This is a genomic window from Paenibacillus sp. FSL M7-1455 (genome assembly GCF_038004655.1).
Lineage (GTDB): Bacteria > Bacillota > Bacilli > Paenibacillales > Paenibacillaceae > Paenibacillus_AQ > Paenibacillus_AQ cookii.
Map to the genome: position 1 here is coordinate 488,700 of NZ_JBBORO010000001.1, position 323,801 is coordinate 812,500.

296 protein-coding genes, 1 tRNA gene, 3 pseudogenes, 3 riboswitches and 1 other annotated feature (1 of these 304 only partly in view) are annotated in these 323,801 nt (G+C 54.9%); of the genes and pseudogenes, 213 read left to right on the forward strand and 87 right to left on the reverse strand.

Translation table 11 applies throughout. From position 1 onward, the window contains the following. From NYE48_RS02090 to tnpA, 3 genes are all read left to right on the forward strand, one after another. Nucleotides 1-354, forward strand: the 3' portion of a protein-coding gene (locus NYE48_RS02090) for a GntR family transcriptional regulator (protein WP_212948623.1). It extends 774 nt beyond the left edge of the window; only the last 354 of its 1,128 coding nucleotides appear in the window; its start codon lies off the left edge, out of view; it ends in the stop codon at nt 352-354. Nucleotides 355-526: 172 nt separating this feature from the next. Then, complete coding sequence (locus NYE48_RS02095; RefSeq protein WP_340996590.1) at nt 527-3,736, forward strand: alpha-mannosidase; 3,210 nt, start codon at nt 527-529, stop codon at nt 3,734-3,736. A 179-nt stretch (nt 3,737-3,915) separates the two neighbouring features. Further along, entirely contained in the window at nt 3,916-4,389 is a 474-nt protein-coding gene (gene tnpA / locus NYE48_RS02100; protein ID WP_340996591.1) for an IS200/IS605 family transposase, read from the forward strand. A 153-nt stretch (nt 4,390-4,542) separates the two neighbouring features. On the opposite strand, the gene NYE48_RS02105 is transcribed toward tnpA, so the two are convergent. Beyond that, nucleotides 4,543-5,706 (reverse strand): MFS transporter, encoded by a 1,164-nt coding sequence (locus NYE48_RS02105; RefSeq protein WP_036709585.1) that lies wholly within the window; start codon nt 5,704-5,706, stop codon nt 4,543-4,545. A gap of 146 nt (nt 5,707-5,852) precedes the next feature. On the opposite strand from NYE48_RS02105, the gene NYE48_RS02110 reads away from it, so the two are divergent. The 6 genes from NYE48_RS02110 to NYE48_RS02135 all read left to right on the forward strand — a co-directional run bounded on the left by NYE48_RS02110 (nt 5,853) and on the right by NYE48_RS02135 (nt 11,635). Continuing rightward, nucleotides 5,853-6,215, forward strand: coding sequence for a winged helix-turn-helix transcriptional regulator (locus tag NYE48_RS02110; RefSeq protein WP_036709587.1), 363 nt, complete (start codon nt 5,853-5,855; stop codon nt 6,213-6,215). Between the two features lie 229 nt (nt 6,216-6,444). Beyond that, complete coding sequence (locus tag NYE48_RS02115; protein ID WP_340996593.1) at nt 6,445-7,488, forward strand: Gfo/Idh/MocA family protein; 1,044 nt, start codon at nt 6,445-6,447, stop codon at nt 7,486-7,488. 2 nt (nt 7,489-7,490) lie between these two features. Continuing rightward, the gene (locus NYE48_RS02120; RefSeq protein ID WP_212948627.1) at nt 7,491-8,429 is read left to right on the forward strand and encodes a Gfo/Idh/MocA family protein; all 939 of its coding nucleotides are present in this window, start codon (nt 7,491-7,493) and stop codon (nt 8,427-8,429) included. A gap of 77 nt (nt 8,430-8,506) precedes the next feature. Further along, complete coding sequence (locus NYE48_RS02125; RefSeq protein ID WP_340996597.1) at nt 8,507-9,439, forward strand: sugar phosphate isomerase/epimerase family protein; 933 nt, start codon at nt 8,507-8,509, stop codon at nt 9,437-9,439. Nucleotides 9,440-9,488: 49 nt separating this feature from the next. Beyond that, a complete protein-coding gene (locus tag NYE48_RS02130; RefSeq protein ID WP_340996599.1) occupies nt 9,489-10,271 on the forward strand; it encodes a glucosamine-6-phosphate deaminase in 783 nt (260 codons plus the stop codon). A 107-nt stretch (nt 10,272-10,378) separates the two neighbouring features. Next, entirely contained in the window at nt 10,379-11,635 is a 1,257-nt protein-coding gene (locus NYE48_RS02135) for an N-acetylglucosamine-6-phosphate deacetylase (RefSeq protein WP_340996601.1), read from the forward strand. A 223-nt stretch (nt 11,636-11,858) separates the two neighbouring features. Here the strand turns inward: NYE48_RS02135 and NYE48_RS02140 are convergent, their stop codons facing one another. Further along, nucleotides 11,859-14,150: a helix-turn-helix domain-containing protein gene (locus tag NYE48_RS02140; RefSeq protein WP_212948633.1), complete on the reverse strand. Its 2,292-nt coding sequence runs from the start codon at nt 14,148-14,150 to the stop codon at nt 11,859-11,861. 247 nt (nt 14,151-14,397) lie between these two features. On the opposite strand from NYE48_RS02140, the gene NYE48_RS02145 reads away from it, so the two are divergent. The 4 genes from NYE48_RS02145 (at nt 14,398) to NYE48_RS02160 (ending at nt 18,436) form a co-directional block, all read left to right on the forward strand. Further along, nucleotides 14,398-15,375 carry an ABC transporter permease gene (locus tag NYE48_RS02145; protein ID WP_340996603.1) on the forward strand — a complete coding sequence of 326 codons (978 nt, stop codon included), beginning with the start codon at nt 14,398-14,400 and terminating at the stop codon, nt 15,373-15,375. Continuing rightward, nucleotides 15,369-16,253 (forward strand): carbohydrate ABC transporter permease, encoded by an 885-nt coding sequence (locus tag NYE48_RS02150; RefSeq protein ID WP_340996605.1) that lies wholly within the window; start codon nt 15,369-15,371, stop codon nt 16,251-16,253. Before NYE48_RS02145 ends, NYE48_RS02150 begins: the two co-directional genes overlap by 7 nt. A 51-nt stretch (nt 16,254-16,304) precedes the next feature. Continuing rightward, on the forward strand, nt 16,305-17,867 hold the full coding sequence (locus tag NYE48_RS02155) for an extracellular solute-binding protein (protein ID WP_340996606.1): 1,563 nt from the start codon (nt 16,305-16,307) through the stop codon (nt 17,865-17,867). 179 nt (nt 17,868-18,046) lie between these two features. Then, nucleotides 18,047-18,436, forward strand: a complete 390-nt coding sequence (locus NYE48_RS02160; RefSeq protein ID WP_340996609.1) for a VOC family protein — start codon at nt 18,047-18,049, stop codon at nt 18,434-18,436. 222 nt (nt 18,437-18,658) lie between these two features. Here the strand turns inward: NYE48_RS02160 and NYE48_RS02165 are convergent, their stop codons facing one another. Further along, nucleotides 18,659-19,906, reverse strand: coding sequence for a peptidase (locus NYE48_RS02165; protein WP_340996611.1), 1,248 nt, complete (start codon nt 19,904-19,906; stop codon nt 18,659-18,661). A 285-nt stretch (nt 19,907-20,191) separates the two neighbouring features. Between NYE48_RS02165 and NYE48_RS02170 the strand changes: the two genes are divergently transcribed. Further along, nucleotides 20,192-22,207, forward strand: coding sequence for an S-layer homology domain-containing protein (locus tag NYE48_RS02170; protein WP_340996613.1), 2,016 nt, complete (start codon nt 20,192-20,194; stop codon nt 22,205-22,207). Then, nucleotides 22,200-23,957 (forward strand): DUF6531 domain-containing protein, encoded by a 1,758-nt coding sequence (locus NYE48_RS02175; RefSeq protein ID WP_340996614.1) that lies wholly within the window; start codon nt 22,200-22,202, stop codon nt 23,955-23,957. The genes NYE48_RS02170 and NYE48_RS02175 overlap by 8 nt, the downstream gene beginning before the upstream one ends. On the opposite strand, the gene NYE48_RS02180 is transcribed toward NYE48_RS02175, so the two are convergent. Further along, nucleotides 23,841-24,266: a DUF1801 domain-containing protein gene (locus NYE48_RS02180; RefSeq protein ID WP_340996615.1), complete on the reverse strand. Its 426-nt coding sequence runs from the start codon at nt 24,264-24,266 to the stop codon at nt 23,841-23,843. The genes NYE48_RS02175 and NYE48_RS02180 overlap by 117 nt on opposite strands. Nucleotides 24,267-24,362: 96 nt before the next feature. Then, nucleotides 24,363-26,147 carry a DUF5050 domain-containing protein gene (locus NYE48_RS02185; RefSeq protein ID WP_212948654.1) on the reverse strand — a complete coding sequence of 595 codons (1,785 nt, stop codon included), beginning with the start codon at nt 26,145-26,147 and terminating at the stop codon, nt 24,363-24,365. Nucleotides 26,148-26,532: 385 nt separating this feature from the next. On the opposite strand from NYE48_RS02185, the gene NYE48_RS02190 reads away from it, so the two are divergent. Both NYE48_RS02190 and NYE48_RS02195 read left to right on the forward strand, forming a co-directional pair. Continuing rightward, entirely contained in the window at nt 26,533-26,952 is a 420-nt protein-coding gene (locus NYE48_RS02190; RefSeq protein WP_340996617.1) for a hypothetical protein, read from the forward strand. A gap of 30 nt (nt 26,953-26,982) precedes the next feature. Beyond that, nucleotides 26,983-27,531 (forward strand): hypothetical protein, encoded by a 549-nt coding sequence (locus NYE48_RS02195; protein WP_212948657.1) that lies wholly within the window; start codon nt 26,983-26,985, stop codon nt 27,529-27,531. 186 nt (nt 27,532-27,717) lie between these two features. Here NYE48_RS02195 and NYE48_RS02200 read toward each other — a convergent pair whose 3' ends face one another. The 10 genes from NYE48_RS02200 to NYE48_RS02245 all read right to left on the reverse strand — a co-directional run bounded on the left by NYE48_RS02200 (nt 27,718) and on the right by NYE48_RS02245 (nt 37,400). Further along, nucleotides 27,718-28,266: an NADPH-dependent FMN reductase gene (locus NYE48_RS02200; protein ID WP_340996620.1), complete on the reverse strand. Its 549-nt coding sequence runs from the start codon at nt 28,264-28,266 to the stop codon at nt 27,718-27,720. 71 nt (nt 28,267-28,337) lie between these two features. Next, nucleotides 28,338-29,510, reverse strand: a complete 1,173-nt coding sequence (locus tag NYE48_RS02205; protein WP_212948659.1) for an MFS transporter — start codon at nt 29,508-29,510, stop codon at nt 28,338-28,340. A 77-nt stretch (nt 29,511-29,587) separates the two neighbouring features. Beyond that, on the reverse strand, nt 29,588-30,136 hold the full coding sequence (locus tag NYE48_RS02210; protein WP_340996622.1) for a TetR/AcrR family transcriptional regulator: 549 nt from the start codon (nt 30,134-30,136) through the stop codon (nt 29,588-29,590). A 188-nt stretch (nt 30,137-30,324) separates the two neighbouring features. Continuing rightward, on the reverse strand, nt 30,325-31,557 hold the full coding sequence (locus NYE48_RS02215) for an aminopeptidase (RefSeq protein WP_340996623.1): 1,233 nt from the start codon (nt 31,555-31,557) through the stop codon (nt 30,325-30,327). Nucleotides 31,558-31,759: 202 nt separating this feature from the next. Next, nucleotides 31,760-32,410 (reverse strand): amino acid ABC transporter permease, encoded by a 651-nt coding sequence (locus tag NYE48_RS02220; RefSeq protein ID WP_036713436.1) that lies wholly within the window; start codon nt 32,408-32,410, stop codon nt 31,760-31,762. Nucleotides 32,411-32,451: 41 nt separating this feature from the next. Continuing rightward, complete coding sequence (locus tag NYE48_RS02225; RefSeq protein ID WP_212948664.1) at nt 32,452-33,117, reverse strand: amino acid ABC transporter permease; 666 nt, start codon at nt 33,115-33,117, stop codon at nt 32,452-32,454. An 82-nt stretch (nt 33,118-33,199) separates the two neighbouring features. Next, entirely contained in the window at nt 33,200-34,006 is an 807-nt protein-coding gene (locus tag NYE48_RS02230; RefSeq protein ID WP_212948666.1) for an ABC transporter substrate-binding protein, read from the reverse strand. A 59-nt stretch (nt 34,007-34,065) separates the two neighbouring features. Continuing rightward, nucleotides 34,066-34,794, reverse strand: coding sequence for an amino acid ABC transporter ATP-binding protein (locus NYE48_RS02235; protein ID WP_340996630.1), 729 nt, complete (start codon nt 34,792-34,794; stop codon nt 34,066-34,068). A gap of 179 nt (nt 34,795-34,973) precedes the next feature. Beyond that, the gene (locus NYE48_RS02240) at nt 34,974-35,675 is read right to left on the reverse strand and encodes a YcnI family copper-binding membrane protein (RefSeq protein WP_340996631.1); all 702 of its coding nucleotides are present in this window, start codon (nt 35,673-35,675) and stop codon (nt 34,974-34,976) included. 54 nt (nt 35,676-35,729) lie between these two features. Then, on the reverse strand, nt 35,730-37,400 hold the full coding sequence (locus NYE48_RS02245) for a copper resistance CopC/CopD family protein (RefSeq protein WP_340996633.1): 1,671 nt from the start codon (nt 37,398-37,400) through the stop codon (nt 35,730-35,732). Between the two features lie 664 nt (nt 37,401-38,064). On the opposite strand from NYE48_RS02245, the gene NYE48_RS02250 reads away from it, so the two are divergent. After that, complete coding sequence (locus NYE48_RS02250) at nt 38,065-38,232, forward strand: hypothetical protein (RefSeq protein ID WP_197070030.1); 168 nt, start codon at nt 38,065-38,067, stop codon at nt 38,230-38,232. 147 nt (nt 38,233-38,379) lie between these two features. Here NYE48_RS02250 and NYE48_RS02255 read toward each other — a convergent pair whose 3' ends face one another. After that, complete coding sequence (locus tag NYE48_RS02255; RefSeq protein WP_340996635.1) at nt 38,380-40,239, reverse strand: bifunctional diguanylate cyclase/phosphohydrolase; 1,860 nt, start codon at nt 40,237-40,239, stop codon at nt 38,380-38,382. Between the two features lie 267 nt (nt 40,240-40,506). Here NYE48_RS02255 and NYE48_RS02260 point away from each other — a divergent pair, with 267 nt between their 5' ends. The 6 genes from NYE48_RS02260 (at nt 40,507) to nfsA (ending at nt 47,042) form a co-directional block, all read left to right on the forward strand. After that, nucleotides 40,507-40,872 (forward strand): metal-sensitive transcriptional regulator, encoded by a 366-nt coding sequence (locus NYE48_RS02260; protein ID WP_036713452.1) that lies wholly within the window; start codon nt 40,507-40,509, stop codon nt 40,870-40,872. Nucleotides 40,873-40,917: 45 nt separating this feature from the next. After that, entirely contained in the window at nt 40,918-41,118 is a 201-nt protein-coding gene (locus NYE48_RS02265; RefSeq protein WP_036713454.1) for a copper ion binding protein, read from the forward strand. 164 nt (nt 41,119-41,282) lie between these two features. Continuing rightward, nucleotides 41,283-43,724, forward strand: a complete 2,442-nt coding sequence (locus tag NYE48_RS02270) for a heavy metal translocating P-type ATPase (RefSeq protein WP_340996639.1) — start codon at nt 41,283-41,285, stop codon at nt 43,722-43,724. Nucleotides 43,725-43,789: 65 nt separating this feature from the next. Beyond that, nucleotides 43,790-44,019 (forward strand) — a binding site (T-box leader). A gap of 85 nt (nt 44,020-44,104) precedes the next feature. Further along, the gene (locus NYE48_RS02275) at nt 44,105-45,667 is read left to right on the forward strand and encodes a 2-isopropylmalate synthase (protein ID WP_340996642.1); all 1,563 of its coding nucleotides are present in this window, start codon (nt 44,105-44,107) and stop codon (nt 45,665-45,667) included. Between the two features lie 34 nt (nt 45,668-45,701). Continuing rightward, a complete protein-coding gene (locus NYE48_RS02280; RefSeq protein WP_036713458.1) occupies nt 45,702-46,181 on the forward strand; it encodes a YbaK/EbsC family protein in 480 nt (159 codons plus the stop codon). Nucleotides 46,182-46,298: 117 nt separating this feature from the next. Further along, the gene (gene nfsA, locus NYE48_RS02285; protein ID WP_340996645.1) at nt 46,299-47,042 is read left to right on the forward strand and encodes an oxygen-insensitive NADPH nitroreductase; all 744 of its coding nucleotides are present in this window, start codon (nt 46,299-46,301) and stop codon (nt 47,040-47,042) included. A gap of 21 nt (nt 47,043-47,063) precedes the next feature. On the opposite strand, the gene NYE48_RS02290 is transcribed toward nfsA, so the two are convergent. The 6 genes from NYE48_RS02290 to NYE48_RS02315 form a co-directional block, all read right to left on the reverse strand. After that, nucleotides 47,064-47,843: a TatD family hydrolase gene (locus NYE48_RS02290; RefSeq protein ID WP_341000588.1), complete on the reverse strand. Its 780-nt coding sequence runs from the start codon at nt 47,841-47,843 to the stop codon at nt 47,064-47,066. 208 nt (nt 47,844-48,051) lie between these two features. Further along, nucleotides 48,052-48,513 (reverse strand): DUF3888 domain-containing protein, encoded by a 462-nt coding sequence (locus NYE48_RS02295; protein WP_212948678.1) that lies wholly within the window; start codon nt 48,511-48,513, stop codon nt 48,052-48,054. A 172-nt stretch (nt 48,514-48,685) separates the two neighbouring features. Next, nucleotides 48,686-49,519 carry an ABC transporter ATP-binding protein gene (locus tag NYE48_RS02300; protein ID WP_212948680.1) on the reverse strand — a complete coding sequence of 278 codons (834 nt, stop codon included), beginning with the start codon at nt 49,517-49,519 and terminating at the stop codon, nt 48,686-48,688. Nucleotides 49,520-49,549: 30 nt separating this feature from the next. Continuing rightward, on the reverse strand, nt 49,550-50,311 hold the full coding sequence (locus NYE48_RS02305; protein ID WP_340996648.1) for an ABC transporter permease: 762 nt from the start codon (nt 50,309-50,311) through the stop codon (nt 49,550-49,552). After that, the gene (locus NYE48_RS02310; protein ID WP_036713464.1) at nt 50,308-50,601 is read right to left on the reverse strand and encodes an MTH1187 family thiamine-binding protein; all 294 of its coding nucleotides are present in this window, start codon (nt 50,599-50,601) and stop codon (nt 50,308-50,310) included. Before NYE48_RS02310 ends, NYE48_RS02305 begins: the two co-directional genes overlap by 4 nt. A 74-nt stretch (nt 50,602-50,675) precedes the next feature. After that, on the reverse strand, nt 50,676-51,722 hold the full coding sequence (locus NYE48_RS02315) for an ABC transporter substrate-binding protein (protein WP_212948684.1): 1,047 nt from the start codon (nt 51,720-51,722) through the stop codon (nt 50,676-50,678). 179 nt (nt 51,723-51,901) lie between these two features. Beyond that, nucleotides 51,902-52,013, reverse strand: a riboswitch (TPP riboswitch). A 195-nt stretch (nt 52,014-52,208) separates the two neighbouring features. On the opposite strand from NYE48_RS02315, the pseudogene NYE48_RS02320 reads away from it, so the two are divergent. From NYE48_RS02320 to NYE48_RS02330, 3 genes and pseudogenes are all read left to right on the forward strand, one after another. Next, nucleotides 52,209-53,244: pseudogene (locus NYE48_RS02320) on the forward strand (GerAB/ArcD/ProY family transporter). Beyond that, nucleotides 53,241-54,680, forward strand: coding sequence for a spore germination protein (locus NYE48_RS02325; protein ID WP_340996650.1), 1,440 nt, complete (start codon nt 53,241-53,243; stop codon nt 54,678-54,680). The pseudogene NYE48_RS02320 and the gene NYE48_RS02325 overlap by 4 nt, the downstream one beginning before the upstream one ends. Continuing rightward, nucleotides 54,677-55,825, forward strand: coding sequence for a Ger(x)C family spore germination protein (locus tag NYE48_RS02330; RefSeq protein WP_246536746.1), 1,149 nt, complete (start codon nt 54,677-54,679; stop codon nt 55,823-55,825). The genes NYE48_RS02325 and NYE48_RS02330 overlap by 4 nt, the downstream gene beginning before the upstream one ends. A gap of 24 nt (nt 55,826-55,849) precedes the next feature. Here NYE48_RS02330 and NYE48_RS02335 read toward each other — a convergent pair whose 3' ends face one another. Further along, complete coding sequence (locus NYE48_RS02335; protein WP_340996653.1) at nt 55,850-57,094, reverse strand: MFS transporter; 1,245 nt, start codon at nt 57,092-57,094, stop codon at nt 55,850-55,852. Between the two features lie 205 nt (nt 57,095-57,299). Between NYE48_RS02335 and NYE48_RS02340 the strand changes: the two genes are divergently transcribed. Then, on the forward strand, nt 57,300-57,719 hold the full coding sequence (locus tag NYE48_RS02340; protein WP_036713466.1) for a pyridoxamine 5'-phosphate oxidase family protein: 420 nt from the start codon (nt 57,300-57,302) through the stop codon (nt 57,717-57,719). A 245-nt stretch (nt 57,720-57,964) separates the two neighbouring features. Beyond that, complete coding sequence (locus NYE48_RS02345; RefSeq protein ID WP_340996654.1) at nt 57,965-60,244, forward strand: bifunctional 2',3'-cyclic-nucleotide 2'-phosphodiesterase/3'-nucleotidase; 2,280 nt, start codon at nt 57,965-57,967, stop codon at nt 60,242-60,244. 628 nt (nt 60,245-60,872) lie between these two features. Here the strand turns inward: NYE48_RS02345 and NYE48_RS02350 are convergent. The 3 genes from NYE48_RS02350 to NYE48_RS02360 form a co-directional block, all read right to left on the reverse strand. Further along, on the reverse strand, nt 60,873-63,188 hold the full coding sequence (locus NYE48_RS02350) for a glycoside hydrolase family 65 protein (protein WP_340996655.1): 2,316 nt from the start codon (nt 63,186-63,188) through the stop codon (nt 60,873-60,875). A 72-nt stretch (nt 63,189-63,260) separates the two neighbouring features. Then, nucleotides 63,261-63,932 carry a beta-phosphoglucomutase gene (pgmB, locus tag NYE48_RS02355; protein WP_212948692.1) on the reverse strand — a complete coding sequence of 224 codons (672 nt, stop codon included), beginning with the start codon at nt 63,930-63,932 and terminating at the stop codon, nt 63,261-63,263. A 255-nt stretch (nt 63,933-64,187) separates the two neighbouring features. Continuing rightward, nucleotides 64,188-65,225 (reverse strand): LacI family DNA-binding transcriptional regulator, encoded by a 1,038-nt coding sequence (locus NYE48_RS02360; RefSeq protein WP_036713468.1) that lies wholly within the window; start codon nt 65,223-65,225, stop codon nt 64,188-64,190. A gap of 417 nt (nt 65,226-65,642) precedes the next feature. On the opposite strand from NYE48_RS02360, the gene NYE48_RS02365 reads away from it, so the two are divergent. The 6 genes from NYE48_RS02365 (at nt 65,643) to NYE48_RS02390 (ending at nt 74,196) form a co-directional block, all read left to right on the forward strand. Further along, nucleotides 65,643-67,382, forward strand: coding sequence for an alpha-amylase family glycosyl hydrolase (locus NYE48_RS02365; RefSeq protein ID WP_340996657.1), 1,740 nt, complete (start codon nt 65,643-65,645; stop codon nt 67,380-67,382). A 280-nt stretch (nt 67,383-67,662) separates the two neighbouring features. After that, on the forward strand, nt 67,663-68,982 hold the full coding sequence (locus NYE48_RS02370) for a sugar ABC transporter substrate-binding protein (RefSeq protein WP_340996658.1): 1,320 nt from the start codon (nt 67,663-67,665) through the stop codon (nt 68,980-68,982). Nucleotides 68,983-69,077: 95 nt separating this feature from the next. Further along, complete coding sequence (locus NYE48_RS02375) at nt 69,078-70,379, forward strand: carbohydrate ABC transporter permease (RefSeq protein WP_340996661.1); 1,302 nt, start codon at nt 69,078-69,080, stop codon at nt 70,377-70,379. Next, on the forward strand, nt 70,376-71,221 hold the full coding sequence (locus NYE48_RS02380) for a sugar ABC transporter permease (RefSeq protein ID WP_036713472.1): 846 nt from the start codon (nt 70,376-70,378) through the stop codon (nt 71,219-71,221). Before NYE48_RS02375 ends, NYE48_RS02380 begins: the two co-directional genes overlap by 4 nt. A 341-nt stretch (nt 71,222-71,562) precedes the next feature. Further along, complete coding sequence (locus tag NYE48_RS02385) at nt 71,563-72,756, forward strand: transposase (protein ID WP_016311143.1); 1,194 nt, start codon at nt 71,563-71,565, stop codon at nt 72,754-72,756. 319 nt (nt 72,757-73,075) lie between these two features. After that, a protein-coding gene (locus tag NYE48_RS02390) for an IS3 family transposase (RefSeq protein ID WP_156124786.1) occupies nt 73,076-74,196 on the forward strand; the annotation gives its coding sequence in 2 pieces (ribosomal slippage) (nt 73,076-73,325 and nt 73,325-74,196; 1,122 coding nt in all). 273 nt (nt 74,197-74,469) lie between these two features. On the opposite strand, the gene NYE48_RS02395 is transcribed toward NYE48_RS02390, so the two are convergent. Beyond that, entirely contained in the window at nt 74,470-74,733 is a 264-nt protein-coding gene (locus NYE48_RS02395) for a hypothetical protein (RefSeq protein ID WP_340996665.1), read from the reverse strand. 481 nt (nt 74,734-75,214) lie between these two features. Here NYE48_RS02395 and NYE48_RS02400 point away from each other — a divergent pair, with 481 nt between their 5' ends. From NYE48_RS02400 to NYE48_RS02425, 6 genes are all read left to right on the forward strand, one after another. Then, the gene (locus NYE48_RS02400) at nt 75,215-76,006 is read left to right on the forward strand and encodes a restriction endonuclease (protein WP_340996667.1); all 792 of its coding nucleotides are present in this window, start codon (nt 75,215-75,217) and stop codon (nt 76,004-76,006) included. Nucleotides 76,007-76,463: 457 nt separating this feature from the next. Then, nucleotides 76,464-76,874 (forward strand): hypothetical protein, encoded by a 411-nt coding sequence (locus tag NYE48_RS02405; RefSeq protein WP_251535849.1) that lies wholly within the window; start codon nt 76,464-76,466, stop codon nt 76,872-76,874. A gap of 505 nt (nt 76,875-77,379) precedes the next feature. Further along, nucleotides 77,380-78,828 (forward strand): transposase, encoded by a 1,449-nt coding sequence (locus NYE48_RS02410; RefSeq protein ID WP_445323937.1) that lies wholly within the window; start codon nt 77,380-77,382, stop codon nt 78,826-78,828. Nucleotides 78,829-79,007: 179 nt separating this feature from the next. Continuing rightward, on the forward strand, nt 79,008-79,523 hold the full coding sequence (locus NYE48_RS02415) for a ParB N-terminal domain-containing protein (RefSeq protein WP_251535847.1): 516 nt from the start codon (nt 79,008-79,010) through the stop codon (nt 79,521-79,523). Beyond that, a complete protein-coding gene (locus NYE48_RS02420; protein WP_251535846.1) occupies nt 79,516-80,124 on the forward strand; it encodes a Mom family adenine methylcarbamoylation protein in 609 nt (202 codons plus the stop codon). Before NYE48_RS02415 ends, NYE48_RS02420 begins: the two co-directional genes overlap by 8 nt. A 255-nt stretch (nt 80,125-80,379) precedes the next feature. Beyond that, the gene (locus NYE48_RS02425; protein WP_251535845.1) at nt 80,380-80,904 is read left to right on the forward strand and encodes a tubby C-terminal domain-like protein; all 525 of its coding nucleotides are present in this window, start codon (nt 80,380-80,382) and stop codon (nt 80,902-80,904) included. Nucleotides 80,905-81,032: 128 nt separating this feature from the next. Here the strand turns inward: NYE48_RS02425 and NYE48_RS02430 are convergent, their stop codons facing one another. Next, the gene (locus NYE48_RS02430; protein ID WP_009225464.1) at nt 81,033-82,667 is read right to left on the reverse strand and encodes an IS5-like element ISPaen2 family transposase; all 1,635 of its coding nucleotides are present in this window, start codon (nt 82,665-82,667) and stop codon (nt 81,033-81,035) included. A 288-nt stretch (nt 82,668-82,955) separates the two neighbouring features. On the opposite strand from NYE48_RS02430, the gene NYE48_RS02435 reads away from it, so the two are divergent. Together NYE48_RS02435 and NYE48_RS02440 are read left to right on the forward strand one after the other, a co-directional pair. Beyond that, nucleotides 82,956-83,174 carry a hypothetical protein gene (locus tag NYE48_RS02435; RefSeq protein ID WP_340996672.1) on the forward strand — a complete coding sequence of 73 codons (219 nt, stop codon included), beginning with the start codon at nt 82,956-82,958 and terminating at the stop codon, nt 83,172-83,174. Continuing rightward, a pseudogene (locus NYE48_RS02440) lies at nt 83,152-83,409 on the forward strand (IS3 family transposase); the annotation flags it as partial. The gene NYE48_RS02435 and the pseudogene NYE48_RS02440, both read left to right, overlap by 23 nt. Before the next feature lie 56 nt (nt 83,410-83,465). Here the strand turns inward: NYE48_RS02440 and NYE48_RS02445 are convergent. Next, entirely contained in the window at nt 83,466-84,845 is a 1,380-nt protein-coding gene (locus tag NYE48_RS02445) for a WD40 repeat domain-containing protein (RefSeq protein WP_340996674.1), read from the reverse strand. A gap of 196 nt (nt 84,846-85,041) precedes the next feature. Between NYE48_RS02445 and NYE48_RS02450 the strand changes: the two genes are divergently transcribed. The 13 genes and pseudogenes from NYE48_RS02450 to NYE48_RS02510 all read left to right on the forward strand — a co-directional run bounded on the left by NYE48_RS02450 (nt 85,042) and on the right by NYE48_RS02510 (nt 97,232). Further along, a complete protein-coding gene (locus NYE48_RS02450; RefSeq protein ID WP_340996676.1) occupies nt 85,042-85,491 on the forward strand; it encodes a hypothetical protein in 450 nt (149 codons plus the stop codon). 73 nt (nt 85,492-85,564) lie between these two features. Further along, nucleotides 85,565-85,675, forward strand: a pseudogene (locus NYE48_RS02455) (flavin reductase family protein); the annotation flags it as partial. Between the two features lie 155 nt (nt 85,676-85,830). Continuing rightward, the gene (locus tag NYE48_RS02460) at nt 85,831-86,532 is read left to right on the forward strand and encodes a response regulator transcription factor (protein ID WP_340996678.1); all 702 of its coding nucleotides are present in this window, start codon (nt 85,831-85,833) and stop codon (nt 86,530-86,532) included. Next, on the forward strand, nt 86,529-87,500 hold the full coding sequence (locus tag NYE48_RS02465) for a sensor histidine kinase (protein ID WP_340996680.1): 972 nt from the start codon (nt 86,529-86,531) through the stop codon (nt 87,498-87,500). The genes NYE48_RS02460 and NYE48_RS02465 overlap by 4 nt, the downstream gene beginning before the upstream one ends. A 129-nt stretch (nt 87,501-87,629) precedes the next feature. Further along, the gene (locus NYE48_RS02470) at nt 87,630-88,397 is read left to right on the forward strand and encodes an ABC transporter ATP-binding protein (RefSeq protein ID WP_340996681.1); all 768 of its coding nucleotides are present in this window, start codon (nt 87,630-87,632) and stop codon (nt 88,395-88,397) included. After that, entirely contained in the window at nt 88,372-90,321 is a 1,950-nt protein-coding gene (locus tag NYE48_RS02475) for an ABC transporter permease (RefSeq protein WP_340996683.1), read from the forward strand. The genes NYE48_RS02470 and NYE48_RS02475 overlap by 26 nt, the downstream gene beginning before the upstream one ends. Before the next feature lie 83 nt (nt 90,322-90,404). After that, nucleotides 90,405-91,025 (forward strand): DedA family protein, encoded by a 621-nt coding sequence (locus NYE48_RS02480; protein ID WP_340996686.1) that lies wholly within the window; start codon nt 90,405-90,407, stop codon nt 91,023-91,025. A gap of 31 nt (nt 91,026-91,056) precedes the next feature. Continuing rightward, the gene (locus tag NYE48_RS02485; RefSeq protein ID WP_197070047.1) at nt 91,057-91,884 is read left to right on the forward strand and encodes an undecaprenyl-diphosphate phosphatase; all 828 of its coding nucleotides are present in this window, start codon (nt 91,057-91,059) and stop codon (nt 91,882-91,884) included. Between the two features lie 116 nt (nt 91,885-92,000). Then, entirely contained in the window at nt 92,001-92,714 is a 714-nt protein-coding gene (locus tag NYE48_RS02490; RefSeq protein WP_212948713.1) for a response regulator transcription factor, read from the forward strand. 20 nt (nt 92,715-92,734) lie between these two features. Continuing rightward, the gene (locus tag NYE48_RS02495; protein WP_036714215.1) at nt 92,735-93,841 is read left to right on the forward strand and encodes a sensor histidine kinase; all 1,107 of its coding nucleotides are present in this window, start codon (nt 92,735-92,737) and stop codon (nt 93,839-93,841) included. Between the two features lie 154 nt (nt 93,842-93,995). After that, entirely contained in the window at nt 93,996-94,931 is a 936-nt protein-coding gene (locus tag NYE48_RS02500; RefSeq protein ID WP_036714216.1) for an ABC transporter ATP-binding protein, read from the forward strand. Nucleotides 94,932-94,957: 26 nt separating this feature from the next. Then, nucleotides 94,958-96,079 (forward strand): ABC transporter permease, encoded by a 1,122-nt coding sequence (locus NYE48_RS02505; protein WP_340996690.1) that lies wholly within the window; start codon nt 94,958-94,960, stop codon nt 96,077-96,079. 1 nt (nt 96,080) lies between these two features. After that, entirely contained in the window at nt 96,081-97,232 is a 1,152-nt protein-coding gene (locus NYE48_RS02510; RefSeq protein WP_036714219.1) for an ABC transporter permease, read from the forward strand. A 99-nt stretch (nt 97,233-97,331) separates the two neighbouring features. On the opposite strand, the gene NYE48_RS02515 is transcribed toward NYE48_RS02510, so the two are convergent. After that, on the reverse strand, nt 97,332-99,089 hold the full coding sequence (locus NYE48_RS02515; RefSeq protein ID WP_339323164.1) for an alpha-glycosidase: 1,758 nt from the start codon (nt 99,087-99,089) through the stop codon (nt 97,332-97,334). 252 nt (nt 99,090-99,341) lie between these two features. On the opposite strand from NYE48_RS02515, the gene NYE48_RS02520 reads away from it, so the two are divergent. From NYE48_RS02520 to NYE48_RS02575, 12 genes are all read left to right on the forward strand, one after another. Then, the gene (locus tag NYE48_RS02520) at nt 99,342-100,016 is read left to right on the forward strand and encodes a response regulator transcription factor (protein WP_340996692.1); all 675 of its coding nucleotides are present in this window, start codon (nt 99,342-99,344) and stop codon (nt 100,014-100,016) included. Then, a complete protein-coding gene (locus NYE48_RS02525; RefSeq protein ID WP_340996695.1) occupies nt 100,013-101,455 on the forward strand; it encodes a HAMP domain-containing sensor histidine kinase in 1,443 nt (480 codons plus the stop codon). Before NYE48_RS02520 ends, NYE48_RS02525 begins: the two co-directional genes overlap by 4 nt. A 101-nt stretch (nt 101,456-101,556) precedes the next feature. Continuing rightward, nucleotides 101,557-102,471, forward strand: coding sequence for an ABC transporter ATP-binding protein (locus NYE48_RS02530; protein WP_036714223.1), 915 nt, complete (start codon nt 101,557-101,559; stop codon nt 102,469-102,471). Further along, nucleotides 102,471-103,190: an ABC transporter permease gene (locus tag NYE48_RS02535; protein ID WP_340996699.1), complete on the forward strand. Its 720-nt coding sequence runs from the start codon at nt 102,471-102,473 to the stop codon at nt 103,188-103,190. Before NYE48_RS02530 ends, NYE48_RS02535 begins: the two co-directional genes overlap by 1 nt. Before the next feature lies 1 nt (nt 103,191). Next, nucleotides 103,192-103,935, forward strand: coding sequence for an ABC transporter permease (locus NYE48_RS02540; RefSeq protein ID WP_340996701.1), 744 nt, complete (start codon nt 103,192-103,194; stop codon nt 103,933-103,935). A 283-nt stretch (nt 103,936-104,218) separates the two neighbouring features. Then, on the forward strand, nt 104,219-105,388 hold the full coding sequence (locus NYE48_RS02545) for a GntR family transcriptional regulator (RefSeq protein WP_340996704.1): 1,170 nt from the start codon (nt 104,219-104,221) through the stop codon (nt 105,386-105,388). Nucleotides 105,389-105,630: 242 nt separating this feature from the next. Beyond that, a complete protein-coding gene (locus NYE48_RS02550; RefSeq protein ID WP_445323938.1) occupies nt 105,631-106,923 on the forward strand; it encodes a glycoside hydrolase family 125 protein in 1,293 nt (430 codons plus the stop codon). Nucleotides 106,924-107,042: 119 nt separating this feature from the next. Then, nucleotides 107,043-107,942 carry a carbohydrate ABC transporter permease gene (locus tag NYE48_RS02555; protein ID WP_212948733.1) on the forward strand — a complete coding sequence of 300 codons (900 nt, stop codon included), beginning with the start codon at nt 107,043-107,045 and terminating at the stop codon, nt 107,940-107,942. A 15-nt stretch (nt 107,943-107,957) separates the two neighbouring features. Next, nucleotides 107,958-108,824, forward strand: coding sequence for a carbohydrate ABC transporter permease (locus NYE48_RS02560; RefSeq protein ID WP_212948735.1), 867 nt, complete (start codon nt 107,958-107,960; stop codon nt 108,822-108,824). A gap of 106 nt (nt 108,825-108,930) precedes the next feature. After that, a complete protein-coding gene (locus NYE48_RS02565; RefSeq protein WP_340996705.1) occupies nt 108,931-110,262 on the forward strand; it encodes an ABC transporter substrate-binding protein in 1,332 nt (443 codons plus the stop codon). A 104-nt stretch (nt 110,263-110,366) separates the two neighbouring features. After that, nucleotides 110,367-113,627 (forward strand): carbohydrate-binding protein, encoded by a 3,261-nt coding sequence (locus NYE48_RS02570; RefSeq protein WP_340996706.1) that lies wholly within the window; start codon nt 110,367-110,369, stop codon nt 113,625-113,627. Nucleotides 113,628-113,808: 181 nt separating this feature from the next. After that, nucleotides 113,809-114,564: a MerR family transcriptional regulator gene (locus NYE48_RS02575; protein ID WP_340996708.1), complete on the forward strand. Its 756-nt coding sequence runs from the start codon at nt 113,809-113,811 to the stop codon at nt 114,562-114,564. A 160-nt stretch (nt 114,565-114,724) separates the two neighbouring features. Here the strand turns inward: NYE48_RS02575 and NYE48_RS02580 are convergent, their stop codons facing one another. The 3 genes from NYE48_RS02580 to NYE48_RS02590 all read right to left on the reverse strand — a co-directional run bounded on the left by NYE48_RS02580 (nt 114,725) and on the right by NYE48_RS02590 (nt 118,238). Further along, on the reverse strand, nt 114,725-115,993 hold the full coding sequence (locus tag NYE48_RS02580) for an S-adenosylmethionine decarboxylase related protein (protein WP_340996710.1): 1,269 nt from the start codon (nt 115,991-115,993) through the stop codon (nt 114,725-114,727). A gap of 568 nt (nt 115,994-116,561) precedes the next feature. Further along, on the reverse strand, nt 116,562-116,855 hold the full coding sequence (locus NYE48_RS02585) for a MazG-like family protein (protein WP_340996712.1): 294 nt from the start codon (nt 116,853-116,855) through the stop codon (nt 116,562-116,564). A 66-nt stretch (nt 116,856-116,921) separates the two neighbouring features. Next, on the reverse strand, nt 116,922-118,238 hold the full coding sequence (locus NYE48_RS02590; RefSeq protein WP_340996713.1) for an outer membrane protein assembly factor BamB family protein: 1,317 nt from the start codon (nt 118,236-118,238) through the stop codon (nt 116,922-116,924). A gap of 385 nt (nt 118,239-118,623) precedes the next feature. On the opposite strand from NYE48_RS02590, the gene NYE48_RS02595 reads away from it, so the two are divergent. The 9 genes from NYE48_RS02595 (at nt 118,624) to NYE48_RS02635 (ending at nt 124,088) form a co-directional block, all read left to right on the forward strand. Continuing rightward, the gene (locus tag NYE48_RS02595) at nt 118,624-118,839 is read left to right on the forward strand and encodes a hypothetical protein (RefSeq protein ID WP_036714239.1); all 216 of its coding nucleotides are present in this window, start codon (nt 118,624-118,626) and stop codon (nt 118,837-118,839) included. Nucleotides 118,840-118,870: 31 nt separating this feature from the next. Further along, on the forward strand, nt 118,871-119,578 hold the full coding sequence (locus NYE48_RS02600; RefSeq protein WP_212948750.1) for a hypothetical protein: 708 nt from the start codon (nt 118,871-118,873) through the stop codon (nt 119,576-119,578). Then, nucleotides 119,575-120,771, forward strand: a complete 1,197-nt coding sequence (locus NYE48_RS02605; RefSeq protein ID WP_340996715.1) for a glutathionylspermidine synthase family protein — start codon at nt 119,575-119,577, stop codon at nt 120,769-120,771. The genes NYE48_RS02600 and NYE48_RS02605 overlap by 4 nt, the downstream gene beginning before the upstream one ends. Continuing rightward, nucleotides 120,772-121,434 carry a signal peptide protein gene (locus NYE48_RS02610; protein WP_340996716.1) on the forward strand — a complete coding sequence of 221 codons (663 nt, stop codon included), beginning with the start codon at nt 120,772-120,774 and terminating at the stop codon, nt 121,432-121,434. After that, nucleotides 121,431-121,823, forward strand: a complete 393-nt coding sequence (locus NYE48_RS02615; RefSeq protein ID WP_340996719.1) for a DUF350 domain-containing protein — start codon at nt 121,431-121,433, stop codon at nt 121,821-121,823. Before NYE48_RS02610 ends, NYE48_RS02615 begins: the two co-directional genes overlap by 4 nt. A 92-nt stretch (nt 121,824-121,915) precedes the next feature. Continuing rightward, the gene (locus NYE48_RS02620) at nt 121,916-122,896 is read left to right on the forward strand and encodes a potassium channel family protein (RefSeq protein ID WP_340996720.1); all 981 of its coding nucleotides are present in this window, start codon (nt 121,916-121,918) and stop codon (nt 122,894-122,896) included. Between the two features lie 194 nt (nt 122,897-123,090). Then, nucleotides 123,091-123,501: a hypothetical protein gene (locus NYE48_RS02625; RefSeq protein ID WP_340996721.1), complete on the forward strand. Its 411-nt coding sequence runs from the start codon at nt 123,091-123,093 to the stop codon at nt 123,499-123,501. Nucleotides 123,502-123,552: 51 nt separating this feature from the next. Further along, the gene (locus tag NYE48_RS02630) at nt 123,553-123,720 is read left to right on the forward strand and encodes a hypothetical protein (protein ID WP_340996722.1); all 168 of its coding nucleotides are present in this window, start codon (nt 123,553-123,555) and stop codon (nt 123,718-123,720) included. Continuing rightward, nucleotides 123,717-124,088 carry a hypothetical protein gene (locus NYE48_RS02635; RefSeq protein ID WP_340996723.1) on the forward strand — a complete coding sequence of 124 codons (372 nt, stop codon included), beginning with the start codon at nt 123,717-123,719 and terminating at the stop codon, nt 124,086-124,088. The genes NYE48_RS02630 and NYE48_RS02635 overlap by 4 nt, the downstream gene beginning before the upstream one ends. Nucleotides 124,089-124,149: 61 nt before the next feature. On the opposite strand, the gene NYE48_RS02640 is transcribed toward NYE48_RS02635, so the two are convergent. Beyond that, entirely contained in the window at nt 124,150-124,572 is a 423-nt protein-coding gene (locus NYE48_RS02640) for a GNAT family N-acetyltransferase (RefSeq protein ID WP_212948758.1), read from the reverse strand. Nucleotides 124,573-124,747: 175 nt separating this feature from the next. Between NYE48_RS02640 and NYE48_RS02645 the strand changes: the two genes are divergently transcribed. Beyond that, entirely contained in the window at nt 124,748-125,449 is a 702-nt protein-coding gene (locus NYE48_RS02645; protein ID WP_340996724.1) for a Type 1 glutamine amidotransferase-like domain-containing protein, read from the forward strand. A gap of 122 nt (nt 125,450-125,571) precedes the next feature. Beyond that, nucleotides 125,572-126,861 (forward strand): amidase family protein, encoded by a 1,290-nt coding sequence (locus NYE48_RS02650; RefSeq protein ID WP_340996725.1) that lies wholly within the window; start codon nt 125,572-125,574, stop codon nt 126,859-126,861. A gap of 274 nt (nt 126,862-127,135) precedes the next feature. Here the strand turns inward: NYE48_RS02650 and NYE48_RS02655 are convergent, their stop codons facing one another. Next, on the reverse strand, nt 127,136-128,098 hold the full coding sequence (locus NYE48_RS02655) for an L-lactate dehydrogenase (RefSeq protein WP_036708640.1): 963 nt from the start codon (nt 128,096-128,098) through the stop codon (nt 127,136-127,138). A 151-nt stretch (nt 128,099-128,249) separates the two neighbouring features. After that, complete coding sequence (locus NYE48_RS02660) at nt 128,250-128,516, reverse strand: hypothetical protein (protein WP_156124541.1); 267 nt, start codon at nt 128,514-128,516, stop codon at nt 128,250-128,252. Nucleotides 128,517-128,720: 204 nt separating this feature from the next. Between NYE48_RS02660 and NYE48_RS02665 the strand changes: the two genes are divergently transcribed. Beyond that, a complete protein-coding gene (locus NYE48_RS02665) occupies nt 128,721-130,493 on the forward strand; it encodes an FUSC family protein (RefSeq protein ID WP_340996728.1) in 1,773 nt (590 codons plus the stop codon). A gap of 76 nt (nt 130,494-130,569) precedes the next feature. On the opposite strand, the gene NYE48_RS02670 is transcribed toward NYE48_RS02665, so the two are convergent. From NYE48_RS02670 to NYE48_RS02690, 5 genes are all read right to left on the reverse strand, one after another. After that, nucleotides 130,570-131,748, reverse strand: a complete 1,179-nt coding sequence (locus tag NYE48_RS02670; protein WP_212948768.1) for an NAD(P)/FAD-dependent oxidoreductase — start codon at nt 131,746-131,748, stop codon at nt 130,570-130,572. A gap of 37 nt (nt 131,749-131,785) precedes the next feature. Continuing rightward, entirely contained in the window at nt 131,786-132,226 is a 441-nt protein-coding gene (locus tag NYE48_RS02675; protein WP_036708648.1) for a DUF1641 domain-containing protein, read from the reverse strand. A 469-nt stretch (nt 132,227-132,695) separates the two neighbouring features. Further along, complete coding sequence (locus NYE48_RS02680) at nt 132,696-133,232, reverse strand: CcdC family protein (protein WP_052146896.1); 537 nt, start codon at nt 133,230-133,232, stop codon at nt 132,696-132,698. Between the two features lie 98 nt (nt 133,233-133,330). Beyond that, nucleotides 133,331-133,909, reverse strand: a complete 579-nt coding sequence (locus NYE48_RS02685) for a TetR/AcrR family transcriptional regulator (protein ID WP_212948770.1) — start codon at nt 133,907-133,909, stop codon at nt 133,331-133,333. Nucleotide 133,910: 1 nt separating this feature from the next. Beyond that, nucleotides 133,911-134,627: an MBL fold metallo-hydrolase gene (locus NYE48_RS02690; RefSeq protein ID WP_340996735.1), complete on the reverse strand. Its 717-nt coding sequence runs from the start codon at nt 134,625-134,627 to the stop codon at nt 133,911-133,913. Between the two features lie 484 nt (nt 134,628-135,111). Here NYE48_RS02690 and NYE48_RS02695 point away from each other — a divergent pair, with 484 nt between their 5' ends. Beyond that, on the forward strand, nt 135,112-135,717 hold the full coding sequence (locus tag NYE48_RS02695; RefSeq protein WP_212948773.1) for an RNA polymerase sigma factor: 606 nt from the start codon (nt 135,112-135,114) through the stop codon (nt 135,715-135,717). A gap of 4 nt (nt 135,718-135,721) precedes the next feature. Further along, complete coding sequence (locus NYE48_RS02700; RefSeq protein WP_340996739.1) at nt 135,722-137,290, forward strand: DUF4179 domain-containing protein; 1,569 nt, start codon at nt 135,722-135,724, stop codon at nt 137,288-137,290. A gap of 104 nt (nt 137,291-137,394) precedes the next feature. Here NYE48_RS02700 and NYE48_RS02705 read toward each other — a convergent pair whose 3' ends face one another. Further along, nucleotides 137,395-138,048 (reverse strand): putative RNA methyltransferase, encoded by a 654-nt coding sequence (locus tag NYE48_RS02705; RefSeq protein WP_340996741.1) that lies wholly within the window; start codon nt 138,046-138,048, stop codon nt 137,395-137,397. A 408-nt stretch (nt 138,049-138,456) separates the two neighbouring features. On the opposite strand from NYE48_RS02705, the gene NYE48_RS02710 reads away from it, so the two are divergent. The 3 genes from NYE48_RS02710 to NYE48_RS02720 all read left to right on the forward strand — a co-directional run bounded on the left by NYE48_RS02710 (nt 138,457) and on the right by NYE48_RS02720 (nt 141,013). Continuing rightward, entirely contained in the window at nt 138,457-138,891 is a 435-nt protein-coding gene (locus NYE48_RS02710) for an RrF2 family transcriptional regulator (RefSeq protein ID WP_212948779.1), read from the forward strand. Nucleotides 138,892-139,104: 213 nt separating this feature from the next. Continuing rightward, nucleotides 139,105-139,632 carry a sigma-70 family RNA polymerase sigma factor gene (locus tag NYE48_RS02715; RefSeq protein ID WP_340996744.1) on the forward strand — a complete coding sequence of 176 codons (528 nt, stop codon included), beginning with the start codon at nt 139,105-139,107 and terminating at the stop codon, nt 139,630-139,632. After that, entirely contained in the window at nt 139,622-141,013 is a 1,392-nt protein-coding gene (locus tag NYE48_RS02720) for a DUF4179 domain-containing protein (RefSeq protein WP_340996746.1), read from the forward strand. The genes NYE48_RS02715 and NYE48_RS02720 overlap by 11 nt, the downstream gene beginning before the upstream one ends. Before the next feature lie 55 nt (nt 141,014-141,068). Here the strand turns inward: NYE48_RS02720 and NYE48_RS02725 are convergent, their stop codons facing one another. After that, nucleotides 141,069-141,650, reverse strand: coding sequence for an LOG family protein (locus tag NYE48_RS02725; RefSeq protein ID WP_340996748.1), 582 nt, complete (start codon nt 141,648-141,650; stop codon nt 141,069-141,071). Between the two features lie 388 nt (nt 141,651-142,038). On the opposite strand from NYE48_RS02725, the gene NYE48_RS02730 reads away from it, so the two are divergent. From NYE48_RS02730 to NYE48_RS02750, 5 genes are all read left to right on the forward strand, one after another. After that, nucleotides 142,039-143,085, forward strand: coding sequence for a lactonase family protein (locus tag NYE48_RS02730; RefSeq protein ID WP_340996749.1), 1,047 nt, complete (start codon nt 142,039-142,041; stop codon nt 143,083-143,085). A 350-nt stretch (nt 143,086-143,435) separates the two neighbouring features. Further along, the gene (locus tag NYE48_RS02735; RefSeq protein ID WP_212948862.1) at nt 143,436-144,545 is read left to right on the forward strand and encodes a sulfate ABC transporter substrate-binding protein; all 1,110 of its coding nucleotides are present in this window, start codon (nt 143,436-143,438) and stop codon (nt 144,543-144,545) included. 30 nt (nt 144,546-144,575) lie between these two features. Then, a complete protein-coding gene (gene cysT, locus NYE48_RS02740) occupies nt 144,576-145,415 on the forward strand; it encodes a sulfate ABC transporter permease subunit CysT (protein ID WP_036708671.1) in 840 nt (279 codons plus the stop codon). After that, the gene (cysW, locus tag NYE48_RS02745) at nt 145,416-146,276 is read left to right on the forward strand and encodes a sulfate ABC transporter permease subunit CysW (RefSeq protein WP_340996750.1); all 861 of its coding nucleotides are present in this window, start codon (nt 145,416-145,418) and stop codon (nt 146,274-146,276) included. It abuts the gene before it with no gap. Nucleotides 146,277-146,449: 173 nt separating this feature from the next. Beyond that, on the forward strand, nt 146,450-146,677 hold the full coding sequence (locus NYE48_RS02750; protein WP_340996751.1) for a YezD family protein: 228 nt from the start codon (nt 146,450-146,452) through the stop codon (nt 146,675-146,677). Nucleotides 146,678-146,817: 140 nt separating this feature from the next. Here NYE48_RS02750 and NYE48_RS02755 read toward each other — a convergent pair whose 3' ends face one another. Both NYE48_RS02755 and NYE48_RS02760 read right to left on the reverse strand, forming a co-directional pair. After that, nucleotides 146,818-147,684 carry a hypothetical protein gene (locus tag NYE48_RS02755; protein ID WP_340996752.1) on the reverse strand — a complete coding sequence of 289 codons (867 nt, stop codon included), beginning with the start codon at nt 147,682-147,684 and terminating at the stop codon, nt 146,818-146,820. 71 nt (nt 147,685-147,755) lie between these two features. Then, the gene (locus NYE48_RS02760; protein WP_212948793.1) at nt 147,756-148,409 is read right to left on the reverse strand and encodes an MgtC/SapB family protein; all 654 of its coding nucleotides are present in this window, start codon (nt 148,407-148,409) and stop codon (nt 147,756-147,758) included. A 417-nt stretch (nt 148,410-148,826) separates the two neighbouring features. Between NYE48_RS02760 and NYE48_RS02765 the strand changes: the two genes are divergently transcribed. From NYE48_RS02765 to NYE48_RS02785, 5 genes are all read left to right on the forward strand, one after another. Further along, nucleotides 148,827-149,390 (forward strand): glycerol-3-phosphate responsive antiterminator, encoded by a 564-nt coding sequence (locus NYE48_RS02765; protein ID WP_212948795.1) that lies wholly within the window; start codon nt 148,827-148,829, stop codon nt 149,388-149,390. A gap of 31 nt (nt 149,391-149,421) precedes the next feature. Further along, nucleotides 149,422-150,897, forward strand: a complete 1,476-nt coding sequence (gene glpK / locus NYE48_RS02770; RefSeq protein ID WP_341000590.1) for a glycerol kinase GlpK — start codon at nt 149,422-149,424, stop codon at nt 150,895-150,897. Between the two features lie 158 nt (nt 150,898-151,055). Continuing rightward, on the forward strand, nt 151,056-152,738 hold the full coding sequence (locus NYE48_RS02775) for a glycerol-3-phosphate dehydrogenase/oxidase (RefSeq protein ID WP_340996754.1): 1,683 nt from the start codon (nt 151,056-151,058) through the stop codon (nt 152,736-152,738). Nucleotides 152,739-153,125: 387 nt separating this feature from the next. Further along, on the forward strand, nt 153,126-153,758 hold the full coding sequence (locus tag NYE48_RS02780) for an NAD(P)-dependent oxidoreductase (protein WP_339325018.1): 633 nt from the start codon (nt 153,126-153,128) through the stop codon (nt 153,756-153,758). A 98-nt stretch (nt 153,759-153,856) separates the two neighbouring features. After that, nucleotides 153,857-155,479 carry an NAD(P)H-hydrate dehydratase gene (locus NYE48_RS02785; RefSeq protein ID WP_340996755.1) on the forward strand — a complete coding sequence of 541 codons (1,623 nt, stop codon included), beginning with the start codon at nt 153,857-153,859 and terminating at the stop codon, nt 155,477-155,479. 23 nt (nt 155,480-155,502) lie between these two features. Here the strand turns inward: NYE48_RS02785 and NYE48_RS02790 are convergent, their stop codons facing one another. Further along, the gene (locus NYE48_RS02790) at nt 155,503-155,976 is read right to left on the reverse strand and encodes a hypothetical protein (RefSeq protein WP_212948801.1); all 474 of its coding nucleotides are present in this window, start codon (nt 155,974-155,976) and stop codon (nt 155,503-155,505) included. Nucleotides 155,977-156,258: 282 nt separating this feature from the next. Between NYE48_RS02790 and NYE48_RS02795 the strand changes: the two genes are divergently transcribed. After that, nucleotides 156,259-156,474, forward strand: coding sequence for a hypothetical protein (locus tag NYE48_RS02795; protein WP_212948803.1), 216 nt, complete (start codon nt 156,259-156,261; stop codon nt 156,472-156,474). A gap of 249 nt (nt 156,475-156,723) precedes the next feature. Here NYE48_RS02795 and NYE48_RS02800 read toward each other — a convergent pair whose 3' ends face one another. Beyond that, nucleotides 156,724-157,248 carry a DUF1572 family protein gene (locus NYE48_RS02800; protein ID WP_340996757.1) on the reverse strand — a complete coding sequence of 175 codons (525 nt, stop codon included), beginning with the start codon at nt 157,246-157,248 and terminating at the stop codon, nt 156,724-156,726. Nucleotides 157,249-157,526: 278 nt separating this feature from the next. Continuing rightward, a complete protein-coding gene (gene serS, locus NYE48_RS02805; RefSeq protein WP_340996760.1) occupies nt 157,527-158,819 on the reverse strand; it encodes a serine--tRNA ligase in 1,293 nt (430 codons plus the stop codon). Between the two features lie 519 nt (nt 158,820-159,338). On the opposite strand from serS, the gene NYE48_RS02810 reads away from it, so the two are divergent. The 3 genes from NYE48_RS02810 (at nt 159,339) to atpF (ending at nt 160,741) form a co-directional block, all read left to right on the forward strand. Further along, nucleotides 159,339-159,641 carry an MTH1187 family thiamine-binding protein gene (locus NYE48_RS02810; protein ID WP_036708885.1) on the forward strand — a complete coding sequence of 101 codons (303 nt, stop codon included), beginning with the start codon at nt 159,339-159,341 and terminating at the stop codon, nt 159,639-159,641. A 101-nt stretch (nt 159,642-159,742) separates the two neighbouring features. Beyond that, nucleotides 159,743-159,814 (forward strand) — tRNA-Thr (locus NYE48_RS02815). 486 nt (nt 159,815-160,300) lie between these two features. Beyond that, a complete protein-coding gene (gene atpF / locus NYE48_RS02820; RefSeq protein ID WP_212948811.1) occupies nt 160,301-160,741 on the forward strand; it encodes a F0F1 ATP synthase subunit B in 441 nt (146 codons plus the stop codon). Nucleotides 160,742-160,811: 70 nt separating this feature from the next. Here the strand turns inward: atpF and NYE48_RS02825 are convergent, their stop codons facing one another. Then, nucleotides 160,812-161,972 carry a hypothetical protein gene (locus tag NYE48_RS02825; protein ID WP_340996762.1) on the reverse strand — a complete coding sequence of 387 codons (1,161 nt, stop codon included), beginning with the start codon at nt 161,970-161,972 and terminating at the stop codon, nt 160,812-160,814. Between the two features lie 391 nt (nt 161,973-162,363). Here NYE48_RS02825 and NYE48_RS02830 point away from each other — a divergent pair, with 391 nt between their 5' ends. The 5 genes from NYE48_RS02830 (at nt 162,364) to NYE48_RS02850 (ending at nt 166,641) form a co-directional block, all read left to right on the forward strand. Further along, nucleotides 162,364-162,576, forward strand: a complete 213-nt coding sequence (locus NYE48_RS02830) for a hypothetical protein (protein ID WP_036708697.1) — start codon at nt 162,364-162,366, stop codon at nt 162,574-162,576. A gap of 187 nt (nt 162,577-162,763) precedes the next feature. Further along, complete coding sequence (locus NYE48_RS02835; RefSeq protein ID WP_036708700.1) at nt 162,764-163,234, forward strand: DUF523 domain-containing protein; 471 nt, start codon at nt 162,764-162,766, stop codon at nt 163,232-163,234. A gap of 124 nt (nt 163,235-163,358) precedes the next feature. Next, nucleotides 163,359-163,643: a YolD-like family protein gene (locus NYE48_RS02840; RefSeq protein WP_212948815.1), complete on the forward strand. Its 285-nt coding sequence runs from the start codon at nt 163,359-163,361 to the stop codon at nt 163,641-163,643. A 141-nt stretch (nt 163,644-163,784) separates the two neighbouring features. Continuing rightward, nucleotides 163,785-164,663, forward strand: a complete 879-nt coding sequence (locus NYE48_RS02845; protein WP_340996765.1) for a hypothetical protein — start codon at nt 163,785-163,787, stop codon at nt 164,661-164,663. A gap of 478 nt (nt 164,664-165,141) precedes the next feature. Continuing rightward, a complete protein-coding gene (locus NYE48_RS02850) occupies nt 165,142-166,641 on the forward strand; it encodes a SulP family inorganic anion transporter (protein ID WP_052146900.1) in 1,500 nt (499 codons plus the stop codon). 66 nt (nt 166,642-166,707) lie between these two features. On the opposite strand, the gene NYE48_RS02855 is transcribed toward NYE48_RS02850, so the two are convergent. After that, the gene (locus tag NYE48_RS02855; RefSeq protein WP_340996769.1) at nt 166,708-167,274 is read right to left on the reverse strand and encodes a GNAT family N-acetyltransferase; all 567 of its coding nucleotides are present in this window, start codon (nt 167,272-167,274) and stop codon (nt 166,708-166,710) included. A gap of 299 nt (nt 167,275-167,573) precedes the next feature. Here NYE48_RS02855 and NYE48_RS02860 point away from each other — a divergent pair, with 299 nt between their 5' ends. Beyond that, nucleotides 167,574-168,311, forward strand: a complete 738-nt coding sequence (locus NYE48_RS02860) for a glycoside hydrolase family 73 protein (RefSeq protein WP_212948821.1) — start codon at nt 167,574-167,576, stop codon at nt 168,309-168,311. A 103-nt stretch (nt 168,312-168,414) separates the two neighbouring features. Next, a complete protein-coding gene (locus tag NYE48_RS02865) occupies nt 168,415-168,783 on the forward strand; it encodes a sensory rhodopsin transducer (RefSeq protein ID WP_036708709.1) in 369 nt (122 codons plus the stop codon). 88 nt (nt 168,784-168,871) lie between these two features. Here the strand turns inward: NYE48_RS02865 and NYE48_RS02870 are convergent, their stop codons facing one another. Next, nucleotides 168,872-169,210, reverse strand: coding sequence for a L,D-transpeptidase (locus NYE48_RS02870; RefSeq protein ID WP_212948822.1), 339 nt, complete (start codon nt 169,208-169,210; stop codon nt 168,872-168,874). Nucleotides 169,211-169,333: 123 nt separating this feature from the next. Here NYE48_RS02870 and NYE48_RS02875 point away from each other — a divergent pair, with 123 nt between their 5' ends. From NYE48_RS02875 to NYE48_RS02890, 4 genes are all read left to right on the forward strand, one after another. Continuing rightward, nucleotides 169,334-170,320, forward strand: coding sequence for a polysaccharide deacetylase family protein (locus tag NYE48_RS02875; RefSeq protein ID WP_340996773.1), 987 nt, complete (start codon nt 169,334-169,336; stop codon nt 170,318-170,320). 515 nt (nt 170,321-170,835) lie between these two features. Further along, entirely contained in the window at nt 170,836-171,525 is a 690-nt protein-coding gene (locus NYE48_RS02880) for an ArsR/SmtB family transcription factor (RefSeq protein WP_340996775.1), read from the forward strand. 197 nt (nt 171,526-171,722) lie between these two features. Further along, nucleotides 171,723-173,261 (forward strand): HD domain-containing phosphohydrolase, encoded by a 1,539-nt coding sequence (locus NYE48_RS02885; RefSeq protein WP_340996776.1) that lies wholly within the window; start codon nt 171,723-171,725, stop codon nt 173,259-173,261. Between the two features lie 171 nt (nt 173,262-173,432). Further along, nucleotides 173,433-173,735: a hypothetical protein gene (locus tag NYE48_RS02890; RefSeq protein WP_212948831.1), complete on the forward strand. Its 303-nt coding sequence runs from the start codon at nt 173,433-173,435 to the stop codon at nt 173,733-173,735. Between the two features lie 174 nt (nt 173,736-173,909). Here NYE48_RS02890 and NYE48_RS02895 read toward each other — a convergent pair whose 3' ends face one another. Genes NYE48_RS02895 through NYE48_RS02915 form a run of 5 tightly spaced genes read right to left on the reverse strand, consistent with a single transcriptional unit; the run spans nt 173,910 to nt 177,960 of the window. Continuing rightward, on the reverse strand, nt 173,910-175,052 hold the full coding sequence (locus NYE48_RS02895) for an ABC transporter permease (RefSeq protein WP_340996779.1): 1,143 nt from the start codon (nt 175,050-175,052) through the stop codon (nt 173,910-173,912). A gap of 43 nt (nt 175,053-175,095) precedes the next feature. Continuing rightward, complete coding sequence (locus NYE48_RS02900; protein WP_340996782.1) at nt 175,096-176,067, reverse strand: ABC transporter ATP-binding protein; 972 nt, start codon at nt 176,065-176,067, stop codon at nt 175,096-175,098. Nucleotides 176,068-176,078: 11 nt separating this feature from the next. Continuing rightward, nucleotides 176,079-176,843: a hypothetical protein gene (locus NYE48_RS02905; RefSeq protein WP_340996784.1), complete on the reverse strand. Its 765-nt coding sequence runs from the start codon at nt 176,841-176,843 to the stop codon at nt 176,079-176,081. Further along, entirely contained in the window at nt 176,843-177,556 is a 714-nt protein-coding gene (locus tag NYE48_RS02910; RefSeq protein WP_036708726.1) for an ABC transporter ATP-binding protein, read from the reverse strand. Before NYE48_RS02910 ends, NYE48_RS02905 begins: the two co-directional genes overlap by 1 nt. Beyond that, the gene (locus NYE48_RS02915; protein ID WP_340996787.1) at nt 177,553-177,960 is read right to left on the reverse strand and encodes a GntR family transcriptional regulator; all 408 of its coding nucleotides are present in this window, start codon (nt 177,958-177,960) and stop codon (nt 177,553-177,555) included. Before NYE48_RS02915 ends, NYE48_RS02910 begins: the two co-directional genes overlap by 4 nt. Nucleotides 177,961-178,190: 230 nt before the next feature. On the opposite strand from NYE48_RS02915, the gene NYE48_RS02920 reads away from it, so the two are divergent. Further along, complete coding sequence (locus NYE48_RS02920) at nt 178,191-178,880, forward strand: oxidoreductase (protein ID WP_036708902.1); 690 nt, start codon at nt 178,191-178,193, stop codon at nt 178,878-178,880. Nucleotides 178,881-178,993: 113 nt separating this feature from the next. Here NYE48_RS02920 and NYE48_RS02925 read toward each other — a convergent pair whose 3' ends face one another. Both NYE48_RS02925 and NYE48_RS02930 read right to left on the reverse strand, forming a co-directional pair. Further along, nucleotides 178,994-180,607 (reverse strand): response regulator, encoded by a 1,614-nt coding sequence (locus tag NYE48_RS02925; RefSeq protein WP_445324053.1) that lies wholly within the window; start codon nt 180,605-180,607, stop codon nt 178,994-178,996. Then, nucleotides 180,607-182,412: a cache domain-containing sensor histidine kinase gene (locus NYE48_RS02930; protein ID WP_341000591.1), complete on the reverse strand. Its 1,806-nt coding sequence runs from the start codon at nt 182,410-182,412 to the stop codon at nt 180,607-180,609. The genes NYE48_RS02925 and NYE48_RS02930 overlap by 1 nt, the downstream gene beginning before the upstream one ends. A gap of 153 nt (nt 182,413-182,565) precedes the next feature. On the opposite strand from NYE48_RS02930, the gene NYE48_RS02935 reads away from it, so the two are divergent. The 8 genes from NYE48_RS02935 to ltrA (NYE48_RS02970) all read left to right on the forward strand — a co-directional run bounded on the left by NYE48_RS02935 (nt 182,566) and on the right by ltrA (NYE48_RS02970) (nt 195,321). Then, complete coding sequence (locus tag NYE48_RS02935; RefSeq protein ID WP_212948834.1) at nt 182,566-183,447, forward strand: carbohydrate ABC transporter permease; 882 nt, start codon at nt 182,566-182,568, stop codon at nt 183,445-183,447. Then, on the forward strand, nt 183,447-184,283 hold the full coding sequence (locus NYE48_RS02940) for a carbohydrate ABC transporter permease (RefSeq protein ID WP_212948836.1): 837 nt from the start codon (nt 183,447-183,449) through the stop codon (nt 184,281-184,283). The genes NYE48_RS02935 and NYE48_RS02940 overlap by 1 nt, the downstream gene beginning before the upstream one ends. A gap of 170 nt (nt 184,284-184,453) precedes the next feature. Further along, a complete protein-coding gene (locus tag NYE48_RS02945) occupies nt 184,454-185,740 on the forward strand; it encodes an ABC transporter substrate-binding protein (RefSeq protein ID WP_340996791.1) in 1,287 nt (428 codons plus the stop codon). Nucleotides 185,741-185,893: 153 nt separating this feature from the next. After that, the gene (locus tag NYE48_RS02950; protein WP_340996792.1) at nt 185,894-188,344 is read left to right on the forward strand and encodes a glycoside hydrolase family 31 protein; all 2,451 of its coding nucleotides are present in this window, start codon (nt 185,894-185,896) and stop codon (nt 188,342-188,344) included. Nucleotides 188,345-188,583: 239 nt separating this feature from the next. Further along, nucleotides 188,584-191,667, forward strand: coding sequence for a DEAD/DEAH box helicase (locus NYE48_RS02955; RefSeq protein WP_340996793.1), 3,084 nt, complete (start codon nt 188,584-188,586; stop codon nt 191,665-191,667). 41 nt (nt 191,668-191,708) lie between these two features. Then, nucleotides 191,709-192,440, forward strand: coding sequence for a hypothetical protein (locus tag NYE48_RS02960; protein WP_052146901.1), 732 nt, complete (start codon nt 191,709-191,711; stop codon nt 192,438-192,440). A gap of 169 nt (nt 192,441-192,609) precedes the next feature. Next, nucleotides 192,610-193,434, forward strand: a complete 825-nt coding sequence (locus NYE48_RS02965) for a M15 family metallopeptidase (protein ID WP_373316214.1) — start codon at nt 192,610-192,612, stop codon at nt 193,432-193,434. A 495-nt stretch (nt 193,435-193,929) separates the two neighbouring features. Then, entirely contained in the window at nt 193,930-195,321 is a 1,392-nt protein-coding gene (gene ltrA, locus NYE48_RS02970) for a group II intron reverse transcriptase/maturase (protein WP_340996795.1), read from the forward strand. Between the two features lie 138 nt (nt 195,322-195,459). On the opposite strand, the gene NYE48_RS02975 is transcribed toward ltrA (NYE48_RS02970), so the two are convergent. After that, the gene (locus tag NYE48_RS02975) at nt 195,460-196,077 is read right to left on the reverse strand and encodes a GTP pyrophosphokinase (RefSeq protein WP_081992265.1); all 618 of its coding nucleotides are present in this window, start codon (nt 196,075-196,077) and stop codon (nt 195,460-195,462) included. 394 nt (nt 196,078-196,471) lie between these two features. Further along, nucleotides 196,472-196,957, reverse strand: coding sequence for a MarR family winged helix-turn-helix transcriptional regulator (locus NYE48_RS02980; protein ID WP_036708747.1), 486 nt, complete (start codon nt 196,955-196,957; stop codon nt 196,472-196,474). A 277-nt stretch (nt 196,958-197,234) separates the two neighbouring features. Between NYE48_RS02980 and NYE48_RS02985 the strand changes: the two genes are divergently transcribed. The 3 genes from NYE48_RS02985 to NYE48_RS02995 are packed head-to-tail and all read left to right on the forward strand — an operon-like array spanning nt 197,235 to nt 200,578. Then, nucleotides 197,235-197,984, forward strand: a complete 750-nt coding sequence (locus NYE48_RS02985; RefSeq protein WP_340996798.1) for an SDR family NAD(P)-dependent oxidoreductase — start codon at nt 197,235-197,237, stop codon at nt 197,982-197,984. 20 nt (nt 197,985-198,004) lie between these two features. Beyond that, nucleotides 198,005-198,442, forward strand: coding sequence for an SgcJ/EcaC family oxidoreductase (locus NYE48_RS02990; protein WP_052146911.1), 438 nt, complete (start codon nt 198,005-198,007; stop codon nt 198,440-198,442). A 48-nt stretch (nt 198,443-198,490) separates the two neighbouring features. Beyond that, nucleotides 198,491-200,578, forward strand: coding sequence for a multicopper oxidase family protein (locus NYE48_RS02995; protein ID WP_340996799.1), 2,088 nt, complete (start codon nt 198,491-198,493; stop codon nt 200,576-200,578). A 160-nt stretch (nt 200,579-200,738) separates the two neighbouring features. On the opposite strand, the gene NYE48_RS03000 is transcribed toward NYE48_RS02995, so the two are convergent. After that, nucleotides 200,739-202,880, reverse strand: coding sequence for an ATP-dependent helicase (locus NYE48_RS03000; RefSeq protein WP_340996801.1), 2,142 nt, complete (start codon nt 202,878-202,880; stop codon nt 200,739-200,741). A gap of 336 nt (nt 202,881-203,216) precedes the next feature. Between NYE48_RS03000 and NYE48_RS03005 the strand changes: the two genes are divergently transcribed. Further along, nucleotides 203,217-204,014, forward strand: a complete 798-nt coding sequence (locus tag NYE48_RS03005; RefSeq protein WP_036708757.1) for a hypothetical protein — start codon at nt 203,217-203,219, stop codon at nt 204,012-204,014. A gap of 79 nt (nt 204,015-204,093) precedes the next feature. After that, nucleotides 204,094-204,906 carry a TrmB family transcriptional regulator gene (locus NYE48_RS03010; protein ID WP_212952960.1) on the forward strand — a complete coding sequence of 271 codons (813 nt, stop codon included), beginning with the start codon at nt 204,094-204,096 and terminating at the stop codon, nt 204,904-204,906. 156 nt (nt 204,907-205,062) lie between these two features. Here NYE48_RS03010 and NYE48_RS03015 read toward each other — a convergent pair whose 3' ends face one another. Beyond that, complete coding sequence (locus NYE48_RS03015) at nt 205,063-205,713, reverse strand: NUDIX hydrolase (RefSeq protein WP_212952963.1); 651 nt, start codon at nt 205,711-205,713, stop codon at nt 205,063-205,065. Nucleotides 205,714-205,800: 87 nt separating this feature from the next. On the opposite strand from NYE48_RS03015, the gene NYE48_RS03020 reads away from it, so the two are divergent. Beyond that, on the forward strand, nt 205,801-206,106 hold the full coding sequence (locus NYE48_RS03020; protein ID WP_212952966.1) for a hypothetical protein: 306 nt from the start codon (nt 205,801-205,803) through the stop codon (nt 206,104-206,106). Nucleotides 206,107-206,173: 67 nt separating this feature from the next. On the opposite strand, the gene mscL is transcribed toward NYE48_RS03020, so the two are convergent. After that, complete coding sequence (gene mscL / locus NYE48_RS03025; RefSeq protein WP_212952969.1) at nt 206,174-206,665, reverse strand: large conductance mechanosensitive channel protein MscL; 492 nt, start codon at nt 206,663-206,665, stop codon at nt 206,174-206,176. A gap of 191 nt (nt 206,666-206,856) precedes the next feature. After that, a riboswitch (purine riboswitch) is annotated at nt 206,857-206,957 on the forward strand. A gap of 216 nt (nt 206,958-207,173) precedes the next feature. Between mscL and NYE48_RS03030 the strand changes: the two genes are divergently transcribed. Next, on the forward strand, nt 207,174-207,743 hold the full coding sequence (locus NYE48_RS03030; protein WP_212952972.1) for a xanthine phosphoribosyltransferase: 570 nt from the start codon (nt 207,174-207,176) through the stop codon (nt 207,741-207,743). Between the two features lie 36 nt (nt 207,744-207,779). Further along, a complete protein-coding gene (locus NYE48_RS03035; RefSeq protein ID WP_036708772.1) occupies nt 207,780-209,120 on the forward strand; it encodes a nucleobase:cation symporter-2 family protein in 1,341 nt (446 codons plus the stop codon). Nucleotides 209,121-209,166: 46 nt separating this feature from the next. Here NYE48_RS03035 and NYE48_RS03040 read toward each other — a convergent pair whose 3' ends face one another. The 4 genes from NYE48_RS03040 to NYE48_RS03055 all read right to left on the reverse strand — a co-directional run bounded on the left by NYE48_RS03040 (nt 209,167) and on the right by NYE48_RS03055 (nt 211,979). Next, on the reverse strand, nt 209,167-210,063 hold the full coding sequence (locus NYE48_RS03040) for a diacylglycerol/lipid kinase family protein (protein ID WP_340996807.1): 897 nt from the start codon (nt 210,061-210,063) through the stop codon (nt 209,167-209,169). Nucleotides 210,064-210,157: 94 nt separating this feature from the next. Then, a complete protein-coding gene (locus tag NYE48_RS03045) occupies nt 210,158-210,499 on the reverse strand; it encodes a DUF4870 domain-containing protein (RefSeq protein ID WP_212952979.1) in 342 nt (113 codons plus the stop codon). A 125-nt stretch (nt 210,500-210,624) separates the two neighbouring features. Beyond that, nucleotides 210,625-210,909 carry a hypothetical protein gene (locus NYE48_RS03050; protein WP_036708775.1) on the reverse strand — a complete coding sequence of 95 codons (285 nt, stop codon included), beginning with the start codon at nt 210,907-210,909 and terminating at the stop codon, nt 210,625-210,627. Nucleotides 210,910-210,998: 89 nt separating this feature from the next. Continuing rightward, nucleotides 210,999-211,979, reverse strand: a complete 981-nt coding sequence (locus NYE48_RS03055; RefSeq protein ID WP_340996811.1) for a serine hydrolase domain-containing protein — start codon at nt 211,977-211,979, stop codon at nt 210,999-211,001. Between the two features lie 396 nt (nt 211,980-212,375). Here NYE48_RS03055 and NYE48_RS03060 point away from each other — a divergent pair, with 396 nt between their 5' ends. The 10 genes from NYE48_RS03060 (at nt 212,376) to ltrA (NYE48_RS03105) (ending at nt 222,409) form a co-directional block, all read left to right on the forward strand. After that, nucleotides 212,376-212,564 (forward strand): hypothetical protein, encoded by a 189-nt coding sequence (locus NYE48_RS03060; protein WP_036651115.1) that lies wholly within the window; start codon nt 212,376-212,378, stop codon nt 212,562-212,564. Nucleotides 212,565-212,726: 162 nt separating this feature from the next. Next, complete coding sequence (gene map / locus NYE48_RS03065; protein WP_036708778.1) at nt 212,727-213,476, forward strand: type I methionyl aminopeptidase; 750 nt, start codon at nt 212,727-212,729, stop codon at nt 213,474-213,476. Nucleotides 213,477-213,928: 452 nt separating this feature from the next. Beyond that, a complete protein-coding gene (gene coxB, locus NYE48_RS03070; RefSeq protein ID WP_036708780.1) occupies nt 213,929-214,972 on the forward strand; it encodes a cytochrome c oxidase subunit II in 1,044 nt (347 codons plus the stop codon). A gap of 80 nt (nt 214,973-215,052) precedes the next feature. Then, complete coding sequence (gene ctaD / locus NYE48_RS03075) at nt 215,053-216,903, forward strand: cytochrome c oxidase subunit I (protein WP_052146912.1); 1,851 nt, start codon at nt 215,053-215,055, stop codon at nt 216,901-216,903. Continuing rightward, nucleotides 216,900-217,517, forward strand: a complete 618-nt coding sequence (locus NYE48_RS03080) for a cytochrome (ubi)quinol oxidase subunit III (RefSeq protein WP_036708785.1) — start codon at nt 216,900-216,902, stop codon at nt 217,515-217,517. The genes ctaD and NYE48_RS03080 overlap by 4 nt, the downstream gene beginning before the upstream one ends. A gap of 3 nt (nt 217,518-217,520) precedes the next feature. Beyond that, on the forward strand, nt 217,521-217,841 hold the full coding sequence (locus NYE48_RS03085) for a cytochrome C oxidase subunit IV family protein (RefSeq protein WP_212952253.1): 321 nt from the start codon (nt 217,521-217,523) through the stop codon (nt 217,839-217,841). 100 nt (nt 217,842-217,941) lie between these two features. Continuing rightward, nucleotides 217,942-218,850, forward strand: coding sequence for a cytochrome c oxidase assembly factor CtaG (gene ctaG, locus NYE48_RS03090; RefSeq protein WP_340996818.1), 909 nt, complete (start codon nt 217,942-217,944; stop codon nt 218,848-218,850). A gap of 33 nt (nt 218,851-218,883) precedes the next feature. Beyond that, on the forward strand, nt 218,884-219,348 hold the full coding sequence (locus tag NYE48_RS03095) for a DUF420 domain-containing protein (RefSeq protein ID WP_036708792.1): 465 nt from the start codon (nt 218,884-218,886) through the stop codon (nt 219,346-219,348). Between the two features lie 367 nt (nt 219,349-219,715). Then, on the forward strand, nt 219,716-220,534 hold the full coding sequence (locus tag NYE48_RS03100) for a DUF4850 domain-containing protein (protein ID WP_340996821.1): 819 nt from the start codon (nt 219,716-219,718) through the stop codon (nt 220,532-220,534). 483 nt (nt 220,535-221,017) lie between these two features. Further along, entirely contained in the window at nt 221,018-222,409 is a 1,392-nt protein-coding gene (gene ltrA, locus NYE48_RS03105; protein ID WP_340996822.1) for a group II intron reverse transcriptase/maturase, read from the forward strand. A 102-nt stretch (nt 222,410-222,511) separates the two neighbouring features. On the opposite strand, the gene NYE48_RS03110 is transcribed toward ltrA (NYE48_RS03105), so the two are convergent. From NYE48_RS03110 to NYE48_RS03125, 4 genes are all read right to left on the reverse strand, one after another. Further along, nucleotides 222,512-223,438, reverse strand: a complete 927-nt coding sequence (locus tag NYE48_RS03110; RefSeq protein ID WP_340996823.1) for a DUF4261 domain-containing protein — start codon at nt 223,436-223,438, stop codon at nt 222,512-222,514. Between the two features lie 14 nt (nt 223,439-223,452). Next, a complete protein-coding gene (locus NYE48_RS03115; RefSeq protein WP_212952675.1) occupies nt 223,453-224,340 on the reverse strand; it encodes a YwqG family protein in 888 nt (295 codons plus the stop codon). A gap of 218 nt (nt 224,341-224,558) precedes the next feature. Beyond that, nucleotides 224,559-225,410: a GRP family sugar transporter gene (locus tag NYE48_RS03120; RefSeq protein WP_340996824.1), complete on the reverse strand. Its 852-nt coding sequence runs from the start codon at nt 225,408-225,410 to the stop codon at nt 224,559-224,561. A 15-nt stretch (nt 225,411-225,425) separates the two neighbouring features. Next, the gene (locus tag NYE48_RS03125; RefSeq protein ID WP_340996826.1) at nt 225,426-226,391 is read right to left on the reverse strand and encodes a metallophosphoesterase family protein; all 966 of its coding nucleotides are present in this window, start codon (nt 226,389-226,391) and stop codon (nt 225,426-225,428) included. Between the two features lie 303 nt (nt 226,392-226,694). On the opposite strand from NYE48_RS03125, the gene NYE48_RS03130 reads away from it, so the two are divergent. The 13 genes from NYE48_RS03130 (at nt 226,695) to NYE48_RS03190 (ending at nt 240,740) form a co-directional block, all read left to right on the forward strand. After that, on the forward strand, nt 226,695-227,474 hold the full coding sequence (locus tag NYE48_RS03130; protein ID WP_339322422.1) for a DeoR/GlpR family DNA-binding transcription regulator: 780 nt from the start codon (nt 226,695-226,697) through the stop codon (nt 227,472-227,474). A 452-nt stretch (nt 227,475-227,926) separates the two neighbouring features. Further along, entirely contained in the window at nt 227,927-228,763 is an 837-nt protein-coding gene (locus NYE48_RS03135) for an alpha/beta fold hydrolase (RefSeq protein WP_340996828.1), read from the forward strand. A gap of 169 nt (nt 228,764-228,932) precedes the next feature. Beyond that, nucleotides 228,933-229,364: a MarR family winged helix-turn-helix transcriptional regulator gene (locus tag NYE48_RS03140; protein ID WP_036715011.1), complete on the forward strand. Its 432-nt coding sequence runs from the start codon at nt 228,933-228,935 to the stop codon at nt 229,362-229,364. Between the two features lie 52 nt (nt 229,365-229,416). After that, nucleotides 229,417-229,977 carry an NADPH-dependent FMN reductase gene (locus tag NYE48_RS03145; protein ID WP_036715010.1) on the forward strand — a complete coding sequence of 187 codons (561 nt, stop codon included), beginning with the start codon at nt 229,417-229,419 and terminating at the stop codon, nt 229,975-229,977. 124 nt (nt 229,978-230,101) lie between these two features. After that, nucleotides 230,102-230,446 (forward strand): transposase, encoded by a 345-nt coding sequence (locus tag NYE48_RS03150; protein WP_340996833.1) that lies wholly within the window; start codon nt 230,102-230,104, stop codon nt 230,444-230,446. Next, a complete protein-coding gene (locus NYE48_RS03155; protein WP_340996834.1) occupies nt 230,368-231,252 on the forward strand; it encodes an IS3 family transposase in 885 nt (294 codons plus the stop codon). The genes NYE48_RS03150 and NYE48_RS03155 overlap by 79 nt, the downstream gene beginning before the upstream one ends. 426 nt (nt 231,253-231,678) lie before the next feature. Beyond that, nucleotides 231,679-231,930 (forward strand): DUF5684 domain-containing protein, encoded by a 252-nt coding sequence (locus NYE48_RS03160; protein WP_340996836.1) that lies wholly within the window; start codon nt 231,679-231,681, stop codon nt 231,928-231,930. A gap of 482 nt (nt 231,931-232,412) precedes the next feature. Then, nucleotides 232,413-232,679: a CD3324 family protein gene (locus NYE48_RS03165; protein ID WP_212952668.1), complete on the forward strand. Its 267-nt coding sequence runs from the start codon at nt 232,413-232,415 to the stop codon at nt 232,677-232,679. 119 nt (nt 232,680-232,798) lie between these two features. Further along, entirely contained in the window at nt 232,799-233,071 is a 273-nt protein-coding gene (locus NYE48_RS03170; RefSeq protein WP_212952666.1) for a hypothetical protein, read from the forward strand. Between the two features lie 189 nt (nt 233,072-233,260). Beyond that, entirely contained in the window at nt 233,261-235,003 is a 1,743-nt protein-coding gene (locus NYE48_RS03175) for a methyl-accepting chemotaxis protein (RefSeq protein ID WP_212952664.1), read from the forward strand. A 217-nt stretch (nt 235,004-235,220) separates the two neighbouring features. Further along, the gene (locus tag NYE48_RS03180; protein WP_212952662.1) at nt 235,221-235,874 is read left to right on the forward strand and encodes a carboxylesterase family protein; all 654 of its coding nucleotides are present in this window, start codon (nt 235,221-235,223) and stop codon (nt 235,872-235,874) included. A 277-nt stretch (nt 235,875-236,151) separates the two neighbouring features. Beyond that, the gene (locus NYE48_RS03185; RefSeq protein ID WP_340996846.1) at nt 236,152-237,786 is read left to right on the forward strand and encodes an SWIM zinc finger family protein; all 1,635 of its coding nucleotides are present in this window, start codon (nt 236,152-236,154) and stop codon (nt 237,784-237,786) included. Beyond that, the gene (locus NYE48_RS03190; protein WP_340996848.1) at nt 237,783-240,740 is read left to right on the forward strand and encodes a DEAD/DEAH box helicase; all 2,958 of its coding nucleotides are present in this window, start codon (nt 237,783-237,785) and stop codon (nt 240,738-240,740) included. The genes NYE48_RS03185 and NYE48_RS03190 overlap by 4 nt, the downstream gene beginning before the upstream one ends. A 93-nt stretch (nt 240,741-240,833) precedes the next feature. On the opposite strand, the gene NYE48_RS03195 is transcribed toward NYE48_RS03190, so the two are convergent. Both NYE48_RS03195 and NYE48_RS03200 read right to left on the reverse strand, forming a co-directional pair. Beyond that, entirely contained in the window at nt 240,834-244,970 is a 4,137-nt protein-coding gene (locus NYE48_RS03195; protein ID WP_340996850.1) for a S8 family serine peptidase, read from the reverse strand. A 359-nt stretch (nt 244,971-245,329) separates the two neighbouring features. Beyond that, nucleotides 245,330-246,271, reverse strand: coding sequence for a DMT family transporter (locus NYE48_RS03200; RefSeq protein WP_445324054.1), 942 nt, complete (start codon nt 246,269-246,271; stop codon nt 245,330-245,332). A gap of 356 nt (nt 246,272-246,627) precedes the next feature. Between NYE48_RS03200 and NYE48_RS03205 the strand changes: the two genes are divergently transcribed. Then, a complete protein-coding gene (locus tag NYE48_RS03205) occupies nt 246,628-250,071 on the forward strand; it encodes a fibronectin type III domain-containing protein (RefSeq protein WP_340996852.1) in 3,444 nt (1,147 codons plus the stop codon). Nucleotides 250,072-250,165: 94 nt separating this feature from the next. Here NYE48_RS03205 and NYE48_RS03210 read toward each other — a convergent pair whose 3' ends face one another. Next, on the reverse strand, nt 250,166-251,080 hold the full coding sequence (locus tag NYE48_RS03210) for a LysR family transcriptional regulator (RefSeq protein WP_036715003.1): 915 nt from the start codon (nt 251,078-251,080) through the stop codon (nt 250,166-250,168). A gap of 121 nt (nt 251,081-251,201) precedes the next feature. Here NYE48_RS03210 and NYE48_RS03215 point away from each other — a divergent pair, with 121 nt between their 5' ends. Next, nucleotides 251,202-251,591: a tautomerase family protein gene (locus NYE48_RS03215; RefSeq protein ID WP_036715001.1), complete on the forward strand. Its 390-nt coding sequence runs from the start codon at nt 251,202-251,204 to the stop codon at nt 251,589-251,591. 85 nt (nt 251,592-251,676) lie between these two features. Next, on the forward strand, nt 251,677-252,417 hold the full coding sequence (locus NYE48_RS03220; protein WP_212951893.1) for an SDR family NAD(P)-dependent oxidoreductase: 741 nt from the start codon (nt 251,677-251,679) through the stop codon (nt 252,415-252,417). A 143-nt stretch (nt 252,418-252,560) separates the two neighbouring features. On the opposite strand, the gene NYE48_RS03225 is transcribed toward NYE48_RS03220, so the two are convergent. Continuing rightward, nucleotides 252,561-253,616, reverse strand: a complete 1,056-nt coding sequence (locus NYE48_RS03225; protein WP_340996857.1) for a class I SAM-dependent methyltransferase — start codon at nt 253,614-253,616, stop codon at nt 252,561-252,563. Nucleotides 253,617-253,779: 163 nt separating this feature from the next. Here NYE48_RS03225 and NYE48_RS03230 point away from each other — a divergent pair, with 163 nt between their 5' ends. The 3 genes from NYE48_RS03230 to NYE48_RS03240 all read left to right on the forward strand — a co-directional run bounded on the left by NYE48_RS03230 (nt 253,780) and on the right by NYE48_RS03240 (nt 255,546). Continuing rightward, the gene (locus NYE48_RS03230) at nt 253,780-253,944 is read left to right on the forward strand and encodes a DUF1328 domain-containing protein (protein WP_036715957.1); all 165 of its coding nucleotides are present in this window, start codon (nt 253,780-253,782) and stop codon (nt 253,942-253,944) included. Between the two features lie 155 nt (nt 253,945-254,099). Next, a protein-coding gene (locus NYE48_RS03235; RefSeq protein WP_445323939.1) for an IS3 family transposase occupies nt 254,100-255,250 on the forward strand; the annotation gives its coding sequence in 2 pieces (ribosomal slippage) (nt 254,100-254,361 and nt 254,361-255,250; 1,152 coding nt in all). A 155-nt stretch (nt 255,251-255,405) separates the two neighbouring features. Beyond that, entirely contained in the window at nt 255,406-255,546 is a 141-nt protein-coding gene (locus NYE48_RS03240) for a hypothetical protein (RefSeq protein WP_197070095.1), read from the forward strand. Nucleotides 255,547-255,634: 88 nt separating this feature from the next. On the opposite strand, the gene NYE48_RS03245 is transcribed toward NYE48_RS03240, so the two are convergent. Then, nucleotides 255,635-256,843, reverse strand: coding sequence for a DUF418 domain-containing protein (locus NYE48_RS03245; RefSeq protein ID WP_445323940.1), 1,209 nt, complete (start codon nt 256,841-256,843; stop codon nt 255,635-255,637). Between the two features lie 132 nt (nt 256,844-256,975). On the opposite strand from NYE48_RS03245, the gene NYE48_RS03250 reads away from it, so the two are divergent. The 10 genes from NYE48_RS03250 to rocF all read left to right on the forward strand — a co-directional run bounded on the left by NYE48_RS03250 (nt 256,976) and on the right by rocF (nt 265,856). Continuing rightward, on the forward strand, nt 256,976-257,692 hold the full coding sequence (locus NYE48_RS03250; protein WP_036715670.1) for a response regulator transcription factor: 717 nt from the start codon (nt 256,976-256,978) through the stop codon (nt 257,690-257,692). Next, a complete protein-coding gene (locus NYE48_RS03255; RefSeq protein WP_340996861.1) occupies nt 257,689-259,443 on the forward strand; it encodes a sensor histidine kinase in 1,755 nt (584 codons plus the stop codon). The genes NYE48_RS03250 and NYE48_RS03255 overlap by 4 nt, the downstream gene beginning before the upstream one ends. A 49-nt stretch (nt 259,444-259,492) precedes the next feature. Further along, the gene (locus NYE48_RS03260) at nt 259,493-260,065 is read left to right on the forward strand and encodes a class I SAM-dependent methyltransferase (protein ID WP_036715671.1); all 573 of its coding nucleotides are present in this window, start codon (nt 259,493-259,495) and stop codon (nt 260,063-260,065) included. 30 nt (nt 260,066-260,095) lie between these two features. Then, the gene (locus NYE48_RS03265) at nt 260,096-260,686 is read left to right on the forward strand and encodes a YdeI/OmpD-associated family protein (protein WP_340996863.1); all 591 of its coding nucleotides are present in this window, start codon (nt 260,096-260,098) and stop codon (nt 260,684-260,686) included. Between the two features lie 191 nt (nt 260,687-260,877). Continuing rightward, on the forward strand, nt 260,878-261,477 hold the full coding sequence (locus tag NYE48_RS03270) for a TetR/AcrR family transcriptional regulator (protein WP_036715672.1): 600 nt from the start codon (nt 260,878-260,880) through the stop codon (nt 261,475-261,477). Further along, complete coding sequence (locus tag NYE48_RS03275; RefSeq protein ID WP_340996864.1) at nt 261,464-262,162, forward strand: YqeB family protein; 699 nt, start codon at nt 261,464-261,466, stop codon at nt 262,160-262,162. The genes NYE48_RS03270 and NYE48_RS03275 overlap by 14 nt, the downstream gene beginning before the upstream one ends. 222 nt (nt 262,163-262,384) lie before the next feature. After that, nucleotides 262,385-263,008 (forward strand): hypothetical protein, encoded by a 624-nt coding sequence (locus tag NYE48_RS03280; protein ID WP_212951888.1) that lies wholly within the window; start codon nt 262,385-262,387, stop codon nt 263,006-263,008. 135 nt (nt 263,009-263,143) lie between these two features. Beyond that, the gene (locus tag NYE48_RS03285; protein ID WP_036712809.1) at nt 263,144-263,470 is read left to right on the forward strand and encodes a thioredoxin family protein; all 327 of its coding nucleotides are present in this window, start codon (nt 263,144-263,146) and stop codon (nt 263,468-263,470) included. Nucleotides 263,471-263,744: 274 nt separating this feature from the next. Continuing rightward, nucleotides 263,745-264,950, forward strand: a complete 1,206-nt coding sequence (locus NYE48_RS03290) for an ornithine--oxo-acid transaminase (protein ID WP_036712810.1) — start codon at nt 263,745-263,747, stop codon at nt 264,948-264,950. A 6-nt stretch (nt 264,951-264,956) separates the two neighbouring features. Further along, complete coding sequence (gene rocF, locus NYE48_RS03295) at nt 264,957-265,856, forward strand: arginase (RefSeq protein ID WP_340996869.1); 900 nt, start codon at nt 264,957-264,959, stop codon at nt 265,854-265,856. 102 nt (nt 265,857-265,958) lie between these two features. On the opposite strand, the gene NYE48_RS03300 is transcribed toward rocF, so the two are convergent. After that, the gene (locus tag NYE48_RS03300; RefSeq protein WP_052147143.1) at nt 265,959-266,336 is read right to left on the reverse strand and encodes a MarR family winged helix-turn-helix transcriptional regulator; all 378 of its coding nucleotides are present in this window, start codon (nt 266,334-266,336) and stop codon (nt 265,959-265,961) included. 669 nt (nt 266,337-267,005) lie between these two features. Between NYE48_RS03300 and NYE48_RS03305 the strand changes: the two genes are divergently transcribed. The 5 genes from NYE48_RS03305 (at nt 267,006) to NYE48_RS03325 (ending at nt 273,450) form a co-directional block, all read left to right on the forward strand. Beyond that, nucleotides 267,006-268,301, forward strand: coding sequence for a homocysteine synthase (locus tag NYE48_RS03305; protein WP_340996872.1), 1,296 nt, complete (start codon nt 267,006-267,008; stop codon nt 268,299-268,301). Nucleotides 268,302-268,542: 241 nt separating this feature from the next. After that, a complete protein-coding gene (locus tag NYE48_RS03310) occupies nt 268,543-269,700 on the forward strand; it encodes a hypothetical protein (RefSeq protein ID WP_340996875.1) in 1,158 nt (385 codons plus the stop codon). Between the two features lie 298 nt (nt 269,701-269,998). After that, nucleotides 269,999-271,966 (forward strand): heavy metal translocating P-type ATPase, encoded by a 1,968-nt coding sequence (locus tag NYE48_RS03315; RefSeq protein WP_340996877.1) that lies wholly within the window; start codon nt 269,999-270,001, stop codon nt 271,964-271,966. Between the two features lie 240 nt (nt 271,967-272,206). Beyond that, nucleotides 272,207-273,148 (forward strand): thioredoxin-disulfide reductase, encoded by a 942-nt coding sequence (trxB, locus tag NYE48_RS03320; RefSeq protein ID WP_212951883.1) that lies wholly within the window; start codon nt 272,207-272,209, stop codon nt 273,146-273,148. Nucleotides 273,149-273,213: 65 nt separating this feature from the next. Beyond that, nucleotides 273,214-273,450: a glutaredoxin family protein gene (locus tag NYE48_RS03325; protein ID WP_036712815.1), complete on the forward strand. Its 237-nt coding sequence runs from the start codon at nt 273,214-273,216 to the stop codon at nt 273,448-273,450. Nucleotides 273,451-273,649: 199 nt separating this feature from the next. Here the strand turns inward: NYE48_RS03325 and NYE48_RS03330 are convergent, their stop codons facing one another. Beyond that, complete coding sequence (locus NYE48_RS03330; protein WP_373316247.1) at nt 273,650-273,853, reverse strand: hypothetical protein; 204 nt, start codon at nt 273,851-273,853, stop codon at nt 273,650-273,652. A gap of 234 nt (nt 273,854-274,087) precedes the next feature. Here NYE48_RS03330 and NYE48_RS03335 point away from each other — a divergent pair, with 234 nt between their 5' ends. Together NYE48_RS03335 and NYE48_RS03340 are read left to right on the forward strand one after the other, a co-directional pair. Then, a complete protein-coding gene (locus NYE48_RS03335) occupies nt 274,088-274,723 on the forward strand; it encodes a bifunctional 4-hydroxy-2-oxoglutarate aldolase/2-dehydro-3-deoxy-phosphogluconate aldolase (RefSeq protein WP_340996881.1) in 636 nt (211 codons plus the stop codon). Between the two features lie 150 nt (nt 274,724-274,873). Continuing rightward, a complete protein-coding gene (locus tag NYE48_RS03340) occupies nt 274,874-276,019 on the forward strand; it encodes a transglutaminase domain-containing protein (RefSeq protein ID WP_036712820.1) in 1,146 nt (381 codons plus the stop codon). 67 nt (nt 276,020-276,086) lie between these two features. Here the strand turns inward: NYE48_RS03340 and NYE48_RS03345 are convergent, their stop codons facing one another. Both NYE48_RS03345 and NYE48_RS03350 read right to left on the reverse strand, forming a co-directional pair. Next, on the reverse strand, nt 276,087-277,550 hold the full coding sequence (locus NYE48_RS03345) for an amino acid permease (RefSeq protein ID WP_212951881.1): 1,464 nt from the start codon (nt 277,548-277,550) through the stop codon (nt 276,087-276,089). Nucleotides 277,551-277,682: 132 nt separating this feature from the next. Then, nucleotides 277,683-277,892, reverse strand: a riboswitch (Lysine riboswitch). A 110-nt stretch (nt 277,893-278,002) separates the two neighbouring features. Next, a complete protein-coding gene (locus tag NYE48_RS03350) occupies nt 278,003-279,139 on the reverse strand; it encodes a virulence factor (RefSeq protein ID WP_340996887.1) in 1,137 nt (378 codons plus the stop codon). 217 nt (nt 279,140-279,356) lie between these two features. On the opposite strand from NYE48_RS03350, the gene NYE48_RS03355 reads away from it, so the two are divergent. Further along, a complete protein-coding gene (locus NYE48_RS03355) occupies nt 279,357-280,319 on the forward strand; it encodes an MBL fold metallo-hydrolase (protein ID WP_340996889.1) in 963 nt (320 codons plus the stop codon). Between the two features lie 87 nt (nt 280,320-280,406). Further along, nucleotides 280,407-282,032, forward strand: a complete 1,626-nt coding sequence (locus NYE48_RS03360; RefSeq protein WP_340996890.1) for an ABC-F family ATP-binding cassette domain-containing protein — start codon at nt 280,407-280,409, stop codon at nt 282,030-282,032. A 195-nt stretch (nt 282,033-282,227) separates the two neighbouring features. On the opposite strand, the gene NYE48_RS03365 is transcribed toward NYE48_RS03360, so the two are convergent. Then, entirely contained in the window at nt 282,228-282,413 is a 186-nt protein-coding gene (locus NYE48_RS03365) for a hypothetical protein (protein WP_036712824.1), read from the reverse strand. A gap of 180 nt (nt 282,414-282,593) precedes the next feature. Between NYE48_RS03365 and NYE48_RS03370 the strand changes: the two genes are divergently transcribed. Then, nucleotides 282,594-283,505, forward strand: a complete 912-nt coding sequence (locus tag NYE48_RS03370) for a cation diffusion facilitator family transporter (RefSeq protein WP_281422520.1) — start codon at nt 282,594-282,596, stop codon at nt 283,503-283,505. 188 nt (nt 283,506-283,693) lie between these two features. Beyond that, entirely contained in the window at nt 283,694-284,542 is an 849-nt protein-coding gene (locus tag NYE48_RS03375) for a C40 family peptidase (RefSeq protein WP_340996893.1), read from the forward strand. Nucleotides 284,543-284,655: 113 nt separating this feature from the next. On the opposite strand, the gene NYE48_RS03380 is transcribed toward NYE48_RS03375, so the two are convergent. After that, nucleotides 284,656-285,042, reverse strand: coding sequence for a hypothetical protein (locus NYE48_RS03380; RefSeq protein WP_212951871.1), 387 nt, complete (start codon nt 285,040-285,042; stop codon nt 284,656-284,658). A gap of 174 nt (nt 285,043-285,216) precedes the next feature. On the opposite strand from NYE48_RS03380, the gene NYE48_RS03385 reads away from it, so the two are divergent. The 12 genes from NYE48_RS03385 (at nt 285,217) to NYE48_RS03440 (ending at nt 298,234) form a co-directional block, all read left to right on the forward strand. Next, nucleotides 285,217-285,870 carry an SGNH/GDSL hydrolase family protein gene (locus NYE48_RS03385; RefSeq protein ID WP_341000593.1) on the forward strand — a complete coding sequence of 218 codons (654 nt, stop codon included), beginning with the start codon at nt 285,217-285,219 and terminating at the stop codon, nt 285,868-285,870. Between the two features lie 113 nt (nt 285,871-285,983). Next, the gene (locus tag NYE48_RS03390) at nt 285,984-286,556 is read left to right on the forward strand and encodes a hypothetical protein (RefSeq protein WP_036712827.1); all 573 of its coding nucleotides are present in this window, start codon (nt 285,984-285,986) and stop codon (nt 286,554-286,556) included. Between the two features lie 225 nt (nt 286,557-286,781). Beyond that, nucleotides 286,782-287,291: a DUF948 domain-containing protein gene (locus NYE48_RS03395; protein ID WP_340996895.1), complete on the forward strand. Its 510-nt coding sequence runs from the start codon at nt 286,782-286,784 to the stop codon at nt 287,289-287,291. Between the two features lie 122 nt (nt 287,292-287,413). Next, entirely contained in the window at nt 287,414-287,758 is a 345-nt protein-coding gene (locus NYE48_RS03400) for a general stress protein (RefSeq protein WP_212951868.1), read from the forward strand. Nucleotides 287,759-287,973: 215 nt separating this feature from the next. Further along, nucleotides 287,974-289,158: a SpoIIE family protein phosphatase gene (locus NYE48_RS03405; protein WP_212951866.1), complete on the forward strand. Its 1,185-nt coding sequence runs from the start codon at nt 287,974-287,976 to the stop codon at nt 289,156-289,158. Further along, nucleotides 289,155-292,820, forward strand: coding sequence for a response regulator (locus NYE48_RS03410; RefSeq protein ID WP_340996896.1), 3,666 nt, complete (start codon nt 289,155-289,157; stop codon nt 292,818-292,820). The genes NYE48_RS03405 and NYE48_RS03410 overlap by 4 nt, the downstream gene beginning before the upstream one ends. A 53-nt stretch (nt 292,821-292,873) precedes the next feature. After that, complete coding sequence (locus NYE48_RS03415; RefSeq protein WP_052147145.1) at nt 292,874-293,743, forward strand: CheR family methyltransferase; 870 nt, start codon at nt 292,874-292,876, stop codon at nt 293,741-293,743. Between the two features lie 18 nt (nt 293,744-293,761). Further along, nucleotides 293,762-295,405, forward strand: a complete 1,644-nt coding sequence (locus tag NYE48_RS03420) for a response regulator (RefSeq protein ID WP_340996897.1) — start codon at nt 293,762-293,764, stop codon at nt 295,403-295,405. Between the two features lie 118 nt (nt 295,406-295,523). Further along, on the forward strand, nt 295,524-295,862 hold the full coding sequence (locus tag NYE48_RS03425) for an STAS domain-containing protein (protein ID WP_036712831.1): 339 nt from the start codon (nt 295,524-295,526) through the stop codon (nt 295,860-295,862). 19 nt (nt 295,863-295,881) lie between these two features. Beyond that, nucleotides 295,882-296,331: an anti-sigma B factor RsbW gene (gene rsbW / locus NYE48_RS03430; RefSeq protein ID WP_036712833.1), complete on the forward strand. Its 450-nt coding sequence runs from the start codon at nt 295,882-295,884 to the stop codon at nt 296,329-296,331. Continuing rightward, nucleotides 296,328-297,098: a sigma-70 family RNA polymerase sigma factor gene (locus tag NYE48_RS03435; RefSeq protein ID WP_036712834.1), complete on the forward strand. Its 771-nt coding sequence runs from the start codon at nt 296,328-296,330 to the stop codon at nt 297,096-297,098. The genes rsbW and NYE48_RS03435 overlap by 4 nt, the downstream gene beginning before the upstream one ends. Nucleotides 297,099-297,253: 155 nt before the next feature. After that, a complete protein-coding gene (locus NYE48_RS03440; protein WP_212951857.1) occupies nt 297,254-298,234 on the forward strand; it encodes a magnesium transporter CorA family protein in 981 nt (326 codons plus the stop codon). Between the two features lie 111 nt (nt 298,235-298,345). On the opposite strand, the gene NYE48_RS03445 is transcribed toward NYE48_RS03440, so the two are convergent. Continuing rightward, the gene (locus NYE48_RS03445; protein ID WP_246537125.1) at nt 298,346-298,675 is read right to left on the reverse strand and encodes a DUF5665 domain-containing protein; all 330 of its coding nucleotides are present in this window, start codon (nt 298,673-298,675) and stop codon (nt 298,346-298,348) included. A gap of 112 nt (nt 298,676-298,787) precedes the next feature. After that, the gene (locus tag NYE48_RS03450; RefSeq protein WP_036712839.1) at nt 298,788-299,186 is read right to left on the reverse strand and encodes a YtxH domain-containing protein; all 399 of its coding nucleotides are present in this window, start codon (nt 299,184-299,186) and stop codon (nt 298,788-298,790) included. A gap of 214 nt (nt 299,187-299,400) precedes the next feature. Here NYE48_RS03450 and NYE48_RS03455 point away from each other — a divergent pair, with 214 nt between their 5' ends. Both NYE48_RS03455 and NYE48_RS03460 read left to right on the forward strand, forming a co-directional pair. Further along, entirely contained in the window at nt 299,401-300,405 is a 1,005-nt protein-coding gene (locus NYE48_RS03455; RefSeq protein ID WP_036712842.1) for an asparaginase, read from the forward strand. 218 nt (nt 300,406-300,623) lie between these two features. Next, nucleotides 300,624-301,346 (forward strand): pirin family protein, encoded by a 723-nt coding sequence (locus tag NYE48_RS03460; protein ID WP_340996903.1) that lies wholly within the window; start codon nt 300,624-300,626, stop codon nt 301,344-301,346. 95 nt (nt 301,347-301,441) lie between these two features. Here NYE48_RS03460 and NYE48_RS03465 read toward each other — a convergent pair whose 3' ends face one another. Further along, complete coding sequence (locus NYE48_RS03465; RefSeq protein WP_036712844.1) at nt 301,442-301,666, reverse strand: DUF1128 domain-containing protein; 225 nt, start codon at nt 301,664-301,666, stop codon at nt 301,442-301,444. 239 nt (nt 301,667-301,905) lie between these two features. Between NYE48_RS03465 and yyaC the strand changes: the two genes are divergently transcribed. From yyaC to NYE48_RS03490, 5 genes are all read left to right on the forward strand, one after another. Next, on the forward strand, nt 301,906-302,487 hold the full coding sequence (gene yyaC, locus NYE48_RS03470) for a spore protease YyaC (RefSeq protein ID WP_340996905.1): 582 nt from the start codon (nt 301,906-301,908) through the stop codon (nt 302,485-302,487). Nucleotides 302,488-302,580: 93 nt separating this feature from the next. Then, entirely contained in the window at nt 302,581-303,366 is a 786-nt protein-coding gene (locus NYE48_RS03475; RefSeq protein ID WP_340996907.1) for an alpha/beta fold hydrolase, read from the forward strand. A 326-nt stretch (nt 303,367-303,692) separates the two neighbouring features. Further along, nucleotides 303,693-304,370, forward strand: coding sequence for a DUF6483 family protein (locus tag NYE48_RS03480; RefSeq protein WP_340996908.1), 678 nt, complete (start codon nt 303,693-303,695; stop codon nt 304,368-304,370). A gap of 11 nt (nt 304,371-304,381) precedes the next feature. Further along, entirely contained in the window at nt 304,382-305,560 is a 1,179-nt protein-coding gene (locus NYE48_RS03485; protein ID WP_036712849.1) for a class I SAM-dependent methyltransferase, read from the forward strand. A 48-nt stretch (nt 305,561-305,608) separates the two neighbouring features. Further along, nucleotides 305,609-307,762: an O-antigen ligase family protein gene (locus NYE48_RS03490; protein WP_340996912.1), complete on the forward strand. Its 2,154-nt coding sequence runs from the start codon at nt 305,609-305,611 to the stop codon at nt 307,760-307,762. A gap of 80 nt (nt 307,763-307,842) precedes the next feature. Here NYE48_RS03490 and NYE48_RS03495 read toward each other — a convergent pair whose 3' ends face one another. Next, entirely contained in the window at nt 307,843-308,154 is a 312-nt protein-coding gene (locus NYE48_RS03495; protein ID WP_036712861.1) for a hypothetical protein, read from the reverse strand. 154 nt (nt 308,155-308,308) lie between these two features. Here NYE48_RS03495 and NYE48_RS03500 point away from each other — a divergent pair, with 154 nt between their 5' ends. The 16 genes from NYE48_RS03500 to NYE48_RS03575 all read left to right on the forward strand — a co-directional run bounded on the left by NYE48_RS03500 (nt 308,309) and on the right by NYE48_RS03575 (nt 322,017). After that, nucleotides 308,309-308,923, forward strand: a complete 615-nt coding sequence (locus NYE48_RS03500; protein WP_340996913.1) for a DedA family protein — start codon at nt 308,309-308,311, stop codon at nt 308,921-308,923. Then, nucleotides 308,924-309,490, forward strand: a complete 567-nt coding sequence (locus tag NYE48_RS03505) for a thioredoxin family protein (RefSeq protein ID WP_036712864.1) — start codon at nt 308,924-308,926, stop codon at nt 309,488-309,490. Between the two features lie 8 nt (nt 309,491-309,498). Continuing rightward, the gene (locus NYE48_RS03510; protein ID WP_036712865.1) at nt 309,499-310,125 is read left to right on the forward strand and encodes an MBL fold metallo-hydrolase; all 627 of its coding nucleotides are present in this window, start codon (nt 309,499-309,501) and stop codon (nt 310,123-310,125) included. Between the two features lie 438 nt (nt 310,126-310,563). After that, on the forward strand, nt 310,564-310,944 hold the full coding sequence (locus NYE48_RS03515) for a hypothetical protein (RefSeq protein WP_036712867.1): 381 nt from the start codon (nt 310,564-310,566) through the stop codon (nt 310,942-310,944). Between the two features lie 239 nt (nt 310,945-311,183). Then, nucleotides 311,184-311,780: a TetR/AcrR family transcriptional regulator gene (locus NYE48_RS03520; RefSeq protein WP_340996915.1), complete on the forward strand. Its 597-nt coding sequence runs from the start codon at nt 311,184-311,186 to the stop codon at nt 311,778-311,780. Nucleotides 311,781-311,787: 7 nt separating this feature from the next. Then, complete coding sequence (locus NYE48_RS03525; RefSeq protein ID WP_052147146.1) at nt 311,788-312,216, forward strand: DMT family transporter; 429 nt, start codon at nt 311,788-311,790, stop codon at nt 312,214-312,216. A gap of 110 nt (nt 312,217-312,326) precedes the next feature. Further along, entirely contained in the window at nt 312,327-312,647 is a 321-nt protein-coding gene (locus NYE48_RS03530; protein ID WP_341000594.1) for a DUF5360 family protein, read from the forward strand. Between the two features lie 196 nt (nt 312,648-312,843). Next, on the forward strand, nt 312,844-313,131 hold the full coding sequence (gatC, locus tag NYE48_RS03535) for an Asp-tRNA(Asn)/Glu-tRNA(Gln) amidotransferase subunit GatC (protein WP_036712868.1): 288 nt from the start codon (nt 312,844-312,846) through the stop codon (nt 313,129-313,131). Nucleotides 313,132-313,163: 32 nt separating this feature from the next. Next, nucleotides 313,164-314,621: an Asp-tRNA(Asn)/Glu-tRNA(Gln) amidotransferase subunit GatA gene (gene gatA / locus NYE48_RS03540; protein WP_212951833.1), complete on the forward strand. Its 1,458-nt coding sequence runs from the start codon at nt 313,164-313,166 to the stop codon at nt 314,619-314,621. A 30-nt stretch (nt 314,622-314,651) separates the two neighbouring features. Next, nucleotides 314,652-316,091: an Asp-tRNA(Asn)/Glu-tRNA(Gln) amidotransferase subunit GatB gene (gatB, locus tag NYE48_RS03545; RefSeq protein WP_212951825.1), complete on the forward strand. Its 1,440-nt coding sequence runs from the start codon at nt 314,652-314,654 to the stop codon at nt 316,089-316,091. Between the two features lie 121 nt (nt 316,092-316,212). Then, on the forward strand, nt 316,213-316,683 hold the full coding sequence (locus NYE48_RS03550) for a GNAT family N-acetyltransferase (RefSeq protein ID WP_340996918.1): 471 nt from the start codon (nt 316,213-316,215) through the stop codon (nt 316,681-316,683). 59 nt (nt 316,684-316,742) lie between these two features. Further along, entirely contained in the window at nt 316,743-317,456 is a 714-nt protein-coding gene (locus NYE48_RS03555; RefSeq protein WP_036712871.1) for an MgtC/SapB family protein, read from the forward strand. Nucleotides 317,457-317,639: 183 nt separating this feature from the next. Beyond that, nucleotides 317,640-318,287 (forward strand): hypothetical protein, encoded by a 648-nt coding sequence (locus tag NYE48_RS03560; RefSeq protein WP_340996919.1) that lies wholly within the window; start codon nt 317,640-317,642, stop codon nt 318,285-318,287. Between the two features lie 25 nt (nt 318,288-318,312). Beyond that, nucleotides 318,313-319,581 carry a DUF4097 family beta strand repeat-containing protein gene (locus NYE48_RS03565; RefSeq protein ID WP_212951823.1) on the forward strand — a complete coding sequence of 423 codons (1,269 nt, stop codon included), beginning with the start codon at nt 318,313-318,315 and terminating at the stop codon, nt 319,579-319,581. Nucleotides 319,582-319,755: 174 nt separating this feature from the next. Then, nucleotides 319,756-320,181: a Fur family transcriptional regulator gene (locus NYE48_RS03570; protein WP_036712873.1), complete on the forward strand. Its 426-nt coding sequence runs from the start codon at nt 319,756-319,758 to the stop codon at nt 320,179-320,181. Nucleotides 320,182-320,304: 123 nt separating this feature from the next. After that, a complete protein-coding gene (locus tag NYE48_RS03575) occupies nt 320,305-322,017 on the forward strand; it encodes a glycosyl hydrolase family 18 protein (RefSeq protein ID WP_340996922.1) in 1,713 nt (570 codons plus the stop codon). Between the two features lie 176 nt (nt 322,018-322,193). On the opposite strand, the gene NYE48_RS03580 is transcribed toward NYE48_RS03575, so the two are convergent. Further along, entirely contained in the window at nt 322,194-322,598 is a 405-nt protein-coding gene (locus NYE48_RS03580) for a DUF2614 family zinc ribbon-containing protein (RefSeq protein ID WP_212951820.1), read from the reverse strand. Nucleotides 322,599-322,720: 122 nt separating this feature from the next. Here NYE48_RS03580 and NYE48_RS03585 point away from each other — a divergent pair, with 122 nt between their 5' ends. Then, nucleotides 322,721-323,599 (forward strand): nucleotidyltransferase-like protein, encoded by an 879-nt coding sequence (locus NYE48_RS03585; RefSeq protein ID WP_340996924.1) that lies wholly within the window; start codon nt 322,721-322,723, stop codon nt 323,597-323,599. Nucleotides 323,600-323,801: the final 202 nt, after the last annotated feature.

Consider the following 323,801-nt stretch of genomic DNA (forward strand, 5'->3'; position numbering starts at 1 on the left):
GACGAGCCGTTTCAAGAGGACTACCCGCTGTACCGTTTCATCAAAAATAAAATGGCTACCGCCTACATCGCCTTGAACTGCAAGCTTGGCGTGCATATCTGGTCTTTGGCCAGAGCGGCCGGCCTGCGGGTGCCGGAGGACGTATCGATCATCACCTTCGACAATCCGAGCCCGATGTTCGAGGAGTTCAGCATCTTTACGTTCATTAACCAAAAAGAAGAGCAAATGGGATACGAAGCGGGAAAAGTGCTGCTGCGCCTGCTCGAAAATCCTGCACATACGCCGAAGTACAGCAAAATCATTATGCAGCCGGAGCTGGTCCCGCTGCGCACCACCGGACCGGCTTCTTCTTAACCGCATACGTGGCAATAACCGGTTTTTCCGATTGTGGAAAGCCGGTTTTTTCTTTTTACGACATTCCATCCTTGGGGATCCCGCCGATGTTTTTTAATGATATTTTTAGATATAAATGATATATTGTATATATTAAAAGGTCATTTGAACCGGAGAAGGGAGCAGGGGACTTATGAGATTTGTTCTTCAAAAATTGGAGAACCGCATTCGCGAATTGGCTGGACTCAGATACCGGGAAGGCCGGACTTTGGATCGGGTCCGCATCGTGCCCGACGTGAAGGGGTTAAAGGAGGCGCGGGAGCTCGCCCCGTCCAGTCCAGTTGTTCGCGTCGGCGACCGCTGGGGCGGCCGGGACCGTTACGCGTGGTTTATTACGGAAGTCGAATTCCCTCAAAGCTGGAGAGGCCGGGATGTCATCGGCCTGATCAAATTCGGCGAAACGGGCGGAGGGAACTGCTCGGGATATGAAGCGCAAGCGTACTTGAACGGGGAACCGCTCCAGGCGCTGGACCGCAACCATGCGGAGCTGTTTTTCCCGGATGGCGCGGTGGCCGCGGGCCGTGCGGAATTGGCCGTTTACGCGTGGAGCGGGCTGACCGCCCATGACGGGCGTTCGCCGTTCGATCACCGCATCGATTCGCTTAGCGTAGGGATCTTGGACGAACATGTGGACGACCTGTATTATACGTCCTTGCATATGCTGCAAACCGTAAAGCAGCTGGATGAACGCCAGGTGGAAAGGCATGAGCTCACCGCCGCTTTGGAAGAAGCTTTCCGCGAGCTGGACTGGAGCCGTCCGGGTTCCGACGCTTTTTACGCTTCGGCCGTACAGGCGCGCCAAACGCTGCGGGCACGGCTTGAAGCGATTCCGCGGGGGCCCCGCCCGCAAATTACCGCCGTCGGGCACTGCCATATCGACGTGGCCTGGTTGTGGCGCCTGCAGCATACGCGCGAAAAATCGGGACGTTCGTTCTCGACGGTGCTGACGTTGATGGACCGCTTTCCGGAATACGTGTTCCTTCAGTCGCAGCCGCAGCTGTACGCCTATTTGAAAAAAGACTTTCCGACGCTGTTCGAAAAGATCAAAGACCGCGTCCAAAAAGGCAACTGGGAAGCGACCGGCGCGATGTGGCTTGAATCGGACTGCAATATTCCTTCGGGCGAGTCGCTGGTCCGCCAAATCCTGACGGGCAAACGCTTTTTCAAGCAGGAATTCGGCGTCGACAACCGCGTGCTGTGGCTGCCGGACGTGTTCGGCTACAGCTGGGCGCTCCCGCAAATTCTGAAGAAAAGCGGCATCGATTATTTCATGACGACCAAAATCAGCTGGAGCCAATACAACCGTTTCCCTTACGACACGTTTACCTGGAGAGGGATCGACGGAACGGAGATTTTGACGCATTACATTACGACGCCGGATAACGACGGCAGCTGGTTTTACACCTACAACGGCAACGTGACCGGAGCGTCGGTGCAGGGCTTGTGGAACAACTACCGCCAGAAGGATATCAACGACCGCTTGCTGCTTGCGTACGGTTGGGGCGACGGGGGCGGCGGCCCGACCCGCGATATGCTGGAAGCGGTGCGGCGTTACGAGGACATGCCGGGAGCGCCGCAGGTGAAAGCCGGCGGGGCCGAGGATTTCTTCGTCCAGCTGGAGGAGAAGGTGAAGGACAATCCGCTGCTTCATCTGTGGGACGGCGAATTGTACCTCGAATACCACCGCGGCACCTATACGTCCCAGGCGTACAACAAGCGGATGAACCGCCGGATGGAGCTGCTGCTGCACCAAGCCGAATTCCTGAACTCGCTGGCGCTGGCGCTCCATCCGGGTCACGCCTACCCGTCGGAGCAGCTTGCGGAAAGCTGGGAGATCGTGCTGCGCAACCAGTTCCATGACATTATTCCGGGCTCCTCCATCCATGAAGTTTACGAGGACAGCAAGCTGGAATACGAGGAATCCGAAAAGCTGGCGCTGGCGGCGATCGAAACGGGCCTTGCCAGCTTGAGCGGTCATAAGGCATCGGCAGCTGTTGGCGCGGAGAAAGGGCTGCCGGTCCGCATCTTTAATGCGCTCGGCTGGACGCGTTCCTTCCTGGCCGAGGTCGATGTGGACGGCGCGGCGGAATATGCCTGGTATACGGCGGATGGGGTTAAGCTGGATATCCAGGCACCTTCGGCGGGATCTTGGGATCAAGGCAAGGCGCTGGTGGCGGTTCAGGATGTTCCGGCATACGGATATACGACCATTTACGGACGCCGCGAGGCGGACCAAACCCAAAGCGGCGTTGGAGCGAACGCGACCGGCAGCATGGCCTCCGAATGGGCCATCGAAAAGGATCGCCTGGAAACCCCTTATTACAGCATCCGCTTGAACGAAACGGGCCAAATCGTTTCGCTATACGACAAGCAGGCCGGACGCGAAGTGCTGAAGCCGGGACAGCCGGCCAACGTGCTGCAGGTGTTCGAGGATAAGCCGATGGCGCATGACGCATGGGATATCGATATCTATTACCAAGAGAAAATGACGGTCGTGGACGGCTTGAAGGAGCAGGCGGTGCTCGAAGCCGGTCCGCTGCGCGGCGTGCTGAAGCTGGTGTACGGTTATCATGGCTCGACGATCGAGCAGCATTTGACCGTCTACCGCGATCATCCGCGTATCGATTTCAAAACGCGCGTCGACTGGCATGAACGCCAGCAGCTGCTCAAAACGGCCTTCCCGGTGGAGATCCGTTCGACCAAAGCGACGTACGAAATCCAGTTCGGCAACGTGGAGCGGCCGACGCACTGGAATACGAGCTGGGATTACGCGCGGTTCGAATCGGTGGCCCAGCGCTGGGTGGACCTGTCCGAAGGCGGCTACGGCGTCAGCCTGCTGAACGATTGCAAATACGGGCATGACATCCGGAACCACGTCATCCGCCTGAGCTTGATCAAGTCCGCCGTGTATCCGGACGGAAGCGCGGACCAAGGGCTGCATGAATTTACGTATTCGCTGTATCCGCACAGCGGCGGCTGGTATGAGGCGGGAACGCATCAGGCGGCTTGCGAGCTGAATGCGCCGCTGATGGCGGCAGGCATTAGCGGCGAGACGGGGCTTCCGGAATCGCTTGGCATGCTGAGCGTAAATACCCGCAACGTGATGATCGATACCGTCAAAAAAGCCGAAGACGGCAGCTCGCTCATTGTGCGCCTGTACGAATTCGGCGGCATCCGGACGAAAGCGGCGGTCGAAATCGATCCGTACTTCGGTGCGATTCGCTCGGCGGCGGAAACGGACTTGATGGAGGAGCATCCGACTCCGCTGCCTGTCGATGGACGGACGATCAAGGTGGCTCTCGCGCCATACGAAATCAAAACGTTGAATATTACGATTTCCTAAACCTGTAGAGGGCGCCTTGTGGCGTCCTCTTTGATTTTTAGGCTTTAGCCAGTTGAGCTCGCGAAGCGTGCGAAACAAAAAACCACCCGCTATGCGGGTGGAGGGAACGAGGGTTTGACCAACAAGACCATCCCGATAAAATTGAGATGTTCAGGCTCAATTGAAAGGAATGGTCTTAGATGGCAAACAAGAACTATAGTTTAGCTCACACAAAGTGGATGTGCAAATACCACATTGTATTCACCCCGAAGTATAGACGGAAAGAGATCTATAATCAAGTGAGGAAAGATTTAATCGAAATTTTCAAACGATTATGTAAATACAAGGGAGTAGAGATCATAGAAGGTCATATGATGCCAGATCACGTACACATGCTGGTAGCGATACCACCGAAAATTTCAGTATCAGCCTTCATGGGATATCTGAAGGGGAAAAGTGAGCTAATGATCTTTGAGAAGCATGCGCAATTAAAGTATAAATATGGGAATCGGAAATTTTGGGCGGAAGGATACTACGTCAGTACAGTAGGCTTAAACGAGGCAACCGTCGCAAAATATATTCGTGAACAAGAAGCACATGACCAGGCAGTGGACAAACTGAGTGTGAAGGAGTATGAGGACCCTTTTAGCATAAATAGTAGCAAGAAAAAGTAAACCAGTTTAACTGGTAAGTGAAAGAGACAAATTACACTGAGCCTGAACAATTTATTGTCAGGCTAGCGTCTTTAGGCGCAGTTTGGCAACAGGGGGTTATACCCCAAGTGCAAACCACCCGTTGGACGGGTGGTTATGATTCGACCGTAACAATCACGCGGTTTGAGGGGCGCGCCGTTTTCCAAGCGCGAAGCTGAAAATGGCCGTTCCAAGCCCCAGCGCCACGACGATTCCCGCCAGCCACGGATTATAAAGCACGGTCGACGTGCGTTCGATCAGCATGCCCCCCGAACCGGCGCCGGCCGCAAGGCCCAAATGGATCATCGACGTGTTCAGGCTGAGCACGAGGCTGGAGGACTCCGGCGCCTGTTTGATAAAGTGGGTTTGCAAGGCCGGCCCGCCCATGAACATCGAAAACATGATCAGTCCGATCAGGACGACTTCTACGGCAAGCGTGCCCGTAAACAATGGCAGTAGAATAAGCGCAGCCGCATGCACGGTTAAGGTGGCAATCAGGATGCGCTTGGTTCCAAAACGGTCCGCGCCGGAACCGCCCAGGCGGGCTCCGACGGCGCCGACCAATCCCAGGCCGAGCATCAGCAGGCTGATCGTGTTCGCATCGAAATGGAGCAAATCGTTCATGAACGTCGTCAAATACGTCAGCAGGACGGAATTTCCGGATTCGCGGAAGAAGCTGAGCATCAGCAGGCTGGCGATGATGCCGGAACCCAGCACCTTAAACTGCCGGCCGAACGAAGCGGGTTCGTCGCCGGGGATGCGCGGAAGAGACCGGAGGATGATAAGTCCCATCAACAAGCTCAGCACGCCGAGGATCGCAAATATCGACTGCCAGTTCAGCCATTTGGTGATAACGATCCCGATTGGAACGCCCAAAATCATCGCGGAGCTGAACCCGAGCACAATCGTGCCGATGGAAGCGCCGACTTTATCGGGAGGGGATAATTTGGCCGCGGCCGCAAAAGCGGTGACCAGATAAACGCCGGAGCCGATGCCAAGCAGCACCCGGGAGGCCAAAACGACGCCGAAATGAGGGACAAGGGAGGCTGCGCTTCCCAGCAAAAAGAGGGCTAGCGAAAAGAGCAGCACGTTTTTGCGTTCCCAGCGGGACGTAAAAAAGACGACGACGGGCGTCAGGGCGGCAAAAGCAAGCGAATACGCCGTAACCAGCTGGCCCGCGAGCGCGACCGAGATGCGGAGATCCGAAGCGATGACATACAAAATGCCCGAAACGACAAGCTCGGAGGTGGCGGTGAGAAACACGCCAAGCGTCAGAATATATATAAATAAACGGTTCATCAAAAATCATTCCTTTCAGGGATGTTGGAGAGCTCTCGATTGCATTATAATGGCAGTACATTCCTTTCGTAAGAACGCAAAACATTTGGATCTTATCCAAATGTTTTGATTAACTTACAAAAAGTAAGCTGATGGGAGGTTCGTGTATGGAACAGAATAATCCCGGCGACGCGGGCGATTTTTCGAATATTTGCTCGGTGCTGCAGATTTTGGGGGCAAAGTGGGCTTTCCTGGTGATCGCCGAGTTGTCCAAGGGGCCGAAAAGGTTCAACCAGCTCAGCCGGGACCTGGCCATCGTCAAAACGCAGTCCTTGTCCAACGCGCTCCGCCATTTGGAACAGAGCGGGATCGTCTCGCGGCAAGTGTTCCCGACGGTGCCCGTGACCGTGGAATATTCGCTGACGGAGAAGGGAATGGACTTCAAAACGGCGCTGCAGGAAATGGAGCGATGGGCTGCCAGATGGAACGTGCAGGAGCAAACCGGAGAACAAAACAGGAGACAGGCGTAAAGCGGCCGGATCTGGGAGGATGCATGATGCATCTTCTTTTTTTTGCGAAAACCGCGGGGTCAAGCCTCATATACATCTGAATATGCACTTCTGCGGATTCATCTTCCATTTTGCGGCTGACGGCAAAGGTGTGGGCAAAGCGGAACAACGGAGGATTGGCAGCCGCCAAGCCGGTTTTTAGAATGGGGGATGAAAGTCCATGGTGCACTCACCGATTAAGGAGGTCGCAATGACGAAAAAGATGAGGTTTGCCATTGTCGGCGCGGGCGTCATTTCCCCGCTCCATGCGCGTGCGATTGCCAGCCATCCGGAGGCCGAGCTGACGGCCGTCGTGGATGAAGTGCAGGAAAAGGCCGAAGCGTTAGCGAAGGAGTTCGGATCACCGCCGACATACAGAAACATGGAACAATTGCTGCAGGGAGGGGAGGTTGACGCGGTCTGCGTATGCGTGCCGAGCGGGCTCCACCGCGACATTACGGTGGCCGCGGCACGGGCAGGAAAACATGTGTTTTGCGAAAAGCCGCTGGGCATCACGGCGAAGGATATGGATGAGATGATTGAAGCCTGCCGGACGAACGGGGTCAAGCTTGCTACCGTATTCCAAAAACGGACGACGCAGGAAGCGCTTCTGACGAAAAAAGCGATCGAGGAAGGCAAATTGGGCAAACTCGTGCTCGGGGACGCTTATCTCAAATATTTCCGCAGCCGCGAATATTACAAAAGCGCCGGCTGGCGCGGAACGTGGGCGCTGGACGGCGGAGGGGCGCTGATGAACCAGGGCGTCCACGGCGTGGACATTATCCGTTGGATGATGGGCGACGTGGAAAGCGTGTTTGCCTACGCGTCGCCGCTCATTCATGACATCGAGGTGGAAGATACCGCGGTGGCCGTGCTGAAATACGCAAACGGCGCTTATGGCGTCATTCAAGGAGCGACGACGGTGAATCCGGGCCAGGAAGCGCGGTTCGAAATTCACGGGGAACACGGCTCGATCGTTTACGGGGACAGCGGCTTCAAAGTGTGGAAAACGGTGGATGGCGATGCGGCACCGTTCGGCGCGAAAGAAGGAACCGCCGACGGCACCGATGACCCGCGCGCGATTTCGGCCGACGGGCACTATATTTTGATCGACGACTTGATCAAGTCGGTGAAGGAGAACCGGGAGCCGCTCATATCCGGGGAAGAGGCGCGGAAATCGGTCGACTTGATTTTGGCCGTTTACGAGTCCGCCCGAACCGGCAGGGAAGTGAGACTACAGCCTGGAGGCGCATAAACATGGATTCGAAAACATTGAATATCGGCATGATCGGCCTGGACACCTCCCATGCCCCTTTATTTGCGGAAATGCTCAATGATCCGGCCCATCCCCATCATGTTCCGGGAGCCCGGGTGACCGTCGCCTTTCCGGGAGGTTCGCCCGATTTTCCGCTAAGCATCGATCGGGTGGCGGGGTTCACCGCCAAAATCGAAGGCGATTTTGGCGTGCGCATGGCAGGCAGCATCGGGGAGGTAGCCGAGGAAGCGGATGCGATCCTGCTGCTGACCGTCGATGGGCGGATTCACGCCGAACAGTTTGCGGCGGTGGCCCCGTATGGAAAACCGGTCTTTATCGACAAACCTTTCGCCGTCAGCAGCCGGGATGCGCGCGCCATTGCCGATCTCGCCCGCGAGCACCGGGTGCCGCTCATGAGCTGCTCCTCCGTCCGTTGGGCGGAAAATTTGGACGCGGCCGTCCGCGCAAACGACGGCCAAGGCCGGATCATCGGCGCCGACTGCTGCGGTCCGATGGAGCTGCAGCCGACCCAGCCGGGCTTTTTCTGGTACGGCATTCATATGGCGGATATGCTGTACCGCTGCATGGGACCGGGCTGCACGGAGGTGCGGGTGACGGCCAATGAGGACCATGATCTGGCGGTCGGCGTCTGGGCCGACGGACGGATCGGCACCATCCGCGGAAACCGCAAAGGGAACCGGCGTTTCGGGGCGCTGCTTCACCGCGAGCAGGGAACCGGATACGTCGATATCTATGCCGCGCAGAAGCCTTATTTCGCCAGCATGCTGGAAGAGGTCGTCCGCATGTTCCAAACGAAAACGCCGCCGCTCGATATCGAGGAAACGATCGAAGTGATCGCTTTTCTTGAAGCGGCGAACGAAAGCAGGGCAACCGGGAAATCCGTTCCTTTGCGCGGCTCGTTCGCGAAGCGGAACGGATAGAAGCGGGCGCATTCAGACAGGCGGCCGGCGGGAATGGAATCGACCTACAAACCTTCCGGATTTCGGAGAAATAGGGGATGTTGACAGGACCATCGGCTGCCGGAAAAAAAGGAGGCGATTGGATGATGGGCGGATTCAAGCTTGGCGTCATTACGGATGAAATTTCGCAAAACGTCGAAGATGCCATCCGGATCGCCAAACGGTACGGACTGGACGGATTGGAGCTGCGTTCGGTCGACGGCAAGCAGCTTCACCGGCTCGGCGACCGGAGGCTGGATGAGATTGCCGCCATGATCCGCGATGCGGGTCTAAGCGTGTGCGGCTTGTCCACGCCGGTGTTTAAATGCAATTTGCATAACAAGGAGGAGGTCGCCGCGCATCACCGCATGCTCCGCCGTTACGCGGAACTGGCGCGGAGGTTCGGTACGGGGATTCTCCGGGGTTTCAGCTTCTGGGCGAACCGGGACGATTATCGCACGGCTTTTCCGGGCATCGTGCGCGAGCTGCAGCATACCGTCCCGGTGCTGGAGGAATTCGGCGTCCGGCTTGCCCTGGAAGCCGATCCTTCCGTGTATGCGACGAACGGAACCAAGGTGGCTGCGCTCGTAAGCGAGGCGGCGAATCCGCGGATCCGGGCTTTATACGATCCGGGCAACGATTTGTGGGACCCGGATGGCGAAACGCCTTACCCGGACGGGTACGAAGCGCTGCAAGGCCAAATTTGCCACATCCACGTCAAGGATGCCGTACGGGAGAACGGCAAAACCGAAGCCGTCGCCATCGGCAGGGGCGAGGTGGGGTATGCCCGGCTGCTTGCCAGGCTGGCGGAGGACGGATACGACGGCTGGCTTGTCGTCGAGACGCATTACAGGCTCGCTTCCGAGCTGAGCGAAGAGCAGCTGAAGCGTCCTTCGGGATATGCCTTTTCCGCCGGAGGCGAGGAGGCGACGGAGGAATGCTTGGAGAGCTTCCTCGGCTTGCTGCGGCAGCACGGGCAACGCGTCGGTTGATGCCGGGGGCTGCTTCGGAAAGCGACGATGAAGAGAGGAGGGATGCACGATGAGTACCACTCCGTTGGCTGAAAGAGCATGGACGGCGGATCGTTTGCACGTGCGGCAGTACGCCGGCCGGGACGAGATGGGCAAAGCTGCCGCATCGGAAGCGGCCGAGGCGATCCGCCAAAAGCTGAATACGCAGGGAACCGTACGGATCGTGTTCGCGGCCGCGCCTTCCCAGAACGAGTTTCTTGAGGCGCTCGCAGCGGCGGAAGGCATCGACTGGGCGCGGGTAACGGCCTTTCATATGGATGAATACATCGGGCTGTCTACGGATGCGCCGCAGCGGTTCAGCCATTTCCTGACGACAAAGCTGTTTAGCCGGGTTCGTCCGGGAAAGGTTCATCTGCTCGACAGCACCGCCGAACCTGCGCAGGAATGCGCCAGATATGCTGCGCTGCTGCGGGAAGCGCCTCTGGATATCGTCTGCCTCGGCATCGGCGAAAACGGGCATATTGCCTTTAACGACCCGCCGGTGGCCGATTTTAACGATCCCGAGCTTGTAAAACAGGTCAAGCTCGATGATTGGTGCCGGCAGCAGCAGGTTCACGACGGATGTTTTGCGAAATTCGAGGACGTGCCGGAGTATGCGATGACGTTAACCGTTCCGGCGCTGATGTCGGCCGAAAGGCTGTTTTGCATCGTGCCCGGAGCCGCCAAACGCCGCGCGGTCCAAGGCACGCTGGAAGGGCCGATCACGACGGCTTGCCCGGCCTCGATCCTGAGAACGCATGCCGATTGCCGGATGTACCTCGACCGGGATTCCTCGCCGGTCGCGCTGCATTGACGTCATGCGGGCGACGGAGGAAAGCCGGCAGGTTAGAACGCCTCGCCTGGAACATAAAACTTTTCTTATTTTTATCCAAACTTATGAAGCAAGGAGACGGTGCATGGATGGTCAGATCGAACATGGCGACGTCCGGCTTCGAATTGATCGGGAGGCACTACCGTACGGGGGAGCCGGTGGCGGTTCGCATCCGGGAAGGGGTCATCGCGGAATGCCGAAGCATTGACGCGGTGGATTGCGAGTTAAACGCAATGAACCTGCCGGCAGTCGAAAACCTTCCTTGGATCGCCCCGGGGCTTGTCGATCTGCAAATCAACGGCTACGGGGGACTGGACATGAACGCGCCGGACCTGGCGGAGGAGACGGTAGAAGCGCTGATCGACAGGCTGTGGGCCGAAGGCGTCACCTCGTTTTACCCGACGGTCATCACGGGCTCCGACGCATCGATCGAACGGGCGCTTGCCGTCATTGATCGGGTTTGTTCCCGGCTGGAGCGGGAAGGCGGCCTGGGCGGAGCGCACAGCATCGCCGGCATCCATCTCGAAGGCCCGTTCATATCCCCCGAAGACGGGCCGCGCGGCGCCCACAACCGGGCCTTCGTCAAGGCGCCCGATCCGGTGCGTCTCGATGCCTGGCAGCAGGCGGCCGGCGGGCGCATCCGGATCGTCACGCTGTCGCCGGAATGGCCGGAGGCCGAAGCCTTTATCGCCCGCTGCGCCGAGCAAGGCATCGTGGCAGCGATCGGCCATACCGCCGCTTCCGCTGATCAAATCGGGCGCGCCGCCGCAGCCGGGGCCAGCTTGTCCACGCACCTCGGCAACGGCGCCCATCCGGTGCTGCCGCGCCATCCCAACTACATTTGGGATCAGCTGGCGGATGATCGGCTGTGGGCCAGCGTCATTGCCGACGGCTTCCACCTTCCGGCCGCCTTCTTGAAGGTCGCCCGGAAGGTAAAAGGAGACCGGCTGATTCTCGTCAGCGACGCCGTCAGCCTGGGCGGCATGCCGCCCGGGAACTACGATGCTCCCGTCGGCGGGCGCGTCACGCTGACCGCGCAGGGGCGGCTGCATCTTGCCGGCCAGCCGGCGCTGCTGGCCGGATCGGCGCTGCCGCTGACCACGGGCATTTCGCATATGCGTTCCTGCGGCATTTGCAGCCTCGGGGAAGCTTGGGACATGGCTTCGATCGCGCCTTCCAAGCTGATGAAGCTGGAGACCGGCGCCGGGCTGCAGCCTGGAGCACCGGCGGATCTAGCCTTGTTCACGCTGGACGAAGGGCAAATCCGGATGCTGGAGACGTATAAGCGAGGGAAACGGATGTTTCGCCGCGACCCCAGGGCAGAGCGACGTGAAAACGGCCCCTAAGCCATGCCGACGGGGGAAAGCGCAGCCCCATCTTCAATTCAAAACGACGTAACCACACGCAAACCGGCGGCCAAGAAAATCGTTCTTGGCCGCCGGTTCTTTTGCGCTTCGCGGCGGTGCGTTTTAGCCTAAGAAGCAGCCGCGCCAATTGCCGCCTGTCTTCTTGGGCGCGGGTATAACTTCATTCACCGTTTTGTTGAACGGGGACGGACAAACCTCCCCGTCAGGAAGCGTATTTCTTCCGGAATTCGCCCGGCGTCATGCCGGCATGCCGTTTGAACATGCGGATAAACGAATTGACGTTGTGGTAGCCGACCCGGGCGGCGACGTCCTGGATGCGCAAATCGAGGTTTTGCAGCATGTCCTTGGCCGCGCGGATGCGCAGATCGTTCAAATAATCGCTGAAATTGAGCCCGGTTTTTTCCTTGAAATAGGTGGACAGGTACCCCGAGGTGATATTCAGCTTGTCGGCCATCATATCCAGGTTGATGTCCTCGTCCAGATGCTCATTGATATAGGTCATGACGAAGGACGTGATCGGGTCGTGGTTTTCCGTTTTGCGCCGGATCAGTTCCAGCGCCGGGCCGAGCAGGCTGCCGAACCAGGCTTCATATTGCCCCGGGCTGTAGAAATGCCGCGTCGATTCCAGCATTGGCACAGCCGCCGCCTCAAATTCCGCATGCAGGTTCTGGCTGCGCAGCAGCTTGTCGAGCTCGCCGGCCACGTCTTTGGCGAACCGCCGGTATTCGATGGCCGCCGCCTGCTTTTTTTCCAGCACGCTCAAGCTTTTCGCGATCCACTCCCGCATACTGTCGTCGCTTCCGCTGAGCACCCGGTTGTGGAACTCCTGCTCCCATGTCGCTTTGAAGCAGCGGGCGTCTTTGCCGGGCCCGGCGCCGTCCGGGCGGATCCACTGGGTTTCATCCCGAAGCTTCCGCTGTTTCAGCATGCCGTTCACGCAGGCCAGCGCCGCCGTGAAAGAGGCCCCTGCCGGCTGTACCGGGCTTTCCGCCATCGTGACGAGGTAGGAGCTTCGGTCCCGGTCGAACACCTGCTGCAGATGCCGAAGCTGCGCCGACGTTTCCGCGTTTTCATCGGGAAGGAAAACGATGGACAAGATCTGGCAGGGTTCGGTTTGGAGCGTGACGGAGTCCGGATACACCTGCCGCCAAATCTGGTCGACGTATTCCCGCATGTAATAGGCCCCTTTTTCCTGCACCAAAGGATATTCGGCGCTGGCCTCCTTGAAAATGATCTGGTACGCGACCATGACGTACGGCATGCTGACATCCGCCAGCTCCTTCAGCTCGCTCAGGTTCATATGGATGTTTTTCAGGCGGTTGGTATAGGCGTAATGGCGCAGCAGCGAGTTTTTTCGGGCCAAATCGCTGGAGATCCGCTGATGGGTGGAGCGCAAATGCTGGACCCTGCGGCTGATCAGCTCGATTTCCTTGACCGGTCCCTGCACCGGTTCGGGTTCGTCGGCGCGCAGCGTATCGGCCATGATGCGGATCGGGCGATGCACCCTGCGGCTGAACGCATACGTCAACACGATCAGCAGGCCGACGATGCCGAGGAGCGAAAGCAGCACGAGATTCAAATTCAGAAGCTGGGAGGAGATGCTTTGGACGGGCACGCGGCTGACATACATGAACCCCGTGTCGGTTCCTTTCCGGTAAAAATAATACGCGTCTTTCGTCTGCACGAACGAATGCCGTTCGTCAAACGTATGAAGGGCGGGCAGCAGACCCGCGTCGGATCCGGATTCAGGCGCATACAGCGGGCGCCCATCCGAATCCAAAATATAAAAGCTGCCGCTCATGGCGGATTGCAGGTTCCGGGCGAGCCGTTCCGCATCCAGCATGGCCACCAGATACATATCCTTGTACGGCATCATTTTGATGACGACGGGCATCAGCATGCCCTTGGAGCGAACCGATCCGGCCGTGTTTTCCGTAAACGCCGCCGCGGGAAATACCCGGAACGCGTAACGCTTTCCGAACTGCTCATCCCAAAAAGCCGGCGGGTACGACGGGCTTGCATAATACGTGCCGAACATTGCCTTTGCGCTGCTCGTCCCGTCCTTTTCGACGACATAGGCGTCCTTTTGAAAATAGATGATCAAATTGTCCATCCCCAAAAAAGGGTTTCCATACAGCCGCTTCATTTCCCCGATCACGTCGTTGACGTAGCCGTATGCCTGATTGCGCTTGACCTGGCGCAGCTGGTTTACGTACGTCATCCATTCCGGGTTTTGGCTCAAGCCCAGCACCATCTCCCGGGTCAGCCGGAATTGGTTTTCGTAGCCCGAGGCCGCATGGTTCATGGCCAGCTCGTTATATTTCACGATCTCCCGGTGGATTTGCCCTTTCAAATAAAAAAAGGAAACAAGATTGAAGGCGGTGAGCAGCAAAATGACCGCGAGGAAACCGGACAGCAGCTTGGTGAACAAGGTGGAAAAGCCAAACCTTCTCTTCATCAGCACAAACGACATCAGGTCGACACCTCCATGCAAGTATAGGCCCGCCTCCCGAAGGGTGAACGAAAATATCGGCCTACAGTGACTTTATCATAAGGTTTATTTTCGCGTTCACACAATATTCACCTTTTCAGGATTCTCTACAACCTTTCCACTCACCCGAAAAAAAGGGGATGGGGCCGCAAACTTGCCGATTTATTTTCCGCAGGGGCATCCGTTATGCTGTCGGTACAGGAAAGGCAAAAAGAAAAACGAATTGGCGAAAAGGGGGTGCGGAAGGGACATGAAAACGGCGGAAACGAATTTGCCGAAAGCCGGTACAGTATTAAAAGGACGCTCCCGCGCCCGCCCGGAAAGGGGGCGAATCGCGCGGGCATTCCGGCGGAGCAAATATTTATGGCTGCTGTTTTTGCCCTGCCTGATCTATTATGCGGTGTTCAAATACGCGCCGATGTTCGGACTGGTCATCACGTTCAAAAACTACAACGTCTTTAAAGGCATCTGGGCGAGCGATTGGGTTGGCTTAAAGTATTACCGGATGTTTTTCAGCAACCCGGACTTTTGGGTGTTGATGAAAAACACGTTTTTGCTGGGGCTTTACAAGCTGATCTTCGGGTTTCCGGCGCCGATCATTCTCGCGCTGCTGATGAACGAGGTCCGAAACGCCATCTTCAAACGATGGGTGCAGACGTTCAGCTATTTGCCGCATTTTATTTCCAACGTCATCGTGGCCAGCATGGTCATCATGTTCCTGTCGCCGACGGGAGGCATCGTCAATCATGCCATTACCGCGCTGGGCGGGACGCCGATCAATTTCATGATGGAGCCGGGGCTGTTCCGGCCGATTTACGTCCTGTCGGAAATTTGGCAGCATATCGGCTGGGAGACGATCATTTTCCTGGCGGCGCTGACGGCGGTGGACCCGCAGCTGTACGAGGCGGCTGGCATCGACGGCGCGGGCAGGTGGAGAAAGCTGTGGCATGTGACTCTGCCGGGGATCGCGCCGACGATTATGATCATTTTGATCCTGGACATCGGCAAGGTGCTGGAAATCGGGTTCGAAAAGGTGTTCCTGATGTACAATCCCGCCGTCTACAGCACGGCCGACATTATCAGCACCTATGTGTACCGGGTCGGCATGGAGCAGGGCAATTTCAGCTACGCCTCGGCGATCGACCTGTTTATGGGCGTCATCAGCTTTATTTTTATCTTTTCGGCCAATTACATCAGCCGGCGGTTGGGAGGAACGAGCATATGGTAACTTTGGGGCGCGGCCGGCGCCGCATCAGCGTCTTCACGGTCGTCAATACGCTCATCATGCTGCTGGTTGCCACCGTGATGCTGTATCCTTTCGTGTATATGCTCGCGGTATCGCTGAGCGAAGACGTATACGTGATGAAAGGCGAAGTCACGCTCTGGCCGAAAGGCTGGAATTTTCGGATGTATGAGCTGGTCCTTGGCGATCCGAAAATTTGGACGTCGTACCGGAATACAATTCTTTATACGGTGCTCGGCACGGCGATTGCCATGCTGGTGACTTCGATGGGGGCGTACGCCCTGTCGCGCAAGGACATGACGTTTCATAAAGGTTTTACGGTTTTAATCGTGTTTACGATGTTTTTCGGCGGCGGCATGATTCCGACGTTTCTGGTCGTGCGTTCGCTGGGATTGGTGGACACCATCTGGGGTATGGTGTTACCCGGCGCGGTCAGCACCTGGAATTTGATCCTGATGCGGACGTTTTTCAGCGGCATTCCGAAAGAGCTGGAGGAATCGGGGCGGATGGACGGCCTGAACGATATCGGGATCTTTTTCCGGATCATCGTGCCGTTGTCCAAACCGGTGTTTGCCACCATCTCGCTGTTTTACGCCGTCGGCATCTGGAATAACTTTCTGTATCCGCTCCTCTATTTGCGGAGTCAGGAGCTGTTTCCGCTGCAGGTGCTGCTGCGCAATCTCGTCCTTGCCGGCAGCGTCAGCTCCGGGCAGGTCACGCAGATCGGCGGGGATAACCTGGTGGTCGAGGATTCGCTCAAATACGCCACGATCATGGTCTCGACGCTGCCGATTTTGATCCTGTATCCTTTCGTGCAAAAATATTTCGTAAAGGGTTCCATGATCGGCGCGGTCAAAGGCTGACATCCATGGCTTTTGCTTTCGGAACGAAAAAAGAATTCAAGGGGGATGTACATGGGCAAAAAACGGTCGTATGCGATTTTGGCGGCGCTGCTCGTATTGATGCTTGCGGCGGCCGGCTGCACTTCGGGCACGGGAAAGGAAACTCCGGCCGCGGAGCCTAAAGGCGGGAACGCTCCTGCGGCGAAGCCGAAAAACGAGGTCACGCTCACGGCGCTTCTGGATAACAACGCGACGTTTCCGTACAGCAAGGATTGGCCGATTTGGAAATGGATCAAAGACCAAACGGGCGTGACGTTAAACGTCGAAACGCCGTCCGGCAAGCTGAGCGATACGCTCAACCTGGTCATGGCCTCGGGCAACCTGCCGGACCTGATGTATATGTCGAGCCGCCGCGACTCCAACAAATACGGCGATCAGGGGGCTTTGGAAAACATTTTGGATCATGTCGACCAAATGCCGAACCTGAAAAAATGGATGGAGCAATATCCGGAAGAAGCGAAAGCGGCGCTGTCCGCCGACGGCAAAATGTATATGTTCCCGAACCAGGGCTTCGGGGAAACGAACCGGATGATCTGGCTCTACCGCGAGGATGTTTTCAAAAAGCATAACCTTGCCGTTCCCAAAACGTACGAAGAGCTGCATCAAGTCCTCAAAAAACTGAAGGAGCTTTATCCGGAAAGCTATCCGCTTTCCATGCGCTTCGGCCAAATCCCGGATGAAATGATGGCGAATTTGACGACCAACTTCGGCAGCGGCACGGACGTCTATTACAACTTTGACGAGAAAAAATGGAAGTTCGGCCCGACGGAGGACAACTACAAGGCGATGGTCGGCATGTGGCACACCTTCTACAAGGAGGGACTGATTCCGCCGGATTTCCTCTCGATCCAGACGAAGCAGTGGCAGGACGTCATGTCCACCGGCCAGTCGTTCATTACGATCGACTATATCAGCCGCGTCGACTTTTTCAACAACGCCATGCGCAAGGACAATCCGGAATACAGCCTGCAATTTATGGCGCCGCCGGCCGGGCTGCCGGGCATGAAACCGCAGAATCCTTATTTCCACTACCTGGAGGGCGGTTTGACGGTTGCGTCGACCTCTAAGCATAAAGACGACATCATGAAATACATGGACTTTTTCTACAGCGAAGAAGGGCGGACGTTAAGCAGCTGGGGCAAGGAAGGCGAAACGTACACAGAGGAAAACGGGCAGAAAAAATTCAAACCCGAGTTCACCGACGTGACGGAAATGCGGAAGCAGACCGGGCTGCAGACGAGCGGCACGTATACCTGGATCGATTTTAACGCGCATCTGTCGCTGTTTTCGCCGGATTTGAAAAAGGCTTACGAGGAAGCCGTCAAATACGATCCGCCCGCGATGCAGCCGAAACCGGCGTTTACGGACGAGGAAAACGAGGTGCTTTCGGTCACGGGGCAGGCCGTGAAAAAATATAGGGAGGAAAACTTTTCGAAATTCGTCCTCGGCACAAGAGGCTTAAACGAATGGGACCAATACGTAAAAGAAATCAACGGGCTCGGCGTGCAAAAGCTGATCGACACGTACGATGCGGCGCTGAAAAGAGTAGAGGAGACGAAGCTGGAAAATAAATAGGAAGGCGCGAGCTCGCGCCGATTCCATGCAACACCTGGCCGAAAGCCGGGTGTCTTTTTTTATAATAAACTTTTTTAAAATATTTTTTGCGGGTGTGTCGATTTCGCCGATATGCATTCGTCGTAGTGATGTAAGGACAAAAAACAGGCGAAAGGTTGTTGAACATAATGGGAGCACAAATGAACGCTTATCTGATGTCGAAGGATGCAAAAAGCCAGGCGAATTTTTACATCGAATCTCTCGGCGGGGAAATTCGGTTTATGAACACATACGGGGATGCGTCCGGAGCCCCTGAGGCGATGAAGGATAAAGTAATGCACTTGGCGTTGACCGTGGCGGGAACGAATTCGCTTATGCTGTCCGATGCGTTTGAACCGGTTATGTATAACCGCAGCGTCAGTCTTTCTTTAACCTATAACAATAACAATGAGACCGAAGCCAGAGCCGCCTATGCCAAGCTGAGCGAAGGCGGGGAAAGCAAATATCCTTTTGCCCTTCAGCCTTGGGGTGCTTATTATGGAGAGGTCATTGACCGGTTCGGCGTGACGTGGATGATTACGAAGATATAGTTCAGGGAATCCAACCGGCGAATTTCATAGTGAAGCACAATTCGGGAAGGCGGCCGTCATGATGATCGGCTGTCTTTTTGTTGCAGCGGAATCGGGAGCTATGGACGAACGACCGCTGGTTATGTCCGCATACGGTCTGTTCCCTCAAGTCCGCTGCACGCCAAAAAACCCGGCCGATTCTTTTGATGAATCGGCCGGGTTTTCGTGCGTTGATGATGCTGCTTATTTAGGCTGCACCGCATCTTTGTCCGACGTCACGATCACGACCTCGGCGCTTGTGATGCCCGGCAGCGATTTGGTCATGACCGGCGAATGGAACGCGACGATTTTCGTTCCGGCGCGGAGCGCCGTGTCGCCGCCCAGTGCAGGGATGATCGTTGTTTCCTTCGAAATGTTCAGGATGACGTCGTTTGCCGTGGAATCGTCGGAACCGACGTTCACGTACACTTGATCTTTGGATGTGCGGTCGGACGGCATGACCGTGCCTTCAATTTTGACGGACTCCGCTTTTTTCACCACGATTTTGTCCGCATGGGTGTGGGCGGGATACATCAGCGTCATGACGGCGCCGTAGGTCGCTTCCACATGGCCGCTCGTTTTGAGCGCATCCTTGGTCAGTTTGTTGCCGTCTTCATCGACGATTTGCGTTTTGTCGTCGATGGACAACACGACATAGTTGACGCCGCCTTTTTCCAGCGGTTGGCCGATGACCGTGATTTGGCCGTCTTTTTGGTCGGTAATGACGCCTGCGGTTCCTGCCGTCAGCTCGTTAACCTCCCCGGGATTGACGTCTTCCATGTTCGTGTTCACGATCACGTAATTCGTTCCGGATTGCGGCGGAAGGCTCATCGCGACGGCCGGACCGTAAAATGCCCTCACGCTCATGCCTTCTTTGATGTCTCCGGCGGCAATCGTTTTGCGGTTTTGATCGATGATCGTCGCTTTATCCGCGAAATGCAGCCAAATTTCCTCGTCGTGTTTGTCGTAAACATCGGTGCCTTTTACCAAAATGCGGCCGTCTCTAACCTCGGTTACCTTACCGTCGATAGCCGAGAAGCTTTGGTCCTGAACGACCAGCGTCAGCGCGGTTCCGCGGGCTGGAATGCTTTTTGTAATGTTCGGGCTGTAGAAAGCTTTGACGGTTTTGTGCCCGTCGATGATTTTTTGCAGAGGAACGGTTTTTCCTTTGGCGTCGATGAATTTCGTTTTGGGCGTAATGGCCAGGATGATTTCGTCCTGATCGGTCGGCGCAAGTCCGCGTCCGGTCACGGTAATGAATTTATCCGATTTGTCGTGCACGAAATTCGTGATTTGTCCCCAGGTTGCCGGAACGTTTTTGACGTCGGTTTGCTTGTTGGCGTTTCCTTTTTGTACCGCTTGGGCTGGGAGCTGCTGCGCGTTTGCCGCCACCGGCATGGCTGCCAGAGCCAAAATGGATGCGGTCGCGAGCACTTTGTACATTTTATTCATCTGTCATTCCTCCTATAGGCGTGAGCTTGTACGAACGTTTTGGTTACCAGTCGGCTGCTCATTTCCGAAATACTTTTGCCAAACCTTTCATTGGAAAATGATGCATGCCTTTCACCGTTCCAGACGGGACGTTAACGCAAAATGTTGCATAAACGGTTGTTTTCAAAAAAACCGGCTCCTGGCCTTTTTTCAGTTCAAGATGGCTTGCGTGGTGGACTACGGTCATGGACTGACAGCCGGGTTGCTCATGGTGCTTGGTTTTTTGCTGTCTCAAGGAGGAAAAACATGAGGGGTAGCACTAAAAAATGGATGACAGCTCTGCTTGCGGCAGGACTGCTGGGGGGAGTCATTCCGGAGGTACAGCGGATCTCAGCGGAAACCGTGTTCACCTACCAGGACGAAACGTCCCCGTTATCGATTAGCGGCGCCAACATCCGGATTTCGGGCGAACATGCGGTGTGGCGCGGAAACAGCGCCAAGCTGAAAGGGCAAATTTTTTACGGGAATACGAAAACCGGACAAAGCCAAGCGATTACGACCCATGGAAAATTGACCGATTCTCCTTCCGTCGGGATCAACGGCAAAGGGGAAGCGGTCGTCGTTTGGATCGATAAGCGGAATGACAGCGGCACCGACGATAATTTGAACTGGGACGTATACAGCTACAATGTCAGCACGAAAACCGAAACCAAGCTGAACAAAAATACGGGACAAAACAGCGCGCCGCTGGCGGACGGCGATTTCGTGGTCTGGCAGACGTTTCCTTCCTATACGATGACCTTGTACAACTTGGCAACTGGAGAGTTAACCGATTTGGGGCGAGGCCGGGATCCTGTGATAAAAAACGGACGCGTTGTCTACAAAGGCGGCGAAGACGGAGATTTATACGAATATAACGTTGCCGCGGGCAAACACAACAAAATCGTCGACCTGCCATATACCGAATATGTGGAGCGTTTTGTATTTAACGGCGAAGAAATTTTGTGGAAACAAAAAGATTTGGACGGAAACGGGAAATACGTCTACATAGATATGAGCAGCAACAGCCCGCAACCGGTCGATCTGACGAAGCCGGCCAAGGAAGGGCAACGCGAGTATAAAGAAATGAGCGTTTCCCGCGGAACGGCCGTTTGGCTGGAAGCTTCCGGCGATGCGGCGATCATGCGGGCGGCCGATCTGAAAAGCGGGCAAATCTTCAGTTTGGGCCTGACAAAACCTACCGCTTTCATCGGCTTTAACGGGGAGAAGTTGACATTCGTCAACAACGGAACGTTGGTTAGCCGTAATATTATCCGGACCGAAAAAACGGAAGCCACGCCGGCAAACGGCAGCGGAACCGGAAGCATACCGGCTGATGGCATCGTTATCGGGCCGAAAGGAGGCGTGGCGGCGAAGGGGCAAGCGTTCCAGCTTGAATTCGGCCAGGGAGCGTTCGCTTCCGATACCCGGATTACGCTTGAAAAAATCGGCAGCCTTCCGTCCGACCGTCTCGCGAGCGGCATGACCTGGACTGGCGTGGCGTGGAAGTGGACCGCGGACACGAAACCTTTGAAATCCGCTGCGCTAACCTTCCAGCTGGATGAGCCGCTGAAACATGCCGATGCGGCAAACCGCGCAGGCATTTACCGCTTTGACGAAAGCGCGGGACGCTGGGTATACAGCGGGGGAACGGTCGACGCGTTATGGAAAACGGTACGCGCGAAGGTTCAAGAGCCGGGTTTATACGGCATTTTCCTGTATGCGCCATCCTTTAAGGACATGAACGGCCATTGGGCGAAAGCGGAAGTGGAAGTGCTGGCCTCCCGGTGGATCGTGAACGGCATGGAAAACGGAGCGTTTGCGCCCGGGCAGCCGGTGACGCGCGCCCAATTCGCCAAGATGCTCGTTCAAGCCGCCGGACTGGATGCGCAGCAGCCTGAGAATCGCCGCTCCTTCCGCGACGTCCCTGAGGGGCATTGGGCGGCCGACTCGGTCGAGCAGGCGGCGGCAGCGGGATGGATCAAAGGGTATGAAGGCGGCCTGTTCAAGCCGAACGCGCCGATCACCCGGGCGGAAATGATGGTCATGCTGGCGAATGCGGCAGGCCTTCGTAAAGACGAACAAAGCGATCTCCTCGCCGGATACAAGGACGCCGGATCGGTTCGGGATTGGGCCAAGCCGTCCGTACAGGCCGCGATTCAAAGCGGGTTGATCAAGGGCGACGGGGATCGTCTGAATCCGGGAGCAACATCGACACGGGCCGAGGCCGCAATGGTCATTTACCGCTGGCTGGCGATGAAGGGAGTGGTGTTCCATGATTAATCGGCTGAAACCCCGGGCGCTAAAGGGCTGCTTCGACAAGCTTGGGACCGTCGGCAAAACGCTGCTGGCGTTCATTATTTTGATCGCTGGGTTTCCTTTGTTCCCGTCCCAGCAATTGCCGAAAGCTTTTGCGGAAACGTCGCTGCAAATCGACCCGTATTCTTTTAGTTCCGTGTACGGAGGACAGACGGAGGTCAGTTTCAGCTTCGACAATCCCGATCCGAACGATACGACGCAGCAGTCGCATGAAACGGTCATCAGTCTGGAACAAAACGGTTCTACCGTTGCCGTACTGCACGAAGGAACCTATCCGACCCTGAATAAAAACAAGTACGTATGGGACGGAAAAGTCAACGGAAAGCCTGCGGCGGAAGGCAAATATGAGATTAAAGTGACGCCGAAACGGTTTCCGAAAAACGGAAAAGCGGGCGAAGTCCAAATTTCGAACGCCAATCCGCCGGCGCCAAAGGGCATGGAAATCGTGCCCGATCCGGCAAGCGAGGAGCATGTCATCCGCGGAATCGCGGAAATCGGCACCAAGGTCGAGCTGAAGATGAAACGGATCCGCCGGGTGGGCGACGACACGACCGTAGACGACAGCAAAGTGGACACGCTCGCTTCGGGAATTCCGGTTCGTCCGCTCGCATCGGATTGGGCGAAAAAAATCGCGGTGGACAAAACCTATTTTACCGATTTTCCCGAAAGAGCCGACAACAAGCCGCAGAAATACGTCGGCGAGTGGGAGATCAAGGTCAAACTCCCGGCATACGAAATTGCTGAAATTCAGGCGTTTGCGACGAGGGATCTGGACAAAAAGCGTTCGAATGCGTCGGACACGCTCAGCGTGCTGCGTTATAAAACGCCTTCATGGGGCGTCAATTGGGCGGTCGTCGCCAGCTATTATTATAATGTCATCGAAAAGGACGCCATCGTTCAGAAGATTGCCGACATCGCCGAATTTAACGGCTTCCCCGTGCAGGATTGCAGCGGCCAGGTTTGTTACGGGACCCTCGAAAAGGACATCAACCTGCTCATTCTGAATCCGCGGCAAGCCGGCGAAATCGGCAGGGATGACGACGAGAGAATTCAGGAGGAATTCGCGAACCGCAACGGATTTCCGCTTGCCGCCGCGTTTGACCCGATCAACCTTGCAACAGGGGATTTCACTTTTTATCAAACGAATATCGACGTCCCGGCGTTGATGCCGCTCGACATGACCCTTACCTACCACAGCCGCGACAGATACGACGGGGATTTCGGGGTCGGATGGCATCATACGTACGAACGGAAGCTGGAATTCCGCGAAGGCGGAATCCTGTACGCCGTGTCACCGGAAGGCGCAAGCTTCCGCTTTGAGCCGATCGGCGGCGGACGTTATCAAGGCATGGACGGCCAGTACGATACGCTCGTCCAACAACCGGACGGCACCTTCACGCAGGAGACGCCGCAGAAGTGGAAATACACTTACCGGAAAGACGGCAAGCTGCTGCGGATCGCCGATGCCAACGGGAATACCGTTCAGCTGTCGTATGCCGGCAGCCTGCTGACGGAGATTTCGACGGAAGGCGCGAAGCTGACGCTCACCTACGGGGACGCCGCCAGCGCCCTTTTTTCATCCATACAAACTTCTCATTCACTCTCCACCAGGATACGTTTCCCGCAAAAACTTCACCGACTGGCGAATCAGCTCCTTCAGAATCTCTACGTCGATGTCCGCCACCTTGTTGATGTAGACGCAGCCTTTGCCTGACGTATGTTTTCCAAAATCCTTGAGCAGCGCCTCGCGCTGGTCGTCTCCCGGGGCGAAATACAGGCTGATTTTCGCTTTGCGCGGGGAAAACGAGACGAGCGGCGCATCGCCCTCATGGCCCGAAGCGTATTTGTAATGGTACGAACCAAAGCCGATGATGCCGGGTCCCCACATTTTGGCCGGATCACCCGTCGTTTCCGTAAAAATATCCAGCAGCTTATACGCATCTTCGCGTTTGCCGGGGTGGTCGATTTGCTCGATGAATTCGATGACGCTGTTTTCGGTTTCCTTCGTTTTCAGCTCATACATGAACCGGCACTCCTTTGCGGGGCATTCGCTTGTTTGCCAATCATCATACCTTATTTCGGACGGGATTTCACGTCGTCGCTGTTCCGGGGTTATCCGTTATTTTACGAAGTAAATTCCATCTTTGTAGACCAGCTTATAGATCATGCCCTCATCCGTCAGGAAGCCGTCGCGAATGCGGTCGTTCACCAATCGGACGTTGCCGCCTTTGGCATCGACCTTGTACAATCCGGGTTCATACCCGTTCGATACATAATACAGGCCTGTTTTGCCCGCGTAAAATGATGTGACCGTTTTATCGCTTCGTTTGAATTCTTTTCCCGCCGACGGGTCGTATTGATACAAGTTCCCCGGGATGGTATCCTTGCCTGCCTCATTTGAGGTGTAATAAAAGCTTCCGTTAGCAAATTGAACGTTCAGCATTTTTCTAGTCACAACGGTTTCGGGGGTTGCTCCGTTCAGGTTGGTTTTGCTCAGGTAACCCGATTCGGCGTCGATATAATAAACTTCGCTGCCGATCATCCAAAAGCGGCTGGCCGGAGGCGTCAGTTTCGTTTGGGTCGAGTCTGTCGGGTTGATTTTGTACACCGCGCTTTGGTCGTTCGGATCGGCTTCTTTATAACCTAACGTATACAGGTAGCCGTCTTTCACGTACATGGTGTTGTTCGATGCATAACCTATTCCGCCATCCGGGCTAAGCATCCGGTTAACCCCGTAAGCAAACTCCGGCTGGCCGACCGGCTTTTGTTCCCCCGTTTTCAGGTTGACGCGAGCCAAATTGCCTGACATGTCGGTCATGAAATTAAAGTTGGCTTTGTACAGATAATCCCCGGACTTCACGTATCCGGCAAAACTTTTGGCACCGGCTACCGGTTTTAACGCGCCTTTTTCGACTTTGTACAAGTCCACCCGGCCCAAAGTGAGTTCCCCGTTATTCAATGTGACAAACAAATCGTTATCGATCGATTCGACGCTACCCAGAAAAAGCCCTTGATCCGGTCCCATCGGCTTCAGCGAACTAACTTTTTGCGATTTCTGGGTTTTTAAGTCCAGTGCATGCAGTTCGGCCTGGTTATTTGTGATGTATGTCGCATAATAAAGCTTGCCGTTAAGGACTTGAAGCGATGTTATCTGCGGTTTCCCGGGCAGCTGGATCTGAACCTCTTTTTGCCCGTCCGTTTTTTTGAAAATTTGCTCGATCGTATTGTTCTTGGTATATGTTCGTTTGATATAGTAAGTTGTATTTCCATACCGGGTTAACGGCGAGATGTCCGCCGACATTTCCAAGGGCTTCCGCGGATCGGATAGCTGCGTTTTGATGCGGTCTTTGAGGGCTGCAGACTGCGTATCCTGCAAATCGACGGTAGCGCTGCCCATCAGGAGAAGTCCGTCGGACCATTGAATGTTTTTCCCGAGCGCTTCGGCAATGCTTTTTAAAGGAAGCATGATCTGGCCGTCTATTTTTTGCGGCGCGGCGTCCATCTCGCGGGGTTCGTTGTTGATCTTCATCGTGGTGCTGTTCACTTTCAGCTTGATGGTCTTTTTTAACTCGTAGTTCACCAGCATGACGTCGTCGGGACTTTTCGGCTGCCAGATGGCCTGCCAAGTTCCTTGGCCCTTGTCCAGCTCACTGGCGAGCGTGCTCATTAAGCGGATCGGGACGTACACGCGTCCTTCGCGCTGAACGATACGGTAATCGCTGAAGTAGTCGGCCATTTGCCCGTTAATATAGGCTTTTCCTTGAAAGTTTTGCGGGATGATCACGATGTGGTCGAACGCCTTGCTTAAAGGCTCCGGGGCGGTGCTTTCAGCCGCGTAAGCGGAAACGCTGCCGAATGCGAGCCAGGCAGACAACAACAGGGCGATGCTTTTGGATTTGTTCATCACGTGTTCTCCTTTTACGATTTGGAATGAAAAAAACGGGAATATGAAAATTTATCATCGGCGATGACGCAACCATGTGGAGATTGTTCATGATTATAGACGTACGTAACAGAGGAGATGTTTCCGTATTGAATTTTGAATAAATATTTAAAAACTTTTAAAAGTCCATCCAAAATTAAACAAAACGGACTACATTCCAACTGAAGGACGGATAAAGAGGATGATTGCAGCGAAGGAAGGATATGTTGCGGCAGTCAGTGTTGTGAAATCGACCATAGCGGGACTATACTATGTTGGGTTTTGTATATATTTATGGGAATAATGTGTAACTTTATATTTAATTAGTTGTTTATATTATATAAACCAAAAAAAGGAGGAGTATTTAATGAAGGCCTCAAAAAAATTTAAAACTAAGTTTTTGGGCATCCTATCACTCACAATTTTAGGCACCATGTTGACTTCAGTATCATCGGTATCAGCAGGTTCGGGAGCGACCGCAGATGCTAGTATGAATCAAACAGGAGGGTACTTACAAGGCGGAGTTGTTGTTTTTGCTGGTTATGATTTCGTCCCAGGTCCAATTAGAGCATATTTTGAGCTATATAGAAATGGTACTTTTCTTGGATCGAAGCAGGATGAAAGTAACAATTACTACCTTGATAAAAGTGCCGCTGCTCTTATTTCGGATAAAACGCATAGTCAATCAGGCTTATATACAATGACATGGTCTGGGCGAATAGGAGGCTACTACTGGAATGGTAGTGATTGGACTGATGCTGGAGAAACAAGTTATTATTTAAACTAACTAACTCAATTTTTGAAGAGGTGTTAACTAATGATAAAGCTGAATAGAAAAGTTATACTCCTTACATTTGTCATTTTCATTTTGATAACTGGTACAAGTGTCTATGCAAGTGGTGTTCTTTCTTCTCTTTTTCCAACTATAGGCTCGGAACACCAAGATATTGCGAAATCAGTTCAAGACCGTTTAACTCAATCATGGAATAAAGGAAGGGAAATAATACTAGAAACTCAACGAAGTGAAGAAGGGAAGGCATCTGCCACAAGTAGTGAAATCAGTAAAGACCTAGATTTATCAAATTGGACGTTCATAGATGTCACCCAGCTTCAAGATGAGTTATCTTCTTTTTCTGCTCAAGAGCGGTCTTCTTTTTTAGACGCTTTTTATAGTGAGGAGAGAAAGAATAATCTTGATGTAGGCGATTATATGCCAGCCTTGCTTATAAATCCAGATAAGTCACATGCTTTGGTATATTGGGAAAAAGCAAATGGCTCATACGTTGTGATGGATTTGAAAACTAAAAGTAATGATTCTAATTCATGGTATGTAAATGAAGTTAAAATTAAGGCCCCTAAAAAATAGACAATTCTCGAACATCTGGTGGCCAATTTACACTAATGGAAAACAAAATTAATGATGTACTGACTATCTGTATTAACGAAGAAGGAGCTGCGACAAGCAGCTCCTTCGCAGCAGGGGAGATGTTACCGCCGTTTTTTCGACACAATAGCAAAGCCCTTCCGCACCCGGAAGGGCTTTAACGACAAATCAGCTGCGGACCGTCTTTAACGCCGTTGCCCAACGAACCACCTGGTCCAGCATGTCGTTGACATGGGATGCATGCAAATCGGCGGGCTTAAACACCGTATAGTTTTCGAAATCCGTGAACAAATTCAGCGCCGGATGCGTGCGAACGTCGGCCACCTGCAGCTCCGCGAGGATTCCGCGCAAATGTTCGGCGGCGCGCGTTCCGCCGGAGGAACCGTAGCTGACGATGCCGGCTGCCTTGTTGTACCATTCGGTGCGCGCGCAGTCCAGCGCGTTTTTTAGCGCGCCCGTGATGCTGTGGTTGTATTCCGCCGTCACGAAGATGAACGCGTCCAAAGCGGATATTTTGTTCGCCCAAGCGGCTATTTGTTGTTCGCCGGCAGGATCGCCCAAAAACGGCAGACGGTAATCCGCCAAATCGACGATTTCGTAAACGGCGTCGCCGCGCCGAGAGGCTATGTCCAAAATCCATGTCCCCACCTGGGGGCTGACTCTCCCCGGACGCGTGCTTCCAAGGATAATTCCAATGTTCAAAAGATCGTTTGCCATTGTTTGTTTCCTCCTTAATATAAATGAATGTTAGTTAGTTGTAACTAACATTTTATTCAAAAAAAATGGGCCTAAGATGAAAGACTGCTATTCCCGGTCAGCTCCTCCTTTCCTCGCAGTATGGTTCTTCTGACAAAAACGGCGAAAATGAGCAAAGAAAGAAGTCCGGACACCGCGCATGCGGCAAACAAAAAAGGGTAACCCAGGTACTGGGAAATCAGGCCGAGCACCATCGACCCTAAGCCGATCCCCAGATCCATGGCGGTGAAAAAGGAAGCGTTGGCCACCCCTTTTTTCGTTGGGGCGACGAGGTTGACGGTTGCCGTCTGCAGCGTGGGCTGCGCCGATCCGAAGCCGATTCCGTACAACACCGCGGAACACATCACGCCCACGTAACCGGTGGATACGCTTAATACAGCCAGCGCAATCACTGCTATGATCACGGCCGGGATAACGACGGCTCCTTCGTTGTACCGATCCGCCAGTTTTCCGGCAAAGGGACGGGTGATCGTCAGGACGATGGCGTAAACCAAAAAGAACGTGCCTGCATTGACTTGAATGGATTCGGCGAACAGGGGGAGGAACGTAGTGATCCCGCCGTACGTCAGCGCCAGAAAAAATATCGATGCCGAAATAGGCAGCACGGATTTGTCGAAAAACGCCATTTTGTTTTTGCGGTCCGACCGGAAGGCAGGGACCCTGGTACACAATGCAATCGCGATGGCGGCGGCAGACAGGCAGGAGGCAAGCAAAATGGTGCGGTCAAAGGCGTAATGGCCGATCATCCACACGCCGACGATGGGGCCGATGGCCATCGAAACCGTCATGGACAGTCCATACCACCCCATGCCTTCGCCCCGGCGTTCCGCCGGAATGACGTCGGTGATCGACGTTCCGATCGACGTGGTGGAAAGGGCCCAGCCGAAGCCGTGCAAAATCCGCAGCAGCAGCAACAGTATCAGTCCACTGGCCCAGTTGTACAAAAACATCGAGACGGCAAACAAAATAAGTCCCGCCAGGATAAACGGACGTCGGCCATAACGGTCCAGCAGTCCGCCGACGATGGGTCGGGCGACTACCGCGGACAACGTAAAACCGCCGATGACAAGTCCCAGCTGCGCTTCGTCGGCCCCAAGGTCCTTGATGTGCAGCGGCAGCGTCGGAAGCAGGATATAAAAACCGAAACTCAAGAAAAACAACGTCACCATCAATCCGATAAACGTTTTGGTCCACAAACGGTCCATAAATAAGGCCTCCTCTATGAGCATGGTAATGATATACATGTTAGTTACTAGTAACTAACATTCGATCCAAAAAAAAATTACATCTTTAACCCTCTGGCCAATATGGATATCGATTCTTCGATGTGGTCTTCCCCTACTACAGGGACAATTCCTTCCAGCATCGTGCTTGCGATGAACTTCCCGTAATTGAACTTCATAACCGTCATAGCCTGGATTTCAGGGTCGCCTTGAACGACTTTGCCCTTTTCCTGCATGGTTTTGAGATATTCGGTGACGATGCTCAGGAATCTCACGGCATTGTTGTGAACGCCCCGATGGATTTCAGGCATCGTTTTTCGTTCCATGACGGAAATCAAATAGATTTTTTTATCTCTTTTTAGTACGTCATGGTACAGTTTGCTGATCATCAATAAATCGGCCTCGAGCTCATACGTGATGTTCTGTCTAATGATCTGCTCGATCGGGGTGGAGAACATGTAATTCTGCAAAATAGCTTCCAAAATCGCCTTTTTCGAGCCAAACGTCCGAAAAACGGTCATCTCGCTGACGGATGCGGCGGCGGCAATTTCCTTGATCGTAACGGCTTTATAGCCTTTCTCGGACATGAGTTCGACGGTGGCTGCCAATATTCGGTCGGCCGTGTTTTCGGTTTTGGTACTCAGACGGGATCACCTCGCTTCTGTGTTAGTTAGCGACAACTAACATTTTTGCTCTGATCATACAATTCCATTCCTTGGATGTCAAGGGGGTCAGGAGCCCGACCGGCGAAGCGATCGGAGCTCCTGCCTTTTTTTGATGATGATATCGATTCAAACTAAAACGCCCAATTGCCGTTCCGGAACACCGGCTCGATGGCGCCGTCGGCGGTAATGCCGTCGATGTCCATGTCCGCCGAGCCGATCATGAAGTCGACGTGAATCAGGCTGTGGTTCAGCCCGGCTTGGTCCAGCTCTTCGCGGGACATTGCCAATCCGCCTTCCACGCAAGTCGGGAATGCATCGCCCAGAGCCAGGTGGTTGGAGGCATTTTCGTCGTACAACGTGTTGAAAAAAATCAAATTTGACTCGGAAATCGGGGAGCGATGCGGCACCAGCGCCACTTCGCCCAAATTACGGGCGGCTTCGTCGATGCCGAGCATCGTTTTTAACGATTCATAACCCGTTTCCGCGGAAAAATCGACGACCTTGCCGTTTTCGAACGTCAGGCTGAAATTTTCGATCAGGTTGCCCTGATAACTGAGCGGTTTGGAGCTGCGCACGACGCCGCGGGTTCCTTCCTTGCGCGGCGACGTAAACACCTCTTCGGTGGGCACGTTCGGGTTAAACGGGTTGTTCTGCGCGTTGACCGCGGTGCCGCCGTTCCAAATATGATGATCCGGAAGCTCGACCGTCAGGTCGGTACCCGGGGCGCGATAATGCAGCTTTTTGTATTGTTTGCGGTTGAGGTACGCCCTTTTGTCATGAAGGGTTTCATTATGCTCGCGCCAAGCCTGCACCGGCTGCTCCCGGTCGGCCCGGGACGCCTTGAAAATCGCCTCCCACAGCGCTTGGATCGCCGCCTCCTTATCGAGGTCCGGGAATACGAGCTTCGCCCAGCCTTCGGACGGCACGCCGATGATCGACCACGTGAATCTGCTGGCGGACATGTCCGCCCTCCATTTGGCCAGCGCCGCTCCGGCGGCTTTGGAACTCGCTGCAATCCGTTTCGGATCGATGCCTTTTAGCAGTTCCGGGTTGCTGGATTCGAGAAACAAAAAGGCCCCGCCTTCCTCGCCGAACTGCTGCACCGCTTGCGCTCTCCATGCCGGATAGGTTTCAAAGGCTTCGTCCGGCGCGAGGCGGTATTTGATCTGCGTGCTGATTTCATCCTGCCATTCGATATGGACGAGTTTGGCACCGGCTTTATAGGCCTGCTCCGTCACCAGACGAACGAATTCGGGCTGATGGATCGGCGCGCTGATCCACAGCGATTGGCCGGGCTGAATGTTCACCGCGATTTTGACGGCCAGCTCGGCGTATTTTTCTAAACAGCTTTGGAAATTTATCATGATTTCCTCCTTCGGAATCGGGATCAGGATATATCCATTCGTCTTTTGCGGTTCGATTTCCTTTTTTGGAGGCCTGGAAGACGCCATGCAAAAAAAGAGGCAACCCCTTTGCAAGCAAACGGGCTGCCTCTTTCCGATTTGTCAGGATCATTCATCCGTGGGGCGAGTCACGGTAAAAGGGGGCCGGAAACGTCCGGACGGATTATGCGGTTTTGGCCTCCAACCGCCGGGCAATGATGGATAGGGTATAGTTGACCGCAAAATACAATACGGCGGCCAAAAGCAGGGACGGGATGACATAGTTCGGGCTGTGCCCCTGCAAGATCTGTATATTGTGCATCATTTCCGGAAGCAAAATAATGACGCAAAGCGAGGTATCTTTGAGCAGGGAGATGAACTGGCTGACGATCGGCGGCACCATGCGGCGCAGCGCGAGCGGGAGAATGATGCAGCGCATCGTCTGCATGTAGCCGAGCCCGGAGGAACGGGCGGCTTCGATCTGGCCGCGGTCCACGGAGTTGAGGCCGCCGCGGACGATTTCGGAGATCATCGCGCCTTCGAAAATGGTCAGGGCCGAGACGGCCGCCCACAACAGAGGTAGCTTGACCCCGACTAACGGAAGAACGATATAGATGAAATAGATGATCAGCAGCAAAGGCAAATTGCGGATCAGATCGATGATGACGGCCAAAACACGATACAGGATCGGAATTCGGGCATAACGAATGGCGCCGAGCAGCGTACCGAGCACGAAGCTGAACGCGATCGAAAGGGTAGCCACGAGAAGGGTGACGCCGAATCCCTGCAGAATGAAGGAAAGGTTCGGCCAGGAGTACGCTCCCGCAAAATCCATGCTTTAAGCCTCCTTTCGCAAAAATGATGCGTTTCCCCGGTCTAACGGTCCGCGGCGCGGAACCTCCGTTCCATGTAATGCACCGCCATGCTCAGCGGCAGGGTCAGGATAAGGTAAAATAAAGCCACGATCGTGTAGACGGTTAACGGCAGGAAGGTGTCTGCATTGATCAGGTCGGCATAATACATCAAATCGAAGCCGGAGACGACGGCGAGAATGGACGAGTTTTTCACCAGGTTAATAAACTGATTGCTGATTGAAGGCAGCACGATTTTGATCGCTTGCGGCAGGATGATATGCACCATCGTCTGCATATAGGAAAGCCCCGTTGCCCGGGCCGCTTCGCTCTGGCCGGATGGCACGGACTGGATCCCTGCGCGGATGGCCTCGGCGATGAAGGATGCGGTGTATACCATCAGGCCGAGGGTGCCGGACGTAAAACCGTCCAGCGGCACGCCAAGCGTCGGCAGCCCGAGGAAAAAGACGAACACGACGAGCAACAAGGGGATGTTGCGGATGAATTCGACGTAAGCGGTACCGATCCAGTTCAGCGGCTTCAGCGGCGCGATGCGCATGACGGCGATGATCGTCCCGAGAATGAAGCTGCCGACAAGGGCCAGGGCGCTGGAACCGATCGTATGCAGAAAACCTGCGGAAAACCGGTCCCAATGGTCAAAAAGGATGTGAATGTCGAACTTTCCCTCCATGCTTAAACTCTCCTTTCCCTAAAGATAAGCCCGAAGGAGGACGGGGGGAGGCCGAAGCCTCCGATGGATGCCGCAAAGTCCCTTACTCCGGTTTCACGCCCATCCATTGCTCGTATAACTTGTCGTATTCGCCGCTTTCTTTCATTTCCTTCAACAGGTCGTTGACGACGCCGACGAATTCCGAGTCCCCTTTTTTGATGGCGATGCCGTAAGGCTCGTCGGTGAAGTTGCCTCCGACCAGCTCATAATTCGGATCCTGCTTCTGCATGCCGAGCAAAATGGCGTTGTCGGTCGTCAGGGCGTCCCCTTGGCCGGCTTTCAGCGCGGTGAACGCATCCTGGTAGTTTTCGAATTCCAGCACGGTGGCGTCCGGTGCTTTTTCGCGGATGTTTTTCGCCGAAGTCGAACCTTTTACGGCCAATACTTTGGTTCCTTTTTTCAAATCCTCCAGGCCTTTGATGGGGCTGCCCTTTTTGACGAGAAGGGATTGGCCCGCCTTAAAATAGACATCGCTGAAGTCGACCTGCTTCTTGCGGTCTTCCGTGATGGTCATCGTCGCGATGATCAGGTCGATATCGCCGTTTTGCAGCAGCGGAATCCGGGTTTTGGAGGTAACCTCCTTCAGCTCCACCTTGTTTTCGTCGCCGAGGATCTTTTTGGCGAGCGCTTTGGCGATGTCGATATCGAAACCTTCCACCTTGCCCGTAGCCGGGTCCTTCAGCCCGAACAGCTTCGTGTCGTATTTCACGCCGGCGATGACCTTGCCGCGCTCCTTGATGGCCGCCAGGGTGCCTCCCTCGGCGTTCTTTTTCCCGCCGCCGCAGCCGGCAAGCGCCAAGCAGGTTACAAGCAGGATCAGCAGCAGGCTGACATAGGATCTTTTTTTCATTCGTTTTTACCCCTTTCTTTTCGCGTGTTCCCGAAACATATGTAAGCCACAGTGATCAATCAATGCCGGATCAGGCGGCTGAGGAACAGCCGGGCCCGCTCCTCGCGCGGTTCCCGGAAAAAATCGGCGGCCGTCGCTTCCTCGAGGATTTGGCCGTTGTCCATGAACACGATCCGGTCGGCGGCTTCCCGGGCAAATCCCATCTCATGCGTGACGATGACCATCGTCATGCCCTCATGGGCCAGGTCCCGCATGACGTCCAGCACTTCGCCGATCATTTCCGGATCGAGGGCGGAGGTGGGTTCGTCGAACAGCATGATTTTCGGCTTCATGGCGAGCCCTCTGGCAATCGCTACCCGCTGCTGCTGGCCCCCGGAGAGCTGGGAAGGATAACTTTCGGCCTTGTCGGCGATGCCGACCCGCTTCAAATACGCAAGGGCTCTTTCCTCCGCCTCCGCCTTGCTTAAGCCGAGCACCTTCATGGGAGCGAGCGTGATATTGTCGATCACTTTTTTATGGGGATACAGGTTAAAATGCTGGAATACGATGCCGATGTCGCGGCGGAACCGGTTGATGTCGATTTTTTTATCGTGCAGCGGCGTGCCGGCCACAACGAGCTCGCCGGTGGATATCGTTTCCAAGCGATTGATGCAGCGGAGCAGCGTGCTTTTGCCGGAGCCGGAGGGACCGATGATGACGACAACCTCGCCTTCTTCGATCCGCAGATTGATATTTTGCAGAACCTGAAAGCTGCCGTAAGCTTTGTCGACCTTGCGAAACTCGATCATATCGATGACCTCCCTTCGTCCATATTTGCGTCCGCACTTAAATGGGTGGACGCATACATTTTTACAATATATGGCCGGGCTGAAGGCATCATGCTAGATATTGCGACCTGCTTGTCCGCTTCCGGTGAACATGAAAAAGCCCGAGCCTATCCTAGGCACGGGCTTTGCGGATCTTATAACTACCGTTTTTTCTTGGCTAATGCGGCAACAAGAGCAATGATGGACAACACGAGCGCGGCAATCGAGACGACCAGCGTAGCGGTTTGTACGCCACTGGAGGACGAGTTGTCGGAGGCGGCGGGAGCCGTAGCGGCGTTTTCCGCGCTGCCCGCGTTCCCTTGCGTCTGTTCTTGCTGTCCTCCGGCCGCGGCATTGTGGCCGTGATCGGCCGGTTCAGACGCCTGGCCGGCAGCGGTCGTGATTTTCGTGATCGAATGCGGGGATTCGGAGCCTTCGTCGCCGCTCCATTCCACGATGCTTCCGTCTTTGTAATACTGGAACGCATCCCAGGCGACTTCCGTTTCTTTGCCGGGATTATGGGCCACGAAATTGAACTGCTGGAATTCGCCGGCTTGAATGCCTGCGCCGGTCGCTTCCCAGGTGATGCTGCTGATTTTGCCGGAGCCGTCCTTTTCGGTGGCGACTTTCCAGTCCGGAACCGGCTGATAGTTCATCAGCTCGACGCCTTCCGGCACTTTCAAGGTGACTTTGGTCGTCGGGATCTCTTTTTCGGACGGGATTTTGATCGTATAGGTTTCCCAGGCATCGGGCTGGGAGACGGCCGGCTTGACGGTGACATGCGCGCTGGCGATGCCCGAAAAGAGCAGGAATCCCGCCGCGGCGGTCGCAATAAACGGAAGACGTTTAAACAGTTTCATCATCGTTTCTCTCCTTATTTGCATTTTGGATTTTTTTCAACTTTTCATTTCATGGCCTTAATGATTACCGACATGAATGACGATATCGGTGTCCCAGGACTCGAGCTTGTCGGTCAGGACGTGCACATGGACGTTCCATTTGCCGGCCATCGTGATCAGATTGCTTGCTTTGAAGCCTTCCGGCTTGCCGCCCGGCATCACGATTTCGTATTTGCCCATGTCCATGTCAAGATGCGTCAGCGTGAGCTTCACCTGCTGAATCGCCGTCACGGGCTGCCCTTGACCGTCTTTGATTTGCACCTCGAATTCGTTCGTGCCTGTTACGTTCGGAGTGATTTTCAGCGCGACGACCGCTTTGTTTTCCAGCGTCTGCTGCACGTCGACCGGCCCGGGCGAAGAAGCCGCCGTAGGCATGTTGGTCAGGGCCGCCGCCAGTACCAAGGCCAATGCGCCTGCCGTAAGTTCAAACCACACGCCCGCCCCCAAGGATTGTTTGCCTTCTTTGCCGCGCAGCCAGTTCATGGCGGCGCAGCCGACCATGACGAGAAGCAGGGCGCTTTTGCCGTACAGGATCTTTCCGTACGCCGTGTGGAAAAGCGAATACCACGTCGGCACGTTTTGCAGGCTGGCATATACTCCGCTGATCAGAATCAGGATCACGAAGACCGTGCCCCATAAGCTGAATCTCCGGATCACGGAAAAATATCCCTGTTTTCGTTCCTCGGCCCCGGACGGCAGGGCCGCTTCTTTCGGCAGCAGCGCCCCGAAGGCCAGCAGGCTGCCGAGCCACAGGGAAGCGGCGCCCAAATGAAGGAAGTCCATCGCGATGCCGAGCGCTTTTTGAGAAGAGGCGGCCGGATGGCCGATAAAAGCTTTGGCCAGCAGCAGGACCATCACGAGCAGAAAGGCGACCGTACCCGCGATGTAGGCATTGTCCTTGTCCTTGATTTTCGGCAGGGCGTAGGCGAGGCCGATAAGAATCGCCAGCAGCAGCAGCTGCACCAGCCAGACTTCGCCGAAGCTCGTAATCCGCAGCATTTTGAGCAGCAGGGAAGGGTCGGACGCAACGCCGCTCCAGCCGACGCCGGCATCGATCCCCGTTTGCAGCGGCAGACTGATCAGGAAGCTTGCGGCGAACACGGCGATGCTGATCCACATCATCCACAAGCTTCGGCGCGACCACGGCGGACGGATTCCCGCACCGGCCGGAAGCAGGTACAGCTGGTAGAAATAAACGCCTGCAAGGAAGGCCAGGCTGTTGTAAATAAGCCAGCGAACGGCGATCAGGTCGGCGCCGGGCCAACCGGCGGACACGACCGTTTCGGACCCGGCCGCACCGCTGCCGCCTTCACCGATCCGGAACGAATAGGTTCCTTCGATGGGGTGCCCGTCGGCCGATACCGCTTTCCACTGCACGGCATACATGCCGTTGGGAAGATTCGGCTGCAGGTCGGCCTCGAGCGCCGAGTTTTCCCCATCGGGAAAACGGCTTTCGCTCGCGTTGACCGTTTTGCCGGCGGAGTCCGTCACTTTGATTGCGTGGAAAGCCTTTTGCAGCGGCTCGTTGAAATAAATGTCAATTTTGGCCGGAGGCTTTTGCAGCGCCTCGTTTTCGGCCGGAGACGATTTGACGATATACGCATGGGACGAAACCGTTCCGGGATACAGCAGCAGGACGGCAAGGATCACCGTCATCAAACCGGAAAGCAGCCGCGTTTTTGTGTTCAATGGATCACCTTCGATCTGGGGATTTGCAAAAAGGCGTTGGTGTCGAAAGCCTGTTTGCAAACCACCGGATTGTTGTTCTTTGGGAAGAGGATTTTGCAAAATGCGATGAAATATACGCCTGAACGGCACGAAGGACAAAGGTTCGCCCCTTCCGTCACGTTTCCTTTAGCCCAGAAATCATTGTATAGCCGGACCTTCCGGAAGGAAATGACCCGTGTGGGCTATAAGGACCACGGACAAACTTCCGCCCGAAACCGAAAATGCCTCAAACCCGCGGCGCTTCGGGAAAAGACGGGCATGTGGCAAAATTCCGAAAAGTACAGGAAAACGAAGCATTTGGTGGAAGGGAAGCGCTGCGGTTTCCAACCGGGTCAAGCTCAGGGTTTTTTTGTGAACGTCTAGGCCCGCGATGCCCTTCATCTGGAAGGAAGAGGGGCATCGCTGCTGGTACATGAACGCGCATCGGCTCTCTAACGGGGGATAACGGAGGAAATCGGAGCATCTTTCCGGCTGGCACCGTTTATGGCGGGCTCCCGCGGGCTCAGCTGTCTCAGGGAAGTTTCTGGTTTTTTCTGAACGTTTTTAATCTGTTTCACATCGCTTTATAATGAATAAATAAGAAAAACTTCCCGAGCAGGGGAAATCATTTATCAGGAGTGATGACATGAGCCAGGCCGTATTGGAGCGTCGCAGCGAGATGCTGAAGAAACATATTCAACAACTGCTTATCCGGGATAACCAGCACGGAATCAGCCGGCAGCAGAGCTTGTTCCTGCAGCAAATGATCAAGGAGCTTCATCAGACTTCGCATGAAATGAACGGCAGCAAATAAGACTCAGGCAACGCGTGCAGGAACCGGAATCATTTTGGATGTTCATAAGATCAGAATAAGGCTGTTCCTCAGAACCGCACCCCAGGTAGACGAAATCAAACTACGATGGGGGGCCGGGTTCAGGGAACAGCCTTTTTGTGCATTGTATTAACCCAAGGTTGGGTGCTCTTTTCCGCCTGTGTCCATGACGCTAGCGCCTTTTTCTTCAATGTATCCGATGAACAGTCCGGCAAGCTCGGGATCGAACTGGGTCCCCGAACAGCGGCGAAGTTCCTCGACGGCTTCCCGGACGGATTTGGTCGGCTGGTAAGGCCGTTCCGAGGTCATCGCGTCGAAGGAATCGATGATGGTCAGCATCCGGCATAATAGCGGAATTTCGGCCCCTTTATAGCCGTGGGGATACCCGGTACCGTCAAACCGTTCATGATGCAGCTCGATATACGGCGCGAGATCCTTGAACTTGTCGCTTGTGATCGCCATTTCCTTGCCCCAATTGACGTGTTTCCGGACCGCGGCCCATTCTTCGGGAGTCAGCTTGCCTTTTTTGTTCAAAATTTCCCACGGAATTTCCAATTTGCCGATGTCGTGGATCAGGGCGCCGAGCACGAACTGCCTGCGGGCACTCGGATCGAGCTTCAATAGCAGGCTCATGTCCATGGCATAGCGGAATACCCGCTTGGAATGTTTAAACGTATTGATGTCTTTATACAAAAAGAGATTCAGCAGCTGCTCGATGTCCCGCACATCCTGCGCGATTTCGATTTCTTGTTCGAGCGGGACGGAGCTGCCGTAGATGTACGCGATATTTTTGCCCTGCTTTTTGGCGTCGTACAGCGCCTGATCCGCCTGCAGGACAAGCATGGATTTGTCGTGGATGTCGATATGGTAACCGGAAATGCCCGCCGAGAAGGAAAGGCATGCATGCGGCAAAATTTCCACTCCGGCAAAAGGCGTATCGTTGACCTTTTTGCGCAGCCGGTCCACGAACACAAGCGCCTCCTGTTCGGTAAACCCGGGCATCAGCAGCGTAAATTCCTCTCCGCCGTACCGGGAAGCGGTGATGTTCGCTTGCTCGGCTTCCTCTTTCAAGATGGACCCGAGCAGCCCCAGCAGCTTATCTCCTTCCAAATGGCCGAAATGGTCGTTATACCGTTTGAAATCGTCGATATCGATCATGACCAGGGAAAGGGGGGAGCCCTCGGACCGGGCCTGCCGGATTTCGTCTTCGAGAAGGCTTTCGAAATAGCTGTGATTGAACAGCCCCGTGCGCTGATCCCGGATCGCCCGTTCCTGAAGCTGCAAATACATATCGAACAGCTTTTTGAAGAGGTGGGACAAAAAAATGCTGATGCCGAGGAACAATACGAGCCCGGTAACCCCGTTGTTTTCGATCAGAATGGTAAGAACGAGCGACAAAATCAGGATGCACGTGTACACAAGCGCCGACTCCTGCAGCAGCCCCCTGACGGTGGCGCCGATCCGGCTCCGGTCGGTGAGATAATAATAGATTCCGATGCAGAGGACATTGACGGCGAAGTATATAATCAGGGCGCCTACATAAGATAGTAAATGGCGGTTTTCCAATTGTCCCAGCCGGCCTCCAAGCCCGTCGAAAACGGCGCCGGCCGCGCTGATCATGATCGCGTAAATGGAGAAATTGGTAAAATGCTTCCATCCCGACACCTTCCGCTCGACAAGGGCGAACAGAAGCGAGCTCAGGAAAAGGAGGGCAAGCGCCGCCGGCGTTCCGTAAATAAAGAGGCAGGCAAGGTACACCGCCGAATCCATCGACTGTTTGTTGCCTTCCGGGGGAATCTGAAAAGTATAAAAATATAGGACAAGAGACGCCGCGAACATCGACGCCGGCACCGCCCACTGTCCGGACGCAAAATCCCAAGAAAGACGGCTGATTTGCAGCCCAAACAGGAAGGTGCCGAGGACGCAGAACAAAAGGGCATTCATGTTTGCCGTAAACCAGGATCGCATGATCGGGTATTTTTTTACCATGGATATTTCCCCTGTTCAATCAGATTGTTCTGAAAGTTGAAGCATGAAGCAATTCCTATCAAAACAACATTGCTTGTTAAATCAATATAAGGGAATCGTTTTTAGTTCGCAAATATTGTTTCGCATTCCATGCAGCGGGTTGCCAAAAAAACGAAAATGGGGCCAGGGAAAATCGGATGCGGCGATGCCGATGAATGCCGCTTGCATACCTAGAGGGGGTATAGTATAATGATCTCGAAGGCTTCGATATAAAGGAGGTGGAGTGAGATGATTGCCCAGACTGAACTTAAGGAGAAAGATCCGGCCGGAAACGATGCCGGGCTTCGGAGCGATGCCTGTGCGGAAGGCTGCAGCGAGCGGCACAGCCACCATTCGAGTCAAACGAAAAATAATCTCATCACCCGCCTGAACCGCATCGAAGGACAGATTCGCGGCGTCAAGGGCCTGATCGAAAAGGACACCTATTGCGACGACGTCCTGAATCAGATCGCTGCGATCCAGGCCGCTCTCAACGGGGTCGGCAAGCTGCTGCTGGAAGGCCACATGAGAAGCTGCGTGGTCGAACGGATTGAATCCGGGGAATACGAAGTCATCGACGAACTGCTCGTCACCGTCAAGAAGTTAATGAAATAACATCCCGCTGCCGGGATGAACCAAAATCCGAGGAGGAAATATACCATGAAAAGCGTAACTTTGAATGTTCAAGGAATGTCCTGCAGCCATTGCGTCAATGCGATCGAAGGCGCCATGAAGGAAATCGGCGCAACAGGCAAAGTCGATTTGGCCGACAACAAAGTAACGGTGGATTTTGACGAAAATAAATTAAGCCTCGAGAAAATCAAGGAAGCCATCGAAGAGCAAGGCTACGATGTAGTTTAAGATTTTCGGCGGGGAATTTCCGGCGGCGGCTGACCTTATGACAGGTCGGCCGCCGCCTTTTTGTTTTTTATTTTGCGCCGGCGCCAAGGTTTGTCCTTCTGAGAATGAGCCGTCCTGCATATAATACGCCAACAGGGTATGACTTGCGGAAAGGAGCCGGGACTATGGAACGGAATACGGGGAACCGGGAGCACGAAAGGCAAGCGACGCTGCTAATTACCGGGATGACGTGCGCCGCCTGCGCGGCCCGGATCGAAAAGGGCCTCGGCCGGATGGAAGGCGTCGCGCGGGCCCATGTCAACTTGGCTTTGGAGCAGGCGACCGTCTCCTACGACCCGAAATATACGGATCTGGGAAAAATGGAGGAAAAGATCGCATCGCTCGGCTACGGGATGATGAAGGAGACGATGGATTTCGATATTACCGGGATGACGTGCGCCGCTTGCGCGGCCCGGATCGAAAAAGGGCTCGGCCGAATGCCCGGGGTTACGCGGGTAAACGTAAACCTGGCGCTGGAGACGGCCCGCGTGGAATATGCGGCAGGCATGGTCACCGTAAAAGACATGGAGAAAAAAGTGGAGCAGCTCGGCTACAAAGCCGTGCCGAAACGGGAAGCGAAGGACAGCGCCGAGCTCCGCCGGCAGGAGATCGGCCATAAACGCTTCAAATGGATGATGGCGGCCATTCTTTCCCTGCCGCTCTTGTGGGCGATGACACAGCACTTCCCCATGACGTCCTGGATTCCGGTGCCTTCGCTGTTTCTAAATCCATGGTTTCAGCTGGCGCTGGCGACGCCGGTCCAATTCCTGATCGGCGGGCAGTTTTATGCGGGCGCCTATAAATCGCTGCGGAGCGGAAGCGCCAATATGGACGTGCTGGTGGCGCTCGGAACGTCTTCGGCCTACTTTTACAGCTTGTTCCTGACCATCCGCTCCCTCGGGTCGGACATGCACCACCCGGCGGAGCTGTATTACGAAACGAGCAGCGTTCTGATTACGCTGATTCTGGTGGGCAAATGGTTCGAAGCCTTGGCCAAAGGCCGCTCTTCCGAAGCCATCAAGAGCCTCATGGGGCTGCAGGCAAAAAGCGCGCTTGTGCTCCGCGACGGGCGCGAGACGAGCATTCCGATCGACGAAGTGAATACCGGCGATACGGTCATCGTGAGGCCGGGCGAAAAAATACCGGTAGACGGATGGGTGCTTCAGGGCGTGTCCTCGGTCGACGAATCGATGCTGACGGGGGAAAGCCTCCCTGTCGCCAAACGCGAGGGCGATGCCGTCGTCGGCGCGACGATGAACAAAAACGGCATGCTGCGGATCCAGGCCGCCAAGGTCGGCGGCGATACGGCCTTGGCCCGGATTATCAAGGTCGTGGAAGAAGCCCAGGGCTCGAAGGCGCCGATCCAGCGGATCGCCGACGTCATCTCGGGCATTTTCGTTCCGATTGTCGTCACGATCGCCATCGCCACGTTTCTGGTGTGGTATTTCTACATTCTTCCCGGGCAGTTCCCGGCCGCGCTCGAAAAAGCGATCGCCGTGCTGGTCATTGCCTGCCCGTGCGCGCTTGGACTGGCGACGCCGACATCGATCATGGCCGGCTCAGGCCGGGCCGCCGAGCTCGGCATCCTGTTCAGGGGCGGGGAGCATCTGGAAGCGGCCCAGGGGATCGAAGTCGTCGTGCTGGATAAAACGGGGACGGTCACCAGCGGCAAGCCGGTGCTGACCGACGTCATCCCGGCGCCGCTTATGACGCAGCAATCGCTGCTCCGGACGGCGGCGGCCGTCGAGCGCAAGTCCGAGCATCCGCTTGCCGAAGCCATCGTGGCCGGAGCGCTCGAGCGGAGCAAGGCGCTGCCGCTGCCGGAAGCGAAGGACTTCGAAAATTTGCCGGGATACGGCGTTTCCGCCAGAGTGGACGGGCGGCCCGTGCTTGTGGGCACCCGCAAGCTGATGGAAGAGCGGGGCATCCGAATCGATCCGGCCATACATCCGATGAGGCTGCTTGAGGATGCAGGCAAAACGGCGATGCTTGTCGCCGTGGACGGCAAATACGCAGGGATGGTCGCCGTGGCGGATACGATCAAGGGCACCTCCCGCGAGGCGGTGTCCCGTCTGCATCAATTGGGCATCGAAGTCATCATGGTTACCGGCGATAACGAGCGTACGGCCAAAGCGATCGCCGACCAGGCGGGGATCCGCCGCGTGCTGGCCGAGGTGCTGCCGGAAGCCAAAGCCGATGAGGTCAAAAAGCTGCAGCAGGCGGGCAAACGCGTCGCCATGGTCGGCGACGGCATCAATGACGCGCCCGCGCTTGCCACGGCCGATATCGGCATGGCGATCGGCACCGGAACGGACGTGGCAATGGAGGCGGCGGACGTCACGCTCATGCGCGGAGACCTGAACGGCATCGCCGACGCCATCCTGATGAGCCGCCGGACGATGGGGAACATCAAGCAGAACATGTTCTGGGCCCTCGCCTACAACACGATCGGCATCCCGATCGCCGCCGCGGGTTTTCTGGAGCCGTGGCTGGCGGGAGCGGCGATGGCTTTCAGCTCCGTATCGGTTGTGCTGAATGCGCTTCGCCTGCAGCGGGCGAATCCGTAAAAATCCGATGGTAAAGGTTGACAAAGAAAAGCATCATGCCCTATAATAGCCAATAATTTATAAAACCAAATGTAAGGATTAGAAATAGTAGAGGTGAAAGGACCTTTCAGAGAGCCGTTGGTTGGTGCGAAACGGCAGCGTCGATCACTTTGAACTCGTCTATGAACAGCTGCCCGACATTGTAGGGTTAGACGGCTTCCCCCGTTACAGGGATAGATGGTGATGGCCATCGAAAGAGATCATTTCGTTATGGAATGAATTAGAGTGGTACCGCGGGTTCAACCTCGTCTCTATACAGAGACGGGGTTTTTTTGTTGGTTAAAGTCCGGGTTTAACCAACAATCCTTCACTATATATCAAAAATTTGGGAGGAATGAACAATGAACCGTAACATTATCGTTTTGGACACGACGCTGCGCGACGGGGAGCAGGTGCCCGGCGCAAAACTGAACGTGCAGCAAAAGCTCGAGTTTGCCCAGCAGCTGAAGCGGCTGAACGTGGACATCATCGAGGCGGGGTTCCCTGCGTCTTCCGCCGGCGACTTTCAAGCGGTCCAGGAAATTGTGCGCACGGTCGGCGACAAGGTATCGATTACGGCGCTGGCGCGCGCGGTGAAAAACGACATCGATGCCGTATATGAAAGCATCAAGCTTGCGCAGCATCCGTTCATCCATATCGTGCTCGGCACCTCGAACATCCATGTGGACAAAAAATTCAACCGTTCGAAGGAAGCCGTCATGCAGATGGGCGTCGACGCGGTCAAATACGCCAAAACGCTGCTGCCTGAAGTACAATACTCCACCGAGGACGCTTCCAGGTCGGACTTCGAATATTTGTGGCAAACGATCGAAGCCGTCGTCAAAGCCGGCGCGACCATCATCAACGTGCCCGATACGGTCGGGTACGCCGTGCCGGAGGAGTTCGGCGAGCTGATCCGCAAAATCAACGAGCGGCTGAAAAACTTGAACGACAAGGTCATCCTGAGCGTCCACTGCCATAACGATCTGGGGCTGGCCACGGCCAATACGCTGAGCGCGATCCATAACGGCGCCGACAAAATCGAGGTGACGATCAACGGCCTGGGCGAACGGGCAGGCAACACCTCGCTGGAGGAAGTGGTCATGGGCCTGAAGGTCAGAGAAAACTATTACGGCTGCAAGACCAACATCCAAACGACGGAGCTGCTCAAAACGTCCAGATTGCTGACCCATTTGACGGGGCTGGACGTGCAGGTCAACAAGGCCATTACGGGCGAAAATGCTTTTGCCCATTCCTCCGGCATCCATCAGGACGGACTGCTGAAAGACCGCCAAGTGTACGAAATCATGACCCCGGAAGAGGTCGGCGGGGAAAGCATGGAATTGATTTTGACCGCCCGCTCGGGCCGCCATGCCTTCAAAAACGCGGTGGAGAAAATGGGCTTCGACGTCAGCAACGCGGAGGATTTCGAAGTGCTGTTCGGCAAGTTCCTCGCGCTGGCGGACGCCAAAAAAGAAGTGTACGACCACGACGTCTTTTACCTGGTGACCAATCACCGGACGCTGGACGAAAGCGCAAGCGGCCATTTGTATGAGCTGGATTCGTTCCAGGTCGTCACCAACGATCTGTATCCGACGGCCACCGTCAAATTGAAAAAAGGCTCCGAAATATACAAAGACAGCGCGGTGGGCGACGGCCCGATCGACGCGTTGTACAGCGTGCTCAAATCGCTCGTCGGGCTGGACGTGCAGCTGAAGGATTATAAAATCAACAGCCTGTCCCGAGGCAAAGAAGCCGTAGGCCGCGTCAACATCCGGGTCGAATACCAGGGCAAAATCTACTCCGGACGCGCCATGGACACGGACATCATCAAAGCAAGCGCGCTGGCGTTCCTGAACGGCATCAATGCCGTGCTGCTGGACGCTTCGGCGGACGCTTCCGGGGCGGCGCCGGCTGTTCAGTGACTTTTCGCATGAAAAAGGAAAGGAGGCTCCCGAAATGAGCAGATTCAAGGAAAGCGCCCAGAGGTTTCAGGACGTTCTGGCTAACCTGGGATACGAACGGCATACCGTCATCGAATTGCCGGACAGCGCACGGACCGCCCAGGAGGCGGCCGAGGCGATCGGGTGCGAGGTGGCGCAAATCGCGAAATCGATCATTTTCCGCCTGCAAAGCTCCGGTCAGCCGCTGCTGGTTGTCGCAAGCGGAGCGAACCGCGTCGACGAAAAGCGAATCGCGGATTATGTACACGATACATTAGGCAAAGCCGACGCCGATTTCGTGCGCGAGCGGACGGGGTTTGTCATCGGCGGGGTCGCCCCGGTCGGGCACCGGGAAAAGATGATCACCATCATCGACGAGGATTTGCTGCAATTCCGGACGATATGGGCTGCGGCCGGGCATCCGAAAGCCGTGTTTCAGCTGACGCCGGGCGAGCTCGTCGCGATGACGAAAGGGCAAGTGATGCCCGTAAAATAAAACGAAGGATCAAATGGGCGCAAAAGGCAAGGCTTCCGCAGCATTGAGACGAGGGTACGAGGGGATTATCATAGAAGATGTAACCGTACAGATACGATCAGGAGGAGATTATCCAACATGAACGATACGATATCTTTATTGATGAATCATCGATCGATCCGAAAATTCAAGGACCAGCCGGTCACCGAGGAGCAGCTCCGAACCATCGTTTCCGCCGCCCAAATGGCTTCCACCTCAAGCAATGTGCAGGCGTACACCGTCATTGCGGCGACGGACCCGGAACTCAAAAAAAGATTGGCGGAGCTGGCGGGAAACCAGGCTTACGTGGAGCAATGCCCGGTATTTCTCGTCTGGTGCGCCGATTTGTACCGACTGAAGCAGGTGACGGCGGAGCCGCTGCAGGGCCGGGAGTCGCATGAGGATACCACCGAAAACTTTATCGTCGCGACGGTGGACGCCGCGCTGGCGGCCCAAAACGCGGCCATTGCGGCGGAATCGCTCGGCCTGGGCATCGTTTACATCGGGGGCGTCCGCAACCGGATTGCCGAACTGTCCGAGCTGCTCGGTCTGCCTGAGCTGGTATACCCGGTGTTCGGCATGTGCGTCGGCGTTCCCGACCAGGAGCCGGGACAGCGCCCGCGCCTGCCGATGCCGTCCGTGCTGCACTATAACGGCTATTCCAAGGAACAAAGCGTGGCCCCGGTCCGGGAATATGACGTGACGATGGCCGCATACCTGAAGGAGCGGACCGGCGGCAAAAGGGATGCGACTTGGTCGCAAGTGATGGCCGACCGATTGAGCGAGCCGATTCGCCTGCACATGAAGCCGTTTCTGGACGGCAAAGGGTTCATGAAGAAATAAGCCGCCGGGCGCGCGGCCCGGTTAAATCCCGTAAAAACGCCTTGCGTTCGAATATAAGCGCTGCCGGGCTTCTTGCAGGGAAAAGCCTTGGAGCCGGCTCCATTCTTCCGCTACCGCGGCGGTCATCCGCGGATGGGTCATCTGCCCTTCGAACGGACCTTCAAACGGCCACGGGCCGTCGGTTTCGGACATGACCTGACCGGGAGGATAGACGCGGGCGAGTTCGCGGATTTCCGGCTCATATACGATATCCGGCGTGAAAGAAACGTAGTAGCCGTTTTCTGCCATACGCCGCACCGTAGCGGGCGAGCCTTTGAACCAATGGAAATGGGCCCGCTTCACGCCGTACCGTTCAAGCAGACGGCAGGCGGCGTCGGCATCCTCGTATACCGCATGAAGCACCACCGGCTTGTCATGTTCCTTGGCGAAGGCGATAAACCGTTCCAGCAGCTCCTCGTAAGGTTTGCCGTCGAACGGCCGGCCGGCTTCTTCGGCTTCCTTGCGCGTATAATACGGTAGACCGACTTCGCCGACGGCGACCATGTCATCGGCATGCCTCCGCATCCAACCCAGCAGCTCGTCCACGTCGCTTGGCGCCGGGACGGGCTGTTCCGGGTGGTATCCGAAGGCCGGATAGACCAGGGAGGGGTATTGCCGGGCGAGCCGCAGATTGCTGCGTGCCGATTCCAGGTGCATGGAAACGGTAATGACGCCTGCGATGCCGGCAGCCGGCAAACCGGATAGCATGTCCCGCTGCTGCGCATGGTCGTAAGCATCCAGATGGATGTGGGCGTCGATCAGCGGAGCCGCCTGTTCGTCCCGGGAAGGTTGGGCTTGAACGCTGTCGGCCGGGCCGGCTGCAAACAGAGGATGCGAATTCGGTTCAGGAGCAAAATTCACGGGTAAGATCCCTCCTTATTAGTCGTTCATCATGCGAATTATTCATCGTATGAACATGATTATAACAAATAGGCTTCGAGGGAACCCGAAAAGGAGCGTTTTTCCGGTGTCAGCGATTTTCCGCGCCGACCTTCAGCATATGCTGATAATTCGGAGGCAGCTCGTAGGTTTGCAGATGGCGGAAAGCGGCCAGCTTGACTCTGTCGGGGAACAGCGGAGAAATTTCAATCGTCATCCGGTCTTTTCCGACGCCGATATGCGGTCCTAGAACAGGGGAGACCTCAAGCGTGACGGAGAAGTGAAAGCCCCGGTCTCCCGGACCGCCGTTGACCCGTGTGGCCTGAAGGATTTCGATTTCGTAGGGATAAACGAGCGGATTCGCCGTGAGCAGGTTTTGGTAATAATCGTTTACGGCGTTTTGGATTTCGGGAAGAAGCAGCTCCAGCATCATGTCTTGGTACAGCTGCAGCTTCGGCTCTTTCGGCTGAAGCTCCTCCGCGGCGGCAGCGGCGGGGCAAGAAGACAGGAAAACGGACAAGAGCAGCACGGCCGATCGTAGTTGGGATTTCATCGTTTCACCTCGTATACAACGTTCCCCTGAATTGGATGAAAATATGCGGCCTGCAAAACGATTCGAACATGATCAGAGATCAAGAACATCATCGGTGATCTATACAAAACGGCCCGTGCATGGGTTCCTTCGGGGAACGGCAAGCACGGGCCGTTATTTATGCGGCCGAATCTTAAGTGGCTCCTTGCATTTTCAGCTGCTCTTCGCGCAGCCAGCCGGACAGCTCGCGTCTGAGCCGGATGAAATCGGGATGCTCGATGATGTCCTCGCGGCGCGGCCGTTGGAACGGCACGTCGATCTCGTGAAGCACCGCGGCCGGCCGGCTCGAAAACACGTAAATACGGCTGGATAGCAGCAGCGCCTCTTCAATATTATGCGTAATGAAGAGCACCGAGCGGCGGCTCTCCTCCCAAATATCGAGCAGCCAGCGCTGCATGTCGCTGCGGGTCAAGGCATCGAGCGCGCTGAACGGCTCGTCGAGGCACATCAGCTCCTGCGGGCTGAGCAGGGCGCGCAGGAAAGCGGCCCGCTGCTGCATGCCGCCGGACAGCGTATGCGGATGGTTTTTCTCGAATCCGCCGAGCCCGACCTTACCGAGCCATCGGCGGGCATTTTCGCGGGCTTCCCGGTCAACCTTCCCTTGAACCTCCTGGGACAGCAGAACGTTGTCTTCGATCGTCCGCCATGGGAACAAGGCCGGCTGCTGCGGCATGTAGCTGATATGTCCCTGCTGGCCCGTTACGTCCGCGCCGTTCATGCTTATGCTGCCCGCATCCGGTTTGACGAGGCCGCCGATGATATGGAACAGCGTGCTTTTGCCGCTGCCGGAGGGTCCGAGGATGGAGACGAATTCGCCTTTGCCCACGGTCAGCGTCACGTCGTCCAGCACCTGCAGCCGGCTTCGCTTGGACCGGAAGGTTTTGCTGATGCCGGCCGCTTCGAGGGCGGGAACGGTTTGATTATCGCCGGTTTTCAGGGCAGCCGGCTTTTGTTCCAGCGTTGACATAGGTTTTAGCAGCTCCTTTCTTTTCCGGTATCAGTTATCCTGTTTCGGTTTCCAACGTACAAGCCATTTTTCAAGCAGGGCGATGAGGCCGAACAGGAGCAGGCTTAGCGCCACGATGATCATGATGGCGACAAACATGCGATCGGTGCGGTAGCCCGATTTTTGCAGCATCATATAGTATCCGATCCCCTTGTCGGCACCGATCCACTCCGCAATGACCGCTCCCATCACGCTGTACGTCGCCGCGATTTTGACGCCCGAAAAGATCGCGGGCAGCGCGTGCGGCAGCTCCAGCTTGGCGAAAATTTGCCGCTTGTTCGCGCCGATCATCCGCATGTAATTCAGCATGACCCGGTCGGTCTGCTTCAGTCCGCCCATCGTGGCGACGGCCACGGGGAAAAAGCAGACCAGGGTAATGACGATCAGCTTGGGCAGCAGCCCGAAGCCGAACCAGATCATCAGGAGCGGGGCAAGCGCAATGGTCGGAATGTTTTGGCTCAAAATGAGCAGCGGGTACAAGGCCGACTTGAGAAACGGGATCAGGTGCAGGATCAGCGCGATGATCAGCCCGACCGCCGTTCCGATGATAAATCCTTCAAGCGTCAGCCTCACCGTTGCCCCGACATGGCCCCACAGATCCCCGGCCCCGTCCGCGGTTTCCTTGGCGATATCCACCGGGGAAGGAAGGATCCATTTTTCGATATGAAACAGCGAGGTGCTCAGCTCCCATGCGACCAAAAAGAAGAGGACCGCCACAAAGGGCGGCCATACGCTATTCCACCAACGTCTCATGGACGGTATTTCTCCGTAAGCCGCTCCATGCTGATGCCGCCGGGACGATGGGCGATTTTGATCTGGGAAATGATGCTTGGGCTGCCCGCCTCCACAAGAGCTTCGTGCATGCGGCGCACGACGTCGAGCAATTCCTCGAGTTCGCCTTCCATCGTCGTTTCCAGCGGGTGCACCTCGTATTTGACGCCCGACTTTTGGATCACTTCGATGGCGCGGTCGACGTAAGCGTAGGAATCCTCGTTGTTCGGCGTTTTTGGAATGACCTGTATGCTGAGCAGGGTATGAGCCATATCAATCACGTCCTTATAAAATTTGATGATTGCTTTAATCGCGCAGCGGGGTCGCTTGGTACAGCGATCCTTACCTATTGTTGCGGCAAAAAGTCGTTCGTAAACGCGTTTTCGACATCCAGCGGTTTGTCGAGCAGCTTATGCTCGTACATCCAATCCGAATATCCTTTCCAAACCTGTTCCTTCTGCTCGCCCCAGCGCTTGGCGTCGTCCTGGTATTTCGGGCTGAGCCACTTTTGGCTGGCCATGACGAGATCCTTGTCGAGCTCGGGCACGGCTTTGATCAAGACATTGGCTGCATCCTCGGGATGCTCAATCGCGAATTGATAACCTTTGGAGGTAGCGCGCATAAACGCTTTGACCAGCTCCGGATCTTCCTTGATCTGCTTTTCATTGGTGACGAGGACCGGCGTGTAATAGTCCAGCTTGTCGGAGAAGTCTTTGACGTACAGCATATCGAGCGGCTCCTTGCGGAGCTCGGCTTCGATGCCGGTCCAGCCGTAGAAAATCCAGGCGAAATCGATGTCGCGTTTCACCGCCGTAAAATAATCCGCTTCGCCCATGTTGACGATTTTCAGCTTGCTGACGTCGGCCTTGTCGATGTCCATGATCGAATCGATCACGGCTTTTTCCACCGGAGAGCCCCAGCCGCCGTACGTTTTGCCTTCAAAATCCTTCGGCCGTTTGATGTTCCGGTCCACGGGCGCGGCAAAACCGGAAGTGTTATGCTGGATCACCGCCGCGATCGACACGAGCGGAACGCCTTGCGTGCGCGCTTGGGTGACGTTTTCCTGCACGCTGACGCCAAACGGCACCTTGCCCGATGCCACCATCGCCTCCGCGCCGCCGGCTCCCGGCTGCACGATGTCGACGTTCAGCCCTTCTTCTTCGTAGTACCCCTTTTCTTTGGCGACATAGAGTCCCGTATGGTTCGTGTTCGGCGTCCAGTCCAGCACGACTTTGACATCCTTCAGTTGTTTGGGCTCGCCGCCGCCGGCCGAGGAGGTTTCCCCTGAAGGCGTCCCCTGGCCCGTCGTTTGGGCGTTTTTGCTTCCGCAAGCGGCCGTAGCCAGCACAAGCAGGAATGCCAGCAAAAACAGTCCGATTTTTTTCGTTTTCATTGCGTTACTCTCTCCCTTATCCAGTTAATCCCCTTCATGCTGCAAAAGAATCGCGTTTCCATATCTGGAGGCGAATCACGGGACCGCGGCCGTCTTTATTTTCGCCGGAAGGTCCGATCATTCAACAAAAAAAGCGCCCCGGATGCGGGACGCTTAAGGCGCAAGGATGACATGGCGAACGCCATGACGATGGCTTTTCCTACGCTGGCATTACCCAGATCAGGTTTAAGGGTCAGTATCTTGAAGGGATACAATCTCAGCCGGCCGATTCCAGCACCCCGGATTCTTATGAAGTTAACGGGTTATTACATTGGTATTATAGTCCTAAGCTTGGAATAATTCAACGCTTTCGGCCGTGCGGCTGGCCAAGCCGGCGTATAAATGCTCGTAAAAATGCCACTATAAGGATGAAAGGAGTCTGGTTTTTACAGGGGGCTGAGGAAAATCAAAACAAGCATTTCGTTCATTCAGACGGTCATGATTTTGATGCTGAGCACCGGCCTGCTGAATCATGTCATCGTCATTCCCATTTTGCTTGACGCGGCAAAACGGGACGCCTGGATTTCGGTGCTGCTGGCATGCGGACTCACGCTCGTATGGGCGGCATTTCTTTATGCAGGCATGGCGAAACTCAATAAACGCCATCTGTTCGATTGGTTGGCCAAAGCCTATCATCCGATCGTGGGCCGCATGTTGGCCGTTTTCATTGGTTTGTATCTGTTTGCCATTTGCGCGGTGACGACCCGGGATACCGTATATTGGATTCATCTGACCTTCTCTCCCGAAACGCCCATTATGATCTTTTCTGTTCCTTCTGATCTCGGCTTTAAACGCCTTCTTGGGCATTCAATCCATTGCCAATACCGCGAGCCTTTTGCTGCCGATGGTGATTGTGCTTGGTTTTTTTGTCATGTCGTTTAATATGCCCCACAAGGACTACTCCTTGCTGAAGCCGATGCTTGAACTTGGCATGGGGCCCGTGTGGAAGGGGACGCTTTACGCGGGGGCCGGCTTTGCCGAAGTCATCATGATCTTCTTTTTGCAGCATCATATCCGAACGCGGATAACCTATGTTTCCTTGGCCGTCACGGTTTTGCTTTTTTTAGGACTCACCCTGGGGCCCGTCATGGGCGCCATCGTCGAATTCGGGGCGGACGAAGCGGGCAAGCTCCGGTTTCCTGCATACGAGCAATGGAGGCTTCTGAACATTGGACGATACGTCGAGCATCTTGACTTTTTTAGCGTCTACCAATGGTTCTGCGGCGCGTTTTTAAGAATTTCGCTCGCTTTGTTCCTCATTCTCGATGTTTTTCGGGTGAAGGGCAAAAAGGCGAAAGCGTGGGTGCTGGGGGGCATTTTTATCGCGATATTAATCATGATGGCCGTTCCTTTCAGCGACCGGTATTTTATGAAGGCCCTGTCCGTCTATGTGCTTCCCGTATCGGTGTGGGGAATAGCGGCCTTTTCGGTGATCATCACGGGGCTGATCGGCTTGGCCCGGCGAAGGGGGAGAATATCGTGAAAAGCCGTGAACGAAAGGAAGCCCAGGCCATCGAAGCCATCGTTGCGGAGCTGTTTGGATCAAGCTCGGATATCCGGAGAAAAACGATTCCGTTATCGGTACCGGGTTATTCGGTTCAGCTGATTTACTGCCAGGGATTGTCCGATACGGCAAGAGTGGAGCAATGGGTCGTGTCCGAACTGATGGATATATCGGAGCAGATCCTGCTGTCGGACGAGATGGATTGGCCGCGCAAAATTCCGTTCCCCATGGACCCGATCCCCGAGGACCAAAGGGAAGCGGCAATGAAAGAGACCGTGCTGGAGGGGGACCTCCTGCTGATCTTCGAGCCGTCGGACAGCTGCTACTCGATGATCATGGCCAATGCGCCCAAACGGCAGCCGGAGGAGCCGAACACGGAGGTTTCGACGAGGGGGCCGAGGGACGGTTTTATCGAGGACTCGTACACCAATATCGCTTTGATCCGAAGACGGCTGAAGACCCATCTCCTTGCCGTCGAGGAGTTTACGATCGGTTCCGAAACGTCGACGAAAGTTCATCTTCTGTACCATAAGGAGACGATCCAGGAGCATGTCCTGCAGGAGATCCGAACGAAACTTTCCCGCATGAACGTCAAAGGCCTTGTGAGCAACAGCCAACTCGAAGAGATATTGACGGGCTTCTCGCTTTTTCCGCTGATGACTTATACGGGGAGGCCGGACTATGCCGTGAACGCGCTGCTCCACGGGAAATTTGCGATCGTGATGGGCGGGGCTCCGACGGTGCTCATCGCCCCGGCGAGCTTCAACTTCCTGCTCAACTCCTCGGAGGACGCCCATCTCGTCAATGTCGTGGTTGCTTTTACGCGTTTTTTGCGGATGTGCGGCGTGCTGCTTTCCCTGTTCCTGCCGGGGTTTTGGATTGCGCTGACGACGTACCATCAGGACCAAATCCCTTTTACGCTGCTGGCGACCCTGGTGAATTCCAGGCAGGGCGTGCCGCTTCCGGCTCCCCTGGAGGCGATGGTGATGCTGCTGTTGTTCGAGATTTTCCGCGAAGCGGGCATGCGGCTTCCTTCCGCGTTTGGGCAGACCTTATCGGTCGTGGGCGGGCTGATTATCGGCCAAGCTGCCATCAGCGCAGGGATTGCGGGCCCGGGAACGATCGTCGTCATCGCCATATCGGTGCTTGCGACGTTTACTTTGGTGAACCAGTCCCTGGTCAACATCGTCAGCCTGTTTCGCATTCTCGTGCTTCTGATCAGCGGGCTGTTGGGGTTGTTCGGCACGCTGTTCTGCCTGCTGGCTCTGGTCCTGTTCATGGTCAACCTGCGCTCATTCGGCACTTACTATTTGTCTCCGGTAAGCCCTCCGAGATTCAGGGAGATGCATAAAATCCTGTTTCGGATGCCGTGGGGAAAAGGCGAGTTCACCAGCAAGGCGGGGAAAAAGGGATGAAAAACGTCATGCGTTGGGTCCGCTGCCTCCTTGCCGCGGCGCTCTTGACCGTTCCGCTTACGGGCTGCTGGGGAGCAAGGGAAATCGAACACATGATTTACGTCAATACGATCGGGGTCGATTACGTTGAAAACCGGGTTGTCGTCTACATCCAGATGGTTAATTTCAGCGGCATCGCCAAAAAGGAGTCGGGGCAGGCGCAACAGCAGAAGACCTCCGTCGGGAAAGCGGAAGGGACCTCGTTCGATGAGGCGATTTTTAATTTGTATGCTTCCAGCCCGCAAAGGATCTCGTGGAGCAACGTGAAGTCGATCGTTTTCAGCGAGGCTGCCTTGAAGCATGGCATCGTGGATCAGGTGCTGGATGTATGGGATCGTTATTACGAATTCCGGTATACCGTCTGGACGATGGCCACCCGGGATCCGTTGGAAGAGGTACTCAATACGAAATCCATCAACGAGCTGTCGGTTATCTACTCCCAGCTGAACAGCCCGATGCGGATCTATGAACAGAGCTCGGTCATTGCTCCGCTGTACCTTTACAAGTTTATATGGAAATGGAAGGAGAAGGGCGATACGGTTCTGCTGCCGTACGTCGAAATCATGCCGGGCTGGACGGAAGACGGGAAACCTTCGCCCAACGTCAGCATGACCGGGGTCTGTTTTTTGAATAACCATAAATTCCGTGGATGCCTTGTGTCGGAGGATATACTGGGTCTGAGATGGCTGGAAAAGAAAACAAGAAGAACCCCGCTTGCGGTCAAGCAGGAGAGAAAAGTACAGGCCATGATGGTCATGAACAAAATCAAGTCCTCGATCCGTCCGAAGCTGAGGCAGGGCAAGCCCGTTTTCGACATTACCGTGTCCATGCAGGCCACGATTCCGCAGCTCAACGCAAGCCTGAACAAGCGGGAACTGGAAATGGAAGCCGCAAGGGAAGTGAAGGAACAGGTGAGGGGAACCTATTTAAAAGCCCTGGAAATGGGCGTCGACGCATATGGGCTATCGGGCGTACTCCGCCGGAATATGCCCGATGCCTGGCACCGATTAAGCGCCAAGGGGGGCATCGATCTGGATTCGGGCAGCATCGGGAAGATCGATGTCAAGGTGAACCTGATCAGCGGCGGCATTTCGAAATTGAAATAAACGCCGGTTGCCCGCCGATTGCTTTTAGTTGCTGCAAGCCTCCTGCGCGATTTCCTGCCGTCGTTCGGCGGCTTGGAGCTGCCTGCGCTGCAAAACATATGCCGCGAAGCTGAGCGCAACCATAAAAAGCGTAAACAAAGCGAGCATCCACGAGGTTTGGTTCACCTCCAGATGGTCCATGCACCAGCCGATGATCAGGGGCAGCACCGCTCCCCCGACGCCGCCCGAGGCGATCAGGATGCTTGGCGTCGATTCTTCGGTTCCTGCCAGCAGCTTGCTCGCAAAGACAAGGGCGATCGAAAAGATGCCGGACATAAACAACCCAAGCAGCAGGATGACGGCAAACGCGGACCAGACCGCGGCGGTAAAAGGAAATACGGCAAGCAGCACCAGCGTGGCGGCGCAGCTGTAAAGCACGTACACGCGGTAATGGATCCGCTCGGCGACGGTCCCCGCGAAAATCCGCCCGACGGACATCGCGATCCAGAAGCAGGTGACGCTAAGCGCCGCGCCGGCTTCCTTCATGCCGATTTTTTCGATGAGAATGGCAGGCATGAAGTTGGCCAAACTCATTTCCGTGCCGACATAAAGAAAGAAAAAGACCATAAACAGCGCCAGGATTCCCCAGGATTTTCCCTGATACGGAAAACGTTTTTGGCCTGCAGCCTTGCTGGTGTCCGAACCGCCGACGTTTGCTGCCGGCTTCTTGGCACGGAGCTCCGCGTCGATTTCCCCAAACGAGCTTTTGGCCCACAGCAGCAGCGTCGCAAGAGCGAACAAGGAAATGACGAGGAAGGAAAAACGCCACCAGCCTTGGGAGATGAATCCGCTGGCAATCAGCGGCATCACCATCGCGCCGACTCCGAATAAGACTTCGAGCCGGCTCATGGCAACCGCCGTTTTTTCCTTAATCGCCGCGATGATGATCGTCCCGATGACCGCTTCGATCATGCCGAACCCAAATCCGGCGCATACCGCGATCGGGTACAGCCATCCCCACGGCGGCAGCAGCAGGTACGCAAGCTCGGCTGCGCAAAGCAGGGAAATGGCGATCAGCAGCCCGCCCCTTTTGCCGAAACGCCGGTTGAGAAGCGGAGAGACGAGAACGCCTGCCAGAAAACCGGCAAACTGGGTAAAAATGAGCGTGCCCCCTTGGCTGTATTCGCGGCCGTAATGTTCAAGCAGCACGGGGAGCACCGAGCCAAGCACCACATGGGCCAGCCCGATCAAAAAGTAGGATAGGCATCCGATCCATATCAATCGTTTCATGGTGACTCCTTTTAAAGGTGATATTTGCTTCATCCGGATTTTGACCGTCATTCCCGACTAGCATGTATGTTCATCATACTCGAAAACGGCTTCCAAAAGGCAGCTAAATATTGAAAAATCTTTCTGAATGATTCATCCCGTTCCGAAGCGGGCACACTACCTTTACAGCAGTTCACCGTTTTATTCGGAAGGAGAAGCATTGTACATGGAAACCCGGATCGTCATGGAGCAAAACATCGTCAAAATTTTGGACCACCATGAATATTGCGCGTTTGCCACCGTGGAGGGAAACAAGCCCAAGCAGCGGTATATGATGCTGTACAACAGGGGCCTCAGCATTTATCTCATTACGGACCGGAAGACGCATAAAGTGGAGGAGCTGGAGGAAAACCCGCATGTTTCCCTGCTGTTCGGGTATGAAAACGGGAGCGCCGAAGGCTGGGCGGAAATCGAAGGAACCTGCAGCATCACGAATGACGGGGAGCTTCGCGAGCACTTCTGGAAACCTGAATTCAAAGCCAGCTTTACCGGACCCGAGGACCCGGATTACGTCGTTTTGAAAATCAAGCCGATCCGCATGATCCATGTGTCGGAAAACGGCGAAAGACATGAATGGATCGAGTAAAAACACGGGCCTTTTGTGGGGTTTTAGGACTATATAAACGTATGTCACATCTTCCATAATACTCGGGACAGGGTCCCGGGTATTATTTTTTGGCCATTTGGATGCATTTGTCTTTATTTTGGCTGGAAATGGATTTAAACTACTAGTGGATCTAAAACATATTTAACCGCTGGTCACTTTAAAAAACGGTTACAAAAGGTCCATGCCATGTACTTATCAGGTACATATTTTCAAGGAGGGGTAACATGTCGAAGTCCCGTAAAAAAGTAGCAAAAACCATTACAGCCGCCGCCGTGGCATTCAATGTCCTGGCGCTCCCGTTTGCGGCCTATGCCGACGGAAGCACGGCGAACCCGAAGGTCAAACTCCGTTTGATGGAAACATCCGATTTGCATGTCAACATGGTCAACTATGACTACTATGCGGACAAGCCGACGGACGAATACGGATTCGCCAAAACGGCCAGCCTGATCAACGCTGCGCGCAAGGAAGCCAAGAACAGCCTGCTGTTCGACAACGGCGACCTGCTGCAGGGCAATCCGCTGGGCGATTACGTAGCGAAAGTAAACCCGCTCAAGCCGGGCCAAATTCATCCCGTATATAAAGCGATGGACTTGATGGACTATGACGCGGGCGGCGTAGGGAACCATGAATTCAACTACGGGCTCGATTTTCTGAAGCTGGCCGAACAAGGAGCCGACTTCCCGATCGTCAACGCCAACATTTACAAGGACGACGGGGATCAGGACGAAAGCAATGACGTGAACTATTTTACCCCTTATACGATCCTGAACAAAAAAGTGATTGACGAAAACGGCCAGGAGCAGACCGTCAAAGTCGGCGTGATCGCTTTTGCCCCGCCGCAAATCATGCAGTGGGACAGCGCCAATCTGGTCGGCAAAGTCATTGCCAAGGACATCATCCAGACCGCCAAAAAGTTCGTACCGCAAATGAAAAAAGAAGGCGCCGACATCGTCGTCGCGATTCCGCACTCCGGTTTCGAGGAGATTCCGCAAACGGAATTGATGGAAAACTCCGTGCTTTATTTGAGCCAGGTCGAAGGCATCGACGCGATCATGTTTGGGCATGCGCATAAAACCTTCCCGAGCGCCGAATTCAAGGGCAAAAAAGGGGTAGACCTCGAAAAAGGCACCATCAACGGCGTTCCTTCCGTCGAACCGGGATATTGGGGGGACCATCTCGGCATCATCGATTTGGACCTTGAAAAGGTGGACGGCAAATGGAAGGTCGTCGATTCCAAAACCGAAACCCGCGCCGTATACGACGTAACCAACAAAAAGGCGCTGGTCGACGCCGACCCGAAAATCGTCGATGCGGTAAAAACCGAGCATGACGCCACGATCGAATACGTTCGCGGTCCGGTAGGCAAAACCACGGCGCCGATCAACAGCTATTTTGCGCTCGTGCAGGACGATCCGTCCATCCAAATCGTCACCAACGCGCAAAAATGGTACGTGGAAAAGAACCTGAAGGGCACGGAATACGAAAATCTTCCGGTGCTGTCCGCAGGCGCTCCGTTTAAGGCGGGCGGACGTTCGGGCGCTTCCTATTACACGAACATTCCGGCCGGCACGATCGCGATCAAAAACGTGTCCGACCTGTACGTATACCCGAATACGGTGCATGCCGTCGTCGTCAACGGCGAGGAATTGAAAAACTGGCTTGAATGGTCCGCGGGACAGTTCAACCAAATCGATCCTTCGAAAACGACGGAGCAGCCGCTTATCAATAACGACTTCCCGACGTACAACTATGACGTCATCGACGGCGTGACTTATCAAATCGACGTGACGCAGCCGAACAAATACGACCTGAAAGGCAACGTGGTCAACCCGAACGCGAACCGCATCAAAAACCTGCAATTCAACGGCAAGCCGGTCGATCCGAAGCAAAAATTCGTGGTGGCGACCAACAACTACCGCGCTTCGTCTTCCAAGCTGGCAAATCCGGACGGCAAACGGATCATCATGGCGGCTCCGGACGAAAACCGTCAGGTCATTATCGATTACATCCGCGACAACGGCACGATCAATCCTTCCGCGGACAACAACTGGTCGTTTGCTAAGGTCGACAAAAAGCTGAACGTCACGTTTACGTCGTCTCCGGACGCCAAAGACTTGGTAGCGAAAAGCAAAAACATGACGTATGTCGGCGACGGAGGCAACGGATTTGCGAAATATGAGCTTGATCTGTCCGTAAGCGCGCCTGCGCCTTCGACGGAAACCGCGACGCCACCGGCGACGACTCCAACGCTTCCAACGAAACCGGAACAGCCTCCGGTTCCTACGGTTCCGGAGAAACCGTCGCAGCCTGAAACGAAGCCTGCACCTAAACCCGAACCGGCAAAACCGTCGACCATCGGCAAAGTGTATATCATCAAAAAAGGCGACAACCTGTACCGCATCGGACTCCGGTTCGGCGTGGATTGGGAGAAAATCGCCAAAGCAAACGGCATCACCAACGTCCGCGGCCTGAAAATCGGGCAGGAAATTATTATCCCGTAACTAAAAGTGACTTGTAATATCAATAAAAACAAGCCGGCGGTTGATGTTTGACCGCCGGCTTGTTTTGTCAAACTGCATCCATCAAAGGGACAATATTTACTGAGAGAAGGTAAACACTCCATCATATTTATGAAAGACTTGATTTCTATCATCGCTTTCTTTCGAACGAAAGGAAGCTGGTACTGTTTTGGATCCTTTATGATTTTTTTTCGATCCCGAGATCCCAATGTCTCTTTAAATCACAGCCCCTAATTATCGGCGAAATTGAAGCTTTTGCGACTGACGAAAATGTAGAGTATCACGGAACTTTTTCAAACGAATACGAAATTGGTTCAGAGATTTACTCGGTTGAGGGAATAGATCCTGCGAAAGCCATCGCAGTGAAATCCAAGGGAGTGTTCACCTTGTTGATAGAACAATCATTGAACATGAATCAAATCCCCTAGGTCTGCAATACGTATGAACCCCTTGGGGCAGCCGTTTGACTCGTCCTTGTGAAAACGGCCTCCCGTCATGTAAAGCCCGGTCAATAATACGCCAAGGCGCCGATCGTTGCCGTAGGGGCAAACGCTTGGCGAGTCCTTAAAATGGCGTGGTATGTCAGGCATGGACGGGAGGCAGCCATGAGCTAGCCTTGCAAAGCGTGCTCGATTTTGACATGGCTCAGGCCATGAACCGTATGTTTTTTTCCATAAACGCTAACTTCGGCAGCCGTTTCCGACTCGTTGGCCACGATCACGTCGTGCTCTCCGACGGTGACCTTCAGGCGCGATCCGCGGAACATGACCTTAAAGGAGAAGGACGTCCAGTGCCCTGGATTAAACGGATTCAGGCGCAGAACGCCGTCTTGAACCTTCAAGCCGCCGAAACCGTAAACGACGGACATCCAGGTGCCGGCCATGCTCGTAATATGGCAGCCGTCTTCGGTGTCGTTGTTGTAATTGTCAAGGTCGAGGCGCGATGTGCGCAGGTACATTTCGTACGCTTTTTCCCTGTAGCCCAGCTCGCATGCGATGATGGAGTGAACGCAAGGCGAGAGGGAGGACTCGTGCACCGTGAGCGGCTCGTAGAAATCGAAGTTCCGTTTTTTCGTTTCCAGGTCGTAGCGGTCTCCAAGGAAGAACAGCCCTTGCAAGACATCGGCCTGCTTGATGTACGCCGAACGCAAAATGCGGTCCCAGGACCAGTTTTGGTTCAGCGGCAGGTGGACCGGATCCAGCTCTTTGACGGGCGTCAGGTCTTTGTCGAGGAAGCCGTCCTGCTGCAGGAAGATTTGACGTTCGTCATCGAACGGATAATACATTTTGGCGATGATGTCCTTCCATTTCGAGGTCTCCGCTTCGGTCAATTCCAGCTTATCGATCAGCTCGCGATAACGCGATGGCTCGTTCTCCCGCAAATAATCGAGCACTTCCAGCGTATATTCCAGCGTCCAGGCCGCAATCCGGTTGGTGTACCAGTTGTTGTTGACGTTGTTTTCGTATTCGTTCGGCCCCGTCACGCCAAGCATCATGTATTGATCCTTCGCGGCGACGTAGTTGACGCGCTCCTCCCAGAAACGCGAAATTTCGGCGAGCACCTCCAGGCCGTATTGGCCGAGGTAGTCGATATCCCCGGTGTAGTTCACGTAATTGTAAATGGCGTAAGCGATCGCGCCGTTCCGGTGAATTTCCTCGAAGGTGATTTCCCATTCGTTATGGCATTCTTCGCCGTTCATCGTCACCATCGGATACAGGGCGCCTTTCGCGAAGCCGAGCTTGCGCGCGTTTTCCTTCGCCTTTTCCAAATGCTTGTAGCGGTAAATGAGCAGGTTGCGGGCGATGGAGCTGTCGGCGGTGCTCAAGTAAAACGGCAGGCAATAAGCTTCGGTGTCCCAATATGTGCTGCCGCCGTATTTTTCGCCGGTAAACCCTTTGGGGCCGATATTCAGGCGGTCGTCTTCGCCGGTGTAGGTCTGGTTCAGCTGGAAAATGTTAAACCGGATCGCCTGCTGCGCCGCGACGTCTCCTTCGATCACGATGTCGCTGTCCCGCCATTTATCGGCCCATGCCTGAACCTGCTCCCGGTACAGCGTTTCAAAACCTGCTTCCAACGCGCTGCGGAGAGCTGCACGCCCGGCTTCGATCAATTGGCCCAGGCCATGGTCGCGGGAAGTCACGTTGGCGGCATATTTGTAAACGACGACCTGCTCATTTGCAGCCGCTTCGATTTGCGCGCGGAAGCCGACGTATTTCTCTTTCTCGACCTGCTCGGTTTCGAGTTTCACGGCTTCGCCGTTTTTGGCGACTTCAAAGGCCATGACCGAGGTCAGGTGGAAATCGAGCTTTTTCGTTTTGACGGTCAGCGCTGCATCGCGTTCCCCGAATTCCTTCGCAACATCAACCCAAAATTTTTCGTCGTAGTTGGCGTCCCGGTTTTGCACGTCCCCGTCCAGATAAGGGGTGACCGTCAAGATGCCGTCAAAATTCAGCGGCGTAACCGCGTAACGAATGGCACCGATCTCTTGGCGGGCCATGCTGACGAAGCGGATCGCATCGACGCGGATTTTTTTGCCGCCTTCGAATTCGGCCGTAAACGCGCGCGACAACGTGCCTTCCTTCATGTTCAGCACGCGGGTGAAATCCGTGACCTTGCAGGATGCGAGATCGAGCGGCTGTCCGTCGACGGCGATATCGATCCCGATCCAGTTGGTGCTGTTCAGCACTTTAGCAAAATACTCCGGGTAGCCGTTTTTCCACCAACCCACGCGGGTTTTGTCCGGATAATAAACGCCGGCCATGTAGCTGCCCTGAAGGGAAGGCCCGCTGTACGACTCCTCGAAATTGGCGCGCTGCCCCATGTATCCGTTTCCAATGCTGAAAATGCTTTCGGATATTTCATGCAGATGCGGCTGAAAATCCTCTTCAACGATATTCCATGGATCGAGCTTTAAATACGGTTTCATTATCATCGGCTCCTTTGAATGTCATATTGGATTGGGAAACTCAGAAAAATTTCCAGGGAAATATGTAGAAAATTAGCGGGAAGAGAAGATTTTTTCCAGGCGGCGCAGCGACATTTCCCGCAAAGACGACACGACCGCACCGGCCCGGCCCAGCGTCGCAGGGGAGCCGACGCCGATGCTGCGCATGCCTGCGCGGATCGCGGCTTCGATGCCGGCCTCGGCATCCTCGAACACGACGCAGGCGGCAGGATCGACGCCTAGTTCCTGGGCACCAAGCAAGAACACTTCCGGATCGGGCTTGGCGCTGACCGTTTTGGTCCCGTCGACGATGGCGTCAAAATAAGGAGCCAGCTTCGTATTGTTCAGAATCGTCATCGCGTTTTTGCTGGCCGAGCCAAGCGCGACAAGCATGCCGCCGGCTTTCAGCTCCTTCAGGAAGTCCAGCGCGCCCGGAAGGATTTCGGATTCATCCATGCGGGTAATGTAATCCACATACCAGCCGTTCTTTTTTTCGGCGAGCGCCAGACGGGTGTCGTCATCGGGCGAGATGCCGCCGATGGAAAGCAAAATATCCAGCGAGGCCATCCGGCTTACGCCTTTCAGCCTTTCATTGTCCTGCTCGGTAAACTCGAAGCCAAGTTCTCCGGCAAGCCGCTTCCAGGCCAAATAGTGATATTTTGCGGTGTCGACGAGCACGCCGTCCAAATCGAACAGGCAGGCGCGAATCGGAGTATGAAGCGTCATGGAAAGTCCCTCCTCGAATATTGTGCAAACGTTTGAACGCGGACGGAAAATAAAAGAAGCACCGTTGATGCTCCGCTTATTTCGTACTCGTTTCATGGGGGAACATGCCGCTTTGGCGCAGGGCATGCCTGCTGCATCCCCAAGTTCCCAATCTATGCGGGAGAATCCCGCGGGGACGCCCCGATCGGGCGTCACGACTCTTATCTGTCCGGCGGCCGGCCATCAGCCCGGCGCGATTGGCAGCCATTCGTCCGGTTAGTTCTGTTTCGGCGGCGTGTAGACGGATGATTCCCGAATCACCAGCCGGTGGGGAATGATATAACGTTCTTGAAGATTTTTTTCCCCGTCATGTTGAATGGACTGAATCAATGCTTGCGATGCGGTGTATCCGAGATTATATATGCCGATATCCATGCTGCTGACCGGAGGCGACGCGAGTTCCGAGATCGAAAGATTGTTGAAGCTGACGATGCATAAATCTTCGGGAACCTTGTAGCCCAATTCGTGAAGGCCGCGCAGGACGCCCAGGGAAACAAAATCGTCCATCACCACCAGCGCCGTCGGGCGTTCGGGCAGATTCATGAAAAAGGACATGGCGCGGTAGCCGCTTTCCTGCAAAAATTCGCCTTCGACGATCCAGTCGCGGCGCATTTCGAGCCCGGATTCCTCCAGCGCGTTCGTGTAGCCCTTCAGGCGGTCGCGGGAAACGATATGGTTCGGCGGGCCGCTGACAAACCCGATCCGCCGATGCCCCAGCGAAATCAAATGTTTGGTAGCGTCGTAGGCTGCCTGCACGTTATCGTTGTCCACGGACAGGATGTCCGGATATTTTTCGCTTCGCCCGATCAGGACAAACGGGAACTGGTTTTTTTTCAGAAACTCGACGACCTGGTCGTCCCTTCGGGAATACAGCAAAATCGCGCCGTCGACCCGTTTGCCCTTGAGCAGCCGGGATACGGCTTCGACCTCCTCCTGTTCGCTTCCGCCGGAGCTGATCAGCACGTCATATCCCGAGCGGTTGGCCTGAGTGACGATGCCGCGAATCAGCTCCATGAAGAACAAATTCAGAAACAGCTCCTCGGCAGGCTTGGGAAGAATGACGCAAATGCTCTCGGTCGTTCTCGACACGAGGCTTTTGGCCATAATGTTCGGGTGGTATCCGAGCTCCTCCATCACGTCCCGCACCTTTTGGGACGTTTCCCGGCTGATTCTGGTATTGTTCGACAGCACACGGGACACGGTGGAGGGGGAAACGCCCGCCTTTTTGGCGACATCTTTTATCGTTACAGACATGGTGACCTCCCTGTGGAACCGTTTGCGTTCCTGGATAGACGGGAACCTTTGTTCAAATGTTCACCTTATTTTTTCACTTGATATCTTAATCCAAAGCATGCGCGCTTGTAAATACGGTTCATCCGGGTCCGTCCGAACAAGGCGCGGAAACGGCGGGAAATCCGGCAGATACAACCCCGTTTTCGATATTGCAATCGCGCCGGGCTGTCAAGGACCGGCCAAGCTTTGGCGTCGTTTCGGGGCGCCCGGAAGAAAAACGGCGAAGAAAAAAATGTCTTGCGCGTGCGTTTTCGGACAGCGTATCCTGCGTAGTAAGAAAGCACGGGCGGCAAACCATGATGGTGCGGCAGAGCGTGACATGCTGCCTGAACGTCCGTTTTCTTAACATTGTCTGATGACTTTGCGAAGGAGGAGAACATGAAGCGAAGAGCGCAAACGGCAAGTCAGGCGTCCATTGGAAGATGGGGGCGCGGTGCGGCGGCGGCTGCATTGGCCGGCATATTGCTGGCAGGCTGCGGCAGCGAAGGTCCCGGGGCGCAAAAGGCCCAACCGTCGGAACCGAACGCTGCAGTCGAAGGGCCGCGCGAATCCGCCAGGACCGACGGAAAAGGGCAAGCGCCCGGGGGAGCAGGAGAAACGAAAACGCAGGTTCGCGAGCAGCCGTCGACCGTTTATTACGAGGTATTCGTCCGGTCTTTCGCGGATTCCAACGGGGACGGCATCGGGGACCTCAAGGGATTGACGGAAAAGCTGGATTATTTGAACGACGGCAACCCGGATACCCATGACGATCTGGGAGTAGGGGGCATCTGGCTGATGCCGGTGCAGCCGTCTCCGAGCTACCACGGCTACGACATTACCGATTACCGGAGCATCAACCCCGATTACGGAACGCTGGAGGATATGAAAAAGCTGATCGAAGAAGCCCACAAGCGGGGGATCCGGGTCATCATGGACCTGGTCGTGAATCATACCAGCGTGAAACATCCATGGTTCATCGAGGCGGGCAAAAACCAAAACGGCCAACACCGCGACTGGTATGTATGGGCGGAGGATCAGGGCATCGCTCCATCCGGCGCCAGCGCGGCGGGCAGCGGCAATCCGTGGTTTGTACGCGGGGATTCGCATTATCTCGGCACCTTTTGGGAAGGCATGCCCGACCTCAATTTCGACAATCCGGAGGTGCGCAAGGAGGTCCGGGACATCGGGCAGTTTTGGTTGAAGCTTGGCGTGGACGGCTTTCGGGTGGACGGCGCCAAGCATATTTACGAAAACCTGCAAAGCGACCGCGGCACGGCAACCACGGACAAAAACGCGGCCTGGTGGCAGGAGTTCCGCAGCGCCATGAATGCCGTCAACCCTGACGCGTACATGGTGGGCGAGGTATGGGAACAATCCGCCGCCGTCATCGCTCCTTACTTGGACCGGGCCTTCGATTCGGCGTTCGATTTTAATCTTGCGGACAACATCCTCAGCGCCGTCCGGCAGGAAAAAGACAACAATTTGGCTTTTACGCTCGAGCGCACCCACCGGTTCTACATGGAGAAGTCCGGAAACCGGTTCGTCGACGCCGTGTTTTTGTCGAACCACGACCAGGACCGGGTCATGAGCCAGCTCGGAAACGACGAAAACCATGCCAGAATGGCCGCTGCGCTTTTGCTGACGCTGCCGGGCAACCCGTTCATTTATTACGGCGAAGAAATCGGCATGCTCGGCGCCAAGCCGGATGAGCATATCCGCGAACCGTTTGCATGGACGGCGGACGGGCAAAGCAAGGCCCAGACCTTTTGGGAAAAACCGGCCGTCAGCGGCGATACCCGGGAGAAGGCCAATGTTCAAACCCAAACGAAGCAGGCGGATTCCCTGTTGTCTGCTTACCGGACGCTGATCCGCTGGAGAAACGAGCTGCCGGCCCTCCGCGACGGGGAACTGGCAAGCGTCGAAACCGGGAATCCGGCGATCGTTTCGTTCAAGCGCCAAAGCTCGGAGCAAACGGTGCTCGTGCTGCATAACCTTTCCGGCCGGCAGCAGGAAGTATCGCTGGAAACCGCCGGCCTGTCGGCTTTCAAGGATCTCATTCAGAGCAGCAGCAATGCGGCCGCCATGAAAAAAAATATCGTTTCGCTCCCGGCCTATTCCACCGTTATTTTGCAGTAAACCCATTCGTAAATCGCAGGAAACCTGCGATAATCGGAGATACAGGAGGATTTTGACCAGGAAATGAGCTAATTTAGCCTAAAATATGCTGTGCAAACGTTTTTACAAATCAAAAGACGGCGTGTATGATAAACCCATGATTGAAGCGCTTACTTCGGAATGAAACGATGAAAAAGGGTCTGTCATACATAAAAAGCGGACCGTTATTGCTGATTGTGAAATCGTTTGCGCTAAAATCGGGACGTACAAAGATCAATTTCAGGAGAGGGGTTATTGCGAAATGAAAATGAAACAATTTTTGGCTTTGGCTGCAACGCTGACCATGGCGTTTTCCATTACGGCTTGCGGCAGCTCGAACAAAACGGCCGAGGAGCCGGCACCGTCCAACAACAATGCGGAATCGACGACTCCGGCCGAAAATAACAACAGCGAGGCTGGCGCGGAAGCGCTGCAGCCGGAAGAGGGCGCTTCCCTGGTCGTTTGGGAGAGCAAAGAAGAAAGAGCGTTTACGGACGAAATTGCCAAGCAATTTACGGCCAAATATAATATTCCGGTCAAAATCGAAGAAGTGGCGCCAACGGACCAAGTCACGAAGCTGTCCCAGGACGGACCTTCCGGGCTGGCTGCGGACGTCGTTATTTTCCCGCATGACAATTTGGGCAGAGCGGTCGAAGCCGGGCTTTTGCTGGCCAACGACGCTTTCAAGGATGAGACGGTGAAAAACAACACAGAAGCCTCCATCCAAGGCGTGACGTATGACGGAACGCTGTACGGCTATCCGAGAGCGGCCGAAACCTATGCATTGTACTACAACAAATCCCTCGTGAAGGAAGCGCCGAAATCGTTCGACGACGTGATCGCATTCGGCAAAACGTTCACCGATAACGCCAAGAAAAAGTATGCCATTATGTGGGAAACGGGCAACATGTACTTCAACTATCCGTTCATCGCGACGACCGGCGGCTACATTTACGGCAAAAACGGAACGGATAAAGACGATATCGGCATCAATTCCGAAAGCGCGCTGGAAAGCATGAAAACCTATGTCCAGCTCAAAGAAATCCTTCCGGTCAAAAGCGGGGACATTAATCCGGACATCAAACGCAGTTTGTTTAACGCAGGCGACGTCGCCATGGATATCAACGGACCATGGGAGCTCGGCGGCTACAAAAAAGCGCTTGGCGACAACCTAGGCATCGCGCCGATCCCAAGCATCGGCGGCAAACCGGCGATTTCCTTCTCCGGCATCAAAGCTTGGTACGTCAACTCCTTCACGAAATACCCGAATGCGGCCCAACTCTTCGCCGAGTTCGCTTCGACGAAAGATGCGCAGCTGCTGCTGAACGAAAAAGTCGGCTCCATTCCTACGAACAAGGAAGCGCTGGAATCCGACCAAATCAAAAACGATCCTTACATTTCGGCCTTTGCGGAACAAACGAAAAACTCCCAGCCGATGCCATCGATTCCCGAAATGGGCAACGTATGGAGCCCTGTAAATGCGGCGCTGCCTGAAATCTGGGACAACAATGTCGATCCGAAGCAAGCGTTGGATAAAGCGGCTCAGCAAATTAAGGACTTGAACAACGGCGCAACCAAATAATCGCGGTTAGAGGTTGATGCATGTCATGAGGAATCACCTGCTGCTCCCCGAAGCGGCAGGTGATTCCTCATCATACCCGTGAGAGGAGAGGGCTGATGGAAAGGCACCGCAGCAAGGCAACGATACTGTCGATCATAAGCATGGGGCTTGGACAAATATATAACCGCCAATTCATCAAAGGCGTCATGTTCCTGCTGATCGAGGCATGGGGGATTTTTTATTTCAGCGGGAATTTGGGCAGGGCTTTATGGGGAATCGTTACGCTTGGCGATGCGCCCCGGATGTTGGTAAAAGGCAAGTGGATCGATGGGGACCATTCGATTTTTATTATGGTTCAAAGCTTGATTACGTTATTGTTTTTTGCTTTGTTTGTTATCGTTTACGTCATGAATATCCGGGATGCCTATAAAACGGCGTGTCGCCGGGAAGAGGGGAAAACCCCCAACACGTTTAGACAATCGGTTCGTTACGTGCTGGATTACAAGTTTGCGCAATCTTTTCTGACCTTGCCGGTCATTGGGGTACTGTTTTTCACGATTATGCCGATCCTGTTCATGATCATGCTTGCGTTCACGAACTATTCGGCGCCGAATCACATCCCGCCGGCCAAACTCGTCGATTGGGTCGGGTTTCAAACGTTCAGGGATCTTTTGACGCTCAAAACGTGGAGCCATACCTTTTTCGGCGTTCTGACTTGGACGATTATCTGGGCGGTTCTGTCGACGGTCACGACGTATTTGGGCGGCCTGCTGGTAGCTCTTCTCATTAATCAGCAGGGCATCAAATTCAAGGGACTATGGCGGACGATCCTGGTTATTCCTTATGCGATTCCGCAGCTCATCTCGCTGCTCGTGATGCGGAACATGTTTAACGGCCAGTTTGGCCCGATCAATCAATATCTCGGTTATTTCGGCCTCGGCGAGCTGCCGTGGCTGACGGATCCGTTTTGGGCGAAGGTTACGGTCATCGTCGTCAATATGTGGGTCGGCATCCCGGTATCGATGATTCTCATTATGGGGATTTTGACCACCATCCCGAAGGATATGTACGAAGCGGCGGAAATCGACGGAGCCAGCGGATACCAAAAATTCAAAATCATCACGCTGCCGATGATCCTGTTCTCGACGGCGCCGACGCTGATCATGCAGTTTGCGGGCAACATCAACAACTTTAACGCCATTTATCTGCTGACGAACGGTAACCCGGTGGTCGGGGATTATCAATATGCCGGCGCCACGGATTTGCTCGTGACCTGGCTGTACAAACTGACGCTGGATCAGAATAAATACAACATGGCGTCTGCCGTCGGCATCATCATCTTCCTGATTGTCGCCTCGTTCTCCATTTACAATTACCGGCGAACCAAGTCATTCAAAGAGGAGGATATGATCCAATGAGTGGACGCAAAGTGAGAAGAGGTTTCCGGCTGGGGCTAAGTTATCTCGTGCTGGTCATTTTGTCCGTGTGCGCGATCTATCCTGCCCTCTGGGTCGTTTTGGGCTCGTTCCGGCCGGGCAAATCGCTGTACAGCAAGACGCTGATCCCGGAAACCTTTACGCTGGAGCATTACCGCGAGCTGTTTACTTCCAAAAGCTTCATGTTCGGCCAGTGGTATTTGAACACGCTGAAAATCGCCACGTTTTCGATGATCATCGGCGTATTTTTAACGCTGCTGACCAGTTACGCCGTATCCCGGTTCCGGTTCCGCGGCCGGAAGACGGCTTTGTCGACGGTGCTCATTTTGGGGATGTTCCCGGGCTTCATGAGCATGATCGCCATTTATCTGCTGTTAAAAGAGTGGCATCTGCTGGATACGCACCTGGCCCTAATTATCGTGTACGCCGCCGGAGCGCCTCTCGGCGGGACGTTTATTGCCAAAGGTTTTCTTGACACCATCCCGCGCACGCTGGATGAAGCCGCAAAAATCGACGGGGCGAGCAACTGGGTTATTTTTACGCGCATCATCCTGCCTTTATCGCGGCCGATGATTACCTATATGGCGCTAACGCAGTTCGTCGGCCCTTGGGTGGATTACATTTTTGCAAGGCTTGTTTTGCGGACGAAGGAAAACTGGACGCTGGCGGTCGGCCTGTACGACATGGTCGCTTCGAACCAAAACACGAACTTTACGGCGTTTGCCGCCGGAGCGGTCCTGATCGCCGTGCCGATCACTATTTTGTTTATTTTCTTGCAGCGATTGCTTGTCGACGGATTGACGTCGGGCGCAAGCAAGGGGTAACGCTGTTTAGTGCTCGAGGCGGTTCAGGTCAGCTACAGGCGCATATTTTAAAAGTATAACGGTATGCAAGTAATGTTCGGATTTGAAGGGCACTCCCTAATGGAGTGCCCTCAGGCTGTCGAGAAACCCCCTGTTTTTTTGCAGGGGGTTTAAAATTGCCTCGTCGGTCACTGAAGTAGGGTTCTCAGAGCGCTTTAAATCGATTTTTATTTTGAGCGTTTTGCAGTAATCTGAGGCCTTGAGCCGTAAGGATTTTCGGACATAAAAAAGGGACTTCACCCCAACTTGGAGAAGTTTTCAAGTGACCAAACCCAAAAACCTCAAGGATGGAGGAAGTCACTTTGTATATTCTCCAAGAATGTCTGTTTTCCTTCGAAGAACTTTTAAAAATTCAACCCAAGGAGAGATTGCCGATCTTCTTCAGCTCTCTCGATCTGAGACCGTATGCCAAGGAACTGAGAAGCCGTTCACCCCGAGGCGCTGAGGGATACTGCAGACAAGGTATTCTACGAGCACTCTTGGCTGCGCCGCTTGAAGGAATAAGTACCTTTTCAGGGTTGCATAAGCGTTTGGATACGGATCTCCGGTTTCGTTATCAGTGTGGTCTTCCGCTGGATCGAGAAGCTCCTTCCATATCCACATTAAGCCGAGTTTTCTCAGAACTGACGAGAAAGGACTTGGCAAAACGGCTTTTTGAGGATTTGGTCACACGCTGTCAGCAGGAAGGTATCATAGAAGGCAGTAACGTCGCCATAGACAGCGCCGCTCTCCGCGCTTACGAGAAAAAGCAGCCCAAACGCAAAAGCGAGCAAACGGGTAATGCGAACTGGGGCGCAAAAATTGATTCCTTCGGCAATAAAATCACATGGTTTGGTTACAAAATTCATCTGGCGGTCGATACGAAAAGTGAATTGCCGATCGCCTTGGAAGTAACGCCGGCGCATGTCAATGATGGAGAAATGGCGCCGGGCCTGATCGAGAAAACAGCGTCCAGGACGAGCACACGATTTTTCATACTCGATGCGGGCTACGACCAAATGAAAGTTTATGAGGCCGCCCGCAACGTCAAGGCACAAGCCATCATTCCCCTTAATCTTCGGGGGGAGAAGGAACCGCCTGCTGGCATGACCTCGAACGGAACACCGTGCTGTTCCATGGGTTATGCGATGACATACTGGGGAGTTGACGGCGATATGCATAAATTTCGCTGCCCGCATGCCACGGGTAAAGTCGACTGTCCGCTTGGCATGGCTGCCTGCTCGTCTTCAAACTATGGAATGGTCGTCAAAGTAAATGCGAAGGATGATCTCCGGCGATACAGCATCCCTCATCGGGATACAAAGCGTTGGAAGGAACTTTACAATGAACGAACCAGCGTAGAACGCTGCAACTCCCGATTGAAAACCTATTTGACGGCAGACGCCGCACATGTCCGGGGCATTCAGAAAGTCACAACTCACCAGTATTTGAATGCCATTGTTCTGCTTGCATCTGCGCTCGCCGTTTCTCATCATTCAAAACGGGCTGCCGCTTAAAAAACGAGCTGTTCTAAAATTCTGCAAGTCTGCCCTTTTCTTCATCCATATAATACCATTTTCGAAAATTACCCCTTAACGACAGTGAATATGCTATCGCTTCTTCTCTGAAACGGAATTATGCAAAACACTCATTTTAAAAGATATGATTCCCCATATAAAAAATAGAGTGTCGAAAAGTCCGTTGGACTTTCTCGACACTCTGAGGGCACTCCCTAATGGAGTGCCCTTTTTTATGGTGGATCGTCTACACTTAGTTGGACAATAAAAATGAGGGCTTGTAGAATAAACCTATCATCCTAAGGAGCGGATCTCTACAATGCCAAAACAACAACGACGTACCTTTACAGCAGAATTCAAAAAACAAATGGTAGAACTCTATGAAAACGGAAAATCCAGAGCAGCGATCGTGGAGGAATATGACCTTACAGCCTCCGCTTTAGACCGCTGGATCAAACAAGCCCAAACAACGGGTTCCTTCAAGGAGAAGGACAATCGCTCCTCCGAAGACAATGAGCTGATTGCCTTGCGAAAGGAGAACCAGCGTCTGAAAATGGAGGTGGATATTTTAAAGCAAGCCGCGCTGATCATGGGACGAAAGTAGCTATCATCCAGAACAACCGTGATAAATACTCGGTATCAGCAATGTGCGACGTCCTGCAAATCGCAAGAAGTACGTTTTACTATGAAGCGAAAGAACAAACGAGCGAAGACGATGTCGCCGAAGCGATTGCGGACATTTTCCATAAGAATCGAAAAGCTTACGGTACACGCAAGATTAAAGTCAAGCTCCAGGAACGTGGTTTCGTCGTCTCCAGACGTCGAATTGGCCGGATCATGAAAGAGCAGGGACTTGTTTCTACGTACACCGTGTCGCAATATAAACCCCTTAAGTCCGCGTGTAATGAAGCGTCTACAGCCAATACGCTGAATCGCGAATTCGATCAAACGGAGGCTAAACGAGTCGTTGTCAGCGATCTGACGTATGTGAAAGTTCAGAACCGGTGGCATTACATTTGTGTACTTATCGACCTGTTCAATCGAGAGATCATCGGCCATAGTGTAGGCCCTCATAAGGATGCCGTGTTGGTTTCTCGTGCCTTTGCAACGGTTCAGGGTGATTTATCTCAGATTCAATGGTTCCATACCGACCGTGGCAGTGAGTTTAAAAATCAAAAGATGGATGCACTTTTGGAGACATTTGAAATTGGCCGATCCCTGAGCATGAAAGGCTGCCCCTACGACAACGCTGTGGCGGAAGCGACCTACAAGATTATGAAAACAGAGTTCGTGAACCAGATGAACTTCCAGAGTCTTCGTCATCTGGAACTGGAATTATACGATTATGTTAACTGGTTTAACAAGCATCGGATTCATGGAACACTAGGATACATGACACCGGTTCAGTATCGCCATGCAGCCCTTAAAAATGCTGTCTGATTTACTGTTGACAATCCATTTCTCGACAGCCTGAGGAGAGCTGGATAAACAGCTCTCCTTTTTCGATGCTTACTTCTTTCGGGTAGACATTTTTATTACAAAGAATAGTATCGACAAGAAGAATAGAGCTTGAGAGACGTTGACAAATATTCTGATACCTTCGCCCGATTCTTTTAAGCCGAATAAAATATCAATGACGGACACCAAACCTGTAATTATAAGTATGATCAGTGAAAGTATGTACACGTTTAGTCCCCCTTAAATATTGGTGCTTTATAGCAGGAAGAATACAATAGCTCTAGCAGCTGGATCGCTTAACCACGCCGGAATACCAACCGATTGTAATGCGTTAGAGAGGCCATCCTCTGCAGTTCCTGTGAAGTCTACCATAATATCCAATGCCTGCATGAGTACCTGGTAACTAAGATATGTTTTAAGAGTAGTTTTTGCACCAGCTGTCAATGGCAATTTGTCTACGTATACTTTAATCTGTTCATTCCAAGCACGTGACCCAACGTTTTTGAGTTTTTTGATCAATTCTTGTGCTACTTCTTTTGCTAGTTTTGTCTTCCAACCTTGTGTAGTAACATCGCCTGCAGTTGATGTAATACCAAGCTCAGCGCCAACCGTTCTAAAGAGAGTATCGTAATCTACTTGTCTAAGTTCAAGTTCAATTCTTTTGTCTAGATTGATTGGGCCAGACGGTAATTCGATTTGTGTTCCCGAATTAGTAGAATTTCCATTCGCAACTTGAGCGCTAGCAAAAGCGGGTAGAGTAAATGAGACAACAAGAGTGCAGATAATGATGCGATTCCCAGTTGCTTAACCTTTTTCATAGATTCATACCTCTTTTCATAGAATTTGGTTGTTACAGGAATATTATAGCATTATAAATCTATGATTGCAAAATTTAGGTAGATTCATATATAAATTTACATAGAATTTACATAAAGGAACTATTCGCTATTAAATCAGTGACTGATTAATAATCTATTTTTGAATGAAGAATGGCACTTCGTTGGACTTTTTAGGTGATATATTTGTATTGTGGGAATTAAGCGAGAATGAAACGCACAGCCGCACGAGGCGGCATATGACTGGGGCGTTCCTCTTCTCGCTTTTTTCTATACAAGGCAGGAAATTAGTCCCAAGTGTCGAATTGTGTTCAGGACAATATACATACTTGGGGGAAGAAATGATGGCAAGAAGGAAGAGTAAGGCGAAGCAGGAAGAAGAATTGTTCCAAGGGTTAGCTGGTATGGCGATGTTGGGAGGAATTATTGGAACCTATTCGGTAACAAGATCATGGCAAGCATCATTGGTTGTCGGATTGCTAGGTGTCGTTGGAGTTATTATTTTAATGGTCTATATTCAACGAAAACGTGCCGAACGACTGAAGAGGTCAGGCATAGCTGAGATCGATAAGATGGACGGCGTACAATTTGAACATTATCTTGGTCATCTTTTTCGCTCTCAGGGGTACAAGGCTGAGGTTACAAAGGCAGCAGGCGACTTTGGAGCAGATCTGATTATGTCCAAAGATGGGAAACGGATTGTGGTTCAAGCCAAGCGTTATAAAAAGAATGTAGGGTTGAAAGCTGTTCAAGAAGTTCAGGGTGCTAAGGCACACTATAAGGCATCCGGTGCATGGGTTGTTACCAACAGTAATTTTACTCAACAGGCTTATGAGCTCGCAAAATCAAACGGAGTCAGACTAATCAGCCGGGATGAACTGGTAGAAATGCTTCTAGTTATGAAAGAGAAGCTATCAGCTTCAAAGAAATCAGGAAGTGTAAAGACGAGTGCATAATCGAATTAATGAGCAATAGTGAGTAAAACATGTATGGTATTAGTTTCTTCGCTAATGAAGGACATTCCGAAGATTGACCTTGATTTTGTGACTTCGTTAAAATGGTCTTGTTCTTCCTCTATAGTTACAAAGTACGTATGCTTTTAAAGCAAAGAGCGCAGCGTTTTTGCGGCGACCGTTCGGGCGCATGCTTTTAGGACGTAACACCAACATCATACATATCACATTAAAGTCGTTCCTTCACTGGATCGGCTTTTTTTATTGGAGGAATAGAAGTGGTCAGTAGAAGACGGAAGAAGAAACGGATCCGACCCAGAGAGCAGCCGAAGAAATGCAAAGGTTGTGTGTGGGGGAGATGGGATGGAGTGAAGCAGTTTTGTCCTAAACCTCCTGAGTGTTGTATTAGAAAGGAAAAACCTTCCTGAATGTCGAATTATGATGTCGAGGAGGGATTCGTATGGAAATGTACAAAGAATTTAAGAGATACTTTGGAAGCAGTTCAATTTATACGGATTTACTAATGCATATTCAAGACAGTCAGCTTGATGAAAAAATTATGGCATTCTACCCGGAGGATTGGTTCGGTAAAGAAAAACCAGGGCTGACCATATTCACGCACAAAGATATCATTTCGATAAAGAATGACACGAGAAGCCTGAGTGAAATTATTTATAAAGATTATAAGGTGACTAAACTAGACTATTTAGAACACCATAATGATCGCTATGCCGGTTCGAAATTGACTATCACTCTGGATTCAGGAGAACAATTGATTTTTGATGCTTCCAAAGTTGCTGACGAAGATTACATCGTAACACTTTCGCGTTATATCAAAATGATATATGAATTTCTTAAGGAAGCACCCTAAATTAGGTGCTTTTTCTGTTGCTCTTATATGACGGAATATGAGCCGTTTTAAGCGTATTAGTATGAGAACATCCGATTGCAGGGAGCAGTCCGTTGAAGAGCGGAGAACAGCAACTGAGTGAGCGTACGAATGCATATGATGGTCACCCAAACGTTGAAACCAACTCAAACACAAATACAAAGCAATTTGTTTGTTTTATCCTCGACACTTCATACTGAGGAAGGTAAAATATCCTTGACATGAATGAATGTTTTGAACGGGGGTGTTTAGATGAAATTTGTTAATAAAAATACTCTTCTTTTAGAAGTTGTAGACCTTTTTTATATAAATAGGCTGATCCAAACCTCAGACCCAGATTACTTCAATGCACTTGAAACTCACGTTGTGCATCTTCAAGGAATGGTATCTAGTCTAGAAGTCCGGTGATAAAGTCCGCGTAAGCAGGCTTTTATCACGGTTTTGTCGAATTAATATCGTAACACGACTATCGAAAGAGTGATTAGGTATGAAAGCCCGCAAGTCATCGGCTATCCAGCCTCAGATGTTCCAATTCGTGGATATGGATGAACTCGTGCCGAAAAAGCACATCCTGCGCCAACTGAACGAAGCGCTTGATTTTTCCATCGTTCATGATTGGGTGGCGCCTCTATATACGGAACGTACCGGCCGCCCGGCGGCTGACCCGGAGCGGATGGTTCGACTGATGCTGCTTTCGTATTTGTTCAACCATTCCGAACGGGAATTGTATCAACTGTTGCCCATGCATGCGGGCTATTTGTGGTTTTGCGGACTGGATTTCGAATCCGTCGTGCGCCCGGACTCATCGCGGCCGTCCCTGCCGGATCGGACGACCTTGGTGAAGACCCGGAAATTGTGGCGAACGCACGGTGTTTTTGAGAAGCTGATGAAACATGTCGTCGATCAGTGCATCGCCGCGGGACTGGTCCAACCCGATGTGCATGTCGGCGTCGACGGCACCCAGGTACGGGCCAACGCATCCATTCACAGCTTGAAAGAAATCACCCTGGCCCCGGTGGAGTCGATTGAAGACTATTTGGCTCGCACGGCCCGGCAAGATGAAGAGACCGGTGGTGTCGCCCATGATTCCGATGATGACCGACAGCCGCCCGCACCGCCCGCGCAAAAAGAGCGGCTGCTGGAAGACGAAGCGACGCATGAAGATTTTCATGGCAAAACGTTCTCGAACAAGACCCACCGCAGCGTAACGGATCCGGATGCCCGCTTGTACAAAAAGAGCAACGGTCAGGAAGCGCATTTGCGGTATTTGGTGCATGATGTGACGGATATCAAATCCGGCGTCATTCTGTCTACGCAAGCGAGCATCGCGTCCGGAACGGCTGAGCGTGAAACGAGCTTGCGGCAGCTCTTCGCGATCCGTTTTGCCCATCCGCAAATCCGGATTCGGACGCTTTCTGCCGATAAAGCCTACGGTACGACAGATTATCTGCAAGCGTTGTTCGAGCAAGGGATTGTTCCCCTGGTTTCGCTTCGCAACCTGACACTGGAAGATGTACCTGCTTGGAAACGTCAAACGAACGATCCGGAGAAACAACGCAAACGGCTGGCCAAAATCCGGGAAATCCAAATTCGAAACAAAGCCAAACGAATTCAGCTTATGGGTTCTTACCGTCATCTGCAAAAGTTGCGGACGCGGTGCGAGCATGTGTTTGCCGAAAGCAAAGTCGCGCATGGCCTGGGCCGCGCACGGAGCCGTGGATTGGACTGCATGCAAGAGCAGGCGGTGCTCACGGCCATCGTTCAAAATCTGAAAAGACTGTGCCGGTTTAAGAAAAAGCGACCACAAACCGGTGTTTTGGCATGTCCAAAACCGAAATCCGTGATGATGGAGGCAGTGTCGGACCTGCTCATTTCGGCGTTGGTTGGGTTGTTTTCCTCTTTTTTTATGCCGAAGAGACGGTTACAACTGACCTAAATCACCGGACTTCTAGACGGAATGAAAATTGTAACTGATGAAGCCACAAAAGAACGGTATGGCGACTTATTCAACCGTTTAGAAGACGCACTGAGAAGACACAACAGCTAATACAATCATTAGGACGAGCCCTGAGCTGGTCCTTTTTTTGTTGTCATAAAACCACTGGAGGTAGAGACATGAACATCAGAATCGTGCCAATCGATCAGATTAATGCAGCAGCCTATAACCCTCGGGTTGATCTTCAGCCTGGGGACGTTGAATATGAAAAACTTCGCCGAAGCATCGAGGAATTCGGTTATGTGGAGCCGATCATCTGGAATGAACGCACAGGAAACATGGTCGGTGGCCATCAACGGTATAAGATCCTGGTTAATGAGCAGAGCCATACTGAACTGCAAGTGTCTGTCGTGGATCTCGACGATCAGCAGGAACGGCTCCTGAATATTGCTTTGAACAAAGTATCAGGTGACTGGGATGAAGATGCTCTATCGCAGTTGCTTGTTGAGCTGCAAAAGGACGGCGTGGATATTTCCTTGTCCGGTTTTGACGATGTGGACTTGAAACAAATGCTTGGGGATATTGAGATCCCGAATTTTGAAGCAGGCACTCCCGAAGATCAAGGGGATTTGGGGGTATTGAGCTCAAAGCTTGTGACTTGTCCGCACTGCGGGGAGGAATTTGAACATGATTGATTTAAAGGTGGATTGGGCGACGCATGCAGCCGCAAAGTTTGCTTGCGAGAACTTCCACTATAGCCGCAGCTTACCCGCTGGAAAGTCCGTGAAAGTGGGAGCATGGGAGAATGGCCAGTATATTGGGGTTGTTATATTCAGCCGTGGGGCAACTCAGAATATCGGGTCTCCTTACGGCCTGACTCAACGTGAATGCTGTGAGCTCACACGGGTTGCATTGACCAAACACAAGTCGTTTGTTTCGGAGATCCTTGCCAAAGCAATTCGATTCTTGAAGGATCAGTCCCCCAACGTTGAGTTGATCGTCAGTTATGCCGACGTTGAACAGAAGCATCACGGTGGGATCTATCAGGCGACCAACTGGATCTATGAGGGAAAGACAGACGGTGAACATTATTTCATCATTAAAGGGAAGAAGACACATCCCAAATCGATTCATTCCAAGTACGGTACCGGCAGTCAACGCATCGATTGGATCAGGAATAATCTTGATGCCAATGCCGAATTGTATCGTACCGAAGGCAAGCACAAATACCTTATGCCCCTTAACAAGAAGATGCGGCGCAAGATCATGCCTTTGCACAAACCTTATCCCAAATAAATCAGATGGATCGCTCTTGCAGGACTATGGAGATTGATCCGAAGTTCTGTGATGTAATCAAACAACGATACCAGGAAGCGACAGGCATTAAGCCTGTTTTGATTAATCGAACGAGTGCTGAACTATAACTCATCATTGATATTTATATCAACAGAGATATTCTTCAATTAACGACAGATTGTTCAATATTATTGTAATTGATGATAGGATTGTAGTGGATGCATTCTATAAATCTGAATTATGAGGGGGACATTAATGAAGATCTTCTCCTACAACCCGCCAAAGCTGAAGCCCTCAACCAAACGGACTAAAGTTAAAGACGAGCAAGGGAATGTAGTGTGCTGGTTTGAGCGAGTATATCCCAATGTTATAGCAAAGATGTGCAATTATGTATTTGGAATTGATTGGTCCGCACAGATCCAGGTATATTCTGCAGACGGTCATCCGGTGTTCCAGTGCAACAAAAAAACACCATGGCTTGGGAGGCCGGAATATAGTGTTCAGCGTAGTGATACACAAGACGTTTTTAGAGTTACATATAAGAGTTGGCAAAAAGTTGCTCCAGAGTTTAAAGTCACTTATCAAGATCAAGAGTATGTAATAAAGAAAGATATGTTCGATTGGGCTAAGTTCATGCATTCAGGTAAGGAGTTGGCTAGATGGAGAATGAAAACGACAGAAGGATTTAAGGTAAGATTAGAGATCGAAGAAGCTTCTCCGATACAAGAACCTGAATTTTTCGTAGCTTTGTTTCACTCTATTTTCCTCATTGGTGATTGAATTCTAAATACTCTTTAATATGTTGACTAATAGGACAGATATTTGAAACATCAACCACCTACTGATTGGGTGGTTTTTTCTTTGAAATAGGTTAATCAAATTTTAATTAGGGCTTGCTGAACGATTCTTTAACCGAAACTCATGGCTAGGCGACTGCGAGATAGCAGCGTAAAAATGAGGCAAAAAAGAACGCGGAGCCTGCGCTCCAGGTTCATCACCAGAAGTTGCAGCGTAATCACGGATTCACTTGTCTTTGCGAGGCGTGCTCGAATACAGCCAAGCCCGTACTTGCGCTTGCCTTCTCCGAACTTGCCTTCGATTGCGTTTCGTTCTCCGGTATCCTGTTTGGCCACTTGCCTATCTTCGCTTGTCGGGCCGTTTTTCGGCTTGCGTCCCAGTGCCGGTCCGCTGAGCCGAATCCCATGCTGTTTGCAGAATCTCCGGTTTTCGCGTGTGCGGTAGATCTGATCCGCTTGGACGACAGCCGGATAGAATCCCATGCGGCTGCGATACTTCTCGATCACGTCCATGAGCGTCGTGCTCTCGTTGAAGTTATCCCAAGATAGCCGATCAAGGAACGCGTAGCCCTTCGTCATGCTTACCGCGATCTTGGCTCCGAACTCGACGCGCGCCTTGGCTTTCCCGCGCACGATCGGCCTGACATGCGGCTGATGAATGCTGACGACCCGGTCTTCCATCTGGTGGGAACGCTCGTTGTACATGTGAAGCTGCTGACGGTACAGTTCGTGAATCACCAGCAGGTCGCGATAGGCTTTGCGGCCAAGTAGCGTGAGCGGTTGCGACTTGGCTTGCTCGGCGATGATGGAGAGGTTCCGTCCAACGTAACCGAGTTGCCTCCTGATCGCTTTGCGAATCACTTTCGGCCCCGGTCTGCGTTGCTTGGAAACGGCCAGAAACTGTTTGCGCGCTTTTTCCCGGTACGTGCGCGGTTTCGCCATTTGTCCGATGACCGGCTCATGCAGCGTATCGATGATCGCTTCGAGCTTCTCCCGCGCTTCATTCAACAGATTCAGATCGGTCGGATACGCCACATCCGCCGGCGCACAGGTGGCATCCACCAGCACGGTCCCTTGATTCGGCTGCTCAGGGGCTTCCCATTCTGCGGTCGATTTCGGATGCGCTTCGCAAACAAGTTTATTCGTTTCAGGAACCTCTGACTCTGTAGCCATCGACTCCACGGGAGACGCTGCTTCTGACGATGCGACTTGCGATTGTGCAAACATGGTTTGCTGCTCGACTTCTTCATCAGAGGCGCGCTTCTTCGAGCGCTTCCCTTGGCCTTTACCGCCGCCGGTCGCGTCGTTGCTGTCATCATCATCTTTCGTTTCCTTCGCACCTTCGGTGGCGACGATCTCATTCAACTCTGCCAGCACGTCCGTCAGACGCTTGCGGAAATGCGTCATCATGGAGTGATGGAACGGTGGCTTCATGACGAATCCAGGCAGACCAATGAAGTATTGCATGTAAGGATTTTCGCTGATCGACTCCAACGTTTCTCTGTCGGTCAGTTGCATTCGCTCCTGAATGATGAGCGCACCGAGCCCCATCCGAAGACTGATCGTTTGCTGGCCGCGAAAGGTGTCTTTGAAAAATTGACCGTATGTTTTCTCAGCCTCCGCCCACGGCACCAACCGCGCCAACTGGACCCAGCGATTGTCCTCGTCCAGCTTTCCGCCAAAGGGCAGAAAGAAATCGCCGGGCAGGATCAATTGATTATCGAGGTGCGCGGTCGGCTTAAACATCTTCGTCACTCCATCTGCAAAGGTTTTAGGTGGTTTTCAAACATTTCCTTTGCATATGATTTCGACAAATGGGCCTTAGAATCCTTGTTGTTATGCGGTTTTTGTTGTTTTTTTAAGTGTTCAGCAAGCCCTAATTAAAATAAAAGGAGGACGCTGACACGTCCTCCTGATCATACCCAGGGTATTCGCCCAGGTACCCCCAGCTGAGATAGCGGCCCGCCGCGCGCGGCATTTATCGACACCGCCGCTATCTCGCATTCCAGTATAAAGGAAAGCTGAGGGGACCACATGAGAACAAAAGATGAAGATTTATTGCAGCATGAGCTCGCCGTGATGAAAGGGATCCTGGAATCCAAAGAGCAGTACCGTAAAATCGTCAAGGCAGCTATCGCCCAATGGGTTAAGGACCTACAGGCTGGACATATAATGATGAAGACCGTTCAGGATCTGGAACGGTTGATTGAGCTGGACATCAAGCTTCAGAGATGCACTTTTGGAGACATTTGAAATTGGCCGATCCCTGAGCATGAAAGGCTGCCCCTACGACAACGCTGTGGCGGAAGCGACCTACAAGATTATGAAAACAGAGTTCGTGAACCAGATGAACTTCCAGAGTCTTCGTCATCTGGAACTGGAATTATACGATTATGTTAACTGGTTTAACAAGCATCGGATTCATGGAACACTAGGATACATGACACCGGTTCAGTATCGCCATGCAGCCCTTAAAAATGCTGTCTGATTTACTGTTGACAATCCAATGGTATAGACCTGCAAGCCGAGTCGACTATATGCCCCTTACGTTAAAAGGAACGTCAACCGCCGGCCAATTTGACGGATGTGATTAACGTCCGCCCACAGAATAAAATAATTGTACGACGTTTCCCCTATGTGAACGGGACGGGGATATCGCACGATAAGTGCCGCCTGTTTGTTCATCTCCGCAGGCTGGTCGGCCGAGGGGGAAATGAAGCACGCCTCTTGATGTTGTATCGTCGCATTGACAATCCGGGGAGATGAACCGTAGGGCATCAATGGATGAAAAGCTTCGGAGCGGCATACATCTGCGATCCGGTCGCCCGCTGAAATGGCGGATACCTGAAAAAAACCGTCAAACCCTTCGTACTTCTCATCGCTGACCCGGCGCCAGTTTGCGGGATACGGAAAAGATACCTGGTACACCAAGCTTGTGAAGATGTTTGCCGGAAGCCTTCTGACGCGAGGAGACCACTGCAGGGCAGTAATCCGGCCGCCGTTGAGAACATTCACCGGTTTCTGCTCTCCAATATCGATGATCCAGAGCCGGCTCGCGCTTTCCGCGCCTGCGCATCCCGATAAGTACGCGATTTTTTCACCGTCCGGCGACCAGCCGACGGGAGTGGCGAAACAGTCGGAAACCGCCAACGTCCTTTGATTTCGACCGATACGGCTGTCGATTTGGATGAGAGAATAATAAGTCGGTTCCTGATAGGCCGTAGCGCTGTAGGCGATGCTCCGGGAGTCAGGGGACCATGCCGGATAGTAGTTTTCGGCAAGCGGTCCGCCTTCGAGCTTATAGACGGTACCGGTGGTCAAATCCACCGTCGAAATGATGGAGATGCTTGCGCCGGGAAACGTATAAAGCGCGAAGCTTCCGTCCGGGGAAATCCGGACGTCATGAAGGGGGCCGTCCGTATTTTGCGTGATTTGTCTTCGGCCGGTGCCATTCGCCCGAATCCGGAAAAGCTGGGTATTGCCGGAGGAATCCGGGGCCGCAAATAAAAGCTCGGTACCTGAAGGGAACCACTGGACATCGCTGGCACCCGGCTCCATGATGGCATAGCTGCGATGTGAGAACGTATCGTAGACGACGATTCGCGCGTTATTGACATACGCAAGAAATCGGCTGTCCGGAGACCAGTCCAACAGCGTATAGAGTTCGATTTGGTCGATCCTGGCGACGGCGAGCGTAACGGTATCCAGTACGTAAACCACATTGCCCGCGCCGATGAAGGCGATTTTTCTGCCGTCGGGAGACCAATAGGGAACGGAAAATTCCGCGCCAAGTCCCCGGGTCATTTGAACATGAAGACCATCCTGCGGTCGGAACAACCAGATCTCGAACGTTCCGCTCCGGTTCGACGTGTAGGCAATCCATCCTTGATCTGCACTATGGGGAACAGCTTGCACGGCCAACATCCTCTCTTGAATCATCCTTTACCTCAGATATTATTCAGTGGAGGGGAATTAGGCGACAGTCCCGGACGGCACTTAGGGTATCCTTTTGAAAACTGGCGCATCTTTCATCTTGAACTTTAGAGGGGTTGAAAAAGAAGAAGATAAGGGTGATTAGGGGGAGCGGAGTTCTTTCAATAAATAATGGGAGCGTGGTTTTTTGAAAAAACGTCCATTGCTTGTCGTTTGCGGGCTTGTGATTGTCCTAGTCGTTGTCTTCGCTATTCCGCCGCTTTTTCAATCAGACCCGAACACAACATTTAAAAAAGAAATCATCGAGAAGATCGGGGATCGGGAAGTCTCCGCCGTGAAGCTGATAAAGTCGTCGGATGAAAAAACGTTCGCTCTTAGAAACAAAGAGGACATACACCGCATGTTGGCTGCCATGTCTTCAGTAGAGCTTGAAAAAGCGAACCGCCATCAAGATGCTGCCAAAGATACGTATTCGATGCTCATATTAGTCCAGGGAAAGCCGACATTCAGCGTTTTTTGGGATGATAACAACAACGTGCAGATATTGGATTCGGAAAACGAAACTCATCATCTATACAAGGTCAAAAACGCATCCGCTCTCGATCCGATTAAGAACTATTGGAATCATGAAACATGACTTAGCACGTTTTAACATTCAGGCGAACTTACCGAGAAAATCATGTATGCATATACGGTGGAAGGACCGAAAGCCGCTAAAATGGAATCCGCTCATCATGAACTTTTGCGAATATTTCGGATTAAGCGGCCAATTGCATCCCTCCAGGTTGGCGCCGGTATTCGGTCCGGTTTCCCGCGGTTGAACTGTCCCGTAAGCATCGACCTCCCGAAAGGATAAGCAAGTGAAAAAGGAGCAGTTGTCTCTCGGCAGCTGCTCCTTTTTCATGGATGATTTCAGGGGCGGCCCGGCATGGTACAATACTAGGCAAATACACCTCATGCGAAGGAGAGCGCCCGAATGTTCAAAATATTTATCGTCGAAGATGACAAGGGACTTGTCGGCTTGCTGAAGGAGCATTTGCACAAATTCGGCTACGATACGAAATGCGCGGCCGATTTTGGGGCGGTGATCGCCGAATTCGAACGGTTCCAGCCTCATCTCGTGCTGCTTGACGTCAATTTGCCGATGTTCGACGGATTTTATTGGTGCCGGCAAATCCGGAACGGCTCGACTTGCCCGATTATTTTCATCTCCGCCCGCGACAGCAAAATGGATCAGGTGATGGCGCTGGAGAACGGGGCCGACGATTATTTGACCAAACCGTTCGATTTCGAAATCGCCCTGGCCAAAATCAACAGCCAGCTCCGCCGGGCCTACGGGTCTTACGCGGCATCGCAGCAGCGGCGGACGGTGGGCGTCTCGGGGCTAACCCTCGATATGGAACGGCTGGCGCTCTCCTTTAACGGGGACAAAACCGATTTGAGCCCGACCGAAGCCAAAATTTTGGACGAACTGATCGCAAGGTCCGGGCAAGTCGTCAGCCGGGACCGGCTGCTCGACAAAATTTGGGACGACCAATGGTTCGTCGACGACAACACGCTGAACGTTTATGTGACCCGCGTCCGCAAAAAGCTGGCGGCGGTCGGCATTCATGACGCCCTCCAAACGATCCGCGGGCAGGGATACCGTCTCCTGCCGAATTGGGGGGATGAAACATGAGGCTGTTCATCCGGGACCAGGCCCCTCTAGTCGCCGTCTATCTGCTGCAATTATTCCTCGTCACCCTCGTGTACTGGCTCGACGGCAGCCGCGATGTAGGCATCAGTCTATACGCCGGTCTGCTCAGCGTATGTTTGTTGTCCGTTTACCTCGTGATCCGCTATATAAGAAACCGTACTTTTTACGTCCGGCTGGCCGAGGAGGTTTCTTCGACCGAGGAGCTGCTGAAAGACAAACATCAGACGCCGCTCGCCCAAAGCCTGCAGCGTTTGTTCAAACGCCAGTACCGGCGCTATCAGACCGATTTGCAGCATTACAAACATAAAATCGAATCCCATTTGGAATTCATTCATCAGTGGGTCCATCAGATGAAAACGCCGTTGTCCGTCATCCATTTGATGATCCGGAACAGGGACGAGGCCGAATTCGCCGCCATCGGCGACGAGCTGGACCGGATCCGCAAGGGACTCGACATCGTGCTGTACACCGCGCGCCTGGACACGTTCGAACGGGATTTCCATGTCGAGACGCTTGATTTGCGCCGGGTCGTGCGCGAGGTGACCTCGTCCCAGAAAAGGCTGTTTATCCGCAGCCATGTGTTTCCGCTGATCCGGATGGACGAGCCCCTGCTCATTGCTTCGGATGAGAAATGGCTTGCCTTCGTGCTGACGCAGCTGATCACCAACGCGGTCCGTTATACGCGGGGCGAAAATCGCAAGATCGTGTTTTACGGCTATCGCCGCGGCGAACAAGCGGTGCTCGAGGTGCAGGACGAAGGGGTCGGCATTCCCCAAGGGGATTTGCCCCGCGTATTCGAGCCGTATTTCACCGGGGAGAACGGCAGAGAGTTCCAGGAATCGACGGGCATGGGGCTTTATTTGGCGAAGCAGATTTGCGGGAAACTGGGGCATGACATTCAAGTGAAATCCGAGGCGGGGAAGGGGACGACGGTCCGGTTGATTTTTTGAAACCTTGAGCCGCGCAGTGAAGCTTACAAAAGTGTAAGCTTGTGTAAGCTTACGGCATGGCAGCGGGAGAGGCATCTTCCCTATAATAAAACCATGAGATCGATCTTATGAAGCAAGGAGCCGGCAGCGTTGACGATTTTGGACGTGAAATACTTATCGAAAATTTACGAAGGGCAGGTGCCGCGGCAGGCGCTGGACAACGTTCGGTTCTCCCTTCGCGAGGAAGAATTCGTCGGGATCATGGGGCCGTCGGGAAGCGGGAAAACGACGCTCTTAAACGTCATTGCGACCATCGACGAACCGACCTCCGGCGAAATACAAATCAACGGCATCAATCCGCACCAGCTCGGCCGGACGGAAACGGCGCTATTCCGCCGCCGCGAGCTCGGATTCGTATTTCAGCATTTTAACCTTCTTGACGCCATGACCGTGGCCGAAAACATCGTGCTGCCGTTGTCGCTTGACGGCGTGCCGGTGGGGGAGATGGAGCAAAAATTAAATGATATCGCCTTAAAATTAGGCATTTCGGACATCTTGGACCGGCGGATTTACGAATTATCGGGCGGACAGATGCAGCGGACCGCCATTGCGCGGGCCATCATCCATAAGCCGTCGCTGATCCTTGCCGACGAGCCGACGGGCAACCTCGACTCCAAAGCATCGGACGACGTGATGAGGACGCTGCGGACTTTGAACGAGGAAGGGGCGACCATCTTGATGGTGACGCATGACCCGGTGGCGGCAAGCTTCTGCAAGCGCGTCATTTTCATCAAAGACGGCCGGTTTTACAACGAGATTTACCGGGGGGACAACCGCCAGGGATTTTTTCAGCGGATCATCGACATGCTGTCGCTCTTAGGAGGGGATCGCCGTGTCCTTTCTACAATTCGCTTATAGGAACGTCTCCCGCAACAAGCGCACGTATGCGGCTTATTTTCTGAGCAGCGCTTTTTCCGTCATGATCTTTTTCGTCTGCACGCTGTTTATTTTCAATCCGGGGATCCGCGAGTCCATCATGTATCCGATCGTCATGCAGACGATGATTACGGCGGTATGCGTCATGTATCTTTTTTTGTTCTTTTTTGTTCTGTATTCCGTAGGTTCGTTTTTGGCCTCGCGCAAGCATGAAATCGGAATTTGGCTGATGCACGGCATGACGAAAAGGCAGCTGCACCGGATGATTTTTCTGGAAAACATGCTGATCGGCACCGGGGCCGTCGTCGCGGGCATCGCTTCGGGGCTCGTCACCGGGAAGCTGTTCCTGATGATCGGCTCCCTGGTGTTCGGCGTTCCCTCGATTCCGTTCCGTTTGACGTGGGAGGCGCTTGCGCTTACGACCGGCGCTTTTGCGGTGCTTTTTCTGATCATTTCGATGTGCACGTCGGGTTTGTTGCGGAATCTTTCCTTAATCGAGCTTTTTCAAGCCGGGCGCCGCACCAAACTTGCTCCTAAAGGGTCCGCCTGGCTATCGGCGGCAGCCGTCGTGCTCATCGTCGCAGCCTACGGGTTTGCGGCGACGACGAGCGTTTCCGATCTGTACGTCCGCATGCTGCCCGTCACCGCCATGACCGTCGCGGGCACGTATCTGCTGTATAACCACGCAGGGGTATGGCTTGTCGAGCGGCTTCAGAAAAAGCGGGGGTTGTTTTGGGAAAAAACGAACATCGTCACGTTGTCCAATCTGTCCTACCGGTTAAAGGACCATGCCCGGATGCTGTTTATGGTGACGATCGTTTCGACCGTCTCGTTCTGCGCCGTCGGGGTATCCGCATCCATTAATACGCTGTCGGAACAGTTCCATAACGATTATCCGGCTGCGGTCAGTTATTTGGCGAAGGACGGCAATCCGGCGGAAGGGGAACATCTGCAATCCATACAAAGGGAGCTGCTGGCAAAAGGACTGCACCCGCGCATGCTCCAATTTCCGGTCAAAAATATTCTGGTCGCTTCGGAAGGCTCGGGTTCCGATCCCGAGGTGCTGTCCGTCATTTCGTTATCCAGTTACGAACGGGCGATCCGGATGGCAGGCCTTTCGCACGGCGAACAGCCCTTAACCGGTTCCGATGCGCTCGCACTCGTCAGCTCCGAACGGGATCGGGCCTTCATGAATGCGAGACCGCTGGCGGTCCATGCCGTAACGGGCGGGCGGCTGCATCTCAAGGAAATCGGCTATACCCGGCATGTCGCCGTGCCCGAGCATTTGCTCCGGACGGATCTGCGGCAGATGGACGGTTATACCAGCGGCCTCGTGGTCAGCGACGAATTGTTCGGCCGCTTGGAGTCCCGGGCGGGAACCGACCGTTATACCGCGTTTTACGTGGACGACTTCCGGAAAACGCTCGGAGTGGCGAACACCCTGGCCGATTCGGGCGAAGTGAGGTTTAGCGAAAATCGCGGCTTTACGATCGCCGTCAGCGGCACGCTGTACGTGCTGCAGATGGGGGCGTACCGCGCGATGCTTTTTGCCGCCTTGCTGATCGGCACGGTATTTTTCATCGCCGCGGGTTCCTTTCTGTATTTCCGCCTTTACGCGGATCTGGATTACGACCGGCGGCAATACGCCGCCATGGCCAAGCTGGGGCTGACGGACAAGGAGCTCAGCCGCATCGTGACGCGGCAGCTGGCGCTTTTGTTTTTCGTCCCGATCGTCCTTGCGGTCATTCACAGCAGCTTTGCCTTTATCGCGCTTCAAAGCCTCTTTTATTTATCGATCGCTTTGGAGATGGGGTTCGTCCTGCTTTGCTTTTTTGCGGCCCAGGTGATGTATTTTTTCTTCATTCGCTTCCACTACTTGCGGAACGTCAGGAAAAAGCTGCTGTAACGGGGCTTGGAGAACTCAAACGGGGCGACCGCGTTTTAACGAAAATCATATCGGCCTTCTGATCATAAGAACGGAGGTTCTGCATGCAAAACTGGATCACGGATATCATGGAACAATTCGGATACGCCGGCATTGCGCTGGTCATTGCGCTCGAAAATTTGTTTCCGCCGATTCCGTCGGAGGTGATTCTAACCTTCGGGGGATTCATGACGACCAAAACCCATTTGACGGTGCCCGGGGTGATCCTCGCTTCGACGATCGGATCGGTGGCTGGGGCGGTCGTGCTTTATTTGATCGGCTTGCTGCTTGAGGTCCGGCGGCTGGAGCGGATCGTCGAGCGGTGGGGGCATGTTCTGCGCGTCAAAAAAGAAGACATCCACCGGGCGGACCGGTGGTTTGCCAAATACGGATATTGGACCGTCTTTTTCTGCCGGATGATTCCGCTCGTGCGGAGCCTCATTTCGATTCCGGCCGGCATGGCACGGATGAGATTCGGTTTGTTCCTGCTGTTTACGACGATCGGGACGTTGATATGGAACACGGTCCTCGTGTACCTGGGTGCGGCTCTGGGCGAATCATGGGAAAGTATCGTGCACTATATGGACATGTACTCCCATTTCACCTATGCTGTAATCGGGCTGGTTGCACTAGCGGTCCTATATCTTTATCTGCGCCGGGCGAGAAAAATGAAAGCCCAGCAATAACTTGAAGGAGTTGTGGAGAGTTTTGGAGTGGATGGAGTACATTAAAGCGGTGATCCTCGGGATCGTCGAAGGCTTGACGGAATTTGCGCCGGTATCTTCCACCGGGCACATGATTATCGTGGACGACATGTGGCTGAAGACGCAGCAGTTTTTATCCCAGCCGGCGGCGAACACCTTTAAGGTCGTCATTCAGCTCGGATCGATTTTGGCCGTCGTGGTGCTGTTCTGGAGCCGGTTCATGGATCTGCTGGGTCTCCGGAGAAGAAAACCGGCAGAGGGAAGCGGGGAGCAGGCGCAAGGCCGCCTCAAACTGACCCAGGTCATTGTCGGGCTGATCCCGGCGGGCATTTTGGGCGTGCTGTTTGAAGATTACATCGACGAGCATTTGTTTTCGACGCGGACCGTGCTGATCGGACTGGTCGTCGGGGCGCTTCTGATGATCGCAGCCGACCTGTGGCGCCCGAAGCGCCCGAAGGCCGAAACGGTGGACCAGATTACTTACGGCCAGGCCTTTTCGGTCGGTTTGATCCAGTGCCTGTCCTTATGGCCGGGATTTTCCCGATCCGGATCGACGATTTCCGGCGGGGTGCTGCTGGGGATGAGCCACCGGGCGGCGGCCGACTTCACGTTCATTATGGCCGTGCCGATCATGGCCGGCGCAAGCGGAATATCGCTGCTCAAAAACTGGGAATATTTCACGGCCGACATGCTGCCGTTTTTTGCCGCCGGGTTCATCAGCTCCTTTATCGTCGCGCTTATCGCCATCCGGTTTTTCCTGAAGCTCATCAACCGGATCAAACTCGTGCCGTTTGCGGTATACCGGATCGTGCTTGCCGGAATCATCTTTCTTATGTTATAAACCGTTACGTTATGAAGCCAAGCTCCCGAGTCCTTTGACGAGGGGGCTTTTTTTCTAAGTCCTTCCAAAGCGGGCGGGGCTTCGTGTACAATAAGGTCGGCAGAGGAGGCCTGCGGATGAAAATCAAAGTACTGATAGCAGACGATAATTCCTTTATTCGGGAAGGCATGAAAATCATTTTAAATACGTTTGGGGATTTTGACGTCGTCGCTACCGTCGCGGACGGGCGGGAGGCCGTGGAATATTGCCGGAACCATGAGGTGGACGTGGCTTTGCTGGATGTGCGGATGCCGAACATGAACGGGGTGGAAGCCACCAAAATGCTGACCGGGGAAACGTCGGCCAAACCGCTGATCCTGACGACCTTCGACGACGATGAATACATAGTGGATGCGATCCGTTTCGGGGCGAAAGGATATTTGCTGAAAAACAATGATCCGGAACGGATCCGCGACGCGATCAAAAGCGTGTACAACGGGCACAGCGTCCTGCAGGACGTGGTGCTGGATAAGCTGAAGTCCCAGGTCGGGGGAGGGCAGGAGGCGAAAGCCGGAAGCCTGCCAGAAGCTGACAGGAAGCAGGCGGAGGGAACTCCGAAAGAGGCGGGAGACGGACGGGATGCCTGTCCTTTCGACCGCAGCTTGTTTACCGAACGGGAGCTTGAAGTGATGTCGCTGATCGCCCAAGGGTTGTCCAACAAGGAAATTTCCAAGGAGCTCTTTATATCGGAAGGGACGACGGCCAATTACATTACGTCCATTTTGAACAAAACGGCGCTGTCGCACCGCACGCAAATCGCGATCTATTACCTGACGGGCAAAACCCGTTAAAGCGAAAGGACAACATAAGCATGGAACTATGGACGGTCGGCAATAAAACGATCATGCTGCTGTTTGTCGTGACCGCAACCTACTTTACGGCGGCCGCAAGGGACGTATGGCTGGTGTTCCTGTTTCTGGCTTACTTGGCGCTGAACCTGATTTTGCATATCGTCAAGCAAGCCCGCACCAAAAAGGCGATTCTTTTGGCGATCATCCTGTTTTTGATCGGCTGCGCGGTCTACCACCCGTATTTTGCGCTGCTGCTTCCGCTTAGCTTCAATGAGTTCGCTTCCTTTTATCCCCGGTCCAACGGATTTTTGCTGCTTGCGATTTTGGCTCCGCTCATGGTTCTCCGCGATACGATGATGATTTTGTATGTGTTCGCGGCCGCGCTTAGCTTTTTCAACTATGGCATGGTGCGCCATTACATGGGGAGAGTCGGCAAGCAGGAGGACGAGCTGGAAAACATGCGCGGGAATCTGCAAAAAATGGCCAAAAGCCTGAACGAAAACCAGGATTTCGCCCGGGCTTCCGAATATATGGTCAAACTCGAGGAGAGGAACCGGCTCACCCAGGAAATCCATGACGGCATCGGCCACGCGATGACAGGCGCATTGATTCAGATGGAGGCGGCCAAACGGCTGCTGAACAGCGATCCGGCCACCGCGGAAACGCTGCTGCAAAACGCCATCGGCATTTCGAAGGAAGCGATCGAAGAAATCCGGGTTACGCTCAAAAACAACAAACCCCCGGTGGAGCAGCTTGGACTCAGCCGCCTGAAGACGGCCGTCGAAGCCTTCAGCGGAAGGACCGGCCTCATGACCTCGGTCGTTCATGAAGGCAACATGGAGGTCATCACGCCGCTGCAGTGGAAAATCATTTACGAAAACGTGACGGAAGCGTTGACCAACTGCGCAAAATATTCCGGCGCCACGGCCGTTCACGTGGAAATCCGGGTGCTGAACCGGCTGATCAAAGCGGTCGTCGCCGACAACGGCAAAGGCGCGGCCAAAATCGTCAAAGGCCTGGGCCTGATCGGGATGGAGGAGCGCACCGCGTCCGTCGGCGGGACGGTCGTAGCCGACGGCACGAACGGTTTCAACATAACCACCCTGATCCCGTATGCCGGCAGGTGAGAATTCTCATCTGCCCGCCGCGGCGGGGGCCCGCCATCATACATCATATATGAGATTTCTCATGTACAAAGGATGAACTTATGCACTGACGTAAGGGCGTCCTTTTTTATTACTATAAGGACATGAAGAGAACAACGAAACGGAGTGAAGCCTAATGAACATTTTGGATATTCGGGGCCTGACGAAAAAATTCGGCGATTTCGTCGCGGTCGACAACATGTCGCTGACGATCCGGGAAGGCGAAATTTTCGGGTTTCTCGGGGCCAACGGCGCCGGCAAAAGCACGACGATCAACATGATTTCGTCGCTGCTGCGGCCAACGAGCGGGGAAATAAGGATTTTGGAGAAGGACATCGCGAAGCAAAGCCGCTTCGCCAAGACGAACCTGGGCATCGTGCCGCAGGATCTGGCGATTTACGAAGACATGACCGCCTACGAAAATGTCAGCTTTTTTGCAGGACTATACGGGCTGCGGGGCGACAAGCTCAAAGAACGCGCGGAAGAAGCGCTGGAGTTCGTCGGGCTCAGCGACAAGGCGAAAAGCTTTCCGAAAAACTTTTCGGGCGGGATGAAGCGCCGCCTGAATATCGCCTGCGCGATCGCGCATAAACCGAAGCTTATCATTATGGACGAACCGACGGTAGGGATCGATCCCCAGTCGCGCAACTATATTTTGACCTCGGTGCGCAAGCTGAACGAATCGGGCTGCACGATCATTTACACAAGCCACTATATGGAAGAGGTCGAGGAAATCTGCTCGCGCATCGCGATCGTGGATCACGGCAAAATCATTGCCGAAGGCACGAAAGAACAGCTCAAGTCGACCATAACCGACGTGAAGGATATCCGGATCGAGCTGAAATCCGTGCAAGGAACGGAAGGGGAACTTTTGAAGCCGGTTCCGGGCGTACGGACCGTGCTGCAGGAGGAAAACGTGATCCGCGTGCACAGCGATGCGGCGGTCGATAATTTGAACCGGATATTGAAGCAGCTGATGGACGCCGGCAAGGAAATCCGCTCGGTCGAGGAACAGGAGCCGAATCTGGAGACGGTATTCCTGACGCTGACGGGTCGCAATTTACGGGATTAATATTCACGAAGGAGGTTATTGACGGGGTGAACATTTTATCGATTGCAATCAAAGAGATGAAACACGATTTCCGGGATCGGCGCACGCTCCTGTTCATGCTCGGCTTTCCGATCGTGCTGATGCTGATTCTCGGCTTGGCGTTGACCAACGCGTTCAGCTCGGAAATTTCGGTCGGGGACGTGAAGGTGGCCGTAAAAGACGCGACCGGGGGCGGCTCCCTTTCCGAAGCCTTTGCGGGGTTCGCGAAAGAGGTCGGCAAAACGGGCGTTACATTCGAACCTTTAAAACCGGGCGCAAACGGAAGAGAAGAGGTCGAAAACAACCATGTTTCGGGTTACGTGGAGCTGACGAACCAAGGCATCTCCTTGTACGGCAGCAGCCGGGACGCGATCGAAAGCAACATCGTGCAGGGCATGCTGGCTTCTTTTACGGATAAATACAACGCGGCGGCGGCGGCCCGCATCGAACCGGCCAAGACGGAGATGGTGCTTGCAACCGGCGGAAGCGACTATATCCGGGAATTGTCGGTCGACGCCAACCGGACGCCCGGTTCCGTCGATTATTACGCGCTGGCGATGACCGTCATGGTCGGCATGTGGGCGGCGATGGGCGCGGGAGCGCTCATTCAGGGCGAGGTTTTGCGGGGAACGGCCGTAAGGCTTGTCATTGCCCCGATCCGAAAAAGCGAGATATTCGTGGGCAAGATGTTGGGCGGGATCATCTCGAACTTATTATGCGTTATGGTGATCATCCTGTTCAGCAAATACGTGTTTAAAGCCTACTGGGGCCATCATATGGGAGTCGTTATCGCCGTTTTAGTGTCGGAGGTCGTTATGGCGATGAGCCTGGGCCTGGCCGGCAGCTATTTGTTGAAAGGAACGGCTTCGCGGGGCGTCATCAGTCTGGTCGTTCAGCTGATGTCCTTTTTCGGGGGCGCGTATTTCCCGATTCTCGACGACGAAGGCGGCGGCCTCATGGGCTTCCTCGTCAACTTGTCGCCGATCCGCTGGGCCAACCACGGGTTAACGCAGGTGATTTACGCCGATAACGTCTCGGCGGCCTGGCCGGTTCTGATGTTGAACATCGGTTTTGCCGCGTTGTTTTTGGGCGTATCGATATTGGCAATGAGACGCAGGGAGGGACTGTAACATGTGGAGAGATATATGGTTTCTGGCGACCCGAACGCTGCTCATGACGTTTCGCAAACGCAGCACGCTCATCCTGTACTTCGGTTTGCCGATCGCCGGCATCGTGGCTACCTTTTTGCTGTACGGTTCGGTCGGAACAACGGAGCTAAGGGTAGGCGTCGTCAACGAGGACAGCGGTCAACGGATCGCGGAGGACACGGTCGGATTCGTTAAAAACCTGGATCATGTCAGCATCGTTCATGTCAGCCGGAACGAATTAAAAGAGCAGCTGGCCGCAAACAAACTCGACAGCGGCTTGATCATCGATTCCGGCTTTTCGGAAAGCGTGCTGAGCGGCAGTCCCGATCATATCGCGATCGAATCGGTCAAAGGCGCCCAGGTCACGGGATATATGAAATCGATGCTGCGCGGGTATATCGACAACGTCGCGGCGATGGGCAAAATCGCTGGCGGGGACGGAACAACATTTCAGCAGATCTATGATCAGTACCGTTCTTCGGCATTCAAGCTCACGTCCGAATCCGTAAACGATACGTCCCTGGCCAAACAGATGTCGTACCAATCGATCGGGTTCCTGCTGTTGTTCATGTTGAATTCGGCCGCCAGCCTGGCGGAGCTGATGCTAAAACACCGGGAGAACCGGACCTATTACCGGATTTTGTCCTCCCCGATCAACGCGAAGACGTACGTGCTCGCCAACATTGCGGTGAATGCGGTCGTCATGCTTGCACAGATCGTGATCGCCCTCTTTTTCATGAAGGTCGTGTTTCATATGGATCCCGGCATTTCCGTCTTCGAAATGTTCGCCCTTCTGGCCATTTTCGCGGTGGTATCGATCAGCCTGTCGCTTGTGATCATCGCCTTCTCGAAAAGCTCGGGCATGGCCGGCGCGCTGCAAAACCTCATTATCGTGCCGACATGCCTGCTGTCCGGTTGCTTCTTTCCGCTCAGCATCATGCCGGAAACGCTTCGCCGGGTGTCCGACTTTTTGCCGCAAAGCTGGGTTCTGCAGTCCATCGAAAAACTTCAGGAAGGGGCAACGTTTGGTTCCATTGGGTTCCATCTGTCGATTTTGCTTGCCTTTGCGGTGGTGTTTTTCCTGATTGCGACCTATAAGTTCGGACGGAACAACGATACGAGAAATTTCGTTTAGAGGCCGGTTCATTCCGAAAGCAGTTGAATATATGTTATTCCAAATGGTGAAGGGGATGTCCCGCGTTGGCGGGCATCCCCTTTGCTGCTTGCAGTATGCTTATTTTTGTGTCCGCTGCAAAGCCCGAAGCATCGCGCAGCCGTAAGCCGGGAGCTTCATGCTGAGCACGCCGCCGTGGGCGGATACCGTTTCACCCGTGCGGATATCCTCCCAGCATTCCTCCGGCACCGGCACGTTGATGGTTTTCGCTTTGGCCGAATTATTCATGAAAATCACGATGCTGTCGTTTTCGTCCTCCCGGGTATAAACCAGGTTCGTGCTTCCCGCTTTCGCCGACAGGAACCGGAGCGAGCCGGTGCGCAGCGCACTGTACTTTTTGCGCAGGCCGATCAGCTCCCGGTAGAAGGAGAACAGATCCCGGTCCTGCTTGGTTTCATCCCACTCCATGCATTTGCGGCAGCCCGGATCATGTCCTCCGGTCAAGCCGACCTCATCCCCGTAATAAATGCAAGGGGCCCCGGTATAAGTGAATTGAAATTGGACGGCGAGTTTCATTTGCTCCTTGTTGCCGTTGCATTTGGTCAGCAGCCGGGCTGTATCATGGCTGTCCAGCAAATTGAAGGCAACCTCGTTCACCTGGCGCGGGTAGCGCACATACTGGCTGGCAAGGGCGTTCGCGAAACTTCGGGCGTCCCGGGTCCGGTCGACGAAGAAGTCCAGCACCGCATTCGTGAACGGATAATTCATGACGGCGTCGAACTGGTCGCCCATCAGCCAAGGGGAGGACTCATGCCAAATTTCGCCGAGAATGTAGGCGTCGGGTTTGATGCTTTTGACGACCTTGCGGAATTCGCGCCAAAACTCGTGATCGACCTCGTTTGCGACGTCCAGGCGCCAGCCGTCGATGTCGGCCTCTTGGATCCAATAGGCGGCGGCCTTCAGCAAATATTCCTTTACCTCGGGATTGGCGGTGTTCAGCTTCGGCATTAGCGGCTCGAAGGCAAACGTATCGTATGTCGGAATGCCGTCTTCGACGGCGATCGGGTATTTGCGGATGTAGAACCAGTCTTTGTAGCGCGATTTTTCCCCGTTTTTTTGCAGGTCCACGAAAGGCGCAAACGTCCGTCCGGAATGGTTGAACACCGCGTCGAGGACGACCCGGATGCCGCGCTCGTGACAGATGGCGACGAGCTTTTTCAGCGTTTCGAGATCCCCGAACTGCGGGTCGATCTGCATGTAGTCCTCGGTGTCGTATTTATGGTTGGTCGTCGCTTTGAAAATCGGCGTAAAATAGATGGCGTTGATGCCGAGTTCGGACAAATGGTCGATATGGTCGATGACGCCTTGAAGATCCCCGCCGAAAAAGTTGTCCGGCTTAGGCGTTCCGCCCCAAGGAAGCGTGCCTTCCGGATCGTTGGACGGATCGCCGTTCGCGAACCGCTCGGGGAAAATTTGATAAAATACCGCGTCCTTCACCCAGTCCGGCGTTTCGAACACGTCGGCCGGATTGATGAACGGATATTCGAACAGGCGGTCCGGATTTTCGGGCTCCTGCTTGACGAAGTCGTATTCGGTCATCCAATATTTCTCCGCGCCTTTTTCGAGCAAAAATCCGTATTTCAAACGGCGATATTCGGGAACGATTTCGCATTCCCAATAATCGAACAGCTCGTCGGACGCCAGTTTGTTCATCGGAACGTAGGTCTTGGACCGGTCCCAGATGTATTTGTCCCCGGCCATCGCGGATACGGCGGTAACGTCGCTTCGTTTGGTACGAATGCGCAGATGGATCGTGCGCCCGTCGTAGGCGTAACACCAGTTCAGTTTGGGACGGTGATAGACAGCTTCAAGCAGCATGGAAATTCCTCCTTAAGGCTCAAATATGATTTTTGGAGATAAAGGCGATAGAGGCGAAGGGGACGGAATCGATCCCGCCACATCAAAAAAGGTACAACCTGGACGGATGGCGTTGTCCGAGGTTGTACCTTGATTTCAGGGTAGCATAGCCTTTAAATTGATAATGAATGATACGTAAAATATACCATGGTTTCATGGACGACACAACCGGGTTTCTGCAGGGGCCGGGTGAAGGAAGGATGGGCAATCATCATGGGCATTCAATTGTTATATATCGAAGACGACGCGGAAATCGGAACATGGGTAAACGATGATTTGAAGGGGAGGGGGTATGAGGTGACCTGGCTGCAAAACGGGGAGCGGGCCGTCGATCATGCCGCAGGCTGCCGTCTCGTCATTCTTGACGTGATGCTGCCGGGGCTTGACGGCTTTACGGTCGGACAGCGGCTGAAGAAAGCCTACCCGGATCTGCCGATCCTCATGCTGTCGGCCAGAACCTCCATCGACGACAAGCTCGAAGGGCTGCAGTTCGCCGACGATTATGTGACCAAGCCGTTCCACCCGGATGAGCTCGCCGCCCGGATCGAGGTGCTGCTGCGCCGCTCCGGCTCGTATTCGTCGGAGGCGCTTGCGCTGGGGCATCTCCTCGTGTACGAACGTGAAAACCGGATCATGAACAAGGATACGGGCGAGGAGATCGTGTTGACGGGCAAGCAGTTCCAAATTTTCATGTATCTGCTCCGCCATCTCGGGCAAATTTTGACCAAAGAGCAAATTTACGAGGGGGTTTGGGGAGATCCGTACCTGGACGGGGACAAAACGCTGATGGTGCACATCCGGTATTTGCGGGAAAAGCTGGAGCGCGATCCGGCGAACCCGGAGATCATTGAAACGATCCGCGGCGTCGGCTACAGGGTGAAGGCATGAGGAAAACAAAGCTTCCGAAGCCCCGGTTTCGCGGGTCTTTGCTTTCCAGGTACCTGCTCCTCATCCTGATTGCTCTGCTGTTCATTCCGGTCTTGTTCCCTGCGTCGCTGATCGGTTACCAGGTCGTGCAGAACATGGTAATCGGGAACGCGTTGCCGGATGCGGGGATACAGCCGGAGGAGCGATACCAGACGATCCACCTCGAAAAGATGTGGCATAACGAAGCCAAACGGCTGAAGGGAAGCACCCCGGAGGAAATCGACCGCAGACTGCGGGAGCTTAGCGAGGAATATGCGAAGGTGGACATGTTCTGGGTGGACGCGGATTCGCATGTGCGGCAGCCCGCCGGCGGCCGATTGCATTTGCCCGAAACTTGGGATGCGGCCGACGCGATTTCCTACATGAAACGTTACCGGGGAGCGACGCAGCAGTTTTCCGTGATCGCATTTATCGGGGACGACGAAAAGCTGAACCGGGGATTTATGGTCATGCAGGTATCCAAAGCGGCAATAGGGCCGAGGGATGGCGGCCTGTCCGCCCGCGAATCGATGGTATTTTTCGGCATCATCCTGCTGATGTTCGTGCTTTTTATCATCGTTTCCTGGATGTTTTTCATGAACATGCGCCGCAGGCTGCTCCGCCTTCAATCCGCCATGACGGTCCAGGACGGAAGCGGTTTGCCTGACCCGATCGCGGTTCGGAAAAGCGATGAGATCGGGCAGCTGGAGGCGGCGTTTAACGGGATGGTGGACCGGCTCGACAGGAGCCTGAAACGGGAGCGCGAGGAGGAAGAGCTGCGCAAACGGCTGATCGCGAACCTGTCGCATGATTTAAGGACGCCGCTGACGGTCGTCCGCAGCCACGTGTATTCCCTGCAAAAGGAGCAGCTCTCCGAGCGCGGCCAGGAGCTGTTGAAATTGACGGAAACCAAGCTGGGCGATCTTGCCGGCCTCATCGACAACCTGCTGTCCTACAATTTGCTGACGAGCGGAAAATACACGCTTCACCCGGAACGCATCGACGTGCTCCGCATCGTCCGGGAGAGCGCAGCGGCCTGGTATCCGCTGTGGGAAAAAGAAGGCTTCGAGGCGGATATCGACCTGCCGGAGGGTCCCGTTTATTGGATGCTCGACGCCCAGTGGTTCCGGAGAATTCTGGATAACTTGTTCCAGAACGTCGTCAGGCATGCCCGGAGCGGGCAGTATATCGGCATCCGGACGGCGACGGATGCCGCCGGCGGCCTGGCGATCGTCATTGCGGATAAAGGCAAGGGGATGCAGGCCTCCTCGGGAGACAAGGGGGCGGGCATTGGCCTGGCGATCGTCGGCTTCCTGACGAGGGAAATGGGGCTTGGCATGGAGATTCGCAGCGACGAAGGCGGCACATCCATTTTGATTTCCCCGGCTTCCGGCAACGGGCAGGGGTTGAAGCTGAAATAAGAGGGTAAATGATGGCGGCCTCAAGTTTAAAGAAATTTTAAACTTGAGGCCGCCCGTCTTTTAACCTGCGGGAGCTAATATAGTTCCCGAGGTGATTCATAGTGAGAGAACTCGTGATCGAGACGAAAGATTTGAATAAGAAATATCGCGGGCGTTATGCCGTCAGAAATTTGAACCTGGAAATCGGAAGAGGGGAAATTTACGGATTCCTGGGCCCGAACGGCGCGGGCAAAACGACGACGATCCGGATGCTGCTCGGACTCATCCGCCCGACGATGGGCTCCATCCACATTTTCGGCAAGGATTTAAGAAAGGAAAAGCTGAACATCCTCCGCAAGGTCGGCTCGCTGGTGGAATATCCGTCCAACTACGGGCATCTGACGGCGGTGCAAAACCTGGAGGCGGTGCGCCGCATATTGGATGTGCCGAAATCGCGGATCGACGAGGTGCTGAGCATCGTATCGTTGACCAAGGACGCCAAACGCCCGGTGAAGGGGTATTCGCTCGGGATGAAACAGCGGCTGGGCATCGCGACGGCCCTTCTCGGCAATCCCGAGCTGCTGATTCTGGACGAACCGACCAACGGGCTGGATCCCGAAGGCATCCATGAAATCCGCGAGCTGATCCGCAGCATGCCGCAGCAGCACGGCATCACGGTTCTGGTCTCCAGCCACCTGTTGTCCGAAGTGGAGCAGATGGCCGGCACCGTAGGCATCATTCGCGAAGGAGAGCTGGTGTTCCAAGATACGATCAGCAATTTGCAGCAGCAGGCATCGGGAGGATTCCGGCTGGTCGTTTCCGAACCGGCCGAAGCGCTTCAGCTGATCCGGGGACAAGGTTATGCCGGGCGTCTGGAGGACGGAGGCCTCCGGCTGGATCAGTTAAGCGATCCGGAAGTGGCGCTGCTCGTCAAGCGGCTGGTGGACCATAACCATGCCATATACCGCGTGGAAGAGAAGCGGCGCACGCTCGAGGATATTTTCATGCAGGTGATCGAGCAAGGGGGGCTTTCCTGATGATCGGCAAAGCGTTGTCGTCCGATTTTCTGAAAATTCGCAGAAAAGGCATCTGGTTTCTCGTTTTCCTCGGCTCCGTCGGGCTGTTAGCCATGCAGGCTTTGAATTTTGGCCTACGCTACGATTACTTGATCGACCGATATAAAGCGGATTTGTGGAAGGGGCTGATCGGGGAGATTTTCTCCTTCGTTCCGATCGCCCTTTACTTGGGGGCCACGCTGATCTCCTCGCAGATCGCTAACGTGGAGCATCAGAACAATTCGTGGAAGCAGCTGCTCGCTTTGCCGATTTCCAGAGCCTCCGTGTTTACCGCCAAGGTTTTGCTCGGCTTTATCGCGATGGGAGTCGCCTGCCTTATTTTATCCGCCGGCACCGTCGTGTTAGGCATTCTGCTGAAATTCGGGACCGACGATATCCCGTATTTGACGATCCTGAAGCTCAGCTTCCTGCCTTACCTGGGGGCGCTGCCGATGCTGGCGCTGCAGCTGTGGTTATCCTTAACGCTCAAAAACCAGGCGCTGCCCATCACGCTTGGCATCACGGCGGCCATCGCTTCGATGTTTGCCGCAAACTATCCGGAATTCATACCGCTTTCCTGGCCGTTTCTGTCTTTTATCAGCGAAGCCAAACCGGCGCTTCCCGTAGGTGCGGGCATTATCCTTGCCTTTGTCGTCTACATGGTCGGCATGGGCCACTTTCGCGGAAAGGACGTGAACTGACATGGGAGGTTATTTTAAAATTTTGGCGTCGGAGCGGCTGAAAATGTCGCGGTCGTTTATCGTGCTGTTGTTGCTGCTGAGTCCGGCGATCTCCGTTCTGGTCGGGCTGATGTCCAACATCGAAGGGGCGGACCGTCCTTGGCTGGTTCTGCTCGGGGTGATGGGCATGATCCATGCCCTGCTGTTTCTGCCGATTTTGTCCGGGATCTTCGCCGCTTTCATTTGCCGGTACGAGCACCATGGCGGCGGCTGGAAGCAGCTGCTGGTGCTGCCGGTCACGCGGACGGGCGTATATTTCGCCAAATATACCGTCGTCATGGTGATGCTGGCCTTCATCCAGCTGCTGTTTTTGGGAGCCATGCTTCTTGTCGGTGCGATCAAAGGCATCGATGCCCCTGTGGATTGGGAAATCATCGGGCGCTGTCTGGCAGGCGGCTGGGTCGCCTGCCTGCCGCTGGCGGCGCTGCAGCTCGCCGTTTCGCTGATGTGGAGCAGCTTTGCGGCCCCGCTGGCGCTGAACGTCGTATTTACCATCCCGAACATGCTCGTCGTGAACTCGGCCCAATTTGGTCCCTATTATCCCTGGGCACAGCCGTTTATTGCTACGGTTCCTGGTCAAGCGATGGAAGGAGGGGGGTTCGGGGCGATGAACCTGCCGCTTGAAAACCTGATGGTTACGGTGCTTGGAAGCTTCGTGGTATTCCTGATTTTCGGGTGGACCTATTTCAAAATGAAGGAAGTATAGCAATAACGCCCTCTCCAAGTGGCCGTGAACCGTCGGAAAGCAGCCCTCCCATACCAAGCGTCTTCGCAGCGGCGAAGGCGCTTTTTGGTGTGCGGGGCATCAAAAAAGCGTCATTTCCGCATGAGCACCGTACCGACGTTGCGGAGAGATTTCGGCATTCCGAAGGTTAGCTATTCACAAAGTAAATATAACATGATATATTATTATATAATGTTTACATATTGTAGAAATTGGCGCTATCTATCCAAACCGGATAGATATTTTCTTGTGGAGGGAACTTAACATGTCGCATGAAACATCCTCAAAACCGATGTACGAGCAAATATTCGAAGCGCTGCGCGAGCAGATCATATCCCGCAAATACGCGCCCGGCGAACGGATTCCTTCGGAGAAGGAATTGGGCGAAGCTTACAACGTCAGCCGGATTACGAGCAAAAAGGCGCTGGAGATGCTGACCCAGCATGGATACATCGTCAGGCAGCCCGGCCGGGGTTCGTTCGTTTCCGAGCATTTCGGTTCGGAAGGGACGCCGACCTCAGCCCCGCAAGGAGCTGCAAAACCGCGCCGCAGCCTAGGCCAGCCGCTGATCGGACTCGTCATGACGGACTTCGGGGACAGCTACGGGACAGGGCTCATTTACGGCATGGAGGAAGCCTCCCGGCAGCACGACGGCTATTTGGTTCTGAGAAGATCGCTTGGCGTGATCGCCAGCGAGGAAGAGGCAATCCGCGGCCTGCTGGAGCTGGGCGTCGACGGGCTCATCATTTTCCCTGCGCAGGGGGAGTATTTTAATGCCGAAATTTTAAAGCTGGTCATCGGCCAATATCCTTTCGTGCTGCTGGATCGCCATCTGAAGGGCGTTTCGGCAAGTTCGATCAGCACGGACAACGCGGCAGCCGCCAAGCGCATGATCGAGTATCTTTTCGAGCTGGGGCATACCCGCATTTCGCTTTTGACGACCCCGCCGCAGGATACGACGGCCATCGAAGAGCGGATCGAAGGGTTTATCCAGGCCCATGCGGAAAACGGCATCGTCGCCGACCGCAGCCTGTGGATGGAGCAGATTACGGCCACGCTTCCGGCCGCATTCGTCCCCGAGAATAAAGAGAAGGAAAAAGAAAACATCAAAAAACATCTGCGGGAACATCCCGAAATCACGGCGCTTTTTGCCATGGAGTACAACATTGCCCAGCTGGCTTACGAAGCCGCCCGCGAGTCGGGCCTTCGGGTTCCGGAGGACGTATCGATCGTCTGTTTTGACAGCCCGGATTACGCGGGAGAACCGCTGTTTACCCATATGCGCCAAAAGCAGGAAGAGATGGGCAGGCTGGCCTTCGAAAACGTGCTGAAGCTCAGAAACGGGGAAAGCGTGCCGAATAAAATGCTGCTGGACGCCGAGCTGATCGTCGGTTCATCGACCGGGCCGGTCCGCAAGGAGCAGCCTTCGATATAGGCGCATCGGAAGCGGAATGCCATTCTTAGTGAATGGCGTTCTTTTTTTTGCGGATGTATGTTTAATGACCTAATATTATATTGGTATATAAAAATGTTATAAAAAACATATTGACATGTTAATTGACTGAATTTATAATGTGTCTATGCAAGCGCTCACAAGATTGATATAAAGTTGTTATTTGAAGTTCGGAAGCAATGGTGTGACATCATAAACCAATCCGTACATAAAGGGGAATGCGCATGAAGACTTTGGGAAAAGAACCTGTTTCGCTCGGGCCGCTTACCGAAAGAATGTCCGCTCGGTTGGCCGGCAAGCCGCGGCTTTTGGATATTTTCCGGAACGCCATCCGCAATACGTGGAGGACGACGTTCAAGAAAATGGCGGACGGGACCACGTTTGTCATCACCGGGGATATTCCCGCGATGTGGCTGCGCGATTCGGCGGCCCAGATCAGGCCGTTTTTGGCGCTGGCGGAAGAGGACGCGGAAACGGCGGATCTGATCGAAGGATTGGTGATTCGGCAGCTGAGGGGGATTTTGCACGATCCATATGCAAACGCTTTCAACGCGGAGTCGAACGGGCATGGTCATCAAAACGACGACACGGACATGACGCCTTGGATTTGGGAACGGAAATACGAGATAGACTCGCTTTGTTATCCGCTGCAGCTGAGTTACCTGCTGTGGAAAAATACCGGAAGAACTTCGCATTTCGGCAAGGAATTCGTTATGGCCGCGGGCGCGATTTTGGATCTGTGGACCACGGAGCAGCGTCATGAGACGCATTCGGCCTACCGGTTCCAACGGAGGGACTGCCCTCCAACCGACACGCTGGTCCGGGAAGGGAAGGGGGCGGAGACCGCTTATACCGGCATGACCTGGTCCGGATTCCGTCCGAGCGACGATGCCTGCGAATACGGGTATCTGATTCCCTCCAACATGTTTGCGGTCGTGGTGCTCGGCTATCTGCAGGACATTGCCCGCGACGTGCTTCATGATGATAAGTTGTGCGGCCGGGCGGGCAAGCTCGCGGCGGAGATCGATCACGGGATTCAAACATACGGCATTGTGCAGCATCCCGAATTCGGCCCCATCTACGCTTACGAGACGGACGGCCTCGGGAACCACAACCTGATGGACGACGCCAACGTGCCAAGCCTGCTGTCCATTCCTTACCTCGGATACCGGGGAGCGGACGACGAGATCTACCGGAATACGCGCCGGTTCATTTTAAGCGAGCATAACCCTTACTACTACCGGGGGAGCGCGGCCGAGGGGATCGGCAGCCCGCATACGCCGCAAGGATATGTCTGGCATATCGCCTTGGCGATGCAGGGATTGACCGAGGAAAACCCGGAGGAAAAGGGGCGGCTGTTGCAGCTCATGAGCGAAACGGATGCCGGAACCGGACTGATGCATGAGAGCTTTAATGCCGACGATCCAAAGGCGTATACCAGGCCTTGGTTCTCCTGGGCGAACATGATGTTTTGCGAGCTGCTGATGGATTATTGCGGGATTCGGGTACGGCGGTGAAGGCCGATGATGCAAAAACGCACGGGGTTGAACCATCGGACCGGCAGGAGATCGGGCCGCAGGCGGCCGGGCCGAGAACCATTTTGTCTAAACGATCGCATAAAGGAGGTATGTGAAACATGAGGGTCAACAATAGGAAACTTCGCGGCTGGACCAAGGGCTACCTTTTTATTTTGCCTTCGATCATCGGTTTTAGCGTGTTTGTCGCTTATCCGCTGCTCTCGTCCATGTATTATGCCTTAACGGAGTGGAGCGGTTACGACACGCCGCAATTTGTCGGCTTCGACAACTTCAAGTACATGTTCACGGAGGATCCGGCTTTTTGGCCTTCGGTCCGCGCGACGCTTTATTTCGTGCTTTTGAGCGTGCCCTCGTCGCTGATTTTGGGACTGCTGCTGGCGATGCTGCTCAACAAAAGCCTGCCCGGGATCAAATGGTTCCGCACGATCTATTATTTGCCGACGGTGGTGCCGTCCATCGCTTCGCTTACGTTGTGGCTGTTCATCTACCAACCGCAATACGGCTTGGCCAACTCCCTGCTGAGACTGCTGGGGCTGCCCGAAGGGACGTGGCTGACGAGCGAAAAGACGGCGTTGCCCTCGCTTGTGCTGATCGGGTTATGGCAGGTCGGCTCGGGCGTCATCATTTTTTTGAGCGGCCTGCAATCGGTTCCGCAGGAGCTGTACGAGGCGGCGGAGGTCGATGGTGCCGTCCGGTGGCGCACGGCGCTGCATATTACCGTCCCCATGATCACCCCGATTTTGTTCCTGCAGCTGATCCTCGGCATTATCGGCGCGTTTCAGGCCTTTAATCAGGTCCAGGTGCTGACGGGCGGCGGACCGAATTTTTCGACCTCGCTCCTCAATTTCAAAATTTACAATGACGCCTTCGGCGGCCGAATGTTCGGTTACGCGATCGCGGAGGTATGGGTCCTCTTCGTGATCATCATGATTTTTACGGCTTTGACCTACCGGTATTCCAACCGGTTCGTTTATTACGAAAGCGACAACGCGAGATAAGGAGGTAAGTTCGCCATGGCGATGCATACGGAAGCGCGGTTCCGGCGAAGACGGAAGTTCAGCTTGCTGGATACGTTGCGGTTTATCATCCTGGCGGTCGGCGCCGTCGCAATGCTGTTTCCCCTGCTGTGGATGGTGACCATTGCGCTCAAAGGCAACAATGACGTGTTCAAAATCCCTCCGGAATGGTTTCCGCGGGAGCTTCACTGGTCCAACTTCGTGACAGGAACGAAAGAAATCAACTTTTGGCAAACCTTCGGCAACTCGATGTTTATCGCGGTGATGTGCACCATCGGACAGATCGTCAGCTCGGTGCTGGTCGGTTACGGGCTCGCCAGGCTGAATTTTCCGGGCCGCAAGCTGTGGTTTTCGCTGTTTGTCGGCAGCCTGATGCTTCCCGGATTCGTCGGCATGATCCCTCTTTTCAACCTGTATACCGAGCTGGGATGGTACGACACCTGGCTCCCCATTATCGTGCCCGCCTTTTTCGGCAATGCCACGTTTTCCTTTCTGTACGTCCAGTATTTGCGGACGATTTCCGTATCGTTTGACGAAGCGGCCAAAATCGACGGCGCCTCCGACCTGTACATTTTGACCAAGGTGCTGGTGCCGATGACGATGCCGGTCATCATGACGATGGTGATTTTCTCCTTCCAGGGGGCCTGGAACCAATACCTTGAACCTCTGATTTACATCATCGATCCGAGCAAATGGACGTTGGCTCTGGCGATGGCTTCCTATAAAGGCACCTATGCGACCGCCTGGAACCTGTTCATGGCCGCGGACCTGATTTACATCCTTCCGATGCTGCTCATTTTCTTCTTCGGGCAGAAATATTTCATGCAGGGGCTCGGCTCCCTTAATTCCGCATCGCTGAAATAACCCGGGCGAACCGGATCGGAGGTGGTGCGTGCCGGCTTGATGCGATGCTCAAGACATATCGGACTTTAGGCGTCATTTTATCCAATTCGTTTAGGGAGGTCTTTTTATGAAAAAGGGTGCCAGAAAATGGACCGCTGGAATGATCGCGCTTATGCTGTGTTCGAGCCTGCTCGCCGCTTGCGGGGGCAAGTCGGACACGGCGGATTCGCCGGGAACGGGGGAAGGGACGGACAGCAAGGGAAAACAGGTCGAAGTCACGATGATCACCTGGGAATCGGCCGAGATGAACGATAAAATCATGGCCGCCATGAAAAGCTTCGAACAGGAAAATCCCGACATCAAAGTCAAGCTGATCCCTACCCCGCTCGATAACTACGGCGTCAAAATCAACGGAATGCTGACCGCGAAAAAAGCCCCCGACATTTTTATGACGGGCAACGACATGCTGCTGGACAATGCCTCGAAGGGACTGCTGTACGACTGGACGCCGATGGCGGAGCAGGACAAAGAGTTTATGGACGGGTTTTATAAGGGCGTGGTCGACAGCTGGCAATTTGACGGCAAGTTGGTCGGTCTTCCGGGCCTCTTGAACACGTACGGCATTTTTTACAACAAAAAAGCGTTCAAGGACGCGGGCCTGACGGAGCCGAAAATCGGCTGGACGTACGACGAATTTTTCGCGGACATGGAGAAGCTCTCGAGCAAGGAAGGCGGCGTGGATCAGTTCGGCTATTACGCTCCGCTCGATCCGTTTTACGTCTCTTTGTATTCGGTATCCGCAGGCGGGGCACCGTTTGCCGATGCCATCATCAGCCCGTCGAAGGTGGAAATCAGCGACAAATTCGTCGAAGGCGTCGAAAAATACAAAAACGCGATCGCAAGCGGTCATATGAACCCGCCGACTTTTGATTTGTCGAACGTCATGAGCTCTTTCAAACAGGGGAAAGTACCGATGACGCTGCAGGGGCAATGGGTGGCCGACGACCTGATCCGGACCGCGCCGAAAGATTTGGAATGGGGCTTCGTGCCGATGCCCGTCGTGAACGGCCAGACCGAAATTTACGATGCCGTAGGCTGGTGCAGCCCTACAACGATCGAACATCCCGAGGCCGTTTGGAAAGTGCTTAAATATCTGGACTCCAAAATGTATGAGGAAGTGCTGCCGAAAACACCGGTCGCGCCGGCCGCCTATCAGGCATCTTCCGCCGCCTACTTCGACGCTTTGAAAGCGGCGGGGCATCCGGAAGTCGGGGAAGGCATCGACCATATTTTGAAATCCCCGAGCACGCAGCCGGTCCGTTTCCTGGCGACCTGGACGGGGAAAGCGAATCCGTTCATCGAAGCCTCCTGGAAAAACGTCCTGATGGGCAAAGCGCCGACCACTGAGCTGAACACGATGGCGGACAAAATCAACAAAGTGATTTCCGAAGCAAAGTAAGCGCCTGGCGTTAAAGCATGGAGCCGATCCGGATCCAACCTTGGGCGGAGGTCGGCTTCAAGCTTTCGCAAATATGCCGCAACATAACCAGGGAGGGAATTGGGATGTCATGGAACAAATACCGCGCATGCAAGCTTTTTGCCGCTCCGCTCGCGGCGGTGCTCGCGTTCGGGGCGTTGTCCGAAACGGGAGGGTCGGCGGCCTACGCTTTTCAGGCAAGCGACGGCGACGCGGCCATCAAGGCGTTTAACGCCGCGTTCTGGGATCCGTCCGCCAACATGTTTTGGGGCAACACGAACCGCAAAGACCATCAAGGCTTTTGGGTGGAAGCCGAGCTGTGGGAAATGGTGATGGACGCGTACCAGCATACCTCCGATCCCGGCCTGAAAGCCCAGCTCCGGGCCCAGATCGACGATATTTTCGACGGCACCGTGGCCAAATACGGCTCGGATTGGACGAAAAATCCGTTTAACGACGATATCATGTGGTGGGTCATGGGAAGCGCCCGCGCGTATCAAATCACCGGAGAAGCCCGGTATTTGGAGGCCGCAAAACGCCATTTCGCTTTTGTCTACGACACGCAGTGGGACGACGATTTTGCCGGCGGCGGCATCTGGTGGCTGAACAGCGAGCATAACACCAAAAACGCCTGCATCAACTTCCCGGCCGCCGAGGCGGCGGAATATTTGTACGACATTACGAAAGACCGGTATTACCTGGATGCGGCGACCCGCATCTTCCGCTGGGGCAAAACGATGCTGACGGACGGGGATGGCAAAGTGTTCGACCGGATCGAAACGGAAAAAGGCGCGATCCCGGACGCCACGCATTACAATCAGGGCACTTACATCGGGGCTGCCGTCGGCCTGTACCGGATAACGGGGGATACGACATACCTCGACGATGCGGTCAAAGCGGCCGGGTTTACCCAAAACCATCTGGTGGATGCAAACGGTTTGCTGAACTACGAAGGCCCGAACGGCGATTTGAAGGGCGGCAAAACGATTTTGATGCGGAATTTGGCTCATCTCCAAAAGGCGCTGGACGAAAGAAGCGAAAGCAAATACAAGGAGTTCAGCGCCGGGTTTGACGCCTGGGCGGCTTTCAACACGGAGATGGCGTGGAGCCACCGGAATCCGGACCATATCGTCGACGGCAACTGGGCCGGCCAGCTGTTGTCCGGCACGTACGAATCCTGGTCTTCGGCCGCGGCCGTCGAAGCGCTGAACGTGATCAAACCGATGGATGCGGAGCTCCGCTACGCCGTTAAGGATCCTTACAATAAAATCGAAGCCGAGCGCTATAACATCGGCAAAGGCTTCGTATTGGAGGGGGCGCTCGAAGGCGGCCTGCAGCTTGGAGGCATCCAGCCCGGACACTACGCGGCCTACAAAAACGTCGATTTCGGATCGGCGGGCGCCAAAGGTTTTATCGCGAGAGCGGCCAGCGCCACGGGCGGGGGCAACATCGAAATCCGGCTCGACGCGTTGGACGGCCCGAAAGTCGGGACGCTGCACGTGGAAGGAACCGGCGGATGGAACAACTACATCGATGCCGTCACGCTGCTGAAGGACGATCAAGGAAATCCAAGCACGATTACCGGAAAACATGACGTCTATCTCGTCTTTACCAAGACAAACGATCCGTATCTGTTTAACCTGAACTGGTTTAAGTTCACCGCGGGCGATCCGACGAAAACCGATGCCTATGCGAAGCTGAAGGCAGGAGATTTCGAAAGCAGCGAGGGGCTGGGCAAAAATGCGGAGGGCGGTTATCTCGACGGCATCCGCAATAACGCCTTTGCCTCCTATAAGGGCATCGATTTCGGTTCGGGCGCGTCCGGCATCAGCGTGCATGTATCCAGCGGCAGCCAGGGCGGCACGATCGAAGTCAAGCTGGACTCGCTAAGCGGACCGACGATCGGCACGGTGGACATCCCGGCGCTGGGAGGCTGGGACAAGTGGGTCGATATCATGGCCAATATCGACGACAAAGCGGCTGCAGGCGTGCATGACGTCTACCTCGTATTCCATGGGGCAGGCGGTGCCGACTATCCTTGCAATCTGGATTGGTTCACGTTTACGACCCTGAAAGGGAAGGCAAGGGATGCTTATGCCAAGCTCGAGGCCGAGGACAACAACGGCGGCGTCGGTTTCGGCACCGAATCGGGCGGCGGGCAAACGTATTTAGCGGGCATTAGCGCAGCCAACAATCCGTATGTCATGTACAATTACGTGGATTTCGGGAGCGCGAGCCCTTCGAAATTCCATGTCAACGCGGCCAGCGCGACCGGCGGCGGCACGATCGAGGTCCGATTGGACAGCATGAACGGCCCGGTCATCGCCGAAAACAAGATTGCGGGAACCGGCGGCTGGCAAAATTTCAAGGTGTTCTCGACCGACGTCACGGCTCCGGTTACCGGAAAACATATCGTGTTCCTGTTGTTTAAAGGAACCGACTATTTGTTCAACGTGGATAAGTTCACGTTCGGAGACCCGGCCGTATTCACGGCGCCGACGCCGCCGGTTGAACCTCCCAAAGACAACGTTCCTCCCGGAGACGTGGAGAACGTCCGGATGACGCGGGCAAACGGCCAGCTTACTTTGACGTGGGACGGTCCTTACGATATTGACGGCCAAAAGGTGCGAATCACCTTGTTTGCGGACGGGCGGCAGATCGGCGATCGGATTGAAGTCAAACGGGGCGTGCAAACGGCGGCGATTCCGGGGATCGAACCGGGGAAGGAATACAGCATTCAGTTTCAATCCGTAGACCTGTCAGGCAACGTGTCCAAGGGGATTACGGTGGAAAGCAAAGAGCAGCCCGTCTACTCGCTCACCGTGGGCGGCCATGCGCTGAAGGACGGCGACTCCTTTACCGATGATGCGGTCCTGACCCTTCAGGCGGGAGACGGTCTGCCGGCAGGCGGTTCCGTTACGCTTGGTTTGGACGGCAAAACGTATACGGTCGATTCCCATACCCCAAACATCTCCATCGGATTGGCCGGTAAACTGGGCGATCGGAAGGCGGAGGTAACGGTGAATGATGGCTCCGCGAATCCCGTTTCGAAAACGTTCCGGTTCCAAGTGACGACCGATCCGGGTTCCATCCAAAATCTGATGGCGCGTTACACGGCGGCCGGCGACCTCGGCGGTCCCCTTGTCCCGCAGCTGACTAATGCGCTCAAGCAGGCGCAGCATCAACGGGATGGCGGCAAAGCGGATCAGGCGGTGAAACATCTGCGGGATTTCGTCAAGCATTTAAACAACGATGCGCTGGGAGGCCATGTCAAAGACAGCGTCAAAGCAGCGCTCAACGCGGATGCGGAGTTTCTGATTCGCGCTTGGCGGGCAGGGGCGGAATAGCCGCAATCGTTCAGTAAACATCCAGCCTCAAACAAGCCGCCGCCATTTACAGCCGGTTTGGTTTATGCGCTCCGCTCGTTTGAGCGGGGTGTTTTTGTGTTACGATGAGTAATAATAATTCTTCTTGACCCTCCTCTTAGGTCAGGCTTTAGACTTCACTGTTAGAAGGGAGTGAAGCATTATGCTTCTTACAGTCAAAGAAGTGTCGGAGCTGTCCAAGGTGACGGTCAAGACGCTGCACCATTATCATAAAATCGGTCTGCTAATGCCGGCCGAAACGACGGAAGCGGGTTATCGCTTATACGGAACGAAAGAGCTGGAACGGCTGCAGGCCATCCTGTTTTACCGCGAGCTGGATTTTTCATTGGAACAAATCGGGCAGCTGTTGGAGCGGGAGCCGGATCGGGCGGCCATGCTGGAGGAGCAGGAAGCGCTTCTGGAGCAGCGCAAGCAAAGGTTAGACCGGATCATGGATACGCTGCGGAAAACGAAAGCGGGTTTGGAACGCGGAAATCCGCTGCCGCAGGAGGAACTGTTCGTCGGCTTCGAAAGCGAGGACGAATGGCGGGAAGCGCTGCGGGAACAAAGCGAATACCTCAAGGAGCGCTACGGCGCGGAGCTTGAAGCGGCGCGGATCGATGTGCCGGAGATGAACGATCAGGCCGCGGAGGCGGCAGCATTCATGAAGGACATGACGACCTGCCTGCGGGGAAAAGTGAAGCATAACGATCCCCGAGTGCATCAATTCATTCGGGATCATCTGGCATTCATGAATGCCCATGGGCACCGGATCGCGGCGGGGGATTTTGCCGCACAGACCGCGTTTTTCCTTCAGGACGAGTTCCACTTGCATATGCTGGAAGGTCAGCAGACCGGGCTCGCTTATTATTTGAACGCGGCCGTGGTATCGTATGCCGAAGCGGAGTCCGATGCGTAAAAGATATCGTGGTTCATTCCATTAATTGTTCGTGAGATGAAGTGTTTCGAGCCCTCTAATGAGGATAAGCGAAAGCATTGCTGACGAACCAAAAAAGCGCCCGGTAAGGGTGCTTTTTTGAGCTTTAACAGGTTTAGGCGATTCCCAATGATCTTTCTTTTTAAGGCCGCAGCCGCATCCGGTCCAGCAGCAGCCCGTCGGAAACCGGGTTTTCGCCTTCGACCCAGTCGCGCATATAATAGCAGAGATATTCGCCGTAACGGCTTTCCGTCTGGAGCAGCAGCTCGTCGACGAAATAGACGCCTTCCGGAATCTTGTCCAACAGCAGGGTGCTAAGAGCCCCGTAAATGCCGCAAGCGACCTGCAAATAAGTGGCGTTGGTACGGTATTCCGGGTATACGTCCGAACTGGCCACGACGTTGTATTTATAAATTTCCTTGTCCGGATAAACGAGCAATACGCCAACCATGTCGCGGCCTCCAACCTCGCCGACGGCAGGGTCCAGAACATGATGCTCCCAGTCCCACAGCGGATCGGAATCTTCGAGGTAGGCGTGAAGCAGATTCGTCATGTAATCGCTGACGCGATAGATGAAGCCGGTCTCCATATCGAACGTTTTTCCCAGCGTAATGACCTCTTCATGGGGCATCAGGCATCCGTAGAAGGTCTTGCTGCCCAATGTCACCTTGAAGTCCTGTTCATAGACCTGGCCGAAAATCATAAGGGGAAGTTTCTTTTTCATGAACATGGGGTAATTCAGCACGGCTTCGTCCAGAAAACATTCCGGAGACCAGGTCGAGTAGACCGTTTCTCCTTGAATCAGCGCCGGGTCGTTGTAGATCGAGTCGTCATGCTCCACGATATAACAGGCAAGAGGCAGCTCGTCCGGACGCTTCTTCATCAAATCCAGCGCCATCCACTGCACAACGCCCGGATTCATGCCGGAGCCGATGATGGCCGTCGACTTCCGTTCGGCGATCCGTGCCCGGTTCTCTTCGAAAATACGGTAACGCTCCAGCAGCGAGTAGCCGGCCAAACGTTCGTTTTCGTCGACCATCGTGTTTTCGAGCGCCGTATTGATATATTTCACCCCGAGCTCGCTGCAGCAGTCCAGCATTTGAACCGTATCGGCCCAGGAGACGTCAATGACGTGGGTTGTTTTCGTGCGGAGCAAGTGGTCGCGGAATTTTCCGGATTCGTTTAAATCGAATTGATGCAGTGTCGTTTGGGGGAATAAACGGGGAAGCAGGGATTGGTAATAGGCATCCGCCTTTTGCTTCTGGTCGACAAGATGCAGACGGCAGGATCGGATGAACGGATGAATGGGGTCATGCACATCTTGCGACGATCGTTCCAAAACCGATAAAATAGCCTTCGCCACGCCGCCCGCGCTGCCAAGAACCGTGAGGATGATCTTTTGGTCGGGCATTCGGCCTTCAACTCCTTTCCGTTTTGCTAGTTTAATATATTCATAGAAACGGAAAGATGATTGATGCAAATGCCAATTTTGCTGCGGACAGGCACTTTGGCTTTCCTTTGGGACATGATTAACGAAAACTCGCTAATGTAGGCTCATTCGCCGTTTCTTCGTTATATCGCTGCTTTCTGTACCGGTACAGATTCTGTTTGCAACTGTTGCCCGCGGAGGGGAAAAGCGTCATCCGGTTTATTCTTGGGGAATGGAATAACATCCGCCGAAACTTAAGGCCGGTCAACCGGAAAGGCGCCTTGGGCGCTTCAGAGTGTCGAGAAAGTCCAACGGACTTTTCGACACTCTATTTTTTATATGGGGAATCATATCTTTTAAAATAAAAATCGATTTAAAGCGCTCTGAGACCCCTACTTCAGTGACCGACGAGGCAATTTTAAACCCCCTGCAAAAAAACAGGGGGTTTCTCGACAGCCTGAGGCGCCTTGGGCGCCTTTTTCGTTGTTATACAAAACGGTGTGCGATAGCATTGCCGGTCGATCTAGTATAGCGGCATAGCGTTGTTGTCTTAAGTCATCACCGAGCTCCATTTATCGACTTTTTTGCTAAGAACGTCTTGAAGCTCATTTTCATCCTCGCTCAGCTTGTAAAATAGCGCCAAAGCGACCAGGATGACATCCACGCATTCTTCCTTCACGTCAGAGAGATCCAGCTTTTTATATTCGCTGCCGCTTGCCTGCCTGTAAGAAAGCATCGCTTGCGAAGTTTCCCCGACCTCTTCGGTCAATTTCAGGACCATTTGCTCCAGCGTTTTCTTTTCCTTTTCACTTAATGCCTTGATTTTTTGCAGTAATCGTTCCACGGTTCGTCTCCTCTTGAAGAATCGTTATATATCTAAGATTGTACCATGTTTCAGCCGTTCGAGACGTTAACGCAGCGCCTTCGGCACCTGTACCGCAATCAGCCTCCCGTTATCCTGGGCCTGGATGATCAATGTGCTGCCGCTGCGCAGGGTCGGCCCGTAATTGCGTGACCCGGTGTTCACGGTAAAGTCGGGCGCGGTTGTCTGCAGGTTGTATCCATGAAATACGCCGTCGCTTTGCCCGATATACACGCCGTTGCCGTAGATTTCGGTCCGTACGACCGGGTTGTCGGCCCCCCACTGGACTTCCTGGCCGTCTACGAGCTTCATGCCTCCAATGGAATACCCATCGTAGATCGAAAAATAAATCCTGCCGGCATGCACCGATCCCGTTAAATCGATGGGGTAGGATGGTTTATTCCACTTTTTCACCGGTTTGCCGTTCTTCTCGTAGTGCGCGAAATCGTATTGGTGGATGGCATCTTCCGTCACAAGATACAGGTCATTGCCGCTGAGCAGCATGCTGCCTGCGAATCCCGCGGAACGGGAGTTGTTCGTACGGTTCCAGGAGTAGACCCGTTCGCCGACCTTTTCACCGGTTTTGGCATTGAATACGGATAGGGTGATGTGAGGAGGTTCGTCCGGATCCTCTTCATCAAATAAAGACGCTTCCCTTCGGGAATACACCAGCCCGTCCCGGACGGCAAGGGGTTCTGCCTGGAACGGGGCCTTCCATAAGGTTTTGCCCGTTTTTTTGTCGATGGCTTTAAGCTGCGAATAGGAATATGCTCCGGAAATGCTATTGGACATAAAAATGATGCCTTCCGCTTCCAGGGACAGATGGCCTGCCGTTTCCGCCTGATCCTCGACCGCCTTCCAGCGCGGTTTGCCTGTCGCCGCATCCAAAGCGATGAGGGTTTGCTTTTTCGTGACGTATACCGTATCACCGATCACGATCGGCTCGTCCGCATCCGACAGACCTGCAGCCGTTTTCCATAACTCTTTGCCCGTTTTGGCATGGAGAGCATACACATGTCCGTCTTCTCCGACGCCGTAGGCCGTTCCTTTCAAGTACTGCACCGAGGGCTTCAGGTTGCTGCCGTAGGCAAAGGCCTTTTTGCCCGTGGCCAGATTCAGCGCGATCAGCTTTTTCCCGGAAAAAGCAAGAACCGTTCCGTCATCGGTGACGGCGGCCTTCGAGCCGGGATCGACCGCTGCGGTCCACAGCGGCTTTTGCACGGGAGCCTTGATGGCCTGACCGCCCGAAAAACCGGCCGATACGGCCGGAGCATCGGCATGGATTGCCGCCGGCAGGGAGACCGTGCCGCAAAGCAAAGTTGCCGTCAGGGCAGTTGCATGGATAAGCTTGGTTTGTTTCTTCATGATCATTGCGCCTCGTTTCCGCCATTATTTTTGGAATTTTGATAGGGTCACGGATGCCAAAATTTAACCGATCCTTAAATTAAACGCAATTTCCAATATAAGGTTGCTGATCGGCCAGGCAAAAAAAGGTTAAGATGGACGAAAGGCTTTCTTTCATTCCGGAAAGCGGCGGCCGGGACGATCCATTTTTTTATTGCGTTTCGAATAAAGAGGTTTTATGCTGATAAATGCATGTTTCCATATTATGAGAGGGCTTGCTTTTCAGAGATGAGATAGCAAAACGACAATTTTTTCGAAAAAATGGAAACGGGAGATGGAACGGACCACGGTTTTCTTACGTATCAAAAGACATATCGATCAATTCAGAACAAGGGGTGGAGGCACAATGGGCAACGACATGAGCGTCATTTTAATCGAAAAAACGCCAAACGGCGAACTGCGCCACATCGAAGAGCGCAATTGGAGCATGAATATGGTGGCGGCGCTGGAGCATGTGAATTATCTCGTCGTCAAAGGCCAGGAGTACGAAACGATCGAGGGCAGATTAAACGTGGACGAAGGCAAGCTGGAGCTGCTTCTCGTCCGGATTCGCAATGAATAGCCATCCAAGCGGGCAGAAAGGAGGAACAGACATGACGAACGAACAACAGCCGCAGGACAAGGACAAATACCCGGCCAAGCTGTTTACGCCGGACGGCAAGCCGGTTCGGGTGTTATCCACGTCGCTGGGCGTGGCGCTTTTAGCAAACGCTTTTTTGCTGGCGGGTGGAGTAACAGCGGACTCTGCAAGCGCGGCCGGGGAATCGGCGGATGAGCCGAAGCTCGTCGCATGGTCGACCGAGGAAGTCAAAGCCTATTTCGACAAAAATGTCGACTGGAACATCCCGCTTCCCGAAGAAATCGAAAAAGAGGGGGAACCGCAGGCCGGAAGCTCGGGCGGCAGCGGAAGCGGAGGAACGACGGTCATCAACAATTACGGCGCAAGCCATTCGGGGTTCGGCTGGGACGACTTGCTGCTGTACCATTTTTTGTTCAACAGCGGATCCAGCTACCAGCCCAGCACGTATTACGATAACCGCAAAACGTATTATACCGGCACGTCGCAAAGCTATAAGCCGCGCTCCTATTCCAGCGGCACGTTCCAAAACAAGCAGGTCGTCGGGTCGACGGTTACGCCAAAAACCTCCCGTTCGACGGGTTCGATCACCCGGCGCGGCACCTCTTCAAGCTCCGGCGGCATCGGCGGCAAATCGAGCGGCTACAGCTCGTCCGGCTCCAGCTCGAAATCCAGCATCTTTTCGGGATCAAGATCCAGCTCGAGGAGCGGATTCGGCGGATGACGGGCAGCGTATTCGAAGTGCTTAAGCCGGGCGGGCACCGCCGCCAGGAACGGGTCGAAGAGCTCGCGAAGCTGGGCTTCACCTGGGCCAACCTGGAGGATGAGGAGTATTGGCTCGATCAGCTCGTCGTGATGAACCGGGATACGTACGCAGAACTTGAACAAGCGTCGGCCCGTTTATGGCGCATCTTGGACCGGACGGTGCGTTATATCCACGGGAACAGGGCGCTGTACGAACTCATCGGCATCCCGCCGATTTTGTGGGATATGCTCGACATTTGCCCGATTCCCGAGGAGAACCTGATCAGCCGCTATGCGCGTTTTGATTACGCCGTTTCGCATGACGGGAGCATCAAGCTGTACGAACTCAATGCCGATACGCCGACCGGTTATGTGGAAGCATCGATCGCAACGCCGTGGATGTGCCGGGAAGCCGGCATCGATTCGCCCAATGTCCGCATGAAGGACCTTGTAGCCGCGGCTTGGGGCGCGGAGCGTCCGGATACCGCCGCATGCGTCGCTTACGGGGAGCATCTGGAGGACTCCGGTACCATCGAAGCGCTGGTGCGCCACAGCGGGCTGGACATTCGGTGCGTCGACTGCCTGGAGCTTACCATCGATCATGGCGTCGTCAAGGACGGCAGCGGACGGGAAATCAAGCGGATGTTCGCCTTGTATCCGAAGGAATGGATGGCCGTTGACGACGGGGGCGACGCGCTTGCTTATGCGATCGAGACGGGCAAGCTGACGCTGTTCAACCCGCCCCACAGCATCCTGCTGCAGTCCAAAGGGCTGATTGCCGCGGCTTGGGGGCTGTTTGAGCTGGGGTTATTGTATACCGCCGAAGAGCGGGAGACGATCGAAAAATATCTTTTGCCGACGTACAACAAGCCCGTATTCTCGGGGAATTACGTCTCCAAATCGATGTTCGGGCGCGAGGGCGGCTCCGTGCAGATGTTCGACGGCAGCGGGGAGCTGGAAATCAAGGATGAGGACGGCTTTGACACCAGCGAGCTGTTCCCTTCCGTCTATCAGATGAGGGCCAATCTTCCGGAAATCGAGACGGTGGCCGGAACGCGGCGCCTGCTGACGGGGATGTTCATGATCAACGGGCAGCCATGCGGCCTGCTGGGCAGAGCCGGAGGGCTGATTACGGGAAATACGAGCCATTTTATAGCGATCGGAGTGAGATAGATGACAAGAAACGGAAAGAAACACCCGCGTTCCGGGCATACCTTCAGGCTTGCGGCCGTTTTGGCGCTTTTCATGCTGGCCTTGCTGCTTCTGAGCGCCTGTTCGGACAATGAGCAATCCGTGTTTCACTCGGGTTCCTCGGCGGACGGGCAGGACATGGTGTCCCGCGTGCCGTGGGATTACCGGATCATTGAAGGCAGCGTCGGCGATTTGATCGGCAGCGACATGACCGTATTGCCGGACAACGAGCTGATGCCGAACGACGGGAACTATGCGACGGGGGACAAAATCTGGGTCCTGCAATACATGGATGCGGAAATGACGACGGATTCCAGCCAGCGCAGCAGCGTCCATTTGTCCTCCTGGAGCACGATCAAAACCTTCAAATCTCAGGCGGAAGCCAAAAAGGACATGGCCAATCTGAAGATCCCCGTCACGACGGAAATCGATCTGGTTGGCGTGTACAAAACGCAGTACAAGGACAAAACGCGGAACTTCGCCGTGCTGGAGCTGCCTTCCGGCAACCGGATCAAGCAGCCGATCGACGACGCGCGCTACAAAGCATTGGAGAAGAAAAAGAAAGTATCCGTGAAGCTTGAAGAGATTCATGATTTTGCCGACTACGATTCGGCATACGCAAAATTCAGGGGGTGGGCGAGTTGACCGTCGTCGTTAATCTGGTCATAAGTGTACTTGTCATCATTGTGCTGCAGCTGCTGGGCATGCTGATTTTCAGCTGGATGACGCCGTTTAAGGATATGGAGGAACTGAAAAAGGGAAATGTGGCCGTAGGGCTCGCGCTTGGCGGCAAATTCATGGCCACGGCGATCATCTTGGGCGTTGCGGCTTATACCAACACGTCGATCTGGTTTTTGGCGATGTGGTTTGCCGTCGGTTACGTATGTTTGATCGCGGCGTATTGGATATTCGAACTGGTCACGCCGAGCTTCAAAATCTCGGAGTCCCTGAAGCAAGGAAACGTGGCCGTGGCGACGCTGCTGTGCATGGTGTTCATCGGAACGGCCTTTGCCATCAGCAGTTTGATCGTTTAACGGTGTTGCAATCATCCTGATATAAAAGCTCGTCTTCAGAAGGGAAGAGGCAAGTGCATTTTTTTCTCCAATTATCCGCACGCATGATGCGTATGCGCAAAACGACCCTGGCCCTGATCGTATTTTTTTTCGTGACGGGCAGCGCAACCATCGCTTATCTCCTGGAGCAATCCACGTTTGGCACCTGGTTTAACGCCCTGTATTGGGTGATGACGACCATGGCCACCGTCGGGTACGGCGACTTTTTCGCCACGACGGTTGGGGGCAAGCTGTTCACGCTGTTTTTGTACATTTTCGGCATCGGTCTTCTCAGCTTGGTCATCGGCAAAGTGATCGATTCCATCGGAAGCATTCAGCGGCAGAGGGAGGCAGGAACCTTGAGTTACCACGGACGGGATCACGTCATCATTATGAACTGGAGCAAAAAGGCGAAATCCGCCGTCCAAGAAATTTTGACGTACGACGAAAAAGCCCAAATCGTCATTATCGACGAGCTGGAGCGGCATCCGATCAAGGATCTGCACCAGGTGCATTTTATCAGCGGCGATCCATCGGCGGAGGATGTGTTGCGGAAAGCGGGGTTGGAAACGGCGAAGGCCGCCATTGTTTTCGCGGATACCCGGATCGAAGATACTTCCTTGATCGACGGCAAATCGCTGATGATCGCCTCCAGCATCGAACGGATCGCTCCGCAGGTGCATACGACGGTCGAGATCATGCATGAAAAGCACATCCAAAATTTCCGGTTCGTCCAGGTGAACGAATTTGTGCTCTCCCATGACGCCATCTCCAGCCTGGCGGTGCGCGCCGCCCTTCAGGAAGGGAATTCCGCGGTGATCAACCAGCTGATCAGCCGCGAACAGGGGGACGACATCTACGAGGTTCCGCGGAAATCGGAGTGGCGGACTTACGGAGACGCTTTTCAGGATTTGCTCCGGCAGGGGGCAACCTTGCTCGCCGACCGCAGCGACCTGTCCATCAACCGCAGGCTGAACGACCCGATTCCTTCCGAGGCCCGGCTGTATGTGGTATCGGATGAAGCGACGTACCGGCGCATTGCGGGCAAACCATAATGGAAGAAACGGCATCGATACATTACCAAAATAGGCAGGATTCGCCCGGCAGCTTGTGGAAGCAAGTTTGGCGGGCGTTTTTATATCCGGCTTTGGCGTCATTCGTCGAACATCCTATAGGTAGAGCCGAAGCGAGACGCATACATATGAGACAGATGCAGGGAAAATAACACCTATAAGCGAGGGGGAGTTTGGTGGATTTACGTCCTTATCCAAATTTGTGGATTTTCATGGCGTCCAATCTATTGATGTTCGGATTGTTTTGTTTCCGGCTTGTTCTGGATATCCAACTCCAGGTTATGCCTGCATTTGCATGGCTCTCCTTCCTTGTCTGCCTGGGCAGTTTGACGGGGATCCTGTTCACGGGAGCGGACCTGGCGACCAAAAAGCAGGAGCGTTTCCAAGGGAAAGTCATCAATATAGAAGGCCAGATCATCCATGTCTTAACGACGGAAAACCGGCTGAAACGGCTTCGAATCAACGCTGCCTGGGCGCGCGAAAGGCTGAAGGCCGATCAGGAAGTGGAAATCAGGCTGACTCATTATACAAAAATGCCGGTAAGCATAACGGTTTTGAAGGATTCTGCGCGGACGGAAACGGAGTAGGCGCGTGGAAAGGGCAGAGATTCGTTATTTTTTTGAAAGGATGCATGCAGCATGAACCAAACCATATATGAAGATTGGAACGGCCACAACATCAAGTTGACCTGGTTGCCCGGAGACGAGCCGCCCGATCCCGCGCTGGTGACGAGCGTGCACGGCATTTGCCTGCATCAGGGGCTTGTTCTTGCCGTGCATGTGCAGGGCCGGGGGGCGGAAGCGTGAAAAAACAGATCGTTTTATGGAGCGGCATCGGTATCGTCTTTCTTGCGGCGATCACCGCGGGTTCCTACGTCCAAAATATCGGAGTCAAAAACATCAAGCTTATGTATGCGCTGCATGCGACCGACAAGACGATCGTTTTGATGGATCAAGGTTTGAACGGAACCGTTAATTACCTGACAAGAGCTAAGGATCCGGCCGAATTAGTAAAACAAAAGATGAACAAGGAAGGCTGGAGTTATACCGAACAGGAGGGGGCGGGCTATTTTTTCGAAAAAGACCGGCAGCGCTGCATTGTGACCGTCAGGCAGTGGAACCACAGCTATTTTATACTATCGGTTGAAAAGAATCTCGTCGATCTTGCGGGATAAGTTTCCAAAAAGCGGGGAAAGAACTTGCCGGCATGGCGGCCGGCGGGTTCTTTTTTGCGTTTTATTGCGGATGGGTTCGCCCGGATTGATGCTCGTAGTTGCGAATCAGCATCCCCTGGGCTTTCCGCATGCCGAGTTTTTCGTAGAATGGCTGGAGATCGGGATCGCAGAGCAGATCCACCATGTAAATTCCTTTCAGCTTCTCGATCATCCGCCGGGTCAGCTCTTGTCCGATTCCCTGTTTCTGATAGGCGGGAACGACCTCCAGCAGCGGGATATAGGCCGTCAGCACGCCGTCCGACAACGCGGTGATAAATCCGACGACTTTCCCCGTTTGCTCATCCTTGGCCAATATGCAAGAAGACGCATTGCGGAGAATCTGCATAAAAACGGCATAAGAAGGCGGGTTCGGCCACCCGTCGAAAAATCCCTCCGCCAGCGAAGCTTCGGTAATATCGCGTAAATGATCCTGATATTGAATCATGTGATGTTCCTCCTCCTGAACCGGTTCTCTACACCTTACCTTGATTTCGCGCCGTAAACAACCGTTTTAACGATTTTTTAGGTAGCGCCATGAATCTTGGGGCTGTTATGATGGGAGGAGAAATTTGGAATGTTTCCCGCTTCGCGTTCGATGCGGGCTGAAAGAAGGAGATTCCATGAGACAGGTGATTGCGCTTGGCGGAGGCGGTTTTTCCATGGAGCCGGACAATCCGCTGCTGGACCGATATATTTTGAGCCAGTCCGCGGCCCGTAAGCCCAAGGTATGTTTTATCCCGACGGCCAGCGGGGACGCGGAAGGTTACATTGAGGGGTTTCGCAAAGCTTTTTCGGCGTTCGACTGCATTCCTTCCCATCTGGCGCTGTCCCGGCCGCCTGCAGTCGACTTGGAGGATTACGTTTTGGAAAAGGATATCCTTTACGTGGGCGGAGGCGATACCGTGCGGATGCTGGAGACCTGGCGGGAACACGGTTTGGACCGCATCCTTCGGCAGGCGTGGGAGCAGGGCGTCGTGCTGGCGGGCCTCAGCGCAGGTTCCATGTGCTGGTATGAAGAGGGAGTCAACTGCGATGATGACGGGCAGGCGAACGTTGTCCAAGGATTGGGTCTTATCCCCGGGAGCCACAGTCCGCATTACGACTCGGAGCCGGAGTACAGGCGGGGGTATCATGAGCTGCTGCGCAGCGGCCGAATCCGCGCAGGCGTCGGCGTAAGCGATGGAGCGGGCATTCATTATATCGGCTGCAGAATTCACCGGGTCGTCGGTTCGCGGCGGGATGCCCGGATCTACGGGGTCGAAGCCTTTGACGGCAAAGTCGCGGAAACGGAGATGATTCCCGAATATTTGGGAACGCTTTAAGACGGGGCGTTATGCAAAATACGACAGGCCAATCTGAAAGATCAGCGCCAATTATACATAGGGAGTGGGTTTCTCGTGTTGGATGAAGCCATGCTCTACTTAAAACCCGGGGGTGAGGACAAATGGAAAATCCGCTGAATATCGAGGAATGGATCGTGGAGCTGGATATCCGCAGCATGCAAGCTGCAATGGAATCGGGCGAAACCACCTCCGAAGAAATCGTCAAAGCCTATCTGAAACGGATTGAGCGCTACGACGGCAAGCTGAAATCCATCATAGAAGTGAATCCGGCTGCCGTGAGGATCGCAAGGGAGCTCGATGACGAACGTTACGAAAAAGGAACCCGGGGGCCGCTCCATGGCATCCCCCTGCTCTTAAAGGATAACATCGATACCCGCGACGCGTTGCATACCAGCTCCGGCTCGGGCGCAGCCGTGGCGGCAAACCTGGCGGCCGCGGCGATCGGCACGGAAACGTCCGGGTCGATCATCAGCCCGGCCAGCCAGCAAATGCTGGTCGGCATCAAGCCGACGGTCGGGCTGGTCAGCCGTTCGGGCATCATTCCGATCACGCACACGCAGGATACGGCCGGACCGATGGCCCGAACCGTCGCCGATGCCGCGATCCTGCTGGGGGCCATGACCGGAATAGATGAGCGGGACCCGGCCACGCAGGCAAGCGCAGGCCGGTTTTTGCAGGATTATACGCCATTTCTTGACGCTTCCTCCTTAAAGCAGGCGCGCATCGGCATTCCGAGGCATTATTTCCGTGACCTGGATCCGGCCCGAAAGGCCGTCCTCGAAGCGGCGATCGAAGCGCTGCGCAGGGAAGGGGCAACGATCATCGATCCGGTAGAGCTCCCTTGTCAGGATGCGTCCTGGAACGGAAACGTGCTGGTCTACGAATTCAAAAAGGGCGTCAACGATTATCTCGCGCAGCTTCCTGAAAGCATTCCCGTTCATACGCTGGCCGAAGTGATCGCGTTCAACAACGGGCACGCCGACCGGTGCCTGAAATACGGGCAGGACCTGCTGGAGAAATGCGAAGCGACCAGCGGGACCCTAACCGAACCGGAATATTTGGAGACGCTCCGTTACAATCAGGAGATGTCGCGGGCTAAGGGAATCGATTACGCGCTTGAAACTTACCGTCTTGACGCGTTACTGTTCCTCGGCTGCGACGAAGGGGACGATATCGCGGCCAGAGCTGGCTACCCGGCGATGACGGTGCCGGGAGGTTACGCGGAGGACGGCGTCATCGCTCCGGGAGGCTACATCACCCAAGGCCCCGTCGGAATAACGTTTGTCGGAACCGCGTTCAGCGAACCGACGCTGATCAAGATTGCCTATGGATACGAGCAGGCGACCCGACACCGCGTACCGCCGGATATGAGCAGGCTGGAGGAGCAGTAACAGCCTCATCGTTCGGATCATCGCCGGCCCTGCAAGCGGAAAGGGGATTTCTTCGGAACACGCTGGTTGCAGCTCCGCCGCACTTGGAACAGAAGGGTCGCGAGATTCCGCGAAGGCCGTACCGGATTCGAATCGCTTGATCTTCCGGCCGATGAAAAAGGAGCCGTTCCCCCGCCCATCCGGATGCCGGAAAGCGGGGGAGGCTCCTTTTATTATTTGTGTTCACGCAAGCTGCGAACGAGGATGATGGCCGTGACGGCAACGGATGGTTAACTTAACGTATAGGCTCGAGATGGAGACCTTCCAAATTGCGGCGGATCAGGGCGCAGGAATCCTCGAACCGCTTCCGTTCGTCTTCGCTTAACTTAAGCTCCAGCAGTTCCTGAATGCCGTCGCTGCTAATGATGGCCGGAACCCCGGCGCACACGCCGTGTTCGCCGTACTCCCCGTCGAGTATGGCGGATACGGCGATGATTTTATGTTCGTCGTTCAGGACGGCACGGGTAATATGGGCGATGGCGCTGCCGATCCCGAAATGGGTCGATCCCTTCCGCGTGAAAATTTCCCACCCGGCATCCTTCGTTTTGCGCGCGATATCGTTCAAATCGACATGCTTGAAACGTTCCGGGTGCTGCTCCAAAATATCGAGGATCGGCTTGCCGCCGATCGTGACGTGCGACCATGCGACGAATTGCGATTCGCCGTGTTCGCCCAACGCATACCCGCTGACGCTGCGCGGATCGATGGAAAAGACGTCCGAGAGCAGCGTTTTGAGCCGCGAAGTATCGATGGAAGTGCCCGTACCGATGACGCGGTGGCGCGGAAAACCGGTAAGCTTCCAAATCATGTACGTAACGAGATCCACCGGATTGGCGGCCGTGATGAAGATCCCCTGAAAACCGCTCTCCACGATCGGCGTCACGATTTGACGCGTAATTTCGGCGGCTTCGGCCAGGACGTCCATCCGGTTTTGCCCCGGCTTCGGATTGGCGCCGGCCGTCAGGATGACGACGTCGACGTCGGCGCAGTCCGCATAGGTTCCTGCGTACACGGTCGTCCGCGTATGCGTAAAATCGATGCAATGCGACAAGTCCAGCGCCTGGGCAAGTGCCCGGTCGTATGTGCGGTCGATCATCATGATCTCGTCGCAGATGGATTGGTTGATCATCGCGTAAGCGCAGCTGGATCCGACCATGCCGGAGCCTACGACGGCAACTCTTCTTCTTTTGCGTTTCATGTTTCATTCGCTCCTTCAACCCTATTGTACACGAGATTGTGATAAAAATCCCATAATCGGCCGCTTCGGCGGAATTCGGCCCATTACGGCCCTAAACCGATAAAAACCGGCAGCGCGGCGGCTTCCGGTGAGAGTCCTTTTGGAGCTTCGTTCAGGGGGCAGGAGGACTCCAGGGCCGCCGGATCCAAATGCCTGGCCGCAGCCTTAAAAAAAGACCCCGACAGCGTAAATATCTGCATAAATGCGTCCCGATGGAGCTCCCCAAAATCGCGATCGTTTCGTGTCCGTTGATCCGTCTGAGCCCGGCATACAGGGCGGTGCTGAACATCACGTCAACGATGACGAACTTTGCCAGATCCGCGCGCGTAAATACCCAGACCTGAAACTCCTTTTGGTGAATCCCCGCAAGCTTTCGCATGCCGCCCTCCTTCCCTTTCGCCATAAATCCCTCGCTTTTTTAGGATATATCAAAGCAAAACGTTTGAGAACACGCGGACAAGATCGAATTTTGTTCGGCGGTCATACTTTCTTCGTCCCATGGCCATATTGAAAATAATAGCAAGCTGCTTTTTATGTAAAGCATGGTAGGTCCTGCATTCGGCAGAGAAGGGAAGAAATCGGCATGAGTCCGCAAAAGCACCACACGTCCTTGATCCATTCCATCGTCCGCCAGGCGCTGGAATTCAAAAAAGCTCCGCTGCCGTGGGGCAGGGCGGTCGGCGCCGGCATCAGCCTGGGCCTGCCCTCGCTGATCGGCCTGCTCGCGGGGCGTTTCGATTACGGCCTGCTGGCGGGAACGGGCGGTTTTACCTATCTGTATGCATCGAACGAGCCGTATTTCATCCGGTCGAGAAAGCTTGCCTTTGTGATGCTGGGCATCGCCTTTTCGGTGTTTTGCGGTTCGCTGCTGTCGACGTATCCGGTGCTTTCCGGGTTAGTGATGGGGCTGATCGGAGCGGTCGTGACCTTCGTGTTCGGCGCGCTGAAATTTAAGGGGCCGGCAGCGCTTTTTTTCGTATTGAGCTTTGCGATTGCTTCCGGTACGCCGCATAACCCGTCCGAAGCGGCCATCCGGGGGACGCTGGTCCTGTTGGGCGGAGCGCTGGCTTGGCTGATCGCGATGGCCGGCTGGCTGACCCGTCCGCACGGCCCCGAAATGCAGGCCATACGCCGGATATATGCCCAATTGGCCAATATGATGGAAGCCGTCGGTACCCGCGATTACGAAAAGGCGAGGCATGAGACGTTGATCGCCATGGTGGAGGGGGAGCCGATGTTTGCGGTGAGAAGGCATGTTTGGAAGGAAACGGAGCTGATTCGCCGGCTGGAGAGACTGTTTAACCAGGCCCATGTCATCTACCAGGAGACGGATACATGGCAGCTGCAAAGAAAGGAACCCCCTCCTGACACTGTAAGCAGCGTCGTCCGCAGCGTTTCGGGGCTGGGGACCGAAACGGGGAAGCTTCGGACGGAGGGATTGATGGTTCCGGACGATGCGCAGTCCCATGCCCTGCTGCAATCGGTGCTCGGGTTGTCCGCGATTCTGGAAGGGGTCCCGGATGGCCGACGGGAGGGAGAAAGAATGACCGGGACGCCGCTCCAAAGCATTTTTCTTGAGGCCTTCGACAAAAATTCGCTCGTATTTCTGCTCTCGCTCCGGTTCGGCATCATTTTGGCGTTTGCCGCTTTGGCCGCCCATGCCTTTAACTTGAACCGGTCGTATTGGGTTCCGCTCTCCTGCGCTGCGGTCATGCTGGGTTCCACCGTCATTGCCACGTTCCACCGGGCCATTCAGCGCTCGCTGGGGACGATGATCGGCATATTGGCGGCAAGCGCGATTTTGTGGGCGCACCCGCAAGGCATCGTCATTTCGCTTGCGATCATGCTGTTTTCGTTTTTTGCCGAGCTGCTGATCGTCCGGAATTACACGCTGACGATGATGTTCGTGACGCCGAATGCGCTTCTGATGGCGGCGGCAGGTTCCCATATCGAACATGTGGGGTATTTTGCGGGGACGCGCATGGCGGACGTCGTGACCGGGAGCTTGATCGGCTTGGCAGGGGTGCTCATCCTTGGCAGAACATCCGCATCAAGCCGGATTCCGTACTTGATGGGCAGGGCGATCCGCAGCCAATCGCAGCTTTTGGCCGTCCTCTTTACGGGACAGATCGAAACGGGCCTGCCGGTGGAAAGCCGCGAACAGCGGTCCATGAAAACCCATCTGGCCAACCTGACGACCGTTTACGCCACGGCGCTGGGCGAACTCCCGCGGAACGAGAAGGAGCTGCAGCGGCTCCTGCCGATTCCGGAGCTGCCCGGGCTTGAGGGCATCCCGAAAGTCCGCCACGATCTGTTATGGATGCAGGCCGCGCTTGAAAAAAGCCTGGCATCGTAAAAAAAACAGGGTATCCCCGGTCGCCAAGACCGTGAGGATACCCTGTTTGCCGCTTCAAGCGGTCGTCGGTATGAGATTAGTAAGCCAGCGTGTACAATGCTTTGATGTGGGAGAGGTAACGGATGTTACTTGCTTCCTTCATCAGCGTTGCCGGCAAACCTTTCAGCGAAATGTTGTTTTCGCCGATGGTTGCAACGGCGTCTTTGCGGCCCAGGCTGGCCAGCGTACCGGAGTTTACCGGAGCAAACGTTTCGAACGCCTTGTCGTTCAGGAACGCATACAGGTTGTAGCCGATCAGCTCGCCCATTTGCCACGCGATTTGCGCGGTTGGAGGGTAAGGACGTCCGGTTTCGTCGAAGTATACGGCACTGTCGCCGGCAACGAATACGTCTTTATGGGACGTGGATTGCAGGAACTCGTTGACGGTTGCGCGTCCGCGGTTGACCTCCAGGCCGGATTCGCCGACAAGCGGGTTGCCTTGCACGCCGCCGGTCCATACGAAGGTGTTGGTGACGATTTTTTGGCCGTCTTTCAGGTCGACCACGTTGCCTTCCACGTTCGTTACAGGCAGTCCGGTCAAGAACGTTACGCCGCGGTTTTCAAGGCTTTGGGTCGCGCGCTCGATCAGATGGTCAGGAAGCACAGGCAAAATTTTAGGGCCGGCTTCAACGAGCATCAATTTGATTTCGCTGCGGTCAATGCCGTATTTTTTGGTCAGGTTTGGCAGGATGTCGGCGATTTCGCCCACGAGTTCGACGCCGGTCAAACCGCCGCCGCCGATCAGGATCGTTGCGTCAGCCGGATCTTTGGATTGGGAGTAAGCTTGGATGCGTTCTTCGATATGGCGGTGGATGCGTTTGGCATCGTCAGCGGATTTGAGCACCATGCTGTATTTGTCGAGTCCAGGAATGCCGAAGTAAGCGGTGATGCTGCCGAGGCCGACGACAAGCGCGTCGTAAGTCAGCTTGGAACCGTCCGAAAGCTTCACTTCCTTGTTGTCTACGGAGAAAGACTCGACCTTGGCGATTTTCAGATCGATGTCTTTGCCTTTGAACAGCTTTTCAAGCGGCATGGCGATCGCCTTTTCTTCGATGCTGCCCGCAGCCAGGCGGTGAAGCTCGGTAATGATTTGGTGAGTCGGATATTGGTTCACCACGGTCACGCGCGCTTGGTCTTTGTTCATGTATTTGCGAACGGTCAGCGCGGAGAGGAGTCCGCCATATCCTGCACCCAAAATGACAATATGTTTTGACATAGTTTTTCCTCCGTCCTTACCTAAATATTAAAGTGGATTATTTTTGTTCTTTGGCGTTTTCAGCAGAGACTTGGAGATACGCGTTCACGAAACGGAACATTTTTTGCGCTTGAGGGTCTTTCAGCATTTTGAGCAGGCCAAAAAGACCGATCACTTCTTGACTGCTTTCTGCGCGGTCTTTTGCTTCGATCACGTTTGCGGCGACGGATTTCACCGATTTGATGACCGGGGTGGCCATCTCTTGAATGGCTCCGACGGTGTCGCTTTTCAGCGTTTTATCCGTAGCGACGGCTTGTGCGAAATCGTAAGACTTTGTCAATACATTCACAAGCTCGGTCAGCTTTGGAAGATGGTTGACCAGTGTGGTCAAAGACTCCTGAACCTCGGGCTTGAGCAGCTGGTCCAGCAAATCGTGTTGATCTTGGCTGACAGGCGCATTCGCTTGTTCAGTCTTTGCATCAGTAATAGTTTCCGACATGTCCATTTCTCCTTTGCGTAAGCAGCAGTGCTTAATTTTATTTTAAAAAGGGCTAATAGACCCTTTTTGGGCAGAGGGGTCTAGAAGCAACAGACCTTCCTCAAGTGAAAAAGGCCGCAATCTAACTCATCATTACCTATGTTAACATAATGTTCACCAAAAGGATAATGAGGCATTTCAAGCCTTACGCACAAATTGTGAAGTTTTACACAAGTATACGTCTTCTTGGTCCGAATCTCTCTGTTTTCCTCCATTTTTGTGCGCAAATTGTGATAAATTCAACAAAGTGTCGCTGAACGGATGAAACATGTTGCCACTTTTTGTCCTTCTCCCCTAGGTTCTGCATTTCCATAATGCAATATACCTTTGAATGCAGCAAGATGCAAGGGGAAGGGGCTCCGTCCCGAATAAAAAAACGCCTTCTGCGGCGGGCCGCGGAAGACGGTGAAAGGATGCGTAAATATCGTTGTTATTTTGCATTCGTCGAGGTCGGGGGTTCCGGGGACAGCGGGGGGCTTTGCAGTTCGCCCGACGCTTCAATGGAGCGGTATTGTTTCAGCATGAACACTCTCCAGCGGACGATCATGCCGAACGCCAGCAAGAAAAACAGGGCGCCGGACTGCGGAATCGAAACATACTCGTCGATCACCTGATGAAGCACGGTACGGACGATCAGCAGAACGAACAAGATGACCACGAAGCTTTTGGAACGTCTGGCGAACACCTGGCCCTCCGATACCTCGAATTTGGTGCTGCGAATGAGCGGATATGAAAATATGAACCAGCCGACAAGGAAGGCGGCCAACGCCCAGAGCCACGGAACCCGGACTTGCGGCGCCACGAACATCAGGAAGCCGGTGGCCATGCCTAGCGGCGGAATAATGATTTTTTTGATCGTTACCGGTCTGTTGCTGGCCTTCAAGCGGACAAAAATGACCAGAAGAGCCATCAATAAAGCCCCTACGGTGGATCCGATTTGAAGATATGAGGGACTGATATGAGCCACGTTCAAGACTCCTCTCTTCTTAATGATATAATTAATCACGTATAACTATATTATATCACACCCGGCAAGAAGTAAACTTGAACGCCATATGACATTCCTTACTTATGGATCGGCTTTTTGCTCGTGTGCAGCCCTTCCAAAAAAGCCCGCAAAACGTATTCCACGCTTTCATCCACCTTCAGGTCCATTTGAAACCCTCCGTGCTGCTCAAGCGACGCAAACCCGTGCAAAAGGCTGCGCAGGCCGCGGATCGCGTGCAGCGTTTCCGTTTCGCCGAGCCCGTAAGGCTCCATAATCCGCAAAAAGAGGTTCAACAGCTCCTGTTTCGCCGATTCCAGCTCTTCGTGCCGCTGCGTGTTTACCTTATAAAAGGCTTCGTACAACCCGGGGCGGGAACGTGCGAACCGGAGGTAAGCGCCGCATAAGCTGAGGATCGCATCGTCGCCCGTTTTGCCGATAACCGCGTCCCGCGTCGTTTCGACGAGCAAGCGGATGCAGTGAACGGTCAGCGCGGCCCGCAAATCGGGAAGGCCGTTCACGTGGTTATACAGGGAAGGCGAACGCACCTTCAGCTTTTGCGCAAGCGCAGCCAAGGTCAGCGAATCCAGTCCGGATTCGTCGGCGATTTCGGCAGCGGCAACGAGGAGGGTGTGACGGTCGAGGCCCATTTTCGCCATCTTATTTCACCTCCCGAAAAGCGGCTTCGGCCCGCAGAATGGCCTGGTTCATGGCAGCGGCGGGCTGCTCCAGCATCCGGCCGTGGCCGACGGCCAGCCAGGACGGCTTCAGGCCGGCCAGGCGGCGGGCGCTTGCCAATGCGGCTTCTTTATTCCAGGTCGCCATCGCGGGGAAAGGGAAAAGCGGCCGCGTGTCGCCGGATACGGCCATGCCGCCCCGGATTTGGAACGCGTCGCCGGCGATCAGGACGCCGCTCCGGGTATCGTAGAAGGCCATATGGCCGGGCGTGTGCCCCGGAGAGGCGATGGCCAGGAGGGAACCGGTCCGATCCCCGTCCGCCAGGAGGCGATCCGGTTTCGTACGGACTTTTTGCGGGACGTCCCCCTTGATCGGCGTTTGCGGTTCTCCCGCTTCCAGGGCGCGGCTGCCGGCCAAAAGGGCTTGATCCCGGCGCGATATAAGCACTTCGGCGTTCGGGAGGGCTTCCTTTAATCCGTCCAAAGCCCCGACATGGTCTCCATGCGCATGGGTGAGCAAAATGCGGGTAATCGGTTTGCCGAGCGAATCCGCGGCGTTGAGAATCCCCTTCAGGCTGAACGGCATGCCGGCGTCGATCAGGGTCAGGCCGTCCGCTTCTTCGACGAGATACACGTTGACGGGGAACAGGCGGGGCAAAAAGGAAAGCTGGGTGACTTGATGAACGGTCGCTTTTTTCATGAAAATCATCCTCCCATACGCTAAAACTAATCTTATTAGCATTATAACTAATGACATTAGTTTTGGCAATCATTTATTTTCCAAAATCTACCCATTTTTTGTTAAGGCATCTTCAACGTTCGATTCCGGACGCTCTCCGGGCACAACGTTATAGTTGGGCGAATGCGTTTCACGCCAAGGCTGCTTGGCGGAAAGCCGCTGCTCGGATGTTTGCAGAATTCTCTTTCAAAAAAGCGTTTTTAAAAGGACAAAATCATACTATAATGGGAATTGTAAACCCTTTCATATGTCTAATCTGATTTGGGCCCTTCATTCGGAGGGCTCCTTTTTTTCGGGGTTCCCCGCAGAAGCGCCCGAACCGGCTTGCAGCCCGGGTCCGCTTGACGGGGACTTTTTGCATAAAAAGCGAGAGGAAAAACCCGCCTCCTTCGTCTACTAGATATGTAAAATGGTCAGAGGAAGAGAGAGTCAGGGGAGGATCGTTATGATAGACCCGTCACGGGACGCTGCGCTGGTCAAACAGGTGCTTGCCGGACATAAGGACAGCTTTGCGCAGCTGGTCGATACGCATAAAAACAAAATATACGGTTTGCTTCTGGGCATGGGGGCAAGCCCGCAGGACGCCCAGGATTATACGCAGGAAGCTTTTCTGAAGGCTTACCGCAAGCTGGCAAGCTTCAGGGAAGACTCCAGCTTCGCCTCATGGCTGTACACGATTGCCGTGAACGTCATGCGGGACGCGATGCGGAAAAAAAAAGACCTGCTGGCGGATGACGGCGTCCTTGGCGAGGGAAGGCACCATGCCGAAACGCCGGAATTAGCCTTTCTGCGCAAGGAGACCGGCGGAGAAGTGCAGCAGCTCATCAACCAACTGCCCGAAAAATACCGCATCGTGCTGCTGCTGCGATATACGAACGAGCTCAGTTACGAAGAAATCGCCGGGATTGCCGGCATTAAAGTAAACCAGGTGCGGAACCGGCTTCACCGAGCCAAGAAGTCCTTATGCAAAATGGTCAAGGATAAGGAGGGGATAAAGCATGAAATGCTGGAATCTGTCTCAGACAAGAGAATTCATTCGGTCTGGAAATAACGCAATGGATGAAGAGGCGCGCCTCCATATGCAAACTTGTCCGGAGTGCCGTTTGCTGCTGCAGCTGGCGGAAGAGGGGGAAAAGGCGTGGGAAGAGCTGCTCTTTCGCAAGGCATTGCCCGACGGGTTCACGGAGCGGGTGATGGCGTCTTTGGCCGACATTGAAATCGAAGACGGGGACGGATCCATGGAGCATGGGCATCCGGCATCTTTTCGGCGCAAGCGCAGATACGGACGAATCATCCGAAAAAGCGCGCTGTGGATCGCATCGCTGGCCATCGTCACGGCTGCCCTCACCTTATATGCCCAGCCGTCCATCGCCGATTGGGTAAGGTCCATTTTTTCCAAAGAGACGACGGACAGCGGGATGCTCGATGCGCGCAAGCTGGGCATTGTACAGAATCCCCATGTGAAGGTGAAGGATAAAGGTTATGCGCTGGAAATCGACGAGGTCGTTGCGGATGCCACCAGGCTCGTCATGGGCGTGAAGGTGACGGATCCCCAAGGGAAGCCTTTGGTTTACGCGATCGATTGGCATGATCTCCATATTACGGATTTAAACGGAAATGAGGTCGCGGAGCTGAGAGGCATCGAGGGATCGGACACGGTCGAAAAATTGACGTTTGTTTTTGTGAAGGAAATCCCGGCGGATGCGCTGATCGTGCAGGCCCGCGTCGACCATCTGCAGATTCCGTACACCGGAAAGGTCGTCGACGGGAAATGGGATTTCCGGTTCGAACTGGACATGAAAAAGGCGAACGCGATGAACATCACGACGCCTTTGCATGAGAAATATACGACCCCCGACGGTCTGCGGATCGAAATGGAGAAGCTGGTTCGCACGCCAAGCGGAGTGCGGCTCGAGTTAAGCACGTCGTTAAGCCCCCGGGCGGCCCGGCGTTCTCCGGGCGAACTGGAGTCCAAGCAGCAGCTGATGTTTCATTTTGAAAATGAGCAGGGGGAAGACATTTCAAGCGTCAACAACATCAAGTTCCCGCATATGGAAACCATCATTTCGCAAAACAGCGAACTCCGGGGCGGGAAACGCCACTGGACGTTCACGTTCCGTTATCTTCCCTATGACCGCCAGAAGCTGCGTTTCGTGTTGGACGGATATTCCATCCCGGTCCGAAGCGGCGGTTCGGTGGAGCTTGTTCCAAGCGAGCTGAAACACCATCCGGCCGTGTTCAAGGATCAAGGAGACGAACTGACGTTAAGCGATTTCTGGGTCGACAACGATCCCAACCAGAAAGAGGGGGCAGGCCCGAACGTCAGCCTGATCCGGATGAAGGGCAAATTCCGCAACATGTTCAACCATGACGAATGGATCGTAAAGGATTCGGACGGAAAGGAATACCCGGTGACGTACAGAGGATCGGTCGGGTGGGGTGAATGGAACGAGGCAACGGGGGACCCTGGCTTTATCGTGAACGGAATGAAACGGCTGCCCGAAAAAGCGACGCTTATCCGCATCGTTACGGACAAATGGTACAACAACGTGGAATGGTCCTTTGAGCTGCCGAAGGGCAAATCGATCCCCGGCCTGGAGCATGCGGACCCGCCGACGTATTAACGGAATTGGCGCGAGCCTTGGCCTGAACGACAAAAGCGTACCCCTTCCAGGGAGCCTGGACGGAGGTACGCTTTTTGGGCTAAAACATTCATTAGCGAAAATATTCACCCGATAAACGGTTTTCCCCATAAAATATAAAAATCAAACGTCAGCCTAAAGGAGCTATGGGCGAGCAGCCCCCGGACCTGTTCCTCGGCGGCTTGCCAGGACAGCGGCGTCATCCGGAGCATGGCTTCCAAATGATGCGGCTCCAGCTCGGCTTCGTATCGCACGCGGCGCTGCTTCATGCCCGGAAAATGTTTGGCGAACAACGCGGCCGTATGTTCCGCAGCCTTCGTGCGGCGGGCACGCTCCCCGTACAGAAATTGCCTGAACTCCCGCAAATACTCCGGTCCCGGAACCACTTTCGCAAGCATGCCGTTCGGTTTGAGCAGCCGCCGGAATTCCCCGTAATTGGAGGGGGACAATATATTCGTGACGACGTCAAACGCTTGATCCCGAAACGGACTGCGGGCCAAATCGGCCACGACCCAGATGGCGCGGGCGTTTCTTTTGGCGGCCGTCACGATGCCCGGCTTGGCGTTCGGCAGCAGGTGGACGTACCCGTCGCGGGACAGATCAAAAAGGTGGCCGGCCGTGCATGACAGGCTTCGTTCGCCCGCCATGTTCATGGCCCCGCCGCAGACGGGACAGCGGAAGAAAGTTGCGTGGCGGGCCAAAAGGCTCGCCAAATGATGCAGATGTTCTTTTTTGGACAACGCAAATACACCCCATTCATTCGTTTGGTTCGGGATATGGCAAATCCCGGGTCAAATGAAAAAGGCGCAGCTAAATAAACCTCGGCTTCAGGCTTCAAAAAAAAAGCGGCCGGGTCGATTTAAACCTGCACCTCTCATTAACGCAAACGAATGTAATGGATCATGGCCTTGTCCAGCTCCTTGCCCAAAAATAGGCGGAAGCATTTTCTTCCGCCGTTCTATTGTAACACGAACCCGAAACAAGATAAAATCACAAGGATGGGGTTTATCTTTCCGGCGGCTTGATACACTAGAAATAAAGGTTGTAGATTTCGTGTCCGGACCCCAAAGGAACGTAAAGGAAATGGTCCGCCCAGGTTGACACCGGCAACTGTTAACCATATAATTACAGTATAAGGAGGAGCAAAAATGAATAGTGAGTTTAACATTGCCGTCCATTGTTTAACCCTTCTTAGCGTAAAAGAGGATCATATGGCTAACAGCGAGGAAATCGCCAAAAGCGTATGCACGCATCCTGCCCGCATACGCAAGGTGCTCGGCCTGCTGCGCAAACATGGGTACGTGGCGACAAAAGAAGGCGTCGGCGGAGGGTATCTGCTGAATCCGGACACCGAAAACGCGACGCTGGGAGACTTGTATCGTTTGCTCGCCCGAGGCTCCTTGAAGCCGGGCTGGTGCTCCGGCGGCGAAGAGCTGAATTGCGAGGTTGCAGCCAATATCCAGGGGATCATGGATCAAATATACAGCGGCGGAGAATCCGCGCTGGAACGATATCTGGACGGGATTACGATGAAGGACGTCAAACGCCAGATCGTTGAAGCCGGAACCGCGGACCCGGTTTAATATCGCAGTTATAGACAGGCAGCTTCCGAAGGGGCTGCTTTTTTGCTGCGCTTTTTTATGGAGCGATGTGGCAAAATCGATGGACAAAAAATAAAACCGTTTACGCTTCTGCGCTGTCTTAAATATACGGAATGACAACATCCGTTATCGATCCTGGAACGGTTCGATGAATCTTCACCGGCCGGTGAAAATGCAGGAAAGGGGTTAAGCGTGATGAGCGACCCGGAACTTACGGCCGCTGCCTGCCATGGGGATGAAGAAGCGTTTTACGCGCTGGTATCCGGATTAAAGAGAAAGCTGTACGGCATTGCGTTCAGCTATTTGGGCAATGAGGCGGACGCGCTCGAAGCCATGCAGGAAGCGGTGTGCAAAGCCTGGGCGAACTGCCGCAAGCTGAAAGAAGCTTCGGCCTTCGAGGCGTGGCTGGTCCGCATTCTGATCCGCTGCTGCATCGACGAACAGAAGCGGAGGAAACGGACCCTGCCGCTTCTGTTCGACAAAGATGAGCGCATGGCCGAGATGGTCAGCGACAGCAGGCTGGACTTGCATCAGGCGATGGGGCGGCTGAGGCCGAAATACAGGCATGTGCTTGTGCTGAAATACTATCAGGATATGACGCTTGCCGAAATTGCCAACGTGTTGGACAAACCGGAGGGCACGGTAAAAACATGGCTTCATCAAGGCTTGAAGCAGCTGCGCGGCAAACTGAACGCAGGGGGCGAGGTATATCATGGGGAATGAACAAGAACGGCTGCTCGAGCAATATTTCGAGCCGGCGCATATCGCCAGGCGGAGAATTCCCGAACAGCGGCTTGATGCCGCGATCAAAAACGGAATGGCTCGAGGGGGAAAAGCCCAATACCGGCGGCGGGTCGGCAGGGTGGCTGCATCCTGCGCCGCAGCATTACTTTTGCTTGTTGCGGCTGCCGTCTATGTGCCCGAGCTGACTTTTGGAGGCCGTTCGGCATCCTTGCAGAGTGCAGCCGAACGGCAAATTCCGGCTTACGTCGAATGGTCCGTCGGCAAACGGGGGATGCTGAGGGAAGCTTTGGATCAGGGAAAATATCAGGCGGTCGGCGCAACGGCATCCTATGAGGGGTACCATGTCACGGTGGACGGAATCATGACGGACCGGAAGCATGTCGTGCTGTTTTATACATCGAAAAGCGATCAAGGGGATCGGATCACGCCCGTAAATCCCGGCCTGTACACGAAAACCTACGATAAGCTGCCGTTTCGGCAATTCGTGCGCGACCATCGTCAAAAAACGGGATATTACGACGAGGGAAGCTACCGGGATATGCTGATCTTCGACCTGGCTGGCGGCACGCAGCTTCCGGACGAGTTTTATTTTTCGGGTAAGTGGAGCAACGGCGAGCCGGTAGCGACGCAAAAATTTCTGGAGGTAAAGATTCCCGTAGACCTATCCAAGCTTGCGGTGCTTGAACGAACGATACCGGCTGGCCAATCGTTTGATTTGGAAGGCCAGAAGATCAAGCTGGAAACGATGGTGCAGGTTCCCGAGCGTTTGAACTTAAAACTGACTTCGGATGCCGGCACGCCTAATATCGCCCGTTTTTTGGATTGGGGACTCTACACGAAAAATGACCGCGGAAACATGCTTCAGCCAGCCATGGGCCCGATAAAGGAAAACGGCGAGCTCATCTTTAGTTTCCATGCTCCGGACTATGTGAAGGGAGACCCGCTTGAGCTGCGGGGATCAGGGATTGAAACGGCTTTTCGGGGGAAAAGGAAGCTCGTGATCGACACGAAACAGTTTAAGCTGATTCAAGCGCCGGACAGCAGGCTGAAGCTGGCTTCCATCGAAACGTCATACGAACGGATCCGCATCACCTCGGGGTTCCCGAGTTTTGATCCGCGGATTACCCGGTTTATGAAAGTAAATCCCGAATTCACGGACGGAAAAGGAAACAAGCATAAGTTGATTACCAACAATGCCGAGGCGATTCACGAGGGGTGGAGGAAGGATGCCGATACCGGACTCGATGCGTATTATTTCGACATTCCCGGCAAGTCCTATCCGCAGCCCCTAACCTTCGAGGTGGAGGAATATCCCGGTACGTTCATCCCAAAAACATTCAGCCTTACGATTCAAAAATAACGAAAAAACAGACCGGGCGCGGCAAACCCCCGGTCTGTTTTTGGCTTCATCTATGTTACGTTTGGTCAGGCTTGAGAAAGGTTTTGACGGCCGGCGGCTCGTAGGCGCCGAACTGGTCGAGCAAACGGCCCGGGTCGGTGTCGACCAAAGCTATGGACAAATATTTTTCGTGCAGGAACTGCTCGCGGGCCATATGCTTGAAAAACTCGAGCAGAGGATCGTAATAATGGTTGATGTTCAGGAATCCGAGCGGCTTGCGGTGCAGCCCGAGCTGGGCCCACGTAAAGATTTCGAAAAATTCCTCCATCGTTCCCGGCCCTCCCGGCAGGGTCATGAATCCTTCGGACAATTCGGCCATTTTGGCCTTCCGCTCATGCATCGAATCGACGATGATCAGCTCCGTGAGATGCTTGTGGGATATTTCCCTTTTGTCCAAAAACCCCGGCATGACGCCGATCGCCTGTCCGCCTTCCGCCAGGACGGCATCCGCGACCGCCCCCATCACGCCGATGCTGGAACCGCCGTACACCAGCGTAATGCCGCGCCGTGCCAGTTCCTTCCCGAGCTGCTTTGCGCCTTCCACGTACACGTCCGACGCGCCTTTGCTTGAACCGCAAAATACGGCTACCGATTTCAATCCAATCTCCTCCTCCAAAACGTTTTCTCTCATCTAGACATTGCCGATTGCTTCGGAAGCTTACGCTTTCCTGCCGGACTTTCGTCAACGCTCATCCAAGTCCGGAAACGCAGAGTCTCCCTCACAGCATGTCCGCATGCAAGAGGGCTCATGCGTTCACGTCCTAAAAATGGAAGAACTTGCGTTCCGATACCATTATACCTGCAAAAAGTTTCGGCATAAAGGATGGGAATGGCAGCAAAGAGAACGGGGAAGGGCGTTTTTTTCGCCGCCCGAAAAAAGCGAAGTTAGCGTTGCCCCGCGGCACGGAAAAGATTATTGTTAGAGTAGCGGACAAGCGACATGGACACAGCAAGGGAAAATAGAATGAAGGAGCGGGATGAAAAGGATGAGCGACAACAAAAGATGGTTTTACGCCGGTACATACGCCGGGGCGGACGAAGAAGGCATTTTTCTGTGCGCCCTCGACATGGATAACGGCAGCATGGAAATCGTGCGCGGAACGGACGGCATCGCGAATGCGTCGTTCCTTGCGCTGGATGCGGCCAAAGACCGTTTGTATGCCGTGAGCGAGACGGAGGAAGGCCAAGTGTACGCCTACGCGGTAGATGGGGAAACCGGCGAACTGCAGCTGCTGGACCGCAAGCCGACCCACGGCTCGGCCCCTTGCTACATCGCGTTAACCCGGGATGGAAGCCACGTGCTGGCGGCCAATTATTCCAGCGGCCACGTGAACGCCTACCGGATCGAAGGCGACGGGAAGCTTGCCGAGACGAGCCTCGTCCGCCATAGCGGCAGCAGCGTCAATAAGGAACGCCAGGAAGGGGCGCATCCGCATTCCGTGTTCCAGGACCCGACCGGGACATACGCGCTGGTATGCGATCTCGGCTTGGATGAAATCGTGTTTTACCGTTTGGACGGCGGCAAGCTTCAGGAGCATAACAGGGTTAAAATCGCTCCGGGGGCGGGTCCGCGCCATTTCGAATTCCATCCTTCGGGCAAATGGGCGTACGGCATCAATGAGCTGGACGATACGGTCAATGTGTATGCGTTCGATGCGGAAGCCGGGAATCTGGAGCTCTTGCAGACCTTGTCGGCATTGCCGGAAGGAGCCGCAACCGGAAGCAGCAGCGCGGACATCCATATTTCGCCATGCGGACTTTTTTTGTACGCCTCGAACCGCAGCGACGACAGCATCGGACTGTATCGCGTCGACCCGTTTACAGGGCTTCTCAAGGCGGTCGAGTGGATATCGACGGGGGGCCGAACCCCGCGCAACTTCGCGGTCGTCAAAGGCGGTTATGTGCTTGCCGCGAACCAGAACAGCGACTCGGTCGTTTCCTTCCGCATCGACAAGGAAAGCGGACGGTTGACGCCGACGGGGCATACGCTTTCGCTGCCGAAACCGGTTTGCGTCGTCCCGGTGTATAAATAATATTTTGCGTGCGGCTTCAGGCAGCTTTCGCTTGAATGCGAAGGCTGCCTTTTTATGCGGGTTCGCCGCCGTTTGAAAAAAGCCGCTTTTTTTCTAAAAAAAGGATTGACGGCGCAAAGGGTCATGATTACAATACGAATATAACATACTAAACAGGTAGGATTAATCAAAAATAACAGCATTATCCGAATCACATCGTTCCCGCCGTACAAACGGAGGAACCGCCGATCCGAATGGCAAGATGCGCTTTTTTTAGCACGCGCCGATCATTTGGACAGGGGTTTCTCCGTTTTTTTGTGGCTTGAAGCTTAGGCGGGGAACATCATTTAAGAAATGGGAGTGGGACCATGATGAATCGCAAGGGGATCCAAATCGCAAAAAAAGGAGCGGCAATCACGCTCGCAGTGCTGTTGACGGCGGCGCTGGCCGCTTGCGGCGCAAAAAAAGAAGCCGGGGAGTCGGCAGCGGCGGGGGGACAGAGCCAAGGCAGCGAGGCCAAAAGCGAAACCAAAAGCGAAGCCAAAGAGATTCAATTGCTGAACGTTTCGTATGACCCGACCCGGGAGCTGTATGAAAATTACAACAAGGCGTTTGCGGCGTATTGGGAAAAAGAAAAGGGGCAAAAAGTCACGATCAAGCAGTCCCATGGCGGTTCCGGAGCGCAAAGCCGCTCCGTGATCGACGGATTGGAGGCGGACGTGGTGACGCTCGCTTTGGGTTACGACATCGACGCCATCCAGAAAAAAGGGCTCATTCGAGAGGGATGGCAGGACAAATTCGAGCTGAACAGCACGCCGTACAATTCGACCATCGTCTTTTTGGTGCGGAAAGGCAACCCGAAGGGCATCAAGGACTGGAACGACCTGATCAAGGGCGACGTGCAGGTCATTACGCCGAATCCGAAAACGTCGGGCGGAGCAAGGTGGAATTACCTGGCCGCTTGGGGATACGCCCTGAAGCAGAACAACAACGACGAGCAAAAAGCAAAAGAATTCGTGCGCGAGCTGTTCAAGCATGTGCCCGTGCTGGACACCGGAGCCCGCGGGGCGACGACGACGTTCGTGGAGCGGGGCATCGGCGACGTGCTGCTTGCGTGGGAAAACGAAGCGCTGCTGTCGGTCAAGGAGCTGGGCCCGGACAAATTCGACATCGTTTATCCTTCGGTCAGCATTTTGGCGGAACCGCCGGTGGCGGTCGTGGATAAAGTCGTGGACAAAAAAGGGACGCGCGAGGTCGCGGAAGCTTACCTGAAGTATCTGTATTCGGAGGAAGGGCAAAAAATCGCAGCGGAAAACTTCTACCGCCCGACGCTTTCATCGGTGCTGGACCAGTATAAGGACACGTTTAAAACGCTCGATCTGTTTACGCTGAAGGATATTTTCGGGACATGGGACGAAACGCAAGCGAAACATTTTAACGACGGCGGGGTATTCGACGAAATTTATACGCCGGGCAAATAACGGGGACCGAACAAGGGAAGGGGTGAACGCATGAGCCGAAGAAAAACGGGTCAAAGCCGGGTGCTTCCCGGCTTCGGCCTGACGCTGGGATTCAGCGTCGCGTATTTGAGCCTGGTCGTGCTGGTGCCGCTCTCGGCGCTGCTCATCAACTCGACCGGTCTCGACTGGGCCAAGTTTTGGCAGGTGGCGACCGACCCGCGCGTGCTTGCCTCGTACCGGATCAGCTTCACGACGTCGGCCGCGGCCGCGCTCGTGGATGCCGTGCTTGGCCTGCTGCTCGCCTGGGTACTCGTCCGTTACGAATTTCCGGGAAGGAAGCTGTGCGACGCGCTGATCGATTTGCCGTTTGCGCTGCCGACGGCGGTGGCTGGCGTGTCGCTGACCGCCTTATATGCCCCGAACGGATGGATCGGCTCGCTGCTGGCGCCGCTTGGCGTCAAAGTCGCCTTTTCGCAGCTTGGCATCACGCTGGCGCTGATGTTCATCGGCCTGCCGTTTGTCGTCCGGACGCTCCAGCCGGTCCTGCAGGATATGGACCGCGATGCCGAGGAGGCTTCCGCCACGCTTGGGGCCGGCAGGTTCCGGACGTTCCGCAGCATCGTGCTGCCGGCGCTAGTTCCGCCGCTGCTGACCGGCTTTGCTCTCGCTTTTGCCAGAGGCATCGGGGAGTACGGCTCGGTCGTGTTTATATCCGGCAATATGCCGATGAAAACGGAAATCGCGCCGCTGCTCATCATGTCCAAGCTGGAACAGTACGATTACGCGGGGGCGTCGGCCGTAGCGGTGCTGCTGCTGCTCATTTCGTTCCTGATGCTGCTGGTCATCAATTCGCTGCAGCGATGGTCCAGCCGGAAAAAGGAGGCGGTATAGATGGCGGGAGGCGTACCTGGAGCCGCTGCCGTGAAGCAAGTGCAGACGTCGCGGGCCGCAACGGAAAGACCGTTCGTCAAATGGCTGCTGATCGCCGGCGCAGGCCTGGTTTTGCTGTGGCTGATCGTGCTGCCGCTTGTCGTCGTCCTGACGCAGGCGCTGAAAAAGGGATGGGACGTGTATATCACCGCTTTATCGGACCCGGATGCGATGTCGGCGCTGAAGCTGACGCTGCTTGTGGCGCTTGCGACCGTTCCCTTGAATACGATTTTCGGGGTGGCCGCCGCTTGGGCGATCGCCAAATTCAAATTTAAAGGCAAAGGCGTTTTGATCACGCTGATCGATTTGCCGTTTGCGGTTTCCCCGGTCATCGGCGGGCTGATCTTCGTGCTGGTGTTCGGGGCGAACGGCTGGTTCGGCCCGTGGCTGGCGGACCATGACGTTAAAATCATTTATGCCGTCCCCGGCATCGTGCTGGCGACGCTTTTTGTCACCTTTCCTTTCGTGGCGAGGGAACTGATCCCGCTCATGGAAGATCAGGGCCAGCAGGAAGAGGAGGCGGCCATCACGCTCGGCGCGAAAGGCTGGACCGTGTTTACGAAGGTGACGCTGCCGAACATCAAATGGGGCCTGATTTACGGAATCATCCTTTGCAATGCGAGGGCGATGGGGGAATTCGGAGCGGTATCGGTCGTGTCGGGACATATCCGCGGAGAGACGAACACGCTGCCGCTGCATGTGGAGATTCTGTACAACGAGTACCAGTTTTCGGCCTCGTTTGCCGTCGCTTCGCTGCTTCTGCTGCTGGCTCTAGCGACCCTGCTGATCAAGAGCCTGTACGCAAGAAAACATGAGCATTGACGCGGCCATGGGAGCGGCCGGAGCAAATTTTGCAAAATCCGGATTGACAGCGATTTTAACGGCATGATAATGTAACTGTAACATCATAAAACAAAGTAAATTGGTTGGAAAAGAATGAATTGATTGTGTATGGAATTCATGAATATCGTTCTGAAGCAAAGGAGGCGCTTGTCATGGCAAAAGGGCTCCAGTTAAATGAGGTATGGCTTGAGAGGATCGCCGGCCAGCTAAACGACATGGAATTCGGTTCCCTGCATATCGTCGTGCATGAAGGCCAAATCGTGCAAATGGAACGGACGGAGCGGAAGCGCTTTGAGAATACGCCCTCCAAGCCGGTGAAGGCAGGAATCGCGGCCAGGGCGAGGCAGGATTTGAAAAAGGCCGCGCCGGACCGCCGGTAGCGGCGGTCGGGCAAATCTGCTTCAGCCCCCGGAATCTTCCCAGGCGGGCACCCGAACAGAAACAGACACGGAAGGACGGAACGGAAAAGTCAAAACCCGCTGATGCAGCAAGCCGTAAACGAAGGCTTGCCGTCAGCGGGTTATTTGTTGTGCCGCGTCGGGTCGCCAGGCTCCAACAAGTCGGCGGAACCCGCGTACGGACGGTCCCTCCGCGAACGTTTCGGTCCCAATCCGAAACCGCACAAAAACAAGAGAATTTGAACCGCTAATATGTAAGGGGCAGCCTGCAGGCCGGCAAGATGGGCCGCTGCCGCGGCGGTGATGCATAAGGCCAGCATCCGATAAGCGTATTTGGGCGAATCCTTGCGGGGCGTCATCACGGCAAAATGAAAGGAAACGACGGCCACGAGGCATGAAACATACCGCATCCACAGCTCGACCCCGGTCCAGGAAAGCGCCGGAATACGATGATCATGGAACTGCCCGTAAAGCCCCAGGCTCCAATAGACGATGCAAGCCAACAGGAAAAAAGGCACCGCAGGCCGCACGAGCTTCCAAAAGGCCGTTCCCCACCCCGGGTTGTCCAACGAGCGGATAATGGAAGCCTGCTCGGCGATTTTTTTCTTGATCTCGCGGTCCAGCAGCCGTTCAAGCTGGGCATGGCGCGAGGCGTCCCGTTCCCTGGCATAAGCGTCGATGGCTTCGATCATCTCCGTCGTCACCAGAGGGGCAGCTTTGCATTGCTGCAGGAGCAGATGCAGCGGTTCGGGCTCATGCTCCGCTTCATCCGGAGCGGCATCCGCATCGCCGCTCAGCATGCCCGCCGCGCGGCAGTACGGATCAAGCGTCTGGCGCAGCCTTTCAAGCCGTTCCGAGGCGGCCTTTCGAAAAGAGCGGGCAGTGCGGACGTATATCCATATGAACGCGATCACCGCAAACCCCGTAAAGATGATTCCGGACTGCGTACCGGTGAGATCATCTGCATGAATCCAAGCCGCAAACGGCAATGCGCAACCCTCCTTCATCGCTTTTGATTCCACTATTGCACAATAGGCTCCGGATTTCAATATTTCCTGAATTATTCCAGCTTCGCCGACAAAATATGCGGCAAGCTGTCCAGATCCTCGAGCAGCTCCTGCAGGGTTCCGTTATATTTCGTTTTGGCATCGATTTTAAGGTGGTAAATGCCAAGGCGTTCGGGGTCCTGCTCCATTTCGTATGACGATATGGAGATTTTCCGCGACGTTAGCGACTCCAATATCGGCTTGACGGATGATTTGGAATCCAGCTCGAAGGAAATCTGCAGCGCCCGCCCGGATTTGAAAATCATGCTGAGCAGTTCCAGGCCGATCATGACAAGGACCGTCGCGCTGATGCCCGCGGCATACATGCCCGAACCGATCGTCAGGCCGATGCCGGAGGTCGCCCATACCCCGGCGGCCGTCGTCAATCCGCGCACCATTTTCCGTTCAATGATGATCATGCCTGCCCCGAGAAAACCGATGCCGCTGACCGCCTGCGCCGCGACGCGGCTCGGATCCAGCGAGACATGATCATGTTCCAGCACCTGGGAAAAGCCGTATTGCGACACAAGCATAATAAGCGCGCTGCCGACCGCGACGAGAAAATGGGTTCTGAGCCCCGCCTCCTTGGCCCGCAGCTCCCGCTCCAGGCCGATGACCGCGCCAAGCAGCCCGGCTACCGCCAAACGGATGATGTACTCTGCAACCATGCATTCATCAGCTCCTTTGCAAAATAAAGAATCGCTCCTGATCGCCGCTTTTGGTTTTGTCGGCGGCGCACCATGTGGATAGAAATGGGTTATCCCATATGATAACAGAAAAGAACAAGCTTCGAGGACGGCCGTCCTGGTATCCGAAGAAAAATTAGCGCGGATAACGGGTGTCTATATTTTTATGATTATAAGAAAGTTTAAACATAAAGAACGCTTTTATATCCGGCGAACCGCTTTCGCCGCCGGCCGAAGCGGGTAGACACCGCTTACATTTTGATTTATAATGAATCGCAAGTTCATAAAAGTGGCGGAGAAAAGGAGAACACGCGAATGAAGTCCCTCTGGGGACCGTTTGGTGTTTTTCTTTTCTCTTTTTCGTTTTATCGTAAAAAGGAACAGGGATGGGGGAGCGATATGACCTTTACGAATCAACGCATTTTGCCGGCCGCCCGTAAAGTGAAGGACCTGGAAAAACTGATGAAATTGTCGTACGAGCATATCGTCATTTTGGATACGCATATTAGCCAAATCAGTTCGATCGTTCAACTCGCGAAATCGCACGGCAAAAAGCCGCTGCTCCACGCGGATCTGATCGAGGGACTGAAAAACGACGAATACGCGGCGGAGTATTTGTGCCAGGTCGTGAAGCCGGCGGGCATCGTTTCGACCCGGGCCGGGGTCATCGCGAAAACGAAGCAAAACGGGCTGCTTGCCATTCAGCGCTTATTCCTGCTGGATACGAACGCATTGGAGAAAAGCTACGCGATGTTCAAACGGACGCAGCCCGATTACATCGAAGTGCTTCCCGGCGTCATCCCGCACATGATTACCGAAGTGTCCGAACGGACCGGGATTCCGGTGTTCGCGGGCGGACTGATCCGCACGGTGAACGACGTGGAACAGGCGATTGCCGCGGGAGCGTCGGCCGTGACGACGTCGAACGTCGAACTGTGGAAACATTTTGAGCAGAAGGAGTAAGGGGGGGACTAGGTTGCCGCAAACCTATATTATGGCCCTCGATCAAGGGACGACCAGCTCCCGGGCCATCATTTTCGATAAAAACGGGCAGGTCGTCAGCTCGGCTCAGCAAGAAATCAAGCAGTATTTTCCGGAACCGGGCTGGGTCGAGCACGATGCGAACGAAATCTGGGTTTCGGTGCTGGCCGTGATTGCCGGGTCGTTGTCGATGGCGGGCATCGGGCCCGAGCAGATCGAAGCGATCGGCATTACGAACCAGCGGGAGACGGCGGTTGTGTGGGACAGAAATACGGGGAGGCCGATCCATCGCGCGATCGTATGGCAGTCCAGGCAATCGGCCGACATTTGCGAAGACTTAAAGGGCCGGGGATATGAAGAACTGTTCCGCCAAAAGACGGGCCTCGTCATCGATGCTTATTTTTCAGGAACGAAAATCAAATGGCTCCTCGACCACGTCGAGGGAGCCCGTGAAAAGGCGGAAAAAGGCGAGCTGCTGTTCGGCACGATCGATTCCTGGCTTGTATGGAAGCTGACCGGCGGCAAGGCGCATGTGACCGATTATTCCAATGCGTCGAGGACGCTTCTTTATAACATCCACGAGCTTGCTTGGGACGACCAATTGCTTCAAATTTTAGATATTCCGAAAGCGATGCTCCCGGAGGTGCGTTCGTCCTCCGAGGTATACGGAAGCACCGTGGAGCACCATTTCTTCGGCAGGCAGGTGCCGATCGCCGGCATCGCGGGCGACCAGCAGGCGGCGCTGTTCGGTCAGGCCTGCTTCGAGAAAGGGATGGCCAAAAACACGTATGGAACCGGCTGCTTCATGCTGATGAATACCGGGCATGAGGCGGTCGACTCCAAACACGGCCTGCTGACGACCATTGCCTGGGGGATCGGCGGCCGGATCGAATACGCGCTTGAAGGCAGCGTGTTTGTGGCCGGATCGGCTTTGCAGTGGCTGCGGGATTCGCTGCGGATGCTGAAAACCGCGGCGGACAGCGAGCAGTATGCGGCACGCGTCCCGTCGACCGAAGGCGTATACGTCGTGCCTGCATTCGTCGGCATGGGCACGCCCTATTGGGACGGCGACATGCGGGGAGCCGTTTTCGGGCTGACGCGCGGAACGACAAAAGAGCATTTCGTTCGGGCGACGCTGGAATCGCTGGCGTATCAGAGCAAGGACGTGCTGGACGTGATGGCCGTCGATTCCGGACTGAAGCTGACCAGCCTGCGCGTGGACGGGGGCGCGGTGCGCAACGAATTTCTGATGCAGTTTCAAAGCGATCTGCTCGATACGGAAGTGGAGCGGCCGATCGTCAACGAAACGACGGCGCTGGGCGCCGCTTATTTGGCCGGGCTTGCGGTCGGCTATTGGAAGGACCAGGACGAGATCAAAGGGAGCTGGAGGCTCGACCGGTCTTTTAAACCGGCCATGCCCGGTGATGAGAGGCGCCGCCTGTACGAAGGATGGCAAAAGGCGGTTCGGGCAGCGATGGCTTACAAATAGGGATACTGCGATCGCCGTTTGCATGCTATAATGATTACAAGTTCATACGATGGTAGGAGACGTTTGAGACAACCACGAACGCCCGCGCTTCGCGTTTTGCACGCGAAAGCCGCGGGATCTTCGTGGTTTTTTTACTTTATGGAAAGAGGGGCTGCGATATGAAGCATAGGTTTTCCGGAATGGATCGCCGAACCAAGCTTGAGGAAATGGCAAACGGGATGTATGACGTTCTGATTATCGGCGGCGGCATCACGGGGGCCGGCATCGCCCTGGATGCGCAGAAGCGGGGAATGAAAACGGCCTTGATCGAGATGCAGGATTTTGCCGCGGGAACGTCCAGCCGATCGACCAAGTTGGTCCACGGCGGGCTTCGCTACTTGAAGCAGTTCGAAGTGAAAATGGTGGCCGAGGTCGGCAAGGAACGCGCCGTGGTTTATGAAAACGGGCCCCACGTCACGACGCCGGAGTGGATGCTCCTGCCGTTTTACGAAGACGGCACGTTCGGGGCGTTTACGACGTCGGTCGGGCTGCGCGTGTACGATTTCCTGGCAGGGGTAAAACCCGAAGAACGACGCAAAATGTTAAGCAAAGAAGAGACGCTCGGCAAAGAGCCGCTGCTGCGAAAGCAGGGATTAAAAGGCGGCGGTTATTACGTGGAGTACCGCACGGATGACTCGCGCCTGACGATCGAAGTCATGAAAAAAGCGGTGGAAGCCGGGGCGAGCGCCATCAATTACGCCAAAGCGGAGGAGCTTATATACGAAGGCGGCAAACTGGTCGGGGCGAAGGCAAGGGACGTCATCGGCGGGGGCGTATACGAGATCCGGGCCCGGAAAGTCGTCAATGCAACCGGGCCTTGGGTCGATACGCTGCGGGAGCTGGACCGGTCCAAATCCGGCAAAACGCTGCGCCTGACCAAAGGCGTGCATCTGGTTTTCGACGGCTCGCGTTTTCCGCTCCGGCAGGCGATTTACTTCGATACGGCCGACAAACGGATGGTTTTTGCCATTCCTCGCGACGGAAAAACGTACGTGGGCACGACCGATACCGACTATGCGGGAGACACGGTTCATCCGCGCGCGACGGCCGAGGACCGGGATTATTTGTTGGCCGCCTGCAATCATATGTTTCCGGAGCTGCTGCTGACGGCGAAGGATATCGAATCCAGCTGGGCGGGCCTGCGTCCGCTGATCTATGAGGAAGGCAAATCGCCTTCGGAAGTCTCGCGGCGCGACGAAATATTCGTTTCGCCTTCGGGCATGCTGACGATCGCCGGCGGCAAGCTGACGGGTTACCGCAAAATGGCCGAAACCATCACGGATCTGCTCGCCCGGAAGCTCCAGGCCGAAGGGTTCGGGCCGTTCGCCCCGTGCGCTACGCGGACGCTGCCCATTTCCGGCGGGGATGTAGGCGGCTCGGCGCGTTTTCCCGAATTCGTTCGCGAAATGACGGAAAAAGGCAAGCAAATCGGCCTCGCGCCGGAATCCGCCCAACGGCTTGCGCTCCGTTACGGCTCGAACGTTCCGGCCGTATTCGACCGGATCCTTTCGGCGCAACAGGCCGGAACGGGCCGCGGACTGTCCCGGGAAGTGCAGGCGATGCTTCGGTACGCGATCGAAGAGGAAATGGCGGCAACACCCGTCGACTTTTTCATCCGGCGGACCGGGGCGCTGTTTTTCGATATCGCATGGGTGCGGCAGTGGAAAGAACCCGTCGTCAGCTTCATGGCGGAGCAGTTGGGCTATAGCGACGAGCAGGTTCGGAAATACGCGGAAGAGCTTGAGCTGGAACTGAAAGCGGCCGTCGTGCCGTCGGAAGAGCTGGAACCGGTGTATTCGTAACGCAGGGTTCGCCGGCTCTTTCCCTCCTCCGAAGCGGTATGCGATGGCGCCGGAACGGACGCCGCGGCATAAAGGAATACATGGGCTTGCAAGGCCAACGAAGGCCAAGGCGCCGCGCCTCCCGTACCCGGGAGCGCGGCGCTTTTTGGCGAGGGATAGGAAAAAAATCTTCGATACCGCTTCGAGGAAGCGCACTTGGTCATTCGGCAGACATTGCACAAAACAACAAATGATCTTATTGAACGCCATCGAAGATTTGCGGGCATAAAACGGCTTTTGAGGGTAATATAGGAATAGCGGAAAAGCGATCATTTGGACTGAAGCTTCGGCAGGTTCAAAGCAAATTGAGACAGAGGAGACATCTTCATGACAGAAACCATTCACCCCATGAACATAACGATTTTCGGAGCCACCGGCAAAGTCGGGCAGGCCTTGGTCCGGGAGGCGCTAAACCGCGGCCATGACATAACGGCCGTCGTGCGCGACGCCTCCCGGTTAAAGATAGAGCATGAACGTCTGCATGCCGTGGAGGGGAATTTGTTGGACCCCGCGACGGTCGAAAGAAATGCGAAAGGACGCGAGGCGGTGATCAGCGCCTACGGACCGAAGCCGGGAGAAGAGGAGGAGCTGCTTGAAGCGGCGCGTTCGCTGATCGAAGGGGTGCGCCGTTCGGGAACGAAACGCCTGCTTGTCGTAGGCGGCGCCGGCAGCCTGCTGACCGATGACGGCACCCGGCTGATGGATACGCCTTCGTTTCCGGAAGAATGGTTTCCGCTGGCTGCGGCGCATGCCGACGCCTACGTGATTTACAGCCGTTCCGACCTGGATTGGACGTATTTGAGTCCGGCCGCCGCACTGGAAGACGGCCCCCGCAGCGGCAATTTCAGAATCGGCATCGACCGGCTGATCACCGACGAGCTCGGCAGCAGCCGGATCACGATCGCCGATTTGGCCGCGGCGCTCGTGGATGAACTGGAGGATCCTTATTTCGTCCGTTCAAGGTTTACGGTGGGGTATTAAGGCAAGCAAGCCGGCTCGGCTTCCCTCAAAGCGGAGCGTGCGGTCGGTTCACGCGAAAATGATGGGTCGCGGACCTGCTGACAAGGAGGTAGACATGAATGCATATCGTAACTTCGGCGCAGATGCGGGAGCTTGATCGCCGCGCCATAGAGGAGATCGGCATTCCTTCCATGGCGCTGATGGAAAACGCCGGCAAGGCGATCGCGGAGGAAGTGATCCGGCTTTGCCGCGAGCGGCAGCCTGCGCGGGCAGACAGGAATGAGGCGGAAGGCATCGGCCGGCAAGCAGGAGGGCGCGGATGCATCCGGGGCGACGCCGGCCTTGCGCTGGATCAGCCGGAACGCGAGCATTGGCTGATCCTCGCCGGCAAGGGCAACAACAGCGGAGACGGTTTGGTGGCCGCGCGTCATTTGCGCGAGGCGGGCATCCGCGTGACGGTGGTCTATGCCCTGCCGCCGGAGCAGCTGCAAGGGGATGCCGCCCTGCAGCGGGACGCCGCCGCTGCCCTTGGCATCCCCTTGCTTGTCCACGGGCGCGATGCCGTGGACTATGGCGGATGCACGGGCATCGTCGATGCCCTGCTCGGGACCGGCGCCCACGGCCAGCCGCGGGGCGCTTACGCGGACATGATTGCCGCGGCGAATGCCAGCGGCAAGACCATCGTGTCGGCGGACATCCCCAGCGGGCTGGACGCCGACACGGGGGAAGCCGGCCGGCCGTGCATCGCGGCCCGGCTGACCGTTTGCCTCGCGTTCCTGAAGCGAGGCTTGACGCAGTACCCCGGCGCGGAAGCCGCCGGGGAGGTGGTGGTGCGCTCCATCGGGATTCCCTCGGAGCTGTGCGGTCAGCAGGAAGGGGGCGCCTACCTGCTGACCGAAGCGGTGCTGCGCGGCCGCTTGCGCGTAGACACGGCGCGCCGCCGCTCGCCGGACGGCCACAAAGGCACGTACGGCCACGTGCTTGTGGCGGCCGGAAGCCCGCGCATGAGCGGCGCGGGGCTGCTGTGCAGCCGGGCGGCTTTGCGCGCGGGCAGCGGCCTCGTGACCTGGGCGCTGCCTGCACCGCTGCTGCCGCATATGGCCGGGGCCGCGCCGGAAATTATGCTCGCCCCCGCTGCGGACGGGGACTGGGACGAGGCTTCGGCCGAAACGGTGCTTCAGCTGGCCGCAAGCCGCAGCGTGCTGGCCATCGGCCCCGGGCTGGGGCGGTTTGAAGGAGACGGCCGCTGGCTGCGGCGCATATGGGAGCAGTCCGAGCGTCCGCTTGTCGTCGATGCCGATGCGCTGAATATGCTAGCGGACTGCAAAGACTTGCCCGTCTGGCAGGGAAGGAAGGCGGATACGGTGCTGACGCCGCATCCGGGCGAGATGGCCCGCCTGACCGGCTTGTCCGTCAAGGAAGTCCAGCGGGACCGGATCGGTGCCGCTTCGCTGTATGCGGCAACCCATCGGGTTACGCTGGTGCTCAAAGGGGCCCGAACGGTCATTGCCGGGCCGGACGGTACCGTTTATGTCAATGCGACGGGCAATGCGGGCATGGCGACGGCCGGATCGGGAGACGTCCTGACGGGCATCATCGCCGGATTGTTGGCCCAGGGGCTGGACGGCGTCCAAGCCGCCGCTTACGGCGTTTACCTGCACGGACTTGCCGGCGAAGCTGCGGCCGAAAGACGCGGACACCCGTCCTCCCTGATCGCAGGCGATTTGATCGAGGCGCTTTAATCGACGGAAAAACCGTGCTCAACTTACAGCCAAAACAGGCAGATGAGCGGAACGACCAGCGCAAACAGCGGGGTAAGCAGGGAACGGTCGGAGAACATCCGCTTTCCCAGGAAAAAAACGAGCACCGTGCATACGCCCGCGGCCGCCCCGATGTCGCGGTAACCGTCAAACGCGGGATTAGCGGCGAACAGGCCGTAAAAAGCGCTATACGCCGCTGCCGCATACAAGGCGGCCTGCTTCATTTTGCTCAGCGGCGGCAGCACGGCGAGGATCGCATCGGAGGCGATGGAAATCAGCATGGCGTAGCTGTAAACCCAAATTTCGGGCGTAATGGACATTTCGGGGTCCGCCGCGTTCCAAGGCGTTTCCGGAACGGGAAACATCCGGGAAATCAGCAGGAACATCAGCAGCGTCAATCCCGCGGAGGCCAACTTGTTCATCGTATATTTTCCCGACTTCAGCCGGGCATGGATAAAGGAATAATCCGGTTTCATCATTCGTTTTCACCTTGCCCCATCGTCATTCTCGTCAGGATTTTGCCAATCCTCATGGTACAGCATAATCACAAGCCGCGGGAATGGTTACAGGAGCAGTCCGGCTTTTAAGGGATTACGTACCCCAAACCGATTTGTTGCGGGCAGGTGCTTGCCGCCAAAACGCTGCTCGATGTCTGTTTTTGGAACATGGAGAAGATATGTTCTTTTTGGACGGAACCTGGATTCGGGTCTGTTTTGCGGGAACGGGATCTTGGATTCGGCTGATGAAAAGGGAGTGGGTGCATGAAGAAATTCATGGCAGGCGTCGGCCTTTTTTGCGGTACGGCGGTTGTATTGTCTACGGTTTATGTGCTGGCGGGCGGTTTGGCGGATATAGTGCTGATCGTCGGTTTTAGTATCGTGATCGCCATGTTGGGCGTCATGTTGTACAACCAGCATCGGGAGCGGGATGCAAGAAAAAGGGCGGAGAAACGCCGGCAAATGAACCGGAATTTGTAATACCAGAGCCTAATCCACGAAAGGATCATGGACCGATGGCGGACGATCCCTACCTCACATGGACAGGATGGATTCGGACTCGTCAAATCTTTGATGAATGTTTCGTCCCGGGTTCCGGGAAATCGTCGCGATTATGGAACCGCATAGAATGCAGCCTCCCGCCCAAAAAGGCGCGGGAGGCTTTTTTCTTAAGATCCTGGGCTGTTGTTCCGGATATCCTTATTCGAAAAGGACCGGGCGGTACGAAAATCACGCTTTTTTTCTTTTCGGTATGCTAAGCGTCTGCCATTCGTCGCCTTGAATCATTTTGGCGAGATAAATGATTTGGCCGACGTGGCTTGAATAATGCGACATCTGGCGCTCGATTGCTTCAAGCACGGAATGCGGCTTCTGCTTAATATAGACGGTCCGCAGCAGGTCCTCGCCTTTAAGTTCCGAAAGCGTCCGTAAAAATACGTCCCAGCCCCGGTTCCACACGGCGAGGAGCTCTTCCCGGGACGAAAGCGTGCCTTCGAATTCCTCATCCCGGTTACGTCCGGGTTTTTCGCCGTCCGTCGTCAGAAAATCCGTCCAGCGCGAGATCATGTTGCCGCTAACGTGTTTGACGATCACCGCGATGCTGTTGGATTCTTCCCCCGGAGCCCAATTCAGCCTGGCATCGTCCTTGATTTGGCTAATGGCCTTTTCGGCCGACGCTTTGAGCTGCTTGAAATTTTCGGTTGCGATTTGAAGATATAGATTTGCCACATCCTGTACGTTCGAAGGATTTTCCATCCCGACACCTCCAGCATGATTGTGAGACGTTCGCAAGCGGTGACTTGTTTTTCTGTACAACCAGTATATTCCTGAAGGTCCGGCGTCTGCAACAACAGGAAAATGCTTTGGGTACCGGTCGTAACCAGACAGGTCGGCTATGCACTTCATCGTTCAGGATCAACGGCAACCTTCATGGGAAAGCCAAAATCCCCGGCCTCATCGGGTGCAGCGCGTTGTTAGTATTGTATGAGGGGGATCCTGGTAAATGCCGGTTGAATACTTTTTCTGTCCTAAAGTTATTCCTCGGGTTCGGGCGGCGTGAGCCGCTCGATGCCGCCCATGTACGGCCGCAACGCTTGCGGGATATCTATGCTGCCGTCCGGCCGCTGATGGTTTTCGAGGAGCGGGATCAGAATGCGCGGCGAAGCGACGGCCGTATTGTTTAGCGTATGGCAGTACTGGAGATTGCCGTCCTCGTCAAGGTAACGGATATTCGAACGCCGGGCCTGAAAATCCAGCAGGTTCGACGACGAGTGCGTTTCGCCGTAGGCGCCGCGGCTTGGCATCCACGTCTCGATATCATATTGTTTATACGTTTTTTGCGACATATCGCCGGTGCACACGGCCATCACCCGGTATGGAAGCTCCAGCATCCGCAAAATCGCTTCGGCATGGCCGGTGATCTCCTGCAACAGAGCCTCCGATACGCTAGGGTCGTTTTGGCAGAGAACGACCTGCTCGACTTTGGCGAACTGATGCACCCGGTACAGTCCACGGACGTCCCGGCCCGCCGAGCCGATTTCGCGCCGGTAACAGGCCGACATGCCTGCCAGCCGGATCGGCTCGCCCACGTCGACGATTTCGTCGCTGTAATACGACACAAGCGATACCTCCGACGTGCCGACAAGCCATTTTCCTTCGTCCGCGATCCCGAAGGTCTGATCCTGCCCTGCGGGGAAGAACCCTGTGCGGGTCAAGGCTTCCGGCCGGACCATGACCGGTACGTCCATCGGCGTAAACCCGTGCGCCGCCAAATAATCCAGCGCCAGCCGCTGCACCGCAAGGTGAAGGTAAAGGCCTGCGCCCTTCAAATAATAATTGCGCGTCCCTGCCGTTTTTACGCCCCGCGGAATGTCGAACAAATCATGCATTTCCCCGAGGGCGACGTGGTCCCGCGGCTCGAAATCAAAAACCGGCGCTTCGCCGAAACGGCGAACCTCGACGTTGTCGCCGTCGTCCTTGCCGATCGGCGTATCCTCCGACACGATATTGGGAACGAGCAGAAGCAGCTCCGATACCCGGCCTTCGGCCGCCTGAAGTTCCGTTTCGAGGGCGCCCAGCGTTTTGTTCATGTCTTTCACCTGTGCCATCAGCGGTTCTGCCGCCCCCGGGTTCCCTTGCTTCATGAGGGGAGCGACTTCCTTGCTCAGCTGGTTTCGCCGGGCCCGGATCGCTTCCGTTTGCCGGAGAAGCTCCTTCCGTTTGGCATCCCACGCGAGCAGCTCCTCCACCTGAAAGGGGATGTTTTTGTGGATGGCCGTTTGCTGCACCCGCTCTTGATTGTCGCGGATAAATTGCATGCTTAACATGATTTTGACAGCTCCTTTGTCCGAAAAATACAAAAAGCGCCCTCATCCTTTGGGACGAGGAGCGCTTGCTCGCGGTGCCACCCAAATTGACCGGTTTGACGCTGCATTAAAGCGGCAGGGACCGATCCCCTTGGTTCCGCGGTAACGGACGGAAAGCCGGTTAACTTAGGGAGCAACACATCTTATTGCTCCGGTCGAAAACGCCTCGCAGTTGGATGCTGGTCATCGGCATAATATCGGTCTTCAATTCTTGTCGCTTAGTATAGCGTAATCCGTTTTCCCGCGCAATATGCATTTGCTGCTTGCATTAAACCAAATGCGCGAATCCCGTTACAGGCGGGATGGGGGACATTCCTAACCGGTATTGCCGCTTTTGGGCAAAAGGGCGCCTCGTAAAGCTTTGCACACGGTCAATCGATGTTTCGGTGGCTTTGCTATCTTTTCCGGAGTTGGATACAATAGGGGGAGATGGACGGGCCGATCCAGGTTTGCCCGAGCAAAGGATAGGGAGGCAATAACATGGCGATTGCGGAAGTGACGGTCATTCCGATCGGAACGGCGACGACCAGCCTGAGCGCTTACGTGGCCGATATGCAAAAGGTGCTGGCGAATCAGCAGGGCATCAGTTATCAATTAACGTCGATGAGCACGATTATCGAGGGTTCGCTGGAGGACGTATGGAAAGCCATTGCGGCGCTTCATGAAGCTCCGTTCCTTGCGGGAGCGCAGCGGGTATCGACATCGGTCAAAATCGACGACCGGCGCGACAAACCCTCCTCGAGCGCGCAGAAGCTGCAATCGGTGCGGGCGAAGCTGCAATAGCGCCTCCTAAATTTTTTTGGGATAAACTATTGCATTTCCCTGCAAAAGCTGTATAATAGTTTATGTTTCGTTTGATTGTTTGTAATGAAACGCCTTGTTAAGCTGGTGTAGCTCAGGGGTAGAGCAACGCACTCGTAATGCGTAGGTCGGGGGTTCAATTCCCTTCACCAGCATCCTTATGAAGCCTTACAGGACGCGGGATTCCGAATTTCGGAAGCCGCGTCTTTTTGCTTAACCACGTCTTTTCGGAAGGGGAAAATCATGCTCGTCACGATCGGGTACACCGTCTCCATGTTGTTGTACGTCGGAATCATGGTTTATCGTATCCTGGCCAAGACATTTTCGCGGTATCTCAGGGAAGAAAGCGGCTTTGTCTTGATCTTTTTGATTTTAAGTATCGCCGTGCAAGTCCCTATTATCCTTAAGGCGTGTTATATTTTCGCCGTTGTGCTGGCATTTATGTTTGGGTATGTCAGGAAGGGACACCATCCTAATCGATAATTGCATTTCACAAAAAAGACAAACAATCGAAACCGTTCCTACCTTTATTATAAGGAAAATTATGGTACGTTAGAAACATCTCTAGGCGAACCGGCACCATGTTATGACGCATTGCATGTCGATGAGATCGGAACTTTGGCTGCAAAGGAGCGGAAACGATGAATTTTTTCAGTGCAACATCCCTGCCTTCGATGGTGATGACCCTCATTGCGTTTTTGGTTTTATACTTTTTGTTAAGCAAGTATGCATTTGGACCGCTGTTTAAGGTTATGGAGCAAAGGGAGACCCGCACGAAACAACGTCTGGAGTCGGCTGAACAGCTTCGGGAGGAGATGCGAAGGCTCGAAGCCGAAAGAAACGCGGTGCTGCAGTCCGCGGTGCAGGATGCGAATAACGCCGTACAGCGTACGATCCGGGAAAGCTTGGCGAAAGCGGAGCAAGTCATCAAGGAAGCAAGGGACGAGTCGGATCGGCATGTGGCAGAGGCGCTGGCGGAGCTGGAGCTGGAAAAACGAAAAGCGATGGAAGCCATCCAAGGGGAGACGCAGGATCTTTCGAAGCAAATCGTGCAGAAGCTTATTCCGGACCGGATTCATTGATCTATAGTACATGGAAAAAACGCAGACCATCGGTAATGATCCCGAAGGTTCTGCGTTTTTGTTTTTGGAATTATTTCGTTTTCTGCACCGTGGAAACACTCATCAGAATGGCGTTGGTGGTTCCGCCGCCGATATTGTCAAACGAGAACAGAGAGGTTGGAAGCCCGACCATCGTGACCTCATCGCCTTCCAGGATGTCGCCGGTGGAGTTCATGTATAGGCCGACAAAGGAATTGTCGTTTTCATCCCCCACATGGATGATGGCGATCGTTCCGATCTCCGTTTCTTCCTCCTCGATGTCGATGACCGGACCGCTTACCTGCACCATTTTATCCAAATACGGGTTGATGTTTTTGAACAGATGACGGGACGTGACGCTGGCATCCACCGAAGATTTGGCGGCTTTTTTACTTTCTGCCGTCAAGGCAGGGAACAGGTCTTTATGGCTCACTATGTAGTTATAAGTCTTTTCGGTCATTTGGCCGGCATTATCGGTTATCGACGGAATGATTTGAGCCATCATGTCAGCCAATTGCGTTTGTCCTGCATTTGCTGCGGCGTTAGCTTGGCCGGTGGACGTTTTCCCTGTATCGGCAGCAGCTAAGGCTTTGCTGCTTAATTTGAAGGAATCGACCATTTTCTGTACCGTTTCCTTGCCGCCGTTTTCATAGGATTCCTTGGTATAAGAAATGCTGAGCGTATAGGTAGAGCTGCCCGTCGGAACGATGTATTGCGTCAAAACGACTGGAACTCCCGATTGCGCCTGCGTATATTCGCCCACCAAAATTCCGCTGTTATGGGCCCCCTCGGTATAGCTGATTTTTTTGAAATCCTTGATGGCATTTGCCAGTGCACCGCCTTCATATTGGGCAACGACCATATCGGCGTTTTCTTTGGCCGTAAACGTGGAATTGTCGGCGGCAACATTCACATTATCCGCAAAGGCGGACTTCGGCGCGGGATCTGCATAGGCTGCTTTGATCGCAGGCTGGTTAAGCTGGGACAAATCGTAGGCTTGCCAGGAAGCCGGGTACGAAAAAGCGAATTCTTCGGTTTCGGCGGTAGCCAGTTTTTGATCTTCCGATTCTTTCGGGGTTTCTTTCGGCGTTTCCTTAGGCGCTTCTTGGGTGGCGGTCGTCTTCGGTTCCTCGGCTGCTTTTTCCTTCTCTTTGGAGCTGCAAGCAGTCATTACGAGGCACAGGGACAGCAATAATACGATTGATTTCTTCAAAGTGTTTCCATCCTTTTGTCGTACCCGTCGGCTGGGAGATTGGCTTTCATCGTCCTGTAGGAAGCATAAGCTCAATGCATCGATTGGCTTGTTTCGTCACCTCCCGGCTTGCTGCGGCTTGAACAATAGTGAGTCTAACGGACTACCGATCATTTCAAGCATATTCGACATTCTTTTGACTTATTTTACGGGGCAGACAATCGGTTGGTTTCAATAAAACGACAATTTACCGCCTGAAATGATTATAAATGGAATTTTAATGATATTAAATAAACATTTTGGATATAGTTCCTTCCTCCCGTTTTTCCTTTCTCCGTCCCGTGTATATAAGAAGTGAAGGAACGGGGAATACTTCCATGATATGGAGCGAATTTCTGGAGGTGGAGGCATTTTGAGCGAAAGCAGCATTACGATTCATTTTGTCGGCGGGGAGTCATTGAATATCATTTCGGGCGACGTTCCGGGAATCATTGCACGGCTGAAAAGCGAGGAATGGGTCGTGCTGAACGAACATCACGTCAAAACATCGAGCATTTCCTTTTTCAGCGTATACGAGCCGGGGTTCGAGAGAAAAAGCGACAAGACGATTCCGGGGAGCGGCTGATTCCTTTATAGGATCGAAGAGGCGTTCTAGGCACGGCTCAACCCAGGCAAAGCGCGGTTCACGAAAGTGGGCTTGCGCTTTTTTTTGCTGTTGGCCCCGGGCCTGCCTGGTGCGCTCAGAAAGCAATTTGTTGAACCTGACCATCGAGGCCGTTCGTCTTGTATAATGAAGTTAAGGAGTGATTGGTATGATCGTGGTCAGTTCCTGCCTGGCAGGATTGAAAGTGAGATATAACGGAACGGACTGCCTGGATGAAACGATTCGGCGTCTGGTCGGGGAAAAAAAGGCGGTGACGGTTTGCCCGGAGCTGATGGGCGGATTCGCGACGCCGCGGGAGCCGGCCGAAATTCAAGGCGGAACCGGTGCCGACGTGCTGGACGGACAAGCCCGGGTCATCGAAAAATCGGGCAGGGACGTCAGCGAGATGTACGTCAAGGGCGCTTATGCGGCGCTGGAGGTGATACGCGGGTTGGGTGCCCGCCTGGTCGTGTTGAAAGAATACAGTCCTTCCTGCGGCAGCTTGATGATCTATGACGGCAAGTTTGAAAACCGCAAAGTGGCCGGAAGCGGAGTGACGGCCGCGCTGCTACAGCGGGAAGGCATCGAGGTCATCTCGGAAGAGCAGTTTCTTGAACGCTTGCGGCTTCGCGGCGAATGACGCGAATGCATTTACGGCGGCGGAGTCTGACTTTGCCGGGAGTTATTTCACATTGCCAAAAGGGAATGATTTGGGGTATAATAGGAACGTGTGTTCTTATTTGATTAACGGGAGATGATGATAGATGAACAAACCGCATCCATCCGCTTTGATGACACCGGAGCCGGAACGCAAGGAGGCATCCCGCCCGGAGAAGGAGCATCAGGATTGGGCAAGCATCGAACGCGAGCTTACGCATTCGCTCGAAGCGCACGTTAAAATCGGCATGACGGTCGACACGCCGAACGGAAGCCGTCAGCTGCGCGGTTTTGTGACCGTCGTCAATACATATTTGAAGGAAATCAAACTGCGCGAGGAAGATGACTGGCAGTGGATCCGATTCGAGGATATCCGGGCCGTGCACGTCTAAACTTTCATATCCAGGCGGCCAGGTCGGCTCCCCTCCCAGACCAAAGTCCAGGGAGCGACTAGTCTCAGGCTCGGCGCGAGTGGCGCCTCCGACCCGTATAATGAGTACCAGATATAACCAGAGGGGTATCGGAGGGAACTCATGATGAAGAGATCATATCAGTGGGCAGCGGCCGGGGCGATCCTTTCAGGGCTGCTTTTGACGGGCTGCGCTTCCGTTAACGAAGCCGCGCAATCCGTTAAGGAGGACCTGCAGCAGGTTACAGCCGCCGCGGGGGATTCGATCGGCAACGCCGCTTCCGGGATGGCGGACCGAATCAAGCGGAGCGGTAAACCGCTCGAGTTAACGGCTCAGCATGAATCCGGCTCAGAGACGGTGCTGCGCATCGAGCATAAGGTCGGAAACATTCGCCTCGTGCCGGTGGCGGGGGACGCGGTCCAGGTGAAGACGACGATTTGGTTTTTGAAAGACAGGTTTTACGAAAACTTGGCGGAACAAGCGGAGACTTCGTTCCTTCCGGAGGGCGGCAACCTGAGGCTCGCAACCAGCCCGAAAGACGACCCGGAACGGAATTTATGGGATTGGGCGGAATCCAAATACGGCTATTCCGACTTCGTCATCGACTATGAAATCGAAGTTCCCGGATCGGTGACGGGCATCGATATCGCGAGCGACGTCGGGGAAGTGAACGTGGAAGGGTTTAAAGGGAACTACCGAATCCGCAATAATGTGGGGAATATCGTCGTGCTAGACGGCCACGCGTTGGGTTCGTCCGAGATTGAAGCCGATGCCGGAAGCCTGCAGCTCCGAATGAACGGGATCGAGGAAGGCGGCAGTCTGACGGCCCGGACCGACGTAGGAAGCATCCGCGCCTCCTTTGCCGATACGATGAAATATACGCTTCAGGCGGAAAGCGACCTTGGGGCGGTCACCGGCGTGCCGGACGGAAAACGGGAGTTTAACGGGGGAGGAGCGGAGATTTTGCTTCAGACCTCCGCCGGAGAAATTACCGTCGAGTAAGGGAATCATTCGTTTCGTTGATACGTATGTACAGCGGTTTTGCGGCCAAGCCAAATGCACCTCGCGAGAGAGGCAGGGTTTGGCTTTTTTCGTTTGCCGCGGTTGTTTGAAGCCATGCAAAAAGCCTGCGGATGAGCGGGGGCCGCAGGCTTTTTGCCAAGTAAGGGGAGTGATGGGTGAAGCATGAGGTTGGCGGAAAACGAAAATGTTTATAACATCTTCGTTTCTAGTAATATATTCAAAAGGTTTGAGATGTTTCGTGATAGAAACAGCAGGTAAAAAGCTCATTTATTGCGGGGGGGATGGCAGATAAGAACAAGGAATCGGGACGATAGGAGAGCAAACGCCGTATTTAATCGCTTACATGGCATTTTGGGATCGATTCAATTTATGTTTATAATAATGATCAGTGAAAATCGGACCCGGCGAACCTGAGAGTGGGGAGCTATCATTTTGTTTATATGCTTTCTTTCGGATTATGTACGGACGCTCGGCACAACATAGGATAGGGGGAATTATTTCTTTGTTTTTGAATGGCTTGAAACAAGGTTTCTTTAGTAATGTCAGAAAAGATATTTTATCCGGCTTGACGGTGGCGTTTGCGCTCATTCCGGAGGCGATCGCCTTTTCCCTGATGGCCGGCGTGGATCCGATGGTCGGATTGTACGCATCTTTCCTGATCGCCTTCACGATTTCGTTTGTCGGCGGAAGGCCGGGCATGATTTCGGCGGCGACGGGCGCCATGGCCTCCCTGATGGGACCGATCGTAGCTAAATACGGCATCGAATATTTATTCGCGACGACCATATTGACGGGGATATTGCAGTGGGTGATGGGCGCGCTGAAATTCGGTCGTTTGATTACCTTCGTGCCGCAGCCGGTGATTGTCGGTTTCGTTAATGCGCTGGCCATCGTCATTTTTATGGCGCAGCTTCCCAACTTCGTCGGCGCGACCTGGGTCATGTATCTGATGGTGGCGGGCACGCTGCTCATTATTTATTTGTTCCCGTTCCTGACGAAGGCCGTTCCTTCGGCTTTGGTGGCGATCATCGTGATGACGGTGATTTCGGTATTGACGCATGCGGACGTCAGAACGGTGGGCGACATGGGGACGATCACGCAGACGCTGCCGTCCTTTCATATTCCGTCGGTCGCGATATCGTTCCATCTGTTCATAACCGTATTGCCGTACGCCCTGGCGCTGGCGGTGGTCGGAATGACGGAATCGCTGCTGACGGCGAATCTGGTGGATGAGCTGACCGAGACGGGAAGCGACAAAAACCGCGAGATCCAAGGGCAGGGCATTGCCAATATCGTTTCCGGCTTTTTCGGAGGCATGGCGGGCTGCGCAATGATCGGACAAACGGTGATCAACGTAAAATCCGGCGGCCGTTCCCGGCTGTCGACGTTGGTGGCCGGCGTGTTCCTGCTGTTTCTCATTATCGCCCTTGGCAGCGTGGTCAAGGTGATTCCGATGGCGGCGCTGGTTGGCGTGATGATCATGGTGTCCGTCGGAACGTTCGATTGGCATTCTTTGCGGACGCTGCATAAGGTGCCGATCGGCGATACGATCGTGATGGTCGTGACCGTGGCGATCGTGGTGGCGACTTCGAATCTGGCCCTTGGCGTCGTGGCGGGCGTGATCTTGAGCGCGCTGCGGTTCGGCTGGAAAATGGCGCGGATCCATGCCTCCACGGAACGAACCGGGCAGGGAGCAAAAATATATCGTATCCATGGGCAGCTGTTTTTCGGAACCATGTCGCATTTTACCCAGCTGTTTGCCTATCACGAGGATCCCGAACATGTCGTCATCGACTTTGCGGCGTCGCATCTGTGGGACCAATCGGCAACCAGCGCCCTCACCAAAGTGATCGATAAATACGAGGCGCTCGGCAAACGGGTTACCGTACAAGGACTCAATGAAGAAAGCCGGGTCATTCTGGATAAAACCGGCCGTACGCTGGATTCATCCGCATAGCGGCAAAATCAACGAAGAGGCGTTCTCCTTGGCAGGAGGCCGCCTCTTTTTGTGTCCTGGCATGGCTTATTCCGCAGCGTTAATCTGCGGCGGTACCCGCTTTTCATAGAGATTGAACGAAGCTCCCGGGGCCGGTCCGCGATACTCGAACCCGGCCCCGCTATATAGGCGGTTGAGGGCCGGCACGGAAGCGATGCAGTCCAAACGGATCCGATCCTTGCGGGGAAAACGGATGCCGTTTACCGCCCAGTCCAAAATGGCGCTGCCAAGCTGTTCGCCGGCAAAGTCCCGGTTGATGCAAAGCCGGTGCAGGTAAACGGAGGATTCATGCCCCTCATCCCCCCATAACGAACGGTCCCACGCGCTGGCGTGTTGCTGAAGAATGACCATGCCGGCGAGCGCCTCGCCTTTCTTGAATATAAATACGTCGCCGCGGTCGATCGCTTCGGGCACGCCGTGGCGGTCCTCTCCCGCAAGCAGCTCGTGCCATTGCTTGGAACCTTTGCTTTGCAGCCAGGCCGCGGCTTGTACCATCAGGCCGTTCACCGCTGCTTTATCTTCCGCTCCCGCCTGAACGGCGCGGATTCCGGGCTTGACTTCGCCGCGAATGATGCGGCATTTCATATCGTTCATATTCATCTCTCCCCTCCGTAACCAATAAGATGCGTATATAGAGCATACACGTTCGCCATCGGCTTGCATGCTCGTTTTCGGGATTATTGCTTCTGTTATCTTAAAAAAGTTCGCGGCTTTAAGCAATACATGCGCCGCATGCCGCCGGGAGGGCGTACGTTCCATCCGTCACGAAAAGGGCTTGTATGAGATTCGGGCAAGGTATGGCCGTACAGGCCGCCTGAAGCCGGTCGGCATTGAATGGTATGAGGAGGGTTCCAAATGTCATATTTGCAAGAACGAAGAGGGGGTGTCTTTAGGTGAAACAGGAGGAGTTCATCGCCAAAATAGCTCCGCTTGCGGTTGCGGACCAGGCGAAGACGGGAGTCCCCGCATCCCTTACGATTGCCCAGGCGGCGCTGGAATCGGCATGGGGGGCAAGCAGCCTTGCGGCGCAAGCGAATAATTTGTTCGGCATCAAAGGCGAAGGACCCGCCGGGAGCATCCGTATGCCGACCTCGGAATATGTAAGGGGCGCTTGGGTGGAGATGTTTGCTTATTTCCGCAAGTACCATAGCTGGGAGGAGTCCATCCAAGACCATTCCCGCCTGATCCTGAACGGGGTTGCCGGGGACCGGCGGTACAGCGGGGCGTTGCATGCGGACGGCAAAACGGCGGCAAAAGCGGTAGCGAAAGCCGGTTATGCGACGGATCCGAACTATGCGGAAAAGCTGATGCAACTCATGGACCGGTACGATTTGTATCGTTATGATCGCAAAAAGGAGGAGGGCGAACCCATGACCCCAGAAGAAAAGGCGGCGTTCCAAGCGCTGCAGGCAACGGTCGCGCAGCAAGCCGCCTGGATCAAGCAGCAGGAAATCCTGCTGAATATGCCCTGCCCGGTTTGGGCGCAGGATGCTTACGACTTTTACAAGCCGTATATCTCGGATGGAAAAGGAAGTTATGATTTTTGGCGGCAGCTCGTCGTTCAATACCGGCACGAAAAGGGAATTCGGGTCAACCCCGACGGCCCGGACGCGGACGGCTCCCGGCAATAAACAACCTGCGGCGCAAAGCGTTTTTTACGGAAATAGGAAGGAATATCGGTTTCATCCGCAGAATGGGTAGATCAATACCTGATGAAAGCGGAGGTAAACCATCATGCCCAAAGGCGAATTGCAGTGGATCATCCCGGACGGGTACATTCCGCCGGACAGCAGCGGACGACTGGAAAGCCATGAATCGATATGCGTGCTGAATTTGAACCGGGAAGACGTCACGGTTACCGTCAACGCTTTTTTTGAGGACCGCGAGCCGTTGCTCGGCATGGAGACGACCGTTCCGGGCCAACGAACGAAGCATATCCGAACCGCGTCGCTGCAAGCGGAAGGACGGTTGATCCCCAAGGGCGTGCCTTATGCCATGGAAGTCGTCAGCAGCGGTCCCGTCTATGTGCAGTACAGCAGGCTGGATTCCACGCAAGCCGAAAACGCGCTGATGAGCGTCATGGCGTATCCGGTCAAAGACTAGCCTATCGGCTCTAAAAACAAATCCCTGCGGAAACGGCAGTTTCTTGCAGGGATTTGTTTATTCGGGCGGCATGATGCGGGACTTTAAGCTAGGGCCGGATCGTCACGCGCGTGCCGACGGGCACGTAAGAGGAAAGTTCGAGCACATCCTCGTTGTGCATCCGGATGCATCCATGCGACACTTCATGGCCGATCGAAGCCGGATCGTTGGTTCCATGTATGCCGTAGTGCGGTTTGGACAAGCCCATCCATAGCGCTCCGAACGGCCCGCCCGGATTTTCCTGTTTGTTGATGATCGTAAATTCGCCCGTCGGGGTGCTGGTTACCATTCTGCCGATGCCGACGGGATAGGTTTTCACGACCCGGTTTTCGTCCAGCAAATGCAGCTTGCGGTCCGAAAGGTCGACGATGATCCGATAGTTGGGCATTTGCATCACTCCTTGTTTTCAGAGTATGTTTATTATGCAGGGAAGGTATCACCGGACAAGCGCGAAAATCATCCAAAAATAAAGCTTTTGCCATCATTAGCAATAAAGGAGTTCAAGCAAGCCATGCACCGGAAAAAAATATTATCGTACGGAACTTTCGGCATTTTATTGTTGATCGCTGTGTTGTTTTTATGGAGAGAGGGCCCGTACGTTTACCATCCGGCGCGGACCCCGCTTAAGGGAGGGGCCGGGGCGGCCCGCGTACACGGCTTTTTCTCGACCCGGCCGACGCCAAACGCCATTTATTATAAAAATAAGGTGATCGTCCTGATGTATCACGACGTGCAGCCCCACCCCACCGACATTAAGAGCTTGGATACGGCCGTATTCAGGCAGCAGCTCGATGCGATGAAGGCGAACGGCTTTCACTGGATCACGATGGAGCAATACGCCGACTTCATCAGGAAACGCCGCCCCGTGCCGGACAACGCGGTGCTGCTGACGTTCGACGACGGCTACGAGACGTTTTACAAACATGTTTTCCCCATTCTGCAGGAGTACCGCGCGCCAGCAACCAATTTCCTGATCGTCGCGACCATCGGCAACGCCAAACATCCGGGACTGCCGAAGCTCAATTGGCAGCAAGTGCAGGAGATGCACCGCAAGGGAATCGATTTTTACAGCCACACCTACGACTCCCATGCTTACGGTTATATTCGGATGTTTGGGAAAAACAAGGACCGTGCCGAACCGATGCTGATGGGGCCGGAAGACAACAAAACGCTGCACCATGTCGAGACGCGGGAAGAATATACGCGGAGGGTCACGCGGGACCTGGACTTATCCAATCGAATTTTACGCGCCAAAATCGGAAATGACCGCGACATCCTGGCGTTTCCGTACGGCGGTTATTCCAAACCCGTGATCGACATCTGCCGCAAGCTCGGCGTTCAGGTGACGTTCTCCGTCAAACCGGGCATCAACGGCCCGGGGCAATATATCGGCTACCGGGTCAACGCGGGAGGCATGGACAACAATCCGATTACCCTCCTTGAATACATGAAGCGCGGCGCTCCGGTCAAAACGCCGATCAAAGGCTATCACCTCTAAAATGGACGAACCCCCGAAGACTGCGAAGGGCAGCTCCCGGGGGTTCTGTGTATTTTGTCAGGCGCAGCATGACGCCGTCTATTATTTAACCCCTGACAGCCCGAACATGGCAGACTGCAGCCGGTTCCTTAAGTATTCTTGTCGGTAAACAGAATAATGACCTTTCCAAAACAACAAAAGCCCTGCCTCTCTTTTGTCCTTGCGGCTCCGATGACCGCGCCAGTGTGAATCAGAATGCGTCTTTCATAAACTCTTACTTCGTTAGGGTCATTCAAAATAGGAATTTAATGCTTCGTCGATCCGAATGAAGGTTGCATGGATCTGAAGGGTTATTCTTCTTGCGAGGAACGTAAAAGGGGTTAAATGAAATTGTACATTCTTATACTATATCACAAAAATCAGGATTATGCAAAAGTATTCTGGATTGTAGTGGACAATGGGTTGGTTGGGGGATGGCAACACCTTAACGTTTCGATTAAAATCGAAGTATGAATGTGTTTGAGGGAGGAACGGACATGAGCGCAAATCCTAACCTTGCGGAACTGGTATCTCTTCTGGGGGATTCGTCCCGGGCGGCGATCCTGACGAGTTTGATGGACGGCCGTTTCCATACGGCCAGCGAATTGGCGCTTGCGGCAGGCGTAACCCCGCAAACGGCCAGCTTTCACTTGGGGAAAATGGCTTCCGGCATGCTGGTTGCCGCCGAGAAGCACGGCCGGCATCGTTATTACAAACTGGCGAACGAAGAAATCGCGCGAGCGCTCGAAACGCTGCTATCGATTTCCCGGCCCGCCGAAATCAGGTCGCTGCGCCAATCCGAACAGATGAAGGCCTTATGCAAGGCCAGAACCTGTTACGACCATCTGGCGGGGAAGCTGGGCGTCGGGTTGACCCGGGCCATGCTCGAGCAGGGGTGGATCGAAGAAGGCGACGGCGAATATGTCGTGACGACGGCCGGCGAGCGTTTTTTTGCCGACTTGGGGTTGGATCTGCCTGCGCTGCGCAAGGAGCGGCGGTCGTTCGGCCGAATTTGCCTGGATTGGAGCGAGCGGCAGCATCATCTGGCGGGAAGTCTGGGTCAAGCGATCGTTGCCCGTTTGTTCGACATGAACTGGATCGAACGGGCGGCTTCCGGCCGGGCGGTCATCGTAACCGAACAGGGCAAGGAGGGAATCAAGAGATATTTCCACTTGGAATGGAAATGATTTTTAAAGTGATCCTATGAAAAAAGTCATACATTTTCATGCTTGCCCCGCTTGGCGGGGCTTTTTTTTGCCTTTGTCACAAAATGTTTCCGAAAGCGGGATGTTTCTTGCGATTATTGTCACATATTCCGTTCTTTCGTCCGATAATGATAGTAGTATTGGACTAGCCATTTTACGAATAAGGAAGGCTTTGCTGTATGAATACCGATTCTTCTTGCTTGGAGACGCGGAAGGTATACCGGTCGTTTCTGGGCAAATTGCTGCGCAATTATTTGATCGGGTTGCTGCTTACGGTTCTCGTCGTCGGCAGCGCGATCGTGCCGGCGACGCTGAACATCGCCACAGAGGAGTATAAACGCCTTGCACTCGTCTTGCTCGTTTCGCTCGTTTCCATGGGGGCTGCCGAATGGATCTTTTTTAACCGCCATATCCGCTCCATCCGGGAGGGGATTGCCGCGGGCGCAAGCCTGGACGTGCTTCGCAGAGCGTTCATCCAAACGCAGCGGCTGCCGCTGCTGACCGTCTTTCGGATTTTGGTGCCGCATCAGCTGAGCTTCTCGATTCCGGCGCTGCTGTTGACGGCATGGATGCTGCACGAAGGCCTGCTGACCTTTCCGGGGTCTTATATCCTGGTGGCGGCTTTGGGGGCGCTGCTGGTGGCCGGGATGCATGCGATGCTGGATTTTTTCCTGACGACGGCGGCTATCCGCCCGATGCTGATCGAATTCAAAATGCTCGCCGAAAAAAAGTTCCAGGTGGAGCTGGATGCCGATGACCATGTGTTGTTGTCGATCCGTCCCAAATTTTTGGTCAGCGGCATACTGATGGGCACCTTGCCGCTGCTGCTGTTCAGCCTTGCCGCGCATATCCGGCTGGAGCAGCTCGACGGCGGCATGTTCCAAAACTACTGGGGCTGGGCCGGGCTGATCCTGCTCATCGATTCGGCTTTTGTTTACATGGGGGCGAGGCTGATCACCCAAGACATCGAGCGCCCGATTTCGCAGCTGTACGATGCGATGAACGAAATTAAGGAAGGACGGCTGACCAAGGTCCAGAACGTATATTCCGATGAATTTTCCAAGCTGGTTACCGGCTTCAACATGATGGTCAGCGCTTTGGAAATGCGGGAAAAGGAGAGCCGGGCCATGCTGGACAGTTATTTCGTCACGCTTGCCGTAGCGCTGGATGCGCGCGATCCGTACACCGCGGGCCACTCGTTGCGCGTCGCCGAATATTCGGAAAAAATCGGCCGGCTGTGCGGCATGTCATCCGAGGAGCTGGCGATCGTGCGGAAGTCGGCGCTGCTGCACGACATCGGCAAAATCGGCATTCGCGACACCGTCCTGCTGAAGGAGGGACGATTGACCGATGAAGAATTTGATCAGATCAAAGCGCACCCGGAGCTCGGCGAGAACATCCTGCTCCAGATCGAACCGAAGGAAGTGATGGCGCCGCTGCTTCCGGGCGTCCGTTCGCATCATGAGCGTTACGACGGCAAAGGATACCCCGATGGGCTCGCCGGGGAAGAGATTCCGGTGCTCGGAAGGATCATTGCCGTAGCCGACGCCTATGACGCGATGACCTCCGACCGCCCTTACCGCAGAGGCATGGCGCCGTCCATCGCTTTGTCCATTTTGGATGAAGGACGGGGAAGCCAGTGGGACCCGGTGTTCGCCAAGGTTTTTGTGGACCATATGCGAAAACAGCTGCCCTCGATTCCCAAATGGGGGGCCTGAAGGCTAGAAAACGTCTGCCGGAACGGCAGGCGTTTTCTTGTGGAGAGGCAGGCTTCTTTGATACAATGTCAACAAAGAGGCGGCGCCATGACGTATCGGGTGCCGTTTGACATCCTTGAGCGAAAACAAAACGGGCTGGATTGAAAAATGATCAAGGCGGAGGCGGGCGATATGGGGATCGGAAAAGCTGCGGCGTGGACGCTTGAAGCGCTGCGCAGCATCATGTTTTTGGCCGTGGGATTGTTTGCTTTGGGGGCCGTCGAAAGGCCGCTGACGGACGGGAAGGAGCTGGCGCCGATCCAGATGCTGCTGTTTCTCGCCGCGAATTTGACGGTTCTTTATGTGCTGCACCGCAATTGGTTCGGGCAGCGCCGGTTTTACCGTTCCGCGGAAAAACCGAAACTGTCCGGGGCAAAGACGGTGGCGCTCATCGGGTTTGCGTGTGTTGCCATTTTCATCGTAAGCGTATTTTGACTCAAAGAGCATGATAGGGATCAAGCGAAAGGGCTGTCCTGCCGGCAAATCGGCGGGACAGCCCTTCATTGTTGCAAGCTTCTTGCTTCTTGGGGGAACCTCCATCCTACGCGGCCCGTTTTCTTGGGAAGTGCGTTGGCCGCTGTCTTTTATCGGGGGCCTCGGTCGGCGACGCTAGTTGGCCGCCGAACGGAGAAAACCCGGCAGTCTGAGCATGGCCACGGTAAGTCCGGCCAAACCGAACGTGAGAAGAATGAGGGCTGCGCCCCATACGTCCCCTAGATGTGCGCCATGGGCGATAATATCCTGCAGCGAATGCTGCGCCCAAAATTGCGGCAGGAAATGGCCGACCGTTTGCACAGCCTTCGGCAGGAGATAAGAAGGGACCCACAAACCGCCCAGCATGGCGCCCCCCATGGAAATGACCTGCGTGATGACCATGGCCGCGCCTTCGCCCGGCACGAGGAAGGAGAGGGCCAGGCCGATGCCCGTGCCGGCAATGCTGAGGGACACCACGATGACGGCGAGCGCGGCGACGTCGCCCAGCGCCAGGCCGTATACGAAATGGCCGAAGGCGAACAAAATGACGCACTGGGCGATGACGGTCAAAACGAACGGAAACCACATGCCGAGCAAATAATGCAGCGGTTTGATGCGCGTCGTTCGGATGCGCGACAGCAGTCCGGTTTTCTTTTCCTCGAAAAAGCGGCGGGCCATCGTGATCATGATGAAAAAGACGAACATGACCGTCATGCCGGGCACGACCTGATCAATCACGCTGAACTTATCGGCGGACGCCGTCACGTTTTCGATCCGGATCGGGGAGGCGAGAGCCGCTTCGGCCTGCGCTTGGGATTCGCCTTTGGCGATCAGCAGGTCCGTCAGCTTTTGCTCGCGGTATTGGGTGGAAATGCTGCCGAGAATGGCCTGGATGGGAGCGACCTCCATCTGGGCGGACGGGTCCTGATACAGCTTGACGTCAGCCGCTTTCCCCGACTTCATCGCCTGCTCGAATCCGCTCGGGATGACGAGCATGGCCGAGAATTGCCCCTGCTTGATTTTGGCGAGCTGCCCGCTTACGTCATCCGCAGGAAGCTGTTCCACGTCCATGATGCCTTTCATTTGGCCGATCAGCGCCTTGGACGCGGCGGTCTGGTCCTGATCGATCGTACGCAGCGTCACGGAGGCCCCGCCTTCGCCCTGATTGAAGACGGAACCGAACATGACGATAAAAATAATCGGCATCAAGAGGAGAAAAAAGAAGCTTTTTTTATCCTTGCCTATGAGCCGCAGCTCTTTGATAATCATCGATCTCATCGTTGGGAATCTCCTTTGTTCAAAGTTTGGAACCGAATGTTCGTTAGTCGCGAAGCGCCGTTCCGGTGACCTTCAAAAACACGCTTTCGAGCGAAGGGCGGACGATTTCCAGCTGCTTGACGTCCCATGCCTGCTGCGAAGCCTGGCGCAAAAGATGCTGCATAAGGGCCGAAGGCTGTTCCGTCTCCAGCAGCCATCCGGACCCCTCCTTGCGGGAGGAGGCGATATAAGGATCTTGAGGCGGTTCGGTCAAGCCGGGAACTTCCAGATAAATCGCTTTTTGGCCGTATTGCTCAAGCAGTTGGCCCAGCGGGCCCATCGCTTTGACCGTGCCCTGATCCATGATCGCGATTTCGTCGCAAAGGGCTTCGACCTCTTCCATGTAGTGCGTGGAGTAGATGATGGTCACGCCTTCGCGGTTCAGCTCGCGGATCATCTCGAAGATATGGTTGCGCGATTGAGGATCGATCCCCACCGTCGGTTCGTCGAGAATGAGGAGCTTGGGCCGGTGGAGCAGGGCGGCGGCAATGTTGATCCGTCTTTTCATGCCGCCCGAGAAGGTGCTGACCGCCTCGTTTGCCCGCTCGAGAAGCCCGGTCTTGGCAAGCACCTCATGGATCCTTTGCTTCAGCTCCTTGCCTTTGACCCCATAGGCTTCCCCGAAAAATTCAAGGTTCTGGTAAGCGGTCAGCTTTTCGTACAGCGTAATGTCCTGCGGAACGTAGCCGATATATTTGGCGACGGCATCCGTTTCGCTGGCGGCATCTTTGCCGAACAGCTTCGCGGTGCCGCTGTCGGCCTTGACGATGCCCGTCAATATTTTCATCGTCGTCGATTTGCCGGCGCCGTTCGGGCCAAGAAAACCAAACGAGGTGCCGGGCTTCAGCGAAAAAGTGACGTTTTCGAGCGCCTGCTTTTTGGCGTACGCTTTTCGCAGCCCTTTGACTTCTAGCATATACTCGTTGTTAGATGCATCGTGGTCAGCCGCCTTTGGCGGATGAATCGTTTGAACCATGTTTTTTCCTCCTATAAATCCAGTTTCTTTTCAAGCAAAAACGCCGTGATCCGAAGCACTGCAAAGGCCAGGATCCAGTCCACCGCGACGATGGCCGGAAGCTCCAGCGGATAAGAAACCCAAAGGCTTTGCTGCGGAGAAAAGCTTGATGCGGGAATGACGATGTCCGTCAAGGAATACGTCAGGCCGAGGGCCGCCATGAAAACAACCCACAGGATCGGCGCCAAAGGACGGATGACGGTGTGTTGAAGAATGCCCATCAGGATGCCGGCCGCGATGATCAGCGGGCTCAGCGTGACGATTAGCGACAGCCATTGGATGCGGGTTGCCATAAACTCCCGGGCCGTTTCGAACGAGTAGTAGGGAATGGTGAAGGAAAGAATCATGACGTATACGGACGCGATGACAAATAGCATCAGGATCGCTGCCCATACCTTCAGCCAGCTGCCCAGCCATTTGGCGGCGATGAGCCGCATGCGGGATTCGGGAATCGTGAGCCACCAGCCGTAGGTTTCGTTGCCCCATTCGTTTTTGACGGACCCGAATCCAAGAAAAAATACGATGTATGGAAAACCCAGGGTAATGCTCCAAATGGCATTAACCTGAAGATCGTTCCGCAGGGCAAAATAGGTAGCGGTACCGATCATGGCGACCAGGATGCATAAAAAGTAGGCCCTCCACCAACCCCGGGGAATGCGGGTCCGGTTTTGCTTTTTCCAGTTTCCTTTGCTTCTAAACTCGTGCCGTACCAAATCACGGAAAACTGCGGAAAACATTAATCGTTCCACTCCTTCGCGTACAATTTGCGGAAAACGTTCCGCAGCGAGCCGTATTCCGCCCGCAAATCCTCGGAATTGCCGGACCAGATGGCACGGCCTTCCTTCAGCATGACCGTGTAATCGAACAGCCCCTCCACTTCCTGGATGTCATGGGTGCTGATCAGGATAGACTGCTCGCTTTCTTCCAGAAAATCGATCAGACTGGCGACGATCGCTTCCCTGGACATGACGTCGATCCCTGTAAACGGCTCGTCGAGCACGACAAGATCCACGTCCCGCGCGAGGCATAAAATGAGCATGATCCGCGCTTCCTGGCCTTTGCTCATGCCGCCGACGCGCATGTCGAGGTCGATCTCCATTTCATCCGCGAGCTGAATCGCGCGTTCCATGGAGAAGCCGGGAAGGAAAGAGTTTCCCCATTCGAGCGCTTGCCGGGCCGTATGATTCGGATACCATCGGGCGCGGTCGGGAAGATAGGCGATGCTTTGGTTCGTCCGCCAGCCTGGCGTTTTCCCCAGCACCTCGACCCGTCCTTCGTCAGGTCTCACCATGCCCGTCAACGTACGGAATAAAGTCGATTTGCCGCAGCCGTTCGGGCCCAGTATGCCGGTGATCCTTCCCGCGGGAATCGCAAGTTCAAGCCGGTCCAGCGCGATTTTTTGGCCGTAACGCTTCGTTACCTGATGGCATTCCACAATGTTTGGGATCATAAACCGTCTCCTCCCGTTCCCGAATCTTTTTTCCCCCGGACGTATTTCTCGATGTCTTCCCATGAAAGTCCGAGGCTTTCCATCTGCTCCATGAAACTGTCGATATATTTGGCGGCCAGAGCCGTTCGAAAGGAGGCCACGTTGTCGGCGGAGGAGGTCACGAACGTGCCTTGACCCCGGCGTTTCTCCGTCAATCCGTCCCGTTCCAGCTCCTGGTAGGCCCGCATCACGGTATTCGGATTAATCCGCAATTCCTGCGCGAGCTCTCTGACCGATGGCATTTTTTCTCCCAAAGCAATCTCTCCTTTTGCTATTGCGCTTCTGGCTTGGTCCAGTATCTGTTCATATAAAGGTTGACTGAAATCGATCTGAAAATGCAGCGAGCCAACCTGCTGTTCTTCCATAGAGGTTCCTCCCACCGTACCGAAGTACGATTAGTGATTTAAGTGTATTATATCACTTAATACACTTAATACAATAGGCAGAACCTGTTTTTTTGAAATGGAGGGTTTATCCAACGCAAAAAACAGTCTGCTTCCGGGTGGGAAAGGACAGGCGGGGGCCTGTTGAAACCGGATACCTGGAACAGGTAGAATGAGGAAAAAAGGATGACATAGAAAGCGGGGTGGGGAAGATCGGATTGCAGGCATTGGTGCTTGGCGCCACGGGGCTTGTGGGCGGAGAGCTGGTTGCGGAACTGCTGCGCAGCGAAGCCTATGATGCCGTTGTCGTGCTGACGAGGCGTCCGTTGGCGGTTCGCCATCCGAAGCTGCGGGAAACGATCATCGACTTGGAGACGTTGGAGGATCATGCGGAAACGTTCCGGGGCGTCAGGGATGTGTTTTGCTGCCTTGGCACGACGATCCGAAAGGCGGGATCGCAGGCGAAATTCCGCAAGGTCGACCTGGAATATCCGCTGCGGGCGGCGAAAATAGCGAAACGTCAAGGCGCCGGGCAGTTTTTGGCCGTCACCGCGATGGGGGCCGATCCCAATTCCAAAATCTTTTACAACCGGGTCAAGGGCGAGGCCGAAAAAGCCATGGCTTCCGTGGGCATCCAGGGCGTGCATTTGTTTCGGCCGTCGCTGCTGCTCGGCGAGCGAAACGAATTCCGCTTCGGCGAGGCGGCAGGGGCCTGGGTCATGAAAAGCCTGGATCCCCTCATGCGGGGCAGGGCGGCCAAATACCGGGCGATGCCGGCTAGGACCCTTGCGCGTGCCATGGTAAACATCGCTTTAACGGGGACGGCCGGCGTCCATGTATACCCGAACGACGTGATTCGCGTGCTTGGCATGGAGGCGGAAGATGGCTGCGTGAATGCTTGAAGCCCTCGCGCTCTTTTGATAGCGATAGCATAAAACAAAGCGTCCCGGGATCCGTCATGGATCCGAGGGACGCTTGTTTTTTCGCCGATCAGCAAGCGGAATGAGGGGAAGACTCAGCGCACGGCCTGCTCCTTCCGGTACTCGTTAGGGGTTTGGCCTTCCTGCTTTTTGAAGACCTTGCTGAAATATTTTTCGTCCTGGTAGCCGACCATTTCGGCAACCTGCGCGATGCGCAGCTGCGGGTTCAGCAGCAGCAGCTTCGCTTTTTCGATGCGCACGCCCGCAAGGAAATCCGAAATGTTCACGCCGAATTCCTGCTTGAAGCGGCGGGAGATGTATTCGCGGCTCAGGAAAAAGCGGGCGGCCATGTCCTGCAGCGAGATATCCTCGGCATAATGGTTTTCCAAATACGCGGCGATGTCGTAAATGATGTGGTTTTCCCGGGAATGCCGCTGCGTGAGCATCCGGCTGGCCGCCGTCAGCCGGCCTTCGTATTGGGCTTTCCAGAGCGGGAAGGAAAGCCTTCCCTGCGGGTCGAGCGGAAGCGACCGCGGGAGCTCGAGCAGCGCGTCCTTTTCGGGTCTATCTGGGGACGGGCTATCGTTGTGGTCCATCCACTGCTTCAGCATCCAGTCCCATTCGGCATTCCACTGCTCGAGCTGCTCCGGCGTCACCGCGCCGAGCTCCCCGACCCGGCTCATCCAGGCGTCCACCGCCGCACCGATTTTTTCCGCGCTGCCGCTGAGCGCGGCCAGCCGGAAGCTCTCTTCGTGCGAGCTTAGACGAAGCGGTTTCGGGGGCTGCGGCGCGTCGGCGTGAAGCCAGCCGGAACCGCTTAACGCGTTCCGCCGCCACAGGGCCAGGCGGGCCTCCTGATAGGAAGCGGCTGTTCCTTGCGGAAAAGGCAGGCACGATCCGGCCCCGATATGCACCTGACGGTGCAGCGTCAGGTCGATTCCCTGCCGGATGTTTTCAAGGACGGCCTGATGCGGTATCGTTTCGTCCCATAGCAGCATGACGATTTCCTCGGGGCGTCCCAAATGGTGAAAGGCGATGCCTTTTTGTCCGGACATCAGGACTTCATTGCAGATATTGATCAGCGTAAAGTACAGCAGCTCCGGCATCTGCCCGAATTTATCCAGCACCTCGTGATCGAGCTGGGCGGCGCTGATGACGGCGGCACGGCAGGAGCCCGCGGAATCCGGCAGGCCGAACTCGTCCCGGAGCTGCCGGGCCAGTTCCTCTTTGCCGCCGGGGCCGCCGATGAGGTCGGTCAGCAGCTTGTCCGCATAATGGGGCCGCATCCGGTTGAGTTCCATGTTTTGGCGCGTGCTGAGGCGGTCCTGCAGCGCTTCCTTCCGTACGGCCTCCACGGCTTTTTCCAGCGCTTCGTTCAGCGCATCCGGATCGACCGGCTTCAAAATATAATCGAGGCCGCCGCTCCGGATCGTGTGCCGCACCAGCTCGAAATCGTCGTATCCGCTGATGACGATCGTTTTGACGTCGGGGCGGTTGTCCTTGATCCATTCGAGCAGTTTGGTGCCGTCCATCCTCGGCATGCGCATGTCGGTCATCACGATTTGCGGGGATTCCTCCGCGATGAGCTCCACGGCCGCTTGCCCGTCGGACGCTTCAAGAATGCCCGTCACGCCATGTTCGTCCCAATCGGCCAGCATTTTGATCGCATCCCTCACGTGCTTTTCGTCATCCGCTATCAAAACCTTCATCATTCGTTCGTCTCCTTCGTATATTTCGCTTTGGTGTGTATTCGGGCGATGATCCGGACGCCTTGCGGCTCCATGTTTTCGATATGCAGCGCCGATCCGTGCTCGTTGTACAGCTGAAGGCGCATCATGACGTTGTGCAGCCCGATTCCATACTCCCCGTTTCCGTCGGCCTGCGTCCGGTTTTGCTGGCGTTCGAGCCCGGCGGCGAGGCGGCTTAGCACGTCGGGCGGAATCGACTCCCCGTTATTTTCGATCGTAACCGTGAGGACGCCTGCCGGCTCCATCCGGCTTATGATGGCGAGTTTTCCTTTCCCGCCTTCCGGATTGTCCATCCCGTGTTTGAAAAAGTTCTCGACGAGCGGCTGCAAAATCATTTTCGGCACCGGCACCCCCAGCGTGTCCGGCTCCAGATGGAGCGAAAATTCCAGCTGATCGCCAAACCTCTCCTTTTGCAAATCAAGATACAGCTTCACGTGTTCCGCTTCATCCTGAAGCGTGACGAGCGCGTCGTTGTTGTTCATGCTGTAGCGCATGATTTTCGCAAGGGATGTGAGCAGGGCATAAATCCGGGGCGCGTTGTGATGAAGTGCCAGCGTGCCGATCGACTGCAGCGTGTTGTATAGGAAATGCGGATTGATCTGGGCCTGCAGCGCCTTGAGCTGATTGGTTTTGTTGGCCAATTCCAGCTTGTATTCGCGCAAAATGAGGTTGTTGATCGTATCCATCATCTGCCTGAACCTGGCGAACATGATGCCCGTTTCGTCGCGGCTGCTCCAATCGATATCGACGTTCAGCTGGCCGGATTGGATCCGGTTCATGTAGCTGGTCAAACGTTTGATCGGCTCGGTGATGCGCACCGATATGAACAGCGTGCCGAAGATGATCACGAGCAGGGCGATGACGGCGATCACCGTATTGATTTTCGTGAGCTCGGTGGCCCGCTCATACAGCGTCGCGTTCGGGATCCGCTTGATGATCGTCCAGTCGGTATAAGGCGTTTGCATCTTTTCGTACACATGCATCGCGCCGTTCATTTCAAAATAGCCGCTGACGTTTTGGCCGATATGGTCAAGCACGGCTTGATCCTGCAGCTTTTGGCCGATTTGCTCGTCGTTGCCGGAATAAATGACGCTGCCTCCCTGGTCGACGATGACCAGCTGCTCGTTCTTTTTATTAAACAGCTGTTCGCAAATGGCCGCAACCGAATCGAGCCTGACGTCGATGGCCAGCACCCCCAGCACCTTTTCCGAAGGGATGTTGGTGATCGTCCGGTGGAAGGTGAACACCTGGCGCTTCGTATACGAGGTCGGCGACGGGGGAAAACCATAATCATGGCTGTTATGGGTCGGCTCGACGGCGGTCGTGAATTTTTCGTACGGCACGGTACTGACGTAAGGCACGGGACGGAACTCCCTTTTCGGAAAGGTGGCCGGCGTCACGAGCGTCGATTGGTTGGACTGCGAAGCATGCAGGTAGATCCGCTCGATGCCGCTCACCGTGTTTTGTATGTTTTGCAGCAGCGTGAACACCTCGGCCACGGCGCGGTAATCCTCGGGAATTTTGCGCAGGTTCCGCAAAAAATTGGCGTCGTTATACACGACGAGCGAAGCCTTGTTGATATTGTCCAAATAATTGCTCAGATTCGTTTTCCCCTGAAAAATCAAATGCCGGTTTTCCTCCAGCGCCTGCTCCTTAATCGTTTCCTTCGTATGGATATACGTGATGCTGATGGACAGCAGCAGCGGTATGGTCGTCGCCAGCAGCATGAACTGGATCAGCCGCGAGCGGATGCTGCGGAACTTCATCGGTTTGTCCCTTTCGTTTACATAATGGCCTCTTTTCGGCATATCAATATTTTCCCCCTAACGGTTCACGATCCTCCGTTTTTTTTGTAAACGCATTCCTCCATACTTAACCTACAGACAGTCAGAGTATTTTTTGCAAAGGGGAGAATCGGGATGAATCGCAAAAAAACGTCCGGGCTGCTTCAGCAGCTGGTGTTCGTGGGGCCGTCCACGCTCTTTTTTACCGTCATTATTGTGATTCCGTTCCTGCTGGGCCTCTATTACTCCTTCACGAGCTGGAATGGAGTATCCGGCGAGGTCACCTGGGTCGGCATCGACAATTTCAAACAAATATTAACGAAAGATCCCGACTTTGGGAAGGCTTTCTGGTTTACGGTCCGCTTTACGGTAATCGGCATTATTTTAACCAATCTGCTCGGATTTTTCCTGGCCTATTTCCTGACGAAGCCGCTGAAGACGCGCAACGTGCTGCGCACCGTCTTTTTTATGCCGAACGTGATCGGCGGCCTGCTGCTGGGTTTCATTTGGCAGTTTATTTTCGTCAAAGGGTTTGCCGCGGTCGGCAGCGCCACCGGCTGGCATTTCTTCAATCTGCCTTGGCTTGGCGATGCGACGACCGCCTTCTGGGGCATCGTGATCGTGTTCGTTTGGCAAACCGCGGGTTATTTGATGGTCATCTACATTTCGTCGATCAACAACATTCCGAAGGATATCATCGAAGCGGCGGAAATCGACGGGGCCAGCAGGCTGCAAATTTTGAAAACGGTCATTATGCCGCTGGTCATGCCGGCCGTTACCGTCTGCTTGTTCCTGGCGATCTCCTGGTCCTTCAAAATGTTCGACCTGAACCTGTCGCTCACGAAAGGCGGGCCGTTCCGCTCGACCGAATCCGTGGCGCTGAACATTTACAACGAGGCGTTCCAGAACAACCGTTACGGGCTGGGCACCGCCAAAGCGATCATATTCTTCGTCGTCGTGGCGGTCATTACGAGCCTGCAGGTGAAATTGACGAAATCGAAGGAGGTTGAATCCTGATGGAAGTATCCAAAAAATACCGCTTCGGAACGCTTGCGACCGAAATCGTCATGGTCGTCATCGCGCTGCTCTTCCTGATTCCGTTCTACTTCCTGTTCGTGAATTCGGTCAAAACGTTCGGCGATCTGCTCACGAATGCCGCGAGCTGGCCGAAAAGCTTCGAATGGCATAACTATGCCAAGGCATGGGACATGACGAATTTCCCGACGGCCTTCAAAAACTCGCTGATCGTCACCGTGTTCAGCAACCTGCTGCTCGCGTTGTTCAGCGCGATGGCGGCTTACCGGATGGTGCGCCACAACAGCCGTTTCAACCGGTTTTTGTTCGCCGTTTTCGTCGCGGCGATGGTCATCCCGTTCCAATCGATCATGATCCCGCTCGTGAAAGTGATGAGTTCGCTGGGCCTGATGAACAGCATACCGGGATTGATCGTGAGCTACCTCGGTTTCGGCGTGCCGCTTAGCGTATTCCTGTTCCACGGGTTCGTCAAGTCGATTCCGCTGGAGATCGAGGAGGCCGCGCGGGTGGACGGCACCAACACCTACGGCACCTTTTTCCGGATCGTGCTGCCGCTTTTGAAACCGATGTTCGTTACGGTTATCATTTTAAATACGCTGTGGATCTGGAACGATTACCTGCTGCCGTCCCTGGTGCTGCAAAGCGCCGATCTACGGACGATTCCGATCGCGACGTTCGCGTTTTTCGGGCAGTTCACGAAGCAGTGGGACTTGGCGCTGCCGGCGCTTGTGCTCGGCATCCTGCCGGTCATCATATTTTTCCTGGCGATGCAGAAATATATCGTGGAGGGCATTACGCAGGGCGCGGTCAAGGGCTGACGGATGCATGAAACGGGGCGGGGCTTCACAGGTCAATCCGCTCCCCCTGTTTGATCAATATCGTAAGTGCTCATTGGCGACGCCGGTTTTTATAATGAAGAAGTAAACGGTTACAAAGATAAAAACATGGCAGGATTTCGGTTCACACCGCAAAAAGGGAGGACTCATTCATGAAAAAACGTTCCAAAATCACGCTTGCTTCGATGCTCGCGCTTTCCGTTGTTCTGGCGGGCTGCGGCTCGAAAACGGACAAAACGGCCGACGGCGGAAGCGAAGGGCAAGGCGGTACCAAAACGATTCATATTTTCCAGTTCAAAGTCGAAATCGCGGAAGCGCTCAATAAATTGAAGGCCGATTACGAGGCAAGCCATCCCGGCATCAAGCTGGATATCCAAACGGTCGGCGGCGGTTCCGACTACGGCGCGGCCCTGAAAGCGAAATTCGCGTCCGGCGAAGAACCCGACATTTTCAACGTCGGCGGGTATACGGATCTGAACACCTGGGCGGACAAGCTTGAGGATCTGTCGGGCGAAAAATGGGTCAGCGACATGGTGGACGTGTCCAAAGACCAAATCACGAAAGACGGCAAAATTTACGGCATGCCGATGAACCTTGAGGGCTACGGCTTCGTCTACAACAAGGACCTGTTCAAAAAGGCGGGCATCACCGAAACGCCGAAAACGCTGACGGAGCTGGACGCAGCCGCCAAAAAGCTGCAGGATGCCGGCATCACGCCGTTCGTCAACGGCTACCAGGAAGGCTGGATTTTGGGACAACATACGCTGAACGTAGCGTTTTCCCATCAGAAGGACCCCGGCGCTTATATCGAAGGCCTGAACAAGGGGACGGAAAAATTCGCAGGCAACCCGCAGATGGACGGGCTGATGAAGCTGTTTGACCTGACGCTGAAATACGGCAACAAAAACCCGCTGACGACCGACTACAACACGGAAATGACCATGTTCGCAAACGGCCAGGCCGCGATGACGCAACAGGGCAACTGGACGCAGGTCCAAATCGACGGCATTACGCCGAACATGAACATCGGACTCCTGCCGATGCCGATCAGCGATAACGCGGAAGAAAACGACAAGCTGCTCGTCGGCGTGCCGAACAACTGGGTCGTCAACAAAAACTCCAAAGTCAAAGACGACGCGAAGGAATTTTTGAACTGGCTCGTGACGTCCGATCAAGGCAAAAACTACATCACCAAGGAATTTAAGTTCATTCCGGCGTTCAAGAGCATTAACGCCACGAAACAGGATCTCGGCGCGCTGGGCGCGGAAGTGCTGAAATACAGCAAGGAAAACAAGGTGCTGAGCTGGCAGTTCGCCAGATTCCCGGAAGGCGCATGGAATGAATTCGGTTCGAGCATGCAAAGCTATATTGCAGGCAAATCGGATAAAGACCAGCTCCTTGCGGACTTCCAAAAAACTTGGGATAACCTGAAGAAATAAAAAGAACGAAGCGGCATCGGCCGATAAGAGGAGGCTCCCTTTGAACATTCGAAAGGAGCCTCTTTCCATCCCGGGCATCCGTACAAAGGCGTCACAACTACGGTAAACGCAAGGAATCGGCATCATGTGCATCAAGAAGAAGGAGCGAGAGACATGGAAGGAAGCGAAGCAATCCGCCCGGACAAATACACGGAGGCGGGTCACACGGAAACAGGGAGATACTTGGGTGCGTTCCAAAGGCTGGAGCGGCGCGGGGATACGTTTGTTTTGCGGGCCGAACGCGGCGGAGCGGCGGTATTGTTCCCGGCGGACGGAATATTCCGGATCAAATTTTTTTGGCAGGGAGAACCGGACTTGTCGTCGACGGTGGCGATCGACCCGGCGTTCAGGCAAAAAAGCGAAAGCGGGATCGGGCTGGAGGAAACCGGCGACCGGGTGATCCTTCGTACTTCCCTGATCGCGCTTGAAATCGACAAACCCACGTTTGCGTTCACGGTCCGCGACAAGGAAGGGAAGGTTCTCTGCCGGCAGACCCGCCTTGTGTGCCAACCGCGGAGCGGCGTGCACGCGGTATATGACATGCCGCAGGATTCGCATTTTTACGGCCTCGGGGAGAAATCCAGCTTCCTCGACAAACGCGGCGAGCGTTACACGAACTGGAACACCGACGTCTATGCGCCCCATGTGCCGGAAATCGAGGCGCTGTACCAATCGATCCCGTTCGTGATCCATATGGCCGGGGGAACGAGCTGCGGCCTGTTTTTGGATAACCCGGGCCGGACCGAGGTGGATATGAGAACGCATGCCGATGCGTTTACGATGGGCTGCAGCACCGGGGATTATGATCTCTACTTCATCGCGGGGCCGTCGGTGAAGGACGTGGTCACGCGCTATACGGCGCTGACCGGACGCATCGAGCTGCCGCCGAAATGGGCGCTCGGGTACCATCAATCCCGTTACAGCTACATGGATCAGGAGGAAGTATTGGAGCTCGCGCGCACCTTCCGCGAAAAAAACATACCGTGCGACGTCATTTATTTGGATATCCATTATATGGACGGGTACCGGGTGTTTACGTTCGATCCGCTGCGTTTCCCCGATCCGGAAGCGATGATCAGGGAGCTGCGCGGCATGGGCATCCGCATCGTGCCGATCGTCGATCCGGGCGTCAAAAAGGATCCGAAATACGGCGTGTACAGGGAAGGCGTGCAGCAGGGGCATTTTTGCACCAGGCTCGAAGGCGACATTTATTTCGACGAGGTATGGCCCGGAACAAGCGCGTTCCCGGATTTCACCGATGACCGGACGTCGAAGTGGTGGGGGGATCTCCATTCCTTTTACACGGAGAACGGAATCGAAGGCATTTGGAACGATATGAACGAACCGGCCGTGTTCAATGAAAGCAAAACGATGGACCTGGACGTCATCCACCGTAACAACGGCGATTTGAAGACGCATGAGGAGCTGCATAACCTTTACGGGCTGCTGATGTCCAAGGCGACGGCGGAGGGGCTGAAGCGGCAGCTGGACAACCGCCGCCCGTTCGTCCTCACCCGCGCGGGGTATGCCGGCATTCAGCGTTATGCGGCGGTATGGACGGGAGACAACCGCAGCTTCTGGGAGCATATGGCGCTGGCGATGCCGATGGTGCTGAACATGGGCTTGTCGGGTTTGCCTTTCGCCGGTCCCGATATCGGCGGCTTTGCCCACCATACGTCGGGACAGCTGCTTGTGCGGTGGACGCAGATGGGCGCGTTTTTCCCGTATTTCCGCAACCATTCCGCAATCGATACGCTGCGTCAGGAGCCTTGGGCGTTCGGTGCGGAGACGGAGGAGATCATCCGGAAGTACATCGGTCTTCGCTACCGCTGGCTGCCGCATATCTACAACCTGTTCCAGGAAGCGGCGGCCACAGGCCTGCCGGTGATCCGCCCGCTTGTGCTGGAATATCCGGATGACCCGAACGTGACGAACCTGTGCGACCAATTCCTGCTCGGCGATGCCGTGCTCATCGCGCCGGTTTATCGCCCCGATACGGATCACCGCGCCGTTTATTTGCCGGAAGGCCGATGGTTCGATTATTGGACGGGCGAAAAGCTCGAAGGGGGACGGCATATTCTGGCCGCCTGCCCGCTGGATACGATGCCGATGTACGTCAAATCCGGGGCGATCGTGCCCGAGGGCGCGCTTGCGCAGCATGCGGACGACCAGACGGACGGGAACCTGACGTTCCATATCTACGGCGCGGAAGCCCTAAGCGGATTCCAGGCGGAGTACAGCCTTTACGAGGATGACGGCGTCACCTACGATTACCGCGACCAAACCTACTCCCGTTTGAATGTGCGCCTTGAAGGCCAAGAGGGAGGCCTCAAGCTGTCGTATGCCTATGCGCATCGACAATACGAGGCGAACCGGAGCCTGCTGCGGTTTAAGCTTTGCCGTCCGGAATTCGCTCCGAGCGGGGTGCAGGGGCTGCCTGCCATTACGGTCGAGCAGCTCGGCGAAGGAGCCGAAGGCTGGCATGTGGACGGAGAAGGCAGCCTGATCATCCAGGCGGCGGACCGGCCGTCCGGAGCAAGCTGGATGATCACAGCCGCAAACTAACGCATGAGCCAAGCCTGTTTTGAACCGGAATCCCGGGGAAAACAGGCTTGGTTTTTTTATGCAAGACCGTTTCCCTTTTGCGTTCGAAGCCGTTTGCAGAGGCAGGGCCCCGCCGCGCCGCCGCTCCCAAACAAAACTTCGTCACGCGCCGAAAAATAACGATTGAGGTTTTTAAATTCGGCGGTTTTCGTATAAGATGAAGATATTATGTTTAATCACGGAAACGACAGGAGACAACCATGAATCAACCGCTATATGGCGTATGGCTAGGAGACGTGTTTTTTTGTTTTTCGGGAGAAATGTCCGAACCGAAGGTAGACGCGTGGAGCAAGGTCGTCAAATCGCTCCAGCTTCCGGACGGGTCGAAGCCGTTTAAGCAGGCGGTTCTCCGGCTGGCGGAGCTTCGGTACCCTTCGCCGTCCGCCGGCCAGCGAACGGCCCGGCGCGGCGAAAAGCGGCAGCTGATGGGCAGAACGCTGGAGGGGCTGGCCCTTTCGCCGGCCGATGCCTTTCACATGCTGCTCGCTTTGGATGAAGCCGCCTGCTCGCGCCTCGGCCTTCGGCCGGGAGCTGAGATGGGCTATTGGGCCAAGGCTGCGCGTTTTGCGCTGGAGCTGCTGCTTCGCGGCCAAATCGCGCCGGGAACGGCCGAGGTATCCGCGGGAGGAACCCGGCGGCGCGCGGGCGTGCTTGCGCTGACGGGCAGCTGGAAGCCAAGGCTGCGCGAGCCGCATGACGTGGAGCGTTTCAGGCAGCTTGCCGGCGCCATGCCGCCGGTCGGGCTTGGCGTGCCCGCGCTTCTTGGGAGCGAGCCGATGACGAAACATGAGGCGGGGGCAGCGGTGCTGCATTCGTTTCTCAGCGCGATGATCCATGCCAGCGTGCAGGAAATCGTGCAGGCGCAGGAAGGCAAGCTGTCGCGATACCAGGCCGACTACCGGCGCGGAACGTCGCCGCTGGCCGAGCTTTGGTGGAACAGCCTGCTGACGGCGAGCCGGACGATTTCCGTTCAGGGAACGACGGAAGAGATCGCGGGTTTGGCCGAGGACGTGGCGGCCGCGGGGTTTACTTCGGTTCCCGAAGGCCCGCAGGACGAGGAGCGTTCCCGTTCCGGCCGGCTGCGGCTCGGATTTCGCCTCGCTCCGAACCATACGGAGGAGCAGGAGCGCTGGAAGGTTACCTTTTGGGCGGAATTTCAGGACGAATTCGGCGCCTGGCTGCCGGCCGCGGCGATCTGGGGATACAAGGAACGCGACATTGAGCGGCGCGGGAAAACCTATATAAACGTGCAGGAGCAAATGCTGACCCTGCTGGGGGAAGCGGCCGAATTCTCCCCTGAAATCGCAGCGGCGCTTACCGTCCCTGCGCCTCAGGGGCTGGAGCTGTCGAGCGAAGAAATGGTGGCGTTCGTAAGGCATTCGGTTCCGCGGCTGAACAAGGCGGGAATGGCCGTGCAGATGCCGTCCAAATGGAGCCGGAAGGGCCGGCGGCGGGTCGGGTTGTCCTTAAAAATGCAAACCGACGACCATAAACCGGGCCTCCCCGTGGTCGGCATGGAGCAGCTGGTCTCCTTCCGCGTGGAGGCGGCGCTTGACGGGCTAACGCTGTCGCGCGAGGAGCTGGCCGAGCTGGCCGAAGCTTCCTTGCCTTACGTCAAGTTCCGCGGGGAATGGATCGAGCTGGATTTGAAGGAAATCCGCCAGGTTCTCCGCTATTTGAAAAAACATGACGAAGGCGAAATGGATCTTTCGGAATGGCTTCATTTATCGGCGGAAGAAGGCGGGGAGCGGTTCTGGAAAGGCATTCCGGTGCTCGGGCTTGAAACGGCCGGGTACCTTGAGTCGCTGCTGGGCGAAGACGGCCCGCGCAAAGTGCCGGCCAGACCGGTGCCGGCATCGCTGCACGGCGTGCTGCGCCCGTATCAGGAGCGGGGATTTCAATGGCTGTCCGCCATGAGGGACATGGGCTTCGGCGTCTGCCTGGCGGATGACATGGGTCTGGGCAAAACGATTCAGGTCATTACCTGCTTGCTGGAACAGCACCGGAAGGGCATGAATCCGGTCCTGATCGTATGCCCGACGTCGCTGCTCGGCAACTGGCAGCGCGAACTGCAGCGGTTCGCCCCGGATTTGAACCTGTATATCCACCACGGCAACCGCCGGCTGCACGGCGAACAGTTTTTGCAGGAAGTCGGCAAACACGACCTGGTGCTGACCACGTACCACTTGGCGGGAAGGGACGGAGCAGACCTGGCCGCCATGGCCTGGACGTCCGTCGTGTTGGATGAAGCCCAATACATTAAAAACCATCGCACCAAACAGGCGCAGAGCGTGATGAAGCTGTCGGCCCCCCACCGCATCGCGATGACGGGAACGCCGGTGGAGAACCGCCTGGGCGAGCTGTGGTCGATTTTTCACTTTTTGAATCCGGGATACCTCGGCACCGCGACATCGTTCCGGCAGCGTTACACGGCCAGCGATGCAGGGACGGAAAAACTGCAGGAGCTTCATAAGCTGGTCGCTCCCTTTATGCTGCGGCGCCTCAAAAGCGACCCGGATATTCGCAAGGATTTGCCGGAGAAGCTGGAAATCAAGTCGTATTGCGCGCTCACGCCGGTTCAGGGTGCCATGTACCAGGCCGTCGTCGAGCAGGTGATGGAGCAAATCGGGAACGAAACCGGCATTGCCCGCAAAGGACTCGTGTTGTCCTCGCTGACCAAGCTGAAGCAGATTTGCGATTCGCCGCAGCTGCTCGGCAGGGAAGAAAAAGGGTCCAAGGGCGAATCCTCCGGCAAAATGGAGCGGCTCTGCGAGCTGCTTGACCAGATTCAGGAATCGGGGGAAGCCGCTTTGATTTTTACGCAATACGTGGCGATGGGGCATCTGATCGTGGCGCGCCTGGAGCAGCGGTACGGCGTCAAACCGTTCTTTTTGCACGGGGGCGTCTCCAAGCAGGAACGGGACCAGATGGTCAGCGCGTTCCAGAACGGGAAGGGTTCGCCGTTTTTCGTGCTTTCGCTGAAAGCGGGGGGCGTCGGCTTGAACCTTACCCGGGCGAACCATGTGCTGCATTACGACCGGTGGTGGAACCCGGCGGTGGAGAACCAGGCGACGGACCGCGTATTCCGCATCGGCCAGCAGAAAAACGTCCAGGTCCACAAGCTGATCTGCCAAGGAACGCTGGAAGAGCGGATCGACGAGCTGATCGAACATAAAAAGGCGTTATCCGAGCAGGTCGTCGGCTCCGGGGAAACGTGGCTGACCGAAATGTCCGACAGCGAGCTCAGGGAACTGATTACGCTTCAGGGAGAAGATTGGATGTAGCCTTCAAGAAGTAAGAACACAGCAGACCGGGAGGGGTACGGGTGACCAATAACATGGATACGTTCGAGCTGAGCATTGTCCCCGGCTGGATTCATGCCACAGCGGCGCCGGCCAAGGAGAACAGGCAAGGTGCGCCCTGGGAGGCCCATATACCGGCGGCTCCTTTTGCCGCGGAGGAAACCGCGGACATTCTTAGGGAGCTTGCCGGACATCCGCTTGAACTCCATGCTTTGCTGAAAGGGCAAATGCCCTTATGGCTCGAGGAGGATGTCATGTCGCGGTATGTGCCGGATTTGGATCGGGCGACATGCGCATGCGGGCAGGATGGCTGCGATCATATCCGGCTGGTCTTGGAAGAAGCGGAGCGAAAGTTCCGGGCGGAGCCGCTGCTCCGTTTGGCGCTGCTGGGGCTGCCGAGGGACCGGCTGCTGAACGCCGTCTTCCGGGATTGGGCCGAGCGGGTGCCTCCGGCCGCCGAATCCTCGGACGGCGATGCCTTGGGCAAGCTTGAGGAGAAAGGAAAAGGCGGTCCGCTGGCGGGAGAATGGCTGGCCGAGGCGGCGGAGCAGGGGAAACTGCATGAGCCGGGAACGGGGTTTCGCGACGTGGCTGTTTCATTGCGGACGGAGCCGGTTGACGAATTCGAAGTCGACGATTGGGCGGCGCTGTTGCCCCGGGTGAAAAACGTGCAGCAGATCATTCGTCAAATCGCGTCCGATGCAGCCGACAAAGCGCGGGAACGCGCGGACAAATTAAACAATCCGGCTCCATGACCCGCTGAAGGGTTCCGCAGTCTGCTTTCGGTGTTGCCGAACGGTCCCGCGACGATCCATGCGCGATGCGCTTGCTCCCAAAATTCGACTTGTTTTGCCGCAACTCCAAGAATCAAGTACAATGGACATAAATGACTGGCAAGGCAGAGTTAGGAGAATGGACATGAGCATGCAAACATGGAAAAAGGGATTATGGACGTGCCTGCTGGTAACCGCGCTTGTGCTTCCGACCGCCGTGCTGAGCGGCTGCGAGAAGACCGGCGGTTCCGGCAGCGAGCAGGGACAAGCCCTGAAAGGGGCGGGAAGCAGCGAACAGGAAAATCAGGTTCCGGCGGATCCCGTCATGCAAAAACGCAGCGAAAGCTCGCTGCAGGCGACGATCAAGGAAGAGGACGGAAAAGAAGTGGTCACGAATCCGGAGGCGATGACGGTCATCGTCAACAAGCAGCGGAGCCTGCCGGAAGGATACGAACCGTCCGACCTTGTGGAGCCGAACGTGCCGTTTTCCTTCGATGGGCCGCACGAGAAACGGCATATGCGCAAAGAGGCGGCTGAGGCCCTCGAAAAGCTGTTTGCGGGCGCGAAAGAAGACGGCATCGAGCTTCGGGCGGTCTCGGGGTACCGTTCGTACAAGCGGCAAAAATCCATTTACGAAAACAACGTACGGACCAAAGGCGAAGAATATGCTTCCCGCGTAAGCGCGGTGCCGGGAACGAGCGAGCATCAGACCGGCCTGACGATCGACGTATCCAGCCCGAGCGTCAACAATGAGCTGGAGGAAACGTTCGGCGACTCGCCGGAAGGCAAGTGGCTTGCCGAGCATGCGCCGGAATACGGCTTCGTGATCCGGTATCCTAAAGGCCGCGAGGACATTACGGGGTATGTGTACGAGCCGTGGCATATCCGGTACATCGGCGTGGACTTGGCGGAAGACGTGGCGAAAAGCGGCCTGACGCTGGAGGAGTATTTCGACGAGGCGAATATCAAGCTGTAGGCAAGAGGATGGAAGGTATCGCTTCCTTGGATATAGGAAAAGGACGGACAGGCATGTTAGCCTGATCCGTCCTTTTTTGGTACGCCCAGCATGGGCGTCATCTCTAGGGTGAAAGTCCCGAACGGGGGCTGGCGAGCGCCTACCGTTAGCTAAGGGCAAGGGTGTCTGCCGCGAGGCAGAATCCGAAGGAAGCCGGAGGCAAAAGCACGGGCCAAGGTACACGAACTGGATTTGAGGCAGGGATAGCCGGATGAGCTGCCCGAACACAGCGAAATCCCAAGCCGCCAAGAGCTATTTCTGTAAACTCCAGTGGTCGCGGGCGGAAAGATGACGTTCTTATCTGGGGAGGCCTGCGGGAGGAAAAAAAATGCGAAGTCACTTCGTAACCGTAACCGAGAGGTTGCGCTGAACCCGCAGGAGTCAGCAGAGGTCATAGTACGTGAGTACGGGACGCCGGAAAGCGGAAGGACCGAACCGAAAGGAGAGAGGAAACCGATGCGTTCGAGTGAGGAGCAAAGAAAGCCGAATATCCCGCAAGGGAGCTGCCGACAAAGAGGAGCGGTGAAGCCGCAAGGGTATGTTGGAGCGCCGAGCTCTTCACCGGCACAAGTCGCCCCTTCCCCTCGCGGAGATCAAAACGACTTGCTGGAGAAGATGCTCGAAGGAAATAACCTTCGGCTCGCCTACAAACGAGTGGTTCAAAACGGGGGAGCTCCTGGTGTGGACGGCGTAACGGTAGCCGAGCTACAAGCTTACCTGAAAACCCACTGGGAAACGGTGAAAGCCGAACTTCTGGCGGGAACCTACCGGCCGGCGCCAGTCAAACGGGTGGAAATCCCCAAACCCGGAGGCGGCGTACGGCTGCTGGGCATCCCGACCGTGATGGACCGTTTCCTCCAGCAAGCGCTTCTGCAAGTGATGAATCCGATATTCGACGCAGACTTCTCGTGGTACAGCTACGGCTTCAGACCCGGAAAGCGGGCGCATGACGCGGTGAAGCAAGCGCAGCGGTACATCCAAAGCGGCCGAAGATGGGTCGTAGATCTGGACCTGGAGAAGTTCTTTGACCAAGTGAATCACGACATGCTCATGGCAAGGGTGGCGCGGAAGGTGAAGGACAAGCGAGTACTGAAGCTGATCCGAGCCTACCTGAGTGCCGGAGCGATGGAAAACGGAGTTTGCCAAAAGACAGAGGAAGGAACCCCCCAAGGCGGTCCGCTGAGCCCGCTGCTGGCAAACATTCTGCTGGATGATCTGGATAAAGAACTCACCAAGCGAGGCTTGTGTTTCGTCCGCTATGCGGACGACTGCAATATCTTTGTCGCAAGCAAACGGGCAGGTGAACGTGTCATGAGATCGATAACTCACTATGTAGAAGGAAAGTTGAAACTGAAGGTGAATCGGGACAAAAGTGCCGTAGACAGGCCGTGGAATCGGAGATTTCTTGGTTTTAGCTTTCTGAGGAATAGACAGGCGACGATTCGTCTGTCCCCTAAGACGATCTCCCGATTGAAGGAGAAAGTCCGGGAGCTAACGAATCGTTCCCGGTCCATATCGATGGAAGAGCGAATTTTAAAATTGAACCGCTACCTCATGGGATGGATTGGATACTTCCGGATAGCTTCTGCCAAGGGCCACTGCGAGAGATTCGACAAATGGATTCGAAGAAGACTGCGCATGTGCTTATGGAAACAATGGAAGCGAGTGCGTACACGTATTCGAGAACTCCGCGCCCTGGGCGTGCCAGAATGGGCCGCTTTTATGATGGCCAACTCCCGCAAAGGAGCTTGGGAAATGTCCCGAAACATAAATAACGCCCTTCCGACAACCTATTGGGAAGCGAAAGGGCTGAAAAGTTTGCTTTCTCGTTACTTGGAACTTCGTTAACCTTTTGGAACCGCCGTATGCGGACCCGCATGTACGGTGGTGTGAGAGGACGGGGGTTTGCCGCCCCCTTCTACTCGATTTGCAACGATGACGTTTCGTCCCGCTGTCGTTCATGGAGCACACGGGGAAATTTCTGCCCTATTCCTCCTGCACTTCCTGCAATTCCTGCGGATAATACTCCCCGGCCGACGCCAGGATTTCGTCGCGCAAGCGAAGCATTTGATGATCCAGCTTATCCGCGGCCACGGCCGCTTCCTTCAATTCGGTCACGACGTGGCGCGGAACCTGTTTATCGTATTTGTAAAAAATGATATGTTCCATGCTGGCCCAGAAATCCATCGCTAACGTCCGCATTTGAATTTCGACCTTCATCCAGCGCGTGCCTTCGAACAAAATGAGCGGGACCTCGACGATGACATGCAGGCTCTGGTAACCGTTAGGTTTTGGATTGGCGATGTAATCCTTGATTTCGATGATGCGAATATCGTCCCGATGCGAAAAATGATCGAGCAGACGGTAAATGTCCTGCACGAAAGCGCACACGATCCGCATGCCGGCAATATCGTGAATATGGTTCAAAATATTGTCCAGCGTAAACTCGATGCCCTTGCGCTCCAGTTTATTGATAATGCTTTTGGGTTCCTTGATCCGGACCTTGATATGTTCGATCGGACTGTAGCCGTCTTGAAGCTTCAGCTCGGTCTTGATGAGTTTGATCTTATTTTGGAGCTCCTCCAGGGCAAGCTTATAAAGCATCGGAAGCCTTTTCCATTCATTGAATTGGTTCAGCAAATTGTTCTCGATATCAAGCTTTTCCAAATCCTTCAGGGTGACAGAGCCCACTGCAAGCTGATGATTCGATTCTTCTTTCAATGGTCGGTTCTCCTATATCTGCTTTTTTTGATGTGCCTTGCGACCGGATGCATGCTCCGATCCTCTACACTTATTTTACCTGAAAAGACGGACCCATGGCAAAAGCGTCATATGGGAATTGCGGATCTTCGTCATTTACCAAAAGATATCTGAAAGCAGCGGTTATATTCGAAACATCGGCTCATGAGGTTGATAAACCTCAACGAAGAAAAACCCTTAAGCATCCCGTTTTTGGGGAAAGCTCAAGGGTTTTTGCTGTACAGTACGGGCGGCGCTTTTAAGGTTGATTCTTCATTTTTTCCATTTCAGCCAACGTCATGTCATTGCATAGCCGGATAAATTCAAGGATCAAACGCGTTTGTTCCTCATCGTACCGCGAAAGGATCTGAAGCGTCGACTGCATGATCGACTCGAACTGGGGAGAGATTCGGGACGAGCTGCCTTCGGCAGGTTTGACTACGACGCGCCGCCGATCTTTCGGGTCCTTATCCCTAACGACATAACCGGCCTGCTCCAATCGGTCGATCACGTTGGTCACAGCGCCTGTGGTTAGTCCCGTTAATTCAGCCAGCTGACCGGCGGTAACGGGTCCGGTGCGATTCAAAAAATCCAGGCACTTGTGGTCGGTTGCATTCAACCCCAATTTTTCGGAAATGAGTTGATGCAGCATCACCGCCCGCGCGCTGTTTTGGCGTAATTCGTAAACCAGATCCTGTTGCAACGGAGTAAGGTCTGAAAAAAGATGGGAATGATCTCTTGACATTATCTAACCTCCAAGTTATTATAAATTTATCTTAATCGGTTAAGATAAATAATCGACAAAGATAAGTGATTGATTAAGAAACTTTATTCGCAAAGGTAATATGCCACAAGTATACCATAAGGCTGCATGATCGCCAAATATGATCCGCGTAAGAGCCAATGAGGGCGAAATGATGTGAAAGAAAACGGTGGTACGGAGTTTGCAAGCGATGACTTGATTTTTGGATTTCCTTATGGAGAAAAAAGTAAAAAATTTTAATTGATGGAGGGTACTGCGGATGGATTACGGTTTACGTGGGAAAGTGGTTTTGATTACCGGGGGTTCACGGGGAATTGGCAGAGCGACCGCCCGGAAGTTCGCTGCAGAAGGCGCTCACGTCTACATTACCTATTTGAGGAATCGCAGCGAGGCGGACCGAACGATCGACGATATTCACATGTCCGGAGGTTCTGCCCAGGCGGTCCAGCTATCCTTGAATGACGAGCAAAGCATCCACCGGGTCATCAATCAAGTGAAGGAAGAGAGGGGCCGATTGGATGTGCTTGTGAATAATGCCGTGCATTGGGGGCAAGAAGCGCCGATCGAGGATCTTGAGAACGAGGCGTGGTTTTCCGTCATCGATCAGACCGTCAAGGGGACGTACCTCATTACGAAAGCGGCCGTTCCGCTTATGAAGCAGGGGGGATGGGGGCGACTGATTCATGTTTCTTCCAGCCTGGTTTACAGCGGCAAACCGAATGAATCCGCCAACGTAACCGCTAAAGCAGCTTTGCACGGATTCAGCCGCACCTTGGCGGTAGAGCTGGCTTCAGATGGGATCTATTCCAATGTGGTTATTCCCGAATTAACGTTATCCGAATGGGTGTCGCACGCGTTCCCGCAACAGATGCTCGAAGAATACGCCCAATCGTTTCCGACCCAAAGAATGGGGACCCCGGAAGATGTCGCTAATTTGATCGTTTATTTGGGATCGACGGCAAACAGTTTCGTAAATGGCGAAGAAATCCGCGTTACAGGCGGTAAATAACAAAGGGAGAGTGAATGAACATGGAAAATCGCAACCAAATGAAAGAAATTGAAAGCTTGTTTGAGAAGATGAAGCTGGCTTGGGGCAAAGGAGACGGAGAGGCTTACGGCGCATGTTTCACGGAGGATGCCGACTATGTCACGTTTCAGGGGGAGCATCTGCAAGGAAGAAAAGCGATTGCCGATACGCATCAAGAGCTTTGGAACAGCGTATTAAAGGGATCGACGCTGGAAGGCGAGATTAAGAAAATCCGTTTCGTGACACCGGACATCGCGATTTTTCATGGACTCGGCGTCGTCAAACTCAAGTGGCAAAAAACAGCCCCGAAGAAAAGGGATTCGATAAATACGAATGTTGCCGTCAAACAAAACGGCGAGTGGAAGATAGCCGCTTTCCAGAATAGCCGGATCTCGGGCCCGAGCCTCATGCAAAAAATATTTACGAAGCTCAGCAAATAAATTTTATTGAAGATACCCGGCTATTTTGACGGTGGAAAGGAAAAAGCAATGTTCGAAACGATTGCAAGTATGATGCTAACCTATGCGATGACGGCACTATGGTTTATCGTCGGTACGGGAGCCGCGGGGCTCCCGTACGTTCAAAGTCATCGCCGGCTGAAAGTCTGGGGAATGCTATTGCGCTGCATAAGTTATATCGGTCTTGCAATGGCCTTGTTATGGTGCATCCTGATCGCCAGCCTATACGTTAGGTGCGGCTGGTTGTTCGTTGAGGGCATCGTCAAATCGATTTTTCCCATCATGTTGATCGGTTATATCCCCGTGGTTTTGTACACGCTCCCCCGCTTAAGAAGCTTTCGAGCATCCAGTCCCGACAAATGGCCTTCCGATACGCTGATCAAAACAAGCCATCCCATGCTCGTGATCCCGCCCTATGCGGCAGCTTTCGCTTCAGGCATTGCGGCTTTTCATACGATTTTTTCGCAACCGACCCTTCCGAGCCTGCTCGAAACGGCACAGATGATTGTTCTGTTTCTCCTCGTTCAGGTTACCCCTTCCTTTTTCGTCATCAGGAGACATCAGGCGATTCTGAAGGGGGCATTCACTGCGGCTCCTTTTTGGAAAAGGCTGTTGAAGTTCTCGGTGTCGGGTGCGGCGACGGCGATCGTAGCCATTGCGGTCGTGGTCGTTCAGGCTTGGGCAGACTTTAATGCGTCGAAACTGCCGGAGGCTTCGGATATGATGAATCATCAATGGATGGACGAAGGAAGCGGTACGCCGACCATGATGATGTCCGGACATCATAACCATGCAAATATGGTGGAAGTATCGGCGCTTACGGGAGACGTTTCTGTTCCTGCGGATATTGCGTATCTGCTCGTCGCGCAGAAGCGGGAAATGACGCTTGCATCGGGTGCCGTGGTCGAAGCATGGACATATAACGGGGAGGTGGCTCCCGAGCTAAGAGCGCAGCAAGGAGATATGGTAGAAGTAAAGCTGATCAACAAGAATATCGATAAAGGAGTAACGATCCATTGGCATGGATACGATGTGCCGAACGCCATGGACGGCGTGCCCGGCATGACCCAAAACGTTGTCAATCCCGGGGAATCCTTCACTTATAAGTTTCGCGCCGAACAAGCGGGGACGTATTGGTTCCACTCCCACCAGCAGGCGGCAGAGCAAGTACGCAACGGTCTGTTCGGGTCTTTTATCGTTGAACCCAAAAAGGAGACGATCCGCTACGATGAAGAGGTCACGCTCATCAATCATAACTGGAATACCGATCAAGGGGAGCGGACGGCTTTTGGGGATCAGGATCGTATACAAAGGAAGCAGGTGGAGCCGGGGAAGATCATCAAGCTGAGGCTCATCAATGCCAATAATCAATCCCAGAAGTATTTGTTGCAAGGGAGCGATTATAAAATCACGAGTATTGACGGTACTCCCATTCAGCAGCCGGAGTCTTTGTCGGATCAAACCGCATTCAGACTGGCGGCCGGCGGAAGATACGACGTCTCTTTTACGATGCCGGATCATCCGGTGCTTTTGAAATTGGGCGAATCTACGGATGCCGAGGGACCGGGTATCCTTTTTTACGGCGATGCTCCGCCGGACACCATCCGGTTTCTAACGGAATCCAGCCTGTTTGATCCGTCCCGGTACGGAAAGCCTGCCGTGAATGAATGGACTGCTGCGACTGGGTTCGATAGGGAATTTACGATGATATTGGGAAACAGGATGGGATTTTACAACGGAAAATTCAACTATCTTTGGACCATTAACGGAGAAGTTTATCCCCATACGCCTACTCTTGTCGTCAAGGAAGGCGAGAAAATCAAAACGACCTTCATCAATAAAAGCCTCTCCGAGCATCCGATGCATCTTCACGGACATCATATGACGGTATTGAAGAAAAACGGGAAAAGCGTCGAGACGCCTTGGGTAACCGATACATTAAACGTCAATCCGGACGAAACGTATGAGGTGGCATTTACTGCCGACAACTCGGGTATGTGGATGGATCACTGTCATATACTCGACCATGCTGCCGTCGGCATGATGCTGCATCTGATGTATGACAATGTGATCCCCTCTTTTGAAGCGGGAACGAGATCGGGAAACATGCCCGAATAGCGCCAAAACCTATATAGAAGCAAAAGATATTTACGAACTTTAGCGAATATTTACGTCCATACAAAAAGGCAGCCGATTTCTTTCAGTCGGCTGCCTTTTTTTAACTAACCGCCAGATTTCTGGTCATTCCCCCGCCACCGGCAGCGGGCATTCCCGACAGCTATTGCCGGGTACGCTGCTTGGAACCCGCGGCAGGGCGGGTCGAAGCGGATGTGGATTCCTTGGCGGGTTTGATGCCGTAGGCCTCCAGCAAAAACCGCGACGGTGCGGCAGGTTTGCTGTGGTAATAGGCCGGCGAACTGATGTACAGCCGCTCCTTGGCCCGGGTCACGGCCACATAAGCGAGCCTTCGCTCCTCTTCCAGGGCCGCCTCATAAATTTGTTCCTCCGCCGCTTCGGGACGGACGGCTTTGAGCTCCTCCGGCGGTTTGTCTTTCAGGGCCGTGCTGTGCGGGAGAATGCCTTCGCTGGCCCCGATCAAATAAACGTACGGGAATTCAAGCCCTTTGGCCCGGTGGATGGTCATGAGCTGGACGGCATCGCCTTCGTTTTTGTCCTTCAGCGCCTCCATTCGGGCATGGCGCAAGGACAGCTCGTCCGCATAAGCGACAAACCGCTCCACCGAATCAAAACGCGCCGCGGCGCTTTCGAGTTCCTCGAGCGAATCGAGAAACATGTCCCTGTATTGCGTATATACAAGGGGATCGCCCGCCTGCACGTATTTATCGTAAAAAAGGCGGCGCATTTCCTGAAGCGCATAGGCGGGCTTCATCGCTTTCAATGATTTGATCAGCCGGATCCGCTCTTTCACGGCGTCCTGCTGGAACGATTGCAGCCTGCTCCAGCGCGTCAGATGAATAAGGGGATATTTCTTCCGGGTTTCCTTTTCCTGCGCCAGAATGAAGGCATGGCCTTCTTCCCTGGGCACGTAAAGCGGGCCGAGCGCGCCCGGCAAAGCCTCCATTCGGCGCGGATTCAGGCTGAGCCGCAAATGGTCCATCAGCGGCTTGATCAGCGGCTGGTCGTAAAACACGGCCTGGCTGCCGTATTGCACGAACGGAATGTCGCGCATGAGCAGCTGCTCCAGAACGGCGCGGCTGCTGCCCGCGGTCCGGTGCAAAATGGCGATATCCTTATACGCGGCTTTGCCGCTCCGCACCTGGCGGGCGAGATGATCCACGACCCACGCGGCTTCCTCCTCGGGATGGGAAGGCCGGACATATTGCGGCATCCGCCCGGACGGGCCCGCAGCCTTGAGATCCTTCGGGCGGCGGGCCCGGTTATGGCGCACGATGGCGCCGCCGAGCCCCAGGATTCGGCTGTCGCTCCGGTAATTGATATCGAGCGTGACGATTTTGCTTTCGGGATACAGCTTGTCGAATTCCAAAATCGACTCCTGGCGCGCTCCGTTAAACGTATATATGGTCTGGTCGTCGTCGCCGACCACGGCGAGGTTGCGGTGCGCCGCAGCGAGATATTGCACCAGCTCGTATTGAATCAGGTTCGTGTCCTGGAACTCGTCGACCATAATCCAAGCGTACCGGTTCTGCAGCCGTTTAAGGAACAGGCGGTCATCCATGCGCCGCCGCAGCTGCAGCAGGATGTCGTCGAAATCCCATAGATTCCGCTCCTGCTTCCAGTCTTCATAGGCTGTCAGAATATTCTTTACCGCCGCTTCATCGTCCGTTCGGTCCGGGAGCTCGTCGGCGCCTTTCCCCTGCATTTTCCATGCCGACAAAGCGGCAAGCAGCGTTTCGGGCTGGAAGGTCTGGGCGGAACCCAGCCGCCTCAGAATCATTTTCATAATGGTGTGCTGGGCGCCGAATTCGCCCAAAATCTGCTCCTTGCATCCATTCCGCCGCAGCATCAGAAGGGCGAAAGAGTGGAACGTCCTGGCTTCGACGGCATGGGCGGCGGCCGGTCCGACGCCGGGCATGCGGGCGATTCGCTCCTTGATTTCGCGCGCCGCTTTGCTCGTGAACGTCACGAGCAAAATACCGGACGCCGGCACGCGCCGGACCGCAAGCAGGTAAGCGGTTCGCGCCGCGAGCACCGTCGTTTTGCCGCAGCCGGCCCCGGCGAGGATCAGCATCGGGCCTTCCCCGTGCCGTACGGCCTTGATTTGCGGCGCATTCAGCAGGATGCCGCTATTCTCCAGCTCGCGGAAGAAGAAGGCGTCCGGTTCATCGTTTTTGACCAGCTCGCGGCTGGTCAGCGTAGGTGCGGTTTTGGCCTGCGGAGGCGCGGCCGAAGCCGGCACTTGGGCTGGAACGCCTGTCGGCGTCAGCTGCGTGTTTACCATGGCTGCACCCTCCTTATGTCTGAAAATATTGAAGTTATCGATTGCTTTTTTAGCAGTGGCACATGAAATTTGGTATGATATAAGCACCCTAAACCGCATGCAGTCCATTATAACCCGAGCGGCGGCGGGCAGAGAAGGCCAAAGAAGAGTCTTTTCGCACATTTCACAGCAAAGCCAAGGCATGGTATCTTTGTAGCATGAAGTTTTGATGTCATCCAACAAAAAACGACGCTATTAAACATAGGCTTGTACCAATGGACAAGCGCTGCATGGCTTGCCGGGCCTAATATGGATTCATACACGAGATGATCAATTGGGGAACTGGAGGAGAAATCAATGAAAATTTTGCAAAGGCTTAAGGACGGAGCGAACCGGGCGACGGAAAAGGCGCAGGGCGCCGTGGAAATCAGCAAGCTGAACAACCAGATTGCCGACGTCGAAAAAGAGATGCAATTTCATTTCATGGAAATGGGACGCGTTTTTTATGAGGGGTACAGCGAGGAGGACATGACGCTGGCCGAAAAAGAGATGCTCAAACATTGCAAAACCTGCGACGGGCTGCAGGAGGAGATCGAGCAGCTGCGCCGCCGGATCGCGGAGCTGAAAAACGAAAAGCTGTGCAAATGCGGGCGCACGGTCGAGCTGGACGCCAATTTCTGTCCTTCCTGCGGCAGAAGCCTGAAAGGCGAAGCGCCGGCAAGCGCGCGCGACGAAGGGCGCAAACCGCCCGCAGCCGCCAAATTCGAGGACGAAGACTTCGGCGAAACCAAAATTTACAGGGAACCGGTCGTCCAGGATGACGACGATTTCGAATTCGAGCTGGCGTTTGACAAGGAAGAAGCCGGAGCCGCCGCGGAAAGCTTGTACGATTTTCCGGGGGGCAACGACTGGAAGGAGCCGCAAGAAGAAGACTTCGCCGATGAACGGGAACGCCGCCAGGCGGAGGAGCTGGAGCGGGAACGCGAACGTCAGCTGGAATTGGATGAACGGATCCGGTTCTGGAAAGAAAACAACGACGGTAAGACCGAGGCGGCTGGAGCATCCCAGCGCGATTCGGTGAAGTGCCAAATCTGCCGCGCCGATCTGCCGAAGGGATCGAAATGGTGCCCTCGATGCGGAGCGGAACAGATCTAAACGGCACAATGCCTATCGGCCACGATATCAATCATTTAACGACTAACGCAAGGGTTTGGCAGCTTGGGAGGACAGAAGAATGGAACAATTGCTACAGCATCTGCGGAATTTGAACTTCACCGAGATGGAAGCAAAAATAATGGTGGAGTTGGCCGGCAAGGGCCCTTCCTCGGGTTACGAGGTGGCAAAAGGGCTCGGCGTTTCCAGATCCAACGTTTACGCCGCCCTGCAGCGCCTCGCGCAGCATGGATTTTTGCGCCGGAGCGCGGGGGAGCCGGTCCGCTACAGTATGCTGAAGCCTGAGGAACTGACGCGGATGATCTCCGGCCAGGTCAAGGAATCGCTCGCGTTTATCGAGACCAGAATGCCGAGAGTGGAATCGGAGCAGCAGCCGTTCTACAGCGTGGAGGGCGAGCGCAACGTGCTGGAGACGCTCTCCCGGGAGATGGAGCGGGCCGAATACGAAATCGTCGTCGACGTCTGGCGCGAGGAAGCGGCGCTGCTCAGGCAGGGCCTGGAAGAAGCGGAGGGACGCGGCGTCAAGCTGCTGTGGTCCTGCATGAGCGAGGAGGCCGGCAGCCGTTTCCTTCCTTGGCTTTCGTTCGGGCACCGGAAGGGCGGGGCGGCCTCGGGACGCCGATTTTCGTTTGTCATCGACCGCCGCTGGTGCATGCTGGGCATGCGGGGGGACGACTGCACGACGCAAGGGCTGGTGACGGAGCATCCGGTCATGGTCGAGCTGCTGCTGCATCATTTTACGCAGGAAATGGTGCTTTACGAGCTGGAGCAGGATATCGGCGAGGAGCTGTCGGAACGATACGGTCCGCGGTATGAGCGGATCTACAGCAAATACATCGGGCCGGACCAACCGAAGGATTCCGGTCGGGACTAGGCGGGCTGCGGGCGCAAGACGCGTCCGCCGGCCGCCCAAGGCAAGTTGTCGAGCGGGGCTCCCTTCGGCGCTTGAAGCCGGGGCGCCTGTCATTGAAGTTCATAGGTTTCGGGGATTGAAAAAGGACGCCGGGGGCGCCCTTTTGTTTTTAGCGTTTTATTTTTCATCCGGCCGCAGATGCTTTAACTTTTGGAACACATTGAGATAATCGTCATATTTATGCGGCACGAATTGATGTATGCTTAGCGTGGCGGGGAACGTTTCCGGGGCGGCCTGCCCTTCCCGGAACGACGGGATTCCCGTCGCCGGAATGGCGTCCCTGCGGCCTTCGAACAGCGCGATGGCGTCGTCCAGCCGGGCTTCGTACAATCCCGCGACCTCTTCTTCCTGCAAGCGGTAAGCGGTGAGCGGAACATCGTGCAGCAGCCCGAACACGTAACATTTTTCCCTGTCGATAAACGATTTGCCGCCCGCCGTGCCTTCCGCGTAATGGTCGATCGTCCCGAGGGAGGTCAGCTGGTCCATCCGGACCGGGATGCCAAGCTCTTCCTCGACTTCCCGAATGGCGTCTTCGACGGTTTCTCCCGCGGAAAGATGCCCGGCAGCCGTAATGTCGAAATGCCCGGGAAAGGTATCCTTGCTGTCCTGCCGTTTCTGGAACAAAATGTGCCGGCCCTCCGGCGTATCCCTGACGATCCAGCAGTGGAAGGAATGGTGGAGATAGCCTTTGGCATGCACCTCGTCCCGGGGCGCGGTACCGATTTTGCGATCGTGTTCATCATATATATCGAATAATTCCTGACTCATGGATGCACCTCCGGGGTTTTATGAACATCGATTCCGGCTCAACGTCCGCATCTGTACGATAGCTTATAAAAAAAGGAGAGAACGAGCATGGAATGCATCGTCCGCTTTGAAGTGAAATACAAACAGGAGACCAAACGCCTGCGCGGTTTGCTTTTCGTCGAAAAGGGCAAAACGCCGGATACCGGGCAGCTCATCGACATGTTTAAGGACATGAATTACCACGTGGCGCTGGCGGATCCCGATAAGCTGCTGTTTACGCCCACGGCGGCCGGCCAGACGTTCGACCACATTCGGGTCCTCGAGCTGGACACCGGGGAAGCCAAATACACCGAAGACCGGGATTTGAAAAAGGTCGTCACTACGCTGCTGCCGCAAAGGCCGCTAGGCCTGTAGCCTAACGGCCTTTGCGACCTGATATTCGGACTTGGTCTTATTAGCCGGCAGCCGTAACGGGCGGCTTTTAGCCGTGCTCCGGCGAGCCTTCAAGCATCGAAGTGCAGTGTCCGCAGCGGGTAGCGGCCAAAGGGATCTCGGAAAGGCAATACGGACATTCCTTCGTCGTTTTTTCCGGCTCCGGCTGCTCCTCTTTTTTCTCCCGTTTCAGCCAGTTGATGCCTTTAACGAGCAGGAATATACAGAAAGCCACGATCAAGAAATCGATCACGACGTTGATGAACTGGCCGATCGCGATGACCGGGGCGCCGATATCTTGGGCTTCCTTTAACGTGTGTATGGGATTTCCGTTTGGTAGCGTTAGATTTGGTTTAAGCGGAATGATCAGTTGACCGAAATTCACGCCCCCCAAAAGCAGCCCGATCGGCGGCATTACGATGTCGTTGACGACCGACGTAACGATTTTGCCGAATGCGCCCCCGATGATGACGCCGACCGCCAGGTCAACCACGTTGCCGCGGACGGCAAATTCCTTGAATTCTTTTAAAAAGCCCTTCAATGCGCTTCCCTCCCGATGTTTTCGAATCTATCTGCTGACCAGTATGAAACATGCCACTAAAGTATAAACGAGATTCGCGCCGAAATCAGCAGAAACGGCCGATTTTTTGCGTTTTTTGCGTCCTCCATCAAATACCTCTTTATTTTTGGCCCGGTTTTGCGGTATACTTCATGCATTGTCTAATACGTTTTTGCAAATTTTCATAGGTTTCTCGTATATGTGCAGGAATGGGCCTGCATGTCTCTACCCGATCACCGGAAATGATCGGACTACGGGAATAACAAGCAACCCGGGCCAACGTCCCGGCGTCTTTTCGTTTGTTACCGTAAGTCCGCCCGGTTTCGTGTCCTGCCAGCAAGGCAGTTCCCGGAAGAGGCGGGCTTTTTTTGTCATGACATGGCAGGGAATGGCCGAATCGCGACGGATCGTCTTTTGCCGGGTTTCCGGGGAAGCCGCCGACGGAGATTGCAATGCCTTGAAAGAAAGAACTTTGGAGGGAGAAAAAACAATGCAGCTGCTGAAGGAGAAAGTCATGAAGGAAGGGATCGTGCTTAGCGATCAGGTGCTCAAGGTCGATTCGTTCCTGAACCACCAAATGGATCCGGTGTTGATGAAAGAGGTGGGCAAGGAGTTTAAACGGCTGTTTGCGGGACAAAAAATCGACCGCGTGCTGACGATCGAATCCTCGGGCATCGCGCCAGGCATCATGACGGCGCTTGAGCTGGAGGTTCCGCTCATTTTCGCCCGCAAGCAAAAGTCCCTGACGCTTCGCGAGGACATTTACGTGGAAAAGGTATATTCGTTTACGAAGCAGGAAACGAACGAAATTACCGTTTCCCGCAAGTTCATGCAGCCAGGGGAGCGCGTGCTGATCATCGACGACTTCCTGGCCAACGGGGAAGCGGCCTTCGGCCTTGCGCGCATCGTGGAGCAGGCGGGAGCGGAAGTGGCCGGCATCGGCATCGTCATCGAAAAAGCGTTCCAACCGGGCGGCCGTTTGCTGAAAGAAGCGGGCTACCATGTGGAGTCGCTCGTCCGCATCGCCGCCCTCGACAACGGCACCGTTACGTTTGCATAGAATCCAATCCAAAACTTCGGGAGGAATGAAATCCGTATGGAACCGACGAAGACAAGAAATCCATTCAAAACCTTTTCGTTAGGCATTCAGCACGTGCTTGCCATGTACGCGGGCGCGGTCATCGTGCCGCTGATCGTCGGGGGAGCGCTCAATTTTACGACGGAGCAGCTGACTTACCTGATTTCGATCGATTTGATGGCCTGCGGTTTGGCGACGCTGCTTCAAGTATGGGGCAACAAGTTTTTCGGCATCGGGCTTCCGGTCATGCTCGGCTGCGCGTTCCAGGCGGTGTCGCCGATGATCGCCATCGGCATGAAAGACGGAGTATCGGCCATTTACGGCGCGATCATCGCTTCAGGTCTTTTCGTCGTTTTGTTTTCGGGGCTGTTCGGCAAATTGATCGCCTTTTTCCCGCCGGTCGTTACCGGGTCCGTCGTTACGGTCATCGGGGTCACGCTCATTCCGGTGGCGCTGAACGATCTCGGCGGCGGGGACGGCGCGAAGGCGGCAGGGGAGTTCGGAAGCCTGCTGAACCTCGGGCTCGGTTTCGGGGTGCTGCTGTTCATCGTTTTGATGAACCGGTTCGCCAAAGGTTTTATCCGCTCCATATCGGTACTGATCGGACTTATTATCGGCACGCTCGTCGCCGCGCTGGCCGGGCATGTGGACTTGACGCCGCTGAAGGAAGCAAGCTGGTTCCATGCCGTCAGACCGTTCTATTTCGGAACGCCGACGTTCCATGCCTCCGCGATCATTACGATGATCCTGGTATCCATCGTCAGCATCGCCGAGTCGACGGGCGTATTTATGGCTCTCGGCAAAATCGTCGACAAGGACGTTTCCTCCAAGGATCTGGCACGGGGTTACCGGGCCGAAGGCTTGGCGATCGTGCTTGGCGGATTGTTTAACTCCTTCCCGTACACCACGTACTCGCAAAACGTCGGCCTCGTTCAAATGAGCCGCGTGAAAACGAGGGACGTCATCGTCGTGGCCGGGGGGATTCTGATCGTCATCGGATTCGTTCCGAAAATCGCGGCCTTGACGCAGCTGGTTCCGACTTCGGTGCTCGGCGGCGCGATGGTCGCCCTGTTCGGCATGGTCGTGTCTTCCGGCATCCGCATGCTGGGAGGCCAGGTCGACCTGAACAAGTTCGAAAACCTCTTTATCATCGCCTGCTCGGTCGGAATGGGACTGGGCGTGAGTGTTCATCCCGAATTGTTTGCGGCGCTGCCGGATTGGGCCCGCATTCTCGTCGATAACGGCATCGTGGCCGGAAGCGTCACGGCGATCGTTCTCAACTTGTTGTTTAACGGTCTTAAGGGCGGCGCGCTCTCCGGATCGAAGGACGCAGCCATGAAAGAAGGGCAAGCCGCGTAAGCGGGCTTGCCCCTTTTTTTATGAAAAAAAACGATGATGGCTTAAGTTATGCGGCATATACCCGTAAAGCGTTCGGCTCAACTGTGATATCCAGCGGCCCCGCGGACAGGTTTTTCCCGTCCCCCAGCGCAAGCCTGTGCTGATCGAATTCGACGGAAATGGCTTGGCCGCGCAAAAACGTCACGAACGGCAGGTTGACGTGCTTTCCGGTTAGCACCGTCGGGAACAGGCGCAGAAGCTGCAGCCGCGAGCAGCCGTGCACGATGCAAATATCGAGCTGGCCGTCCCCCGGGTGGGCATCCGGACAGATCTGCAGTCCGCCTCCGTAACTGCTGACGTTGGAAATGGCGGTAAGCCACGCATTCGGATAAGCGCCCGTCACCCCGTCGCAGGCGACGGTGACGCCGCACGGCCTAAAGGTCAGCAGCGTATGCAGGATGCCCACGAGGTAGGCGGCCCGGCCGACCCTGAAAAAGTTGCATACCTTTTTATAAAGGCTGGCATTGACGTTTTCGGCTACTTGCGCGTCGAAACCGATGGCCAGTGCCGTCAAAGTCAGCCCGTTTGCCGTCGCGATCAAATCCGCGGCCCGGGTCCGGCCTGCAAGCATGATGTCGAGGGCGGACAACGGATCATGCGGGATGCCGAAGCCGCGCGCCGTGTCGTTGCCCGAGCCGGCGGGAATGACGGCAAGCGGCATCCCGAACTCCTTCAGGGCCGGCAGCACGCTGTGAATCGTGCCGTCGCCGCCGATGACGGCAACGCCAAGCCAATGTTCGGGCTCGGATAGCGTGGCGGCGACCACGTCCTCCGCCTGGCCGGCGCTTTCGGTGAATACGTGCCGGTAGCGGATCAAGCGCGCGTCGAGAGCGGCCCTGATTTTGATCCAGGTCCGGTAGCCGTTGCCGTTGCCGGACTTTTTATTGATCACGAACAAATACATTTTCTGTCTCCCCCATCGTCTCAATGAAACCCATGCTTTCATTGTAAGAACTCGGGAGGCAAAAGGGAATCAGGAAATGCAGGGGAGAAGGAATTCATAGATGATGCAGCTGTTTCTCGGCCAAATCGCCGATCCAAGGCAGCTTCAGCCATTTTCCTTGCAGGGAAGCGAATAAAAGGACGATCCACATCACCAGCGTCAAGATGGAAAGAAGACCGGCGATGAGCGGACCGATCAAGGGGATGAACCCGCACAGTACATGGGCGATCATGACCGCGCCGAAGGCAAGGACGGATTGCAGCGCATGGAACATGACGAAGCGGCTGCGCTTCTCCAGCGCGAGAAACACGATGCCGCCGATAAAAGCGAACAAATAGCAGAGGGAGGCGGAGATATTTTCGGGCAGGCCCGTCGACGATTTGAAAAAAGGGGACATGGTATGCACACTCCTTGTCTTGCGCGGGATTGTTGTATAAACATATGTCCGGCTGAGACAAGTTATGAAAGGTATGCAAACATAAAAAGCATCCCGGAAGCCGGGATGCTTTTTCGCTATATTGATTATTGTGCGTCCCCGCCTTGCTGCTGTCTGCGCGGATGCGTGATTTTCCCGATTTTATCGGTATCGTTTTCTTTAGGCACCAGGCGCTCGTCCGTCCGGCCTTCGTGATGGTTATCGAACAGAAACTCGCTGAGCTGCCATTCGGTCGTTCCCATGATCGGATCGGCAGGGAAGTTTTCACCCCGGTGCAGCACCTCTTCACGGCCCCATTCGTTGGTATAAACGCCGTCCACCTCGACCTCCTCGCGGGAAATCGGCAGCATGGCTTTGTTTTTATCGCCCATTTATTAGTCCTCCTTCATCGGTGTGTAAAAAAGCATCCTTGTCGTCGCATGCATACTTAAGTTTCCCTGGCATGCCGGGGATTATCCGGCTACGGGGCCTGGGCGACGGCTTCCAGGACGAATTCCTGCAGCAGCGGGCGCGGATTTTTCCACCGGCTGACCTTGCTGTCGGCCGTAAACACGACAACGGTGTCTTTTTCGGGAAAAAGGTAAATTTGCTGGCCCCCGTGCCCATGCGCGCAGCTGAACGTTTGGCCGTTCATTTTGCCGCACCACCAGCTGAACCCGTAATCCCCAAAGGCGGGATATCCTTCGGCATGGGGGCGAAGGGCCTCCGCAAGCCAGGAGGCCGGGATGACTTGCTCGCCGTTCCAGCGGCCGCCTTGAAGGCAGCACATTCCGAATTTGGCCATATCCCGCGACGCGAGGAACAAACCGACATGCCCCATGCTGTGGTTTTCGGGACTGGCGAGCCACTCCGACGGTCCGATGCCCAGCGGTCCGAACAGGTTCCTTTTTGCAAAAGCATGCGCATCCATGCCCGTGCATTCGCTGAGAATGACGGACAGCAGATGCGTGTCGACGCTGCGGTATTGAAAACGGCCGACCATATCGGGAAGCACCGGCAGGGAAAGGGCAAAAGCGGTCCAGCGTTTGCTGCGGTGCAGGCGGCGGATCATCGGCTCCCCCAGCTTTTTGCCGGTCTGCCACGCAAAGCCGGTGGTCATCGTAAGGAGCCTGCGCAAGGTCAAAGACCGATGCAGGGCGGGGTCGACGTCTTTTGCGGCATAATGCCGGAGCAGCCCGAGCAGCGGCTCGTCCAATGCGGGAAGCAAACCTTGCCCCGATGCGATTCCGGTCAGGACGGAGATGAAGCTTTTGGTTGCGGAGCGCAGGTCGTTAAGCGAACCGGCATCATGGCCCCCGTAATATTTTTCGTAAATGAGCTTGCCGCTCCGGGCAACCAGGAAGCTTCGCATCTTCGGGAAGGCTTCGTTGATTTTGGCGTGGGCCTGGTCCAGCAAACGGACATCGCAGCCGGCTTCCTCCGGTAACGAAACGGGCAGCACGCGAAGACCACCTCCTCAAGCTGAAATGATGCCCTGAAAAATCATTCTTATTATGGATTTAACCCTATCGGACGATGATAAATACAGGGATTTCTTTTTGCCCGAAACGTATCGCCCAAACCCGGCTTATTATCGTTCTTTAATCATGTAAAAAAAGTTAATCTATTCATTTTTTTGGAAAGCTGTATTCCTTGCAAGAATATGATACAATGAAAGGAGTGATTCAGTTTTTACGCTTTTAGGTTAAGTACCATTACAGAACCTTGAAGCGAGCAGCCGGGAGCGTTCAGCCCAAACCTAATAACTGCATATGACTACTTCTTGGTGTCAGGTAAGGTCTTTTCGGCATTCTCTTAATTGGAGCAATCCATTCAAGTGTCTTGGGAGGGAACTATCATGGCAACGAAAGGTCACAACGAAGTCAAAGAAAGTCTGCGGGAAATGACACGGATTTTCCGGCCTAAGGATCCGAAGAAGTTTGTGAAGGAATATGTCCGGAAGTATCATATCATGGGAGGATACGAAGAGGAACTCACCTCGGTTGTAGAACATGAACTGGGAAGAATGAATTCTTCCGTTTCTTAATCACTTTGAATATAACGTAAAATATTTGAACCGTATTCTGTGAACGAGCTTCACGCCGAATACGGTTTTTTTTGTAGACCTGCTGCAGGATGCCCGCGCCGATGCATATAGTGTACCATCCGCTTCCGGATAGCAGTATGCGTAGGCGAAAGGAGCAGCAGCATGGAGATCCGCTTGAAAAGCAAGGAAGAAATCGGGTATATGCGCGAAGCGGGGCGCATTCTATCGGCGTGTCACCGCGAAATTGCGCGGAGGATCGCTCCGGGGGTCACACCGCTTCAAATTGACGCTTTCGTCGAAGAATATCTGGCAAAGCACGGTGCCGTTCCGGAACAAAAGGGGTACCGCGGTTTTCCGTTTGCCACTTGTTCTTCCGTCAATGACGTCGTCTGCCACGGCTTTCCGAACGACGTTCCGTTGTCCGAAGGGGATGTGGTCACCATCGATATCGTCGTGAACAAAGACGGCTGGCTGGCGGATTCGGGCTGGAGTTATGGCGTCGGGAAGCTGGGCAGGCCGCAGCAGAGGCTGATGCTTCGAACGGAGCAGGCGCTTTATGCCGGCATCGACCAGGCCCGGATCGGCCATACCACCGGAGACATCGGGCACGCGATCGAAAAAGCGGCGAAAAAGGGCCGCTTCGGCGTCGTCAAGCCGCTTGTCGGCCATGGCATCGGAAGACGGCTTCACGAACCGCCGGATGTGCCGAGCTACGGTCGGCGCGGGGAGGGAGTCCGGCTCGTCGAAGGCATGGTCATTACCGTTGAACCGATCTTTACGTTGGGATCGACGGGAGCCGTCTTGTGGGAGGACGACGGTTGGACCATCCGGACGGCGGACGGCACCTGCGGCGTGCAGTTCGAGCACACGGTCGCGATCACGCCGGAAGGACCCTTCATCATTACCGCTTAAAAACCAAGGAGCCGGAAGGCTTCTTTTTTGTTGCCGCCGAAAGCCCGAGGCTCGGCTTGCCAAAGCCTGAAACAACGGCAACGCATTCGACGCGGATGTTGAATTTTGACGATTTGGTGACGGTTTGATGGACGAATCCGGAGGAAAAGTGAATGAAAAGAGGGAAAAATGGGTATACGAAAAGGGAATAACATGGTTGCAAACGGAAGGGGGAAAGGGGCCGCGCAGCGTGTCCGAAAACGATTGCAAATGCTTGCGTGGCGCGACTTTCAGCACTTTTCGAACAATTTGTGAACTAGGTCAGAATCATTGACAAAATATTACCTTAAACTTATATTAAATAGGTGATTGTTTTAGTTGACAGTAGCAATACATCCGTTATAGCGCAGGTATGAGACCGCCTAGTGCCTCTTTGGCGGCGCCTGTGAAAATGTAAAAAGTGGGGTAGATCAATGATGAAACGGTGGCAGGCTGTAAAGCGACTTCTTCCCTTGCTCGCAGTGTTTTCTCTGCTTTTAGCCGGGTGCGGCCGCGAGGACTTGTCGGCATTACGACCACAGGGGCCTGTGGCGGAAGGACAGTACGATTTGATGAAGCTTTCAATCACGATCATGATCGTCGTCCTGATCGTCGTATTTGCAATTGCGGTGTACGTTTTGATTAAGTTCCGCAGGAAAAAGGGACAAACGGAAGTGCCGAAACAAGTGGAAGGCAACTTCAAGCTGGAGGTCATTTGGACCGTTATTCCGCTCGTTCTGGTATTCATTCTTGCCGTACCGACCGTGCAAAAGATTTTTGCTTTTGGCGACGATCATTACAATGAGAAGGGTTCCGTGCAGGTAAAAGTAACCGGCCACCAGTACTGGTGGGAGTTCGAATACCCGCAATACGGCGTGAAAACCGCTCAGGAACTGATGATCCCGACGGGCAAAAACATTGCCTTCGAACTGAAGACGGCGGACGTTCTCCACTCCTTCTGGGTACCGTCCTTGTCCGGTAAAATGGACACCAACCCGGATGGAACGATTAACAGATTCAGCTTCAAGACCGACAAAGAAGGCGTTTACCGCGGTAAATGCGCCGAGCTTTGCGGGGCTTCGCACGCGCTGATGGAATTCAAGGTCAAGGCGGTAAGCCCGGATGCGTTTGACAAATGGGTTGCCGCAATGAAAGCGCCTGCGGTTCTGCCTAAAGATCAGGCACTGGCCGAAACGTTCAAAAAATCTTGCTTGTCTTGCCATGCTGTAGGTGACCAAGGCGGTCCTGTGGGCCCGAACCTTACCGGCATCGGTTCGCGTGAATCTGTTGCGGGTATCTTGCTGAACGAGGGTCAAGACGGAGGCAAACCGGTGAAGGAAAACCTCAAGGAATGGCTTGAAGATCCGCAAGCCGTCAAACCGGGCAACAAAATGCCAGCTCCAAAAGATTTGGGTCTGACAGACGAACAAATCGATGGCATTGCCGATTACTTGGCTAACTACAAATTGAATTACTAATCGTTATCAACAGCAAGATTTTTTATAAGGGGGTACCAACCTTGGCTCATGCTCATAGTGTCAAGCGCCACAAGGGCTTGATGGATTGGCTGACGACAGTCGACCATAAGAAAATAGCCATTCTTTATTTGCTGGCCGGCGGTTTGTTTTTCGCGATCGGCGGCATCGAAGCGATTCTGATCCGGCTGCAGCTGATTAAGCCGATGAATGATTTCGTTTCGGCGCAAACCTTTAACGAATTGATTACGATGCACGGAACGACGATGATCTTCCTGGGCGTCATGCCTGTCATCTTCGCGCTGATGAACGCGGTAATCCCGCTGCAGATCGGCGCGCGCGACGTCGCGTTTCCGTTTTTGAACTCTCTGGGCTTCTGGACATTCCTGTTCGGCGGCTTGCTCCTTAACCTGAGCTGGATTATGGGTGGAGCTCCAGACGCGGGCTGGACATCATATACCCCGCTTTCGACAAATACTTACAGCACCTCGCATGGCGTCGACTTTTACACCGTCGGCCTTCAGATTGCCGGTCTCGGTACGCTGATCGGGGGCATCAACTTCCTGGCGACCATCATCACGATGCGCGCCCCGGGCATGTCTTTCATGAGAATGCCGATGTTTACATGGACGTCTTTCATCACGTCCGCCATGATCCTGTTTGCATTCCCTGCCATTACGGTAGGTTTGGTATTGCTGTCGTTCGACCGGATTTTGGGAGCGAATTTCTTCGAAGTCGCCAATGGCGGTAACCCCGTTCTTTGGCAGCATATCTTCTGGATCTTTGGCCACCCTGAAGTGTATATCCTCATCCTGCCGGCATTCGGCGTCATTTCCGAGGTTATACCGACATTCTCGCGCAAACGTCTTTTCGGTTACAGCTCGATGGTATTCGCTACGATCCTGATCGCCTTCCTAGGCTTCATGGTTTGGGCGCACCACATGTTTACGACGGGTCTCGGACCGGTTGCGAACGCGCTGTTCTCGATTGCGACGATGCTCATCGCGGTGCCTACGGGCATCAAAATCTTTAACTGGCTGTTCACGATGTGGGGCGGGCAGATCCGTTTCACGAGTCCGAACTTGTTTGCGATCGGATTTATCCCGACATTCGTTATGGGTGGGGTAACAGGCGTGATGCTTGCTTCGGCTCCTGCCGACTTCCAGTTCCATGACACGTATTTCGTCGTCGCTCACTTCCACTACGTTATCGTGGGCGGTCTCGTATCGGGCCTCCTGGCAGGCTTGCATTACTGGTGGCCGAAAATGTTCGGCCGCATGCTGAATGAAACGCTCGGCAAAATTTCTTTCTGGTTCTTTATCATCGGTTTCCATCTGACGTTCTTCGTGCAGCACTTCCTGGGTCTGATGGGGATGCAGCGTCGCGTATTTACGTACCTGCCTAACCAGAATTTCGACACGCTGAACTTGGTAAGTACGATCGGCGCCATCCTGATGGGTATCGGCATTTTGGTCTTCCTGATCAACGCGTTTGCGACTTGGGCGAAACCGAAAGGCGTTGCCAACGATCCTTGGGAAGACGGACGTACGCTCGAATGGACCATCGCGTCTCCGCCTGCGGAATACAACTTCAAGCAAATTCCGCTCGTACGCGGCATCGATGCTTTCTGGAAAGAAAAAATGGCCGGCAACAAGGAAATGACTCCTGCGGAACCGCTGGGTCCGATCCACATGCCGTCGCCAACCATTTTGCCTTTCGTCATGTCCGTCGGCATTTTCATTGCCGGTCTCGGATTCATGTTCAGCAAAGAACAATTCTCGAATTCCTTTATGAGCATGATTTTCAACAACTGGATCGTTGTCATCATCGGTCTGGTCATCACGTTCGGTTCCATGCTGCTTCGTTCCTTGTATGACGATCACGGCTGGCATATCGAAGTAGAAGAGCTGGAGGAAGAGGGGGTAAAAGCATGAGTGCAACGCATACAGAAGGCGCTTTGCCGCACGAACCGGAAAAAGCGACGTTAGAAGGCCGCAATAAAGTACTCGGCTTCTGGCTCTTCCTTGGCGGAGAGGCCGTATTGTTCGGTACCCTGTTCGCGACGTTCCTGGCGCTTCGCAATCAAACGAATGAAGGTCCTACCGCGAGCGAACTTTTCCAACTGCCGATGACGGCGATCACGACGTTGATCCTGCTCGTCAGCAGCTTGACCAGCGTGTTCGCCGTTCAGGCGATGCACCGCCACAAGGTCGGCGCGCTGCGCGGCTGGCTTGCGATTACGGTCCTTTTGGGTCTGGCCTTCCTTTGCCTTGAAATTTACGAATTTGCCGAATACGTCCATGCCGAGAAATTCGGCATGACGACCAGTGCATTCAGTTCGGCGTTTTATACGCTGGTCGGCTTCCACGGCGCACACGTTGCGTTCGGGGTCGTCTGGATTTCCATCCTGATTGGACAGCTCTTTAAAAAAGGTTTGACGGTCGTAACGGCGCCTAAGATTTACGTGTCGGCCATTTACTGGCACTTTATCGACGTCGTTTGGGTATTCATCTTTACGGTCGTTTACCTGCTCGGGAAGGTGGGCTAAGATATGACGACAGAACATCAGGCGAATCGTGGCATCGTGAAACATAGCGAGCGCCACGAGGGGCCTCAAAAGCATATCATCGTTTTCATTTTCTCCATCATTCTGACAGCCATTGCCTTTGCGGCCGTTATGGCGGGCGGAGTGAACGCCGCGTTTACCGTGCTGCTGCTCCTGGTGATGGCCATACTTCAGGTTCTCGTCCAAATGGGTTATTGGATGCACTTGAAGGATCGCGGTCATTTGATTCCGATTATCTTCATGATCGGCGGATTTTTCGTAGCCGGTACGGCGATTGTCACAGCATTGTACTGGGTATGGTGGTAAAATAGATAAAGAGGCGGGCTTTGTTGCCCCCTCTTTTTTCAATGGAAGGCCATTGTCACAAATTCGACAGAACTGATACCGCTTGAGAGGAGGTTTTCACATGCTGGGGTTAGAATATTTTAGCTTTAGCGAATTGTTTAGTCCGCTGTTTCTGGCGTGTATGCTGCTTGTAACGGCTGCATATTTTGTCGTGATCGGTCCGCTTAGCGAGAGGTTTGCGGGGAGCGAACCCGTCCCTGTAAGCAAAAAAATCAGCTTCGTCTGCGGTATGCTGGTGTTATACCTTGCTCAAGGCGGCCCAATCAGTCTGCTCGGACATTTGATGTTTACGTTCCACATGACGACGATGGCATTATCCTATCTGGTGGCGCCGCCGCTGCTTATGATGGGGATACCGGCGTGGTTGTGGAGAGCGATTTTAAAGGTGAATCCGTTCAAAAAGCTGGGATTTTTATCCCGTCCGATCGTCGCCGCGCTCGTATTTAACGGATTGTTTTCGTTTTATCATTTTCCGGCGGTACATGACTACGTCATGCTGCATTTTGCCGTGCACCGTCTATATTATCTGGTGCTGTTCATTGCGGCTATTTTGATGTGGTGGACGCTGATCAATCCGCTCCCGGAAAAAGACAAAGCTTCGGGGCTGGCCAAAATCGGTTATATTTTCTTGAACATGGTGCTCCTGACGCCGGCTTGCGGCCTGATCATATTTTCGGCCAAGCCGATGTATGCCACGTTCAGCGATCCGAACGTATGGGCCGAAGCGATGGGGTATTGCGTGTCGGGCGATCCGTCCAAGCTTCTGCAAGCGTTTGGCGGCCCAACCTTTTTTAACATCATGAGCACGAAGGTCGACCAGCAGGTAGGCGGCATCGTCATGAAGTTCATTCAGGAGTTCATTTTCGCCTCGATGTTGGGAAGAGTATTTTTCCGCTGGTATCGGGCCGAAAATAAGGAAGAAGACATTCCGCCTGCCGAGTTTAACGAAGGTTCATTGAATCGGGCGTAAACCGCCCGCTTTTGTGAAGTAAGGAGGATTTCGATGGATTTATATACGCTGCTGCCGACCATCAGCACGTCGTTTATCGTCATCAGCGCGATTTTGGTGGCTATAGGCTGGGCGCTCATTATTCGCGGCAAACGGGAAGCCCATAAAAAAGTGATGATCCTTGGTGCCGTTGCAGCGCTCCTGTTTTTCATCATTTACGTGTCCAGAACGGCATTCGTAGGCAACACGTCTTGGGGCGGCTCGGATGAGCTTCAAGTATACTATCAGATCTTCCTCATCTTCCACATTACCCTAGCGACCGTAGCTGCGGTGTTCGGGATTACGACGCTGGTGCTTGGCTTCAAGGAGAAATTCGCGAAGCACCGGAAATGGGGAAGAGTGACGGCAACCATCTGGTTCATTACCGCCATTACGGGGGTCGTGGTTTATGTCCTGCTGTACGTCTTGTATCCGGGCGGGCATACGAAACCGGTTTGGGACGTTATTTTGGGCGCTTGACCAAGCGAATATGTTCATTCGAGTGAACGGCTTTAAGAAAGACCTTTTCAAGTTGACCTGGAGGTGCTTCGGCATCTGATACATGCAGGCCAAATGAAAAGGTCTTTTTGTTTTTTCTCCCTCATATTAGTATTTGTGCGCTTTTTCGCGGCAACCGGATGATCATGATAAGGGGTGAAAGCATCAAGTCGGACAATTTACAGAAAAATTAAAAAATTGATAACTTTATGGTTCCTCATTACGTCTAAAGAGTATAAGAGTGAAACTCCAAATCACTAAAGAAGGTCCGGGGATCCACATGAAACGTATCGGCAAAACTTCATCGGGGAATATGAGGGGAAGGCTTTACATCTTGGCGGCTGCCGTTATGCTAATCCTGCTTTTTACCACCTCGTTATCAACCCCCGGCTCGATGTCGGCAGACAAGCAGCATGATCAAGAACAAACCGGTCAGCATCCGGAAGACCAGCCCGCTTCGGGCCAAGAAGGCGATTCAAGCCCAGGGCAAGGCGGTCCTGCAAGCACAAGCGAGCAGGCAAGCGTGCAGTGCGGCGTGCTGAAGCTGGATCAACCGGGAGAAGGCATCGGTCAGATTCCGCTGTATTGCATCTCGGGAGCGTTTTACGGCGAAATTACGCCGCCGAATGTTCCGCATAAGGATTTGCCGATATTGCGGGGAACCGCCATTCCGGTTCCTGAATTGGCGCATTGGGGAGCGTTTTTCCTGAATGAAGGCAGCAACCATGGTTATTTGCTTCTGGCTCCGCGCCACTGGAAGGTCGTGACGGCGGATACCGGCATGGACGGCTCGGTCAAAATCGAGCTCCAAGACCCGTCCAACCCCCAAATCCGCATGACGTACCTGGACACGGGATCCTGCGGCGGATGCGCGATTCAAAGGATCGGAAGTTATTTTCCGGGTATGAAGGCATGGGCGGAAGAACAAGGGATGGTCCCGGATCTGCCGGCATTCGAAAACCGTTCGATGCTGAACGAACATGTCGTTCAATATCGCATGCAAAAAGACGCCGAAGCCTATCAGACGTTCGGGGCGGCCTACCGGTTTACAGGGCAGGACCATACCGCTTTTTCGATGCTGGAAATCGAAGCGCCCGAAGCCCAGCTGAAGGTCGTGCAAAACATGCTTGATTTTTTTTCCAAGTATCCGGCTGCATTCGTTTATTGATAAGTGAATCAAGTCCTTGCGCCGCAAGGCCCGAGATCCGTTACTGCGGATCCGGGCCTTTTTTTCGGTACGCCCAGCATGGGCGTCATCTCTAGGGTGAAAGTCCCGAACGGGGGCTGGCGAGCGCCTACCGTTAGCTAAGGGCAAGGGTGTCTGCCGCGAGGCAGAATCCGAAGGAAGCCGGAGGCAAAAGCACGGGCCAAGGTACACGAACTGGATTTGAGGCAGGGATAGCCGGATGAGCTGCCCGAACACAGCGAAATCCCAAGCCGCCAAGAGCTATTTCTGTAAACTCCAGTGGTCGCGGGCGGAAAGATGACGTTCTTATCTGGGGAGGCCTGCGGGAGGAAAAAAAATGCGAAGTCACTTCGTAACCGTAACCGAGAGGTTGCGCTGAACCCGCAGGAGTCAGCAGAGGTCATAGTACGTGAGTACGGGACGCCGGAAAGCGGAAGGACCGAACCGAAAGGAGAGAGGAAACCGATGCGTTCGAGTGAGGAGCAAAGAAAGCCGAATATCCCGCAAGGGAGCTGCCGACAAAGAGGAGCGGTGAAGCCGCAAGGGTATGTTGGAGCGCCGAGCTCTTCACCGGCACAAGTCGCCCCTTCCCCTCGCGAAGATCAAAACGACTTGCTGGAGAAGATGCTCGAAGGAAATAACCTTCGGCTCGCCTACAAACGAGTGGTTCAAAACGGGGGAGCTCCTGGTGTGGACGGCGTAACGGTAGCCGAGCTACAAGCTTACCTGAAAACCCACTGGGAAACGGTGAAAGCCGAACTTCTGGCGGGAACCTACCGGCCGGCGCCAGTCAAACGGGTGGAAATCCCCAAACCCGGAGGCGGCGTACGGCTGCTGGGCATCCCGACCGTGATGGACCGTTTCCTCCAGCAAGCGCTTCTGCAAGTGATGAATCCGATATTCGACGCAGACTTCTCGTGGTACAGCTACGGCTTCAGACCCGGAAAGCGGGCGCATGACGCGGTGAAGCAAGCGCAGCGGTACATCCAAAGCGGCCGAAGATGGGTCGTAGATCTGGACCTGGAGAAGTTCTTTGACCAAGTGAATCACGACATGCTCATGGCAAGGGTGGCGCGGAAGGTGAAGGACAAGCGAGTACTGAAGCTGATCCGAGCCTACCTGAGTGCCGGAGCGATGGAAAACGGAGTTTGCCAAAAGACAGAGGAAGGAACCCCCCAAGGCGGTCCGCTGAGTCCGCTGCTGGCAAACATTCTGCTGGATGATCTGGATAAAGAACTCACCAAGCGAGGCTTGCGCTTCGTCCGCTATGCGGACGACTGCAATATCTTTGTCGCAAGCAAACGGGCAGGTGAACGTGTCATGAGATCGATAACTCACTATGTAGAAGGAAAGTTGAAACTGAAGGTGAATCGGGACAAAAGTGCCGTAGACAGGCCGTGGAATCGGAGATTTCTTGGTTTTAGCTTTCTGAGGAATAGACAGGCGACGATTCGTCTGTCCCCTAAGACGATCTCCCGATTGAAGGAGAAAGTCCGGGAGCTAACGAATCGTTCCCGGTCCATATCGATGGAAGAGCGAATTTTAAAATTGAACCGCTACCTCATGGGATGGATTGGATACTTCCGGATAGCTTCTGCCAAGGGCCACTGCGAGAGATTCGACAAATGGATTCGAAGAAGACTGCGCATGTGCTTATGGAAACAATGGAAGCGAGTGCGTACACGTATTCGAGAACTCCGCGCCCTGGGCGTGCCAGAATGGGCCGCTTTTATGATGGCCAACTCCCGCAAAGGAGCTTGGGAAATGTCCCGAAACATAAATAACGCCCTTCCGACAACCTATTGGGAAGCGAAAGGGCTGAAAAGTTTGCTTTCTCGTTACTTGGAACTTCGTTAACCTTTTGGAACCGCCGTATGCGGACCCGCATGTACGGTGGTGTGAGAGGACGGGGGTTTGCCGCCCCCTTCTACTCGATTGTTTCGCTTGCTGCGCGTTTCCTTATTCGGTTGGTGCCGCGCCTTGCCTTCCCGCATAATGCGGCTCGCCCGGATTCAGGTCAATGACGACGCGGTGCGGGGCGGCCAGCGCGTATTGGTGCTCGCAACGCCAGCGCATGTCCTCGGTGAACCCGATCGTTTCCCCGTCGCTGATGATATCTCCCTGGTTAAACAGGTAATAGCCGATGTTCATCAAAATCCCGGCGACTTCATCGGGATTCAGGTCGTAAAAATGGCACTGCACGTCCGGTATGCCGAGCGCCGCCAGCCCGACGGTATCCATCAAAGCTTCATGCCGCCCGCTTCCCGAACCTTCCACGTTGTAAAAACGGACGTTCATCGCACCGTACAAGCTTTCCCCTTCTTCAATGGAAGCCAGATACGCGCGGGGTTCGACCAGCTTATCGCTTGCCCGGAAATAGACCGCGTCGCATGGAGCGGTTTCGAGCACGGCCCGCAGCGCTCCGGTAAACAGCTCAAGCCGGGATTTCGGCTCCAAGCCGGACGCCATCATTTCGACGAGCAGCAGCGAGTGCTTGCATTCCTGCACCGTTGGTTCCGCTTCCTGCCAATGCCAGGCCTGCTGGATCGCTGCGGCGTAATCGGCAGCCGGACGGCTTTCGATCTCCATCAGGCTCGTTTGGGCGGGCATTTCTCCTTCCGCATAGGCAACCATGTAGTTCAAATGGAAAAAGTGAAGGTGCTTCTTCTCGGCTGTTTCATTGGCCTCCCATACGGCCAGCCCCGCCTGTTTTTCCGATTCCGGGCGGTCCAATTTCCCGGTATGCCGTTCCATGTTGGCATAAAGCAGGTCCCGATCGAGCTTCGGCTGCTCCTTATACATGAGTTCAACCGAATACACCCGCGCAAACCCGAAGTCTTGCTCTTGTTGAAGCATTTCTTTCGTGTCCAGTGTTCTCTCCTCCATTCCTGCGTTAAACGTCAGCTTGAATACAACGAACAATAGGTACGGTCGAAACGGCCTGCCTGCAAATCCTCCTTGCGGATGAAAAATTGCAGGGCGCCGGCATCCCACCAGCAAAAGCCGACGTCGTCGTCCGAATCGATTTCGAGAAGCAGCAATGTATCCCGGATTTCCTGCTTCGCCTTTTCTTCGTTTCCGCCCAAATGGGCAGCGATCCGCCTCAAGGCATGATCGGTGTTGTAATCGTAATGCTCGCCCGTCAGGATCCTTAAAGCCGCTTCGTATTCGGCGTCGCCATGCTGCCCGTCAGGGTAACCGAACAACAGGGCGACATCCCCGTTTTGGCTGTTCGTGACGGACCAGACGAACTCCTCGTAATCCTCGTAATCCGTCGTATCGTTTTCGACCTGCTCCGTATCGGCATAAGCAAAATTGGGAGGTTCCAGCGTGGCTCTCGGTTCAAGCCGGTATGCGCGAAAAGCGCCTTCGAGCGCGGTCGTCCCGGGCGCAGGGCGGCGCGAAGCGGAAGCAAGCTCCTCCTCCGGCACATGGATGACGCGGTGCTCGATATTGTAAGCCGGCTCGTCCACGCCGACGAAAAAATAAAGCATGCCGCGGTCCGGAAGCAGCAAAGACTCATTCGCGGCCGCCAATTCCTGCAAATTCAGCTGCACCAAAAAGGTCATCGGCACGCCTTCCGATGTGGCCGGCCAATCGATCCGTGCAGGCAGGTCGGGATCTCCGCCGATGCGGGAGCCGCCAAGCCGGCCATCGTTCGCCTCGCCGGCCTTGGTGCATCGGATGCCCTGGCGCGTATGCTCCAACAAATAAGATAAGGCATGCTCGAATCGGTGTTCCCGGATCAACCCTTCCAATTGCATGCGATTCCGATCATTCAAATGCATCATCTCCCCCCCCAATCTCTGACGTCTAAGCTTCGCCCATGAAACCTGAATATCCGGTATATCCAATTCCGTGTTAGCTGACATCAGGCGACAAGCAATAAGCTTATCATACTATGTATCCTTAAGACGGTTCCATAGTACCATGTGCCCATAGCGAAACGATGTTCGGCCATGAAACGCATAAACCGCCTCCCGTGACGGGAAGCGGTTGTTCTTGTTCACCCAAGCATGCCCACCAGCAAAATGCCGCAAAAAACGACGATCGACGTGGCAATCCGTTTTAGTCCATGCTGCTCCTTCAAAATCAGGATGCCGAGGAAGGTCGCGAAGACGGTGCCGATCTCCCGCAGCGGACTGATATGCGCCATCGGCGCCTGCTGCATCGCAAATAGGAAAAGCAGGTACGAGCCGGGGTTCAGAATAGCGCCGAGCAAAATCGTGGAACGGTTCTTGCGCCATTCCTGCCGGAGCTGGCGGGAGGCCAGGACGAGCGGCGTGAGCCCCAGGACGAAGCCGATATTGGTCGCTTCGGACAAAGCCAGCGGGGACAGGTTCTCCAGGTTCAATTTATCCACGAACACGTAGCTGGTCGTACACAAGCCGACGCACAGCGCGAGGGCAAAAGGTTTTAAGCCGTGCGGCCGGGCTTCGGCGCGTTTGCCGCCGAGTCCGCTGAGCAGGAAAAAGCCGCCGAGCATGCAGACGATACCGATCCAACCGTACACCGAAAGCGATTCATGGAGAAAAAGGACGCCGATGATCGGAATCAGCAGCGTGCTTGTGCCCCGCATAATCGGGTAGATTTGCGACAAATCGCCAAGCTCGTAGGTTTTGGATAACAGCCAGGAATACAGGGCTTGCAGTGCAACGGATAGCAGCAGCAGGCCGTAACCGCCCCAAGTCAGCGGATTCCGCCACAGCTCGGCGACCAAAACCGGGAGCAAAATGACGGAGGGGATCATCATGATCGACCAAAGGAAAACGCCTTTATTCAGGCTCCGTTTCGTAAACATGCTCCACACGGCATGGGCCATGCCGGAAGCGAGAACGAGCAAAATCGAAAATACCATGGATGATAAGACCCCTTATGCTTTAATTTGTTCCTGATCCGGATGGTGGACCGGCTGCTCGGCGATGACCGATCCGTCGTCAAGGCGGAGCCACGTGGCAAAATCCGATTCTCCGGCCGTCAGGCGGATCACGCGCGCGCCGCGCGGGAAACCTTCCCTGCCGTAGGTGTTGTATCCGCTCGCCCGTCCGTAACAAAGGCGAATGCCATGCAGCGTGCCGTAATAATCGTTGACGTGGTCATGGCCGCAAAACGTTCCGATGACGTCGCCCATTTCAAGAAAAGCCGTAAACAATCCCGAATTGACGGGAGCGCAGCAGACCGGCTCGTATTTATGCCCGTAACACGTCTGCGTGTCCCACACTTCCCGGTATTCCGGAACCGGGATGTGGAAGAAGGCGAGCGCGGGCACTTTGCCTGCCTTTGCCTCAGGATTCAGCCGCCGGGATTCCTGTACCAGCCAGTTGATCTGGTCCCGTCTCACCCAGTTGTAGTAAGGAACGTGCGGCAGGGGGGAGACATCGCCGGAATCGAGGAAATAAAGGTTAGCCGCCGGTTTTCCGTGCGCATCCAGCAGTTCGACGGTATAGTTGCCTTCGCCGGCAATCTCTTTCGGACCGGCCTCCGCGACGGAATGCTTATGCTGCATGGCAAGCCGAATCAGCTCTTCCCGGGTAATGCGTTGTTCGGTGTCATGATTGCCGAAAACGACGGCCCACGGGATGCCCCGCTCTTCCACGGCGCTGACGGCTTCCCGGAAAGCCTGCTCCGGGTTTTCGCATTCGGTATATCCGGGAGAAACGGGGCCGGTATAGATGACATCGCCGGTAAAGACGACGAGATCCGGCTTTTCAGCGTCCAACGTCAGCTCCATGAGGGCACGGGTGCGGTGATCCTCGGGTTCCCCGTTTTTCCAATGAAGATCCGTGAATTGAACGATCGTAAAGGTTCCGTCCGGCCGGAAGGATAATTGGCGGCTCATCGATTTGTTTCCTCCTTGTAAAAAATACATATTGTATTGTTGTTGTTTTATGCGTAAATATGTTGTTTTCGTGTTGATTGTATGCCCGGCGTAAAATGTTGTCAATTCTTTTTTTCATTGTACGGCATTTTTCATAAAAATAGGGAGAGGCGTGGCCCGGAAGAACCGTGGAACTTTTCCCCGCCCTTCCGGACCAAGGATCCTTTGTCGTTTGACAATGGTCATGCGGACCGAATAAACTGAGGAAAACAACAACAAAACACATAAAAGCAATTGGTATTGCTTAGGTAAGGAGGAACAGATATGTCCCTAACCTATGAGGAGCGGCGCGAAACCATTCTTGCCGAGCTTGGCGCAAAAGGCAAAGTTCAGGTGCATGCGCTTGCCGGCATATTCAACGTATCCACCGAAACGATCCGGCGCGACCTGGACCGGCTGGAAAAGGAAGGACGGCTGCGGAAAGTGTACGGGGGAGCGGTTCAAACCCGTTCGGAACGGATCGAACCGACGTATCTTAAAAGATCCCAGATGCACAGCAGCGAAAAACGCGCGATCGGAAAGCTTGCGGCTTCTTTGGTGGGAGAAGGGGAGACCGTCCTGCTCGACAACGGAACGACGACGATCGAAATCATGCGGGAGCTGAAGGACCGGGCCGACGTCACCGTCATTACGAGCTCGGTCACGATATTGACCTGTGCGCTGGACGGGTTCCAAGGGAAAGTCATTTTTGCCGGCGGCGAGGTGAATATGGGCTGCCAAGCGTCGACGGGGGCCATTGCCCACCAGCTGCTGGATCAATTTAAAGTGAATAAAGCCTTCATATCGGCCGGCGGCATTTCGCTGGCGGACGGCATCACCGAATACAACTTGGAAGAAGCGTTGTTGTCGCGCAAAATGATGCAGCGGACCGAAGAGGCCATTTTGGTGGCGGATCACTCCAAATTCGGGGTGACGACCTTTGCGCAAATTGCCCCGATCGAGCAATTTTCGATGATCGTTACGGACCCCGGCTGCTCCCGGGAATGGATCGATGCGCTGAACAAGCTCGATATTGAAGTGTTGATCAGCGGCACCGGCAGCTAGGGAAACGGATTTTCAGGAAATGATTGTATTTTATCCACGATTATGTTAGGATAAAGGCAATTCAAACGGACGGAGGGATACGTGTGTTGATTTTTTTTCCGGTTTCACTTTAAGCGAATAAGTATCTGCTTGAAGTCTGTGCTTTTTGGCGCAGTCATCGGAAAAGGATCAACATGCGAAAGGCCGGGTCTTGGACGACCGGCTCTATTTCGACGGGCAAGGATGGGTTATAACGAATATCCTGTTTATTATGGGTATAAGGAATGAGGAACCGAGCGTTTAACGTCCTCTATACCGAGCGTGCTTCTTGCGCATGAACAGGCAATGTTGTTTATGCCTTTGGAAGTGCCCGGATCCCGTGTTTCATTCCGTTTTCCGATGACTGCAAACCGACACAGGCGAAAGCCTGTGTTTTTTTATTTCGTTCAAATACGGAAACGGAGGAATATGAAATGACGGAACGATTGATACAGACGCGCGGCGTCGACATTTGCACGGAAAGCTTCGGAAACCCGAAAGACCCTGCCGTGCTGTTGATTATGGGAGCTACCGTATCGATGATTTGGTGGGAGGATGCGTTTTGCCGAAACATCGCGGATCAAGGGAGGTTCGTCATCCGCTACGACAACCGGGACACGGGCCGCTCGGTGACCTATGAGCCGGGAAATCCCGGGTATACGTTCGAGGATCTGGCAGACGATGCGATGGGAGTCCTGGATGCGTACGGCATCGAAAAAGCCCACATCGTCGGCATGTCGATGGGCGGCCTGCTGACGCAAATCATTGCGCTGCGGCATCGGGAGCGGGTGCTTAGCGTGACGCTGCTGGCGACATCCAATTTCGCGCCGGGGCTGCCTCCGATGGAAGAGAAGGTGGAGCGGTTTTTCGCCGAGCAAGGAAACGTCGATTGGTCCGACGCGCAAGCGGCCGCCGCTTTTTCCCTGGCAAGATGGAGGGTGCTCAGCGGTCCCGGCCGGGTGCTCGACGAACAAAAAATAGCGTTTTTATCGGAATTGGAGGTGAAACGCGCCGTCAACCCGGCAAGCATGTCGAACCATGCTTTTGTGACCGGCGGGGAAACGTACCTGCAAAGAACGCAGGAAATCGATGCGCCTGCGCTCGTCATCCATGGCACGGAAGATCCGATCATTCCGTATGCCCACGGCGTGCATTTATCCGAAACGATCCCGAATGCGAAGCTGCTGACGCTTACCGGTGCCGGGCACGAGCTTCACCCCGACGATTGGGACGCCATGATTCAGGCGATCGCTCACCATACGTCCGGTTAACCGGACCATCTGCAGACGGCTAACCTTAGACTACCCTTTCGGAATGAAAATCCCCTTGCGAGCGAACAATGTAGCAGGGGGGTTTTTGCGTGATGAATTTGACAAGACCGGCCAATCATAGGATAATTGATTAGTCAACTGTTGCTATATCAACTAATGAGGTGATTCGGTGGGTTCCCACGTGTTCGACAACATCGGGGTTTTGATTCATACCGTGGATTTGGAAATCTCCCAATATTTAAAAAAACAGCTGGCTCCTTACCGGCTGGCGCCGGAACAGTATCTGGTCCTTGCGCTTCTTCGGGAGGAGGAAGGGCTGTCCCAGAACCAAATCGCCGAACAGCTTGGGAAGGACAAATCCGGGATCGCCCGGATGATTGCCAGTCTTGAAAACAAAGGATTTATTCGCAGGAGCGGCGGTTCCCAGGACCGGAGATCGGTTGAAGTCTACCTGACGGACCAAGGCAGGGAGCTTGGCCAAACGCTCGAATCCATCCATATCGCGGCGCGGGAGATATTAAGCAAAGGGTTGACGGAAGAGGAAACCTCGGAGCTCAGGCGGCTGCTCGGAATTGTGCGCAACAACGTGCGGCGGGTATAGCGGCCCGGGCTTGTGAAGCATACTAACGACACACCAATTGGAGGAATGAAGCATGAAAGTGATCGCGCTCGTAGGCAGCATCCGCAAGGACTCGTACAACCGTAAGCTTGCAGAGTATGTAAAAAACACATTCAAGGAACAAATGGACGTTGAAATTTTGAACCTCCGCGACATTCCTTTTTATGACCAGGATATCGAAAACGATCCGCCTGCTCCCGTTCAAGAACTGAGACAAAAAGTGGCCGCTGCCGACGCGGTTCTGTGGGTAACCCCGGAATACAACTACTCCATCCCGGGCGTGCTGAAAAACGTCATCGACTGGCTTTCCCGCGGCGACCGCGCTCTGAACGGCAAACCATCCTTCATCATGGGCGCTTCGATGGGGCTGCTCGGCACGGTTCGGGCGCAGCAGCATTTGCGCGATATTTTGTTTTCGCCGGGCGTCAACTCGCCTTTGCTCCCGGGCAACGAAGTGTATGTGGGCGTCGTGCACGAGAAAATGGACGATAACGGAAACCTCAAAGACGAAGCGACCGTTATTTTCATCGAATCCGTCATCAACAATTTCGTGAAATGGTTCGACCGGCAGGCTGCGGCCGCAGCTTCGAAATAATCGTTTTGCGATTCAAAAAAATAAGGAAAAAGACCCTCTGCGGCAAATGAAGTGCACCCCTTAGAATAGACATTGGAAAAACCCCTTGGTTTAACCGATGAATTTCTAGGGGGTGTATTTTTTTATGGCGATTAAAGGTCAAAAGTTTAAGACATATTCTGAGGAAATCAAAATGGAGGCCATCCGCCTGCACGTAGAGGAAAAATGGACATATCGGCAAATCAACGAACACTTAGGAATACAAGATAAGGATCGAATGAAGCGATGGATGCGTAAATACCGTGAGCAGGGTGAATTTGGTCTACTGGATCAACGAGGAAGGCGGAAGGAATATTTAGATCAGGAGCGATATGTTCAGCAGTTGAAACGGGAGAATGCGATGCTAAAAAAGTGTTTAGAAATCTGGATGCGGGAGGGAAAGAACAGCGTTTCAAGCTCATCGAACAAGCAGCGAACTTCGGGCAAATAGCTGAATATTGCCAACTCCTTGGCGTCTCTAGAAGTGGTTACTACGCATATTTGAAGCGGAAGAACAACGATCGAGACGCCGAGGCTAAACGACTCATCCACACGGTGTATAAACGCTACGAAGGAAGGTATGGCTACCGGCAGATCCAGTTGTTCTTGTGGCAGGATGAAGGTGTGTGGATGAACCACAAGAAGGTGCTTCGCCTTATGCAAAAGCTCGGTCTTCAAGCCAGCATTCGCCGGAAACGTCGATTTAATATGACATACCAGGCTGCCGAGCGTGTAGCTGATAATTTGCTTAAGCGAAATTTCACAGCCGAAAAACCAAGCCAGAAATGGGTGACGGATGTGACTCAATACCGGATAGGCGAGCGCTGGTTGTATCTCTCGGCAGTGAAAGACCTATTCAATAACGAGATTGTGGCCTACCAACTTAGCGAACGCAACAACAATGAGCTGGTCCTCCAGACCTTCGCCAAGGCATTTGCAAAGCAAAAAGACGTGACCGGATTGATCGTTCACAGCGACCAAGGGTTCCAGTACACGTCTCATGCTTACCACGACATGCTGCCAAAGGTTGGCGCCCAAATCAGCATGTCTCGCCGGGGCAATTGCCTAGACAACGCCTCCATGGAGAGTTTCTTCTCGCATCTCAAAACGGAAGGACTCTATCCCTATGATATACGAAATCTGGCAGAGGCACAAAGACGAATTGAGAAATACATAAGTTTTTACAACCGAAGACGACCACAGCGTAAATTAAACAAACTGACGCCGGTAGAGTACCGACGCCAGTTTCAAGCTTAGGTGTTTTTTCACTGTCCACTAAATGGGGTCTTGACCAAAAACCGCCGGGGGTCTTTTTGACGTTTCCGCAAATTTTGGGGCATAAAAGCGGCGCTTGCAAATATGGTATTAAAGGTTATGCAGAAAAAGACATCAGTCCCGGGAAGTATTTTTATGTCGAAATTGAGGATTTTTTAGAAGGATTTTCAAAATAAATCGCGAATTAGGAGAGGTGCATTTTTAACTAAGGATTTCGGCAAATCCTGAACTTGGAAATTTTATATATTTATTTAGGGGGTATTTTTAGCACATGGCAGCTTTTATGGTCTTGATTTATCTGTAATTTATTTTGCCGTTTGCGGTGCATTCTTTCAGCTCGCGAAAAAGGCCGGAAGGGACGACATCGCCTGGTTTGCGTTCATTCCGATTTTAAACAGCATCTTGCAATTGAAGCTGATCAAGCAAAGCGCTTGGTGGGTTTTGATCCTGCTGGTGCCGATTGCGAACGTCGTGTTTGCGATTATCTGGCAGATCAAGCTGCTTAACGCCTTCGGCAAAAACGGGGCTTATGTGCTGTTCGCCATTTTCCTGGCGCCGGTATACTTGATCCTGTGGATGGTTTGGGGCTACTCCAGCAGCACCGTTTATTATCTGAATAACACGCCTCCGGCGCACAACGGACCAACGGCTTCTTTCTAAGGGGATATAACTAAAACGAAGTAAGGACAGGGCCGCGGGAGGCCGAACATGAATCCCTGCATACGCACGCGCTACAGCGGAAGCGCGGACGGATTCATTCCGCCGGAGCCTTGGTTCTGAGCGGATTACTCCCGTATGAACAAGAGTTAAGAATGCACCGTATTCACGGCCGCTTCCAGCGATGGAGGCGGTTTTTTCTGTTCTGCGGCATCTGCTTGGCGGTTTGAAAAACTGGCTCCCTTTCGAATCATGTAGTATATTGAAATCAAATCGGGAAACCGGAGGGAAACAGCATGGCATTTGCGAACAGTTTCAGGGAAGGCTCCGCGCAAAGTTCGTATGGCAGGATACGGCGGCGGTTATTTGCAGCGGAGCGGCATCGGTTCCAAACCGCCCATTCTTTGCATTAGGCCGAATAGCCGGATGTCATAGGGACTTTGCTGCTTTATATCGAATTTGGATATAAAAGGAGCAGAGGAAACATGAAATATATCAATGCCGAATCGGTTTTTCCCCGACGGCTGCTGGAAGAACTGCAGCAATATGTCCAAGGCGGCTGGGTGTACGTCCCGACCTTGAAACATTCGCGTACCGCGTGGGGAGAACGGAGCGGAAACAAGGAAGCCTTGCGGAGGAGGAACGCCGAAATGAAGTCCCGGTTCTCCGGAGGGGAATCCATTGAACGGCTGTCATCCGAATACGGATTGGCCTACGACACGGTGAAAAAAATCGTATATTCCAAAATGTAACGTCACGGCCCGCCGACTCGTCCGCGGGTCTTTTTGTGCCGAAAACGATTTGCAGCGTTCTCGGTCTATTTTTTTTCGTCCTTCGCCCGTAAAATGGGCTTCATAAAGGAGGGGCCGCGATGAACGTGACCGTGGAGTTATGCGCTCCGGAAAACAAAGGGATCATTTATAATCTATATCCGCTATATTTGCATGATTTGGCCGAAATCCGGCAGGAGCCGCCGAATGCGTTCGGCGTTTTCGAAGATACCGATGAGTACAAGACGCTGCAGTCGCAGCAGCCGCTTTTTGATATTTGGTGGCAAAAGGAGCTTTTGTCGAAACGGACGAGATTTTGCCTCATTACGGGAGCGTTAAGACCTTCCGTTTTCGCAGCAAAGGAAAATAAATAAAAAAAATTAGATCTTTTTGCCCATTTGGGAAAAATTGCCCTTCATATATGCCCACCAAAATGACGATATAACAATCATCACAGTGCTGGTTGCTCAGACGACGCAATTTTGTGTAGAGACGATAGAGAACAGAAAAGCGCGCCCTGAAAGACGGCAATGAAACTTCAAACATTAGGTGGGGTTGTGTACATGAAAAGAAGAAGCAGTCTCGTGTTCAAATCGATCATTGTCCTGTCGGTACTATTTTTTCTTATGGAAAGCATTCTTTCGACATTAAACAATTTTCGACTCCGCGACGAGCAAATGACCGGCCTGAACAATATTCAGTGGACGTTGAAAAACGTGATCGCCGAGGAAATTCCGTACATCGAAAAAGCCAAAACGCTTCTCGGTTCCGACGAGTTGATGAAGGACGAGCATATCCTGCTGATGCAGAAGCAACTGGACAGCATGAAAAACAACGAAAAAGTGTCAAACAGCTACATTTATATGCCGGACGTGGAAGCAACGGGGGACATCGGCAAAATGACGCTCATTCTGGGCAACAGCGAAATGTATCAAAAGGGACTCCGGCCCGGTAGCGTCTATGAAGCCAAAGGGGAATTCAAAGAGGCCCTGGATGAAATGAACAAAAAGGGATTTGCGATTTCGGACGTGTATACCGACGAGTTGGGCGAATGGGTCAGCATCATCAGCGAAATCAAAGATGCCAGCGGGAAGAGAGTGGCCGTCTTCGGCGTCGACTTCGATTACGACGTGATTGCGAAAATGCAGCGCGACCGGACGATCCAAACGACGGTGATCGGTACGGCGCTTGCGGCCTTGTTCATCGTGATCGTGATCTTTATGGTAAGGGCGATTTTGCGCCCGATCTCCCAGCTGTCCAAGCTCAGCATTCAGGCGGCGGAAGGCGACCTAACCGTCGTGGCCAAAGTTAAGAGCAGAGACGAAGTCGGCGTGCTGGCGGCCAATTTCAATACGATGATCGGCAATATCCGCCATTTGATCGAAAACGTGCAGCAGACGTCCGAAAAGGTCACCCAGTCGTCCAAAGCGCTGTCCGCAAGCGCCGAACAGACCTCCAAAGCGACGGAGGAAATCACCCGCGCGATTCAAGAGGTTGCCCAAGGCTCCGAAACGCAAATGCAATCCGCGCTCGAAAGCCAGATTGCGATGGAAGAAATGGCGGTCGGCATTCAGCGCATTGCGGAATACTCCTCGCGCCTGTCCGAACATGCCCAGGAGGTCGCGCAAAACGCCGAGGCAGGCAACCACGTCGTGCGGCAGTCGGTAGACGAGATGCAAAGCATTAAAACGTCCGTGGCGGACACGATGACCATTCTGAAGGAATTGGAACAGCGCTCCCTTGAAATCGAAGAGATCGTCTCCATCATTTCGAACATTGCCGGCCAGACGAATCTGCTTGCGCTGAACGCCTCGATCGAGGCAGCCAGAGTCGGCGAACACGGCAAGGGCTTTGCGGTCGTCGCCCAGGAAGTCCGGAAGCTCGCCGAGCTGTCGGGTTCGTCTTCCGAGCAGATTTCCGGCATGCTGAGCGAGATTAGCGCGTATATCAGCCGGGCTTCCGCGGCCATGAATACGAGCATCGGTCAGGTCGAGCAGGGCTCGCAGTCGGTGCAAAAAGCAGGAGAGGCGTTTGGCGAGATCGTCGTTTCCCTGCAGAACGTCACCGAGCAGGTGCATGAGGTGTCCGCTTCCGCCCAGGAAATGTCCGCGGGCAGCGAGCAGGTGGCTGCATCGCTTGAAGAGCTGGCCCGGATCGGGAAAAACGCCTCGGGTTATTCGCAAAGCGTGGCCGCTTCCTCCGAGGAGCAGATGGCCTCGATGCAGGAAATCGCAGGTTCGGCCGCGATGCTGCAGGGCATGGCGGACGATCTGGAAAAAGAGGTTCGCGTATTTAAATTGAAATAACGAAGGGAAAAGGGCCCTCTTTCGGGAGGGTCCTTTTTCACGGGTGCAGTGGATGCGTTGACTGGTTGCGGTCGGTGCGTTTCACCTGTTTCCGCCAAAAGACGGTAAAAGCAGGAGATCGGCCGGTGATTGGCGTATCATTTTGGGAGAGATAGATTTGAGTTTGCCCGGGCCCGACAAAAGGTCCGAATCATCGAATCGAAAGCGGGGAACCAAAGTGAGCCAACAAGCCTGCAACATGGAAAAAGAAATCACAAAGAAGGTCACCTTGAACTATTTGCTGCATGTACCGCAAGAGTATGATCCGAACGCGGACCGAAAGTGGCCCGTCATCCTGTTTCTTCATGGCGCCGGAGAACGCGGCAGCGACATCGAGCAGGTCAAAGTCCACGGCATCGCTCGCATTGCGGAACAGGATCCGTCCTTTCCGTTTATCGCCATCTCCCCCCAATGCCCGGAAAGCTCCGATTGGGCGCGGCAAAAGGATGCCGTGATTGCGGCGCTGGACGAAGTGATGGCTGCTTACAACACGGATGCCTCCCGCGTATATTTAACGGGGTTAAGCATGGGCGGTTACGGCACTTGGCTGCTGGCCGCGGATCTTCCGGACCGGTTTGCGGCGGCCGCTCCGATTTGCGGCGGCGGCAGCTGGATGGATGCGTTCCGGCTGACGGACATGCCGATTTGGGCTTTCCACGGGGCGAAAGACGACGTGGTGCCGTTATCGGAATCGGAGAAAATGGTCCAGGCGGTTCAAAATGCCGGCGGCAGCCCGAAACTGACCGTGTATCCGGAAGCCAACCATGATTCGTGGACGGAAACTTACGACAATCCCGAACTTTATGAATGGTTTTTGAAGCATTCGCGGTAATATAAGGACCGAGCCCTGATTCATGCCCTCCCGGCACGTTTGGGCTCGTTCGAAGATTCCCAAGCCGTCCGTGATGCGCTTGGAATTTCGTAGCAAGAAAGGCCGCGGCACTTTTGAAGTTGCATTTCCGTATGAGAACCCTGCCGTCCGCAAGGCGTGCAAAGGGTTCTCTTTTTTTATGGGAGCGGCATGCCGAGGCTTACGGTTTTATGGCGGAATCGGATATGATAGAGTAGATGCACATCTATTAATACTCCGCTAGGAGACGATAGTCCAAATGGATACGAATCATATGATCAACGATATGGAATGGCAGAAGCTCATTGCGGACGTCGGCGAGCAGTTCAGCGACGTTACGATCAAACGGGGCTTTCAATATTATAAGCAGGGGTTTGTCCGCGAGACCCGTCCCGAAGGGGCCGGGGGAATCGAGGCCGTCGTCGGGGGCAGCGAACCTTTGGAGGTTGTTGTCCAAACGGAGGCTTTATCCGCCAGCCGCTGTTCTTGTCCGGAGGGGAGCGGGTGCAAGCATATCATCGCCGTGCTTCTGGATTACGCCAGCCGGCAAGGGCGTTCCGTCCATGCGATCGTCAATGCCCATGCTACGCTGAGGCTGCAGAAGGCTTACGTGGCGCTGCCGGAAGAGGGTGAAGCTCCGGCGCGGACGGGAACGCGCGGAGGCGGCGCGTCGCTCAAGGAAAAGGCGCTGCGAATTCCCGAAATCAGCATCGCCGAGTGGCATGTTTTGTTCAAACAATGCATTACGCCGCTGGAATTCGGGAGCCCGAATGCCGGGTACGCCCGAAACGCGATAGCCGCCATCGAGTCGATGAAACCGCCGCTTTCGCCCGGGATGGAGCAGCTGTACGATCTTCATGCGCATTTGTTTATGCTCATCAAACTGGTGAAGCCCGCACATTCATTGCTGCCGGCCGCCGGCCACTTGGGATACCACGTGCAGGTGGCTGCGGATGATTTGCTGAAGGCGATGCGGGAGATTTTTGAATGGGGCATCCCGCTTGCGACGGAACCGGAGCTGTGGCCGCGGGTGACGAAAACGCTGACGTATTTGCGCAGACAGATGCTGACGGAAGCCAAAAGCCATCAATATTTATTCGAGGCGTACGACCGGCTGTGGCTGAAGTGGCTTCGTCCGCATCTCGGGGACGACCGGATGTACCGGGAAGAGCTCGAAAAGCTGAAAATCGCCGAAGAGGATTTGGGAGACGGTTTGTCCCGTCTTTCCTGGATGCTGGCGCACAGCCGGGTGTATTTTCTTATGGGCGAAGACCGGCAAGCATGGACGTGGCTGCATGGCGCAAGCAAAGCTTTTATCGTCCCGCACGGTTTTTTATTTTCGTTTTTGGGAGAAATCGCCGAAGCAGGGGAATGGACGCGGCTGTCGGATTGGCTTGTTGTGATCGGACCGCTGCTTAGCGGCCACCGGAAAGAGCAGGCTTCCGATTATATGCGCTATTGGGGCATGGCCGTTCGGCATGCTCCGGAGTCGGAGGAACGAATGTGGCAGACGCTGGCCGGAATGCTTCCCCAATCCAAAGAGATGTATGAGGAGGCGCTGCTGGATTACGGCAAGTGGCAGCCGTGGATGGATATGCAGCTGAGCGCGGGAACCGAACCGCTGGAGCTCCGCGTCAGCGTCCTGCAGCCGCTGGAGAAGGAGGCGCCCGAACTGCTGCTTCCTTTTTACCATCAGGCGGTCGAACGTTATATTTTGCTGAAAAACCGGTCGGGATACAAAGACGCGGTCAAGCTGCTCAAGCGTCTCGGCAAGCTGTACAAAAAAATGAAGCGGGAAGAGCGGTGGGAACAGTTCCTGGATGCCTTCGTCGACCGTCATGGGCGGCTGCGGGCCTTGCAGGAGGAGCTTCGGAAAGGAAACCTGATATCATGAGTTCTTATTTGACGTACGCGGAAACCATCACGGTACATCTTCGCTTGAGCGCGCACGGGGATGCGCTGATTTTCGGGACGAACCCGGCCCGCCGGTACGTGCCCGGGCTGCAATTGAAACAGCGTTTGTTTGCCTGGCATGAAGCGTCTTTCTATGGCACGGATTTAGAACTCCAGAGCGTGAAGGACGCGGAGCTGGTGGTTTTGCCCGCCGAGCAGGTCATCCCTTTTTTCGGGGAATTGAAGCTGCTGGAGCATGTCGCATGGGAATGGGATGAGCAAGCGGAGCTTTTGCTCCGGCTTGCACCGCCGCTCTATAAGCTTTTGCGGGAGCGGCGCTTCCACCCGAGCCTGGCCGCGGCTTTGGCGGGAAGGCTCGGATGGACGTGGGACGAGGCTTATTTGAGCGCCTCGGCCCGCCAGGACATCGGCCGCAGCAGCAGGGAATTTGCCGAGGGACTGCGGGCTGCGTTTTCGGCCGCGGCGTTTCAGCAGCATTTCGGGACGGAGACCGCCGCCGCCGATTTGCGGCGGGAGTATCCGATGCTGTTTGCGCGGAGCGGCGCGATGGAGGGGCTCGACGAGGAAACGTGGCTCGTTTCCATCGGGTGGAAGGCCGATACGTCGCCGTTTCGGCCGCTGCTGCAATTGCTGGAGCCCGATGAGCAGCATCCCGCATGGCGCCTTCGGCTGGTGCTGCAGGACAAGCAGGACCTGTCCATGCTTGTTCCGGTTCGCCTTCGTACCGACGGCGGCATAACCGGCGAATGGCCGGCGGCATGGGCGGGCCATGTCCGGGACCGTGCCGCAGGTTGGGCGCAGAACTTGCGGGCCGTTCTGCCCGGATTGGCGCAAGGCGCGCAGGGCGATCTGTTCGCGAGCCCGCTGAACGATGCGGCGGCCTGGCGGTTTTTGACGGTCGACAGCCGCCGCCTCCTCGAAGCCGGATGGCAGGTGCTGCTGCCCGCCTGGTGGGAGGCCGCCGGCCGCCGCAAACCGAAGCTCCGCGCCAAAGTCCGTTCGGGCGAAGGAGAAGAGGCTGCCCAAGGAGGCAGCTCGTTGTTTGGCCTGGGTTCGATCATTCAATTCGACTGGCGGATCGCGATCGGCGAAACCCAGCTGACGGAAGGCGAGTTCCAGGAGCTGGTCGAACGCAACGAACGGCTCGTCCGGTTCCGGGGAGAATGGATCATGCTGGATCCTGTCTTGGTCAAGCAGATCGGCCAAATGATGCAGGGGATCGATCGCAGGCAAGGCATGTCTTTGCAGGACGTGCTTCAGCTGCATCTGCAAAGAAGGGACGAGAATCGGAAGACCGACGGGGAGACAGGCGAACCGGAAGAGGAAGCTTTGTCCCGCGTGGAGCTGGAGGTCGAGCTGAACGACCATCTCGAGCGGCTGTTCGGCCAGCTCGGGCAGCAGTCCGGATGGTCGAAGCCCCCTATTCCCGAGGGACTGAAAGCCGAGCTGCGTTCCTATCAGTACGACGGGTATTCCTGGCTCGCGTTTTTGCGGAAATTCGGTCTGGGCGCTTGCCTTGCGGATGACATGGGTCTCGGAAAAACGGTGCAGTTCATTACGTATTTGCTCCATTTGCAGGAGACCTCCGCGGATCCGGACGGCAGAAATCCGTCGCTGCTGATCTGCCCGACGTCGGTCTTGGGGAATTGGCAAAAGGAAATCGGCCGGTTTGCCCCTTCCTTGAAGGTGATGCTGCATTATGGAAGCCGGCGTGCCGACGAGCGGGGCTTTCGCGAGGCCGTCCGGCAGGCGGACGTCGTTCTGACCTCTTATGCGACGGCGACGCTCGATCAGGAGCTGCTCCAGGAAATGACGTGGGAGTCGCTTTGCCTCGACGAGGCCCAGAACATCAAAAACGCCCAGACCAAACAATCCGCAGCCGTCCGCAGTTTTCCTGCCCGGCATCGGATCGCGCTGACGGGCACGCCGATCGAAAACCGCCTATCCGAGCTTTGGTCGCTTTACGATTTCATGAATCCGGGATATTTGGGCAGCCTGAAGGCTTTTAACGTCCGGTTCATCCAGCCGATCGAAAAGGAGCGGGACGAGCAGCGGACGGCCCAATTGCAGAAGCTGGTCAAGCCGTTTATGCTGCGGCGCAAAAAGAAGGACCCGGCCATCCAGCTTGCCCTGCCCGACAAAAACGAAATGAAAACCTATATTCGTTTGACCGCCGAGCAGGGGGCCCTGTACGACCAGACCGTCAACGACCTGATGAACCGGGTGCAGAAGCTTGAAGGCATGGCCCGGAAAGGAGCGATTCTTTCGGCGCTTACCCAACTGAAACAGATATGCGATCATCCGGTGCTGCTGACGGGGGAATCCTGGGAAAATGCCGACGAGGACGGCGGCGATATCGATACGCCAACATTGATCGGCCGTTCGGCGAAACTCGAACGGCTGCTGGAAATGGTGAAGGAACTGCGCGAAGACGGGGAACGCTGCCTGATCTTCACCCAATATATCGGCATGGGCGAGATGCTGCAGCGCGTTCTGGGCCAAGAGTTGCAGGAGCCGGTGCTGTATTTGCACGGCGGCACCTCGAAAACCGCCCGCGACCGGATGATCGAGCAATTCCAGTCCCGCACACTGCCGTCCGAAGCGCAGCCGAACGTGTTCATATTGTCCATCAAGGCGGGCGGGGTCGGTCTGAACCTGACCGCAGCCAACCATGTGTTTCACTTCGACCGCTGGTGGAATCCCGCCGTGGAGAATCAGGCCACCGACCGAGCCTACCGGATGGGGCAAACGAAAGACGTGCAGGTGCACAAGTTTATCTCCATCGGGACGCTCGAGGAACGCATCGACGAAATGCTCGAAAGCAAGCAGCAGCTTAGCGACAACGTCATCTCCAGCACGGAAAGCTGGATCACCGAGCTGTCGACCGAAGCGCTTAAGGAGCTGTTTACGCTGCGCAGCGATTGGAGCGGTTGATGGATTGGAAAAAACACCCCCATAGTCAGGGCCTGGCAGTTTTACGACTGCAGAGGCCCCGACATGGGGGTGTTGTTATGTGGGACGTATTTCTTAATCGATCAGATTGGTCTTAATCAACAGCTGATGCAGTGCGGCGGCAACGGTTTCGCGCGTCGTGGCGGCCTTCGGATTGAAGTTGCCTGCTTCGCCGCTAACGATTCCTGCAGCGGTAAGCGACTTCACGGCATCTTTGGCATAAGGGGCTACTTTTGCATCATCTCCATACGCGTTAAAGGATGGGTTCGATGCTTTCGCTTCCACGCCGGTCAGCTTCAAGGCTCTGTCCAAGATGACGGCCATTTCTTGGCGGGTAACGTTGGCGCCCGGAGCAAACTTGTTATTGCCGATCCCTTGAATCAATCCTGCTTGATAAGCTGCAGCAACATCGCTTGCATACCAGTCGGATGATTTGACGTCCGAGAACCCGGAAGCGGCATTGGAGCGAAGACCGAGCGAGCGTACGAGCAGGGCCGTAAACTCGGCGCGGGTCAGATTGCTTTTCGGCGCAAAAATGCCTTCGGATTTGCCATCAATGATCAATTTATTCGCAAGCGCGGTAATATCGGATGCCGCAAACGAAGCCGCGATATCGTTGAATTTCACTGTACGGCTTAATGCCGCATAGGTCGAAAATCCGGGGCGGCTGACGGTAACGATCGTCGAGCCGTCTTTTTGGGCTTTGAAGACGGACGCTACCGGAGTAATCTTTCCGTCTTCCTCGAACAATACGCCGGCCGTGTTCGGTTCTATGCTGCCCGGAACGGTAAACGCCCTTTTAATAAATGTTTGGTCGGACACTTGCACCGGAACGCGAACGGTTCCCGCCACCCAGAAAGCATCAAATGAAACAGGAGAGCCGATCACTTTGGCACCCGGGATCGTTGCTTCGAATTTGGACTTTTGATCATCCGATGGTTTGATGGACAAATCGAATCCGGAGCCTGCTGGAGCTTTGTCCAGTACGGATACCGGGATCGAGACGGCCGATCCGGATGCATTCACGACAACGGTGCTGTCGGATGAAAGAGCGCTTAGTTGCTTCACTTGGTCCGCGGTAAAAGCAATCACGGCATTGGAGCCGGACACGTTAAAGATAATGGCGGACGCGCTGTTCGCTGCCGACGCAATGGCGGATTTCAGGTCGTTGTCGCTTACCGTAGCCGTTGTCACGCCGTTTTCCGATTTAGTTACAGGAGTCACGTTGACTTGTTTTTGACCTTGTTCAACGACGGCATTCACCGAACCGCTGACGGTCGGCTGAGATGTCGAAGGTGCAGAAGGTGCAGCTGGCGAGCTTGACGATCCGCCGCCGGATCCGCCGCCGCCATTATTGTTCTCGACGGAGCTATCCACGCGGAAGGACGTGACGCCGGAATAAATGACATTCGAACCGTCAGGTCTCGTGGCGACTCCGCCGGAAGCGGTCAATTTTGCTGCGACGACGTTGATTTTATAGATCCCGTCTTTCAGGTACGACGTAACGGGCTCATTGTTTTTGTCGAGCACGGGGTAGCCGTTTGCATCGTAAGGATGGTAGGCGTTCGTAATATTTTTTAACGTGTAGGTTTGCGGTTTGAAAGACACATTGGCGTCATCGGTGGACTGAATATCCAGGAACCCGATGGTTTCGTCATCCAGATTGACGATGTCGATTTCATAATAGTTTGCGTCCTCGGCGGTCAAACGGAAAGACAAATCCGTTGAAGCTTGCGACGGACGGTTCGGATAAATGATCGAGTTCGTCACATTCAGCTCTTGAACCCCGAAGGTATTCGCAGGTTGCTCGGAGCCGACATAAACCACGAACGGCAAATGCAGCTCGGGTTGCCCCGGACTGGAAAGCACGATCCGTCCTTCATAATACTGGTTTGGCGCCGTAGACGAACCGACGTTCAAGGTTAACTGGAACGGCGTAGTGCTGTTCGCGGCAGCACTTACTTCGTTCCGGTCAAGGGTAGCCGTGATGCCGGCATTCGGGTCATTCAGCTCTACGGAAGCTGCATAAGTCAATGCCTGACCGCCCGTGTTTTTCAGCTGCAGGCTTTTCACCTGATCCGGCGAACCCGGAGCGACGACGCCAAAGCTCGCCGAAGAGTTGTAGTTAATGACGTTTTTAGGATTATAGTTTTTGTCGAGAATCGTGATCGGCTCTACCGCTTGAAGCAGGGCATTCGTATGAATCGCGTTGATGACGTTCACCCGTCCCGCGCCTTGCTGATATACGTCATAATCAGGCAGGATATCGGCGGTGTTTGCCAATGCGGCGCGAATATCGAACGGATTCCAGGACGGATGGGCTTCTTTGATCAACAAGGCCAAACCTGCTACATGCGGCGTCGCCATGCTTGTGCCGCTGATACGGTTATAGGCTTTGTCGTAGGAAACATCCGGTTTTCCTTTGCCGTAAGCCGGCCAGGTGGACAGGATATTCACCCCGGGTGCCGTAATATCCGGTTTGATGCTCAGTTTGTTGTCCGCGTTCGGACCCCAGGAGGTGAAGTCGGCTAGCTCGTCGCCCGGAATGGTTTCGACCGGGAAGTCCGGATCGAACTCAAATTGAAGCTTGAAGCCCGGATTCTCTTGCAAAGCTCTTGCCAGGGCACGGCCTTCGGATCCTTTCATGTCGAACGCCGGGATAAAGTCAAAGCTGTCCCCGACGGATACGTCGGCAAAGCCATCCCGTCCCGGTATGCTTTCGCTCAAGTCGGCGGCAGTGCCTTTGTTAATGCCGTTAAATATAACGATGGCTTTAGCGCCGTGTTTTTTGGCGTTCGTGATTTTATCAACGAAGGCGAGACTCCCTCTTGAAGCTAGGACGATTTTGTTCGTGACATCGAGTCCGACATAATCGTTTTCATCGCCGAGACCAACGTAGACGACATCCTGGGCGCCCGGGCCGATAATGTCCGCGAAATTTTCGTGCGCGGTTTCCCAGCCCATCATCTGAAGGTCGCCGTAGGTTGAATAGGTGACGCTGGTTACGCTTGTTGCGGAATCGGCAAGGCTTGGCGTCGCTTTTCCTTCGTAATGCTTGCTTTCGCTCGTGACGGCGCCAACGGCGATGCCAAGCTGCGAAGTGGCGGGCGAGCCCATCGTGAAGTAGCCCGGGCCGGCGTTGCCGTTGGCAATGACCGCAACGACGCCGGACAGAACGGCATTGTTGATGGCGATGGCGTCCGGCGAGTTGACGTCTTTCTCGGAATCGGAACCGAGCGACAGGTTAATGACGTCCATGCCGTCTTTTACGGCGCGTTCAATGCCGTCGATGACCTGAGCGGAGCTGCCTGAAGATTTGCTTGGATCGTCGAGGTTTCGTCCGAGCACCTTGTAGGCGTACAGTTCTGCACCGTATGCGACCCCTTTTTGGGCGACGTCGCTTGTTTTGTTCGCGTATTGCCCGATAATGGTTCCGGCCACGTGCGTTCCGTGATAGGTGCCCGCATAACCGGTATGGTACTGAACGTCCTCGTCGACGGTAAGCGGGACTTCCTCGTACGGGTCGTCATCCTGATAGAAGGAGTCGTAGCCGCCTTTGTACACCGGCGCAATATCAGGGTGGGTATAGTCCACGCCGGTATCGATCACGCCGATTTTCAGCCCTTTCCCGGTATAACCTTCCGCCCACGCTTCCGTGGCGCCGATTTGTTTCAGCGGGTTGATGTCGTAGCGGACGTCGCTATTGGCCGACGATTCTTCAATCGGAATCGGATACCAGATGCTGTTTTCCTGAATGGATTTTACGCCGGGAATTTTCGCCAGTTCGGGAATTTCGTTGGCCGGCACGCTGACCTCGAATCCGTTCAGGACCGTATCGTATTGATAATTGATTTCCATGTCGATGCCTTGATCGGAGACTTCGTCCAAAAATTGGTCCTGCTGGCTCTGTACGGCCGCTTCGGATGCGGATTTTGCGAGAGAACTGATGCCTTGTCTGGTCGCATATTTGCCGACGGCAGCCGGTTGACCGTTAAGCTGCACGATAACCCGGACTTTTTTGGAAGAATGGGTATTGATTTGCGGCGAGACGTAGGCAGGTTGCGACGATTCAAGGACGGATTGCAGCTCTTGATTCGAAATCTTGAAGCTTGAAGAGGATGAGGCAAGGGAGACTCCGGGAACGGCGCCAACGGTCATTCCGAGAGCCAGAGTGATGATGGGAAGCTTTCGGGAAAATAAGCCTTTCTTCAAACAAATCCCTCCATGGATATAAAATCAAGCATGCTATTCTCTCGCTACTTAAGGGGGGGTTGTCCAAATCTATTAAATGTTCCTCCTTTCTGTCAATGCAAAAATAAAACCCCCTTGAAATAGTCGGAAAAATATTAAGAATATTCTACCACCGGTTTAATAGAATATCTATACAAAATTTAGATATTTTTTCCTATGATTTTACATTGGTTTTACACAACATGATCTTGTTGCTGCAGACTCCGAATTGACGCTCAATCTTGGCTTAAGATCGTGGGGGATGGTGAGGAGGATCGTAGGTTTTATGCGTTTTGTCGCAAAAAAAGGCCCGGGTCTGTTGACCAGGGCCAAAGCGGTTTTCAGCATGCCTCCGCATGCTCTTTCATTTTGCCGTTCGTGCGCTTTCTTTTTTTCGCCAGATTGACGCCCGTCACTCCGGCGACGATCATGGCCGCTCCTACCCAGTGGTACCAGCCGAGCTGCTCGTTCAGCAGCAGCACCCCGCCGGCGATGGTGACGACGGTCGACAAGCCCGCAAACACGCTGACGGTGGAGGCCTCGAGAACCGACAGCGCGTAGTTGGACAGAAAGGACGTGACAAGGAAGGACAACACGCCCAAATAAACCATGTCGACGATAAACCCGGTTTCCTTTAGCGGCACGAAATAGGACGAGACCGTTCCTTCGGCGCCATGTTTGATCAGGGCGATCGCGTTAAACACGACAAAACCGAAAAGGATCATCATGTAGGTCAGGTCTTTCGGGCGCATCGTCCTCGTCAGTTTGCGCGCCAGCGTCGTATATCCGGCCTGGGACAACGCCGACAGCAGGATGAGCGTGACGCCGAGCAGGCTGGCGGAAGAAGAGCCGACGCCGGGCACCGCAAAAACGAGAATGACGCCGGCTACAGACAGCAGCGTGCAGAGCCGCTCAACCGATCCGGTGCGTTCCTTGAGGAAAATCGCGGCCAGGATCATCGTGAAAATCGGAACCGTCGCCTGCACGATGCCGGCCACCGCCGACGAAGCATGCTGCAGCCCGAAAGCCTGCAGGGCGAAAAACAGCGACGGATTAAGCAGCGCCAGCGGAACGACGGTAAGGAACGTTTTTTTCATCGCCTTCAATCGGGCCCAGCCCGGAAAAGCCAACAAGGAGGCGGCAACGAACGAAATCGTGAAGCGATGGGCCAGCCCGTCGAGCGGATCGGCAAAACCAAGCGAATGTTTGACGAAAATGGGCGAAAAACCGACGATGACGGCGTTGATGATCACCGCCAAAACGGCTTTTTGTTGTTGAGTCATGTTCATGTAAGCAACCCCCTTGAGTATAACGCGCGGCGGGAGGAATTTCCGCAAGGAAAGCGGGCGTCTGATTCCTCCGGACGTGATGAATTGTCTATCGGCGTTTTTTATTCTAAGCGTTCGGCCCCTGTGCTACAATACAATTCATTCGGATCTGTACCGGTACAGATCGGCGGCGCAAGGCAAAACATGTCGCGGATAACCGGCCGCTTTCTTCGCATTCCATTTTGGAGTTCTGATTGCATCGCCCTAACCGTATATTTATCAGGGAATGGCCGGCCGGCTGTCTCCCGCTAGGATGACGTTCAAAAGTTAAAGCGATTTAATTTTGCGGTGGATAGGGAAAGGAGATGCGCATGGGTACGTTTTCGTGGAAAAGGTGTCAAAAGGTTTTATCACTGCTGTTAGCCGTGTTCGTGCTGGCATTGCCGATACAGGGAACATCGCATGCCGACGGCAAAGCGGCTCCGGTTCCGCTGGCGGAATGGAAATTCGCCTCCAATCCGACGGATTTGGGCGTGTTCCCGGCAACGGGCGGGGTGCACCAACAAGCCTCGAATCTTCAGCCTGTTCCTCCAAGGCTATATTACGATTGGGACAATGATCTCAAAGCCATCCGTTATCAGGGCTGGCATCCGGAAGCAGGGAAGGAAAAATATTGGCTAGCTTCCCTGTCGACCAAAGGTTATCACAATATTGCGCTTTCTTCCGCGCAGCAAGGGAGAGGGACGACCGGACCGCGCGATTTCAGGGTGCAGTTCAGCACGGACCGGGAAAACTGGACGAATATAACGGGGAGCGGAACGAATGTGCCCGATCTGGTCCTGAGTCCGGATACGCCTTCCGCATTGAACGAGATCCCGCTGCCGCCGGCGGCTTATGATCAGGCGCAGCTGTATATCCGTTGGCTCGTCGTCACGGATGCCAGCACGAGCGGCTCGACCATCGGGGACCGGGGTTCGAGCCAGTTGATCTCGATTACGGTGACAGGAGAACCGAAAGAAACGACTCCCGGTTCCGACCAGGAAGCTCCCAGCGTTCCGGGAAGCTTGGCGGCCGGCGAAGTGACGTTCGGCAGCGTGAAACTGACCTGGTCCGCATCGACGGACAACGTCGCCGTCACGGGATACAACGTTTATCGGGACGGCACCAAAGCAGGCAGCACGAACGGCGTATCTTATACCGATTCCGGGCTTGAGGCAAACACGGCATACAAGTACACCGTGACGGCCTTCGATGCGGCAGGGAACGAATCGGGCCCGAGCGCTGCGGTAAACGTGAAAACGTTGGGCGCAACTCCTCCGCAGGAGCAGGCCGTGCTGGCCGAGTGGATTTTTTCGAATTCCGGGACCGGAGGCGTGTTCCCGGCAACGGGCGGCGTAAATCAGGGCTCCTCGAGCTTCCGCAACGTCGGCGGTTATTTCGAGGATTACGACGCCGGCCAGCATTCGATCAGCTATCAGGGGTGGGATAACGGCAGCGGCAAAAAATACTGGCTCGCCGCCCTTTCCACCAAAGGGTACGAGCAAATCGCGGTGTCCTCGCAGCAAACCTCGTCGGGGACGGGGCCGCGCGATTTTAAGGTGCAGATCAGCAGCGACAGCCAGAACTGGACGGATGTGCCCGGCACGGCGCTGAAAATGTCGCTGTCCAGCTTCAACTGCGCCAATGACGCTTGCAAGCTGAAGGAGGCCGCCCTGCCGGCAGCGGCCAATGACCGGGACCTGCTGTATATCCGCTGGGTCGTCAGCTCGAATACGAACACCAAGGGCAGCCAAGGCATCGGCAGCACGGGCTCCAGCCTGATCAAGGACATTCGCGTGACGGGAAAAACGCAAGGAAACGGACCGGGAGAAACGCCGACGACCGTTCTGAGCCAATCGCCGAAACCGGGCGAAAGCAGCGTGCTCCCATCCGCTCCGGTATCGGTCACGTTCAACAAGGCGGTTTCCTTGAACGCGGGTTCTGGCGTCAGCATCACGGACAAAAACAATAACCCGCTCGGGTCCGTAACCGTGGAAGTCGTCAACGGCAACACGTTGAACATTAAACATCCGGCCTTTGCCTACGGTCAAACCTACACGGTCAAAGTGCCAAAGGAATTGGTAAGGGGCAGGGATGACCAGGTTCCGTTGTCCCAGGATCTGTCGTGGAGCTTTACGATCCAAAATACGCAGGGCACGGCGGTCGTGCCGAAGCTGATCAACATGACTTTGAACGGGGACGCCAAAACCAGCCGTTCCTTTGCCTGGTATACCGATGTGACGACGCCGTCGGTCGTGCAGGTCGTCGAGGCTTCAAAGGCTGCGGGAGGCGGCTTCCCGGAACAGGAGGCGTTGACGTTCCAAGGGGCGACCGAGGAAGTTCAAACCTATGTCACCAAAGCGGACCGGACTTCGAACAAGAAGAAGAAATTTTACAGCCATAAAGCGACGGCGGCCGGGCTGGTGCCGGGGACGGCGTACAAATACCGCGTCGGCAGCGGCGCGGCGGACAGCTGGAGCGCGGTGGGCAGCTTTACGACGGACGCGGCGGGAGCCCAGCCGTTCCGCTTCATCGTCGGTTCCGATTCGCAGGCTTCCAGCAAAACGGATTTCGAGCCGTGGGCGGATACGTTCAAGAAAGCCGTGCAAACGATCGGCAACCCGAAATTCCTCATCAATGCGGGAGATTTGGTCGATAACGGCGACCTCGAAGAGCAGTGGCAGTGGATGCTGGGGGTTGCGCAGGACCAGCTGCTGAACGTGCCGATCGTTCCGGTGCTTGGCGGCCACGAGGTGCAGGATTACGACGGCGACGAGACGACGCCGAACTCGAATTTCTATCATCATTTCAATCTGCCGAAGCAGGTGGTCGCAAATACGCATGACGGCTCGGTGTACTCCTTTGAGTACGGCGACGCGCTGTTCCTGGTGTTCAACTCCCAATATGCCGGGGAGCTTGCGGGCAACGGCAAAGACATCAAGGAGCAGGATCCGCAGTTTGCCGATCAGGTCGAATGGATGAAATACGTCGTCGCCAAAAGCAACGCCAAATGGAAATTCGTCGCCTTCCACAAAGGGCCGTATTCTGCGGGCGACAATGCCGGGGAGTGGGAGGACGACCGGGTCCAGTTTTATAAAAGGGTGCTCGTTCCCGCCTTTGACGAAATGGGCATCGACATGGTGTTCGAAGCGCATGACCATATGTACATGAGATCGTACCAAATGCTTGATGACAAGGTGGTCCCGACCAGCCAAATCACGTACGATGCAGAGGGCAATGCCGTCAACCCGAAAGGTACGGTATACCTGATGTCCAACGCGCTCGGGGATAAGTTCTATACGAAATATCCGGGGTATAACGATTATTTCGCGGCGATCGACGCCCAGCCGAACAAAAAGATGTTCACCGACGTGTCCGTTTCCGGCGACGTGCTGAAAATGAAAGCTTACACCGCGGCCAAAAAAGACGAAAAGCCGGGCGACAACGGCGTGAAGCTGTACGATCAATACGGCATCAAGCGGACGGATACGAAGCCGGCCAAAGTCCAAAACGCGTCGGTCCAACAAAGCGGCGGCAAAGCCGTCCTTTCGTGGAAAGCGCCGTCTTCGGGCAGCGAGCCCGTTCGAGGTTTCCGCATTTACGAGAAAAACGGCAAAATCAAACCGTATTGGAACGCGTACGTGAAAGCCGAAGCGGGCAAAACCGACTACAGCTTTTCGGTCGGAAACATCAAGGCATCGGAAACCTACGAGTTCGTGATCCGCGCGGTCGGCAGCCGAATCAATTCCGATCCGGTCGAAGTGCGGTTGAATTAGGAGAAGAAGAGATCGGGCCAAATTATACGAACATGGCAAAAACCCGGGGCTTGCGCCCCGGGTTTTTCCGTGCAAGTGCATCGGTCGACGTTATTTACGGCTGCGTGCCGACGGCGGAGGAGGCCGCGCTCCGTGCCAGCTCCTCTTTCAGCCAGCGGTACAGCTTCCCCGCAGCGAGGCGCGGCGGGTACTCGGCCGCCTTGCATACGATGCCGCAGGTGAGATCGATCCGGTCCTCCTGCAGCGGCCGGACCGCCGTTCCGTCAGGCTGGGGACATAATACGGACCAGGGGACGAGGGCGCATCCGATGCCGCTTTTGACGTAATATTTCAAGGCCGACATGCTGCCGATCTCGACCGTATCCGGGGGATGCCCGCCCGACTCCTGCAGGAGCGTCTCGAGCTTGCGGCGGTACGGGCAGTCGGCCGAGGTGATGAGCAGACGGTGTTTCCGCAAATCGGAAACGGCGATCTCGCGCTTGTCCGTGAGCGGATGATTTTCCGGGAGCAGGACGACGAACCGCTCCGTGAGCACCGGCTCAAAATGCAGATCCGTCCCGAACGGCGGCGGGGAACATAAGGCCAGATCCAATTCGCCGCGGTGAAGCTGCCGGCATAACGTTGGAGAATTGGCGATCGTCACGGACACGCGAATTTTGGGGTAGTCCCGCAGAAACCCGGCCAGAATGTCCGGCAGCCGGTAGCTGGCGATCGGTTCGACCACGCCGAGCCGTACGTCGCCGGTTTCCCCGAGGGCGAGCCCCGTTATCGTGTCCTGGAGCTGGTCGATGTCCCGTACGATGGGCGCGCTTTGTTCCAGAAAGAGGCGGCCCGCTTCGGTCAGCTCAAAGGTTTTGCCGCGTTCGATCAACCGCGCGCCGAGCTCGGCTTCAAGCTTTTGGATCTGCATCGTCACGGTGGACTGGGCATAATTGAGTTCCTCCGCCGCACGGTTGAAGCCTCCAAGCGCTACGATCCGATGAAAGGTTTTGACGGCTTTAAGGTCCATGGTCCCTCCATAATTGTTCAATATTTTTGAATTATTAATTCATATAATTCAATTATACAGATAGATCGGGGTCGGATACAATGATTTTGCCGGCAATACATCATCAAGGAGGCGTTAGAGCATGCCGTTTGTACGCATAGATCTGCATCACGGGAAATCCAAGGAAGAACTGTCCGTGATCAGCCGCTCGATCCATCAGGCCATGGTCGAAACGATCGATGTCCCGGAGGACGATTATTTTCAGGTCATTACCCCGCACCCGCCGGGCGAATTGTTATACGATACGGGATACATGAACATCTCCAGGTCGGAGCAGCAAATGTTCGTTCAAATCACGATGAAGGAAGGGCGTCCGCTGCGCAAAAAACAAGCGCTGTATGCCCGCATGACAGAGCTGCTGGAGATGAATGCGAAGGTTCGCCCGCAGGATGTGATGATCATTTTGACGGAAAACACGCAGGAAAACTGGTCGTTTGGCAACGGAGTGGCCCAGCTTGCTCCGGAAGCATGATGTTATAGAGGGCGCGATTGCGGAAGCGTGGAAGCCCCAAGCGCTCAAAGGCGCAAACCAATGAAATGAAAGGAGAGGGTTCCAAATGGACTTACGAGGTAAAAAAGCTTTGGTTACCGGCGGCGGCACGGGCATCGGGAGGGCGGTTTCCCTTTTGTTGGCGGAACGCGGGGCGTCCGTGGCCGTCAATTATTCTCGGTCGGCACAGGAAGCGGAGGAGACGGTGCGCCTCATTCAGAGCCGGGGAGGGCAGGCTTTTGCCATTCGGGCGGACGTCTCCCGCGAGCCGGAGGTGAAGGCGATGGCAGAAACCGTTGCGCAGCGGTGGGGAACCATCGACCTGCTCGTCAACAACGCCAGCGTGACCCGCCATATTGCGATGGACGACCTTGAAAGCATCAGCGACGAGGCGTGGGACGAACTGTTCGGGATCAACGTGAAGGGCATGTTTTACTGCGCGCGGGCAGCCGCTCCTTACATGAAAAAGCAGGGGAGAGGGGCCATCGTCAACGTCGGCAGCATCGCCGGCATTACGGGGACGGGGTCGTCGCTTCCCTATGCGGTTTCCAAAGCGGCCGTGCACGGTTTGACCCGTTCGCTCGCCAAGGCGCTTGCGCCGCATATCCGCGTGAACGCCGTCGCTCCCGGCGCCGTGCTGACGAGATGGTGGGAAGGCCGCGAGCGGCAAATGGAACAGCTGGCGGGCAGCCTGCTGCTGGGGGAAACCGCATCTCCCGAGGACATCGCCCATATGATCTGCGCCGCGCTGGAGCAGGAAGCGCTGACGGGGCAAATCATTACGGTGGACGCGGGGCAATCGATGTAAGGCGGACATGCCGCCTGCCGGTTGCAAACCTAAATAAGCCTATTCCGCTTGGCATGATCCGGGAGTAGGCTTATTTCTTTCATGTGAATAATTTTTTGCCTTATGAATCCTGTTTGAAGCATTATCCCGCATCCGATGGCGGCTTATCTGACCTTCGCCACGACGCCGTTATGGACTTTGATGCAGCCGTGGCGGCGGATGTCAAAGCCGTTTTCGTAAATATAAAGCCCCATCTGCTGAACGGCCATCAATTCGCGGTACGTATGGTTCATCACGTCGGCCATGATCCGGTAGAACAGGCGGGAGCGCAGCTGGTTTCTGGGCGTCGTCATGACGGCATAACCTCCGGGCTTCAAAAAGCGGCGATGCCAGTCGACCACTTCCGGTTTCATCTCATCCGGGAAATGCTCCAGCAGCCCGACGGACAGCACGAGGTCGAATTCCTTGCCGAATGGCAGAAGCCGGATATCGCTCACCACGTATTCGATGTTGAAATCGGTTTTGAAATAGACCTTCGGGCCGCCGGTCCCGGGATTGTCGCCGAGGAAGGGATAACTTTCCGGGAACTCGGCAAAACGGGTGCTGCGGCAGTATTCGTCGTAGTCCACCAGCACCACCTCCGCCCCGGGGTACATCGCCGCAAGCTGCATCGCTTCGTAACCTTCGGCTGCGCCCAGGAACAGAATCTTCGGCTTTTCCACGTCCAAGCCCTCGAATAACGCCCGCTTTCCCCGCGGATCCCAGATGCCGTCCTGGATGCGGTGCACGTAATTCCATAGATGGATGCGGAAGGCCTCTCCGAGAGCCTCGCGGATTTCCTTCATTTTAAAAGCCTTTAAACTTTGGAAAAACGCTTCCTTGCTCCGGTCGATTTCGGCCGGCACGTCTTTGACGAACCATTGATGAAAAGAGCGGTTGAAATAAGTCCAGGCCGTATGGGCGTCCATCGGCGCGTCGTGCGCTTGTTCCCATGCTTTGCGGTCCCGGGCGACGGTTGTGACCTCATAAGGCTTGCCGACGTCTTTCCAAGCCAACACGGACCAGTCGCGGACCGGATTGAGGCAAACGAATTTCTGGTATTCGCGGGAAACATGCGGACGCAAATCCACGCGGTAATTCGGCGTCAGCTCCGTAAGGTCCGGGCTCGCGGAAGAGCCGCCGCCATCTGCATGGACGGTTTTCCCGGCATCCGTCTTCATGGATCGTCCCTCCTTTATTTTACAATAGGGCTTTGTGAATGCGTTTACAATAAGCATATGACAAAATCCGGAATATGATTATGATCCTTTTTCCGGTTCAATCGGCCGCAGAGCGGTTACAAGTAAGTATCGCACCAAACTTTGATAGAAAAGGGTGATTGATATGTTAGGATGGGCATTTCTATTTTTGATCATAGCCATTGTCGCCGGGATTTTCGGTTTCTTCGGCATCGTGTCGGCGGCCGTCGGCGTCGCGAAGGTTTTGTTCTTCATTTTCCTCATTTTGTTTATCGTTTCGCTGTTTTTCGGACGCGTCAGAAGAAGCTGACGCACGCCTGAAAAGCAAGGTTGGCATGAACAGTATGCATGAAGAAAAAACGGGCGTTCTCCTGGGAAGGTGGTATCATCCCCTCATGGTAGACAGTGAAAAAAGAGATCATGTTACAATGAACTCAAACACTGGAAACCGGAGGGGATTTTTGTATGCCAGCGAAGAAAGGGCAAACCTTTAATCGATATAGTGAAGAAACAAAGAAAGAAGCCGTCCGTCTGCGAGTCGAAGAAGGCTGGACGTACAGTCAAATCATGGAGAAATTCGGAATCAAGAGTGAGACCCAAATCATCACTTGGGTTCGTAAAAGCCAAAACGGAGAGAGCTTTAAGGATTACCGAGGACGTTGGACGAAGAAGCATTTTAGTAGCGCAGAAGAAGAAAATGCGTATTTGAAAGCGCAGGTAGAATATCTAAAAAAGCTCAATCCGAATTTGCACGGGGAGGGAAGTTGGATTTCGAAGCCCGGTGCCAGTCCATTCGAGAAGTAAGCAAGTGGGCTCCCGTGACTTGGCTGTGCAGAATCGCTGAAATTTCACGTGCAGGCTACTATAAATGGAAGAAGAATATTGTCCTCAGAGTGAAACGGGCAGATCAAGATGCAGATCTAAAGGCACATATCCTGAGCATTCATCGACTTCGTCCGTATTTCGGCTACAAACGGATGCGCACGGCTCTAGCTAAAGAAGGGTTTGTGGTGAATCACAAGAAAGTTCGACGCTTGATGAGAGAACTTCATATTCGTTCTGTGATTCGCAAAAAACGTCCATTTGCTGGCCGAAAACCGTCCGTGCTGTTTCGTAATGTCTTAAATCGGGATTTCACGTCCGGGGCTGCTCAGAAGAAGCTCGTGACTGATATTACCTATGTCCGGATCGGACATGAGTTTGCCTACCTCTCGGTTGTCATGGATTTGTACAACAACGAAATTGTGTCCTGGGAACTCTCCGAGCGCAATGATTTAAAACTGGTCACGGATACCGTGAAGAGACTCCAGTGTGGACCTGCCTTACTCCATTCAGACCAAGGGTTTCAATACACGACACAAAGCTATGCCAAACTGCTGGAAGAGAAAGGACTCACAGGGAGCCATTCCCGACGTGGGAACTGCTTTGACAACGCTTGTGTCGAGTCTTTCTTTTCTCATCTTAAAACCGAAAAGTTGTATCTGGAGAAGCCTCAAAATTTAGAGGAAGCAAGGTTCCAAATTACGGAGTACATTTCGTTTTACAACAAGGAACGTTTCCAAAACAAACTCGGCAACCTCTCCCCGATTGAATTTCGGGAAAAAGTCGCCGCTTAATGAAAATTTCTCTTTTTTTATTGTCTACTTGACGGGGCTATGACCAAGGAGCGCCCGTTTTTTTGCTGCCCCCGCATGCGTTTCCATGGTAACATGGAGCCATGCAGAGAGATGTCTAACCTTTTTCTAATCCCCAATGAGCGGAGGCATGATCCATGCAGGAATTCATCGGCAACTGCCGCGGCTGCGGCAAAGCGATTTATTGCGAGAACGGCTTTTTGAACGGAACGGTGCAGGAGGACCAAACGCTGGAATGCTTTGAATGCCAGGAGCAGCGCCGGGAGTCCGAAGACTGAACGTTCCGCGCCGATTGCCCGTCATACCGTGCACGCTTCGATGTACCCCGTCTCAAGCAGCGGCCAATTTCTCTTTCTGTACGTGCTTTTAGGCCTCTACGGCCATCGTTTTGGCCTTTTTACGCTTGGCTTTTCCGTCCAACGAAAAATACGTCCACATTCTCAGCACCCGCTCCACCGGCCCGGATTTGAACCGTGTCAGGTACCATCCGCTGGCAAGCAGCTGCACGCCGTAAATGATGAGCCCGAGCCCGCAGCCGGCGATGACGCCGGCCTTGCCGAACCAGCCGAGCCCGTAGCCGTAAAAAAGCGTCGTGCAGATGACCGTTTGCATCAGGTAGTTGGTCAAGGAAAGCCTGCCGACGGCTTCAAACCGCTCCATTAAAGGGGAGGGGGCCAACTTCGCGTACCATAAGGAAAAGCCCATGATATATCCGATCGACAGCGCGAACCCGCCTAGCATTTCCCCGGTGCCCGCACCGATCATTTCCGGGAATAACAGATGGAAAGATTTCATCGCGAGTCCGAGCGGAATAAAAATCAGCATCCCTCTCCGGTACATGCCTTTGTTTTCGTCAGGGTCGGCAAACCATCCCTTTTTCGCGGAATACATCCCCATCAGGAACATCGGCGCTGTCATCAGCGGGGAAAGCAGGACCATAACCAGAATGAATGCGCCGTCGTTGCCGAGCGGATTGGCCGTATTCCGGTCATGTTTGATTTCCGCATAGGAACCTTCGGCGTACAGCGTAACCGTCGATTGAACGTAATTTTCGATCCGGTGGTTCATCGCCTGCATTTCTTTGTCGGCCTTATCTTCGGGCGCCAGTCCGATCAGCCCCGTCACCGTCAGGAAAATGATGCTCCACACCATCAGCGTCTTCGGTTTTCGGTTCATGAAGATCAGCAGCAGGAGGCCGATCGCGCCGTAAAACAACAGGATGTCCCCGTCCCACAAAAACGTGCTGTGGAGAAGGCCCAAGGCGATCAGCATCGCAAAACGCCGCGCCAACGGCCAGCCCGCCTTGCGGTTTTTGGCGTTTAAGCTTTCCTTCATCTTGATCATGCCGAACCCGAACACAAAGGCGAAGATCGGCATAAAGCTGCCTTCGACCAGCACCTGGAGAATGTTGTGCGCCGCCGCGTCGGCGGCCGGAACGTGGAATAGATGCAAGATGTCTTTTCCGAACATTCCGTATTGAAAAATAAGCATGTTGGCAAGCAGGATGCCCAGCAGGCTGAATCCCCGCAAGCCGTCGATCAGACGAACCCTTTTGCGTGTCGTCAACGTTATCACCTCACGACCACAATACCAACCCCCATTGAAGCGAAGCTAAAGGAAACCTTAACGCTGGCTAAAGCCGCCGTTTTTTTGTTTAGCTGGAATTAAGAACGGTCTGATACAATGCTATTTGAGGTGGTTTTTTCGATGTATAACGCCAAAATTTTGCTTGTTGACGATGAAAAATCGATCGTTCAGCTCATCGAGATGGTGCTGCGGAAAGAAGGCTTCCGCCACATTTATGCGGCCTATAACGGACAAGAAGCGCTGGAGCTGGCTGCCCGCCATTCCTTCGATATTATCCTGCTGGACGTCATGCTGCCGGATCAGACCGGGTTCGAGCTGTGTCCGCAAATCCGGCGGCTGTCCGACGCGCATATCATTTATTTGACGGCCCGGACCTCGGATTTGGACGTGCTTACCGGCTTTGCCACCGGCGGGGACGATTACGTCACCAAGCCTTTTAATCCGCTGGAAATCGCCGCCCGCGTCAAGGCAAGGCTCCGCAGAACGGTGGCCGCCGCCCCCGCGAAAGCCGTACCGGAGGAATCCCGCGGCAGGTACGATTTCGGGCGGTTCGTTCTGGACGAATATGCGGGAACGCTGATCGTCGGCGGCAAGGAAATGCCGTGCCCGGCCCAGGCGTATCAGCTGCTGCTGTTTTTATGCAAGCATCCCGGCATCGTTTTTTCCAAATCGCAGCTGTATGAGGAAGTATGGGGCATCGACGGGCTGGGGGACGACAACACCGTCATGGTGCATATCCGCAAAATCCGCGAGCGGATCGAGGAGGATCCCGGCGATCCCAAGCTTTTGGTCACGGTCCGCGGCCTCGGCTACAAGCTGATGAAGGTGGACGCATGAAGCGGATCCGGACCCGTTTGACGCTGCACTTTACGTACCAGGTTTTGCTGCTGTGGGTGATGATTATCCTCACCTTGGCGGTTTTGCTTTTGACCTTGATCAGTTACCTCGTGAACCAGGATTTGAAGCGGACGTTTTCGACCAGCGCGCTCGACGGCATCACGACCGAAACCTTTATTGAAAACGACCATGTCAGCATGAATAAGCGCTGGCAAGGTTTGCTGAAGGAACGCGGCTACTGGCTGCAGGTCGTGAACGAATCGGGAAACGTCATTTATGACGTGAATGCGGGGGAGGATTTAAAAACCTCCTACGGAGCGGCGGAGCTGCTGCACATCCAGGAAACGCGGCGTCTCGGTCCCTACCGGGTGGAGACGTTGCTCGAGAGCGAGGCTGACGGTATGCATTCCGTCCTGTATCTGATGGGCTCGAAGGATGTAGGCGCGCAGCGTTTAGAGCAGTGGTTCCGGCAGTATGGCAGCGGCGGGCGCATCCGTCCGGAAGCGGAGAGCAAGATCAAGGCGGAGCTGACGGGGGATAAGGATTATTTGCAGGTCGTGAGCCCTTCCGGGCAAATTCTGCAATCGGTCGGACAGGCCGAGGCGAAGAAAAGCAAATACGGCGCGCTGGAGCTTGTGTCCATGCGGGTGGAACCGGGCAAATATCCGGTGGATTTATCGGTATATTTCGACGAAAACTCCGGTTATACCTGGCTGCTCCATCAAGGCAAGCCCGAGAAGGAATTCGTGAAGCAGACGTTTTTCCATGACGTGATTCTCGTGCTCGTGGCGATCGGGGCGGCGGTGCTTGTGCTGACGTTCGGCATTTCCATTTGGCACGGCTACCGCTACGGACAGCCGCTGATGCTGTTTGCGAGCTGGTTCGAGCGCATGAGCCAAGGTCGCTACAGCGAAGCGCTGACCGAAAAGGAGCGCAAAAAAGTATTCCGCAAAAACGGCAAAATCCGCATGCGGTACAGGCTTTACAAAGAGGTGATCGCCGGGTTTTACGACATGGCCACCAAACTCGACGCTTCCCAGCGGGAAAGGAAAATGCTTGAGCAGACGCGGGAAGAATGGATGACCGGCATATCCCATGACCTGCGGACGCCGCTGTCGACCATCCAAGGGTACGGCCATTTGCTCGAAAGCGGGCAGTTCGCCTGGAATGAAGCCGAGCTGAAAGAGATGGGCCGCATGATCCGGGAAAAAGGGGATTTTATGCTGGAGCTGCTTCAGGACTTTTCCCTGACGTTCCAGCTGAAAAACAAAGCGATCCAAATTCCGTTGCAGCCGATCGAGCTCAACGAATTCGTCCGCCGTTCGGTGCTCCGTTACGTCAATGACGCCACGGTGGATACCGCTACGTTTTCCTTCGAGGAATGGGACGGCGCTTTGGCGATCCTGGCGAATCCGAAATGGTTCCGGCGGATGCTGGACAATATCCTCACCAATGCCGTCAAGCATAACCCGGAGGGAACGGAGATTACGGTCCGGACCGGAAAGGACGGCGGGCAGGCATGGATCACGGTGGAGGATAACGGCAAAGGGATGGACGAGGAAACGAAGCGCAACCTGTTCGAGCGCTATTACCGGGGGACGAGCACGGATGAGACGACCGACGGCGCCGGGCTGGGCATGAGCATCGCCCATGCGATCGTGATTGCGCACAAGGGGCAGATTCAGGTGGAGTCCGAGCCTGGGCGGGGAACGACCGTGCGGATGGCATTTCCGTTCATTGAATCCAATTGATGGGAAATGCTAGAATGGACTCACCCGAACATGACAAGGAGGACGATCCATGCATGACAAACGATTCGACCCGACGCTGATCTCCAGACTGGACAATCCCGAACGGCGCAAAAAGCTGCCGCCCGAAGAGCTTCTTGCCCTGCTTGAACTGAAAGGCGGCGAGGATATTTTGGACGTCGGCGCCGGCGCAGGTTACTTTACGTTCCCGGCGGCTGAAAAAACGAGCGGCACCGTGTATGCGCTGGACGCGCAATCCGAGATGCTGGACTATCTGCTGAGCCGCTTGGAGGAAAGCGAATTCGACGGCAACATCGAAATCATCCAGGGCGAAGCCGAACAAATCCCGCTCGATGACGAGCAGGTCGACGCCGTCATCTGTTCGATGGTGCTGCACGAAGTGGAGCCGCTTGCGCAAGGGCTGAGCGAGATCCGGCGCGTGCTGAAGCCCGGAGGCAAGGCGCTGTGCATCGAGTGGGAGGTCGCCGACACCGGGAGCGGGCCGCCGCAAGCCCATCGCGTTTCCTCGGCCGATATGGCCCGCATCTTGAAGGAGACCGGTTTTCAGGTATTAAGCACGCGGCCATGGACCGAAGCCTTTTACAGCATCGTATTTCAGAAGTGAAAACGCGTCTACACGGAAAGGAGCATCCTGATGGCTAAATCCGGAGGACAAGCGGAATGGCCGCTGCAGCTGTGCGCAAACCAGCAGGAATGGGAAGCTTGGCTTGATGCGAATCATCTTGAATCGCGCGGAGTCAGGCTGCAAATCGCCAAAAAAAACGCGGGGCTAGCTACCGTCAGCTACGCCGAGGCGTTGGAAAGCGCGCTCTGCTACGGATGGATCGACAGCCGCAAGGAGGCGCTCGACGAGCGCAGCTGGGCTCAGCGTTTCGGGCCGAGAGGAAAGGACAGCCTCTGGTCCGAGATCAACCGGGAGAAGGCGGAGCGGCTGATCGCGGAGGGCCGGATGAAGCCGGCCGGACTTCAGGCGATCGAAACGGCCAAAGCCAACGGACGCTGGGATTCGGCCTACAAGCCGCAAAGCCGCGGCGGGCTGCCGGCGGAGCTGGAGGCCGCCTTCGCCGAACATCCGCAGGCCAAGGCGTTTTACGACACGTTAAACAGCCAAAACAAGTACGCGATTGCGTTTCGCATCCATAACGCGAAGAAACCCGAAACCCGCGCAAGAAAGGTAGAGGAATTCATCCGCATGCTGGAAAACGGGGAGAAGATTTACCCTTGATTCGTGAAGGAAAGGAGCTGCGGCGCGTCCGGGGCTCCTCTTTTTTTTGTGCGGCCCAAGAGCCGTTCGGAGGATTCATGCCATGATTCGCCGTTTTTGGCCAATAGGTGTTTTCCTAAAACAGACTATTGACGCCATCTTTAGGCGCGGATAAAATTTTACCTATCGGTAGGTAAAAAAAGGGGGGCATCATGAAAAAAAGGGAAGTGACCTCGCAGCAGCTGATCGAGGCGGCGACCCTGCTGTTTGCGAAGCACGGCATCGAAAAAACAAGCCTCGCCATGATCGCGGCCGAGGTCGGCATGACGAAACCGTCGATCTACTACCACTTCGCATCGAAAGAAGAACTGGTCGAAAAAGTGTTCGAATTTATGTTCAGCGACTACCATTTTGAAGCGTATTTTTCCGTGTCCGATTTCAACGAACGAAATTTTGCGGAGAAGCTCTACCAGGGAGGCCTTCGCATGTTTCCGGAGGATGACGGCAATTTGCATGCAGCGATGCGGCTGCTCCACGAGTTCATGCTCACGGCCGGCCGCGGCACTCCTTACGGCGATCGCGTCGCCCGGATGCAGCAGGCGTTTTTGGACGGCTTTCGCGGGCTGCTGCAGCATGGGGCCGATCTCGGGGCGATTCCGCAGGAAAACGTGGAAGCCAAAGCCTATTTGCTGGCGCTTGCCATCGATAATATGACGAGCTACATGATGATGGGAATCCGACTGGACTATGAAACCATATGGAAGGAAGCGGTGAACAGCGTGTTCCGAAAAGGGGGAAATGTCATTGCATAACGTGATGGAATTTACGGAATTAGGGCTGACCCGGACCGATAAAACGGTTGTTTGGACGTTTTTCCCGGTGGCGGGTGCGGCAGTCGGGTGGTTTCTTCCGAAGCTTGCCCATTGGGCGTTAAAATTGCCGTGGGTTCCTTTCGAGGGCCCGCTCAAATTGGTATCTTCCCTTCAAGGGGGCTGGGTGTCGTTTGCCACGGCTGCGCTCGGAGCCCTGGTCGGAGGATGGATCTCGCTCGTGGCCATGAGGGAAACGCTGCAGATTCGCCTTTCCGATCAAGAGGTCAACCTGCGCATCCGCGGCAAGGAGCGGTCTTTTAAGCACGGGGAAGTGGCCGCCGTATTTGTGGACAATAAGCAGCTCGTTCTGCTGGGGACGGACGGCCAGGTGCTGTACCGGGAAAAACCGGAGACGAAGCGGAAGAAGCTGGCCGAGGCGTTTACCCGGCATGGCTACGATTGGCGGGAGCAAGACCCTTTCGAAGGCGAATATTCGAGATGGGTGCCCGGATGCCCCGACCTTTCGCCAAGCGCGAACGCGCTTTTTGCGGCGCGGGAGAAAGCGATCGGCAGAGACGAAAAAGAGGACGCGGAGGACTTGCGCCGGGAGCTTTCGAAATTGGGCGTGACGGTTCGCGACGAAGGAAAGCGCCAGTATTGGCGCATGCACGGGCGGAAGCCTTAAACCATGGCATCCAGGCGCCCGGGGGACGAAAATGGCATTGCGCAGAAGGCCCGTTTTCAGAAGGTCTGTTCCTTTGGCCGCTAACGCGGGTTATCAGCATAAAGATAACGGCGGCTGAATAAGCTTCTTACGAGCGGAAGGAGCGGAGGATGGGAGCATGCGCCCATGCGGGGCGCTGTCTGCGGCTTCCGCTGCTGCATCAGGGCGAAAGGAGCCATGCGTATGCTGTTGAACATGAGTATGCTGATTGTCTTCATTTATACGGTGTTATGCATCATGTACGTCCAGATGAACCGCCATTTGCTCGGAAATATGACCGGCACCGTCGTCGCGATGACGACCGGATTGATGTCGAATTTGACGATCGGCGTCATTCTCGGCATGGTGTTTGCCCAAAATCTGGTGCTGTCGACCGGAATTTCGATCGTCTTTTGCTTTGCGATCGGGTTCATGATCGGCAGGCCGCTCGGACTGCTTGCCATCGTGGAAGGAATCGGCGGGGGCATCATGGGCGGCGTTCACGGGGCGATGCTGGGGGAAATGATCCCCGTGCGCCAGTGGGACGCCATGCTGTTCATTACGGATGCGATGTACATCGCCGTCACGGCTCTGGTCATTTACCTGATTCAGGACCGCAAGCACCGCGAGGAACAACCCGCGGCGGCCGCCGTCAAGCCGGTCCGCACGTCTGCCCAAAGTCCCGCTCCCGGAGCGCCTGTGCGCTACTCGTTCTGGATGATCTACATCGTCCTCCCGGTCGTCGTGTTATGCGTCGCCGCCTGGCTCGGGCACAGCCCCTCCGGATGGGAGACGCCGTCCCCCGGTCACGACATGCATGCGATGTAGCCCTTTTGCAAACCCGGCCATAAAAGGCTAAAATAAGAGAACGGTTCGGGCTGTGACGAAACTCATTGACAGCTCCCGAACGGAAGCTTCTCGGATGAAGCCGCAAAAGACGCTGGGTAAAGGGGATTACAGAACATGGAACGAATTCAAACGCAGCAGCAATACGAAGAATTGATCAACCGCGACAAACTGACCGTCATCAAATACGATGCCAGCTGGTGTCCGGATTGCAAGACGCTTGACAAATTCCTGCCTGACATCATGGCGAAACACGCGGACAAAGAGTTTTACGCCATGGACGTGGAGCAGTTCGAGGAGATTACGAGCCAAAACGAAGTGCGCGGCATTCCGAGCCTTCTCGTATATAAAAACGGCGAAAAGCTGGCCCATTTGCACAGCAAATTCGCCAAAACGCCGGCCGAGATTTCCGAATATCTGGAGACGCTCGAATCCAAAAAATAACGTTCCGCCCTATGGCGGACGGGCATGACCGAAAAAGCACCGGTCTTCTACCTGCAAGCAAGCGGGGGAAGGCGGTGCTTTTTTTTGCTGTTCCCCATCATCTTTCCACCTTGTTCCACCCTGTTCCATCCGCCATAGGTAAAACTCCTCCCGCCAAAGACGGCGAAGCCGTTTACGCTTGCGTTCTGAAATTCACGAATCATGAAACCGGCTTTCCGCCAATAAGATAGGAACGTAAGCAGGGCGAAAAGATCACATGATGGGATGTGCAGCTATGGCAACAACGGAGCAGGTACTGCAAATGATGGACTGTCACAGCGCAAGCAACTATCTTCCGCTGCCGATCGTGATAACCAAGGCGGAAGGAGTATGGGTAGAGGACGCGGCCGGCCGCCGTTATCTGGATCTGCTGAGCGCGTATTCCGCGCTGAACCATGGACACCGCCACCCTAAAATCATACAGGCGCTTAAGGAGCAGGCGGATAAAGTCACGCTGACTTCAAGGGCGTTTCATAGCGACGCGCTGGCGGCATTCGTGCGGAGGCTGGCGGAAGTCACCCGAAAAGAAAAAATCCTCGCGATGAACACCGGCGCGGAAGCGGTGGAAACCGCCCTCAAGCTGGCGAGGCGCTGGGCGTACAGGGTAAAGGGCGTTCCGGAGAACCGCGCGGAAATCATCGTCTGCGACGGCAATTTTCACGGCCGGACGATCACCGTCACCTCCTTTTCGACGGAAGCGGCGTACAAACGCGATTTCGGCCCCTTCACGCCGGGGTTCAAAAGCATCCCTTACGGCGATTTGGAAGCGCTCCGGGCCGCGATTACGCCGGATACGGCCGCGTTTTTGGTCGAGCCGATACAGGGCGAGGCGGGAATCATCCTTCCTCCGGAAGGCTTTTTGTCCGAGGCGTATGAACTTTGCCGTAAACGGAACGTCCTTTTTATCGCCGACGAGATCCAGACGGGATTCGGCCGGACGGGCAAAACCTTTGCCTGCGATTGGGAGGACGTGGTTCCCGACGTCTATATTCTGGGCAAAGCGCTTGGAGGGGGCGTCCTGCCGGTTTCCGCGGTCGCGGCCGACGGGGAGATCATGAACGTGTTCGAGCCCGGCTCGCACGGTTCGACCTTCGGGGGAAATCCGCTTGCGTGCGCGGTCGCGCTTGCGGCGCTGGACGTGTTGGAGGAGGAAAAGCTGGCGGAGCGCTCGGAGGCGCTTGGGCGCATGTTTATGAAAAAGCTTACATCGATCTTGCATCCCGATATCGTTTCGGTCCGCGGGCGAGGCCTGCTGATCGGCATGCAGCTGTCGGTGCCTGCCAGACCGTATTGCGAAGCTTTGGCCCGGATCGGCGTGCTGTGCAAGGAGACGCATGAAACGACCATCCGGCTGGCGCCGCCTCTGGTCATTGCCGAGGAAGAACTCGACTTCGCGTTGAGCCGGATCGGGGAGGTATTTGCCAATCAAGGGAGGGCTTGAACCCATATGCCTGAGCAATCCATTTCCATCATCCGGGTGCCGTTCGGGCTCGGCGCAGGCCGGCCCGGCAGCGAACACGGCCCGGACAGCATCATGAAATTTGGACTCGCCAAAAAATTGGCGGGTCTCGGTTACGATGTCGAGGCGGATCGGTCCATCCGCCTGCCGGAGGGCGTCCGCTCGCCTGCCGGGACCAAAATGAAACATGTTCAGGAGGTTTTGGCCGTATGCGCCCGGCTTGGCGAAGCGGTCTCCGAAGCGGTGGCAGACGGCCGCATTCCGCTTGTTCTGGGCGGCGACCACAGCATTGCCATCGGCTCCTTGGCGGGATTAACCCGGCATTACGGCAACATGGGCGTCATTTGGGTCGATGCGCATTCCGATCTGAATACCGAATCGACGAGCCCGTCGGGGAACATGCACGGCATCTCGCTAGCGGCAGGACTGGGGCTTACGCATTTGAAGCTGAAACAAATCGCCGAAGGCGCCGCCTCCTTAAAAGCGGAGCATTGCGTCATCATCGGCGCGCGCGATTTGGACCGGGACGAGAAGGCGCTTATCCGTTCCTGCGGCCTGACCTGTTTCACGATGCATGAAATCGACCGGCTCGGCATCGAGCAGGTGGTTCGGGAAGCGCTCCGGATTGCGGGCCAGGGGACCGACGGCGTGCATCTCAGCTTCGACATCGACAGCGTCGACCCGATCGAAGCGCCGGGAACGGGGACGCCCGTCCGCGGCGGACTCAGCTACCGCGAGGCTCATTTGCTGCTCGAGCTGCTCAGCGAGTCGGGGGCGGTCACTTCGGCCGACTTCGTGGAGGTGAATCCGCTGCTGGATCGCAACAACCAGACCTCGAAGCTGGCCGTGGAACTGATCGGCTCCTTATTCGGCAGCCGGATCCTGTAAAACCCAAAAACACCATTGGCCGGGGCAGCTTGCCCTCATCGATCCAATGGTGTTTCTTTTTTTGCATGTGTTTGCGTGCACCCGGCTGCCCGTTGGAACGCCTTATCGGGTTCCCCTGGCAGCTTTCATGGCGTCTCCCCGCTGGTATTCGATCAGTTCGCCCAGCTGGCGGATCGCGTCAAGCAGTTCGTGGGTCTCTTCGTTCGTAAAGCGTTCCACCGTTTCAACGATCCGCTCGGCGCTTAAGTCCGTGAGCTGCTTCAGCACCTGCATTCCTTTTTCCGTTATCGTAATGTTGACGTAGCGCCGGTCAGTTTCAGAGCGGTTCCGTTCGATCAGCCCTTCATGCACCAGCTTGTCGCAAATCTGCGTGATTGCGCTGGTCGTCAGGCCCGTCACTTTCACGATATCCGTACCGCGCTGGCTGCCGTTATTGTGCAGATATTGCAGAATAAACGCTTCGGTGGTGCTCAACTTCATCTGCCGGACAATCCCCGTGTAATCGATGAGACGAGGTAACCTGTCCATAAGTTCACAATATCGGTCTGCCAATTCTTTAGATGAAGAATGCAAGCTCATCACCCTCCTGCATATAACGGAATAATGGTTTTATATGTTTTCGGACCGGCTTGTATGGTTGTCGTCATGGTAGCCTTTTCACGACCGGACGTCAATATATATCAGTAATACGGGAATCGGGCCGATTCGTTGCGCTTGCAGGGAAATATTGCTTTTTTGCCGATATTCGCGGAGCGGGACTTGACAAAGGCAGGGCAAAAGCGCTATGATTTTTTCTGCACTATTGAAAGGTAAGCTTATTTAAAATAAGCCCTTACTAATCAAACGATAGAATTATGCATAAAGCTTCATATGGCATGATTCGATATCGGCAACTCTCTCTAATATTCTCAGGGTTCTTTTTTTAGAACAGCCGCCCAAGCGGCTGTTTTTTTTTTGCATGCAGCCAAGGAAACCGATCGCGGAAATCCCGGTCTTTTGGCCGTTTCGGGCCGTAAATGAAACAATTCTCATTAATTTAATAGGAATTATCATTTTTTACCTTTTCAAACGCTGGGGAGTATGAGAAAATATAACCAAAAATTGACGCTAATGGCGATTGATTGATGCGAGAAAAGGGAGGATTTTACCATGTCCAACGAACGTCCATTATCTTTTGAAACCTTAGCCGTGCATGCAGGGCAAGAGATCGATCCAACGACGCTTTCCCGAGCCGTGCCCCTGTACCAAACGACGTCCTACGGATTCCGCGACAGCGAGCATGCGGCGAATCTGTTCGCGCTCAAGGAATTCGGAAACATTTACACGCGTCTGATGAACCCGACGACCGACGTGTTCGAGCAGCGGGTGGCTGCGCTGGAAGGCGGAGTGGGGGCCCTTGCGACCTCTTCGGGACAGGCGGCCATTACCTTTTCCGTATTGAACATCGCAGGAGCGGGAGACGAAATCGTGTCTTCCTCCACGCTGTACGGGGGGACGTACAACCTGTTTTCGACCACGCTGGCGAAGCTCGGCATCAAGGTGCATTTCGTCGACGCAAGCAATCCGGAAAACTTCCGCGCCGCGATCACGGATAAGACCAAAGCGCTGTACGCGGAGTCGATCGGCAATCCGAAAGGGGATGTGCTGGACATCGAAGCCGTGGCCCAAATCGCCCATGACAACGGCATTCCGCTCATTATCGACAATACCTTCCCAAGCCCGTATTTGCTTCGTCCGATCGAACACGGCGCGGATGTGGTCGTCCACTCGGCGACGAAATTCATCGGCGGCCACGGCACGTCCATCGGCGGCGTCATCGTCGACGGCGGCAAATTCGACTGGGCGCAAAGCGGCAAATTCCCGGGCCTGACCGAACCGGATCCAAGCTACCACGGCGTCGTTTATACGCAAGCCGTCGGACCGCTGGCATACATCATCAAAGCGCGCGTGCAGCTGCTTCGCGACATGGGCGCGACGATTTCGCCGTTCAACTCCTGGATGCTGCTGCAAGGGCTTGAAACGCTGCATTTGCGCATGGAGCGCCACAGCCAAAATGCCCTGAAGGTGGCGCAGTTCCTGGAAAACCACGACGCGGTGGAGTGGGTAAGCTACGCGGGTCTTCCAAGCCATCCTTCGTACGAACTCGCGAAAAAATACCTGCCGAAAGGCCAAGGCGCGATTTTGACGTTTGGCATCAAAGGCGGCAAAGAGGCCGGACGCAAAGTGATCGAAAACGTCAAACTGTTCTCCCACCTCGCCAACGTGGGCGATTCCAAGTCGCTGATCATCCATCCGGCAAGCACGACGCATCAGCAGCTGTCCGAAGAGGAGCAGATTGCGGCCGGCGTCAATCCGGAAATGCTGCGCCTGTCCATCGGCACCGAAGCGATCGACGATATTTTATACGATCTGGAGCAGGCGATCGCCGCCAGTCAGCAATCATAATATAGAGGTTCAAAAGGAGACAACCGCTCGATGTTTCGAGCGGTTTTTTATTGGGCCCGGGAAGGGTCGGGCGGCCTCGGAACTTGTCATCCGTTGCGGTTATATTTCGCGCCCCCCGCTAATATGGTGTAAGGTAGGGCTCACTGCAAACGGGCTCATTTATCCGGGAAAAGAGGGTGGACTGCCAAACATGAGGAATGGTCGGTGTCAGAATAACTGCTGCCAAAGCGGCTCCTGCTCGATGTCTTCTTTTATGGAAGCGATTTATCCTGTTGACAGGCAAAATGACGGCATGTCCCTGCAGGATGAAGGGCAGGCGCGGGCATGCTCCTTGCCGGAGATTGCGTCGCTTGTAGAATTGGTCCGAATCGAGTCCATGACGAAAGAGGAGGCGATCCGCGCCGCCGACCCGTATTCGATCGGGAGCCTTTTGCGCGAGGCCGAGCCCTTTTCAGGAGATCAGGGCGATCTGGGGGCGCCGGAGCTTTTGCTCGGATGGTGCGACGATGCGCGCGGCATGGGCATTTTTGCCGAAGATTGGACGTATCCGCCGGAACAGGCCGAAGCGTTGTCCGGGACCGCCGGTTTGACGCTGCTGCGGGAGGATGATTGGCTTGCGCGCGGCCATTTGAAGGAGATTTACGAAGAGTGGATCATGCAATATGCCGGTCTCAGCGGGCGGCCGCACCCGAGCATCGCCTGCAGGGAACGTCTGCTGTACCGGTGGAAAGGGCATATGGAAACGGTGCTGCATCACTTGGACGAGAGGGTTTTACGCGTCGCGTTGATTTCCGGGCTCGATATTATGAAGGGACATCCGAGAGAAAAGGAAGCCCTCTCCGATTTAAGGGACATCCAGCTGGAAGCGTTATTCAGAGCCGCGCTGGCTTGCCACCGGCAGGGAATGGAGCATCGGATCGAAATTCTCGTTCCCCATACGTCCGACCCGGAGGCATGGAACCAAACCCATGAATTGATCGAGCGGGTGGCCGAGGAGACGTTGTGCCATCAACGCCGTGCCGTCTCATTCAGCATCGGTGCCTTAATGAATGCGGATATCGCCTGCAGCGCGGCGGCCGACCTTGCTAGAAGCGCGAACCTGCTTGTATTGGATTGCGGCGGGATCAGCGATCCGGAAACGCCATGGCCTGATGATGTCGTCGAACACATCGCCGCGCTTTCGGGTACGATTCGAAAAATAAGGCCGCGCCTCCTGCTGCGCGCGACAGGGCTGCGAAACACGGCCGATTTGCCGGCGGTTTACCGCGCCGGGTTCGCGGAGATTGGCGTTCCGGCGGAGCAGCTTCCCGCTTTCCGTCTGGCTGCGGCGCAGTGGGAAATACAGCAGAGGGCGGGAAGATCCTCAAGCTCCCAGAGTACCATTCGGGTTAAGGGATGATGAATTCGATACTGCATAAGGTGATTGCCTAAAACGGCATTCCCGTATGCAGTTTTTTTGTCTTTTCGTGAACAATGGGCCAGAATATGGGTTTACTTTTTTGCCGGTCCGGCATATAATGCAAGTATAAAGTTGTATGTAGGAAAAATAATTGTATTAGTGCAAAAATGATTATCATTCTCAATGGGACGGTCCCCGTCCTTCATGAAAACATGCTGCTCCGGCTGGTCTGGAGCAGCATGTGCTGTTTTAAGGGCAGTAATAATGTTTTTCATTCTCAAACAGGAAGGTGATTACGATGGAAAATGTACAAAAAATCGCGGCCAAAGCCATAAAAGAGCTTCCTTCATCCGGCAGCGCCAATGCGCCGAATCCGCACCGCAGAAGACGCATCGATCTTCGGAGCATGCTGCTGAACAAGGAAATGCAGGCGGCCATACTCAGCGGCTTGCTTATGATTGGCGGATGGGCGTTCGGCCATGTTTCGGCCGGAATTTCGGTGCTCTTATATATCATGTCCTACGCGGCCGGGGGATGGCTGAAAGCGAAGGAAGGCATCGAAACGCTGATCAAGGAGCGGGAGCTTGACGTGAACCTGCTGATGGTCGCGGCGGCGATGGGTGCCGCAAGCATCGGCTACTGGAACGAAGGCGCGATGCTGATCTTTATATTCGCCTTAAGCGGCGCGCTGGAAAGTTACACGATGGAACGGAGCCGGAAGGATATCTCTTCCTTGATGGCGCTCAAACCCGAGATGGCGCTTCGGATCGAAGACGGCAGGATGGCCCTGGTTTCGATCGATGAGCTGAAGGTGAACGACCTGATCTTGGTGAAGCCCGGCGAACTTATTCCTGCGGATGGCATCATTCAGAAAGGGAGCTCGGCCGTCAACCAGGCCTCCATTACCGGCGAATCGGTGCCCGTCGACAAAGCCGAAGGCGATGAGGTATTTGCCGGAACGCTGAACGGCGAGGGCGTGCTGTATATTGAAGTGACGCAAACCTCGGATGCGACCGTCTTCGCAAAAATCATCCGTCTGGTGGAAGAAGCGGAAAACGAGGTTCCGCAATCGGAACGGTTCATGCAGCGTTTTGAAGGCATTTACGCACGGATCGTCGTGGCGGCCACGCTTGTCATCATTTTTGGGGCGCCGTTCGTCCTTGGCTGGAGTTTCGGGATGTCTTTCTATAAAGCCATGGTTTTCCTGGTCGTCGCCTCGCCTTGCGCGCTTGTCGCTTCGATTATGCCGGCCCTGCTGTCGGCGATCTCCAACCGGGCCCGCCGCGGCATCCTGTTCAAAGGCGGAGCGCACATGGAAAACATGGCGCTGACCTCCGTCGTTGCCTTCGATAAAACCGGCACGCTGACGGCCGGGGAACCCCAGGTCACGGACTTGATTGCGGCGGAAGGGTATGACCGCCTGGACCTGCTGGCCGCCATCGCATCGGTGGAACAGCTGTCCGAGCATCCGCTCGCCAAAGCGATCGTTCGCCAAGCCGAAATCGAGGGCGTCGAGACGCTCCCGGCCGAGTCGGTCACTTCGGTGACGGGCTGGGGGATGGAAGGCATCGTGGCGGGCAAAACCTGGCGGATCGGCAAAACCGACGTGCTGGATCATTTGGACGACCGCGCGGAAGCGGAGCGTTGGAAACGGCAGCGGAGCATCCTGGGCGGCGAAGGCAAAACCGTGTCGGTCGTTATGGACGGAGAGCGGGTAGCCGGACTTGTCGCTCTGCAGGATGTGGTGCGTCCTCAGGCCATCGCCGCGGTCCGCAAGCTTCAGGCGATCGGCGTGAAGGTCGCGATGCTGACCGGCGACCGCGGCGAAACGGCGCAGGTGATCGGCCGGCAAATCGGCGTCGACCTGATTTATTCCGACCTGCTTCCGGAAGAAAAGGTGAAATACGTGAAACAGCTGCGCGAGGAACACGGCCATGTCGTGATGGTCGGCGACGGCGTCAACGATGCGCCGGCGCTGGCCACGGCGACCGTCGGCATGGGGATGGGCATGAGCGGCAGCGGCACGGCGCTGGAGGTGGCCGACGTCGTCCTCATGAACGACAACATCGAGGAAATTGCCGGGACGATCAAGCTTGCCCGCCGCGCGCGCCGGATCGTCAAGCAAAATATGGTATTTGCCATCTCCGTCATCGTGCTGCTGATGGCCGGGAATTTCGTGACGGGCATTGCGCTTCCGCTCGGCGTGGTCGGGCATGAAGGGAGCACGATCCTGGTCATTTTGAACGCGCTGCGTTTGTTGAGATAAATGTCGGAAATTCCCGCATAATGAGCTCCCGGGCCGTCTGGCCGGGAGTTTTCCCTTTAAATAAAGGTTAACAATCGGTTTGAACCCATGTATACTAGTTCTATTGACATTCGTGTCCATTTATATGATAATAATTATCAAATAATAATCATTTTAATTAGTACACTACAAGTGATCCTGGTAACGTCCCGCTTTGAAGCGGACTACTTTCCGGGCACTGCAAGCTTGGAGGGAATCTTTATGTATAAATCCGTAATTATCGGTACAGGACCTGCAGGTTTGACCGCAGCCATCTATTTGGCGCGCGCCAACCTGAACCCGCTCATTATCGAAGGACCGCAGCCTGGCGGCCAGCTCACGACGACGACCGAAGTCGAGAACTTCCCGGGTTTTCCCGACGGCATCATGGGACCGGAACTCATGGATAACATGCGCAAGCAAGCCGAACGTTTCGGCGCGGAATTCCGCACGGGATGGGTCAACGGCGTGGAACTGGGCGGACGCCCGTTCAAACTTGACGTGGAAGGCATCGGCCAAATCGAAACCGAAACGCTGATCATTTCGACCGGCGCGACGGCCAAATATTTGGGCATTCCGGGCGAGCAGGAAAACGTCGGACGCGGCGTCAGCACTTGCGCGACCTGCGACGGCTTCTTCTTCCGCGGCAAAGAAATCGTGGTTGTCGGCGGCGGCGATTCGGCGCTGGAGGAAGCAGGTTTCCTGACGCGTTTCGCATCGAAAGTGACGCTGGTTCACCGTCGCAACGAGCTGCGCGGTTCGAAAATCATGCAGGACCGCGTGCGCAGCAACGAGAAAGTGGAATGGGCGCTCAACCGCACGCCGATCGAGGTTGTCGCCGACGAGCGCGGCGTGCAAGGCTTGAAAGTGCGCAATAACGACACCGGCGAAGAGGAATTGATCGAAGCAAGCGGCGTATTCGTCGCGATCGGCCACCATCCGAACACGGGCTTCCTTGGCGGACAAATCACGACCGATGCCAACGGATATATCGTGGTGCAGCCGGGCACTTCCGAAACGAACATTCCGGGCGTATTCGCCTGCGGCGACGTTCAGGATACCCGCTACAGACAAGCGATCACGGCCGCCGGCAGCGGATGTATGGCAGCGATGGATTGCGAAAAATACATCGAAAGCCTGGAGCATCATACCGCCGTTCTTTAATGGCTTGAAATATTCAGTACGTGATGGATTTTTATATTCAGATTTGACGACGAGGTGACATTTCCATGGAAAAAGCAATCGTATATACCAGCACTAACTGCCCACACTGCCGTCAGGTGAAAAGCTATTTAGCGGAAAAAGGCGTGGAATACGAAGAACGCAACATCGAGCAAAGCGATGAATTCGCCCAGCAGGTATGGGATATGGGCATGCGTGCCGTTCCGGTTACCGTCATCGGCGAACACCGCATTCTCGGCATGAACAAACTGCAGTTCGAAAAGGCTTTGAACGGGCAGGCGTAACGTTCGGCAAATTCAGACCTTTCATCCGTAGAGCAGTCTATGGATGAAAGGTCTTTTTAGATGAACGGCACAAAGGATTCCGCAATAAAAAAAGGGAGTCGCGTTTGGTTCGAAAACCAGCGTAATTCCCTTTTTTTAAAGCCATATTTCGTTCGATCGGAAAAACGTTCGCGGCCAAACGTTCAAAAAGCGAGCGCATTCAAAATAAAAATTTCATGACGATCTGAAAAACAAGGTAAACCGCCACGCCGGCCGCGATCAGCAGCAGCCCGGCTTTTTTCTTGCCCTGGAAAAACCGGAGGATCGCCAAGCTGAAAAGAGGCGCAATGATGATCAGAAACAGCAACACGGTCACGAACACTTCGGCCGATATATTGGAAGTATCCACGTAAGTCACGGACATTCGCTCCATTCATCGATATGGATCAAGCTGAACAACAGACAACCCGGATTTTTGCAAAATCCTCAACATTTCTATTATACCGGAATTTGCCGGAGATTTCCGCTACAAACGGCCGAAAAATGTTGCGATTTTCCGACCGTTGACGTCTTTTGGATTTTCTCGCCTACAGAAGGGAAACCGCCTCAAGCCTGCGAATTATGTTTAATAGAGAAGAGGATAGGGGGCAAGCACGACATGAAATTGATGGACGAGCTTTTATCTTCCCGGCTGGTGGCCATCGTCAGGGGAATTACGCGGGACGAGGCAAGGGTGGCGGGGGCCGGCCTCGCCGCCGGCGGGGTAAAGCTGATGGAAGTGACTATGAATACGGAAGGGGCGCTGGATATCATCCACGATTGGCGCTCGTTATATAACGGCCAAGCTCGCGTTGGGGCCGGGACGGTGCTGAACGTGAAGATGGCCAAGGAAGCGGTATCGGCCGGAGCCGAATTTTTGATCTCTCCCAACGTGGATTTGCACGTCATCCGGTATGCGCTCGAGCAGGGGATCGACATTTGGCCGGGAGCGATGACCCCGACCGAAATCGTTACCGCCTTTTACGCGGGGGCCGAGGCCGTAAAGCTATTTCCGATGGCCAGCCTGGGTCTCGGATATTTGCGCGAAATCCGCGCTCCGCTCAACCATATTCCGCTGATCGTGACCGGCGGGGTGTCGCTCCAAAATATCGCGGAATATTATGAGGCAGGCGCCAGCGCGGTCGGCATCGGAAGCTCGCTGCTGTCGAAAGACGCCTTGGCGGCGGGAGACGCGACCCGGATCGCCGAAAGCGCAAGGGCCTTCGTGCAGGCAGCATTTAAGCCGAATCCGTGAATGACGGATATAACCTGATGCGGGCAAAAGATCAGCCAAATACGCAGTCATATATGTTCCATCATAGGAATAGAGTCAATTCGGAGGGCTAAAAAGCGGCTCGTTGTTACCCGGACAAATATGCCTATTGTAGAGAAGGGAGGGGACTGTATGAGATGGAAGCGGGGATCGGCGGCCAAAATGCTGCTGACCGGCACGCTTATCGCAGCGGTAATACCCCTTTGTATCGATTGGGAGATGGTTTATGCATCCTCGACGACATCAGGCGCCAGCGTGGTCAAAACCGACCAGGAGCTGCAAAACACGCTGCTGCGCGCGATGAATCAACGGCTCGGGCAAATTCAATTTGTTTATCAAGGGAAAACGAATCAGCTCAAGGGGCAGCTGAAACAGGCGCTCGAAGAGGCGCTTGAAAGCGATCCGTACATGAACTATACCATCGAAAGTTACGGTTATTCTTACAGCGGCAGCTCGAAGTCGGCGAACGTGAGCGTTCAATTGAGCTACCGGGAGACGGCGGCCCAAACGGCATATGTCTCCCGGCAGGTCCGGAGCATTTTGGGCGATATGATCAAGCCGGGGATGAACGACCACGAGAAAATCAAGGCGATCCATGACTGGATCGTGCTTCATTTGAAATACGACGAAACGCTGCAGAAATATACGGCTTACGACGGACTGAGCTCCGGCAGCACGGTTTGCCAGGGATACTCCCTGCTAGCTTATAAGATGCTGAAGGATGCGGGCATCACGAACCGGATCGTGGAGGGAACGGCCACGCCGCGGAATACGGGGGTGAGCCAGCTTCATGCATGGAACCTCGTCTTGCTGGACGGGAAATGGTACCATCTCGACACGACTTGGGACGACCCGGCGCCGGACAGGAAGGGAGAGATCGGATTCGGATATTATCTTCGCACCGACGCGCAGATGAAAAAGGACCACGCCTGGACGAAAAGTTATCCGGCCGCGAATACGCCGTACCGGGATACGCTCAAGCAGCTGATCAGGCAGAACGACAGCCGCAAAGGCTTCTACAAGAAGCTGGAGCGGGACCTGGAATACCAGCTTTACGATCCGTCGCAGATCGTCAGCTCCAGTGCCCAGCTGAGGTCCAAAGCGCAGGCCGTGATCAAGCAGGGGGGACGCTCGCTGTTGTTCCGTTATCACGGAAGCAAGGAAGCTTTGGTGGATGATCTGCAGGATCTGTACCGGCTTGGCGTCAATTCCATCTCATACGTGGAAAGCGGACTGGATGAAACGGAGGACTTGCGGGTATACGTGACCTGGAAATAGCATACGTTAAAAAAAGATCCCTCCCGGACTGCACGCAGCAGAAGCGGAAGGGATCTTTCTCGTTTCATTATCGGTTCGGCCGTTCGTGCATCGTCAAGTCGCATTCCTTCAGCGGAATCAATTTGCTGCCTTTGACCCATTTGTATCCGAGCCAAATCACGATAAACAAAGGGACGCTGACGTAGGATACCAACAAACCGTACCAGTCGATTTTCGAACCGGTGAAGGCGCCCGTATTTTGGCCGGCGATGGCGACGATGCACAGGATAAAGGCAAATATCGGGCCGAACGGGAACCATTTGGCGCGGTAAGGCAGCTCGTCGAGCGAATGCCCCTGCGCGATGAAGGCGCGGCGGAACCGGTAATGGCATACGGCGATGCCGAGCCAGTTAATGAAGCCGCACATGCCCGAGGCGTTCAGCAGCCAGTTGTACACGACGCCGTCCCCGAACAGGGAGGCCAGGAAAGCCAGCATGCCGATCAGTCCGGTCATGATCAGCGCGTTGATCGGAACGCCGCGGCTGCTCAGCTTGCCGAATATTTTCGGCGCGAGCCCGTCTTTGGCCATCGCGTACAGCACGCGGGTCGAAGAGTACATGCCGGAGTTGCCTGCGGAAAGCACGGAGCTCAGGATGACAGCGTTCATGACGGAGGCGGCGAAGGCGAGCCCGGCTTTTTCGAATACCAGCGTGAACGGACTGACGCCGATGTTGTTCAAGTCGGTTTTCAGCAGGTTCGGGTTCGTGTAAGGGATCAAAAATCCGATGACCACGATCGCCAAAATATAAAACAGCAGGATGCGCCAAAAGACTTGTCGGATGGCCCGCGGCACGTTGCGCCGCGGGTCTTCGCTTTCTCCCGCCGCGACCCCGATCAGTTCGGTGCCCTGGAACGAGAAGCCTGCGGCCATGAACACGCCGATAAAGGCGAAAAATCCGCCATGGAACGGGCTGCCGCCCAGATTGAAATTGCTGAAGCCGACGGGTTTGCCGCCGAAAATGCCGAAGATCATCATGACGCCGAGCACCAGGAACAGGATGACCGTGGCAACCTTGATAATCGCAAACCAATATTCCGATTCGCCGTAACCTTTCGCGGATAACGCGTTGAGGGCGAACATAAGCGCCAGGAACAAAAAGCTCCAAAGCAGCGACGGGGAATTCGGGAACCAGTATTTAATAATGACGGTGGCTGCGGAAAGCTCGGCCGCAATCGTGACCGCCCAGTTGTACCAAAAGTTCCAGCCGACCGCAAAACCGAAAGCGGGACTTACGAAACGGCTGCCGTACGTGCTGAACGAGCCGGAGTCGGGCATGTAGGTCGCCAGTTCTCCAAGGCTTGTCATCAAAAAATAAACCATAAGTCCGATCGCGGCATAAGCCAGGATGGCTCCGCCGGGACCGGCCGAAGATATCGCGCTCCCGCTGGCAAGAAAAAGTCCGGTGCCGATCGAACCCCCGAGGGCGATCATCGTCATGTGGCGGGCTTTCAAGCTTTGCCTTAGGGAATTCGCAGGTTGTTTGCTGCTCATGAGTGTAAAACTTCCCTTCTGTATGATTTCGTTATGATCATGGAAGGGGATAAACCAGCCCAAAAAGCCCGCAGGGCATGGAATGACCTGCGGGCTGTATGCTTGTCCTCTGGCTTCCGCATCCGTGCATCCATGAAAGATAGCTCAACACGGCCAAACGGCATTCTTAAGCGATGCCGGTTCAGCCGCGACAGTTCTGTCCCTTTCGGGTACAGCCCCAGCATGGCCGTCGATCGGAACGGACCGCCACACTTCGGCGAAAGCGCCCTTCACGGCAGATCGTCGGCGGTTCCTTGCGCCTCCCTGCAGCTACTCATCGCTTTCGCAACCTCTACCTCACCTTTGCAGGATGAGGTTATCTTTACGTTTTCAATTGCTTTTCTATAGTAAAGCAATGCGAAACGTATGACAATAGATATATATGGTAATGCAGCAATAAATCGGCGGGCCGGTCAGGAACGGTTGCGTTTGGCCATTTGCTGCCACACGGTGCCGGCGGCCTGTTCGCCGGATTCGATCCGCTCCAGCGCCATCCGCGCCTGCAGGCTGACCTCGAACTCGGGATCGTCGACCGCTTCCTTCAGCGCGTCTCTGGCGTCCTCCGTTCCGACCTCGTACAGGAAACGGGCGGCCCGCCAGCGGACGATTTTGCTCGTGTCCTTAAGCAGAGCCTGCATGGCGGGCGTTGCCGCCGGATCGCCGATATCGGAGAGCGTATCCCCGGCCGTGCGGCGCACGGTAGGCGAGCTGTCCTTCAGCGCTTCGTACAGCAGCTCCATCGCTTCGGGCGTGCGGATGTCGCCAAGATAAACGACGGCAAGGCGCCGCGTCTGCATTTTCTCGTCGTGGAGAGCCTGACGGAGCAACGGAAGATGCTTTTCCGCCGGCGTCATGCCGTCCAGCGCCGCATAACGGACGCGCCAGTCCGAGCTGTTCATCGCTTCCTTGAGCTCTTCGTCGGTCAATTCGCGCCGCTGCTCTTCGAATTCCTCGCTGCTGGCCCCATGGGCGATCGCTTGGGCGACGACCTGCTTCAGGCGCTCTTCGGGGAATGCCGCTTCCAGCTCCTGCTCAACCTCTTTGGCGATTGTCTTCAGCTCCCCGTAACGGACGCCGTAATCCTTCAGCTTGCGTTCCTTGATCATGGTCGTCGCGGCGACCTCCATCACCGCATCGGTGAATCGCTGGGAAAGCGCCAGACGTTCTTCCTCCATGCCGGATTTGACGCGAATCTGCATCGGAATGCCGCGGAAAAACTGGACCAGCACCTCGGCTTCGCCAAAATGCTCGCCGGCTCCCGCTTCGTCCTCCAGCGCGGCGTTTTGCACGCCTTCCCGCCCGAAGCGTTCCTGCACCTCCCCGAGAATGGCCGACCAGTCGGCATTGCCTTTGCGTTCGAGCGCCACGAAATCCAAGGTGTGGAACACGCTTTTTACGCCTTCGATGTGCAGCATTTCCCGGATCCAGGCCGGGGCCGATCTTTCGTTTTCGAGCGTATATGTTTTGCGGATTCCGGGCTCCAGGCTTTCATCCAGGTGAAGTTTCATGGAGTTCGGACTCGGCGTCGGTTCGATGAATTTTATTTTCATGGGATACAAACCTCCTTCAAGGTAACGGCCATATCAAATATTTCGCCTCATGAATAAGTGTACCTTACTTCGCGATAAACAAAAACCTTTTGCCGCAGGTTCGGCCCCAAAATTTTCAGGAGAGCGGCAGCTTCGGTCAACCGCCTTGGCTGGAAAAAGGCGCCATGTTCAGGGTAAAATGGAAGGGATGAGCCTGAAGGAGAAGGAGGGAGAACATTTGCCCAAAATTCGCTATAAAAATATGGACGATGTCCGGACGGACCATTCCGTGCAGGAGTTCAGGCAGTGGCGAAAGGAACGGAGAGGGAAGAAAAAGGATCTCGCCTTCCGGGTACCCAGCGTGCCTCCCGACATCGAATATCTTCAGGGAAACCGCCGCGAACCTACGATCACGTGGATCGGGCATTCGACGTTCCTCATTCAATACGAGGGCTTGAACCTGCTGACGGATCCGGTATGGGCCAACCGGATGGGACTGGACCGCAGGACCCTGGATCCGGGAATCGCCATCGGCGACATGCCTCCGGTGGACGTTATCCTGATCTCGCATTCCCATTATGACCATTTGCACCTGGCTTCCATACGGAAGCTGTATCGTGAGGGTACGACCTTGATCGTTCCGGCCGGGCTGCGCGCCAAAATGGTCCGCAAAGGCTTCCGGAACGCCATGGAGCTGGGCTGGTGGGAGCAGACGGCCGTCGGCGGCGCGAAGATCACATTCGTGCCCGCCCAGCACTGGACGCGGCGGACGCCTTTCGACACGAATACCTCGCATTGGGGCGGATACGTGCTCGAGCCTGCCGCGGAAGCACGGTCTGCGGCGGACTGCGATCCGGACCCGCCGAAGCGGACCCTGTACTTTGCCGGCGACAGCGGATATTTTCCCGGATTCCGAGAGATCGGAAGCCGCTTCAAGATCGATGCGGCGATGATCCCGATCGGGGCGTACGAACCCGAGTGGTTCATGGCGACGCAGCACGTCAATCCGGAGCAGGCGGTGCAGGCTTTTCTCGATGTCGGGGCGAAAACGATGATCCCGATGCATTACGGCACGTTCCGGCTTGCGGACGATACGGCGCAGGAGGCGCTGGAGCGGATGGAGGCCGAGCGGAAACGGCTAGGCATCGCCGAGGAACGCATCCGGGTGCCGAAATGCGGGGAGACGATGCGGGTCAAGTAAAGCCTAAGCGGCAAAAACTCCCCTTTGCGGGGGCATTTTATGCTATAATGTGCTGAAGCCTATTAGTGAAAGGGATGGTAATGCTTAATGATCAGTACAAGCGGCGTGACGCTCCGTTACGGAAAGCGCGCACTTTTTGAAGATGTGAATATAAAATTTACAGCGGGCAACTGCTACGGCTTGATCGGCGCAAACGGCGCCGGCAAATCGACCTTCCTCAAAATTTTGTCCGGCGAGATCGAGCCGAATTCCGGCGAAGTTCATATGACACCGGGCGAACGGTTGGCCGTGCTGAAGCAGAACCACTTTGAATATGACGAATATCCGGTTCTTGAAACGGTCATTATGGGCCATAGCCGCCTCTATGAGATCATGAAGGAAAAGGATGCCTTGTACGCCAAGCCCGACTTCTCCGAAGAAGACGGCCTGCGCGCGGGCGAGCTTGAAGGCGAATTCGCCGAACTGAACGGTTGGGATGCGGAAGCCGACGCGGCCGCGTTGCTGATCGGTCTCGGCATTACGCGCGAGCTGCACGACAAAAAAATGGAAGAGCTGAGCGGCAACGAGAAGGTGCGCGTGCTCTTGGCCCAGGCTTTGTTCGGCCGCCCGAACAACCTGCTGCTGGACGAACCTACGAACCACTTGGACCTCGAATCCATCCAGTGGCTTGAGAACTTCCTGATGGATTATGAAGGCACCGTCATCGTCGTATCCCACGACCGTCACTTCCTGAACAAGGTATGTACGCATATTGCGGATATCGATTTCGGCAAAATCCAGCTGTATGTCGGCAACTACGACTTCTGGTACGAATCCAGCCAGCTGGCGCTCCAAATGCAGCGCGAATCCAACAAGAAAAAGGAAGAAAAGATCAAGGAACTGCAGGCGTTCATCCAACGCTTCTCCGCCAACGCCTCCAAGTCGAAGCAGGCGACTTCCCGGAAGAAGCAGCTGGAGAAAATTACGCTGGACGACATTCGTCCGTCCAACCGCAAATATCCTTTCATCCACTTCAAACCGGAGCGCGAAGCCGGCAAGCAGCTGCTGACGGTCGACCGCCTGACCAAAACGGTGGAAGGCGAGAAGGTGCTGGACGATCTGAGCTTCGTCGTCAACAAAGGCGACAAGATCGCGTTCGTCGGTCCGAACGGGCTGCCGAAATCGATGCTGTTTGAGGTGTTGATGGGCCGCACGGAACCGGATTCCGGCGAATTCTCTTGGGGGGTTACGACTTCCCAGGCGTATTTCCCGAAAGACAACTCCGAATATTTCGACGGGGTCGATCTGAACCTGGTCGAATGGCTGCGCCAGTATTCCAAAGACCAGGACGAAACCTTCCTGCGCGGCTTCCTTGGCCGGATGCTGTTCTCCGGGGAAGAAGCCCTGAAGAAAGCGAGCGTGCTTTCCGGGGGCGAGAAGGTGCGCTGCATGCTTGCCAAAATGATGCTGAACGGCGCCAACGTCCTGCTGCTGGACGAACCGACCAACCACTTGGATCTCGAATCGATCACTGCGCTGAATAACGGGCTGATCGATTTCGACGGAACGATCCTGTTCACGTCGCATGACCATCAGTTCATTCAGACGATCGCCAACCGGATTATCGAGATTACGCCGACCGGCATCATCGATAAGGTCATGACCTATGACGAATATCTGGAAAGCGAAGAGATCAAGGCGCTCCGCGAAAAAATGTATCCGAACGGCCTGTAGGCCGGCGGCGATGCCGTATATCGAAAAAAGCTGCTAACCCGCCCGGGCGGTCCTCTGTTTTCAAACAGGGGCTGTCCGGCGGGGAGCAGCTTTTTTTTCGTTCATAGAAATTCTATACTTCGGGGTCCCCGCAAAGCCCTTCGAAAAAAAATAATTGCAACGGGTTCGCTTTGTGGGGGAGTTTTCCGCCATGGCTCAAGAGCCTCCGGTGCGGCGGCGTTGGTTGTTCGGCTTTTTATTGTTTTGGCTTTTCATCGCCTGCGGGGAATTTCCTTGAAATCCGCCGGGCTTAAACGATTGGTTCTGCTGTTTTTTCTGTTCCAGCTTGGCGCGGATGGCGTCAGCCAGGCTGACCTTCTTCTGCTCTTTGCTTTCGGACATGGGCAGGCCCTCCCTAAGGTTTATCGTACCTAATTCTATCCGTTTTTGCGGCTCCCCACAAGAGATGTAGAGCATAAAACCTCTTTGCCCGCTGCAACTATGTTTCTCTAGACCCACCCGGGTGGTATTTGATAGGATAGGAAAAGACTTTTTGGAACCCATGTAAAGGTGGCTTCGAAATTGGTGAATATCTATGACGATATACGGAAAGGGGAGCGGGGAGCCTGGATCAGCATCGCGGCTTACTTGCTCCTGTCCTCCTTCAAACTCGCGAGCGGTTATTGGTTTGCGTCCAGCGCGCTGCTTGCCGACGGTTTTAACAACGTGACGGATATCGTGGCCTCCCTGGCCGTGCTGATCGGACTGCGGATATCCCGGAAGCCGCCCGACTCCGACCATGCTTACGGGCATTTTCGGGCCGAAACGGTCGCGGCGCTGATCGCTTCCTTCATTATGGCGACGGTCGGGATCCAGGTGTTGGTCGATGCCGTACGATCCTTGTTTGCCGGCAAGGAGACGCAGCCCGATCTATGGGCCGCCGGAATTGCCGTGGTGTGCGCGGTATGCATGTACGGCGTGTATCTGTACAACCGGAGATTGGCGAGGCAGATTAACAACCAGGCGCTTATGGCTGCGGCCAAGGACAATTTGTCGGATGCCCTCGTCAGCATCGGAGCGGCGGTCGGCATCGTCGGGGCCCAATTCGGGCTGCCTTGGCTCGACATGGTTGCGGCGATCGCGGTCGGCTTGTTGATCTGCAAAACGGCTTGGGATATTTTCAGGGATTCAACCTACCGGTTGACCGACGGCTTCGACCAGGCGGAGCTGAAGGATCTTCGCAGCGCCATCAGCCGCACGCCGGGCGTGGAAGGCATCAAGGACGTCAAAGCCAGGGTACACGGCAACCATGTGCTGGTGGATGTGGTGATTGAAGTGGACCCTCATTTGAGCATCATCGAAGGGCATCGGATCAGCGACGAAATCGAGGACCGGCTGACGGATATGCATAATATCATGAACGTCCATGTCCATGTGGAGCCGAAGGATTTGGATGTTTTGGAACCGGGGCGGCATGGTGCCGTCAAAAAATAGAAGTTATGCGGGCGCCGGGTTGCCGGCGTTTTGTTATTCAACCGGAACAGAATTTTGGGTCTTTAGTCCTGTGAATATCTAAAACATGAATGGGAAATTTGTGAGAAAAGAAGCATGTAGTACATCCTTCCGCATGACTATAATGGGGACAAGAACGCCCATTTTCAGTCAGCATAAGGAGGATTGACATGTTCAACATCAAGAAATGCCTGATCGGCTGCCTGCTGGTTTCCGCGGTGATTCCCGGTGCGGCGCTGCTGCCGGGCTCCAAAGCCGATGCCGCTTCGATTTCGGCGCCAAAGAGCGCGGTCACGCCAACCGGCGTCATTCAGGCGAGCGTCCGGTTGCGGGACAAACCTTCCTCGTCGGGCCAGGTCATCGGATATTTGAAAAACGGGGATAAGGTCACCATTCTCGAAAGCAGCACCGCTTATTTCTATAAAGTAAAAACACCGTCAGGCAAAGTGGGCTATACCAGCTCTGACGAACGATACATAACGGTACCCGGCGAAGCCTCCCCGGGTTCGGTATCCGCGGCCCCTTCCGGCAGCGGATCCGGCGCTCCGCAGGCAACGCCGCCGATCGCCTCGGATGCCGGCGAGGCCATTGAACGGGTGATCCAAACGGGAATGAAATATTTGGGGACCCCTTACGAATTCGGCTCGGACCGCAACCAAACGAATACCTTCGACTGTTCGGCGTTTACCCGCCAAATTTTCAAGGAAGGCGCCGGCATCGTCCTGCCGATGGACTCCCGCCAGCAGGGAGCCTGGGTGAAACAAAACAGCCAAGCGGTATACGATATTGACGGTCTCAAGCGCGGGGACCTGGTCTTTTTTGTGAATGATATCGGGTCTGCGGCTTCGGCGGCCGCCGGCGCCGACAAAGACCATGAGCGGATTACGCACGTGGCGGTGTATCTGGGGGAGGGCAAGCTTCTCCACACCTATTCCCAAAAAGCGGGCGGCGTCGTCGTAACGGATTTCAGCAATTCATGGAAGCTGCGCTTCCTTTTCGGAGGCAGCATCATCAGATAACTTCTTTGGCATCATGCCGATCATCATGGCCATGCAAAAAGACCGGAGGCGAACCTCCGGTGAGGCGAACCTCCGGTCTTTTTGCGCTGCATGTTCCTATTATGTATTAGGAATTATACCGCTTCGGGAATATGCAGCCAGGCTGTGCCGAGCCAGGTATAAATTTCGACCCACTGGCCGTCGCCGTTGACGTCGGTGACATGCTTTCCGGTGCTGTACACGACCTGAGGAGACAGGAAGTTCAAAATGCGGCCGTTAGGATCTGCAAAAAAAGGAGTGATTTTGGAAATGACGATCGGTTCGTTGTTCTCCTTCGAAAGATCGCCCGGCTGGATCAGCGGCTCATCGAACAGCTTGGTAGGCTGCACGACCGTCGTCGACGTGCCGGTAACCGGGGACGCCGCCTGTTCCGCCGCGGAGTTGTCCGCATCGGCAAACGCCGCCGTGCCCATGGAGGCCATCAGGCCGAAAGCTGCCGCAAACGCAATCATTTTTTTCATCTTTGTTTTCCTCCTTCAATAATGTGGATTCGCATCCTATCGTAGAAATAACCCGCCTTTGGCAAATTGAACCAACAAAATTGGCGGTCATCTATCAAAAATACCAAAAGTTCAGGTATATTATTTTATAGCAATCTTGAAAAAAATCAATCAGGAAAGCGTGGAATGGTGCCAATGATTTCGAAGGAAAACGCGGTTATTTTATTCCAAGGGGATTCGATTACGGACGCAAACCGGGACAGAGGGCTTTATCAAAAGTACTTTATCGGGCAAAGCTACGTTTTTCTGATCGCCTCCAGACTGGCAAACGACCATGCGGATAAAAATCCGGTATTCGTCAACCGGGGCATCAGCGGCAACCGGGTCTCCGATCTGTATGCGCGCTGGAACGAAGATGCCTTCAGCCTGAATCCCGACGTAATCAGCATTTTGATCGGGGTTAACGATGCATGGCGGACGATGGCGGAGGAGCCGAGCGGCGTGACGGACCGTTTTGAAAGGGCATACAGGCATCTGCTGGAAGAAACGAAGGAAGTGCTGCCGGATACCCGTCTCATTTTGTGCGAGCCGTTTGTTCTCAAGGGAGTCGCAACGGAAGCCAAATGGGAGGAGTGGCAAAAGCTCGTCGGCAAATACCAAACGATCGTCCGTGAGCTCGCGGAGGAATTCGGAGCGGTTTTCGTGCCGCTGCAGGACGCATTCGACGAAGCGGCGAAAAGGGCCGAACCGGCATACTGGCTGTATGACGGCGTCCACCCGTCGGCGGCAGGCCATGATCTCATCGCCAGACGCTGGCTCGAAGTGGCCGGCCGGACAGGTTTGGCCTGATCGCAGGGACGGCGGCGTTTCGGACCCCGGATTCGAGATTGATAGGCGAATTCAGTATAATGGGAGAATAGAGAGGCGGGAATGATCGCCTTGAACCGGAAAGGAGTCGGAACATGAAAGTACTGCTTCGGATGATCGTTACGTTGCTTTTGCTTGCCGTCATCGCGTGCGGCCTCATCATCTGGTATATTTCTCCCGATCAGAAACTGGATTTAAGCTATCAAGACATAGACGTCAAAGCCAAGGCCGTGGAAATGCTGAAAACGCGCAAGCCCGAAATAACGCTTAACGGCAGCGAGCTGAACGAGCTGGCCAAAAAAGAGCTGGTGAAACATTTGGGGGATATCCCGCAGCAGATCACCGTTACCGGTGCGGAGTTTCATTTCAGCGGCCGGGAAGTGACGGCGGACATCAACGGCAAATACGACAATCTGATCCCGTTTGGCGCCGAGCTGAAATTCCATATGGAAGCCAGCGGCAGCAACCTGGATCTGCAGCATGAATCCACGAGCGTCAAATCCGTGCGGATTCCCGCTTCATGGCTTCATCTGGGAACGATCACGGTCCATTTGAAGGACCATTTGCCGGACATGCTGACGGTGGACCATATCGAATTCCTGCAGGACGGCGCCAAGCTGACGTTTAAGCTGGACTGGCTTTCTTTGCCGTCGCTCCTGCTCAAATAACATGATGCGTACATGGAAGAAACGCCTGGCGTCCGATAACGATGCTTGGCGTTCTTTTTGTGCACCAAAAGGCGTTGTTTCGGGCGTCCTCCGGCAGGGTAACTAACGCATATCAGCACATTCGGCCGCGTGGTGAGCCGCCTTAGCGCATGTTGTCTTCGTTGGCGGTTTATGCCGGAGCTAACGGGATAGCCGTGCAATCTACTAGGAAAGCGAGGTTTTGCTATGCTCATCGGAGTAAGCGTTGCCGTCATTGCCGCCGCGTTTGTGGCGCTGGTCGTTTATTTGATCAAAACCCTTCTCGCCGCCAAGGAATCGTTGGAGAAAACGACGCAAACGCTGCAGGAAATCCAAAAAACGGTGGACGAACTGGGGTACGAAGTGAAACAGGTCGTAAGGGAAGCCAACGATATTACGAGGGACGTGCGGCACAAAATGCAGCAGATCGACCCCGTCATGGAATCGGTCAAGCATTTGGGCGAGGCGCTCAGCGAAATTACGCTTGCCGCCAAACAGGCGTCAGCCGCCTTCATGCACAAATTCAAGCGGGGAACCGAAAAAGTCCTCATCAAACAGCCTTCTCCCCTGAGAGCCGCTCCGGCCGACTCGGAGGAACGCACGATCGAGGCCTATGCGTCGGCTTACGGAACCCGCGGGAAAAAGAAAAAGGATGCGGGCTGGATGAAATGGGGGGATCTCGCGGTTTCCGTCTGGCAGAAATTCCGCCATGAATGACCGGTGGAAGGACTGCGAACCGGACCAAACCCATTTTCGAAAAATAAATGGTTTCACCGCCGCCCTTCATGGTTAATAGGAACATGAGCGGACGAAAAAAACGCTTAAGGAGAGTGAGGAACATGAATTCATCAACCCATGCAAGATCGTATGCAAAAGTCGTGGAAAACGGCGTTCAAGCCGTGGAGGAAGTACGCCGCCTTCGAAACAGCGGTTACATGAGCGACAACATCTTCGTTTTGGCCCATGACGGCGACCGGACGGAACGGATTGCCGATGCGGCAAATGCGAACGAGATCGGCATTAAGGAAGAAGGCATGTTTGATGCTCTTGCCAATCTGTTCCGGCTCAGGGGCGACGAGCTCCGCGCCAAGATCACGTCGCTTGGTTTCACGGAGGCGGAGGCCCAGTTTTACGAGAAGGAGCTGGACCTCGGGAAGGTCTTGGTCATCGCCAAAACCGTATAACGTTTGACACAAGTTTCGGATAGGGTATCCAGAATATAGATAAGGAATGGGGTCTTTTGTCCCATTCCTTATCTGTGTTTTTGGAGCCTGGCCCGCTATATGGAAAATTTTGAATTTTCCGGGCGTTGGCCGAAAAGTTATCTTTTAGATTATGTTAGTATGGTAGCAGGAGATTTCATAACCCAAACCTATTCGGGCGTGTTAAGGAGAATGTTATGAGAATATTAATCGTTGACGATAATCCGACAAATATCATTATTATCCGGGAAATTTTGAAAAAAGAGAACTACCGCGAAACGGCATCGGCCTCCTCGGCCCACGGCATGTTCGAGATGCTGGGCATCGAGGGCCGCGGAGAAAGCGGCTCCGGCAGGCAGGCAGCGGGCCATCAGGCCAACATCGACCTCATCCTGCTGGACATGATGATGCCGGAAATCGACGGGATCGAAGCCTGCCGGATCATTCAGCGGCATGAGCATCTTAAGGATATTCCGATCATTATGGTCACAGCCGTGGGCGACTCGAAAAAATTGGCTGAAGCGCTGGATGCCGGAGCGGTGGACTATGTGACGAAGCCGATCAACAAGGTGGAGCTGATGGCCAGAATCCGGCTGGCCTTGCGGCTTAAAAAGGAAAACGATTGGCACAAGGAGCGGGATCAGCGGATCAAGGACGAATTGCGGTTGGCCGCGCTGGTGCAAAATGCCGTGCTGAGCCCCCCGATCGAGGACAGCGCCTTCGAGGTGCACGCGATCTACCAGCCTTCCGCCGAGCTTGCCGGGGATTTGTACGCGTGGTATCCGCTTGGCGGGGGACGGTACGGCGTCCTTCTGCTGGACATGATGGGCCACGGCATCTCCTCGTCGCTGTTTACGATGTTTATCGCGTCGGTGCTGAAGGATACCGTAACGACATATGTGGAGCCGGAAAAGGTCATCCAGGAGCTGAACCGCCGGTTCAACCAGCTCCATATCGAAAATCAGCTCGTGCAGTACTATTTTACGGCGATCTATCTCGTCGTGGACACGGTCGTGAAAAGGATCGATTACGTCAACGCGGGGCATCCGCCGGCGCTGTTTTTCCCGAATGAAGGGGGAGTCGTTCAGCTTGACAAGGCATGCTGTCCGGTAGGGCTGTTCGAGAAGATGGAGATTGAACCGCAAACGCTTCATTACGAAGGCGACGGGCATATCGCCTTGTATACCGACGGTCTGCTGGAGGTGGTGGACGGGGAACATGAAGAGAAGATGGATTTCCTGATCGACCGCCTGAGCCATTCGCATCGGTGGGACGAGTCCCGGATGTTCGAGGCTTTTTTTGAAGACCACGGCACGCAGGAGCGGGAAGACGACAAGTGCCTCGTGTGGATATCGTTAAAAGAGGGGGAAAACGCGGAATGAAGCTGAAAGCCAAGCTGATTATCGGTTTCGGCGTCATGATGGTCCTTATGGCCGTGATGACGACGATTGGCTACAACCGTTTAAACGATATGAACAAGCAGCTGGACGAGATCTATGAGCAGCGGTATTTGAAGGTCAGATATTCCAGCAGCGTGCGGAGCGAAGTGAACAATATTTCGCGGGTGCTCGTCAACGTGATGTTGAACCGGACCGCCTCGCTCGAAGAAACCAAAAACGAGATCAACGCCATGATAGACAGCGGCAACGAAAGTTTGCAAAAGCTTATCGCGAGCAGCGAGTCCCCGGAAGAGCAGCAAATGCTGACCCGGGTGAGAAGCGCTTGGGAAGGCTTCAAGCGATACGAGGAGAAGCAAATGTCTCTTGTTTCGCAAGGAATGTGGGAGGCAGCCAACGCGTACCGCAACACAAGCGGTCTTGCCTTGCAGGAAGAAGCGCTGAAAAGCGCCAACGAGCTTGCGGCGTTCCAGGACATGCAGGTGGATCGCGACATAACGGAAACGAAAACGAATTACGGCCGATCGATTCAAATCACGGCCGTTTTGATGACGGCCGGTTTGCTGATTGGATTTGCCGTCATTTTATGGGTAATTCCGAGCATTACCAGGGGACTGAACGTGGTCTCCATGATGATCGACAGCTTCGGCAAGGGACGGATCCGGACCATCCGCCGGATCAAAGTGACCTCCAAGGATGAAATCGGGGAGGTAGCCCGCGTGTTCAAAGAGATGGCGGAGGATCTCGAGGAAAAACAACAGCTGGAAAAGAGCTACCTGCAGGCCCAAAAAGATTTGAACTGGCTGAATTCCAACGTGAGCCGGATTACGGAGCTCTTGCGGGGCATCAATTCCAGGGAGCAGGTGTCCCAGGCCTTTATCAGCGAATTTACGCCCGTCCTGGGAGCGATGTACGGGGCCATCTATATCCATGATGAAGAAAAAGAGCCGGACTGGCTTGTTCTGAACGGCACGTATGCCCGCGAAGGCGAATTGGCCACGAAGGGGAAGGTCGGGGTAGGCGAGGGGCTGATCGGACAAAGCGCGCTGGACCGCAAGCCGATCGCGACCACGGTTCCGGACAACTATTTATCCGTGACGTCGGCCTTGGGCCAGGGCAAGCCGGCACATTTGATGATCCAGCCGATCCTGTTCGAGGACGAGCTGCTGGGAGCGATCGAAGTGGCTTCGTTCGAGCCGTTTTCGGAGCTGCAAAGCAAGCTTTTTTCCCAGCTCGCCGACCATTTGGGCATCGTGATCAACAATATCAACCGGAGATTGCGCGTCGAGGAGCTGCTGCGGGAATCGCAGGCGCTTACCGAGGAGCTGCAGTGCCAATCGGAGGAGCTGCAAACGCAGCAGGAAGAGCTGAGACGCACGAACGAGAACTTGGAAGAGCAAACCGAAGCCCTCAAAAAATCCGAGGATCTGCTGCAGCGGCAGCAGGAGGAACTGGAGCACTTCAATACGGAGCTCATCGCCAAGACGCGGGCGCTCGAAGAGCAGATGCAGCAGCTTGAGGAAAAAAACATCGAGGTCGAGGAAGCGAAGGCGAAGCTGGAACGGCAGGCGATGCAGCTGGCGGTAACGAGCAAGTACAAATCGGAGTTTTTGGCCAATATGTCGCATGAGCTGCGGACGCCGCTGAACAGCCTTCTGATCTTGTCCCAGCTCCTGGCCGAAAACAAGGAAGGCAACTTGAGCGACAAGCAGACGGAATACGCCCGCACGATTTATATGTCGGGGGCCGATCTCCTGAAGATGATCGACGAGATTTTGGATCTGTCCAAAGTGGATGCAGGCAAGATGGAGATCAATCGGGAAAAAGTGGCGGTTCAGGAATGGAAAGGTTTCGTGCATCAGAACTTCATGCCGGTCGCGACGCAAAAGCAGGTGGCGCTCCGGTTCGACGTGGACCCGGATTTGCCAGTATCGATCGTCACGGATGGTTACCGGGTCAAGCAAATCATCCGCAACCTGATGTCCAATGCGTTTAAATTCACGAACCGCGGTTCCGTCACCTTCAGCGTTCAGCGGGCGGAAGAGGCTGAACTGCCCACCTATCTGGACGGACGCCGCAGCTACCTCGCTTTGTCGGTCAAGGATACGGGCATCGGCATTCCTAAAGACAAAACGGAGCTTATCTTTGAAGCGTTCCAGCAAGTGGACGGCACGACAAGCCGCAAATACGGGGGAACGGGCCTCGGGCTTTCGATCAGCCGCGAACTGGCCAAGTTGCTCGGAGGCGGCATAGAGGTGCAGTCCACGGAAGGCAAGGGAAGCTGCTTTACTTTGTATCTGCCGATCGAAGCGGACGAAGCGGCGCTCCAGTCGGCCCGCAGCGAGGCTGCGGCTGCCGGTGAGCTGCTGGTCTCCGGGGAAACCGCGCCGGCCGGAGAGCCGGAACGCAAAGCCAAGGACCAAATTCCGGCTTTGGCGGCGATTGCCGACGACCGGGACCGGATCGAGGACAACGACAAGGTGCTGCTGATCATCGAGGACGATCCGAAATTTGCCGGCATCTTGCTGGAAATGGCCCGGGGCCGCGGCTTTAAGGGCCTTGTCGCGGCGCAGGGCGATATCGGCCTGCAGATGGCCCAGTCTTATTTGCCGGATGCCATCATCCTCGATATCCAGCTCCCGGTCATGGACGGCTGGTCCATTCTCGGCGAGCTGAAGAGCCATTCGGCTACGCGGCACATCCCGGTGCATATCGTTTCGGTCGTGGACGAAGTGAAGCAGGGATTGAAAATGGGGGCCATCGCCTATCTGAAGAAGCCGTCTTCCAAGGCGGCGCTCGAAAGGGCATTTTCGCATATCGAATCGTATACCGAAAATTCGGTCAAACATTTGCTGATCGTAGAGGACGACGAAACGCAGCGGAATTCGATCATCGAGCTGATCGACCACGACGATGTCGTCATTACGGCGGTGTCGACGGGCGAAGAGGCGCTGAGGGAGCTGCGGAACAAACGGTACGACAGCATGGTGCTGGATTTGATGTTAAGCGATATGACGGGCTTCGAGCTGCTGGATCAAATCCAGCAGGACGAAGAGCTGGAGGACCTGCCGATCATCATTTACACGGGCAAGGACCTGGACAGCAAGGAGGAAATGAGGCTCCGGAAATACGCCGAGTCCATCATTATCAAGGACGTGAAATCGCCCGAGCGGCTGCTGGACGAAACGACGTTGTTCCTGCACCGGGTCGAAGCGAATTTGCCGGAAGACAAACGCAAAATTTTGCAAAGGCTGCACAATAAGGAGGTTTTGTTCGAAGGCAAGCGGATTCTGCTCGTCGACGACGACATCCGGAACGTGTTTGCGCTGTCCAGCGTGCTGGAAAGCTATGATATGGACGTCACCTTTGCCGAAAACGGGCGGGATGCGATCGAAATATTAAACAGCGGCGAGCATTTCGATTTGGTGCTGATGGACATGATGATGCCGGAAATGGACGGCTACGAGGCGATGCGCCGAATCCGCCAGCAGCCGGAGTTCCAAAAGCTGCCGATCATCGCTTTGACGGCGAAAGCCATGAAGGAGGACCGCTCGAAATGCATCGAAGCCGGAGCCTCGGATTACGTCAAAAAACCGATCCAAACCGAACAGCTTCTTTCGCTCATGCGGGTATGGCTGTATTCGTAGGCCGGATATGCGGGTAATGGAAAGTGTTATACGGGAAATCAGGAGGAACTTGAATGGATATTTGCATTTCGGAAGATTTTGAAGAACGTTTGACGGCAGGCGGCAACAGGGAGCGCGAGGATATCGAACTTGAGCTTCTGCTTGAAGGGGTTCACCGGCTTTACGGTTATGACTTCCGCAACTACGCGCTGCCATCCCTGCGACGGCGAATATGGCATTTTATCCATTCGGAAGGCCTGAAAAGCATTTCCGCGCTTCAGGAACGGGTGCTTCATGAGCGTACGTGTTTTGAGCGGATGGTCCAGACGTTGTCGATCCCGGTGACGGAGATGTTCAGGGACCCGGAGGTGTTTAGGCTTTTCCGCGAGAAAATCGTGCCGCTGCTCCGCACCTATCCGTATATCCGTATCTGGCACGCGGGCTGCTCGACGGGCGAGGAAGTTTACTCCATGGCGATTTTGCTGCATGAGGAAGGGCTGTACGACAAATCGAGGATTTATGCGACGGACATGAACGACCGCTCGCTGGCGATTGCCAAGCAGGGGATATTCGGGATCGAAAAAATGAAACAGTACACGAAAAACTACATCGAGGCCGGGGGAACCCGCTCGTTTTCGGAATATTACACGGCGAAATACAACTCGGTCATTTTTAAGCCGTTTTTGCAAAAAAACATCATTTTCGCCGAACATAACCTGGCCACGGACCGTTCCTTCAACGAATTTAACGTCATTTTTTGCCGGAATGTCATGATTTATTTTAACGATACGCTCCGGGACCGGGTACATGGGCTGTTTTACGAAAGTCTGAGCCGCTCCGGCATTTTGGTCCTCGGCTCGAAGGAGTCGATCCAATTTACGGAATACAGCCAGTATTACGAACCGATGGACCGCGTGGAGAAAATATACCGGAAGATGAAATAGGTTAGTGGGGAGGATTCTATGGGGGTTCAAGAACCGATTCATATATTGCTCGTGGACGACCATCCCGAAAATTTGCTGGCCCTTGAGGCCGTGCTGGAGAGCGAACGGTACAACCTCGTCAAGGCGACGTCCGGAGAAGAGGCGCTGCGCTGCCTGCTGAAGGACGAGTTTGCCGTCATCGTGCTCGATGTGCAAATGCCGGGGCTGGACGGGATCGAAACGGCGAAGCTGATCAAAAAAAGGGATAAGACGAAAGACATTCCCATCATCTTTATCTCGGCGAACAGCAAGGAAGCGGAGCATTTATTCGCGGGGTATTCCGCCGGAGCCATCGATTATATGGTCAAACCTTTCATTCCGCAGATCCTGAAATCGAAAATCGAAGGTTTCGTCGAAATGTATTTGACGGGGAAAAAACATAAAACCCAGTCGATGCTGCTGCAGCAGAAAACCCAGGAGCTGGAGAAAATCAACCAGGAGCTGGTGAAGGCCAAAGAAGCCGCGGAAATCGCGGCCAAGGCGAAAACCGAATTTTTGGCGATGATGAGCCATGAAATCCGCACACCGATGAACGGGGTGATCGGCATGGTCGATCTGCTGATGGAAACCGAACTGAACGAAGAGCAGCAGGAATATGCCGAGATTATCCGCAGCAGCGCGGATGCCCTCGTGACGGTCATCAACGACATCCTGGATTTCACGAAGATGGAGTCCGGCAAAATGGAGCTTGAAGAGCATCCCTTTGACCTGGGCGTCTGCATTCAAGAGGTTTTCAGCCTGTTTTCCGTCGAAGCGGGCAAAAAGGGGCTGGAGCTCGTCTATTTCCTTGACGACCGGATTCCCCCGGCGATTTACGGCGACATGGCCCGGTTGCGCCAGGTGCTCATCAATTTGATCGCCAATGCGGTGAAATTCACCCACGAGGGCGGCGTGTATTTAATCGTGTCTTTGAAGGAGCGGACGGCCGGGAGCCTCGATATCGAATTTGCCGTCAGGGATACGGGCATCGGCATATCGGAGGACAAAATCGACCGCTTGTTCAAGCCGTTTTCCCAGCTCGATTCCTCCATGACGCGCAAATACGGCGGCACCGGCCTTGGACTGGCCATCTGCAAATCGCTCGTCGAGATGATGGGCGGCGACATCCGGGTCGAGCCGTCCGAGGTTCAGGGAACGACCTTTATTTTTAACATCGTCGTCAAGGAGCCGGAATACGACGAATGCTTGGACGGATGCTGCGACGAACTTCGGCTGCAGGTGAAACGGGACGGCAGCGCGCCGCCGGACATTCTGGTCGTGGACGACCATCCGGTAAACCGGAAGCTGATGGTCAGCATGCTCGGCAAATTCGGGCTGAAAGCCGAAGTAGCCGAGGACGGGCTTCAGGCCGTGGACAAGTCGCTGGCAAGCCCCGGTTACCATTACATTTTCATGGATCTGCAAATGCCGGTGATGGACGGGCTCGAGGCGGCCAAACGAATCCGCCAGCGGCAGAAACCTGCAAACCGGACGCCGGTGATCGTCGCGATGACGGCCAACGTGATGGAGGGCATCCGCGAGCGTTGCCTGGAAGCGGGAATGGACGACTACATCAGCAAACCTGTGCAGATGAGCAGGCTGAAGGAAATATTGAATCGTTACCCGCTTTCGTTGCCTTCATGAACCGGAAGTGATTCAAGCAGGCGGGTTCGGGTTATTTGTAAATATCGGGTCGTATGGACCTGGGATGCACATGCGATGGATATGACGAAATGAAATCAATTTTCGGGAGAGAATGTCTATGAATGCAAATAAAAACGATAAATTCAAAGCAACGACAGAAAAAAACGGAAATTCTTGCACCGTATATTTGGCCGGAGAGCTGGATTTGTCGGTAGCCCCTGATTTCAGGCTCGTCATGGAGCCGTTGGTATCGGACGCGGGGATCGATCTGATCGTCAACCTGAAGGATTTGAAGTATATCGACAGCACCGGGATCGGGATTCTGCTCTCCATTTTGAAAGCCAGACACGGCATGGAAGCCCGCTTCCTGGTAGAACAGGTTCCTCCGCAAATCCAGAAGCTGTTCGACATGACGGGCATCGCCAAGTTTTTCGCCCCTAATGAGAATTCCCAATAGGAAAGGATCGAAGAAAAGAATGAATGCTGAAGTTCAAAGAGTCGTGATCAGTCTGCCGGCCAGAGCGGAATACGTCGATATCGTCAGACTGAATTTGTACGGGATCGCCTCGAAGATGGGTTTCACTTACGAGGATATCGAGGACATGAAGGTAGCGGTGTCGGAGGCGTGCAACAACTCGGTGCTTTATGCCTACGGCAAGCAGGACGGCATCGTGGAAGTGGCGTTTGAGGTTTTTGAGGACATGTTGTCCATTACGGTACGGGACGAAGGGGAAAGCTTTGAACGGACTTCTACGAGCGGCAGTGCGACGCTTCACGACAAGGAGCTGCTGGACGTAGAAATCGGCGGGCTTGGTTTCTACCTGATGGAAGCGCTCATGGACGAGGTCAGCATCGAAAATGCGGCCGGGCGCGGAACCAAGGTCGTGATGACCAAACGTCTGACGAGAAGCGAGGAAAAGGTATGAACGATAGAGTGACTCCCCCTGAGTCCATGAGCGAGGCCGTCGGTTTGATTTGGCAGTACCAGCAGACCAAAGACAACGAAATCGCTACCGTTCTAATCCAAAAATACGAGCCTATGGTAAAAATCGCAGCAGGCAAAATTGCCCGAAACCGCCCCGATTTGTACGAAGATTTGTACCAGGTCGGCCAAATGTCGCTCATTCGCCTGCTGCAGCAATACGACATCGAACTTGGAGTTCCGTTTGAGCCGTACGCGATGAAAAGCATGATCGGCCACATGAAAAATTTCCTTCGCGACAAATCTTGGTACATACAGGTGCCGCGGCGGATCAAGGAGAAGGGCGCGCTGGTCCAGCAGGCCATCGATGAGCTGACGGTAAAGCTCGAACGTTCGCCAAGCGTGGATGAAATCGCGGAGTTCCTGGATCTGTCGGTGGAAGAAACCGTCGAAGTCCTGGCCGGACGGGAATGCTATCATTATGTGTCCTTGGATTCCCCTTTGTCCCAGGAAGAAACGGGGGCGACGCTCGGGGAACTGATCAGCTCCGAAGCGGACGACTACGATACGGTCGAAAAGCGGATGGATCTGCAGCAAGCGTTGAGCCAGCTGAAGGAACAAGAGCAGCGGGTGCTGCTGATGGCTTTCCAGGACGGAGAATCCCAGCGCTCGATCGCCCAGAAGCTGGGCGTTTCGCAGATGAGCGTTTCGCGCATCCAGAAGCGGGCCACCGAAAAATTGAAAGAAATCATGTCGAATTCTTCGTTATGACGGACAAGCTTTTTTTGGGGTTGCGCTCATGGCGGGAATGTTATAGATAGGACACGCAATGGATTTCTCCATCGAGAACTTGCGTGTCCTTTTGCATATCCGAAAGGCGGATGCCGCCTTGCTATTCGCAGTTTAACGAAAGGGGCGCTTAGCCTATGAAGAACAACGGTTCCAATGCGGCACAGCACCGCTTGCTCCATTTTGCCGGCGGATGGCGATGGTACGATGTGGCCATGGAAGACTCGTCCCACGAATGGCTTCAGAGGCTTCGGGAGGAATCCCCGGCGATCGACGAGTGGCTGCGCGTCATTCCGAAGGTCAGCGAAAATTATATTTCGGTCCGGTTTCCCGATGGCGCGGAAGCCGTCATTTTCGGTACGCTGCCATACTCCGTCAAAAGCGAGGTCACGGGCGCCGGCCCGGTGGACAGGCTTCATTTTTTCGTGAACGATCAGATGCTGGTCACGATCAACCTGGATCCGGACACCAGGGAGATGATGGCGGCCAAAGAAAGAACGTCGATGCTGCAGCAGTGCCCGAACGCCGTCGACGGCATGTTCGTGTTGGCGAGGACGCTGCTTCATTATTTCCATCAAGGGCTCGACCGCTTCGAGATGAATTTGCGCGCCATCGAACGCGCGATGGAGATGGACAATCAGCGCCATCTGATGGATAAAATTTTGAACTCCCGGTTCGAGCTGTTGTTCTGGAGCAATTTGTTCACCCCCTTTGACGAGTTGATCGCGGCTGCCAGGGAGGGGTATCTGGATAGGCTGGAGTCAAGCAAACCCTTCCTGCGGCTGCTCCATCGGATGGAACGGATGGATAGGGCCTTCCGGCATTACGAGGACGAAATCGATACCCTCATTGCCATCGACGACGCCGTGTCCGCGTTTCGCGGCAACGAAATCATGAAGACCCTCACGATCGTGACTTCGATCTTCACGCCGGCCACCGTGGTCGGGGCGATATGGGGCATGAACTTCGATAACCTGCCGGCGATCAAAACCCCCTGGGGATTCGTGTCCGTCATGTTCGGCACGCTTCTGTTTACGCTGGGCATGTACTGGTGGATGCACAGCAAGGGCTGGACCGGGGATTTGCTGAGGGTCAAAGGGCGAAAATCCAAAATATGACGGCATCCGGACACGAAACTTCGCACGCCGGTCGCGTCACGAAAAAGCGGCCCCGGAAGGAATTCCGGGCGCCGCTCTTTCCGGTTAAAAAACGCTGAACCTGTCGCCGGTTCAGCGTTTATATTGGTTGATATAGTGCAGCAGGTTGGCGATATATTCGCCGATGACGGGCATTTTGACGAACAGGCTGAGAATGTACCCGAGCACCCCCAAAATGACGAACGTGCCGATGGAGAGCCCTAGCCCGCGGGCGATGCCCGAAGTGAAATTGGTGATGATTCTTTTTTTCGGATTCGTATAATTTTCAAGAATGTCCTTGATTTCGGCCTTTTCGAGCGAATCGGCGATTTGGTCCAGCCGCCGGTTGAGCCTTTTGACCTCATGCCTCAGCTCGAAAGGATGTTCATCGACGCGATACGGGCTTGTTTTGCTCATGTTCATCCCTGCTTTCTTCCGGCGCGCGGGCGCCTTCAATGTCCTTGGGTCGCGGAAAAAGCCAGCCGCTTCGGCTGGCTTGCGGACGAATCGTTCATTCGGCAGCAGGAGGCGTTTATTACATTTTGCCCGCGGCTGTCTGGGAGGCATCTTCCGCCGCCGCTTTGACTTTATCGGAAGCGTTTTTGGCGTCCTCCGCCAGATCGGCCGAAGCCTGCTTCACGCTTTCCATGATGCTGTTTTTGCCTTCGTTCACCGATTTGGCCAGTTCCGTCGTTTTGGAAGAGACCGATTTGGCGACATCGGACGCTTTTTCGCCCAGGGTGGACGCGAGTTCCTTCGATTTATCCGTCATGGTGCTGATCGTTCCGGACAAATCGCCCCGCAGCTCGCGGCCCGATTTGGGGGCGAACAGCAATGCCGCGGCCGCGCCGAGCAGCCCGCCGACCAGCGCCCCTTTGAGGAAGGTAGAGGTGCCGCCGCTTTGAACTTGGCAATCCGTTTCCGTCTTATTCATCGAAATCACTCCTTGTTTTATGATGATGGCTTGAGATCGGCCATGATAGGGTTTGTCCTTGCTTATTTCGTATTTAAACGGTCTTATGGGGCCTGAAACAAAAATCATGAAATGCGTAGCGAAAGAAAATAATGAACAATATTGCGGCAGTCTTCAAACTCTTCGGAATAAGTTGTATGATGGATAAGCGATCAGCTAAAGGAGAGATGGTTTGATGGAACCGGTATTGATCAAGGAATATCGCGCGGGCATCATGGAATGCTCGCATCATGGACATATATGCGTCGTCGACGATCGCGGGGAAACCTCGGCTTACGCGGGAGATCCGGATTTCGTAACCTTCACGCGTTCGGCCGCGAAACCCCTTCAGGCGATCGTTGCGATCCGCGGAGGCATTGCGGCCCATTACGGTCTGGACGACAAGGAGATCGCCATCATGACCGCATCGCACATGGCGCAGCCTGAGCATGTGGACGTGCTCGAAAGCATCATGAAGAAAACGGGACTGTCGGAGTCGGAGCTCGTTTGCGCGGCAAGTTATCCCTTGAACGAAGAAAGCAAGGAAGAGGTGCTGCGCCGGCAGGGCGGCAAACGCCGCTTGTATCACAATTGTTCCGGCAAACATCTCGGCGTGCTTGCCTACTGCAAAATGAAAGGATACCCGCTGGAAGGGTATGCGGACCCGGGGCATCCCGTACAGCAGGAAATCATCGGGACCGTGGCGATGATGTGCGGCATTCCCGCGGATCGCATCGAACTCGGTACGGACGGCTGCGGTTTTCCCGTTTTTGCTTTGCCGCTTTCGGCGATGGCCGCGGCCTACGTGAAGCTTGCTTGCCCGGACCTCATTGCGGATGAAGCCGTCAGGGAAGCGGTGAAAACCATTGTCCGGGCGATGAACCTGCATCCGGAAATGGTGGGCGGCCGCGGCCGCGTCGATTCCCTCGTCTTGCAGGACGGAAATATCGTCGCCAAGGGCGGCTTCAAGGGCGTGTACTGCTTCGGCCTGAAGAAGGAACGCCTCGGCATCGCTTTTAAGGTATTGGACGGTTCGGAAGAAGAATGGGGCTGGATCGTCGAGTCCATCCTGGAACAAATCGGCTACGGCAACCACTCGCTCATCCGGGAATTAAGCGAGTCTTTTACGCATGACATCTATAATGACGAAGGCAAAAAGGTCGGGCATGCCGATGCCGTGTTCCGGCTGCAATCGGTATAACGCCTGAGGAGGCCTGCGCAAGGTGCCGCCCGGCACCGCATTCGTTTTTTTCGCGCTAGGCATCCCCAAGAGAATAGGTATCCGCATGAAATCCCTTCCGGACTGAAGGAGGGATTTTTTTGTTTTTGAACGTGATTGAGCGGTGAAGGTTAGGGGTAAGAATTACGTAATCAAGACCAACCTTTTTTGAGAAAGACATTCATGGAGGTGGATGTAAAATGATTAAAGTAGTGACTTCGGCGGAGCGTCATACTTCGGAGAAAGGGTGGATCCACAGCGAATTCAGCTTTTCTTTTGCCGACTACGATGATCCGAGCAATTCGCATTTCGGCTGCCTGCTGGCGCATAACGATAATTGTTTAAGTCCGTTGCAAGGCTTTAAGAAACATCCTCATCATGATTTGGAAATCGTCAGTTACGTCATCTCCGGCACGCTTGAACATAACGACAGCCTGGGCAACGCGCAGCGCCTTCCGGCCGGCACGGTCCAGGTGATGAGCGCAGGCACCGGAATCGAACATGCGGAGACGAATCCGTCCGAAGACGAACCTGTCAGGTTTATGCAAATGTGGTTTTTGCCGTCGGAACCGGGGCACAGGCCGTCATGGACGTCCCGCCCGCTCACCAGGGAGGAACGTTTGAACAAGCTGGCGCCCGCGGTAACCGGAAGGACGGAAGGGCAAGAGGGGATCCCGATACATTCGGATATTTCCCTTTACATTCCGATCTTGGAAACGGGCCAAGAAATCGTGTTCGATCAGCAGGAGGAAAGACGGACTTATTTGTTCCTCATTTCCGGCCACCTGGAAATCGGCTGCAATGACGGCACTTTCCAGCTTGAACCCGGGGATGCCGCCCGGATCCGCAACAACTGCGACCTTCACATCAAAGGGACGAGCAGCGACGGGGACGCGGAATTCGTGCTCGTGGATCTTCCCTGAAATGAGCCGGCTCGTAGAAAAGCCCCCTGCGGCCTTCCTTCGTACACGTTGGAACGATAAGGATCGACAGGGGGGTTTCGTATTCCGGGGAAAACTTATTTGCTGCGTAAGCGGCCAAGCTCCGACACCAAGGCTTCCACTTCGGAAATGCTGAGGTTCGATTTGGTCATGACAAGCTCGTAGACATCTCGGATGTCTTCGTATTGATCCACCGAAAAGGCGGTGGAGCTCATGGCGGCGCCGCTGGCCATTCGAAGCTTGGTTTTGATCTGTTCGATCATGTACTCGATATTTTCAGCCGTTTTTTGCGATAAATCCATGGGGGAGGTTCATCCTTTCCAGTTTCTTTTCTTCAGTTGCAGCCGTTTATCATTTCCCTTGCCTCTTCGAAGTGCGAGAACGGGCTGCGAAGCTAAGTCCCTGCCTTCGGGGAATCGCGGGTTGTACCCATTGTAGCATGTCTTGCCGCCCGACACAGGAAAATGATTTTTCTTGCCGGCTATTTTGCAGTAAAATCAAAAGGAATATGTTGATCAACCTGCAAGGGAGGCACTAGGCCTTGTCGAATCAAGACTTCCGCTCCGGCCGGGATAAGGGCGGGAACAGCCAAAAAACGGATGCCAACGGGCTTCGCGCTTTTTTGGCGGAGATCCGCAGCCGCCATGAGCCCTCCGCCGTGACCTTTTTGTGCATCGGCACGGACCGGTCCACCGGCGATGCGCTCGGCCCGCTGACGGGAAGCGCGCTTTCCGCCTGCGGTTTCCCCCATGTCATCGGAACGTTGGCGTCCCCGTGCGATGCCTCCAGCCTGGAAGCACGCTTGGCGGAAATCCCGGAAAGCCATGTCGTGGTCGCGATCGATGCATGCTTGGGACAGCCGCAGTCCGTCGGAAGCTTCCTGGTTGCGGACGAGCCGCTGTTACCCGCAAGATCGGTGGGACTCTCGCTTCCGCCCGTCGGAAATTACAGCGTCGCCGCGGTCGTGAATGCGATCGGTCCCAAGCCTTATGCCACGCTGCAGATGACCTCGCTGCATCATGTGATGGCGATGGCCGGCCAGATTGCCTCCGCCGCGGCGGAAGCGTTCGGACTGGCGGCCGATGCGGGCGCCAACCGGGCCTATGGTTGGCCATTCATTTAAATGTATGGGAGTCCGGTCCGGATTATGGCTGCATGATGGGATTGGAAGCGAAAAAGCGAATGCAAAAAATCCTCACGAAAGAAGGGTTTCACGATGGATAAAGTAGTTTGCGACGGATATACGCTTTGTTATGCCGATCAGGGAGAGGGAGAGGCTGTCGTGCTGCTCCACGGCTTCTGCGGCAGCTCCGCATACTGGGAGCCGCTCGTGCCGCTCTTATCCGGCAGCCTCCGCTGCATCGTGCCCGATTTGCGCGGACACGGCTCGTCGGATGCCCCGCTGGGAGCGTATTCGATCGAGCAAATGGCGGACGACGTCCTGAAGCTTCTCGACGAGCTGAACGTGGAGAAGGCAACGATGCTGGGGCATTCCATGGGCGGATACGTTACGCTTTCCTTCGCCCAGCGGTACGCCTCGCGGTTAAACGGCTTCGGCCTCATCCATTCCACGGGATACGCGGATGACGAAGCGGGCAAGGAAAAGCGGCTGAAAGCCGTAAGCACCATCAAGACGGAAGGAATGACCGCGTTTATCGACGGCCTGATTCCGGGATTGTTTGCGCCAGGCACGGCGAAGTCCCGGCCCGAGCTGATCCAAAAAGCGAAGGAAATCGGCTATCTTACGCCGCCGCAAGGCGCCGCAGGCGCGGCATTGGCCATGCGCGAGCGGCCGGACCGCCGGGACGTCATTTCCGCTTCGGCGCTGCCGGTCCTGCTGGTGGCGGGAGAACATGACGGCATTGCCCCTCCGGAAAAAGTATTCTCCACGGACCGCCCGAACATCACGAAAGCAACGATCAAGGGCGCAGGCCATATGAGCATGATGGAAACGCCGGAGGAGCTGGCCGGCATCGTCCGGAGCTTCTTGAAGGAAAGCTGAGCGCCCGCGGCCCTCGTTCATGCGCTGAAAATTTCATCCCGTTACAGCTTCATGCCATAAATAAAAGCCGGAGCCCTAAGAACAAAGGGCTCCGGCTTTTTGCGCCATAAAGGCAGCGGCTTAAATCCGGTTTACCCGGGCGTTTCCGGGCGGGCCGCTGGCTTTGGCATGCCGAATAGCATACAATCATTAAAAAGAAAGATCCTCGAGGCAAAAGACGCGGTCTTCCCGGGCATCAAGGTTCAACGCGCACCAGAAGGCAAGAAAAGGGAGGCTTCGCGATCTTGCCTGTCGCTTAATCATTTTGGAAAGGGTTGAGGAGCGTCATGTTCAGGAAAGACTATTTGCTGCAAATGGTAGAGGATATGGTTGAAATGGTCGGCAAGGTATTCGGGCTCAAACAGCAGAAAAAATACACCGAGGCTCTGTGGGAAATCGACGACCTGCTGAGCAAAAATTTCCGCCTGAACTCGAAGCTTTTGAATTCCCTGTCCGTTGAGGATATCATAGAGATGTTTCGCCTGGGGGGCGGGATCGAAGCCGACAAGCTGCAAACGATCGCCAGGCTGCTTCAGGAAGAAGCCGGGGTATACTTGGATATGGAGCAAAAGGACGAGGGGCTGATCCGCCTTATGAAGTCGCTGCATCTGTATCTCTATGCCGACCTGCACGGAGCGGACCATACGATGCTGAAGCTGCCCGAGCGCGTGGCCGAGCTGAAGGAAGGGATCAAAGGCTACAGGATTCCGGCCAAAACGGATCAGCTGCTGTTCCGCTATGAAGAGGAGCGGGGGCGTTACGACGAGGCGGAGAACGCCCTCTACAGGCTGCTCGATCAGCAGGAAATCACCGAAGAGGAAGGCCTTGCCTTCTATCAAAGACTGTTAACGAAAAGCGACGAAGAGCTTGAAGCGGGCGGGCTTCCGCGGGAGGAAGTGCAGGAAGGCTCGGAAGAACTGCAGCGCAAAGCAAACAAGCCGCGTTTGGAAAATACGAGAAAGTGAGATGTACCCTCTTGGAATCTTTACGCAAACTCATCCATGACATCACGGAAGAAACGACATTGATCACGGCGACGCTGAGCCAGCTGCGCAAGCGGGAAGGCGCAACCTTTACCAAGGTGCAGATCAAGCCGGTGGAGCTGAAGAAAAAAATACATTATCAATTCGCTTACGTGCATCCGAACAAGGTCGTTCACCAGAACGTCCCCGCGGAAGAAGCGGAGGAGGCGATCATGCGCCTGTTCGAGCAGACGTTCCGACAAGGAATGATCTGCACGCCGGATGCGGACTACCAAATCTTGATCAGCAAAAAATACAAAGTATCGATCCTTACCAAATCCCCGACCAAAACCTCCGCCGATTTGGCGCATAACCGCAAGAAAAAATACGTGCTGGAGGAAGGGCATCCGATTTCGTTCCTGGTCGAACTGGGTATAATGAATGAACAAGGGAAGGTTTTGGCCCGAAAATACGATAAGTTCAAACAGATCAACCGTTTCCTGGAGATGGTGGAGGACGTGCTCCCGGCGCTGCCCGAGGGACGCCCGCTGACGATCGTCGACTTCGGCTGCGGCAAGTCCTACTTGACCTTTGCGCTCTACCATTACCTGTCCATTCAGGAACGGCGGCCGCTGAACGTCGTCGGGCTGGATCTCAAAGCCGACGTCATCGAGCATTGCAACCGGCTGGCGGACAGGCTGAATTACAGCAACCTGCGGTTTTTGGTCGGGGACATCGCCGACTACGACGAGCTGGAACAGGTCGACATGGTGGTGACGCTGCATGCCTGCGATACCGCAACCGATGCGGCATTGGAGAAGGCGGTCCGCTGGAACGCTTCGGTGATCCTTTCGGTTCCGTGCTGCCAGCACGAGCTGTTCAATCAGATCGAAAGCCCGGTCATGGAGCCGCTGCTTTCGCACGGCATCCTGAAGGAACGTTTTTCCGCGCTGGCAACGGACGGCATCCGGGCCAAGCTGCTTGATATTCTCGGCTACAAAACGCAGCTGCTCGAATTCATCGATTTGGAGCATACGCCGAAAAACATTTTGATCCGGGCGATCAAAAGCCAAGGCGGCAACCGGGAGCAGCTTTGGCGCGAGTACACGGCTTTCCGCGATTTCCTTCACGCCGAACCTTATTTGGAAAAAGCGTGCGCGGATTTGCTGCCGGGAAAAACCGACGGGAAGTAAGGATTTGAACGTTTCGGGCAGGAAGAAAAGGCGATGGGGGGCGGGAGCGTGAGACGCTCTGTGCTGGGAATCATGGGGGCCGCGCTGATCGCGGTGCTGCTCCTGTCTTGTCTGAAATCCGGCTTTTATTTTACGTCCGATCTGTATACGGCCTGGATGCTGTACGGCCTGCTGCCGTTTTTTGGCGGCGTTACTGCTTTATTGCGCCGTTTGGCGGTATCCGAAAACGAAAAGCGGATCGCGCCCGCTGCCGTTTCCGCTGCGGAAAGGCTGCTGATCCTGAGTCCGTTTATATTGATGACCGTATATGCCCTTCACTGGCTGCTGGGGCCCTTGTCCGTTCACGGAACGGTGAACCAGCTGCTGCGGTGGGGGTTTTACGGTCTTTTTGCCGTTTCGGCGGTTCGGATCGCCCGCTCCGAGGGAGGGGAAAAGGTGCTCGCGTCTGCCTGGCACGCGGCTGGGGCGCTGCTGTGCGGTTCGGCGCTCCTGGCGGTTTGCGGCATCCTTCCGCTGCCGCATGCCGTCGTGTTCACCTCGAACGCCGGGATCAGCGCCAGCGGGGCCAGGCTTGCCGGCCTGGTCGAATACCCGAACACGTTCGGCCTGTTGATGGCCGCTTTCCTGCTGGAGCGGCTCTTTGCGCTCGCCGCCCTGCTCCGGCGGGAACCCGGAGCAGGGGAGATCCGGCTGCTGCGGGCTGCGCTCCCGCTGCTGCCGTACGCCGCCGCGCTGCTCCTCAGCGAGTCGCGCGGCGCGTGGCTCACGGCCGGTGTGGCCGCGGCCGCCGGCCTCGCCCTGCAGCGGCGGCGCAGCTTCGCGCCGCTGCTGCTTGCGGCCGCGCCCTTCGCCGGCGCGGCCCTGCTGTACCGCCAGCTGGCAGCCGCCGCGCTGGCGGTACAGCCCGCCCCCGGCCTGCTCGCGCTGGCCGGGGCGTGGGCCGGCAGCCTGCTTGCCGGCCTGGGGCTTTGCCGCCTCGCGCGCAGCGGGGCGGCTTCCCGCCGCCGCCTGGCCTGGGCGGCAGGCGGCCTTTTCGCGGCCGCGGGGATGGCCGCGGTGTTTCTGACGGCGCAGGAGCGCATCGTCCGAAACTTCGGGACGGCCACGGCGCGCGGCGCGATCTACCGCGATGCATGGGGGCTGTTCATGCAAGCCCCCTGGTTCGGGCAGGGCGGGGAGACGTGGCGGCTGTCGTACCGCGCCGTCCAGTCCAATCCGTACGTCGGCAGCCAGGTGCACAGCGGTTACCTCGACATGCTGCTGAACACCGGCGTTCTCGGCACGTCCGTCTTATTATTGCTGCTCGGCGCCATCGGCCTACTGCTTGTCCGCCGCCGCGAGCTGCTGCCGGTTTACGGCGTGTTTGTCCTGCACGGGGCCGTCGACCTCGATTTCAGCTTCGGCCTCGTTTGGCTGCTGATATTTCTGCTTGCGGCATGGGGGCTTTCCTGTAAAGCGGAGGAAATCCAAGCTGGCGCTAAGCTCGGGGAGGATCAGGGACATGCGGTTTTGGCCAGGCCCATAGCGGCGGCAGGCCGTTTGGCGCGCCGGGCCGATCCGATCGCATCCGGTTACAGGCACCGGGCATACGGAACGGCGGTGCTTCTGCTGCTTTGGCTTGGCGTCACCGGCGCCGGCATGTGGCTTGCCTTCCGCGGAGAAATGGCCCACCGGCTGCATCGGCAGGCGCTGGCGGCAGCGGCCCCGGCCAAGTCCGCCGCGCTATTGCGCTCCTCGCTGCAGTGGAATCCGGCCGATGCCGGGACGGCGATCGAGCTGGCGCGCAGGCTGCCGCCCCGGGAAGCCGAGGCGGTGCTCAAGCGGAGCCTGTCCTACTCGCCGGGGCATCCCGGCCTGCTGTTTGCGCTGGCGGACAACGCCGTCCAGCGGGGAGATGCGTACGCCGCCGTCTCGTGGGCGGAGGCGGGGTTCCGCCGCGACAAATACAATGCGGCGGAGCAGACGAAAAGCCTTGAGGGGCTGTTCAAGCTGGCGCGGCGCAAATGGATGTCCGGCAGCGCGGCGGAAGCCCGGCGGGTCCTGGACGCCGGGCTCGAGCTTTACGGCGATTACGCGCGCCGCGCCGCGGACCCGGACCAGGTTCGGGTCCGGAACGACCGGGAGTTCCGCCTCACCCGCGAAGCCGAGCAGTGGGGCCGCGAGCTGGCGAGCCTGGAGCGTTCCCTTCATGCGCCGGAATGAACCCGCCCGCGGGAAGAGGCCCTCGGGCTACCGACCTTACGCCCCAGAGCCCTTTTCTTGAACAACGTATACCATTTCCTTCAGCCGCCAAAAGCTTCGCGGAAAGCTTTTCCGAGATGCTCTTCGTCTACCTTCCATAGGGCGGCAAGCTCGGCGCGGACCGCTTCGTCCCACCAATCGCACAGCAGCTTCCGGTTGCTGCGGTTTTCGTGAATCCAGATCAGGTTGCCGATGACCTTGCGGTAATAAAGGGTTTCGCCTTCGCGGAGGGCGTCATCCGGGACGTACACCTTCAGCCGCTTGACCGTGCGGTACAGCTCCTTGCTGCAGGCTCTGCGGATGCCGCGGGCCGAAGGCAGCGGAGCGTCTTTTTTCTGGGAAATCGGCGGCATTTGACCTACCTCCTTTATTCCCCACCATATGCCGCGGACGGCTGGGAAGACACCTTCCCGCCGCAAATGGGCTCATGTAGAAGTCATGTCCGCTCCTATGCTAGAATAGATTGGGGATAGGGACTTAAAAGTACATATAGAAAGAGGGGCCAGGGTGCATTTTATATCGGATATCGTCAGTCAATTGTTTCATTGGATTCAAAGTCTGGGTTATTTCGGCATCATGCTGGGCTTAATGATTGAAGTCATTCCAAGCGAGATCGTGCTTGCTTACGGCGGCTTTTTGGTATCCTCGGGCCACATCAGCTTTATCGGAGCCGTGCTGTTCGGCATCATCGGCGGCGTCATCGCGCAGCTGTTCGTGTACTGGATCGGACGTTACGGCGGCAGGCCCGTGCTCGAGAAATACGGGAAATATATTTTTATTCATAAAAAGCATATCGATGCGGCGGAAGCTTGGTTTAATAAATACGGCTCGGGTGTCATTTTTACAGCGCGTTTCATTCCGGTCGTTCGTCATGCGATTTCGATTCCGGCGGGAATCTCCAAGATGAATATTTGGCGGTTCACTCTACTGACGACGCTTGCAACGATTCCTTGGTCGATCTTATTTGTTTATCTAGGCTCTGTTCTCGGAGAAAAATGGGAAGATATTAATCAAGAAGCAAAACCTTACGTGACGCCGATCTTGCTCGTTGCGCTGGCGTTGCTGATCGTGTATTTTGTTATCAAAATGGTCAAATCCAAATCCAGAAAGGGGACGAAATAAATGGCAGTCCATTTGGCGGACAAGCTGAATACGGGGCTCTCCCCGCAGCAGTTTATCGACGGCATGCAGAAAAACCAGGAGGAATTCAAACGGGGGTACGACGCGTTTGCCTGGGACAACGACGGCGACCGCGAGTTTTTTGAAAACCTGAAATCGCGCGACGACCTTCGCGTCCTTATTTTGGCGGCGGACTGGTGCGGAGACGTGGTGCGCAACGTGCCTGTCGTGTTCCGTGCCCTTGAAACGGCCGGCATTCCGACCGAAGTGCTTATTCTCGAAGAAAACTTCGACGTGATGGACCAGTTTCTGACGATGGGCGGACGGAGCGTTCCGGTCGTCATCTTTACGGATGCGGAAGGGCATGTCCTTGGCAAATGGGGACCGCGTCCCGCGCACGTGCAGCAAATCATGGTTCGGTTCAAGCAGCAGAACCCGGACCGTGAAGCGCCGGATTACCAGGAAAAAATGGCCGAGTGCCGGAAAGAGCTCATTGCAGCTTACGGGGAAGGAACCGATCATCATGCGTCCGTCATCAAAGAACTGCGTGAACTGATTTCGGGGTTCTAAAGACGGATATGCTGAACATTCAAACCTTTTGCCTCGGCCCGCTGCAAACCAATGCCTATTTGCTGACCGGCGAAGATCCCGGGCGCGCGGTCATCATTGATCCGGGGATGAATCCCGGCGCCCTCATCAAAAAAATCGAGCCGCTTACGATCGAAGCGATTTTGCTGACCCACGCGCATTTCGACCACATGGGAGGCGTGGATGAAATCCGGAAATTAAAAAACTGTCCGGTATACCTGCATGATCTGGAAGCGGATTGGCTCGAAAATCCGAAGCTGAACGGATCGCTCAACTGGCCGCAGGTGTCGCCGCCGCTTTCGACCGGCCCTGCCGAATATGGCTTGGACGAAGGGCAGAAGCTGGAGTTGATCGGCCACACTTTCACGGTGTACCATACGCCGGGGCATTCGCCGGGAAGCGTCAGCTTTTTGTGCGGGGACGACCTGTTTTCGGGGGACGTGCTTTTCAAGCTTGGCGTCGGAAGAACGGATCTGTACGGGGGACGCGAACGCGATTTGCTCGACTCCATCCAAAACAAACTTTTTGCTTTTAAGGATGAAGTGAAGGTTTACCCGGGCCACGGTCCAAAAACGACGATCGGATATGAACGCGCCCACAATCCTTACGTGTCCTGAATGGAGCCGTAAGGCGTTTTCTCGACAGAAATCGGGAAAAAATGGCTGGACAAACGGTAACGCCCCTGATACAATGATGTTAATTTAATGTTACCTTTACATTCGCGAAGCACGCAAGCTGTGGAATAAATCCCGGTTTGCGTTCTTTTTTTGCATTTTATATAATCTATTCTATCGGAGGTTCATATTTTCATTCGCTTGTTGTAAGAGGGGGACTTCCGATAACCCGGGCTTAAGAAGCATGAAGCATGGCCGCGTTGTCTTTTTTGGGGCTGCGAAGCGTCCAGCCATGGTTATTTCCGGACGGATTCGCATTCACGGACATGCTTTTTTCGAAATTAAGCCTTTTGCCTCGTTTTCCGACAGGCTTACGTGTAGACAGACCTACTTTTTTTTAGTAGACTATACAAACAATGATAGACATCTAGGAGGTAGACGATGCTGCAACTTGGGGAAAAGATTGTGATCGTCGCGGACGCCTTTGAGCAGAACCTTCCTATTGGGGAATACGGTTATCTGATCGCTTATGACCGGAATCCGGACAATGCGTTTGATTACGTCATCCGGGTACCTAAGATTAACCGGAACTTTTTCGTGCCATCGGGTGATGTGCAGCCGGAAGAGCTGCTCATTCAGCATGAAGTGGAGATGACCACGCGGGAAGCGCTGATCGATTACGCCCTTGCGACATATAACGAGAAGCTGTTCCATCAAATCATGAACGGCGAACTCGAACAGGAAGAAGAAGAGGAATCGGCGCCAGAGGTGCTTTCGCAGGCGGAATTCATCAAGCAAGTGAATTTGCGGGCCTGGATTTAGAAGAGTCGGCTACATGCCGGCTCTTTTTTGTGTATATGGTTTATTAAACCTTCACAATGGCCGTCCGGCGTGGGGGATCCGAACTGTAAGTTGGAAAAGGCCCGGATACCGGATACGGATGCATGTCGCTATGAAAATAGCGAAGCTTTGTTTTTTATATGAAACGCGGTATACTTTTTTGGTACTGAAAATAATAAAATAGTTTTATTGTTACCGAAAATGGAAGCGGGAGGATGTTCATGAAAGAGAAATTGCAGCAGTCCGCGCTGACGCTGCTGAATCGCAAAGGCTTCAAATTTACGATGGGGGATCTCGCATCCGAGCTTGGAATCAGCAAACGAACCATTTATGAGCATTTCGCATCCAAGGAAGAGCTGATCGGCGCGATCGTGGACGAAGCGATCCACGAAGTGCTGCATACCCAGCACGACATCTACGGGCGTCCGGATTGGAGCGCCGTGCGGAAATTAAAAGCCATATTGTCGATCGTGCCCAGCGGACTGCGGCTTGCCGATGCGCGGGTGCTTGAAGAGATGCGCCGCCACGCCCCGCAGGAATGGGTCAAGGTCGATCGCTTGTTGGAGGAGGAATGGGGCACCGTGGAAACGCTGCTTCAGGAAGGCATCGCGTCGGGGGAACTGCGTCCCGTGGACATTCCGTCGGTCGTTCAGTGCATGCGCGGAGCGTCGTTTGCCGTTTTTGACCCGGATTTCCTCGTGAACGCGAAGGTGTCCCTCGTCGGCGCCGTTGATGCGATGGTCGATATGCTGTTATTCGGCATTGTTTCGCAAGGGGACGGAAAATGCGATATAGCCGAAACTTCGGAAGGGATGTGATGAAGGCATGTCATGGATTTATTTGATTTTTGCGATTGCGCTGGAGGTCGGGGGAACCGTCTCGATGAAGATGTCCAACGGTTTTACCAAAATCGTACCGTCCATACTGATGATCGTGCTGTACATATTAGCCTTTTCCAGCTTGAACCTGGCCCTGAAGCAGGTGCCTGTCAGCGTCGCCTATGCCATATGGTCCGGAGTTGGCACGGCAGCGATTGCCGTTATCGGGTACATGTATTTCCAGGAATCGATGACGCTGGTCAAAGCGGTTTCGATTGCCTTAATCATCCTGGGCGTCATCGGACTAAATTTGGGAGATCGCGCCCATGGGGCCCGCTCGTCGGGAGAGCCTTCGGACATTTCGGAGAATAAAATCCAAACGGAGCTTGCGGCGGGCATTTCCGGGCTGGCGGAAGAACGGGGAAAGGGGATCTGATCCAATGAACGTTTTGCATCGAAAAGAGCCCTCCATGCGCGTATTGAAATGGTTTTTTCTGTTGACCGATATTTCTCATTCTATATTTCGGCGCGACGGCACTGGGCCTCATCCCTCCCGAATGGGCTTATTCCGATTACAGGAACCCGATTTTGATCGCTTGGAACTGGTCGTTTTTTCCGCTCGACATGCTGGTGTCGGCAACCGGATTGACGGCGCTGTATTTGTACCGCAAGCCATCGCCGGCCTGGAAAACGGCGGCCTTGGTTTCGCTCGTATTGACGTTTTGCTCCGGGATGATGGCCATTTCCTATTGGGCGATCCGCTGCGAATTCGATCCCGCATGGTGGATTCCGAATCTGTTCCTTATGATATACCCCATGTTTTTTATCCCTAAGTTTTGGAAAGGAACGTTTGCTATACGGGTTTGAAGAGCTTGGCAAAGAGCCTGCAAAGGCTGCGCCGACCGGAGCGGAGGCCTGCCGGGGAATCCGGCGGGAGCGCCCGGTTTTTCCGGCGGGAGCCAAGCTCCGCATTGAATTGTCGCAGGTTCTACAATATAATTAGAAACGTTATCCCGAGGCTTCAATCCTTTAATATAAGAAGGAATAAGGAGGAATCCGATTTATGAGCATCACCAATCAGGACGTTCAGCACGTGGCCAAGCTTGCCCGCCTCAATTTGAGCGCGGACGAAGAGCAAAAGTTCACGGAACAGCTGAACGCTATTTTACAATATGCCGAAAAATTGAACGAGCTGGATACGGACGGCGTCGAACCGACGACCCACGTGCTGCCTGTCAGCAACGTGATGCGCGAGGACGTGAAACGCGAAAGCCTGCCGATCGAAAAGGTCATGCTGAACGCGCCGGAAGAGGAAGACGGACAGTTCAAAGTTCCGGCCGTGCTTGAATAGAACGTTTCATTACGAAAGGAGGAAGAGGCAACTTGAGCCTGTTAAATCAAAATTTGAAGGATATACATAGCAAGCTTCACAACAAGGAGCTTTCTGTGCTGGAACTGGTGGAAGAGACGTTCCGCGCCATTTCCGAACGCGATGAACGGATCGGAGCGTATTTGACCTTAAACGAAGAGGGCGCGAAAAATACGGCCCGCCGCCTCGACGACAAATTGGCGTCGGGAGAGGAACGCGGACTTCTGTTCGGCCTGCCGGCCGGCATCAAGGACAACATCGTGACGGAAGGCATCCGCACCACCTGCGCAAGCCAATTCCTGTCGAACTTCAATCCGGTGTACGACGCGACGGTCGTGCGCAAGCTGAAGGACGCCGATGCGGTTACGATCGGGAAATTGAACATGGACGAGTTCGCGATGGGCGGCTCCAACGAAAACTCGAGTTTCCATCCGGTGCGCAACCCGTGGGACCTCGAGCGCGTTCCGGGCGGTTCCAGCGGCGGCTCCGCGGCATCGGTCGCGGCGGGCGAGGCGTATTTTACGCTTGGTTCGGATACGGGCGGCTCGATCCGCCAGCCGGCGTCCTATTGCGGCGTCGTCGGCCTGAAGCCGACATACGGGCTCGTGTCCCGTTTCGGCCTGGTCGCTTTTGCTTCTTCGCTCGATCAGATCGGCCCGGTCACGAAAAACGTCGAAGATGCGGCCTACGTCCTGCAGGCGATTGCCGGCTACGACAACATGGACTCGACTTCGGCCAACGTCGACATTCCGGATTACTTGAGCGCCCTGACGGGGGACGTGAAAGGTTTGCGCGTTGCCGTTCCGAAGGAATATATGGGCGAAGGCATCGACGCCGGCGTGAAGGAACGCGTCGAAGCCGCCTTGAAAGTGCTTGAAGGCATGGGCGCGGTCATCGAGGAGGTTTCCCTTCCGCATACCGAATATGCGGTCGCCGCTTATTATTTGCTTGCATCTTCCGAAGCTTCTTCCAACCTGGCCCGCTTCGACGGCGTTCGTTACGGCGTCCGTGCCGGACAATCCGGCAACCTGCTGGATTTGTACCTCGAATCCCGCAGCCAAGGTTTCGGTCCCGAAGTCAAACGCCGGATCATGCTGGGCACCTACGCGCTGAGCTCCGGTTATTACGATGCGTTTTACCTGAAGGCGCAGAAGGCGCGCACGCTGATCAAACGCGATTTCGATCAGGTGTTCGAACAATATGACGTCATCATCGGGCCGACGGCTCCGACGCCGGCGTTTAAGCTCGGCGCTCAGGTGGGCGATCCGCTGACGATGTATTTGAACGATATTTTGACCATTCCGGTGAGCCTTGCCGGCGTGCCGGCGATCAGCGTTCCTTGCGGTTTCTCCGAAGGGTTGCCGGTCGGCCTGCAAATCATCGGCAAACCGTTTGACGAAAGCACGGTGCTGCGCGTGGCGGGAGCCTTCGAGCAAAACACCGAACATCATAAACAGCGGCCTAACCTGTAGAAATCGGCTCAAAAGGAGGGAATCTAAACCATGTCATCTTCGAAATACGAAACCGTCATCGGCCTTGAGGTCCACGTGGAGCTGAAGACCGAATCCAAAATCTTTTGTGGCTGTTCGACCGAATTCGGCGCACCGCCCAACACGCACACATGCCCGATCTGCCTGGGCCATCCCGGCGTGCTGCCGGTGCTCAACAAGCAGGCCGTGGAATACGCGATGAAAGCGGCGATGGCGCTCAACTGCGAAATTGCCGATGTCAGCAAATTCGACCGGAAAAACTATTTTTACCCGGATTCGCCGAAGGCCTACCAAATTTCCCAATACGATCAGCCGATCGGGCAAAACGGCTGGATCGACATCGAAGTGAACGGACAAACGAAGCGGATCGGCATCACCCGCCTTCATTTGGAGGAAGACGCGGGCAAGCTGACGCATATCGACGGAGGGTATGCATCGCTGGTGGACTTTAACCGCGTCGGCACGCCGCTCGTGGAAATCGTGTCGGAACCGGAGATTTCTTCGCCGGAAGAAGCCCGCGCTTATTTGGAAAAACTGCGCGCCATCATGCAGTACTGCGAAGTGTCCGACGTCAAAATGGAAGAGGGCTCGATGCGCTGCGACGCCAACATCAGCATCCGTCCCCATGGGCAGAAGGAATTCGGCACTCGTGCCGAGCTGAAAAACATGAACTCCTTCCGCGGCGTGCAAAGAGGGCTGGAGTACGAGGAATACCGCCAAGCCGAAATTTTGGACGAAGGCGGAACGGTCGTGCAGGAAACCCGCCGCTGGGACGAAGCGCAGGGCAAAACCTTCACGATGCGCGGCAAGGAAGAAGCGCATGATTACCGTTATTTCCCGGACCCGGATCTGGTGAAGGTATACATCGACGAAGAATGGAAAAACCGCATCCGCGCGTCGATTCCGGAGCTGCCGGACGCCCGCAAAGCGCGCTACACCTCCGAATATGGTCTGCCTAGCTACGATGCCGAGGTCATCACCTCCTCGAAGCCGATCGCGGATCTGTTCGAAGACAGCTTGAAATATACGAAAGATGCCAAATCGGTTTCCAACTGGATTATGGGCGAATTGCTCGGTTATCTCAACAGCAACAACCTGGAATTCTCCGAGGTGAAAATCACGGGCCAAGGGTTGGGCGAGATGATCGGCTTAATCGAAAAAGGGACGATCAGCACGAAAATCGCCAAAACCGTCTTCAAGGAAATGCTCGAAAGCGGCAAGCTTCCGCAGCAAATCGTCGAGGAAAAAGGGCTCGTGCAGATCAGCGACGAAGGCGCGATCAAGTTCATCGTCGAGCAGGTCGTGGCCGCGAACCCGCAATCCGTCGAGGATTACAAGGCGGGCAAGCAAAAGGCGATCGGCTTCCTCGTCGGCCAGGTCATGAAGGAGAGCCGCGGCAAAGCCAATCCGGCGATCGTCAACAAGTTGCTGGAAGAAGTGCTTAATCAGTAAGAGGAACGGGTCTTGGGGCTTGTCCGCCGGACAGGCCCTTTTTTATTAGGCGGATGTTTTTTGCCTGATAAGTTGGTCTTTTTTTGACTTGCGGCGTATAGCCTGAAAAAGGGGGATTCCCGTGATTACGAAGCTTTCCTTGCAGGATGGCGACATGCTGGACCAAATTTGGAGGCTGCAGCATATTGCCTACCGGCTGGAGGCCGAAAAAATCGGCTTCTACGACATTCCTCCGCTGCTCGACACGCATGAAACGCTGCGTACCTGCGGCGAAACGTTTTACGGTTGCTTGGACGAGGACGGGGAGCTGCTCGGGGCGGTGGCGACGAAACAGGAGACCCCGGGGTCGCTGACCTTGATGCGGATGATGGTTCATCCGGCTCATTTCCGCAAAGGCATCGCGGGCAGCCTGATCCGGCATGTTTTTGACGTTCATCCGGACGTTCCGCTGTTTATCGTCTCCACCGGTGCCAAAAATGAACCTGCGGTGGCGTTATACCTCAAATACGGCTTTATTCCTTTCGAGACGTTCGAGGTGGCCCCGGGCGTGGAACTGACGACATTTCACAAGCGGGCAGACGTATCGGTTTAATTCATGGCCTTATGGCCGCGGATTTGCATTATTAGAGTGAGATAGGGAGAGATAGGCTCTTGGCGGATCCATGGTATATAGATAACGTGCATATATTGCTGCGGTTGCTTCTGTCTATGCTGTTAGGCGGGCTTGTCGGCTTGGAGAGGGAACGCTCCAACCATGCGGCAGGCCTCCGGACCCACATCCTCGTATGTATGGGTTCGACGCTGATCATAATGCTGTCCATTTATGGTTTTTCCGAATTCGTGCATGAGGTCAACATCCGGATTGACCCGGCGAGATTGGCTTCGGCCGTCATTACGGGGATCGGGTTTTTGGGCGCCGGGACCATTTTGTTTACCGGCAAATCGATTACGGGTTTAACCACGGCCGCGTCGGTATGGGTGATCGCCGCCGTCGGGCTCGCCGTGGGCGCAGGTTTTTATTTTGCCTCCATTGCGGCTACGTTACTCATTTTGCTGACGTTGGTGGTTTTCAACAAATTGGAGCAGCGTTACATCCGCAGCAGCAAACTTCATTTGATCTCGGTGTGCGCGATTTCGGCGCCGGGGCTGCTCGAAGCGATATCCGGCCTGCTGGAGGAAGAGGAAATCACCGTCAAAAAAGCGGTCGTCAACGAGCGGAGCACCGTGCCGTACGGCGAGCTTCAGCCGCCTTCGACCACGGTGGAAATCGCTTTGAACGTGCTCAGCAAAAGGGTATTCGATCCTTTGGAGCTCGCTTCCCGCATTCGCAGGCTCGACGGGGTATCCATGGTTTCCATCGATTGAACTGCGCCGAAAAACTCCCTGGTTAAGGGAGTTTTTTTGGTTTTTCAGGGACTTCATCCAATTATTTACCTGTTATTGTCCCGGTTATATAGGGTAGTATCATCTATATAGTATAGAGGGTGGGCTTTTTTTGGCCTGGAACGGCGTGTCAGCGATGAATTTTACGGTGAAAGGAGCGGGAGGATGCACAGCGTCGAACATTCCGGCGGATCGAAGGAAGAAACGGCAAAAAGAAACCGCATGCGCGGCGAAAAAAAGGCTGCAGTCCGGACCCGCCGCCTGTTTTCCCGAAAACGCAAGTTTACGGCAGGATTCCTCGCGGCCGTTTGTCCGGGGCTCGGCCATATTTACCTTGGATTGTACCGCAAAGGCATCGCCTTTATTTTTACGCTCCTATTGGACGCTTCGGCGTTGTTATATTTTTCGTCCATCGGCATGCAGATCAACGTCCCGCTGCTCATTTTGCTGGCGCTCGTGATCCCGGTGACTTATTTTTACAATGTGTACGACGTCCTGCAATCGGCCGATTACGTCATCTATTACAGGGTGGGGACGCATGGGCAGGAAGAACGCCAGGTTTCGCCTTACCGGAATCCGTTCGCCGTGGAGCGAAGCGCGCTTTTCGGCATCATGCTCGTCGCGGGCGGCGCGCTGATGTTTCTTTTTTATCAAAAGCCGCGGTGGCTCCGGTATTACATGGAGGATTACGGCAAAATCACGGTGGCGGCGGTGCTGATCATCGTAGGCTTGTGGGCAGGAGGCCGGGAAATTTGGCTTTTGCGGAAACAACGCGGCTCAAAAAGCCGGGAGAGGGAAAAGGGCGGCGTTTAGGCGCCAGCGAACGGGGGAAGAAAACATGAACCGGATACGGCGAATGCGCGTGGGAAGATTCACGGCCGTCCTGCTGCTGATCGCAACCGGCGTGCTGCTTCTTGGCGATGCGCTCCAAGGCACCGAGCGTTTGCTGCTGCTTTTGAAATGGTGGCCGCTCACGCTGGTGCTGTGGGGGCTGGAATATATCGCTTTGCTGCTGATATCGCGCCGTTCCCAAGGAACGGGCCGGCGGTTTCAGCTGGACCTGCGCGGGGTGCTGATCGCCGTCGTGCTGTCAGCCTCGGTGTTTATCGTGACGGAACAAAAACACTATTTGCATCTCTGGAACAAGGTGAGCCTGAATCTGGCCGCGGCCGGCGTGGATTACAGCGAACAGGAGGGGAGCAGCGTCGGAAAAGACCTGCTTGCCGTTCCCGTGACGTTAACGACGCAAAACATCAAGGTGGAAAACATCAACGGCGATATCGTCGTGCAGCGCGGTCCGGTGACGGACATCGGGGTGCAGGCGGAGATTTGGGTCGACCAGATTACGGGACCGGAGGCCGAAGCCATCGCGAGGGAATCGGCGCTTGAGGTCGGCGGCGGCAACACCATTACCATCCAGACCAAAGGGAAAGGCTACGGCCAGTCCGGGAAAAGGCAGCCGCGGATGAATCTGACGATTACGCTGCCGCAGGACCGGCGTTTTGATCTGTCGCTCCGGACGATGAACGGCAGCATCCTTGTGCAGCACGTGGATGCGATCAAGCAAATATCGATGGAGACGGCAAACGGAGATCTCCGGTTGAACCGCGTCACCGGGAACGTCAAGGGCAGCACGCTGAACGGAAAAGGCATCGCGTATCACGTCATGGGTTCCGTCGACTTGAGCACGAATCAGGGCAACATGCAGGCGGTGGACGTTTCCGATGCCGTAACGCTTTCGACCCAGGTCGGCAATTTGTCCGTCCGCAAATCGCTGGGCCCGATCGACGTCCAGACGAAAAACGGGAACATCGACGTGGACGAAGTCCGCTCCGATCTGAAGGCGGAGTCGCTTAACGGCGGCATTAAGGCCCGTTCCAGCGTCGTCGAAGGCGACTGGGACATTTACAGCGCGGTAGGGGAACTTACCGTCAGCCTGCCCGAATCGGGAAGCTACGAAATCGACGGGAGCATCAGCTATGGCGATATCTACAATCAGTTTCCGGCGTTTACGGTGGATAAAAAGAACATTACGGGCACAATAGGTCTGGGTGAACATCGGGTTCGCATCGAAGGCAACAGCGATTTGAACGTGAATAAATATTGAGCGGGAGCATACATTTATTCCAAGTTCTTTCAGGGCGGGCCCTTTCGTTGACAAAGTCGAAACGATGAACGTACAATAATGTTATAGGGCATATTTTAGAATGTTGGGTAAACAACCTTTTCGTTGCATTCGAGAATATCAGAATTTTGTTTAATCTTAAGGCGGTGGGTAAGAATGTCAACGCGAGTCGAGCATGCATTGGAACAATTGAAAACGAATGGTGTTCGGATTACGCCCCAGCGTCATGCGATATTGGCTTACCTCATGGAGTCCATGAGCCATCCAACGGCGGATGAAATCTATCGTGCCCTGGAGCCTAAATTTCCGAGCATGAGCGTAGCTACCGTTTATAATAATTTGAAGATGCTGATCGAAGCCGGTATGGTTCATGAGCTGACTTATGGAGATAATTCAAGCCGTTTTGATGCGAACGTTTCGGATCACTTTCACGTGATTTGCCAGAAATGCGGGAAAATCGAAGACTTCAGCTACCCGTCCCTCGAGGACGTGGAGCAGACTGCTGAGAAAAGCACAGGCTTCCAGATTCAAGGGTTGCGCATGGAGCTGTACGGTATTTGCAGCAGCTGCAAAAATAAGTAAAGCATCCGTTTCAAGCTTTCTGCTTTCGACAAAACGTGCGGATTCCTGCCATGGGTCCTCACGTTTTTTTAGCTTTCAAGCCTTTTTGGCAACGATACTTATACGATGATGGAGGATCAGCCTTTGAGTAGAAGTAGACGCAGACGCCGTCCCACGGCTAAGAGGCGGCTTGCCGTTTTTCTCGGACTGTGCCTGATTGCGGCAGGAGCCTATTTGACGGTGACGGAGGTTCTCCCGAATCCGCTGCATGAAAAGCCGGACTGGAGAGGGATGGACAAGCCCATATTCGTTGAAGGCAAGCTGCTCGATCAGCCTGCCGAAGGTGCCGGGGAGCAGCTGAAGCTGCCGCTTCCGGTGCTGCAGGAGAGCATAGACCCTAACATTCGTTACGAAAAAGGAACGCAGTCGCTGATTTTGACGACCCCGGCCAAGGTGATGCATTTGCAGGCAGGGGAGAAGGAAGCGCGGCTGAATAACAGGCAGGTCCAGCTCCGGTTCGCGCCGGAGGAAGAGAATGGCCTGTTGTATGCGCCGATCCATCCGCTGAAAGAGCTGTACGGGATTACCGTTCACGAGGATCCGAATACGGGCGCCGTGCTGCTGATGAGAGCCGGGGATACGGTGCAAATGGGCAAAGTCGCCGGCGATGCCGGGTCCAAAACGGCGCTTCGCAAGGGACCGTCCAAACATGAGCCGATCTTGGCGGACATGGCAGGGGGAACGACTCTGCGGGTTTGGGGGAGCGAGGAATCGTGGTATTTCGTGCAGATGGATAACGGGTATGCCGGTTACGTGCCGAAATCCAAGGTGGCGCTCGGCGAAAAGAAAACGGTGGAAGCCGTTCAGGAGCAGCCTACGCAAGCCGAACGCAACTGGGCGGGCAAAAAGGTCAATCTGGCCTGGGAGGCCGTTTATCAGAAAAAGCCGGACCCGGCCGTCATCGATCAGATGACCGGCGTCAACGTCGTCAGCCCGACGTGGTTCAGCATCATCGACGGGGAAGGGAACGTCCGCAGCAACGCGGACATTGCCTACGTACAAAAAGCCCATGCCCGCGGGATGGAAGTGTGGGGGCTTCTGAGCAACAGCTTCGATCCCGAGATCACTGCGAGCGCGATGGCAACCTATGAAACAAGGTCGAACGCCATCAATCAAATCCTCGAACTTGCCAAGACGTATCATTTGGACGGGATCAATTTGGACTTCGAAAACGTCAAAACCGAAGACGGGGAAAACGTGTCCCAGTTCGTCCGCGAGCTGAAGCCTTTGGCTCGTGCGGAGGGATTGATCTTATCGGTGGACGTCACCCCGAAATCGGGAAGCGAAATGTGGTCCCGCTTTTTGGACAGGCGTTCGCTGGGGGAAGCGGCGGATTTTATCATTTTGATGGCCTATGACGAACATTGGGCTTCAAGCCCGAAAGCGGGTTCGGTGTCGTCCTTGCCGTGGACCGAATCGGCCGTGCGCAAAATCCTTGAGGAGGATGAGGTGCCGCCCGAAAAATTGGTTTTGGCCGTGCCGCTGTATACCCGGATCTGGTCGGAAGAAGCCAAAGACGGCAAAACCAAAGTCTCGTCGAAGGCGGTAGGCATGAAAACCGTAAAGGAAATCCTTGCGGAAAAGAAGCTGAAACCCAAATACCTTGAGGATGTGCAGCAGAACTATGTTGAATATACGGAAGACGGCGTTTTGAAAAAGATATGGATTGAAGATAAGACGTCGCTCGGTGCAAGAGTGAAGCTGGCCAAGGAACTGAAGCTTGCCGGAGTCGCCGCGTGGACCCGAAGTTTCGGCACCGAAGAAGCATGGAATACGCTGAAGGATATTTCATCCTAATGCGAATCGCACTCATATTTGTTGTGGATATCGACTGATGGTTTAACGCAGGCATCTTATGAATGATTACTTTTTAAAATACGGAAGGCGTAATCCGAACGTATAAAAACCGGTCATCCTTGGAGGATGGCCGGTTTTTTTGTTTGCCGCTCATAAATCTTGCCCTAAGACGGCGTCTAGTGGTGATGGACGGCCGATGAAGGGCCGGCTTGCGTTTCCTGGCGCTTTTGCATTTCTTCCAGCTCGTCGTCCGTAATGTCCGCCAGATTGATGTCGGTCGTCATGATGGTTCGGCAGAACATGCAGCGGTCCGTTTTTCCGAGCATTTTCGTCGGTTTGTGACATTCCGGGCATTCGATCGTCTTCACGCTCGTGGAGAGCATCCCGGCCCAAAAATAAATCCCCAGGCTGCCCATCATGGCGATCAGGCCGATGACGAGACCAATCGCCGCCACGATTTTTCCGGCTTGTCCCCAGAAGACGATCCCTGCCGTGCCCAGCACCATCAGCATCATGCCGATGATCGTCAGCAGCAGTCCCCAGGTACGGAAAGCAACGATTTTTGCTGTTTTGAAGATCATGGATCATTGGCTCCTATCATCATTTTAGTTGTATGCAAAAAAGAAGGAACTGACGTGGATCATGTAGAAGTATATTATAACTGAATTGGCTGGTTTTCGCCAAGGAATGCATGGAGGGAGACATGGATTTGTCCAATTTGTCTTTTTTTTATGGAGAGTCTTTTGATGCCGATGCCATCGGTACTATCATATATCGACAGGAAGCGCAAAAATTCGACGGATCTTTGCTTCATGACTTCGACTATATCGTCCTCGTCGTCCATGAAGGACAGGAGGCGGAATTGGCCGTCGAGCATACGCTTGTAGGGGAACTGCCGTGCCAGACGCTGCATGTTTCGTCCGAGTCCCTTCAGCGCTGGCTTATTGCGGGCGAAAAAGGGGATTTGATCCGCTGCTTTATGGAAGGGGAGCTGGTGAGGGACGTGAACGGGAAACTGGCCCGGCTCCGCAGGGAATATACGGAGTTTGAACAGCCGCTGCGGGATCGCAAAATGCTGTATGAATTCTCCCGCTTCCTAAGCATATACGTTGAAGCCAAGCGGTATTTGCAAGCCGGATACGAGGTCGACGCCTATCAATCCGTGCTGGATTCGTTAAGGCATTGGGCAAGGATCGAACTGATCGAACGCGGGGTGCTGCCCGATCGGGCCGTTTGGGAGCAAGTGAAGGAACTGAATACGGCGATCCACAAGCTGTATGAGGAATTGACCCAGAGCAAGGAAACGATCCGGCAGCGCGTGGAGCTGGTGCTGCTTGCCTGCGAGTTTTCCGTCATGTCGAAAATGGCGGAGTGCACCGGGCTTATGCTGCAGATTTTGAAAAGCCGGTCCCAGCCCTGGAGCATCGAGGAACTGATTCATCACCCGGATCTGGACATCGTCAAAAACGAACTGCCGCTTGTCATGCGCAAGCTGGTCAACCGTTCGCTGGCGAAGGAGTCGGTCGTGTGGTCCGACGCCTCGGGATACAGCAGCCCGGCAATCCGCTATTCCGCGGAATAGCGTCATCTGTATTGCGCAAAGGTTCGAGGGGGTAAATGCTCCCTCTTTATTTATGCATGGGGCGTTCGTTTTGGGGGAACTTATAAAGGGAGTTTAGCTGCTTAGCTTTTTTTATATTTAGAGGTTGACTCCTCAATGTTTTATGTGTTAAATTATAACTCGCCCCATGAAACCTCGGGTTTACAACAAACGAGGATTCGAC

Bases quoted from the DNA above. Each gene is read 5' to 3' on its own strand.
- NYE48_RS02865 (WP_036708709.1), top strand. From the start codon at position 168,415: ATGCCCAAAGGCGAATTGCAGTGGATCATCCCGGACGGGTACATTCCG.
- trxB (WP_212951883.1), top strand. From the start codon at position 272,207: ATGTATAAATCCGTAATTATCGGTACAGGACCTGCAGGTTTGACCGCA.
- NYE48_RS03080 (WP_036708785.1), top strand. From the start codon at position 216,900: ATGAGTGCAACGCATACAGAAGGCGCTTTGCCGCACGAACCGGAAAAA.
- NYE48_RS03260 (WP_036715671.1), top strand. From the start codon at position 259,493: ATGCATGACAAACGATTCGACCCGACGCTGATCTCCAGACTGGACAAT.
- NYE48_RS03385 (WP_341000593.1), top strand. From the start codon at position 285,217: ATGATTTCGAAGGAAAACGCGGTTATTTTATTCCAAGGGGATTCGATT.
- NYE48_RS03130 (WP_339322422.1), top strand. From the start codon at position 226,695: ATGTCCCTAACCTATGAGGAGCGGCGCGAAACCATTCTTGCCGAGCTT.
- NYE48_RS02205 (WP_212948659.1), bottom strand. From the start codon at position 29,510: ATGGACCGTTTGTGGACCAAAACGTTTATCGGATTGATGGTGACGTTG.
- NYE48_RS03520 (WP_340996915.1), top strand. From the start codon at position 311,184: ATGAAAGAGAAATTGCAGCAGTCCGCGCTGACGCTGCTGAATCGCAAA.
- NYE48_RS02735 (WP_212948862.1), top strand. From the start codon at position 143,436: ATGAATCGCAAGGGGATCCAAATCGCAAAAAAAGGAGCGGCAATCACG.
- map (WP_036708778.1), top strand. From the start codon at position 212,727: ATGGAGATCCGCTTGAAAAGCAAGGAAGAAATCGGGTATATGCGCGAA.
- NYE48_RS02520 (WP_340996692.1), top strand. From the start codon at position 99,342: ATGGGCATTCAATTGTTATATATCGAAGACGACGCGGAAATCGGAACA.
- NYE48_RS02850 (WP_052146900.1), top strand. From the start codon at position 165,142: ATGTACGGACGCTCGGCACAACATAGGATAGGGGGAATTATTTCTTTG.
- cysT (WP_036708671.1), top strand. From the start codon at position 144,576: ATGAGCCGAAGAAAAACGGGTCAAAGCCGGGTGCTTCCCGGCTTCGGC.
- NYE48_RS02875 (WP_340996773.1), top strand. From the start codon at position 169,334: ATGCACCGGAAAAAAATATTATCGTACGGAACTTTCGGCATTTTATTG.
- NYE48_RS03010 (WP_212952960.1), top strand. From the start codon at position 204,094: ATGGAACAATTGCTACAGCATCTGCGGAATTTGAACTTCACCGAGATG.
- NYE48_RS02685 (WP_212948770.1), bottom strand. From the start codon at position 133,909: ATGGCGAAAATGGGCCTCGACCGTCACACCCTCCTCGTTGCCGCTGCC.
- NYE48_RS02800 (WP_340996757.1), bottom strand. From the start codon at position 157,248: ATGGAAAATCCTTCGAACGTACAGGATGTGGCAAATCTATATCTTCAA.
- NYE48_RS03085 (WP_212952253.1), top strand. From the start codon at position 217,521: ATGACGACAGAACATCAGGCGAATCGTGGCATCGTGAAACATAGCGAG.
- NYE48_RS02410 (WP_445323937.1), top strand. From the start codon at position 77,380: ATGAAAGCCCGCAAGTCATCGGCTATCCAGCCTCAGATGTTCCAATTC.
- NYE48_RS02235 (WP_340996630.1), bottom strand. From the start codon at position 34,794: ATGATCGAGTTTCGCAAGGTCGACAAAGCTTACGGCAGCTTTCAGGTT.
- NYE48_RS02545 (WP_340996704.1), top strand. From the start codon at position 104,219: ATGTCGCATGAAACATCCTCAAAACCGATGTACGAGCAAATATTCGAA.
- NYE48_RS03285 (WP_036712809.1), top strand. From the start codon at position 263,144: ATGGAACGAATTCAAACGCAGCAGCAATACGAAGAATTGATCAACCGC.
- NYE48_RS03040 (WP_340996807.1), bottom strand. From the start codon at position 210,063: ATGTATTTGTTCGTGATCAATAAAAAGTCCGGCAACGGCAACGGCTAC.
- NYE48_RS02375 (WP_340996661.1), top strand. From the start codon at position 69,078: ATGGAAAGGCACCGCAGCAAGGCAACGATACTGTCGATCATAAGCATG.
- NYE48_RS03305 (WP_340996872.1), top strand. From the start codon at position 267,006: ATGTCCAACGAACGTCCATTATCTTTTGAAACCTTAGCCGTGCATGCA.
- NYE48_RS02445 (WP_340996674.1), bottom strand. From the start codon at position 84,845: ATGTTGGCCGTGCAAGCTGTTCCCCATAGTGCAGATCAAGGATGGATT.
- NYE48_RS02495 (WP_036714215.1), top strand. From the start codon at position 92,735: ATGGAACTATGGACGGTCGGCAATAAAACGATCATGCTGCTGTTTGTC.
- NYE48_RS03045 (WP_212952979.1), bottom strand. From the start codon at position 210,499: ATGTCCCCTTTTTTCAAATCGTCGACGGGCCTGCCCGAAAATATCTCC.
- NYE48_RS02640 (WP_212948758.1), bottom strand. From the start codon at position 124,572: ATGATTCAATATCAGGATCATTTACGCGATATTACCGAAGCTTCGCTG.
- tnpA (WP_340996591.1), top strand. From the start codon at position 3,916: ATGGCAAACAAGAACTATAGTTTAGCTCACACAAAGTGGATGTGCAAA.
- NYE48_RS02855 (WP_340996769.1), bottom strand. From the start codon at position 167,274: ATGAACGATATGAAATGCCGCATCATTCGCGGCGAAGTCAAGCCCGGA.
- NYE48_RS03435 (WP_036712834.1), top strand. From the start codon at position 296,328: ATGAACGATAGAGTGACTCCCCCTGAGTCCATGAGCGAGGCCGTCGGT.
- NYE48_RS03465 (WP_036712844.1), bottom strand. From the start codon at position 301,666: ATGGATTTATCGCAAAAAACGGCTGAAAATATCGAGTACATGATCGAA.
- NYE48_RS02465 (WP_340996680.1), top strand. From the start codon at position 86,529: ATGAGGCTGTTCATCCGGGACCAGGCCCCTCTAGTCGCCGTCTATCTG.
- NYE48_RS02565 (WP_340996705.1), top strand. From the start codon at position 108,931: ATGAAAAAGGGTGCCAGAAAATGGACCGCTGGAATGATCGCGCTTATG.
- NYE48_RS02110 (WP_036709587.1), top strand. From the start codon at position 5,853: ATGGAACAGAATAATCCCGGCGACGCGGGCGATTTTTCGAATATTTGC.
- NYE48_RS03125 (WP_340996826.1), bottom strand. From the start codon at position 226,391: ATGAGCCGCCAATTATCCTTCCGGCCGGACGGAACCTTTACGATCGTT.
- NYE48_RS02230 (WP_212948666.1), bottom strand. From the start codon at position 34,006: ATGAAAAAAAGATCCTATGTCAGCCTGCTGCTGATCCTGCTTGTAACC.
- NYE48_RS02720 (WP_340996746.1), top strand. From the start codon at position 139,622: ATGGGGAATGAACAAGAACGGCTGCTCGAGCAATATTTCGAGCCGGCG.
- NYE48_RS03280 (WP_212951888.1), top strand. From the start codon at position 262,385: ATGCTGTTGAACATGAGTATGCTGATTGTCTTCATTTATACGGTGTTA.
- NYE48_RS02835 (WP_036708700.1), top strand. From the start codon at position 162,764: ATGATCGTGGTCAGTTCCTGCCTGGCAGGATTGAAAGTGAGATATAAC.
- NYE48_RS02220 (WP_036713436.1), bottom strand. From the start codon at position 32,410: ATGGATTTTGCGGGAGCGTACTCCTGGCCGAACCTTTCCTTCATTCTG.
- NYE48_RS02775 (WP_340996754.1), top strand. From the start codon at position 151,056: ATGAAGCATAGGTTTTCCGGAATGGATCGCCGAACCAAGCTTGAGGAA.
- NYE48_RS03505 (WP_036712864.1), top strand. From the start codon at position 308,924: ATGGCAGTCCATTTGGCGGACAAGCTGAATACGGGGCTCTCCCCGCAG.
- NYE48_RS02570 (WP_340996706.1), top strand. From the start codon at position 110,367: ATGTCATGGAACAAATACCGCGCATGCAAGCTTTTTGCCGCTCCGCTC.
- NYE48_RS03325 (WP_036712815.1), top strand. From the start codon at position 273,214: ATGGAAAAAGCAATCGTATATACCAGCACTAACTGCCCACACTGCCGT.
- NYE48_RS03420 (WP_340996897.1), top strand. From the start codon at position 293,762: ATGGGGGTTCAAGAACCGATTCATATATTGCTCGTGGACGACCATCCC.
- NYE48_RS02300 (WP_212948680.1), bottom strand. From the start codon at position 49,519: ATGTCAACGCTGGAACAAAAGCCGGCTGCCCTGAAAACCGGCGATAAT.
- NYE48_RS02550 (WP_445323938.1), top strand. From the start codon at position 105,631: ATGAAGACTTTGGGAAAAGAACCTGTTTCGCTCGGGCCGCTTACCGAA.
- NYE48_RS02125 (WP_340996597.1), top strand. From the start codon at position 8,507: ATGTTGACAGGACCATCGGCTGCCGGAAAAAAAGGAGGCGATTGGATG.
- NYE48_RS02710 (WP_212948779.1), top strand. From the start codon at position 138,457: ATGAATAGTGAGTTTAACATTGCCGTCCATTGTTTAACCCTTCTTAGC.
- NYE48_RS03395 (WP_340996895.1), top strand. From the start codon at position 286,782: ATGCTCATCGGAGTAAGCGTTGCCGTCATTGCCGCCGCGTTTGTGGCG.
- NYE48_RS02985 (WP_340996798.1), top strand. From the start codon at position 197,235: ATGGATTACGGTTTACGTGGGAAAGTGGTTTTGATTACCGGGGGTTCA.
- NYE48_RS02730 (WP_340996749.1), top strand. From the start codon at position 142,039: ATGAGCGACAACAAAAGATGGTTTTACGCCGGTACATACGCCGGGGCG.
- NYE48_RS03190 (WP_340996848.1), top strand. From the start codon at position 237,783: ATGAGTTCTTATTTGACGTACGCGGAAACCATCACGGTACATCTTCGC.
- NYE48_RS03205 (WP_340996852.1), top strand. From the start codon at position 246,628: ATGGGTACGTTTTCGTGGAAAAGGTGTCAAAAGGTTTTATCACTGCTG.
- rocF (WP_340996869.1), top strand. From the start codon at position 264,957: ATGCCTGAGCAATCCATTTCCATCATCCGGGTGCCGTTCGGGCTCGGC.
- NYE48_RS02895 (WP_340996779.1), bottom strand. From the start codon at position 175,052: ATGAGATCGATGATTATCAAAGAGCTGCGGCTCATAGGCAAGGATAAA.
- atpF (WP_212948811.1), top strand. From the start codon at position 160,301: ATGAATTTTTTCAGTGCAACATCCCTGCCTTCGATGGTGATGACCCTC.
- NYE48_RS03510 (WP_036712865.1), top strand. From the start codon at position 309,499: ATGCTGAACATTCAAACCTTTTGCCTCGGCCCGCTGCAAACCAATGCC.
- glpK (WP_341000590.1), top strand. From the start codon at position 149,422: ATGGCCCTCGATCAAGGGACGACCAGCTCCCGGGCCATCATTTTCGAT.
- NYE48_RS02415 (WP_251535847.1), top strand. From the start codon at position 79,008: ATGAACATCAGAATCGTGCCAATCGATCAGATTAATGCAGCAGCCTAT.
- NYE48_RS02925 (WP_445324053.1), bottom strand. From the start codon at position 180,607: ATGAAGGTTTTGATAGCGGATGACGAAAAGCACGTGAGGGATGCGATC.
- NYE48_RS03455 (WP_036712842.1), top strand. From the start codon at position 299,401: ATGGAACCGGTATTGATCAAGGAATATCGCGCGGGCATCATGGAATGC.
- NYE48_RS02890 (WP_212948831.1), top strand. From the start codon at position 173,433: ATGGGGATCGGAAAAGCTGCGGCGTGGACGCTTGAAGCGCTGCGCAGC.
- NYE48_RS02170 (WP_340996613.1), top strand. From the start codon at position 20,192: ATGAGGGGTAGCACTAAAAAATGGATGACAGCTCTGCTTGCGGCAGGA.
- NYE48_RS03410 (WP_340996896.1), top strand. From the start codon at position 289,155: ATGAAGCTGAAAGCCAAGCTGATTATCGGTTTCGGCGTCATGATGGTC.
- NYE48_RS02655 (WP_036708640.1), bottom strand. From the start codon at position 128,098: ATGAAACGCAAAAGAAGAAGAGTTGCCGTCGTAGGCTCCGGCATGGTC.
- NYE48_RS02900 (WP_340996782.1), bottom strand. From the start codon at position 176,067: ATGGTTCAAACGATTCATCCGCCAAAGGCGGCTGACCACGATGCATCT.
- coxB (WP_036708780.1), top strand. From the start codon at position 213,929: ATGATGAAACGGTGGCAGGCTGTAAAGCGACTTCTTCCCTTGCTCGCA.
- NYE48_RS03150 (WP_340996833.1), top strand. From the start codon at position 230,102: ATGGCGATTAAAGGTCAAAAGTTTAAGACATATTCTGAGGAAATCAAA.
- NYE48_RS03030 (WP_212952972.1), top strand. From the start codon at position 207,174: ATGCAGCTGCTGAAGGAGAAAGTCATGAAGGAAGGGATCGTGCTTAGC.
- NYE48_RS02195 (WP_212948657.1), top strand. From the start codon at position 26,983: ATGATAAAGCTGAATAGAAAAGTTATACTCCTTACATTTGTCATTTTC.
- NYE48_RS03220 (WP_212951893.1), top strand. From the start codon at position 251,677: ATGGACTTACGAGGTAAAAAAGCTTTGGTTACCGGCGGCGGCACGGGC.
- NYE48_RS02160 (WP_340996609.1), top strand. From the start codon at position 18,047: ATGAACGCTTATCTGATGTCGAAGGATGCAAAAAGCCAGGCGAATTTT.
- NYE48_RS02595 (WP_036714239.1), top strand. From the start codon at position 118,624: ATGGGCAACGACATGAGCGTCATTTTAATCGAAAAAACGCCAAACGGC.
- NYE48_RS03050 (WP_036708775.1), bottom strand. From the start codon at position 210,909: ATGGGCGATAAAAACAAAGCCATGCTGCCGATTTCCCGCGAGGAGGTC.
- NYE48_RS02750 (WP_340996751.1), top strand. From the start codon at position 146,450: ATGGCAAAAGGGCTCCAGTTAAATGAGGTATGGCTTGAGAGGATCGCC.
- NYE48_RS02950 (WP_340996792.1), top strand. From the start codon at position 185,894: ATGGAAGGAAGCGAAGCAATCCGCCCGGACAAATACACGGAGGCGGGT.
- NYE48_RS02760 (WP_212948793.1), bottom strand. From the start codon at position 148,409: ATGGTTGCAGAGTACATCATCCGTTTGGCGGTAGCCGGGCTGCTTGGC.
- NYE48_RS03405 (WP_212951866.1), top strand. From the start codon at position 287,974: ATGAGAATATTAATCGTTGACGATAATCCGACAAATATCATTATTATC.
- NYE48_RS02880 (WP_340996775.1), top strand. From the start codon at position 170,836: ATGAGCGCAAATCCTAACCTTGCGGAACTGGTATCTCTTCTGGGGGAT.
- NYE48_RS03415 (WP_052147145.1), top strand. From the start codon at position 292,874: ATGGATATTTGCATTTCGGAAGATTTTGAAGAACGTTTGACGGCAGGC.
- gatB (WP_212951825.1), top strand. From the start codon at position 314,652: ATGTCATCTTCGAAATACGAAACCGTCATCGGCCTTGAGGTCCACGTG.
- NYE48_RS03345 (WP_212951881.1), bottom strand. From the start codon at position 277,550: ATGAGCAGCAAACAACCTGCGAATTCCCTAAGGCAAAGCTTGAAAGCC.
- NYE48_RS02935 (WP_212948834.1), top strand. From the start codon at position 182,566: ATGAATCGCAAAAAAACGTCCGGGCTGCTTCAGCAGCTGGTGTTCGTG.
- NYE48_RS02515 (WP_339323164.1), bottom strand. From the start codon at position 99,089: ATGCTGCTTGAAGCTGTCTATCACCGTCCCAAACTGAACTGGTGTTAC.
- NYE48_RS02280 (WP_036713458.1), top strand. From the start codon at position 45,702: ATGAGCAGATTCAAGGAAAGCGCCCAGAGGTTTCAGGACGTTCTGGCT.
- NYE48_RS03275 (WP_340996864.1), top strand. From the start codon at position 261,464: ATGTCATTGCATAACGTGATGGAATTTACGGAATTAGGGCTGACCCGG.
- NYE48_RS02645 (WP_340996724.1), top strand. From the start codon at position 124,748: ATGAGACAGGTGATTGCGCTTGGCGGAGGCGGTTTTTCCATGGAGCCG.
- NYE48_RS02255 (WP_340996635.1), bottom strand. From the start codon at position 40,239: ATGGTAAAAAAATACCCGATCATGCGATCCTGGTTTACGGCAAACATG.
- NYE48_RS02155 (WP_340996606.1), top strand. From the start codon at position 16,305: ATGGGCAAAAAACGGTCGTATGCGATTTTGGCGGCGCTGCTCGTATTG.
- NYE48_RS02225 (WP_212948664.1), bottom strand. From the start codon at position 33,117: ATGGAGGGAAAGTTCGACATTCACATCCTTTTTGACCATTGGGACCGG.
- ltrA (WP_340996822.1), top strand. From the start codon at position 221,018: ATGCGTTCGAGTGAGGAGCAAAGAAAGCCGAATATCCCGCAAGGGAGC.
- NYE48_RS02365 (WP_340996657.1), top strand. From the start codon at position 65,643: ATGAAGCGAAGAGCGCAAACGGCAAGTCAGGCGTCCATTGGAAGATGG.
- NYE48_RS03335 (WP_340996881.1), top strand. From the start codon at position 274,088: ATGAAATTGATGGACGAGCTTTTATCTTCCCGGCTGGTGGCCATCGTC.
- NYE48_RS03000 (WP_340996801.1), bottom strand. From the start codon at position 202,880: ATGGTAAACACGCAGCTGACGCCGACAGGCGTTCCAGCCCAAGTGCCG.
- gatC (WP_036712868.1), top strand. From the start codon at position 312,844: ATGAGCATCACCAATCAGGACGTTCAGCACGTGGCCAAGCTTGCCCGC.
- NYE48_RS03525 (WP_052147146.1), top strand. From the start codon at position 311,788: ATGTCATGGATTTATTTGATTTTTGCGATTGCGCTGGAGGTCGGGGGA.
- rsbW (WP_036712833.1), top strand. From the start codon at position 295,882: ATGAATGCTGAAGTTCAAAGAGTCGTGATCAGTCTGCCGGCCAGAGCG.
- NYE48_RS03560 (WP_340996919.1), top strand. From the start codon at position 317,640: ATGCACAGCGTCGAACATTCCGGCGGATCGAAGGAAGAAACGGCAAAA.
- NYE48_RS02095 (WP_340996590.1), top strand. From the start codon at position 527: ATGAGATTTGTTCTTCAAAAATTGGAGAACCGCATTCGCGAATTGGCT.
- NYE48_RS03570 (WP_036712873.1), top strand. From the start codon at position 319,756: ATGTCAACGCGAGTCGAGCATGCATTGGAACAATTGAAAACGAATGGT.
- NYE48_RS02905 (WP_340996784.1), bottom strand. From the start codon at position 176,843: ATGTTTTCCGCAGTTTTCCGTGATTTGGTACGGCACGAGTTTAGAAGC.
- NYE48_RS02580 (WP_340996710.1), bottom strand. From the start codon at position 115,993: ATGCCCGACCAAAAGATCATCCTCACGGTTCTTGGCAGCGCGGGCGGC.
- NYE48_RS02315 (WP_212948684.1), bottom strand. From the start codon at position 51,722: ATGAAAACGAAAAAAATCGGACTGTTTTTGCTGGCATTCCTGCTTGTG.
- ctaG (WP_340996818.1), top strand. From the start codon at position 217,942: ATGCTGGGGTTAGAATATTTTAGCTTTAGCGAATTGTTTAGTCCGCTG.
- NYE48_RS02145 (WP_340996603.1), top strand. From the start codon at position 14,398: ATGAAAACGGCGGAAACGAATTTGCCGAAAGCCGGTACAGTATTAAAA.
- NYE48_RS02360 (WP_036713468.1), bottom strand. From the start codon at position 65,225: ATGTCTGTAACGATAAAAGATGTCGCCAAAAAGGCGGGCGTTTCCCCC.
- NYE48_RS02675 (WP_036708648.1), bottom strand. From the start codon at position 132,226: ATGTCGGAAACTATTACTGATGCAAAGACTGAACAAGCGAATGCGCCT.
- NYE48_RS02575 (WP_340996708.1), top strand. From the start codon at position 113,809: ATGCTTCTTACAGTCAAAGAAGTGTCGGAGCTGTCCAAGGTGACGGTC.
- NYE48_RS03270 (WP_036715672.1), top strand. From the start codon at position 260,878: ATGAAAAAAAGGGAAGTGACCTCGCAGCAGCTGATCGAGGCGGCGACC.
- NYE48_RS03450 (WP_036712839.1), bottom strand. From the start codon at position 299,186: ATGAATAAGACGGAAACGGATTGCCAAGTTCAAAGCGGCGGCACCTCT.
- NYE48_RS03480 (WP_340996908.1), top strand. From the start codon at position 303,693: ATGTTCAGGAAAGACTATTTGCTGCAAATGGTAGAGGATATGGTTGAA.
- NYE48_RS03375 (WP_340996893.1), top strand. From the start codon at position 283,694: ATGTTCAACATCAAGAAATGCCTGATCGGCTGCCTGCTGGTTTCCGCG.
- NYE48_RS02330 (WP_246536746.1), top strand. From the start codon at position 54,677: ATGAAAAACGTCATGCGTTGGGTCCGCTGCCTCCTTGCCGCGGCGCTC.
- NYE48_RS02490 (WP_212948713.1), top strand. From the start codon at position 92,001: ATGAAAATCAAAGTACTGATAGCAGACGATAATTCCTTTATTCGGGAA.
- NYE48_RS03380 (WP_212951871.1), bottom strand. From the start codon at position 285,042: ATGAAAAAAATGATTGCGTTTGCGGCAGCTTTCGGCCTGATGGCCTCC.
- NYE48_RS02130 (WP_340996599.1), top strand. From the start codon at position 9,489: ATGAGTACCACTCCGTTGGCTGAAAGAGCATGGACGGCGGATCGTTTG.
- NYE48_RS03330 (WP_373316247.1), bottom strand. From the start codon at position 273,853: ATGTCCGTGACTTACGTGGATACTTCCAATATATCGGCCGAAGTGTTC.
- NYE48_RS02150 (WP_340996605.1), top strand. From the start codon at position 15,369: ATGGTAACTTTGGGGCGCGGCCGGCGCCGCATCAGCGTCTTCACGGTC.
- NYE48_RS02780 (WP_339325018.1), top strand. From the start codon at position 153,126: ATGAACATAACGATTTTCGGAGCCACCGGCAAAGTCGGGCAGGCCTTG.
- NYE48_RS03400 (WP_212951868.1), top strand. From the start codon at position 287,414: ATGAATTCATCAACCCATGCAAGATCGTATGCAAAAGTCGTGGAAAAC.
- NYE48_RS03210 (WP_036715003.1), bottom strand. From the start codon at position 251,080: ATGGACCTTAAAGCCGTCAAAACCTTTCATCGGATCGTAGCGCTTGGA.
- NYE48_RS03365 (WP_036712824.1), bottom strand. From the start codon at position 282,413: ATGTCCGAAAGCAAAGAGCAGAAGAAGGTCAGCCTGGCTGACGCCATC.
- pgmB (WP_212948692.1), bottom strand. From the start codon at position 63,932: ATGACGCTTCATACTCCGATTCGCGCCTGCCTGTTCGATTTGGACGGC.
- NYE48_RS03170 (WP_212952666.1), top strand. From the start codon at position 232,799: ATGAACGTGACCGTGGAGTTATGCGCTCCGGAAAACAAAGGGATCATT.
- NYE48_RS02630 (WP_340996722.1), top strand. From the start codon at position 123,553: ATGAACCAAACCATATATGAAGATTGGAACGGCCACAACATCAAGTTG.
- NYE48_RS02765 (WP_212948795.1), top strand. From the start codon at position 148,827: ATGACCTTTACGAATCAACGCATTTTGCCGGCCGCCCGTAAAGTGAAG.
- NYE48_RS03310 (WP_340996875.1), top strand. From the start codon at position 268,543: ATGTCTTCTTTTATGGAAGCGATTTATCCTGTTGACAGGCAAAATGAC.
- NYE48_RS03165 (WP_212952668.1), top strand. From the start codon at position 232,413: ATGAAATATATCAATGCCGAATCGGTTTTTCCCCGACGGCTGCTGGAA.
- NYE48_RS03185 (WP_340996846.1), top strand. From the start codon at position 236,152: ATGGATACGAATCATATGATCAACGATATGGAATGGCAGAAGCTCATT.
- cysW (WP_340996750.1), top strand. From the start codon at position 145,416: ATGGCGGGAGGCGTACCTGGAGCCGCTGCCGTGAAGCAAGTGCAGACG.
- NYE48_RS03515 (WP_036712867.1), top strand. From the start codon at position 310,564: ATGCTGCAACTTGGGGAAAAGATTGTGATCGTCGCGGACGCCTTTGAG.
- NYE48_RS03440 (WP_212951857.1), top strand. From the start codon at position 297,254: ATGAAGAACAACGGTTCCAATGCGGCACAGCACCGCTTGCTCCATTTT.
- NYE48_RS03120 (WP_340996824.1), bottom strand. From the start codon at position 225,410: ATGGTATTTTCGATTTTGCTCGTTCTCGCTTCCGGCATGGCCCATGCC.
- NYE48_RS02600 (WP_212948750.1), top strand. From the start codon at position 118,871: ATGACGAACGAACAACAGCCGCAGGACAAGGACAAATACCCGGCCAAG.
- NYE48_RS02650 (WP_340996725.1), top strand. From the start codon at position 125,572: ATGGAAAATCCGCTGAATATCGAGGAATGGATCGTGGAGCTGGATATC.
- NYE48_RS02695 (WP_212948773.1), top strand. From the start codon at position 135,112: ATGATAGACCCGTCACGGGACGCTGCGCTGGTCAAACAGGTGCTTGCC.
- NYE48_RS02990 (WP_052146911.1), top strand. From the start codon at position 198,005: ATGGAAAATCGCAACCAAATGAAAGAAATTGAAAGCTTGTTTGAGAAG.
- NYE48_RS02135 (WP_340996601.1), top strand. From the start codon at position 10,379: ATGGTCAGATCGAACATGGCGACGTCCGGCTTCGAATTGATCGGGAGG.
- NYE48_RS02785 (WP_340996755.1), top strand. From the start codon at position 153,857: ATGCATATCGTAACTTCGGCGCAGATGCGGGAGCTTGATCGCCGCGCC.
- serS (WP_340996760.1), bottom strand. From the start codon at position 158,819: ATGTTAAGCATGCAATTTATCCGCGACAATCAAGAGCGGGTGCAGCAA.
- NYE48_RS02105 (WP_036709585.1), bottom strand. From the start codon at position 5,706: ATGAACCGTTTATTTATATATATTCTGACGCTTGGCGTGTTTCTCACC.
- NYE48_RS03230 (WP_036715957.1), top strand. From the start codon at position 253,780: ATGTTAGGATGGGCATTTCTATTTTTGATCATAGCCATTGTCGCCGGG.
- ctaD (WP_052146912.1), top strand. From the start codon at position 215,053: ATGGATTGGCTGACGACAGTCGACCATAAGAAAATAGCCATTCTTTAT.
- NYE48_RS03100 (WP_340996821.1), top strand. From the start codon at position 219,716: ATGCTAATCCTGCTTTTTACCACCTCGTTATCAACCCCCGGCTCGATG.
- NYE48_RS02430 (WP_009225464.1), bottom strand. From the start codon at position 82,667: ATGTTTAAGCCGACCGCGCACCTCGATAATCAATTGATCCTGCCCGGC.
- NYE48_RS02310 (WP_036713464.1), bottom strand. From the start codon at position 50,601: ATGGCTCATACCCTGCTCAGCATACAGGTCATTCCAAAAACGCCGAAC.
- NYE48_RS03215 (WP_036715001.1), top strand. From the start codon at position 251,202: ATGCCGTTTGTACGCATAGATCTGCATCACGGGAAATCCAAGGAAGAA.
- NYE48_RS03350 (WP_340996887.1), bottom strand. From the start codon at position 279,139: ATGAAAATAAAATTCATCGAACCGACGCCGAGTCCGAACTCCATGAAA.
- NYE48_RS02945 (WP_340996791.1), top strand. From the start codon at position 184,454: ATGAAAAAACGTTCCAAAATCACGCTTGCTTCGATGCTCGCGCTTTCC.
- NYE48_RS02380 (WP_036713472.1), top strand. From the start codon at position 70,376: ATGAGTGGACGCAAAGTGAGAAGAGGTTTCCGGCTGGGGCTAAGTTAT.
- NYE48_RS02165 (WP_340996611.1), bottom strand. From the start codon at position 19,906: ATGAATAAAATGTACAAAGTGCTCGCGACCGCATCCATTTTGGCTCTG.
- NYE48_RS02690 (WP_340996735.1), bottom strand. From the start codon at position 134,627: ATGAAAAAAGCGACCGTTCATCAAGTCACCCAGCTTTCCTTTTTGCCC.
- NYE48_RS03340 (WP_036712820.1), top strand. From the start codon at position 274,874: ATGAGATGGAAGCGGGGATCGGCGGCCAAAATGCTGCTGACCGGCACG.
- NYE48_RS02350 (WP_340996655.1), bottom strand. From the start codon at position 63,188: ATGAAACCGTATTTAAAGCTCGATCCATGGAATATCGTTGAAGAGGAT.
- NYE48_RS03145 (WP_036715010.1), top strand. From the start codon at position 229,417: ATGAAAGTGATCGCGCTCGTAGGCAGCATCCGCAAGGACTCGTACAAC.
- NYE48_RS02115 (WP_340996593.1), top strand. From the start codon at position 6,445: ATGACGAAAAAGATGAGGTTTGCCATTGTCGGCGCGGGCGTCATTTCC.
- NYE48_RS02795 (WP_212948803.1), top strand. From the start codon at position 156,259: ATGAAGAAATTCATGGCAGGCGTCGGCCTTTTTTGCGGTACGGCGGTT.
- NYE48_RS02295 (WP_212948678.1), bottom strand. From the start codon at position 48,513: ATGAAATCCCAACTACGATCGGCCGTGCTGCTCTTGTCCGTTTTCCTG.
- NYE48_RS02500 (WP_036714216.1), top strand. From the start codon at position 93,996: ATGAACATTTTGGATATTCGGGGCCTGACGAAAAAATTCGGCGATTTC.
- NYE48_RS02670 (WP_212948768.1), bottom strand. From the start codon at position 131,748: ATGTCAAAACATATTGTCATTTTGGGTGCAGGATATGGCGGACTCCTC.
- NYE48_RS02955 (WP_340996793.1), top strand. From the start codon at position 188,584: ATGAATCAACCGCTATATGGCGTATGGCTAGGAGACGTGTTTTTTTGT.
- NYE48_RS03020 (WP_212952966.1), top strand. From the start codon at position 205,801: ATGGAATGCATCGTCCGCTTTGAAGTGAAATACAAACAGGAGACCAAA.
- NYE48_RS02190 (WP_340996617.1), top strand. From the start codon at position 26,533: ATGAAGGCCTCAAAAAAATTTAAAACTAAGTTTTTGGGCATCCTATCA.
- NYE48_RS02175 (WP_340996614.1), top strand. From the start codon at position 22,200: ATGATTAATCGGCTGAAACCCCGGGCGCTAAAGGGCTGCTTCGACAAG.
- NYE48_RS02870 (WP_212948822.1), bottom strand. From the start codon at position 169,210: ATGCCCAACTATCGGATCATCGTCGACCTTTCGGACCGCAAGCTGCAT.
- NYE48_RS03360 (WP_340996890.1), top strand. From the start codon at position 280,407: ATGATCAGTACAAGCGGCGTGACGCTCCGTTACGGAAAGCGCGCACTT.
- NYE48_RS03225 (WP_340996857.1), bottom strand. From the start codon at position 253,616: ATGAAGACGGATGCCGGGAAAACCGTCCATGCAGATGGCGGCGGCTCT.
- NYE48_RS03265 (WP_340996863.1), top strand. From the start codon at position 260,096: ATGGCTAAATCCGGAGGACAAGCGGAATGGCCGCTGCAGCTGTGCGCA.
- NYE48_RS03240 (WP_197070095.1), top strand. From the start codon at position 255,406: ATGCAGGAATTCATCGGCAACTGCCGCGGCTGCGGCAAAGCGATTTAT.
- NYE48_RS02540 (WP_340996701.1), top strand. From the start codon at position 103,192: ATGGGAGGTTATTTTAAAATTTTGGCGTCGGAGCGGCTGAAAATGTCG.
- NYE48_RS02610 (WP_340996716.1), top strand. From the start codon at position 120,772: ATGACAAGAAACGGAAAGAAACACCCGCGTTCCGGGCATACCTTCAGG.
- NYE48_RS03115 (WP_212952675.1), bottom strand. From the start codon at position 224,340: ATGCATTTGAATGATCGGAATCGCATGCAATTGGAAGGGTTGATCCGG.
- NYE48_RS02660 (WP_156124541.1), bottom strand. From the start codon at position 128,516: ATGCGAAAGCTTGCGGGGATTCACCAAAAGGAGTTTCAGGTCTGGGTA.
- NYE48_RS03565 (WP_212951823.1), top strand. From the start codon at position 318,313: ATGAACCGGATACGGCGAATGCGCGTGGGAAGATTCACGGCCGTCCTG.
- NYE48_RS02260 (WP_036713452.1), top strand. From the start codon at position 40,507: ATGATTGCCCAGACTGAACTTAAGGAGAAAGATCCGGCCGGAAACGAT.
- NYE48_RS03475 (WP_340996907.1), top strand. From the start codon at position 302,581: ATGGATAAAGTAGTTTGCGACGGATATACGCTTTGTTATGCCGATCAG.
- ltrA (WP_340996795.1), top strand. From the start codon at position 193,930: ATGCGTTCGAGTGAGGAGCAAAGAAAGCCGAATATCCCGCAAGGGAGC.
- NYE48_RS02885 (WP_340996776.1), top strand. From the start codon at position 171,723: ATGAATACCGATTCTTCTTGCTTGGAGACGCGGAAGGTATACCGGTCG.
- NYE48_RS03300 (WP_052147143.1), bottom strand. From the start codon at position 266,336: ATGAAGTTGAGCACCACCGAAGCGTTTATTCTGCAATATCTGCACAAT.
- NYE48_RS02275 (WP_340996642.1), top strand. From the start codon at position 44,105: ATGAACCGTAACATTATCGTTTTGGACACGACGCTGCGCGACGGGGAG.
- NYE48_RS03015 (WP_212952963.1), bottom strand. From the start codon at position 205,713: ATGAGTCAGGAATTATTCGATATATATGATGAACACGATCGCAAAATC.
- NYE48_RS03315 (WP_340996877.1), top strand. From the start codon at position 269,999: ATGGAAAATGTACAAAAAATCGCGGCCAAAGCCATAAAAGAGCTTCCT.
- NYE48_RS03425 (WP_036712831.1), top strand. From the start codon at position 295,524: ATGAATGCAAATAAAAACGATAAATTCAAAGCAACGACAGAAAAAAAC.
- NYE48_RS03290 (WP_036712810.1), top strand. From the start codon at position 263,745: ATGGCAACAACGGAGCAGGTACTGCAAATGATGGACTGTCACAGCGCA.
- NYE48_RS02810 (WP_036708885.1), top strand. From the start codon at position 159,339: ATGGCGATTGCGGAAGTGACGGTCATTCCGATCGGAACGGCGACGACC.
- NYE48_RS03005 (WP_036708757.1), top strand. From the start codon at position 203,217: ATGAAAATTTTGCAAAGGCTTAAGGACGGAGCGAACCGGGCGACGGAA.
- NYE48_RS03580 (WP_212951820.1), bottom strand. From the start codon at position 322,598: ATGATCTTCAAAACAGCAAAAATCGTTGCTTTCCGTACCTGGGGACTG.
- NYE48_RS02305 (WP_340996648.1), bottom strand. From the start codon at position 50,311: ATGAGACGTTGGTGGAATAGCGTATGGCCGCCCTTTGTGGCGGTCCTC.
- NYE48_RS02120 (WP_212948627.1), top strand. From the start codon at position 7,491: ATGGATTCGAAAACATTGAATATCGGCATGATCGGCCTGGACACCTCC.
- NYE48_RS03095 (WP_036708792.1), top strand. From the start codon at position 218,884: ATGGATTTATATACGCTGCTGCCGACCATCAGCACGTCGTTTATCGTC.
- NYE48_RS02180 (WP_340996615.1), bottom strand. From the start codon at position 24,266: ATGTATGAGCTGAAAACGAAGGAAACCGAAAACAGCGTCATCGAATTC.
- NYE48_RS02965 (WP_373316214.1), top strand. From the start codon at position 192,610: ATGCAAACATGGAAAAAGGGATTATGGACGTGCCTGCTGGTAACCGCG.
- NYE48_RS02200 (WP_340996620.1), bottom strand. From the start codon at position 28,266: ATGGCAAACGATCTTTTGAACATTGGAATTATCCTTGGAAGCACGCGT.
- NYE48_RS03035 (WP_036708772.1), top strand. From the start codon at position 207,780: ATGGAACCGACGAAGACAAGAAATCCATTCAAAACCTTTTCGTTAGGC.
- NYE48_RS02250 (WP_197070030.1), top strand. From the start codon at position 38,065: ATGAGCCAGGCCGTATTGGAGCGTCGCAGCGAGATGCTGAAGAAACAT.
- NYE48_RS02340 (WP_036713466.1), top strand. From the start codon at position 57,300: ATGGAAACCCGGATCGTCATGGAGCAAAACATCGTCAAAATTTTGGAC.
- NYE48_RS02270 (WP_340996639.1), top strand. From the start codon at position 41,283: ATGGAACGGAATACGGGGAACCGGGAGCACGAAAGGCAAGCGACGCTG.
- NYE48_RS02480 (WP_340996686.1), top strand. From the start codon at position 90,405: ATGCAAAACTGGATCACGGATATCATGGAACAATTCGGATACGCCGGC.
- NYE48_RS02845 (WP_340996765.1), top strand. From the start codon at position 163,785: ATGATGAAGAGATCATATCAGTGGGCAGCGGCCGGGGCGATCCTTTCA.
- nfsA (WP_340996645.1), top strand. From the start codon at position 46,299: ATGAACGATACGATATCTTTATTGATGAATCATCGATCGATCCGAAAA.
- NYE48_RS03110 (WP_340996823.1), bottom strand. From the start codon at position 223,438: ATGGAGGAGAGAACACTGGACACGAAAGAAATGCTTCAACAAGAGCAA.
- NYE48_RS02525 (WP_340996695.1), top strand. From the start codon at position 100,013: ATGAGGAAAACAAAGCTTCCGAAGCCCCGGTTTCGCGGGTCTTTGCTT.
- NYE48_RS03250 (WP_036715670.1), top strand. From the start codon at position 256,976: ATGTATAACGCCAAAATTTTGCTTGTTGACGATGAAAAATCGATCGTT.
- NYE48_RS02485 (WP_197070047.1), top strand. From the start codon at position 91,057: ATGGAGTACATTAAAGCGGTGATCCTCGGGATCGTCGAAGGCTTGACG.
- NYE48_RS02335 (WP_340996653.1), bottom strand. From the start codon at position 57,094: ATGAAACGATTGATATGGATCGGATGCCTATCCTACTTTTTGATCGGG.
- NYE48_RS02370 (WP_340996658.1), top strand. From the start codon at position 67,663: ATGAAAATGAAACAATTTTTGGCTTTGGCTGCAACGCTGACCATGGCG.
- NYE48_RS02240 (WP_340996631.1), bottom strand. From the start codon at position 35,675: ATGATGAAACTGTTTAAACGTCTTCCGTTTATTGCGACCGCCGCGGCG.
- NYE48_RS02665 (WP_340996728.1), top strand. From the start codon at position 128,721: ATGAGTCCGCAAAAGCACCACACGTCCTTGATCCATTCCATCGTCCGC.
- NYE48_RS02560 (WP_212948735.1), top strand. From the start codon at position 107,958: ATGGCGATGCATACGGAAGCGCGGTTCCGGCGAAGACGGAAGTTCAGC.
- NYE48_RS03390 (WP_036712827.1), top strand. From the start codon at position 285,984: ATGAAAGTACTGCTTCGGATGATCGTTACGTTGCTTTTGCTTGCCGTC.
- NYE48_RS02265 (WP_036713454.1), top strand. From the start codon at position 40,918: ATGAAAAGCGTAACTTTGAATGTTCAAGGAATGTCCTGCAGCCATTGC.
- NYE48_RS02535 (WP_340996699.1), top strand. From the start codon at position 102,471: ATGATCGGCAAAGCGTTGTCGTCCGATTTTCTGAAAATTCGCAGAAAA.
- NYE48_RS02915 (WP_340996787.1), bottom strand. From the start codon at position 177,960: ATGGAAGAACAGCAGGTTGGCTCGCTGCATTTTCAGATCGATTTCAGT.
- NYE48_RS02790 (WP_212948801.1), bottom strand. From the start codon at position 155,976: ATGATGAAACCGGATTATTCCTTTATCCATGCCCGGCTGAAGTCGGGA.
- NYE48_RS02605 (WP_340996715.1), top strand. From the start codon at position 119,575: ATGACGGGCAGCGTATTCGAAGTGCTTAAGCCGGGCGGGCACCGCCGC.
- NYE48_RS02840 (WP_212948815.1), top strand. From the start codon at position 163,359: ATGAACAAACCGCATCCATCCGCTTTGATGACACCGGAGCCGGAACGC.
- NYE48_RS03175 (WP_212952664.1), top strand. From the start codon at position 233,261: ATGAAAAGAAGAAGCAGTCTCGTGTTCAAATCGATCATTGTCCTGTCG.
- NYE48_RS02700 (WP_340996739.1), top strand. From the start codon at position 135,722: ATGGATGAAGAGGCGCGCCTCCATATGCAAACTTGTCCGGAGTGCCGT.
- NYE48_RS02420 (WP_251535846.1), top strand. From the start codon at position 79,516: ATGATTGATTTAAAGGTGGATTGGGCGACGCATGCAGCCGCAAAGTTT.
- NYE48_RS02510 (WP_036714219.1), top strand. From the start codon at position 96,081: ATGTGGAGAGATATATGGTTTCTGGCGACCCGAACGCTGCTCATGACG.
- NYE48_RS03135 (WP_340996828.1), top strand. From the start codon at position 227,927: ATGACGGAACGATTGATACAGACGCGCGGCGTCGACATTTGCACGGAA.
- NYE48_RS02425 (WP_251535845.1), top strand. From the start codon at position 80,380: ATGAAGATCTTCTCCTACAACCCGCCAAAGCTGAAGCCCTCAACCAAA.
- NYE48_RS02590 (WP_340996713.1), bottom strand. From the start codon at position 118,238: ATGAAGAAACAAACCAAGCTTATCCATGCAACTGCCCTGACGGCAACT.
- NYE48_RS02215 (WP_340996623.1), bottom strand. From the start codon at position 31,557: ATGATAAATTTCCAAAGCTGTTTAGAAAAATACGCCGAGCTGGCCGTC.
- NYE48_RS02995 (WP_340996799.1), top strand. From the start codon at position 198,491: ATGTTCGAAACGATTGCAAGTATGATGCTAACCTATGCGATGACGGCA.
- NYE48_RS03445 (WP_246537125.1), bottom strand. From the start codon at position 298,675: ATGAACATGAGCAAAACAAGCCCGTATCGCGTCGATGAACATCCTTTC.
- NYE48_RS02405 (WP_251535849.1), top strand. From the start codon at position 76,464: ATGGAAATGTACAAAGAATTTAAGAGATACTTTGGAAGCAGTTCAATT.
- NYE48_RS02555 (WP_212948733.1), top strand. From the start codon at position 107,043: ATGAGGGTCAACAATAGGAAACTTCGCGGCTGGACCAAGGGCTACCTT.
- NYE48_RS02975 (WP_081992265.1), bottom strand. From the start codon at position 196,077: ATGCTTTATAAGCTTGCCCTGGAGGAGCTCCAAAATAAGATCAAACTC.
- NYE48_RS03495 (WP_036712861.1), bottom strand. From the start codon at position 308,154: ATGCCGCCGATTTCCCAGAAAAAAGACGCTCCGCTGCCTTCGGCCCGC.
- NYE48_RS02940 (WP_212948836.1), top strand. From the start codon at position 183,447: ATGGAAGTATCCAAAAAATACCGCTTCGGAACGCTTGCGACCGAAATC.
- NYE48_RS02930 (WP_341000591.1), bottom strand. From the start codon at position 182,412: ATGAAGTTCCGCAGCATCCGCTCGCGGCTGATCCAGTTCATGCTGCTG.
- NYE48_RS02185 (WP_212948654.1), bottom strand. From the start codon at position 26,147: ATGAACAAATCCAAAAGCATCGCCCTGTTGTTGTCTGCCTGGCTCGCA.
- NYE48_RS02345 (WP_340996654.1), top strand. From the start codon at position 57,965: ATGTCGAAGTCCCGTAAAAAAGTAGCAAAAACCATTACAGCCGCCGCC.
- NYE48_RS03460 (WP_340996903.1), top strand. From the start codon at position 300,624: ATGATTAAAGTAGTGACTTCGGCGGAGCGTCATACTTCGGAGAAAGGG.
- NYE48_RS02435 (WP_340996672.1), top strand. From the start codon at position 82,956: ATGAGAACAAAAGATGAAGATTTATTGCAGCATGAGCTCGCCGTGATG.
- NYE48_RS02460 (WP_340996678.1), top strand. From the start codon at position 85,831: ATGTTCAAAATATTTATCGTCGAAGATGACAAGGGACTTGTCGGCTTG.
- NYE48_RS03060 (WP_036651115.1), top strand. From the start codon at position 212,376: ATGGCAACGAAAGGTCACAACGAAGTCAAAGAAAGTCTGCGGGAAATG.
- NYE48_RS03200 (WP_445324054.1), bottom strand. From the start codon at position 246,271: ATGACTCAACAACAAAAAGCCGTTTTGGCGGTGATCATCAACGCCGTC.
- NYE48_RS03585 (WP_340996924.1), top strand. From the start codon at position 322,721: ATGGATTTGTCCAATTTGTCTTTTTTTTATGGAGAGTCTTTTGATGCC.
- NYE48_RS03255 (WP_340996861.1), top strand. From the start codon at position 257,689: ATGAAGCGGATCCGGACCCGTTTGACGCTGCACTTTACGTACCAGGTT.
- NYE48_RS02910 (WP_036708726.1), bottom strand. From the start codon at position 177,556: ATGATCCCAAACATTGTGGAATGCCATCAGGTAACGAAGCGTTACGGC.
- NYE48_RS02980 (WP_036708747.1), bottom strand. From the start codon at position 196,957: ATGTCAAGAGATCATTCCCATCTTTTTTCAGACCTTACTCCGTTGCAA.
- NYE48_RS02715 (WP_340996744.1), top strand. From the start codon at position 139,105: ATGAGCGACCCGGAACTTACGGCCGCTGCCTGCCATGGGGATGAAGAA.
- NYE48_RS02620 (WP_340996720.1), top strand. From the start codon at position 121,916: ATGCGCAAAACGACCCTGGCCCTGATCGTATTTTTTTTCGTGACGGGC.